Source organism: Yoonia ponticola, from assembly GCF_014199395.1.
Classification (GTDB): domain Bacteria; phylum Pseudomonadota; class Alphaproteobacteria; order Rhodobacterales; family Rhodobacteraceae; genus Yoonia; species Yoonia ponticola.
Genome location: NZ_JACIJM010000004.1, coordinates 57,205 through 412,558, shown reverse-complemented (window position 1 = coordinate 412,558; position 355,354 = coordinate 57,205). Strand labels below are relative to the sequence as shown.

General features: G+C 56.8%; 340 protein-coding genes, 2 tRNA genes and 3 pseudogenes (1 of these 345 cut by a window edge). 215 read left to right on the top strand and 130 right to left on the bottom strand.

Annotation, left to right across the window (positions count from 1 at the left end):
• Window positions 1–59: 59 nt before the first annotated feature.
• A pseudogene (locus FHS72_RS18480) lies at window positions 60–986 on the bottom strand (IS3 family transposase); the annotation flags it as partial.
• A gap of 63 nt (window positions 987–1,049) precedes the next feature.
• Between FHS72_RS18480 and FHS72_RS09330 the strand changes: the two are divergent.
• Window positions 1,050–1,274, top strand: a pseudogene (locus tag FHS72_RS09330) (integrase core domain-containing protein); the annotation flags it as partial.
• 65 nt (window positions 1,275–1,339) lie between these two features.
• A pseudogene (locus FHS72_RS09325) lies at window positions 1,340–1,852 on the top strand (IS3 family transposase); the annotation flags it as partial.
• A 98-nt stretch (window positions 1,853–1,950) separates the two neighbouring features.
• Here the strand turns inward: FHS72_RS09325 and FHS72_RS09320 are convergent.
• The gene (locus tag FHS72_RS09320; RefSeq protein WP_183528339.1) at window positions 1,951–3,240 is read right to left on the bottom strand and encodes a GAF domain-containing sensor histidine kinase; all 1,290 of its coding nucleotides are present in this window, start codon (window positions 3,238–3,240) and stop codon (window positions 1,951–1,953) included.
• Between the two features lie 225 nt (window positions 3,241–3,465).
• Between FHS72_RS09320 and FHS72_RS09315 the strand changes: the two genes are divergently transcribed.
• The 8 genes from FHS72_RS09315 (at window position 3,466) to FHS72_RS09280 (ending at window position 9,186) form a co-directional block, all read left to right on the top strand.
• Window positions 3,466–3,846, top strand: a complete 381-nt coding sequence (locus tag FHS72_RS09315; RefSeq protein ID WP_183528337.1) for a hypothetical protein — start codon at window positions 3,466–3,468, stop codon at window positions 3,844–3,846.
• A 73-nt stretch (window positions 3,847–3,919) separates the two neighbouring features.
• The gene (locus tag FHS72_RS09310; protein WP_183528335.1) at window positions 3,920–5,476 is read left to right on the top strand and encodes a multicopper oxidase family protein; all 1,557 of its coding nucleotides are present in this window, start codon (window positions 3,920–3,922) and stop codon (window positions 5,474–5,476) included.
• 211 nt (window positions 5,477–5,687) lie between these two features.
• On the top strand, window positions 5,688–6,023 hold the full coding sequence (locus FHS72_RS09305; protein ID WP_183528333.1) for a hypothetical protein: 336 nt from the start codon (window positions 5,688–5,690) through the stop codon (window positions 6,021–6,023).
• A 41-nt stretch (window positions 6,024–6,064) separates the two neighbouring features.
• Window positions 6,065–6,739 (top strand): cytochrome c, encoded by a 675-nt coding sequence (locus FHS72_RS09300; protein ID WP_183528331.1) that lies wholly within the window; start codon window positions 6,065–6,067, stop codon window positions 6,737–6,739.
• A 1-nt stretch (window position 6,740) separates the two neighbouring features.
• Complete coding sequence (locus FHS72_RS09295; RefSeq protein ID WP_183528329.1) at window positions 6,741–7,700, top strand: c-type cytochrome; 960 nt, start codon at window positions 6,741–6,743, stop codon at window positions 7,698–7,700.
• 131 nt (window positions 7,701–7,831) lie between these two features.
• Window positions 7,832–8,368: a DUF305 domain-containing protein gene (locus FHS72_RS09290; protein ID WP_246414607.1), complete on the top strand. Its 537-nt coding sequence runs from the start codon at window positions 7,832–7,834 to the stop codon at window positions 8,366–8,368.
• A 100-nt stretch (window positions 8,369–8,468) separates the two neighbouring features.
• Window positions 8,469–8,672 carry a nitrate/nitrite transporter NrtS gene (gene nrtS / locus FHS72_RS09285; RefSeq protein WP_183528327.1) on the top strand — a complete coding sequence of 68 codons (204 nt, stop codon included), beginning with the start codon at window positions 8,469–8,471 and terminating at the stop codon, window positions 8,670–8,672.
• A 31-nt stretch (window positions 8,673–8,703) separates the two neighbouring features.
• Window positions 8,704–9,186, top strand: coding sequence for a MerR family transcriptional regulator (locus FHS72_RS09280; RefSeq protein ID WP_183528325.1), 483 nt, complete (start codon window positions 8,704–8,706; stop codon window positions 9,184–9,186).
• On the opposite strand, the gene FHS72_RS09275 is transcribed toward FHS72_RS09280, so the two are convergent.
• Together FHS72_RS09275 and FHS72_RS09270 are read right to left on the bottom strand one after the other, a co-directional pair.
• Window positions 9,183–9,866 carry a class I SAM-dependent methyltransferase gene (locus FHS72_RS09275; protein WP_183528323.1) on the bottom strand — a complete coding sequence of 228 codons (684 nt, stop codon included), beginning with the start codon at window positions 9,864–9,866 and terminating at the stop codon, window positions 9,183–9,185. The genes FHS72_RS09280 and FHS72_RS09275 overlap by 4 nt on opposite strands.
• Before the next feature lie 2 nt (window positions 9,867–9,868).
• Window positions 9,869–10,717 carry a 3-methyl-2-oxobutanoate hydroxymethyltransferase gene (locus FHS72_RS09270; protein ID WP_183528321.1) on the bottom strand — a complete coding sequence of 283 codons (849 nt, stop codon included), beginning with the start codon at window positions 10,715–10,717 and terminating at the stop codon, window positions 9,869–9,871.
• Window positions 10,718–10,887: 170 nt separating this feature from the next.
• On the opposite strand from FHS72_RS09270, the gene FHS72_RS09265 reads away from it, so the two are divergent.
• Window positions 10,888–11,763 (top strand): methylenetetrahydrofolate reductase, encoded by an 876-nt coding sequence (locus FHS72_RS09265; protein WP_183528319.1) that lies wholly within the window; start codon window positions 10,888–10,890, stop codon window positions 11,761–11,763.
• A 51-nt stretch (window positions 11,764–11,814) separates the two neighbouring features.
• Here the strand turns inward: FHS72_RS09265 and FHS72_RS09260 are convergent, their stop codons facing one another.
• Entirely contained in the window at window positions 11,815–12,459 is a 645-nt protein-coding gene (locus FHS72_RS09260; protein WP_183528317.1) for a glutathione S-transferase family protein, read from the bottom strand.
• Between the two features lie 223 nt (window positions 12,460–12,682).
• On the opposite strand from FHS72_RS09260, the gene FHS72_RS09255 reads away from it, so the two are divergent.
• Window positions 12,683–13,792 carry a TIGR03032 family protein gene (locus tag FHS72_RS09255; protein WP_183528405.1) on the top strand — a complete coding sequence of 370 codons (1,110 nt, stop codon included), beginning with the start codon at window positions 12,683–12,685 and terminating at the stop codon, window positions 13,790–13,792.
• Here FHS72_RS09255 and FHS72_RS09250 read toward each other — a convergent pair.
• Window positions 13,789–14,670 (bottom strand): hypothetical protein, encoded by an 882-nt coding sequence (locus tag FHS72_RS09250; RefSeq protein WP_183528315.1) that lies wholly within the window; start codon window positions 14,668–14,670, stop codon window positions 13,789–13,791. The genes FHS72_RS09255 and FHS72_RS09250 overlap by 4 nt on opposite strands.
• 280 nt (window positions 14,671–14,950) lie before the next feature.
• Here FHS72_RS09250 and FHS72_RS09245 point away from each other — a divergent pair, with 280 nt between their 5' ends.
• Together FHS72_RS09245 and FHS72_RS09240 are read left to right on the top strand one after the other, a co-directional pair.
• On the top strand, window positions 14,951–18,829 hold the full coding sequence (locus FHS72_RS09245) for an autotransporter outer membrane beta-barrel domain-containing protein (RefSeq protein WP_183528313.1): 3,879 nt from the start codon (window positions 14,951–14,953) through the stop codon (window positions 18,827–18,829).
• Window positions 18,830–18,906: 77 nt separating this feature from the next.
• Window positions 18,907–20,130 carry a cytochrome P450 gene (locus tag FHS72_RS09240; protein ID WP_183528311.1) on the top strand — a complete coding sequence of 408 codons (1,224 nt, stop codon included), beginning with the start codon at window positions 18,907–18,909 and terminating at the stop codon, window positions 20,128–20,130.
• A gap of 17 nt (window positions 20,131–20,147) precedes the next feature.
• Here FHS72_RS09240 and FHS72_RS09235 read toward each other — a convergent pair whose 3' ends face one another.
• A complete protein-coding gene (locus tag FHS72_RS09235; RefSeq protein ID WP_183528309.1) occupies window positions 20,148–21,458 on the bottom strand; it encodes an ABC transporter substrate-binding protein in 1,311 nt (436 codons plus the stop codon).
• Window positions 21,459–21,664: 206 nt separating this feature from the next.
• Between FHS72_RS09235 and FHS72_RS18610 the strand changes: the two genes are divergently transcribed.
• Entirely contained in the window at window positions 21,665–24,481 is a 2,817-nt protein-coding gene (locus tag FHS72_RS18610; RefSeq protein ID WP_183528307.1) for an EAL domain-containing protein, read from the top strand.
• A gap of 18 nt (window positions 24,482–24,499) precedes the next feature.
• On the opposite strand, the gene FHS72_RS09225 is transcribed toward FHS72_RS18610, so the two are convergent.
• On the bottom strand, window positions 24,500–25,138 hold the full coding sequence (locus FHS72_RS09225) for a TetR/AcrR family transcriptional regulator (protein WP_183528305.1): 639 nt from the start codon (window positions 25,136–25,138) through the stop codon (window positions 24,500–24,502).
• Window positions 25,139–25,318: 180 nt separating this feature from the next.
• Here FHS72_RS09225 and FHS72_RS09220 point away from each other — a divergent pair, with 180 nt between their 5' ends.
• Genes FHS72_RS09220 through FHS72_RS09210 form a run of 3 tightly spaced genes read left to right on the top strand, consistent with a single transcriptional unit; the run spans window position 25,319 to window position 28,669 of the window.
• Window positions 25,319–26,317 (top strand): HlyD family secretion protein, encoded by a 999-nt coding sequence (locus tag FHS72_RS09220; RefSeq protein ID WP_183528303.1) that lies wholly within the window; start codon window positions 25,319–25,321, stop codon window positions 26,315–26,317.
• Entirely contained in the window at window positions 26,280–27,539 is a 1,260-nt protein-coding gene (locus FHS72_RS09215) for an ABC transporter permease (RefSeq protein ID WP_183528301.1), read from the top strand. The genes FHS72_RS09220 and FHS72_RS09215 overlap by 38 nt, the downstream gene beginning before the upstream one ends.
• Window positions 27,536–28,669, top strand: coding sequence for an ABC transporter permease (locus FHS72_RS09210; RefSeq protein WP_183528299.1), 1,134 nt, complete (start codon window positions 27,536–27,538; stop codon window positions 28,667–28,669). The genes FHS72_RS09215 and FHS72_RS09210 overlap by 4 nt, the downstream gene beginning before the upstream one ends.
• 48 nt (window positions 28,670–28,717) lie before the next feature.
• Here FHS72_RS09210 and FHS72_RS09205 read toward each other — a convergent pair whose 3' ends face one another.
• Entirely contained in the window at window positions 28,718–29,080 is a 363-nt protein-coding gene (locus FHS72_RS09205) for a VOC family protein (RefSeq protein WP_183528297.1), read from the bottom strand.
• 234 nt (window positions 29,081–29,314) lie between these two features.
• Between FHS72_RS09205 and FHS72_RS09200 the strand changes: the two genes are divergently transcribed.
• The 9 genes from FHS72_RS09200 to FHS72_RS09160 all read left to right on the top strand — a co-directional run bounded on the left by FHS72_RS09200 (window position 29,315) and on the right by FHS72_RS09160 (window position 43,222).
• Window positions 29,315–29,983, top strand: coding sequence for a cupin domain-containing protein (locus FHS72_RS09200; RefSeq protein ID WP_183528295.1), 669 nt, complete (start codon window positions 29,315–29,317; stop codon window positions 29,981–29,983).
• The gene (locus FHS72_RS09195) at window positions 29,980–31,035 is read left to right on the top strand and encodes a flavin monoamine oxidase family protein (protein WP_343042668.1); all 1,056 of its coding nucleotides are present in this window, start codon (window positions 29,980–29,982) and stop codon (window positions 31,033–31,035) included. The genes FHS72_RS09200 and FHS72_RS09195 overlap by 4 nt, the downstream gene beginning before the upstream one ends.
• Before the next feature lie 5 nt (window positions 31,036–31,040).
• Window positions 31,041–31,613, top strand: coding sequence for a TetR/AcrR family transcriptional regulator (locus FHS72_RS09190; RefSeq protein ID WP_183528291.1), 573 nt, complete (start codon window positions 31,041–31,043; stop codon window positions 31,611–31,613).
• 84 nt (window positions 31,614–31,697) lie between these two features.
• Window positions 31,698–32,603, top strand: a complete 906-nt coding sequence (locus tag FHS72_RS09185; RefSeq protein ID WP_183528289.1) for a LysR family transcriptional regulator — start codon at window positions 31,698–31,700, stop codon at window positions 32,601–32,603.
• 130 nt (window positions 32,604–32,733) lie between these two features.
• Window positions 32,734–34,812, top strand: a complete 2,079-nt coding sequence (locus FHS72_RS09180; protein WP_183528287.1) for a hydantoinase/oxoprolinase family protein — start codon at window positions 32,734–32,736, stop codon at window positions 34,810–34,812.
• 9 nt (window positions 34,813–34,821) lie between these two features.
• Complete coding sequence (locus FHS72_RS09175) at window positions 34,822–36,531, top strand: hydantoinase B/oxoprolinase family protein (protein ID WP_183528285.1); 1,710 nt, start codon at window positions 34,822–34,824, stop codon at window positions 36,529–36,531.
• A 561-nt stretch (window positions 36,532–37,092) separates the two neighbouring features.
• Entirely contained in the window at window positions 37,093–38,736 is a 1,644-nt protein-coding gene (locus FHS72_RS09170; RefSeq protein WP_183528283.1) for a BCCT family transporter, read from the top strand.
• A gap of 202 nt (window positions 38,737–38,938) precedes the next feature.
• Complete coding sequence (locus FHS72_RS09165; protein WP_183528281.1) at window positions 38,939–40,246, top strand: short-chain fatty acid transporter; 1,308 nt, start codon at window positions 38,939–38,941, stop codon at window positions 40,244–40,246.
• A gap of 270 nt (window positions 40,247–40,516) precedes the next feature.
• Window positions 40,517–43,222 carry a Hint domain-containing protein gene (locus FHS72_RS09160; RefSeq protein ID WP_183528279.1) on the top strand — a complete coding sequence of 902 codons (2,706 nt, stop codon included), beginning with the start codon at window positions 40,517–40,519 and terminating at the stop codon, window positions 43,220–43,222.
• A gap of 6 nt (window positions 43,223–43,228) precedes the next feature.
• Here the strand turns inward: FHS72_RS09160 and FHS72_RS09155 are convergent, their stop codons facing one another.
• The 4 genes from FHS72_RS09155 to FHS72_RS09140 all read right to left on the bottom strand — a co-directional run bounded on the left by FHS72_RS09155 (window position 43,229) and on the right by FHS72_RS09140 (window position 49,101).
• Window positions 43,229–46,429, bottom strand: a complete 3,201-nt coding sequence (locus FHS72_RS09155) for a 2Fe-2S iron-sulfur cluster-binding protein (protein WP_183528277.1) — start codon at window positions 46,427–46,429, stop codon at window positions 43,229–43,231.
• Window positions 46,430–46,550: 121 nt separating this feature from the next.
• Window positions 46,551–47,057, bottom strand: a complete 507-nt coding sequence (locus FHS72_RS09150) for a flavin reductase family protein (RefSeq protein ID WP_183528275.1) — start codon at window positions 47,055–47,057, stop codon at window positions 46,551–46,553.
• Window positions 47,057–47,947 carry an aldo/keto reductase gene (locus FHS72_RS09145; protein ID WP_183528273.1) on the bottom strand — a complete coding sequence of 297 codons (891 nt, stop codon included), beginning with the start codon at window positions 47,945–47,947 and terminating at the stop codon, window positions 47,057–47,059. The genes FHS72_RS09150 and FHS72_RS09145 overlap by 1 nt, the downstream gene beginning before the upstream one ends.
• A complete protein-coding gene (locus tag FHS72_RS09140; RefSeq protein ID WP_183528271.1) occupies window positions 47,944–49,101 on the bottom strand; it encodes an LLM class flavin-dependent oxidoreductase in 1,158 nt (385 codons plus the stop codon). The genes FHS72_RS09145 and FHS72_RS09140 overlap by 4 nt, the downstream gene beginning before the upstream one ends.
• A 100-nt stretch (window positions 49,102–49,201) precedes the next feature.
• Here FHS72_RS09140 and FHS72_RS09135 point away from each other — a divergent pair, with 100 nt between their 5' ends.
• Both FHS72_RS09135 and FHS72_RS09130 read left to right on the top strand, forming a co-directional pair.
• On the top strand, window positions 49,202–49,909 hold the full coding sequence (locus tag FHS72_RS09135) for a GntR family transcriptional regulator (protein WP_183528269.1): 708 nt from the start codon (window positions 49,202–49,204) through the stop codon (window positions 49,907–49,909).
• A complete protein-coding gene (locus FHS72_RS09130) occupies window positions 49,906–51,009 on the top strand; it encodes a Gfo/Idh/MocA family protein (RefSeq protein ID WP_246414605.1) in 1,104 nt (367 codons plus the stop codon). The genes FHS72_RS09135 and FHS72_RS09130 overlap by 4 nt, the downstream gene beginning before the upstream one ends.
• Before the next feature lie 331 nt (window positions 51,010–51,340).
• Here the strand turns inward: FHS72_RS09130 and FHS72_RS09125 are convergent, their stop codons facing one another.
• From FHS72_RS09125 to FHS72_RS09115, 3 genes are all read right to left on the bottom strand, one after another.
• Entirely contained in the window at window positions 51,341–52,189 is an 849-nt protein-coding gene (locus tag FHS72_RS09125) for a carbohydrate ABC transporter permease (protein WP_183528267.1), read from the bottom strand.
• 1 nt (window position 52,190) lies between these two features.
• Window positions 52,191–53,120, bottom strand: coding sequence for a carbohydrate ABC transporter permease (locus tag FHS72_RS09120; protein ID WP_183528266.1), 930 nt, complete (start codon window positions 53,118–53,120; stop codon window positions 52,191–52,193).
• 108 nt (window positions 53,121–53,228) lie between these two features.
• A complete protein-coding gene (locus FHS72_RS09115) occupies window positions 53,229–54,491 on the bottom strand; it encodes an ABC transporter substrate-binding protein (RefSeq protein ID WP_183528264.1) in 1,263 nt (420 codons plus the stop codon).
• Window positions 54,492–54,736: 245 nt separating this feature from the next.
• Between FHS72_RS09115 and FHS72_RS09110 the strand changes: the two genes are divergently transcribed.
• Complete coding sequence (locus FHS72_RS09110) at window positions 54,737–55,798, top strand: ABC transporter ATP-binding protein (protein ID WP_183528262.1); 1,062 nt, start codon at window positions 54,737–54,739, stop codon at window positions 55,796–55,798.
• A 121-nt stretch (window positions 55,799–55,919) separates the two neighbouring features.
• Here the strand turns inward: FHS72_RS09110 and FHS72_RS09105 are convergent, their stop codons facing one another.
• The 5 genes from FHS72_RS09105 to FHS72_RS09085 all read right to left on the bottom strand — a co-directional run bounded on the left by FHS72_RS09105 (window position 55,920) and on the right by FHS72_RS09085 (window position 60,873).
• The gene (locus FHS72_RS09105) at window positions 55,920–56,480 is read right to left on the bottom strand and encodes a PqiC family protein (RefSeq protein ID WP_183528260.1); all 561 of its coding nucleotides are present in this window, start codon (window positions 56,478–56,480) and stop codon (window positions 55,920–55,922) included.
• A 4-nt stretch (window positions 56,481–56,484) separates the two neighbouring features.
• Window positions 56,485–58,941, bottom strand: coding sequence for an MlaD family protein (locus FHS72_RS09100; protein WP_183528258.1), 2,457 nt, complete (start codon window positions 58,939–58,941; stop codon window positions 56,485–56,487).
• On the bottom strand, window positions 58,938–59,573 hold the full coding sequence (locus tag FHS72_RS09095; RefSeq protein ID WP_183528256.1) for a paraquat-inducible protein A: 636 nt from the start codon (window positions 59,571–59,573) through the stop codon (window positions 58,938–58,940). Before FHS72_RS09095 ends, FHS72_RS09100 begins: the two co-directional genes overlap by 4 nt.
• On the bottom strand, window positions 59,543–60,160 hold the full coding sequence (locus FHS72_RS09090) for a paraquat-inducible protein A (protein WP_343042667.1): 618 nt from the start codon (window positions 60,158–60,160) through the stop codon (window positions 59,543–59,545). Before FHS72_RS09090 ends, FHS72_RS09095 begins: the two co-directional genes overlap by 31 nt.
• An 89-nt stretch (window positions 60,161–60,249) precedes the next feature.
• Window positions 60,250–60,873, bottom strand: a complete 624-nt coding sequence (locus FHS72_RS09085) for a nucleoside/nucleotide kinase family protein (RefSeq protein WP_343042666.1) — start codon at window positions 60,871–60,873, stop codon at window positions 60,250–60,252.
• 240 nt (window positions 60,874–61,113) lie between these two features.
• Between FHS72_RS09085 and FHS72_RS09080 the strand changes: the two genes are divergently transcribed.
• The 11 genes from FHS72_RS09080 (at window position 61,114) to FHS72_RS09030 (ending at window position 76,601) form a co-directional block, all read left to right on the top strand.
• Window positions 61,114–61,992 (top strand): YihY/virulence factor BrkB family protein, encoded by an 879-nt coding sequence (locus FHS72_RS09080; protein WP_246414603.1) that lies wholly within the window; start codon window positions 61,114–61,116, stop codon window positions 61,990–61,992.
• Between the two features lie 149 nt (window positions 61,993–62,141).
• The gene (locus FHS72_RS09075) at window positions 62,142–64,958 is read left to right on the top strand and encodes a BapA/Bap/LapF family prefix-like domain-containing protein (RefSeq protein WP_183528249.1); all 2,817 of its coding nucleotides are present in this window, start codon (window positions 62,142–62,144) and stop codon (window positions 64,956–64,958) included.
• Between the two features lie 188 nt (window positions 64,959–65,146).
• Window positions 65,147–66,409: a TolC family protein gene (locus tag FHS72_RS09070; protein WP_183528247.1), complete on the top strand. Its 1,263-nt coding sequence runs from the start codon at window positions 65,147–65,149 to the stop codon at window positions 66,407–66,409.
• Window positions 66,406–68,733: an ATP-binding cassette domain-containing protein gene (locus FHS72_RS09065; protein WP_246414601.1), complete on the top strand. Its 2,328-nt coding sequence runs from the start codon at window positions 66,406–66,408 to the stop codon at window positions 68,731–68,733. Before FHS72_RS09070 ends, FHS72_RS09065 begins: the two co-directional genes overlap by 4 nt.
• A gap of 3 nt (window positions 68,734–68,736) precedes the next feature.
• On the top strand, window positions 68,737–69,906 hold the full coding sequence (locus tag FHS72_RS09060) for a beta-barrel domain-containing protein (protein WP_183528245.1): 1,170 nt from the start codon (window positions 68,737–68,739) through the stop codon (window positions 69,904–69,906).
• A gap of 326 nt (window positions 69,907–70,232) precedes the next feature.
• Window positions 70,233–71,807, top strand: a complete 1,575-nt coding sequence (locus FHS72_RS09055; RefSeq protein WP_183528243.1) for a Re/Si-specific NAD(P)(+) transhydrogenase subunit alpha — start codon at window positions 70,233–70,235, stop codon at window positions 71,805–71,807.
• 12 nt (window positions 71,808–71,819) lie between these two features.
• Complete coding sequence (locus tag FHS72_RS09050) at window positions 71,820–73,253, top strand: NAD(P)(+) transhydrogenase (Re/Si-specific) subunit beta (RefSeq protein WP_183528241.1); 1,434 nt, start codon at window positions 71,820–71,822, stop codon at window positions 73,251–73,253.
• Between the two features lie 219 nt (window positions 73,254–73,472).
• Entirely contained in the window at window positions 73,473–74,195 is a 723-nt protein-coding gene (locus FHS72_RS09045) for a hypothetical protein (protein WP_183528239.1), read from the top strand.
• A gap of 468 nt (window positions 74,196–74,663) precedes the next feature.
• Window positions 74,664–75,395 (top strand): universal stress protein, encoded by a 732-nt coding sequence (locus FHS72_RS09040; protein WP_183528237.1) that lies wholly within the window; start codon window positions 74,664–74,666, stop codon window positions 75,393–75,395.
• Window positions 75,396–75,522: 127 nt separating this feature from the next.
• Window positions 75,523–75,705: a hypothetical protein gene (locus FHS72_RS09035; RefSeq protein WP_183528235.1), complete on the top strand. Its 183-nt coding sequence runs from the start codon at window positions 75,523–75,525 to the stop codon at window positions 75,703–75,705.
• A gap of 224 nt (window positions 75,706–75,929) precedes the next feature.
• Window positions 75,930–76,601 (top strand): HupA family protein, encoded by a 672-nt coding sequence (locus FHS72_RS09030; RefSeq protein ID WP_183528233.1) that lies wholly within the window; start codon window positions 75,930–75,932, stop codon window positions 76,599–76,601.
• 95 nt (window positions 76,602–76,696) lie between these two features.
• Here the strand turns inward: FHS72_RS09030 and FHS72_RS09025 are convergent, their stop codons facing one another.
• Window positions 76,697–77,239: a pseudouridine synthase gene (locus tag FHS72_RS09025; RefSeq protein ID WP_183528231.1), complete on the bottom strand. Its 543-nt coding sequence runs from the start codon at window positions 77,237–77,239 to the stop codon at window positions 76,697–76,699.
• A 328-nt stretch (window positions 77,240–77,567) separates the two neighbouring features.
• Between FHS72_RS09025 and FHS72_RS09020 the strand changes: the two genes are divergently transcribed.
• The 3 genes from FHS72_RS09020 (at window position 77,568) to FHS72_RS09010 (ending at window position 81,438) form a co-directional block, all read left to right on the top strand.
• On the top strand, window positions 77,568–78,740 hold the full coding sequence (locus tag FHS72_RS09020) for a type III PLP-dependent enzyme (RefSeq protein ID WP_183528229.1): 1,173 nt from the start codon (window positions 77,568–77,570) through the stop codon (window positions 78,738–78,740).
• Window positions 78,741–78,867: 127 nt separating this feature from the next.
• A complete protein-coding gene (locus FHS72_RS09015; protein WP_183528227.1) occupies window positions 78,868–80,148 on the top strand; it encodes a DUF3422 family protein in 1,281 nt (426 codons plus the stop codon).
• 126 nt (window positions 80,149–80,274) lie between these two features.
• Window positions 80,275–81,438 (top strand): M20 aminoacylase family protein, encoded by a 1,164-nt coding sequence (locus tag FHS72_RS09010; protein WP_183528225.1) that lies wholly within the window; start codon window positions 80,275–80,277, stop codon window positions 81,436–81,438.
• A gap of 108 nt (window positions 81,439–81,546) precedes the next feature.
• Here the strand turns inward: FHS72_RS09010 and moaA are convergent, their stop codons facing one another.
• Complete coding sequence (moaA, locus tag FHS72_RS09005; protein ID WP_183528223.1) at window positions 81,547–82,551, bottom strand: GTP 3',8-cyclase MoaA; 1,005 nt, start codon at window positions 82,549–82,551, stop codon at window positions 81,547–81,549.
• A gap of 50 nt (window positions 82,552–82,601) precedes the next feature.
• On the opposite strand from moaA, the gene FHS72_RS09000 reads away from it, so the two are divergent.
• Window positions 82,602–83,132 (top strand): D-galactarate dehydratase, encoded by a 531-nt coding sequence (locus tag FHS72_RS09000; RefSeq protein WP_343042665.1) that lies wholly within the window; start codon window positions 82,602–82,604, stop codon window positions 83,130–83,132.
• A 12-nt stretch (window positions 83,133–83,144) separates the two neighbouring features.
• On the opposite strand, the gene FHS72_RS08995 is transcribed toward FHS72_RS09000, so the two are convergent.
• From FHS72_RS08995 to glmU, 3 genes are read right to left on the bottom strand one after another with little or no spacing between them, the layout of a single operon-like run.
• Complete coding sequence (locus FHS72_RS08995) at window positions 83,145–83,834, bottom strand: DNA alkylation repair protein (protein WP_183528221.1); 690 nt, start codon at window positions 83,832–83,834, stop codon at window positions 83,145–83,147.
• Window positions 83,831–85,654 (bottom strand): glutamine--fructose-6-phosphate transaminase (isomerizing), encoded by a 1,824-nt coding sequence (gene glmS, locus FHS72_RS08990; RefSeq protein WP_183528219.1) that lies wholly within the window; start codon window positions 85,652–85,654, stop codon window positions 83,831–83,833. Before glmS ends, FHS72_RS08995 begins: the two co-directional genes overlap by 4 nt.
• A 3-nt stretch (window positions 85,655–85,657) precedes the next feature.
• Window positions 85,658–87,010 (bottom strand): bifunctional UDP-N-acetylglucosamine diphosphorylase/glucosamine-1-phosphate N-acetyltransferase GlmU, encoded by a 1,353-nt coding sequence (gene glmU, locus FHS72_RS08985; protein ID WP_183528217.1) that lies wholly within the window; start codon window positions 87,008–87,010, stop codon window positions 85,658–85,660.
• 119 nt (window positions 87,011–87,129) lie between these two features.
• Between glmU and FHS72_RS08980 the strand changes: the two genes are divergently transcribed.
• Both FHS72_RS08980 and FHS72_RS08975 read left to right on the top strand, forming a co-directional pair.
• Entirely contained in the window at window positions 87,130–87,789 is a 660-nt protein-coding gene (locus tag FHS72_RS08980; protein ID WP_183528215.1) for an HAD family hydrolase, read from the top strand.
• 78 nt (window positions 87,790–87,867) lie between these two features.
• The gene (locus tag FHS72_RS08975) at window positions 87,868–89,064 is read left to right on the top strand and encodes a DegT/DnrJ/EryC1/StrS family aminotransferase (protein ID WP_183528213.1); all 1,197 of its coding nucleotides are present in this window, start codon (window positions 87,868–87,870) and stop codon (window positions 89,062–89,064) included.
• Here the strand turns inward: FHS72_RS08975 and FHS72_RS08970 are convergent.
• Window positions 89,061–89,510 (bottom strand): CreA family protein, encoded by a 450-nt coding sequence (locus FHS72_RS08970; RefSeq protein WP_183528211.1) that lies wholly within the window; start codon window positions 89,508–89,510, stop codon window positions 89,061–89,063. The two genes, FHS72_RS08975 and FHS72_RS08970, sit on opposite strands and share 4 nt — an antisense overlap.
• Before the next feature lie 145 nt (window positions 89,511–89,655).
• Between FHS72_RS08970 and FHS72_RS08965 the strand changes: the two genes are divergently transcribed.
• The 11 genes from FHS72_RS08965 to FHS72_RS08915 all read left to right on the top strand — a co-directional run bounded on the left by FHS72_RS08965 (window position 89,656) and on the right by FHS72_RS08915 (window position 100,147).
• Window positions 89,656–90,819, top strand: coding sequence for an isovaleryl-CoA dehydrogenase (locus tag FHS72_RS08965; RefSeq protein ID WP_183528209.1), 1,164 nt, complete (start codon window positions 89,656–89,658; stop codon window positions 90,817–90,819).
• 23 nt (window positions 90,820–90,842) lie between these two features.
• The gene (locus FHS72_RS08960; protein ID WP_183528207.1) at window positions 90,843–91,376 is read left to right on the top strand and encodes a lysozyme inhibitor LprI family protein; all 534 of its coding nucleotides are present in this window, start codon (window positions 90,843–90,845) and stop codon (window positions 91,374–91,376) included.
• Complete coding sequence (locus FHS72_RS08955; protein WP_183528205.1) at window positions 91,373–91,891, top strand: lysozyme inhibitor LprI family protein; 519 nt, start codon at window positions 91,373–91,375, stop codon at window positions 91,889–91,891. Before FHS72_RS08960 ends, FHS72_RS08955 begins: the two co-directional genes overlap by 4 nt.
• Window positions 91,891–92,367 (top strand): lysozyme inhibitor LprI family protein, encoded by a 477-nt coding sequence (locus FHS72_RS08950; RefSeq protein ID WP_183528203.1) that lies wholly within the window; start codon window positions 91,891–91,893, stop codon window positions 92,365–92,367. Before FHS72_RS08955 ends, FHS72_RS08950 begins: the two co-directional genes overlap by 1 nt.
• Window positions 92,364–93,923 carry a carboxyl transferase domain-containing protein gene (locus FHS72_RS08945; RefSeq protein ID WP_183528201.1) on the top strand — a complete coding sequence of 520 codons (1,560 nt, stop codon included), beginning with the start codon at window positions 92,364–92,366 and terminating at the stop codon, window positions 93,921–93,923. The genes FHS72_RS08950 and FHS72_RS08945 overlap by 4 nt, the downstream gene beginning before the upstream one ends.
• A gap of 48 nt (window positions 93,924–93,971) precedes the next feature.
• Window positions 93,972–95,912 (top strand): acetyl/propionyl/methylcrotonyl-CoA carboxylase subunit alpha, encoded by a 1,941-nt coding sequence (locus tag FHS72_RS08940; RefSeq protein ID WP_183528199.1) that lies wholly within the window; start codon window positions 93,972–93,974, stop codon window positions 95,910–95,912.
• On the top strand, window positions 95,909–96,571 hold the full coding sequence (locus tag FHS72_RS08935; RefSeq protein ID WP_183528197.1) for a glutathione S-transferase family protein: 663 nt from the start codon (window positions 95,909–95,911) through the stop codon (window positions 96,569–96,571). The genes FHS72_RS08940 and FHS72_RS08935 overlap by 4 nt, the downstream gene beginning before the upstream one ends.
• An 82-nt stretch (window positions 96,572–96,653) precedes the next feature.
• Window positions 96,654–97,511, top strand: a complete 858-nt coding sequence (locus FHS72_RS08930; protein WP_183528195.1) for a hydroxymethylglutaryl-CoA lyase — start codon at window positions 96,654–96,656, stop codon at window positions 97,509–97,511.
• Window positions 97,512–97,514: 3 nt separating this feature from the next.
• On the top strand, window positions 97,515–98,291 hold the full coding sequence (locus FHS72_RS08925; RefSeq protein WP_183528193.1) for a crotonase/enoyl-CoA hydratase family protein: 777 nt from the start codon (window positions 97,515–97,517) through the stop codon (window positions 98,289–98,291).
• Between the two features lie 176 nt (window positions 98,292–98,467).
• Complete coding sequence (locus tag FHS72_RS18470; protein WP_183528191.1) at window positions 98,468–99,517, top strand: Hint domain-containing protein; 1,050 nt, start codon at window positions 98,468–98,470, stop codon at window positions 99,515–99,517.
• 264 nt (window positions 99,518–99,781) lie between these two features.
• The gene (locus FHS72_RS08915) at window positions 99,782–100,147 is read left to right on the top strand and encodes an NADH-quinone oxidoreductase subunit A (RefSeq protein ID WP_183528189.1); all 366 of its coding nucleotides are present in this window, start codon (window positions 99,782–99,784) and stop codon (window positions 100,145–100,147) included.
• A gap of 35 nt (window positions 100,148–100,182) precedes the next feature.
• Here the strand turns inward: FHS72_RS08915 and FHS72_RS08910 are convergent, their stop codons facing one another.
• Window positions 100,183–101,538, bottom strand: coding sequence for a GGDEF domain-containing protein (locus FHS72_RS08910; protein WP_183528187.1), 1,356 nt, complete (start codon window positions 101,536–101,538; stop codon window positions 100,183–100,185).
• 235 nt (window positions 101,539–101,773) lie between these two features.
• Between FHS72_RS08910 and FHS72_RS08905 the strand changes: the two genes are divergently transcribed.
• The 34 genes from FHS72_RS08905 (at window position 101,774) to FHS72_RS08740 (ending at window position 128,593) form a co-directional block, all read left to right on the top strand.
• Window positions 101,774–102,307, top strand: a complete 534-nt coding sequence (locus FHS72_RS08905) for a NuoB/complex I 20 kDa subunit family protein (protein ID WP_183528185.1) — start codon at window positions 101,774–101,776, stop codon at window positions 102,305–102,307.
• Between the two features lie 11 nt (window positions 102,308–102,318).
• Complete coding sequence (locus FHS72_RS08900; protein ID WP_183528183.1) at window positions 102,319–102,495, top strand: YodC family protein; 177 nt, start codon at window positions 102,319–102,321, stop codon at window positions 102,493–102,495.
• The gene (locus FHS72_RS08895; RefSeq protein WP_183528395.1) at window positions 102,488–103,099 is read left to right on the top strand and encodes an NADH-quinone oxidoreductase subunit C; all 612 of its coding nucleotides are present in this window, start codon (window positions 102,488–102,490) and stop codon (window positions 103,097–103,099) included. Before FHS72_RS08900 ends, FHS72_RS08895 begins: the two co-directional genes overlap by 8 nt.
• On the top strand, window positions 103,099–103,539 hold the full coding sequence (locus tag FHS72_RS08890) for a GFA family protein (RefSeq protein ID WP_183528181.1): 441 nt from the start codon (window positions 103,099–103,101) through the stop codon (window positions 103,537–103,539). The genes FHS72_RS08895 and FHS72_RS08890 overlap by 1 nt, the downstream gene beginning before the upstream one ends.
• The gene (locus tag FHS72_RS08885) at window positions 103,536–104,423 is read left to right on the top strand and encodes a sulfotransferase (RefSeq protein WP_183528179.1); all 888 of its coding nucleotides are present in this window, start codon (window positions 103,536–103,538) and stop codon (window positions 104,421–104,423) included. The genes FHS72_RS08890 and FHS72_RS08885 overlap by 4 nt, the downstream gene beginning before the upstream one ends.
• Window positions 104,423–104,593, top strand: a complete 171-nt coding sequence (locus FHS72_RS08880) for a hypothetical protein (RefSeq protein WP_183528177.1) — start codon at window positions 104,423–104,425, stop codon at window positions 104,591–104,593. Before FHS72_RS08885 ends, FHS72_RS08880 begins: the two co-directional genes overlap by 1 nt.
• Window positions 104,580–105,818, top strand: coding sequence for an NADH-quinone oxidoreductase subunit D (locus tag FHS72_RS08875; protein WP_183528175.1), 1,239 nt, complete (start codon window positions 104,580–104,582; stop codon window positions 105,816–105,818). The genes FHS72_RS08880 and FHS72_RS08875 overlap by 14 nt, the downstream gene beginning before the upstream one ends.
• 27 nt (window positions 105,819–105,845) lie before the next feature.
• Entirely contained in the window at window positions 105,846–106,154 is a 309-nt protein-coding gene (locus FHS72_RS08870) for a hypothetical protein (RefSeq protein WP_221235382.1), read from the top strand.
• Between the two features lie 62 nt (window positions 106,155–106,216).
• On the top strand, window positions 106,217–107,497 hold the full coding sequence (gene nuoE / locus FHS72_RS08865) for an NADH-quinone oxidoreductase subunit NuoE (RefSeq protein ID WP_183528171.1): 1,281 nt from the start codon (window positions 106,217–106,219) through the stop codon (window positions 107,495–107,497).
• Window positions 107,498–107,652: 155 nt separating this feature from the next.
• A complete protein-coding gene (locus FHS72_RS18465; RefSeq protein ID WP_246414599.1) occupies window positions 107,653–108,861 on the top strand; it encodes an NADH-quinone oxidoreductase subunit E in 1,209 nt (402 codons plus the stop codon).
• 12 nt (window positions 108,862–108,873) lie between these two features.
• Entirely contained in the window at window positions 108,874–109,098 is a 225-nt protein-coding gene (locus FHS72_RS08855) for a DUF5337 domain-containing protein (RefSeq protein ID WP_183528169.1), read from the top strand.
• A 6-nt stretch (window positions 109,099–109,104) separates the two neighbouring features.
• On the top strand, window positions 109,105–109,302 hold the full coding sequence (locus tag FHS72_RS08850) for a DUF805 domain-containing protein (protein ID WP_221235381.1): 198 nt from the start codon (window positions 109,105–109,107) through the stop codon (window positions 109,300–109,302).
• Window positions 109,303–109,311: 9 nt separating this feature from the next.
• On the top strand, window positions 109,312–110,598 hold the full coding sequence (nuoF, locus tag FHS72_RS08845) for an NADH-quinone oxidoreductase subunit NuoF (RefSeq protein ID WP_183528167.1): 1,287 nt from the start codon (window positions 109,312–109,314) through the stop codon (window positions 110,596–110,598).
• Window positions 110,598–111,002 (top strand): hypothetical protein, encoded by a 405-nt coding sequence (locus tag FHS72_RS08840; RefSeq protein ID WP_183528165.1) that lies wholly within the window; start codon window positions 110,598–110,600, stop codon window positions 111,000–111,002. Before nuoF ends, FHS72_RS08840 begins: the two co-directional genes overlap by 1 nt.
• 58 nt (window positions 111,003–111,060) lie before the next feature.
• On the top strand, window positions 111,061–111,483 hold the full coding sequence (locus FHS72_RS08835; RefSeq protein WP_183528163.1) for a hypothetical protein: 423 nt from the start codon (window positions 111,061–111,063) through the stop codon (window positions 111,481–111,483).
• A 46-nt stretch (window positions 111,484–111,529) separates the two neighbouring features.
• Window positions 111,530–111,988 (top strand): DUF3291 domain-containing protein, encoded by a 459-nt coding sequence (locus FHS72_RS08830; RefSeq protein WP_246414596.1) that lies wholly within the window; start codon window positions 111,530–111,532, stop codon window positions 111,986–111,988.
• Window positions 111,985–112,215: a hypothetical protein gene (locus FHS72_RS08825; protein WP_183528161.1), complete on the top strand. Its 231-nt coding sequence runs from the start codon at window positions 111,985–111,987 to the stop codon at window positions 112,213–112,215. The genes FHS72_RS08830 and FHS72_RS08825 overlap by 4 nt, the downstream gene beginning before the upstream one ends.
• A gap of 82 nt (window positions 112,216–112,297) precedes the next feature.
• Window positions 112,298–112,642 (top strand): hypothetical protein, encoded by a 345-nt coding sequence (locus FHS72_RS08820; protein WP_183528159.1) that lies wholly within the window; start codon window positions 112,298–112,300, stop codon window positions 112,640–112,642.
• Window positions 112,643–112,743: 101 nt separating this feature from the next.
• On the top strand, window positions 112,744–113,157 hold the full coding sequence (locus FHS72_RS08815) for a DUF5333 domain-containing protein (protein ID WP_183528157.1): 414 nt from the start codon (window positions 112,744–112,746) through the stop codon (window positions 113,155–113,157).
• Between the two features lie 138 nt (window positions 113,158–113,295).
• On the top strand, window positions 113,296–115,314 hold the full coding sequence (gene nuoG, locus FHS72_RS08810) for an NADH-quinone oxidoreductase subunit NuoG (protein ID WP_183528155.1): 2,019 nt from the start codon (window positions 113,296–113,298) through the stop codon (window positions 115,312–115,314).
• Entirely contained in the window at window positions 115,315–115,707 is a 393-nt protein-coding gene (locus FHS72_RS08805; RefSeq protein WP_183528153.1) for a hypothetical protein, read from the top strand.
• 9 nt (window positions 115,708–115,716) lie between these two features.
• On the top strand, window positions 115,717–116,757 hold the full coding sequence (gene nuoH, locus FHS72_RS08800; RefSeq protein WP_183528151.1) for an NADH-quinone oxidoreductase subunit NuoH: 1,041 nt from the start codon (window positions 115,717–115,719) through the stop codon (window positions 116,755–116,757).
• Window position 116,758: 1 nt separating this feature from the next.
• Entirely contained in the window at window positions 116,759–117,253 is a 495-nt protein-coding gene (gene nuoI, locus FHS72_RS08795; RefSeq protein WP_183528149.1) for an NADH-quinone oxidoreductase subunit NuoI, read from the top strand.
• Between the two features lie 21 nt (window positions 117,254–117,274).
• Window positions 117,275–117,700, top strand: a complete 426-nt coding sequence (locus tag FHS72_RS08790) for a DUF4259 domain-containing protein (protein ID WP_183528148.1) — start codon at window positions 117,275–117,277, stop codon at window positions 117,698–117,700.
• Window positions 117,697–118,092: a carboxymuconolactone decarboxylase family protein gene (locus tag FHS72_RS08785; RefSeq protein ID WP_183528147.1), complete on the top strand. Its 396-nt coding sequence runs from the start codon at window positions 117,697–117,699 to the stop codon at window positions 118,090–118,092. Before FHS72_RS08790 ends, FHS72_RS08785 begins: the two co-directional genes overlap by 4 nt.
• A complete protein-coding gene (locus FHS72_RS08780) occupies window positions 118,089–118,694 on the top strand; it encodes an NADH-quinone oxidoreductase subunit J (RefSeq protein WP_183528146.1) in 606 nt (201 codons plus the stop codon). Before FHS72_RS08785 ends, FHS72_RS08780 begins: the two co-directional genes overlap by 4 nt.
• A gap of 337 nt (window positions 118,695–119,031) precedes the next feature.
• Window positions 119,032–119,391, top strand: coding sequence for a hypothetical protein (locus tag FHS72_RS08775; protein WP_183528145.1), 360 nt, complete (start codon window positions 119,032–119,034; stop codon window positions 119,389–119,391).
• A 436-nt stretch (window positions 119,392–119,827) separates the two neighbouring features.
• A complete protein-coding gene (gene nuoK / locus FHS72_RS08770; protein WP_183528144.1) occupies window positions 119,828–120,133 on the top strand; it encodes an NADH-quinone oxidoreductase subunit NuoK in 306 nt (101 codons plus the stop codon).
• Window positions 120,134–120,137: 4 nt separating this feature from the next.
• Window positions 120,138–122,279 (top strand): NADH-quinone oxidoreductase subunit L, encoded by a 2,142-nt coding sequence (gene nuoL / locus FHS72_RS08765; RefSeq protein ID WP_183528142.1) that lies wholly within the window; start codon window positions 120,138–120,140, stop codon window positions 122,277–122,279.
• Window positions 122,279–123,832 (top strand): NADH-quinone oxidoreductase subunit M, encoded by a 1,554-nt coding sequence (locus FHS72_RS08760; RefSeq protein ID WP_183528140.1) that lies wholly within the window; start codon window positions 122,279–122,281, stop codon window positions 123,830–123,832. Before nuoL ends, FHS72_RS08760 begins: the two co-directional genes overlap by 1 nt.
• A gap of 11 nt (window positions 123,833–123,843) precedes the next feature.
• Window positions 123,844–125,283, top strand: coding sequence for an NADH-quinone oxidoreductase subunit NuoN (gene nuoN, locus FHS72_RS08755; RefSeq protein WP_183528138.1), 1,440 nt, complete (start codon window positions 123,844–123,846; stop codon window positions 125,281–125,283).
• 71 nt (window positions 125,284–125,354) lie between these two features.
• Window positions 125,355–126,137: a biotin--[acetyl-CoA-carboxylase] ligase gene (locus FHS72_RS08750; protein ID WP_281378293.1), complete on the top strand. Its 783-nt coding sequence runs from the start codon at window positions 125,355–125,357 to the stop codon at window positions 126,135–126,137.
• Between the two features lie 12 nt (window positions 126,138–126,149).
• Window positions 126,150–126,923 (top strand): type III pantothenate kinase, encoded by a 774-nt coding sequence (locus FHS72_RS08745; protein ID WP_183528136.1) that lies wholly within the window; start codon window positions 126,150–126,152, stop codon window positions 126,921–126,923.
• Window positions 126,920–128,593 (top strand): ribonuclease J, encoded by a 1,674-nt coding sequence (locus FHS72_RS08740; protein ID WP_183528134.1) that lies wholly within the window; start codon window positions 126,920–126,922, stop codon window positions 128,591–128,593. Before FHS72_RS08745 ends, FHS72_RS08740 begins: the two co-directional genes overlap by 4 nt.
• A 252-nt stretch (window positions 128,594–128,845) precedes the next feature.
• On the opposite strand, the gene FHS72_RS08735 is transcribed toward FHS72_RS08740, so the two are convergent.
• The 3 genes from FHS72_RS08735 to FHS72_RS08725 all read right to left on the bottom strand — a co-directional run bounded on the left by FHS72_RS08735 (window position 128,846) and on the right by FHS72_RS08725 (window position 132,884).
• The gene (locus FHS72_RS08735; protein WP_183528132.1) at window positions 128,846–130,417 is read right to left on the bottom strand and encodes a DEAD/DEAH box helicase; all 1,572 of its coding nucleotides are present in this window, start codon (window positions 130,415–130,417) and stop codon (window positions 128,846–128,848) included.
• 242 nt (window positions 130,418–130,659) lie between these two features.
• A complete protein-coding gene (locus FHS72_RS08730) occupies window positions 130,660–131,127 on the bottom strand; it encodes a hypothetical protein (protein WP_183528130.1) in 468 nt (155 codons plus the stop codon).
• A gap of 161 nt (window positions 131,128–131,288) precedes the next feature.
• The gene (locus FHS72_RS08725) at window positions 131,289–132,884 is read right to left on the bottom strand and encodes a peptide chain release factor 3 (RefSeq protein WP_183528127.1); all 1,596 of its coding nucleotides are present in this window, start codon (window positions 132,882–132,884) and stop codon (window positions 131,289–131,291) included.
• A 117-nt stretch (window positions 132,885–133,001) separates the two neighbouring features.
• Here FHS72_RS08725 and FHS72_RS08720 point away from each other — a divergent pair, with 117 nt between their 5' ends.
• Window positions 133,002–133,535, top strand: coding sequence for a hypothetical protein (locus FHS72_RS08720; protein WP_183528125.1), 534 nt, complete (start codon window positions 133,002–133,004; stop codon window positions 133,533–133,535).
• 21 nt (window positions 133,536–133,556) lie between these two features.
• Here the strand turns inward: FHS72_RS08720 and FHS72_RS08715 are convergent, their stop codons facing one another.
• The gene (locus FHS72_RS08715; RefSeq protein ID WP_183528123.1) at window positions 133,557–134,561 is read right to left on the bottom strand and encodes a Hint domain-containing protein; all 1,005 of its coding nucleotides are present in this window, start codon (window positions 134,559–134,561) and stop codon (window positions 133,557–133,559) included.
• Window positions 134,562–134,717: 156 nt separating this feature from the next.
• Here FHS72_RS08715 and FHS72_RS08710 point away from each other — a divergent pair, with 156 nt between their 5' ends.
• The 3 genes from FHS72_RS08710 to FHS72_RS08700 all read left to right on the top strand — a co-directional run bounded on the left by FHS72_RS08710 (window position 134,718) and on the right by FHS72_RS08700 (window position 137,762).
• Entirely contained in the window at window positions 134,718–135,497 is a 780-nt protein-coding gene (locus FHS72_RS08710) for an SDR family oxidoreductase (RefSeq protein WP_183528121.1), read from the top strand.
• Between the two features lie 3 nt (window positions 135,498–135,500).
• Window positions 135,501–136,619: a DNA alkylation repair protein gene (locus FHS72_RS08705; protein ID WP_183528119.1), complete on the top strand. Its 1,119-nt coding sequence runs from the start codon at window positions 135,501–135,503 to the stop codon at window positions 136,617–136,619.
• 66 nt (window positions 136,620–136,685) lie between these two features.
• Window positions 136,686–137,762 carry an ABC transporter ATP-binding protein gene (locus FHS72_RS08700; protein WP_183528117.1) on the top strand — a complete coding sequence of 359 codons (1,077 nt, stop codon included), beginning with the start codon at window positions 136,686–136,688 and terminating at the stop codon, window positions 137,760–137,762.
• Here FHS72_RS08700 and FHS72_RS08695 read toward each other — a convergent pair.
• The 3 genes from FHS72_RS08695 to ccmI are packed head-to-tail and all read right to left on the bottom strand — an operon-like array spanning window position 137,759 to window position 139,658.
• Window positions 137,759–137,992, bottom strand: coding sequence for a DUF1289 domain-containing protein (locus FHS72_RS08695; RefSeq protein WP_183528115.1), 234 nt, complete (start codon window positions 137,990–137,992; stop codon window positions 137,759–137,761). The genes FHS72_RS08700 and FHS72_RS08695 overlap by 4 nt on opposite strands.
• Window positions 137,989–138,465: a Holliday junction resolvase RuvX gene (gene ruvX, locus FHS72_RS08690; RefSeq protein ID WP_183528113.1), complete on the bottom strand. Its 477-nt coding sequence runs from the start codon at window positions 138,463–138,465 to the stop codon at window positions 137,989–137,991. Before ruvX ends, FHS72_RS08695 begins: the two co-directional genes overlap by 4 nt.
• The gene (ccmI, locus tag FHS72_RS08685) at window positions 138,462–139,658 is read right to left on the bottom strand and encodes a c-type cytochrome biogenesis protein CcmI (protein WP_183528111.1); all 1,197 of its coding nucleotides are present in this window, start codon (window positions 139,656–139,658) and stop codon (window positions 138,462–138,464) included. The genes ruvX and ccmI overlap by 4 nt, the downstream gene beginning before the upstream one ends.
• 203 nt (window positions 139,659–139,861) lie before the next feature.
• Between ccmI and FHS72_RS08680 the strand changes: the two genes are divergently transcribed.
• From FHS72_RS08680 to FHS72_RS08655, 6 genes are all read left to right on the top strand, one after another.
• Window positions 139,862–141,106 carry a sarcosine oxidase subunit beta family protein gene (locus FHS72_RS08680; RefSeq protein WP_183528109.1) on the top strand — a complete coding sequence of 415 codons (1,245 nt, stop codon included), beginning with the start codon at window positions 139,862–139,864 and terminating at the stop codon, window positions 141,104–141,106.
• Window positions 141,107–141,587: 481 nt separating this feature from the next.
• Complete coding sequence (locus FHS72_RS08675; protein WP_183528107.1) at window positions 141,588–141,917, top strand: sarcosine oxidase subunit delta; 330 nt, start codon at window positions 141,588–141,590, stop codon at window positions 141,915–141,917.
• A complete protein-coding gene (locus FHS72_RS08670) occupies window positions 141,914–144,919 on the top strand; it encodes a sarcosine oxidase subunit alpha family protein (protein ID WP_183528105.1) in 3,006 nt (1,001 codons plus the stop codon). Before FHS72_RS08675 ends, FHS72_RS08670 begins: the two co-directional genes overlap by 4 nt.
• Window positions 144,912–145,478 carry a sarcosine oxidase subunit gamma gene (locus tag FHS72_RS08665; RefSeq protein ID WP_183528103.1) on the top strand — a complete coding sequence of 189 codons (567 nt, stop codon included), beginning with the start codon at window positions 144,912–144,914 and terminating at the stop codon, window positions 145,476–145,478. The genes FHS72_RS08670 and FHS72_RS08665 overlap by 8 nt, the downstream gene beginning before the upstream one ends.
• Window positions 145,479–145,569: 91 nt before the next feature.
• Window positions 145,570–146,169: a superoxide dismutase gene (locus tag FHS72_RS08660; protein ID WP_183528101.1), complete on the top strand. Its 600-nt coding sequence runs from the start codon at window positions 145,570–145,572 to the stop codon at window positions 146,167–146,169.
• A 110-nt stretch (window positions 146,170–146,279) separates the two neighbouring features.
• The gene (locus FHS72_RS08655; protein WP_183528099.1) at window positions 146,280–146,450 is read left to right on the top strand and encodes a hypothetical protein; all 171 of its coding nucleotides are present in this window, start codon (window positions 146,280–146,282) and stop codon (window positions 146,448–146,450) included.
• A gap of 63 nt (window positions 146,451–146,513) precedes the next feature.
• Here the strand turns inward: FHS72_RS08655 and FHS72_RS08650 are convergent, their stop codons facing one another.
• Window positions 146,514–147,071 carry an LOG family protein gene (locus FHS72_RS08650; RefSeq protein WP_183528097.1) on the bottom strand — a complete coding sequence of 186 codons (558 nt, stop codon included), beginning with the start codon at window positions 147,069–147,071 and terminating at the stop codon, window positions 146,514–146,516.
• Window positions 147,072–147,219: 148 nt separating this feature from the next.
• On the opposite strand from FHS72_RS08650, the gene FHS72_RS08645 reads away from it, so the two are divergent.
• The 4 genes from FHS72_RS08645 (at window position 147,220) to FHS72_RS08630 (ending at window position 152,151) form a co-directional block, all read left to right on the top strand.
• Entirely contained in the window at window positions 147,220–148,317 is a 1,098-nt protein-coding gene (locus tag FHS72_RS08645; protein WP_183528095.1) for a LysM peptidoglycan-binding domain-containing protein, read from the top strand.
• Between the two features lie 55 nt (window positions 148,318–148,372).
• The gene (locus FHS72_RS08640) at window positions 148,373–150,193 is read left to right on the top strand and encodes an ABCB family ABC transporter ATP-binding protein/permease (protein WP_183528093.1); all 1,821 of its coding nucleotides are present in this window, start codon (window positions 148,373–148,375) and stop codon (window positions 150,191–150,193) included.
• A 67-nt stretch (window positions 150,194–150,260) separates the two neighbouring features.
• Window positions 150,261–151,451 carry a multidrug effflux MFS transporter gene (locus tag FHS72_RS08635; protein WP_183528091.1) on the top strand — a complete coding sequence of 397 codons (1,191 nt, stop codon included), beginning with the start codon at window positions 150,261–150,263 and terminating at the stop codon, window positions 151,449–151,451.
• Window positions 151,452–151,551: 100 nt separating this feature from the next.
• Entirely contained in the window at window positions 151,552–152,151 is a 600-nt protein-coding gene (locus FHS72_RS08630) for an exopolysaccharide biosynthesis protein (protein ID WP_183528089.1), read from the top strand.
• Here FHS72_RS08630 and FHS72_RS08625 read toward each other — a convergent pair.
• Window positions 152,148–155,651, bottom strand: coding sequence for an efflux RND transporter permease subunit (locus FHS72_RS08625; protein ID WP_183528087.1), 3,504 nt, complete (start codon window positions 155,649–155,651; stop codon window positions 152,148–152,150). The genes FHS72_RS08630 and FHS72_RS08625 overlap by 4 nt on opposite strands.
• Complete coding sequence (locus tag FHS72_RS08620) at window positions 155,648–156,880, bottom strand: efflux RND transporter periplasmic adaptor subunit (RefSeq protein ID WP_183528085.1); 1,233 nt, start codon at window positions 156,878–156,880, stop codon at window positions 155,648–155,650. The genes FHS72_RS08625 and FHS72_RS08620 overlap by 4 nt, the downstream gene beginning before the upstream one ends.
• Before the next feature lie 301 nt (window positions 156,881–157,181).
• On the opposite strand from FHS72_RS08620, the gene FHS72_RS08615 reads away from it, so the two are divergent.
• From FHS72_RS08615 to der, 3 genes are read left to right on the top strand one after another with little or no spacing between them, the layout of a single operon-like run.
• Window positions 157,182–157,853 (top strand): tetratricopeptide repeat protein, encoded by a 672-nt coding sequence (locus FHS72_RS08615; protein ID WP_183528083.1) that lies wholly within the window; start codon window positions 157,182–157,184, stop codon window positions 157,851–157,853.
• Between the two features lie 59 nt (window positions 157,854–157,912).
• Entirely contained in the window at window positions 157,913–159,193 is a 1,281-nt protein-coding gene (locus FHS72_RS08610; protein ID WP_183528081.1) for a PQQ-like beta-propeller repeat protein, read from the top strand.
• A gap of 36 nt (window positions 159,194–159,229) precedes the next feature.
• On the top strand, window positions 159,230–160,711 hold the full coding sequence (gene der, locus FHS72_RS08605) for a ribosome biogenesis GTPase Der (RefSeq protein ID WP_183528079.1): 1,482 nt from the start codon (window positions 159,230–159,232) through the stop codon (window positions 160,709–160,711).
• On the opposite strand, the gene FHS72_RS08600 is transcribed toward der, so the two are convergent.
• Window positions 160,665–161,378 carry a hypothetical protein gene (locus FHS72_RS08600; RefSeq protein ID WP_183528077.1) on the bottom strand — a complete coding sequence of 238 codons (714 nt, stop codon included), beginning with the start codon at window positions 161,376–161,378 and terminating at the stop codon, window positions 160,665–160,667. The two genes, der and FHS72_RS08600, sit on opposite strands and share 47 nt — an antisense overlap.
• Before the next feature lie 107 nt (window positions 161,379–161,485).
• Between FHS72_RS08600 and FHS72_RS08595 the strand changes: the two genes are divergently transcribed.
• Complete coding sequence (locus FHS72_RS08595) at window positions 161,486–162,673, top strand: DUF2235 domain-containing protein (RefSeq protein WP_183528075.1); 1,188 nt, start codon at window positions 161,486–161,488, stop codon at window positions 162,671–162,673.
• Here the strand turns inward: FHS72_RS08595 and serS are convergent.
• Window positions 162,670–163,959 (bottom strand): serine--tRNA ligase, encoded by a 1,290-nt coding sequence (serS, locus tag FHS72_RS08590; protein WP_183528073.1) that lies wholly within the window; start codon window positions 163,957–163,959, stop codon window positions 162,670–162,672. The genes FHS72_RS08595 and serS overlap by 4 nt on opposite strands.
• 205 nt (window positions 163,960–164,164) lie before the next feature.
• Between serS and yajC the strand changes: the two genes are divergently transcribed.
• From yajC to FHS72_RS08550, 8 genes are read left to right on the top strand one after another with little or no spacing between them, the layout of a single operon-like run.
• On the top strand, window positions 164,165–164,446 hold the full coding sequence (yajC, locus tag FHS72_RS08585) for a preprotein translocase subunit YajC (protein WP_183528071.1): 282 nt from the start codon (window positions 164,165–164,167) through the stop codon (window positions 164,444–164,446).
• A 45-nt stretch (window positions 164,447–164,491) separates the two neighbouring features.
• Window positions 164,492–167,125: a protein translocase subunit SecD gene (gene secD, locus FHS72_RS08580; protein ID WP_183528069.1), complete on the top strand. Its 2,634-nt coding sequence runs from the start codon at window positions 164,492–164,494 to the stop codon at window positions 167,123–167,125.
• A 12-nt stretch (window positions 167,126–167,137) separates the two neighbouring features.
• On the top strand, window positions 167,138–167,491 hold the full coding sequence (locus FHS72_RS08575; RefSeq protein ID WP_183528067.1) for an Mth938-like domain-containing protein: 354 nt from the start codon (window positions 167,138–167,140) through the stop codon (window positions 167,489–167,491).
• A gap of 3 nt (window positions 167,492–167,494) precedes the next feature.
• Window positions 167,495–168,112 (top strand): heme ABC exporter ATP-binding protein CcmA, encoded by a 618-nt coding sequence (ccmA, locus tag FHS72_RS08570; RefSeq protein WP_183528065.1) that lies wholly within the window; start codon window positions 167,495–167,497, stop codon window positions 168,110–168,112.
• Window positions 168,109–168,765, top strand: coding sequence for a heme exporter protein CcmB (gene ccmB / locus FHS72_RS08565; protein ID WP_183528063.1), 657 nt, complete (start codon window positions 168,109–168,111; stop codon window positions 168,763–168,765). Before ccmA ends, ccmB begins: the two co-directional genes overlap by 4 nt.
• A 33-nt stretch (window positions 168,766–168,798) precedes the next feature.
• Window positions 168,799–169,527, top strand: a complete 729-nt coding sequence (locus FHS72_RS08560; RefSeq protein WP_183528061.1) for a heme ABC transporter permease — start codon at window positions 168,799–168,801, stop codon at window positions 169,525–169,527.
• The gene (gene ccmD, locus FHS72_RS08555) at window positions 169,524–169,670 is read left to right on the top strand and encodes a heme exporter protein CcmD (RefSeq protein ID WP_183528059.1); all 147 of its coding nucleotides are present in this window, start codon (window positions 169,524–169,526) and stop codon (window positions 169,668–169,670) included. Before FHS72_RS08560 ends, ccmD begins: the two co-directional genes overlap by 4 nt.
• Window positions 169,663–170,205 (top strand): DsbE family thiol:disulfide interchange protein, encoded by a 543-nt coding sequence (locus FHS72_RS08550; protein WP_183528057.1) that lies wholly within the window; start codon window positions 169,663–169,665, stop codon window positions 170,203–170,205. Before ccmD ends, FHS72_RS08550 begins: the two co-directional genes overlap by 8 nt.
• A gap of 159 nt (window positions 170,206–170,364) precedes the next feature.
• Here the strand turns inward: FHS72_RS08550 and acnA are convergent, their stop codons facing one another.
• Window positions 170,365–173,055, bottom strand: coding sequence for an aconitate hydratase AcnA (gene acnA, locus FHS72_RS08545; protein ID WP_183528055.1), 2,691 nt, complete (start codon window positions 173,053–173,055; stop codon window positions 170,365–170,367).
• A gap of 244 nt (window positions 173,056–173,299) precedes the next feature.
• On the opposite strand from acnA, the gene FHS72_RS08540 reads away from it, so the two are divergent.
• The gene (locus tag FHS72_RS08540; protein WP_183528052.1) at window positions 173,300–174,004 is read left to right on the top strand and encodes a DUF1223 domain-containing protein; all 705 of its coding nucleotides are present in this window, start codon (window positions 173,300–173,302) and stop codon (window positions 174,002–174,004) included.
• Here FHS72_RS08540 and FHS72_RS08535 read toward each other — a convergent pair.
• The 4 genes from FHS72_RS08535 to FHS72_RS08520 form a co-directional block, all read right to left on the bottom strand.
• Complete coding sequence (locus tag FHS72_RS08535; RefSeq protein WP_183528050.1) at window positions 174,001–174,888, bottom strand: lysophospholipid acyltransferase family protein; 888 nt, start codon at window positions 174,886–174,888, stop codon at window positions 174,001–174,003. The genes FHS72_RS08540 and FHS72_RS08535 overlap by 4 nt on opposite strands.
• A gap of 5 nt (window positions 174,889–174,893) precedes the next feature.
• A complete protein-coding gene (locus tag FHS72_RS08530; RefSeq protein ID WP_183528048.1) occupies window positions 174,894–175,031 on the bottom strand; it encodes a hypothetical protein in 138 nt (45 codons plus the stop codon).
• Window positions 175,032–175,104: 73 nt separating this feature from the next.
• On the bottom strand, window positions 175,105–176,169 hold the full coding sequence (locus FHS72_RS08525; RefSeq protein ID WP_183528046.1) for a FliG C-terminal domain-containing protein: 1,065 nt from the start codon (window positions 176,167–176,169) through the stop codon (window positions 175,105–175,107).
• Between the two features lie 43 nt (window positions 176,170–176,212).
• On the bottom strand, window positions 176,213–176,707 hold the full coding sequence (locus FHS72_RS08520; protein ID WP_246414594.1) for an autoinducer binding domain-containing protein: 495 nt from the start codon (window positions 176,705–176,707) through the stop codon (window positions 176,213–176,215).
• A gap of 136 nt (window positions 176,708–176,843) precedes the next feature.
• On the opposite strand from FHS72_RS08520, the gene FHS72_RS08515 reads away from it, so the two are divergent.
• Together FHS72_RS08515 and FHS72_RS08510 are read left to right on the top strand one after the other, a co-directional pair.
• Window positions 176,844–177,455 (top strand): helix-turn-helix transcriptional regulator, encoded by a 612-nt coding sequence (locus FHS72_RS08515; RefSeq protein ID WP_183528043.1) that lies wholly within the window; start codon window positions 176,844–176,846, stop codon window positions 177,453–177,455.
• 142 nt (window positions 177,456–177,597) lie between these two features.
• On the top strand, window positions 177,598–178,251 hold the full coding sequence (locus FHS72_RS08510; protein ID WP_183528041.1) for an acyl-homoserine-lactone synthase: 654 nt from the start codon (window positions 177,598–177,600) through the stop codon (window positions 178,249–178,251).
• A 233-nt stretch (window positions 178,252–178,484) separates the two neighbouring features.
• Here the strand turns inward: FHS72_RS08510 and purB are convergent, their stop codons facing one another.
• Window positions 178,485–179,786 (bottom strand): adenylosuccinate lyase, encoded by a 1,302-nt coding sequence (gene purB, locus FHS72_RS08505; RefSeq protein ID WP_183528039.1) that lies wholly within the window; start codon window positions 179,784–179,786, stop codon window positions 178,485–178,487.
• Window positions 179,787–179,874: 88 nt separating this feature from the next.
• Between purB and FHS72_RS08500 the strand changes: the two genes are divergently transcribed.
• Window positions 179,875–180,288 carry a DUF6314 family protein gene (locus FHS72_RS08500; RefSeq protein WP_183528037.1) on the top strand — a complete coding sequence of 138 codons (414 nt, stop codon included), beginning with the start codon at window positions 179,875–179,877 and terminating at the stop codon, window positions 180,286–180,288.
• A 76-nt stretch (window positions 180,289–180,364) separates the two neighbouring features.
• Window positions 180,365–180,970, top strand: a complete 606-nt coding sequence (locus tag FHS72_RS08495) for a biotin transporter BioY (protein WP_183528035.1) — start codon at window positions 180,365–180,367, stop codon at window positions 180,968–180,970.
• Between the two features lie 261 nt (window positions 180,971–181,231).
• Here the strand turns inward: FHS72_RS08495 and FHS72_RS08490 are convergent, their stop codons facing one another.
• The gene (locus tag FHS72_RS08490; protein ID WP_183528033.1) at window positions 181,232–182,434 is read right to left on the bottom strand and encodes a bifunctional alpha/beta hydrolase/OsmC family protein; all 1,203 of its coding nucleotides are present in this window, start codon (window positions 182,432–182,434) and stop codon (window positions 181,232–181,234) included.
• Here FHS72_RS08490 and FHS72_RS08485 point away from each other — a divergent pair.
• Window positions 182,433–183,788, top strand: coding sequence for a threonine ammonia-lyase (locus tag FHS72_RS08485; protein ID WP_246414592.1), 1,356 nt, complete (start codon window positions 182,433–182,435; stop codon window positions 183,786–183,788). The two genes, FHS72_RS08490 and FHS72_RS08485, sit on opposite strands and share 2 nt — an antisense overlap.
• A gap of 81 nt (window positions 183,789–183,869) precedes the next feature.
• Window positions 183,870–184,889, top strand: a complete 1,020-nt coding sequence (locus FHS72_RS08480) for a hypothetical protein (RefSeq protein ID WP_183528031.1) — start codon at window positions 183,870–183,872, stop codon at window positions 184,887–184,889.
• 83 nt (window positions 184,890–184,972) lie between these two features.
• On the opposite strand, the gene glnA is transcribed toward FHS72_RS08480, so the two are convergent.
• From glnA to FHS72_RS08465, 3 genes are all read right to left on the bottom strand, one after another.
• Window positions 184,973–186,379, bottom strand: coding sequence for a type I glutamate--ammonia ligase (glnA, locus tag FHS72_RS08475; protein ID WP_183528029.1), 1,407 nt, complete (start codon window positions 186,377–186,379; stop codon window positions 184,973–184,975).
• A 51-nt stretch (window positions 186,380–186,430) separates the two neighbouring features.
• Window positions 186,431–186,769: a P-II family nitrogen regulator gene (locus FHS72_RS08470; protein WP_183528027.1), complete on the bottom strand. Its 339-nt coding sequence runs from the start codon at window positions 186,767–186,769 to the stop codon at window positions 186,431–186,433.
• 419 nt (window positions 186,770–187,188) lie between these two features.
• On the bottom strand, window positions 187,189–187,677 hold the full coding sequence (locus tag FHS72_RS08465) for a Hint domain-containing protein (protein WP_246414590.1): 489 nt from the start codon (window positions 187,675–187,677) through the stop codon (window positions 187,189–187,191).
• A 156-nt stretch (window positions 187,678–187,833) separates the two neighbouring features.
• On the opposite strand from FHS72_RS08465, the gene FHS72_RS08460 reads away from it, so the two are divergent.
• From FHS72_RS08460 to FHS72_RS08450, 3 genes are all read left to right on the top strand, one after another.
• A tRNA-Leu gene (locus FHS72_RS08460) sits at window positions 187,834–187,918 on the top strand.
• 25 nt (window positions 187,919–187,943) lie between these two features.
• On the top strand, window positions 187,944–189,275 hold the full coding sequence (tig, locus tag FHS72_RS08455) for a trigger factor (protein WP_183528025.1): 1,332 nt from the start codon (window positions 187,944–187,946) through the stop codon (window positions 189,273–189,275).
• Between the two features lie 166 nt (window positions 189,276–189,441).
• The gene (locus tag FHS72_RS08450; protein WP_183528023.1) at window positions 189,442–189,918 is read left to right on the top strand and encodes a hypothetical protein; all 477 of its coding nucleotides are present in this window, start codon (window positions 189,442–189,444) and stop codon (window positions 189,916–189,918) included.
• Window positions 189,919–189,951: 33 nt separating this feature from the next.
• On the opposite strand, the gene FHS72_RS08445 is transcribed toward FHS72_RS08450, so the two are convergent.
• A complete protein-coding gene (locus FHS72_RS08445) occupies window positions 189,952–190,485 on the bottom strand; it encodes a GFA family protein (protein ID WP_183528021.1) in 534 nt (177 codons plus the stop codon).
• Between the two features lie 186 nt (window positions 190,486–190,671).
• Here FHS72_RS08445 and FHS72_RS08440 point away from each other — a divergent pair, with 186 nt between their 5' ends.
• Complete coding sequence (locus FHS72_RS08440; RefSeq protein ID WP_183528019.1) at window positions 190,672–191,211, top strand: cytochrome b; 540 nt, start codon at window positions 190,672–190,674, stop codon at window positions 191,209–191,211.
• Window positions 191,212–191,294: 83 nt separating this feature from the next.
• Here the strand turns inward: FHS72_RS08440 and rplI are convergent, their stop codons facing one another.
• From rplI to rpsF, 3 genes are read right to left on the bottom strand one after another with little or no spacing between them, the layout of a single operon-like run.
• Window positions 191,295–191,891: a 50S ribosomal protein L9 gene (gene rplI / locus FHS72_RS08435; protein WP_183528017.1), complete on the bottom strand. Its 597-nt coding sequence runs from the start codon at window positions 191,889–191,891 to the stop codon at window positions 191,295–191,297.
• Window positions 191,892–191,903: 12 nt separating this feature from the next.
• Entirely contained in the window at window positions 191,904–192,131 is a 228-nt protein-coding gene (rpsR, locus tag FHS72_RS08430; RefSeq protein WP_055293050.1) for a 30S ribosomal protein S18, read from the bottom strand.
• A gap of 24 nt (window positions 192,132–192,155) precedes the next feature.
• On the bottom strand, window positions 192,156–192,512 hold the full coding sequence (rpsF, locus tag FHS72_RS08425; RefSeq protein ID WP_183528015.1) for a 30S ribosomal protein S6: 357 nt from the start codon (window positions 192,510–192,512) through the stop codon (window positions 192,156–192,158).
• A gap of 352 nt (window positions 192,513–192,864) precedes the next feature.
• Here rpsF and FHS72_RS08420 point away from each other — a divergent pair, with 352 nt between their 5' ends.
• On the top strand, window positions 192,865–193,488 hold the full coding sequence (locus FHS72_RS08420) for a hypothetical protein (protein WP_183528013.1): 624 nt from the start codon (window positions 192,865–192,867) through the stop codon (window positions 193,486–193,488).
• A 187-nt stretch (window positions 193,489–193,675) separates the two neighbouring features.
• Window positions 193,676–194,266 carry a YceI family protein gene (locus tag FHS72_RS08415; protein WP_183528011.1) on the top strand — a complete coding sequence of 197 codons (591 nt, stop codon included), beginning with the start codon at window positions 193,676–193,678 and terminating at the stop codon, window positions 194,264–194,266.
• A gap of 52 nt (window positions 194,267–194,318) precedes the next feature.
• On the opposite strand, the gene FHS72_RS08410 is transcribed toward FHS72_RS08415, so the two are convergent.
• Complete coding sequence (locus tag FHS72_RS08410; RefSeq protein ID WP_183528009.1) at window positions 194,319–195,506, bottom strand: cytochrome b/b6 domain-containing protein; 1,188 nt, start codon at window positions 195,504–195,506, stop codon at window positions 194,319–194,321.
• Window positions 195,507–195,697: 191 nt separating this feature from the next.
• Here FHS72_RS08410 and fabD point away from each other — a divergent pair, with 191 nt between their 5' ends.
• The 5 genes from fabD to mltG all read left to right on the top strand — a co-directional run bounded on the left by fabD (window position 195,698) and on the right by mltG (window position 200,598).
• On the top strand, window positions 195,698–196,633 hold the full coding sequence (gene fabD, locus FHS72_RS08405; protein ID WP_183528007.1) for an ACP S-malonyltransferase: 936 nt from the start codon (window positions 195,698–195,700) through the stop codon (window positions 196,631–196,633).
• Window positions 196,634–196,656: 23 nt separating this feature from the next.
• On the top strand, window positions 196,657–197,391 hold the full coding sequence (gene fabG / locus FHS72_RS08400; RefSeq protein WP_183528005.1) for a 3-oxoacyl-[acyl-carrier-protein] reductase: 735 nt from the start codon (window positions 196,657–196,659) through the stop codon (window positions 197,389–197,391).
• Window positions 197,392–197,531: 140 nt separating this feature from the next.
• Window positions 197,532–197,765, top strand: coding sequence for an acyl carrier protein (locus FHS72_RS08395; RefSeq protein ID WP_183528003.1), 234 nt, complete (start codon window positions 197,532–197,534; stop codon window positions 197,763–197,765).
• Window positions 197,766–198,183: 418 nt separating this feature from the next.
• The gene (gene fabF, locus FHS72_RS08390; RefSeq protein WP_183528001.1) at window positions 198,184–199,443 is read left to right on the top strand and encodes a beta-ketoacyl-ACP synthase II; all 1,260 of its coding nucleotides are present in this window, start codon (window positions 198,184–198,186) and stop codon (window positions 199,441–199,443) included.
• On the top strand, window positions 199,444–200,598 hold the full coding sequence (gene mltG / locus FHS72_RS08385) for an endolytic transglycosylase MltG (RefSeq protein ID WP_183527999.1): 1,155 nt from the start codon (window positions 199,444–199,446) through the stop codon (window positions 200,596–200,598). It begins immediately after the preceding gene.
• Between the two features lie 292 nt (window positions 200,599–200,890).
• Here the strand turns inward: mltG and FHS72_RS08380 are convergent, their stop codons facing one another.
• Together FHS72_RS08380 and FHS72_RS08375 are read right to left on the bottom strand one after the other, a co-directional pair.
• Window positions 200,891–201,466, bottom strand: coding sequence for a hypothetical protein (locus FHS72_RS08380; protein ID WP_183527997.1), 576 nt, complete (start codon window positions 201,464–201,466; stop codon window positions 200,891–200,893).
• Window positions 201,459–201,923: a hypothetical protein gene (locus FHS72_RS08375; RefSeq protein WP_183527995.1), complete on the bottom strand. Its 465-nt coding sequence runs from the start codon at window positions 201,921–201,923 to the stop codon at window positions 201,459–201,461. The genes FHS72_RS08380 and FHS72_RS08375 overlap by 8 nt, the downstream gene beginning before the upstream one ends.
• Before the next feature lie 537 nt (window positions 201,924–202,460).
• On the opposite strand from FHS72_RS08375, the gene FHS72_RS08370 reads away from it, so the two are divergent.
• The 19 genes from FHS72_RS08370 to cysE all read left to right on the top strand — a co-directional run bounded on the left by FHS72_RS08370 (window position 202,461) and on the right by cysE (window position 217,496).
• Window positions 202,461–202,817 (top strand): hypothetical protein, encoded by a 357-nt coding sequence (locus FHS72_RS08370; RefSeq protein WP_183527993.1) that lies wholly within the window; start codon window positions 202,461–202,463, stop codon window positions 202,815–202,817.
• A complete protein-coding gene (locus tag FHS72_RS08365; protein WP_183528381.1) occupies window positions 202,732–204,078 on the top strand; it encodes a DNA-packaging protein in 1,347 nt (448 codons plus the stop codon). The genes FHS72_RS08370 and FHS72_RS08365 overlap by 86 nt, the downstream gene beginning before the upstream one ends.
• Window positions 204,079–204,205: 127 nt before the next feature.
• Window positions 204,206–205,402, top strand: a complete 1,197-nt coding sequence (locus FHS72_RS08360; RefSeq protein WP_183527991.1) for a phage portal protein — start codon at window positions 204,206–204,208, stop codon at window positions 205,400–205,402.
• Entirely contained in the window at window positions 205,392–205,598 is a 207-nt protein-coding gene (locus tag FHS72_RS08355; RefSeq protein ID WP_183527989.1) for a hypothetical protein, read from the top strand. The genes FHS72_RS08360 and FHS72_RS08355 overlap by 11 nt, the downstream gene beginning before the upstream one ends.
• Before the next feature lie 11 nt (window positions 205,599–205,609).
• On the top strand, window positions 205,610–206,152 hold the full coding sequence (locus tag FHS72_RS08350; RefSeq protein WP_183527987.1) for an HK97 family phage prohead protease: 543 nt from the start codon (window positions 205,610–205,612) through the stop codon (window positions 206,150–206,152).
• A gap of 34 nt (window positions 206,153–206,186) precedes the next feature.
• Entirely contained in the window at window positions 206,187–207,380 is a 1,194-nt protein-coding gene (locus FHS72_RS08345) for a phage major capsid protein (protein WP_183527985.1), read from the top strand.
• A gap of 164 nt (window positions 207,381–207,544) precedes the next feature.
• On the top strand, window positions 207,545–208,138 hold the full coding sequence (locus tag FHS72_RS08340) for a head-tail connector protein (protein ID WP_183527983.1): 594 nt from the start codon (window positions 207,545–207,547) through the stop codon (window positions 208,136–208,138).
• Window positions 208,135–208,473: a head-tail adaptor protein gene (locus tag FHS72_RS08335; protein ID WP_183527981.1), complete on the top strand. Its 339-nt coding sequence runs from the start codon at window positions 208,135–208,137 to the stop codon at window positions 208,471–208,473. The genes FHS72_RS08340 and FHS72_RS08335 overlap by 4 nt, the downstream gene beginning before the upstream one ends.
• A complete protein-coding gene (locus FHS72_RS08330) occupies window positions 208,470–208,895 on the top strand; it encodes a DUF3168 domain-containing protein (protein WP_183527979.1) in 426 nt (141 codons plus the stop codon). The genes FHS72_RS08335 and FHS72_RS08330 overlap by 4 nt, the downstream gene beginning before the upstream one ends.
• A gap of 22 nt (window positions 208,896–208,917) precedes the next feature.
• Window positions 208,918–209,334: a phage major tail protein, TP901-1 family gene (locus FHS72_RS08325; RefSeq protein WP_183527977.1), complete on the top strand. Its 417-nt coding sequence runs from the start codon at window positions 208,918–208,920 to the stop codon at window positions 209,332–209,334.
• Window positions 209,334–209,648 carry a gene transfer agent family protein gene (locus FHS72_RS08320; RefSeq protein ID WP_183527975.1) on the top strand — a complete coding sequence of 105 codons (315 nt, stop codon included), beginning with the start codon at window positions 209,334–209,336 and terminating at the stop codon, window positions 209,646–209,648. Before FHS72_RS08325 ends, FHS72_RS08320 begins: the two co-directional genes overlap by 1 nt.
• Entirely contained in the window at window positions 209,645–209,845 is a 201-nt protein-coding gene (locus tag FHS72_RS08315; RefSeq protein WP_183527973.1) for a rcc01693 family protein, read from the top strand. The genes FHS72_RS08320 and FHS72_RS08315 overlap by 4 nt, the downstream gene beginning before the upstream one ends.
• Window positions 209,838–210,461, top strand: coding sequence for a phage tail tape measure protein (locus FHS72_RS08310; RefSeq protein WP_183527971.1), 624 nt, complete (start codon window positions 209,838–209,840; stop codon window positions 210,459–210,461). Before FHS72_RS08315 ends, FHS72_RS08310 begins: the two co-directional genes overlap by 8 nt.
• Window positions 210,462–210,472: 11 nt before the next feature.
• A complete protein-coding gene (locus tag FHS72_RS08305) occupies window positions 210,473–211,105 on the top strand; it encodes a DUF2460 domain-containing protein (protein ID WP_183527969.1) in 633 nt (210 codons plus the stop codon).
• A complete protein-coding gene (locus FHS72_RS08300) occupies window positions 211,102–211,986 on the top strand; it encodes a DUF2163 domain-containing protein (protein ID WP_183527967.1) in 885 nt (294 codons plus the stop codon). The genes FHS72_RS08305 and FHS72_RS08300 overlap by 4 nt, the downstream gene beginning before the upstream one ends.
• A complete protein-coding gene (locus tag FHS72_RS08295) occupies window positions 211,983–212,411 on the top strand; it encodes an NlpC/P60 family protein (RefSeq protein ID WP_183527964.1) in 429 nt (142 codons plus the stop codon). The genes FHS72_RS08300 and FHS72_RS08295 overlap by 4 nt, the downstream gene beginning before the upstream one ends.
• Window positions 212,412–212,416: 5 nt before the next feature.
• Window positions 212,417–216,307 (top strand): baseplate multidomain protein megatron, encoded by a 3,891-nt coding sequence (locus tag FHS72_RS08290; RefSeq protein ID WP_183527962.1) that lies wholly within the window; start codon window positions 212,417–212,419, stop codon window positions 216,305–216,307.
• A 1-nt stretch (window position 216,308) separates the two neighbouring features.
• The gene (locus tag FHS72_RS08285) at window positions 216,309–216,599 is read left to right on the top strand and encodes a DUF7742 family protein (RefSeq protein ID WP_183527960.1); all 291 of its coding nucleotides are present in this window, start codon (window positions 216,309–216,311) and stop codon (window positions 216,597–216,599) included.
• An 87-nt stretch (window positions 216,600–216,686) separates the two neighbouring features.
• The gene (gene cysE, locus FHS72_RS08280) at window positions 216,687–217,496 is read left to right on the top strand and encodes a serine O-acetyltransferase (protein ID WP_183527958.1); all 810 of its coding nucleotides are present in this window, start codon (window positions 216,687–216,689) and stop codon (window positions 217,494–217,496) included.
• A 187-nt stretch (window positions 217,497–217,683) separates the two neighbouring features.
• On the opposite strand, the gene FHS72_RS08275 is transcribed toward cysE, so the two are convergent.
• The 5 genes from FHS72_RS08275 to FHS72_RS08255 form a co-directional block, all read right to left on the bottom strand.
• A complete protein-coding gene (locus FHS72_RS08275; protein WP_183527955.1) occupies window positions 217,684–218,991 on the bottom strand; it encodes a pyruvate dehydrogenase complex dihydrolipoamide acetyltransferase in 1,308 nt (435 codons plus the stop codon).
• A gap of 12 nt (window positions 218,992–219,003) precedes the next feature.
• The gene (locus tag FHS72_RS08270; protein ID WP_183527953.1) at window positions 219,004–220,374 is read right to left on the bottom strand and encodes a pyruvate dehydrogenase complex E1 component subunit beta; all 1,371 of its coding nucleotides are present in this window, start codon (window positions 220,372–220,374) and stop codon (window positions 219,004–219,006) included.
• A complete protein-coding gene (gene pdhA, locus FHS72_RS08265) occupies window positions 220,374–221,387 on the bottom strand; it encodes a pyruvate dehydrogenase (acetyl-transferring) E1 component subunit alpha (protein WP_183527951.1) in 1,014 nt (337 codons plus the stop codon). Before pdhA ends, FHS72_RS08270 begins: the two co-directional genes overlap by 1 nt.
• A 162-nt stretch (window positions 221,388–221,549) precedes the next feature.
• The gene (locus FHS72_RS08260) at window positions 221,550–222,887 is read right to left on the bottom strand and encodes a sensor histidine kinase (RefSeq protein ID WP_183527949.1); all 1,338 of its coding nucleotides are present in this window, start codon (window positions 222,885–222,887) and stop codon (window positions 221,550–221,552) included.
• Window positions 222,888–223,045: 158 nt separating this feature from the next.
• Window positions 223,046–223,345 carry an FtsB family cell division protein gene (locus tag FHS72_RS08255; protein ID WP_183527946.1) on the bottom strand — a complete coding sequence of 100 codons (300 nt, stop codon included), beginning with the start codon at window positions 223,343–223,345 and terminating at the stop codon, window positions 223,046–223,048.
• A 266-nt stretch (window positions 223,346–223,611) separates the two neighbouring features.
• On the opposite strand from FHS72_RS08255, the gene FHS72_RS08250 reads away from it, so the two are divergent.
• Complete coding sequence (locus FHS72_RS08250; protein WP_183527944.1) at window positions 223,612–224,499, top strand: cation diffusion facilitator family transporter; 888 nt, start codon at window positions 223,612–223,614, stop codon at window positions 224,497–224,499.
• 72 nt (window positions 224,500–224,571) lie between these two features.
• On the opposite strand, the gene FHS72_RS08245 is transcribed toward FHS72_RS08250, so the two are convergent.
• Window positions 224,572–225,465: a fructose bisphosphate aldolase gene (locus tag FHS72_RS08245; protein ID WP_183528379.1), complete on the bottom strand. Its 894-nt coding sequence runs from the start codon at window positions 225,463–225,465 to the stop codon at window positions 224,572–224,574.
• Between the two features lie 119 nt (window positions 225,466–225,584).
• The gene (locus tag FHS72_RS08240) at window positions 225,585–226,763 is read right to left on the bottom strand and encodes a phosphoglycerate kinase (protein ID WP_183527942.1); all 1,179 of its coding nucleotides are present in this window, start codon (window positions 226,761–226,763) and stop codon (window positions 225,585–225,587) included.
• A gap of 129 nt (window positions 226,764–226,892) precedes the next feature.
• Between FHS72_RS08240 and FHS72_RS08235 the strand changes: the two genes are divergently transcribed.
• The 3 genes from FHS72_RS08235 (at window position 226,893) to FHS72_RS08225 (ending at window position 228,833) form a co-directional block, all read left to right on the top strand.
• Window positions 226,893–227,399, top strand: coding sequence for a peptidylprolyl isomerase (locus tag FHS72_RS08235; RefSeq protein ID WP_183527940.1), 507 nt, complete (start codon window positions 226,893–226,895; stop codon window positions 227,397–227,399).
• Window positions 227,392–227,937 carry a peptidylprolyl isomerase gene (locus FHS72_RS08230; protein ID WP_183527938.1) on the top strand — a complete coding sequence of 182 codons (546 nt, stop codon included), beginning with the start codon at window positions 227,392–227,394 and terminating at the stop codon, window positions 227,935–227,937. Before FHS72_RS08235 ends, FHS72_RS08230 begins: the two co-directional genes overlap by 8 nt.
• A 155-nt stretch (window positions 227,938–228,092) precedes the next feature.
• Complete coding sequence (locus tag FHS72_RS08225) at window positions 228,093–228,833, top strand: hypothetical protein (protein WP_183527936.1); 741 nt, start codon at window positions 228,093–228,095, stop codon at window positions 228,831–228,833.
• Here FHS72_RS08225 and FHS72_RS08220 read toward each other — a convergent pair.
• Both FHS72_RS08220 and FHS72_RS08215 read right to left on the bottom strand, forming a co-directional pair.
• A complete protein-coding gene (locus FHS72_RS08220; protein ID WP_183527934.1) occupies window positions 228,830–229,282 on the bottom strand; it encodes a GNAT family N-acetyltransferase in 453 nt (150 codons plus the stop codon). The two genes, FHS72_RS08225 and FHS72_RS08220, sit on opposite strands and share 4 nt — an antisense overlap.
• A complete protein-coding gene (locus FHS72_RS08215) occupies window positions 229,279–230,217 on the bottom strand; it encodes a nucleoside hydrolase (RefSeq protein ID WP_183527932.1) in 939 nt (312 codons plus the stop codon). Before FHS72_RS08215 ends, FHS72_RS08220 begins: the two co-directional genes overlap by 4 nt.
• A gap of 294 nt (window positions 230,218–230,511) precedes the next feature.
• Here FHS72_RS08215 and FHS72_RS08210 point away from each other — a divergent pair, with 294 nt between their 5' ends.
• Window positions 230,512–230,763 carry an EF-hand domain-containing protein gene (locus FHS72_RS08210; RefSeq protein WP_183527930.1) on the top strand — a complete coding sequence of 84 codons (252 nt, stop codon included), beginning with the start codon at window positions 230,512–230,514 and terminating at the stop codon, window positions 230,761–230,763.
• Window positions 230,764–230,834: 71 nt separating this feature from the next.
• Here the strand turns inward: FHS72_RS08210 and ilvN are convergent, their stop codons facing one another.
• Together ilvN and FHS72_RS08200 are read right to left on the bottom strand one after the other, a co-directional pair.
• The gene (gene ilvN / locus FHS72_RS08205) at window positions 230,835–231,407 is read right to left on the bottom strand and encodes an acetolactate synthase small subunit (protein WP_183527927.1); all 573 of its coding nucleotides are present in this window, start codon (window positions 231,405–231,407) and stop codon (window positions 230,835–230,837) included.
• 78 nt (window positions 231,408–231,485) lie between these two features.
• On the bottom strand, window positions 231,486–233,237 hold the full coding sequence (locus FHS72_RS08200) for an acetolactate synthase 3 large subunit (protein ID WP_183527926.1): 1,752 nt from the start codon (window positions 233,235–233,237) through the stop codon (window positions 231,486–231,488).
• A 585-nt stretch (window positions 233,238–233,822) separates the two neighbouring features.
• Here FHS72_RS08200 and FHS72_RS08195 point away from each other — a divergent pair.
• From FHS72_RS08195 to rpiB, 3 genes are all read left to right on the top strand, one after another.
• Window positions 233,823–234,674 carry an SHOCT domain-containing protein gene (locus tag FHS72_RS08195; protein WP_183527924.1) on the top strand — a complete coding sequence of 284 codons (852 nt, stop codon included), beginning with the start codon at window positions 233,823–233,825 and terminating at the stop codon, window positions 234,672–234,674.
• Window positions 234,675–234,781: 107 nt separating this feature from the next.
• The gene (locus tag FHS72_RS08190) at window positions 234,782–235,411 is read left to right on the top strand and encodes a chloramphenicol acetyltransferase (protein WP_183527922.1); all 630 of its coding nucleotides are present in this window, start codon (window positions 234,782–234,784) and stop codon (window positions 235,409–235,411) included.
• 75 nt (window positions 235,412–235,486) lie between these two features.
• Window positions 235,487–235,978, top strand: coding sequence for a ribose 5-phosphate isomerase B (gene rpiB / locus FHS72_RS08185; protein ID WP_183527920.1), 492 nt, complete (start codon window positions 235,487–235,489; stop codon window positions 235,976–235,978).
• A gap of 54 nt (window positions 235,979–236,032) precedes the next feature.
• Here the strand turns inward: rpiB and FHS72_RS08180 are convergent, their stop codons facing one another.
• A complete protein-coding gene (locus FHS72_RS08180; protein WP_183527918.1) occupies window positions 236,033–236,611 on the bottom strand; it encodes a TetR/AcrR family transcriptional regulator in 579 nt (192 codons plus the stop codon).
• Window positions 236,612–236,689: 78 nt separating this feature from the next.
• On the opposite strand from FHS72_RS08180, the gene FHS72_RS08175 reads away from it, so the two are divergent.
• Window positions 236,690–237,283, top strand: coding sequence for an NAD(P)H-dependent oxidoreductase (locus FHS72_RS08175; RefSeq protein WP_183527916.1), 594 nt, complete (start codon window positions 236,690–236,692; stop codon window positions 237,281–237,283).
• 68 nt (window positions 237,284–237,351) lie between these two features.
• Here the strand turns inward: FHS72_RS08175 and yghU are convergent, their stop codons facing one another.
• A complete protein-coding gene (gene yghU, locus FHS72_RS08170; RefSeq protein WP_183527914.1) occupies window positions 237,352–238,215 on the bottom strand; it encodes a glutathione-dependent disulfide-bond oxidoreductase in 864 nt (287 codons plus the stop codon).
• Window positions 238,216–238,522: 307 nt separating this feature from the next.
• Here yghU and FHS72_RS08165 point away from each other — a divergent pair, with 307 nt between their 5' ends.
• Both FHS72_RS08165 and FHS72_RS08160 read left to right on the top strand, forming a co-directional pair.
• On the top strand, window positions 238,523–239,518 hold the full coding sequence (locus FHS72_RS08165; protein ID WP_183527912.1) for a YHYH protein: 996 nt from the start codon (window positions 238,523–238,525) through the stop codon (window positions 239,516–239,518).
• 12 nt (window positions 239,519–239,530) lie between these two features.
• A complete protein-coding gene (locus FHS72_RS08160; protein WP_183527910.1) occupies window positions 239,531–240,049 on the top strand; it encodes a hypothetical protein in 519 nt (172 codons plus the stop codon).
• 1 nt (window position 240,050) lies between these two features.
• Here the strand turns inward: FHS72_RS08160 and FHS72_RS08155 are convergent, their stop codons facing one another.
• The 3 genes from FHS72_RS08155 to FHS72_RS08145 form a co-directional block, all read right to left on the bottom strand.
• Window positions 240,051–240,461: an ACT domain-containing protein gene (locus FHS72_RS08155; protein WP_183527908.1), complete on the bottom strand. Its 411-nt coding sequence runs from the start codon at window positions 240,459–240,461 to the stop codon at window positions 240,051–240,053.
• A gap of 101 nt (window positions 240,462–240,562) precedes the next feature.
• A complete protein-coding gene (locus FHS72_RS08150) occupies window positions 240,563–241,195 on the bottom strand; it encodes a response regulator transcription factor (RefSeq protein WP_183527906.1) in 633 nt (210 codons plus the stop codon).
• Window positions 241,192–242,625 carry a cache domain-containing protein gene (locus FHS72_RS08145; RefSeq protein WP_183527904.1) on the bottom strand — a complete coding sequence of 478 codons (1,434 nt, stop codon included), beginning with the start codon at window positions 242,623–242,625 and terminating at the stop codon, window positions 241,192–241,194. Before FHS72_RS08145 ends, FHS72_RS08150 begins: the two co-directional genes overlap by 4 nt.
• Before the next feature lie 247 nt (window positions 242,626–242,872).
• Here FHS72_RS08145 and FHS72_RS08140 point away from each other — a divergent pair, with 247 nt between their 5' ends.
• The 4 genes from FHS72_RS08140 (at window position 242,873) to FHS72_RS08125 (ending at window position 249,536) form a co-directional block, all read left to right on the top strand.
• Window positions 242,873–243,955 (top strand): TRAP transporter substrate-binding protein, encoded by a 1,083-nt coding sequence (locus FHS72_RS08140; protein ID WP_183527902.1) that lies wholly within the window; start codon window positions 242,873–242,875, stop codon window positions 243,953–243,955.
• A 122-nt stretch (window positions 243,956–244,077) separates the two neighbouring features.
• Window positions 244,078–245,049 carry a TRAP transporter small permease subunit gene (locus FHS72_RS08135; protein WP_183527900.1) on the top strand — a complete coding sequence of 324 codons (972 nt, stop codon included), beginning with the start codon at window positions 244,078–244,080 and terminating at the stop codon, window positions 245,047–245,049.
• 11 nt (window positions 245,050–245,060) lie between these two features.
• Entirely contained in the window at window positions 245,061–247,415 is a 2,355-nt protein-coding gene (locus FHS72_RS08130) for a TRAP transporter large permease (protein ID WP_183527898.1), read from the top strand.
• 69 nt (window positions 247,416–247,484) lie between these two features.
• Entirely contained in the window at window positions 247,485–249,536 is a 2,052-nt protein-coding gene (locus FHS72_RS08125) for a putative bifunctional diguanylate cyclase/phosphodiesterase (protein ID WP_183527896.1), read from the top strand.
• Here FHS72_RS08125 and FHS72_RS08120 read toward each other — a convergent pair.
• The 3 genes from FHS72_RS08120 to FHS72_RS08110 form a co-directional block, all read right to left on the bottom strand.
• Window positions 249,533–250,351, bottom strand: a complete 819-nt coding sequence (locus tag FHS72_RS08120) for an arginyltransferase (protein WP_183527894.1) — start codon at window positions 250,349–250,351, stop codon at window positions 249,533–249,535. The two genes, FHS72_RS08125 and FHS72_RS08120, sit on opposite strands and share 4 nt — an antisense overlap.
• Window positions 250,352–250,536: 185 nt before the next feature.
• Window positions 250,537–250,953, bottom strand: a complete 417-nt coding sequence (locus FHS72_RS08115) for a DUF2852 domain-containing protein (protein ID WP_246414588.1) — start codon at window positions 250,951–250,953, stop codon at window positions 250,537–250,539.
• A 51-nt stretch (window positions 250,954–251,004) separates the two neighbouring features.
• Window positions 251,005–251,442 (bottom strand): DUF2852 domain-containing protein, encoded by a 438-nt coding sequence (locus tag FHS72_RS08110; protein WP_183527892.1) that lies wholly within the window; start codon window positions 251,440–251,442, stop codon window positions 251,005–251,007.
• 306 nt (window positions 251,443–251,748) lie between these two features.
• On the opposite strand from FHS72_RS08110, the gene FHS72_RS08105 reads away from it, so the two are divergent.
• The 3 genes from FHS72_RS08105 (at window position 251,749) to FHS72_RS08095 (ending at window position 255,287) form a co-directional block, all read left to right on the top strand.
• On the top strand, window positions 251,749–252,150 hold the full coding sequence (locus FHS72_RS08105) for a hypothetical protein (RefSeq protein ID WP_221235379.1): 402 nt from the start codon (window positions 251,749–251,751) through the stop codon (window positions 252,148–252,150).
• Between the two features lie 94 nt (window positions 252,151–252,244).
• The gene (locus FHS72_RS08100) at window positions 252,245–255,025 is read left to right on the top strand and encodes a [protein-PII] uridylyltransferase family protein (protein WP_183527888.1); all 2,781 of its coding nucleotides are present in this window, start codon (window positions 252,245–252,247) and stop codon (window positions 255,023–255,025) included.
• Window positions 255,018–255,287 (top strand): hypothetical protein, encoded by a 270-nt coding sequence (locus tag FHS72_RS08095; protein WP_183527886.1) that lies wholly within the window; start codon window positions 255,018–255,020, stop codon window positions 255,285–255,287. The genes FHS72_RS08100 and FHS72_RS08095 overlap by 8 nt, the downstream gene beginning before the upstream one ends.
• Before the next feature lies 1 nt (window position 255,288).
• Here FHS72_RS08095 and eda read toward each other — a convergent pair whose 3' ends face one another.
• Both eda and edd read right to left on the bottom strand, forming a co-directional pair.
• A complete protein-coding gene (gene eda, locus FHS72_RS08090) occupies window positions 255,289–255,933 on the bottom strand; it encodes a bifunctional 4-hydroxy-2-oxoglutarate aldolase/2-dehydro-3-deoxy-phosphogluconate aldolase (protein ID WP_183527884.1) in 645 nt (214 codons plus the stop codon).
• A 126-nt stretch (window positions 255,934–256,059) separates the two neighbouring features.
• Entirely contained in the window at window positions 256,060–257,865 is a 1,806-nt protein-coding gene (gene edd, locus FHS72_RS08085) for a phosphogluconate dehydratase (RefSeq protein ID WP_183527882.1), read from the bottom strand.
• 124 nt (window positions 257,866–257,989) lie between these two features.
• Here edd and FHS72_RS08080 point away from each other — a divergent pair, with 124 nt between their 5' ends.
• Window positions 257,990–259,186, top strand: a complete 1,197-nt coding sequence (locus FHS72_RS08080; RefSeq protein ID WP_183527880.1) for an RSP_2647 family RNA methyltransferase — start codon at window positions 257,990–257,992, stop codon at window positions 259,184–259,186.
• Entirely contained in the window at window positions 259,183–259,725 is a 543-nt protein-coding gene (locus FHS72_RS08075; RefSeq protein WP_183527878.1) for an RSP_2648 family PIN domain-containing protein, read from the top strand. The genes FHS72_RS08080 and FHS72_RS08075 overlap by 4 nt, the downstream gene beginning before the upstream one ends.
• On the opposite strand, the gene FHS72_RS08070 is transcribed toward FHS72_RS08075, so the two are convergent.
• The 6 genes from FHS72_RS08070 to FHS72_RS08045 all read right to left on the bottom strand — a co-directional run bounded on the left by FHS72_RS08070 (window position 259,722) and on the right by FHS72_RS08045 (window position 264,521).
• Window positions 259,722–260,408 carry a M48 family metallopeptidase gene (locus FHS72_RS08070; protein ID WP_183527877.1) on the bottom strand — a complete coding sequence of 229 codons (687 nt, stop codon included), beginning with the start codon at window positions 260,406–260,408 and terminating at the stop codon, window positions 259,722–259,724. The two genes, FHS72_RS08075 and FHS72_RS08070, sit on opposite strands and share 4 nt — an antisense overlap.
• A gap of 80 nt (window positions 260,409–260,488) precedes the next feature.
• Complete coding sequence (locus FHS72_RS08065; RefSeq protein ID WP_183527875.1) at window positions 260,489–261,673, bottom strand: vWA domain-containing protein; 1,185 nt, start codon at window positions 261,671–261,673, stop codon at window positions 260,489–260,491.
• Between the two features lie 2 nt (window positions 261,674–261,675).
• Window positions 261,676–261,846 (bottom strand): hypothetical protein, encoded by a 171-nt coding sequence (locus tag FHS72_RS08060; protein WP_183527873.1) that lies wholly within the window; start codon window positions 261,844–261,846, stop codon window positions 261,676–261,678.
• A 15-nt stretch (window positions 261,847–261,861) separates the two neighbouring features.
• A complete protein-coding gene (locus FHS72_RS08055) occupies window positions 261,862–263,211 on the bottom strand; it encodes a DUF2927 domain-containing protein (RefSeq protein WP_183527871.1) in 1,350 nt (449 codons plus the stop codon).
• On the bottom strand, window positions 263,208–263,444 hold the full coding sequence (locus FHS72_RS08050) for a hypothetical protein (protein WP_183527869.1): 237 nt from the start codon (window positions 263,442–263,444) through the stop codon (window positions 263,208–263,210). Before FHS72_RS08050 ends, FHS72_RS08055 begins: the two co-directional genes overlap by 4 nt.
• A 237-nt stretch (window positions 263,445–263,681) precedes the next feature.
• Window positions 263,682–264,521 carry an AAA family ATPase gene (locus FHS72_RS08045; protein ID WP_183527867.1) on the bottom strand — a complete coding sequence of 280 codons (840 nt, stop codon included), beginning with the start codon at window positions 264,519–264,521 and terminating at the stop codon, window positions 263,682–263,684.
• Window positions 264,522–264,742: 221 nt separating this feature from the next.
• Between FHS72_RS08045 and dksA the strand changes: the two genes are divergently transcribed.
• Both dksA and FHS72_RS08035 read left to right on the top strand, forming a co-directional pair.
• Window positions 264,743–265,165, top strand: coding sequence for an RNA polymerase-binding protein DksA (gene dksA / locus FHS72_RS08040; protein ID WP_183527865.1), 423 nt, complete (start codon window positions 264,743–264,745; stop codon window positions 265,163–265,165).
• A gap of 15 nt (window positions 265,166–265,180) precedes the next feature.
• On the top strand, window positions 265,181–266,353 hold the full coding sequence (locus FHS72_RS08035; protein WP_183527864.1) for an FAD-dependent monooxygenase: 1,173 nt from the start codon (window positions 265,181–265,183) through the stop codon (window positions 266,351–266,353).
• Here FHS72_RS08035 and xth read toward each other — a convergent pair.
• The 4 genes from xth to FHS72_RS08015 form a co-directional block, all read right to left on the bottom strand.
• Window positions 266,350–267,132 (bottom strand): exodeoxyribonuclease III, encoded by a 783-nt coding sequence (gene xth, locus FHS72_RS08030; protein ID WP_183527863.1) that lies wholly within the window; start codon window positions 267,130–267,132, stop codon window positions 266,350–266,352. The genes FHS72_RS08035 and xth overlap by 4 nt on opposite strands.
• A 99-nt stretch (window positions 267,133–267,231) precedes the next feature.
• A complete protein-coding gene (locus tag FHS72_RS08025) occupies window positions 267,232–268,389 on the bottom strand; it encodes a serine hydrolase domain-containing protein (protein ID WP_183527862.1) in 1,158 nt (385 codons plus the stop codon).
• Between the two features lie 132 nt (window positions 268,390–268,521).
• Window positions 268,522–268,857, bottom strand: a complete 336-nt coding sequence (locus FHS72_RS08020) for an acyl-CoA thioesterase (RefSeq protein ID WP_246414613.1) — start codon at window positions 268,855–268,857, stop codon at window positions 268,522–268,524.
• A gap of 100 nt (window positions 268,858–268,957) precedes the next feature.
• The gene (locus tag FHS72_RS08015; RefSeq protein ID WP_183528373.1) at window positions 268,958–269,281 is read right to left on the bottom strand and encodes a HesB/IscA family protein; all 324 of its coding nucleotides are present in this window, start codon (window positions 269,279–269,281) and stop codon (window positions 268,958–268,960) included.
• Between the two features lie 114 nt (window positions 269,282–269,395).
• Here FHS72_RS08015 and FHS72_RS08010 point away from each other — a divergent pair, with 114 nt between their 5' ends.
• The 10 genes from FHS72_RS08010 to FHS72_RS07965 all read left to right on the top strand — a co-directional run bounded on the left by FHS72_RS08010 (window position 269,396) and on the right by FHS72_RS07965 (window position 279,503).
• Window positions 269,396–270,556, top strand: coding sequence for a deoxyguanosinetriphosphate triphosphohydrolase (locus FHS72_RS08010; RefSeq protein WP_183527861.1), 1,161 nt, complete (start codon window positions 269,396–269,398; stop codon window positions 270,554–270,556).
• Between the two features lie 164 nt (window positions 270,557–270,720).
• Window positions 270,721–271,338, top strand: a complete 618-nt coding sequence (locus FHS72_RS08005) for a hypothetical protein (RefSeq protein ID WP_183527860.1) — start codon at window positions 270,721–270,723, stop codon at window positions 271,336–271,338.
• 66 nt (window positions 271,339–271,404) lie between these two features.
• On the top strand, window positions 271,405–273,246 hold the full coding sequence (locus FHS72_RS08000; RefSeq protein WP_183527859.1) for a cation:proton antiporter: 1,842 nt from the start codon (window positions 271,405–271,407) through the stop codon (window positions 273,244–273,246).
• Window positions 273,247–273,352: 106 nt separating this feature from the next.
• On the top strand, window positions 273,353–275,089 hold the full coding sequence (gene argS, locus FHS72_RS07995; RefSeq protein WP_183527858.1) for an arginine--tRNA ligase: 1,737 nt from the start codon (window positions 273,353–273,355) through the stop codon (window positions 275,087–275,089).
• A gap of 84 nt (window positions 275,090–275,173) precedes the next feature.
• Window positions 275,174–276,220 (top strand): SPOR domain-containing protein, encoded by a 1,047-nt coding sequence (locus tag FHS72_RS07990; protein ID WP_246414587.1) that lies wholly within the window; start codon window positions 275,174–275,176, stop codon window positions 276,218–276,220.
• Complete coding sequence (locus FHS72_RS07985) at window positions 276,220–277,206, top strand: glycoside hydrolase family 3 protein (RefSeq protein ID WP_183527856.1); 987 nt, start codon at window positions 276,220–276,222, stop codon at window positions 277,204–277,206. Before FHS72_RS07990 ends, FHS72_RS07985 begins: the two co-directional genes overlap by 1 nt.
• Before the next feature lie 8 nt (window positions 277,207–277,214).
• Entirely contained in the window at window positions 277,215–278,012 is a 798-nt protein-coding gene (locus tag FHS72_RS07980) for a segregation and condensation protein A (RefSeq protein WP_183527854.1), read from the top strand.
• A complete protein-coding gene (gene scpB, locus FHS72_RS07975) occupies window positions 278,005–278,643 on the top strand; it encodes an SMC-Scp complex subunit ScpB (protein ID WP_183527851.1) in 639 nt (212 codons plus the stop codon). Before FHS72_RS07980 ends, scpB begins: the two co-directional genes overlap by 8 nt.
• On the top strand, window positions 278,640–278,816 hold the full coding sequence (locus FHS72_RS07970) for a hypothetical protein (protein WP_183527849.1): 177 nt from the start codon (window positions 278,640–278,642) through the stop codon (window positions 278,814–278,816). Before scpB ends, FHS72_RS07970 begins: the two co-directional genes overlap by 4 nt.
• A 450-nt stretch (window positions 278,817–279,266) precedes the next feature.
• Complete coding sequence (locus FHS72_RS07965) at window positions 279,267–279,503, top strand: Fic family protein (protein ID WP_183527847.1); 237 nt, start codon at window positions 279,267–279,269, stop codon at window positions 279,501–279,503.
• Window positions 279,504–279,521: 18 nt separating this feature from the next.
• Here FHS72_RS07965 and FHS72_RS07960 read toward each other — a convergent pair whose 3' ends face one another.
• From FHS72_RS07960 to FHS72_RS07920, 9 genes are all read right to left on the bottom strand, one after another.
• Window positions 279,522–280,607 (bottom strand): 2'-deoxycytidine 5'-triphosphate deaminase, encoded by a 1,086-nt coding sequence (locus FHS72_RS07960; protein WP_183527844.1) that lies wholly within the window; start codon window positions 280,605–280,607, stop codon window positions 279,522–279,524.
• 74 nt (window positions 280,608–280,681) lie between these two features.
• A tRNA-Pro gene (locus tag FHS72_RS07955) sits at window positions 280,682–280,758 on the bottom strand.
• A 67-nt stretch (window positions 280,759–280,825) separates the two neighbouring features.
• Window positions 280,826–281,593, bottom strand: coding sequence for a MerR family transcriptional regulator (locus FHS72_RS07950; protein WP_183527843.1), 768 nt, complete (start codon window positions 281,591–281,593; stop codon window positions 280,826–280,828).
• A gap of 34 nt (window positions 281,594–281,627) precedes the next feature.
• Window positions 281,628–281,930, bottom strand: coding sequence for an integration host factor subunit alpha (ihfA, locus tag FHS72_RS07945; RefSeq protein ID WP_183527841.1), 303 nt, complete (start codon window positions 281,928–281,930; stop codon window positions 281,628–281,630).
• Window positions 281,931–282,024: 94 nt separating this feature from the next.
• Entirely contained in the window at window positions 282,025–282,996 is a 972-nt protein-coding gene (locus FHS72_RS07940) for a beta-ketoacyl-ACP synthase III (RefSeq protein WP_183527839.1), read from the bottom strand.
• Between the two features lie 36 nt (window positions 282,997–283,032).
• On the bottom strand, window positions 283,033–284,136 hold the full coding sequence (gene plsX / locus FHS72_RS07935) for a phosphate acyltransferase PlsX (RefSeq protein ID WP_183527837.1): 1,104 nt from the start codon (window positions 284,134–284,136) through the stop codon (window positions 283,033–283,035).
• 31 nt (window positions 284,137–284,167) lie between these two features.
• Window positions 284,168–284,374, bottom strand: a complete 207-nt coding sequence (rpmF, locus tag FHS72_RS07930) for a 50S ribosomal protein L32 (protein ID WP_183527835.1) — start codon at window positions 284,372–284,374, stop codon at window positions 284,168–284,170.
• A gap of 233 nt (window positions 284,375–284,607) precedes the next feature.
• Complete coding sequence (locus FHS72_RS07925; RefSeq protein WP_221235378.1) at window positions 284,608–285,933, bottom strand: dicarboxylate/amino acid:cation symporter; 1,326 nt, start codon at window positions 285,931–285,933, stop codon at window positions 284,608–284,610.
• Between the two features lie 110 nt (window positions 285,934–286,043).
• Complete coding sequence (locus FHS72_RS07920; protein ID WP_343042664.1) at window positions 286,044–286,589, bottom strand: YceD family protein; 546 nt, start codon at window positions 286,587–286,589, stop codon at window positions 286,044–286,046.
• 82 nt (window positions 286,590–286,671) lie between these two features.
• Here FHS72_RS07920 and FHS72_RS07915 point away from each other — a divergent pair, with 82 nt between their 5' ends.
• From FHS72_RS07915 to FHS72_RS07905, 3 genes are all read left to right on the top strand, one after another.
• Window positions 286,672–287,166, top strand: a complete 495-nt coding sequence (locus tag FHS72_RS07915; protein WP_183527833.1) for an outer membrane protein assembly factor BamE — start codon at window positions 286,672–286,674, stop codon at window positions 287,164–287,166.
• Window positions 287,167–287,304: 138 nt separating this feature from the next.
• Window positions 287,305–288,042: a GNAT family N-acetyltransferase gene (locus tag FHS72_RS07910; RefSeq protein ID WP_246414585.1), complete on the top strand. Its 738-nt coding sequence runs from the start codon at window positions 287,305–287,307 to the stop codon at window positions 288,040–288,042.
• A gap of 84 nt (window positions 288,043–288,126) precedes the next feature.
• Entirely contained in the window at window positions 288,127–289,938 is a 1,812-nt protein-coding gene (locus tag FHS72_RS07905; RefSeq protein WP_183527831.1) for an ABC-F family ATP-binding cassette domain-containing protein, read from the top strand.
• Between the two features lie 65 nt (window positions 289,939–290,003).
• Here the strand turns inward: FHS72_RS07905 and FHS72_RS07900 are convergent, their stop codons facing one another.
• Both FHS72_RS07900 and mazG read right to left on the bottom strand, forming a co-directional pair.
• Entirely contained in the window at window positions 290,004–291,008 is a 1,005-nt protein-coding gene (locus tag FHS72_RS07900; RefSeq protein WP_183527829.1) for a Fe(3+) ABC transporter substrate-binding protein, read from the bottom strand.
• Between the two features lie 69 nt (window positions 291,009–291,077).
• Entirely contained in the window at window positions 291,078–291,908 is an 831-nt protein-coding gene (gene mazG / locus FHS72_RS07895) for a nucleoside triphosphate pyrophosphohydrolase (protein ID WP_183527827.1), read from the bottom strand.
• A gap of 75 nt (window positions 291,909–291,983) precedes the next feature.
• Between mazG and FHS72_RS07890 the strand changes: the two genes are divergently transcribed.
• The 7 genes from FHS72_RS07890 (at window position 291,984) to FHS72_RS07860 (ending at window position 298,404) form a co-directional block, all read left to right on the top strand.
• Window positions 291,984–293,147 (top strand): M20 aminoacylase family protein, encoded by a 1,164-nt coding sequence (locus FHS72_RS07890; RefSeq protein WP_183527825.1) that lies wholly within the window; start codon window positions 291,984–291,986, stop codon window positions 293,145–293,147.
• A gap of 148 nt (window positions 293,148–293,295) precedes the next feature.
• The gene (gene speB / locus FHS72_RS07885; protein WP_183527823.1) at window positions 293,296–294,264 is read left to right on the top strand and encodes an agmatinase; all 969 of its coding nucleotides are present in this window, start codon (window positions 293,296–293,298) and stop codon (window positions 294,262–294,264) included.
• Window positions 294,264–295,205, top strand: a complete 942-nt coding sequence (speB, locus tag FHS72_RS07880; protein ID WP_183527821.1) for an agmatinase — start codon at window positions 294,264–294,266, stop codon at window positions 295,203–295,205. Before speB (FHS72_RS07885) ends, speB (FHS72_RS07880) begins: the two co-directional genes overlap by 1 nt.
• A 67-nt stretch (window positions 295,206–295,272) precedes the next feature.
• The gene (locus FHS72_RS07875) at window positions 295,273–295,749 is read left to right on the top strand and encodes a DUF1499 domain-containing protein (RefSeq protein WP_183527819.1); all 477 of its coding nucleotides are present in this window, start codon (window positions 295,273–295,275) and stop codon (window positions 295,747–295,749) included.
• A complete protein-coding gene (prfA, locus tag FHS72_RS07870) occupies window positions 295,749–296,804 on the top strand; it encodes a peptide chain release factor 1 (RefSeq protein ID WP_183527817.1) in 1,056 nt (351 codons plus the stop codon). The genes FHS72_RS07875 and prfA overlap by 1 nt, the downstream gene beginning before the upstream one ends.
• Complete coding sequence (prmC, locus tag FHS72_RS07865; RefSeq protein ID WP_183527815.1) at window positions 296,801–297,616, top strand: peptide chain release factor N(5)-glutamine methyltransferase; 816 nt, start codon at window positions 296,801–296,803, stop codon at window positions 297,614–297,616. The genes prfA and prmC overlap by 4 nt, the downstream gene beginning before the upstream one ends.
• A gap of 194 nt (window positions 297,617–297,810) precedes the next feature.
• Window positions 297,811–298,404, top strand: coding sequence for a DUF4167 domain-containing protein (locus FHS72_RS07860; protein WP_183527813.1), 594 nt, complete (start codon window positions 297,811–297,813; stop codon window positions 298,402–298,404).
• 72 nt (window positions 298,405–298,476) lie between these two features.
• Here the strand turns inward: FHS72_RS07860 and rsmA are convergent, their stop codons facing one another.
• From rsmA to lptF, 6 genes are read right to left on the bottom strand one after another with little or no spacing between them, the layout of a single operon-like run.
• Window positions 298,477–299,322: a 16S rRNA (adenine(1518)-N(6)/adenine(1519)-N(6))-dimethyltransferase RsmA gene (gene rsmA, locus FHS72_RS07855; RefSeq protein WP_183527811.1), complete on the bottom strand. Its 846-nt coding sequence runs from the start codon at window positions 299,320–299,322 to the stop codon at window positions 298,477–298,479.
• Between the two features lie 51 nt (window positions 299,323–299,373).
• On the bottom strand, window positions 299,374–300,363 hold the full coding sequence (gene pdxA / locus FHS72_RS07850; protein WP_343042663.1) for a 4-hydroxythreonine-4-phosphate dehydrogenase PdxA: 990 nt from the start codon (window positions 300,361–300,363) through the stop codon (window positions 299,374–299,376).
• Entirely contained in the window at window positions 300,360–301,565 is a 1,206-nt protein-coding gene (locus FHS72_RS07845) for a peptidylprolyl isomerase (protein ID WP_183527809.1), read from the bottom strand. Before FHS72_RS07845 ends, pdxA begins: the two co-directional genes overlap by 4 nt.
• Before the next feature lie 56 nt (window positions 301,566–301,621).
• A complete protein-coding gene (locus FHS72_RS07840) occupies window positions 301,622–303,718 on the bottom strand; it encodes an LPS-assembly protein LptD (RefSeq protein ID WP_183527807.1) in 2,097 nt (698 codons plus the stop codon).
• Window positions 303,718–304,812, bottom strand: coding sequence for an LPS export ABC transporter permease LptG (gene lptG / locus FHS72_RS07835; protein ID WP_183527805.1), 1,095 nt, complete (start codon window positions 304,810–304,812; stop codon window positions 303,718–303,720). The genes FHS72_RS07840 and lptG overlap by 1 nt, the downstream gene beginning before the upstream one ends.
• Window positions 304,809–305,927: an LPS export ABC transporter permease LptF gene (gene lptF, locus FHS72_RS07830; RefSeq protein WP_343042662.1), complete on the bottom strand. Its 1,119-nt coding sequence runs from the start codon at window positions 305,925–305,927 to the stop codon at window positions 304,809–304,811. The genes lptG and lptF overlap by 4 nt, the downstream gene beginning before the upstream one ends.
• A gap of 136 nt (window positions 305,928–306,063) precedes the next feature.
• Between lptF and FHS72_RS07825 the strand changes: the two genes are divergently transcribed.
• Both FHS72_RS07825 and FHS72_RS07820 read left to right on the top strand, forming a co-directional pair.
• A complete protein-coding gene (locus FHS72_RS07825) occupies window positions 306,064–307,530 on the top strand; it encodes a leucyl aminopeptidase (protein ID WP_183527803.1) in 1,467 nt (488 codons plus the stop codon).
• 4 nt (window positions 307,531–307,534) lie between these two features.
• The gene (locus tag FHS72_RS07820) at window positions 307,535–307,981 is read left to right on the top strand and encodes a DNA polymerase III subunit chi (RefSeq protein WP_183527801.1); all 447 of its coding nucleotides are present in this window, start codon (window positions 307,535–307,537) and stop codon (window positions 307,979–307,981) included.
• A gap of 320 nt (window positions 307,982–308,301) precedes the next feature.
• Here the strand turns inward: FHS72_RS07820 and FHS72_RS07815 are convergent, their stop codons facing one another.
• Genes FHS72_RS07815 through FHS72_RS07805 form a run of 3 tightly spaced genes read right to left on the bottom strand, consistent with a single transcriptional unit; the run spans window position 308,302 to window position 310,646 of the window.
• Window positions 308,302–309,369: a dihydropteroate synthase gene (locus FHS72_RS07815; protein ID WP_183527799.1), complete on the bottom strand. Its 1,068-nt coding sequence runs from the start codon at window positions 309,367–309,369 to the stop codon at window positions 308,302–308,304.
• A gap of 10 nt (window positions 309,370–309,379) precedes the next feature.
• Window positions 309,380–310,318 carry a methylenetetrahydrofolate reductase gene (locus tag FHS72_RS07810; RefSeq protein WP_183527797.1) on the bottom strand — a complete coding sequence of 313 codons (939 nt, stop codon included), beginning with the start codon at window positions 310,316–310,318 and terminating at the stop codon, window positions 309,380–309,382.
• A 31-nt stretch (window positions 310,319–310,349) separates the two neighbouring features.
• Window positions 310,350–310,646 carry a virulence factor gene (locus FHS72_RS07805; protein ID WP_183527795.1) on the bottom strand — a complete coding sequence of 99 codons (297 nt, stop codon included), beginning with the start codon at window positions 310,644–310,646 and terminating at the stop codon, window positions 310,350–310,352.
• Between the two features lie 251 nt (window positions 310,647–310,897).
• Here FHS72_RS07805 and FHS72_RS07800 point away from each other — a divergent pair, with 251 nt between their 5' ends.
• Both FHS72_RS07800 and FHS72_RS07795 read left to right on the top strand, forming a co-directional pair.
• Entirely contained in the window at window positions 310,898–312,010 is a 1,113-nt protein-coding gene (locus FHS72_RS07800; protein ID WP_183527793.1) for a Ppx/GppA phosphatase family protein, read from the top strand.
• A gap of 62 nt (window positions 312,011–312,072) precedes the next feature.
• The gene (locus FHS72_RS07795) at window positions 312,073–312,798 is read left to right on the top strand and encodes an RlmE family RNA methyltransferase (RefSeq protein WP_183527791.1); all 726 of its coding nucleotides are present in this window, start codon (window positions 312,073–312,075) and stop codon (window positions 312,796–312,798) included.
• On the opposite strand, the gene FHS72_RS07790 is transcribed toward FHS72_RS07795, so the two are convergent.
• Window positions 312,795–313,553 carry a DeoR/GlpR family DNA-binding transcription regulator gene (locus FHS72_RS07790; protein WP_183527789.1) on the bottom strand — a complete coding sequence of 253 codons (759 nt, stop codon included), beginning with the start codon at window positions 313,551–313,553 and terminating at the stop codon, window positions 312,795–312,797. The genes FHS72_RS07795 and FHS72_RS07790 overlap by 4 nt on opposite strands.
• Before the next feature lie 150 nt (window positions 313,554–313,703).
• On the opposite strand from FHS72_RS07790, the gene glpD reads away from it, so the two are divergent.
• Window positions 313,704–315,260 carry a glycerol-3-phosphate dehydrogenase gene (gene glpD, locus FHS72_RS07785; RefSeq protein ID WP_183527788.1) on the top strand — a complete coding sequence of 519 codons (1,557 nt, stop codon included), beginning with the start codon at window positions 313,704–313,706 and terminating at the stop codon, window positions 315,258–315,260.
• A gap of 48 nt (window positions 315,261–315,308) precedes the next feature.
• Complete coding sequence (glpK, locus tag FHS72_RS07780; protein ID WP_183527787.1) at window positions 315,309–316,802, top strand: glycerol kinase GlpK; 1,494 nt, start codon at window positions 315,309–315,311, stop codon at window positions 316,800–316,802.
• 23 nt (window positions 316,803–316,825) lie between these two features.
• Here the strand turns inward: glpK and FHS72_RS07775 are convergent, their stop codons facing one another.
• Window positions 316,826–317,428 carry a sulfotransferase family protein gene (locus tag FHS72_RS07775; protein WP_183527786.1) on the bottom strand — a complete coding sequence of 201 codons (603 nt, stop codon included), beginning with the start codon at window positions 317,426–317,428 and terminating at the stop codon, window positions 316,826–316,828.
• 195 nt (window positions 317,429–317,623) lie between these two features.
• Here FHS72_RS07775 and recA point away from each other — a divergent pair, with 195 nt between their 5' ends.
• The 3 genes from recA to FHS72_RS07760 all read left to right on the top strand — a co-directional run bounded on the left by recA (window position 317,624) and on the right by FHS72_RS07760 (window position 321,770).
• On the top strand, window positions 317,624–318,700 hold the full coding sequence (gene recA / locus FHS72_RS07770) for a recombinase RecA (protein WP_183527785.1): 1,077 nt from the start codon (window positions 317,624–317,626) through the stop codon (window positions 318,698–318,700).
• Between the two features lie 125 nt (window positions 318,701–318,825).
• Window positions 318,826–321,480, top strand: a complete 2,655-nt coding sequence (gene alaS, locus FHS72_RS07765; protein WP_183527784.1) for an alanine--tRNA ligase — start codon at window positions 318,826–318,828, stop codon at window positions 321,478–321,480.
• Window positions 321,480–321,770: a DUF1330 domain-containing protein gene (locus FHS72_RS07760; RefSeq protein ID WP_183527783.1), complete on the top strand. Its 291-nt coding sequence runs from the start codon at window positions 321,480–321,482 to the stop codon at window positions 321,768–321,770. The genes alaS and FHS72_RS07760 overlap by 1 nt, the downstream gene beginning before the upstream one ends.
• Window positions 321,771–321,864: 94 nt before the next feature.
• Here FHS72_RS07760 and typA read toward each other — a convergent pair whose 3' ends face one another.
• From typA to FHS72_RS07700, 12 genes are all read right to left on the bottom strand, one after another.
• Complete coding sequence (gene typA, locus FHS72_RS07755; protein ID WP_183527781.1) at window positions 321,865–323,685, bottom strand: translational GTPase TypA; 1,821 nt, start codon at window positions 323,683–323,685, stop codon at window positions 321,865–321,867.
• 142 nt (window positions 323,686–323,827) lie between these two features.
• Window positions 323,828–324,163, bottom strand: a complete 336-nt coding sequence (locus FHS72_RS07750; RefSeq protein ID WP_183527778.1) for a DMT family transporter — start codon at window positions 324,161–324,163, stop codon at window positions 323,828–323,830.
• Between the two features lie 55 nt (window positions 324,164–324,218).
• Entirely contained in the window at window positions 324,219–324,830 is a 612-nt protein-coding gene (locus tag FHS72_RS07745) for a YitT family protein (protein ID WP_183527776.1), read from the bottom strand.
• A 110-nt stretch (window positions 324,831–324,940) separates the two neighbouring features.
• The gene (locus FHS72_RS07740; RefSeq protein ID WP_183527774.1) at window positions 324,941–326,149 is read right to left on the bottom strand and encodes an NADP-dependent isocitrate dehydrogenase; all 1,209 of its coding nucleotides are present in this window, start codon (window positions 326,147–326,149) and stop codon (window positions 324,941–324,943) included.
• Between the two features lie 106 nt (window positions 326,150–326,255).
• Window positions 326,256–327,149 carry a HupA family protein gene (locus tag FHS72_RS07735; RefSeq protein ID WP_183527772.1) on the bottom strand — a complete coding sequence of 298 codons (894 nt, stop codon included), beginning with the start codon at window positions 327,147–327,149 and terminating at the stop codon, window positions 326,256–326,258.
• 63 nt (window positions 327,150–327,212) lie between these two features.
• A complete protein-coding gene (locus FHS72_RS07730; RefSeq protein ID WP_183527770.1) occupies window positions 327,213–328,115 on the bottom strand; it encodes a HupA family protein in 903 nt (300 codons plus the stop codon).
• A 78-nt stretch (window positions 328,116–328,193) separates the two neighbouring features.
• Entirely contained in the window at window positions 328,194–329,000 is an 807-nt protein-coding gene (locus FHS72_RS07725) for a HupA family protein (protein ID WP_183527768.1), read from the bottom strand.
• A gap of 144 nt (window positions 329,001–329,144) precedes the next feature.
• A complete protein-coding gene (locus FHS72_RS07720) occupies window positions 329,145–329,885 on the bottom strand; it encodes a hypothetical protein (RefSeq protein WP_183527767.1) in 741 nt (246 codons plus the stop codon).
• Between the two features lie 655 nt (window positions 329,886–330,540).
• Window positions 330,541–332,433, bottom strand: a complete 1,893-nt coding sequence (locus FHS72_RS07715) for an acetyl-CoA hydrolase/transferase C-terminal domain-containing protein (protein ID WP_246414581.1) — start codon at window positions 332,431–332,433, stop codon at window positions 330,541–330,543.
• Window positions 332,399–334,474 carry a 3-hydroxyacyl-CoA dehydrogenase NAD-binding domain-containing protein gene (locus FHS72_RS07710; protein WP_183527766.1) on the bottom strand — a complete coding sequence of 692 codons (2,076 nt, stop codon included), beginning with the start codon at window positions 334,472–334,474 and terminating at the stop codon, window positions 332,399–332,401. Before FHS72_RS07710 ends, FHS72_RS07715 begins: the two co-directional genes overlap by 35 nt.
• The gene (locus tag FHS72_RS07705) at window positions 334,471–335,769 is read right to left on the bottom strand and encodes an acetyl-CoA C-acetyltransferase (RefSeq protein WP_183527765.1); all 1,299 of its coding nucleotides are present in this window, start codon (window positions 335,767–335,769) and stop codon (window positions 334,471–334,473) included. The genes FHS72_RS07710 and FHS72_RS07705 overlap by 4 nt, the downstream gene beginning before the upstream one ends.
• Entirely contained in the window at window positions 335,766–338,012 is a 2,247-nt protein-coding gene (locus FHS72_RS07700; protein WP_183527764.1) for an acyl-CoA dehydrogenase, read from the bottom strand. The genes FHS72_RS07705 and FHS72_RS07700 overlap by 4 nt, the downstream gene beginning before the upstream one ends.
• Before the next feature lie 227 nt (window positions 338,013–338,239).
• Between FHS72_RS07700 and FHS72_RS07695 the strand changes: the two genes are divergently transcribed.
• Window positions 338,240–338,908 (top strand): cytochrome c oxidase assembly protein, encoded by a 669-nt coding sequence (locus FHS72_RS07695; RefSeq protein WP_246414580.1) that lies wholly within the window; start codon window positions 338,240–338,242, stop codon window positions 338,906–338,908.
• Window positions 338,905–339,417: a CopD family protein gene (locus tag FHS72_RS07690; RefSeq protein ID WP_183527762.1), complete on the top strand. Its 513-nt coding sequence runs from the start codon at window positions 338,905–338,907 to the stop codon at window positions 339,415–339,417. The genes FHS72_RS07695 and FHS72_RS07690 overlap by 4 nt, the downstream gene beginning before the upstream one ends.
• On the opposite strand, the gene FHS72_RS07685 is transcribed toward FHS72_RS07690, so the two are convergent.
• Entirely contained in the window at window positions 339,387–339,902 is a 516-nt protein-coding gene (locus FHS72_RS07685) for a DUF2231 domain-containing protein (protein WP_183527760.1), read from the bottom strand. The two genes, FHS72_RS07690 and FHS72_RS07685, sit on opposite strands and share 31 nt — an antisense overlap.
• A gap of 129 nt (window positions 339,903–340,031) precedes the next feature.
• On the opposite strand from FHS72_RS07685, the gene FHS72_RS07680 reads away from it, so the two are divergent.
• From FHS72_RS07680 to FHS72_RS07670, 3 genes are read left to right on the top strand one after another with little or no spacing between them, the layout of a single operon-like run.
• Window positions 340,032–340,586, top strand: a complete 555-nt coding sequence (locus FHS72_RS07680; RefSeq protein ID WP_246414577.1) for a cytochrome c oxidase subunit II — start codon at window positions 340,032–340,034, stop codon at window positions 340,584–340,586.
• On the top strand, window positions 340,583–343,066 hold the full coding sequence (ctaD, locus tag FHS72_RS07675) for a cytochrome c oxidase subunit I (RefSeq protein ID WP_183527758.1): 2,484 nt from the start codon (window positions 340,583–340,585) through the stop codon (window positions 343,064–343,066). The genes FHS72_RS07680 and ctaD overlap by 4 nt, the downstream gene beginning before the upstream one ends.
• Window positions 343,063–343,383 carry a hypothetical protein gene (locus FHS72_RS07670; protein ID WP_183527756.1) on the top strand — a complete coding sequence of 107 codons (321 nt, stop codon included), beginning with the start codon at window positions 343,063–343,065 and terminating at the stop codon, window positions 343,381–343,383. The genes ctaD and FHS72_RS07670 overlap by 4 nt, the downstream gene beginning before the upstream one ends.
• A 139-nt stretch (window positions 343,384–343,522) precedes the next feature.
• Here the strand turns inward: FHS72_RS07670 and FHS72_RS07665 are convergent, their stop codons facing one another.
• The 4 genes from FHS72_RS07665 to FHS72_RS07650 all read right to left on the bottom strand — a co-directional run bounded on the left by FHS72_RS07665 (window position 343,523) and on the right by FHS72_RS07650 (window position 348,500).
• Complete coding sequence (locus tag FHS72_RS07665; RefSeq protein WP_183527753.1) at window positions 343,523–344,191, bottom strand: hypothetical protein; 669 nt, start codon at window positions 344,189–344,191, stop codon at window positions 343,523–343,525.
• Between the two features lie 256 nt (window positions 344,192–344,447).
• On the bottom strand, window positions 344,448–347,333 hold the full coding sequence (locus tag FHS72_RS07660; RefSeq protein WP_183527751.1) for a hybrid sensor histidine kinase/response regulator: 2,886 nt from the start codon (window positions 347,331–347,333) through the stop codon (window positions 344,448–344,450).
• 204 nt (window positions 347,334–347,537) lie between these two features.
• Entirely contained in the window at window positions 347,538–348,029 is a 492-nt protein-coding gene (locus FHS72_RS07655; protein WP_183527749.1) for an MgtC/SapB family protein, read from the bottom strand.
• A 114-nt stretch (window positions 348,030–348,143) separates the two neighbouring features.
• Window positions 348,144–348,500 carry a PRC-barrel domain-containing protein gene (locus tag FHS72_RS07650; RefSeq protein WP_183528355.1) on the bottom strand — a complete coding sequence of 119 codons (357 nt, stop codon included), beginning with the start codon at window positions 348,498–348,500 and terminating at the stop codon, window positions 348,144–348,146.
• A 152-nt stretch (window positions 348,501–348,652) separates the two neighbouring features.
• Here FHS72_RS07650 and FHS72_RS07645 point away from each other — a divergent pair, with 152 nt between their 5' ends.
• Together FHS72_RS07645 and FHS72_RS18460 are read left to right on the top strand one after the other, a co-directional pair.
• Window positions 348,653–350,296 (top strand): FAD/NAD(P)-binding protein, encoded by a 1,644-nt coding sequence (locus FHS72_RS07645; RefSeq protein WP_183527747.1) that lies wholly within the window; start codon window positions 348,653–348,655, stop codon window positions 350,294–350,296.
• A 179-nt stretch (window positions 350,297–350,475) separates the two neighbouring features.
• The gene (locus FHS72_RS18460) at window positions 350,476–351,807 is read left to right on the top strand and encodes a Hint domain-containing protein (protein ID WP_246414574.1); all 1,332 of its coding nucleotides are present in this window, start codon (window positions 350,476–350,478) and stop codon (window positions 351,805–351,807) included.
• Window positions 351,808–351,884: 77 nt separating this feature from the next.
• On the opposite strand, the gene ssb is transcribed toward FHS72_RS18460, so the two are convergent.
• Window positions 351,885–352,406, bottom strand: a complete 522-nt coding sequence (gene ssb, locus FHS72_RS07635) for a single-stranded DNA-binding protein (protein ID WP_183527745.1) — start codon at window positions 352,404–352,406, stop codon at window positions 351,885–351,887.
• 167 nt (window positions 352,407–352,573) lie between these two features.
• Here ssb and FHS72_RS07630 point away from each other — a divergent pair, with 167 nt between their 5' ends.
• A complete protein-coding gene (locus tag FHS72_RS07630; protein ID WP_183527743.1) occupies window positions 352,574–353,161 on the top strand; it encodes a lytic transglycosylase domain-containing protein in 588 nt (195 codons plus the stop codon).
• On the opposite strand, the gene FHS72_RS07625 is transcribed toward FHS72_RS07630, so the two are convergent.
• Together FHS72_RS07625 and miaA are read right to left on the bottom strand one after the other, a co-directional pair.
• Entirely contained in the window at window positions 353,162–354,016 is an 855-nt protein-coding gene (locus FHS72_RS07625) for a helix-turn-helix domain-containing protein (protein WP_246414572.1), read from the bottom strand.
• A 64-nt stretch (window positions 354,017–354,080) separates the two neighbouring features.
• The gene (gene miaA, locus FHS72_RS07620) at window positions 354,081–354,968 is read right to left on the bottom strand and encodes a tRNA (adenosine(37)-N6)-dimethylallyltransferase MiaA (RefSeq protein ID WP_183527741.1); all 888 of its coding nucleotides are present in this window, start codon (window positions 354,966–354,968) and stop codon (window positions 354,081–354,083) included.
• A gap of 148 nt (window positions 354,969–355,116) precedes the next feature.
• On the opposite strand from miaA, the gene pyrH reads away from it, so the two are divergent.
• On the top strand, window positions 355,117–355,354 hold the 5' end (the start) of the coding sequence (gene pyrH, locus FHS72_RS07615) for a UMP kinase (RefSeq protein WP_183527739.1). Its footprint extends 488 nt past the window's final position; only the first 238 of its 726 coding nucleotides appear in the window; the start codon lies at window positions 355,117–355,119; the stop codon falls past the right edge of the window.

The window sequence follows — 355,354 nt, the reverse complement described above, 5'->3', positions numbered from 1 at the left end:
GACGGCTCGATACGACAATGACCTGATGCCAAATCAGCCAATCATTCCGCGCATAGGACGTTGTCCGACACAATCGTCTTTGGCATGCCACGTTCAGCAATGACGCGATCCAGTTCCCGAGCAACGCGTTGACCAGACAACGAAGTGTCCGCGATCAGCACCAGATTCTCGCGGCTGAAGTCATCGACAACTGCCAAGATGCGGAAACGACGCCCGTCTGTCAGTGCATCGGATACGAAATCCAATGACCATCGCTGGTTTGGGCCATCCACTGCCCGGCAGTTGTTTGCTTGAAAACAATGAGAGGGAGGCAACACCATCGGCTTCCTTGTGCCCAAAGCACGTTTCCGACCGCCTTTGCGACGCACCTGCAGCTTCTCTTCGCGGTAGATACGCCTCACTTTCTTGTGGTTCACTTCGAGGCCCTCCCGCGCGATCATCACGTGGATGCGGCGGCACCCAAACCGACGTCGCTCTCGGGAAGCCCGCTTGATTGCATCCCTTGCCCGGCAGGCGATTGCGAAGCAATCTGCCGAGAGGGGGGCAGTTCAGCATCACCACCACGGCGCGACAGATATCTCACTGTTGACCGATCAACTTGCAGCACATCACACGCCCGTCGCTGACTGACCTGATGAACATCCATCAAATGCGCCACGGCTTTCCGCTTCCCAACGGGCGTCACCACTTTTTTGAATTGATGTCTCGTAGCATCGCGTTATCCAACATCTGTTCGGCCAGCAGCTTCTTCAACTTACCGTTCTCCTCCTCCAACGCCCGCAACCGCTTCGCATCAGATGGCTCCATGCCACCATACTTCGATTTGTATTTGTAGAACGTCGCCGAACTGATCCCGTGCCGCCGACACACATCAGCAGTCTTCTCGCCAGATTCCTGTTCCTTGATCATCGCCCCTCTCGGCAGATTGCTACGCAATCGCCTGCCGGGCAATGAATGATCTGTTCATCCGTAAATCGTGTCTTCATTTGTCCGTCCTTTTGTTGGGCGGACTCTACACAAATCTGGAGGAGTTTTAGGGGCGCAGGTCAAACCGCATCCTGTTGGAAAACTACTTCCTACCCGGCGATCTTGAGGCTCAGATCGAAGCCTTCGTCGACCACTACAATCACCAGCGTTACCACGAAAGCCTGAACAACGTTACACCCGCCGACGTATACCTCGGACGCGACAAAGCCATTCTACAGCAACGGGAAAGGATCAAACGTAAGACACTCGAAACGCGACGCTTGCATCACAGACAACGCGCCGCATAATGCAACCAACGAGATGAGCCGAACTCTCTCTTAGTTTAGGCCGCCTTTGGTGCCAAAAACCCTGACGACGGACACCAATCACGCGGCCGAACCATGTTTGGTGCAGTGACATCACCTACATCCCTGTGCGGCGTGGGTTTTTGTATCTGGTCGCGATCATGGACTGGGCGACCCGAAAGGTGTTGGCATGGCGGCTGTCGAACACGCTGGACGCAAGCTTCTGCGTCGAGGCTTTGAACGAGGCCATCGCCAAATACGGCAAGCCCGGAATTATGAACACGGACCAAGGATCGCAATTTACAGGTGCGGCTTGGATCACGGCTCTAACTGAGGCCAATGTCAAAATATCCATGGATGGTCGAGGTCGTTATCTCGACAACTTCTTCATCGAACGGCTGTGGCGGTCACTCAAACAGGAGGCCGTTTATCTGCACGAATTGCAGGACGGGTTCCAAGCCAAACGCGTGATCAACGACTGGATCGGGTTCTACAACTCCGAGCGGCCACACACAGCCCTCGACAAGCGATCACACGACGATGCATTCTTCGACACAGAACGTAACCAAAAGGCGGCATAACACCAACCCGATTACATCTTAGCTAAGCCGTAAAACTGTCCTAAATAGTGGGACCACTTCACTTGCTGAACGTCCGAAAGCTTTCAGCTCAGCACCTCTTAAATGAAGGGCCGATTGAACGTGACCACGAACGTCGTTCCCACACCCACCTCGCTTTCGTAGTCGATTGTCGCGTTGTGCTGCTTCAAGATGTTCTGGCAGATATACATTCCCAAACCTGTCCCGCGCTGTGCTGCGCGGCTGTCAGAGCTATCCACCTGCGAAAACAGGCCAAAAACTTTTTCCTTCGAGCCTTCAGGAATGCCGGCCCCGTTATCTTTGACGGATATTTGAGGTTGGTTATCAACATCACGCAGGCTGATTTCGACGTTTCCGCCAGTTTTCGAAAATTTGAAGGCGTTTGAAAGGATATTCGCAATAACGCGATCCAGCAGATGTTTGTCGCCACGCACATAGCAGGGCTGTCCGGCACCCGAAACGGTCAGCGTCACATCTAAATCGGCGCCATAGTTCTGGTATGCTTCAGCGGATGTTTCGATCATCTCGTTTAGATCGACAGGGACCAGCTTCACTTCGCGATTGCTGAACTCGTTCCGCTGAAGGTTAAGAATATCATTCACCAACGACAAAAGGCGTCCGCTGTTTTGCGTGGCGATACTGATTAAGCGTTGTGTCCGTTGCGGCTCGTCCGTCCGAAAGCGTTCATTCATCAAGCCGAGCGCGCCCATGATCGACGTCAACGGCGTGCGCAACTCGTGACTGACCACGGATAGGAACTCGTTTTTGACATTCTCTGCCTCGACCAGTTTTTCCAACGAATGCTGAAGCGAAGCCGTCAATTCGGCCAACTTGGCGTTCTTGACGGTCACTTCGTTCGAGTAGTCTGCGAGTTCCAGGTTGTCACGGTGCGCGATCAAAAGGGCGCTGATGGCCTTTCCGATCTTTGCCAAAAACGCCTTTTCTTGCGCCGTGTAGGTTCTGGTTTTCGTATCGAAAACACACAGCGTTCCGAGACGCATTTCAGGCGCTGGTTCCAACACCGTCCCAAGGTATGACCGAATGTTTGGATCACCGACCACAAAGGGATTTTCCGAAAATCTGGGGTCAAGCTGGGTGTCCGCGACCTCGAATTGTTCGCTATCCATGATCGCATGCGTACAAAACGACGCTTCCCTGCTGGTTGTGCCCAAGCCCTCTGCGCCGATGTTGGCAAGAATTTCCTGCTGATCCTCATCAATCAACGTGACCAGAGCAATCGGTGCGCCAACCAAGCGCGAGGCGACGTCGCATAACCCTTGAATTTCATCAAATGGCAGCGAAGCATCGAGCCTCATGTCGTTCAGAAATGACAGTCTTTCAGCTTCATTCGTCGGGATTGGTATCGTCATGTGTCAACTCCTCGCGTCCTTGGCCGAAACGGCAGTGTTCACGCGCTGGTTGATCTGATGAAGGACGCAGGTGCAAGCGAAGATTGGAAAAACCGTGACCCGCGCTGCGGATCTTTCGCGACTGCTCTCACAATTTGCTCGTGTCGTGAAGCGTGCCGTATGCTCGTGCCACTCTAAACAATCTCGTGAATTGACATGATTTCGGATGTTGGATAGCCCGATGATATGGCACGACATGGATCAAATAAGGGCACGACACTGCTGGGTTTTTTGTTTCGGCGATTTACCTTCGCCGTGACACTGACGCTCGTGCTGTCCTTGTCTTTGGTGCAGACTATCATGCAGATGGAAAACGGCCCCTCGCAGATGACGGCGCAAGCCATGCCGCACGCTGAACACGCCCCCGCGGGACACACATCCGACAGTGACACGGGCTCGCATGACATGTCGCAGGCTTGTTTTATGGTCTGTACGACGTGGACCGAAGCTGACACCGCGATCACGCTTGTACGCGGCGAATATAGTTCACAAATCCAGTTCTGGAATGTCGATACCAGAGCGTTGTTCCGCCCTGAAATGCCAGAGCGTCCACCGCGTACCATCTGACACTTTTTCGCAGGTGCCAAGGTTAGGCATCAATCAGATAAAGTGCGCCACTGGCGCCAGATGGATTTTTGAAATGACACATACGTTTTCACGACGTGGTTTTCTTGCGGCCTCCGCTGCGTTGACCGCGACAACGACACTTCCACGCATGGCTTTCGCGCAGACCTCGCCGATGGCGCTGACCGCTGGCACGCGGGTGCTTGATATCGACGGGCGTGCGGCCACCGTGTTTGGTCTGACCAATGGGGCAGGGGCGCAGGGCATCATTTTGGACCCCGGTCAACGGTTTCAGGTCGATCTGACCAACACGCTAACCGAAGACACCATCGTTCACTGGCATGGCCAACTGCCGCCAAACCGGCAGGACGGTGTGCCGAACGAGCCGATGTCGCTGCTGAAATCCGGTGAAACGCGCAGCTACGATTATGCGCCCACAACAGGCACGCATTGGATGCACAGCCACGTGCCGGTTCAGGAAATGAACCTGCTGGCCGCACCTTTGATCGTGCGCAGTGACGCCGATGTGGCCGCCGACCGTCAGGACGTCGTCATGTTCTTGCATGACTTTTCGTTCAAATCGCCAGCCGAGGTCTTGGAAGAGATCACAAGCGGGGGGGCGACCCACGATATGGGCGAGATGGACGCGCCTGCGGCCCAGCCAGATGCGATGGCAGGCATGGACCATTCTGGGATGAACATGGGCGGGGACACCGCGATGGGCAACATGGATATGTCCGGTGGTGCGATGGCTGGCATGGATCATTCCACGATGGACATGGATGGTGATACCGCGATGGGCGACATGGAGATGGATCTGAACGATTTCAACTTCGACGCTTATCTGGCCAATGATCGCACGCTCAACGACCCCGATGTTATCCGCGTGGATCGCGGCGGGCGTGTCCGGTTACGTGTGATTAACGCGGCGTCTGCCACGACGTTCTGGATTGATACAAACGGCGTTGAGGCGCGGCTTGTGGCCGTTGACGGGCATGATGTTGAACCGATGACGGGAACCCGTTTCGGAATGGCGATGGCGCAACGTCTTGATATCGAACTTGATATCACGGGCGAGGGCGCATTCCCGATCTTTGCACTACGCGAAGGCGAACGTGAACGCACTGGCATCATCCTCGCGACCCCGCAGGCCGCAATCCAAAAAATCAGCGGCATGGCAGACATGGCGTCACCTGCCTTTGATATCAACATGGAACAGGAATTGATGCTGCGCGCCACAAGCACAAATGCGCTGGCTGATCGTCCGGTGGATCGCAGCCATATGATCATGTTGAATGGTAGCATGGACCCGTACCTTTGGACCATTAATGGCCAGACGTGGGGCGATCACACGCCTATTTCTGTGGTTAGCGGCGAACGGGTTGCGTTGACGTTCCATAACATGTCGATGATGGGCCACCCGATGCACCTTCATGGGCATGTCTTTCAGGTGATTAACATCAATGGACAGGCCATTCGGGGTGCCATGCGTGACACCGTTTACGTGCCGCCGATGGCGCAGGTGACGGTTGCACTCGATGCAGGCGAGGCCGCACGCTGGATGCTGCACTGCCATCACATGCCGCACCTGTCGACGGGCATGATGACCGAACTCGCGGTCAGTGCGGTTTAACCCGTCAACGAAATCGGTTCCGAGGGCGTGAATGCGCTCTCGGGACCTTGTCTGCGTCAGGCTTTTTGTATCGTCAGTATAGGCGATCCACTGCTACTGATGTGCAGAAACCTTGGTGATCGCGGTCCGATTGTGGTAACGAGGCACTAACAAACGCGGGCTAAAAGTCCGGAATAAATCGTCGGCAGCGTCCGACCAACAGGAAACAAACATGACTTTGGGACGCCCCATTATCGTCTTGAATAGGCTGTTCGCTTTGCTGGCGATGGTGTTTGTATTGCTGTCCGCACCGATCAACGCAGGCACATTTGACCCCGAGCACAGCCATGAGAGCAGTGCTGTTGACCAAGCTGTCACAAAGTCCGCGCCGCATGCCGCGTCGTGCCATGGTGCCACCTTTTGCAACCTGATTTTCAGCCAATTTGAAGGCGCGGGTTTGAACCAACTGGCCATCAAAGATGCGTCGAAATTCCCAATCGAAGCCGTCGTGCGTGCCAATCGCGCGGACGAGTTCGACACACCGCCGCCACGAACAGTGTTTTTGTGATCTGACATCTTGTCTTAAACAAAATAACTGACGGAAAAATCATGAATAAGAAAAGCTTAGTCGGCGGCATTGCGATGTCCGCTATTGGGGTTGCTGTGTTGGCGCATAACGGTGCGACAGGGGTGACGCTGGAACGTATGAACGGCATGGTCGCGCTGCGCGGCGTGATGCGGCAGATGGCCCCGATGATGCAGGGGCAAACGGCCTATGACGTGCGGGCCGTCCAAGTGGCGGGTGCCACGATCATTGCGCATGCGGGCGCGAATATGACCAAACTGTTCCCGCAAGAACAGATCGCTGCGGCCTCCTACGCCAAGCCCGAAATCTGGGAAAGCTGGGAAGAATTTTCAGCGTTATCAGAACAACTGCGGGCTTACGGGCTTGGGTTAAGCTTGGCTGCACCGAACGGGTTATCGCGTCCTACGCCAACTCCCGCAGCGATTGATCCTTCCGATCCGGTTGACCATGCAGGCATGCAAATGGGCGACGACATGGCGGACCGTTCGGGCACTGACGTCGCACCGTTCTCGGTTGCCGAATTGATGGGGGTAGCACCACCAAAGAACCGCAATGCGCCAACCCCGACACAGACGTCCTCCAGCGCAAATGCACAAACAGGCGGGTTCGATTTTACGCAGATGGCCGCCCCGCAAGCGTTTGAAATGATTAGCAGTACATGCGCGTCATGCCATTCAGCCTTCCGGAATGGCAGCTGATATGAGAGGTTTATTTCGGTTCGGAATTATCGCCGCCATATTGGGTGGCGCGTTCATCGGCGCGGTTGCCTCGTGGCCTATCGGAAAAGAGGAAACGCTTGGGATGCTGCAAGGCGATCCATATCGCGGCGCTTATCTCGCGCGGTCCGGCGGCTGCATCGCGTGCCACACAAATGTCGATGCGGGAACGCCCGCGCTTGCGGGGGGCGCACCGCTTGAAACACCGTTTGGCACGTTTGTCCCGCCCAACATTACCGCAGACCCTATTGGCGGTATCGGTGGCTGGACGATGGATCAGTTCGCCGTGGCGTTGCGACAAGGTGTCAGCCCAGATGGGCAGGCGTATTACCCCGCATTTCCCTACGAGTTCTACGCTGCGTTTTCGGATCAGGATATCGCTGACCTCTGGGCGGCAATGCAGACCGTACCGCCTGCGGGGCAAGCCGCAGCGCCACACGATCTGGGGTTTCCATTCAATCAACGCTGGAGCCTGAAGTTATGGCGCGCCGCATTCCTGCAGCCAGTCACGGATTTATCGCCGGTGATGGGCAAGTCGGACGCATGGAACCGAGGTCAAGAGCTGGTTAACGGTGCTGCGCATTGTGCCGCGTGTCATACGGGCCGAAATCTGCTTGGCGGACTGAAACCAAGCGAGCAGTTTCTAGGCAACGACGCTTTGCCGGGGGGCAACACGGCACCGTCGATCACCGCCACGGACCTCGCAGCAGGCGGATGGAACGAGGCCGCGATCACCTACGCCTTGCGCACAGGTTTGATGCCGGACGGCGACGTCTTTGGCGGCAGCATGGCCGAAGCCGTGCGCGATGGCACATCGTTTCTGGACGAAGCGGATCGGCAAGCGATCGCGGCCTATTTGATGGATGGCAAAGGCCCCGCCGCACAACAACCGGCCGATAATGGGATGGCGGGTATGGCGCATGAAGGAATGACAATGAACTAAGTAGCGCGATGCAAGCTGTTCATGTCGCGGCGTGGCTAGCTTGCATCGTGCCGCTGGAACCAATTCCAAAACTGGACGTTAATTTTCTATGGGGCTCTCGTTCCCAATTCAACACCTTGGGAGGCCATGTAATGAACACCAATACCACGCAGCACACTAACGCCAAACAACACGGCAACAGCGGATACGGGCGTTTCTTTGCGATGATCGCCACATCGACGGTCGTGATGTACGGGCTGATGTATCTGAATACCTACGCAATCGACCACGTCTTCTTTTCGCAAACGCGGATGTGGATGGCGCTGTATATGGGCGGGATGATGGCGATCATCATGCTCATCTTTATGCTCGGCATGTATTCAAATCGCAAAGCCAACATCGCTATCTTCGCAGGTGCGGCGATTGCGTTTATCGCGGGCGTTTCGCTCGTCCGGACGCAAGCGACAGTGGGTGATGTTGCGTGGATGAAGGCCATGATCCCGCACCATTCCATCGCTATTTTGGTCAGTGAACGGGCGAACTTTTCTGATCCGCGCGTGATCGAATTGGCAGATGCAATCATCGAAGCGCAGCGCGGCGAGATCGCGGAAATGAAGCGTTATATCGCGGACATCGAAGCCAATGGCGACGCGCCAGCGGGTACACCACGCTCGCCCGAGGGCGAGTAACGGTCGCTGATACCACCAGTCTTTCCCGCATAGGCGAAGCTGGCATCTTAACCCTTGATGTGCTATCTCACACGAATGTTAGATTTTTTGGTTGAGCGTCATGCTTAAGATTGCCTTTCGTGCGGATATCGTGAAACGGTCCCTGATCGTGGCGCTGATCGTTGGCACCGTGCTCAACCTGATCAATCAGGGTGACCAGTTAATGTATGCGGGGTCCGTTAATCTTTTGAAGTGCCTTTTGACCTATACGGTGCCGTACTGCGTCGCGACATACGGTGCGGTCAGTGCCTTGCGGGCGCGTTAACTTTGCTCTGCGGATAGTGAGAATAGACAGTATGGCGCATAACGGCGACAGCAAAATGTACAAGATCGGCGAGTTGTCAAAGGTGTCGGGTCTCAGCGTGCGCACGCTGCGCGGCTACGAAGAGTTGGGCATCATTTCCCCCAGTCGGTCGGACGGCGGCACGCGCTATTATGGCGACGCGGAACTTGCTATCGCGCAGCTTGCGATGCGGATGCGCGAACTGAACATTTCTGTTGAAGTGATTAAAACCATAGCAACGCGCAGGCGGGCTTATGAAACGGGCGATCAATCCAGCACTGAAATGATGGGTATTCTTGAGAATTTGACCGACGATCTGCGGGATCAAGCTGCAGCGATTTTGGCGATGCAGGACGAGCTTCGCCGCACCGTTCGACTGCTGAAAGGCTGTCAGGGATGCAAGAACAAACCTACGCCAGAAACGTGTCCGGATTGCCCGATGCAGACAAGTGCTGACCGGCCCGACATGGCGCAGATGATCTGGCAATCGACCTAGGCGGGTACTCTGAATATCTGGCCAACCAGCGGCCAACTGACGTCAAATTCCGCCTCTTCGTCCATGGTTAACTTCGACAAGTCAGGCTCGGGTAAATCGACGCTATCCTTCACGGCACCTTGCACGGCCGACCACGTCGCCATGATCCCTTCCAACCTGTCCAAATTGCACTTGGCGCGTTTGAATGCCTGCGGGCGGGGGATTGAGACACCCGAAAATGCAAGGCCGTCGTAACCGGACAGCGCGAAGGGACGTTGATCTTCCCAATACGGCGCGATGGCATCTAAGATGGGATCGTAGGCGCGTCGGACGTCAGCGGGCAGGGACATTTCCCCCCAGCATAGCGCCGCAAAAACACCGCCCGGACGCAGAATGCGCCGCGCCTCATTCAGGTGTTTCGCGATATCGAAATGATGCAACGCCTGCATCGACACGACCAAATCAACCGACGCGTCATCGAACGGTAAATCTGCCGCATCGGCAGATATGGCTTTGACGGCGGTATCACTGGGTAGAGGGATCGGATCAAGATCAACGGCGTAGGACGTTGCATAACGACTTGCCAGAAATTGCGCGATCTCGGCATGTCCGGCCCCGCATTCGACGCTCGTTTCCTTGTGCAAAGGCAGAGCCGACAACCATGCTAAAAACTGATCTGGTTTCACCGGCTCTGCCTCCATTTCTAGCTCATTAACTCAGCGAATTTTTCCATCTCGCCGTCGTGCATGGTGTGCGACAACTCCGGTTTCGGAAACTGGCCGCCAGAGGCGCGATTGTAATACTCGGTGTAGGCTTTGCGCATCTCGCCCATCACGTCGCCGAACACTTCGCGTTTGGGTGGGATCGGGAACACGGAACAACCGATGATGTCGCGCGATACATGGAAAATACCATGCGCATGCGGGCCAGAGCCAAGGCTCGCGACAGCGACAGGCAGGTTCTCGTAGCACCATTTTGTCAGCTCAACTGACGTATGCTCGAACAGCGCCGCGAAAATGCCAGCGTCGATAGAAGCGCGCACCAATTCAACGATCTGCGCTGCTTCTTCGGCAGTGCGACCCGCTGGCGCGTGACCGGAATTCATCACCGCCCGTTCGCCTTGCACGCCGAAATGCCCGACAACTGGAATGCCCGCCGCGACGATGGCGCGAATATGCTCAACCGTGCCCATGGAGGGTTCGATATGCACACCATCCGCGCCTAGCTTGACGACGCGCGCTGCGTTGCGCACGGATTCCTCAATGGAAATACAGGCTGTGGTGTTCGGCATGTTGCAAATAATGAACGGCGAGGATGCGCCGCGCAGTACGCCTTGCAGCATATAGAGCTGTTCTTCAAAATCTACCGTGGCCATAGATTTGTGTCCCATCAAACCCATCGGGCCGGGGCTGCCACAGCAGAGCAAATCCATGCCCAGATCTTCGGCAATCATCGCGCTTGCGGTGTCGTGGCATTCCATGCCTACGATGCGTTCTCCCTTTGCGACCTTCTCGGCGAGATGCTTTAACCTTGTTTTGCGACGCTTTGTCATTGGTGTTCCTCCCTTATTTTCAGTTATCACCGTCGCGCTAGTCAGTTTCCTCAAAACGTTGTGTCAACGTGCCAACACAACCTAACGCGCGGTGTTTTCGAATTTCTTGACAGATGTACTAATTAGAATAACCTAACATAGGTGTTAGATTTTTAGCGTGAGGGAAAACCGTGCCACAGTCAACCGTCTGGTCAATCCATCCTTCGTTAGCTCGAAAATCGCTATTGAATGACTACTCGCTGGAAATCCCAGTCTCGAAGGTCAGCTCGTTTCATCCACCGCCAGAAATCTTTGTGAAGGGATCAGAGGTTTACCTGCCTCACCTGTCGCAAAAGGACACGGCAGGGTTGAAAGACGCCTGCAAGAAGATCGTCGCGTTAGGGTATCAGCCTGTACCGCACGTGGGTGCGCGTCATTTTGCGGACGAGGCGCAACTGCGTGAACATTTGACTGCTGCGCGTGATGGCGGCGCACGTCGGTTGCTGGTTATCGCGGGGGATCGCGATGACAGTCAGGGGCCATACATTGACGCGATGTCGGTGCTGTCGCATGCCATGGTTTCCGATCTGGGCTTCGCACATGTTTCGGTCAGCGGGCACCCAGAAGGGCACTCAAGGATCAATGGCGATCAGTTGCTTGATGCCTTGGAGGACAAGCTGGAAATGTTGGCCGTGCGCGGCATTCAGGCCTCAATCACAACGCAGTTCGGCTTTGATGCCGCGACTTATGTTCGTTGGATCAACATGTTACGCGAGCGCGACATTGATACGCCGATCAACATCGGGGTCGCGGGCGTGACGTCGATCCCGTCTCTGATCAAATACGCGGCGCTTTGTGGGGTAGGGCCGTCGCTTTCGGCGCTGCGCAAAAGGTCGGGCGCGATGGTTGGGCTGTTAAAAGGCTATGAGCCGACAGAGCTGGTTAACGAGCTGTCACAGACATTAACCTTGAACGACAAAGCGCCAGTGAAACTGCATTTCTTCCCGTTTGGCGGGGCGCGGAAAACCTTTGATTGGATCACCGCACGCTCGGGTACGCCAAAGTAATCGGCACGGCAGGCATGTCAGCTTCCGCGATCCATATCGAAGCAAATTGATCTAGCCGTCTGTCTGTTCCGATATCCACCCTTCATACACAAGCTGCACGCTTGGGCGCTGCATCACAGCATCAGCGATCCGCGCAACGTTCGGAAAGTCCTGTATCGCTGGCTGCCCGCGCGAGGGTTTCAGCCACGTCGTCAGCATAAACAGATAGATATCCGCCGCACTAAAACGATCACCTAGCGCCCAAGTGTTGTTGCCGATCTGATCGTCAATGACCTGCCACGTCTCGCGCAAACGCCGCAACCCACGGCGCTGGGCGCTTTGTTCCGTCTCGGGCGTATCCGCAAAGCGATCAGGGTAGTAATCCAGTTGAAACGCGGTCTGCACAGCATTGGAAAAGTAAAATAACGTCTGCAGAAACAAACCACGCTCGGGGGCGTCCAATGCAGGCGCGAGCATGGCTTCAGGATGGCGGTCACATAAGAAAACCGCAATCGCCGCGCATTCATACATCGCGTTTTCGTCCCAAACCAGCACGGGCACCCAGCCGTTTGGATTGAGCGCCAAGTGCGCGTGCGACCGGGGTTTATCCATATCAATGGTCACTGGAATGAGTTCATAATCGGCCCCAATCTCTTCGAGAATAACCCTGATCCCGAGGGATGCACTCGCGGGCGCGTGGTATAGTTTATAACTCATCTTGCGGCGTCCAATTCAGTATTCATTGTCTTGTGTACGCCAGTTAAGCTGCGCGTTCAAAGCGGTCTGTAAGGCGCTTTTGTAAATGAATGTTCTGTCATCTGGCCGACGTTCAGTGTGGCGCACTCAGCGCACGGCGCGGACTTATACAAAACGGATATTGCACTTTGTCGGGCGACGGGGGCAAAGTTTGTCCAACAATATCTCAGAGTTAGGACAGCTGATGCAAGACGCGCAACCAAGCCCAAAGGCTGCAAAGGTCGAGCCGCCAAAGATCAACTATTCCGTTTCATCGGGTCTGCCGGGGTGGTGTGGCGCACAAAAAGTCAGCATCGCAGTGACGTCTTATCAATCCGGCAAATTCTATCTTTTGGGGCGTAACCCCGAAACTGGCGGCCTGATGGTCAACGAGCGGATCTTTAAAAAAGCGATGGGTCTCGCGACGCCAGAGCAGGGCACAATCCTGCTCGCGACATTGTTCCAGATCACCCGTTTCGAAAACGTGCTAAACGAAGGTCAAGTCGCCAACGGCAGCTTTGACGGGCTTTTCGTGCCGCGCGTACTGCATACAACTGGCGTTCTAGATGCGCATGACGTCGGGCTGTTGGCTGACGGCCGCATCGTGTTTGTGAATACGTCGTTCAACTGTTTGGCTACGGTTTCGGATCGCCATTCCTTTGATGAATACTGGCGTCCGTCATTTATTTCCGACCTCGCGCAAGAAGATCGCTGTCACCTGAACGGCCTCGCGATGGGCGAAATCGGCACGCCGGATCAAGGCAAGGCGCGTTACGTCAGTGCGTGTTCGCGCTCTGACACAATCGACGGCTGGCGGGACCGGCGCAAGGACGGTGGTGTTGTGATTGATGTCGAGACTGGCAAAGTCGTCTGCTCCGGCCTGTCGATGCCACATTCCCCGCGCATCCACCAAGGGCGGCTTTATGTGTTGAATTCCGGCACGGGCGAATTGGGCTGGATTGATACCGACGCGGCACCCGAAGAGGCATTTAACCCGATCAAATTCCTACCCGGTTTTGCACGCGGTCTGTCATTCCACGGCAATCACGCGGTCGTTGGCCTGTCAAAGCCACGTCACGAACGCTTTGAAGGCTTGGATCTGGACCAGCGCCTGACCGATACAGATAGCGAGCCATGGTGCGGCGTGCAGGTGGTCAACCTAAAATCCAATAAGGTCGACCATTGGTTCCGCATCGACGGTGCCGTAACCGAATTGTACGATACTGGCGTCGTGACGGGGCCGTCCTGCGCTATGGCGCTCGGCTTTTCGTCATCGGAAATCCTGAACCTGATCACCCATAGCGACGCACCTTAAGCAGTCGCGAGGGCCGTAGCGATCTGCGCGGCCCCGTCGGCGGTGTAGTGAAACTCGTCCAGATAACTCAAGCGGGCAGGATCAACGTTTGCAATCCGCGCAGACGTCGGCAAGGCGCCCAAAATCGCGTCGGTATATGCGGCATACCGCAAGCGATGCGTCTCAAAACGCCAGCGATCCGGGTCCGATTGGGGAACAGTCAGGCGACATGATTTCTCGGCCTCCGAGAGCTGCGGCTTTTCAAAAGCCGTGTGCTCGGGGTGAAAGAGCAGCGGGCAGCCTTGTGTTTGCGCCAAAGTCGCAATCTGGCCAATCCAGAAACGAGCATAAGTGAGCAGGGACCGGAAGGCCGCAGTCTCTGTCGGGCTGTCGGGCAGATTTGCAGCGATAGCGCCTTTCTGAAAATCAGGAACGCCAAACAGCGGATCGCAATCACGGACAAACGCATAACGCGTCAATGTCCCGCCGGGCAGCAGGGCGATAAACTGCGGTGCTTGCGGGGCTTGGGCGCAAATCCGCAGGGCCACCGCATGCAGTGATTGCAACTGAGCCTCTGGAAACGACAGGTTCAAACACGGCATACCCGTTTGTGCGGCCAACTGCGACGGTATCGTCTGCGCATCACGCGCAAGGCCAAAGCCGAAAACATGGCTCGACCCCAATACCAACCCGTAGGGCTGGCCCGAAAACGCAGCGTTCAGATCATAAGGCGTGCCGTTCAACTCACCGCGCCGGAAGCCGAAACCATCGATGCTAAAAGCCGAGCATTCCGTGTTTGGGGCATAGGCCAGCACGCCAGATCGGTCGATCCAACGACGATGCCGGATATAGGCGCGAATTGGCTCATGGTGGCGTGCGAGCGCACGAAAATCGGCCATATGTGTCAATCCAACTGTAAACTTGCCGTTACGTTAACGATTTCAGGCTATCGCGCAACCTATTGCTTCCAATCAAGGAAATTCAGACGGCAAAATTTATGTGACAATTTAGCAACATAATTGAGTTAGTTATTCGCATAGGCGGAAAATCACCGAAATTGCACAATTGATTGTTAGCAGTAGCGCGTGTCCCACTTCAGGAATTTGCCCTGAGCTGGTTGTGGTTGTGTGCCTTCGCAAATTCACCATCGGACTAAAACCTAAAAATAGAGAAGAATTAATGACACGCATTAGCGCTACCCCACCTAAACTTCGCGGCAAACTTTTGCTCTCAGCCTCACTACTCACAACCAGCCTCGTGGCCTACGGACGCCCGGCGCAGGCCGAGAACGAATGTACCGTTGAAGCTACAAGCGGTACTTACCTCTGCTCAGGCGTGATCAGTGGAAATGAATACCTTGGCGATTGGGGGCGGTCCGTTACAGTCGTCGCGGATGAAACCGCAGACTTCGTGAGCGACTATTATTACAATGTCAACGTGCAGGGGCGTGACATAACGATTACCGTCGAGGAGGGCGCCAAGTTTAATCTGGGACTGGTAGTCGACTCTGGGTATAGTAACTCTGCCACAGGGCAAGGCGGCGTCGATATTGTCTTTAATGGAGACATCAACCAAGCGGAACCCGAAGGCGTACAACCTTTCGACGTCTACTTCGGACACGGCATCGAAGTCAGGGCGAAGTATGGGAACACACGAGTCGTAACCGGATCGGGCGACATCACACTTCTTGACTATGAGTCCAGTGGGATTAGGATTGGTTCGAGATATCCCGGCTCGGGCGATGTCGTTGTTCAAACTGGCGCCGGTGACATTAGCGGCGGCCGAAACGGCATCGATGTCGACGCGCTAAACAACGCGACCGTAACGACGGGTGACGGGGCGATTACTGGTACGCGGAATGGTGTTTCAGTCCTTCAGTCAAATGAACCGGTACTCCCGCGCTTTTATCCCGTATTCGCTGCTCCACAAAACCTCGTAGCGCAGGACCAACAAAAAAAGATCGAGATCAGTACAGGTGTGGGTGACGTCACTGGCGGCAAACATGGGATCGTCGTAAGCGCCGAAAGCGCGGATATTGAAGTCACGACAGGTGCAGGTTCGGTCTCAGGTGGCGTTGCTGGTATCTATATTGATGGCGATAATGACGTTACGGTCCAAACCGGCGATGGCAACGTGACTGGTGCTGGAGAGTGGAGTGACCCCGACGTCGACAGTGGGGACGATCACGAGCGAGAAGGTGCGGAAACCCAGCGTGGTATTTACATCAAGGCTGGCAATGACGTTACTGTTCAAACAGGTGCAGGCCACGTCAGCGGTGACGATTACGGTATCGATCTGCGCGCAAGTAACGACATTACTGTAGCGACGGGATCGGGCGGCGTTGGCGGTGGTGAGTATGGGATCAATCTCGGTTCTGAAAATGATGTCACTCTGACGACCGGCACGGGCGGTGTCACCGGTGGTATCGGCGGTGTTCGCATCAACGCTAGAAATAACATCGCCGTAACAACAGGCGACGGCACGATTTCAGGAGACCGTGGCGGCATCTTTGTCAACCAGGCTGCGGGATATGAGGTCTCCGATGCATCTAATCCTGAAGGGGCGACTTTGCGCGCCGCTTACCCCGTTCCGGACCGCACTGTTGCGGTCAACACGGGCGCTGGTGATGTTTTCGGCGATTATTACGGTATCAAGGTTTTTGCACAAGATGCTGACATTCAAATCACAACAGGGTCGGGCAAAATCGGTCAGCTCGGTGACGAAAATACGGGCGCCACAGGCGCTGGTATCCTTGCCGTTGCTGGTAAATATAGCAGCAGTGGTACGGATAAATATGGCACTAATCTAGATTTTGCCAACGCCGGAGATGTTGAGGTTACAGTTGGCGACGGCGGCATTGAGGCTAGTGTCGGCGTAATCGCATTTGGTCGGAATGCCACCGTCACTGTTAGCGGTGATATCGTTACAGGCGATCACGGGCTTACTGGTATAGTGACAAGCACGTTGCCGGAATATCTGTCTAACTCAGCAGAATCTACGACTGAACCAACAGGGCTGAACTCAATTACGATTGAATCCGGCGCATCTGTGAGCGCAGCTAATGGTCGCTATGGGATTGCGACAAATTACGGCAATTCAGAAATCACAGTCGCTGGTGAAGTTATCGGTGGTGAATCTGGCGCGATCGTAACAAACAAGTATTTCGATAGATATCAAGAGTATACCAGTGCAGGTACCACGCGCATCGAGTTGCAGTCTGGCTTTGCCATCACTGGTGACGTGATTGCTCGTGGCGAGCGCGATGACGACGTTTTGGCGCTTGGTGGTGCGGGTGATCTTTCGTTTGATCTGTCCAAAATTGAAATCGACGCAGAAGAGACGGAAACCGAAGAACCAGAATTGCCGGGACTCATTTTAGCTCCGGCACCTGACGACATCGTTCTGGAAACGGAAAAGCAGTATTACGGCTTTGATCAGTTCGAAAAAGTCGGCAGCGGCACTGCAACGCTTAGCGGTATGAACGACGCGATTGACAACTTTGCGGTGCGCGAAGGCACGCTGCAATTCTCTGATGTCATGGCCGAAGCTATGGCCGTTGACTTGATCGGTGGTCAGGTCACGGGCGCGGGCCGGATCGGCAACCTGATTGCACGCACCGGCACAACAGTTGCGCCCGGCGTCGGTAACGCAATCGCGACTATCGCAGTCGCAGGCGATCTTTCGTTTGAAACTGGCAGCACCCTTGCGGTTGACGTGAACGGCCAAGGCGAGAGCGATCTGCTCGACGTTGATGGTACGGCTGCGATTGGCAGCGATGTTGCATTGGCAATCACTGGTGAAGCTGGTGATTACAGTGTCGAAGACTTGTCATGGACTGTGATCGCGGCAAAAGGCGGCGTGACTGGCACCTTTGGCGAGATCACGGATAGCTTGGTCGACGTACAATTCGCCGATATCTACGACGGTGATACCGTGGTCTTGCAAGCGACCGTCGACGTGCCAACACCGATTGAACCACCTGTCGAACCTGTCACACCCGTTGAACCTGTCACGCCACCAACAACGGCAAGCGGCGTGTCCGACAAATCCAACGGCCCGGCAAGTACTGTCGGTGCGGGCTTCGCAGGTCTGTCCTTTGCAGCGCAACTGAATGGCGTGCCACAACAGGGTAACGGCGCGCAATCAACATCAGCCAAAAGCTTGGTCGGTGAAAACGCTGGCTACTTTAGCTCGAAAGGTGATGCACGCTTTGGCATGACGGATATGACAGTCTTTTTCGGGACATTCACCGAACGGTCTGACATCGACGCAAGCGACACGACACTTGGGTACGAAACAAGCTCTACCGGACTTTTGGGCGGCTTGAGCTATGCTAACACGTTGACAAACAACGTGTCTTACCAAGTTAATCTCGCACTGGGCATCAGCGGCACAAACACACAGACCGACGAAGGGTCCGCGGAATCGACCGATTACCACTTCGGTTTGGGTGGTGTGATGACAAGCGGTCCTCTCGATTTCAAAGGTGCGCTTGGGTACTCCATGGCGGACATTGAATTGGACCGTCTGGTCGGGGATGCAACGGCAACTGCGCAAACTGATGCGCGGACATTGTCCGGTGTGATCCAGGCGTCTTACGACATGGCAGCGCAGGCTGGCCTGTCCGAAAGTGCAAGACTGGCGCCGATGCTGCGTATTCGGGGCTACTCAACCACGTCTGATGCTTACACAGAAACAGGTGCTGGCATTCTGAACCTCAACGTTGGCGAAGTGTCCTCTGATGCGCTTTATGCTGGTGTTGGTTTCGAATTCAGCGACAACTTTGTGGTAAACGGCACGACGCTGCGGCCGACGCTGAACATGGTCTACGACACCAAAATCTCTGGCGACGATACGAGTTCTGCATCGACCATCACTGGTGTGACAGGTGAATTCGACACCATCGTCAACGGCGGTCCTGACAATCTGTTCTCCATTGATGCAGGTGTTGCGTTTGATATCGAAGAGAACGTCGAAGGCTTTGTGAATTACGGCACAACTTTGGGCGAGGACCTGCAAAGTCATCGCGGCACAGTTGGCATGACGATCAAGTTCTGATCTAACAGACGTGCGGGCGCCACATTGCTGGCGCCCGCATTCTTTCTATTGAAGCACCGCGCAGGACCGAGGCTGACATGACGCCCACAGCCATTCTTGACCCCGCGCAACTGGTGGACCGCACGCCGGCCCGCAATGTCGACGACATCGTCGCAAAACTATACCTACACGCGTGGAACGGTGAGACAAAGCCGCAGATGCTTGGCCGGATGCAGTTGATTTCTGACCCTGTCGAGGCTGCAGACTTGCTCATGCAACCCGATCATTTTCCGAAATATTACAGCTTTCTTACCGAATTGGGCCGATCGCGCTTGGATGCGAACGGCGCTGATTGGGAAAAACGACGCGACCTGACGCAACCGCTCTACCGTGAAGCTGCGCGCACTGCGAACCGTGCGCCGTTAACCGCCTCCTACGCACGCTGGCTGACAGATGATGCGATCCAATCTGGCAGGATCGGGCACGCGCTTTTGGCCGCCGCGTCCGAGATTTTCCTACACGCGCTGGGCGGCTCTATTCCGACGGGTCCAGTCGCCGACTGGTTGCTCACGTTGCGCGAAACGGCGCAATTTGCCCAACATGTCGCGATGTTCGATCCTTCGCCTGCGCAACATGCAAAGTTGCGCGAAGACGTGGCGCAGCTACGCCAAGATTTGCGCGGTTTGTTAATCAAAGATGAACCGCTCAAGCATTACCTACATGATCGTTTGGTCGCCTTGGATCATTCCATGGATCTGCTTGGCGAGGTCACGATCAACCTTTTCGCAGGTGTCGAAACAACCGTTGCGTCAATCTCATGGGCGTTGAATATCCTCGCACGGGACCCCGAAATGCAGGCGTATTTGGCTCGCGAAGTGGCCCTTCACGGTACCGATGCACCAGCACTTTCGCATTTTATTCAAGAGGTTATGCGCTACTGCCCGCCAGTGCCACTGCTCGTGCGCACAGTTGCGGCTGACAATCAGACGCTGGCCGGACGCCCCGTTGCCAAGGGCGATCTGATCGCGCTGTCGATTGTTGGCCTGCACCATCATCGCGACCATTGGAATGATCCTGCGAGTTTTGACGCCAAGCGACCCGAGTTTGTCGAAAACAGCTACCACCGCCGCGCGTACCTGCCATTTTCGGCGGGGCCACGGGTTTGCGGCGGTCTTGGCCTTGCGCGGGCAGAGGTCGCGATTGCACTTGGCCAATTACTGCAACGCTACAGGGTTTTGCCCGTCACGACGCCAATCACTTACGAACTGTCGCTGAACCTGCGCCCCAGAGGCACATCGCAACTGCAGTTTGAACCGCTGTAGGCGGGTCGGGCGACGCGCTAGTACCCCGCCGCTGTCATCGCCTGTGTGGTTAAAATCTGCGCTTTCGCTAACGCGTCTTCGACGGTCTGCTGGCCCGTATACGCTGCCGAAAACTCCTGGCTTACTTCGGATGCAATGCTCGCAAACTCGGGGATCGCGGCGAACTGAATCCCGATATAGGGGCTGGGTTCAACGGTCGCATTTTTAGGGTCCGCCGAAAGGATGGACTCCATCGTCATCTGTGCAAACGGCAGCGCTTGATATTCGGGGTGCTCGTAGAGCGACGTGCGCGCACCAGGCGGCACGTTTGCCCAACCCTCGTTTTCGGCCACAAGTTCAATGTAACCCGTTCCAGTTGCCCATTCGATGAATTGCTTCGCCGCCGCCTCTTGGTCTGTACTGGCCGGGATTGCCAACGCCCACGCCCAAAGCCAGTTGGACCGCCGCCCCAATCCGTTGTCTGGTGCAAGCGCAAAGCCGGCTGAATCCGCCACCGTGGACTCTGCTCCAGTGACGAAAGATGCGGCAACCGTCGCGTCGATCCATATGCCGCATTTACCTTGGTTGAATAGGTTCAGGTTCTCGTTGAAACCGTTCGTCGCGTAAGTCGAAGGGCCGGATTCCGCCATCAATTTCATGAAGAAATGGATCGTATCGGCCCAAGGTTGCGTGTCGAATTGTGCGTTCCAGTCCTCGTCGAACCACCGCGCGCCGAACGAATTGGACATCGCTGTGATCAACGCGCCGCCTTCGCCCCAACCCGCTTTGCCGCGCAAGCAGATACCGTTGATGTCGGCTTCGCGGTCGGTCATGGCCGCAGCCGCCTCCGCGATGAAGTCCCATGTTGGGGCTGTCGGCATGACCAGCCCTGCCGCGTCCATCAAATCCGTGCGGTACATGACCATCGACGACTCGCCGTAGAACGGGGCCGCGTACAACGACCCGTCATAGCTTAATCCGTCCACCATGGCGGGCAAAATGTCAGCGGCGTCGTAGCCTTCACTCAGGTCGTCCAGCGGGATCAACCAACCGTTCGCCGCCCAGATCGGCGTCTCATACATGCCAATCGTCATGATGTCGAAATCGCCGGTATTTGTGGTGATATCCGCCGTAATGAGTTGACGTAGAATGTTTTCTTCCAGCGTGACCCAGTCAACCACGATGCCGGTTTCTTGGGTAAAATGATCCGTGTAGCCTTGCATGCGCATCATGTCGCCATTGTTAACCGTCGCGATTGTGATGGTGGTCGCGTGGTTATCGGCCGCAGCGATTGTCGCCGCAATGCCCACCGTGCAGATGCCGCACAGAATGCCAGTGGTATAAGACATCGGTTCCTCCCAGAACGAACATACACATCTCTGCAGTTAGCTATTTTGGATGGCAAATGGTAACAACATTTTACCAATCGGCTAGTCCTTGCCGCTGCTTTGGTTGAATTAATTAGATAAAATCGACTTTACATGTATCAAGTGAAAGCTGTTTAGGACTTGTTAAGCACTTTAGTATATCCGCGTGCGTAAACTGGGAGACGAGCGTGGCGCAGATTGAACGACTGGCGAGAAAGGAGAACGCGCTTTTTTGGCGGTATACGCGTCGCTACCTTTTGGCCATGGGTCTTGTCGGTGGTGCGATCTTGCTCGGGGCGTTCCAGATTAATCAGGCGTTGGAATTGAACCGTCGCGAAGGTGCGATCATCAGCACCGCCTCCACGCAACAACGTCTGGCGCAACAGCTAGTCCTGTTGCCGGAACGGATCGAGGCGGAAACCAACAATTATTCCCGCAATTTAACCTTAGACGTCGCGCGGAACGCAGTGAATGAAATGCGTGCGGGGCATGGTTTCTTGGTGAATGGCCACGGCGACGACATGCCGCCTGCCGCCGATTCAGATGCGCTCAATAATTTGTACGAAACGGGCGGGCTGAACCTTAATCAGAACGTAGAACGATTGCTCGACGCTTATGATTTCTACCTCGACGATCCAGAGGCCGGGCAAGAAGCGGTCAGAGTGGCCAGTTTCAACGCGGAAAATTTCCTCCTGATATTGCTCGAACGGGCCGTCGAGTTGCACACAGCAGCGAGCGAAGCAAAAATCGACCATGCCATTACTTTGCACCGCTTTTGGTTCACGATTGCGCTGGGGCTGTTCGGATTTATCATCCTGTTCGTCTTTCGTCCCTTGGCCCGCAACGCGGCCAAAACCGTCGTCGCGATGAGCGCAGAGATCGACGAGGGCGCAAATCTGCTCTCAAAATCCTTCAAAATCGCGAAGCTGGGGCATTGGCGCTTGGTCAGTCCCTATTCAGAAAAAGCGTGGTTTTCCAAAGAATTGATCGACCTTCTTGCGCTGGATTTGGACGAGGGCGCGCACCCGAGAAAGCTTCTTCAACTCGGCAGCGAAGTCATTGATCCGCTGTCAAATCATGGCGCGATGAATAGGGTTTGGAACACGGGTGTGCCGGATGTTGCGCGTTCGACGTTTCAAAAACCAAATGGCGATGTGATTGAATTGCTGATCCACTTGGATGCCGAACTTGATAGCGCGGGCAACGTCGGAGGCGTCGTTGGGGTGGTCAAGGATGACACCGCAGAGGCGCAGGCTGAACGTGCCCTTGTGAAAAGTTATGACACGATTGAACGTAAATCCAACGACCTGATAGAGGCGCAGCGGCTCGGCAAACTAGGCACCTTTCGCCTGCCGCTGGGATCAAATCGCGTCGGTTGGGACGAAAGCGCATATTTTTTGATGGGCTTCGATCCGACCGAATTTGACCCCCGTATCGAAAACGTCGGACGGCTTTACCTTAATGATGGCTTTGCGCGCATCACCGCGTTGAAGGAAAACGTGGTCCAGACAGGCGAAACCCAATCGGTCATTGTTCAAGCGCGTACCGGAAGCGGGGCGGTCATTGATTTACAGATCCAATTCAAGCTGCAAGTTGACGATCAAGGCGAGCCTGCTGCACTTTTTGGAACCATGCAGGACGTCTCGATTGAACGGGCAGCAGCGCGTGAATTGGAAAAGCTCGCGTTCTTCGACGGGCTGACGGGGCTGGCAAACCGGACGTTGTTTAATCGCGAGTTAAACCGTGTCAGTGCGGACTGCGCCGATGGCGATCAGCGCGCGGCACTTCTGATTATAGACCTCGATCATTTCAAAGAGGTTAATGACACGCTTGGGCATCAAGCTGGTGACGAACTGCTTGGCATTGTTGGTAAACGCTTGACGCAGATATTCGCGGATAACGGCTTTGTGGCGCGGTTGGGCGGGGACGAATTCGCGGTGATTGTCGAAGACTACGCCTCAAAAAACGTCATTGATCAACTCTGCAAAGACATCATCAAAAACATAAGCATCCCCGCGACACTGTCGTCGGGAATGGTGCAAACAAACGCGAGCATCGGCGTGGCGCTTGCCGCCACGGATTCCTCGCAGCCAGACGAACTACTTAGCTTCGCCGATCTCGCGCTATATTCGTCAAAGGCGCAGGGACGGGGCAGGGCAAGCTACTATGCGCCAAGCTTTAGCGAAGCGTTAGAAGTCCGTACATCGCTCGCCGCGAAAATTCGGTCCGCGTTGGATCACAATCGGTTTGAGGCGCATTATCAACCGATTGTTGACGTCGCTACGCAAACGGTTTCGGGGTTTGAGGCGCTACTCAGATTGCCAACCAGCGACGGCAAATATATCCCGCCCTCGCAATTCATTCCCATCGCGGAAAGCTCGCATCTTATCGCTGATCTGGGCAGTTTCATTTTGCACGAAGCATGTCGCGAGGCGCAATCTTGGCTGGCAGACGGGCAACCGCGGCGCACAATTTCGGTCAACGTTTCGGCCGCCCAAATTTGGCACGGCGACCTAGAGCAGGTCGTCGTAAGTGCATTAGATCGATCGGGGCTCGACCCGCAGTTGCTGTGTATCGAGTTAACCGAAAGCGTTTTTGTCGCCGATAATTTCGACAAGTTGGACGAAATTCTATGCCGCCTGAAATCGCGTGGCATTCAACTGGCTTTGGATGATTTCGGCACGGGCTATTCGTCGCTTGGGTATTTGAACAGGCTGCCTTTTGACATTCTTAAGATTGACCGAATGTTCGTGACAAATGCCCATGTCAGCGCTGAAAAACGGAAAATGTTGCGCGGCGTGTTTAGCCTCGCCAAGGGGCTGGATTTAAAGGTGACAGCCGAAGGTATTGAAAGTCATGAAGAATTTGAACTGGTGCGCGGACTTGGATGTGATGTAGCGCAGGGTTGGTACTTTAGTCGCGCGCTTCCTGGCGACGACGCGATCCTGCGCGCCGAGCAACTTGATCAGCAATCTTGCGTTCAGATCGGCGCAGTCGCGGTATGACCTTGCTCCATTTTCGGATCACATCTTCTGCATAACAAAGCGTGTACATTTGTCGGACCATTCAGATATTTCCGCAGTTTTGCCGTCATAACTTGGGTCCAGCACCGCTTCTCTTTGCGCGCCGTTAATCATGCTGCGCAGCAGGCTGGCTGCTTCCGTCAAGTCCACATCGTCAGGCATGTCCGGTTCGGAAAAGATCGCCACAAAGCGATTGTCGAACGCTTGCGCCACCTTTTGGATCGACGACAGGTAGTTGTCGCGAAATTCGGGGAATTGCGCCTGTTCAGCAAAAACGGCGCGGGCTTTCACGACGCCATTGTTGCTGAGGACCAGCTGCGAATATGCGCGCGACAGCGCCAATGCCGCGCCCTGTGGTGTTTCATCAAGCGGCGATGTGTCGAGATGCGCGATGCTCGTCTCAATGGCGTCGTCGGCGACTAACCGAAACAGGCTCGCTTTGTTCGGGACGGTTTTGTAAATTGTCCGCGTCGACATGCCAGCCTTGCGCGCGACGGCTTCGATGCTCGTACCTGAATACCCTTCGTTCAGAAACACATCGGCTGCCGCTTTGATCAATAGCGTCCGCGTTTCGCGTTCTGTGCGCAGGGTAGGGCGGCCGCGTGGTCGCTTTTTCGGGGTCTCTTCGACTTCGGTCATGTCCACTCCTGTTTGTGCTTTATAAAAACGGATATTTTTGTAAATCAAGCGCGTTTGTACCAAACCTGCAAAAACCTACCTCACGTCTTCTTGATCGCCGCATTGTAGCATTGACTTACATCGCAAGATGCTTTTAGAAAACCATGATTTTCCGAATTAATATGACCCCGAGGACACCCGATGAAACTGAACAAAACCGCGGCTATCGCAGTGATCGCCGTTGCTGCGGCCGCAGGCTATCTGGTTTGGACCGTGAGCAAACCCGCAACCTATCTTGTGCAGGGCGAAGTCGAAGCGACGCGCATTGATTTGTCCGCGATGATTTCGGCACGTGTGTCCGAAATGCCTGTAAACGTTGGCGATAACGTCGCTACTGGCGATGTGGTTTTGCAAATGGAAAGTGCCACATTGGACGCGCAATTGGCCGCAGCTCAGGCCGCACTAGACGTCGCCCGCGCCAATCGCGATCTCACGTATTCCACCCGCCCAGAGACGATCACCGCCGCCGAGGCACAGTTGGAATCAGCCCGCGCAAATGTGACGCTGGCGCAAAGCAACTTTGACCGCATCAATCAGTTGCGTAGCGATTCTGTTGTGTCACAGGCTGGGCTCGACCAAGCGTCGAATAGTCTGACCGCCGCAATTCAGGCGCACGCGGCAGCGCAAGCCAGCCTCGATCAGGCGCGGAACGGCGCGAGCCCAGAGCAAAAAGCAGTCGCTGACGCCCAAGTCAAACAGGCCGAAGCCGCCGTTTTACAGACCAGAGCCAGCGTGAATGAAATGACCGTTGTGTCGCCTATCGATGGCGAAGTCACCACGCGCACGTCCGAGCAGGGCAAACTGTTCAGCGCGGGCGCCCCGCTGATTTCCATCGTCGATGTGGACCACGCATGGTTCACCTTCAACCTGCGCGAAGATCTTCTGGAAGGGCTCGAAGTTGGCCAACCGTTGAAAGTGCGCGTGCCGGCATTAGGCGACGACGCTGATCTGATCGACGCTGCAATTGCATCGATCAACGTCCAAGGCAGCTACGCAAACTGGCGCGCAACCAAGGCAACCGGCGATTTCGACCTGCGCACTTTCGCGGTACGCGCAGACCCCGTTGGCGACGTCACAGGCCTGCGCCCCGGCATGAGCGTCCTTGTCGATTGGCCCGCAACCGCACGCAGCGGAAACTAATCCAGTGGCCCCGTCGCATCTTCCCCCCGGTTTTCGCCGCATCTGGCGGCGTGAATTGCGCCAGATCGCAACGCGGCCAGCGCTTGCGTTCATGCTGGTGCCGCTGCCGTTGATCTTGTTTCTCGTGCTGGCCGTGGTCTTTGCGCCGGGCTTGCCGCGTGATTTGCCTGTGGCTGTTGTTGATCTGGACGGCTCAACAATGTCGCACCAGATCGTGCGGATGGCGGATGCGTCGGCTGATGTTGAAGTCGTCGAACAGCTTGCCACGCTCAGCGAGGCGCGGCAGGCGCTTGTGTCTCAACGCGCCTATGCCATTTTGATGATCCCCGCTGACATGGAACACGACCTGCTGCTGGGACAACGCCCCGAAGTCGTCGTCTTTTCAAACAGCCAATTTTTGACCGCAGGCGGCATAGTCGGCCGCAGTCTAACTGCGACCGTCTCGACATTTTCGGCAGGCGTATCGTTAAAGCTATTAGAGGGACGCGGCATCGGCACAGATCGCGCGATGGATTTGATCACACCAATCCCCGTGCAGCAAAGCCCCTTGTTCAACCCGTCACTCGACTACATCCAGTTCCTATTGTCCGCCGTGATGCCAACCATCATGCAGATCTTTATCTGCGCGGCGGCGGTGCTATCGTTTTCACGCGAACGCCATTCGCCAAACGGCATGGCACGTCTGTTGCGCGTCTCGAAAACGCCAAGCCGCGCAATTTTCGGCAAACTGCTGCCTTATACTTTCATCGGCACGTTCGTTTTGCTGCTCGGTGATGTCCTGATGTTTAGCTTCTTTGGTGCCAGCTTTCGTGGCAACGTCTTTGTGTTCTTCCTTAACGGCTTCATGTTCATTCTGACCTGTCAGGCGCTGGGGGCGTTGATCGCCCTGATCGCCAAAGACACGACAGGCGCACTCGGCATGATGGGACTGATCGTGGCACCGTCGTTCGGCTTTGCTGGCGTCAGCTTTCCACGCTTCGGGATGACAGCATTCTCGCAGATTTGGGGCGCAATCATTCCGCTGACACCTTATTTGCAACTGCGGACAGACCAGACCTTGCGCGGCACGCCGCTGGAGTATTCCTTGCCGACAATGGCATGGCTATTCGCCCAACTCGTTGTGTTCTCGGCCCTGCTGTGGCTCATGGCTCGCAAAACAATGACACAAACACCCGTCGTCGCGGACGAGCCAACAGTCGAGACCGCAGAGGCCGCACAATGACCAAGTTAAAGCACTTCCTAGCCGAGGTTCTCGGCGCGCTACGGTCGCTTTTGGCAGATGACAGCGCCAAATCCACAATGATCGTCGGCATTTTGATCTATAGCGTTCTGTACCCACAGCCCTACGTGGGCGAAGTGTTGCGCGATGTGCCTGTCGTTGTGATTGATCAGGATAATTCAAGCGCCAGCCGCGAGTTTGTGCGCGAAATCGACGTGACAGAATGGGTCGATGTGACGATATCCGCACCTGATATGGAAACTGCCCGCGATGCGTTTTACCGCCGCGACGTCTATGGGATCGTCGTCATTCCCGCAGGGTTCGAGGCCGATATCCTTGCCAGCCGTCCAGCACCCGTGGCCGCTTATAGCGACGGCAGTTACCTGTTGATCTACTCAAACGTGATGCGGGCGGTGGCGACTGTCGCGGGGACAATGGGGGCAGGGGTGAACTACGCGCGGCTCACGTCACTGGGCGTGGATGATGGCGTGGCACGCACAATGTTGTCGCCTATTGCGGTGACAAATGTGGCCGTTTTCAACCCACAGGGCGGTTACGCCAGCTACGTCATTCCGGCGGCCTTTGTTCTGATCCTACAGCAAACCCTGCTGATGGGGATCGGGCTGCTGCACGCGGGACGCAGTCTGCCATCTGGTCGCAAGTTATGGGCCACGATCACCGCCTATTTTGCCCTCTATATGATCTGGGTCGCCTTCACGCAGATGACGATCCCTTATCTGTATAGCATCCCGCGCACGGGTGATCTGGTCACGTTATTCATGATTGCGATCCCGTTTATTTGTGCCTGTATGGCGATGGGGTTTGCGATTGCGATGGCCATTCCATGGCGCGAAGGCGTTGTGTTCTTGCTCGTGGTGATCGGGATGCCGTTGTTTTTCCTGTCGGGTATCTCGTGGCCCGTAGAAATGATCCCAGAGCATCTGCGTGCCTTGTCACTGCTTGTGCCATCCTCCACGGCCATTTCCGCCTTTGTCGCTGTAGACCAAATGGGCGCATCGGCGCAGGACGTAGCGGGCGCAATCCAAACGCAGGTCGCACTGGCGGTGGTTTACACGATCGCGGCAGTGGCGTTGTCGCGATTGCCACGCAACCGCGCGAAAGCTTTGCCATAAAAACAGGCCCACCCTAAACCAATAGGGTGGGCCTGCTGTCATATCCGGTTAACCAAAGATGTAGAACGCCAGTTTGTTCCCATCAGGGTCGCGCACATAAGCGCCATAGAAGACATCGTCGATCCGCTGCCCTGGCGCACCTTCACAGGTGGCGCCCAGCGAAATCGCTTTGGCGTACATATCGTTGACTTCGTCTTTGGTCGCTGCAGAAAACGCGATCATCGCACCATTGCCGCAGCTCGGTTCATTCCCGTCAAAAGGTTCGCACACAGCGATCATCGGGGCGTCCAGCGTTTTACCGATCATCGCCAAGCGGCCTATGTCGACCTGAACCGGCGCGTCGAACAAGTCTGTGTAAAAAGCCTTGGCCTTTTTCATGTCTTTGACGCCAATCGTTGAATACCCAATCATCGTGTTTCCTTTTGTGTTAGGTGAGTCTCTACCAACTAGTAGGCAGTTACATTTAGCGCAAGCATTAATGATAGCTTCGCCCGAACCCTTTGGCCGCATAGGGCGAACAGATAACGCATATCAGCCGCTCTCGGTCCTCACTTAATCGCGAGGTCAGCAGGGCAATCCAAATCATGCAATTGACATTCGCACACTAACCTACCTATTGGTAGGGTGCACAAAAGGAAATCACCCATGGAATTGAACGCAGACTTTCGCAAACGTGTCGTCGTCCACTCTGACCAGATCGCATGGACCGCATCACCGATGCCCGGAGTGGATCGTCGCATGTTGGACCGGATCGGCGGCGAAGTGGCCCGCGCGACCTCCATCGTGCGCTATGCACCCAACAGCAAATTCTCGGCGCATACGCACACGGGTGGCGAGGAATTCATCGTTCTGGATGGCGTATTCCAAGACGAACATGGCGACTTTCCAACGGGCACCTACGTGCGCAACCCGCCAACTACGTCGCACACACCGGGGTCTGATGCGGGCTGCACGATCTTTGTAAAGCTCTGGCAATTCGACCCCGACGACCGCACGCAGTTTCGCAAAACCATGGCGGACGACCTCGCCGCACCCGTTGACGGCGTGGCAACCGCCGAGCTGCACCGCGATGCGTTCGAAGTCGTGACCTACCATCACCTCGACGCAGATGCCGCGCTGACCAATGTTGATGCAGGCGGGATCGAGGTCTTGGTTCTCGACGGCGCAATCACCGAAGGTGGCGACACGTTAACCAAGAACGCATGGTTACGCCTCCCCGCAGGCACGCCGTTGAACGCAGTCGCAGGCCAAGACGGCGCAAAACTCTGGATCAAAACAGGCCATCTGGTCCACGCCAAAGCACCCAACCCGTGACAACGTTAATCATCGGTGGCGGGTTGTCTGGCCTCGCGCTTGCGCGGGGGCTTGAGGCTAAAGGCGCGGACTATCAACTGGTTGAGGCGCGTGCGCGCTTTGGCGGGCGGATCAAAACAGAACAGCACGCTGGCGGCCATTTTGATATGGGGCCCGCGTGGTTCTGGCCCGCACAGCCGCGCATCGCCGCCTTGATTGACGCGCTTGGGTTAGAGAAATTCGACCAGTTTGCCGAGGGCGATCTGGTGTTCGAGACAGAGCGCGGCGAAATCCAACGGGGCCGCGGGTTCTCGTCGATGCAGGGATCTTGGCGGCTGAAAGGTGGGCTAGGGGCGTTAATTCAAGCGCTCGTGGACGGATTGCCGCAAGACCGGATGCGCCTCAACGCAGTTGTTACGACGTTAACGCAGACCAAATCAGGCATCCGCGCAACGCTGAACAATGGCGAAACAATCGACGCTAATCAGGTCGTCCTGTGCCTGCCGCCGCGCCTTGCCGCGAACATCACCTACCTGCCAGCACTGCCGCAAAACGCGGTCGCCACGATGCAAAACATCGCCACATGGATGGCCGGACAGGCCAAAGCCGTCGCCGTCTACGACCGGCCATTCTGGCGCGAAGACGGATTGTCCGGCGATGCGCAAAGCCGGATCGGCCCGATGGTCGAAATCCACGACGCATCCCCCGCGCAAGGCGGCCCCTACGCGTTGTTCGGCTTCATCGGCGTCCCGCCTCAATCGCGCAGGGACGCGCAAGCCTTGAGCCAACACCTGCAAGCTCAATTCACCCGCCTGTTCGGTCCAGACGCAGCAAACCCGCTGCAACTGTTCGTCAAAGATTGGGCGTTTGATCCGCACACATCGACGCAGGCTGATCTCGCCCCGCTTTATGCCCATCCGACCTACGGCCTGCCGCGTATTTTGAACAACCTTTGGGACAACCGACTGCAGTTTGGCGGCACCGAAGTGGCGCCCGCATTTGGCGGGTATCTCGAAGGCGCTTTGGAAGCAGCCGAAAACGTCCTACAGACTTTGAAAACCGAAAATAGGTGATCGCAATGCCAACATCTGACACAAAAACCGCTCTTTTGAATTCAGCCGAAACCGCTGCACGGACGCTGGGCTTTGACGGGTTCAGCTATGCGGACCTCGCCGAAGATGTCGGCATCCGCAAGGCGAGCATCCACCACCATTTCCCGTCAAAAGCGAAACTCTCGGTCGCATTAATGCAGCGCTACCACGAAAACGTGCAGAGCATTTGCGCCGAAATAAGCGAAAAATACGCTACAGGTGGCGAGCAGTTAGCGCAACTGATCGGGCTGTACCGAACGGGCAGTAACGGCGGCAAACAACTGTGCCTCTGCGCCTCGTTTTCGGCCAGCCGCGACAGCCTTCCTGCTGATGTTATTGAACAAATCAGCCAGTTTCGTGCAATGATCGTCGGCTGGATGACCAAAGCGTTCGAGACAGGGCGCGACGACGGGTCCATCGCAAACGTCGTTGATCCGGCGCTAGAGGCGGCAGCGGCGCTGTCCTTGCTCGAAGGCGCGCAACTCGCCGCGCGCGCCGAAGAAAATCCCGCGTTCTTTGAAAACGCGATTATGCTTCTGACCCTACGGATCACATCCTGACAGCAGACGTGCGAGCGGCTGCGCGAATGACCACTTCTCATTTACAGCCTCACAGGATAGATTTTTGTGATCCTGGAGGCGCGCATGATAAAAAGTAAACTCACACTCAAGCAACTCGAAGCCTTTGTTCAGGTCGTCGACACAGGCACGTTTCGCAAAGCGGCAGCGGCACTTGGCACAACGCAACCGAACATCTCGGCACGCATATCGTCGCTGGAAAAATCGCTCGACGTGGTTCTAATGCACCGCGACGCAGGATCGGTGCGACTGACGGACGTCGGAACAACTTTGGTCGCAGCGGCGCGTCAGGTGATCTGGTCCGGCGAGGCGCTGCTTGAAGTCGCAAAACGGCAGGATTTAATCAAAGAACGCCTGCGCTTAGGCGTGACCGAATTGATCGCCTGTACGTGGCTGCATGATTTCCTACGCGCCTTCAAGAAATCCTACCCCTCCGTTAGCGTCGAACTTCAGGTCGATTTATCCCGCGAAATTGATCGCAGTTTGGTCAGTGGGCAGATTGATCTGGCCATTCAAACCGCACCTTTTTCAACGGAATTGGGTGGCAATCTGCCGCTTGGAAATGACCGCTATATCTGGGTCGCGACGCCCGAAATCGTGCAGGACATCGGCACCAATCCCGCGATGACGGACCTGTTTAACCATTCAATCCTGACCCACGCACGCCACACGCAATCATCACAGGAACTCGCGGATTTTGCCGACCTCAATAACGTCTCGCAAAACCAAATCGTGCATTCCAGCAGCCTTGCGTCCTGTTTGCCGATGGCTGTGGATGGCATGGGCATCGCCTTGCTGCCCCGCCAAATCGTCAGCGACGCGATATCCCAAGGGCGTCTTGTCGCGCTAAACTGCGACTGGACCCCCAGCGATTTAGAGGTCCACGCCCGCTTTGACGACAAGCGCGTGCCGCGTTTCGTGCGCCACGCCGCAGAGATCGCGCAACAGATCGCGGCCGAAACCAGACGATAACGAAAAGTAACCACCCCTAGAACAAATAACAATTTTTCCTGCTCCTGCGCTCTGCGTAAACTCGCGACAAACGGGCACCTCAAATGCGACCGATGGTCCCGCAAACCATAAGCTGAAAGGATGCTCGGCGATGAAACGGTCTTCGATCCGGCTTGGCGCGGACATTGGCGGGACGTTCACGGATGTTGTGCTTGAAAAAGACGGCGTCGTTTTCTCGACCAAGGTCCTGACGACCTACACCGCGCCGGAAAACGCCATCATCGACGGTATGCATCAGGTCTGCGAAAAGGCAGGCGTCACCCCCGATCAAATCGGCCAGATCATCCACGGCACGACACTGGCCACCAACGCACTGATAGAGCGGCGCGGGGCCAAAACCGCGCTAATCACGACCCAAGGTTTTCGCGATGTGATTGAAATGCGGACCGAAAGCAGGTTCGAACAATACGACCTGAACCTGACACTGCCAGAGCCGCTTTTGCCGCGTCAATTCCGGTTCACCGTCACCGAGCGCGTGAATGCCAAAGGCGAGGTGATGATCCCGCTGGACCGCACCGAAGTCGAAGCCGTCGCCGATCAAATCGCCATAGCGGGCTTTGACAGCGTCGCTGTTGGTCTTATCCATTCCTACCTGAATCCGGCCCACGAACAGATGATCCGCGATGTGCTCGCGGAACGCTTGCCCGACGTCGCCGTGTCGATTTCGTCCGAAGTTTCGCCACAGATGCGCGAATACGAACGCTTTAACACGGTCGTTGCAAACGCCTATATCAAACCCTTAATGGCGTCCTACTTAGGACGTCTCGAAGAGCGGCTCAAAGCCGAAGGCGTCACCTGCCGCGTCTTCCTGATGCATTCGGGCGGCGGCATTATCTCGATCCAGAATGCCGCTGATTTCCCCGTCCGGCTCGTCGAATCCGGTCCTGCGGGTGGCGCTGTTTTTGCAGCACATATCGCGGCGCGCTACGGCATCGACAAGGTGCTAAGTTTCGATATGGGCGGCACCACGGCTAAGATTTGCTTGATCAAAAACCAGACCCCAAAAACCAGTCGCGTGTTCGAGGTCGCCCGCACCTATCGCTTTAAAAAGGGGTCGGGCATGCCGATCTCTATTCCTGTGATCGACATGGTGGAAATCGGCGCGGGCGGCGGGTCGCTTGCGCATGTCGATAGTATGAAGCAAATCCGCGTCGGTCCGGAAAGTGCGGGATCAGAGCCGGGTCCGGCGTGTTACGGGCGCGGCGGCGACCGTCCTGCGGTCACGGATGCGGACCTTGTTTTGGGCAAGCTGGATGCGGATAATTTCGCAGGCGGGTCAATCAAACTGCACGCAGGCCACTCCAAGGCCGCACTGGTAGCGCACGTAGGCAAAACGCTGGACATGGACGCGGTCGAAGCAGCCTTTGGCGTCGCCGAAGTTGTGGATGAAAACATGGCCAACGCGGCCCGCGTACACGCTGTCGAAAACGGCGAGGACCTGTCTGAATACACCATGATTGCCTTTGGTGGTGCAGCCCCACTGCACGCGGGACGTCTTTGTGAAAAGCTGGGTGTCGCCCGCCTGATCGTCCCACCGGGGGCGGGCGTCGGGTCCGCAATCGGGTTCCTGCGCGCGCCTTATAGCTTCGAAGCGAACCGCTCTGTCTACATGAAACTCAGCGATTTTGACCCGCAGGTCATCCGCGATCTGCTGACCGATCTTCAGACCGAGGCGACAGGCTTTGTGCGGACCTGCGACGCGACCTCTGACATCCTGTCCGAATTCAAAGCCTACATGCGCTACGCTGGCCAAGGTTGGGAAATCCCGATTGAGTTGACGCAAGACCAAGCCATGACCCCGGATGCCGCCACCTTCACAGCACGTTTTGAAGAAGACTACGCGAAACTATTTGGCCGCACCGTGGTCGGCATGGATATCGAAATCACCGTCTGGTCGGTGAACGCGACAACGCCGCCAGAAACTGTGGCGCGGATCGCGGCGACTACGGGCGATGGCACCGCGACCAGCCAAGGCCAGCGGTCCGTGTTCGACGCCGCATCGGGTAAATATCTGGACGCAGATGTGATCGACCGCGCAACCATGCAAACCGGACAACGGGCGCAAGGCCCCGCCGCCGTCACCGAAGACGAGACAACAATCATCATTCCCGCAAGTCGCTACGCGATCTGTCAGCCCGACGGTTGCATCGACGTTGTGGTCAAAGGGTAGGGGATCAGCATGGCACAAGAACACTCTAAAGTCGCCTATCAAGTCATGTGGAACCGCTTGATTTCGGTCGTCGAAGAACAGGCCCAAGCTTTGGTGCGCACCGCATTCTCTACATCGGTCCGTGAGGCGGGCGATCTGTCCGCAGGCGTCTACGACACCCACGGCAACATGCTGGCCCAAGCCGTCACAGGCACCCCCGGCCACGTCAACGCAATGGCCGATGCCGTCGCTCATTTTATCCGCCGCATCGGGCGCGAGAACATTTGTGACGGCGACGTCTATATCACCAACGACCCATGGGAAGGCACCGGACACCTGCATGACATCACCATGGTCACACCGTCGTTCCACCAAGGCGCATTGGTCGGTTTCTTTGCCTGCACGGCGCATGTCGTGGATATCGGCGGGCGCGGCCTCGGGGCCGATGCGCAAAGCGTGTATGAAGAAGGGCTCTACATCCCGATCATGAAATTCGCCCATAAAGGCACGGTTGACGAAACGCTGGTCCGCATCATGCGCGGCAATGTGCGCGAGCCGGATCAGTTGATCGGCGACGTCTACGCGCTTGCCACTTGCAACGAAATCGGCCACCGCCGTCTGGTTGAGATGATGACCGAATTTGCGCTCGACGATCTGGACGGGATCGCGGATTTCATCCTTGAAAACTCTCGCCGCGCCACGATTGAAGCAATCGCGGCCTTACCGCGCATGTCTGCGGATGGCGACATGACGGTCGACGGGTTCGACACGCCGATCACGCTTAAAGTCAAAGTAACAGTGCATGAAGACCGGATCGTGTCAGACTTCACCGGCTCGTCCGGCCTCGATAAAAAAGGCATCAACTGCCCGCTGGTCTACGCCAAAGCCTACGCTTGCTACGCGCTCAAGGTCGCCATCGCGCCTGAAATCCCCAACAATGCCGCGTCCTTAGCACCGTTCGAAATTGTGGCCCCCGTCGATACTATCGTGAACGCAGTGCATCCCGCGCCAGTCGCTTTGCGGCACATCGTCGGCCATTTTGTCCCTGATACGGTCTACGCCGCCTTCGATAAAATCGTACCCGGACTGGTGCCCGCCGAAGGGGCAGGGTGCCTGTGCAACTTCCAAGTGTCCTTGCGCCCGCGCACCGATGCGCCCGCGCCCGCAAATGCACGACGCTCCGAAGTGCTGACGTTTAACTCCGGCGGCTCCGGCGCACGGCCCGCCTTTGACGGGTTAAACGCGACGGCCTTTCCATCCGGCGTGATGACCATGCCGATTGAAGCGACCGAACACGCAGGCCCCGTTATCATCTGGCGCAAAGAATTGCGACCCGACAGCGGCGGCGCAGGCAAGACACGCGGCGGTCTGGGGCAATACATGGAAGTCGGCGCGATGGACGGTCACGAATTCGACTTTCAAGCGATGCTCGACCGCGTTGATCATCCTGCACGTGGACGGCGTGGCGGCATGGCAGGGGCCAAGACGACAATCGCGCAGGATGACGGCACCACCATGAATGGCAAAGGTAAACAATTCGTGCCGCACGGGCGCAAAGTGCTGATGGCTTTCCCCGGCGGCGCGGGCTACGGTGCCGCGTCTGACCGTCCCAAAGACCTCGTGCTGCGCGACCTCGCCCGTGGCTATATCTCAGCGCAAGCAGCAGCGCGTGACTATAATCTGACGGCTGACGAGATCAAAACCGTGCAAGACGCCGTGGCAAAAGGCGAAATCGCCTGACGGCAAACGCACGGCTTGTCCCGTCGCACCACACAACCGCCTGCGCTTTACGCGCTACAGTGGCGAACCTGAAGACATCCATATCAACGTCGATCACGCCGACCAGCGCGCCTGACCGACTCACCTGAAATCATGGCGTTCCTGACGGCATGGGAACGGCAGCGTTTGGCCGCAGATTCCCAAATACTGGCATTTCCAGAATAAAATCCGCCATTTATCCACTTGAAGCATGGCCTGCCACGAAATCAAATTCGGGCTAACTGTCGACACTTCTGCGTGAAGACCCTATACGCACCCATTCAATCCGATTGCAGATTGCCAACCACAAGGCCCACGGGCGTTGTGGTGAACCGCAAAAAGAAAGGGACACCGATGAACGCGATCATCAGCAACCCCAACGATCATATCGTTACGGCTGTCCATGTCCCGCGCATGACCGACATGCTGCTTACGTCTGACGGTGCGATCTAACGCACCGATCCGGCGTGTCTGTTGTCTTGGTGCGGCACCGTGCAACACCGCTGCACCCACTCTAAAACTTCGAGAAGGAGGCAAATAAAATTGTCTGACGATAACACCAATCAAGGTATTCCGGCGCCGCAAGGCACCTCGGATATCATTGAGACTGATTACGAGATTGGTCAGGATAACGTAGACGGGTCCGTCGGGCCTTTTGGGTTTGATATTCACAACCCTGTCTTCGGCATTTCTGGCATCGCTATTGTGGCGTTTGTGTTCTTTACATTGGCGCTGCCCGAGCAGGCCGGAGCGTTGTTCCAAGGCATGTTCAACTTTGTCACCAAGAACTTTGACTGGTTCTTGATCGGTGCTGCCGATATTGTCGTGATCTTTGCATTGTTCCTGATCGTATCGCCTTTCGGTAAAATCCGTTTGGGCGGGTCTACGGCAAAGCCTGATTACACCTATGTTGGCTGGTTCTCGATGCTGTTCGCTGCGGGTATGGGCATCGGTCTGATGTTCTACGGCGTGTCCGAACCGCTCTCGCATTTCTCATCTTCCGTGGGCGGTACTGCCCTCGAAGGCGACGTGCGGACCGACTGGGCACCACTCGGCGGCGCATTGGACGACCAAGCGGCTGCTGTCCGTCTTGGTATGGCTGCGACGATCTACCACTGGGGTCTGCACCCTTGGGCGATCTACGCGATTGTGGGCTTGGCGCTTGCGCTGTTCACTTACAACAAAGGTCTGCCACTGACGATCCGTTCGGCATTCTACCCGATCTTTGGCGACCGTATCTGGGGTTGGCCGGGTCACGTCATCGACATCATGGCGGTTTTCGCAACACTCTTTGGTCTGGCAACATCGCTGGGTCTGGGGGCCACACAAGCCAGCGCGGGTCTGAACGAATTGTTCGGCATCCCGATGGGCCGCACCACGGAAGTCATCCTGATTTCCTTGATCACTGCGGTTGCGCTGATCTCTGTGCTGCGTGGGCTTGATGGTGGGGTTAAGATCCTGTCAGAAATCAATATGGGTCTCGCTGGTATTCTGGCGCTGTTCACATTGATCGTTGGACCAACGGCATTCTTGTTTGCGTTCTTCTGGGACAGCTTGAAAGCCTATGTCGAATTCCTGCCTGCACTTGCCAATCCGTTTGGCCGCGAAGACGTGAACTTTAGCCAAGGCTGGACCGCGTTTTACTGGGCATGGTGGATCAGCTGGTCACCTTTCGTCGGTATGTTTATCGCACGTGTCAGCCGTGGACGTTCTGTCCGTGAATTCATCATCTGCGTTCTGTTGATCCCTTCAATGGTTTGCGTGATGTGGATGTCGATCTTTGGCGGCACAGCAATCCACCAAGTGATCATGGACAACTTTGTTGGTGCGCAAAACGCCGAACTGCCACGTCAGTTGTTCCAAATGCTGAGCGAATTGCCACTGGCGCAGATCACATCGTTCATCGGTATCGTTCTGGTCATCGTGTTCTTCGTCACGTCATCTGACTCTGGCTCGCTTGTGATCGACACAATCACAGCAGGCGGCAAAGTCGATGCGCCAGCAGCACAGCGTGTGTTCTGGTGTACCTTTGAAGGCGCTGTTGCGATTGCGCTTTTGTTGGGCGGCGGGCTTGGGGCGCTGCAATCTATGGTGATTTCAACCGGATTGCTGTTCACCGTGATCCTGCTCGGGATGTGCTACTGCATCTTCCGTGGCTTGCAAGACGAACGGGCCGAAGGCAAATAAGCCTTAGCTTTCCTAAAAGACCAATGCGGGCATCCGGTTTCGGGTGCCCGTTTTTTGTGCCCGTTTTTTCCTGTGTGCTGCGCGTCGAGGCGATTAAGCCTGTTCAGAACAGTCGGTTACAGGCATCACAACATCTTCCAACTTGGTAACCAACTTGTTACATCGCGGACGCACTTAGCATAATTTGTTTGAGGAGAACTTCATGCTTAACTTTTTATCGCGGCCGATGGTCCGCATTGTCGATCGGTATTTGCCTGATCCATTTGTTTTTGTTCTGATTTTGACGCTGATTGCCGGACTTGCTGCGGTCCTGACCCAAGGGTCTGCGCCTTTGGATGTTGTCGGCATGTGGGGCGACGGTTTCTGGGGCCTGCTGTCTTTCTCAATGCAAATGCTGCTGGTGCTGGTCACAGGCTATATGATGGCATCTACGCCGCTGGTCCGTCGCGGTCTGTCCGCGCTTGCTGGCATGGCCAACAGCCCCGGTTCCGCGATTTTGTGGGTCAGCTTTGTCTCGCTGGCCGCATCTTGGGTAAACTGGGGCTTCGGTCTGGTTGTTGGTGCGCTGTTCGCACGCGAATTGGCCCGCACAATCCGCGTTGATTACCGCCTTTTGGTGGCCTCTGCGTACTCCGGCTTTATCGTCTGGCACGGTGGCCTTGCGGGGTCGATCCCGCTGTCCGTCGCAACCGAAGGCCACCCGTTTACGGATATCACGGGGATCATCCCGACGTCCGAAACCATCTTTTCCACCTTTAACCTCGCGATCGTTGTGGCGTTGTTCATCGTCGTGCCATTCGTGAACCGCGCAATGATGCCGCGCGAAGAAGATGCGGTCTACGTTGATCCCGCACTTCTGGCCGAAGACGACGACGCCAAAGTCGAAAGCACAACACCCGCCGAAAGAATGGAAAACAGCTACGTGCTGTCCATGCTGATTGGCGCTGCTGGTGCGGCTTGGTTGATCCAATACTTCATGGCTGGCAACGGTCTGTCGCTGAACGTGATTAACTTCTTGTTCCTGACATTGGCCATTCTGCTGCACGGCACACCACGTCACCTGCTGAACTCGCTCAACGAAGCGGTCAAAGGCGGCGCGGGCATCGTGATCCAATTCCCGTTCTACGCGGGTATCATGGCGATCATGGTGCAGTCCGGCCTTGCGGTCAGCATCTCGAACGGTTTGGTGAGCCTTGCGACAGACGTGTCACTGCCGTTCTGGTCGTTCCTGTCTGCGGGTATCGTGAATTTCTTCGTGCCATCGGGTGGCGGTCAATGGGCTGTGCAAGCGCCTGTGATCCTACCAGCGGCCCAAGCCTTGGGTGCCGATCTGGCGCGGACAACAATGGCCGTTGCATGGGGTGATGCATGGACCAACATGGTGCAACCATTCTGGGCGCTGCCTATTCTGGGGATCGCTGGTCTGCGTGCGAAAGACATCATGGGCTTCTGCGTGGTTCACCTGATTCTGTCAGGTATCATCATCGCGGTTGGTCTGACGTTCATCTAACCAAAGCAAAACGGGCACCTGAGATCATCAGGTGCTCATCTATCAGACCTTCGCTGTGCAAACGGCGAAGGTCTTTTTGTTTGTACCGTCTAAGGCTGCCCAATTTCGGGCGCTTACGATTTAGTAATACTTGGGTGCTATCCATGAGGACGGCTCAGAACGAGGCCGCTTTGATCAAAGAACTTGATATGAGGTGTCTGGCTTTTTTACGAAAAATGCGGGATGAAATCGCCCTGTTCAGGGCTTGTGACGCATTGAAAGTTTAACGACATGGCCACGACATTCAACGTAATTTACCTGAGCCGGGTTTCGGAACAACTCGACACGGTTGAGGGAAATGACATTGCTGAAAATGCGTCAATTCTTGTGGGCAGAACTCTCGGCACGTTTGAAAATCCGCTACATGCATGGGTGCAAAGCTTTTCACCCGGGACAGCCGGCTACGGGGACGGCGACCCCACCGCCTACGATTCAGACAATTCCGATGCCTCTGACAGATTCCATATCGAGGGCAGTGGAAATTTCGTTTTCGACAGTGTGGTCATCTATAACGCCACGCTGACTTATGTTGACGGGACAACAGCCTCTATTCAGGCGACCATTATACAGGACGAAGCCGGAAACAGATACCTTGCGCCTGACGAGACCGATGGCAGTGCGACTCAAAACGCGCTTGATGCCAAGCCTATCGCGTCCATGAAAATCGATAGCATCCTTGATGATCAAGTCAGCGGCCTCTCAGCGGACAGGGCCGAGGGCAATTATTTGCAACCCGACGGCTTTATCGCAGCCACCGCAGCGGACGATATCATTGATGTCGGATATATTGATGCCGACGGCGACATCGTTGACGGATACGATGGCGATAACGATGCAATCGACGGCGGAGCTGGCAACGACGTCATCTATAGTGGCGCTGGCAAAGACTTTGTCTTTGGGAATGTGGGCAATGACACGCTCTACGGCGGTGTCGGCGAGGACGATCTATATGGTCTCGACGACGATGATCTGATTTATGGCGGCGATGATGATGACCGTCTCTTCGGTGGGTCAGGCAACGACTACCTCGCTGGCGGCGAAGGTCACGACCTACTCGAAGGGGGCACCGGCAATGACCAATTGCAGGGCGACGCTGGCGATGACACCCTTTACGGCGAAGGCGGTTCTGATGGGCTATACGGCGGTGCGGGCGACGACACGCTCGACGGTGGCAACAGCAGGGACTATCTGTGGGGCGGCGCCGGAAACGATCTGCTAGACGCGGGAAACGGGGCCGATGCCATGTATGCGGGCACAGGCGACGATACCGTCTACGGCGGATCAGGGGACGATTACATCCAACTGACCTCTGGCAATGACACGGTCTATGGTGGCGATGATCGCGAGAACCTCCATATCATCGCGGGCGATTACGCCGATGGTGCAGTCGTCACAGTGGATGGTGGCACAGGCGGCGTCGACAACGATAACCTGACGCTGACCAGCTGGGCGGCGCAGCGCAATCTCGCGTATAGCACCGACGCCGACGGGGATAGCGTCTCTGGCAGCGTCGAACTGTATGATGGCAGCGGCAACTGGATCACCGTTAACTTTTCCGAAATCGAAAGTGTTAGCGCACCGACAACCGACCTGACACCACTGCGCGAAATTGACGGCACCCCTGGCGACGACACTATCGACAGCGGCTACACAGACGACCCGGGCGGCAATATGGTCGACGGCGGCGATAGCTTGCTAGGCAACGACTCTGATTTCATCTCCGCGGGTGCTGGCAAAGATTCAGTGAACAGCGGCGATGGCAACGATACCGTGGATGGCGGGGCCGGCAATGATACGCTCGACGGGGGCAGCGGCGACGACACGCTCTACGGCGGTGCAGGCGACGATACCTTCTCGCTCAGCGGTGAGTTCGGCACAGATACCGTTGCGGGCGGCGAAGGCGGCGAAACCACCGGCGACACGCTCGACCTGAGCGGGACCACCGCCAACCTGACCGTTGATCTGCGGGATGCGGACGCAGAAACAGGCACGATCACCGACGGCACCAATACGGTCACCTACAGCGAAATCGAAAACGTCGCGCTGGGCAGTGGCGACGATACCTATTTGCTCGGTGATGTGTCAGGGGCCGATACGGTCGCAGACTTTGACGTGACTGACAGCGGCGACGGCACGTCGCGCGACCAGCTCGACGTCAACGACCTGACCAGCGACGGCAGCACGCCTGTCAACGCATGGGATGTGGTGGTCACAGATACGGTGGGCGACGGCAGCGGCGATGCGGTCCTGACCTTTCCCAACGGCGAAAGCATTACTCTAGGCGGCGTCAGCCCGTCCGAAGTGAACACCGCCTCATCACTGAACGCCATCGGCATCCCATGTTTCACCGCAGGGGCGCATATTGAGACGGCACAGGGCGATATCCCTGTCGAAAACCTGCGCATCGGCGATCTGGTCCGCACGTGGGAACACGGGTTTCAACCCGTGCGCTGGATCGGATCACGCAAAGTGACCGCCTTTGAACTCGCGAAAAATCCCGACCTGAAACCCGTCGTTATCCGTAAAAACGCCTTCAATAACAGCCGCAAACTGCTTGTCTCACCGCAACACGGCATGGTGGTCGACGTCGACGGGGAAAGCGTGCTGATCCGCGCCAAACATCTGGCCGAATTTTTTGGCGATAGCGTCGCGCGCGTGCAATCACGGGTCGAGGACGTGACCTACTACCACTTCATGTTCGACCAACATCAGATTGTCTTTGCCGACGGCTGCTTAACCGAAGCTTTCTACCCCGGTAAATTCGCGCTTTCATCCATCGGACACGCGGTTCAAACCGAATTATTCGCGCTTTTCCCAGAATTGATCCGCGTTGCTATCGGTGCGTCTGACGTAGGATCTGTCTATTCCGAACCTGCGCGGCACTATCTCAAACGTCGCGAGGTCGCCGAACTCGGGTCATTCCAAAAAGCCAGTTAGCCGCACTCAAAGGTCAATCTCAATCACGCCGTTCGGCTGCGCAGCACGGCTTTGACACAGAATAACCCGTGTCTCGCGCTGTTTCGCAGACAGTACGAAATCGCGGTGTTCAACCTCACCAGACACCAGCCCGCATTGGCAAACGCCACACAAACCGTCACTGCATTTCACATCAACAGGCACCCCGTTTTCCTGCAAAATATCAGTCCCGGATTTATCCACTGGCACGGCAAAGCTGCGCCCGTCTTTCAGTTTTATCGTAAACGGATGGTTCTCGTAAGCGGGCTGTTCCGGCAGGTTGAAATACTCCAAATGCCGCGCGTCATCCGGGAAATCCGCCCGCGTCGCAGCATCAATCACCGCCGACATATAGCGATCAGGTCCGCAGGTATAAACGTGACTGCCCGCAGGGGCCGCTTGCAAAATCGCATCCAGATCAGCCCGCGTATCTTCATCGCTGAAATGCAAATGCACCTTATCCGCCCAAGCGAACCGCGCCAGTTCTGCCAAATATCCAGCAGAGCCGCGTGATCCGCACGAATAATGCAGCGCAAAATCGCGACCAATCGCGTGCAACCGATGTGCAAAAGCAATCATCGGCGTCACGCCAATCCCCCCACCCATCAGGTAGGTTTTGGCAGCATCCTCAATCAGCGCAAAATGGTTGATCGGCTTCGATATAAACACCCGCCGCCCTTCACTAAATATCCGGTGCAGCAAGGCCGAACCACCACGGCCATTATCTTCGCGCAATACGCCAATTTGATATTTTGCCGTATCAGAAGGGTCTCCGGACATGGAATATTGTCGCAGCATCTCGGGGGCTACAACAATATCCAGATGCGCGCCCGCCGTCCACGCAGGCAAGTCCGCACCATCCAAGGCCTCGAATTCATACATCGTCACATCGTCGGTCATCACCTCAACTTTGGACACGCGCACCGCGATCACGGGCGCATCGGTCGGTACGACATAGCGGTGAATGTGATCAGTTTCGCCCTTGGCCGATTTCAACTTATAGGCGTCCGCCGTCAGCATCGCGTGGTACGCTTCGATCCCCTTTTCGCGGTCCATCGGATCAGGGTAGGGCCACGGATGCGGGGCCAACGGGGCAGGGTAAACCGCCAAGGTTTGGTCTTCGTATTTCAGATCCAAATCGACCTGTAAATCGCGTGTATTCACCGGATCAGGCGTCGGTTTATAGCCACCATCCTCGTGCAGCGAAATATCCCACCACCATTTTTTAACCGGATTTAAACCACCATTGCCGACCATATCATCCAGCCTTGCCAGCACAGGCGCGGCCTTGGGAATGTTGCTCGCTGCCCACCGAAACGGAGCCTCAGCGAACAGCCCTTCCAAATTCCACGGACAGGTTTTCATGCACCGGCCGCACATCGCACCGCCGTCCGTCGTGATCCGGTAGGTCGCGCATTTCTGGCTGTCTGATTTCCAAATCTCGTAGCCATTAAACATTAGTTTCGGCCCGGCGGTAATCGCGCCAGAGGGGCATTCACGGGCACATTTATTACAACTTTCGCAGAAACTTTGCAGGCCAAAATCAATCGGCAGATCGTGATCCATCGGCATATCTGTGGTCACAGCACCGGACTTCAGACGCGGCCCAAGGTATGGGTTTAGGATGACTTCGCCGATCCGCGACACTTCGCCCAGCCCCGCAAGCAGCAAAAGCGGCGGCTGCAAGACCTCACCGTCGATCACCGTATGCGCCTTGGCCTTGTAGCCCAGATTACGGATGTGCTGCCCGATCACGCCGCCGATCAACGAGAACCGAAGGTAAGCCCGCATTGACTGCGCAACGGCGATCCAATCATCGCCGCTCGACCCATCCATCGTCTCAAATCCTTGGTCAATAATCATGCTAATCGCTTGATCATGTTCAGGAATAATCGGCGTGCCGGTCGCATCGTGGCTATACCACGTCCAATCCGGACAGCGCGAAAGCCCTACCGCGTCAGCCCCCAGAAAATACGACGCCGCCTTGATATTCGCGGCATTGCGCTGCGCATCTGTGACGCGATACACATCACGGCTGGCCCCGTCCTGCAGCAAGGTAAACGCCCCCAAAGCACGGCGTTGCGCCGCCGCTGGGGCCGCTTTGCGCACATGCATCCCGCCCTTCATCGCGTTTTGCGTGTGCTTGCCCATGTCGCCAAATTGCGCCCGCGCAAACAAATCCGCACGCTTTGGCACGCGCGCCACATTCGGCTCGTCGATATAGGTCGTGGGGGTCGCGACACGCTTAAGTTTTTCAAACGGATGCGCGCCCTCGGCGTAGCGGCGCTGCGCATATGGATCGCGGTTGAACGCGGATTTCTGCGTGCCGTATCCGGTCCACCACGCAGGCCCTTGGGTCTGAAACCACGGTTGATCCGCCATCGCGGCAAGCGGTAAATCATGTGCCAACGGCATCGTCGTTGTGATCGCAGCCAGCCCAAATCGGGTGCCGACCCAAGGGGCAACCAAGGCCCCGTCTTCGATCGTCGCAAGCCCCGTTGCCACCGCGCATTTGCGCAAATCCACGTCAGATGTCGTCGCCGTATGCGCCCGTGCATCCCAGCCTAACAACCTTATATAATTGGCGATAACCGTCGCAGTTTCAGTCGCCCGCAAACACGCACGATGGGCCTGCGCGTCTTTGATCCAGTCACTGCCTGGCTCATAGGGATCAGGGTCGCGGTGGTATTCTTGCACGAATGTGATCGTCGTCGTGTGGGCCGTAATCGGGACCGGATCTGCCTGCATCGACTCCTTCAGATCGGCCATGATCAAGTCGATCCCGGCCGCCAAAGTCTTGGTCTGCCGCGTCTTTAAATCCTCTGCCAAACGGGCAATGTCAGGGTTGCAGGTCGGCGCATCTAACAGACAAGCATCCACCAAAGGCCCAATTCCGACCATCGACGCATCTGAAAAATATCCAAACGATTTCAGATGATGAGATCGCTCGACAAGATCATCAGGAATATCCGCAACCGTTCCATTCACAATCCCCCCGCGAATAGCGTCCATCATAGCCTGAAATTCGCCCATCGCGTTCACGATGCTTTCAGGGTCTTCGGGCCTGTGAAAATTCAACGGAGCCAGCGGCGCGATGTCCAGCGCAGGCATCGCAGAAACCCGCCGCAACCGCTCTGACGGATACACTCCCAAATGCGGCGCACGAGATTTGTCGGAAAATATTTTCATAAAAGTGGCCTTTTGTTGCGGCTATGAAACCGACAACGCAGGGCAGGGGCAAGGCGAAAACGCTTGCGAAGGGTGGCAAAACGATGTCGCCACCCTTCTGAATTTAAAAGACGAAACCGGCTTAGTCGATCGTCGCAAATTGTCCGTATTGGCCGCCGTGAAACACCAGCGGCTCGCCGCCATTGTGCTGCGCTTTGGTCACGCGGCCCACGACGATCACGTGATCGCCTGCGTCATGTGTCGCCTCTAACGAGCATTCAAACGTCGCCAATGCGCCTTCGATAATCGGCATGCCGCAGTGGGACAGATGCATCGGCACGTCCTTGATTGCGGTCTTGGATTTGATGATCGCAGCACAGATATCGCGTTGATCTGCCGCCAGAATATGCACAGCAAAGCGGCGCGATCCCGCGAAATGTTCAAACCGTTTCGACGCTTTGGCGGGCGACCACAACACCAACGGCGGGTCCAGCGATACGCTGGCAAAGCTGTTGGCGACGATGGCCACCGGCCCCTCAGGCCCGTCGGTTGTGATCACTGTGACGCCAGTGACAAATGCCCCTAACGCGCCACGAAAGCTGTCTGGGTCACTACTGGGATTGAAAGTCGCGATTGTGCCTGCGTCCATTATGGAACCTCATTGCCAAGAGCTGCGGTGTAAAGCTGGAACCAAACCTGCCGTGTCATATCGACCTTAAACGCATCTGATAACGCTTTGATCCGGCTTAGGTTATTGGTCCCCATCACCGGCATGATATTTGCAGGATGCGCCAGAAGCCACGCCACTGCAACAGCGCTTGCATCAACACCGTGAGCGGCACCAATTTCGCCCATCAGGTCGCGGGTCGCAGAATTGGACGTCAGCAACGCGCCACCACCCAGCGGCGACCATGCCATGATCGGCACGTCACGTTCCTGCAGATACGCCACATCGCCATTGGTGAAGCCAGCGTTTGCCGTCACGGACAGCTCGATCTGGTTGGTCACAAGCTGCGTTTTCATCGCAGATTGCAGCAGCGTCCAGTCGTGCAGTTTGAAATTCGAGACGCCCACCGAGCGGACTTTGCCAGATGCGACAAGCGCGTCCAATGCGGCACCCGTTTCGTGGTGATCCATGAACGGATCGGGGCGGTGGATCAGCAACGTGTCGATTTTATCAACGTTCATCAGGCGCAGCGAATGATCTACGGACGCTGTGACATGCGCCGCAGAGGTGTCGTAATATTTGCCCGTCGCATCAGCATAACGGCCAGCAGGGGCCACGATATCGCACTTGGTCACGATCTCGATTTTGTCTTTCAGGGCAGGGGCGGCTTTCAAGGCTGCACCCAACACTTCTTCGGCCTCATAGCCGCCGTAAATGTCGGCTTGGTCCATTGTTGTGATGCCTTGCGCAAGGCAAGCTTCAATCTTTTCCTGAACGTGGGCGGGTGATGTATCTGACGCCTCGGCCAGCCGCCACATGCCGTAAACGATGCGGGAAAACGAGAGGTCTTTGGTGATATCGACGCGGTTCATGTGCGTGGTCCTGTGCCTAGTGGTGTTGCGGGTGTCTCTGCTGGCACGCGCCCGTAGGCATGTGGCAGAGAGCATGTTTTAAGGTGTGGCATGACGCGGCTGCCAAAGTGTTCGGCCTCAGCGATATGCGGATAACCCGAAAAGATAAACGAGCGGATGCCCATTTTTTGATAGCTTTCGATCTTGGACAACACTTGATCGGTTGACCCAACCAAGGCGGCGCCACAGCCAGACCGTGCACGGCCAACGCCAGTCCACAAGCCGGGTTCGGTGTAGCCGAATTTGTCAGCCAATTCGCGGGCTTTCGCCTGATGCGCCACACCAAGCGAGATGCTGTCGTGCGCGCGGTCACGGATCAATTTGCCGTATTCGTCGTCCAACTTGCTGGCGATATAATCGGCGTATTCCTTGGCCTCAGCCTCGGTGTCGCGCACGATCATATGGACGCGCAAACCGTAGTCCAGCGTGCGGTTATGCGCCGCTGCACGGGCATGAACGTCCTTCATTCGTTGGGCTAAAACATCCTGCGTTTCAGGCCACATCAGATAGACGTCACACTGCGCCCCGCACAGTTCCAACGCATCGGGTGAGTAGCCGCCAAAATACAACAATGGGCCGCCATTTTGCTGATATGGTTTCGCGGGGCCAGTTGGGACTTTGTCAAAGTCATAGACGTCGCCGTGGTGCGTGATCTCGTCTTGCGTCCACGCTTGACGCAGGATTTGCACAACCTCGTGGCTACGTTTGTAACGGTAAGGAGACGGGGCGACTTCACCCGGAAAATCCGATGAGATCACGTTCAGGGTGAGGCGACCTTTGAGCATGTGATCCAGCGTCGCAATCGTGCGTGCCAGCATGATCGGTTGCACCTCACCACAGCGGATCGCGGCTAGAAAATTAATCTTTTCGGTCAGCGGCGCCATGCCTGCCACATAAGACAATGTGTCTTGGCCAACCTGATAGGACGAGGGTGCAAGGATGTTTCTGAAGCCCTGCTTTTCAGCCGTCAAACCGATGTCACGGCAGTGCTCCCACGTCGATTTCAGGTCCGTATCCGGCACACCTAAAAACTGGTAATCATCTGAACACAATGCAGAAAACCAAGATACCTCTGCGGCATCAAGATCGGGGCTGGTGATTGGTACAATAGTCATCGATTCCACCTCTGGCTGGGCTGTGTTACCTCTTGCCTAACACGCCGGATTGTGTGCATCAATGGTGCATCAATTTGGCTTTGACACGGAAGGGGCCATCATGGCGGACGCGTCGTCATTACCAAAATACATTCAGGTCAGCGAAATGCTGATCCGCGAAATCGCCGCAGGTCACTTGATCGACGGGGCGCGTTTGGCCCCCGAACGGGACATGGCAGCAGAGCTAGGCATCTCGGTCGGAACCTTGCGCAAAGCGCTCAGCGACCTTGAAGGCAAAGGCATGTTGCACCGTGTGCAGGGGTCGGGAAACTACGTGCGTTTTCAGACCGATGTGGCGTCCGTCTATGCGATGTTCCGGCTGGAGCTTATCGGCGGCGGCGGCTTGCCCACAGCGCGGATATTGTCGGTGGATCGCTTGGGGAAAACGGCGGATATGCCCGCCTTTGGCAGTGCGTCCGAGGGCCATAGGATCAGGCGCGTGCGGTCGTTGGACGGCAAAGCGATAGCGCTAGAGGAAATCTGGCTCGATGGATCATACCGCGACCGGATCACGGCCGATGATCTGAGCGAGTCGCTTTACCACTTTTACCGCAACGATTTGGGTCTTTTGATCGGGTCCGCTGTGGACGAAATCGGCGTGGCTGCGGTCCCTGAGTGGGGCGGTGCGGACTACCCCATAATGGCCGGTCAGATGGCCGGATATATTGAACGGATCAGTTATGATGCGGCGGGGACTGCTGCCGAGATTTCAAAGACATGGTTCGATTACAACAAGGCGCGCTATATTTCGCGCCTCGGAAAAGGATGACGACGTTGGAAATGGTCAACTACGGGATTATCGGGTGCGGGATGATGGCCCGCGAGCACATCCAGAATATCGGCTTGTTGCCGCATGGCAAAGTCACAGCGGTCTTTGATCCGGTGCGCGAGTTGGCGCAAACAGCGGCTGATTTGGCGGGCGAGGCTTATGTGGCTGAAACTCTTGAGGATTTGCTGGCGTTTAAGAACATCGACGCGCTGGTGATCGTCAGCCCGAACTACCTGCATGTGGACCAGATGAAGATCATCGCTGCGACCCGTCCGCTGCCCGTGCTCTGCGAGAAACCGATCTATACGGACCCTGCACAGGCGGGTGATATTGCCGCTTTGGCCGCAGATTATCCTGCGCCGTTTTGGGTCGCGATGGAGTACCGGTATATGCCGCCTGTGGCGGCGCTGATCGAGCAGGCAGAGCAGACGACGGGCGGCATCAAGATGCTGACTGTGCGCGAACACCGCTTTCCGTTCCTGCCGAAAATCGGCGATTGGAACCGCTTTAACGCGAAAACGGGCGGGACTTTGGTCGAGAAATGCTGTCATTTTTTTGATCTGATGCGCTTGATTTTAAAGGACGAACCCGTGCGTGTGATGGCCTCTGCGGGGCAGGGGGTTAACCACCTTGAGGAACGCTATGACGACGAGACGCCAGACATTTGGGACCATGGCTATGTGATTATCGACTTCAAAGGCGGGGCGCGTGCGATGTTGGAATTGTGCATGTTCGCCGAAGGATCGCGCTACCAAGAAGAGATCATCGCGGTGGGGCCAAAGGCCAAGATCGAAGCGCTTGTGCCGGGGCCGGGTCGGTTCTGGCCGAAGGCATTGGGCGATGCACCTGTGCCGCAGCTAATTATCTCGCCACGCGCCCCCAAGGGCCCGTTTACGTCCGAGATTCCGGTTGATCCGACGCTGCTTGCAGCTGGCGATCACAACGGGTCGACGTTCTACCAGCACCAACGCTTTAACGCCGTTGTGCGCGGCGAAGGCATCGTGGAAGTCACGGCGGATGACGGGATGAAGGCTGTGGCGATTGGGTTGGCGGCGCAGGAATCCGCGCGGACCGGCCAAGCGGTGACGCTTGATTTCTGAGTGAAACCTTCCCCGCGGGGAAGACGTGCGTTGTGTTTACGATTTGATAAGGCCCGAGGGGGTGGGGCGCCTACGAGATGTGGGCGCCTTTTTTATGGTCAGTGTCGAATTTTCGCGAAAATTCGGGGTGCGTGTTTCGGGCGGAGATGCGTGGGTTTTGGGGTGTGATTTGCGTGCACAAGGCGTGCACAACCTATGCACCGCTGTGTCGGACTTTGGGGTGGTTTGCGAATTTTTGCGAAAATTCGGGTGGGGGCCAGCCCCCATGCCCCCGGGATATTGAAGGAGCCAAAGAAGCGAAAAGGGGCGCCTTGGTTTGGCGCCCCGTTGTTTATTTGACCGCGCCGAGTGTGAGGCCTGCAATGAAGTGTTTTTGCATCAAGAAGAACATCGCCACCGGTGGCAGTGCCGCCACGATCGAGCCTGCAGACATCAGGTGATAGGCCGCCCGATATTGCGAGTTGAATTCGGTGATGCCTGCCGTCACGGGCTGTGCGTTTGGCCCTTGTGTCAGCACCACGGCCCAGAAGTAATCGTTCCAGATGAAGGTGAAGATCAGCACGGCGAGTGCTGCGAGTGCCGGTTTCATCAGCGGCAGCACCACGTAGAGGAAGATGCGCCATTCTGCGACGCCTTCGACGCGCGCTGCTTCGATCAGCGGGAAGGGCAGGGCTTTGATAAAGTTCCGCATGAACAAAGTGCAGAAACCCGTTTGGAATGCGATGTGGAACAAGACGAGGCCCTGCACGGTGTCGTAGAGACCCATCGAGATTGTCAGGTCGCGCACCGGCACCATCAGGATTTGGAACGGCACAAAGTTACCCGCGATGAACATGAAGAAGATCAGCAGGTTGCCTTTGAATTTGTAGACGCCGAGTGCAAAGCCCGCCATGGCCGATAGGGCCACGGCCCCGATCACGGTGGGGATCGTGATGAACACCGAGTTCAGCAGGTATCTTGGCATGTTGGATTCGAAGAACACTTTGCCGTAGTTGCTGAAGAATTCAAACGATGACGGCAGGCCCCAGTAGTTGCCATTGGCAAAATCCGAGTCCGGTTTGATCGAGAACATCGCAACTGCGATCAGTGGCAGCAGCCAGATGATCAGCACGATGGGCAGGATGATCTGGTAAGAAATCTGCCACGACCGCGATGTCTTTTCGATGGGTGTTGGAAACATCTTAATGCCCCCCTTTTTCGTCTTGGTACATCGACCACAAGAAGTAGACGATGAAGAACAGCATCAGGAAGAACAGCACCACAGCGATGGCCGCCCCGTAGCCCATGCGGAAGCCGAATTCTGACAGGGATTCTTCGAACATGTAGAAGGACAGCACGCGGGTTGACCCGAAGGGCCCGCCGTTGGTCATGACCGAGATCAGGTCAAAGGACCGCAGCGCCCCGATGATGGTCACGACAAAGGCGATGAAGGTTGCTGGTTTGAGTTGTGGCAGGATCACATACCACAGCATTTTGTACCCTTTTGCGCCGTCGAGCCGTGCGGCTTCGACTTGTTCTGGGTCAACAGAGTTCAGCCCTGTGAGGTACAAGATCATGCAATATGCCGTTTGTGGCCACAGTCCTGCGGCGATGATGCCGTAGGTCGCGGTGTTCGGATTGCCGAGCACGCCGCCTTTGATCTCTAACCCGAACAGGTCGAGGATCACGGTGAACAACCCGAAGTTGGGGAAGTAGAACCACGAGAACACAAGGCCCACGACGACTTGGGAGATCACAAAGGGGAAGAAGAACAGCGACTTATAGAGCCGGATGCCCGCGACTGTTTGGTTCAGGAACAGCGAGATGAACAGGCCCATCGGGATCGCCAGCAGGTAGAGCACCAGCCATTTCAGGTTGTTCCAGAACGAGATGCCGAATTTGCGGTCGTCGGTCAGTAGCCGTTCGTAGTTGGCAAGCCCGACATAGGTTTTTTCGCCCAAGCCGTCCCATTCGTGGAACGAGATCCAGAACGATTGGCCGATCGGGATAATCACGTAGACCGCGAAGAACAGGATTGGCAGGATCAGGAACAGCCAAGGCGTGATCGCGATCTCGTTGCGTTTATACCAGCCGCGGTTGGTGGATGCGGTGGGTGTGGTGGCAAATGCCATGGCCGTCTCCCTCTGAATTCAGGTCTCAACACATGCGAAAGGCCGGATCGCCTTGCGGATGGATTAAGGGGTGGGGGACGGGCCGATGTGGCCCGTCCGTGTGTTATGTTACTTGTCGTAGACGCGTTCTGCTGCATCTTCCAGACGGGCCAGGATATCGTCGAGGTTATCCGGGAACACCATGAATTCTTGCAGACCTTCCATGCCAACGCTGGCCATTTCAGCCGGGAAGTCACGGTCAAAGAATTGTGCCACGCCGCCCGGGGCGTTTGTGGACAGCATCTCGAAGCCTTGCTCTAGGAATTCGTCAGCATCGACGCTTGCGTTTGCGTTGACTGGCAACTGACCAAGCGCGTCACCTGCGTTGATGGCTGTTTGTACGTCAGTGGACGTCACATAGGCCAGGAACGCACGTGCGTTGTCTTTGTTGGTGGCTTGCGACGGGATGTGGAATGTATCCGTCGGTGCGTCTTCGCCCTGTGGGAAATCGCCGATAGTCGGGAACTGGTAGAAGTCGATTTGATCGTCTGTCAGGCCTGCTTCGCGTAATGGTGCGACCGCAAAGTTACCCATCAGGTATGCGGCTGCGTCGCCGTCTACCATAAAGTTCAGCGCTTCTTGCCAGCTATAAGATTGGTGGTCTTCAACGAAGCCGCCCATGTCGATCAGCTGACGCCAGTTGGCGAATGTTTGACGTACACGGTCATCTGTCCATGCGACTTCGCCGCGGGCCAGTTGCATGTGGAAGTCAAAGCCGTTGGTCCGCATGTTCATGTAGTCGAACCAGCCGCCAGCCGTCCAAAGGAATTTGGTCCCGATGGTGTAGCAAACCCGACCGGATGCGACGATCTTTTCGCAGTTGGCCAGTTCTTCTTCCCATGTGGTGGGCTCGGTGATGCCAAGTTCTTTGTAGATGTCTTCGCGGTAGTAGACGCCCCATTGGTAGTATGTGTAAGGCACACCCCATTGTTTGCCGTCGATGGTCAGCGCGCTTTTCACAGCGTCGAGACCTTCGAGCGAGCCGTCTTCGTACATGTCAGAGACGTCTTCGAACAAGCCAGCTTCGACGTATGGGCCCATCCGGTTGGCCGCGTACCAGTTCACAACGTCAGGTGCGTTGGCTGTCAGCGCGTTACGGATTTGGGTTTTCCAAGCGTCACGATCAACGACCGTCAGCTCGATGTTCAGGTCCGGGTGCAAGGCGCCGAAATCAGCGACAAGCCCTTCGATCACCGCGCGTGGCGCAGGATTGGACATGTCGGCCGTGATATTCAGGTCGCCTGTCAGTGCGTCGCCTTCGGCAAATGCCGCTGTGGCTACGATGCTTGCTGCTGCAAGGGCTGCAAAAGATGTTTTCATGATGGAACGCATTGTGTCCTCCCTAGGTGCTTCCGTCTGTATTCCGCCTGAGGTCCGTCATTGAGTTTCAATATGTGGAACTAGGTTTTGAATATTGAAACTAAAGCGCGACTCGCGTAGTGTTGTCAACAGGTCGAGGTTAGTCCTGTTCAAGTTGCACATCAAACGCCTAGCGTATCTAGTGCAGAGGTCAGTGCGGGCGACCATCCAAATTTCGGGCGCAATCGCGCAGCAACATTCGTGAGGGGGAGACACATATGGCAGGTGTTACACTACATAACGTCATCAAGAAATATGGCGATGTCCAAGTGATCCATGGCATTGATCTGGAAATTGAAGACGGCGAATTCTGCGTTTTTGTAGGCCCGTCGGGCTGTGGCAAATCGACATTGTTGCGGATGGTTGCCGGACTTGAAGAGACCACCAAAGGGTCGATGCACATCGGAGAACGTGACGTCACGCGGATGGACCCATCCCAGCGCGGCGTGGCGATGGTGTTCCAAACCTACGCTTTGTATCCGCATATGACGGTCAAAGATAACATGGGGTTCGGCCTCAAGATGAACGGCCACCCAAAGGCCGAGATCGAAGCAAAGGTGGCCGAGGCGACCCGTATTCTCAAGCTTGAGGATTATCTGGACCGCAAACCTGCCGCTTTATCCGGTGGTCAGCGTCAGCGTGTCTCTATTGGTCGCGCGATTGTGCGCGGTCCCGATGTATTCCTGTTTGACGAACCATTGTCCAACCTCGACGCTGAATTGCGCGTTGAAATGCGGGTCGAGATCGCGCGTTTGCACAAGGAAATCGGTGCGACGATGATCTACGTGACCCACGATCAGGTCGAAGCGATGACGCTTGCCGACAAAATCGTGGTGCTACGCAAAGGTGTGATCGAACAAGTCGGCGCACCGATGGAGCTATACCGCGACCCAGACAACAAATTCGTGGCGGGCTTTATCGGATCGCCTGCGATGAATTTCTTGGACGGTAAGGTTGTGGACGGCGGCGTCGCAGTGGCCGGACTTGGCATGGTTATTCCGGCGGGCTTGTCCACGGCATACAAAGGCCACGCGGTGACAGTTGGCCTGCGGCCTGAACACCTAGAGGTTGATCCAAACGGCACGGCGCTGCGCGTTGATATGGTCGAAAGTCTTGGTGGTGTGTCTTATGCTTATCTGGTGGGCGACACTGGCGAACGGATCGTGATTGAACAACGTGGCGATGACCGTGTGGCTGACGGCGAAACAATCGGGCTAACCGTTGATCCGTCGCGTCTGTACCTGTTCGACGGCGAAACAGAGCAGCGTATCCGGACCTGAGACTGATCAGAGAATGACAAAAGCCGCGTACCTTGGGTGCGCGGCTTTTTTGTGGGCGATTGAAATGTGGAAGATTGGGGGCAGGCACCCCTCGCGTGGGGGATGCCTGAATCTGTCTGGTCTAGCGTGACAGCACGCGGGCGATGTCTTCAGCAAGCTCTAGCACCACTTGCGACTGTGCGCGCGCGATGCCGTTCAGACCTTCGCTGATGACGGGCGTGGTGAAGGCAAAGTTGCGTGCTGTGTTGCGGTAGTCGATACCGTCGCCGCCGATAAAGTACTGACCGCGCAGGGTGAAAATACCGTCGTTGCCTGCCAGCATTTCTTCGACGCGTACTTCAATCGTCACATCAGGGATGCCCGCGAATGGCCACGGATCGGGGCCAACGGTGGCCGACAGAATGTCGTTCAAGTGCCGCGAGATGGTCAGCGTCGTCGCCCGTTCCGGTTCATCCGCCCAGAGCACGTCGCCGTTGGTGGTGATCAGGCCCTCGGGGCTTTCGATGGAAATCTCGTCAGAGGCTGCGTAGCTGGGCAGCGATACCGTCCGCACGATGGCAGAACTGACGTTTGCACGTAGGTCCAGCGTCGAATTCAGCGGTGTCATTTCGACCCGATTGGTGGGGCCGGAACAGGCTGCAACCGCAGTCAGGGCCAGCGTCAAGAAAAGTGGTTTAATCATGATGTTATCGCCCTGTCAGCAGTGAAGAAGGATTACGTTGAATGGTCCGCGCAAGCGAGGTCACAGCGTCGGCTGCGGCCTGAATATCGCGCAGGGTTGCGGCGGTGTCGTTCGAGAACCGCGATTGTTCGCCATATGCGCCCGCGACCGCGTTGATCGTGTTGACCAGCCGCGATGTTTCGGTGGACAGACCCGGCAGGCCGCGTGCGGCAGTGTCGATGGATGTCGCGGCTTGGGCTGCGGCTGCAAGCGCTGCGTTGACGTTTTCGACTGCCCCACCTTCGCGCACAGTGGCGAGGAAGACGTTCAACTCGTCCAATGCGCCTGTCAGTGCGGCTGGCAGTTCGTTTGCGCCTTCGGTCAGCAAGATGCCGTCGATGGTGTCCAGCGTTTGCGTGGCTTGGGCGACGAGGTCGTCGATTTCCACGCTGTTGGCTTTGATCGTCAACTGTTCAATCTGCGCTGTGATCTGCGGCAGGTTGGCGGTCGCGGCCTCTAGCTGTGCCACAAGGTTGGTCGCCCGTGCCGCGAGTTCTGGCAGGGTTTCAACGCTCTCGGATATCGCTTGCGCGGCTGTGCTGGTGTCTTCCAGTGCCGCCGTTAGGTTCTCAACAGCACCACCTTCGCGCACGTCTGTGACCAGCCCGCGAATTTCGTCCAGTGCTGCTGTGACCGTCGCAGGGATCGCGGTGGTGGTTTCATCCACAAGGATCGCGTCGATATTGGCCAGCGTCTGGTTGGTCTGCGCGAGCAGTGCTTCGACCTCAAGCGCGTTGGCTTTGGACGCAAGCGCCTGAAGTTCTGCGATAATGTCGGGCAGGGCCTCTGACGCGGTGCCGATGGTGGCAACGGTGTCGTTGGCGGTGTTCAGCGTGTCAGACAAGGTGCCCACGAGGTCAGCTTCGGTCGCTGATGCTACGATGGTTGCGATTTCGGCCACAACCTCTTGGATGCCTTCAAGCGAGGTTTGCAGCGTGTCTGGTGCGCCTTGGATGCCGTCGGACGCGATGATGGTGCTGATGTCGGCCAGAATGGTCCGCAATTCGAGCGGTGCCGCTTTCAGGTCGCCATCGGTGGCAAGTGCCTCGATGCTGGCCATCAGATCAACGGCCCCTTGCATCAATTCCTCGATCGGCAGATTGTTGATCCGGTCCAACACGCCTTCAGCGGTGGCAGAGACGTCAGACACCAAGGATTCGGTTGTCGGGATGATCGGGAAAGGCTCGCGCAGCGGGTCGAGGAACATCAGGTCCGCGTTTTCCACGTCCACCAGTTCAACCTCGAGCGCACCGGTCAGGATGTTGCCTGTGACCAGCCGCGCCCGCATCCCTTGGGCCACAAAGCTTGCGAAAATCTGCATCGCGTCTTCGTCGGTGGTGTCGTCCGAGATGCCCAAGCGGGACGGGGACAGCCCAAGCGTGGTGCGCAGACGCACACGGTTGTTGCCGTTTTCTTCGACCACAATGGCGTTGATTGCAGAGACTTCACCGACGTTCACGCCTTGGTATTTCACAGCAGAGCCTTGGCGCAGACCGTTGACGGTTTCGTCAAACAGGATGCCCACGGTCATGGTATTGCGATCAGGGCTTTCGAACAGGCTTTCGCGGGCGGCTTGTTCGCTGTCGAACAGGTCAAATGTATCAACGCGCGGACCTTGGCCCAGTGGTTCGCCACCGGACACGACCGTATCAAAGGCGATACCGCCCTCAATCAGCGATGCGATGCTGTCCACGTTCAGCGCCAGACCGGATGCACCCACAGAGACCGAGAAACCGGAGGTGTCCCAGAACCGTGTGTTGGTGGTCACGAGGCGTGCGTATTGTTCTTCGATAAAGGCCGACACGATCACGCCGTTGCCGTTTGGATCAAGCACGGGTTCGTCAAGGAACCCAACCTGCAAGCCTTTGTGCAGGATTGGCGCACCTTGGGCCAGTGACGCACCAGTGGGTGCGCGCAGCACGATTTCAGAGCCCGCGTCGTTGGTCGCCAGCAATGGCGGGTCTTCGAGGCCGATGAATTCGCGTTGGTCAACGTCCGCTTCGGTGTCCCATTTGCCTGCGATATAGGCACCGGACAGCACCGTATCCAAGCCGGACACGCCGCGCAGCGTCACGTCAGGGCGCACGACCCAAAAGATCGCGTCATCATCAAGGTAGGGCGCGATGTCTTTGTCCACGCGCACATGCACCAGCACAACTTCGAGATTGTCCGCAAAGCTGACCTTTTCGACCAGTCCGACGGTGATGTCGCGGTATTTCAGCGGCGTTTCCTTGCTGATACCCGACCCGTTTTCGAATTCGATTTCGATCAGGATGCCGCGATCCTGATAGGTGGACCATGCCACGCTGAGGATCACCCCAAGGGCTGCAATCGGCACAAGCCAGATCCAACTGATCCGTGACCGCTTGCGCGGTCCTGCTTCGCGGACGTCAAGTTGTGCGGGGGATGGCGTATCTGTCATGTGGCGTCTGCCCTATCTGCGTCCCAAATGAGACGTGGGTCAAAGCTTTGTGCGGAAAGCATTGTGAATACAACCGACAAAGCAAAACTGATCGCGGCAATGCCGGGATTGATGGAAGCCAACGAGTCCAGTTGGACAAGGGCCGAAAGAATGGCGACAACGAACACGTCGATCATCGACCAGCGGCCAATGAATTCGACCGCGTCAAAGAGTTTGTGGCGTTGGTGCATGTTCAGCACCCATTTGCGCTGCACGCTGATCGCGAGATAGGCAATGGCCATGAATTTACCCACCGGAATGATGATCGAGGCCACAAAAACGATGGTCGCGATCCCGTAAGCGTGGTGGTGCATCAGATCGACAACACCGCCAAGGATCGTGCTTTCGCTGTGCGACCCTAGCTGATCCGTGATTAACATCGGATAAACGTTGGCCGGAATGAACATGACCAGTCCGGCCACCAGCCACGCCCAGACCTTTTGCAGGCTATCGGGCGCACGGCTGTGCAGTGTCGCGTGACAGCGCGGGCAAGACACGACGTCTTGTTCCTGCACCTGTCCGCAGCGACGGCAAGCGACCAACCCGGCTTCGCGGGCGGTGATCAGACCTGCTGTGTGTCCAGTGCCCGCCATATTGAATACCTACAAATGAGCGTGTCCTGCCAAGCGGTCAGAACAACAAGAAGGGTGAAAGCCCAGAACGCGGGGCCAAATGCGATGGTTGCAAGACCCGCGACTTTGACCAGTGCGACGGCCACGCCAACGATAAAAATCTCGGCCATGGACCACGGACGCAACGCCTCGGCGAGGCCAAAGGCGGATTGTGCGGCGCGTGTCGGTGTGCTGCCTGTGGCAAGCGGCGTCACCGCAAAGATGATCGCGCCAAGCCGCATCAATGGCAGAAAAATGATAAAGCCCGCAACGGCCGCAGCGAGCGGCAGGGTGAAGGTTTCTGAAAAGGCCATGACCGCCCCGATCACGGAGGTACTATTCGACTGGCCCGCCACAGAGACGTTCAGAAATGGAAAGCTGATCGCCGCAACCATCAGGAAAAACGAAGACATCGCCAAGGCCAGCACGCTGACAATCGCGGTACTGCGCTCTTGTTTCAGGACCACGCCACAGCGCACGCAATACGCTTTTGCCCCTTCGGGCAGTGACGCATTGGAATGCAGTGTATCGCAGTGTGGGCAAGCGATGAGATCTGTAGACGGCAACACGGATGGCAGTCCTTTTGCGACGAGTCATGAGTTCATAAAGCAGTGGGCCTTACGTGGCTATGGGGAAATGATTTTCGATTTTCCCATAATTAAAGAGATATGTCGCAGGTCAGGGCGTTTTCAATGATCCGTTTGGCATTCGGGATGTCGTTGCTTTCCGCGCGGCGGGTGGCCGCGGCCCGCGACAGGTTCTGATTCAACCAGCGCTGGATCAGTCTGCCGCGCAACTCGTCCATAGGGACGTCCAGCCGCACAGTCAGATCCCACAGCGGGGTGAGGCTGTCCCATGGGGCCTCGTTGAACATCAGGTAGTTGCCTTCGGCGATGATGACGGGTGCTGTGGGTGGGATATGCAATGCCCCAGCGATGGCGATGTCGCGGCTGCGGTCAAAGGTGGGTGCGATTACATCAGCTTTGGCGTGTAGGCGTTTGATCATAGTGACAAAGCCGTCCGCGTCAAAGGTTTCGGGCGCGCCCTTTTTCAGCAGGATTTCCCGTGCGCTGAGGATCGCGTTATCGAGGTGGAAACCGTCCATCGGCACCACAATCGCTGCGCATTTTTGCTGGTTGAGCCGCCGTGCGACTTCGGATGCCAGCGTAGATTTGCCGCTGCCGGGGGCCCCTGCGATAGCGACCATCACGCGGGGCTGATCTGCCCGCATCTCGTGGATTTTATCGGCCAGAAGGCTGACTTGTTGGGTAATATTTTTCACGTGGACTGCCTGTTTTTCCACGAGTCTAGGCGCGAATGACGCGGGCGAAAACACTTTGTTTGCCGTTGCGCGCATTTTCGGCGCAGGTGTTTTGGCGGGTGGATTAAGGTCGCGCCAGAGCCCTTTGAAATCGTGCGGAATTTTATCCTGTTCCGGCTAATTTCAACTTCGAGTGGAAAAACGCCGAAATTTGCCCTAGGTAAATAGGGCCTAGGTTTCAGGTATGTATCGGAGATGGTTTTGCAACAAGTACTCAAGGTTTGGCATACTGCGTATAGTGTTTGGACTGAGGCCGGCAAACGCCACATCGGATTGATCGCGGCGGGCGTTGCGTTCTTTGGGATGTTTGGTGTGTTTCCGGGGATTGCTGCCGTGATTGCTGTGTTTGGATTGATTGCCGATCCGGTGGCTGTGTCCGACCAGTTGGAATTGATGCGTGATGTGATCCCAGCAGGGGCCTACGGTATCTTTGAGGCGCAGATCAAAAGCCTGCTAAGTGCGCGGTCCGATGCGTTGGGGTGGGCGACATTTGTGTCGATCATGCTGGCGCTGTGGTCGTCGCGTGCCGCTGTGGGCGCGTTGATGAGCGGGATTAATGCGATTGAGGGGGCACCCTTGCGCAACGGCTTCAAGCAGATGTTCGTGGCCTTGTTGCTGACCGCGTCGCTGGTGATGTTGGCGACAGTTGCTTTGATGTCGGTCGTCGTGACGCCAGTGATTCTGGCCTATGTGCCGATGCCACTGTTCACGGCGTGGGCGCTGGAGGCCGTGCGCTGGTTGATCGCATTGACCGTGCTGTTCGGGGGCCTGAGCCTTTTGTACCGTTACGGTCCCAATATGAAGCCGCACCGCAGGCCGTGGATCACCCTAGGCGCTGCTATTGTCGTCGTCGTGTGGATTGGTGCCTCGGCTGGATTGTCGTTCTATCTGACCAATTTCGCGAGCTACAACGAGGTTTATGGCTCGATTGGGGCGGTGATTGGTATGCTGCTGTGGCTCTACATCAGCGCCTACCTGATTTTGTGGGGCGCGATCATCAACGCGAAACTTTATTACATAAAAACCCCTGTAAACGAAGGCGATGAGCCGCCTGAGGATTTACTGGGGGAACTATCGTAAATAGTGGTAATCGTGCCGCAGGTCGGATGAATCGGGCGAAAGTATGACATTTTCCCCCTAGATTTGGTGAATCCGTCCAGCTAACCTCTCGGTAATCAAAATAAGCGTGTCCCGTAAGAGGAGACGCATTCGAGGCGGAGTATAGTATTATGTCAGCGATTGATTTCGTTGTTCGCGGTGACGCGGGCGTTTCTCAACGTGGGTCCCTTGGTGGGGCTGACGGTAATTCACTGGTTGTAGGTGCGGGCCAAGATGTCTCGCTGAACCTGAACCGTGGGGACATTCTTTCCTACGTGCGTCAAGGTCAGGCCTTGCAGGTCACGCTTGTGGACGGGACTGTTTTGACGGTCGAGGGTTTCTTTACTCCTGAAGGCACACCAGTTGCCGACCTCTTTATCTCTTCTAACGGCACATTGGCGCAGGCTGAATTGGTCGCGGGCGAGGGCAACTTGTTGTTCGCGCAATACGTCGACGCAGACAGCTTTGGTAAATGGAGCCCTGACGACGATCTTTACTTTGTACGCGGTTCCGACGTGCAGTTGGCCGGTGTTGTGCCTGCTGACGAAGCAGCGGCCAGCCAGCTTGGCGGCGCGTTCTTGGGCGGTATTGCCGGTCTTCCGATGCTTGGCGCGGGTGCAGCAGCACTTGGCGGTGGCTTGTTGCTTGCTGGTACTGGCGGCGGCAGCGGCGGTGGTGACGGCGATGATGACGACGGCGGCGTTGCTGGCGGCGGCGGTGACGGTGGTGGCGATGGTGATCCTACCGATCCTACCGATCCGACTGATCCAACCGATCCTACGGACCCGACCGATCCGACGGACCCTACAGACCCAACTGATCCTACGGACCCAACCGATCCGGTTGATCCACCTGTTGTAGAGATCACAACTGGTACAAAAACGGCTGGCCACACTGTCAACGATGACGACTACCAAGACGGTGTCACTATCGGCGGTACAGGCACACCAAACACATCCGGTACAATCACCATCGGTGAAGTTACCAAAGACATCACAACAGATGCCGAGGGCAACTGGACTGTTGACTTCACACCTGGTGAAATCGACGGCGGTGAATATGAGACGGGCGTTGTTGTCACGCTGACAAACGGCGGCGGTTCTGCGTCTTCGACTGACGTTGTGGTTCTGGACACTGTTGCGTCCGTCACTATCAACACAGCCATTGTCGAAGATAACGGCCAAATCAACTTTGTTGAGGAATCAGACGGCTTTAAGCTGACTGGTACTGTCGAAGCTGGTTCAACATCCGTGACTGTGACATTCGAGGGTCAAACCTACGACGCTACGATCGACGGCTCTACTTGGTCGCTTGATGTTGCGGCTGGTGTGATTCCGCAGGGTGAATACGATCTGGAAATCGACGTGAATGCAGTGGACGCCTACGGCAACACAGCATCTACATCCGGTACGGTGAATGTTGATACGGTCACTGAAATCACGCTGGATGATACAGCTGGCGGCACTGATGGTGTCATCAACGCAGCAGAGCACGGCACTGGCCTTGCGCTGGACGGGACTGCTGAGGCGAATGCAACGGTTGTTGTGACGCTTGGCACAGGCACTGGCGCGGTTTCCAAAACTGTGACGGCGACATCTACGGGTGAATGGACCGCAAGCTTCACAAGTGAAGAGGTGCCAACAGGTCAGCTGCATGACGTTCCTGTGACCGCGACATCTACAGATGCGGTTGGCAACACTGACACAGCAACTGGTTCGATCACAATCGACACCGAAATCAACGTGACTGTGGGCCATAACGGCGGCAACTCTGACGTTGTGGATAACACCGTAAACGCAACTGAGAAGGGTGATACAATCGTATTGTCCGGTCAGACTGACGCGGGTGCAACTGTTGTCGTGACTGTTGCTGGTGAAGTGCTTGATACTGTCGTCGCAGGCAGCAACGGCGTCTGGATGACCAACTACGCTGGATCAAACATTCCAACGGATGCTGAAGGCAATGTTGCTGTCAGTGTTGTCGCAACCGACGCGGCTGGTAACAGCAAACCGGCATCTACATCCATCAAGTACGACACGTATGTAAACAAACTTGATTTTACAAACGACGCAGGCGTCGTTGACGCGAGCGATCAGGTGATTGCAGGCGACGACGTTGTCAACAAAGCCGAAGCAACTGACGGTGTGACGCTGACGGGTGTTGTCGAAAAAGGCTCGACAGTTGTTGTCAGCTTTGGTGGTGTTCCGCAAACTGCGACTGTGGACACCAACGGCAACTGGACTGTGACGTTCTCTGAAGCAGACATTGCGACTGCAGCAGCGGGTGAGGCAGACCTGTTCACAACAGATATCATCGTGAATGCGACTGATGCGGCTGGTAACGTGAAATCGATCAGCGACACGGTTGAGGTTGATTTGGTTGCACCTGATGCGGCTGATATTGTTCTTGTTGGTACGCAAGATGCTGGGGCATCTCTTATTGAATTGGGTGAGAATGGGGTTGTTGACCCTACATTTGCGCAATTCGTTAATGGCGCAGATAATGCGACTGACGTAAATCTGCGAGACAACACTGGTCCCGTAGACTTCAAGGTTAAGGTTGGAAGTGAAATTCCTGATGGTTCACACCTTATCGTTACCAATAACGATTCCGCAGGAAACTCCACCTCTACGTTGGTTGTGTTGCAAGACAACAACCCTGTAGACCTTGAAGCGGGTGCACTGGACAACTTCAACATCGCCGAAATTAACCTTGAAACTACCAATGGCGTGAGCCTTGAAATCACGGTTGACCAACTGCGAGCGTTGTCGCCTGATACTGATAGGCTGGTTATTCATGGTGGTGCGGATGACACTGTCACAATGTCTGAACTGGATGGTAAGGCTGTAAGCAGCACTGAGACGATCAATGATGAGCTCTACAACGTCTACGACTTGGGCGATGACACTAGCTTGGTCATCGACTCGTCAATCAACATAGTCGTCTAAACTCACGACCAAAGAATAGTCCCGAGGGCGGCGGTTAATGATCGCCCCGGGACCACCCCTCAAAGACCACAAAAATCAGGTCGAGGGTTAGGGCAAGTTTTGGCAGGTAGTGGGGCAGGCACGTGTATGGCTGGTGTAATCTAAAGGGTGTGTTGACGCTAACGTGCGTTGCGAGTTTGACTGCGTGTATGGACGGCGATGCCGGCGTTTCACGATCAAATACATTCACAAATGCGACTGAGGGTGAGGCTGTAGCATCCCCGCAAGCGGCATTGGATGCGAACCTGCAAGACGGGTCGCAATCGCAAATTATCGAAGGTCTTTTAAATCGCCGCTCGGTCTTGGGAACTGGTTCCTACGATCAAGTGGCTGATGCTGTTTTGGCGGCTAATGCGCGGGCGGCTGAGGCTGACTTGCGGGCCGCGACGTTGCGATCTGAGGCGCAGGCGTCGAACTGGTTGCCGACATTGGGTCCGAATATTTCGCTGTCGTCGCTTGGTGATGTTGTGACCGAATTGGTGGTGCAGCAGGTGTTGTTTGACAACGGCAAGAAGCGGGCCGAGCGGGCCTATGCACGTGCTGATGTTGAAGTCGCCGCTGTGGCCTTGGCCCAAGATACCAACCAGCGTGTGCTTGGCGGCTTGGAATTGTACCTGAACGCCGAGGCCGGAAAGGCCCGCGCGCATGTGAACTCTGCCGCGATGCAGCAGATGGAACGTTATGAATATGTGATGTCCGAGCGGGTCCGTGGTGGTGTGTCCAGCCGCGTTGATCATCAGATCGTCCAACAGAAATTGAACGCGATGCAATCCGCGATGTCGTCTGACCTTGAGTCCGCGGCGTCTGCTTTTGCGGAACTGAACGCGATGTCGGTCACGCCATTGGACGGGGTGACGGGTCTGTCGACTATCGGCCAGCCGGGGCCGGGTGCGCAGCCATTGACCGTGATGAAGGCCGAAGCCGAAGCGCAGCGCAGCATGGCCGAAGCCACCGTGGCCCGCGCGGGTTTCCTGCCGTCGTTGACTGCATCGGGTAGCGTCGGATCAGAAGGCAGCGGCGGCGGATTGAACGTCGGTGCTGACAACGGATTTGGCTTTGGCACAGGCGCGTCATTGGATGCGTTAGAAGCCTCTCAGGCCGCTGCAAACGCCCGCGTCGGTCAGGTCCGCGAAAACGCGAACCGGTCGCTGGAATCGCTACGCGCAGAGCTATCATCGTTGCGCCGCCAAGAGGCACAGGCCCAGACGCTTGCCGCCCAAGCCGCCAGCAACTTTTCCATCTTTTCTGAACAACAGCGGTCGGGCCATCGGTCTGTTACCGAAGTTGTCAGCATCTTAGAAACCAAGGTCAGCACGGAACGTGAAGCGGTTGCCCTGAAATACGAAGTCGCCCGCACAGAGCTGAAAATCGCAGCTCTTATGGGGTCCTTGGTGAACGGAGAACAAATATGAGCGGTCCTATTTTAGCGTTTGATATCAACGGATCACGCGGGGCCAAGCTGACACGGATTACGCCCAAAGCGGTGCCCGCATCCGAGGCGATTGACGGCGGTATGCCTGTGCAGCCGAAAATCACAGCACCGCATCCTGATCGGGCCGCGCATACGATGCCGGAACCTGCGGTTGCCCCGCAGGCGCAGGTCGTTGAAACGGCTGACCGTCCGGCGGCATTATATTCTGACGCGGCGGCGGCACGGGCCAATCTTGCGTCTGTTTACGCGGCTGTCTTGGGTGTTGATCTGCCGAAAGTCGAATTGCTGGAACGCATCACAGCGGCAGGTGGCGGTGATTTGTCCGGCACCGAAATCGCCAAAGCGCTGAAGGGCGTGGGGCTGGTTGCACAGGTTCAATCCGCAAACGTTCATCAGTCGTCATGGCCTGCCTTGGCTGAGATGAATAACGGCGAATTGGTTCTGGTTCTGGAACAGGTCGGCGAAACCGTCGTGGTCTATGACGCCGCTGTTGCTGATAACCGCACCGAAGTCGACGTGCTTGATTTCACACCTGTTTTTACGGGTAATGTGATCCGCGCTGACGTGGATGTTGGTGAGCTTAGCCGCCGTCATGCGAATGAGGGCCAGAAGGAACATTGGTTCTGGGGCGAAATCAAAAAGCTGCGCCGGATCATGTTTGAGGTCGCATTGGGATCGTTTGTGGCGAACCTGTTGGCCGTGGCCGTCGCGTTGTTTTCCTTGCAGGTTTATGACCGCGTGATCCCGCACCAGTCTACCGCGACACTGTGGGTGCTGGCGATTGGGGCTGGTTGCGCGATGTTGCTTGAAGCGTTCTTGCGGATTGCCCGTGCGCGTCTGATGGACGGGGCAGGCCGCAAGGTCGAGCTGCGCATTCAGACGTTGTTGATGGACAAACTGCTGGGCATGCAAGCGGGCCAGAAAGGCCAGACGCCAAGCGGGACTTTTGCGGCTGTGCGCGAATTCTCGTCGATCCGTGAGTTTTTCACGGCCTCTACCATCGGCACATTGACTGATCTTCCGTTTATCGTGCTGTTTCTGGCACTTGTGGCTTCCATCGGCGGCAACGTTGTGTGGGTCTTGTTCGCGGGTGGCATCCTGATGGTGCTGCCGTCGTTCTTTATGCAAAAGAAGATGATGAAGCTGACGATGGAAACGCAAGGCGCCTCCACCAAGGCATCCCGTTTGTTGCACGAAGCGATCTATGACGCCGACACGATCAAAGCGCAGCGCGGCGAAGAACGCTTTCGCCGGTTGTGGGGCGAGTTTTCGGCGCTGTCGTCACTGGCCACTTCCGAGCAGCGTAAATTGTCCAGCACCCTGACATTCTGGAGCCAAGGCGTGCAGCAGGCGACATATGTGTCCGCTGTTGTGGTCGGCACCTTCATGGTGTTCCAGGGGCAGTTCACCGTTGGCACGATCATCGCTGTGGGTATTTTAACATCCCGCACGCTGGGGCCGCTGACGCAATTGGCCGCCACGATGGCGCGTTGGTCGAACGTCAAAGCCGCGCTTGAGGCATTGGACGGCATCGCGCAAGCACCGCAAGACGTCGAAGAAGGCCGCACGTACTTGCGCAAAGAGACATTGAAGGGCGGCTACGAGCTGCGCGAATTGTCTTATACTTATGACGATGACGCGGCCAATACGATTGATATTCCGGCGCTTTCCATCAAGCCGGGGCAGCATGTTGCGGTCTTGGGCGCGAACGGATCTGGTAAATCGACATTGTTGAAAGTGTTGTCAGGCCTGCACCGTCCAACGGCGGGGCGTGTGCTGATTGACGGCGTTGATATGGGCCAAGTGATGGCGCGTGATCTGCGCCGTGGCATTGGTTATCTGAGCCAAGAGGTCCGGTTGTTTGCGGGGACATTGCGCGAAAACCTGAACCTGACGCTGCTTGAGCGGGATGATGAACGCTTGCTCGCGTCGCTTGATTTCGCTGGGTTGGGGCCGTTTGTGCGCAACCACCCTAAGGGGCTTGATCTGGAAATCCGCGACGGTGGCGAGGGTCTATCTATTGGTCAACGCCAGTCGATTGGCTGGGCGCGGTTGTGGTTGCAAGACCCGAAGGTGTGTCTGCTGGACGAACCGACTGCGGCGCTGGATCAGACGCTGGAATCGACTTTGGTGGACCGTCTGCACACATGGCTCGACGGGCGCACCGCGATTATTGCGACGCACCGTGTGCCGATCTTGGCGCTGACGGATCGCACGATGATCTTGCAGAACGGACGAATGATGGTCGATGGACCACGTGACGAGGTGCTTGCGCATCTCCAAAAAGAAAAGAAGGCAGGGTAAACCATGGCCACAGTAGACGCAGAATTCTCGGGCAAAATGCGCGGATCGAGCATGACCATTTGGTTGGTTGGTGCGACGGTGCTGGTGTTTCTGGCTTGGGCAAAGTTCGCATTCTTGGATGAAATCGTGCGGGCAGAGGGCGAAGTCGTCTCGGCCTCGCGGCCCCAGATTATCCAGAACCTTGAAGGCGGGATTCTTGCGGAACTGCTGGTCAGCGAAGGCGAGATCGTGGAGCATGGTGATGTGATCGCCAAACTGCGCGGTACGAATTTCCAAACCAGCGTCGCGGATCTGGAAGATCAGGTTTTGGCGCTCGAAGTGCGGCGCTTGCGGCTTGAGGCCGAAATCGCGGGTGCGTTCGAATTTGAAGTCCCTGCGCAGATTGCAGCCCGTAGCCCGAATATCGTGGCGTCCGAGCGTGCTTTGCTTGCCGCCCGTCAGTCCGATTACACGTCCAAGGTCGAAGGCGCCCGCCGTGTGATGGTGGAAACCAAGCGTGAACTGGACTTGATGGAAGACATGCTGGCCCGCGAGATCGTCGCGTTGATCGAGGCCACGAAGGCCCGCAAGGCCCATGCTGACGCTGAAATCCGCTACAATGAAATCGTAACGGGAGCCGAATTGGAACGTGCTGCGGGCTATTCCGAGACGTTGCAGGAACTCGCGCAACTGGGGCAGGGGCTGCGTCAAGCGAATGACCAGTTGTCGCGCACAGTGATTACGTCCCCGATGCGCGGCGTTGTGAATAACCTGTCGATCACCACAATCGGCGGCGTTGTCCGTCCGGGTGAGGAGATCGCGCAGATCACGCCACTGGGCGACGAGCTGTTTGTTGAGGCACGAGTGAAACCGCAGGACGTCGCAAACGTCGTGGCGGGGCAGCGGGCGACGATCAAGTTCTCGGCTTATGATTATACGATCTACGGGTCGATGACCGGCGAAGTGCAATTTGTCAGTGCCGATACCTTCAAAGACGACCGCCAGCCGGACGCTGATCCGCACTATAAGGTCACGCTGCGGGTGGACCGTGATGATCTGGACCAACGTCAAAGCCAGATCGCCATGCGCCCCGGTTTGCAAGCGTCGGTTGAACTGCACACAGGCGAGAAGTCCGTGCTGCAATATCTGACCAAGCCGCTGTATCGGTCACGTGAGGCGCTGCACGAGCCATAGGGGGGGGCGGCAACGCTGACCCTGTGGACCGCGCCTGTGGGTCAAGTCGGGGTGGATTCGGGGCTGTACTGCGCATCTGGAATACTAGTATTGCATTATTTCTGTTGATACCTGCGATCACTTAAATGATCGGTGGTGCGTCGCGTGCGTTTTAAGGAAAGCGTTCTGAAACAACGGCTTCCTGCGACGTTTGGCCACTGCCTTTGACTGCCTTAATACCGCTTTAGCCCGCCACAGATGATTGCAAACAGCCCCACCCATCCTTGCGCAATTTTGTTACGCACGGTAATGCGGGTGCAGCAACAATCATAAGTGGGGGAACGCCTGTGAAAATCGGTGCGCCAAACGAAGTCTTTCCGGGTGAAGATCGCGTCGCAATGACGCCAGCTTCGGCCAAAGATTTGCAGAAACTTGGATACGAGTGTTTGATCGAATCCGGCGCGGGCCAATCCGCAGGTTTCTCTGATGCAACCTATACAGAAGCCGGTGTCGCGGTCGTCAAATCGGCCAAAGACCTTTGGGCTGCTGCAGATATCGTCGCCAAAGTCCGTCCACCGTCAACGGACGAAACCAAGCTGATGCGCGCGGATCAAACGTTGATTTCGTTCTTCTACCCTGCTCAGAACAAAGAGCTGATGGACGCCGCCAACGCCCAAGGGTCTACCGTGATCGCGATGGACATGGTGCCACGTATTTCACGCGCCCAAAAGATGGACGCGCTGTCGTCGATGGCGAATATCGCGGGCTACCGTGCGGTGATTGAGGCGGGTAACAACTTTGGCCGTTTCTTTACAGGGCAGGTGACTGCTGCGGGTAAAGTACCCCCTGCGAAGGTTCTGGTTGTCGGTGCTGGTGTGGCCGGATTGGCCGCGATTGGTACAGCAACATCGCTTGGCGCGATTACATATGCGTTCGACGTGCGGCCTGAAGTGGCTGAACAAGTTGAATCGATGGGCGCTGAATTTGTCTTCCTCGACTTTGAAGAAGAGCAGACAGATGGTGCCGCGACTGGTGGCTACGCCGCTGTGTCGTCGCCTGAATTTGCGGCAGCCCAGCTTGCGAAATTCCGCGAGATCGCACCAGACATCGACATTGTGATCACCACTGCGTTGATCCCGGGCCGCGATGCGCCGGAACTGTGGACCAAGGATATGGTCGACAGCATGAAACCGGGTTCGGTTATTGTCGACCTTGCAGCGGAACGCGGTGGCAACTGTAAGCTGACTGTGATGGACGAGAAAGTTGTCACCGACAACGGCGTGACCATCATCGGCTACACCGACTTCCCGTCCCGCATGGCCGCGCAATCGTCCACGCTATACGCCACAAACATCCGTCACATGATGACCGATCTGACACCCGAAAAAGACGGTGTGCCAAATCACAACATGGAAGACGACGTGATCCGTGGGGCCACCGCGACGCACAAAGGCGAGATCACATTCCCGCCGCCACCGCCAAAGGTCGCAGCGATTGCAGCACAGCCGAAAAAGCCTGCGCCAAAAGAACTGACGCCGGAAGAAAAACGCGCCGCTGAAACAGCAGCGTTCAAGGCGCAGACCAAATCCCAAGTGACGCTGATCGCTGTGGGGGCCGCAGTTCTGCTGGCCATTGGTTTGGTTGCACCAGCCAGCTTTATGCAGCACTTTATCGTGTTCGTATTGTCCGTCTTCATCGGTTTCCAAGTGATCTGGGGCGTCGCCCACAGTCTTCACACACCGCTGATGGCTGTCACTAACGCAATCTCAAGCATCATCATTCTGGGCGCTTTGACCCAGATCGGATCGGGATCGGCGCTGGTTGTTATCTTGGCTTCACTGGCCGTGTTCATGACTGGCATCAACATTTTCGGCGGCTTCCTTGTGACACGGCGTATGCTCGCCATGTTCCAAAAGTCTTAAGGGGTTAGAATTATGGATTTCGGATTTACTACAGCGGCTTACGTGGTCGCAGCCGTTCTTTTCATTCTCTCTCTCGGGGGCTTGTCAGGACAGGAAAGCGCGAAACGTGCCGTATGGTACGGGATTGTTGGCATGGGCTTGGCGGTTCTCGCCACGCTGATCGGACCGGGTTCCGGTTTCTGGTTGCTCTCGCTTATTCTGATCGTGGGCGGCGGGGCTATCGGCTACGTTCTCGCGACCAAAGTGCAGATGACGCAGATGCCAGAACTGGTAGCCGCGATGCACAGCCTTGTTGGTTTGGCTGCCGTGTTCGTAGGCTTTATCGCGCATTTTGAATTGAACCGCGTGATGGGTATGGCTGCAGACGAGATGCACGATCTGGGCACCTTTGCGACGCTTTTGGCGCATAAGTCTCCGGTTGAGATCAACATTCTGCGCGTTGAATTGTTCTTGGGCATCTTTATTGGTGCGGTGACATTCACCGGATCGGTCATTGCTTACGGCAAACTGGCGGGCAAAGTGGACTCAGCGGCTGTTAAGCTGCCGGGCGGTCACATGCTGAACATCGGCGCGGCTGCCCTGACTGTTCTGACGCTGATCTGGTACTTCAACACGGGCGGGTTCTTCCCATTGTTCTTGATGACCTTGGCGGCGCTGTTCATCGGCTACCACCTGATCAAAGGCATCGGCGGCGCGGATATGCCCGTCGTTGTGTCCATGCTGAACAGCTATTCAGGCTGGGCGGCGGCGGCGATTGGTTTCTCGCTCGGCAACGACCTGTTGATCGTTGTGGGTGCGCTGGTTGGCTCGTCCGGTGCGATTTTGTCCTACATCATGTGTAAGGCGATGAACCGGTCGTTCATTAGCGTGATCTTGGGCGGCTTTGGTGGCCCACAGGGCGAACAGATGGCCGTTGAAGGCGAACAGGTTGCGATTGATGCGGATGGTGTTGCCAGCGCATTGAACGAGGCTGATAGCGTCATCATCATTCCAGGGTACGGGATGGCCGTCGCACAAGCACAGCAAGGCGTGGCCGAACTGGTGCGCAAACTGCGCGCACAGGGCAAGAACGTGCGTTTCGCGATCCACCCTGTTGCGGGCCGTCTGCCCGGTCACATGAACGTCCTGCTGGCCGAAGCCAAAGTGCCGTATGACATCGTGATGGAAATGGACGAGATCAACGACGACTTCCCGAATACGGACGTCGCGATCGTGATCGGCTCGAACGACATCGTGAACCCAGCGGCCCAAGACGACCCGAACAGCCCAATCGCGGGTATGCCGGTTCTGGAATGCTGGAAAGCGAAACAAGTGTTTGTGTCCAAGCGTGGGCAAGGTACTGGATACTCCGGTATCGAAAACCCGCTGTTCTTCAAGGACAACACACGCATGTTCTACGGCGACGCAAAAGCATCCCTCGATGCGCTGCTGCCAAAGATCGACTAAGCGCGATCCCATAAAATGCGACCAAAGACCGGCCATATTCTGGCCGGTCTTTTGCGTTTGAGGGGCACCGTGCATGGGGTGCTCGCCTTTGGATTGCAGATCATTAAAACTTGACGGGAATCGTCTGAGCGGCCAGAATTTAGCCACAATTTGAATAATTTAGGCGCAATTGAATCTCTAAAATAGAAACAATAGCGCCTCTCATAAAAGGTTTGTTCCATGTTGGTTTACAATGTTCCGAAAATCGCCGTCACTCTCTGCGCCGCTGCGCTTTTTTTATCCGCATGCGGGTCCAGTAGTTCGACCAGCCAAAGCGGCGTTTTGTCCGCCAGCAGCATCAATCTACGCATGGCCGAGGCGGACGCAGCATTCCTGAAAGTGGTGGGCGATGGCACCGATGAAAATCCGGGCTTTGCGGGCACAAAGTTTGATGCGATCCCGACATCAGGCAGTGCCGTCTATCGCGGCTTTAGCACGGTCGAGATCAACGACGGCGACGACATGGTTCTGGACGCGGTTGGCATCGCCAACGTCAACGTGAACTTTGGCGCGACCGGCACCGAAGATGTGGTGACAGGCAATCTGCGCAATATGCGGGCGGTTAATGCGAACGGCGATACGGGCTACGTGTCCGGCGAGCTGTTGCTCAGCGGTGGGGCGATCGGCAAAGACTTTGACGATGCACCAGACGATGCGCGGCAGAATAGCCTGTTCTCTGACTACGCAGGCACGCTGACAGTACTGGGCGAGACATACGGCCTCGCAGGCGAGCTACAGGGTCAGTTGCACGGCACACGGACCAACGAAGGCGCACGTTCCGTTGTGCGCGGTGTCAGCCTGTCGGACGAAGACAGCGCAGTCGCAGCATCCGTCTCGGGCCTGACCGCGAATATCAGCGTGACAGCCGACAACGAACTTCCAGAGGCGGTGGTGGCGCCTTAACGCGACGCTTTTCGCGATAGGCCCCGGCCTATTGGGGGTGAGATACGATAGAGAAATGGCCCTGCAGGAAACTGCGGGGCCTTTTGGGTTTTGATGGAGGTGTGGGGTTTGCAGGACAAAGCCGACATTGCCGCCGATGATATGGGCGGCTGCTTTCGATAAATGATGTCACAACCAAGCTGATCCCGTACTTTTTTCATGAGCGGGTGTGGTTGCATTCACAGGTGGTATCGAGCGGAAAACCAGTGCTGCCGTCCACTGACATTGATTTTTTCCTTCGTTCCCTGTATAGGTAACGAGACGGACCAAGAAGACTGGCATGTTGCCGGATTTGAAGCGGTTGCTGGAACATGATGTCCAAGCTGCCTGCAGGGTCCAAATAGACCGATCCGAACAGGGTGGTCGCAACCCACATCATTCAGACAGTTACTGCCGATTGCTTTTCAATCGCAGTGAAGAAGGAACACCATGACCAGTTATGCACAAACAAGAGTGTCGAACCCCTCCGGCCACTTTGAAACACCGGATCATGTCTTGAGCGACGTCAATCTCGGCCACGCTGACAAGGTGAAAATATTAAAGTCGATGGCTGCCGATGCGGATCAAAATCTGGAGGCAACATCCGAGGGCATGGCCGGATCAACCCCGTCCTACAACGCGGAAGATCTACAGTCCGCCCTCATTCAACTCGAAAATGTCAAAGATGTTGAAGGCGTAGAGACCACGGACGTCCAAACAGCGCGCTTCCAACGCATCATGGTTCTCACGACAGTCGATCAGCCTCTTAACTGCGAAGTGGCTGGCGTCGCCTTTGACATGGCCGAGAGCGTGGGGGGCAAGGTCTGCTTGCTCAATGTTGTTCCAACAGCCTTCGCGGGGGCAGGACTGGCGGCAGCAGGACCAATGGTCACCGCCGTTCCCCTTGTCGCGACTGATGATGCGCAAATCATCGAAGATCGCCGCGATCAGATCGAAGAGCTGAAGACCGCCTGCGGTTCAAGTGTCGAAACCAAAATCGAGGTGCGTATAGGCCAAATCGAGGAGGTCATCGTCGCGTTTGCCGATGAGTTTGACGCGGATCTCATCGTCGTTGGTTCCCCAAACAGATCTTGGCTTGAAGCGTTTCTCGACACTTCGGTCGCCCGCAGGGTTACGAGATCGGCACTCTGTCCGGTTCTGATCGTACCTGAACCAGCATAACAGTTTTTCTCACATCTTCAGTCAAAAGCTCTTTGCCGCAAAGCTGTCCGGCTTTGCGGCCAGAACGGTGCGCGGCTTGTTGCGACACGTTACACCATTGCACACACGAATTTTAAGGAGACCACTCATGGCCAATCTGGCTAAAACGATCATTTTTACATCCGGCACGTCCCCGAAAGAAACGCCGCTGGATAAGACAACGCGCATTGTGAGACGCATCAACGAAGACGAGGCAGAACTCCGTCATCAAAAAACAGCACGACTTCGCAAAGCGCGGTTTGACAGTGATGCTGACACACCGAACTCGTAACGCAAAAGCTGACATCCGTGGACTGCGCAACATTTGGAACAACGGGCTCGGTGCTGCCATTCGCGACCTCAGCGCCCCATGCAAATTGTCCCGTCTATTTCGTTTCAACAGATCGTTTCGCGTATCGCTACAGTCTGTGTCGTGGGTATCGCTATGTTTTCCTGTAGATTTTGTCTAAACGTTAACGGGTTATTAATACGTTAATGTCTCTCAGGAGTTTTCAGATGTCCCGTATGACCAAAATGAGCCTGTCCGTCGCAAGCCTTGTGGCGCTGGCCGCCTGTGGTGGCTCTGGTGGCTCGTCCAGCTTTGACGCCCTTGTCGACCGCGCGGCGGAGATGGATAAAGATGCGGAGCGGATTGCAAAATTTTCCGGCACCGCATTCACAGCGATGCCGACATCCGGTTCTGCCAGCTTTGACGGGGGCGCGTCGATCTTTATCGATCCTGTGTTTGAAACGGACCCCGATGATATCGCGCTGATCGGTGACGTGACATTGACCGCCAATTTCGGGGCGGGGACGATGACAGGGGCCATTACAAATCTTGCGGGTCTCACGGACATATCGCTTAATAGTGCTGACGTTCTTGCGGTGTCAGGAGAGGTCGCGATTGGCGATAGCCTGTCGATCATCGGTGACGATGAAGATGATAACCTGACGTATCGCCCGAACGACTGGTTGGCGGATTACACGGGTGATCTGACCATTGATGGCGACAGCTATGTGGTCGAAGGCTTTCTGAATGGCCAGTTTCTTGGCACACGTGTCAATCCGACCGGAGGCCAAAGCGTTGTGAAAGCCGTGGTTGGTTTCGACAGTGACGGCTTTGCAACTGTGAACGGTGGCGTGGAAGAAGTTGATACCTATGTCGAAATCTTTGGCGAAAATCGTTAGGCCTGTCGGGCTGTTATCAGCATGACATGATGAAGCGGCTTCGGCGTTTTGCCGAGGCTGTTTCTGTTTGCCGAGGCTGTTTCTGGGCGTGGGGCTTAGGCGTCGCGCCATTTGCCTTGGGCGATCCCGTCGAGCGTCCAGTGCCCGATCCGCCAACGCACCAACCGCAGCGTGGGAAAGCCGATGTGGGCGGTCATCCGGCGCACTTGGCGGTTGCGACCCTCGGAAATGCTGATCTCGATCCATGTGTCTGGGATTGTCTTGCGCACACGCACGGGCGGCACGCGGTCCCATAGGGCAGGCGGGTCGATCAGCGCGACCTTGGCGGGCCGTGTTAGTCCGTCTTTGAGGGTCACACCGTCGCGCAGAGCTTGCAGATCGGCATCCGTCGGGCTGCCTTCTACTTGGACGTAGTAGGTTTTCGGCAGCTTGTGTTTTGGATTACTGATCTGGGCTTGCAGTTTGCCGTCGTCGGTCAGGATCAACAGCCCCTCGCTATCGCGGTCAAGCCGACCTGCGGGATAGACATGCGGCACATCGACGAAATCCGACAACGTCCGCCGTTTGGTGGGCGATTTTGCGTCAGTGAACTGCGAGAGCACGTCGAAGGGTTTGTTCAGTAAAATGGTGCGAGACATGGGGCAGGTCTAATCGCAACCGCCGCGCCGGGCAAGACGTGCGGGACGCTTGCCAGCGGGGCGAGTTGTTACGGCGAAATGAAGGGCAGGGCGCAGTACATATGCGTGATCTGCATGGCGCGAAACTTTTTTTGGGTGCTGTGCATTTTGTATCTTGCAACGAATCCGTTTTCGCCGCAAATGCAGATTTATAGACGCCAACGCACGCGCCTCTGGCCGGTGAAAGTCAACGCACACGTGTTTACGTAGCGACGGTAACGTCTCCCTTGGAACTGAGCGGTCTTTGGTGGGCGATGCCCATTATGGCCGGGTCTACTGGAGATGACCCATGACTTATCACTTTTCGCCCGCTGTGGCGTCCTCTGTTGCTGATTCCCTGTCAAAGCTGGATGCGTTTGTCGCACGCCGTGTGTTTGATCGCCCGACGCTGGTGGTTGATCTGGATCGCGTGGCGACCCAATACAACGCGCTGAAAGCAGGCTTAGGCCGTGCAGATATTCACTATGCCGTCAAAGCAAACCCTGCACGTGAAGTGATTGCCCGCTTGGTTGATCTGGGGTCGCACTTTGATGCAGCGTCGAAGGCTGAAATCAAGCTGTGTCTGGACGAGGGTGCAACGCCGGATCAGGTGTCCTTTGGCAACACGATCAAACGGGCGTCTGATATTGCTTGGGCTTACGACGAAGGTATTCGTTTGTTCGCAGCGGATGCTGACGAAGAGTTGGAAAAGCTTGCGGCACACGCGCCGGGCGCGTCCGTCTATGTACGTCTGATTGTTGAGACATCCGAGGCTGATTGGCCGTTGTCACGCAAGTTTGGCTGTGACCGCGACACTGCGCTGCGTCTGTTGGATTATGCGGTTGCCTTGGGCCTGAATCCGGTTGGGTTCTCGTTCCATGTGGGGTCGCAAACACGCAAAGCTGAAATGTGGGCGCCGTCCTTGGATGCGATGGCTGCGATCTGGCATGCCGCGCGCGCTGCGGGGCACGACCTGACATTGCTCAACATTGGCGGTGGTTTTCCCGCGTTCTACGGCGAAGCGATTGAAGCCCCAACCAGCTACGCATCCCGCGTGATGGCGCAGGTCACTGACCGTTTTGGCGAGGTCGCCAAGATCATGGCAGAGCCGGGCCGTGGTATGGTCGCAGAGGCTGGCGTGATCGTCGCCGAAGTGATGCTGGTGTCGCGTAAATCAGAGCGCGACATGCACCGCTGGGTTTACTTGGACATTGGCCGTTTTTCAGGCTTGGCCGAGACTGAAGGCGAGGCGATCCGCTACCAGTTTGAAACTGCGCGTGACGACGACCCGATGGGGCCGTGCATTCTGGCGGGGCCTAGCTGTGATAGCGCCGATGTGCTGTACGAAAAGCGCCCGATGCAGATGCCGATGACGCTGAAATCTGGCGACCGCGTGCTGATCCGCAATACAGGTGCGTACACATCGACCTATTCGAGCGTGTGTTTCAACGGCTTCCCGCCGCTGGATGTTGTTGTGATCTAAGGGATTTGTGACGATAGCTGCGTACGGTATACGATTGTACGCAGCTAACACATTCATTTAGAACGATTTTTTCTTTACCTGACCGGATTTGGCGTTACATTGCCGTGATGCTAGATAGGTCACGCCCATGTCCCCGATAAAAGATCACCCGTTGCGCTATCCGATGGCGAACGAATTGCACGCCCGCCCGTTTCCGATTGTGGCGGCGCCGAGCAAGGCGGCGTATCTTGCGCTGAAGCCTGCGTCGAACGCGGCGGGGCGGGACCGTGAAGCGGATCGCCTGCATTTGATCGCGCTGCTGGATCGGTTCGGGGCACAACATCCGCAGCCGGACGCGACCCATTATTCGGGGCAAATCGGGAAATACATGCTCAAGTGGGAAAGCCACACAGAGTTTGTGACCTATACGGTGTTTGGCGATGGCAATGCGCAGCGCCCGTTCGATTCCAAAACCTTTGATGTGTTCCCGCAAGATTGGTTGGACGATGCGCCGGGGGTGCGGATCACGTCCGCGTTGATCCGTGTTGAGACGGCTGAGGGTGACGACGGTATTCTGGGCAAAGTTGTGGATTGGTTTGTACCAGAGAGCCTCGCCGTCAGTCGCGTGTTGGATGACGGGCTGGTTGTGGCAGGTGATTTTCGGATTGATGTGGCGGGCCACATGCGCTTTGCGGTGTTTGCACGGCCAGAGACCGGACCGCAGCGCACAGGCCGCGTCGTGCAGCGATTGTGCGAGATCGAGACTTATAAGGCAATGTCGATGCTGGGCCTTGCAATGGCCCGTGATCTGGGCCCCAAAATGGGCGCGATTGACCAGCGATTAACGGCTATGCTGGCGGATATGACGGGGGCGGATGCGCGTCCGGAAACCGTGTTGTATGAATTGCTAACGGCATCGGCTGAGTTGGAGAATATCGTGGCGCAGACGTCGTTCCGGTTTGGGGCGACGGGGGCTTACGAGACGATTGTGAACCAACGGATCGGGGTGCTGCGCGAGGACCGCTTTGCGGGGCGACAGACCTTTGGTGAATTTATGATGCGGCGCTTTGATCCGGCGATGCGGACGGTGACATCGACCCAAGACCGCCTGCATGCGATGTCGAACCGCGCCCAACGCGCGAGCGATCTGCTGCGGACACGGGTGGATGTGGAACGATCAGCACAGAATCAGGACTTGCTCACGTCGATGGACAGGCGGGCTGATCTGCAATTGCGGCTGCAAAAGACGGTTGAAGGGCTGTCTGTCGTGGCGATCAGTTATTACGCGGTGAATTTAGTGCTGTATGTGCTTGGGCCGCTTGAGAAACTCTATGATGTGCCCAAGGTGATGATGGGTGCGATTGCCACGCCGCTGGTGTTGCTGGCCGTCTGGATGATGGTGCAGCGTATACATAAAAAAATGCACTGACGCCGAATTTTCGCGAAAATTCATACGATTTTTCTGGAAAAATCGGCGCGGGTGGCGCGGTTTGTTTGCTTGTTCTCGCGGCGTGCATTGGGCAAGGTGCATCTACATTATCAAGTAGGACCCATCATGCCCGTCAAGAATCGTTTTGCTGAATTGCTGCCCGACATCACTGCGTGGCGCAGGGATTTGCACGAAAACCCCGAGATCCTGTTCGAGACCCATCGCACCTCTGGGATCGTTGCGGAAAAGCTGACGGCGTTTGGCTGTGAAGAGGTTGTGACCGGCATCGGGCGCACCGGCGTCGTGGGCGTGATCAAGGGCAAGACGGATACTGCTGGCCGCGTGATTGGCCTGCGGGCTGACATGGACGCGCTGCCGATCCACGAGGAAACCGGCCTGCCTTATGCGTCGAAAACCGATGGCGCGATGCATGCTTGTGGCCATGATGGACACACCGCGATGCTGCTGGGGGCTGCGCAATATCTGGCCGAGACCCGCAATTTCGATGGCACTGTTGTCGTGATCTTCCAACCTGCCGAAGAGGGCGGCGGCGGCGGGCGCGAGATGTGCGAGGACGGCATGATGGACCGTTTCGGCATCCAGGAGGTCTACGGGATGCATAATTGGCCGGGCGTGCCGCTTGGGTCTTTTGCGATCCGGTCTGGGCCGTTTTTTGCAGCGACTGATCAGTTTGACATCACGATTGAGGGGCAGGGTGGTCATGCCGCAAAACCACAGGAGACCGTGGATTCGGTGCTCGTGGCGGCGCATGTTGTGACCGCATTGCAAAGCATTGTCAGCCGCAATGTGGACCCCGTGGAACAGGCCGTGGTGTCGGTGACATCGGTGGAAAGCAGTTCCAAAGCGTTCAACATCATCGCGCAATCGGTGCGTCTGAAAGGTACAATCCGGACCTTGACGCGCGAGATGCGGGCCTTGGGCGAGGAACGCTTGCACAGATTGGTGTATGCGACCTGTGAAGCCTACGGCGCGACCGCAAAAATCACCTTCATCAAAGGCTACCCGCCGATGGTGAACCACGTAGAACAGACCGACTTTGCGGCGTCCGTGGCGGCCTCTGTGGCTGGCAAATGCGACGAGGCCCCGTTGATCATGGGCGGCGAAGATTTCGCCTATATGCTAGAAGAACGCCCTGGCGCTTATATTCTGGTCGGCAATGGTGACACGGCAGCGGTGCATAACGCGGCGTATAATTTTAGCGACGAAGCGATCCCTGCTGGGTGTTCGTGGTGGGCCGAGATTGTGGAGCAGCGGATGCCAGCGGCGTAAGTGAACGCGGGCCGCGCGCTGGGGGCCGTTGATGTGCAGCCTCCGGCGGGGATTTGAAGAGAGCCAAAGAAGCGGGGCGGTGTGCCCTACTTTTTTGTTTGCTCTGTATTAACCGCCCGTATGCGACATGTGGCGGCTGACTTTACCGTCGGCTTTTTGACGGGAGTAGTCAAAGTCGTGGCCTTTGGGTTTCAGCGCGATGGCGGCTCGAATGGCGTCTTCGAGGTGCGCATCGGATTCGCTGGACCGCAGCGGGCCGCGCAGGTCGGAATGGCCTTCTTGTCCCAAGCAGGTGTAGATTTCGCCGGTGCAGGTCACGCGCACGCGGTTGCAGCTTTCGCAGAAATTATGCGACAGCGGCGTGATAAATCCGATCTTTTGCTGCGTGTCGTCAAGGCGCACGTAGCGGGCGGGGCCGCCTGTGCTTTCTGGTAGATCCGTCAGTGTGGTCCGTTCGGCCAACCGTGCGCGGAGGTTTTCGAGCGACCAATATTGCGTGATCCGGTCCTCGTTGCCGATATCGCCCATTGGCATCACTTCGATAAAGGTGATGTCCATGTCGCGCGACGCGCACCAATCGGTGAGCGTGAAAAGTTCGTCCTCATTGAAGCCCGCAAGTGCGACGGTATTGATTTTGACGCGCATCCCCGCTTTTTGCGCCGCATCAATGCCGCGGATGACTTGGGGCAGGCGGCCCCAGCGGGTGATGTCCGCGAATTTCTGCTCGTCGAGCGTATCCAGTGATACGTTGATCCGTTTCACGCCCGCTGCGGCCAATTGGGCTGCGTATTTTTCAAGTTGGCTGCCGTTGGTTGTCACGGTCAGTTCTTCCAGCGCACCGCTGTCCAGATGCCGGGTCATGGACTGAAAGAACGTCATGATATCGCGGCGCACCAGCGGTTCGCCCCCTGTGATCCGCAGCTTTTTCACGCCAAGTCCGATGAAAGACGAACACAGGCGGTCCAATTCTTCGAGCGATAACAATTCCTTCTTCGGCAGGAACGTCATGTTTTCGGACATGCAGTACACGCAGCGGAAGTCGCACCTGTCGGTGACGGAAACCCGAAGGTAGGAAATGGCGCGGGCGAATGGATCAATCAATGGCTGTGTCATGAGGCGAACGTAGGGGGCGGCGCGGACCTGCGCAAGGTAGCCAAAGGTCCTTGCGTCGGCATATTGACACGATTAACCTCACACACATGAAATTGATCTATATTCTCCCCGTCTTATCCCTTGCCGCTTGTACCGATCCCGCGTGGCAATTGGCGCCGTCTGGTAGTGCTGCTGTGAATGCGGCGGCGGGAACGTCTGTCGTTCCTGCGGAAACCCTGAACCCTGCGCCGCCACCGCCACCCCCTGCTGCGGCCCGCACCGTCGAGGATTTTGACACCACGTCAGCCGAAGATCGTGCGGCGGCTGTGGCCGTGGCCGAACCTGCGGGCGAGCAATCGCTGGGCACCACGAACATCTCGCTCGGGCCACCTGCACAGCCGGGCATTTGGTTAGAGACCGGATTGGTCACGGAACTGACCCAAGGCCGCGTTGAAAACCCTGCGAACGGCAAGTCCGTGAATTTGGAACTGCGCCCATCGGGCGGTCCGGCCACGGCAGGCAGCCAGATGAGCCTTGCTGCCTTGCGTCTTTTGGACGTGCCGTTGACCGCGTTGATCGACGTAAAAGTCTACCGCAAGTAAGTTTACAAAGCGTTACGCTTCGGGGGCGGCTGGCAGTTTGCTGGCCGCTTCTTTACGTGCGAATGGCTTCATCTGGTCGCCGTATTCTTCCAAAAACGCGCGGGTGCGGGGCTGGTCGTGGGTCGAAAGATCGCGCAGCCACCATGCCACGGCTTTCTGGATGAACCAGTCGGGGTCGGTCACATAGGTCGCAGCCCAGCCCAAGATACGCTCGCGGGCTTCTTCTTCGGCAGGTTTCGGGTGGTTCTGTTTGGTCCACGGTAGGGTCATCACAAGGGCTGCGCGTTTGGTCCACATGTGGTCGGACGTGATCCATGTCTCGACTTCGTCCAGCCGTGACGGGTCCGCAACCAGACGTTTTTGCCCAGCGATGCAAGCGTGGTCCGAGATGGCCCATGCGTCGAATGTCGGCACCCATCCGGTGATAATGTCCCAGACGCGGGAATCATCGGGTTTGATCCGCGCTTGCGACAGTAATTTCGCGCCTGCGACCATGCCTTCGTGGATGTTTGTGGCCCATAGGTCTTGGGCCAATTGCAAGCGGTTATCGAACGACAGCTCTGCCCGCCATGCTTTTACATGAACGTCGATTTCGGGGTTCGCTAGGCCCAGATAGGGGCGGTCATTTTTGTGGTAGCTGGCCATGCCAACCGCCTTCAGAGGGTCGCCGCCGAGGGCTGCGATGGCGTCATCTACGTTCATTCGACTGTCACTGACTTGGCTAGGTTGCGGGGTTGATCGACGTCTGTGCCTTTGGCAATCGCGGTGTGATAGGCGAGCAATTGGGCAGGGACGGCGTAGAGGATTGGCGCAAGGAAGGCGTCGATTTCGGGCATGATGATCGTGTCCCAGACCCCGTCGCCAGCTTCAGCCGCGCCCTGTTTGTCGGTGATTAACAGCACCTTGCCGCCGCGTGCCATGACCTCTTGCATGTTGGAGACTGTTTTCTCGAACAGGCTGTCACGCGGGGCCATGACGATGATCGGCACGTTTTCATCGACCAACGCGATGGGCCCGTGTTTTAGTTCACCTGATGCATAAGCTTCGGCGTGGATGTAGCTGATTTCTTTGAGTTTTAGCGCACCCTCATGGGCGAGCGGATACATCGCGCCACGGCCCAGAAACAGGATATCGCGGGCCTCTGCCAGTTGCCGTGCGATGGTTTTGCATTTGTCCTCAATGCCCAAAGCGAGGTTAATCACACCGGGCAGCGCCCGCAGTCGGGACAGATTTTCAGAGACTTCGGCATCGGTCAAATGATCACGCGCGCGGGCGGCTTCAATGGCGAGGATCGCAAGCGTTGTCAGTTGACAAGTGAATGCCTTGGTTGAGGCGACGCCGATTTCCGCACCAGCCAAAATCGGCAGCGCCAGATCGCTTTCGCGGGCGATGGTGCTGGTTTCGACGTTGACGATCGACAAGATCGTATCCGCCTTGCCTTTCATGTAGCGCAGGGCGGCGAGCGTGTCGGCGGTTTCGCCGGATTGCGACACGAACAGGGCTGCCGTGCCAGCGGTCACAGGCGGTTCGCGGTAGCGGAATTCAGACGCCACGTCGATTTCAACCGGCATCCGTGCGACCTGTTCGAACCAGTATTTCGCGACCATACAGGCGTAATAGGCCGTGCCACAGGCGACCATCGTCATGCGTTCGATTTTGGCAAAGTCGATGCCGCTTTCGGGCAGGGTCACAGCGTCCGCATTCGGGCTGATGTAGTGGGACAAGGCACCTTGCAGCACGGTCGGCTGCTCTGCGATTTCTTTCGACATAAAGTGCTTGTGGCCGGCCTTATCGACGCTCGCGTTGCTGATCTCGATGACTTTCATTTCGCGGTTGGTCTGTTGTCCGGTCTCATCGCGGATTTCCACGGAAGTCCGCGTGATAATCGCCCAATCGCCTTCATCCAGATAGGTGATGCGGTCGGTCATTGGGGCCAGCGCAATCGCGTCAGAGCCTACGAAATTTTCTCCGTCGCCGTGACCAATCGCCAGCGGCGATCCTTTGCGGGCGGCGATCAGCAGGTCGTCTTCACCGTCGAACAAGAAACACAGCGCATAAGCGCCTTCGAGCATCGCAATCGTTTTCTCGGCGGCTTCGCGTGGCGCAAGCCCCGCATCAAGGTGATATTGCGCGAGCAGGGCGACGGTTTCAGTGTCGGTATCGGTGGAATAGGTGATGTTGTTTTCGGCCAGAAACGCCCGCAATTCACGGAAATTCTCGATAATCCCGTTATGCACAACTGCGACGCCAGCGGCGCGGTGCGGGTGTGCGTTGCCAACAGTCGGCGCACCGTGTGTCGCCCAACGTGTGTGACCGATGCCGGATTTCCCAGCCAGCGGTTCATGCACCAGCAAATCCGACAGGTTCACGAGTTTCCCAAGGGCGCGGCGACGTTCGAGCCTATCCTCGTGGATCGTCGCAATGCCTGCGCTGTCATAGCCGCGATATTCGAGCCGTTTCAGGCTATCAACAAGGATCGGGGCCGCTTGGTTATTGCTTAATACGCCAACAATTCCGCACATGACTTAATGTCCTTTCGACTGCTTGGCTTTGCGGGCCCGCAGTATATCAAATAGTTTCGTAGCGAAGCCTGCTTTGGTGACTTGGCGCGCGCGGCCCAGCCCCAATGCGCCGTCCGGCACGTCGTCAGAGATCACCGATCCGCTGCCTGTCATCGCGCCGTTGCCGACGGTGACGGGGGCCACAAGCATTGTGTTCGACCCGATAAAGGCGTTCGCCCCGATAGTTGTATGGTGTTTGAAAAAGCCGTCATAGTTGCAGGTGATTGTTCCTGCGCCGATATTTGCTTTTTCGCCGATGGTCGCGTCGCCGATGTAAGACAGGTGGTTGACCTTGGCACCCGCAGCGATTTGGGCGTTCTTGATTTCCACAAAGTTACCGACTTTGGTGTTCTCGGCCAGTTCCGCACCCGGGCGCAGACGTGCGTAGGGACCGATGATTGAGCCGCGCGAGACGTGGCAGCCTTCGAGGTGGCTAAACGCGCGGATGGTTGTGCTGGATTCAATCGTCACACCGGGGCCAAAGACCACGTTGGGTTCCACGATGGTGTCGCGGCCGATCACCGTGTCATGGGCGAAATAGACCGTGTCGGGGTCGGATAGGGTGATGCCGTCTTCCATTGCCGCGATACGCGCACGGCGCTGGAACTGCGCCTCTGCACCCGCCAGTTCAGCGCGGGAGTTGACGCCCAGCGTTTCGCTCTCGTCGCAGCTGACCACTGTCGCAGTGAGGCCCTGATCGCGGGCGATGCCGATGATGTCAGTGAGGTAGTATTCGCCAGACGCATTGTCATTGCCGACCTTGTCGATCAGATCAAACAAGGTCGTCGCATTCGCCATGATAACGCCACTATTACAAAGCGTTATGGCGCGTTCGGCGTCCGTGGCGTCTTTGAATTCTACGATCCGCTCAAGCGTGTCACCAGTGGTCACAAGACGCCCGTAGCGGCCCGGATCAGCAGCCTCGAACCCCAGCACGATAATGTCGTGGGATGCGCGGGCTGTCGCCATTGCCTCTAACGTTTCAGGCTGGATGAATGGGGTGTCGCCGTAAAGTACAAGCGCGTCGCCATCAAAGCCGTCCAGCGCCGTTTTCGCCTGTGCGACCGCGTGGGCCGTGCCCAGTTGTTCGCTTTGCAAAACGGTCGTCACATCGGGGTCCCAGTCCAGCGCTGCCGCTTCGACTTGTTCGGACCCATGTCCTGCCACGATCACAGTTTTTTCCGGCTCTAACGATGCGCCAGCTTTCATCGCGTGGACGAGCATCGGCGCACCAGCGATGTGGTGCAGCACTTTGGGCATGTCGGAATTCATGCGCGTGCCCATGCCTGCGCCAAGGATGATTAATGCTGTGGTCATAATACCGCCTTAAATATCGAGTTGCGCACCTTCTACCTGAGGATGGTGCAACCGCAAGGGCGGGGGCTTCACTTCGCCTTACACATCGTTACAGAAGGGGTAACGGCAAGGAGATGCAGATGCGCACAGTGGTTTTTGATTTGGACGGCACGCTTGCCGATACCAGTGGCGATTTGCTGGCGGCGGCGAATAGTTGTTTTCGCGGTTTGGGTCTGGATGATCTTTTGACGCCCGCTGATCGTGGGACTGCGCTGAAAGGCGGGCGGGCGATGCTGCGGCTCGGGTTCTCGCGGGTCACGGGCTACGGCGAAGACGAAGTGGACCGTCAGTATCAGGCGCTGCTGGACGCCTATGCTCTCGCGATTGACACGCATACGGTGTTCTACCCCGGTGCGATGGAGGCGGTGCGTGCGCTCAAAGACGACGGTTACGTGGTCGCGATCTGCACCAATAAACCCGAAGCATTGGCGCACACGCTATTAACCAGCCTTGGTGTGCGCGACGAATTTGCAGCGCTGTTGGGCGCGGATAGCCTGCCTGTGCGCAAGCCTGATCCAGAACATCTGTTTGAAACCGTGCGCCGTGCGGGTGGCCATATCGACAAGTCGATATTGATCGGGGACACCGTGACGGACCGCGATACGTCGAAGAACGCAGGGCGTCCGTCGATCCTTGTCACCTTTGGGCCGGGGGATGACGATGTGCGCGATTTGAAACCCGAAGGCTTGATCGGGCATTTCGACGAATTGCACGGCGAAGTCCGCCGCTTGATCGGGTAATCTGAAACGGCGGGTCAGTTAATCAAAACGGCGTCACGCGCCATTGACCCCGCCCGCAGCTATCGGCACATTTCCACCATGACAGACATTTTCACCGGCAGTTTCACCCAGCAAGAACCAATCCCCAAAGCAGGCATCGCCGCCGCCTTGGCCGTGATGCAAAGCGGGCGCTTGCACCGATATAACACGCATGGGGACGAGGTGGCCGAGGCCGCTTTGCTGGAAGAAGAATTCGCCGCTTTGGTTGGCTCTAAATATTGCTTGGCGGTGGCGTCGGGCGGCTATGCGATGACCACGGCGTTGCGGGCCTGCGGCGTGGGTCACGGCGATCACGTGCTGACGAATGCCTTTACGCTGGCCCCTGTACCCGGTGCGATTGCGGCGGTGGGGGCGGTGCCTGTATTTGTGGGCGTGACTGAAGGCCTTGTGATTGATCTGGACGATCTGGAAGCAAAACTGGATCAAGCCCGCGTCTTGCTGCTGTCGCACATGCGCGGTCATATCTGCGACATGGACCGCCTGATGGCGATGTGTGACGCGGCGGGTGTCGTCGTGATTGAGGATTGCGCGCACACGATGGGCGCTGCGTGGCGCGGTGTACCATCAGGGCGCTGGGGCAAATTTGGCTGTTATTCGACGCAGACCTACAAGCATATGAATTCGGGCGAGGGCGGCTTGCTGATTTCCGACGACGCGACCGGCATGGCCCGCGCAATCATGTTGTCCGGTAGCTATATGCTATTCGAAAAACACCGCGCCGCACCACCTGCGGAGACATTTGCGCAGATCAAATACGAGACGCCGAATATTTCGGGGCGGATGGACAACTTGCGGGCGGCGATCCTGCGGCCGCAACTGGCGGATTTACAGGCGCAATGTGATCGCTGGAACGCGCTATACGGTGTTGTGGATGCGGGGCTTGCGGATACGCCGGGGCTGACGCGCATTACGCGGCCAGACGCCGAAAGCTATGTCGCGTCGTCGCATCAATTCTTGCTGCTGGACTGGGACGAAGCGGCGATTGCCGAGGTTATCACCCGTTGCGAGGCACGCGGCGTCGCGCTGAAATGGTTCGGCGGGGCAGAGCCAACTGGTTTCACATCGCGCTACGATAGCTGGCGTTATGCGCCATCCGCCCCAATGCCAAAAAGCGATCGCATCCTGAAAGGCATCATCGACATGCGCCTGCCGCTGACGTTCAGCGTGGATGATTGCGCATTGATCGCACGGATCATTCGCGCCGAAGTGTCAGCGGTCTATCAAGCCACCGCTTAGTCGGTTTGGTACAGCGGGATCGTCGAGATCGACATTTTCGCGGACCCTTGGCTTAACTCGGACGCATGGGCCAAGTAGATCAGCGTGTTGTTTCCCGCGTCAAAGATCCGTTTGACCCGTAGGGATTTTAGCACAATCGATTGGCGCTCGCGGAACACTTGTTCACCGTCCGAGCCGCGATCAATATCACCGATCACAATCGGGCCGGTTTGGCGGCAATCAATGCTGGCATTTGACGGGTCTTCGAACCAATTTCCGTTGGAAATCCGGTCAAGGAACGAGCGCTCGAAATAGGCGATGTGGCAGGTGACGCCTTGCACTTCGGGGTCTTGTATCGCTTCGATAATGATATCGTTGCCAACCCAATCGACGCCCACGCGCCCAACTTCGTCGGCCAGCAATCCGGTCGGCAAAACCGCTAAAGCGGCTGCAATAATCGTTTTCATGGTCGCTACATCCCCTATTCTATTGTTCAAATAGTCCGCAAGGCAGTGCTGACAAGGCCGCACCGGCAATTGTTCAGTTGACGCGAGAATGCACCTCTGCCTACAATTGAACAAGCGTTCAATAAATTGCGGGGGGAGTCGCGCTATGTTTCATGCTTCAATGACGTTTGATTTGGGTGATGATGTTAATGCACTGCGCGAAATGGTGCATGGCTGGGCGCAGGATCGTGTCAAACCGATGGCTGCCCGCGTAGACGCGGATAACGTGTTCCCGTCAGAGCTATGGCGCGAAATGGGCGAGCTGGGATTGCTGGGTGTGACCGTGGACGAATCCTACGGCGGCGCGGGCATGTCCTATCTGGCGCATACCGTCGCGGTTGAGGAAATCGCACGGGCGAGTGCCTCGGTCTCGCTGTCCTACGGGGCGCATTCCAACCTCTGCGTGAACCAGATCAAGCTGAACGGCAACGCCGATCAAAAGGCGAAATACCTACCGCGTCTGGTGTCCGGCGAACATGTCGGCGCTTTGGCGATGTCCGAAGCAGGGGCCGGATCGGACGTGGTGTCGATGACGCTGAAGGCCGAAAAGCGCAACGATCACTACCGTTTGAACGGGAACAAATACTGGATCACCAACGGGCCGGACGCGGATACTTTGGTCGTCTACGCCAAGACCGACCCCGCCGCTGGCTCCAAAGGCATCACCGCGTTCCTGATCGAAAAGGAAATGACAGGTTTCAGCACCTCGCCGCATTTCGACAAGCTGGGGATGCGCGGATCAAACACCGCCGAGTTGATTTTTGACGACGTTGAGGTGCCGTTTGAAAATGTGCTGGGCGAAGAAGGCAAAGGCGTGCGCGTCCTGATGTCCGGCCTCGACTACGAACGGGTTGTGCTGGCGGGGATTGGCCTTGGGATCATGGCCGCCTGTCTGGACGAGGTGATGCCGTATCTGGCATCGCGCAAACAATTCGGCCAGCCGATTGGGAACTTCCAACTGATGCAGGGCAAGATCGCGGATATGTATACGGCGATGAATTCAGCCCGCGCCTATGTTTATGAGGTCGCCAAGGCCTGCGACAAAGGCACCGTCACCCGCCAAGACGCTGCCGCCTGCTGCCTCTACGCCTCAGAAGAAGCGATGAAACAAGCGCACCAAGCTGTGCAAGCACTGGGCGGGGCAGGGTTTTTGCAGGACGCACCCGTAGCGCGCCTGTTCCGCGACGCCAAACTGATGGAGATCGGGGCAGGTACGTCCGAAATCCGCCGCATGTTGGTGGGACGCGAATTGATGGGGGCTATGGGGTGATGCGCCTTGCGTGCATTTTGGCTATGATCGCGACACCGATCTTGGCTGAGGGCAGCTATGACGTTTATGATCTGGTGCCTGAGCCTGCCGCGCTGCAAGACTACGAGCCTGACATCCTGCTGAATTGTCTGCGCAACTCCGGGTCACGCGGAAGCCGTCAGGCCTGTATCGGTGTGAGCAGTGGCGCCTGCATGCGTGCTGAAGCGAGCAACCATGCCATGGCTTATACTGCTTGTACGGGCGCTGAGTGGGGCGATTGGGATGCACGACTGAATAGTACCTACGCTGATTTAGTGCATTACCAAACCTATGGTGACAGGGATGAGATGGCAGTTGAGAAGCTGCGCGAAATGCAGCGGGCGTGGATCACGTTTCGGGATGCGGCGTGTGAATGGGACAGTGTCGCTTGGGGTGGCATGCTTGGGGTTGGGGCAGGGCCTGCCGTGGCTGATTGCATGATGGTGCTGACGGCACAACAGACGCTGTTTCTGATGGAACGGGCGCGTATGGAACGCGAGCGCGCGGAACGCAGGATACGAGAGAGGGCGGCACAATGATGCGCATTTGGATGATGACGTCGGTTGCGACGATGGTGCTGCTACCGCAATTAGCCGTAGCACAAGACATGCCCTATGATCCTGCCGCCACGCAAAGCTGTCTCGCGGAAATGGCGGACACCGACATGGAAAACACGAACGTCTGCGTGGGGCGCTCTGCCGAGCAATGTGCCGATGCCTCTACGGGTGGTTTCAGCACCCGCAGTATGACCGCCTGCATGTCTGCCGAATACGGTTTGTTCGACGAGATGTTGAATGTGGAATACGCCAAGGTGCGCGGATTGGCGGCAGATTTAGACAAGCAAGCCAACGGCACCAGCTTTGACGATGTGTCGATGGGCGACAGGCTTGTGCAGATGCAACGGGCGTGGATCGCCTACCGAGATGCGACTTGCGCTTTCGAGCGACGCCAATTTGACGGCGGCACCATCGGGGAATTGGTCTATATCGACTGCCTCACCACGCTCACCGCTGACCAAGCGTTCCGGCTACAAAACAGCGTGTTGGGGCTGTGATGCTGCGGGTGGGGTTCATGTTGGCGTTGATGCTGGCTCCGGTCACGGCGACTGGGCAAACGTTAAAGGTATCGGAAACCATGATCCGGACCTGTGCGGCTGAGACGCCATATGCGGTGGCCCAGCCTACGTGCGCGGGTGATGCCGCGAACATTTGCCAGTCCTTGCCAGGCGGCAGCACGACCAACGGGATTGTGGCGTGCCTGCAGGCCGAAACCGATATCTGGGATGCGATGCTGAATGAAGAATACGGCAAGGCCCGCACCGCTTTTGACAGCGTCGGCGGTGAAGATTTAACGACCAGTTTGCGCGATGCTCAACGGGCGTGGATCGCGTTTCGGGACGCGGATTGTGCGATGCGCTACCACCAATGGAGTGGCGGGACGATCCGGTCTGTAGTCAGTGCCAGTTGCCATCTGCAAATGACAGCCAGCCGCGCCATTGCGCTGCGCGATTTAGCGAGGAATGAACCATGAGCCGATCAGCACATGAAGCGGCCTTGGCCGATGTTGCAACTGCCGCCGCTGCGGCTGCATTGGGTGGCGGTGAGAAATCCCGCGCACGGCATGTGTCGCGGGGCAAGATGTTACCGCGTGACCGCGTGGCGAACTTGCTTGATCCGGGATCGGCGTTTCTTGAGATCGGCGCGACGGCAGCCCACGGCATGTATGATGGGGCCGCGCCCTGTGCGGGTGTGATCGCGGGCGTTGGCACGGTGTCGGGTCGCCAAGTCATGATCGTGTGCAATGACGCGACGGTCAAAGGCGGCACCTACTACCCGATGACCGTCAAAAAACATCTCCGCGCACAGGAAATCGCCGAAAGCTGTCATTTGCCCTGCGTTTATCTGGTGGACTCAGGCGGGGCGAACCTGCCGAACCAAGACGAGGTCTTCCCCGACCGCGACCACTTTGGCCGGATTTTCTATAACCAAGCGCAGATGTCTGCAAAAGGCATCCCGCAGATCGCGGCAGTCATGGGGTCTTGCACGGCGGGGGGGGCATATGTGCCCGCGATGGCTGACGTGTCGATCATCGTGAAAGAGCAAGGGACGATCTTTCTTGCGGGACCGCCGCTGGTGAAAGCCGCAACAGGCGAAGTCGTCACAGCAGAGGATTTGGGCGGCGGCGACGTGCATACGCGTTTGTCAGGCGTTGCGGATTATCTGGCCGAAGATGACACCCATGCGCTGGCATTGGTACGCCAAGCGGTGGCGTCCTGCGCCTTGCCACCCGTCAATGCCACAACGCGCCAAGTGCCGGAACTGCCAGTACTTGACCCAGAGACGTTGTTCGACGTGCTGCCAGCCGACTTGCGCACGCCCTATGACAGCCGCGAGGTGATCAAACGGATCGTGGACGGATCGCGCTTTGACGAATTCAAGGCGCGGTTTGGCGAGACCTTGATCACAGGCTTCGCCCATATCGACGGCTGGCCCTGCGGGATCATCGCCAACAACGGGGTGCTATTTTCCGAGGCCGCGCAAAAGGGTGCACATTTCGTCGAGCTCTGCTCGCAACGCAAAATCCCACTGGTGTTCTTGCAGAATATCACCGGCTTTATGGTGGGTCGTAAATACGAAAACGAAGGCATCGCACGGCACGGGGCCAAGATGGTCACGGCAGTCGCAACCACCAAAGTTCCCAAAATCACGATGGTCATCGGCGGATCATTCGGCGCGGGCAACTACGGCATGGCGGGGCGGGCCTACAGCCCCGACTTCATGTGGACATGGCCCACGTCGCGCATTTCCGTGATGGGCGGCGAACAGGCGGCGGGGGTCTTGGCGACGGTCAAACGCGACGCGATGGACCGCGCTGGGCAGGACTGGTCAGCGGATGAGGAAGCGGCATTCAAGCAACCCACGATTGATATGTTCGCGGAACAATCGCACCCGCTTTATGCCAGCGCACGGCTCTGGGATGACGGGATCATCGACCCACGCAAATCCCGCGAGGTGCTGGCGCTGTCGTTGGCTGCGGCGATGAACAAACCTGTGGAGGACACGCGGTTCGGCGTGTTTCGGATGTGATGGGGTTTTGTCGTAAATTATTCAGTAACGGCGCAAAGGATTTCAGGCATGTTTGACAAAATACTCATCGCCAACCGCGGCGAAATTGCCTGCCGGATTATCCGCACAGCCCGCGAGATGGGCGTGAAAACGGTAGCGGTGTATTCTGACGCGGACGCGGCGGCGCTGCATGTGCGGCAAGCGGATCAGGCCGTGCGGCTAGGCCCTGCACCTGTGGCTGATAGCTATTTGCGCGGTGATTTGATTATTCAGGCGGCATTGGACACGGGGGCGCAAGCGATCCATCCGGGCTATGGTTTCCTGTCCGAGAACCCCGATTTTGTGGATGCGGTGGTCAAAGCGGGGCTGGTGTTTATCGGACCGAGCGCCGATGCGATCCGTGCGATGGGCCTAAAAGACGCGGCCAAGGCCTTGATGGTCAAAGCGGGCGTGCCTGTTGTGCCGGGCTATCACGGCGCGGGGCAAGACCCTGACATGCTGGCAAAAGAGGCCGACAAGATCGGCTATCCCGTGTTGATCAAAGCGGTGGCAGGAGGCGGCGGCAAAGGTATGCGCCTCGTCGAGGCGGGCGCAAATTTTCGCGAAAATTTGGCATCGGCGCAGGCCGAAGCGCAGACATCCTTTGGCAATCCTGCTGTGCTGATCGAGAAATACATCCAAAGCCCGCGCCATATCGAGGTGCAAGTCTTTGGCGATGGCACCGACGCGGTACATCTATTCGAACGCGATTGCTCGCTGCAACGCCGTCACCAGAAAGTCATCGAAGAAGCCCCAGCCCCCGGCATGACCGCTGAAATGCGCCGCGCGATGGGCGACGCGGCTGTCACAGCGGCCAAGGCGATTGGTTACGCAGGTGCTGGCACGATTGAGTTCATCGTGGATGGATCAGACGGGCTACACGCGGACAAGTTCTGGTTCATGGAAATGAACACACGGCTACAAGTCGAACATCCGGTGACTGAGGCGATCACGGGCGTTGATCTGGTCGCGTGGCAATTGCAGGTGGCATCGGGGCAGGGGCTACCGCTCGCACAAGACGACCTGACCATCACCGGCCATGCGTTCGAAGCGCGGCTTTATGCCGAAGACGTCCCCGCTGGTTTTCTGCCTGCAATCGGCACGCTTGCCCATCTGCAATTCCCTGATTTTGCCCGCATCGATAGCGGTGTTGTCGCAGGCGATACGATTTCGCCGTGGTACGATCCGATGATCGCCAAAGTCACGACGCACGGCCCCGATCGGACCACTGCGTTGAAGCGGCTGGGTTTGGCGCTGGATGCGACGCAAGTCGCAGGGACGACGACCAACGTGGCGTTCCTTGCGGCGCTGTCGCGTCATGCGGATTTCGCGCAGGGGCGCGTGGATACCGGACTGATTGCGCGTGATATCGATGCCCTGACAGCGACCACGGACCCTGATCCGCTGGACGTCGCAGCAGCGGCGCTATGTGCTGGGGGGCTGGATGCGGCCCCCACTGCGATGACCGGATTTGCGCTATGGGAGCCATTGGCGCGGACTGTGCAACTGGCGTTGGGCGAGGATGCCTTTGACGCGGTGATCCGCTTTGGCGCAGGGCAAAGCTGCGCGGTGACATCGCCATACGGGACGGTGTCCGTGGCATGGATCAACGACCAATGGCGCAGCGCAGCGCAACGTTTACCGCTGGCGGTCAAGCACGACGCGGCGGTCACGGTCTTTGGCGGCGCATCACACAGCTTTGACATCATCGACCCGCTGGACCGCGCAGGCAGCCAAGCCAGCGGCGACGCGGTGATGGCCCCGATGCCGGGCTTGATCCAAGATGTGGCCGTGACAGTCGGGCAGACTGTAGCCGAAGGCGACCGCCTCGTGGTGCTGGAAGCGATGAAAATGGAACACGTGTTACGTGCCCCGCGCGACGGTGTGATCGCAAAACTGGACGTGGCGCTGGGCGACCAAGTCGTCGCGGGCGCGGAACTTGTGACGTTAGAACCGGAGGACGCCACATGATCCGTCTGCACCACTGCCACCAAACGCGGTCTATGCGCAGCCTGTGGTTGCTACACGAATTGGGGCTGCCGTTTGACCTACAGGTCTATCCATTCGGCAAAGAGATCAAATCGGACGCTTACATGGCGCTGAACCCCACGGGGCGGGTGCCGACACTAGAACTTGATGGGCATGTGATCTGCGAAAGCGGGGCGATTGCTGAGGCGCTGTGTGACTATGCACCGGATGCGGGGCTTGGCCGTGTGGCCGGGGACGCCGACCGCTATGCGTGGCTGAACTGGATTCACTTTGCCGAGACGATCAGTCAGCATTGCGCGGCCCTGACGCAACAACATGTGGCACTGTTCGAAGACCACATGCGCAGCCCGATTGTGATGAACTTAGAAGCGCGGCGTCTGGCGAAAACCATCGGTACGGTTGAGGCGGGTTTAACTGGGTCGGGCTATCTGCTGGAAAGCGGCTTTTCGGCGGCGGATATTGGTGTGGGCCAAGCGGTCTATATGGCGACGCATTTTGTGACACTGGATGATTTCCCGAAGGTGACAGACTGGTACGCACGGCTGACAGCGCGAGAGGCATTCCGTAAATCGCTGCCGCCTGAGGGGACGGACGGGTTGTATGCAAAGGCGTTTTACGCGCCGTGGCCGGTTGAGAAATGAACGGCGCATGTGTGGCGAGCGGCGGACGGGGGCTAGCCCCCGAGCCCCCAGAGTTGTTTTGGCGAAATGAAGGGCTGACAAGATGACTAATCATGTAACGATCCACGAAGTTGGACCGCGTGACGGGCTTCAGAACGAGGCGGGTGTGATTTCCGTGGCGGATAAGGTCGCCTTGATTGACCTGCTTAGCGGCTCTGGTCTGACAGAGATCGAAGTCGGGTCCTTTGTCAGTCCCAAGTGGGTGCCGCAGATGGCGAATACGCCTGAGGTGTTGCAGCAGATGCAGCGCGTGGCGGGGTGTCAATACGGATTGCTCGTGCCCAATATGCGCGGCTGGGACGGTTTCGTGCCATTTATCGGCGGGCCGTTTGAGGTGGCTGTGTTTATTTCTGCGTCCGAGGGGTTCAGCCAGTCGAACTTGAATTGCTCAATCGCGGAATCGGTCACACGGCTGACGCCTGTGGTCAGGGCCGCGCAAGAGGCGAATGTGCCCGTGCGCGGCTATGTATCCTGTATCACTGATTGCCCGTTTGACGGACCGACAGAACCCGAAGCGGTGGCGAGTGCTGTCGCCGCTCTGCGCGATGTAGCCCCGATGCAGGTGTCGCTGGGCGATACATTGGGCAAAGGTGTGCCTGACCGCGTGGCCGCAATGCTGGATGCCGTGTTGCAGGTTGCCCCCGCCGATCAATTGGCCGGACATTTCCACGATACGGGCGGGCAGGCGTTGGAGAATATCACCGTGGCGCTGGACCGCGGCTTGCGGCATTTTGATAGTGCTGTTGGCGGGCTAGGCGGTTGTCCCTATGCGCCCGGTGCGCCGGGGAATGTGGCGACGGAGACCGTTCTGGGCCACTTGGACGCGCTGGGCTATCAGACGGGCGTGGACCGCGATGTGATTGCGAAGGCGGCACGTCTGGCGCAAGCGATGAGAGGATAGACGATGGATCATGTGAACCTAGAGATTGATGGGCGCGGTGTCGCGACGTTGCATCTGGCGCGCTCTGAAAAGCGCAATGCGTTGTCAGCGCAGATGATGGACGAGATCACGCAGACGGCGCGTGATCTGGATGCCAATGCAGCCGTGCGCGTGGTGATCCTCGCTGCTGAAGGCGCTGTGTTCTGCGCGGGTGGTGATCTGGGCTGGATGCGCGATCAGATGGCGTCGGACGATGCCACGCGGGGCAAAGAGGCGCGCCGACTGGCGGGGATGTTGCAGGCGCTGAACACGATGAGCAAACCGTTGATCGGGCGGGTGCAGGGCGATGCCTTTGGTGGCGGTGTGGGCATGTGCTGTGTCTGTGATGCAGTGGTGGCCTTTGATGCGGCGATGTTCGGGCTGACCGAAACGAAACTGGGGCTGATCCCTGCGACCATCGGGCCGTATGTGATGGCACGGATGGGCGAGGGGCGTGCGCGGCAGGTGTTTATGTCGTCGCGCAGGTTTGATGCCAAAGAGGCGCTGGGCCTTGGGATTGTCACCCGCGTTGTGCCTGCGGCTGAACTGGATGCCGCCGTTGCCACGGAAGTGGACCCCTATCTGTCCTGCGCCCCCGGTGCGGTGGCTGCGGCCAAAGCCTATGCGCGCAGCTATGGTCCTGTGATTGATGACGCCACAATTGATCGCAGTATCGCGGCGCTGCTGAAACAATGGGCCAGCGCAGAGGCAGGCGAGGGGATCGCCGCGTTCTTTGAAAAGCGCAAACCGAATTGGATTTAGATCGCAACGCGCGTCTCACCCTAAAATTCTAATAAACTTCGCAATCAAACTGCTGCAGTTTTACTTTATATAAACAAATTTGCCCTCGATTTTGCCTAATAAATGACGCAAAGCCAGCGCTATACCTAACCTCGTTTTGTAGTTGATTTTGTAGCAAGTAAGAGAGGGGATCAGTCGTGCCCTATTTATATGTGTATAGCCCCAGTGACTTTGTGAACACGCCATGGTCTGAAAGTGTGAATGCGTCAGGCTCTGGTCCATACACGTTAGAACTAAAACCCGGCGCGACACCAACCCTCATTGAGGTCACGGACGACGACGCTATTTTTGACGAAGTCGATGCGCAGCAGGTCGTCACCAATGATGTGGACATTGATGGTAATCTCGTCACGGCAGGGACCACGATACACACGGCTTATGATCTGATAAACTCAACGTCAGAGCATAAAGTCTCGTCAATCCACTTTGGTGGGGACGGCCATCAGGGCGGTGCTGTTGATGGCATTGTGTCGACAGTTGCCTTGGAACCCGGCGTTATTTACACGTTTAATGTAAACCGGTCATCCGTTGGCCAAGACAATCCATATTCAGACTATGTTGCATGTTTTACGCGCGGCGCATTGATCGAAACAAACCGTGGTGCTGTCAGGATCGAAACCCTGAAGGCTGGTGATTTGATCGAGACCCGCGACCATGGCTTGCAACCCTTGCGCCTGTTGCTGCGTACCAAAGTCGGGCCGCAGCAATTGGCTGCGAACCCAAACCTTTTCCCGATCCGGATCTCCAAGGGCGCGTTGGCTGTTAATCTGCCAGCTAGCGATTTGCTGGTCTCGCCCCAGCACCGCTTTTTGGTGGTTTCTCCGATCGTAGAACGGATGTTTGGTGCGCCAGAAGCCTTGGTTTCTGCGAAAAAGCTGACGGCGGTGCCGGGTATTTTTGTGGACTACGATGTGCAATCCGTCGAATACCTGCACCTTGTCATGGATGATCATGAAATCATCACGGCAAACGGCACCCCAACAGAAAGCTTTTACGCTGGACCGATGGCGTTACGGGCGCTGTCAGATGAGGCAAAGCAAGAAATCCAGACGTTGTTTCCAGAGATGTTGTCGCGTGAGACATTGCCACTGCAGGCGCGTGAAGTACCCAAAGGTGCTTTGCAAAAACACCTGATCGCCCGCCATTTGCGCAACGTTAAACCGATGTTGCGCCCGACGGCCCATTAAAAGACGACCCATTAATCTGGCAGCAGCGGCGGTGACAGGCGGCGTGATAGGCGTCGACCTTTGCCGTGGGCGCATGAGTTGCGACGTCGTGTGATTGGATGCTTTATGAAGATTGCGCAGCTGATCGATCCTGACCCTGCTGTGCGTTTGGCCGCTGTCAATTTCACTCAGCTTCCCGTTGACCCTATCCCGCGCCAAGGGTAAGTGTCGGCCAGCTACAAAGGCGGGCCTGATCACCCGCCTGTCAGGGAAAGGACCACCCCCGTGCAAGAGATGCTCAACGAATACCTGCCGATTATGATTTTCTTAGGGCTTGCGATCGCGCTGGGCCTGATCTTGATTTTGGCCGCAGCCGTCGTTGCTGTGCGCAATCCTGATCCTGAAAAAGTGTCGGCCTACGAGTGTGGTTTTAACGCTTTTGACGACGCACGGATGAAATTCGACGTGCGCTTCTATCTGGTCTCGATCTTGTTCATCATCTTTGACCTTGAGGTCGCATTCCTGTTCCCATGGGCCGTGGCGTTCAAAGACGTCAGCATGGTTGGCTTCTGGTCGATGATGGTCTTCCTTGGTGTGCTGACAATTGGCTTCGCATACGAATGGAAAAAAGGCGCGCTTGAGTGGGAATAGCAGCCGCTATTTCCTGATCAGCCCCCACACAGTTTTTACCACGTCGCTTGCTTGTCGGGCGACGTGGTTTTGTTTCTAGCCTTATCATGTTGCATGGCCCGCTTGGCGCTATACATCGCCTGATCTGCTTGGCTTAACAGCATTTCCCAGGTGGTGCCGCGCTTGGATAGGGCGACGCCGATTGCGGCTTTGGCCAGAAATTCCCCACCGGGCCGTTTGATCGGTTTTGCCATCAACATTTGCAAGCGCTGTGCGATCTGATCAGCGGCAAGGCGTGGGGTAGGGGTGTTAATCAGGCAGACAAATTCATCGCCACCGATCCGCGCAATATGATCGCTGCCACGCACTGCGGCACGTAGCCGTTCAGCCGTGACACGAATCGCTTTGTCACCCATGTCATGGCCGTAAGTGTCGTTGATGACCTTGAGACCGTTGAGATCGGCAAAGATCACTGCGATTTTTTCCTGCTCCATCAGCGTTTGGATTTCTTCGCTGGACACCACGTCAGCGATGCCTGCACGGTTCAACAGGCCTGTCAGGGAATCAGAGCGGGCAAACGACTTTTCCCGCAGAAACGATTCGGTTTGACGGGTCGAGACGCGCCCGATCATCCAGCTGCCGCCGATTAACAGCACGGCCAGAAACGCAATCACGGGGGCGATTTGCAACGACAAGGCAAAGCCGGGTCGCTCCATCGTCCAGACAAAATACGCGACGGGCGCGCCATTAGGACCAAGCAGGGGCAGGGATTGATCGGTGCGCGGCAGGTTCGCGACGTCGGTGACGATCCACATATCTTCCAGCAGCAATTCCTCGGCCAGACCCTGTGGGTCCAACCAAATCCCGCCGATCAACAGTGAGAACGTATCTGTATCAAAGCCCGTGATATCGAAAGGCTGAATGCGGGCCGCAGACACCAGCGCCAACTGCCCGTCAACCAGCACCGCCCCCGTCACCACGCTGCGCGGCTCAAGCGGGCGGTTCATAATATGCGGCACAAGCGCGTCCGCAATTTCGGGCTTGAAGTTGGACAAATCGGACCCGTCACCGCCAGAAACATAAACAAATTCAGGTTCACCCGTATGGGTCAGCAGATACATCAGATCAAAAGAATCGCTGTCCGTGACGCCCGTGCCGATGTCCTCGTGATGCATCGCCTCGTGGGCTTGCGTGATCCAATGAATGGTCACGTCACGCTGGGCGTAATCTTTGGTCATGATGCCATTGTTGCGGGCCATGAGATTGATCGCGTTTTGGGTCCGCGTATTGGTTTGCGTCGCCGTCAATGCGTTGACTTGATAGGAAATCCACACAATCAGAAGGGTGAAAACAATCACCACACCCAGCGCCGTTCCAAAGGTGGTCCAAAAAATACGTTGAGACACGTTCATAACGCGGTCCCTCTCTCTCTTTTCAGGACAAACATCCTGAACTCATAAACTAAACACCGCATGTACAGGGAGAATCGTAATATAACCTGAACATATCGCTAATCTGATACTACAAATGTGGGGATGAACAGGGTCCACTGTCGTCTTGACCTTTCCGGGCGTGCCGCATACTTCCAAACCTGAAGCAATGTCAGACCCGTTCTGGCGCGTGATCGACCAAACAAGAGGCATCGTTATGGGTATCGCTACAGGATTGAATGACGCTGGCGCCGATAAAGAACATGCAACCCAAGTGTTGAACCAAGAGTTGCAGGACAAGGGCTTTTTGGTCACGTCCACCGCAGACATGGTCAACTGGGCGCGGACTGGATCGCTGCACTGGATGACGTTTGGTCTGGCCTGTTGCGCCGTCGAGATGATGCATACCTCGATGCCGCGCTATGACCTTGAACGGTTCGGAACCGCGCCACGCGCGTCTCCACGTCAGTCTGACCTGATGATTGTGGCCGGAACACTGACCAACAAAATGGCACCCGCGCTGCGCAAGGTTTATGACCAGATGCCGGAACCGCGTTACGTGATCTCGATGGGATCATGTGCCAACGGCGGCGGCTACTACCACTACAGCTATTCTGTTGTACGCGGCTGTGACCGGATCGTGCCAGTCGACATCTACGTACCGGGCTGCCCACCAACAGCCGAAGCGCTGCTCTACGGCATCCTGCAACTGCAACGTAAAATCCGCCGTACCGGCACAATCGTGAGGTAGGAGAACACAAAATGAATTTTCAAGTAGGCGATATCGTCCAATTGCGAAGCGGCGGACCTAATATGACGATTGAATCTTGTGAGGGTGACGACGTTCGCTGTGTTTGGTTCGATGGTAACAGTCGTGAAATGGCGTTGTTCGTTGGCGCAACCTTGGTAAAATCGGAGGGGACTGTTGGCTATCTCTGACGCACTCAAAGAACTTGGCGCCCATATCGAAATGAAACGCCCTGATTGCGTTTTGTCTTGGGATGTCACCCATGGCGAGCTGACATTGAATGTGTCCGCGTCCAACCTTGTGTCCTTTGTGGAATTTCTCAAGACGGATGGCTCGTGCCAGTTTTCCAGCCTCGTGGATATTACGGCGGTTGATTACCCGAGCCGTGCCAAGCGGTTCGACGTCGTTTACCACTTCTTGTCAATGTACCAGAACCACCGCATCCGCCTGAAAACGCAGGTGCGCGAGCAGGACATGGTGCCGTCGATCATTAGCGTGCATCCGTCGTCTAACTGGTTCGAGCGTGAAATTTTTGACATGTTCGGTATTTTGTTCAGCGGCCACCCTGATTTGCGCCGCATCCTGACCGACTACGGTTTCCGTGGCTATCCGCTGCGCAAGGATTTCCCGACAACAGGCTACACCGAAGTCCGCTATGACGAAGTTCAGAAACGGGTCGTCTACGAGCCCGTGTCTCTGGTGCAAGAATACCGTCAGTTCGACTTTATGTCACCATGGGAAGGGGCTCAGTACATCCTTCCGGGGGATGACAAAGCAGAAAAGGCCAAGGGCTAATGCCTGACACCGCCACCCCAACTCGTATGACAGGACGCTGCATGTGCGGCGCTTGTACGTTCTCGGCTGTGCCCGAGACGATGACGGGTGGCGTGTGCCATTGCGATATGTGTCGCAAGTGGGCGGGCGGTGTGTTTATGGCCGTAGGCTGCGGCAGCACTGTGGAATTTGAAGCGGGATCGCCCGTGGTCACGTTTGACAGCAGCGACTGGGGGCAGCGTTTGTTTTGCGGAACATGCGGATCGACGCTGGTTTGGCAGACCAAAGACCTGTCACACCAATCCGTCGCGGCCCCTGCGTTTGACGATCAAAACGCATTCCCGATCACCAGCGAGATTTTCATCGACAGCAAGCCGGATACATTCGCGCTGGCCGGTGACTTGTCCCAGATGACCAAAGCCGAGATCATGGCGAAATATGCACCAACGGGTGACGCATGATGGACGGGCAAACGCTAATGTACGGGCTTGGTGCGACAAAGGCAGGGACGTCCTGGCTGTATCGCTATCTGTATGACCACCCCGAATGCGCTCTGCCGAATATCAAAGAATTGCATTATTTCGACCGGACGGTGCCAAAGCAGCGCGAAAAAGAAGTGCTGCGGTTGGAAACTATTCGCGCTGAATTACTGGCAAAATCCTTGTTGGCTGACAAGCGCAAAGCAGAACGCCTTGAAAGCCGCCTCGACGAGATCGAAGCGTGGATCAAAGTTATTAAAGCGGGCGGCGTCGATCACACAGGCTATCGCGATTTTCTGACGCGCGACGCCTTTTCCGACACGCGCTTGGTCGCGGATATCACGCCTGCTTACGGGTTGATGGACGAAGAGACGCTGATCAAAATGCGCGACATGGGGCCGGACACGCGCTTTGTGTTGTTGCTGCGCGACCCGTTGGACCGTCTGTGGTCCAACCTGCGGATGATGGCGGGCTGGCGCGTCAAAGACGGGGAAACCCTGACGGATGCTGCGAACACGCTGCTGGACCGGCTGCTGGCTGGCGAAGAAAACGGTGTGGCCAAGCGGTCTGATTATGAGACCATGCTGACCCGCATCATGAACGTGATCCCGCACGAGCGGTTGCATATCACGTACTTTGAAGACCTGTTCACACAGGAATCCGTTGATAAGATTTGCACGTTTCTGGGGCTATCGCCACAGGTTGGCGAATTTGACCGCGTGGTCCATGCGTCGCGACCTGCGACACTCGACCCTGTCCGTGCGAAAGACCTGCGTGAACTGTTACTTCCGCAGTATGCTTTCGTTGAAACGCTGTTGGACGACGTGCCTGCACGCTGGCACCATAACAAAGGGGTCCTGATCTGATGGAACTCATTTTTGAGACACTGAATACGGGTATGGTGGGCGTAGGCTTGCTGATACTTTCCTTGCCGCTTTTGAAGGTAATCCACGATGTCGCAAACAGCGACGGGCGTGATCCAAGTGGCGTTCAACAGACACGAGAGCTTGTAAAGGTGCATGATGATGGACGGTGATATTCGCGTGAACACCTACGACGATGGCTCTACCGATGCCGCCACAGGTGAACAGAAAATCCGCAACTTTAACATCAACTTTGGACCGCAGCACCCTGCGGCCCACGGTGTTTTGCGTCTGGTGCTGGAACTTGACGGCGAGATCGTAGAACGCTGCGATCCGCATATCGGCCTGCTGCACCGTGGCACTGAAAAGCTGATGGAAAGCCGGACGTATCTGCAAAACCTGCCGTATTTCGACCGGTTGGATTACGTGGCCCCGATGAACCAAGAACATGCTTGGTGCTTGGCGATCGAGAAACTGACAGGCACCGAAGTGCCGCGTCGTGCCTCGCTGATCCGCGTGCTTTACTCTGAAATCGGCCGCGTGCTGAACCACCTGCTGAACGTCACCACACAGGCGATGGACGTGGGCGCGTTGACACCGCCGCTGTGGGGCTTTGAAGAGCGCGAAAAGCTGATGATCTTCTACGAACGGGCATGTGGTGCGCGTCTGCACTCTGCATATTTCCGTCCGGGTGGGGTGCATCAGGATCTGCCGGATCAGCTTGTCGAAGACATCGACACATGGGCTGTGGAATTTCCAAAGGTACTCGATGACATCGACGGGTTGCTGACTGAAAACCGTATTTTCAAACAGCGGAACTGCGATATCGGCGTGATCACCGAAGAAGACATCCAAGAATGGGGTTTCTCTGGCGTGATGGTGCGCGGCTCTGGCCTTGCGTGGGATTTGCGCCGGTCACAGCCATATGAATGCTACGACGAGTTTGAATTCCAGATTCCTGTCGGCGTGAACGGCGATTGCTACGACCGCTACCTGTGCCGCATGGAAGAAATGCGCCAGTCTACCAACATCATCCGCCAAGCCTGTGAAAAGCTGCGGGTTGAAAAGGGTGACGTGATGGCACGAGGCAAAATGACGCCGCCAACACGTGGCGAAATGAAAACCTCGATGGAAGCCTTGATCCACCACTTCAAACTCTACACCGAAGGGTTCCACGTACCGGCTGGTGAAGTGTATTCATGTGTTGAAGCACCAAAAGGCGAATTTGGCGTGTTCCTCGTCGCAGACGGCAGCAACAAACCATACCGCGCCAAATTGCGCGCACCGGGTTTCTTGCACCTGCAAGCGATGGATCACGTCGCTGTCGGCCACCAACTGGCAGACGTTGCTGCGATCATCGGGACGATGGACGTCGTGTTCGGCGAAATCGACCGCTAAGTTATTGTAAGTAGAGTAGGGGATAAGATGATGACGATGAAAACCGTAATTGCCGCCTTCGCGGGCCTTGCTTTGGCTGCATGTGCAGGCACGCAGCAACTCGACACTGTGTCCACGTCAGTGCCCACACCGCAATTGACCGACAAGCAACGCTTTGTCGCGGCGATTGAAACCAACGGGTGCTTGATCAACGTCTCGACCATTGGTCCGATCATGTCCCAAGCGTCGATCAACCAGAACCAACTGGCGGGTCTGACTGTCGAACTTGAAAATGACGGCGTGCTTTCGCCTGACGGAACAGACACCGTGCGTCTGTCTTCGAACAACTGTATTTAACACGCAGCGGTCGGCCCTTCTTGTAGGCCGCCGCCGCCCCTTGACGAACCGGAAGATCTCAGATGCTGCGTAGATTACACCACGAACAGCCCGACAGTTTCGCCTTTACGCCCGAGAACCAGAAATGGGCCGAAGCGCAGACGACGAAATACCCTGAAGGGCGTCAGGCGTCTGCGATTATCCCGATCCTGTGGCGCGCGCAGGAACAAGAAGGCTGGCTGACCCGCCCTGCGATTGAATATGTCGCGGAAATGCTGGGACTGGCCTATATCCGTGCGCTCGAAGTGGCATCGTTCTACTTTATGTTCCAACTGCAGCCTGTTGGCACTGTTGCACATATTCAAGTTTGCGGCACGCTGTCCTGCATGATCTGCGGTGCGGAAGACTTGATCGGTGTGTGTAAAGACAAAATTGCGGACAAGGCGCATGCTCTGTCGGCTGATGGCCGTTTTTCATGGGAAGAAGTCGAATGTCTCGGCTCGTGCGCCAACGCGCCAATGGCCCAAATCGGCAAAGACTACTACGAAGACCTGACTGCTGAACGCCTGTCAGAAATCATCGACGAAATGGCAGCAGGCAAGGTGCCAACACCGGGTCCGCAAAATGGCCGTTACGCCGCAGAACCGCTTGCCGGTCTGACATCATTGACCGACCACGACAGCGGCAAAACGCAGTACAACGCGTCCGTGCAGCTTGCGACCGATCTTGGTGACACGATCAAACGGATCGACGGGACCGAAGTGCCGATCTTGACGCCGTGGCTCGACGGTGAAGTCAAAATGAAGCCGGCTGAAAAGAAAAAGCCAGCGCCAAAGAAAACCGCTGAACAAGAGGCGATTGACGCCAAAAAGACGCCAGCAGCACGTGCCGCAGCGATCCGCAGCGCCGAAGATACTGGCCCGACACCGAAATCCAACGACGAAGATCGTCCGGCCCGCCCAGAGACAGCGGATGCAGCGGACGCGGATGTGCCTGTGTCGAAAACGGCCGCGAATAGAAAAGCAGAGCCGGAAGAAAAACCAGCAACGACGCCTGCACAGACTGACAGTGCGACCAAGGACAAGGTTAAACCAGCAGCAGCACCCGTTGCCGCTGACGGCCCTGAAAAGCAGCCAGACGTCCTGACCGCCGCCCGTGCATCCGGTGCTGATGATCTGAAACGGATCAGCGGCGTGGGACCAAAACTCGAAGGCGTGTTGAACGATCTTGGCTTCTACCACTTTGACCAGATCGCGAAATGGACAGCGGAAGAAATCCAATGGGTGGATAACCGCCTGAAATTCAAAGGCCGCATCGTCCGCGATGATTGGGTTTCGCAAGCAAAAGCCTTCTCACAGGAGTAATCGCAGCAGGTAGGCTCCGCAAAAGTCACATTTTTTACAGACATCCCCAAAATTGAGCTATCTTAGTTTTGGGGGGGACCAAAGGCGCAGAGATCGCCTGATCCCTGACTGATAGAAAGTGGCGGTAGACGCTACGTGTAGGGAGAAATAGCTTTATGAGGAATATCGGACCATTCGGACTTGAGAACCGCATTTTTGCGGGCCTTTGTGGTGTCGGCGTACTTCTTTTGTCATTGATTGTATTTGGGTGGGGCTTTTTCGGCTCGCTCATTTTCGCCGCGATTATCGCGATTATCGTTCTGTTTTATTTGATGATGCAGGGCGGCAGCGGCCTTGAGACGACCAGTTCCGGCTCGCAAGGGCAGGGAACGGCAACACCCGCCAGCAGTGCGCCACCTGCGCCCGCGCCAGAGAAGGTCGCAACTGCGATTGATCCACAGATCAAAACCGACAAAGCCATGCAAGACGACACAGGCACCAGCGGGGCCGTGGCCGTCGATCCGCAGATTAAAAGCGACGCGCCAGATGTAGCCGACACGCTGTCCACAGACGCCGACGTCACGCCAAACGCGGATGTGACAGAGCCCGTCGAAGAATGGAAAAGCGAAGGCGGCGGTTTTGCCGCTGATAAAGCGCCCGTTGTCGATGAAACGCTGGATACACCTGCAAAAGTTGCGGAAGCCTCTGCCGAGATGCACAAATCATCCGGCGACGCTGATGACGCGAACCTGCCCGAACGCGAGGCCGAGTGGAAAAGCGAAGGCGGCGGCACGGCGTCTGAAAAAGCGCCTGTTGTCGATGAAACGCTGGATACACCTGCGAAAGTCGCACAAGCCTCGGCTGAAATGCACGGCAGCAAGGTCAATCCAACCGCGTCCTTGCCCGGTCAAGACGATCTGGCCAGCCGCAAAGGCGAATGGAAACTCGAAGGCGGCGGCTCTGCGGCGGTGAAAGCACCGGACGTGGACGTGACGCTGGATACACCCGAGAAAGTCGCCGACGCTTCAGCAGCTTTGGCCGCCGAAGCAGGCGATCAGGACTATGACGGTGACGGCATTGTCGAAGGGATCCGCGAGGGCAGCAAACCCGCAACACTGACAGCCGCCCGCGATGGTGGTGCTGATGATCTCAAACAGATCAAAGGTGTCGGTCCCAAAATGGAATCCATGTTGCACGACATGGGCTTTTTCCACTTTGACCAAATCGCGGCATGGTCCGGCGACGAAGTTGCATGGGTGGACGCCAACCTCAAAGGCTTCAAAGGTCGCGTCAGCCGCGACAATTGGGTCGATCAAGCCACAATCTTAGCCTCGGGTGGCGAGACTGCGTTCTCCACGAAAGTAGGGAAAGGCGGCGTTTATTAACGCTGTAACGATATGACACCCACAGGTAAAACAGCAGAAGCAAAAGCAGGTCAGCGCACAGCGTTGATGATGGCTGCAACTGGCGTCCTGTGGGTGGTTTTCACCGCAATTGGCAAAGAATACGGCTGGCCCAATCGGGTCATCGCGCTTTTTGACCTTGCAGCGCTCGCCGGTTTCGGGTTTGCGCTATGGAACACCTATAAACTCTGGCGGGCCCGCCAGACCGACAAAGGCTGAAACACGATGATGCATAATATGGGTTTGCCCAGTTTGTTGATGATTGTTGTTTATATGGCAATTGTCGTTGTTCCATTCTATCAGATATGGAAACGCACAGGGCATAACGGTTGGATTGCACTTTTGATGCTCGTGCCACTCGTGAACGTTGTCATGCTCTACGTCATTGCATTCAAGCAGTGGCCCATCGAACAAAAGTCTTAAGGAACGACCATGCTGAAAGACCAGGACCGCATTTTTACCAACATCTACGGGATGCATGACCGCACTTTGAAAGGTGCGCAGGCGCGTGGGCATTGGGATGGCACGGCTGATATCATCAAAAAAGGCCGCGACTGGATCGTTGACGAGATGAAAGCATCCGGCCTGCGTGGCCGTGGTGGCGCTGGTTTTCCGACTGGTCTGAAATGGTCTTTCATGCCCAAAGAAAGCGACGGTCGCCCGTCCTATCTGGTTGTGAACGCTGACGAATCCGAGCCGGGCACATGTAAAGACCGCGAGATCATGCGCCATGATCCGCACACATTGATCGAAGGCTGCCTGATCGCGTCGTTCGCCATGCAAGCCAACACCTGCCACATCTACATTCGCGGCGAATACATCCGCGAAAAAGAGGCACTGCAAAACGCGATTGACGAAGCATATGCTGCTGGTCTCGTGGGCAAAAACGCTTGCGGCTCTGGCTGGGATTTCGACATTTTCCTCAGCCACGGGGCAGGGGCGTATATCTGCGGCGAAGAAACCGCATTGCTCGAATCGCTTGAAGGCAAAAAGGGTATGCCGCGGATGAAGCCGCCATTCCCTGCGGGTGCGGGCCTCTATGGCTGCCCGACAACTGTGAACAACGTCGAATCAATCGCTGTGGTTCCGACCATTTTGCGTCGCGGCGGTAGCTGGTTCGCGGGCATGGGCCGTCCGAACAACGCAGGCACAAAGCTGTTTGCGATCTCCGGCCACGTGAATAACCCCTGTGTCGTCGAAGAAGAAATGTCGATCACCTTTGAAGAACTGATCGAGAAACATTGCGGCGGGATCCGTGGCGGCTGGGACAACCTGCAAGCCGTGATCCCCGGTGGGTCGTCCGTGCCCTGTGTGCGCGGCGAGCACATGAAAGACGCGATCATGGACTTTGATTACCTGCGCGGTGAACTTGGCTCTGGCCTTGGCACAGCGGCGGTAATCGTGATGGATAATTCCGTCGATATGATCAAAGCAATCTGGCGTTTGGCGAAATTCTACAAACACGAAAGCTGCGGCCAGTGTACGCCGTGCCGCGAAGGCACCGGCTGGATGATGCGCGTGATGGAACGTCTGGTCAAAGGCGAAGCAGACATCGAAGAAATCGACATGCTCTGGGACGTGACCAAACAGGTCGAAGGCCACACAATCTGTGCTTTGGGCGACGCGGCTGCATGGCCGATCCAAGGTCTGATTAAAAACTTCCGGCCTGAAATTGAAGACCGCATTCGCTCGAAACGCGGTGTGATCGCGGCTGAATAATGCGCAAGTTGGGTCTTATCTTGGTTCTGGCCGTCGCTGGGTGCGCCCCGCGCCCTGCCGCCATGATCCAAGGCGACCCAACGGCGACCGCAGCCCTATTGGCGCTACCCGAAGCGCAGTTTTTCGCGCAGATGGCACTGGCCGAACAGGTCGGTGCCGCCTGCACATCCATCGCCTTTAACCAAAGTTTCAGCTACGCGCTTGTAGCCCACCGTTTCGGGGCAGGGCGGCGCGGACTACGGGCCGCGTCCAACCACCGCGCCACTGAACTCGAACGCGATGTGGCGATGCGATCCTTGCAAGCGCGCTATGATGTGACCTTCGATCAGGGCGATCTCTGTGCCATTGGTTCAGGTGAAATCGCCCGTAAATCAGCGCTTAGCGCGGTTCTGATCCCCGCCTAACACCGTAGACTTATGACGCTGCATGGCTAAGCTGTCGGAAACGACATCGGGGGCCGCCATGACTTTTCTCAAAATATCAGCACTGTGCAGTCTGGCGGCCTTATCCGCTTGTAGCATCCCCGCACGCCCCCAAGTCCCCGCAGGCCAACTAGGTCTCGTCATGGATTTGACCGCGTTTAACCGTGGCCAATGTGACGTGGTTGGCGACGGGTTCGCTGTAGAGAAAACCGTGGTGCTGAACGGCGACTACTTCAAAGTTGTGGGCAACATCTATAACTCGCAGCTGGTTTGCACGCTCGACAACGGCCAACGGGTCCGCACGGTCACGCATCACCAGTTCTACGACCAAGGCCAATTCACCTACGCCGCCATCGTCGTTGGCCGCATCCTAGGCGCAGGCGAGACCGAGATTTACGGCTACAACGATGGACCAAATGGCAAGGTCGACGTGAACGGATTCTTCGTGTTCGAAGCGTATTAGACCGCAGCCGTTTGTCTTCCATCCTGTTCTTAACTAGTGATGCCTCATGACCCAAACCATGCACCTTGCCGAACTCAACGTTGGCCGCTTGATTGCCCCCACGGATGACCCGCATGTCGCGGAATTCATGGATAATCTCGACCGGATCAACGGGCTGGGCAAACGGATGCCGGGTTTTGTGTGGATGATGGAAGGCTCGGGCGAGCCGGGCACAGGCAACACGGACGTGAAACTTGACGGTGATCCGCAATTTGTTGCGAATCTGACCGTTTGGCAGGACTTCGACAGTCTCTCGACCTTTGTTTATCAAACCCTACACAAGAAATTCATGGACCGCCGCACCGCATGGTTCGAGGTCTTGGGCGACAAACATTTCGTGATGTGGTGGGTGCCTGCGGGGCATCAGCCGACAATTGACGAAGCGATGGATCGCTTGAAACACCTGCAGCAAAACGGCGAAACCGACCACGCTTTTGGGTGGACCTTTATGACGGATAAGACATGAAAACCTTATGGGACGGGCTACTGAGCCTTCTGGCCGCAATCGCCACAGCAGTCATCACAGGCGGCCCGAGCTGGTTCACCTATCAAGCCACCGAAGCAGGGATCGCGCCGAAATGGGCGCTTGGGTTCGTGTTTTTGCTGGGCGGCATGGGCGCAATCCTGACAATCGCATTTTTGCGCAAAGCCAAGGCTGGCATCAGCCCGACACGCGACCGCAAACGCAAATAAGCGGGCGATTGGTCCGGCATTCCTGACTTCGCAGCGGGAGCCAATCGGGTTAGGATGTTTGCAACCACTAAAGGGACCACCGATGAAAACCGCTTTTCTGATCGCCTTGCTCCCTGCGATCATCGCCACGCAGTTGACCGCGCAAGAAGCACAAGTCACCGAGACCCGCGTCGAAGGCGCAGCCACGTTCGATCATTCGGTGACGGGGATGACAGGCGATGGCGAGACGTTATCATTCACCGTTGTATCTGTCCCGACGACCGTCACCTACACGCGCATCTCGGGCGATCCGTTGACCGTGGCCGATTCAGTTGCATTAGAACCAAACGCCTACCTCTGCGACGGACCCGAGATGCGCAATCAAAGGGCGGTGGTGAACGATGATCGGATCATCTTCACCTACGACTGCCTAAGAGCCGATAAATAAGCCCGATTTCGCTGCTATCAGAATGGTGATATTGAATATCAGACCGCACCACCCGATGTGTGAACCAACAAACAATTGAGCAGCGCAGTTAGGATACGGTCATGGCACCTTTGACAAAAATGGCGATAGCAGGGGCTTTGTCCCTTGGGATGATGGCAAATGCGGCGTCAGCACAGCAGCAATCTTTGCGTGACGTGGGCTATGTGACCGAAGGCTTGATCGCCGTGGGCATCGCTTACGAGATTTCCGAGGTCTGCAATAGCATCTCTGCGCGGACATTGCGGGGGCTGGGCTATCTGAACCAACTGTCGAACCACGCCAAAGACTTGGGCTTTTCATCGGGCCAAATCGACGCCTACCGCAAAGATAAAGCCGAAAAAGAGCGGCTCGAATCCGTGGCCCGCCAGCGGCTTGTGACAATGGGCGCGACGCCGGGAAATGCCGCATCACATTGCGCTGTTGGGCGCGCTGAAATCGCAAAAGAATCCACCATCGGATACTTGTTGCGGGGCTAAGGCGGAACAACCTTGCAATTCAGGCTCAAAAAGATCGCCCGACGTCTGGTATCGGATGCGACCATCCGTTAGAACGCCTCCCAAAGCGGTCGCACATTTTGGTGTGTGATGCTGCCACGGGATTGATAAAGGCGCGATATGTCTGATCTGAAAAAAGTCGTCATTGATGGAACCGAAGTCGAGGTGGATGGGGCGATGACCCTGATCCAAGCCTGCGAAGAAGCCGGCGTCGAAATCCCACGGTTCTGCTACCACGAACGTCTGACCATCGCGGGCAACTGCCGCATGTGTCTGGTCGAGGTTGTCGGCGGCCCGCCAAAGCCAGCCGCGTCCTGTGCCATGCAAGTCCGCGACTTGCGCCCTGGTCCAGAAGGCCAGCCGCCAGTCGTGAAAACCAATAGCCCTATGGTCAAAAAGGCCCGTGAAGGTGTGATGGAGTTCCTCCTGATCAACCACCCGCTGGACTGCCCGATCTGTGACCAAGGCGGCGAATGCGACCTGCAAGACCAAGCGATGGCTTACGGCGTAGACTTCAGCCGCTTCCGCGAACCAAAGCGGGCGACCGAAGATCTGGATCTCGGTCCACTGGTCGAAACCCACATGACGCGCTGCATTTCCTGCACCCGCTGCGTGCGCTTCACAACCGAAGTCGCAGGCATCCACCAGATGGGCCAAACGGGCCGTGGTGAAGATGCAGAGATCACATCTTACTTGGGCGAAACGCTCGATTCGAATTTGCAGGGCAATATCATCGACCTGTGTCCGGTTGGCGCACTTGTGTCCAAACCATACGCATTCACGGCACGTCCTTGGGAATTGACCAAAACCGAATCCATCGACGTGATGGACGCGCTTGGCTCGAACATCCGCGTCGATACCAAAGGCCGCGAAGTCATGCGATTCTTGCCGCGCAACCATGACGGCGTGAACGAAGAATGGATTTCTGACAAAACACGTTTCGTTTGGGACGGCCTGCGCAGGCAGCGTCTCGACACACCTTACATCCGTGAAAACGGCAAACTGCGCAAAGCCACGTGGCCGGAAGCATTAGCTGCTGTTGCAGCTGCGATGCAGGGCAAAAAAGTTGCAGGCCTCGTTGGCGATCTGGTGCCAGTTGAAGCCGCATTCGCGCTCAAGCAATTGATCGAAGGGCAGGGCGGCAACGTCGAATGTCGCGTCGATGGGGCGAAACTGCCAATCGGCAACCGCTCTGCTTATGTTGGCACAGCCGCGATCGAAGATATCGACGACGCGAAAATGGTTCAGCTGATCGGCACGAACCCGAAACTGGAAGCCCCTGTGCTGAACGCGCGGCTGCGCAAGGCATGGTCTGCGGGCGCTGATTTTGGCTTGATCGGTGAAAACGTCGATCTGACATTCCCGACATTCCACATGGGCACCGACCGCGACACGCTGGTTGAAACTGTTGGCAAAGACTTTGGCGACGTTCTCGACAAACCATCCATCGTGGTTGTCGGCATGGGCGCATTGCGCGAAGCCGACGGCGAAGCGGTGCTGTCCCAAGCCATGGACTTGGCCACAAAGACAAAATCCAAATTCCTCGTGCTGCACACGGCCGCTGGCCGCGTGGGCGCGATGGACGTGGGCGCTGTCACTGAGGGCGGGCTTGATGCTGCACTCGACGGGGCAGAGGTTGTCTATAACCTCGGCGCTGACGAAGTCGAAATCAAAGACGGCGCGTTTGTGATCTACCAAGGGTCGCACGGTGACCGTGGCGCACACCGCGCTGACGTGATCCTGCCGGGTGCCGCCTATACCGAAGAAAACGGATTGTTCGTGAACACCGAAGGGCGTCCACAACTGGCGCTGCGTGCAGGTCACGCACCGGGCGAAGCGAAAGAAAACTGGGCGATCCTGCGGGCCTTGTCTGCGGAACTGGGGGCCACACTGCCTTACGATTCCATGGCGCAACTGCGCACAGCAATCGTCGCAGCACACCCGCATCTGGGCAAAATCGACGGTGTCGCAGAAAACGAATGGCAGCCAATCGCGGTCAAAGCGCCGGGCAAAGCGAACTTTGTGAACGCCGTGACCGATTTCTACCTGACCAACCCTATCGCACGGGCCTCGCAACTGATGGCTGAACTGTCATCAAATGCCAAAGCCCGCGCCAACGCACCACTGGCCGCCGAGTAAATGCGGGCCGCCGCCGTCATAAGCGCTGTTGCCCTCGCGGGCTGCACCAGCATCGGGACCGCAGACGTGTCCCGCGATGCGTTTGCGCCTGTGTACCACGGCATCGAGACGCGGTTGCTGGACGGTGACTTGGTGAACTTTCGGGTGGCCATGACGGGCGCACAGACCCAAGCGGACGTGGATCAATACGCCCGCTGCGCCGCGGCCCAATATACCCTGATCCGGGGCTATGGATTTACGCGCCACGTGCGCACGACAAGCGCCCAAAACGGGGCAATTTGGACCGGTGACGCGGTCTTTGTGATTTCGCCAGAGTTGCCAGCAGGCAATCGAACAATTGACGCCGAAGTGACCGTCGCAGATTGCGGCGCGTCCGGAATTCCAACGGTGTAGGGGACCAGAATGATTGAGTTTTTCACCAATACCAACCTTGGCATGGTCCTTGTGATCTTAGGCCAATGTCTACTGGTTTTGATCCCGCTGTTGGTCGCCTTGGCGTTCCTGATGTATGCTGACCGCAAAATCTGGGCCGCTGTCCAGATGCGCAAAGGGCCAAACATGGTTGGCGCTTTCGGGTTGTTGCAATCCTTTGCGGATTTCTTGAAATATATCGTCAAGGAAATCGTCGTGCCTGCGGGCGCTGACAAAGGCGTCTTCTTCCTTGCGCCAATGATTTCGTTCGTTCTGGCCGTGGTTGCATGGTCGGTAATCCCGTTCAATGACGGCTGGGTCGTGTCCAACATCAACGTGGCGATCCTGTTCGTCTTCGCGGTGTCCTCGCTCGAAGTCTACGGCGTGATCATGGGCGGTTGGGCGTCGAACTCGAAATACCCGTTCCTCGGCTCGCTGCGCTCCGCAGCCCAGATGATCTCCTACGAAGTCTCGCTTGGCCTGATCATCATCGGTGTGATTATCTCAACCGGTTCAATGAACTTTGGCGCGATTGTCGCAGCGCAAGACACAGATTACGGCATCCTAGGCTGGTACTGGATTCCACATTTCCCGATGGTGTTCCTGTTCTTTATCAGCGCTTTGGCGGAAACAAACCGCCCACCGTTCGACCTTCCCGAGGCGGAATCAGAACTGGTGGCTGGCTACCAAGTTGAATATTCATCCACACCATTCCTGCTGTTCATGATCGGCGAATTGATGGCTGTCGTGCTGATGTGCGCGCTGATCTCGCTGCTGTTCTTCGGTGGCTGGTTGTCACCACTGCCATTCCTGCCGGACGGTGTCCTGTGGATGATCCTGAAAATGGCGATCGTGTTCTTCTTCTTCTCGATGGTAAAAGCGATCACACCGCGCTACCGCTACGACCAATTGATGCGGATCGGCTGGAAAGTCTTCCTGCCAATGTCCCTCGCATGGGTCGTGTTCATCGCCTTCATGGCAAAATTCGAAGTGTTCGGCGGCTTCTGGGCACGCTGGGCGGTAGGAGGCTGATATGACCCAAATCGACTACACCCGCGCCGCGAAATACTTCCTGCTTCAGGATTTTTTCCAAGGCTTCAAGCTGGGCTTCAAATACTTCTTCGCACCCAAGGCGACGTTGAACTACCCGCACGAAAAGGGGCCACTTAGCCCACGTTTCCGCGGTGAACACGCGTTGCGCCGCTATCCAAATGGCGAAGAACGCTGCATCGCCTGTAAACTCTGCGAAGCGGTGTGTCCGGCCCAAGCGATCACCATCGACGCGGAACCACGCGACGATGGATCACGCCGTACAACGCGCTACGACATCGACATGACCAAATGTATCTACTGCGGTTTCTGCCAAGAAGCCTGCCCAGTGGACGCGATTGTCGAAGGTCCGAACTTTGAATTCTCCACGGAAACCCGCGAAGAACTCTACTACGACAAAGACAAACTGCTGGCGAACGGCGACCGTTGGGAAGCCGAAATCGCACGCAACTTGGAAATGGACGCACCTTACCGATGATCTGCGGACGGGTTTCATAAGATGAGCGCTTGGGGAACAGGTAGCTTTGACAACGACGGGGCGTTGGACTTTCTTGCGGATTACCGCGAGGGGACAGCCGCCGTTGTGGAAACCGTTTTGCGTGACATCGCGAACCTGGACGACGGCACCTATATCGAAGCCGACGCAGGGCAGGCGGCGATGGTCGCGGGCGAAGTGATCGCCGCGTGCCACGACAACCCGTCAGAGGCGCTTGACGAAGACATGTTGGCCGATCTGCAAACGCACCGCGCTGCAGTGGTGGAAAATCTTGATCTGATCGACTATGCTGTGACGGCCATTCCAAAGGTCTTGGCATCAGAAACATCCGAAGTTGCTGAATTCTGGGAAAATGCGTCGCCCGAAGACGCTGAGAAATTCCAGAACAACGCGGCTGATTTACTGACACGCTTGGGGGATATCGTATGACTGAAAATCCATTCGAAGCGATGATGAAGATGGGGCAGGACTGGGCCAAAGAAATGAACCCAGAACTGGAAAAACTCGTGCCCAAAGGGTTCGAGGACATGTTCCCCACCATGCCAAAAGACATGATGGAAATGTTCATGGGCAAGGGGGCTAACCCCGAAGGTTTGGATGCGAAAACCAAACTCTTGCTGACCTTGCACGGGCTGACCATCGCCGGCGCACTTGCTGAGCCGCAAATCAAATTGACCGTGCGCCACGCCGTCGAGGCCGGAGCGACTAGCCAGGAAATCGCAGAAACCATCGCCCAAGCCGCGATGTTTGGCGGTGTACCTGCGATGACAAAGGCCATGGAATTGGCCACAGATGTTCTAGACAAGGACCAAAGCGCATGACTGTTCTGTCGTTTACCTTCTACCTCTTTGCCATTTCCGCACTTGTGGGTGGCCTTTTGACGGTGATTAGCCGCAATCCGGTGCATTCGGTGCTGTGGTTGATCCTTGCGTTCCTGTCGTCGGCGGGTCTGTTCGTCATGCTTGGCGCTGAATTTGTCGCGATGCTGCTGATCATTGTTTATGTCGGCGCGGTTGCGGTGTTGTTCTTGTTCGTTGTCATGATGCTCGACGTCGATTTCGCTGAACTCAAGGCGGAAATGACCAAATATTTGCCGCTCGCGCTACTGATCGGTGTGGTTTTGGTCATGCAACTGATGATCGCACTGGGCGCGTGGGGCTTTTCCGACGGGGCGCAACTGCGTGCGCAAGCGCCGATCGCTGACGTTGAAAATACCGCAGCCCTTGGCCTGTTGATCTACGACAAATACTTCATGCTGTTCCAATTGGCGGGTCTGATCCTGCTGGTCGCGATGATCGGCGCAATCGTTCTGACACTGCGTCACCGTGTTGATATCAAACGCCAAAACGTACTGGCGCAGATGTACCGTGATCCGGCCAAAGCGATGGAAATGAAAGACGTGAAACCAGGGCAGGGGCTGTAAGCACCACCCACTCACGTCAGAGATCAAAGGCCCGTTGGTTGCAAAACCGGCGGGCCTTTTTCATGTCCACATGGAAACAATCTGTTTCGGCCTACAGCGCCGCGATTGCCGAAATTTTGCCTTTTAGCGGGCCAATCTTCATAATTATGCCACGGAATTCAGGTTAATTCAGCAGGCTGGCTTGATCTTGCTGGTGGTCATCTGACTGAGGTATTTTCCTCACCTAGACACCACTCCATTGATTTTAAACAGTAAAACGGTTTGACCTAAAGGGGCTGCTTCCTTTTGCCAAGCCGATGGAATTGAACGACTTGAAATATGGACAAGGACTAAAACGATGAAAAAAGTACTTATTGCTGCCACATTTGCAGTATGCGCGTCGGTAGCTTCTGCGCAATCAGAGTCCGAACTGGACAACGCGGCGGTCGAAACTTCTGAACAAAGCGTCAGTTACACCGTGGTGAGCGAAGGCTCTATGCCAAACGGCACCCATGCCATCACCGTGCGCAGCAATGACGTGGGCGAAAACACCTACACAAAATTCTCCGTCAGCTGCGATCCCTACCTGATTGGTGTCGTCGCGACTGCCGACTCGATGGACGAGCTGTCCGACAACCCGAACAACGATCCAATCATGGAAGAAATCGTGCGTGGCTCTGGCGAAAACCAGATCGCCGATGAAGCCTGCGGTATCTAATTCGCACAACTTGTCCTTGTGATCGGGCGAAACCAACTGGCGCATGTGCCCCCACTTTGCCCACGCGGTTTCGGTCGATCACGGACGATAATGTGACACGATAGGGGCTGTCGCGGCCCCTTTTCTACGTCTGATCGCAGGCGGAATGCCTTCAGAGAATCCTCTGTGATCGCAGCACAGGGCAGGGCAGTGTGACCTGAAAACCTCGATGCCTCGGGCCCCATCCGGACATAAACCTTTCAGTCACTTACGGTGCCAAATTCCTAAATTTCGGCCCGTTCAGAAATTAAAGCCTATATAGAGCGCCCTCAATCGCAGTTTGACGGGTCGTAGGGCTTGAACCTCTACCCCCAAACTGACTATGACGTGATGGAAATACCGCGCCCGCGCGTCGGGTGCCGAACCGGAGATCGCCACTCCGAAGGGGATGCACAATATGATCGGACTTGAACATTATCTCGCGGTGGCAGCAGCCCTGTTTGTAATTGGGATTTTCGGACTTTTCTTGAACCGTAAAAACGTGATCATTTTGCTGATGAGCATCGAATTGATGCTTCTCGCGGTGAACATTAACCTTGTCGCCTTTTCTAGCTACCTCGGTGATCTTGTCGGCCAAGTGTTCACATTGTTTGTGTTGACCGTCGCCGCTGCCGAAGCCGCGATTGGTCTTGCGATCCTTGTATGTTTCTTCCGCAACCGTGGCACCATTGATGTTGAAGACGTCAATGTGATGAAGGGCTAAGACTATGGAAACCATCATCCTCTTTGCCCCGCTTGTTGGCGCGCTTATTGCTGGCTTTGGCTGGAAGATCATCGGCGAGTCTGCGGCGCAGTATTTGACCACTGGTCTGTTGTTCCTGTCCGCGATCCTGTCTTGGGTCGTGTTCTTCAGCTTTGACGGCACCACCGAGAACATCCAGATCATGCGCTGGATCGAATCCGGTAGCCTGTCCACGGACTGGGCGATCCGGATGGACCGCCTGACCGCGACCATGTTGATCGTGATCACCACAGTGTCCGCCTTGGTGCACCTGTATTCATTCGGCTACATGGCCCACGACGAAAACTTTGGCGAAGGCGAAAACTACAAAGCCCGCTTCTTTGCCTACCTGTCGTTCTTTACTTTCACGATGCTGATGCTCGTGACCGCCGATAACCTCGTGCAGCTGTTCTTTGGCTGGGAAGGTGTGGGCGTCGCGTCTTATCTGTTGATCGGTTTCTATTACAAGAAACCATCCGCCAATATCGCCGCGATGAAAGCCTTTGTCGTAAACCGTGTTGGTGACTTTGGCTTCTTGCTGGGCATCTTCGGCATCTACATGCTGACCGACAGCATTAAATTCGACGACATCTTTGCGCAAATGCCGCAGATCGCTGAAACCACAATGTCCTTCCTTTGGTTGGACGTGAACGCGGCCAACCTGTTGGCGTTCCTGTTGTTCGTCGGTGCGATGGGCAAATCAGCGCAACTGTTCCTGCACACATGGTTGCCAGACGCGATGGAAGGCCCGACACCTGTGTCCGCCCTGATCCACGCCGCGACCATGGTTACGGCGGGTGTTTTCCTTGTGTGCCGCATGTCGCCTCTGATGGAATTTGCACCTGAAACCAAAAACTTCATCGTGTTCATGGGCGCATCGACTGCATTCTTTGCCGCGACTGTTGGCCTTGTGCAAAACGACATCAAACGCGTTATCGCCTATTCCACCTGTTCGCAGTTGGGCTACATGTTCGTGGCCGCAGGCGTCGGTGTCTATTCTGTTGCGATGTTCCACCTGCTGACACATGCGTTCTTTAAAGCGATGTTGTTCTTGGGCGCGGGCTCCGTGATCCACGGGATGCACCACGAGCAAGACATGCGGAACTACGGCGGCTTGCGTCACAAGATGCCAAAGACCTTCTGGGCGATGATGATCGGCACATTGGCGATCACTGGCGTGGGTATCCCACTGCTATACATCGGTTTCCCCGTTGGGTTCGCAGGCTTTGTGTCCAAAGACGCGATCATCGAATCTGCGTTTGCGTCCGGTAACGGCTACGCCTTCTGGATGCTCGTGATTGCAGCCCTGATGACCAGCTTCTACAGCTGGCGTCTGATGTTCCTGACGTTCTACGGCAAACCGCGCGGCGACAAGCACACGCATGACCACGCCCACGAAAGCCCGAACGTGATGTTGGTGCCTTTGGCTGTACTTGCCGTCGGTGCGATCTTCTCGGGGATGTTCTTTTACAAGGACTTCTTTAAGTCCGACCAATACGTTGGTGAATTCTTTGGTGTGATCGAAAAATCAGACTACGCAGAAGACCACGCAACCCTCGGGTTCACACTGGTATCACCTGCCCATGCGGCAACCGAAGCCACCGACGAGGCCGAAGGCGACCACGCCAGCGACGACGCCGAAGGCGACCACGCTGGCGCATGGCCCGCAACACCGGGGCAGGGTGCGATCTTTAAACACCCCGACAACCACGTGTTGCACGAAGCACATAACGTGCCGGTTTGGGTCAAGCTGTCACCGTTCTTTGCCATGCTCGCGGGTTTTGCACTGGCGTTCCAGATGTACATCCGTCGCCCTGATCTGCCAGCCAAACTGGCCGCACAACAGGCGCCGCTGTATAACTTCTTGCTGAACAAATGGTACTTTGACGAGCTGTATAACGTCATCTTCATCCGTCCAGCAGTCGCCATCGGCCGTTTCTTGTGGAAGCAAGGCGATACCAAAACAATCGACGGCGGTATCAATGGCGTGGCTTTGGGCATCGTTCCATTCTTCACACGGCTCGTGAATAAAGCGCAGTCCGGCTACATGTTCACTTACGCATTCGCGATGGTTCTGGGGATTACTGTGCTTCTCACATATGTCACTCTGTTTGGGGGGGCGCACTAATGAGCAACCTTCTTTCACTGACAACATTCATCCCGCTTGTTGGGGCAGCAATCCTTGCGCTGTTCCTGCGTGGCAACGACATCGCCGCACAGCGCAATGCGAAATGGGTGGCGCTTGCCACTACAATCGCGACCTTCATCGTGTCCTTGTTCATCATCGGCCAGTTTGATCCGTCAAACACCGGCTTTCAGATGGTCGAAGAACGCGACTGGCTGCTGGGCCTGAAATACAAAATGGGCGTCGACGGGATTTCGGTCCTGTTTGTGATGCTCACCACATTCCTGATGCCGCTTGTGATCGCGTCTTGCTGGAACGTCTCTGACCGCGTCAAAGAATACATGATCGCGTTCTTGCTGCTGGAAACGCTGATGCTCGGCGTGTTCATGGCGCTGGACCTCGTGCTGTTCTACCTCTTCTTCGAGGCTGGTCTGATCCCGATGTTCCTCATTATCGGCATCTGGGGCGGGGCGAACCGGATTTACGCATCCTTCAAGTTCTTCCTCTACACGTTCCTCGGCTCGGTTTTGATGCTGGTGGCGATGGTGGCAATGTTCACTGACGCTGGCACCACAGATATTCCAACGCTGATGACACACACATTCGCGAACGAAAACTTCTCGGTCCTTGGCGTGCAGATCATCGGCGGTATGCAAACCCTGATGTGGCTCGCCTTCTTCGCATCCTTCGCTGTGAAAATGCCAATGTGGCCGGTCCACACATGGTTGCCAGACGCACACGTGCAGGCCCCGACAGCGGGTTCCGTCGTGCTTGCGGCGATCCTGTTGAAAATGGGCGGCTACGGCTTCTTGCGCTTCTCGCTGCCCATGTTCCCAATCGGCTCCGAAGTCATGGGGCCGCTGGTTCTGTGGCTTTCCGTCATCGCGATCATCTACACGTCGCTTGTGGCTTTGGTCCAAACCGACATGAAGAAACTGATCGCCTATTCCTCCGTCGCCCACATGGGTTACGTGACAATGGGTATCTTCGCGGTCAACCAACAAGGTATCGACGGCGCGATCTTCCAGATGATTTCCCACGGCTTTATCTCTGGCGCGTTGTTCCTTGCAGTTGGCGTGATCTACGACCGGATGCACACACGTGAAATCGACGCTTACGGCGGTCTGGTGAACCGGATGCCAGCCTATGCGCTGATCTTCATGTTCTTCACGATGGCGAACGTCGGCCTTCCGGGGACCTCTGGGTTTGTGGGCGAATTCCTTGTGCTGATGGGTATCTTCCAAGTGAACACATGGCTTGCCGTATTCGCAGCAACAGGCGTGATCTTGTCGGCGGCCTATGCGCTATGGCTCTACCGCCGCGTTGTGATGGGCGACCTGATCAAGGAAAGCCTGAAAACAATCACCGACATGACCAGCCGCGAAAAATTCATTATGGCTCCGCTGATCTTTATGACCTTGCTGCTGGGTGTTTACCCCGCGCTGGTTCTCGACATCATCGGGCCAAGTGTTGCCGCTCTGGTTGACCAATATGACACCGCAACAGCCGCTTTTGGCGCTGCTGCTGATCTCGCCGCCGCACCTGCAGCGCATTAAGGACAGACATCATGATTTCCGCTGACCTTTCCATTGTCCTTCCCGAAGTCCTGCTGGCGCTCTACGCGATGGCAGCCCTTCTGATCGCGGTTTACACCAGCAAAGACGGCATGGCCTCTTTGTTGACGTGGACCACGGCGGGCGTGTTTGTCTTGCTAGCCGTCTGGATGATGATCAACGGCTCAGGGACCCAAGAAGCGTTTGGTGGCATGTTCATCAACGACGGCTTCGCGCGGTTCTCTAAGGTTGTGATCTTGCTGTCCGCAGCTGCGATCCTGCTCATGTCCGAAGGCTACATGCAGCAACGCGGCTTGCTCAAATTCGAATATCCGATCCTGCTGGCTTTGGCTGTTGTCGGCATGTTGGTCATGGTATCGGCGGGCGACCTGATGGCGCTGTATATGGGCCTCGAATTGCAGTCTTTGGCACTCTACGTGGTTGCATCGCTGCGCCGCGACTCAGTCAAATCGACTGAAGCGGGCCTAAAGTATTTCGTTCTCGGCGCGTTGTCCTCTGGTCTGCTGCTCTACGGCGCATCGCTGACATACGGCTTTGCGGGCACCACATTGTTCTCGGGCATTATTGAGGCCACATCGGACGACCCATCCTTGGGCTTGCTCTTCGGCGTCGTGTTCCTGATCGCTGGTTTCGCGTTCAAGGTTTCGGCAGCACCATTCCACATGTGGACACCAGACGTCTACGAAGGCTCACCAACACCAGTGACAGCATTCTTTGCGACAGCCCCAAAGGTTGCAGCCATGGCCCTGTTCGCCCGTGTTGTGCATGACGCATTCGGCGGCATCGTCAGCGACTGGCAACAGATCGTGGCATTCTTGTCGGTTGTGTCAATGTTCCTCGGCGGTATCGCCGCGATCGGTCAGACGAATATCAAACGCCTGATGGCGTATTCCTCGATCACACACATGGGCTTTGCGCTGATGGGCTTGGCGGCTGGTACGGCATTCGGCGTGCAAGCGATGCTGATCTATATGGCGATCTACGTAACCATGAACGTCGGGACATTCGCATTCATCCTCGCAATGGGCCGCGACGGTCAAGTTGTGACGGATATCAACAGCCTCAAGATGTACTCCAAGAACCAGCCGGCACGTGCGCTTGCAATGCTGATCCTGATGTTCTCGCTGGCAGGTGTGCCACCGCTGGTCGGCTTCTTTGGCAAATTCTACGTGCTGCGTGCAGCCTATGACGGTGGCCTTGCATGGCTCGCGGTTGCGGGTGTTGTGGCCTCTGTGATCTCGGCGTTCTACTACCTGCGCATCGTGTATTTCATGTACTTCGGTGACGAAACCGAAGGCGCGTTGGATTCCAAAATGTCACCTGTTCTGTGGGCGTTCCTGATGGGCTCTGCGGCGGCGATGGTGTTTGGTGTGTTCAACCTGTTCGGGATCGAACCTGCGGCAGCAGCAGCGGCAGCGACGCTTGTTAACTAAGAAGATGCTTTGCATTCTGCTTGGCAATCAAGCATCGTAAATCGCGGTCGACCAACGGGAAGGGCAGCGCATTGCGATCTCACTCTCCAACAGGCGGTGACGCGCCTTTAGGCCCTGAATGGCCCGAAGGCTATGACCGGATCATCCTAGAAACCGTCGATAGCACGATGGCAGAGGCCGCACGGCAGGCCACAAGCCTGCTTAAACCGACATGGATCATGGCAGAAACCCAGACCGCAGCACGCGGACGGCAAGGGCGGCCATGGATCGTGCCACCGGGCAATCTGTCGGCGACGCTGATCCTCAAACCCAGTTGCACCATGGCCGAAGCGGCCAAGCGGTCGTTCCTCGCGGCCAATGCGCTCTACGAGGCGCTGGCCTATTACGCGGACCCCGCCAAACTCGGGCTGAAATGGCCAAACGACGTGTTGCTCAATGGCGGCAAAGTCGCAGGCATCCTGCTGGAAAGCAGCGGCAATGGCCACTACCTGAACTGGCTCTCCATCGGGATCGGCGTGAACCTCGCGCATGTACCAGATGGCGTGACCGACGCTGCCTTTGCACCGACCAGCCTGCACATGGCCAGCGACGACACCGTTGCACCTGATGATTTCCTAACGAAACTCGCGTCAGCCTATGCCACCCAAGAGATGAAGCTTGAGACCATGGGCTTTGACCGTATCCGCGAAGACTGGCTGCAACACGCGGCCCGCTTGGGCGAAGTCATCACCGCACGAACGCCGCTTGCCGACTTTACAGGCGTGTTCGACACTATCAACGCAGACGGGCACCTGATCTTGCAAACGGCTGACGGGCCAAAGGCGATTCCGGCGGCGGACGTCTATTTCGGTTAGAAAGGACTGCACATGCTTCTGGCAATCGACTGCGGTAACACCAACACAGTTTTCTCGATCTGGAACGGCACCCAAGCCATCGCGACATGGCGGACTTCGACAGAATGGCAACGCACAGCGGACCAATATTACGTCTGGCTGTCCAGCCTCATGGCATTCCAGAAAATCGACGTGGTGATCGACGAAGTCATCGTCAGCTCAACCGTCCCGCGCGTCGTGTTCAATCTGCGTGTGCTGTCTGATCGCTACTTTAACTGCCGCCCGCTGGTTGTGGGCAAAGCGGGCTGCGCGCTGCCCCAAGAATCCCGCGTCGATATCGGCACCACAGTCGGGCCGGACCGGCTCGTGAACACCGCAGGGGCTTACGATCGCCACGGTGGGGATCTGATCGTTGTGGATTTCGGAACTGCGACAACTTTCGACGTTGTGGCGTCTGACGGGGCATATGTCGGCGGTGTGATCGCACCTGGCGTCAATCTGTCGCTTGAGGCATTGCATAACGCGGCTGCGGCCTTACCTCATGTAGACATATCCAAACCGCAGTCGGTTGTGGGGACCAATACGGTTGCCTGCATGCAGTCTGGTGTGTTTTGGGGTTACATCGGTCTAGTGCGTGAGATATGCGCACGGATCAAGGCGGAACGCGGCGTGCCGATGAAGGTCATTGCGACTGGTGGTCTGGCCCCGTTGTTCCAACAATCCGAGGCGCTATTCGACGCCTTTGAAGAAGATTTGACGATGCACGGATTGATCGTGATTCATCGCTACAATAAGGAAATCGCATGAGCAAAGGCTCTGACCGCTTGATCTATCTGCCCCTTGGTGGGGCTGGTGAGATCGGCATGAACGCATATGTATACGGCTACGGCAAACCAGGCAGCGAGCGCCTGATCGTGGTTGATCTGGGGGTCACTTTCCCCGACATGGACACCACACCGGGCGTGGATCTGATCCTGCCTGACATCACATGGTTGAAAGAACGCCGCGCACAAATCGACGGTATTTTCATCACCCACGCACACGAAGACCACGTCGGTGCCATCGGGCACTACTGGGACCAGTTGGGCGCACCCGTCTACGCGCGGCCATTCACGGCCAATATCGCGAAACGCAAAATGGTTGAGAACGGTCAACCCGAGGGTGCTGTGAACGTTGTTGGGGTCTATCCCGAAGTCATCAAATGTGGGCCGCTCTCTGTGTCCTACCTGCCGATCTCGCATTCGATCCCTGAAAGCGCAGGTCTGTTGATCGACACCCCAGAAGGCCGCATTCTGCACTCTGGCGACTTCAAAATCGACCTGACACCGGGCGTTGGTGATCCGTTTGATCCCGAACTCTGGGCCGAAGTGTCCAAAGACGGCGTCAAAGCACTGGTCTGCGATTCGACCAACGTCTTTTCCGACGCGCCGGGCCGATCCGAGATGACCATCGGACCCGCAATCGCGCAGATGATGAAAGACGCATCTGGCATGGTTGTCGCGACGACATTCGCGTCCAACATTGCCCGTCTGAAAACGCTCGCTTTGGCGGCAGTCGAGGCAGATCGGTCCGTCGTTTTGCTAGGTCGCGCCATGCGCCGCATGGTCGAAGCCGCAACCGAAGTTGGCATTCTCAAAGGCTTCCCACCCGTGGTCAGCCCCGAAGATGCGCTGCAAATGCCGCGTGAAAACGTGATGTTGCTCGTAACCGGATCGCAAGGCGAACGCCGTGCGGCCTCTGCACAGCTTGCGAACGGCAACTACATGGGCATCAAGCTCAAGGAAGGGGACACTTTCTTGTTCTCGTCCAAGACTATTCCGGGCAATGAACGCGGCGTGATCCGTATTATGAACCAACTCTCCGAGTTGGGCGTGGACGTGATCGACGACGATGGCGGCAAATACCATGTCTCTGGCCACGCGAACAAACCGGACATCGAGGCGCTGCATGAAATCGTGAAGCCGCAAATGGTGATCCCGATGCACGGCGAACACCGTCACCTGCGCGAACACGTGAAACTGGCGAACAAACATGGCCGGACGGGTATCGTGGCTGTGAACGGCATGATGATCGACCTGTCAGGCAATACGCCAACAGTTGCGGAATACATCGAGACTGGCCGGACCTATCTCGACGGGACTGCAAAGATCGGCCAATTCGACGGCATCGTGCGGGATCGTATCCGCATGGCGCTGAACGGACATGTGATTATCACGCTGATCGTCGACGAAAACGACGAACCGCTGGGCGATCCGTGGGTCGAGTTGAACGGTCTGGCCGAAGTCGGCGGATCGGGTGCAGCCTTGGTCGATGTGATCGAACAAGACCTGTCGCAATTCATCAACCGCGCCAACGCAAAAACACTGCGCGATGATGTGAAACTCGAAAAAGAGCTGAAAACTATCGCGCGCCGCACGACCCAAGGCGAAATCGGCAAAAAGCCCGAAGTCATGGTGATCGTGTCCCGCCTCAGCTAAAGCGCTTGCCCGTCGTGGTGCTCGAATTTTCGCGAAAATTCGGAGCTGCGTCGGGCGGAGGCATGTTTGTGTCAGGCGTCGCATATGCTGGAACCGTTGGAGCCTCCGGCGGGGAGTTCGAGCCGTCTTGCAAATGATCCGGGGGATCATTTGAGGCGCTGAACGGGCGGAGCCCAAAAGAAGTCAAAGAAACGGGGCGTGCCGATCATTATGATTGGCACGCCCCGTTTTTATGTCAGTGCTGATAAGGTGTTAGACCTTAGCACGATCCGCAAAGCTAAGCGCGATAAACGCAGGTGTGTCGTCGCCCAGACCAACCACTTTGTTGTCGTTATGACGGTTGTTGTTGTTATTGCCACGACCACCACGGCCACGATTATTGTCGCGCTGGTTGTTGTCGCGTTGATTGTCGTTACGCTGCTGCTGCGGTGCAGCCTCGCGGGGTGTATCCTCACGCGGGGTTTGCTGCCGTGGCGCACGTTCGCGGCGTGGTTTTGCCTCGCGCGGGGCCTCGTCTTTGGGCTGCTCTTGCTGCTGCTGGGCCGCTGCCTGTTGCGCAGTATCCGCCGCAGGCTTGTCATCGGCCGCTGGTTTGCGCCGTGTCCGTGTCCGCTTTGGACGCTCGGTCTTTGGCGCATCATCTGTTGCAGCTGCCGCCGCCGCAGGGGCCGCTTTGCCCATCGGGCTGTCCAAACGCGGAATTTGCTCGTTCACGAGCGATTCCACATCAGCAAAGTTCTTTTCATCACGCGATGTGCAGATCATGATCGCGGTGCCTTTACGGCCCGCACGACCTGTCCGACCAATCCGGTGCACATAGTCTTCGGCATGTGATGGCACGTCAAAGTTGAACACATGGGTCACAGCCGGAATATCCAGACCACGCGCAGCCACGTCAGAGGCCACGAGAATCTTGAGTTCATTGTCGCGGAACTGTTCCAGCGTGCGTGTCCGGTGGCTTTGGTCCAGATCACCGTGAATAGGGGCTGCGTTAAACCCATGTTTATTCAATGACTTAGATACAATATCCACGTCCGATTTACGGTTACAGAAGATGATTGCGTTTGTGCAAGCGTCACCTTCAGCAACGATCAGTTGCCGCAGCAAATCGCGTTTTTCTGCAGGTTCTTTCGGCTTGCTAGAGCCTTTGAACATCACAACACCTTGCTTGATGTTGGTGTTTGTGGTCGCCGCACGCGCCACTTCGATCTTGGCCGGATTGGACAGGAACGTGTTGGTGATCCGCTCGATTTCCGGTGCCATTGTGGCTGAGAAAAACAGGGTCTGGCGCGTAAACGGTGTGCGCTTAAAGATTTCTTCGATATCGGGAATGAATCCCATATCCAGCATCCGGTCAGCCTCGTCGACGACCATGACTTTCACGTCGGTGAGAATCAGTTTGCCGCGCTCCAAATGGTCCAGCAAACGACCTGGCGTGGCGATCAGAACGTCCACACCTTTGTCGATCAGCTTGTCTTGGTCCTTAAAGGACGTGCCACCAATCAGCAGCGCTTTGGACAGCTTTGTGTACTTCGCATAGGCGTCAAAGTTTGCAGCAACCTGTGCCGCCAATTCGCGTGTCGGCGCCAGAACCAGCGACCGTGGCATCCGCGCCCGCGCACGTCCACGCCCCAAAAGCGTGATCATAGGCAGTGTAAATGCAGCAGTTTTACCAGTACCGGTTTGGGCAATGCCCAAAACATCGCGGCCTTCCAAGGCGGGCACAATCGCGCCAACTTGAATGGGGGTAGGGGTGTCGTAGCCCGTCTCTGCAACGGCTTTGAGAACCTTATCGCTCAGGTTCAGGTCAGAGAATTTTGTCATAGGCGCCTTTCGAAATGTTACGGCTTTTAGAGGCCGCAAGATCGCGCGGCCCGCCCGACCGGATTGTCAGGGCGTTGGACACGCGCTTACTATGCGCAAAGGCGTCAAACGTCAAGGAAATCAGGAATTTGTCCTGATCCGACGGGCGGCATCGCCGCTTTTGCAACTATAGCATGTATGGCTGTTTCGAATTTGGCACAAATATGCCCCGCGACAAGCCCGTCACCGCAGGGCAAACTGTCTTAAATCGCTTGTGGTGTGGCCACTGCGCGACGGCCGTCAAGCGCGCGCCAGATCACAGCCGCGATCAGCGTCATGCCCACATGACCCACAAAAGACGACTGTGTATAGGTGCCGAAACCCATCATGAATGTGCGGCCAACAACAGGGGCCAGAATGCCCTGAGCGATGAACCAAAGGGCAAGGCCAGACACAAAACCGCTAGCAATATAACCTAGTTTTGTGACCATCTTGGTCAGGTAAACAAAGGCCACAAAGCCAAACGCACCAATCAGGAAATGCAGCACAAACGCGCCCGCATGCGGCAGCGTGACGCCCGTCGCGATCTTGGTCAGCGCAATCACCAAATTAGACGGCTGCAATGTGACGCCGAACAAAACGGGCGAAATAATCCAAGCGTAGAATTCGAACAGAATTTCAGCGGCGAGGCCAGCAATGGCGAGGTGTTTAATGGTCGTGAGCGATGGCATGGTGGGTCCTTTTAACTATGCATTTGCAGCAAGTAGGACACTGTTAGGGAAAAGGCTTCCCCGCCTTCGTGGAATGTTAACGCCCGTGATGCAGCGTGATCTGGGGCCGTTAGTCGGGTTCACGCCACCACAATAATGCGGTGGCGTGCGGGCTTGCGGCCCTAAACCATCATCTCTTTCGTCGCACTCAACGTCACATCAGGATAATCGCGCCCAACGCGGTCAATATCCCATTGCAAGCGTGTCAGGAACACAACGTCCCCGTCGTTGTCCGTTGCGATATGCTGCTTGTTGGCATCCGCGAATTTCTCAACCGCGTCTTTGGCCCCCAAAACCCAACGGGCCGAGGTGAATTGCGAACCTTCAAACCGCACAGGCAGCCCGTATTCCAACTCAATCCGCGACGCGAGAACCTCAAACTGCAACGCGCCCACGACGCCCACGATAAAGCCGGACCCAAAGGTCGGTTTGAACACCTTGGCCGCACCTTCTTCGGCGAATTGCATCAGCGCCTTTTCCAAATGCTTGGCTTTCATCGGATCACCTGCACGACAAGACTGCAGCAATTCAGGCGCAAAGGACGGAATATTCGACACGCGGATCGCTTCGCCTTCGGTCAGTGTATCGCCGATGCGCAGCTGCCCGTGGTTAGGAATCCCCAGAATATCACCCGCATAAGCTTCTTCCGCCAACTCCCGATCAGCCGCCAAGAACATCACCGGATTGGTGATCGCCATCTGCTTTTTCGAGCGCACATGCGTCAGCTTCATGCCACGGGTGAAATGCCCCGACGCCAAGCGCACAAAGGCCACACGGTCGCGGTGTTTCGGGTCCATGTTGGCCTGCACCTTGAAAACAAAGCCGGTGACCTTCTTTTCTTCAGGCGACACATTGCGCGGCGTCGCAGATTGCACCTGTGGTTCCGGTCCGTATTTCGCAATTCCGTCCATCAATTCTTTGACGCCAAAGGAATTCATCGCAGAGCCGAACCAGATCGGTGTCATCGTCCCGTCAAGCAAGGCTTGCGGGTCAAGTGATGGCAGCAATTCCTTGGCCATTTCGATCTCTTCGAGAAACTTCGCGAGCAGATCAGCAGGGACCAATTCGGCCAGTTTCGGATCGTCGAGGCCATTGATTTGGACGCTTTCCGCGACCTTGTTCCGGTCAGCGCGGTCCATCAATTCCAGCTTGTCGCGCAGAATATCGTAACAGCCAATAAATTCACGACCCACACCAATCGGCCAAGACGCAGGGGTCACGTCGATCGCAAGGTTCTCTTGGATTTCGTCAATGATTTCAAAGGTATCGCGGCTTTCGCGGTCCATCTTGTTACAGAACGTCAGGATCGGCAGATCGCGCAGGCGGCAAACCTCAAACAGCTTTTGCGTCTGACTTTCCACACCCTTGGCACCATCAATGACCATCACGGCCGCATCAACAGCGGTGAGCGTCCGGTAGGTATCCTCGGAAAAGTCAGAGTGACCGGGCGTGTCGACGAGATTGAACCGATATGTCTCGAAATCAAACGACATCGCGGACGCAGAAACCGAAATCCCGCGATCCTTTTCCATCTGCATAAAGTCGGAACGGGTGCGGCGTGCCTCGCCTTTTGCACGCACCTGACCCGCCATCTGAATAGCGCCACCATACAGCAGAAACTTTTCAGTCAGCGTCGTTTTACCGGCATCGGGATGCGAAATAATCGCAAACGTGCGGCGGCGGGCAATTTCAGGCGGTAAGGTCGGGCGATTTGTCATGGGATGCGTTTACGCGGGGCAGGGCGGAAGGGCAATTGGCAAGCGAACGGCAGTGCTATTTATCCGATCCCGCAGGCGCGGTAATGCTTTATTAACCATTCTAGCCGACGAAGGTGTATGCGGTATTCACTTTTCCTTATCGGTTTCTTGGCAGGTTGCAGCGGTGGCGGCGGCGATACCCCCATTGATCCCATCGACGAGCTACCCAAAACGATTACCCCCGAAATCGACACAGCCCCAACAGGCACCGCGTCCTATCGCGGACCGACCAACATCGGCTTCACACCCGCCTTGTCCACGCCCGTCACCTTGGCGGGGACCATGAACTTGAACGTGAACTTCGACCGTGCGCTTGATGCGGTCACAGGCAGCGCCAGCGCGTTTGAAACCGCCGCAGGTGCGCCTGTCACGGGGAACTTGCACCTCAGCGGTGGTGAACTAGACGATAGCGGCACGACCTTGCAATTCGGCGGCAAAATCTCGGGCTCATTGCGTTCCGGCACCACGGGTTATTTGATCGCGGGCGCATTGTCGGGCGAATTTCTGGGCGAGGATGAAACCGCCGTCTCTGGCCGGATCACAGGCAACGCTTACCAATCCGGTGTGCCGACCAATATGTCAGGCACGTTCCAAGCCGGACGCTTGCCGTAATGCGACGCGACTAATCAGGCTTTAGTCAGACGACGCCTTGCGCAATAATTCCACGGCACCCGGTTTCGACAGCAGCGTCTCTTGGACCTCATAATCCAAATGCGGACGGTGCGCGTGACCCGCACCCGATCCCGTCATGCCCTCTGGCAATGCCGCACGGGTGCGCGGATCAATCAACAGCGATTCTGCGGCGATGCCTTCGGCGTAAATAATCTGGTGATTCTCGAACAACAGCTGGAAATAATCCACAAAACCGTCGCCCAATTGGTAAACGGTATCGCCGTTAATCAGATGCCGGACCTTCACCAACACCTCGGAACGACCCGCGCCCAAGCGGTCTTGGCGTTGATACACAAACAAACGGTGATCGGGGCTGACAATCAGGTCATTTGCGTTGTGCAGCACACCCTTTTTGATCACGACAGGGGCGTAGCTGCCCATCGCCCGCAACGTCGTTTGGTTGATCCACTGGATTTCCTGCGGACCATCATCGCGGGTCAAAACTTTGTCGCCAGCCTTCAGGTCTTCAATCGGCGTCTGCCGCCCTGACGCCATCGTAATGCGGGTGCCGCGCGTGAACGACACACAAGCGACCTCGGCAAAGCGGGCAATCGCCGCGTCAGAATCGATGCCGACAAGCTGGTAATTCATGTCAGGTTGCAGCGTGGCCAGCGGTAGAAAATAGATTTCCTCGACGCCGCCCGCTTCGATCTCGACAAAGATCAGACCTTCAAACGTGGTGCCATCAGGGGCCATCACGGTGATGCAGGAATCCAGCACAACCTCATTGCCTGCGGTGCCAAACTGGCTGTCATCCATCAGCAAAAAGCCGGGACCATCATCGTTAATCGCCAGCGACAACCGACCGCGATCTGCCGACCGCTGCAACTGATACATGTCGTCCATGACCAATTCGTCCGCAAACGACAGGGTATCCCCCTGCGCCACACCTTCCGTCACGAGCAAATCAGCGGCCTTATAGACCGAAATTGTTTGCTTTGTCAGGAGGTTATCGGATTTGGGCATGTGTATACTCTAACAAACACTGGTTTTGAAACTGTGGTACTCAAACTAGGTGGCTGACAGGCTAAGGTCAACGCAAACCATTGAAAAAAAACGCAGCGTTGCTGGCCCTCTATGGCGGTGCTAGTCATGGCCGGGAAACAAGTTGGGAGACGATCAATGGATCTGGGAATCGCAGGAAAGCGCGCATTGGTTTGCGCAGGTTCAAAAGGATTAGGCCGTGGCTGTGCCGAAAGTCTGGCTGCGGCTGGCGTGAACATCGTGCTGAACGCACGCGGGGTCGACGCACTGGAAGCAACCGCCGACGCGATCCGCAAGGCGCACGGCGTGACTGTCGAAACTGTCGCCGCTGACGTGACCACCGACGCAGGCCGCGCCGCCGTTTTGGCCGCTGCGGGCGACATCGACATCCTCGTGACCAACGCAGGCGGCCCACCCCCGGGCCTGTGGTCGGATTGGAACCGTGACGACTTTATCGCGGCGATGGACGCCAACATGCTGACGCCAATCGCACTGATGCAAGCAGCACTGCCCGGCATGATCGCCAAAGGTTGGGGCCGCGTCGTCAACATCACCTCCGGGTCCGTTAAAGCACCGATTCCCCAGCTTGGCCTGTCCAACACTGCTCGCGCTGGCCTGACCGGATTCGTCGCTGGCACCTCGCGCCAAGTTGCCGAACACGGCGTCACTATCAACAACTTGCTGCCCGGCATCCACGCAACCGACCGCGCCGCGTCGCTTGATCAAGGCGTGATGGACGCGCAAGGCATCGACCGCGCCACCGCCCAAAAACAACGCGAAGCCACAATCCCGGCCCGCCGCTACGGCACGGCCTCGGAATTCGGGGCGACCTGCGCATTCATGTGCTCGCAACACGCGGGCTTTATGGTTGGGCAAAACGTCGTGCTTGACGGCGGCGCAATCAACGCGACGCTGTAAATCATGGCATCGGGGTTCAGCCTAAAAGACGACCTGTTCAACCGCGACACCGTCACGCGGTTGGCGCAAGACTTTGAAAAGGCAGGCGTCTTTGGCGCTCAGTCGTTCATCGATCAGGTCATGGCAGGGCTGGCCCCGTTAGAGTTAAAAGCACGGATCGCATGGATCGCGACCGTGCTCGACGACCATCTGCCTTGCGATTTTGAAGACGCAGCGCAGGCGATCCACGCAGGGTTGCCACCCGAATTGGACCCCGCCAAAACCGACGACGACTTTGGCCATTTCATTTATGCACCTTTGGGTGTTTACGTTGAAAATCATGGACTTGCAGAGCACACTTCTACCTCTCTGGACCTACTTGAAGCGATCACCAAACGGTTCTCGATGGAGTTCTCGATCCGCGCTTTCCTCAACACCCACGAGGCTGCGGTGTTAGAGCGCATGCAAGACTGGGCGGTAGACCCGAATTATCACGTGCGAAGGCTGGTCAGCGAAGGAACGCGACCGCGTCTGCCGTGGGGCCAGAACGTCGGCTTGACCCAAGATCAAACACTGCCGCTGCTCGACAAACTGCACAGCGATCCCACGCGCTATGTGACAAGATCGGTCTCTAACCACCTGAATGATATTACTAAAAAGTCGCCGGACCTCGTGGTGGATCGCCTGTCACACTGGCAAACTGTGCAGAGGCAAGACAGCAAAGAACTCGCATGGATGGCGAAACACGCCCTACGCGGCCTCGTCAAGTCAGGCCATCCCGCAGCCATGGCGCACCTCGGTTACGCCCCCGACGCAGTGGTGAAAATCACGGACTTTCAGTTCAACCCCGACACGATCAAACGCGGCGAAACCGCTGAAATCAGCGTGACATTAACCAGCACATCCGACACGCCGATCATCGTGGATTACGTCATTGATTTCGTGAAATCAAACGGGTCAACTGCACCAAAAGTGTCTAAATTCAAAGTGCTATCGCTCAAAGCTAATGTTCCAGCGACCTTGGTCAAAAAGCATACCTTCAAAGACAACGCCACCACCTTCAAACTCTACCCCGGTGCGCATCAGGTCCATCTGCAAATCAACGGGCGCATCCTTGCCAGCCTGCCATTTACCCTGACCTGACTTGCCCCCGCTGGCCACTGTTGCTAGGGACGCAATAACCCATGGTTTCACTAGGGATTGCCCCACATGACGACGCCGCGCCTTGAAATTCGTAATCTTCGCAAGGCCTTCGCTGGCCGCGAGGTCGTGAGTGATGTGTCGCTAAGCGTCCTGCCGGGGCAGGTAACGTGCCTGCTTGGGCCGTCCGGCTGCGGTAAATCCACGACCTTGCGGATCATCGCGGGCGTCGAAAGCCAAGATAGCGGTAGCATCCATGTGGACGGCCAGCTTGTCTGCGACGGTCTTGTGTCGATCCCGCCGGAATCGCGGTCCATCGGCCTGATGTTCCAAGATTTCGCGTTATTCCCGCATCTTAGCGTTACGCAGAACGTCGCATTTGGCCTGCATGGGGCGAAAAAAGCCAACACAGATCGCGTCAGCGAACTGCTCGCCAAGGTGGGCATGTCGCGCCACGCCGACGCCTATCCGCACGAATTGTCGGGTGGCGAACAACAGCGCGTCGCATTGGCCCGCGCCCTTGCGCCGAAACCGCGTATCATGTTGATGGACGAACCTTTTTCCGGCCTTGATGACCGCCTGCGCGACGACATTCGGGACGAAACGCTCGAAGTGCTCAAGGAAGAAGGCACCGCCGTTTTGCTGGTCACGCACGAACCGGGCGAAGCGATGCGTATGGCCGATGAAATCGCGTTGATGCGCGGCGGTGTTGTTGTGCAACGCGGCGCGCCCTACAACATTTACAACGCTCCCGCAGATCGCGAAGCGGCGGGTTTCTTTAGCGATATCAACGTCATACCGAGCGAAGTTCAAGGGGCATTGATCGACACGCCTTTTGGTCAATTTCTCGCACCCGGCTTTCCTGACGGCAGCGCCGTCGATATCGTGATCCGCCCCCAGCACTTGAAAATCGACTTTGATCGCGGTGGGCGCGGCCCCAATCCAACCCCCGCCGAAGGCACCGCCGCACGCGGTATCGTGCGCCGTGCGCGGTTCATGGGGGCCGAAAGTCTGGTGGAATTTGTGATGGATTACGACGGTTCGGTGCTCAAGGCGCAGATCCCGTCCGTATTCCTGCCGAACCCCGGCACGCCGCTGTGGATCATGATCCGCCGCGACCGCTGTTTTGTATTTCCACGCAACTAGTCGCGCTTCAACCGTCCCGCACGTCCGCCGCGTCGTTTAGTGATCAGTGGCGCACGGTCTGGCAAATCATCCATCACCGCTTGCCGTGCCGCTTTCGTCATGCTCGACCATGCCCCAATTTCGTCAATAGTCCGTAAACAACCGGTGCAAAGCCGCGTTTCGGGATGGATCACGCAGACTTTCACGCAGGGGCTATCGATTTCGGCACGCTTCCAAATCTCGTCGGTCATGGGTTCGCCTTCATGTAGCACAATCGGTCCAGCAATCCTTGCAGGATGAAGCCCGCAGCGACGTGGTCAATCACGTCAGCGCGGCGTTTGCGCGATGTATCAGCGGCGATCAACACGCGCTCGGCCTCAACCGTAGACAGGCGTTCATCCCAATAAGCGATTGGTAAATCAGTCAATTTTTCCAAATTGCGGGCAAAAGCACGGGTCGCCTGACAGCGCGGACCCTCTGATCCGTCCATGTTGCGCGGCAGCCCCAAAACCAGCCCTGTGATATTCCGTTTTTCGCAAATCTCGAACAGTTTCGCCGCATCCAACCCGAACTTTTTGCGCCGGATCGTCTCGAGTGGTGATCCCACTTGCCGCATCCCGTCCGATACCGCGACGCCAATCGTGACCGTGCCCAGATCAAGCCCCGCGATGGCCCCAAAATCCGGCAAAGCCGCCAGAAAATCTTCCGAAGTTTCGCATATCATTCGGCAATCCCCGCCCGTTGTGCGGCCTCGTCCAACTGTGCGAGCGCCGTGTCAGATGCCCCGAACACGTCACGGGCCTCTGCTAAAATTGCGCGTGCATCGTCGAGCTGACCTTGCACGCCATACGCCACGATCAGACGCGCCCATTCGTCGATGGGGCCGCCTTGGCTGGCCAAACGGTCGGCGAGACGGCTGACCATACCGGCGATCATCTCGGCTTGGCCTGCGTCATCCGCGCCTTCAGCGGCATCAAGCATGTCATCCAGCGCGACGTTGGTGGCAGGCGGCGGCGTGTAACTGGTGCCAGCCCGCATCGCCACATCCCCTACAAAGCGGCGGGCAAGGGCCAGATGAAACGTCTCGGCCTCGCCGCGATCCAGAATACTACGCCAAAGTTGCAACGCCCGATCCGGCCTGTCGGTCTGGTCATACAGCGCACCCAGATAATAGCGGCCCGCGATGTTTTCCGGTTCGATCTGTAGCACCCGCAGGGCCAGCATTTCGGTCTCTGGCGACACATATCCATCAGCGGCAGTGGCGTATAAATCAGCCTGCGTCACAAGGTCGTCAACCGTCACGCCATTGCCCTTCAACGCGATCACTTGGGCCTGCGCCTTGGCCGCAGCGGTGTAATTACGCATCTGGCTTTCGTGGTAAGCCAGCAATTCCCAGCCGCGTATCTCGTCAGGGCGGGTTGGGACGATCTCGCGCAACTGCGCGATTGATTCGATGTAATCCTCTGGAAAGTCCGGCGCCGCGATGTCCGGCGCATTTGCCACCGCTTCGGCCTGGGTCGGGCGGTTCTCGCGAAACGCATCGCCATTTGCGATCCGTTCAGCACGCGGCATATCGGGATAGCCTGGCGCGCCCAGTTTCACGTAAACCCCTGCGGATGCGAGCAAAAACACCGCCGCCACAGCAACAGCCGCACCCCGATTAAGCGGGCTTTCGGTGGTCACAGTAGCTTGCCCCGATGCCGCCAGTAGCCGCCGCGCGATGTCCGTTTTGGCCCGCTCTGCATCCTCTGCCGCCAGCACGTCATGGGCCACGTCGCGGTCCACCTCTTCCAGCTGCGCCTTGTATAACGCGACTTGCGGGTCTTCGCCCTGTGCAAACGGTGGGCGGATCAGCGGTGTTATCACCACAGCGCCCACGATACAGGTTAACAAAAAGCAAATGATCCAGAATAGCATATCGGCAGGTCCCCTAATTGCACCCTACCTAACCGCCCAAAGCTCCCGCGAAAAGGGGATGCGACATCACGGTCCAAACAGGTGCGACAACTTGCGCGGACGAATGTCGCAAAAACCACATCCAACGCCGCAGTTAGTAGCCTTTCACTCGGCTCAAAGGTTCACTAGGATCATCAGGGACGTGTGAACAAGAGGCTGCACCGATGAAACGCTATTCTGCATTTGCAATCGCACGCGAGGCTTTGCGTCAACACACGGGCTGGGACCGCGCATGGGCGAAACGTCCGCCGAAATCAAAATACGACGTGGTGATTGTAGGGGCAGGCGGGCACGGCTTGGCCACGGCCTATTACCTTGGCAAAAACTTTGGCATCACCAATGTCGCGATCATCGAAAAAGGCTGGCTTGGCGGTGGTAACACAGGCCGGAACACGACGATCATCCGGTCCAACTACCTGCAAGACCCCTCCGCTGCGATCTACGAAAAATCCCGCAGCCTGTACGAAAACCTGTCCCAAGACCTCAACTATAACGTCATGTTCAGCCCACGCGGCGTCATCATGCTGGCGCAAACCCAGCACGAAATTCGCGGGTACCAGCGCACAGCGCACGCCAATTCGCTGCAAGGCGTGACCACCGAATGGATCAGCCCAGAGCGCGTCAAAGAGCTTTGCCCGATCATCAACCTCGACGGTCCGCGCTATCCGGTGCTTGGCGGTCTCTGGCAAGAACGCGGCGGCACAGCGCGGCACGACGCGGTGGCATGGGGCTATGCGCGGGCCTGTTCCGACATGGGCATGGACATCATCCAGCAATGCGAAGTCACAGGCGTTAAAAAAGAAAACGGCAAAGTCACAGGCGTGCAAACCACCCAAGGCGATATCGGCTGCGATAAACTGGGCATGGTCGTCGCAGGCCACGCATCGGTGCTGGCTGAAAAAGCAGGCTTCCGACTGCCGATGGAATCAGTCGCTCTTCAGGCGTTGGTGTCCGAACCGATCAAACCTTGCATGGACGTCGTTATCATGGCGAACACCGTGCACGGCTACATGTCGCAATCGGACAAAGGCGAAATGGTCATCGGCGGCGGCACCGACGGCTTTAACAACTACACGCAACGCGGATCATTCCACCACATCGAAGAAACCGTGCGGGCACTGGTCGAGACCTTCCCGATGGTGTCACGCCTCAAAATGCTGCGCCAATGGGGCGGCATCGTGGACGTGACAGGCGACAGGTCCCCGATCCTGTCAAAAACCCCCGTCGACGGCATCTTTGTCAATTGCGGTTGGGGGACAGGCGGGTTCAAAGCGATTCCCGGATCAGGTTGGGCCATGGCGGAACTGATGGCCAAAGGATCATCACCGCTGACCGACGAGTTTTCGATGCACCGCTTCCGCGAAGGCAAATTCATCGACGAAAGCGTCGCAGCAGGGGTGGCGCACTGATGGCGCTGTCACAATCCCACACATCGGCGGTCTACCGCGCACGGCTGGATAGCAATTGGGCCGATCTATGCCGTTCTAAGGTTGTGCGCGCAAACCCGTTTCCCAAACACGCGTCGAGCGGCCAAAATAATCTCCAGACACAGGAGGCAAGCACATGGTCGATTTTAGCACACCCAAGCGACGGCCTAATCAAGGTCGCACGAACAGTCTGTTTATCCTTTCTTTGTGCATCATTGGATTGGTCGCATACGCGTTCGTCGACTCGTCTATCCGCCCTACGTCCATTGACAGTGCATCAGCGTCACAAACGCTGCTGGGACACACTTCAAACTAATACCACTCACGTTACTAATGAGTTAAAAAGCGGTCGCAATTTTGCGGTCGCTTTTTGCGTGGGTGCCCTGTCTTTCGTGACATCGCTGTGCACGGGTTGTGCACGGGTTGTGCACGCAAATCACACTTCATATCCCGAGGCTGCCTCATGCTGACTTTGCATTGCCCATATTGCGGCGTTGATGCCGATGAAACCGACCTTCACGCAGGCGGCGAGGCGCATCTGACACGCTTCGGACCCGGTGCCAGCGACGACGACTTCGAAGGCTACCTGTTCACGCGGAAAAACCCCAAAGGCGTGCATTTTGAACGCTGGAGACATGCTTACGGTTGCGGCAAATGGTTCCTTGCGGCCCGCTGCACAGCCACGCTCGAAGTCTTCGCGACGTATTCTGCACAGACCGTAGCACCGCCCGCCGACGTGCGCGCCGCCATCACCGCAAAACGACCGGATTGGTCATGGGGAGACCTGTCATGAGCACACGTTTAGCGTCCAAAGGCCGTCTTGTTGATACCTCCAAGGCGATATCATTTTCGTTTAACGGCAAGAACTTACGCGGCTATGCGGGCGACACGCTTGCCTCTGCGCTGCTGGCCAACGACCAGATGTTGGTCGGGCGATCGTTCAAATATCACCGCCCGCGCGGCATCGTCTCAGCAGGGCCAGAAGAGCCAAATGCGCTGATGAACATGGGAGAAGGCGCGTTTTTTGAACCCAACCAGCGGGCGACAACGACGCTGTTGTTTGACGGGCTGAAGGCCGAGTCGCAAAACCACTGGCCGTCGCTGGAATTCGACGTCGGTGCGATCAATTCCAAGCTGTCGCGCTTCTTGCCCGCTGGTTTTTACTACAAAATGTTCATCTATCCGCGGCCATTCTGGAAACACGTCTACGAGCCGATCATCCGCAAATCCGCGGGCCTCGGCAAAGCGCCCATCGGGCGCGACGGCGACACCTATGAGCATTTCCACGCGCATGTTGATGTGATGATCGTCGGTGGTGGAATTGCGGGTCTTTCCAGTGCCTTAGCCGCAGGACGGGCAGGGGCGCGGGTGTTGTTTATGGAGCAAACCGCCGCTTGGGGCGGCCGCGCGGCCGTAGACGAGCCTCAAATCGACGGCATGAAAGCCACCGCTTGGATCGCCCAAACCGTCGCGGAATTAACCGCGATGGATAACGTCACAATGCGCCTGAATTGCATGGGCGCTGGCGTCTACGATCACGGCTATATTCTGGGCTACGAGCAGCTGAACGAGGGCGGCACCGATGCGCCGCGTCACCGTCTGTGGCGTGTGCGTGCGAAACAGGTGATTACGGCAACGGGTGCAATTGAACGGCCTTTGTCGTTCTCTGGCAATGACTTACCGGGTGTTCTTCTTGCGGCGGCTGTGCGCGATTACGTGGTGAATTTCGGTGTATCCATCGGGGATCGCACCGTGGTTGTGACCAATAACGACGACGCCTACCGCACGGCGCTTGTGTTGAAAAAAGCAGGGCTCTCGGTGCCGGCAATCATCGACGCACGGCCCGACGCAGACGGCCCGCTAGCCCAAGCCGCACGCGACGCTGGCATTCGCGTAGAGACCGGCAAAGGCATCGCAGAGGTCAAAGGCGGCAAGCGCGTCACCGCCGTCGCGATCTGCGGTCAAGCGGGTGAAGGTGCGGTTGTTGAGACGATTGAATGTGATTGCGTCGCGATGTCCGGCGGCTGGTCTCCGGTTGTGCATCTGTGGTCCCATTGCGGCGGAAAACTGACCTGGGACACCGATCAGGCGATGTTCAGGCCGGATGAACAACGCCCGCCAACCGACGGAAATGGTTCAGGTTTTGTCGTTCCTGCAGGGATCGCGAACGGGCATTTGTTCACCACTGACGTTTTGACCAATGGCTTTGCCGCTGGACAGGCTGCGGCCACAGCTGCGGGTGCCAAAGGCAAGGTCGGCAAAGCGCCCGAAGGCTACGACGAGGCGCAAGAACCCATCGTGCCAGTCTGGCTGATGCCGCAGGGCGCAAGCCACGAATTGCGCTCCAAAGCGTGGCTCGATTTCCAGAACGATGTGAAAGTGTCGGACGTGCAGTTGGCCGCACAAGAAGGCTTTGAAAGCGTCGAACACACGAAACGCTACACAACGTTGGGCATGGCAACGGACCAAGGTAAGTTGAGCAACATCAACGGATTGGCGGTTCTTTCTAAAGCGCTGAATGCTGACATTCCTGACGTGGGCACAACCACTTTCCGCCCGCCTTACACGCCGATTTCTATGGGCGCGATTGCGGGGGCTGCGCGGGACGATCTCTTCCAGCCGATCCGCAAAACGCCGATGTATGATTGGCATGCAGGGAACGGTGCGGACTTTGAGCCTGTCGGCCAATGGCGGCGGCCCTATGCCTATATTCGCGGCGACGAAACGCTGCATGACGCGGTTAATCGCGAGGTCACGCAGACCCGCGAAAGTCTGGGGCTGTTGGATGCTTCGACGCTGGGCAAGCTGGTTGTCAGCGGGCCGGATGCGGGCCAATTCCTTGATATGATGTACACAAATCTGATGTCGTCGCTGCCCGTGGGCAAGTGCCGCTATGGTCTGATGTGTACTGAAAACGGGTTTTTGATGGACGACGGCGTGGTTGCGCGGATCGACGATCAGACGTGGCTGTGCCACACGACGACGGGCGGCGCCGATAGCATCCATGCGTGGATGGAGGATTGGTTGCAGTGCGAATGGTGGGATTGGAAGGTCTATGTGTCCAATGTGACCGAGCAATTCGCGCAGGTTGCCGTGGTCGGACCAAACGCCCGCAAGGTGCTGGAAAAACTGGGTGGCATGGATGTATCCAAGGATGCGCTGCCGTTTATGCAATGGCGCGACGGCATGTTGGGCGACTTTAAGGTCCGCGTCTATCGTATTAGTTTCTCAGGAGAATTGTCCTACGAGGTCGCCGTGGATGCGGGGCAGGGTCGGGCATTCTGGGGTGCGCTTTTGGACGCAGGTGCAGAGTTCGACGTGATGCCTTACGGCACAGAAGCGTTGCACATCATGCGGGCCGAAAAGGGCTTTATCATGATCGGGGACGAAACCGACGGCACGGTGATCCCGCAGGATCTCAACATGCAGTGGGCGTTGTCGAAAAAGAAAGACGACTACCTTGGTAAACGCGCACAGGAACGGTCGCACATGGCTGATCCGGACCGTTGGAAGCTGGTTGGGCTGGAAACGCTGGACGGATCGGTGCTGCCTGATGGGGCTTATGCGATTGCGGAAGGCACCAATGATAATGGACAACAAAACACAGAAGGTCGTGTAACATCAACGTATTACTCGCCGACGTTAAAGCGCGGGATTGCGATGGGTTTGGTGCATAAAGGGCCGGACCGGATGGGTGATACGCTACGGTTTACCAATATCGGTGGCGAACCGATTGAAGCGAAAATCGTCGATCAGGTGTTCTATGACAAAGCAGGGGAAAAGCAGGATGTCTAACGCGATCAGTGCTTTAGAGGGCCGTGCAGTGGCTGGCGACGTGACAGTGACGGACATGGGACTGCAAGGGATGATTTCCCTGCGCGGCGATCTGTCGGACAAAGCGTTAACCAAAGTTTGCAAAACGGTGACAGGTGCGGACGCGCCGAAACCTTTGCAAATGGCGGTTGCTGGGCCGAATGGCTTTGGCTGGATGTCACCGGACGAGGCGTTGCTATTGGTGCCCTATGATGCCGTGCGCGATGGATTAACGTCGATCAATAACGTATTGTCAGGACAGCATTTTTTGGCATCTAATGTGTCTGATGCACGGGCGCATATTGTCGTTTCAGGTGCTTATGCTGACGAGGTGATCGCGAAGGTAGCGCCAGTTGATATGCACCCCGATAGCTTTGCCATTGGCGATTTTCGTCGTTCGCATTTGGGTCAAGTCGCTGCTGCATTTTGGAAATCGGATGCAAACACGTTCCATGTAATCTGTTTCCGCTCGGTCGCGGGTTACGTGTTTGACCTTTTGGCCGCATCAGCCAAGGCCGGACCCGTCGGTTATACCAGCTAAGTTTTGCAACATTCCCGTCTGACGGGTTGACGTCGCGCTATTTTGGGCTTTGTTACGGGGTAACGAAACTCTAGCTAAATGAGGCTCACCTATGGCTTTCGAACTTCCTGATCTTCCTTATGCACACGACGCGCTGGCTGACCTTGGCATGTCCAAAGAGACGCTTGAGTACCACCACGACCTGCACCACAACGCTTATGTCACCAATGGTAACAAGGCGATTGAGGGCACAGAATGGGCTGATAAATCTCTCGAAGAGATCATCAAAGGCACATACGACGCGAATGCAGTTGCTCAAAACGGCATCTTCAACAACATCTCGCAGCTTTGGAACCACAACCAGTTCTGGGAAATGATGGGCCCTGGCAAATCTGCCATGCCATCCGAATTGGAAGCGGCGATCAAAGACAGCTTTGGCTCCGTTGATAAGTTCAAAGAAGACTTTTCCGCTGCTGGCGCGGGCCAATTCGGGTCTGGTTGGGCTTGGTTGGTCAAGGACGCTGACGGCGGCCTGAAAATCACCAAGACTGAAAACGGTGTGAACCCGCTTTGCTTTAACCAAACAGCGCTTTTGGGCTGTGATGTGTGGGAACATTCCTACTACATCGATTTCCGCAATGCGCGTCCAAAGTACCTGACAAACTTCCTTGATAACCTCGTGAACTGGGAAAACGTCGCATCCCGGATGTGATTTATCTCTGAGACCGAAAAGAACCCGTCGCAGCAATGCGGCGGGTTTTTTTGTGGAACGGAACGGGGGGCTGCGGGTTGGTTAAGCAACGCAACTGATAGGAGCATCCCATGTCCGACCAGAAAAAACCAAACGAGACCAATGACGACGACAAGCACAAAGAGAACGGCAAGCCGGGTGCCTTTGGCAACGAAGACGACGCGCCTGCGGGGACGTCAGGCGTCAGCGGAACGCGGCGCGGTCCGGAGCGGATCAATCCCAGTGAGGATGTTGACAAGTAATTAAGATTTCAGCCGACACCCGTATATTTCGGGCGTCGGCTTTTTCATTTGTTCCGATCTGCGTTAGGCGAGAGTTGTGCGCAGATTGGTTTCTAGCGTGTCCACATCGTCTACGAATGTGATGAAATCCAGTAGGGACGCTTCGGCGAAACCTTGGCCCACGATATTGTCCATAAGCACTTTAAGAGGGTCCCAAAAGCCGTTGATATTCAACAGGTAAATCGGTTTGCCATGCAGGCCAAGTTGCCGCCATGTCAGGGCCTCGAAAAACTCGTCCAGCGATCCAGCGCCACCCGGTAGCACCACCACCGCGTCGCAGTTCATGAACATGACCTTTTTGCGCTCGTGCATGGTTTCGGTGATGATGAATGTGTCGAGGTCGCGTTTGCCGACTTCCCAGTCCAGCAGATGCGTCGGGATCACGCCAAAGGTCCGTCCGCCAGCAATTTGCGTTGCATTGGCGACGCGCCCCATCAGACCCACATCACCCGCACCGTAAACCAAGCGCCAGTCGTTCGCCGCGAGCATTGTGCCTGTGGCTTCGGCTGCTGTGGCGTAGGCCGGATCTGTGCCATCGCGCGAGCCGCAGTAGACGCATACGGAGTTTGTTTTTGCTGTCATATTTCTAACTTTCGTCGTGTCTTGCCATATTTGGGCCTTTGACCGCTCATAACTCTGTTGCTAGGCTCTCTCAACCAGTCAAACGCCGCCAGTCAACGTCCGCTATCCGACGTTCTGGGAGGCGGGTGGCGCGAATAAGGACCATGCCGTGGCCAGACCATCTTCTAACGCATATGCAATCGCGGGCGGTGTTGCTGCTGCTCTTGCCATCGGTGCCGCCGCTGTGTGGTTCGGACCGCCTGTGCAGGACGCGGACGTCGCGTCTGGTGCGGGGCCGCAGGTGGCTGCTGTGACGACGCAAGATGCCGCTGCCGTTGACGCGCCAAAGGTGACGGTAACGCAAGGCTTGCCCACGATTGACACGTTCTACCGCAGTCCCGACGATACAACTGTGATCGCTGGCATGGCCGCACCGGGGCAATCCGTGGCGATTATGCTGGGTGGTGACGTGGTGGAAACCGTGGTTGCGGGGGCGGATGGTGCTTTTGGGGTTGTTGTAGCTATCACGGCCAGCGACCAGCCGCGCCGTGTTCAACTGGTCGCTGATCCGGATGGGGCGGCTTTGGCCTCGGCCGAGAGTATCATCGTGCCGCCGAAAGAGATTGCTTTCGTGGCTGAAGTCGTCGCGGATGATCCTGTGGCGGTGCCTGCTGCGGCGGAAGACCTGACGCCACCTGCGGCCCCACCGACCTTGATCGCTGACGCCGATGGTGTCCGCATCTTGCAGGTCGAGACCCAATCGCCCGCGCAGCCGGACCTGACCGAAAACATCGGGCTGGATACGATCACCTATGATCCGAGCGGCGAAGTGCAACTGGCGGGGCGTGGCGCTGCGGCTGGCGGCTTTGTGCGGATTTATCTGGATAACGAGCCGATCACGGAATCTCGCATTTCCGGCGAGGGTGATTGGCGCAGTGATCTGCCGCAAGTTGATACGGGGCTTTACACGCTGCGTTTGGACGAGGTGGACGCCGACGGTGTTGTGCAGTCCCGCGTTGAAACGCCATTCAAGAAAGAAGAACCCGAAGAGGTCGCCGCGATCCTAGCCGAGGAAACCGCTGCCGAGGGCTTTGATATTGCCGTGAAAACTGTGCAACCGGGTGCCACGCTTTGGGCGATTGCAGAGGAACAACTGGGCAGCGGTGTCTTGTATGTGTCTGTTTTCGAGGCAAACCGCGATTTGATCCGCGATCCTGATCTGATTTACCCCGGTCAAGTATTTCGCATTCCCGATCCTGCGCAATAGACTGGTCATTTCCGGTGTGGCTGTTACATCAGTGGCCTACCCGGAGAGACCCTAAATGCGCCAACTGACCAAGACCGATGCCAACCTAAACAACGCAAAAATTCAAGGCTGGAAGGTGATCAAACGGGTGATCCCGTATCTGTGGCCTGCCGGAAATACCAACGTCAAGGTCCGCGTTGTCGCCGCGATGGTGGCGCTGTTTGCGTCGCAGATCATCGCCGTGCTGACCCCGCAATTCTTTAGCCAAGCGGTTGATGTCATGGCCCCCGAGGGCGCTTCGGCTGCGACTTATTTGGGGTTGGGCGCTGTTGGGTTGACGCTGGCGTATGGCATGTCGCGGCTGTTGTCGGTCGGTTTCCAGCAGCTACGCGATGTGATTTTTACGCGGGTCGGACAACGGGCGCTGCGACAGTTGGCGCTAGAGACCTTTACCCATATCCACCGCCTGTCGATGCGCTACCACATCACCCGCAAAACGGGCGGATTGAGCCGGATTATTGAACGCGGTGTCAAAGGCGTGGAATTCCTACTGCGCTTCTTGCTGTTTTCCGTGGGTCCGCTGATCTTGCAATTGCTGATGATCGCGGGCGTTTTGTTCTTTACGTTCGACGTTTGGTATCTGGTGGTCGTGGCCGTCACGATTGGGCTTTATGTCTGGTTCACCTTTGCCGTGACCGAATGGCGCGTGAAAATCCGCAAGGAAATGAACGACCAAGACACCGACGCGAACCAAAAGGCGATTGATAGCCTGCTAAACTTCGAAACCGTCAAGTATTTCGGCGCGGAAAAGTGGGAAGCAGACCGCTATGACGGCGCGATGCGGCAATATGCAGAGGCGGCTGTTAAGACAAATTACACGCTCGCATTTTTGAACTTTGGTCAGGCGTTGATTATCACCTGCGGCTTGGTCGGCGTGATGGTCATGGCCGCGATTGGCGTTGAGAATGGCGCGTTGACCGTCGGGGATTTTGTGTTGGTGAACGCCTATATGATCCAGATCACGATGCCGCTGAATTTTCTTGGCACGGTGTACCGCGAAATCCGTCAGGCCTTGATCGATATGGGCGATATGTTTGATCTGCTGGAACAACCCGCCGAAGTGAATGACAAGCCGGATGCAAAGCCGCTGGTTGTCACTGGCGGCGCTATCTCATTGCATGACGTGGCTTTTGGCTACGACGCGGCGCGGCCTATTTTGAAGGGCGTCAGCCTTGACGTGCTGCCCGGTCAGACGGTTGCGATTGTGGGCTCTAGCGGCTCTGGGAAATCCACCATCGGGCGGCTGTTGTTCCGGTTTTACGATGTGGTCGGCGGGGCGTTGACGATTGACGGCCAAGACGTGCGAGACGTGACGCAAGTTAGTCTGCACAGCCAGATTGGCGTGGTGCCGCAGGACACCGTTTTGTTCAACGATACCGTACATTACAACATCGCTTACGGGCGGCCTGTTGCGACCGAGGGCGAGATCATTGCCGCTGCAAAAGCCGCGAAAATCCACGATTTCATCATGTCACTGCCGGAAGGCTATGCGACCCAAGTGGGGGAGCGCGGTTTGAAACTGTCGGGCGGTGAAAAGCAACGGGTGGGCATTGCGCGGACCTTGCTCAAGAACCCGCCAATCCTGTTGTTGGACGAGGCCACATCGGCGCTGGACACCCAGACCGAGATGGAAATTCAGGCAGAACTCAAGGCGATGGCGCAGGGCCGCACGGTCATTACAATCGCGCACCGTCTGTCCACGATTGCGGATGCCGATCAGATTGTGGTGCTTGAAAACGGTGTGATCGTCGAGCGCGGCACGCATGATGCGCTGCTCGTTGCGGATGGCCGTTACGCCCAATTGTGGAACCGTCAGGCCAGCGACGAAACCGTCTAAACGCCGCTTGTGCCGCACCGCAGGATTGCTATGTGTGGCGCGTAGAAATTGAGTAAGGTCTTCCCCCATGACACTGATGCGTTCCGCCCTGATTTTGGGCCTTTTATCGGCTGTCGGTCCCTTTGCGATTGATATGTATCTGCCAGCCATGCCCACGATTGCGGCAGGCTTGGACGCGGATGTAGCCACGGTGCAATTGACGCTGACCGCGTATTTTGTGGCCTTTGGCATCGCGCAATTGTTCTACGGCCCTTGGGCGGATCAAGTCGGCCGCAAGATCCCGCTTTATGTGGGCTTGGGGATTTTCATTGCAGGATCAATCGGTTGCGCCGTGGCCCCGTCGATTGGCGCATTGATCGCGTTCCGCGCGTTGCAAGGCATCGGCGGCGCGGTCCTGATGGTGGTCCCGCGTGCCGTGATCCGCGACATGCACACAGGCGCCGCCGCGACCAAGTTGATGGCCATGGTGATGCTGGTGATTTCGGTCTCGCCGATGCTGGCCCCCTTGGTGGGCAGCGGCGTGATCGCGGTGGCCGATTGGCGTGTGATCTTTTGGTTGCTGTGTCTGGCAGCGGGATTGTCGCTGGGCATGACGGCGATGGTCTTGCCTGAAACGCTTGCGCCTGCCGCACGGGTCAAAGTGAACCTGCGCAACTTGATGAAGGGCGCCAAAGTCCTGCTGACAGATCGCGTGTTCATGGGCCTGACGTTGATCGGTGGCTTTGGATTTGCCAGCTTTATGGTGTTTATCGCCAGCGCGTCATTCGTCTATTCCGGCCAGTTCGGTCTGTCGCCAACAGGGTTCAGCGTGGCTTTTGCAATCAACGCCATCGGCTTTTTCGCAGCGTCGCAGGCGGCTGGGCCATTGGGCGAACGGCTGGGCGTTTTGCCCGTGATGCGCGGCGCTGTGATCGGCTTTGCCGCGTTTTCGATGCTTTTGCTTGTGGTGTGCTTGGCTGGATTTGTCAGCCTGCCCGTGGTCATCATCGGGTTGTTCTTTGCCAACGCTTGCCTCGGCCTGATTATTCCCACGACGATGGTCATGGCGCTCGACCCGCACGGCGATATCGCAGGCTTGGCGTCGTCGCTGGGCGGTACATTGCAGATGCTGACCGGAGGGCTGATGGTTGTGGTCACAGGCGCGTTCTTTGACGGAACGGCCACGCCGATGGTCGGCGCAATCGCACTATGTGCGGTGATCGCACTGGGCATCGCGCTATGGACATTTGCGGCGATGGGGCGGACGGCGTCTGCGTAACTGCTGGCCAGATCGGGCGGTTGTTTTTACGAACGCCCGATTATGGAACCGTGGGGCGCACGAGGCGGTTAGTCCTGCGTAGCCACGCGGGGACGACAGCATGACAGACGACACCAAGGCCGATCCGATCACTGATATCGCGACGCATTTGACCGAGGCATCCCACGGGGATGCGGTGACGTTTGACGACTTGCTGCAAGAATTTGGCCGCGAAGCATTTGCGACCTGTTTGCTGGTGGCGGGCGTCGTGCTGGCGTCACCCTTAAGCGGTGTGCCCTTTGCGTCGTCGATCTTTGGGGCGTTGATTTGCCTGATTTCGGCGCAGGCGGCCTATGGTGCGAAAACGATCTGGCTGCCCGCATTTTTGCGCAAGCGGTCGGTTTCAGCGGACAAGATTGAACGGCTGCAATCGGCATTAGAGACCGCCGGAAAGGTCTTTGACAAGTTTAGTCGCGACCGGATTACGGGCTTGGTTGGCCCCAAGGCACGGCGCGTTTTATATGCGGTTTGTGCGGTGGGCGGCCTGTGTCTGCCGTTGCTGGAAATCGTGCCGTTTTCGTCCAGCGTTGTGGGCCTCGGCGTCGCATTGGTGTCGCTGGGTATCTTGGGCCGCGACGGGTTGTTTGCCTTGATCGGGGTGCCAGTGATCTTGTTTGGCATGTCGATCCCGTTTTGGGTGGCAAGTGCCGTGTTGGGTTAATTGGCAGCCTGTGTTGAGGGCAGGTCGTCTTCGGTCCAGATGACCTCTGGGGCTTTGATGCGTTTGGCCTCGCGTGAGAGCGCCCAGTCGCGGGCGTAGCTGCTGCTGCGCCCCATCGACAGACGCGCCAAGAGCCTCGCAAACCACAGCACATAGGTCGATGCCCAGACCCGTAGCGCCAGCATGGATGGCGTGAATACCAGCGTTAGCATCGTCGCGATTCCAAGTCCAAACACAACAGCCGTCGCCAGTTGTTTCCACCACAGCGCCGTTGGGCTGTCGATGGAATAGCCGCCGTTCATAAAGTCGAGGCTGAGGCCGAACATCATCGGCGCAAGACCCGCCATGGTCGTGATTGTGGTCAGCAGGACGGGACGGATGCGGTCTTCGGCTGTGCGCACGATCGCCTCGGCGCGGGGCATGTATTGGCTGTATTCTTGGTAGGTGTCGATCAGGATGATGTTGTTGTTCACCACGATCCCCGCCAAGGCGACGATGCCTGTACCCGTCATAATCACCGAAAACGCCTGATCCATGACCAGCATCCCGATCAGTGTGCCAGCGGTCGACATGACCACGGCCAGCAGCACCAGCACCGAGTTATAGATCGAGTTGAATTGCGCGAGAAGGATGATGAACATCAGGCCAAGTGCGCCGATGAAGGCATTGCCGAGGAAGGCTTGGCTTTCGGCCTGGTCTTCTTGGTCGCCGGTCCATTCCCAGTCGACGCCAGCGGGCAGGGGATTAGTGTCGAGCCATGTTGTCAGCGTCGCGATGCGTTCGTTGGCATTCACGCCCGTTTCCACATCAGCCTTGAGATCAAAGTACCGTTTTTGGTTAATCCGGTCGATCTGCGCGAGCTTTGGCACGGGCGTGCGTGTGATGAAATTCGACAGGGGCACAAGCCCCGCATTGGTGCGGACCCGCAGGCTGTCGAGCGTAGACAGCACACGGTCATTTTCAGGTAGTCGGACGCGGATTTCGATTTCCTCATCCGAGCTATCCACCCGCATTGTGTCCAGCAAAATGCCGCGTGTGACCATCTGCACCATCGCGCCCACAGAGGCCACGTCAGCGCCGTAGCGTCCTGCTTTTTCAACGTCCACGTCGATCTGCCAGTCGATACCGGGCAGGGGCAGGGTGTCTTCGATCAGGGTCAGCCCGTCGGTCATCTCGAACTGCGCCCGTGCAAGGGCTGTCGCTGCGCGCAGGTCGTCAAAGCTGTCGCCTTTGAGCCGCAGGTGCAGGGGTTTGCCCGCACCCGGGCCCATGGCTTGGGCGAGGATTTCGGACTGGATTCCGGGGATCAGGTCGAGTTGGCTTTGCAATTCCGCCAGCACGAGATCGCCGTCGAGTTCGGGCCTGTCGATGCGGTCTTCCCACGGGATTGTTTCGAATTGGATTTGGCCGATGGTGTCGCGGGGCGGTTGGGTGCCGCCTGTGTTGGAATTCAAGCCACCGTCGCCCGCGAATGAAAAGGCGTTCATCACACCTGCATGGGCCAGCACAATGGCTTCGGCTTGTTGAACGAGGTGGTCTTTTTCCGGCAGGGACAGGTTGCCGCGTGCGCGGACGTAGACGATGCCTTGTTCCGGCTCGGATTCCACGAAAAATTCGACGCCGTTATTGTTGGCTCCGAAGTAGGTGAAGGTGGACATCACAAAGAAGCCAACAGCGCCCACGGCCACCAGCGGCATGATCGGGTTGCCCGCGATCAGGTGGATGAAACGGCCAAATAACGATCTGCGGTAGCCCGCTTTGATGGTTTTTTGCGTGCGTGTGACGGTGATTGATCCCAGCGTGATTGAGGTCAGCATCGCCCCGATGGTGAACAGCACCATCCCCGGAAAGGATGCGCCAAAGCCGCTGGTTTGCACCGCGTCGCCGGATAGATAGGCAGGATTCAGTGTCAGCATAGCGCCTGTGAACACGATCATCATTGTGACGGGCACGAGGGCTGCGCGTATGCCCCACCACAGATGCGCCCGCATCCAGTCCGAGGCCCAGCCGAACATGCGGCTCATCCGGCCTGTGACGCCGCCCATGACGGGCAGGTAGATCAGCGCCACAACCAGCGATGCACACAGCACAAAGATCAACGTGACGGGTAACATGCCCATAAATTGCCCCGGCACACCCGGCCAGAACAGCATCGGCAGGAAGGCGCAAAGCGTGGTCGCTGTCGATGACACGATAGGCCAGAACATGCGTTTGGCGGCTTCGGTATAGGCGTCCATCGGGCCAGAGCCGTCTTGCATCCGTTTATCGGCATATTCGACCACGACGATGGCCCCATCGACCAGCATCCCCACGGCGAGGATCAAGCCGAACATCACGATATTGGAAATGGTGATATCCATGACGGCGAGCAGCGCAAAGCACAGCAAGAACGACGTGGGGATCGCAAAGCCCACCAGCATCGCGGGGCGGGTGCCAAGGGCTGCGAGCACGACGATCATCACTAGCGCAATCGCCGTCAGCACCGATCCCTCAAGCTGGCTGACCATCGACGCCACCGCGCGGGATTGGTCGTTGGATGTGCCCACATCAATCGCGGCTTGCAGTTCTGGCGTCCAGCCTGCGCGGACCTCTTCGACGACCACGGCCACTTCGGCGGCGGTGTCGATCAGGTTGTAGCCTTTGCGTTTCACGACCTGTAGCGCCACGGTATTCACGCCATTAAAACGGGCGGTGCCTGCGCGGTCCTCGAATGTCAGGCGGATCAAGGCCAGATCGCCCAGCGTGATCACGCGGTCGCCGTTGGTTTTGACAGGCAGGTTGTAGATGTCTTGGGGGTCGTCAAATGACGAGGGAATTTTGATCGCAAAGGTGCCTTGCGCGGTTTCCACTTCACCTGCCGCGATCAACAGGTTGTTGCTGGACACGACGTTGATCAGCTCGCCTGCGGTGACGTTGTAGGCCTCTAGACGTAGCGGGTCGATCACGACTTCGAGCATCTCGTCGCGTTGTCCGGCAAGGCCCGCCTCTAACACACCGTCCATGGATTCGAGGCGGTCTTGCAGGTCTTTGGCGACTTGCAGCAAGGTCCGTTCCGGCACGTCGCCTGTCAGATTGACGATGACGATGGGAAATTCGGAAAAGTTGATTTCGTTGATGGTGTAGTTGTCAGCACCAGTTGGAAAGCCGCTTTGCGCTTTGTTCATCGCGTCGCGGATGTCGGCCAGTACGTTGGTTTTGTCCCAGCCGAATTCGAATTCAAGCGCCACGCCTGCGTAGTTTTCAGCCGCCGTACCGGACATGGATTTCAACCCGTCCAGATCGGATAATTCGGTTTCCATCGGCTTGACCAGCAGGGTTTCGGCGTCTGCCGCTGAAATACCGGGGAAGGGGACAGAGACAAAGATCGCGGGGATCTCAATGTCCGGTTCGCCCTCTTTGGGCAGCGACACGTATGCAAAGCCACCAGCGAGCAGTGACAGCGCGATAAAGGCAAGGACCATGCGGGCGCGTGATGCGGCCCAATCGACCATGCCGTTCATCCTTTGACCGCCGTGTAGGTCGGTTCAACTGTTACACCGTCGATGACAAATTCTTGGCCGATGGTGATGATGTTCACGCGGTCAGGCAGGTCCGCGACCCAGACGCCATCCACGGTGTCGGTCAACATGGTCACGGGCATGAACAAGGCGGTGCTGTCTGCCGCGACCGTGCGCACGCCCAATGCGCCCTCGTCGTTGAGTGTGAGCGATGACTGCGGGATCAGGTGGGCATTGCGCCCGTCAGAGGCCACGACGATTTCGACCGTCTGGCCTGCGCTGACTTTGCTGTCTGCATTCGGCACTTCGACTTCCACGCGGAAGGTGCGGGTGGTCTCGTCGGCAGAGCGCGACAGAAAGGTGACTTGTCCGGTGATCTCTGCGCCAGTGGCGAGCGTCGCGCGGGTCATGGCCCCGACTGTGACCTTGGCCACGTCGGTTTCCGGCACGAATCCCACCAGTTTGATCGGGTCGAGCTGCACAATCGTGGCACACGACGCACCGGGCTGCATCAGTGTGCCCAGCTCCGCCGTGTCGGTTTCCAACAAGCCGCTGAAGGGCGCGTGGATCGTCAGGCGGTCAATCTCGGCTTCGGCGGCGGCGACACCTGCTGATGCAGCCTCAATGCCTGCTTGCGCGGATGCTGTGCCGGATTGGGCGCGTTGCAATCCTGCGAGTGCGGCCTCAGATGCGGCCTCGGCGCTGATCAGCTGCGTTTCAGAGCTGACACCGCGTTCATTCAAGCGGCGGGCGTTTTCGACGTTGATGTTGGCTTCGCGCAGGCGGGCTTGAGCTTCGGCGATGGCGGCTGCGGCTTCGGGGACACGACCGCGTGCTTCGGCAAGGCGGGCGCGGGCTTCGGCCAGACTGGCGATGCGGGTGCCGGGGGCCAATTCGCAGAGCGTGTCGCCTTGGGCAACATAAGCGCCTTTGTGGATCGGCTCGGATATAATCAGGCCTGACGTCTCGCCAGAGACATTTACTTGACGCGCGGCCTCTGTGCGGCCGCGCAGGATCACGGCGCTGTCGATGTTGCGTGCCGTTGATGCCAAGGCCACAACCCGCACGATATGATCGCGTGTGGCGACCTCTGGTGCAGGGGTGGCCGGATCAACCACGGTGATGTCCGTATCGGGTCCCTTGGCAAAGGCCAGAACGCGGTCCCGTTGCAGTACAAGCAGGCCCAGAATAGCCGCAACCAAGATTGCGGTAATGATTGGGATTATCTTCATAGTCTGGCCTTCGCGCTGGTTTGCAGCAGAAAAAAGAAGGTCGTCTGCATGCTTTTGTCGTCAAATGAGCGGTCAGGACTGACGAAAGACCACGGCAATATATTGCCGACTTTTAGGTCTTTTAGGGCTTTTTCGCAAGGTTGTTCTCTGCACTGCCGCATCGGCGCGCAGGCACACTAAATTGCCGATGCTCAGGATCGTGAGGCGGTGGGGTCTTGGCAATCTGCCAGCCTTCGCGATATGTACCACCGGAAAGTCATATTGCGCCCCTGAAATAATGCGGTGCAATGAGGGGGATACCGTGAGCGACAGCGATAGTTTTATCAACGAAGTGTCTGAAGAAGTCCGCAAGGACCAGCTGTTCGGATACGTCAAGAAATACGGCTGGATCGCGGTGACGCTGATCGTCGTGTTGGTCGGCGGGGCCGCTTATTCCGAATGGACCAAAGCACAGACACGCGCGTCGTCCCAAGCCGCAGGTGATGCACTACTGGATGCGCTTGAAAAAGATGATGTGGACGAACGTGCGGCGGCCTTGGCTGCTGTGACGACCGACGGGCCTGCGTCCGCTGTGGCAGGGCTGTTGACCGCTGCTGCACAACAAAACGCAGGTGATCTGGCGGCGGCAAAAGCCACGTTGGACGCGATTGTGACCGATAGTGCGACGCCGCAAGTCTACCGCGATGTGGCTGTTTTCAAATCTGCAATCATCGTAATCGAAGGTGAAGATCCTGCTGCGCGTCGCCAGATGTTGCAATCTTTGGCTGTGCCGGGCTTGCCGTACCGCTTGCTTGCTATGGAGCAAATCGCGATCATGGATATTGCAGCGGGCGACACTGAGGCTGCTGTCACCGGATTGAAAGCGATACTGGAAGACGCCGCTGTGTCTCGGGGCTTGCGTGATCGGGCGCAAACCTTGATGATAGCGCTTGGCGAAGAAGACGAAGTAGAACCCGCAACGGCTGCTGAATAGCCCGTGGTGGATAAGAAGAAGATCGCGAAGGGGCAATCGTCGTGACAGGTTATTTCCGAATGAGTGCCGTATGCGCCTTGGCGTTGGTGGTTGGCTGTGGTGAAACAGATGTGATCCTGCCAGGGGAGCGTTTCGACATTCGCCCGCAGCAAAACACCGTGAACCAAGCGTTGCCAATCTCGCTACCGGCCCAATCTGCAAACGCATCGTGGACGCACCGCAATGGCAACGCGTCGCACCAGTTGTCGCATGCGGCACTGTCCGCCACACCGCAGCAGTTGTTTGCCGTGTCCATCGGTGAAGGCGATAGCCGCCGCGCACGGATCACCGCAGAACCTGTGGTGTCGAACGGTGTGATCTACATGCTTGATTCCCGTGCCACGGTGACGGCGACTGCCACGAACGGTGCGCGTCTGTGGTCAGCGAACCTGACACCGGGCAGCAGTGCGCTGGGTGATACATCTGGCGGCGGCGTGGCTGTGTCGGGGTCTCGTGTGTTTGTAACAACCGGATTTGGCGAAGTTGTGGTGTTGGACGCTGCATCGGGTGGCGAAATCTGGACCCAAGATCTGGACGCGCCGGGCGTGTCTGCCCCAACCGTGTTTGGTGATCTGGCGTATATCGTGGGCCGTGACGGCACAGGTTGGGCGCTGGACGTGGCCGATGGCCGTATTCGCTGGCAGTTGACCGCAACCCCTGCGTTGGGTGTGTTTGCGGGCGGTGCTGGTGCGGCTGTTGATAGCGACATTGCCGTGTTCCCATTCCCGTCTGGTGAAGTCATCGCGACATTCCCCGAAGGCGGACTGCGCCGCTGGTCCACTGTGATCTCTGGCGCACGTGCTGGCAGTGCTGCGGCCACGATCAGCGATATTGCGGGCGATCCTGTGATCCGTGGTGATAGCGTCTACGTCGGCAACTTTGCCGGACAGATCGTCAAACTGGACGCGTCAAACGGCGACCGCATCTGGACAGCAAGCGAAGGGGCGATCAGCCCTGTTTGGCCTGTTGGCAATTCCGTTTTTGTGGTAAACGATGTGAACGAGTTGATCCGTCTGAACGACAGCGACGGCACACCGGTTTGGAAGGTACAACTGCCCGGACTGGTTGAAGCTGGCACATTCGGCAGCTCGAACGAAGTTGTGGCCCATTACGGTCCGGTTTTGGCAGGCGGTCGTCTGGTCGTCGCCTCGTCTGACGGGGTGATCCGCCAGTTCGATCCGGTCTCCGGCGCATTGGTCGGGGCGATCCCGATTGAAGGTGGTGCGGCCTCAAATCCAGTTGTTGCGGGACAGACCCTTTACGTTGTCTCGAAAACAGGGCAATTGCACGCGTTCCGGTAAGCTGCGCCTTTCGCTGCTCCGGCTAGGAGAAGAAGCATGAGTTTTACCCTCGCAATCGTGGGTCGTCCCAATGTCGGGAAATCCACTCTTTTCAACCGCTTGGTTGGGAAAAAACTGGCTTTGGTTGATGACCAGCCGGGGGTGACACGTGACCTGCGCGAAGGTGCGGGACGGATTGCTGACCTCAAATTCACGGTGATTGATTCTGCTGGATTGGAAGATGCGACCGATGATAGTCTGCAAGGACGGATGCGTCGCCTCACCGAACGGGCCGTTGAGATGGCTGATGTGTGTCTTTTCATGATCGACGCACGGGCAGGGGTTCTGCCTGCGGATCAGGTCTTTGCCGAGATTTTGCGCAAGAAAAACGCGAACGTCATTCTGGCTGCGAACAAAGGCGAAGGCCGCGCGGCTGACGCGACGATCCTTGAGGCCTATGCGTTAGGCTTGGGTGAGCCGATCCGCATATCTGCTGAACACGGCGAAGGCATGGGCGAATTGATGGACGTGCTGCGTCCGATCTATGACGCCAACGTCGAAAAAGCCGAAGCTGATGCGCCGGATGTTGATGTTGATGTGTCGGATGACGACGACATTGATGCCATTCGCGTGCCTACCCGCGAGAAGCCATTACAGATTGCCGTCGTGGGCCGCCCGAACGCGGGGAAATCCACGTTGATTAACCAGATCATCGGCGAAGAGCGTCTGCTGACCGGCCCAGAGGCTGGCATCACCCGCGATGCGATTTCCGTCCAGCAAGATTGGGACGGCGTGCCGATGCGGATTTTTGACACCGCGGGTATGCGCAAAAAAGCCAAGGTGCAGGAGAAGCTGGAAAAGCTGTCCGTGTCTGATGGTTTGCGTGCTGTGAAATTTGCCGAAGTTGTTGTGGTCTTGCTTGATGCGGAAATTCCGTTTGAGCAGCAGGATTTACGGATTGCCGATTTGGCGGAACGTGAAGGCCGCGCCGTGGTGATTGCGGTGAACAAATGGGACGTTGAAGAGAACAAGCAAGACAAGCTTAAAGAGCTGAAAGAAGAATTTGCGCGTCTCCTGCCGCAGCTCAAAGGTGCGCCTTTGGTGACTGTGTCCGCGAAAACGGGCAAAGGTCTGGACCGTTTGCAGCAAGCAATCATGCGCGCGCATCAGGTTTGGAACACACGTGCCACGACGGCGCAATTGAACCGTTGGCTGACGGGGATGCTGGAACAGCACCCGCCGCCCGCACCCGGTGGTCGTCGGATCAAGATGCGCTACGCGACACAGGTGAAAACCCGTCCGCCAGCCTTTGTTGTGATGTCGTCGTTCCCTGATCTGGTGCCGGAAAGCTACCGTCGCTATTTGGTTAACGGCTTGCGTAACGACTTTGATATGCCGGGCACACCGATCCGGTTGTATTTGCGCGACCAGGGCGACAAGAACCCTTATAAAGATAAGAAAACGTCGCAGCCGTCACGCCTGTCCAAGCACCTTAGTAAGGCTGGGACGACCGACCGCGCAGGTAAGTCCAAATCATAACGATCAGCAAGGCGGCGATCCCGCCTTGCGCCAACCAGACGACGGATTGCGGTCCAGTTTGGTTGGCCACGATAATACCGACCAAAGCCCAGACGATGGTCAGCAGATAGGCCGCTGACGGCAGCTTTGCAAAGACGGCGAGCGCCACGATCAACGCGCCCGCAATCCCGACATAAGCCCAACCAAGGCTGTCAGACGCCACACCATAGCCCGCCATGGTGCTGCCGATGGACACAAATGACGCGGCGGTCAGCCAACCTGCGTAGATTGCGACAGGCACGCGCAGCAACCAGCGGTCAAATACGGGCGTGCGCAAAAAGGCCATGATCGCGGTGATTGCCATTGCGATAATCATCACCGTCGCCAGAACAGCGCTTTGTGTAGCCACGTAGAGCCACGGCGTCCCAATCACCAGACTCGCGATCAGATACGGGCGGGCGGCGTTCCACGCGGGGTCGTCGTCACGCTTCCACAGTCCAAAGACTGCTGACACCACCAGCCACGCATAAATCAGCCCCCAGATGCTAAAGGCATAGCCTGCGGGCTGGATCGGCGGATCAACCTGCGGGATCGGCAGTTGGTTGGATTCAAAACCGGTGAAGGTTGTGAAAGCGGGCGAGATCACAAAACTCGCGGTGAACAGAAGGGTGAGGACAGCTTGTTTCATACTATGAATACGCCTGACGCGCGGTTTGGTTCATTTTTAGGTCAGGAAAAGCAGACTTGTTGACGTAGGGGAAATCTATCAGGCTTTCTAAAACGGAGGCACCCACGATGAAACGCATTGCGATCTTTTGCGACGGCACATGGAACCGGCATGACGCGCCGCACCCGACAAACGTGGTTCGCATGGCGCAAGCGGTGCGGCTGACCGCCGAAGACGGAATGACCCAGCAGGTGATTTATCAGATCGGCGTGGGGTCGGGGCGCGGTAGTAGCAAGCTGGCCAAAGTTTTGGACAAATTCGGCGGCGGTGCCTTGGGTTGGGGACTGACCGAGAACATCGAAGAGGTCTACCGTGCATTGGTGTTCTGCTACGAGCCGGGGGATGAGGTGTTCATCTTTGGCTTTTCACGCGGGGCCTATACGGCGCGGTCGCTCGTGGGCTTGATCCGGTCGTGTGGTATCCCGCCGCGCGATGCGGTGGGGCGGGTGTCAGAGGCACTGGACCGCTATCGGTCACGTGATGAAAACACCAAACCGGACGACCCGCAGAGCTTCCTGTTCCGCCGTGATTTTTCGCCTTATACCGCCACCAGCGACGCCGAATATAACTGGCGGGTGCAGACCAAAGCGGGGCTGTGCGTCAGGCTGAACCTGAAATACGTGGGCGTTTGGGATACGGTGGGCGCTTTGGGCGTTCCGGGTTTTCTGGCGGCGGCCAAACTGCTGAACAAAAAGTACAAGTTCCACGACATGGAGCTGTCGCGCAGTGTGTTGTCAGCCCGTCATGCGGTGGCGATTGACGAGCGGCGGCGGACGTTTCCGCCAACGTTGTGGGATAATCTGGACAGACTGAATAAGGTCGCGATTGCGGGCGAGGATGATGTGTCGTTGGACCCCAAACAGGTTGGCACGTGGCCGTACCGTCAAGAATGGTTTCCGGGCGATCACAGCACGATTGGTGGCGGCGTTGAAAAGGACGGGCTGGCAGCCGCAAGCTTTGGCTGGATCGCTGAGGGCGCTGTGAATGCGGGGCTGGATATGCGGCCAGAGGTGATCGACCGGATTGCGGGCAATTACAACGTGCGCGAAACGGTGCGCGGCAAAAAGGCCGGCATGTTTGACGGATTTATGGAGCGATTTTCGCGGGATCGCGTCGGCCCAACTGATCCGATTACGGTGTCAGAGGTGACGCGGGCGCGGATTGCTTGTGACGCAAATTACAGGCCCGGATCGCTGGCGAACGTGATGGATGCGGTGCAGCGGGCGCTTGGTAAGGACCCGCTGCTACCTGATTAAACGAGTGTGCCGTCAGCGCTGATGCTGGTTTTGCCACGCAGATACGGGTGCAGGGCCGTTGGCAGATTGATGGACCCATCTTCCTGTTGACCGTTTTCCAGCACAGCGATCAAAGCACGCCCCACCGCAAGGCCAGAGCCGTTCAGCGTGTGGACGAATTCAGGCTTGCCGCCGCCTTCGGGCTTGAAACGGGCGTTCATGCGGCGCGCTTGGAAGTCGCCAGTCGTGGAAACCGAAGAAATCTCGCGGTAGGCGTTTTGACCGGGCAACCATGCCTCAATATCATAGGTCCGACGTGCACCAAAGCCCATGTCACCTGTGCAAAGCAGCACTGTGCGGTAGGGAACTTCGAGACGCTCTAGGATATCTTCGGCGCAGCGCAGCATCCGTTTTTGTTCGTCATCTGATGTGTCAGGGTGGCAGATTGTAACCATCTCGACTTTCTCGAACTGATGCTGGCGCAACATACCGGATGTATCGCGGCCTGCGGAACCGGCTTCAGAGCGGAAGCACAGCGTATGCGCGGTCATGCGGCGGGGTAGGTCGGATGCTTCGAGCACGTCACCTGCGACGGAGTATGTCAGCGTGATTTCGGAGGTTGAGATCAGCCACCAGCCGTTGGTTGTTTGGTAGCTGTCCTCGCTGAATTTCGGCAGTTTGTCGGTGCCGTACATCGCCTCGTCACGGACCAGAACGGGTGTCGAGATTTCCTCGAGCCCGTTTTCCTCGACATGCACGTCGATCATAAACTGACCCAATGCGCGGTGAACGCGGGCGACTGCGCCTTTCATGTTCACAAAGCGCGAGCCCGATGTTTTGCCAGCCGTCGCAAAATCCAAACCCGGCATTGCGGCAGGGATTTCAAAGTGTTCCTTGGCAAAACTCATGTCAGGAACGCTGCCCCACGTTTTCACTTCGACGTTATCGTTCTCGTCAGCGCCGTCTGGCACGTCGTCGTATGGCAAGTTCGGGATCGTGGCGAGAAGGTCGGTCAGGCGCTGGTCTTCGGTTTTGGCTTCGTCGTTCAGCCGCGCGATGTCCGCTTTTTTCTCGGAGACCAAAGCACGCAGGCGTTGGAATTCATCCTCGTCACCGCGGCCTTTGGCGGCGCCTACTTCTTTGGCGGCCTTGTTTGCATCGGCCTGCGCGTTTTCGGCTGCCTGAATTTTCTCGCGGCGGGCTGTGTCGATCGCCAGAATCTCGGACGACAAAGCTGCATCGCCACGGCGGGACAGGGCCGCATCAAAGGCGGCGGGATTGTCACGGATCATGCGGATATCATGCATTTGTTCAGTCCTTGTCTGGAAAGTTGTAAAACGTGCCCCCATATGCCTGAAACAAAGGGTGCTGTGAACCACGAAAAGCGCAGATGTCGCGTTGCCATTTTGGGCGCTCCAACCTAATGTGCCGCGACTTCGGGCTGTGTGCCTGATCTAACATCAAACGTGGGCAGCCTTGCCTGCCATAGACAATAAAGACTGGGGACTATCCATGGACGGCATTCAATCACTTGTGCCACTGCTGCTTATTTTCGGGATCATGTATTTCTTGCTGATCCGCCCACAGCAGAAAAAACTGAAAGAACATCAGGCGATGGTAACCGCGCTGCGTCGGGGCGATCAGGTCATCACCCAAGGCGGCGTGATGGGCAAAGTGACCAAAGTCAAAGACGACAGCAACGAAGTTGAAGTTGAAATTGCACAAGGCGTGAATGTTCGCGTTGTTCGGTCCACAATCGCGACCGTTGTGAGCAAGACAGAACCAGCCAAGTAAACGCGACCAAACGCGCTTGATTTTTGGCCGGGGAGGCCACAACCGATGCTTCAGATTTCCGCATTTAAGCAAACCATGATCTGGCTGACCTGCGTGGTTGGTCTTTTGTTGGCTTTGCCCAATGGCTTTTATTCTAACGTAGAAAAGCACAATGATGCGGCGGTCTTGGTTGAGGCTGGCCAGTCGAACGAACAGCTAGAGGCCGATTACGGCCTTTGGCCGGATTTCCTGCCCTCTGGTCTGGTTAATCTGGGTCTTGATCTGCGCGGCGGCGCGCATTTGCTCGCCGAAGTGCAGGTGGATCAGGTTTATGCATCCGTCATCGACGGCATGTGGCCAGAGGTCCGCGATACGCTGGCCGCAGAACGTGACACGGTTGGTTTTGTCCAGCGTGATCTGGATGCGCCCGAAGATGTGCTGCGTTTCTCCATCTCCGAAGAAGCAGGCGTGTCCGAGGCATTAGCATTGGTGCGCGGTTTGGCGCAGCCGATTGTCAGCCTGACAGGGGCGGGTGCCAGCAATATCGACGTATCGGCCAACGGCAACGTGTTTACTGTCACGCTGTCTGACGCTGAAAAAGCCGCAGTTGATGAACGTACCATCTTGCAATCGCTCGAAATTATCCGTCGCCGGATTGACGAGGTTGGCACACGCGAACCCACAATCCAGCGCCAAGGCACATCACGGATTCTGATCCAAGTGCCGGGCATTGGGTCTGCTGAAGAGGTCAAAGACCTGATCGGCACCACCGCCCAACTGACATTCCAGCCTGTTGTGGGCAGCGTCAGCGATCCAAACACGAACCCCGGTTCGGGCAACGAATTGGTCCCATCGCTGGATCAACCGGGCCTGTATTACATTCTGGAACGCAGCCCTGTTGTGACCGGCGAAGAACTGACCGACGCGCAGCCTGCATTTGACCAGAACAGCCGTCCTGCGGTGAATTTCCGCTTTAACCCGACGGGTGCGCGTAAGTTTGGTAACTACACGCTTGAAAACATCGGCGCACCGTTTGCCATCGTGCTTGATAACGAAGTTATCAGCGCACCGACCATCCAAAGCCATATCCCGGGTGGGTCCGGCATCATCACGGGTGATTTCTCGGTCCAAGAATCAACAAACTTGGCCGTATTGCTGCGGGCAGGGGCGTTGCCTGCGGAACTGACATTCCTTGAAGAACGGACCATTGGACCAGAGTTGGGCCAAGACAGCATCGATGCGGGTAAAATCGCCTGTATCGTCGCGGGTCTGGGCATTCTGATCTATATGACCTTGTCCTACGGGTTGTTCGGTATCTTTGCGAACATCGCTTTGATTATCAACGTCGGCCTGATCTTTGGCCTGTTGTCGATGATTGGTGCCACGCTGACATTGCCCGGCATTGCAGGGATCGTGTTGACGATTGGTATGGCGGTGGACGCCAACGTGATTATTTTCGAGCGCATCAAAGAAGAGATGCAAACCGCCAAAGGATCAGCCCGCGCGATTGAGCTGGGCTACGAGCGCGCATTGTCATCAATCTTGGATGCGAACGTCACGACATTCATCACGGCGTTGATCCTGTTCCTTGCGGGCTCTGGCCCAGTGCGCGGCTTTGCGATCACCTTGGGTCTCGGCATTCTGACCTCGGTCTTTACCGCGATCTTTGTGACCCGTTTGATTATTGTCATGTGGTACGGTCGCAAGCGGCCAAAAGATTTGCCGATCCGTGGCGTGTTGAAACTGGTCAAAGACAACACATCGTTCAACTTTTTCGCGCGTGCAAAGCTGTGGCTGGGCATGTCAGCGGTGCTGGTTGTTGTGGCCTTCGGATCGTTCTTGGCCCAAGGGCTGAACTACGGCATTGATTTCCAAGGTGGCACGTCCATTCGTACCCAATCCGAGCAGATAATTGACGTGGGCGAATACCGCGACGCGATTGCCCCGCTGGACCTCGGGGATGTGACCATTACCGAAGTGTTTGATCCAAACTTTGCGGACGATCAGAACGTCGCCATGATCCGTATCCAAGCCCAAGACGGGCAGGAAAGCGTCGGGATCGACACGATTGACGCGGTGAAAGACGTGCTACTCGCGATTGACGAGACAGTGACCTTCCCATCCGTGGAATCAGTTGGACCCAAGGTATCGGGCGAATTGATCCAGACCGCGTTTGTGGCTGTGGCCTTGGCCGTGGGGGCGATCCTGCTTTATATCTGGATGCGCTTTGAGTGGCAGTTTGCTGTGGGTGCTGTGATCGCACTTGTGCATGACGTGGTGCTGACAATCGGGATTTTCTCGGAGCTACAGATCAAGTTCGATCTGGCGATTATCGCGGCCTTGCTGACCATCGTGGGCTATTCGATCAACGATACGGTGATTGTGTTTGACCGCGTGCGTGAGAACCTGCGCAAGTACAAACAAAAGCCGCTCAAAGAGGTGTTGAATATCTCGATCAACGAAACGCTGAGCCGGACCTTGATGACATCGGTCACCACGATGCTGGCTCTTGTTGCGCTGTTTATCTTGGGTGGCGATGTGATCCGTGGCTTTGTCTTCGCGATGATGTGGGGCGTGTTCATCGGGACATATTCTTCGATCTTCGTGGCGTCGTCCGTGCTACTGATGCTGGGCGTCAAGCGCGACTGGTCGAAAAAGTCGCCTACCGTTGGCAACCAATACGCCAACATTGACGCCTAAGAGGGGACCGCAATGCGCCTGCACGAAATCCACTACGACGACAGCAAACCGATTGACGGCTACGGGCCGGGTTTCTTTCGGATCGGTGGACAAGTGTTCGACGGTGCGATCTGCGCGTTCTCCACAGGTGTTGTGTCGTGGGATGGGTACGGCGACATGGCGACGATCCTGTCGAAAAAGGACGACATCGACGTGTTGTTCGTGGGCACTGGCGCTGAGATCGCACATATCCCCGCCGATTTCCGCGATCCATTGGAAGAAGCAGGCATCGGCGTCGAGGTCATGGCCTCGCCCGCTGCCTGCCGCACCTACAACGTGTTGTTGTCCGAAGGGCGCCGCGTCGCGGTGGCCCTGATGCCGGTGTAAGACATGCTAACCGTCCGCGATCTGACATGCACACGCGGCGGCGCGGCGGTGCTGGCGGGTGTCGGATTTACGGTCAACGCGGGCGAGGCGCTTGTGCTGCGCGGCCCCAACGGGATTGGCAAAACGACGTTGCTGCGCACCATCGCAGGGTTGCAACCTGCGTTGAAGGGCGAGGTTCTGGCCGCGCCTGAAACAACCGCCTACGCGAGCCACGCGGACGGTGTCAAAGACGCGCTGACGGTCCGCGAAAACCTGTCGTTCTGGGCCGAAGTCCACGGCAGCACGCTGGATGACGCGGCGTTCGACCATTTCGATATCGCTGATTTGAAAGACCGGATCGCTGGGACATTATCGGCGGGACAAAAGCGCAGGTTAGGCCTCGCGCGTTTGGCCGTGGTCAAACGGCCCGTGTTGTTGCTGGATGAACCGACTGTGTCGCTGGACGGCTTTTCGGTGAAACTCTTCGCGAAATTCCTACGTGACCACCATCTTGCCAAAGGCGGGGCGGCGGTGATCGCAACCCATATCGACCTCGGGCTGGACCTGCCGGAACTGGACCTGACACCGTTCAAAGCAACAGAGGCCGATAACGACGGGGCGTCCGACGAGGCGTTCTTGTGAAGGCTTTACTGCTCCGTGACCTGCGCCTTGCCATTCGGGCGGGCGGCGGCTTTGGCCTTGGGCTCGCGTTTTTCCTGATCGTGGTTGTGCTCGTGCCGTTTGGTGTTGGCCCAAATGCGGACCTGCTGAGCATTATCGCACCTGGCATCTTGTGGGTCGCGGCCTTGCTGGCGGCGCTGCTGTCATTGGACCGGATATTCGCGCTTGATTTCGAGGACGGATCGCTGGGCCTACTGGCCACATCACCGCTACCACTGGAAAGCGTGAGTGTGATCAAAGCGCTTGCACATTGGATCACCACGGGCCTGCCGCTGTGCTTCGCAGCACCCGTCCTTGGGTTCCTGCTGCACCTGTCACCCGACGCCTACGCCTACCTGATCCTGTCGCTGCTGATCGGCACACCCGGCTTGTCGATGATCGGCACATTTGGGGCGGCATTAACTGTAGGACTGCGACGCGGTGGCCTCTTGCTATCGCTACTAGTTCTCCCGCTATATGTGCCGACGCTGATCATGGGCGCGGACGCGGTGCGCAGGGGGGCAGACGGGATGGCGGCGACCACGCCATTGATGCTACTGGGCGTGATCACATTAGGGTCAATTGCGGTGCTACCGTTCGCGACGGCTGCTGCATTACGGGTCAATCTGCGCTAATGCTGGGTTCGACCAAGGGAGAGACGGAAAACGATGTCATTGTGGGAATATGCAAACCCCAAAAAGTTCATGGATTGGACGGCACCCGTGCTGCCTTGGGTGGCAGGATCAGCGGCGCTGTGCCTGTCCGTTGGGCTGATCTGGGGGTTCTTCTTCACGCCTGATGACTTCCGCCAAGGATCAACGGTCAAGATCATCTACCTGCATGTGCCAGCGGCCTTGATGGCGATCAACGCATGGCTGATGATGCTGGTGGCCTCGCTGATCTGGCTGGTGCGCAGACACCACGTCTCGGCACTGGCAGCCAAAGCGGCAGCACCCGTGGGCATCACAATGACACTGATCGCACTGGCCACAGGGGCGCTGTGGGGATCACCGATCTGGGGGACATATTGGGAATGGGACCCGAGACTGACGTCGTTCCTGATCCTGTTTCTGTTTTACCTTGGGTACATGGCCCTGTGGTCCGCCATCGAAGACCCCGACACAGCGGCCGACCTCACCTCAATCCTGTGCCTCGTGGGCTCAATCTTTGCGATCCTGTCGCGCTATGCGGCACAATTCTGGAGCCAAGGGCTACACCAAGGCGCATCGCTGTCGCTGGACAAAGAAAAAAACGTGTCAGACGTGTTCTGGCAACCGCTGGTGATCACAATGATCGGGTTCGGATTGCTGTTCCTCGCGCTGGTCCTGCTACGGACCCGCACGGAAATACGGATGCGACGGATCAAAGCACTACACGCAAGAGCAAGGAGAGCATGATGCCAGATTTAGGCACATATGCGTTTGAGATTTTGATGTCCTACGGCATATCGCTGGGGCTACTGGGGGCGCTGATCTGTGTCAGCATCCTGCAATCCAAACGGGTTAAGGCTGCACTGCAACAGGTTGAGAATAATGGCTAAAATCCCACCAATGCTGATCCTTCCGCCGGTGATATTCGCAGGCCTTGCAGGACTATTCCTCAGCGGCATGTTCCGCGAAAATCCGGGGCAACTGCCATCAACCTTTGTGGGACAAACGGCACCGCCACTCCCGACCGAATCCGTCACCGGACTACCGTTGCTCACTGCCGAAGACCTCGCATCCGGCGAGGTCACCATCGTGAACTTCTGGGCCAGCTGGTGCCCGCCATGCCGTGCAGAACACCCGTATCTGCTGGAACTCGACGCGCAAGGCTACCGTGTGGCAGGCGTCAATTTCCGCGACCTGCAAGACCAAGCGGTCGAATATCTCAAAGACGACGGCAACCCATTCTTTGCCACAGGCTTTGACCCGCGCGGCAGATCGGCCATCGACTGGGGGGTCACGGCACCACCCGAGACCTTCATCATCGGACCAGACGGCACAGTGCTGCACCGCCAAGTTGGACCGCTCGTCGGATCAGTGGTCGAGCAACAATTCCTGCCAGCGTTGAACGCAGCAATCGACGACCTTTAAGCTTCTTTGACTTCTTCTAAATCCCGGGGGAGCCCGCAGGGCGGGGGCTGGCCCCCTCGATTTTTCGCGAAAAATCGCTCTCCCGACCAAACATATGTCCCATAAAAAGGGCCCCAAACGTCTCCGCTTGGGGCCTTTCGAATTTTCGCGAAAATTCGTTTACGCAGATTTGGACAGGTTCCGCAGCACGTAGTGCAGCACGCCACCGTTTTCGATGTATTCTATCTCAACAGCTGTATCGATCCGGCATTTTACAGTGATGTCTTTCACTGTGCCGTCCGCCATCGTGATTGTCGCAGGAACCTCTTGCAGTGGTTCAATCGTGTCGAGACCAGAGATCGCAACCGTTTCGTCACCGGTCAGGCCGAGTGATTTGCGGCTATCACCACCTGTGAATTCGAACGGGATCACACCCATGCCAACAAGGTTGGACCGGTGGATACGCTCGAAGTTCTCAGCGATCACGGCTTTCACACCGAGCAATGCCGTCCCTTTGGCCGCCCAGTCACGTGAAGACCCTGCACCGTACTGCTCACCTGCGAAGATGACCAATGGTGTGCCTGCTTCTTGGTGCGCCATAGCTGCGTCAAAGATTGCCGCTTGCTCGCCGTCCGGGCCTTTGGTGTAGCCGCCTTCAACACCGTCGAGCATCTCGTTCTTGATGCGGATGTTGGCGAATGTGCCGCGCATCATGACTTCGTGGTTACCACGACGTGAACCGTAAGAGTTGAATTCACGCACAGGCACCTGACGATCAATCAGGTACTGACCTGCAGGTGTTGTGTCTTTGAATGAGCCGGCAGGAGAGATGTGGTCAGTTGTGACCATGTCGCCCAGCACGGCCAGAACTTTGGCACCTGTGAGGTTGGTGATTTTGCCCGGATCTTTGGACATGCCTTGGAAGTACGGCGGGTTCTGGATGTAGGTCGATGCCGCTGGCCAGTCGTAGGTCTCGGAATCTGGCGTTTGCACAGCTTGCCACTTTTCGTCGCCTTTGAAGACGTCCGCGTATTTCTTGAGGAACGCTTCGCGGGTCACTGTTTTCTCGACCAGTTCGTTGATCTCTTGGCTTGTTGGCCAGATATCTTTCAAGAATACGTCGTTGCCGTCGCGGTCCTGACCGATTGCGTCTGTGGACAGGTCGATGTCCATGGTGCCAGCCAGCGCATAAGCCACAACCAATGGCGGGGACGCGAGGTAGTTCGCGCGCACGTCAGGGCTGATACGGCCTTCAAAGTTGCGGTTACCCGACAGCACGGATGTTGCCACCAAATCGCCTTCGGCAATCGCGTCGGACAGTTCTTTTTGGATCGGACCAGAGTTACCGATACAGGTCGTGCAGCCGTAGCCAACAAGGTTGAACCCGATTTTGTCGAGGTCTTCTTGCAGGCCAGCGGCCTCAAGATATTCGGACACAACTTGCGAGCCAGGTGCAAGCGATGTTTTCACCCAAGGTTTGCGATCCATCCCAAGTGCTGCTGCTTTGCGTGCCACAAGGCCCGCGCCGATCATCACATATGGGTTGGATGTGTTGGTGCAGGACGTGATCGACGCGATCACAACCTTGCCTGATTCCATGGTGTAATCTTCACCAGCAACAGCCACTTCTTTGCCCATTGGACGCTTGAAGGTTTCTTCCATTTCACGTGTGAACGCGGTTTTGGCGTTGGTCAGTGCCACGTAGTCTTGTGGACGCTTTGGACCGGAAATCGCAGGAACGATTGTGCCCATATCGAGGGACAATGTTGCTGTGTAGATCGGTGCGTAATCCGCATCGCGCCAGAAACCGTTCGCTTTGGCGTAGGCTTCGACCAATGCAACGCGGTCTTCGTCGCGGCCTGTGTTGCGCAGGTAACGCAGTGTTTCGTCGTCGATTGGGAAGAAGCCACATGTCGCACCGTACTCAGGCGCCATGTTTGCGATTGTTGCACGGTCAGCCAATGGCAGCACGTCCAGACCTTTGCCGTAGAATTCGACGAACTTGCCAACAACACCGTGGGCGCGCAGCATTTCAACGACTTTCAGCACGAGGTCGGTGCCTGTTGTGCCTTCCATCATTTCGCCTGTCAGCTCAAAGCCGACGACTTCGGGGATCAACATGGACACAGGTTGGCCCAGCATTGCAGCTTCGGCTTCAATACCGCCAACGCCCCAACCCAGAACGGCCAGACCGTTCACCATGGTTGTGTGGCTGTCAGTGCCAACGAGCGTGTCAGGGTAGGCCACTTCGACGCCGTGTTGGTCAGTATCGGACCAAACAGTTTGCGACAAATACTCAAGGTTCACCTGGTGACAGATACCTGTGCCCGGAGGAACAACGCGGAAGTTGTTAAACGCCTTCTGGCCCCATTTCAGGAACGTGTAGCGTTCAAGGTTGCGCTCGTATTCGCGGTCCACATTCATTTGGAACGCACGCGGGTTGCCGAATTCGTCGATCATCACAGAGTGGTCAATCACCAGATCAACAGGGTTCAGCGGGTTAATCTGCTGGGCGTCGCCACCAAGTGCCACAATCCCGTCGCGCATCGCGGCCAAATCAACCACGGCTGGAACGCCGGTGAAATCCTGCATCAGAACGCGGGCAGGGCGGTAGGCGATTTCGCGTGGGTTCTTACCACCTTTGTCGGCCCATTCAGAGAACGCCTTGATGTCGTCCACGGACACGGAAAAACCGCCGTCTTCGAAGCGCAGCATGTTTTCCAGAACAACTTTCAGCGCGGCTGGCAGCTTGGAAAAGTCACCAAGGCCCGCAGCTTCGGCGGCTGGAATCGAGTAATAGTCAATGGACTGGCCACCAACGGTCAGGGTTTTACGGGTTTTGGCGGTATCTGTGCCAACGGTTACAGTCATGGCTGTCCCTTTCAAAAATGGAAGATTTGGCTTGCTTTGGCTTTTGCACCAAGGGGTGCGGGGGATCAAGTCTTATTTTGTATACCGTTGCACACAATGGAGCCTCCGTTGTATACCACGGTACAAATGCGTGTCCTTTCGGGCGCGTTTCACAAGTATGACAGTGTCCTCGCGATTGGTTGATTGGCCTGTGGCGGTGACTTTCCCTAGATATAGCATACACGCTAACAAAATGAGACCAACAATGCGCCACGTTTTGCAGACCGCCGCCCTGATGACATCTTGCCTTGCAGCCCCCGCAGTGGCGGATATGTCGCCTGTTGTGGTGGAACTCTTTACGTCGCAAGGTTGCTCGTCCTGCCCGCCAGCAGACGCAATGCTAACGGAACTGGCCGCGCGTGACGACGTGATCGCCTTGGCGCTACATGTTGATTACTGGGATTATATTGGTTGGAAAGACGTGTTCGCGCAACCTGCCCATACCTTGCGCCAGCAAGATTATGCACGGGCGACGGGTGACACGACGATATACACACCGCAGTTTGTTGTGGCGGGCAAAGACTTTGTTGTTGGTGCACGTGGCATGGCTGTGGTTGATTTGATTGCAGAGCATCGCGGACATGAAAACCCTGTCGCAGTGGCGCTGGATTGGTCCGGCGATACGTTGACGGTGGACGCCGAATTTGAAGCGGTGCCTGTGGATGGTGACTATGTTGTCCAGCTTGTTCGCATTCTGCCAGAGCAAACCGTCGACATTGTGCGCGGCGAAAATGCCGGAAAAACAATCGTTTATTCCAACGTAGTCCAGTCCATTGACGTATTGGGCGAGTGGGACGGGACCAGCCCTGTCAGCTACGAGGCGGATGTGACCGATGCAGAGCAAGTCGCGGTGATTGTGCAGCTTGGCACCAACGGGCCTGTTGTGGGCGCGGCTAAAATCAACAACTAAGACTTGGGCGTCTTGGGCTGTTTCCAACGGCGATGCACCCAGAACCATTGCGACGGCGTGGCGGTGATCCGCGCTTCGAGCCGTTTTGTCATCTCAGCCATCATGGCGTCGGGCGTATCGGGTGCAATCGGGGCTTCGACATGCACGTCAAAGCCAAAACCGTCGGGTTTACGAATACCGAAATAGGGAATCACTTCGGCGTTAAAGCGTAACGCGAGATCTGCCGCCGATGTGGCTGTGCGGGCAGCATGGCCCATGAACGGGATGTTAATGCCGCCGCTATTGGCCACATCAAACAAGAGCGTCGCCATGCCGCCGGATTTCAGATGTTTTGCAAAACCGATGGTGCCTTGGCGGCCTTGGGCGAACACAGGCCCGCCCCATGACGACATGGTTTTGGCGTAGTGGGCGTTGAAATGCGGGTTTGCCATCGGGCGGTAGAGGCCACCAATGGTGAGGCCGGTTTGGGTCAGAACGTGACGCGGGGCTTCGTGGTTGCCGATATGGCCCGTCACAAAAATCACCGGTTTATTGGTCGCACGAGCGTTTTCCAGCGCGTTCAGCCCGTCGCCCGTTGGGGCAGTTTCTGCGAGGCGTGGGCCAAATTCGCGCCAGCTGTAGTTTTCGATCAAGGTCCGGCCAAAGTTATCGCAGACGGCAGTGGCCATTGCGCGGCGGTCCTCTGGCGTTTGATCGGGGTAGACCATCGCAAGGTTGGTTTCGGCGCGTTTTCGGTAGCCGCTGATCGGTCCAATCCCGTTGGCGACAATCCGGCCCATGGTGCGCACGCGCTTTTCATAGGGCAGGCGCATCACTGTGCCCAACATGCCGCGCAGCACACGGTCGGTCAGCCAATCGGCAGTTGTCGCGGGTCTTAGTTCCATGCGGTTTAGTCCAGTGCCCGTGACATGCGGGGGCTGCTGGGGGCGCCCAAGGCGGTCAGTGCGTTAGTGTAGCGTCGCGCGATGAAGGCGTCGCGGCCAATGGCGTGCCAGCCTGTGCCGATTGGGGTTGTGTTCTTTGTCATGCGGCTAGGATACCTGAGGACAACGCAGAGTGTCCATCGCCGATGCAGGTGGCGCGGTTATTCCCCGCTTTCGCTAGTCCCCGTCTTCATCGTCGTCATCCGTTGACAGGTACGTAATCCCACCTTCGTCGGCCAAGGCCCGCACCGCGCTTGTCACAGCGTTCATCGCGGCTTCGCCTGCTTTGCGTTTGATCGGGCCTAACTCTTCGATCGCTTCGCGGATTGCGCTCGCCATGCGTTGCGACATGTTCGACAGGATGTATTCCGCGCCAGCAGCCTCGGCGTCAGAGCCCGCGAGTGCTGCACCAACAGCCATGTTCAACTGATCCGCGTCCACGCCTCGGATACAGGCGGGGATATCGGTGCCTTTGACCCGTGTAGAGATGTCGGCGAAGGTAAAGATGTTCTTGCGCACGTTGTCTGCGAATGTCGGGTCGTCGCCGTTCAGCGCGGTTAACACATCTTCGCGAGTCATTGCGGGGCTGGTGTTCAGGATCGCGCCAAGGCGGGCGTCAGGGCCGCGATTAAAGGCGATGGTCGATTTATGGCAGTGGTCGCGCATCAACGCCTTGCCGATGTTCAGAACCGCATCAGGTGAGACTTGCGAGGTTTGCGACATACCAAAGCTGATCCTGCGCGCGCGATCACCGGGCAGTTTACCCAACACGGTTGCGGCCTTGGTCACGGGCAGCTTGGACAGGACAATCGCGCCGATATGGGTGCTTTCGGCTTCCATCAAGCTGACCAATTCATCTTCGGTCAGGGCTGTGATCATGGGCCAAGGGTCACCATTTTGCGAGGCGATGATTTCAGCGCGCAGCCGTTCAGCAAGGGCAGGGCTGATTTTATCGCCCAACTCGTCGAGGGCTTGCAAGGTGCTGCCGGGGGCGATCAATCCAATCGAATCCAGCTCTTTGAGAAATTCGGCAGCGACGGCTGCAACCGTCGGCTTATCAACCAACCGGATTGCACCGAGTTCGTGCGCGAGTGCCGCCTGCAGTTTTTCCGGCATCCGCGTTAGCGGGATACCGCTGCCGTCACGGAACAGCATTTGCACGATAAGCGCAGCTTTTCTGCGGCGTGTTAAGCCGCCAGACTGCGCGTGGGATGGGGATTTGATTTGGCCAAGATGTTGCATGGCCCTGTTGTGTCACTTCGTCCTGAACAAAGCGTAAAGATTATCAACTATCCGACGGATGTGTGTAAAGAACTGACATCTCTTTGAGAGCCGCTGCCGTTTCAGGCGAAAGCGATTGCAGATTGTCGGTCAGCGCATGGATATCATTCAGATGGCCCATGATCTCGTCGGTTTCTTCTTGGGTGAATTCGCGCTTATCGCAGGCACAGGCACAAAAACTAGGGCTCGTGTCGTTACCCAAGGCGCAAATCAGACCGTAATTCAGATTGTGCTCTGCTGCGGCCTTAAACACGCCAGCGGTGTCCATATACGCAAGCTCTGTCCACGTTCGCACACCGCGATTTTCAAAGCCCCAGTGCACAGCAGGGTCGGACATCACGTAGCCACGTTTTGTGTAAACATCGAGCCATTTGCGGTCATATGTCTGGAACAAAAACGTAGGCGTCGTGAACCGAACATGCAGCGCCATCGCAAATCCCATCGGGGCTAAGGCCATGAGAGCGGCCAATTTGTTTTGGATTTCAGCCTGTCCAGCCATTTAATCGAACTCGCTTTATAGTTGCCTGAGCCGCATTAACCTTTATACGATGCTAATACGCCCATGAATTTCAGTGTACCTTGGTTAGTGTGGATGTGTTAGTGCTTTTTTTGAGTGGGGCTCAATAGGATAATCGATGGAACGGTTGTTAACCCCCGAAGATCTAGGCCAACTTGCACCTGCTGGATTTCACATCGCACTGCGTATTGGCTTTGCTTTTCCGTTGGAAGAGGAAAACGCGTTCCCCGTCCCTTGGGTTGAACATTACACCTCTCAACGCTTCATGCTTTTCGATCCGGTGATCCGCTGGGTCTATGGCGGCACTGCTGTGATGTCGCGCTGGAGCGAGATCGAGCTAGATGATCCGCGCCGCGTTCTGGCCCAAGCCCAAACATTTGGTCTGCGCTACGGTGCGGCTGTCGCTGTGACGGATAAAACCACCGCCGGATTGCGGTCGTTTGGATCGTTCGCGCGCAATGACCGCGAGTTCAACGATCTAGAGATTCGTCTGCTCTTGGCCTTCATCCAACGTCGCCACGAAGAGACCGCACCACCGTCGAATCTGACCCGTGCAGAGCTCGAAGTGTTGCTGATGATTAAGGACGGCAAACGGATTAAGCAGGTCGCTCATGAATTGGGCGTCAGCGAAGGTGCAATCAAGCAGAGGTTGAAGAACGCCAAGCTAAAAATGGGTGCAAAAACAGGCCCTCAAGCTGCCGCAATGGCGTCCCAATTTGGCCTTATTTGAATAGATGTTTAACTAAAAAAACAATTTTCCAAATGATCTTAAATAGTTAATGCAACTTTGGCGTTAGGGGCATTAACCATAAATTTATTTAAAAACAGCGCTAAAATGCTATGCGTGGGCTCTCAATAATGGAGAGGCTATCATGGAAAACATCACTTTTAATCTCGCGAACATGCACCAGCACGGTCCAGCGTTTTTTGAATTTCTTGCTCTGCGCAAGAAGTTCTTCGTCGACAATTTGGGGTGGGATATCCCGCACGACGACGCCCACGAGATGGACCAGTATGACAACCCTACGGCGAGCTATTCGCTCGTTCTGCAGGACGGAAAAGTCATCGGCGGCGCACGTGTTATGCCGACAACTTCGCAGTGGGGAACGCACACTTACATGCTGCGTGACGCGGTGCAGGGCAAGCTGATCGACATCCCGTCAACCATCATGAGCGACGACATTGTCGACGCTGATATGTGGGAATGTACCCGCCTTGTGATGTGCGACGGTGTGCGCACTCATGCTGAGCGTAGCATGTGTTTGCGCATGGTTGTGGACGGTCTGATCGACCTCGCAAACGAGAAGGGCGCGACCAAATTGATGTGTCTTTCGACCTTGGCGATGATGCGCGCTTTGCGTCAGTTGGGCTACGATGCCGAGCGTATGGGAGAGACATTCCTGAACGATGGTGACGGTCGTCGTTACGCCGTTCTGGGCATGTCAGCTGCGCGTCAGACTGCGTTTGTACCGACTGCGACACACCGTCCGCAACCACAGCCATTGCACGCGCCATCTAAGGTATAATTTTACCTTTAAGACATCAGACGGGGGGCAATCTGCTGCCCCCCGTCGACGCTGATTATGCAAGGATTGGGACCGAATCAAGAGGGCTGTAAAAGGCCGTCTGCACAGGAATGTGGCGATTCGATGTCCGGTTTTGACGCCGATGACCGGCGATATGGGCCTCAAAGTTCACGTCTAAGGTGAATCCCCGAAGGGAACACTCAGACGCGAACGCTGAAAAACGGGTGGCTAAATTAACCAAATACCCGCTTGAAGATCGTGTCGACGTGTTTGGTGTGGTAGCCAAGATCGAACTTTTCTTTGACTTCTTCCGCCGACAGGGCCGCCAGAACGTCCGCATCACCGAGCAATTCGGTTTGGAAGTCTTTGCCTTCTTCCCAAACCTTCATCGCATTGCGCTGTACCAGCTTGTAGCTGTCCTCGCGGCTGACACCAGCTTGGGTCAGGGCCAGAAGCACGCGCTGGGACATCACAAGGCCGCGGAACTTGTTCATGTTCGCCAGCATGTTGTCGGGGTAGATCACCAATTTCTCGATCATGCCTGCCAGACGGTTCAACGCAAAGTTCAGCGTGATTGTGGTGTCCGGCCCGATTGTCCGCTCAACAGAGGAATGCGAGATATCGCGTTCGTGCCAAAGCGTGACGTTTTCCATCGCAGGTGTGACGGACATACGCACCAGACGCGCGAGGCCTGTCAGGTTTTCGGTCAGCACGGGGTTGCGTTTGTGTGGCATCGCGGACGAGCCTTTTTGACCCTTAGAGAAAAACTCTTCGGCTTCAAGGACTTCGGTACGCTGCATGTGGCGGACTTCGGTGGCGATGTTTTCCATCGAGGATGCGATCACGCCGAGCGTGGCAAAGAACATCGCGTGACGGTCGCGCGGGATGACTTGGGTTGAAATCGGCTCTGGTGTCAGGCCCATTTTCTCGCAGACGTGTGCTTCGACGGATGGGTCGATGTTTGCAAACGTCCCAACAGCACCGGACACAGCACCTGTCGAGATTTCGTCGCGGGCAGTTTTAAGGCGTGTCAGGCCACGGTCCATTTCGGCATAGAACCGTGCAAATGTCAGCCCCATGGTGGTCGGTTCGGCGTGGATGCCGTGGGAACGACCAATGCGGATCGTGTCTTTGTGTTCCAGCGCACGGGATTTCAGAGCGGCCAGAACGCGTTCCATGTCCTTGATCAGGATGTCGGATGCGCGGACAAGCTGCACATTAAATGTGGTGTCCAGCACGTCGGAAGACGTCATGCCTTGGTGAACAAAGCGGGCTTCGTCGTTGCCGATGATATCCGCGAGATGCGTCAGAAATGCGATGACGTCGTGTTTTGTGACCGCTTCAATCGCGTCAATCTTGGCCACGTCGAATTCAACGTCCTTGGCTTTCCACACCGCGTCCGCGTTTTCCTGCGGGATCACACCGATGGCGGCTTGGGCATCACAGACGTGTGCCTCGATCTCGTACCAGATGCGGAATTTTGTCTCTGGGGACCAGATGGCAGTCATTTCAGGGCGGGAATAACGTGGGATCATGAGGATCAGGCCTTTTGTGAATGGGCAACAGCGTTCACGGGCGTCATAAGGCGGTGGGGCCTCAGGCTCAAGTAGGAGACGACAGAACATGCTGACAGCGACGGATTTTGCAGGCGATTGGCGGCTTGCGCGGGTGATTACGGACCGGCACAGCGGCATGGACGGGACATTGGCTGGCATGGCGACGCTATCAGGGCTGGGTGCTGATCTGCGGTACGACGAGACGGGGCGGCTGACGTTGAAATCCGGTCCCGTGATGGAGGCGACGCGGTCCTATCTATGGTATATCGGGGCAGGGTTGGTGACGGTGAAATTTGGCGATGGTGCTGATTTTCATAGCTTTGTGCCCGCAGGCCAAGCCCCCGGCACGACGCATCTGTGCGGTGCGGATCTGTATGACGTGACCTATGATTTTCGCGATTGGCCGCGTTGGCGCGCCACATGGACGGTGCGTGGGCCGCGCAAGGATTACACGTCGGTGTCCGATTACACGCCCGACTGATCGCGCAAACGTCTTGCATGTGCAGCATGGCTCGGCGATAAGTTTGACAACGGATAACAAAAACGGGGGAATGCCAATGGCACTCGCACTCAACGATAAAGTTCTGATCGACACATTTGCGAATAACGAAGGCGCTATGCGCCGCGCGAAACAAGCGATCATGGTGGTGCTTGGCGTCGCCGTTCTGGCGCTGACTGCTAAAATGCAGTTCTTCATTCCGGGCAATCCTGTGCCTGTGACACTGACTACATTTGCTGTGCTGACAATTGGCGCGGGCTACGGCGCACGTCTTGGCGCGTTGACAGTTGCGGGCTACCTGGCACTTGGCCTGATGGGCATGGACGTGTTTGCGGGATCATCCGCTGAAAACGCAGGTCTGGTCTACATGATGGGCGGCACAGGCGGCTACCTTGTTGGATATATGCTGGCGGCTTTGGCGCTGGGTGTTGCAGCACGCAAAGGCTGGGACCGCAATGTTGTGACCATGGGGCTGGCGATGCTGGTTGGTTCCGCATTGGTCTACATCCCGGGCCTGTTGTGGCTGCACCAGTTCGCATCCGGTTGGGAGCAAACACTGGCATGGGGCATCACGCCGTTCTTGATCGGTGACGCGCTGAAATTGGCACTGGCAGCATTGATCGTTCCAGCACTGTGGAAGCTGATCGGCAACGCACGCAGCTAAGCGCACCCATGGTTTGAGACCGCGAATTTTCGCGAAAATTCGTTCGATTTTTCTAGAAAAATCGGGGTCAAATGACAGGTGATTGAAAGGCGCAGCTTTGGCTGCGCCTTTTTTGTTTTGGGTTTGGCTATCGGTGGACATGTGGGTTTTGGAATGTCCTGCAGCCTCCGGCGGGGAGTTCAAGCTGTCTCGCAAATGATCCGGGGGATCATTTGAGGCGCAGAACGGGCAAAGCCCCGAAGAAGTCAAAGAAGCTTGGTGTTACGCCAGTGTTGTGACGATCTCGTTTGTCCGTTCTAGGGTTTTGTGGACGGGACATTTGTCTGCGATTTCGAGCAGTCGTGTTCGTTGGTCGTCGTCGAGGTCGCCCTGCAGGTGGATGGTCCGTGTGAAACAGTCGATTTTGTCGCCTTGTGCGCTGTCAGTCGCGTGGCATTTGCCGTGGTCGACATCGACGCTGACGCTGTCCAGAGGCCAGCCTTTGCGTCGCGCGTACATGCGGATTGTCATGGAGGTGCACGCCCCGAGGCCCGCCGACAGCAATCCGTAAGGCGAGGGGCCTGTGTCGGTGCCGCCGAGCTTTACGGGTTCATCTGCGGTCAATGTATGCCCGCCCGTTGTGATCGTTTGTGCAAATCCGCTGGCGTCGTTTTCGGTCACGCGCAGGATGCCTTCGGGGGCTTTGGGTGTTGCTGGCTTGGCCTGTTGCGGCAGGTAGCGGCGCGACCATGCGGTGATGACCTCGACGGCGTAGTCCGCGTCGGCGGCACTTGAGAGCAGGTGGTCGGCGTCGTCTAATGTGACAAAGCTTTTGGGGTGTTTGGCTGCGAGGAAGATTTCGCTCGCGTTCTCGATACCCACAACCGTGTCGCGGGGGGCGTGCAGGACCAGCAGGGCCGCCTTGAGTTTCGCGAGTGCCGGTTTCAAATCGCTGGTGGCCACATCGTCGACAAAGCCTTTGCCGATGTTCAGGGACCGCCCGCCGAGGTCAACTGCCGCGACGCCGTGCTCTTTGATCGTAGCCAGCGCCGCGCCAAAGTTGTGCGTTACGTGGCCCGGATCAGCAGGCGCGCCGATGGTCACGACACCTTTGATTGACGCGATATCGGGGGCCGCGCGTAGCACCGCCGCCCCGCCGAGCGAGTGGCCGATCAACAGCGACGGCGTCATGCCGCGCCGCGCGAGTTCTGACACGGCAGCATGTAGATCGGCGACGTTCGAGCTGAATGTCGTGGTCTCGAATGCGCCCTCGGAATTGCCCAGACCTGTAAAGTCGAACCGCAAAACGGCGATACCGTGATCGGCCAAACCAGCCGCCACGCGCCGCGCCGCTATGATGTCTTTCGAGCAGGTGAAGCAATGCGCGAACAACGCAACGGCCCGTGGTTTGCCCGCGGGCAAGTCCAACCGCGCGGCAAGCATTTCGCCGGAATGGCCTGGAAATGTGAATTTTTCGGTCTGCATGGACGGCCTCTTTGATCTGATGTTGGGGCTTTGGTGCCGTGTGGCGCGGCGTTGCGCAATCTTTGCGTCGTCATGTCACGCGATGGTGACGTTTGTTGCGGTTTTGGCTAGGGTCGCGGAAAATGCCCCCACGTCCCCCAAGGAGATCGCCGTGACTGTCACGCTCGCCCACATCCAAGCCACCCATGCCGCGATCAAATCGGCCACGATTGAAACGCCATTGGTGCGGGCGACGCGGTTGTCGCAGCACCTTGGGATTGATCTGTACCTCAAATTAGAGAACCTCCAGCACACCAATGCGTTCAAGGCGCGGGGTGCTTTGGGCAAGCTGCTGACCCTGCCGGATGACGCCCGCGCGGCGGGTGTGATTGCCTGTAGCGCGGGCAACCACGCCCAAGGGCTAGCCTATCACGCGACCCGTCTTGGCATTCCATCCGTGATTGTGATGCCCGAGGGGACGCCGTTTAATAAGGTCAAACGGACCAAGGATCTGGGGGCCGAGGTGGTGATCCACGGTGTTGGTTTCGACGATTCCGTGCAGTTCACGCTTGATCTGGCGGCGGAACGCGGCATGACCTTTGTGCATCCGTTTGATGATCCGGATGTGGTTGCGGGGCAGGGTACTGTGGCGCTGGAAATGCTCGCGCAGGAACCTGATCTGGATTGTATCGTGGTGCCGATTGGCGGCGGTGGTTTGATCGCTGGCATGGCCATTGCGGCGAAGGGGCTAAAGCCACAGATCGAAGTGATTGGCGCACAGGCCCATTTGTTTGACGCGGTGAAGGCGGACTTTGATCAATCTGGCACGCATTTCGGCGGGGCGACCTTGGCCGAAGGGATCGCGGTGAAATCGCCTGCACCTGCGAATTTAGCGGTGATCCACGACCTTGTGGACCGCGTGGATTCCGCCGCTGAAGTCGAGATTGAACAGGCGGTGTTTGATCTGGTCTCTGTCGAAAAACTGGTGGCCGAAGGGGCTGCGGGCGCGGGCCTTGCGGTGATCAAAAACAACCTCGCCAAGTTTGCAGGCAAAAAAGTCGGCTTGCTGATCTGCGGCGGTAATATCGACAGTCGGGTGCTGTCCACGCTGATCCTGCGCGGGTTGATGCGCGACGGACGAATCACGCGTCTGGTGTTTGAAATTGCGGACACGCCGGGGCAATTGGCGCAGATTTCGCAAATCATCGGGGACGCAGGGGCCAACGTGATCGAAGTGATCCACCAGCGCATGATGCAATCGGTCTCGCTGAAACAGGCGGAGCTAGAGGTGGTGATCGAGGCGCGGGACCAGTTCCATGTGGACGAGATACTGGGGGAATTGGAGGGTGCAGGGCTGCGGGTGCGGGTGGCTTGACGATGCGCGGATGTCAAGTGAATTTTGAATGAGAAATTTGTATCGTAGAATCTAGTGTAAGCTAAAAGGTTGAGCAGACGTATGAGCCGCAGCAAAGCAAAGACCACCATACTGAATTGGTATGACAAAGGAGAACCGACCAAAGCGGATCGAGCGCTATTCGCAAAAGATATTGATCTCTTTTTTGAAGAACTTTCGGCGCGGGAACACTGGGGAGAGTGCTTGTCAACTTGCCTGAGAGATAGTGTTGAAACCAAATTCTCCATGGGTACGAAAAACTGGCGTGCGGATCCAACTAATAGCGGATTGGTCGTCACTACAATAGTACCGGGGTGGGGTTATGGCTGGAGAAAGGTTTTCAAGAATGAAATGTCAGAAGACTTTTTCACATGGTTAGGACATTTCTGCAGGCAGTATATTCATCGTGCTATGATCTGCAAAGTACTCATGGCAGCGTGGGAAAAAGATGGTGATATTTTACATCCGTTTGGATTTCGGAGTTCGTCGATACGCTTCGATGACACTGATGGCTCAAAAGCTGAAGTCTTAGTTTCGGAGGCATCAAAATTAATCGAGGAATGTGGCGCACCGCAATTTGGTTCAAAAAAATTTCAGTCAAGATGGTTACAACGAAATACACTTGATCCGTCCGTCCACCAAGGAATCTCACACTTCCTAAGGGCACAAAGCCTTTTAAAAGCTGGCTTTGAAATTGAAGCGCTTGTTGCGTTGGACTGCACGATCCAGTCCCTGCAAAATATGGACTGGAGTTGGGCAAGCGGCAATCCAAAACGCAGTCGCAGAGATCTTTGTCGAGTGCTTGGCTTCGGTGTTCCTACTCAAGATCTTTCTGAAGAAATATATTTTCTTCGAAATCAGTTTGGCGCACATGCTGGAGGTTGGCGTTGGTGGGATACCGGTGAGCATTTGGGAGATGATGTGTGTGAAAGGGGAGCGCGTTTAGCTAGTAGAGTGCTTCGAAAAGCTGCTGACATTGAACCAGAGCATCGGACTATCGAACCAAATCCAGAAAATTGGGCTAAATGGTTAGAGCAGAACTTTGATGCGATTTGGACCGCTGTTTGGTTCAAGGACCCCTAGTAGTCTCAACGATTGTTCGCTCGCAAGATGTACAAAAAAGGCGCCCCGCTGGGACGCCTTTCTTCATTTCAAACCACTGCCGATTAGCAGGAGTAGTACAGTTTGTACTCAACTGGGTGTGGTGTGTGCTCGTATTCGAACACTTCGTCCCACTTCAGGCCGATGTAGCCGTCGAGTTGGTCTTTGGTGAACACGTCGCCTGCGAGCAGGTAGTCGTGATCCGCTTCCAACGCTTCAAGTGCTTCGCGCAGGCTGCCGCAAACTGTTGGGATTTCCGCCAGTTCTTCTGGTGGTAGATCGTAGAGATCTTTGTCAGATGCTGCACCCGGGTCGATTTTGTTTTTGATGCCGTCGAGGCCAGCCATCATCAGTGCGGCGAAGCACAGGTATGGGTTGGCTGCTGGATCAGGGAAACGTGCTTCGACGCGTTTTGCTTTGGGGGATTCGGCCCAAGGAATACGCACCGCACCCGACCGGTTAGACGCAGAGTAAGCGCGCAGAACTGGTGCTTCGAAACCTGGGATCAAACGCTTGTAAGAGTTTGTCGTCGGGTTTGTGATCGCGTTCAAGGATTTCGCGTGCTTCAGGATACCGCCGATGAAGTACAATGCTTCTTGTGACAGATCAGCGTATTTGTCGCCTGCGAACAGTGGCTTGCCGTCTTTCCAGATCGACATGTTCACGTGCATACCAGTGCCGTTATCGCCAGCGATTGGCTTTGGCATGAATGTCGCGGATTTGCCGTAAGCTTGGGCGACGTTGTGCACAACGTACTTATACTTTTGGATTTCGTCGGCTTGGTGGGTCAGTGTGCCAAAGATAAGGCCAAGCTCGTGCTGGCAAGACGCCACTTCGTGGTGGTGCTTGTCGACCTTCATACCCATGCGTTTCATGGTGGAAAGCATCTCGCCGCGCATGTCTTGTGCGTCGTCGATTGGGTTGACGGGGAAGTAGCCGCCTTTGATGCCCGGACGGTGGCCAGTGTTGCCCATCTCGTATTCGGTGTCTGTGTTCCAAGATGCGTCAATCGCGTCAACTTGGTAGGATACTTTGTTGATGCCAACAGAGAAGCGCACGTCGTCAAAGACGAAGAATTCTGCTTCTGGGCCAAAGTATGCTGTGTCGCCGATACCGGACGCGATCAGGTATGCTTCGGCTTTGGTAGCAGATCCGCGTGGGTCGCGTGAATATGCTTCGCCAGTGTCCGGCTCAACCACGTTACAGTGGATGCAAAGTGTTTTCTCTGCATAGAACGGGTCAAGGTAGGCGCTGCTTGCTTGTGGCATCAGCTTCATGTCGGACTGGTCAATGGATTTCCAACCAGCGATGGACGAGCCATCAAACATCAGTCCTTCTTCGAGAAAATCTTCGTCAACCAGATCAGCAATCATCGTGACGTGCTGCAACTTGCCGCGCGGGTCAGTGAAACGCACGTCGACGTATTCGACGCCTTCGTCTGCGATCAGTTTGAGAACAGCTTTGTTGTCCATCTTTAGGTCCTTTAGTTTCGTAACTTTTAGAGGTTGATTGTGTGGTGCGGCTTACAGGGCGTCGTCGCCTTGTTCACCGGTCCGAATACGAATGGCTTGTTCAACAGGCGAGACAAAGATTTTACCGTCGCCGATTTTGTCAGTCTTGGCCGCGCCGATGATCGCCTCAATAGCGTCATCAACTTGGTCATCAGCGAGAACGATCTCGATTTTCACCTTTGGCAGAAAATCGACGACGTATTCAGCGCCGCGGTATAATTCAGTGTGGCCCTTCTGGCGGCCAAAGCCTTTGACTTCGACGACGCTCAGGCCTTGGACACCAACGTCCTGTAGGGCCTCTTTCACTTCGTCGAGTTTGAATGGCTTGATGATGGCTTCGATCTTTTTCATTGGCCGCGACTCCCCTTCATATATTCCCCATTGCTCAGATCATTTCTGTGCGAGAGGGACAATTCAACCGCTGTGTTTGGGCTGCTCTAAAGGGGTAATTTCTGGAGGGTGCCTAATTTTTGTGCAAATGGGCGTAAATGTGGGCTGTTTGCAAAGTCTATCTGCTGAAGTGCTGATCGATGCCCGTTTGCCTGCTTAAATTGGTAGCGTCCGGTGCGTCTAGGGCCGCGCCAGTCCGGCGTCTGTTCCGGCGTTGCTATCGTCACGTCAAATCAGCCGCATCTGCGCGATGACTGTCGTGTCGATACGCCAAGAGATTCGGTTTGAAAATGAAACTGGCGGTCAGACATGAAAAAAGACGCGTGGGGGACACGCGCCTTTTGTCATTTTGATCGGTTGGGATGGCCTGCGCGGGAGGGTTATGCGCCTGCAATCATCTCAATTCCGTCAGCGTAAACGATGTGTTCGCGGTCGAAGATGATGTGGTAAACGGCCATTTCACAAGTCTCGGCAACGGTCAGGAATTCGCCGTCAACCAAACGTGCGGCAGGCACGCTTGCCGCGGCTTTGCCGAACAAGGCTTCAGCGCGCCAGTCGCGGATGTGCAGTTTCGCACCGGCAGTCACAACCATATCGCGGTCAGGGCGTGTGTGGCCAAGCGACCCTGCTTTGATGCTGATCGGCTGAACCAGTTGTTTTGAAACGGAAATTTCTTTGATAACGCTCATGCCGCTGTCGCGGGTGATGACACGATCGCCAACAGACAGATGCTCGATCGGCATTTCGCCGTCCAGCGTCATGATAGACGTGCCAGCGCAGATGCCAGTTTGAACGGCTACTTTAGTCTTTGTTGGTGCCGCTGTGGCTGTCATCTCGGTGTGCATTTCGTAGTCCCCTGATACGTTCATTTTGTTGCTTGCAGGTGTGTTGGCCAAATGTGGCAGCAATACGTTTATGCATGGTTTATTTTTGGATGATTTTTCTGCTCGCATCCCAGTCAAACCTTTGCTAGATAGCGGCCAACCTAGAGGGGCAGGCCCTAAAACCTGCCCCTTTTGATCAATGCGGGTGTGGCGGAATTGGTAGACGCACCAGATTTAGGTTCTGGCGCCGCGAGGCGTGGGGGTTCGAGTCCCTTCACCCGCACCAAAGGATAGAAGTAGAAGGAAATTCCATGCAGGTCACTGAGACCCTCAACGAAGGCCTGAAACGCGGCTACGCGATTACGGTAACAGCAGCTGAACTTGATGCAAAAGTTGTTGAAAAGCTGAAAGAAGCCCAGCCAGAAGTGGAAATGAAGGGTTTTCGTAAGGGTAAAGTCCCGATGCCAATGCTGCGCAAGCAGTTTGGGCAGCGCGTTATGGGCGAAGCCATGCAAGAATCCATCGACGGCGCAATGTCCGAGCACATGGAAAAATCCGGTGATCGTCCAGCAGCACAGCCAGAAATGGTTATGGCCGACAAAGACTGGAAAGAGGGCGACGACGTTCTGGTGAACGTGTCCTACGAGAAACTTCCAGACGTGCCTGAAACAGATTTCTCAGCGATCAAGCTTGAGCGTATGGTTGTCAAAGCGGACGACGAATCTGTGCAAGAAGCATTGGATAACCTTGCGACCAACGCACAAAACTTTGAAGACCGCAAAAAAGGCTCTAAAGCCAAAGACGGCGATCAAGTGACGTTCGATTTCCTTGGTAAAGTAGACGGCGAAGCCTTTGAAGGTGGCGCTGCTGAAGATTACCCACTGGTTCTCGGCTCTAACTCGTTCATCCCGGGCTTCGAAGAAGGTCTGGTTGGCGTGAAAGCTGGCGACGAGAAAGACGTCGAAGTGTCTTTCCCAGATGATTACCAAGCAGCGCACCTCGCTGGTAAAGCGGCTGTGTTTGAATGCAAAATCAAAGCGGTAAAAGAGCCTAAAGCGGCTGAAATCAACGACGAGATGGCCAAGCAATTCGGCGCTGAAGATCTTGCTGCGTTGAAAACTCAGATCACTGAGCGTCTTGAAGCAGAATACGCAGGCGCTGCACGCGCGGTGACAAAGCGTGCATTGCTTGATGCGCTTGACGGTGTGGTTGACTTTGAACTGCCAGAATCACTTGTTGAAGCTGAAGCAGGTCAAATCGCGCACCAGCTGTGGCACGAAGAAAACCCAGAGGTTGAAGGCCACGATCACCCTGAAATCGAGACAACTGACGAGCACAAGAAGCTTGCAGCACGTCGCGTGAAATTGGGTCTGTTGTTGGCTGACATCGGCCAAAAAGCCAACGTTCAGGTGTCCGATTCTGAAATGACACAAGCGATCATGAACCAGGCACGTCAGTACCCGGGTCAGGAAAAGCAGTTCTTTGAATTCGTGCAGCAGAACGCACAGTTCCGTCAGCAGCTTCAAGCGCCAATGTTCGAAGACAAAGTTGTGGATCACATCTTTGATGCGGCATCCGTGACTGAAAAAGAAGTCAGCAAAGACGATCTGCAAGCGGCAGTTGAAAAGCTCGAAGAAGAGTAAATTCAAACGCAACACGATTTTGAAAAGGCGTCCCATCTGGGGCGCCTTTTTTCATTAACCATCGGAAAAGTATGGATAACCTGACTAATTCCCCGTGGATTAATGGTTCTCAGGTCGATTTTTGTCGGTTAGCCTTGGCTCACGAAGTTTGGTTAAGGAACATATTATGAAGACAGTTTTACTATCCGCAGTTGCGGCTCTGGGTTTGGGTACGAGTGCAATGGCTTGTCCGAATTTCAACATGCAGGCCGCGGAATCTTTTGCGGCATCCGGCGCTCAATTACGAGCGGCAAAGACCTTTAACGTTGTGGCTGGTGGCGAAAATTACGTCTGGAATTGCTCGAATGTACGTCCAGGCACGGATCAAGGGGCAGGGTACTTTACCTCGCAGCCTGATTTCTCGTTTGAATTGAGCGGCATGGCCGGCATGCGTTTGGTCGTGAGTGCGGTCAGCGAATGCGATTCGGCGTTGCTGATCAACACATCCTCGGCCAACTGGTATTATGACGACGATGATAACGGCAATCTTGACCCGAAAATCACGCTGACACGTCCGGTTGACGGCCGCATCGACATCTGGATGGGCACATATGACGGCGAATATTGTAACGCCAACCTGCGTTTGGAAACTTTCGCGCGTTAATGGTCTGCGATGGGCCGCGATTCGTGTCGCGGCCTAATCTAACGGCGGGGTTTCTGGCACCGCTGGCACGCGAAATCCCATCGCGATCCATGCGCCCATGAGTTTCGCATAAAACCCCAAGCTGTGTTTTTTCGGGTTCGGCACATCGTCCGGCAGTGTCACGGAATCGGGTAGATCACCCGCCATCGTCCGCATGTCCAGCGGTGGCCGCGCGTCATCAGGCCAAAGTCCGGCGTAGATACTCAGCCAATGACCCTGCAAAAACTCCAAGAAAATCGGTGTGTTACAACACGTTGCGACAACGCGCCGCGTCTTTGCATCGGGCGACATACGGATTTCGCGTAGGGTCTCGACGCCCGACACAAACCGCACCCGATCCTTGCGATACATCACAAATGGCGTCGTTTCATAATCCGTTAAGACCTGTGGCGCAGCCTGCAGTTTCTGAAGTTTCAAACCACTGACCCGACACGACGTGCAGCAACATTCGACGCTGGCAATCGGCGATCCGATCACATCAATACAGGTCTGCCCGCAGGTACATTTCAGAGAAGTTGTTTCTGTCATGCTTTGTCTTTTCCCATGCAGCACCTGTCAGATGATACTGCCCAAAGTCATGCACGCGCGTAAAGACATTTCATCGCGGCCGATTTGCCGCATTTGCGCAGCACCCGTGAAAAAGCTAGATTCGTGGCGACGGGATATGCGGCGACATCCGTATTACGACGAAACATCTTAACGAGGCGGACAGCTATGACCAAACTTTCAGATACTCCAAATCGATTCGGCCTCGTTAGCCGTATATTTCATTGGGGTATGGCCGCTTTATTCGCGATGCAATTCCTGTCAGCCGCCGCACATTGGGCGCTGCCTCGTGAAAACGCGCTGCGCGAAACGCTCTGGAGTTATCACACAAATCTTGGCGCCACGCTGTTCATGCTGGTTCTGCTTCGCGGGATTTGGGGGCTTTTGAACATGAAAAACCGTCCTGCGCATGTGGGCGGCGTAATGGGGAAGGCGGCGAAATTCGGGCAGGCGGGGCTCTACGCTTTTATGATTATCGTGCCGGCAGTCCGGTTACTCGCGGCGTTTGGCAGTAAACGCGGTTTCAGCTATTTCGGGATGCAGGTCTTTCCGCCACGCGAAACCGCAATCGCGTGGACACAGGCCGCTGCCGAATGGCACGGCGAAATGGGCTGGATTTTGGTGGCGCTGGTGCTGGGACATATTGCGATGGCGATCGTTTGGCACAGGTTGATCCAGCGTGATGATGTTTTGAAACGCATGGCCTGATCCGCCCGACGCCACATTCATCCACCCAACAAAAAAGGCCGCAGCATCCGCTACGGCCTTTTCCAATTCTAAAACGATAAGACTTAGTCTTCGGAAGCAGGTGCTTCGCCGTCGTCGTCCATCTGCGCGCCGCCGATATCGTCGAACAGCTCGTTGATTTCGAACTCAGCAGCAGCTTCTTCTTCGGCAGCCAATTCTTGGATCGACTTGCCTGCAGCTTGCAGTTCAGCTTCTTCAGTTGAACGTGCAACGTTCAATGTGATTTCAGCAGCAACTTCTGGGTGAAGGTTCACGGTTGCAGTGTGCAGACCAAGATCCTTGATACCAGCAGCCAACACAACCTGACGTTTGTCGATTGTGAAACCGTCAGCTTCTGCCGCGTCGGAGATGTCACGTGGTGTGACAGAACCGTACAACGAACCCGCATCAGACGCAGAGCGAATGATGATGAAAGACTGACCATCGAGCTTTTCAGCCAATGATTCTGCTTCTTTTTTGGTTTCGAGGTTGCGTGCTTCGAGTTGTGCTTTTTCAGCTTCGAAACGTGCCATGTTGGCAGCATTTACGCGCAGTGCTTTGCCCTGTGGCAGCAGGAAGTTACGTGCGTAACCTTGCTTAACAGAAACAACTTCGCCCATTTGGCCAAGCTTTGCGACGCGCTCAAGTAGGATAACATCCATTGTGGGTACTCCTTACTTAACAGCGTATGGCAGCAGGGCAAGGAAACGCGCGCGTTTGATCGCACGAGCGAGCGCACGCTGGTTCTTGGCACCAACAGCTGTAATACGGGCTGGAACAATTTTACCGCGCTCAGAGATGTAGCGCTGCAAAAGGCGAGTGTCTTTATAGTCGATCTTAGGGGCGTTTTCGCCCTCAAACGGATCAGACTTACGACGACGGAAAAATGGTTTAGTAGCCATGATTAATGTCCTTTCCTGATCCGATTAGCGACGTTCACGTGGACCGCGGTCCCGCTCGTCACGTTTTTGCATTTGAGCCGATGGGCCTTCTGCATGTACGTCGACCTTGATGGTCAAGACGCGCATGACGTCTTCGTGCAGACGCATCAGGCGCTCCATTTCTTGAATAGCAGGTGCAGGTGCATCTGTACGCAAGAAGGCATAGTGGCCTTTACGGTTCTTGTTAATTTTGTAGGCCATCGTTTTGACGCCCCAGTATTCGTTCTCGACCAGCTTACCGCCGTTGTCGGACAGAACCGTACCGAAGTGTTCGATCAGGCTTTCTGCTTGCGTGGCAGACAAATCCTGCCGTGCAATCATAACATGCTCATATAGCGGCATGCGATCTCCATTCATGTTCAGCGCATTTCATAGTGTGAGGCACGATATACATCCGCTACACCCCACTCACGAGAGACTGCGCAGTTCATAATACTTTGCAGCGGACGGTGCCTTATACAGTGGGCGGGGTGTATTGCAAGCGCTCAAGTGCCGCATTCCAGCGTTTAAAATCACGGTTTTTTGGGGCATTTTGGATGGTGTCGCAAGGCCATGTCGCAGCTAAGCAAACGTCGTTTTTTATCGGCGTTAACAAAAGATTAATATTTTCTTGCCAAATGCCCAGAAATTGCCCCGATATCGCCCTGATCTGCCAGTCAATTGATCTCAGTTCTCTAGGGGAGATTGAGTTACAATGTCTGACACTTTGACCAACACCACTGATTTAGCCGCACAACTGAGCGGCGACTTGCCACGCGACGGGTTCCGTACCGAAGAAACGCGCTGGGGCTATATTGTGCGCACGACGCAGGATTCTGGCAACGGCATGATCGTCACCCAATCGCTGAGCTTGCTGGCAGGGGCTGCATTGCTCGCGGCCGCTTTGGGCATGTGGCTGATTCCCGGCATGATGTTCAGCGCCGAGGCGATTATCATGCGCCTGTTCGCCACAATCATGTTCGTGTCCGCATCCGCATTGCTGCTCTGGTACGCAAGCCGCGGCACGGTCTCTGAAATTCAAATCGACACCACGCGCGGCGAAATCCGCGAAGTGATCCGCAACCACACCGGCAAAATGTCACTGCTCGCGTGCTACAGCTTTGACGCGATTGGCGACGTGGCCCTAGTGTCCGCTGGTGATAATGTGGCGAGCCTCGTGCTGCGCTATAGCAATTCCGCCGATACCGTCGAAGTCGCATGCGGCGACGAATTGGTCCTCACGTCCTTGCGTGAGCGGATCAACCGCGACGTAATCACAGGCGCGTCTCACTTAGCCAAACGCAAAGCCGAAATCGACGCCTTCAAAGTCGCGGCGTAACGCCCCGACCGCACAACCCCATTCCCCATAGTGCCATTGTGGCGCGGATTTGCTTCGGCGGATTCGCGCCATTTTTTGATTCACACGACTTGTTCATAAATGCGCAATTGTGAACCGGTGTTAGCTTTGCAACAACCTCATCTATCAAATTCAGCACTCTGGCTTTGACCAACTTAGGAGCGACCACATGAAAAATATCGTACTTGCAGCACTGCTTGCCTCACCTTTCGCAACAGCTGCCGCCGCAGCCCCAGAAGCCTACGTTCTGAACGAAAGCCACAGCCAGTTGGTGTTCACATACAGCCACGCTGGTTTTTCAACCACATACGGCATGTACTCCGGCTTTGGCGGCGACGTGATGTTCGACGCAGAAGACCCTGCGAATTCATCCGTTTCCATCACATTCCCTGCGGAATCCATGATCACAGGCTGGGACGCGCGGACGACACATTTCGTGCAATCCGGTGATTTCCTTAAGATCGGCGATTTTCCAGACGTGACATTCGTGTCCACCAGCATCGAAGTAACGGGCGACGACACGGCCAACATCACAGGTGACTTGACGCTGAACGGCGTGACACAATCCGTTGTGCTGGAAACTGTCCTGAACGCACAAACCGACGAATACCCGTTCCCGCCGTACCAAGGCCGCAAAGCACTGGGCTTGGACGCGACAACCACATTGAGCCGCTCTGCGTTCAACATGGACATGTTTGTACCATTCGTTCCTGACGAAGTGCCTGTCGAAATCTCGATCGAAGCAATCGCTGCGGAATAATCTTTAGACACTACATGGAAAGGGCCGCGCATCACTGCGCGGCCCTTTTTTGTTACGCGCCGCGTTGTGCGGTGAGTGAGATGTTTACGATGACGTCAAATCCGAGGTTCGCGGCGCTCGTCTGGCTTTCCCCGACATTGAACGCCAACCGCTCGAGTGTCACTGTGCCCGTCATTTGCGCCGTGTCGCCGTCGAGAATCAGGTCGAACGGCATTTGCACGGGAACGGTCACGCCTTTGATTGTGACGCTGCCGTCCGCGATGTAGCTGTCACCGTCAGGCTTGATTTGGGCGGTGAATGTGGCGGTGGGGAAGGTTTCGGCGTCGAAATAATCCGCGCCCATCGCCTCTGATGTGACAGACCCAAGTGTGAGCGACCCGATGGAAATCACCGTGGTAACGTCGCCCATGATATCCGCAGGGGCAGGGTCAAAGCTGATCTCGGACGTCCAATCCGCAAAGCTGCCCGACACGTCGCTGCCAAATTGCGCGACTGTGATTGCGATTTCGCCGTCCTGCACGACCCATTCAGAGGCCACAGCATCAAGCGCGGTTGCCGCGACTGTTGTCTCGTGGCGGTCCAGAAATCCGAACGCAAAGGCCGCAAAACCCGCAAGGGCGAAGGCCGCAAGCGCCGCAACGCGCGGACCGAAATGCGTGACATGCGGCGCGACGACAGGCGCGTTCGCACGCCCGAACCACATCCGCCGCAGGGTCGCGTCACGGTCTACGAACTGATGTTTCAGCGCGCCCGCGATATGCAATAGAATCGACGCGATCATCAATTTGCCGAACATCCAGTGCAGGCCCGCAAAAACGCCCGCGACAGCGTTAGATTGCGGCACAAAGAACAGCGATTGCCCAAATGGCCACCAGATCGGCGCGAAACCAGAGGTCGCCGCGTGTTCGATCCATCCGGTCAGCGGCACGGCGACTAATGAGATATAAAGTACCCAGTGGATGACTTCCGCCAGAAATGTCTCTGCCTTGCGGTTGGGATGTAATGGGCCGGGCTTGGCCTGTGTGACCGCCCAAAGAATGCGCAGCAGGGCCACGAAAAACACCGTCACGCCCAAAGTTTTGTGGATCGAGAACACCCACGCTTTGCGGGCGAGTTCGGCGTCGGTTTCAAAGGGCAGATCGTTGGCGATCATGCCCAGCGGGATGATCGCGAGGATCAGCAGGGCGGTCAGCCAGTGAAATGACTTGGTGACGATATGGTAACTTGTTGACTTTGACATGGGCTAATCCTTGGTCGGTTTTGCGATGTTTTACGCGGGTCCGACGGTTTTTGGCATGGGTATTTTCGCACAGCTGCTGTGTACGGGTTGTGCACGCCTTGTGCACGCATTGTGATTTGCGCCTTTCCTTGTGCGCAAGCGACAGGCGCGGTAATGATGAAAAAACGTTATGAACAAGATGGGGACGCGCAATGCGGGCATTTGTATTTCCGGGGCAAGGGGCGCAAGCCATTGGAATGGGTAAGGCTTTGGCCGATGCATATCCAGCGGCGGCAGCAGTTTTTGCCGAAGTCGACGACGCTTTGGGTGAAAAGCTGTCAGACTTGATCTGGAACGGTGATATCGCCGATTTAACCCTGACGAAAAACGCACAACCAGCACTGATGGCGACATCCTTGGCCGCGATGAAAGCACTGGAATCAGAAGGGGTTACGATCACTTCTGCAGATTTCATGGCAGGGCATTCGTTGGGCGAATATTCGGCGCTGGCGGCGTCCGGTGCGTTGACAATTTCCGACACGGCCAAACTGTTGCGCCTGCGCGGATCAGCGATGCAGGACGCGGTGCCTGTTGGTGTCGGCGCTATGGCGGCCTTGCTGGGCCTCGATTTTGCAACGGCACAAGCGGTGGCCGAAGAGGCTGCACAGGGCGAGATTTGTCAGGCTGCGAATGATAACGACCCAAGCCAAGTGGTTGTTTCCGGTCACAAAGCAGCGGTCGAACGCGCCGTTCTGATTGCGAAAGAAAACGGTGCCAAACGCGCAATGCTACTGCCCGTCAGCGCCCCGTTCCACTGCGCCTTGATGGCACCTGCGGCGGAAAAGATGGCCGCAGCTTTGGCCGATACGACGATTAACGCGCCTGCAGTGCCTTTGGTCGCGAATGTTGTGGCCGAAGCGGTCACAGACCCCGATCAAATCCGCAAATTGCTGGTAGAGCAGGTCACAGGATCGGTCCGCTGGCGCGAGAGCGTGTTGTGGATGGGGTCGCAAGGCGTTGATACTGCGTGGGAAATCGGGTCGGGCAAAGCCTTGTCCGGTATGATCCGCCGGATCAACAAAGACATCACATCGCTGAATGTCGGCACACCTGATGATGTCGCGGCTGCTGTCGCGTCACTTGCATAAATTAGATTAAGAAAGGGTCATACATGTTTGATCTGACTGGTAAAAATGTACTTTTGACAGGCGCGTCCGGTGGTATTGGCGGGGCGATTGCCCATGCCTTGCACGACGCTGGCGCCACGATTGCGCTGTCCGGCACGCGGGTTGAACCGCTCGAGGCGCTGGCTGCTGAGCTGGAACGCGCCCATGTTCTGCCATGTAACCTCAGCGACGCTGACGCCGTAAATGCCCTGCCGAAACAAGCGGTTGAGGCGATGGGGTCGGTTGATATTCTGGTGAATAACGCTGGCATCACACGCGACAATATCTTTATGCGCATGTCCGAAGAGGAATGGTCATCGGTGCTAGAAGTTAATTTAACGTCAACGATGCGTCTGTGCAAAGGCGCAATTCGCGGCATGATGAAGTCCCGTTGGGGCAGAATTATCAATATTTCCAGCGTTGTAGGGGCCACGGGGAACCCGGGTCAGGCGAATTATGCAGCCTCTAAGGCGGGTATGGTCGGCATGTCGAAATCCATCGCTTACGAAGTCGCAAGTCGTGGCATTACAGTAAATTGCATCGCACCCGGTTTCATCACCACGCCGATGACCGAAAAACTGACCGACGACCAAAAATCAAGCATTCTCAACAACGTACCGGCTGGACGTATGGGCGAGGCGGCTGAAATTGGCGCGGCTGTGCTGTATCTTGCCAGCCCGGAAGCCGCTTATATCACAGGTACAACCTTGCATGTGAATGGCGGTATGGCCATGTTGTAGCAAGCCACCCCAATGGGTGCTTGTCGAAAACATTTGCGTCGCGTAATTTCTCTGTTATAGGCCACGCAGATCAAAGAAAGGCTGTCGTCAAAGACAGCTTCAAATCGGGTTTCGACCCAACAGACCGTGAGGATTAGTCCATGAGCGACGTCGCAGACCGCGTACGCAAGATTGTTGTAGAGCATCTTGGTGTAGAAGAAGACAAAGTAGTTGAAGGTGCATCCTTCATCGACGATCTGGGCGCAGACAGCCTCGACACTGTTGAGCTGGTAATGGCTTTTGAAGAAGAGTTCGGCATCGAAATTCCTGACGATGCAGCTGAAACAATTCAGTCATTTGGCGACGCTGTAAAGTTCATCTCTGCAGCACAATAAATTCGTCACATTGTGACAGGAAAGGCGGCCCCGTGTAATGCGGTGGCCGCTTTTTTGTTGTTTGGCGGGGGCGGTCGCTGGCCAGAGAATCGCGTATTGGCCGGGGTCCTATGTATTTTTTGACCGCCCGTTTTGAGATTCGCGCGAAGGTCGCGTGTGGTGTCATGTAGGCGACATCCCCTTGATCTACGTGGATTTAAGTCTGTTTGCGGGGCTGAAATCCACTTTTGCGCGTTTACAGAGGGGCCTGAAAGCCGCTGAGATTGCGACGCTCATGTTCACTGCACTACCGTTATCCCTTTTTTCATTGGCACAGATCGGTTAACGCGGCGTGAAAACCAGTGCTGCCCTTGCGACTGCGGTAGCCTGTAGGGTAAGAGTGGCGTTGAAAAACCACGCGAAGAGGTGAGGGCAGTTCATGCGTCGTGTTGTTGTGACTGGATTGGGGCTCGTCACCCCGTTGGCCGATGGTGTTGAAAACACTTGGTCAAGATTATTGGACGGACAATCGGGCGCGGGTCCGATCAAGGGGTTTGATGCCTCTGCGCTTGCGACCACGTATGCGTGCGAAGTACCGCTGGGCGATGGCACAGACGGGACGTTCAATGCGGATACCTATATGGCGCCGAAAGATGCCCGTAAGGTCGATGAATTCATTCTGTTTGGTGTGGCTGCGGCCCAACAAGCGGTTGAAGATTCGGGCTGGGTGCCTGCGGATGACAATGATCGTAACCGGACGGGCGTTTTGCTGGGATCTGGTATCGGTGGTCTAAAGTCGATTTCTGAAACCGCTGTGATGATTAAAGAAAAGGGACCGCGTCGCGTGTCGCCATTCTTTATTCCCGGTGCGTTGATCAATCTGATCTCTGGTCAGGTGTCGATTAAATATGGCTTCCGTGGTCCGAACCATTCGGTTGTGACGGCGTGTTCCACTGGCGCACACGCGATTGGTGATGCGGCCCGTTTGATCAAATACGGCAACGCCGATGTGATGGTTGCTGGTGGCGCTGAGGCTGCGATCTGTGAAGTTGGGATTGCGGGCTTTAACGCTTGCAAGGCTTTGTCCACGAAACGCGCTGATGATCCGACAAAAGCATCGCGTCCTTATGACAAGGACCGTGATGGTTTTGTGATGGGCGAGGGCGCTGGCGCTGTTGTTCTGGAAGAATACGAGCACGCGGTTGCCCGTGGTGCCAAGATCTACGCCGAAGTGTTGGGTTACGGCCTGTCCGGTGATGCCTACCACATCACGGCGCCGTCCGAGAGCGGTGAAGGTGGCGAGCGGTCTATGCGCATGGCCTTGGACGATGCCAATCTGGCCCCTGCGGACATTGATTACATCAATGCGCACGGCACATCGACGATGGCCGACACGATTGAATTGGGCGCTGTAGAGCGGCTGCTGGGCGATCACGCATCAAATGTGACGATGTCGTCCACCAAGTCTGCGACTGGCCACTTGTTAGGCGCTGCTGGCGCGATTGAAGCGATCTTTTCGATCCTTGCGATCCGCGATCAAGTGGCCCCGCCGACGATCAACTTGGATAACCCTGCGGTTGAAACACCAGTTGATTTGGCACCAAACGCGAAACGTGAACGTAAGATTGAGATCGCGCTGTCCAACAGCTTTGGCTTTGGTGGCACGAACGCCAGCGTGATCTTCGGGAAGGTCAAATAGATGTGGCGACACATTGCGTCTAACGCGCTGACGTTGTTCATCGTTTTGTTGTTCTTGATTGGTGGCGCGGTTGTCTGGGGATCGGGGCAGTATTCTGCGACGGGTCCACTGACCCAAGCGATCTGCCTGCGCGTCGAAAGCGGGTCCAACATGCGGATCGTCAGCAACACGCTGGACAAACAAAACGCTGTGACATCGCCGACGATCTTTCGGATTGGTGCGGATTATTCCGAGAAAGCTGGCCAGCTAAAGGCTGGATCGTTCTTGGTTGAGGCTGGCGCGTCGATGGAACAGATCATTGACCAGATCACCACAAGCGGCCAAAGCACATGCGGCACCGAAGTGGTGTACCGCGTGGGTGTGAATAGCACGACGGTTCTGGTCCGCGAGCTTGATCCGGCGACGAACCACTTTGTTGAGATCGCGCTGTTTAACCCGTCTGAAGAAGACGCGCCTGTGGCCTATGTCGAGGTCAAAGAACAGGCCGACACACGTTACCGCGCTGCGATTGCCGAAGGTGTGACCAGCTGGCAGGTCGTCGATGCGTTGAACAATCTCGACCTGTTGGGCGAGGATTATGGCGATTTGCCTACTGAGGGATCGCTGGCACCAGACAGCTATGAATTTGATCCGGGCGATTCTGTGGCCTCGATCATTGACCGTATGTCCGCGAGCCAGTCCCGTATTCTCGCGAATGCTTGGGAAAATCGCGCCGAAGGTCTGCCCTTGGCCAGCCCGGAAGAAGCGATGATCCTTGCGAGTATCGTTGAAAAAGAAACGGCTGTGGCTGACGAGCGTCGCCAAGTGGCGAGCGTGTTTGTGAACCGTTTGAACCTAGGAATGCGGCTGCAAACCGACCCGACTGTGATCTACGGGATCACCGAGGGCGAGGGCGTGTTGGGCCGTGGTTTGCGTCAAAGCGAGCTGCGCCGCGAAACACCGTGGAACACCTACGTGATCCCCGCACTGCCACCCACGCCAATCGCCAACCCAGGCCGCGCGGCGATTGAAGCGGCGCTGAACCCCGACGACACGGACTACATTTTCTTTGTGGCGGACGGCACGGGCGGACACGCATTTGCAACGACGCTGGACGAGCACAACCGCAACGTAGCGCGCTGGCGTGAAATCGAAGCGGAACGTGCGGCGAACTAGTTGGATGATCTGAATTTATTCAGGTTTCGTTCGTAGAAATACATGAACCGCCGCGCACCTTGATTGGGGCGCGGCGGTTTTTTTATTGAGGGGCGCTGGTGCGCAATGATGCTTTAGTGTGCTGTGGGGGAAGGTCGGAAATGCGGGACGAAGTTTGCATTCGCGGGAGTTGCACCAAACTCCGCTTCGGCAAGCGGTTCAACAAAAGACCATTATCGCAGTTGAGGAAAACGGTTTAGCCTTGTCCATAACCGTGCTTCTCTTTCGTTCATTTCTCTGACGCCATCAGTTCTTATTGCTGGGAAGCCAGCGCCAACGCTCCAGATACAGAGTTAACTACGATCATCATATTAGAGATACTTGAAACAAGGCGGTTTACTGTTGCTCGGCTTTCAGAATTTGCAGCAGAAACGGGGCCAAAGTCGCTTTCTAGAAGGCTTGCAACCAAGTTCGCGATTACCAAGCTCTGATCGGCAGAATAGCGGCTGAGATCGGCCGCATTTTCGATCTTAGCGTTCCTAACTAGTTGAATAGCACCTTCGTCGATTTGTTCGACGGCTTCAATTGATACGATGAGCGCTTGAAGATCCTCCGTCTGGAGATCTCGAAATTGGCTCGCCGCTAAAACAAGTTTCTCTATTGCCACAGAGGCCGCTTCAACGGAATTTACGCTCGTCTCGCCTTGCTCGATTTGGCGCAGCATATCGTGAATTAAAGTCAAACCTTCTAGGGTATTAACCGCAGCCTCTTGAAAGCGCGACAGCGTCTCTTGCGAAACTGTTCCAGGCGAGGGTTGGAAAAACCAAGCATTCGCAGGCAAAGCATAAAGAATAGTGCTGAGAAGCACGCCAATCAGTCTTTTACGCATCGCTGCACTCCATTAAAATATCGGTAAAATCGCTGGGGAAATCGCCACGGCCAAGTAAGGGAGCGGCAATTTCCCGAAAGCCGGTGGAATTAAATACTTGGCACATGTCTTGTTCTACGAGTTTCCACGTTTCATCATCAATCAAATTTCCGCGCCGATAAATGTACTGTTCTGAGAAAAAACTCAGCGTCTTTTGAACAAAAACAGTGTCTTCTAGCTTGGAAGGCTCTAGACTGAACAGCCTCTGAGCTAAATTGGGGTTTGCCGCGAGAGAATCGTAAAGGTTTCTACCATGGGCGAGCGACGTGCCTATCACTTGGGCCTGAACTGCTTGCCGGGTCAGGTAGAATTGCCAAGCGCTAACGATGACAGAGAAAATCAGTACAATTGCAGAGAGTATCGAAACAATTGAAGCGATTGAGGCAATCTCATCTTTATGTTTTTTGATTAAATACAAATTGAAACCTATTGCTTAGCCGCTTTGCAGCGGCGCACCAAATCTCATTTATTTTATAGATTGAATATTTCTATATTATAAAATTTAGTTGATTCGCACAACCTAAAATGGAAGTTTGGCATCCCATGATGCTTCAGGCACTGGACAAGATACTACTGCCACTATCTATTCTGGCAAAAATCTTGTTAAAAAATCTAGCAGATTTTGAACGTATTTGTCTCACCTAATTCTTTGCGGACGTTGGTGCAAAAACGCAGCATTTGGCACAATGGATTGGGAACAGCCATTAGCTGCGGCCCATTCCAAGGTCAGCTTTTCCCGTTCCATGGCACGGCCATCAACCACATCCCCCGCACGGTAATCGCTTGGTAATGCCCGCGTTCGCTGCGTCGTGCTGGGACGTTGACGTGTTTGCTGCTGTTCGCGTAAATTGAAGGTACGCTAGAAAATCAGCTCCAAAGTTACCTTTCGCAGTTCGGACGCTGTGTGTGGGTTGGTTTCTCGACTGTACGGAAGTTTCCGACAGGTATCAGCAGCATGATAGAAAACGACGACGGCCTTAGCCGTGAAGACGCAGCGCGGCTGCGCATTTCCCAGATTTCGACCCTATTTGTCGAGATGCGCACATTGTTGGCAAAGTGGCTGCATGACGCAGGCCCCGCCGCTGACGCGACCAACAAGCAAATGATGAACAAAATCAATGAACTGCAGGGTGCGCACATGATGGTGTTGCGCGCAGAAGAGGCATTCCATGACAAATTCGATACAGACGAAATCGCAGATGGCATCGACTACGACGCCGCACGGGATGACATCGGGCGCGAGTTGGATCGCCTCAGGGCCGCATTTACAGCAGGCGCAGTTTTTGAACGGTCTCACGACCGCACAGATTGAGGCCCTGCCGTATTTGTTTGATTTCTGGGCCTTGCCACATCAGCGCCCGCCTGCGGGTGATTGGCGGACGTGGGTGATTATGGGCGGTCGCGGTGCGGGTAAGACCCGTGCGGGCGCGGAATGGGTCCGCTCTCTTGCAGAGGGGCCGACCCCAAATGCAAAAGGGCGCGCGCGCCGTATTGCGATTGTCGGTGAGACCGTGGATCAGACCCGCGAGGTGATGATCTACGGCGAAAGCGGTATTCTGGCGGTATCCCCGCCGGATCGCCGCCCCAAGTGGATTGCGGGTCGCAAGATGCTGGAGTGGCCGAACGGCGCTACGGCGCATGTGTTTTCTGCTCATGATCCTGACGCGCTGCGCGGTCCGCAGTTTGATGCTTTGTGGGCAGATGAAGTCGCTAAGTGGAAGTCCGGCGAGGATGCGTGGGATATGCTGCAATTTGCGTTGCGGCTGGGGGATAATCCGCAGGCTTGTGTCACGACAACGCCGCGCAATGCGCCTGTGCTTAAGGCATTGCTGGCCCGCGACAGTACCGTGACGACCCATGCGCCAACATCGGCGAATGCGATGAACCTTGCGGCTGGCTTTATGGAAGAAGTCACGGCGCGGTATGGTGGCACCCGCTTGGGCCGTCAGGAGTTGGAGGGCGTTATGCTGGGCGATGCTGAGGGGGCGTTATGGTCAAGTGATGCGCTTGCTGCGGCCGAGGTCCGCGAGGTGCCGCAGTTGGACCGGATTGTCGTGGCCGTTGATCCACCTGTGTCGCATCACGGAAAATCCGATGCTTGCGGGATTGTCGTGGCGGGGGCTGTGACCAGCGGTCCGCCGCATACGTGGCGGGCTTATGTCTTGGCCGATCTGACCGCCCACACGGATTCGCCGACGGAATGGGCAAAGGTGGCGATTGCGGCGATGGACCGTTTTGGTGCTGACCGGATGGTCGCGGAAGTTAATCAGGGGGGCGATATGGTCGAGAGCGTCGTGCGCCAGATTGATCCGATGGTCCCCTATAAGGCGGTGCGTGCGTCCAAGGGCAAGGCGGTGCGGGCCGAACCTGTGGCCGCATTATACGAGCAGGGGCGTGTGAAACACCTGCGCGGATTGGGTGAATTAGAGGATCAGATGTGTCTGATGACCAGCAATGGTTTCACCGGATCGGGGTCGCCTGACCGTGTGGATGCACTGGTGTGGGCGCTGAAGGATTTGATCCTTGATCCGGCTTATGCGTGGCGGTCGCCGCGGATGCGTACGCTTTACTAAAAGAATGCGCAGGGCGTTGCATCGCCCTGCGCACGGGGCGTTTCAGACTCGTCAAGACCTATCAGGGATAAGTGTTTCATCGCAGCGACAGACAAAGGTCTTTCGCCGCCACTTGAAGGAGACTTGCATGTTTGAATTTCTCAACCGGTCTGCGGGCAGCAAAGAGGGCGCGGCACAGGTCGTTCCCGCTGCAAAGGCGTCAGCCACCGGACCTGTGGTTGCGATGCAATCGTCGGGCCGCGTGGCGTGGTCGCCGCGTGATACGGTGTCACTGACGCGCAACGGGTTCAACGCCAACCCGATCGGGTTTCGCGCTGTTAAGATTATCTCGGAAGCCGCTGCCGCGTTGCCGTTGGTCGTCCAAGACCGCTTGCGCCGTTATGATGTGCATCCGGTGCAGGAATTGCTGGCCCGTCCAAATATGGCGCAGGGCCGTGCGGAATTGTTCGAGGCGCTGTTTGCGCAGGTTTTGCTAACGGGGAACGGCTATCTTGAAGCAGTGGCTGACGACGGATTGCCTGCAGAGATGCATGTGCTGCGCTCTGACCGGATGAGCTTGATCCCCGGTAAGAATGGCTGGCCAGTTGCCTACGAGTATAATCTGGGTGGTCGTAAGGTGCGGTTTCCGGTGACAGAGGGTCTGAGCACCGTTTGTCATATCAAGAGTTTCCACCCGCAAGACGACCACTACGGGTTCTCTGCGATGCAGGCGGCGGCCAATGCCGTGGATGTGCATAATGCCGCGTCGCGCTGGTCGAAGGCGCTGTTGGACAATGCCGCACGGCCATCGGGTGCGATTATCTACAACGGCGGTGAGGGGCAGTCGCAACTGACCCATGACCAATACACGCGGCTCGTGGACGAGATGGAAAGCCAGCATCAAGGGGCCAAGAACGCAGGGCGTCCGATGTTGCTGGAAGGGGGCTTGGATTGGAAACCAATGGGGTTCTCGCCCTCGGATATGGAGTTCCAGAAGACTAAGGAAGCCGCCGCGCGTGAGATTGCGATTGCTTACGGTGTGCCGCCGATGTTGCTTGGCATTCCAGGGGACGCGACCTACGCGAATTATCAGGAAGCGAACCGTGCGTTTTACCGCCTGACGGTGTTGCCGCTGGCCACCCGTGTCACCAGCGCGATTGCTGATTGGCTGTCGGATTTCACGGGCGAGCGATTGGATGTGCGCCCTGATCTGGACCAAATCCCTGCGCTGTCTGCAGAGCGCGATGCGCAGTGGCGGCGCGTGGCGGATGCATCGTTCCTCAGTGCCGCTGAAAAGCGCAACTTGCTGGGATTGCCTGCGCTGGAGGTCAGTGATGACGGGTAAGGTTTTTGATCTTGAGGGGCGGGCCAAAACTGTAGCGCCGCCGCCCGTATCCGATTTCTGGTTTGCCCAGTTGGATGTGCGGCTGGGCCGGATCGAGTTCATGGTGGCACGGTTGGAATGGCAAATCCTGTTGATTGCCTGCGGCGCGTTTGGGCTGCTGGTTCTGGAAATTTTGCAAGCATTACGTGGCTTCTGAGAGGATAGAATATGAATTTGGAACACAAATATTGCCAGCTTGGCACGGATGTGATGGTCAAAAACGGCACCGAGATTTCGGGCTATGCGTCGCTGTTTGGTCTGACCGATCAGGGTGGTGATGTGGTGGATGTGGGCGCGTATCGCCAGTCGCTAGGCGCGTCCAAGGCCAAGGGGTGGTCGATCAAGATGCTTTGGCAGCACGACCCCAGCCAGCCGATTGGCGTTTGGGACGAGGTACGTGAGGATGCAAAGGGTCTGTGGGTGAAGGGCCGTTTGCTGCCTGATGTGGCCCGCGCCCGTGAGGCTGCGGCCCTTTTAGAGGCGGGAGCGATTGATGGTTTGTCGATTGGCTACCGCACTGTGAAATCCACAAAAGACAAAGCTGGCAAACGCCATTTGTCCCAGCTTGAACTGTGGGAAGTGTCGCTGGTGACGTTTCCCATGCTTCCCGATGCGCGGGTGGGGGCCAAGGGCGAAGACCCCGACGCGCCGGACCTGCGTGAATTGGCGGCTGTCCTGACGGACGCCCGCCTGACGATTGCCCACATCTAGGGCGAGCCGCTGATCAACTTTTAAGGAGTGGAACATGACCACAACCGGGACCGCGTCCCGGGCCGGGAAAGGCATGTCAGACGACATGTCTCCGGCCCAAGAGTTACGGGCTGCCTTGGGCGGCTTTGTGGCTGACTTCAAAGATTTCTCCAACGGCGTAAGCGCCAAACTTCAAAAACAGGAAGACCGCATGAACAAGCTAGATCGAAAGACCCTGATGGCTGCACGCCCGTCCTTGGCTGTATCCGCTGAAATGGATGCGCCACATCAAAAGGCGTTTGCCGCCTATCTGCGCTCTGGCGATGATGATGGCTTGCGTGGCTTGGATATGGAGGGCAAGGCGCTGAACACGTCTGTGGCTGCTGATGGTGGCTATTTGGTCGATCCGCAGACGGCTGACACAATCAAGGGCACGTTGAGCGCCACCGCGTCGATCCGTGCGATTGCGCAGGTTGTGACTGTGGATGCCACGTCGTTTGATGTGCTGGTCGATCACACGGATATGGGCGCTGGTTGGGCCACGGAAACCGGTGGCTTGACCGAGACCGCGACGCCGCAGATTGACCGCATCACGATCCCGCTGCACGAGCTGTCAGCTTTGCCAAAGGCGTCGCAGCGTTTGCTGGACGACACGGCGTTTGACATCGAAGGCTGGCTGGCGGGCCGCATTGCCGACAAGTTCGCGCGGTCAGAGGCGAATGCCTTTATCGCGGGTGACGGTGTGGACAAGCCGAAGGGTCTGCTGACCTACCCGACTGTGCACAATGACGTGTGGGCTTGGGGCAATATCGGGTATGTGCCGACGGGTGCTGTAGGTGGTATCAATGACGCTGATCCGATTGTGGACCTCGTTTATGCCGTGGGTGCCCAGTACCGCGCGAATGGCACGTTCGTGATGAATTCCAAGACGGCTGGCACCGTGCGCAAGTTGAAAGACAACGATGGTCGTTTCTTGTGGTCTGATGGTCTGGCCGCCGGAGAGCCTGCGCGTCTGATGGGTTATCCTGTGCTGATCGCCGAAGACATGCCGGACATTGACGACGACGCCTTTGCGATTGCCTTTGGTGACTTTGCGGCAGGCTACACTGTCGCTGAACGCCCTGATCTGCGTGTGCTGCGCGATCCGTTCTCTGCCAAGCCGCATGTGCTGTTCTACGCCACCAAACGCGTCGGCGGGGCCGTGTCGGATTTCGCCGCCATCAAACTGCTGAAGTTCGCGGCCAGCTAACGCTGTTGTCGTGAAACGGGGCGGGTTGTTGTGATCCGTCCCACCCCCCGAATGCACATCTGGCTTGCAGCGTCGTCTAGCTGCTCCCTTCCGTCCGAGCGGCGTTGCGGGTGTGCATTCGGGTTCTCAAAAGGCCGTAACCGCAGGATAAGTCGGAGTATTCCATGATGTTAGTCGAACAGACCCCAGTGCCCGCAGCGGCCCTTCCGGTCGCGCAATTTAAAGACCATATGCGGATGGGATCGGGCTTTGCCGATGATGATTTGCAGGACGGTTTGCTAGAGACCCATTTGCGGGCAGCGATTGCAGCGATTGAGGCGCGGACTGGCAAGATTTTGATTTCACGCGACTTTACGTGGACGTTGACCTGTTGGCGCGATGCGTACCGCCAACCGCTGCCGATTGCGCCCGTGGCTGCGATTACAGAGGTGACGTTGATTGACCGTCTGGGTGTCGAGACTGCCGCGCCTGCGTTGGGTTGGAAGCTGGAAGTGGATGCACACCGTCCGCGTTTGCTGGGCTTGGGCGGCACGCTGGCGACCATCCCGCAGCATGGGTCTGTGCGGATCGGGATGCTGGCGGGTTACGGCGCGGAATGGACGGACCTGCCGACAGATTTGGCCCAAGCGACGTTCCTGCTGGCCGCGCATTTTTACGAATTCCGTCACGCCGGTGCAGGCAGTGACATGCCAATGGGTGTCGCCAGCCTGATCGCGCCGCACCGCAACGTGCGTTTGTTTATGGGAGGTCGGACATGAGTTTACCACGTTTGACACGTCAGATGACTTTGGAAAACCCTGTGCGGGTGGCGGATGATGCGGGTGGCTATGTCACCACTTGGGAGCCGCTGGGCACGTTATTTGCCGATGTGAAAACCGGCACCGGTCGCCAAAGCGGTGATCTGGTTGCCACCCTGTCGAAAAATACACTGCGGGTGATTGTGCGTGCAGCGGCTGTTGGTGCGCCGTCGCGGCCCAAGGCGGGACAACGATTTGTCGAAGGCGAGCGGGCTTTTCGTATTGATGCGGTGACGGCCTATGATCGCGGTGCGCTGTACCTGACCTGCTTTGCGATTGAGGAGGCCGTGGTATGACCTATGCCGTCAGCGGCGCGTTGCAGTCCGCGATATACGAGGCGCTTCAGACCGATCCTGCGTTGACTGCGCTGGTGGGCGATGCGGTGTATGACACTGTGCCAGCAGGTCCGCGTGCGGAGGTTTATGTGTCGCTGGGCGCTGAACAAGTCCGCGACCAGTCCGATGGCACGGGCAACGGTGCGCTGCATGAATTGGTGATCCGCGTAGTGTCCGAGCAATCGGGTTTCGCGCGTGCCAAGCAGGTCGCGGCGGTGGTCAGTGACGTGCTGCACAATGCGGATTTGACCCTGTCCCGTGGCGTGCTGGTGTTTCTGCACTTTTCAAAGGCCCGCGCCCAGCGTGCCCGCACTGGCACTGCCCGCCAAATTGATCTGACGTTCCGCGCCCGCATTTGCGACGGCGCACCCGTAACACCCTAACTGATATAAAGGAGGACACCCGATGGTGGCCCAGAATGGTAAAGACCTATTGGTCAAAATCGACATGACTGGCGATGGATCGTTTGAGACTGTGGCGGGGCTACGTGCCACGCGGATCAGCTTTAACGCGGAAAGCGTGGATGTGACGTCATTGGAAAGTACAGGCGGCTGGCGCGAATTGCTGGGCGGTGCTGGGGTGAAAACCTGCGCGATTTCCGGCTCTGGTGTGTTCAAGGACGCGGATAGCGATGAACGCGCGCGGCAGATCTTCTTTGACGGGGAAACGCCTGATTTTCAGGTGATCATCCCTGATTTTGGTACCGTGCAAGGCGCTTTCCAGATCACGTCCGTGGAATATTCCGGCGCTTATAACGGCGAGGCGACCTATGAGTTGGCCATGGCATCCGCGGGTGCGATTACCTTCACGGCGACGAGCTGATGGCGAACCCTTGGGCTGGTGAAGTGACCATCACGGTGAACGGCATCCCGCATGTCTGCAAGCTGACCCTTGGGGCCTTGGCAGAGCTTGAGGACCGCTTGGGCGAGGACACTTTGGTGGCTTTGGTCCAACGGTTCGAGAGCGGTGCTTTTGCGAGTCGCGATGTGATGGCGTTGATCGTGGCGGGTCTGCGCGGAGGCGGATGGTCCGGGACGTCGGCGGAGTTGCTGACAGCCGACATTGGCGACGGGCCTGTAGATGCCGCAAGGATCGCGGCGCAACTGCTGGCGCGTGCTTTTGGGACTGCGGCATGAAGTTTGACTGGCCTGCGTTGCTCAAGGCTGGGGTGCGCGGTTTGAGCCTGCGTCCCGACCAGTTCTGGCAACTGACCCCCGCAGAGTTCCGGCTGATGCTGGGGATTGATGCGGGATCAGCGCCGATGGGGCGCAGCGCGTTAGATGCGTTGTCCCAAGCGTACCCCGATGAAAAAAGGACATCGACAGATGGATGAATTTGACGAAGACCAGTTTGGTGCGGCGGCAGATGATGCGGCCCGCCTGACGGGGGAAATCCGCGAAATGCGTGCGGCCTTTGCCGATACGTTCAAAGAGGCCACGAACCTGGATCGTGGCTTGTCCAATGGCTTGCGCAATGCCTTCGACGGTTTGGCATTCGACGGGCTGAAGCTAAGTGATGCGCTGGGCATGGTGGCGTCGAACATGATCGACACAGCTTACGCGGCGGCGATCAAGCCTGTGGCCAATGGCATGGGCACGGCGATTGCCGACGGGATCAGTGGACTGGTCGCGGGGGTGATGCCGTTCAAGGATGGTGCGCCGTTTTCGCAAGGTCGCGTGATGCCCTTTGCGCTGGGCGGTGTGGTCAGCGGGGCCACGACGTTCCCGATGCGCGGCGGCACCGGACTGATGGGCGAAGCGGGACCAGAGGCGATCATGCCGCTCGCGCGTGGGTCAGACGGACGGCTGGGCGTGCGCACCCAAGGTGGTGGCGGCGTGAACATCAATATGAATATTTCCACGCCGGATGTGACCGGCTTTGAACGCTCGCAAGGTCAGATTGCCGCGCGTGTGGCGCGCGCAATTGGCCAAGGTCGCCGGAATCAATAGGAGCAGCACAGATGTCATTTCACGAGATCCGCTTTCCCGCGTCGTTATCATTTGGGGCCATTGGTGGCCCAGAGCGACGCACAGAGATTGTTACCCTTGCCAACGGGTTTGAAGAACGCAACACGCCGTGGGCCCATTCGCGTAGGCATTATGATGCGGGGTTGGGTCTGCGGTCTTTGGATGATGTGGCGCTTTTGGTGGCGTTCTTTGAAGCGCGGCAGGGCCAGTTGATCGGGTTCCGGTGGAAAGACTGGGCTGACTACAAATCCTGCAAGTCCTCGGCCAATCCCACCGCCCATGACCAGTTGATCGGGCAGGGTGATGAGGTCACAACCGCGTGGCAGTTGATCAAGGCTTATCCGTCCGGTGACGCCAACTACAACCGCCCCGTGACGAAACCCGTGATGGGATCGGTGCGCGTGGCTGTGGGGGGCGATGAATTACAGGACTGCATTGATTACACCGTGGATACGCAGCGTGGTATTGTGAATTTCGCGGAAGCCCCGCCGATTGGCGCGGAAATCCGTGCGGGATATGAATTTGACGTGCCTGTCCGCTTTGCCTCGGATCGCATCCAGACATCTGTGGCGAATTTCCAAGCAGGCGACGTGCCGAATGTCCCTGTGGTCGAGGTGCGGGTATGAGTAGGCAGCTTTTGCTTGAACACCTCGCCACGGGCCTGACCCATGTGTGCCAATGCTGGGCAATCAAGCGGCGCGACGGCGTTGTGCTTGGCTTTACCGATCACGACCGGACGCTGCGCTTTGACGGTGTGGATTTCGTCGCTGACAGCGGCATGACGGCGCGTGCGCTCAGTAGCACTACGGGCCTGTCGGTGGATAATACCGAAGCTGTCGGCGTGCTGACCGCTGCGACCATCACCGAGACTGATATCGCCGCAGGTCGGTACGATCAGGCCGAAGTGACGGTGTGGCAGGTCCGTTGGGATGATGTGACTGCACGGCAGGTCAATTTCCGTGGCACGATGGGTGAAATCACCCGCAATGGCGGCCAGTTCCAAGTTGATCTGCGCGGGTTAGCAGAGGCGCTGAACCAACCGCAGGGGCGGTCTTACCTCAAGACATGTTCTGCTGTGCTGGGCGATAGCCGCTGTGCGATCAACACGCAGACCGAAGCCGCTTATGTGGCCGAGGTGGACGTGGACCGTGCCACGGACGGGCAGAGCTTTGATCTGGCGACGCTGGTGCCGTTTCATGCGGAGTGGTTCAAGAACGGGTTCTTGCAGGTCATGACGGGAGCCGCAAAGGGGCTGTCTGCCACGATCAAAGAGGACCGCTTAGTTGGCACCCGTCGCGAGGTACTGTTGTGGCAGCCGCTGGGCATTGCGATCAGTGTGGGCGATCAGCTGCGGCTTGTGGCTGGCTGTGACAAACGGGCCGAAACCTGTCGCGAGAAATTCAGTAACCTCGCCAATTTTCAGGGCTTCCCGCATATTCCGGGTGATGACTGGCTGATGGCTGTGCCGCGCTCTGGTGATGTGAACAACGGAGGGAGCCTGCTGTGAACGATATCGTCGCAGAGGCCCGCAGTTGGATCGGTACGCCTTATGTGCACCAAGCCGCCGTCAAAGGTGTTGCCACCGATTGTCTGGGCATGATCCGTGGGTTGTGGCGCAGTCGCTACGGGGAAGACCCGCAGGACGTGCCCGCATATTCTGCCGATTGGGGAGAGCCGCAACGCGATGAACGTCTGTGGCAAAGCGCCCGTGACCACTTTGACGACGTCAGCGACCAGCCGATGCGCGCCGGACAGGTGATTTTGTTCCGGATGCGTGACGGTTGGGTTGCGAAACACTTGGGCGTGTTGGCAGAGGTGGGCGATGCCCCGACCTTTATCCACGCTTATGCCGGACACGGGGTCACTGAGAGCCCGTTGTCCGCCCCTTGGCAACGGCGCATCGTTGCCCGCTTTGAATTTTTAGAAGGATAATCCCTATGGCTACGCTTGTCTTGTCTGCAGTTGGTATGTCGCTTGGGGCCAGTGTCGGTGGTGCCGTGCTTGGGGTGTCGGCTGCGGCCATTGGGCAGGCGGCGGGGGCCACTGTAGGACGTATGATCGACCAGCGGATACTGGGGTCGGGCAGTGCGGCGGTGGAAACAGGTCGTGTGGATCGGTTCCGGATTACTGGCGCTGGTGAAGGTAACACGGTTGGTCAGGTATATGGCCGGATGCGTGTGCCAGGACAGGTGATCTGGGCCACGCAGTTCCAAGAGAGCAGCGAGACCACTGGCGGCGGCAAAGGTGCCGGTGCGCAGCCAAAGGTGACGGAATACAGCTATACGGTCAGTCTGGCTGTGGCCTTGTGCGAAGGCACGATCACCCGTGTGGGCCGTGTCTGGGCGGATGGTGTGGTGATGAGCCACGCCAAGCTGAATATGACCGTTTATGATGGCTCCGCGTTCCAATCGCCTGATCCCAAAATCGTCGCGGTTGAAGGGGCCGACAACGCGCCTGCCTACCGCGGTATAGCCTACGTGGTGTTCGAGGACTTGCCGCTTGCGCAATTTGGCAACCGCGTGCCGCAGTTCACATTCGAGGTGATGCGCCCGTCCGAGGAAGGCGCACCTGCCGCCGTGGCCGACATTGCCCGCCAAGTGCGTGGCGTCGCACTGATCCCCGGTACGGGTGAATATGCGCTGGCGACGCAACCCGTGCGCTTGTCACCCGCGTTTGGCGAGCAAATCGCGATCAATGTGAATTCTCCACTGGGCGGTACGGATTTCTATGTGGCGTCAGAGGCGTTGCGCGAGGAACTGCCCAATTGCCATTCCGCGTTGCTGGTCGTGTCATGGTTTGGCAATGACCTACGCTGTGGGGACTGTGAAGTAGCCCCTAAGGTGGAACAGACCACGGTAGACGGCGACGTGATGCCGTGGGTGGTGTCTGGCCAAGCGCGTGCTGCGGCTGGTGTGGTGCCGCTGTCGGGTGATCGGCCCGTGTATGGCGGCACGCCCTGTGATGCCTCCGTGGTTGAAGCCATCAAGGGGCTAAAGGCCCGCTTGCAAGACCCTGTGTTCTATCCGTTCATCCTGATGGAGCAACAAGACGGCAATACACTGATCAACCCTTGGACAGGGGGTGCTGGGCAACCGCCCTTGCCGTGGCGCGGGCGGATCACAACGTCACTGGCCCCACAGATGGACGGCACACCGGACCAGACGGCTACAGCCACCGCTGAGGTCGCGGCGTTCATGGGGACAGCGCAGCCCGATGACTTTGCCATCGAGGGCGAGACAGTCACCTACACAGGCCCCAAAGAATGGCGCTACCGCCGCTTCATCCTGCATTACGCATATCTGTGCAAAGCGGCGGGCGGTGTGACTGCGTTTTGTATTGGCTCTGAGATGCGCAGTCTGACGCAAATCCGTGGGGCAGGTGGCACGTTTCCCGCTGTAGACGCGCTGATCCAACTGGCAGGTGAAGTCCGCGCGATCCTAGGGCCGGATACCAAGATCAGCTATGCGTCGGATTGGTCCGAATACCATGGGTATCAGCCTACGGGGACAGGCGACAAAATCTTTCACCTTGATCTGCTCTGGGCGGACCCAAATATCGATTTCATCGGGATCGACAATTATATGCCGCTGTCCGATTGGCGCGACGGCGTAGATCATGCGGACGCAGATGCGGGGTCGATCTATAACCTTGATTACCTGTCAAACAATGTGACGGCAGGCGAAGGCTACGACTGGTATTACAAGAGCGATACGGCTCGCGATGCACAGCGCCGCTCTGAGATCACAGACGGCTTCGCGGACGAGCCTTGGATTTATCGCTACAAAGACCTGCCTAACTGGTGGGGCAACGCGCACTACAACCGGATAGACGGCATAAGGTCCGCGATCCCAACCCCTTGGCAGCCACAAAGCAAACCGATCTGGTTCACCGAACTGGGCTGCGCGGCGATAGACAAAGGCACCAACCAACCTAACAAATTCCTCGACCCCAAATCATCTGAATCGCAACTGCCGCATTATTCCAACGGGCGGCGTGATGACTTTATGCAGATGCAATATCTGCGGGCGATCTATGGGCATTACGCGGATGTCACGAACAACCCTGTATCGGCGCTATATGACGGATCTATGGTGGATATGTACCGCGCCCATGTCTGGGCATGGGATGCGCGGCCATACCCGTATTTCCCCGGTAATCAGGAATTGTGGTCTGACGGGGATAACTACACGCGGGGGCATTGGCTGAACGGGCGTAGTTCCAGCCGCACGCTGGCGTCTGTTGTGGCGGACATATGCGAACGCTCTGGGGTGACGGCATACGATGTGACACGGCTCTACGGGCTAGTACGCGGCTACCATATCGCAGACGCCGGATCAGCACGAGCGGCCCTGCAACCGCTGATGACCACCTACGGCTTTGAAGCGGCAGAGCGCGACGGCACATTGGTCTTCACCAACCGCACAGGCCAGCCAGTACAGACGTTAACACCAGACACGCTCGCCTTTGACCCAGACCGGCCGACGGCGATCAGCCAAATCCGCGCACCATTGGGGGAAATCGCAGCCCGTGTGCAGTTTGAATTCATCGACGCAGAGGCCGACTTTGAAGGGGCCGTCACAGAAATTTCGGACCCCGAACAATCGACACTAGGCATTTCGCGCACATCAGTCCCGCTCGCGCTCACACGGGCAGAGGCACAAGGCGCCGTGGGCCGCTGGCTTGCTGAGACCCGTGTGGGCCAAGACGGCATCAGCTTTGCATTGCCACCTTCACAACAGGCGCTGGGCGCAGGCGATGTGATTGAGCTGCATGTGAACGGTGACCAAGGCACGTTCCGCATTGACCGTGTCGAAGACGCAGGCTTGCGCTTGGTCGAAGCCACTCGCGTGGACCCAGAAGTCTACCTGCCGCAGAATATTCCCGACATTGCCCCCAAGCTGAAACCCTACGTGGGACCAGTGCCTGTGCAACTGCAATTCCTCGACCTGCCGTTGATCACGGGGGACGAAAACCCCCACGCACCGCATGTGGTAGCGAGCGGGCGGCCTTGGCCGGGGCAGGTGGCGCTCTATACCAGCGGGACCGACAGCGATTATACGCTCGACCAGATCATCCAGCGCGAGGGGACCATGGGGCAGTTGGTGACGCCGCTGCAGCGCGGACCGGTTGGGACGTGGGACCGCCAAGACGGGGTGACGGTCAAACTGATCCACGGAACGCTTAGCTCTGCCGAGATCGCAAGCGTGCTATCCGGTGCGGGTGCCATTGCGATAGGGGACGGGAGTGCCAGCAACTGGGAAGTGCTGCAGTTCACCAAAGCCATTCCTGTCAGCGCCCAAGAATACCAGCTGTCCGGTTTCTTGCGGGGACAGGCCGGCACCAGTGCTATGATCCCTGACGTCTGGCCCGCAGGATCAGCGGTGGTGGTTCTGAACGGGGCAATCAGGCAAATCAACGTGGCGTCCACCACACGCGGCACCGACCGTCATTTCCGCTACGGACCGGCCTCTGAGCCGTTGGGGGACGCATCCTACCGCTATGACGTCGCGAGCTTCGCAGGCAACGGCTTGCGGCCTTATCCGGTCGCACATCTTCGGGCACAAGCGCTGGGCGCCGAACAGCAGATCACATGGATCAGACAGACGCGGATCGACGGCGACGATTGGTCTGGGCTTGACGTGCCACTGGGCGAAGAGCGTGAAACCTATCTACTCACGTTCCACGTCGGCGGGGTACTGACCAACACAGTCATCGTCAGTGACCCCACATGGACCGGACCACTCAGCGTCGGTACAAAAGTCAGCGTCGCACAGGTGTCGGACCGCTACGGGGCAGGGCCTGCGCAAACCATCGAAATCGGGGCGTGACATGCGTCCCATTCATCTCTCTGACCTGCATTACGCGGCCTGTGCGCTAAAAAATGAACCTGAAATCACGCGACCAGCCACGCTGCAATCGGCCCTCGCGAACGCGGACACAGCCGACCGCTACCGCAAACGCCTGCGCCGTGCGCATCCCGATTACGGCACAGGCACCCTGACCAGCGCCTTGGCGCAGCATCACCCGATTGACGACACAACGCCCCACACAACCGCTTATCTGCAAAGCATGTTGGTTGTTATCACAGGGCTTTTGACCCGCGCCGCGGCGAAACATTGACTGAAATGCACCTCACGGGGTTTTTTCTTGTCCGCTTGGGACTACTTAGATTAGAACGACCAGACACAAGCGCAAGGACGTGACCCCATGGCCCCTCAAACAGCTGCCCTCTCGCAGGTCGATCCCGTTTGGCACCGCATCCGCGAAGAAGCCGAAGCCGCCGTGCTCTCCGAGCCGTTGATGGGCGGCTTGATCCATGCGGGTATCTTGCATCACGCCAGCTTCGAGCGGGCATTGGCGTACCGTATCTCGATGAAGCTCGCCTCGCGCGAAATGTCCGAACAAATCCTACGCGAAATCCTCGACGAAGCTTATGCAACCGATGCGTTCATCACCTCGGCGGCACGTGCCGACCTCGTAGCGATTTTTGACCGCGATCCGGCATGCCACCGCCTGATGCAACCGCTGCTGTTCTTCAAAGGCTACCAAGCCGTGCAAGCTTACCGCCTCGGTCACTGGCTCTGGATGACGGGCCGCAAAGACCTGTCGTACTTCGTACAAATGCGGGTCTCTGAACTCTTTGGTGTCGATATCCACCCTGCGGCTCGGATCGGCAAAGGCATCATGATCGACCACGCACATTCCATCGTTGTGGGCGAAACGGCAGTCGTAGGCGATAATGTCTCAATGCTGCATTCGGTCACACTTGGCGGAACTGGCAAAGAAGACGACGACCGTCACCCCAAAATCGCGGACGGTGTGCTGATCGGGGCAGGTGCCAAAGTGCTTGGCAACATCACCATCGGCCATTGCAGCCGGATTGCGGCAGGCTCGGTTGTCCTCGAAGCCGTGCCGCCGATGAAAACCGTCGCAGGCGTACCAGCACGGATCGTCGGCGAAAGCGGCTGTTCACAACCATCGCTGACCATGGACCACCTGTTCAACGCGATCAGCTAAACGCGCCCCTCAACGTCAGCCACGCGTCTTGGCTTCTTTGACTTCTTGTAAATCCCGGGGGTGCGGGGGCTGGCCCCCGCTTTATCGGCGGCGTCAGCCGTCGAAATCCCTCAAAACCCGTCACAAGCCCAAACGCAAAACGCCGGACCCCAAAGGCCCGGCGTTTTCTCATCTCAGTAACCTGACCTTAAGCCAGCATCGTCATCGGGTTCTCAAGGTTGTCCTTGATCGCGTTCAACAGGTTCGCACCCATCGCGCCATCAATCACACGGTGATCAACGCTCAGCGTGGTGGACATCACAGTCCCCACCGTCAGCTCACCGTCAGCGCCCACAATCGGCTTTTTCGCGCCAGCCCCAACAGCCAAAATCGCGGCGTGTGGCGGGTTGATGATCGCGTCAAAGTTATCGATGCCGAACATCCCCAGGTTGGAAATCGCGAAGGATCCACCGCTGTATTCATGCGGCGCAAGCTTGCGGTCACGCGCGCGGGCCGCGAGGTCTTTCATCTCTGCGGATAGCGCCGACAGCGACTTCATTTCCGCGTCTTTCAACACAGGCGTGAACAAACCACCTTCAATCGCCACGGCCACAGCCACGTCGGATTTCTCGAACTGCAACGTGCGATCACCGGCCCAAACCGCGTTGGCTTCAGGGACTTGTTGTAAGGCCAGCGCACAGGCTTTGATGATGAAATCATTCACCGACAACTTTACGCCACGTGGTTCAAGCTGCTTGTTCAACTGGCTGCGGAACTTCAGCAGTGCGTCCAGATTGATATCGCGGCGCAGGTAGAAATGCGGCACGGATTGCTTGGCCTCTGTGAGACGCGCAGCAATCGTTTTGCGCATCCCGTCCAGTTTGACTTCCTCGAACGGGCGATCCGCGTAGGTTTTCAGAACCGCATCGGTGCTTGGACCGCTGGCCAGTGCCGCCGCAGGTGCAGCAGATTTGGCAGCAGCAGGTGCCGCAGATTCGGCTGGTTTTGCGCCTGCTTTTGCGTTTTCAACATCCGCTTTCACGATACGACCACGGGGGCCGGACCCTGTGACGTCCGCCAGATCAAGCCCCTTATCCGCCGCGATCCGCCGCGCCAGAGGTGTGGCAAACACACGTTCACCGTCTTTGACTGGGGCTGCTGGCGCAGGTGTTGCTGCCGCCGCTTTGTCGTCGGATTTGGCAGGCGCGGCTTCAGCCGCAGGTGCTGCTTCCGCTTTGGGCGCGGGCGACGATCCGATGTCATCGGCGCTTTCGCCGTCTTCTAACAGAACGGCGATCACTTCGTTGACTTTGACGCCCTCGGTGCCTTCCGCGATCACGATCTTGCCGATCACGCCTTCATCGACGGCTTCAAATTCCATCGTGGCTTTGTCGGTTTCGATCTCGGCCATCACGTCACCAGACGCGACGGTATCGCCTTCTTTCACCAGCCATTTGGCAAGCGTGCCTTCCTCCATCGTGGGGGACAGGGCGGGCATGAGAATTTCGATTGGCATGTTATTCTCTCCTTACCGGTAGGTGACTGATTTACACGCATCAACAACTTCGTCCGTTGTCAAAAGCGCGTGTTTCTCAAGGTTCGCCGCATATGGCATCGGCACGTCTTTACCGGTCAAGGTGATCACAGGCGCGTCGAGATAATCGAACGCTTCTTGCATGATCACACCAGAGATGTAGCCGCCAACGCTGCCTTGTGGCCAGCCTTCTTCGACGGTCACACAGCGGTTGGTTTTGCGCACGGATGCGAGGATGGTTTCTGTATCCATCGGACGCAATGTCCGCAAGTTAATGACCTCGGCGTTGATGCCTTCCGCTGCCAATTTCTCAGCCGCTTCAAGCGCGTATGTCATGCCGATCCCGAAAGATACGATGGTCACATCGTCGCCTGCGCGTTCGATTTTAGCCTTGCCGAATGGAATAGTGAAATCATCCATGACAGGCACATCAAAGGATTTGCCGTACATGATTTCGTTCTCAAGGAAGATCACAGGGTTGTTGTCGCGGATCGCTGTTTTCAGCAAACCTTTGGCATCCGCCGCAGAATACGGCATCGCAACCTTCAAACCCGGCACCTGCATATACCATGCAGCGTAACACTGGGAATGCTGCGCACCCACGCGGGCCGCCGCACCATTGGCACCACGGAACACCATCGGTGCGCCCATCTGACCGCCGGACATATACAATGTCTTAGCGGCAGAGTTGATCAGGTGGTCAATCGCTTGCATCGCAAAGTTGAAGGTCATGAATTCCACAATCGGACGCAGACCGCCGAATGATGCACCTGTCGCGATCCCAGCAAAACCATGCTCGGTGATCGGCGTGTCGATCACACGTTTCGCGCCGAATTCATCCAACAGACCTTGGGAAATCTTGTAAGCACCTTGGTATTCGGCAACTTCTTCACCCATCAGGAACACGTCGCCGTCGGCGCGCATTTCTTCGGCCATCGCGTCACGCAATGCTTCGCGAACGGTGGTTTTCTTCATTTCCGTGCCTTCGGGCCAGTCTGGTGACTGATCTGGGGCAGGGGCTGCAGGTGCTGCGGCTTCGGCTGGTGCTTTTGCTTCAGCAGGGGCGGTGTTGGATGCAGCAGCGGCAGGGGCCGCAGTTGCGCCCGCTTCTGGCACGTCTTCGCCTTCTTCCACGAGGATCGCGATGACCTCGTTCACTTTGACGCCCTCAGAGCCTTCGGCAATCACGATCTTGCCGATGATGCCTTCGTCCACAGCCTCGAATTCCATCGTGGCCTTGTCGGTTTCAATCTCGGCCATGATGTCGCCAGAGGAAACAGTGTCGCCTTCTTTGACCAGCCATTTGGCCAGCGTGCCTTCCTCCATGGTCGGGGAAAGCGCGGGCATGAGAATTTCGATAGCCATTATGCTGTCTCCTGCGGCAGTTCGTCGGCGTAGATATCTGTCCAAAGCTCTTCCAACGCGGGCTCCGGGCTTTCTTTCGAGTATTCAGCAGCCTCGTTCACGACAGCTTTGATCTCTTTGTCGATGGCCTTTAGGTCATCTTCGGACGCATGTTTGCCTTTCAGCAATGCCTCGCGGACCTGTTCGATCGGATCACGCTCGTCGCGCATTTTCTGCACTTCTTCGCGGGTCCGGTATTTCGCAGGGTCGGACATGGAATGGCCACGGTAACGGTATGTTTTGACTTCCAGAATATACGGACCCTTGCCAGCACGACAGTGCGCCACAGCGCGTTCGCCCGCTTCTTTGACCTTGATCACGTCCATGCCGTCAACTTCTTCGCCCTCGATGCCGTATGCAGCACCGCGTTCCCACAAAGACGGGGATTTGGTCGAGCGTTGAACGGATGTACCCATCGCATATTGGTTGTTCTCGATCACAAACACGACTGGCAGTTCCCACAGCTCGGCCATGTTATAGGTCTCGTAAACCTGCCCTTGGTTTGCCGCACCATCACCGAAATAGGTGAATGTGACGTTGTCGTTGCCTTTGTATTTGTCAGAGAACGCCAGACCGGCACCCAGTGGCACCTGTGCTGCAACAATCCCGTGGCCGCCGTAGAAATGCTTCTCTTTCGAGAACATATGCATCGAGCCGCCTTTACCTTTCGAGAAACCACCTTCGCGGCCTGTCAACTCGGCCATGATGCCTTTGGGGTCCATGCCGCAGGCCAGCATGTGGCCGTGGTCGCGGTAAGATGTGACGCGCTTGTCACCTTCTTTTGCTGCGGCCTCTAGGCCCACAACAACAGCTTCCTGACCGATGTAGAGGTGGCAGAAACCGCCGATAAGACCCATGCCGTAGAGTTGGCCTGCCTTTTCCTCAAATCGCCGGATCAGCAGCATTTCCCGATAATGTCCCAGCAGTTCCTCAGCTGAAACGTTTGACTTCGCGGCGGCCTTCTTCGGCGGCATGGGCGGTCCTCCATCCATTTTGATAGATAGTTTAGTGTTAAACTATTTCTTAAATCAAAACACATGACGTCAGGATATGCAAACGGGATATGCGGGAAATATGCAGGGAAAATGCGGCAAGCTGCGCGCAATGTCAGGCAGGCGACGGTCAGGGCGGCTGGCTTATGGCGCAACTGAGGATTGTTTTTGCGACCGTGCGTCCAGATCAGGCAGGAACAAACTGATCTGCGTGCCAGAATGGGACGACTGAATGGCCATGCCGCCTTTTAGTTCTTTCAACATCCCCGCAACCATCGACAGGCCCAGCCCTGTGCCTTTGCCGACAGGTTTGGTGGTGAAGAACGGATCGATCACTTTGGGCAGGATCGTCTCTGAAATACCGTGGCCCGTGTCTCTGACCACAATCTGAACATGGGCGCCGGGGTCAAGTTCCGAGCCATCGGCAAGCGGCACCTGCTGCGTGGTTGTGACTTGATCCGCGCGCACACTCAGATGACCACCCAGCGGCATCGAATCCACAGCGTTCACAATCAGGTTGATCAATCCGGCGACAAGTTGGCTGCGATCCGCGTTCACTTTGATCGTAGGATCAATCTCGTGAATGTTGAACGTGACCGATGTGGGGATCAGGCGTTGGGTCAGAATACGCAGTTCGGCATAGAGATCCGACAGATAAATCTCGGTGATATTCGGTCTTTCCGCGCGGGCGAAAATCGTCAATTGGCGCACGGTCTTTGCTGCTTGCCGTGCGGCGACCAATGCGTTCTCTACATCCGCTGCGCGTTCAACCGGATCATCTGTGATCTGGATCAGTTCAAGACTGCCAATAATCGCGGTCAGATTGTTGTTGAAATCATGGGCAACGCCCCCCGCCAACTGACCCACCGCCGCCATCTTTTGGGCCTGATGCGCCTGTAGTGCTGCAGTCTCGCGCGATTGCCGTATCTGGCGCGTGACCTTCATCGTTCTGATGAAATAATACACCATCGCAATGGCAGATGTAGCCGCCCCGAATAACGCCAGCGGCGTGTCAAATGCGGGCAGGAAACCAATGAACAATATCGCCGTTATGCTGGACACAATGGCGACAATACACACATTAAACATGCGCATGTTGTCGTTGCGCTGTGCCAGAAACAGCATCTGTGCTGCGATCAACATACCGCCCACAAACATCAAGGCGCGGTTCGGCCCAATCAGCATGAGCGTTGGAAGCCAGGAAAACGCGATATGTGTCGTACTCAGCAAAATAGCGGCACGGGTGGCCTCGCTGCGGTGCACAAAGTTGGACCGTGAAGACACGTAATAGAAATACACAGCATAGGACGTCAAAAAGATAACGGGCCAGACCAACGCCATCACCCAACCCGTATACAGGTGGATCAAAATGCCTGCGATGCTGACCGCGACCAGCCGTGTGTAGGGTTCGTAAAGTTCGCCATATTCAAAGTCGCGCAGGAGCCTGATTTCTGCGTCGTAGTTCTTTGCTTCAGTGGCCATCGTTGATCTATCCATGCAGCCAGAACAGTCGAAAAAGGTACAAAACAAGTGGCCGCGCGCGCTTGCTGACGTCCAACAAACGGCAATAGATTTAAAAAATCAATAGTTACATGAAGTTGATCGACGGCCTGAACGCGCAGAAAAATCGGCAATGCGCCTTACTGGATGACGATCTCGTCGGCGCGGATCATGCCCAGCACATCACGCGCTTGTTCGTCCAGCAGGTCCAAGTCCAAATAGGTATCCGACAATCTGTGTGTCAGGTTTTCCATGCGGGCGACTTCGGCGTTTAGGGTCGCGAGCTCTTGGGAAAGCGCACGACCCTCTGCTTTGACTTCCGCACGTTTGAACACCCCGTAATCACCCTGCACAGCGGCAAAAGTGAAATACAGACCCATGGCCAAAAGCCCGAGGAAAGAAAGGAGTGTGCCCATTGCTGGGCGGCTTGGTTTTTTCATACTGCCTCAAAATGCCGTCTTCTTTGGACGATCTATCGCTAGAATCGCACATCTGATTCGGTTTGTGAATCCTAAAAGTGCATGTTGAATCAAGTTTCTTTAAAGTTTTTTCCATTTCGGGGCGCTGGTTGACCGATCCGGAACCTAACAGTGTACAGTGAAGCGATAACCGCAGTTTCACGGACCTTACGGCACGCGCTCCGATCCCTTGCGCCTCAACTTCGCGCCCTTTACCTGACCCCAAACCTGCACAAAAGGCGGCTGCTATGACCACGATCAAACTCGCAATTGGCAGTATTCTCATCGGGTTCGCGGTCTTGGGCCTCAAGGCTGCGGCTTATTGGATGACCGGATCGGTTGCGCTGTTGTCGGACGCGCTGGAAAGCACGGTAAATGTCGCCACAGCCTTTGCCGCATTGATCGCCATTCGTATCGCAGCAAAGCCAGCAGATGATGCCCATCCCTATGGCCACCACAAAGCCGAGTTTTTCAGTGCCGTTCTCGAAGGCATCATGATTATCGTCGCCGCGGTTCTGATCTTTAAACAAGCCTACCACGGCTTTGTTCACCCCACGCCGATCAACGCGCCCACGGCGGGTTTGATCGTGAACATGGCGGCCACTGTCATCAACGGGCTGTGGGCATGGGTGTTGATCACACGCGGACGCAAACAGAAATCGCCCGCCTTGGTGGCTGATGGCAAACACCTGTTCACCGATGTCCTGACCTCTGTCGGGGTTGCGGTGGGCGTTGTTCTCGCCGTTGTGACGGGGTGGTGGATCCTTGATCCCGCGCTTGCAGCACTTGTCGCAGTCCACATCCTGTGGTCCGGCTCGAAAATCGTAAAGGAGTCGCTCAGCGGTTTGATGGACGAAGCCGTGTCAGAGCAAGTTCTGGACGACATCCGCACTGTCATCGCCGCCCAAGCCGAAGGCGCAATCGAGGCGCACGACCTGCGGACGCGCCACGCGGGCATTGTGACGTTTATCGACTTTCACCTTGTCGTGGCGGGTGACACCACCGTCTTTGAGGCGCATGAAATCTGTGACCGGATCGAGACCGCGCTGCAAGACCTGCTCGACGACGCAAAGGTGACGATCCACGTCGAGCCGGAACATAAGCTCAAGGAAACGGGCGCGATCATCATCGAATGACCCGCTGACACGCAAAAGCCCCGCACCAAACAATCCCGAAAGACCATTCAGCGCGGGGCTTGGTTGTCGGTTTTATCCTGCGACAGAGGCCGCGTAGATGGAATCGATGGTGTCGGACAGGGTCGCGTTGAAGGCGGCGTCGTCTTGTTGGGCCGATAGCCCTTCGGTCAGCGCACGTGAAAAGCTCGCGATGATGCCGTTGTTCTGCGCCAGACGTGTGTTCGCCTCGTCGCGGTCATAACCACCGGACAGCGCCACAATGCGCAGTACTTTAGGGTGATCGACCAGCGGCTGATACAGGTTCGCTTTTTCCGGCAATGTCACCTTGAGCATGATCTTCTGATCGTCGGGCAGGCTGTCCAATTGCGCGGTGATTTCGGCCAGCAGCATGTCTTCGGCGGCGGCTTTGTCCGGGATCGAGATTGTGACTTCTGGCTCAAGGATCGGCATGAGGCCGTGCGCAAGGATCTGTTTGCCGAATTCAAATTGCTGGGTCACGATGTCTTTGATGCCAACAAAATTGGCTGCAGACACAACAGACCGCATCTTTGTGCCGAACATGCCCGCCGTCTTGGCGCGGGTCAAAAGCGCGTCCAGCCCGTCAATAGGCTTCATCACCTGCACGCCGTTGTGCAAGTCCTTCAGACCCTTATCGACTTTCAGGAATGGCACAACGCCGTGGTCTTCCCACAGAGTTTGTGCGGCTGGTTTTCCACCGATCTGGCGGTCCATTGTCATTTCAAACAGGATCGCGCCGACAACCTTGTCACCGGTAAAGCAGGGCGCATTGACGATCCGTGACCGCATCTGGTGGATCAGCGCGTACATTTCGTCGTCGTTGTCATAGGCGTCTTCCTCAACACCGTATAATTTCAATGCCTTGGGGGTAGACCCGCCGCTTTGATCCAAAGCCGCGATAAAGCCTTTACCGGCCAAAACTTGATCCCATTGCGCTTGATTAGACATGTCGAGCATCACCATTCCCTTGCATGAAGGCCACCGCGCCCCCGTTTCCTATGTGCTTAGGTCAGGGGCGCGGGACGTGCAATTATGGTAACGCTAACCGTTAGCGCTAAACTGGAATACTAGTCTGAAATAGCAGCAACGCCCGGCAATTCCTTGCCTTCCATCCATTCCAAGAACGCACCACCTGCGGTTGAAATGTAGGTGAAACTGTCCGCAACACCCGCCTGATTCAGCGCAGCCACAGTGTCACCACCGCCAGCCACAGAGATCAGCTTGCCCGCATCGGTCAGCGCACCTGCGGCTCTGGCAGCGGCATTGGTGGCTTTGTCGAATGGTGCAATCTCAAACGCACCCAGCGGGCCGTTCCAAACCAGCGTTTGCGCGGCCTCTAGCGTCTTGGTGATATAGGCAACCGTTTCAGGTCCGGCATCCAAGATCATCGCATCCGCAGGGCAGGCGTCAGGGGCGACGGTTTCATTCTCGGCACCCGCCTTGAATTCACGCGCCACAACGATGTCGCGCGGCAGGATGATTTCGCAGCCAGCCTTTTCCGCTTTGCCCAGAATCTCGCGTGCCGTGTCCGCCAGATCATGCTCGCACAGGGATTTGCCTACGTTGATACCTTGGGCGGCGAGAAAAGTGTTCGCCATGCCGCCACCGATCACCAGATGATCGACCTTGCCGACCAGATTGCCCAAAAGGTCTAGTTTCGTGGACACTTTCGCGCCACCAACCACAGCCACAACCGGACGCTTCGGCGTGCCCAAAGCAGCCTCTAATGCGCCCAGTTCAGCCGCCATCAAGCGACCCGCGCAAGACGGCAACAGCTTTGCAATCGCCTCAGTCGAGGCATGGGCGCGGTGGGCCGCAGAGAACGCATCGTTCACATAAATATCGCCAAGCGACGCCAAACGCGCTGCAAAACCCGCATCGTTCTTTTCTTCGCCTGGATTAAACCGCAGGTTTTCCAACAACAAAACCTCGCCGTCTTCCATCTCGGCCACGGCGTCCGCGTAGTCGCCACTCACAAAGGTCACAGGCAGGCCCAGCGTGTCGGACACGGCCCCCGCGATATGTTCCAGCGACATTTCAGGGACAACCTGACCCTTTGGACGACCAAAGTGGGCCATCAAAATGACCTTGCCGCCAGCCGCCTGAATATCGTCGACAGTCGCAGCAATCCGCTCAATGCGGGTGGCATCGGTGACGCGGCCGTCTTCCATCGGCACATTTATGTCAACGCGGACCAAGGCGCGTTTGCCAGCAAAGTCCATATCATCAAGGGTTTTCCACGTCATGAGCCGTCTCCTAAGTGTGCTTTGCACCTTTCCTGCGGCAAGCACCCGAAAACGTCAACTAGCACTCCCTTGGCAATCGCGTCTTTGCGCCATATGTCAGGGGCAACCGCAGATAAAAGGGAGAGCCCAATGGCCGATATCAAAGATCCAGAAAACACAATCATCATGACACTCAAGGATGGTGACGTTGTCATCGAACTTTTGCCTGACGTGGCACCTGCACACTGCGAGCGGATGAAAACCCTCGTGCGTAACGGCGACTACGACAACGTGGCATTCCACCGCGTGATCGACGGCTTCATGGCGCAAACAGGCGACGTGGCCAATGCGAACATGGAAAAAGACTACCAGCCGGGCCGTGCAGGCACAGGCGGGTCCGACATGCCTGATCTGCCAGCAGAATTCTCGAAAATCCCACACGCACGTGGGTCCATCGGTGCGGCACGCTCTGCGAGCCCGAACTCTGCAAACTCGCAGTTCTTCATCAACTTCAAAGACAATGACTTCCTGAACGGTCAATACACTGTCTACGGCCAAGTCATTTCCGGCATGGACCACGTTGATGCGATCATGAAAGGCGAGCCGCCAGCGAACCCTGACCGCATGATCAAAGTTGTGGTGGCTGCTGATGCTTAAGCTTGCAGCAGTTCTAGCACTCGTCGCGGGTCCAGCCTTTGCGGTTGGTCTTGAGATTGACGTGACAGGCGAAGCCAATGGCACCATCAAAATCGATTTGTTCGAAGACGTGGCGCCAAACCACGTGGCCCAGATCACAGCAATCGCCAATGCAGGTGACTACGACAACGTGGTGTTTCACCGCGTGATCGAAGGCTTCATGGCTCAAACCGGTGACGTCGAAAACGGCGTTGTTGGCGGGAACATGTCACGTGCTGGCACAGGCGGGTCTGATCTCGGCAATATCAAAGCTGAATTCTCGGACAAACCGTTTGATCGTGGTGTCGTCGGCATGGCCCGTTCGCAGAGCCCTGACTCTGCGAACTCGCAATTCTTCATCATGTTCGATGCGGGCCACTTCTTGAACGGTCAATACACAGTCGTCGGTGAAGTCACCGAAGGCATGGATGTGGTTGACGCGATCAAGCGCGGCCAAGGCCAAAGCGGGTCGGTTTCCGGCACACCTGACGTGATGTCAGCAGTGCGCGTTACTGAATAAACCCAAGCGGTTAAGATCAAAACAGGCGGGTCAGATAATGGCCCGCCTGTTATCGTTTCCGATTTGGAAACACAGCTAATTGTATACAACGGATAGTTGTGCGGTCGCACTTAGCTGCTAGAGTCACACAAATTTTGATGTGGTGGCGAGACCGAATGAATCACTCTTCCTTAATGGTATGGCTTCTCGCAGCGACGGCATCGTTCGGATGTGGGGGCGGCGGATCGTCGAGTGCCACCGAAGTTCTGGATGCAAAACCTGTTATTCCTGATCCAACGCCCGTGATCCCATCAACATCCATCACACTGAGCCAAATCAACGCGAATGCATCCGGTTTTGCAGCATTTCTCAACGACATTGACGCAGGCGAAGATCTTAGCGAAATCCCGCAACTCGATAGCGTCGCCACATTGCAAGCTCGGGGAAACGCGACCTACGAGGGCGCGTTCTACGTCTTTAGCAATTCGGCCCGCGTCGATGGTTTCGTCGGTAACGCCGCAATTTCAATCGGATTTTCGGACCCGCGCAACCCGTCTGTCGTCGGTGGTGCGGACGGATTTATCTACGTGGACGGACCTGAATTGGCGGACATTGTCGGATCAAACGACATCAGCGCCTTGCCCAACGACACGCCGATTTTTGCGGTCAATGGCAACGTGACATTCTCGAACGGCGAGCTTGCCAATACCGCTGGCGTGGCTACCGCCGCGTTCAACATGGCGGGCAATCTTAGCGCCAATACTGGTGGCGGAATCACGCAATCTGTCGATGTTGGGGGCGCGATGGCCGTCTTGTTTGACGGCGACCGCGCCTTCGGTGCGGGCGGGGATACGTCCGACAGCGCCTTTCAACTGGAACATCCCGAAGCGTTCTTTTTCGGGGTTGCTGACCGCTAGGACAGAATGTCCGTGACGACCGAGCGGGTGCTATCGGGGCGAAAGCCGACACGTTTCCAAAAGTGCAGCAACGGGTTATCGGCCTCGCCAATTTCCGCATGTAGCGCTTTGACACCGCCGGTCCGCAACGCAATCGCAATTGCGTGCAATGTTTCGGTGCCGATGCCGCGTTTGCGCACAGATGGACGCATGTAAATTTCGCTGATCCAGCCGACCATACCGCCCGCATCCACGCTCCACGCGAAGGTGACAAGCACGTATCCCAGCGGTGCGCGGGCAGGGCCGATCAACCAGATTGCACCCAGCGGATTCCCCGCCAGCAATGGCGAGGCAACAGCGATCCGGTGCGCGTCATCATAAGGAAACCCTTGTTCCGTATGGTGTTTTTCCATCAGCGCGAGGCATAATTCGGCGTTGGCTTCGCCCGCGAGCGTGACTGAGGCGCTCATAATCTGGCCAAACGTGTAGCGAGCAGATCAAAGAAGCCGTCGGCGTCGATGTCTTTCATGAACGTCGCATTCGGTTCGCGACCCGACACGCCCCACCAATCGGCGACTGTCACGCCCAGCGTCAATTCTGATTTGGTTTCGATTTCGACGTTGATATGCCGCCCTTGAAACAGATCGGGCTGGATCAAATAGGCGATCACGGTTGGATCGTGCAGCGGCGCACCTTCTGAGCCGTATTTTTCCTTGTCGAACCGCTCGAAAAAGTCGGTCCACGCGGCGACCATATCGCCGACTTTGGTGCCCATCGCGCGGAATTTATCGACGCGGGCTTTTGTGGTTAACGCTTTGTGGGTCACATCCAGCGGCATAATCGTGATCGGAACGCCTGATTTCATAACGATATCAGCGGCTTCTGGGTCGACGTAAATGTTGAATTCAGCGGCGGGCGTGATGTTACCCTGTTCAAAGTAGCCACCACCCATCAGTACAATTTCTTGAACCTTTTCAACGATATCCGGTGCGTTCTTAAACGCAGTACCGATATTCGTCAGCGGCCCAAGCGGGCATAGCGTCACTGTGCCTGCAGGTTCAGCGCGGAGCGTTTCGATGATGAAATCAACGCCGTGCTGATCTTGCAGGGTCATCACGGGATCAGCCATTTCAGGCCCGTCCAGCCCAGTCGAGCCGTGAACATGTTCTGCCGTGATCAATTTGCGCTGCATCGGCGCGTCGCACCCTGCGAAAACTTTGGTCTCAGGAAAACCCGCTAACTCACAGACAATACGCGTATTTTTCTGGGTCAAGGGCAGTGGCACATTGCCTGCGACGGCCACAACCCCCAACACATCAAGGTCTTCGGGGGACGCAAGCGCGAGCAGGATAGCAACCGCGTCGTCTTGGCCTGGGTCTGTGTCGATGATGATCTTGCGCGGCATCGGAGGGTCCTTTTGGTTTCGCGCCACTGTGTCTGTTTGGGCAAATGGGGGCAAGGGCTAGCGGTGAAAATTGGCGCGGGTCTAAGGCAGTTTTGCGCCGATACTAGGCCGCTGTGCGCCGGAAATCGGGCGGGTGGCGTATGTCCCTTTTTCCGCCGCACAAAGGGAGCCGTTTTGGCGGCTAAGCGCTGGAAAAGGCCGGAACATTCGGGGCGGCTAGCGGATGATGTTCGGGGCCGTCAAAAGGGTTTTCGAAAGCAACAGCTTTCTTTTAAACCTAAATGGAGACCTGAAATGACGACTTCAAAAAACATGACAATGACCGCGATTGCACTCTTGGTAGTAGCGGGATCAGCTTCGGCACAAGCCGCAAGCGTCGATGTGAATGGGGACGGGTTTTACAGCTTGCCAGAAGTGCAGGCCGCCATGCCTGAAATGACACAGGACGACTTCCTCGTGCTGGACGTGAACGGCGATGGCCTCTTGGATGCCGCAGAAGTAGAAGCTGCGACGCAAGCGGGTCTTTTGACCGCCCCTGAAGGGTAAAGAATTACCAGCACGGCAGAGACGTCTGCCGTGCTGGACCTTATCTATAGCAACAATATGCTAACGACCTGTTACACGTGAGCGTCAGGCCCGCGCGACAGGGCTGCAACGCCTGTGCGGGCGACTTCTTGCAGGCCCAAGGGCCGCATCAGATCAGCGAAGGCGTCGATTTTTTCTGGCGTGCCTGTGATCTCAAACACAAATGATTCCAACGTACTATCAACCACACTTGCGCGGAAAATATCCGCCAGACGGATGGCTTCGATGCGCTGGTCGCCTTTGCCTGTGACTTTGAGCAGCGCCAGTTCGCGTTCCACGGATGGGCCTTCGACCGTCAAATCATTGACCGAATGCACCGTGATAATCCGGCCAAGCTGCGACTTGATCTGCTGGATGATTTGCGGCGTACCAGAGGTCACAATCGTGATCCGCGACAGGTGGCCTGTGTGGTCGATTTCGGCCACTGTCAGGCTTTCGATGTTGTAGCCGCGCCCTGCAAACAGGCCGATCACACGCGCCAGAACGCCGGGTTCGTTTTCAACGATGACCGCCAGAGTATGCCGCTCTACCGTATCGCTGAACGGTGTTTTGAGGTCATAAGCAGAGTGGCTGGAAGCGCCTTTTTTGAGTTTGAGTGGTGACATGGTGATGTCCCTTTTCAGCGTATTTTGTCCTGTGACTTGCGTGCACAATGCGTGCACAACCCGTGCACTGCGATTTCGTTAAACGAGAACAGCCCCGCCTGCCTTGATAGCCCCTTTGGTGTCCGCGTCGCCCAGCAGCATCTCATTGTGCGGCTTGCCTGACGGGATCATCGGGAAGCAGTTTTCGTGTTTCTCGACCAGACAATCGAACAGCACAGGGCCGTCGTAGGTGATCATTTCCATGATCGCGTCGTCCAGCGCGTCGGGGTCGTGGCATTGGATGCCTTTAGCCCCAAATGCTTCGGCCAATTTTACGAAATCGGGCAGGGATTCTGACCAGCTGGATGAATAGCGTTCGCCGTGCAGCAATTCTTGCCACTGCCGCACCATGCCCAAGCGTTCGTTGTTCAAGATGAACTGTTTGGTGTTCAGGCGGTATTGCATCGACGTGCCGAGCTCTTGCATGTTCATCAGCCACGACGCTTCGCCCGCGATGTTGATGACCAGCGCGTCTGGATGCGCCATTTGCACACCGATCGACGCCGGATGCCCGTAGCCCATTGTGCCCAAGCCACCGGAGGTCATCCAGCGGTTCGGATCTTCAAAGCCCAGATATTGCGCGGCCCACATTTGGTGCTGGCCCACTTCGGTGGTGATGTAGCGGTCGTATTTCTTTGTCAGTGCTTCGAGCCGTTGCAGGGCGTATTGCGGCTTGATGATTTTGCCTTCTTGTTTGAAGCTCAGGCAATCGACCTTTTTCCATTCGTTGATCTGGTCCCACCATTTGGACAGACCTTCTTTGTCGGTCTTGCGTCCGTTGGCTTTCCAAACCTTTAACAAGTCTTCCAGAACATGCGCCACGTCACCCAAGATCGGGATATCGACGTGGATCACTTTGTTGATCGAGGACGCATCAATGTCGATATGCGCTTTTTTCGATTTCGGGCTAAAGGCGTCCAAGCGGCCGGTGATCCGGTCGTCAAAACGCGCCCCGATGTTAATCATCAGATCGCAGTCGTGCATCGCCATGTTGGCTTCATACAGCCCGTGCATACCGAGCATACCCAACCAGTTTTCACCGGAGGCGGGGTAGGCGCCAAGGCCCATCAGCGTGGATGTGATCGGGAAATTCGTGGCCTCGACCAATTCGCGCAACAGTTGTGACGCGGCTGTGCCAGAGTTCACAACGCCGCCACCTGTGTAGAACACAGGCCGTTTCGCCGTTGCCATCGCCAAGGCCAGTTCCTTGATCGCGTCAAGATCGCCTTTGACCTGCGGTTGATAGTGCGTTTCCATCTGCGTTTTCTGCGCATATTTGCCCGTCGCGAATTGCACGTCCTTGGGAATATCGATCAACACCGGACCCGGACGGCCAGAGGTTGCGACATGGAATGCTTCGTGCAGGGTTTGGCCCAGTTTGTCGGTTTCTTTGACCAGCCAGTTATGTTTCGTGCAGGCGCGGGTGATGCCAATGGTGTCGGCCTCTTGGAACGCATCTGTGCCGATCATGAAGGTCGGCACCTGACCTGTCAGCACCAGAATTGGGATGCTGTCCAGCAACGCGTCAGTCAGACCCGTCACAGCGTTCGTGGCCCCGGGACCGGATGTGACCAAAGCCACCCCGACTTTACCCGTGGAGCGCGCATAGCCTTCAGCCGCGTGAACCGCACCTTGTTCGTGCCGCACGAGGACGTGTTTGATCTGGTTCTGCTGGAAAATTTCGTCATAAATCGGAAGGACAGCGCCACCGGGATAGCCAAAGACGACTTCCACGCCTTGGTCTACCAAAGCCTGAACTACCATTTTAGCGCCGGTCATGGCTTTTGTCATATCATTCGCGTCCTTCGCGTCAGAGTTTATCGTATCTCACAAAAAAGCCCCCGAAGTTATCGAGGGCGCATGGGAAGCTGTTATGGCTTTACCGTTACCGGCCCATGCGCGTTATATTCACCACTAGAATGACGATATTCATCTTAGGCTCCTTCGTGTTTGGCCACCCTATGCAGATGAAAAAGGGGGGTCAACGCCTGAAGTGGAGAAAATGTCGTTTGGGGGCGTTTTTTCGCAACTTTCTTTCAGGGGCTGTCTTGGGGGTGTCTTGGGGCGGCGCGTGGCCCCCGTGTTTGCAGGGCGGCTATGCGACCTGCTGGACCAGACACGGACGGTGGATTGCGCTATGGTGAATGCTCGGACGCGGGGACGTGCGATTCGCGGATATCGCGCCTAATCTCACGCCGTTTGCCTATTCATCGCTCAAAGCTACCTGAAAACTGGCGCAAACGTCTTGTTTTATTGGCTGATGTGGTGCGCAAGTGTGACAAGTACGCCCAGCGAACCCGCTACGATAGCCAGTGTCATTTCCCTATGATACCGGCAGATAACCCAGATGGAGGCCGCCTGCGCGGCGATATGATCATGAGCACACTGACGCAATACGGAACTGGTGTCCTGTCGGACCTAAGCCAACGCTACGGTGTCAGCCAAGACGCTGTACGCTGTCTGATGGACGCGGTCAGTCGTGGCGGTGGCACCCAAGCCCAATTCAGCCATTCAGAGATTGGGGGCATGGGGCAATGGTCGTCCGGTGGCATGACGATGGTTGGCGATATGTTTAACACGGGCCTGCAAGCCTTTGTGTCGAACCTGTGCGGTGAAATCTCGAATGCGTATTTCAACGGTCCGTTCTATGCGCCGCTGCCAAAGCCGCAGGGATCGTGGCAGGGCCAATCCCAAGGTGGTCAGTCGCAAGGTGGCCCATCAATGCAGATGTCCGGCGGGTCTTTTGGGTCGTGGTGGCCTGATGAGTTGGGATCGCCGTCGTCGTCAGGGTCACAGAACAACCTGTCCTATGCGATTTTCCCGAACACCCGCCGCTTGGCTGTGAATTTGAACGGTGCCGTGACGGTATACGACACGGGCGATCACATGATCGGCGGCGTCGGTCAGCAGCAATCGGGCGATGCGTCGTGGACGTTTACCAGCCAGTTCGGGACCGTGTATCTGAACCAACTGCCTGTGGTCACGGGGGCGGGTCAGTCGCAACCTCAAGCACAGCCGGACCCGATCAATGACCCGGTGCCTGATGTGCCTGTGATGAAGCAAGCCGCGCCTGATTTTGCGCCCCAGACCACGACCGCGTCCCAAGGGATGATCCATGCAGATGACGTGTTTGCAGCGCTCGAAAAGCTGGGATCGCTGCACGAGATGGGCATTCTGAACAGTGACGAGTTCCAGACCAAAAAGGCAGAGTTGCTGGCGCGGCTTTAAGCTGCTGGCTTACGGTTGGGTCATCATTGCAGGATGCGCCTGATTGTTTCAATGTTCACGGAGCCTGTTTATCTAGGCTGAGTGGTTTGCTGATACTGAGGCGTGTTATGACTGAAACGATTGTTGATCTTGAAACGTGGCCGCGTGCTGCACAGTTTCAATGGTTTCGCAGTTATGACCGCCCGCATTACGCTACCACGTCGCGGCTGGATGTCACGCGTCTGCTGGCAAGACGCGATGCGGCGGGGATCAATGTCTACCGCGCAAGCTTGTTCGCGATATCCAAAGGCCTTCATGCGGTGCCGGAATTGCTGATGCGGTTTCGTGGCGATACGGTTGTGCATCATGCGCAAGTCGATCTGTCGATGCCTGTCCCCACGGCGCGGGGCAGCTATAATTATGCCTATGTGCCCTATACGCCTGATTTTGCGGATTTTGACGCCGCGACCAAAGCGATCCTGACCAAGACCGCCGACACCGACGATCTGAACGCGGTGGGCGAAGGCAAGGACAACGTCGCGTTTTTGTCCTGCATGCCGTGGCTGGATTACACGTCGATCAACAACGCGATGCCGCATAAAGACGACTGCATTCCGCGCGTAAATTGGGGCAAATACGTCCCCGAGGGCGATGCGTGGAAAATGGCGATGACGTTAGAAGTGCATCATGCGCTGGTCGACGGCCAGCATGTGGGTGCATTTTTTCAAGCCGTTCAGGACGCCTTGGACGCGATTTAGCGCGGGCTTGGCTGGACCTGTGGCGGGCCTGTGGCTATTGGGGGGTGAACCCTGTTTTATTGATGGACCATTGCCATGACTGTTGCCAACCGTATCGTTCTTTCCAGTGATCACGCAGATATCGCGATGCGCCAAGCGATCGCCGAACATATCACGGCCAGAGGGTATCAAGTTGTCGACATTGGTCCGATGACATCCGAGAGCACACATTACCCCAAGCACGGCGAAGAAGCCGCCCGCATGGTCGCGTCCGGCGATTGCGATTTGGGTGTGATCCTGTGTGGCACGGGCCAAGGCATCATGATGGCTGCGAACAAAGTTGACGGCATCCGCTGCGGCGTTTGCATGGACACGTTTTCGGCGCGGATGATCCGCGAGCATAACAATGCGAATATGCTGTCGCTGGGTGCGCGTGTTGTGGGCATGGGCCTTGCGCTAGAGATCGTTGATGCGTTTCTGGATGCGGAATTTGAAGGCGGACGTCACGCGACCCGCGTTGATATGATTACCGAAATTGAAAAGTCCCAAGCCGGTGCCAAATCAGGCATTCGCGGCTGGTTTAGCTAAGGGCGACGGCTATCGCGGGGCTATGCGGTGCGACGTTGCGCATCGCACCCTGCGTTAACACTTGGGGCAGAGCCACGCATCGAGGTAGACAGAGAGCCTGCTTTCGACGTCTTGACCACGATGCAAAACGCAAAAGCTGAGTGCCACGGCGTTGATGCAGAATGACTGGATGCCCTCTGATAGCAGATCGGTTGAAATGTCTTTTCTGAAGGGGCTGTCGGCCATGAGGCCCACCAAAATGCGGTCATGCCTGTAGAGCGTGGTCGCAATTTTCCCGATATCCTCGACGGCCAGCGCCCCTGACAGCCGCAGAAATACATCAAAAATATAGCGTTCACTTGAGATAAAGTGCAGCAATGGCTTTGTGATTGCGATCAGGTCGTCGACTGACGTGACGCGGGACGTCTTTTCCATGTCATCAAGCAGTGCGTCGATGTGGTCCCCGATAAGGATATCCATCAGCGCGTCTTTGTCTTTGAAATGCGCGAAGAAAGTTCCCTTGGCGACGGTTGCTGCAGCCACGACGTCTTCGACGCGCAGTGCCTCATATCCAGCATCCGCAACAATCTTGCGTGCGGCAGCGATCAGCTGCGCGCGTGTCTTTAACGTTCGTTGTTGCGTGGCGCGTCCCATAGCGTTTCGTAATCCTTGTATTGACCGCGGTCAATATTGCTGCAAATAAATGACCGCGGTCAATTTAAGGATTCCCAAATGACTCCCAAACGTATCTTTGTCCTGAACGGACACCCTGCCAGTGCGTCGCTTTCTAAGATGCTGGCCGAAAAATATGTGGATGCCGCGACACGCGCGGGCCATGATATTCGCGTGCTTCATTTGCATGATCTGGACTTTGATCCCGACTTTGAAAATGCCGGATATAGCGTCGTCAAACCGCTGGAACCTGATCTGGAGACGGTTCAACAGGACATTGATTGGTCCGAGCATATCGTGCTTTTGACGCCGATGTGGTGGGGTGGGGTGCCTGCCAAATTGAAAGGGTTGATTGACCGGATACTTTTGCCCGGTGCCGCCTTTGATACCCGCAAGACAACCCGTTTGGGGCTTCCGATGCCGATGCTTGGGGGCCGTACAGCGCGTGTGATTATGACGTCGGACACACCCAACTGGTTTTTCCGCTTGGTCCACAAAAACGCGATGGTGCGGCAGTTGCGTGGGCAGGTTTTTGCTTTTGTGGGGATTAAGCCTACGCGCGTCACGCATTTGTCCGCAGCGAGCCAGCCAAAACCCGCAACTGTCGCCGCATGGTCGCGTAAGGTTGCTGATCTGGGGGCAGGTGGGGCGTAGCTGCCGTTCTTTGATGAGAGTTCAAGTGCAGGTGCCAAGCGTCAATCGACGCTTGGCACCTGTGGTATTTATTCAGCGTCGGCTGGTTTGATTTTGTCCCAAGTCTGGGTTTCAAAATCGGATGCGTCATGCCGTTCGCGCAACTGGCCGTCTTCGTCGCCCCATGCGCGGTTCACCATTTTACCACGGATCACGGCCGGACGGGCTGCGATTTCATCGACCCAGCGGTTCACGTTTTTATAGGACGCGGTGTCGAGGAATTCGGCGGCGTCATAGACCGTGCCTTGCACAACTGCGCCATACCACGGGAAGGTCGCAATGTCGGCGATAGAGTAGTCGTCGCCGCCCAAGAATTTGCTCTCGCCCAAGCGCCGGTCCAGCACGTCGAGCTGGCGTTTGACCTCCATTGCGAAACGGTTGATCGGGTATTCGAATTTCTCGGGGGCATAGGCGTAGAAGTGCCCAAAGCCGCCGCCCAAGTACGGTGCAGACCCTTGCAGCCAGAACAACCAGTTCAACGTTTCCGTGCGGGCCTGTGGATCGGATGGCAGGAAGGCCCCGAATTTCTCGGCCAGATACAACAGGATCGCGCCGGATTCAAAAATGCGCGAGCCTGTGGTTTCGTCAAACAGCGCAGGGATTTTCGAGTTCGGGTTCACGTCCACAAAGCCGGACCCGAATTGGTCGCCGTCGTTAATGTTAATCATCCAAGCGTCGTATTCCGCGCCTGTGTGACCTGCGGCGAGCAGTTCTTCGAACATGATCGTGACTTTGACGCCGTTGGGTGTTGCGAGCGAATACAGCTGGAACGGGTGTTTGCCGACTTGGCGCTCTTTGTCGTGCGTCGGGCCCGCGATGGGGCGGTTGATCGAGGCGAACTTGCCGCCGCTTTCGGCGTCCCATGTCCAAACTTTAGGGGGCGTATATGTCATGTCGTGTCCTTTTGCAGCTGTATCGCGTGTCTGTGTCGGACCATAGACGTGGGGTGGGGGGCGTCAATTCGCTAGGGTGAAATGCAACGGATGGGTCACGGTTTCGTGCGTTTTGCTGCGGCGGCGTCGCGCCGTGCGGCTGCAAGGCCAGCCGTTTCTTTATCGCAAAGGGGGTTAATTTTTCTGCCATAACAGCGACGGGAATTTGTAGAGTGGTCGTATAAGCAGTACAGGTGGGCGTAGATCGGGGCAAAATGTGCTCGAGTGCGCTACCAATTGAATTGCGGGCGTAAAGGATACCGACGTTATGTCTAACAGAACTCTTTATGGGACAGCCGCCGTGGCGGTCTTGGTCGCTGCGGCGACGCTCTCTTTTTCGGCGTTGAATGCGCAAGACAGTGCAAGTGCCAGTGTGAACACTGCGTCGGCTGTTGAGGCTGCGGCATGGTCGGACAATGTCACGATTACGATGGATACGGCTGCGAATACGTTTCGTTTTGAATCCGACGGTATCCCGAGCCACGGTTTTGCTGAGAAATATCTGATCCCGTCCGATCCGACCAATCAACCGTTTGAAGACAAGCCCATCGAATTTTTTGATATCGTGAATTCCGCTGATTATTTCAAGGAATCCCCCGTAGATACGACGATCACGACGCAGCCGGTTTATACGGACGCCGTGACGGATACGTCGCTGGGCCGGATTGGTGTCGCCCTAAGCGGTGCGCAGATCTTTAACGATTACGAGAATTTTGAACGCAGTGTCGTCGCGCTGGACGATCAAGTTGTCCACGATCACGTCGCGTTTTTGGACGAATGCAACGGTCACACGCTGGTTGACGGGACTGAATACCACTACCACGGTATTCCGGTTTGTATCACCGAAGGGCTAGAGCAAGCGGACGCGCATTCTGTGATGATCGGCGTGCTGGAAGACGGCTTTCCGGTCTACGGCAATCAGGGTGCTGGTGGTGCGATTGTGACAAACGCGGATCTGGACGAATGTAGCGGCCACGTCGATGTGACGCCGGAATTCCCAGAGGGCATTTACCATTACCACCTGACCGCTGACGAAGCCCCTTATATGATTGATTGCTACCACGGCGAGGTCGAAGTCGCCGCAATGGGTCCTCAGGGCGGCGCGCCTGATTTTGGTGCTGTTGCCACGCAATTGGGTGTGACGCAGGACGCGCTGATGGACGCTTTGGGTAATGCAATGCCGCCAGACTTTGCCGCTGCTTCCGAGGCCATGGGTATCAGCGAAGACGTTCTGCGTGCCGCTATGCCAGCGCCTGGTCAGTAAGACCGCAAGCCTATGGAAAAGATAGCTTATCTTGTGATCGGGGCCGCCTTTGCGGTGGTCCTGATGACGCTTTTGCCGATAGCCCAGATGACGGCGTCGCTGCCCGCTGACGGGGGCGATATGTCCGGTATGGAAATGGATGCCTCAGAGATGACGCAGATGGGTGCGATGCACCAACATCCGCCGCGTGAGGTGTCGCCTGATCTGCCCGCACCAAGCCTGACGCACCTGATGTTTCCAGATGCGATGGACGGCTACAACATCCAGATTTTGCCGCGCAATTTCACCTTTACACCTGCCGCGATTAACCGTCCTGCGCAGGACAACGAAGGCCATGCGCATGTCTATGTGAATGGTGTGAAAATCGCGCGGGTGTATGCTGCGTGGTATCATTTGCCGAGCGCTGTTCTGCAGGCGGGCGACAACGATGTGACCGTGACGTTGAACGCCAATGACCACAGCGAATGGAGCGAGAATGGCGTCGTCATTTCGTCCACAGTTGTTGTGCAGGGACCGGATCAGACGCCGTAAATCAGGTCGCGTTGGATTGCAGCTCTGCGAGGACGTCCAGCGCCTTTTGGCTCAAATCTGACGGCACAAAAACGTGGTCGTGGTGGAATGCCGCGATCATGTTGCACGGGATATTTGCAGCCCCCAATGCGGCTGATACGGCGGCGGTTAGCCCGACACCTTCGAGCGACGAATACACGTTCAGCGTGATGCAGCGCATTGGGTGATCCGCATCGAGGTTGAGGGTTTCGGCTGTCTCTACGGGGATCAGAAATGACATGCCTTCGGCCTCTTTGAAGGTCCCGATTGTGTGCGGCCACAGCGATTTCATCAGGTCGGGGTCGGTCGTCGTGGTGAACACAAAGACGCCTGGTGTCAGCGTGGGCGTCATGCCAGAGATCATATCCTGGGCTGTGTGAGCGACTTTTGACATTGCGGCTTCCTGTGCGAAGTTTGGTTAACGTCTAAACGACACGCCTAAGGCGCGGAAGGTTTATGTGTGTCGGGGCGTTTCGTTCCCCGTCGTGCCTTGTCTTAGCGTCCGGTGCCTTGCAGAACGCCGTGTTCCATCGCGTAGCGCGTCAGTCCTGCGGTGCTAGAAATCCCGAGTTTGCGTTTGATGTTGTTGCGGTGCGTCTCGACGGTCCGGACCGAAATATCGAGCGTCGCGGCCACGTCTTTGTTGGTTTTGCCCTGCGCCAGTTCCAACAGGATCGTTTGTTCGCGCCCCGTGAGCGGTTCGCGCCCGTCCGCGATGCGCGGCGACAGCGACGTTTTCGCCCCCGTACACAGGTATTCGCCGCCCGCCATCAAGACTTCGATTGCGGTTTTGATTTCTTCGGTTGGCACGTCTTTCAGCACATAGCCTTTGGCCCCATGCGACAGTGCAGAGTTGATATATTCGGGGCTGTCATGCATCGACAGGATCAGAATGCGGGTTTCGGGGCGTTTTTCGAGGATCATCTCGGTCGCGTTCAAGCCGCTGATACCGGGCATGTTGAGGTCCATCAGAATGACGTCAGGTGCCAGTTGGCAGACCTGATCTATCGCTTCGCGCCCGCTGTTCAAGGCCCCGACAATCGTGATGTCGTCATAGCTTTCGAGGATGGCTTGGATGCCTTCCGTGATCATCGGGTGATCATCAACGATTAAAACGCGGGCGTTCATGTGGGGGTCCTTTGGTTGTCCGGATCGTCAATGGCGTGTGGGCTGAGCATATGGGTCAACGGCACTTGGGCGTCAATTGTGGTGCCGTCGCGGGTCGATGTGATTGTGATTGTGCCGCCTAATTGTTCGATGCGTTCTTGCATGTTGCGCAGGCCAAGACCCGGTTTTTGCATCGAATCCTCAGACATGCCTTTGCCGTTGTCGGTGATTTTCAGACGGCCACCAGCGCGGTTGCCTTTGAGCATGATGGTGACGGTTTGCGCGTCGGAATGGCGTTCGATGTTGGTCAATGCCTCTTGGGCGATGCGGTACAGTGAAATGCGCGCCTCTTGGTCCAATCGGCCACGGAACACCACGGTTTCCACTGTGACATCAACGCCTGTGCGTTGCCCGAATTCATCGGCAAGCGATTGCAGGGCAGGGCCAAGACCGAGGTCATCCAGCACACCGGGGCGCAGATCGCGGCTGATCCGGCGGACTTCTTGGATTGCACTGCCAAGGCCCGCGATCCCCTTGTCGAGGCTATCGCCCACGCGGTCGTCTTTGATCTGGAACCGCCGTTTGGTCAGTTCGAGCGCGTAACGCACACCGACCAGCATTTGTGAAATCCCGTCGTGCAGTTCACGGGCGACGCGGCCGCGTTCTTCTTCTTGGGTGTCGATGATGCGTTGGGTGAGGGCCTTGAGTTTCAAATCCGCCATTCGCCGTTCGCGGATATTCAGCACGAGACCCGACAGAAAGACGCTGATCAGCGCCACGATCACGATAGCCACGATATAGAGCGCGGTTTGCGAGATGCGGTTTTCGACTTCGGCCCGCGCTTTGGTCACGGTGTCCAACACGTCGTCGATGAAAATGCCGGTGCCGATCACCCATTTCCAGTCTTGCAGCCCGTTCACGTAGACCACCATGCGGCCTAATTCACCCGTTGATGGTTTTGGCCAGTCAAAGCTGTGATACCCGCCGCCCGCCCGTGCGATCTGGATCAATTCGTCGGTGATCGGGATGCCGGATGCGTCCTCTAGGCCCGACCAATTACGGTTAATCAGGTAGGTTTGGCGCGGCGCTACGAGGTTGTTGCCCTGATAGTCGAACACGAAAAAGTAGCCGTCGGGGCCGTAGAGGATCGAGGACAGTACTTGCGTGACTTGAAGTTTCGCTGCCGCGTCATCGGGGGCTGCGCGTCCGTAGGTGTTCACAAATGCGGTGCGGGCAATCGACAGGTAGTTTTTCAACTCGTCGCGTTTGGTGGTGATTAATTGCGCCTCAAGTGCTGCGATTTCACGCTCGGCTAAGTCGCGCGACTGATAGGTCACGACAATCGAGATCACCGTCACCGCAAGCAGCAGTGGGACCGTGGCAAGCATAAACAGCTTGTGCCCGTAGCTGAGCGTGATCGCGCCGCGCAGGCGCCGAAAGAGAGCGGTCATGTCGGCGGGCATAAGGCGCATTGCCGCCGAATCAAACCCGAATCGACGTAAGGGAGGCCCGAAATAGCGCCGATATCGCGCTGAGGTTGCAAAGAAAAATGCGGATTTGCCCAATTAAATGCGAAAACTACGCAGTACTACGTATTCTCGGGTGACGGTCACTCGGCTAGCTTCCGCTTGCGAATTGATCTGCACGTGCCGCTGGGAGGCCGCAATGTGTGGGGGAAACACCATGGGAGGAAACCAAATGGATCGTCGTTCTTTTCTTAAAAATTCCGCACTTGGCGGGACTGCAGCCGCAGCCACGTCACTGGCGGCACCTGCATACGCGCAAGGCAAGCGCACGCTCACGCTTGTGACAACATGGGGTCGTGGCCTTGCTGGTGTGCATGACGCAGCCCAGCGTGCCGCTGACACAATCACAGCCATGACCGATGGTGATTTGACCATCGATCTGAAAGCCGCTGGCGAACTTGTTGGTGCATTCGAAGTGTTTGACGCGGTGACATCCGGCCAAGCCGACATGTATCACGGTGCCGATTACTATTTCGTTAACCAGCACCCAAGCTATGCGTATTTCACGTCCGTACCCTTTGGTATGACAGCGCAAGAAATCTCGAACTGGTACTACCAAGGCGAAGGCCAAGGGTTCCACGACGAGCTGGGTCAGATCTTTGGTCTGAAATCTTTCCTTGCGGGGAACACGGGTCCACAGTCCGGTGGCTGGTTCTCGAAAGAGATCGCGGGTCCAGAGGATTTCCAAGGTCTAAAATTCCGTATGCCGGGTCTTGGTGGTGAAGCACTGGGTAAAATGGGCGCATCCGTGCAGAACCTTCCGGGTGCAGAAGTGTACCAAGCGTTGGCATCTGGTGCGATTGACGGCACCGAATGGATCGGTCCATGGGCTGACGAAAAAGCCGGTTTCCAAGAGATCACAAAGTTCTACTACACAGCTGGTATGCACGAGCCGGGCGCTGCTTTGTCGCTGGCCACAAACCTCGACGTATTCGACAGCCTGTCGCCAACGCATCAGAAGATCATCGAGATCGCCTCTGCTGAAGCGCATCAGTGGAACCTTGCCCAGTTCATGAACAACAACGGTGCAGCGCTTCAGCGTTTGCAAGCTGGTGGCGTGAAGGTTCTGGAATTCCCTGACTCAGTTTGGGACGCAATGGGCGTCGCTGCAAAAGAGACATTGGATCAATACGCTGGCGACGATCTCTATGACCGTCTGCGCGCGTCTTACAACGCATCCATGGCAGCCTCTTCGAGCTGGATTCAAAAGTCCGAAGGCGTTTACCGCACACAACGTGACCGCGTGATGAGCTAATTCCGCAAGGGATTACGCACGTGAACGAAGTATGGCCCGGCGTCGTTTTGACGTCGGGCCAACACTGAAATTTGAGCGTGGTGTGGGCCTATCGGTCCCCGCGCAAGGGATAAGGGGACATCATGGAAGACGATATCGCCTGCACGGGCTTTTTCCGGGCATCTGCGGAAGACACGGTTTCTTGTCTGGACAAATTCGAGATGGGCGGCCCCATCCAGTACGTCTTTGGCAATTTGTTAGAGGCGCCGTTCAATCTGGTTTACGCTTTTGCGCATACCGGGCAGTGGCTGGACTGGTCCAATAGTGAATCGATGATGCGGTTCATCTATTATGGTGCCTCGGCTGAATTGTTCTTTGTGATATTCATGATTTTCTTGATCGTCACGGGCGTGGGCCTGTGGCGCAATCAGTTCATGTGGGGCTGTGTGCGCGTCCTTGAAGGCTTTGCCAACGCGGTTGGTCGCTTCTTTGCGTGGGCCGGCCTGTTGATGGTTCTACAGCAGATCATGATTATCTTTATGCAGCGCGTCTTTGCGGTGTCCGAGATGTCGATCGGGTTTGGCTCTGCCTTTACCAAAGACGTGAGTTGGTGGTCCGAAGAACTCAAGCTCTACAACGCCCTGATCGTCTGCCTGTGTGCCACCTATACATTCGTCCAAGGTGGTCACGTCCGCGTCGATCTGGTCTATTCCGCGATCAGTTTCCGCGCCAAGCGCACGATTGATATGGTGGGGTCACTGTTGTTCATGATCCCCGCAGCACTGCTGACATGGCTTTACGGGTGGTTCTTTTTGTGGCGGCATCTGGTTGTGCCAAACCCGTCCGCCTCTGACAGCCTAGAGCGGTTGATCGGCAAAGCCCGCGCGTTGCGCTGGAACGTCGAAACCATCGGCTTTTCGCCAAACGGGTTCAACGCCTACTTCCTGTTCAAGATCCTGCTCGTCGTGTTCACCGTGATGGTGATGCTGCAAGCCGTGGCCTTCTTTTATCGCTCGTACCTTGAGCGCAAAGAGGGGATCGACAGTGAGGGCAAGTACCTCGACCGTGACAAACTGGGTGACGCGCAAGCCGAACTCGTCGCAGATATTCATTAAGGACCAAAGACATGCTTTTTGGATTAGACGGCGTCGAAGTCGGTATTATCATTGTTTTCCTGACGCTCTTTGCGGGCATCTTGTCAGGCTTTCCCGTGGCCTTTGCGATTGGCGGCTCAGCGGTCATATCATTTGCGGTGATTGCCGCATTCGATAGCGCGGGTCTGTTGATCCACGAGGCGATTGACAGCGGGACGGCCGAATACGCGGCCCTTGTGGCGGACGGCGTGCGCCCTGACGCGATCTCGATTTTCCGCTACCCAGAGTTGCCCACATACGCCACATCACTGTTCCCGCAAGGCTGGGAAACGGCGCTGGACCGCAACGTGGGCTTCCTTGTGAACCGGATGAACGAACGTGTGTTATCGGGGCCGTCCATCGAGACGTTGCTGGCTGTGCTGATGTTCGTGATGATGGGGATCGTGCTGGAACGGTCACGTATTGCTGATGAATTGCTGACCACAATGGCCAAGGTTTTCGGACCATTACCCGGTGGTTTGGCGGTGTCGATTGTGATCGTGGGTGCGTTCCTTGCGGCCTCGACAGGGATTGTCGGTGCGACGGTTGTGACCATGGGTCTGTTGGCGCTGCCCACCATGCTCAAGAACGGCTATTCACCTGAATTGTCTACGGGTGTCATCGCGGCGTCCGGCACCTTGGGTCAGATCATTCCACCGTCGATTGTCATCGTGCTGTTGGGGACGCTGGCGGGTGATCTTTATTCCGCCGCGCAAGAAGAACGTGCGCAACTGGCGGGCTGTTCCGACGCACTGACCTTCTTGGGCGAGCCTGCGGTTGTGTCTGTGGGGACGTTGTTCCAAGCGGCCTTGTTGCCCGGTATTTTGCTGGCGTTCCTCTATGCGCTTTACGCCTTTGTCTACGCATTGCTGAACCCGTCGAAAGCGCCACCAGTGGCCTTAGGTGCCAGCAAATCCAGCGAAGTCATTACCCGCAATGATGCCTTGCTGTGGTTCCTTGGGGCGCCAATCGCGCTGATCGTGGTGTTTATCGCATTGGGTCAAGTCAATCTGCGCGGCACGCAAACCGTGATCGTGGATAGCTACACAGACTCCGGCCAGACCGCATCCTTGCGGACCAATGTGGGCGAAGAATGCGCCATTGCGATGCAGGATTTGCACGGGGCCGACGCATGGGCTGCGGCATTGGCCGAGCAAGCCGCGATTGATGACGCGGGTGGTGTGACCGAGGCCCGTCAGTTGACCGTCGAAGAACGTGCGGCTGCGGTTGAAGCCAAGGTTGCCGACACCGCCCCAATCGGGACGGGCATTGGGCTGATCGCATTGCTGTCTGGCCTCGTTTTGGTCTTGGCCCGCGGTGTTGCCCCATCTGCAAGCCCCGTGCCTCTGCTTGCGGGGGCTGCGGGTTTGCTGGCGATGTTGCTGGTGGATATCTTGTTTATCAGCCCGCTTACGACGCCCGGCGTCACGGTGCTGTTGATCGCCTTACCGTTGGTTGTGGTGTTCTACGGGATGCGTCACGCCTCGTCGCGGTTGTTCGCAAACGAGATCGTCCGCGTGGTGTTCCCACCGCTAGTCCTGATCATTGCGGTGCTTGGGTCGATCCTAGGCGGGATCACCAACCCGACGCCAGCGGCGGCACTTGGGGCAGGGGGCGCAATCTTGTTGGCCACGTTCCGCAAGCTGCAAGAGCAGGGCAATTCTGGCAAAATGGTGCTCTATACCACTGCCGCGATTGCGATCATGCTGCTGATCGGCACCAACTTTGACATGCGCCTTGGCCAAGAGGTTGTGTTGTTCGAGAACTACGTGGCGTACCTCGTGGCGTTTGCGGCGTTCCTGTTTGCGATGTTTGGTCTGATCTGGTCCTGCGTGGTGCTGTTCAAGGGCGGCGTTCTGTCGCCAGTTGTGCGCGAAACGGCCAAAGTCACGTCGATGGTATTCACCATTCTGATCGGGTCGCAACTGCTGAACCTCGTGCTGATTTCATTCGGTGGCGAGCACTACATCCAGCAATTCCTGCGGTCGTTCGATAACGAATGGAAAGTCTTTATCATCGTGATGCTGGTGCTGTTTGTGCTGGGCTTTGTGCTTGATTTCCTTGAGATCATTTACATCGTGATCCCGATTGTGGGGCCTGTGATTTACGGCGGTACGTTCGATCCAAAGTGGGTGACGATCATGATTGCGGTGAACCTGCAGACGTCGTTCCTGACCCCCCCATTCGGCTTTGCACTGTTCTATCTGCGCGGGGTCGCCCCCAAGGAAATCACAACCGGGCAGATCTATCGCGGCGTGCTGCCATTTATCGGCATCCAAGTCGCGGGCCTTGCACTATTGGCCCTGTTCCCATCGGTCGTGACGATTGTGCCTAATTTGTTGAAGTAATCACGCGGGCATCAACCAAACCTTAATCAACCCCGGATATGCATAGTGCATGTTCGGGGTTTTTTGTTGATGAAACAGTCTATTTATTCAGTCGTTTATGCGCATGACGCGAGCTTTGTCATCGTGGCGGCACTTGTTTGCGCGATTGGATCGACGTTGACCGTGGTCCTATTGGTGCGGGCGCGTGTGCTGACACACAGGCGACGGCAGCTACACCTTATACTCGCGGCGATGATCGCAGGTACGACGATCTGGGCCACGCATTTTATCGCGATGTTAGGCTATAATCCGGCGGGCGTCGCGGCCTACGAGCCGATCTTGACGGGGGTGTCGCTACTGGTTGCGATCTTTGGCTGCATGATTGGCGTGAGTATCGGTGGCATGGACCATATCCGGTGGCGGGCCACGCTGGGCGGCACAACGCTGGGCCTGACGATTGCGACGATGCACTACACCGGCATGGCGGCATTACAGGTGCCGGGCCGGTTTGAATGGCACGCAAACCTTGTGGTGCTGTCGGTTTTGTTGGGGTGCGGCCTAGGTATCGTGATGGTGCATCGGATCATCTATCCGGTGACGCGGTTCTGCTTTGCGGGCGCAACTGTCGCCATGATCTTGGCTGTCTGCACGATGCATTTCACAGGCATGGCAGCGTCGATTTTCGTGGCGGATGCGACCATTCTGGTTTCGCCTGAAAACGTGATTTCAAACTATGTGCTCGGGTTTATCGTGCTTGCCGTGGTCAGCCTGATTTTGCTGATCGGTTTCACGACATTCGTTATTGAGACAGAGATGAGCGCGGACTCACAACGCAAACTCAGCGATGCCGTGCGGCGCGATTTGTTAACGCGACTGCCCAACCGGATGGGGTTTTCCGAACACGCAGCGCGCCTGCGTAAACGGATCAGTCGAGGCGAGGTGTTGCAGATTGCGGTGCTGACGATTGACTTGGATAACTTCAAACAGATCAACGATTCCATGGGGCACGAAGCGGGCGATCTGGTGCTAAAACATGTGGCGAAACAGATCAATGGTGTGATTGGGGACCATGAATTTGTGGCACGAATTGGTGGCGATGAATTTGCAGCACTGAAGTCGAACGTGAAAACGCTAGAGGATGCGTTGGACTTTGCCGAACGCTTGAAGACCGCGATTGGCGTGACGTTGCACGTCAGCATGACCGAGTTAAAAACAGGCGTGAGCATCGGCATCGCATCCTATCCGTCGGATGAAACCGACCTTGATACGTTGCTGCAATTCTCTGATCTGGCAATGTATCAAGCGAAAAGCGGGTCATCAAACAAGATCGAATTCTACGACAACGAAATTGAACAAGTCAGGCGCGATAAGCAGGCTTTGTTGACTGATCTGCGCGAGGCCGCTGACCGTGATGAGTTATTTCTGAACTACCAATTTCAGAACTCCATCGCGACGCAAGAGGTCATTGGTTTTGAGGTGCTGTTGCGGTGGTTGCATCCTGAACGCGGTATGATCGGTCCTGACGTTTTTATCCCACTCGCCGAAGAGACAGGTTTGATCAAAGACATCGGTTTGTGGGTGCTGCGGACCGCGTGTCAGGAGGCTGCATCTTGGGAAGTCGCATATCCAATTGCCGTGAACGTATCACCGCAGCAATTGGTCGAGCCTGATTTTGTCGCAAGGGTTGCAGAGATCCTCGCGGAATCCAACCTCGCGCCGGACCGACTAGAAGTCGAGATTACCGAAGCCACGATTATTCAGGATCAGCGGAACGCGTTGGCCGTGATGCACGAGTTGAAATCGATGGGTATCCGTATCGCGATGGATGATTTCGGGACTGGATATTCGTCGCTATCGACGCTTCAGGTATTTCCGTTCGACAAGATCAAGATCGACCGCAGCTTTGTACAGAATGTCCACGAAAGCCGTCAGAACGCGGCCATTGTTCGGGCAACCTTGCTGCTTGGTGCGGCGCTAGATGTGCCTGTCTTGGCCGAAGGGGCGGAAATCGAAGAAGAAATCGCGTTTTTGATGCAGGAAACCTGTAGTGCCGTGCAAGGGTTCTACTTTGGAAAACCAATGCCCGCAGCCGATGTGCGGCTGTTGACGATGGTAAAACAGGATTTGCCCCGCGCGGTTTAGCTGGTTGGGCGACTGTCGGGCAGACTGATCCGCGCAACTTGTTCGGCAATCGGGTCAGTGCTTAATGGATGTAACGCGCTGTCGTAATCGCTGTTATCAGATAGGGGGGACCATTCACGGTTGTGGTAAACTTCTAAGCCGCTGAACTTGGATTTATAATCCATTTTCGGACTGCCTGGCACCCAATAACCCAAGTAAACATAGGGAAGACCAAGGTCGCGGGCGATAGCGATATGGTCGAGGATGATAAAAGTCCCCAGCGACAACCGGTCAAAATCCGGATCAAAGAACGAGTAAACAAGGCTCAGGCCATCATCCAGAATATCGGTCAAACAGACTGCCCGCAGGTCGCGGTCTTCTTTGTCAGTATATTCGATCAAGCGAGATCGGATTGGCGTTTCTTCCACCATGGCCGCAAATTCGAACATATCCATGTCGGCCATGCCGCCAGTTGCGTGGCGGCTATCGAGATATCGACGGAATAAATCGTATTGGGCTTCGGTTGCCCAAGGCGATGTGGCGCGGCGTCCGATTTGGGCGTTGCGGTTCATGACCCTGCGTTGTGATTTTGTTGGGGAAAAGTCGGCGACCTTGATCCGCGCAGACATACAGGCTGAACATTCGGAACAGGACGGGCGGTACAGCACGTTTTGTGACCGTCGAAACCCCTGTTTGGAAAGGCTATCGTTCAACCGTGTCGCGGTGTCACCTTGCAATGCGGTAAACAATTTCCGTTCCATCCTGCCGTCAAGATAGGGGCAAGGCTGCGGAGCCGTAACATAGAATTGCGGCGCGATGGGAAGTGTGTGGCGCATGGTACTCTAACAGAATGAACTATCGATTAACGTTAGCAAGCTACTTCGCACAAACCAACCCCCCCGAAAACCGCGAGGTAGATAGAATGCGATCTAAATTGGAAACAACGTTCGTTTCTGCACTGATATCGGCAAAAACGCGCCTCGCCGCGTGGGCGAGGCGCGTTGGTTTGGCGCGTTTTAGGTTAAGGCGCAGATGGTGCGCGACCCGCGCGGTCATCCATAAACTGGTCAAACTCGGTTGAATCTTTGGCGGTGCGCAGACGTGCCAAGAAATCCTCAAAGTTCTCTTGCTCATGTTCTAACCGTTCCAGCATTTCGCCGCGATAGCGGTCGAAACTTGCGTTGCCGCTGCGGCGCTGGGTGGCTTCGGGTGACAGGCTTTTGACCGCATCGCCCAAGGCTGCGGGATCAATATTGGGTGCCAAACCGGGGGCAAAACCGCCGCGCCACCCTAAAATAACAGCCAGCGCCACGCCTGCGGGCCAAAACATATTGAGCGCTACAACCGTCACGGCGATCGCAAAGGACGCGAATAATAGCGTAGATAAAATCTGGACCGACAGCGGCATGCCCTGTGATGTGGGATGAGAATGTTTCATTTTCATAATAGTCCTAAACCAAAAAGGGTCCCCGAAGGGACCCAAATTACATTAACGTGCTACGTCGTCAGTGGTGTCAGATTTACGCTGACCGCCGCGTTCGTCCATGAATTGATCGAATTCGGCTTTGTCTTTTGCTTCGCGCAGGCGCTCGAGGAATTCCTCGAAGTTGGTTTGCTCTTCTTCCAAGCGGCGCAGAGTTTCGTCTTTGTAGGTGTCAAACGCGGCGTTGCCTGTGGCGCGGTTCATGTGGATCGAATGCGATCCGCGGCGGCAGCATTTGCTGGACCCCCCGCCAGAGAATTTATTGTTAACGACCATGTAGGCCGTCATCGCAAGGCCGACCGGCCAAAACACGACGTAGCTTGCGACCATCGCCGCGATCCAAGCACCGCGACCACGTGCGTCCAACCACGCAGTCGTCCGGGCAAAGAAACCAGAGGCCGAGTTGCCCATGGAAGACGGGGAGTTCAGGGTTGCGGTGTCCATTTCAAATTCCTTTGGTATGACGCAAGGGGTCTTATGTTTATGCCCTTTACATTACTCAAGATGGGATCGGTTCGGTCCGCTTGCAAGGGTTAATGTAAACGTTTTTTACATTGGGTCGAATTGGGTTTCAAAATCAATAACTTGACGGATCAATTTTGTGTTCTGATAAAGGGGGTATTGCCGGATTTCGGGTCGAACGACGGCGCTGTTTGCGATTCTAAACCCTGTATTTGTATCTAAGAAAGCGATTATCCCATGCATTTCTCTCTCTCGAGAACAATCACGCTTGCCGTATTCAGTTGTGCAATGTCCGCCAGTGCCGTGATGGCAGAGGTCACGACCCCGCAACCTGGCACACAGGAACGCGGCGATATTCTGGACGCCGTGCGCGTGATGGTGGGCTATGATCTGGGTGGTCCGATTGAGTTTACGGGCGTTGGTTTGCAGATTGAAAACGGCTTTGGGTTTGTCCAAGCGACCGCGACGCGCCCCGGTGGTCTGGCGATCAATATCGACGAGACTCCGCTGGTTTTGCGCGATGGTATTTCGCCGGATTTCATCGACGGAACCTCTGTGCAGGCCTTTATCACGCAGGCGGGCGGTGATTGGTACGTGCATGCCTATGCGGTGGGGGCGACGGATGTGTGGTGGATCGGCGATCCGTACTGCACTGATTATGCAGCATTTTTGCCTGAACAAGCCTGCTAGGTTGAACGCCACGATAGGGCCTCTTGCCCCGCGTGGCGTCCTTGCCTAGCTTGGACGTTCAACGTCGGTTTACCCTAATGACAAGAGACCAACCATGAGCATCGCCGCCCGGATGACCCGCTGTCCGCATCCTTTTAACGCAGAGCGCGGCGCGGATGCGCTTGCGGTTGTTGACGATGTGCCGCAGGAATTGGCCGATTTGATCGCAGGCACGGCGGGGTCTAGCCCGTATTTGGCCGATCTGATTCACCGTGAAGTGGACTGGGTTGTCGCTGCGATGGCCGATCCCGAAGCCGCCGTTGCTGGCGTTCTCGCGGATGTGCGCGGCATGGACGCCGCCGCATTGGCCGATGGACTACGGCAGGCGAAACGCCGGATCGCGTTAATCACGGCGCTGGCGGATTTGTCGGGCGCATGGCCGTTGGAAACGGTGACGGGCACGATCACCGATTTTTCATATGCCGCCGTGCATCAATGTATCACAGAATTAGTGCGCCAAGAGATCGCGCGCGGCAAATTACCAGGCATGACCGAGGCCGACGCGGATACCGGCGCGGGCATGACGGCGCTAGCGATGGGGAAAATGGGCGCGGGCGAGTTGAATTATTCGTCGGATATCGATTTGATCTGCCTGTTCGACGAGACCCGTTTCGACCCCGATGATTACCACGATGCCCGCGCGTCGTTCATCCGCGTGACCCGCAAAATGACCGCGATCATGCAGGATGTGACCAAGGGCGGCTACGTTTTCCGGACCGATTTGCGGCTGCGGCCTGATGCGTCGTCGACGCCCGTGTGCATTTCGATGGAAACGGCAGAACGCTATTACGAGAGCGTGGGGCGGACGTGGGAACGCGCGGCTTATATCAAGGCCAATCCGTGCGGTGGCGATATAGCGGCGGGGGCTGCGTTTTTGAAAACGCTGAAACCGTTTGTGTGGCGCAAACATCTGGATTTTGCGGCGATCCAAGATGCCCATGACATGCGGTTATTGATCAAGGATCACAAAGGTTTAGGCGGTCCACTGGTGCTGGAAGGCCATAATATGAAATTGGGGCGCGGGGGCATTCGCGAGATCGAATTTTTCACCCAAACGCGCCAGTTGATTTCGGGCGGACGTGATGCATCGCTGCGGACCCGCGAAACGGTCGAAGGATTGCGTCGGTTGGCGGCGGCAGAGTGGATTACGGGTGCGGATGCGGACATGCTGGCGGATCATTATCGGTTTCACCGCGAGATCGAGCATCGGTTGCAAATGATTAACGATGCGCAGACGCATACGTTGCCACCCAACGCCGAAGGCTTTGCGCGGTTGGCGGCATTGATGGGACGCGACGTGGACGAGTTGCGCGACGAGATCACGCAAAGGTTGAATGCGGTGCATGATTACACCGAAAGCTTTTTCGCACCCGAAGACGCAATTGAAGGCGACGATGAAAGCTGGGGTCAAGAGACCACAGACCGTTGGCCGACCTATCCCGCATTACGATCCGTGCGCGGTAGTACGATTTTTGAACGCTTACGCCCTGATATTATGCGCAGATTGGCGGCATCGGCAAAACCTGAAGAAGCCTTGGCGCAGTTTGACGGGTTTCTGGCTGGGCTGCCTGCGGGGGTTCAGTTGTTTTCGTTGTTCGAGGCAAATCCGCAGTTGACGCAGTTGATCGTGGATATTGCAGCGACGGCACCCGCATTGGCGCAGCATCTGTCGCGCAACTCTGGCGTGTTTGATGCTGTGGTCGGTGGAGCGTTCTTTGACGCTTGGCCGGGCGCTGAAGGGTTGCAAGCCGAGGCGGCAGACGTGTTAAAAACCGCGCCGGATTACGAGGCGCAGCTGATTGCGTTGCGGCGGTGGGCCAAGGAATGGCACTTTCGGATCGGGGTGCATTTGTTGCGCGGATTGATCGATACGGTGCGGGCAGGCGCGCAATATGCGGACCTAGCGGCGGCTTCAATCGCGGCCGTGATGCCTGTGGTCGAGGGCGAATTTGCCCGCAAACATGGACCGGCACCGGGGCGCGGTGCTGTGGTCGTGGGCATGGGATCGCTGGGCGCGCACCGTTTGACCGCGACGTCTGATTTGGACCTGATCGTGATTTATGACGCGGGCGATGCGGATGCGTCGGATGGCAAGCGGCCACTGGCTGTGCGGCCCTATTTTGCGCGACTGACGCAGGCTCTGGTCACGGCATTGTCCGCACCGATGTCTGAAGGGCGGTTGTACGAAGTCGACATGCGGCTGCGACCATCTGGACGACAAGGGCCAGTGGCAACTGCCTTGGAATCGTTCAGGAATTACCAGTTGAACGAGGCGTGGACGTGGGAACATCTGGCGCTGACGCGGGCGCAGCCGATTGTGGGGAATGCCGCGTTGGCAGCGGAAATCGAAGCGTTTCGCACCCAGATTGTGGGCACCAAGAATGACCGTACCGTTGTGATGACCGACCTGCGCGATATGCGCCGCCGGATCGCGGATGCACGTGGCGACGGGGCTGGGTGGGACGCGAAAAACGGGGCGGGGCGCTTGCAGGACTGTGAATTGCTGGCGCAAGCGGCGGCCTTGTTGGCAGGTGTTGCGGTGATCGCGACCGAGGATCAAATCGCGGCGGGTGTCGCGGATGGCTGGATGGATGCCGCTCAGGCGGATGCAATTCTAGCGGCGTATCGGCTATTCTCAGCGGTACAGGGGGCTGCGCGGTTGCTGACCAACGGGGTGTTGGATCCGCAGTTAATCGGCACGGGTGGCTGTGCTATTTTGATGCGCGAGACGAAAACTGATAGTATGGATGCGTTATTCGCGCATATGAATGAAACCGCAAAACGCGCAGATGCGGCAATCACCGCGCTTTTGGCAGGAGATGACAACAATGGCTGACAGAGACCCGCTGGACCCAAAAGGGCTGATCCGCGAAGCCTATGCAATTGAGGGCATCACGTCCTATGAATGTCGGTCGATTTTTCTGGATTGGGCGCTGAGCCATGCCAGCGACGATCACACGCCTGCGATTGAAACGTTGCTGACGCAATATGGGCCGGGCAAGCTGGACCATCCAATGACGCAGACGCTTACGGCGGCCCTGAGTGACGCCAGCCCCGCCAAAAGACGGGGCGGACGTGCGGCTAGATTAGATCGTTAGTTTATGAGCGTGACAGTTTCGCGGCCTCGGCTGCGATGGCGGTGATGCCAGCCCAGTCACGCGCGTCGATCAGGTTCTTCGGTGCAACCCAGCTACCGCCGACGCAAAGCGTGTTCGACAGGCTCAGGTAATCCGGTGCGTTTTTCAACGAGACACCGCCCGTCGGGCAGAATTTGACCTGCGGGATTGGACCGCCGATGCCCTTAAGGGCGGCAGCGCCGCCGTTGGCTTCAGCTGGGAAAAACTTTTGCACCCAATAGCCGCGCTCTAGCAGGCGCATTGCCTCGGATGACGTCGCAATGCCGGGCAGCAATGGCAGATCGTTGGCTTCGCAGGCGTCGAGCAATTTGTCCGTGGCACCGGGGGACACGCCGAATGTCGCACCCGCCGCTTTGGCGTTTTCCACGTCTTTTGGTGTCAGCAATGTGCCAGCGCCAACAACGCCGCCTGCAACCTTTGCCATTTCGCGGATCACGTCCAAGGCGGCTGGTGTGCGCAATGTGACTTCGAGGGCAGGTAGGCCGCCTGCGACCAATGCTTTGGCCAACTCTTCGGCGATGCTTGCGTCGTCAACGACCAAAACAGGCACAACAGGGGCGAGGGCACAGATGTCGGCTGCGGCTTGGGATGCGTCTTGCGGTGTCATATTCATCTCTTTCGTATGGGTATTGATGTGAAGGGCGGAGCCTCCGGCGGGAGGTGTTAAGGGCGAAATGAAGGGGCGGGGGCCCGTTTCTTTGACTTCTTCTAATTCCCCGCCGGAGGCAAAAAGTTAAACCACAACGCCTGCGCCTTCAGAGGCACGACCAACGTTCTGGCGAAAGACTTCGAACAACTCGCGGCCCACGCCGTTGCCGTTGCCGCTGAGGTCCGCAACCGCGAGGTCGCGTGTGTCCAGATCAACGCCCACAACGTCGATGGTGCCTTTTGTGGCGTCCAGACGGATGATGTCGCCGTCTTGGATTTTGGCAAGCGGGCCGCCGTCGGCGGCTTCGGGGCTGACGTGGATTGCGGATGGCACTTTGCCCGATGCGCCGGACATGCGGCCATCGGTGACGAGCGCCACCTTGAGCCCGCGATCCTGCATGATCGACAGGGTTGGCGTCAGGCCGTGCAGTTCGGGCATGCCGTTCGAGCGCGGTCCTTGGAAGCGCACAACGATGATCGTGTCTTGCGCCAATTCGCCCGCTTTGAACGCGGCTTTCACGGCGTCTTGGGTGTGGAACACGCGGGCAGGGGCCTCGACGATGTGCCGCTCTGGTGCAACCGCTGATGCTTTCATCACGCCGCGTCCGAGGTTGCCGTTGAGCTGCACAAGTCCGCCTGTTGCCGCAAATGGATCGCTCGGCGGGCGCAGGATTTTCTCGTTCAACGTGGTGGTCGCGCCCGCGCGGTAGGTGATGCGCCCGTCGGTCAGTGCGGCCTCGTTGCGGTAATGCGACAGCCCGTCGCCCGCCACGGTTTTCACGTCGTCGTGCAGCAGGCCCGCGTCGAGCAGGTTGCTGATCATATATTGCAAGCCGCCCGCTGCGTGGAAGTGGTTCACGTCGGCGAGGCCGTTTGGGTAGACTTTGGCCATCAGTGGGATGACCTTTGAGATGTCGTCAAAGTCTTCGAGATCGAGGATAATCCCCGCCGCGCGCGCCATGGCTGGCAAGTGCAATACGAGGTTGGTCGAGCCGCCCGTGGCCATCAGCCCGACGAGACCATTTACGAATGTTTTCTCGTCGAGGATATCGCAGACAGGGCGGAAGTCATTGCCAAGGCTGGTGATTGCGGCGGCCCGTTCGGTGCCAGCTACCGTCAACGCGTCGCGCAATGGTGTGTTCGGGTTCACAAAGGACGCGCCGGGCAGGTGCAGCCCCATGAATTCCATCAACATCTGGTTGGTGTTGGCGGTGCCGTAGAACGTACATGTTCCGGGTCCGTGGTAGGATGCCATTTCGGCGGCCATCAGGTCTTCGCGGGTGGCGTCGCCTGTTGCAAATTGCTGGCGTACCTTGGCTTTTTGGTCGTTGGGCAAACCGCTGACCATTGGACCCGCTGGCAGGAACACAGACGGGATATAGCCGAATGTCGCCGCTGCGATCACCAGGCCGGGGATGATTTTGTCGCAAACGCCAAGGTAGACCGTCGCGTCAAAGACGTTATGCGACAGGCCGACACCCGCCGCGAGGGCGATCACATCGCGTGAGAACAGCGATAGCTCCATCCCCGTTTCGCCTTGGGTCACGCCGTCGCACATGGCAGGCACGCCGCCTGCGACTTGGGCTGTGGCGCCAACAGCGCGGGCGGCTGATTTGATCAGCTGCGGATAGGTTTCAAACGGTTGGTGCGCGGACAACATGTCGTTGTAGGCGGTGATGATCCCGATGTTGGGCGCACGTCCTGCGGCTAGATCATCCTTTTGTTCGCCCATCGCCGCGAAGGCATGCGCCTGACCGGAACACGAGATATGCCCACGGCGCGGCCCGTCAGATGCGGCCTTGGCCATCAGATCTAGATAAGCGCCGCGTGTTGTCTCGGACCGTTTGCGAATACGGTCTGTGACGGCTGCGATTGTTGGGTTCAGGGACATGGCGCACCTCTGCTGTGGAATTGCCCTAAAGGTAACAGAATTTGTTAGCGCTAACAACCGTGATCTTTACGGCAACACAGCGAGGGTCTTCCCAAGGCATCCTGTTTCACTGTAGGACGCAGGCATGACAGATACAACATTCCCCACCGTGCGGCTGAACCCTAAGGGCGATGCACGCGCTATTCGGCATGGTTTTCCATGGGTTTACGCAAACGAGGTGGTCATGGACCGCCGCACCAAAGGCATCAAGGCGGGCACAATCGCGCTGCTTGAAGACGCAGATCGGCGGCCCTTGGGCATGGTTGCGGTCAACCCGCAGTCGAAAATCATCTGCCGGATGCTGGACCGCGATGAGGATGCGGTGATTGATCAGGCGTGGTTTGCGGCCAAAATTACCCGTGCATTGGCGCACCGTGACCGGATGTTTGACCAGCCGTTTTACCGCCTTGTGCATGCAGAGGCCGATGGCTTGCCCGGCGTTGTGATTGACCGCTTTGGCGACACGGCTGTGGTGCAACCAAACGCGGCCTATGCGGACGTGAATATCGAGGCACTTGTGGCAGCTTTGATCGAGGTGACTGGCGTCTCAACCGTTGTGATGAACGGCACAGGCCGTGCGCGAACTTTGGAAGGTCTGGACGAACGTACTGACGTGATGGTGGGCACTGCTCCGACATCTGCGATCCCTGTTCAGATGAACGGGACCACTTATATGGCTGACGTGATCGGCGGCCAGAAGACGGGTCTGTTCTTTGACCAACGCCCGAACCATGCCTTTGCGGCGTCTTTGTCTAAGGGTGCGCGGGTTTTGGATGTGTTTTCGCATGTTGGCGGCTTTGGCCTCGCGGCACTGGCTGCTGGTGCGGGATCGGTTTTGGCTGTGGACGGATCACAGCCAGCGCTTGATCTGGCCGAGCAGGGTGCAGCGGCGATGGGCGTCAGCGACAAGTTCGCTGTGCGCAAAGGCGATGCTTTTGATACGCTGACGAAACTGGCCGAAGAAGGCGAAGTGTTTGACGTTGTGATCTGCGATCCACCCGCTTTTGCGCCGTCGAAAAAGACAGCAGAAGCCGGATTGCGGGCTTATGAGAGGGTTGCGCGTTTGGCGGCACCTTTGGTCGCAGATGGCGGTTATCTGGGGCTGTGTTCATGTTCACACGCCGCTGATCTGACCAAATTCCGCAATGCGTCGTCGCGTGGCATTGGCCGTGCGGGACGTCGTGGGCAGATTATTTACACAGGCTTTGCCGGACCGGATCACCCGTTGATGCCGCATTTGGCTGAAACCGGTTATTTGAAATCGGTGTTCTTCCGCCTGTGAGGGTCTTAATCGACACCTGCGTTCTCTATCCCACAGTCATGCGCGAAGTCGTGCTTGGCTGTGCGGAGGCGGGCCTGTTAGAAGTCCGCTGGTCCGCGCGTATTCTAGAGGAATGGGCGCGGGCAGCACGCAAGATCGGACCGCAAGGCGAGACATTGGCACGCGGCGAAATCGCAAGCGTGTCGGCGCGGTTTCCCAAAGCGGTAGTGGCCTATCCAGAAGAAAAACTACGTCAGTTCTGGCTGCCGGATAAAGACGATATTCATGTGCTCACGGCAGCCGTGGTCGGGTCTTGCGACGCGATTATGACGGTGAATATCAAAGATTTCCCCAAAGATGTGCTGGGTGAGAACGATCTGGATCGGCTCAGCCCTGACGTCTATCTGGTTGATCTGTTCCACCAATCACCCGACGCAGTGCGGGCTGTTGGTGATGCGGTGCTGGCAGAGGCACGGCGGCTATCCGGTGACGATTGGCAGATGCGGGCGCTGATGAAAAAGGCGCGGTTGCCACGGTTTGGTAAAGCCTTAACCGCTTAACCGTCCCACTTTGCCGCGTTGTTCTCGATCGCGGCGATACGTTGTTCGGTCTTTGGGTGGCTCATGATCCACGCGGGCATTTTCGCGCCACGCGCCCCTGTCAGCGTCTCTAGTTTATGGAACAGCGAGATCTGTGGTGCTGTGCCGATACCCGATTTGACGAGCAGGGCCGAGGCATAGGCGTCGGCCTCGAATTCGTCCTTGCGCGACAGACCAGCGGCGAGCAAGCGCATCGCGTGACCCGCGACCCATGTGCCAATTCCGAACGGCAAGAACCGCCCCAAGATCATCGCAATCGCGGTGCGGGCGGCGTTCTGGCCGGAAAAGTCGATCATCCGGCGGCGGGCATGGCCCAAGGCGACGTGGCCCAATTCGTGGGCAATCACGCTGGCCATTTCATCGGCGGACACTTGTCCGGCCTTGTATTTATTGAGAAATCCCCGCGTGATGAAGATGCGTCCATCAGGTGCGGCAAGTCCGTTCACGGGATCAATTTCGTAGACGTTCACCTTGATCTGTTTGATCTCAAGCGCTGCGGCCATTTGGTCGCAAAGCTGGCGGATCAAAGGATCGGTCAGGGGCGTGGATTTCTGGTCAAGTTCGCGCTGCGTCCGCCAGACCGAAAAACGGTACATGGCAAAGCCGTAGAGAACAGCAAGCAGGATCGGGGTGAGGCGCAACATAGTGTTTATATGGGGCGCGGTGGTGGTTTGGGCAAGCCGTGGAATGAGTTGTTTTGGCGAAATGAAGGCGGGCGGCGTGGTTAACCGAGGGCTTTCATGCCGCGTGTCAGCCCTGCGATCGTCATGGGGACCATGCGGTCGGCGCCGAAAATCTGCTGGATCATGTGGATGGATTGAGTGTGGGGCCAATACGCTTGGGTCAGTGGGTTGATCCAGACGTGATTGGGCCATTGGTCGCGGATGCGGGTCAGCCAGACTTCACCGGATTCGGGGTTGTAGTGTTCGTTGGCACCACCCGGATAGGCGATTTCATAGGGCGACATGCTGGCGTCACCGACGATGATGCATTTGTAGTCGGAGCCATAGGTACGCATGATCTCGTGGGTGTCGGTCTGGTCATTCCAGCGGCGGGTGTTGTCGCGCCACACGCCCTCGTAGATGCAGTTGTGGAAGTAGAAATGTTGCAGATGTTTGAATTCGGATTTCGCGGCTGAAAACAATTCTTCGACCATTTTGATATGCGGATCCATGGACCCACCGATATCGAGGAATAGCAGGACTTTGACCGCATTGCGCCGTTCGGGCCGCGTTTTGACGTCGATGTAGCCGTTTTCGGCGGTGGCGCGGATCGTGCCGTTCAGGTCCAGCTCTTCTGCAGCCCCGTCACGCGCCCAAGATCGCAGGCGTTTTAAGGCGACTTTGATGTTGCGGGTTTGCAATTCGACAGAGTCGTCGAGGTTGCGGAATTCCCGTTTATCCCAGACTTTGACCGCGCGTTGGTGGCGCGATTTGTCTTGGCCGATGCGGATGCCTTCGGGGTTGTAGCCGTATGCGCCATAAGGCGAGGTGCCAGCGGTGCCGACCCATTTTGATCCGCCCTGATGCCGCCCCTTTTGTTCTTCGAGCCGTTTTTTCAGGGTTTCCATCAGCTTGTCGAAACCGCCCAAGGCTTCGATTTCGGCTTTTTCTTCGGGGCTCAGGTGCTTTTCTGCCAGCTTTTCCAGCCAGTCGGCGGGCAGGTCCACGGCGTCGAGAACCTGATCCGTGGTGATGTTTTCCAAGCCCGCGAATGTCGCCCCAAACGCCTGATCAAAGCGGTCGAGGTGCCGTTCGTCTTTGACCATGATCGTGCGCGCGAGAAAGTAGAACGCATCCACATCGTAAGTCGCGAGACCCGCTTGCATGCCTTCGAGGAACGCCAGAAATTCGCGTAAGGTTACGGGCACGCGTGCTGCCCGCAGGTTTTCAAAGAACGGCAGGAACATGATTAAATGCTGGCGCGTTCGATCATCACAAGTGCGAACATGCCCAAGATCGCGCCCATGATCGCCAGAACGCCGCCCCATTGCAGTAGATCAAGCGTCTTGCCGCCGCGCCGTTTTGCGCTGAACGCACCAAGTATTGCACCAATCACAAGGCCGGAAAGGGGGTAAATCATCGTAGGATGTGTCCTTTAGAACGGGCGCAGGGCCCTGATCTCGTTCAGACGGGCTTGCACAAATCTATCTTCACCAAAGCCGTATCGCGCCCAACCCAGACTGTCCAGCCGCACCGCTTCGGCTTCGGCGTCGTTCCCTTGCAGCGACAGGGCCTCGGCCTTGAACATCATCAGTGTGGCGAGCAAAGCTGCGTTCTGGTGGTCACGCGCGAGTGGAATTGCCCCGTTTGCCAGTGCAATCACCCCATCCGCGTCACCTGCGGTGAGTGCAAATGCCGCACGTTGTACCGCGATGTGGGCTGCGTGAATTTGCGTGGCGGGGTTGGCGCGGTAGATGCGGTCGGCGGCGTCAAAGTCGGCCAAGGCACGGCGCTGATCGTTGCCGACTTGCAGGCGGCCATGCGCGTAATAGGCAAATGCCTCGCGGGTGCCGCCCCAGCCAAATGCGTTGCCGATCTGGATTGCCTGTCGGGCAGCGGCGCGGCGGCGTGACGGGGTGGCAGAGCCGGACAGCGCCGTTTGCACCGCATCAATCCAGTCGCGGTTGGTATCGTTTTCGGGTGCGTTTGCGACCCGATTGCCCGACGGGTTCAGGCGTGACAACAAGCTTGGCAGTTTTTCGGCGACTTGGCTGCGGGTCATGCCGTTGGCCAGTTCGGGCGAATAATACGCCTTAAGCACCAACATATCAAAGCTGGTTAACACGTTGTGGATGTTGTCGTCGTTGAACACGGAATCGGGCAGGCGGTAAAGGTCGTTCAAAGGCCCAAGCGCCTGCGCCAGTTCTTCGTGCAAGCAGTCGCGGATTTCTTGCGGTGCCACATCGGACGGCACAAACATGATCGCGCGATCACGTTTGGTCAGTTTCGTCCAATCGACGGTTTCACTCCGGCGCATGCGCAGGAATTCTGCCCAGCTTGAGACACGCGGCACGGTAAAGCAGGCGGCACGCGGTACGGCGGCATTCAAGATGCGGCGCGGCACGGCTTCGACGATGATTTGCGGCGTGGTGCTGTTCGTCAGATCAATGTTGATATTCGCTTCGCGGCGCAATCTGCTGAGCAACTGGTCAAGGTCTGTGACCAGCGTGTCCGACAGGTCGCCTTGGACGCTGACGTTAATCGGGCCGTCAAAGCGGGTCAGGAACGGGATCGGCACGCCGCTTTCCATACGGAAAGACAGGTCGAGAATGTCTTGCGCGATTTCGGTGTTGGAGCGTGACACGGTGCGGACGGGCACCGCTGCGAATGTTTTCACAGCCGGAAGAATGGACGTAAGTGGTGCAGCACGGGTGGCAGCGACGTTTTGTGGGGCGGGTGAGCAAGCGGCGAGAGCGGCAAGTGCGAGAATGGCGATCCTGCTCATGCGGCGGGCCACTGGTGTGTGCAACGGGTCGGAGGATTGTTGACCTGCGCGTAAACCCGTCTGAGAAAGTCAGCCGGATCATCGCCCCAAAGGCGGTGAAGGTTCAACTTAAAGATGTCTCGCGGCAAAGCAGTGCCGTAGAAATCCAGATAGGCGGCCCATAGCCCGTGCTGCGCGGCAAAGTCCCCAGCGCAGTTCGGGCGAATGCTGACCGGCATTTTTGCCTTGGTCACGTCGTCTCTCCTCAAGTGCGTCAATTTTGCTGCCACAAAATTGCGACCCCTCTTTTTATGTGACCGCATAGGTTGCGTGATCATCTTGGTGGGGGCAGGTTAATTAAATGATAACCAGTGCAGCGACGCACCCAAATAAAGCCGCGCCCCCAATATTCATGAGGGCGCGTTGCACATAAGGCTCAGGTAGCTTGTGTGAGCGGGCGAATGACCCGCTATATGTAGGTGTTTGGCGGCTTACCGCTGACCACGGGCCATAAATGCGAGCCTCTCGAACAAGTGAACGTCCTGTTCATTCTTGAGCAAGGCACCGTGCAGTTTCGGCAGCGCATTGGTTCCGTCGCGTTTCAAATCGGCGGGCGACAGGTCTTCGGCGAGCAACAGTTTCAACCAGTCGATGACCTCTGAGGTGGACGGTTTCTTTTTCAACCCTTGCGTGTCTCGGATCTCGTAGAACTGTGTCAGGGCTGCGGTCAAAAGCGCGTCTTTGATGCCCGGATGGTGGACTTCGACGATTTTGCGCAGCGTCTCGATATCCGGAAAACGGATGTAGTGGAAAAAGCAACGGCGCAGGAAAGCGTCGGGCAATTCTTTCTCGTTGTTCGACGTGATGATGACGACGGGACGGTTCACCGCTTTGACGGTTTCGCCGGTCTCGTAGACGTGGAATTCCATCTTATCGAGCTCTTGCAGCAGATCGTTCGGGAACTCGATATCGGCCTTGTCAATCTCGTCGATCAGCAGCACGGACCGCTGGTCCGCCGTGAAGGCCTGCCACAACTTACCCTTGCGGATGTAGTTGGACACGTCGTTGACCTTTTCATCCCCAAGTTGACTGTCACGCAAGCGGCTGACCGCGTCGTATTCGTACAATCCTTGCTGCGCCTTCGTGGTGGACTTTACGTGCCATTCGATCATCGGCATGCCCAAGGCGGTGCTGACCTGACGGGCCAATTCGGTCTTGCCGGTGCCTGGCTCGCCTTTAACGAGTAATGGGCGCTCTAACGTCACGGCCGCATTCACTGCCATCTTCAGGTCGTCCGTGGCGATATAGTCGTCGGTGCCAGTAAATTGCATCAATCTTTCCCTTGGTTTGAACGCGTACATTAGCAACAATCGCTGTAGCTTCAACACCTCGCAATCACAGGGAAAAGCAGCACACAACCCCTAGTGGAATATGAGGGAAAGGGGGGTGACAACCCCTAGGGGAAGGCGTAAACGTCCACCAGTTTAGTGAGGGTCCGCGAATGTCTGATAATTTAACGAGAACGTCCTCGGACCAAGTGAGGGAAATAGACATGAAAGCTGAAGTTTTCTTGCCTGACGATTATCGTCCAGCCGAAGACGAACCATTCATGAATGAACGCCAAACCGAATACTTCCGCCGGAAGTTGCTGGCTTGGAAATCTGACATCGTTGAGAACAGTTCAGATACCGTTGCAAGCATGAAAGACCAGACCCGCAACATCCCAGATGTTGCAGATCGTGCGTCCGAAGAAACCGACCGTGCGCTGGAATTGCGCACACGGGATCGCGAACGCAAATTGGTGTCCAAGATTGATGCGGCTTTGCGCCGGATCGAAGAAGACGAATTCGGGTACTGCTCAATTACGGGCGATCCGATCAGTCTGAAACGTCTGGACGCACGTCCTATCGCGACCATGAGCCTTGAGGCGCAAGAGCGTCACGAGCGTCGCGAAAAAGTACATCGGGACGATTGATCGGGCGACGATAAGATGCAAGCGAATGTTGGCCGCCGGGTTGCCATTATTGGGGCAGGGATCGGCGGTCTAACCACCGCTTTGGCGTTTGCGCAAACGGGCGCTGACGTGACAGTTTACGAACAAGCAGCTGCGCTGACTGAAGTCGGCGCAGGTCTGCAAATTACCCCAAATGGTGCGCGTGTTTTGAATGCGCTAGGTCTGGACGATGCCTTGGCGCGTGTCGGGATCACGGCGGATGCCGCTTGTCCGATGGATGCTGTGACGGGCCGCCAGATTGCGCGGTTTGATCTGAGCACGCAGTCGCCTACTTACCGTTTTTATCACCGTGCAGATTTGCTGGGCGTTCTTGAGGCCGCCTGCCGCGCTGCTGGCGTGACGATCCTGTTAAATACCCGCATTGCTAGTATTACCTCTGACGGTCGGTTCATGGTTGATGGTGCGATGGTCGCCCCAACCCTGACGATTGGCGCGGACGGTTTGCATTCGCAGATGCGTGCGCTGCTCAATGGTCCGGGTCGTCCGTTTTTCACGGGCCAAGTTGCTTGGCGGGCTTTGGTCAAACGCGAAGATGCCGAGGCGAGAGCCCAGATCTGGATGGCACCGGATCGCCATGTCGTGACCTATCCGTTACGTGATGGAATGTTGAATGTCGTGGCCGTGCAAGAACGGACCGACTGGGCCGACGAAGGTTGGCAGCACGCCGACGATCCCGCAAACCTGCAAGCTGTTTTTGCCGATATGGCTCCTGACTTGCGCGCGCTTTTGGCCGATGTGACAGACGTGTGCCTGTGGGGCCTGTTCCGGCATCCGGTTGCAGGGCGTTGGCAACAAGACGGCGCGGTCGCGTTGATTGGTGATGCTGCGCACCCGACGCTGCCATTCTTGGCGCAGGGTGCGAATTTGGCGATTGAGGACGCGATAACCTTGGCCGCCTGTTGTCAGCACGATGCGTCCTTAGAGCGGGCGTTGAAAGGCTACCAAGCCCACCGCCAGCCGCGTGTCACAGATGCGATCAACGCTGCCAATGCCAATGCGCGGAACTATCATCTGGACGGTATCCCGCGCCGTGTGGCCCATGCGGGGCTGGGTGTTTTAGGGCGCGTGGCCCCAAATGCGTTTTTGAAACGACTTGGCTGGCTCTATGATTATGACGCGCCAAAGTTGCATCACTTCACGCCGGTTTAGGCCTTGAGATCAACCCAGACTGGCACGTGATCCGATGGTTTTTCGCGGCCACGGACTTCTTTTTCGATCCAGCATTCTTGCAACATGTCTGCGCATTGTGGGGACAACAAGAAGTGGTCGATGCGGATGCCGTCGTCTTTGTTCCATGCCCCCGCTTGATAATCCCAGAACGAATAGTGACCGGGGCCGAATGTGCGGGCGCGAAACGCTTCGGTAAAGCCAAGGTTCAGGATTTTGCGGAATGCGGCGCGGCTTTCGGGGCGGAATAGCGCGTCGTCGGTCCATGCTTCGGGGCGTTTGGCGTCTTCGGGCTGGGGGATGATGTTGTAATCACCGGCCATCAGCGCGGGCATTTCGTCAGCGAGTAACGCCTCGGCGCGGGCGTGAAGCCGTTCCATCCACGCGAGTTTATAATCGTATTTCGGACCGGGGGCAGGGTTGCCATTGGGCAGGTACAACCCACACACACGCACGGCGTCGGTGTCGCCAATCACGGTTGCTTCGATCCAGCGGGCCTGTTCGTCGTCATCATCACCGGGCAATCCGCGTGTGATGTCCTCTAGCGGCAGTTTCGACAGGATCGCGACGCCGTTAAAGCCCTTTTGACCGTGGGTCTCGACCGTGTAGCCAAGGTCTTCGATCATCTCGCGCGGGAAGCCTTCGTCAACGGATTTGATCTCTTGCAGCAGCGCCACGTCAGGCGCGCTTTCGGTCAGCCAATCGGTCAGCGCATTGATCCGCGCTTTGACGCCGTTGATGTTGAATGTCGCGATTTTCATGGTTTGGCCCCCGATTGCTTGATCCGTGATCTATCACATTGAAAAGGTTTGACCACTGGTGCGGGGGATAAACCTGTGCTGCGATACTGCCCAAGAGCGCTATCGTCGCGTTTTCTCAGAAATGGCGCGCAAGGACCTAATATTTTCGTCCAGCACACCGGGCATCAGGAAATTTCGGTCTGCGGCATTGATCGCAACTACAACGCCGTTCGGCCGATCAACGTAAATAAACTGGCCATAAATCCCAAGCGCAAAGAACTCGCCCTCTGGCGCATCCGGTGGAATCCACCATTGGTAGCCATATTGCAGATCGCCTTGCTCTGTGTTTGCGGTTGGCACGGTGCTTTCGGCGACCCAATCGGCGGGCACAATGCGGGTGCCTTGGAACTGTCCTTCCAGCCGCATCAATTCGCCAAATCGGGCGTAATCGCGTGTGGTCAGGTTGAGACCGCCAAGCGCAAAGGCCACGTCAAAACCGTCCGCCACATAATAGCCACCGGGCGCGACGCCCAAGGGCTGCAAGATATGTTCCGACAAAAGATCAGCCAAGCTTTGCCCCGTGGCGTTGCGCAGCACCATCGCCAGCACATGCGTGTCGATCGAGACATAACGCATCTCTTGGCCGGGGTCGGTGTAGCGCCTCTTTATTCCCGCCGCAAAAGCATCCATCGAGCCACCAGTGGCAAGAACGCGACCCATCCTATTGATATCGCTCCAAAAAGACATGTAGTTTTCGTCAAAAGCCACGCCGGACGACATCTGCAACACGTTCTTAATCGTGGTCCCGTCATAGGCGCTGCCAATCAGCTCTGGCACATATTGGGTGACGGGATCGTCGATGCTTTGAATATCGGCACGTGCGACCACGATGCCGATGAGGGCGGACACATAGGACTTTGCCGTCGACCAAGAGACCCGCTTATCATCGCGCGAGGTTCCCAGATAATAGTCCTCAAACACGATCTGTCCGTCCTTGAGGACAACAATAGCCGTTGTGTTCCGCGCAATGCGCCACGCATCAAAATCGGAATAGAACGTCAGTTGTTTGCCTTCGGGAAAAGGCGTGGCTGGGCTGGTGGCTGTCAGAGCGACGGTGTTGAACGCGGCCCCCATATTGCTGAAATTATGAACAATATTTGCTTCATCAAACAACGAAAGTGCTGCGGCTAGGCGGGCAACAGAACCGTCTTTGGGGATAGCGCAGCCCATCAGGGTGGTCGCGCTCGCAAGCAAAATTGCTTTCAACGTTAAGGCCATTGATAACTCCCGCACTCATTAAACAACAAAACGAGGTTACCGCGATTGGGCGCACAATTCCAACAGGTGATATATGCAGGGATTTGGCTTTTGGCGACGTCTGCCGGACCAGAGGCCCGCACCAATCTTCGTTTAGGTATCAAACACCGGACGGGCGTTACCCTCTTCATCCAAGGCCACAAAAACAAAGTCCGCGTCGGTCACTTTGGCGGCTTTGTCGGAATAGCGCGGGCGGCCCCATGCGTCGACGTGGATACGCATCGACGTGCGGCCTACTTTGCGCAGGGTCGCGTAGAGCGTGACTTCATCCCCAACTTTCACAGGCCGCAAAAATTGCAACGCTTCAACCGACACGGTTGCACAGCGCCCTTGCGAGACACGGCCCGCCATGTTGCCAGCGGCAAGGTCCATCTGTGACATCAACCAGCCGCCAAATATATCACCCGAGGGGTTTGTGTCGGCAGGCATGGCAATGGTGCGAATGACCAACACGCCTTCATCCTGCTGACGGCCATGCGATCCGCGTTCTTGGCCGCGTGTCAAAATGTCTTTGGGCGCGTGGCTCATGCTACATTGAGAACGACGTGCCGCAGCCGCAGGACGACGTAGCATTGGGATTTTCGATCACAAAGCGCGCGCCGATCAATTCCTCGGAGAATGTAATCACAGCTTCGGTCAGGAACGGCAACGAGACGCTATCAATCAGCACCTTTTCACCATGGCCCTCAAGGACCAGATCGTCGTCCTTAGGCTCGTCCAGATCAATCTCGTACTGGAAACCGGAACAGCCGCCGCCTTCAACCGCGACGCGCAGGGCCTTACCTTGGGCAGCGGCACCAATCTCGGCGAGGCGTTCAAACGCGCGTTCTGTGACTTTTGGGGGCAGGGTCAGCATCTTGGCACCTTACGGTTCTGTTACATTTGTAATATAGAGGCGTCAGGCAAACACAACAAGGCCACGTTGGGCAAGACGCGGTTTTGTGAAGATAAAAGGGCAGGGACACCAATGGCAGCCCCCTATGCAACCGACCCCGCAAATCCGCGCGGGCGGCTTTATCCTGAGGAAGAAAGCGAATTTCGCTCGCCTTTCCAGCGGGACCGCGACAGGATCATCCACGCAAGCGCCTTTCGGCGGCTGAAACATAAAACCCAAGTGTTCATTGAACACGAGGGCGATTATTTCCGCACCCGTCTGACCCATTCGATTGAAGTGGCACAAGTCGGGCGGACCGTGGCGGCCGCACTTGATTTGAATGTTGAACTAACCGAGGCCGTGGCGCTGGCCCACGATCTGGGCCACACGCCTTTTGGGCACACGGGCGAAGAGGCGCTGGATGCGCTGATGGCCCCCTACGGCGGTTTTGACCACAACGCACAGGCGCTGCGGATCGTCACCGATCTGGAACGGCACTACGCGGAATGGGATGGCTTGAACCTGACATGGGAGACGCTGGAAGGCATCGCCAAACACAACGGACCTGTCACGGGCGACATTCCTTACGCGCTTGCGGCCTACAATGAAATTCAAGACCTAGAGCTGCACACTCACGCCAGCGCCGAGGCCCAAGTCGCGGCACTGGCCGATGATATTGCGTATAATAACCACGACTTACACGACGGTCTTCGTGCAGAATTATTTAGCACTGACGATCTGGCGGAACTGCCGATCCTGGACGAGTGTTTTAAGCGCGTGGACCACAAATATCCGGGTTTGAACTACTATCGCAGGCGGCACGAAGCCCTGCGACGGTTCTTTGGCATTCTTGTCGAAGACGTCATTAAGGTGGCGCGGCGCAATCTGGCAGAGCTTGATCCGGCGTCGGTGCATGACATCCGGCACGCGGGCCGCATGATGATCCAATTCACGCCGGAAATCTGGACCGACCTGAAAGTCATCCGGCAATTTCTGTTCGACCGCATGTACCGCGCACCGGCTGTCGTCGAGATGCGTGTCGAGGTCACAGCGATGGTCAACGATCTGTTTCCGTTCTTTATGGAAAACCCGAATGAGCTGCCCAAACAATGGCGCAAAGACGTGGATGCGGCCCCCGATCATATCGCGCTGGCGCGGATCGTGGCGGATTATATCGCAGGCATGACCGACCGCTTTGCGATCCAAGAACACGGACGACTGCTGGGTGGTACGTCTGCTTTTAAAGGCACCTAACGCGGCACGGAAAACTGGGGAGAGTTAATAAATGGTTAATTTTCCCCAGAAACGACACATTCGCGACATGAATTCGACCAGCGGCCTAGGCTAAATCAAGGCAACAGTAGGTCTAAATGCGCGTCGCAGGCGGATCTCTTGATGAAGTCAAAGAGGGTCGTTCCGTGAAAATAGCGCATATATCATCTGGCATTTTGCTCGCACTGGCGATTGACGCTGGCGCGGCAGCAGCCGCGACCACGATCTACACCGACCGTGCCGCGTATGATATTGCCACAGGCGGCAGTCTGAACTTTGAAGACTTCAGCGACGCCAGTTTTCAGAATATGTCGATTTCAAGCGATGCTGGGTTTGTCACCAACAGCGGTGTTTTTCGCGACAGCCCATCAGTTGGACTTTTTGGAATTGGCGCTAATACAACGACATATAGCTTTTCAACCGCAACAACTGCTTTTGGTGGGGATTTTGATCTGGCGCTGGGTGGGACTGGCACCGGATTGCAATTTACCCTCAGCAACGGAGAGATCGTATCGCAAGAGATCAACGCGCCTTACGACGGGTTCTGGGGTTTTGTGTCCGATCTGTCGTTTGCATCGCTGACTGTCAGCACCGGATCACAAAGCGGTCGTGCTGAAACGCATACTTTAGACAACCTTTCATTCGGTCTGGCGGCACCCATTGCCCCCGTGCCGCTGCCTGCGGGACTACCCTTGTTGTTGTCTGCATTGCTCGGTTTCTTTGGTCTGCGTCGGTGGTCACGTCGTCCACATACCGCCGCGTAATGATTGACGGTACTTTTACGAGCTAATTCCGCGTGGTAGGTACGTCCGACCACAGGAGAGACCATCATGGCTATCGAATCCGCATCGGGCCTAAGCCCCGTCGAAGCAATTGCGCTTGTCGGCGTTCTTGGCGTGGGGTCCCAATGGCTCGCGTGGCGATTGCGGATGCCTGCCATTGTTTTGATGCTCGTCGCGGGGATTATCATTGGTCCTGTGCTGGGCATCTTTGATCCGGCCCGTGATATCGGTCCTCTGACAGGTCCGATGATTTCGATTGCGGTTGCGATTATCCTGTTCGAAGGCGGTCTGACCCTGAACTTTCACCATCTGCGTGACGCGGCTGTCGGTGTGCGGCGGCTGGTGTTTATCGGTGCGCCGCTTGGCTGGTTTACCTCTGTTTTGGCGCTGCATTACGGGGCAGGGCTGGGCTGGGAAAGCTCGGCTGTGTTCGGCGGTATCATGATCGTCACAGGCCCCACCGTGATCGCACCGTTGTTGCGGACGGCACGTTTGTCGCGACGTCCTGCGGCCTTGTTGCAATGGGAAGCCATCGTGAACGATCCGATCGGCGCATTGGCTGCTGTGCTGGCGTTTTCGGTTGTGTTGGTCCTGAATACCGAAGGCACGACGCCGACCGAGGCCACAATGGAACTCGCGATTGGCGTCGTCGTGGCATCGATCCTTGGCTGGATCGGTGGCTACGGATTGTCACGCGCGTTCAAGCGGGCGTGGGTGCCGGAATACATGAAGGTCCCCGTGCTGTTCACGCTACTACTGGCCGTTTTCGCCATTTCGGACGCGGTTCTGCACGAAAGCGGCTTGCTTGCCGTGACCGTCATGGGCGTTGTGATCGCGAATGCCAACCTGCCTAGCTACACCGAATTGCTGCGTTTCAAAGAACACGCGACGATCTTGTTGGTGTCTGGTGTCTTCATCCTGCTGGCCGCGAACCTCGATTTTGCGGCGCTCAAGCAGTTGGACCTGCGGGCTGCGGGCTTTGTCTTGCTGGTGGTTCTCGTGGCACGTCCGTTGACCGTTTTTGTGTCACTGATCGGATCGAAGTTGCCGTTCAAAGAGCAAGCGCTAGTGGCCTTTACCGGCCCGCGCGGCGTGGTTTTGATCGCGGTGGCAGGGCTGTTCGGCGAACGCTTGCAAGAGTTGGGCATCGAAGACGCGGCACTGATCGGACCGCTGGCCTTTGTGCTGGTGGCGTTTACTGTTGTGCTACACGGCTTTACCTTGGCCCCGTTCGCGCGGTTTCTTGGCCTGACGGGCGCAAGCACCCCCGGTGTGATCCTGATTGGTGGATCGCGGTTCACCACAGGCATGGCCGAAGCGCTGCAAAAAGCGGAAATTCCCGTGCTGATGACTGACCCGAACTTTGGCCACCTGCGCCGTGCGCGTAGCGCTGGCATCCCGACGTTCTCGGGCGATATCCTGTCTGAGGCGGCTGAAAATCGGCTTGAATTCATCAACTACGCCACCTTGGTCGCGGCCACGGATAACGACGCCTATAACACGCTTGTCGCAACCGATCTTTCGCCGGAATACGGGCGCGAAAACGTGTTTCAGATCATGCGTGAAAAAGCGGACAGCGCGCGGCACCAATTGCCGCGGACTTTGGGCGGGCAACGTTTTGGGCCGGAAAAGCCCTTCCGTGAATTGGAAGCGTTGGTCATAGAAGGCTGGACCTTCCGCATCACGCGCCTGACCGACGAATTCGGGTTTACCCAATGGCGCGACGAACACCCTGAATCGATCCTGCTCGGCTGGATGCCCGAAGGCGGAGCGATCAAACTGGTGCGGCACAACGCCGACATCAAAAGCAGCGCGGGACTACGCCTGATCGCACTGCGGCCGCCATCCGCCAATGGCAGCACACAGCCGCCAGCGGAAGCAGGGACATAAACGGCGAACCTGCTTGGATCGTAGCTTTTGCGTCCATCCCACCAATTGACCTACACGCCAATAGTGGTAGACGGACGGCTTACACCGATAGAAATGTGAAAACGCTATGAACCTCTTTGCTGATATTCGGGCTGTTGTGATTGACAGTCTTGACGCTCTTGTTGCTGACGGCACGCTGCCTGGCGGTCTGTCCTTTGACAATGTTGCGGTCGAGCCGCCCCGAGATGCAGCACATGGTGACATGGCGACCAATGCCGCGATGGTGCTGGCGAAACCCGCCAAGATGAACCCGCGTGCGATTGCCGACGCGCTGGCTGGCAAACTGACCGCTGATGCGCGGATTGCGTCTGCCGAAGTCGCAGGGCCGGGGTTCTTGAACATGCGGCTCACGCCGGATGTCTGGCAGGGTGTGGTGAAGGCTGCGCTGACGGATGTGGATTACGGTAAATCCACGCTCGGCCAAGGCAAAAAGATGATGGTGGAATATGTGTCCGCCAACCCCACTGGTCCGCTTCACGTCGGTCACACGCGGGGCGCTGTGTTCGGCGATGCGCTGGCTACGTTGCTGGCCTATGCGGGTTATGACGTCACCAAAGAATACTACATCAACGACGGCGGCGGCCAAGTTGACGTGCTCGCGCGGTCTGTATTCCTGCGGTATCAAGAGGCGCACGGTCAAAAGGTCGCGTTCGAGGACGGCACCTATCCGGGTGATTATCTGATCCCTGTCGGTCAGGCGTTGAAAGACAAAGTCGGCGACGCCTATATCGGCAAAGGCGAAGACGTCTGGCTGCAAGATATTCGCGAATTCTCTACCGAAAAGATGATGGACCTGATCCGGTCCGATCTGGCGGCGTTGAACATCGAGATGGATAACTTCTTTTCCGAAAAGTCGCTCTATGGCACAGGCTTGATCGAATCCGCGATTGCGGAACTCAAGGAAAAAGGTCTGATCTACCAAGGCACGCTGGAACCACCAAAGGGCAAAATGCCCGACGATTGGGAAGCGCGTGAGCAAACGCTGTTCAAATCCACCGACTTTGGCGACGACCAAGACCGTGCTGTGCAGAAATCAGACGGGGCGTGGACCTACTTTGCACCGGATATCGCGTATCACTACGACAAGGTGAACCGTGGCTTTGACGCGCTGATCAACGTGTTTGGCGCGGATCACGGCGGCTATGTGAAACGGATGAAGGCGGCTGTGTCTGCGTTGTCCGACAACAAAGTGCCGCTGGATATCAAGCTGACGCAGCTGGTCAAACTCTACAAAAATGGCGAGCCGTTCAAAATGTCCAAACGGGCAGGGACATTCGTGACCCTGCGTGATGTGGTCGATCAAGTGGGCGCAAGCGTCACACGGTTCCACATGCTAACCCGCAAAAACGACGCGCCGCTGGACTTTGATTTTGCCAAAGTGTTGGAACAATCCAAAGACAACCCCGTGTTCTACGTGAACTACGCCTATGCGCGGATCAATTCCGCCACGGCAAAGGCGGCGGCATTCACCGATGTTGCACCAGACACGTTGGCGACCATTGACCTGTCCGGCCTCACAAATGACGCCGAACTGACCGTCGCCAAAAAGCTGGCCGAATGGCCGCGTCTGGTTGAGATCGCTGCCAAAGGCCACGAGCCGCATAAAATCGCGTTTTACCTCTACGAATTGGCCTCCGATTTCCACGCGCTCTACAACAAAGGCAACGACGATGTGTCTCTGCGCTTTGTTCAAGAGGGTGACGTTTCGACAACACAGGCGAAAATTGCACTGATTCGCGCCGTTTCGGTTGTGATCGTGGCTGGCTTGGGTATTCTTGGGGTCACTCCTGCGGAAGAGATGTAGTCAACTACACCGCTGTAGGACCGAGCAAACTTTAGATGATCAGCACCCGGCGGCGATGGCCGGTTAAGTTGGCGCGAGGCAGGCATGGCGATATACGACGAGCGGGATAAATCCCAATCCTTTGTGCAATCCGGTTCATTGATGAACTATGCAGGGGCGGCAGTGTCACTTGCATTAGTCGTGGGCGTCAGCGTCTGGGGCTATCAGTTGATTATGCGTGACGTGTCCGGCATTCCGGTTGTCCGTGCGATGGACGGTGCGATGCGCGTGGCCCCACAAACGCCGGGCGGTGATATTGCATCCCACGAAGGTCTGTCTGTGAACGACGTGGCGGGTATTGGCGAGGCGGCAGGTCCGTCCGACAGCTTGCTCTTGGCACCGCAAACCGCTGGTCTGGCCGAAGAAGATTTGAGCGTTGAGCCATTGATCGACGATAACCTACATCTGGAATCGCAAGCCGAAGCGGGCGAAGTGATGCCAGCAGCGGACGCGGCCCCGACCGAGGCGCAAATTCCAACCGCACTTGAAACATCCGTGACAACAGACGCGACAGAGCGACTAACCACCGAAGGTATCCTCGCACTTGCCGACCAGATCGCGGGAACTGCCACACCGATGACAGCCCTTGCTGACGGCGCCACAATCGAGCCGACAGTGTCCGTGGACGGTGTCGACGTTGCATCCGCACCAGCGGTCGCCCCAAGCGTGCCGGGTGTGTCAACATCGCTGCGACCAACCGTGCGCCCAGCCAGCGTGACACAAGCATCCGCGACACCATCAGCAGCGCCCACAGCGGCAGCGCCACAAGTCGCAGATACAAGCACAGCCGTTGCAGCCGCCTTGGCTGAAGCAACCGTTGCCACCGACGGCGCGTTGCCCGTTGGCACCAACCTTGTGCAGCTCGGCGCGTTCCCATCCGCAGACACGGCCGCTGCCGAATGGACCCGCATGGCGTCTTTGTTCGCCGATTACATGGGCGACAAATCCCGCGTGATCCAAGAAGCATCCAGCGGCGGCAGCACCTTCTACCGCTTGCGGGCCAGCGGCTTTACCGAAGCGGCAGACGCCCGCCGGTTCTGCGCCACACTGCAAGCCGCTAACGCTGATTGTATTCCGGTCGTTGTACGTTAATGACAATTGGTGCGACGACTTTTGCACCTTTGGGGTTGCGGCTAAGCGATTGGGAAAAAGCGTTCTTTCGGGACGCGAACCCGTGGGGCTTTATCCTGTTTGCCCGCAACGTGGACACGCCAGAGCAGCTACGTCTGCTCACGGCTGAACTGCGCGAGACCGTAGGCCGCGACGCTGCAATTATGATTGACCAAGAAGGCGGGCGCGTTCAACGGATGCGCGCGCCGCACTGGGCCGAATACCTGCCGCCATTGGATCAAGCCGATAAAGCAAAGGATGCCGCGCATAGTTTCTGGCTGCGTGCCCGTCTGATCGCGGCAGAACTGCGTGACGTGGGCATTGACGCCAACTGCGGGCCGACCTGCGACATTGCCTCTAATGAGACCCATCCATTCTTGCAAAACCGCTGCATGGGCCGCGATCCTGCGACGGTGATTGCCAATGCGCGTGCCGTCGCTGACGGCTATCTTGCGGGCGGTGTGCTGCCGATCCTGAAACACATGCCGGGGCATGGGCGCACAACCGTGGACAGCCACTTGAACCTGCCCACTGCCAACGCGACCTTGTCAGAGGCCCGCGACTGGGACTTTGCCCCGTTCCGTGCGCTCAACGACGTGCCGCTTGGCATGTCCGCGCATATGGTCTTTCCCGAGGCGGGCGATCTGCCAGCCACCCAAAACCCGACGCTCATCAATGCGATCCGCCGCGACATCGGCTTTGAGGGCTTGCTGATGACCGATGATTTGTCGATGGAAGCCCTGTCCGGCACCATCGGTGAACGCGCCAGCGCATCGATCGCGGCTGGCTGCGACATGTCCTTGCATTGCAACGGCAAACCCGACGATATGACAGCCGTGGCCGCCGCATCCGGCACCATGACCGACGCGGCGCAGATCCGCGCAGACCGGGCGTTGACCTTCCGAAAAGCGCCCGAAAACATTGACATTTCAGCCCTCAAAGCGGACCTTGCAGCCCAACTTGGCTGAAGGCAGTTATGACCAATTCGGATACCTCTGAGCCTGACCTGATGAGCGTCAGCGAACGTGTCGCCGCCGAGGCGCTGATCGTTGACGTGGGCGCATTTGAAGGGCCGCTTGACCTGCTCTTGATGCTATCGCGGACGCAAAAGGTGGACCTGCGGCAAATCTCGATCCTTGCTCTGGCGAAACAATATCTGGCGTTTGTGGAAAAGGCCAAAGAACTGCGCCTTGAACTGGCGGCGGATTATCTGGTGATGGCGGCGTGGCTCGCATTCCTTAAATCGCGCCTCCTGCTACCGCCTGATCCAACCGAAGACGGCCCGTCCGGCGAAGAACTTGCCGCACATCTGGCGTATCAACTTGAACGGCTTGCCGCGATGCGCGAGGTCGCAGCCAAACTGATGGGCCGCGATCAGCTGGGCCGTGATTTCTTTGCCCGTGGAATCACCGAAGACGTGCAGCGCGTGCGCAAAGTCACCTACACCGCGACGCTTTTAGATTTGATGCAGGGCTACGCGCGGATCAGGACCAAAGACAACTTTCGCCCCTTCGTGCTGGACCGCGCCCACATCATGACGATGGAGCAAGCACTGGAACGGATGCGCGGCATGATCGGCTTTGCGGGCGACTGGACCGACCTGCAAAGCTATTTCCCCGACGGCTGGGACGCCGACGCAGTACGCACACGGTCGTCCACCGCGGCCACCTTTGCCGCGTCGCTGGAACTGGCCAAAGAGGGCAAAATCGAAATCCGGCAAGGCGAGATTTTCGCGCCAATCCAAATCCGCAAAAGGCTACCCCGCGATGAGTGATGTGCAAAACGAAAGCCTGTTCGAGGCGCCGCCATTGGCCGAACAAACCCGCATGGTCGAGGCGATCCTGTTTGCAACAGCGGACCCCGTGTCGATCAAGGAACTGACAGGCCGGATGCCGCACGGCTGCAATCCGGTCGAAGCGTTGGTGCATGTCGGCAAACGCTATGAAGGACGCGGCGTACATCTGGTCAAAATCGAAGACGCCTATGCGTTTCGCACAGCGCCGGACCTTGGCTACTTGATGCAAAAAGAAACGGTCGAGGTGCGCAAACTGTCCCGTGCCGCCATCGAGACGCTCGCCATCATCGCCTACCATCAACCCGCCACACGGGCCGAAATCGAAGAAATTCGGGGTGTTTCGGTGTCACGCGGCACCATCGACCAGTTGATCGAGTTGGAATGGGTGCGGCTCGGACGCCGCCGCATGACCCCAGGCCGCCCCGTGACATTTGTGGTGACAGCGGGTTTCCTAGACCACTTTGGGCTAGAAAACGCGCGCGACCTACCGGGCCTGAAAGAGCTCCGCTCTGCTGGATTGCTAGAGAACCGACCACCACCCGGCACAGGCGACGTGGACGAAGACACCAACGACGATCAAGCCGATATGTTCGAGGAGAGCGACGAATGAATATGCAATCACTGATCCGCATGGCAATGAACCAACTGGTATCCAAAGGCATCAACAAGGCAACGCAAGATAAAACGGGAACCGCCGAGGGGCGGGCGTCGGCGCAATCCAAACGCAAAAACGCACAACGAGCACGGCAGGCGGCGAATGTGTTGCGGCGGTTTATGCGGTAGGGTGCGCTAAAAACAATGCTTTCCGCTGACGTATTCACGAACCAGCCCTCGGTGCGTTGCATTCACATTTTAGACAGAGATACTTGATATTAAACCCAACGCATCGCATCTTGGACAGTGAAAGGACGACACATGACTTCGAAGAATTCAAATGCCGCTACGGTCACACGCACCGCAAAAACGGGTCAATATGTTGTCCGGAAAAGCGGCGGCGCGACCTCGACGCACACTGTTAAGTCAGAATCGTCAGCGGCTATTAGCAAGAGCGTGACGAAGAACAGAGACGCTTTGCAGCGACTGGCAAATCGGTAAACGCCATTACCGCGTAACATTCTCGGATGCGCTAGAAGCCCACGAGGAATCACTCGACGCCTTTGGTGGCCTACGCGGCATCAGCAACATTGATAACATACACGGCGCTCTTGGCCGTCCGTATCACGGCGTCATCGCATGATTTGGGCCAAGGGCGCGGCGTTACTGCATGGTGTTGCCTCTAGTCACGGCTTCAATGATGGGAACAAACGAACGTCGTGGCTACTCACTGAATTGTTGTTTGATCGTAGCGATTTTGAGCTGACCCTTTTAGATGACGACCGACTTGACGATATTGTTGTCAACGTCGTCAACGGCGACATGACACAGGTCGAATTGCAAGACTGGCTTAAGGCTCGGACAACTCGCAGATAGTCTGGAATTACGGCGGCCTCACCCAAAATGCTTCGACAGTTTCAGCCCTTGTCCTTGATAGTTCGACTTGATCTCGCGCCCATATAGCGCGTCCGGCATCGCTGCCATGTGTTCGTACACCAGCCGTCCCACGATCTGCCCGTGTTCCAGCACAAACGGGGCCTCGTGGCAGCGGACTTCGAGTACGCCGCGTGACCCTGATCCGCCAGCTTCGGCATAGCCGAACCCCGGATCAAAAAAGCCTGCGTAATGCACGCGGAACTCGCCGACCATCGCAATATACGGTGCCATTTCGGCGGCGGCCATGGGCGGGATCGCGATGGCTTCGCGGCTGACGAGGATATAAAACGCGCCGGGGTCGAGGATGATCCAACCTTTGTCGGTCCGCACTTCTTCCCAGTATTCCGCCGGATCGTAGTGGCCCAATTTGCCCAGATCAATCACGCCAGTATGCGGTTTGGCGCGGTAGCCGACCAGATCGGTGCCGTCGGGGCGCAGGTCTACGGAAAACCCGAGGCCGTCTGAGATCACCGCATCGCCGTCCACAATCGGCGTCTTGGCATGCAGCGCGCGCAGAGCGTCGTCGTCCATGATCGTTTTGCCATTGCGAAAGATAATCTGGTTCAGCATTTGGCCAGTTTGGGCGACGACTGAGAACGAGCGCGGGCAGATTTCGACGTAAAGCGGCCCGACGTAGCCCTCTGGTACGCGGTCAAACTCGATGCCGCGATCGGTGATCACGCGGGTCAGCAGGTCGAGCCTGCCGATGGATGACTTGGCCGAGGCCGCCGCCGTCATACCCGCAGGCAGGGCCAGCGATTCGATCAGCGGCACCACGTAAACGCAGCCTTTTTCCAGCACAGCGCCATTGGTCAGATCAATCTCGTGCATCTGAAATTGCGCTAGGCGGTCGGCAACTGTCCGGTCACGCCCCGCAAGAAACGACGCACGCACCCGAAACGCCTGATCCCCCAGACGCAGGTCAAGCGACGCGGGCTGGATTTGCCCGTCGGCCACGGGTGCGGTCGCGGCAATCTGCGCCGCATCCAACATGGCGCGGATTTGGTGATCAGCTAAAACGCCTACGGTTGGTGTCTGTGTCATGGCGTGTCTGTCTCCCAAGCGGGTTGTAATATCAAAACGCCCGCCACGCGAAAAGCGGGACGGGCGGTTATGATTGGTCGGGCTAGCAGGACTCGAACCTGCGACCTTCCGTCCCCCAGACGGACGCGCTACCAGGCTGCGCTATAGCCCGACTGGCGCTGTGTTTACCGCATATTCCACGCGGGGCAAGACCCAAATCAGCATGATGCGGTGATTGCTTACCAAGGATGGCGCATCTCGTCGCGCAGCTTGCCAAGACGGTCGAGAAGCGGTGCGATTTCGGCGGCCTTGGCCGTGATACGGGCGGGATCAGCGGTCACTGCATAGGCAAGACACCGTGCGGGCATGTCAGAGCGCGGGGCAGGGTTGGCGGGTAGAACCGGCTTTGGACGGCCAATGGACGACAGTGGCGTGACGTTGGCGGCAGGCGTGGTCGGGATGTCGAGGTCGGTGAAATCGTCAGTCGGTGCCGCTGCGGGCGGTGCGGCTGCGATGGGGTCGGCTGTGGGGGCAGGGTCCGGCACAGCCCGCGCGCCGACGATCTCAAGCCGCGTGGTGACGCGCGCTGGCGATGGTTCCGCGTCGGGTGCGAACATATCGGGCTGCGATGTATCTTCTTCTTCGGCATCAATAATGTCAGCGACAGCTTGCACGGTGGTGTCAGGGGACACAGCGACAGGCGGTTGCGCCATCATTGCGGGCGCTGACAGGTCGGCACCTTCGCCGATCTCCATCACATGTTTGACGCCTTGTTCGCGCAACAGCTTTTGCGCGCCTTTGATTGTCAGGCCCTGATCGTGCAGCAGATGTTTGATGCCGGACAGCAGCGCCACGTCATCGGGCCGGAAATAGCGTCGCCCGCCCGCACGTTTGACAGGCTTGATCTGGCTGAACTTGCTTTCCCAAAACCGCAACACATGCGCAGGGGTTTCAAGCACGTCTGAAACTTCCGAAATCGTTCGGAATGCATCACGTGATTTGGCCATGACTTAGCCTCGTTTTAAGGTGGGACCGACGTCTTTAGCGTTTGTTGCCAGAGGCGACGCGGTCTTTCATCAGGTGCGACGGACGGAATGTCAGAACGCGGCGCGGATGGATCGGCACTTCTTCGCCAGTCTTGGGGTTGCGGCCGACGCGGGCCGCTTTGTCGCGGATCGAGAATGTTCCGAAAGATGAAATCTTCACGGATTCGCCGGATACCAATGCGTCAGACACATGGGACAAAACGCTTTCTACCAAATCTGCACTGTCGTTGCGGGACAGGCCCACTTCGCTATGCACTGCATCTGCTAGATCCATGCGTGTTAATGTTTTGTCAGCCATGTACAATCCCCCGGTTATTTCAAGGACGATAGGCGCGTTCCAATTTCAAAGTCAATATAGACTACGCCTAATCACCTGTTTGCGCGGGATTTTTCTACCAGCGCAGAACGACAGCACCCCAAGCCAATCCACCGCCGATGGCTTCAGAGACGATCAGATCGCCTTGCTTGATCTGGCCGTTTTCCACGCCAACCGACAGCGCCAGCGGGATGGATGCAGCCGACGTATTGCCGTGATCTTGGACAGTCACAACGACGCGGTCCATGCCAACGCCCAGCTTTTTCGCGGTCGATTGGATGATGCGAATGTTGGCCTGATGGGGCACAACCCAGTCCACATCGTCAGCCCCAAGCCCTACTTTTTCAAGCGCTGTATCCGCAGTTTTGGCAAGCTTTTCAACGGCATGGCGGAAAACTTCTTTGCCCTGCATTTTCAGCACGCCAGTGTTTTGCGTCGCAACACCACCGTCTACGTAGAGTAGTTCCCCGAAACTCCCGTCAGAGTTGAGGTCGGTCGCAAGGATGCCGCGATCGTCGTTTGTGCCTTCGCCATCCGTGGCCTCAAGCACCAATGCGCCCGCACCATCGCCGAACAAAACGCAGGTCGAACGGTCGGTCCAATCCATGATCCGGCTAAAGGTTTCAGCGCCGATGACCAGCACACGTTCTGCTTGGCCCGACAGGATCAAAGCGTTGGCATTTGTCAGCGCATACACAAATCCGGCGCAGACCGCTTGGATGTCAAAAGCGAATCCCTTGGTGTTGCCGATCTTGTGCTGGACCATCGTGGCCGCCGACGGGAACGTTTGATCCGCAGTCGAGGTGGCAACGATGATGGCGTCGATATCATTTGCGGTTAGACCCGCAGATTTTAACGCATTGTTAGCAGCTTGTGCGGCAAGATCAGATGTACCCTGATCTGGGGCCGCAAAATGACGACGTTCGATTCCAGAACGGGCTTTGATCCACTCGTCCGTGGTTTCAAGCGTTTTTTCGAATTCGGAGTTTGGAACGATCCGCTCAGGAAGGTAGTGACCAACCCCCCGAACCACTGCACGTCGTGTCATGTATATTGCCTGCTGCCGGTTGGTACGTGACGCATTCTATGACGGCGCGTCAGTTTCTTCTCGCACATCTTGGGCTAGGCTGACGGCAGAGGCAACCCGCGCTGCGAGTTTGTCAGAAAAACCTGACCGCGCGAGGCGATGGGCCAAGTTGATCGCTGCCGCAACACCCGTTGCATCTGCTGAACCATGGCTTTTAATCACCGTATGGTTGAGCCCAAGGAACACGCCACCGTTTACACGGCGCGGGTCAACTTTTTTCGTCAAAGCCTTTAGCGCGCCTTTTGCGAGTAACGCGCCCAGCATCGACAATGGATTCGATTTCAGGTTCGTGCGTAGCAATTCTGCGATCAGATTTGCGGTGCCTTCCCCTGTTTTCAACGCGACATTGCCAGTGAAACCGTCGGTGACAATCACGTCCACGCGGTCAGACGGGATATCGCCACCTTCAACAAAACCGATATACTCGAAATCGCCTAAATCGGCGGCACCGGCAATCAGTTCATGTGCAACTTTGAGTTCGGCGCGGCCTTTGTGTTCTTCAACACCGACATTCAACAACCCAACGCGGGGCCGTGCAATGTCCAGACCGTTACGGGCATAAGACGCACCCATTAGCGCATAAGTCAGCAAATCGTCCTGATCTGCGCGAATATCCGCACCCGCATCCAGCATCACGTTGAACCCGGACGGGTTACGCGATGGCCACAGGCAGGCAATCGCCGGACGGCTCACGCCTTCGGCTTTGCGCAGGCGCAACATCGACATGGCCATTAGCCCGCCTGTGTTGCCGCAACTGATGCAGACTTGTGCCTGACCCGCGCGCACGGCTTCGATGGCGGACCACATTGATGTGTTCTTACCGCTACGCAAAACCTTGCTCGGCTTATCCGACATTTTCACGACTTCAGGTGCGTCGTGGACTGTCACGCTTGCGGTCAGGTTTTTGGCAACCAACATCGGCGTCAGTTCAGCCTCTGGACCATGAAGGATAACCTTCGCGTCCGGTTGCTTGTTCAAAAACAGCTCAAGGCCCGCAACAATAGTTGCAGGCCCAGAATCGCCACCCATGGCGTCAATGGAAAGCACGATCTCAGTAGCAGTGGCCTCGGTCGGAGTGGTATCCGTTACGGCATTCATCATGATACTGAGCGACCCCCCAACCTTGGGTAAATTAAGCTGCGTCGTCGTCCAGATCGATGTCGTTTGCTTGCGCAACAACTTCGCGCTTGGCGTACTGACCGCAAGATGGGCAAACGTGGTGTGGGCGCTTCAGCTCACCACAGTTGTCACATTCGTTAGGGTTCGCAGCAACAAGTGAGTCGTGGGAACGACGGTTGTTACGGCGGGATTTGGATACTTTATTCTGCTGTACAGCCATTGTCTCGGCCCTTAATTTATGGGGCTAAACGCCCGGATGTATCTGTCTTTCGGGGGTCCTACGCCATTCCGGCAGCCCTGTCGAGACGCTATGTTCAAGAGCCGCGGAACATACTGCGATTCTTTTATCGTGCAAGGGGTGTTGCAGAGTTTTTTCAGGCAGACAACCGGCAGTTTGCCGATGTGGCCGTGAATGACCCGCCGCCGACCGTATCCGGTGGCGGCGGGTGGTGGTTATGCGGCTGCGTGGGGCATATGCGGTGCATCGTCAACGACACCCGCATCGGGGTCGTTAAAGACGTCCATATCGATCTTGCCTTCGCCTTTGGCTACGATTGTGGTCACAACCGCGTCGCCTGTGATGTTCACGGCTGTACGGATCATATCCATCAGGCGGTCGACACCCAGAATGATCGCGATGCCTTCAATCGGCAGGCCAACTTGGCCAAGCACCATGGTCAACATCACCAGTCCCACACCCGGCACACCAGCGGTCCCGATAGACGCAAGGATCGCCATACCGATGACAGTGATGTAGCCACCAAGCCCCAGATCAATGCCGTAGACATTGGCGAGGAACACCGTCGCCACACCTTGCATGATCGCGGTGCCGTCCATGTTGATCGTCGCGCCAAACGGGATACAGAACGATGCCACACCTTTATCAACGCCCACACGTTCGGTCACAGACCGGTAGGTCACAGGGATCGTCGCGTTCGAGCTGGCCGTTGAAAAGGCGAACACCTGCGCCGGACGCATCTTTTTCATAAAGATAATCGGGTTCAAGCCGCCCAGCACCTTGAGCATCAAGGACAACGTGCCAAACAGGTGGATCATCAGCGCCAAGACCAGCGTGATAACGTAGCCCAGAACTGGCAGGAACAAGCCCAGACCTTGTTCTGCAAAGGTTTTCGCGATCAGGCAGAACACACCATAAGGCGCGAACAGCATCACGATGCTGACGATCTTCATCATCACTTCGTTCATGTAAGTCGCGGCCGCGATGAACGGCTTGGATTCGTCACCGAGCATCAGAACAGCCACGCCCAAGATCACAGTGTAAAAGATCACCTGCAACATCTCGCCATTGGCAAAAGCCGCAATCGGGTTGGTTGGTACGATATTTGCAAACACGTCCCAGACAGCAGGGGCTTCGCCCGCGCTCACGCCAGAGGTGTCGATCCCTTCCATCACGAAACCAGCACCTGGTCCAATGAGCTGTGCCAGCACAATCGCCATGGCAATCGCACAGGCAGTTGTGAACAGATAAAGCGCAAAGGATTTGCCGCCTACACGGCCCAAGACGCGAATGTCACCGATACCAGTGACGCCGCCGATCAGTGAAAAGAACACCAACGGTACAACGAGCATCTTCAGCGCGTTCACGAACATCTTGCCGACCATGGCAAAGAAACCCGCCACGATATGCGTGTTAATAAAGTCGGACTGGATGGTGTTAAATATAACGCCGACGATAATGCCAACGCCCATGGCAACCATGATCTGCGCGGTGAGTGACATTTTCTTTTTGGAGGTTTTAGCCGTGTGCTGGTCCGTCATCTCGCTTCCCCTAAACTAGATACTATTATCACATGAGTGTGACACGAACCGGGGAAAAGTCAAAAGCCAGTTAACCTTTGAGTTGTAGATTAACCATTTGATGACAAGATTTACGGATCTTTGGCCTCTAACGCGGCTTTTAATGCACCAAGACCCGCAAACGGCTTTGCATCTTCGTCGGTCATCGGCGTTGCACCATCCTCGGCATATACGGCTTTGCCGAACTCGGCACCTTCGGCACGTGGGAATGGCGGGATCGCCAGCGACAGGGCTTCGGCCAGCAAGACGTTCAAATCCAGTACGCCGGGAATCGGTTCAACCGTGTCGTCTTCGGGCATTTCGGCTTCTGAGGCTTCGATTTCTTCAAACTCGGCGACGTAAGTGCGGGTGAACGGCTCGTCGATGCGGGTCACAACAGGGGCAAGCGTCACGACGCATTCCTGCACGACCGTCGCACCTAATTTGGCAACCAGATGCCAGTCACGGCCACCTTGGGGCGCAATTTCACCGTCCAGACGCAATTTGCGAATCTCTATGATTCCCATCTCGGCTGCGAGGGCCTTCAGCGCGTCGCGGTCTGGCATAAGATGAAAGGTGGTGGCTTTACGCGTTGCCAAATCGGCCATACGAAACTGTGTCAGCGGTTTATCGGCCACGGGCGTATCCATTCTTGAACAAGGAGGGGTGCATGATGTAGGTGGAATAAAAGCCAAGAGCACCCAAAGCAAGAGGTCAGTCATGAGCAGGAACATCAGCACACCCGGTGCCTACGTGCGACGGGTCGCTATGATTGCAGCCCTCGGGGTCGCTGTGGCGTGTACGCCGATCACCCGCAACCACGGATTTATCCCATTACCAGAAGACTTATCTGCGCTGACAATCGGCGTTGATACCCGCGATTCGGTGATCGCTGCGGTGGGTCCTGCGACCTCTGGCGGGGTGCTTGGGGAAAATACACTGTACTATGTGGCCAGCAAATTTGAACATTTCGGACCGTTTGAGCCAACCGAAGTCGACCGCCAAGTCGTCGCGATGAGCTTTAACGCTGGCGGCACATTGTCCAACGTCGAACGATTCACCCTGCAAGATGGGCGTGTGGTAACGCTTTCGCGGCGTGTGACCGACGACGGCATCGCGGATGTGACCGTGATCAGCCAGTTGCTTGGGTCTTTTGGTCAGATCAACGCAGGTCAATTCCTTGGCGAAAGCGGATCGAGCACCGACGGGATCTAAGACTGCGTTATCACAACGGGGTAATTTCTCGTGCGTGTCCGTGTATTCCATGCGATGCTCGGACATGCGTTTTGACGAGATGTACTTTGGGTTTGTGATGGGCTTTTTTGTGGTAATTCAACACTATGCGCGCGGATTATGCCGCCACGCCAGACCGATCACATGAATTCGGGTTTCCAAAAAGGACGGTATTTTGCGCGGTTCGCGCAGGATGCGGCGGATATCGCGGCCTGTCAGGCGTTGCGGCATCAGTGTTTCTTTGGCACGGCTGGGCTGGACGCAGATCAATTCGACGCGGCTTGGACCCATATGATGATCGAAGACGGGGCAGGCGGGCCGTTGGTCTGCACGTTCCGCATGCGACAATCCGCAGCGGCGGATATCGGTGCAGGCTACGCGGGTCAGTTCTACGACCTGACGCGGCTGTCACACACGGTTGGACCGCATATCGAAATCGGACGATTCTGCACCGACCCCGCCACACCTGATCCGCATATCCTGCGGGTGGCATGGGGGGCGCTGACGCGGCATGTGGACGCTTGTGATGCCAAAGTCCTGTTCGGTTGTACCAGCCTCACCGGCACCGACCCCGCACCATATCGCAAGATTATCAACGCCTTACACGCACGGCACCAAGGGCCAGCAGCGCTGATGCCACGCCCGCTGGCTGATGAAATTATCGCGCTAGATGCCGTGCAACCAGACGCGGAACCACGGCCTATGCCGCCACTGCTCCGGACATATCTGGCCATGGGTGGCTGGGTCAGTGACCACGCCGTTGTGGATCGGGTGATGCAAACGTTACATGTGCTAACAGTCGTCGAAATCGCGAAGATCCCGGCGGCGCGGGCAAAAGCACTGCGCGCGCTGGTCTGATCCGCCGGAGCCTCCGGCGGGAGTGTTAAGGCGAAATGAAGGAGAGGGCTTGCGCGTGAACGCGGACAGCACTAGCAGATGCGCATGGCACGTACACCCCTTCTCCAAATGTCCGACATCGCCCTGACTTTCGGCGGCGATCCTGTTTTCGAAGACCTGTCTCTGGTGGTTCAGCCCGGTGACCGTGTGGCGCTTGTTGGGCGCAACGGTTCTGGCAAATCCACCTTGATGAAGGTCATGGCCGGTCTGGTCGAAGCGGATAGCGGGGTGCGCGTCGCAGCGCCCGGCGTGTCCGTGGGCTACATGGAACAAGACCCGACGATGGAAGGCTACGCCACATTGGGCGATTACGCGGCCAGCGGTTTGGACATCGACGAAGCCTACCGTGTCGATATGGTGGCCGAAGGGCTGAAATTTGACCCAGCAGGCGACGTGAACACGGCCTCTGGCGGGGAACGCCGCCGCGCGGCACTGGCAAAATTGATGGCCGAAGCGCCTGAATTGATGCTGCTGGACGAGCCGACAAACCACCTTGATATCGAAGCGATTGCTTGGCTTGAAACAGAATTGAAAACGACGCGGGCGGGCTTTGTACTGATCTCGCACGACCGCGCATTTCTACGCGAATTGACCCGCGCAACCCTTTGGATTGACCGTGGCATGGTGCGCCGTGCCGAGCAGGGTTTCGACGGTTTCGAGGAATGGCGCGACAAGATTTGGGAAGAAGAAGACCAGCAGCGCCACAAGTTGAACCGCAAAATCAAAGCCGAAGCACGCTGGGCCGTTGAAGGCATTTCTGCACGGCGCAAACGCAACCAAGGTCGCGTACGGGCGCTGCAGGACCTGCGGGCGGAGAAGTCCGCGCAGATCACACGCCAAGGCACTGCGGCAATGGCCTTTGATGGCGGCGGCACGTCCGGTAAAAAGGTGGTCGAGGCATTCGGCCTGAGCAAATCTTTCGACGGCAAACAGATCGTCAAAGACTTTGACCTGACCGTACAACGCGGCGACCGGATCGCGTTTGTGGGCCCCAATGGTGTGGGAAAAACCACGCTTATCAAGATGTTACTGGGTCAAGTTCAACCAGATGAGGGCGAAGTCAAACTCGGCACGAACCTCGATATCGCGATCTTTGACCAAACCCGCGCCGCACTCGATCCTGACATGACGCTGTGGGATAACCTCGCCAGCGACCCGATCTTGGGTGCTAGCGGCAAATCAGACCAGATCATGGTGCGCGGCATGCCGAAACACGTGGTCGGCTACCTCAAAGAATTCCTGTTCGATGATGCACAAGCCCGCGCACCCGTCCGGTCCCTGTCCGGTGGTGAAAAAGCACGGCTGTTGCTGGCGAAACTCATGGCACGGGAAAGCAATTTCCTAATCCTCGACGAGCCGACAAACGATTTGGACATTGAAACGCTCGATCTGTTGCAAGACATCTTGGGCGACTACCCCGGGACTGTGCTGCTGGTCAGCCACGACCGTGATTTCCTAGACCGGACCGCAACCACCACCATCGCGATGGAAGGCAACGGTCAGGCCGTGGTCTATGCAGGCGGCTGGACCGACTACCGTGAACAACGCGGGGCCGAAACGCCAGAAGCGCCAAAATCCGTCGGCAAGCAATTGTCGGGAAAAGGCAAACAAGGCCAAGCGGTTGCACGTAAAACAACGCTATCCTTCACCGAAAAACATCGGCTCGAAGAACTGCCTGACGTGATCGCGAAAATCACAGCCGAGATCGAAAAGTTGACGACCTTGATGGCTGATCCCGCACTTTTCACCGAAAATCCGGTGAAATTTGAAAAGGCGACCGACGCGCTTGTCGCACGTCAGGCCGCCTTGGATGCTGCCGAAGAAGAATGGCTGGCTCTGGAAGAAAAAGCCTCTTAACTTCATTTTGCCCCAACAACTCTGGGGGGTGTGGGGGGCTAGCCCCCCACGGTCACGACGCCGATTTAGCCGTCGTAATCAACTTCTTCCATGATCCGCAATGCAGCCGCGCGGTGGCCTGCGATTTCGGTCAGGTCAGTCTCGTCTGCGGTCACCGGACCCCAGCTTTCGACCAGCTCGGACAATGGTGCGTCGGCCAGAACAGGGTATTCAAAGTTCAGTTCCGCGTAGATCGACTGTGCTTCTGGTGACACGAGGAATTCCATCAACTGCAACGCTTCTTCTTTGTTTGGTGCCGCTTGTGTCATCGCTACGCCGGATACGTTCACGTGTGATCCGCCGTCTTCGAATGTCGGGAATACCAGACGCACGCTTTCAGCCCATTCGGTCTGCTCTTCGTCCGCGAGCATTTTGCCCATGTAGTAAGTGTTGCCCAAAGCAATGTCGCATTCGCCGGCCCAGATTGCTTTGACCTGTGCGCGGTCGTTGCCTTCTGGCTTGCGGGCGAGGTTGTTTTTGATGCCTGCGACCCAGTCTTTCGCGTCTTCTTCGCCGTGGTGTGCGATTACGGCAGAGGCCAGCGCGAGGTTGTAGTTGTGCAAGCCTGAACGTGTGCAGATGCGGCCTTCCCATTTGTCGCTGGCAAGGTCTTCGTAGGTTGTGATTTCACCGTCTGCGACGCGGTCAAGCGATGCGTAAACGACGCGCGCGCGTGTTGTCAGGCCGAACCACTGGTTGTCTGTATCGCGCAGCGCTGGCGGGATCGCATTGGTCAGTACGTCGCTTTCGACGGCTTGCACAACGTCTGCGTCCACGATCTGTTTCAGGTTCGCGATATCGACGGTCATGACCAGATCGGCTGGCGACCGTGCGCCTTCGGCTTTCAGGCGCTCAACGATGCCTTCGCTCACGAATGCGAGGTTCACTGCGATGCCTGTTTCGGCTGTGAACGCGTCCATGACAGGCTGGATCAGCTCTGGCTGACGTGTTGTGTAGATGTTCACATCAGCGATGGCAGGGGCTGCCAAGGCAAGTGTGGACGTGGCGAGAAGACAGGTACGCAAGGACATTTGATGAACTCCAGTTATTGATAGGGTCCGTAAAGCCGAGTATTTTTGTCGGGTCAATACCTGAATGATTTAGTCGGGCAAATTCTTGTGCGCTTTTTCCTGTAGTTTGGCCGCGTCCCACAGCGCGTCCATTTCCGCGAGATTGCTGTCGTTTGGCGTTTTACCCAGCGCTGTCAGCGCGTCTTCCACGGCCTCAAACCGCCTTTGGAACTTGGCATTTGCGGCGCGTAGCGTTTCTTCGGGGTCCAGTTTCAGGTGCCGTGCGAGGTTGGCCACGACGAACATCAGGTCGCCGAATTCCTCTGCGACTTCAGCCTCAGTCAAAGTGTCGCGGGCCTCGATCAGCTCTGCGGCTTCTTCTTGGATTTTGTCGATCACGTGGCTGGTGTCCGGCCAGTCAAAGCCTACCCGTGCCGCGCGGTTTTGCAATTTCACCGCCCGCGTCAATGCGGGCAGGCCCACCGCCACCCCGTCCAAAGTCCGCGTCTGCGCCTTTGCGCCGCGCTCTGCCGCTTTGATCTTTTCCCAGTCGGCCGTCTGTTGTTCCGCAGATTTTTCACGCGATTCGTCACCAAACACATGCGGATGCCGCGCGACCATCTTGTCCGAAATTGACCGCACTACACTGTCAAAATCAAAATGCCCCGCCTCTGACCCGATTTGCGTGTGGTAGACGGTTTGCAGCAGCAAATCCCCCAATTCGCCCTCAAGATCAGCCCAATTGCTGCGCGCAATCGCATCCGCGACCTCATAGGCTTCTTCAATCGTATAGGGCGCTATCGTGTTGAAATCCTGTTCAATATCCCACGGACAGCCCGTTTCAGGATCGCGCAAGCGGCGCATAATCTCAAGCAGTCGCGGCATTCCGCCATTTGGGTCATTTATCAGCGGATCATCCATTGCAGTGCCTTTCGCTTGCGGTCAATTGCGACCATATTGCCGCCAATCCCAAGTTCCAATAACAGAGTGTCCCACATGCCCGTCATCAACCGCATTGCCGATTTCACCCCAGACATGACCGCGTGGCGCAGGCACCTGCACAGCCAGCCAGAGTTGGTATTCGACTGCCATAAAACGGCGGCGTTTGTCGTGGAAAAACTACGCGCGTTCGGGATTACGGACATCCACGAAGGTATTGCCACTTCAGGCGTCGTGGCGATCATCGAAGGGCAGGGCGACGGTCCCACAATCGGCTTGCGGGCCGACATGGACGCGCTACCGATGGATGAAATTACGGGGCTTGATTACGCTTCGACGATAACCGGCGCGATGCACGCTTGCGGCCACGACGGACACACGACGATGTTGTTGGGCGCGGCACGGTATTTGGCGGAAACGCGGAACTTTAAAGGTCGCGTCGCGCTGATTTTCCAACCCGCCGAAGAACTCATCGGCGGTGCCGAAGTGATGGTCCGCGAAGGCGTGTTGGAAAAATTCAACATCAGCGAAATCTACGCGCTCCATAACTTGCCGGGCCTGCCTGTCGGTCATTTCCAGACCACGCCGGGGCCGATCATGGCGGCGGTGGACACGGCGACAATCACGATCCAAGGGCGCGGCGGTCATGGGGCGACGCCGCACGAAACGGCCGATCCGGTGGTCGCAGCGGTGTCGATTGTGCAAGCGATTCAAACGATTCTCAGTCGCAATCACTATGCGTTCGACGAACTGGTGATCTCGGTCACGCAAATCCACACAGGCTCTGCCGACAACGTGATCCCAGACACCGCATGGATTCAAGCGACGGTGCGCAGCTACGACAAAAACGTCCAAGCGATGGTGATGCGCCGTTTGGAAGAAATCTGCGCGGGGCAAGGGGTTAGCTTTGGCGTGGAGGTCAGTCTTGATTATGAAATCGGCTATCCGGCGACGATCAATGATCCGGCTAAAACAGCATTTGCGTGCGACGTGGCCCGCGAAATCGCGGGCGATGCGGCGGTGAATGATGCGGCAAGCGCGGAAATGGGTGCGGAAGACTTCGCGTTTTTCCTCGAACGCATTCCGGGTTCGTATCTGTTCATCGGTAACGGCGACACTGCGGGGCTGCATCATCCGAAGTTTGATTTCGACGACGAAACTGCTGCGCATGGTGCGTCGTTTTTCGCACGATTGGTGGAAACTGCACAGCCTTTGGGGTGATCCCTTGGCTTGATCCAAATGGGCGCGTGCCGCGCAAGATATGATTTGTGTGGACTGCCGCAGCGTGGCGGTCCGCAATCGGGTGATGTGTTTTTCTTGACCGGGCTAAACTGGCGGTGTCAGGTGGAACCAAGTTTTGGAGACGATCATGAGCTTAGAAGATGCAAAACGCCAAATTGACCGTGCGTTTACAGTGGATGACCCGCGTGGGTTGGCGTTTGAAAATGCCTTTGCGGGGGCCACGTCGTTTCTGCGCCGCAAATACACCAAGGATTTAGCGGGCGTTGATCTGGCCATCACAGGCGTGCCATTTGACCAAGCCGTAACGCATCGCAGCGGCTGCCGCATGGGGCCACGCGCCATCCGCGAGGCATCAACCTTGCAGCCTTATGATCCGCCTTATGGGTGGGATGGTTTTGATCCTTTGTCAGAGTTTTCTATCGTTGATTATGGTGATCTTGCCTTTGATTACGCCTATACGCCCAGCTTTCCTACACTATTACAGAATCATATTGCCGGAATATTAACGCAAGGGCCGGGCACGGTCGCGCTGGGTGGCGATCACTTTATGACGCTGCCGATTTTGCGGGCTTATGCGGAGAAATTCGGGCCAATGTCGGTGATCCAGTTTGATGCCCATTCCGACCTTTGGGCCGACGACGACATGGACCGGATCGACCACGGCACGTTCATGTATAAGGCGGTGAAAGCAGGCGTCGTGGACCCGTCGCGGTCGGTGCAAATCGGGATCAGAACCGAATGCGACGATTACCTTGGTATGCGCTACATTGACGCCCGCACAGTTCACGAGAAGGGTGCCGCGTATGTCGTTGAAGAGGTTAAGAAAATCGTCGGTGACCATCCGACGTATGTGACATTTGATATCGATGCTTTGGACCCCGCATTTGCACCTGGAACGGGGACGCCAGTTTGGGGCGGTCTGGCGTCGTGGCAAGCGGCGGCGATCCTGCGTGATTTGGCTGGCATTAACGTTGTTGGCGGCGATGTGGTCGAGGTGTCACCAGCCTATGATACCACTGGTGCCACAGCGGTTGCAGGTGCGCATGTCGCGATGGAGCTTTGCTGTCTAGCACTCTGGAATAAAAGGAAAATGTGATGCCGAATATGCCGATATCCGGTAATGATCTGGCGCGGTTCTCTGGACCGCAGACGTTCATGCGCCTGCCCGAAGTGAGTAGCGCAGAAGGGCTGGATGTTGGTTTTATCGGGATTCCGATGGATATTGGCACGTCTTGGCGATCTGGTACGCGGATGGGGCCGAAACAATTGCGCGAACAATCGGCGATGATCCGACCTTATAATATCCAAACGGGGGCTGCGCCGTTTGATGCGTTGCACTGTGCTGACCTTGGCGATGTGCCGATCAATACTTTTAACCTGCAAGAGTCTATTTGTTTGATTACAGAGACTTACGACGCACACTTAAAGCATGACATTATCCCGATGGGACTGGGTGGCGATCATACTTTGACGCTGCCGATCTTGCGGTCGATTGCAAAGAAACATGGGCCTGTGGCACTGGTGCATGTGGACGCCCATGCTGACGTAAATGACGAGATGTTTGGCGAACGCGAGACCCACGGCACGGTGTTTCGCCGCGCTTATGAGGAAGGTCTGATTACCGCTGACAAGGTCTTCCAAATCGGCCTGCGCGGCACCGGATACACGGCTGATGACTTTACCGAGGCCGCCGGATGGGGCTTTAACCAGTATCTCGCACCACAACTCTGGCACATGAGCCTCGCCCCGTTAGCTGCTGAAATTAAAGAAAAGATTGGCGACCAGAAAACCTATATCACCTATGATATCGACAGCCTTGATCCCGCGTGTGCACCCGGCACAGGCACGCCGGAAATCGGTGGGCTGACGACACCGCAAGCGATGGAATTGATCCGTGGCTTGCGCGGCTTGAACATCGTCGGCTGCGATCTGGTCGAGGTATCGCCGCCTTATGACATGTCGGGCAATACCGCTTTGACGGGTGCGAATTTGATGTTCGAGATGCTGTCGATCTTGCCGGGCGTGCCGTATAGATAGGGTGGCACAACCCGTGCACAGCACGTACACAGGCCGTGCACCGAAATTCCCAAAGTGAGACCGAATTATGCGTATGATTATGTTGCTGGCCCTTGGCGTGATTGTCGCCGCGTTCGTTTATGTACGCCTCGCGCCGCATGATGCCACGGCTGTTCACGTCCAAGCCGAGCCGCGTGCGCCCGGCGATTATCCGGCGGCGGGTGGCTTTATCGCTGTGCGCCAGATCACGGCGTCGCCCGAAGACGTCCTACAGGCGTTAACCCAAGTGGCGATGGAAACCGACCGCACAGAGGCGCTGATGGGCACCGTTGACACAGGCATGGTGACGTTCGTGACACGGTCCAAGGTGATGGGATTTCCTGACTATACCACCGTGTCGATCATTCCGGCTGGAACCATTGATAACGCCGGACCTTTGTTGATGATCGAGGGGCGGTTGCGCTATGGCAAAAGCGATCTTGGCGTGAACAAAGCCCGCGTCGAAGGCTGGCTTGCCGCACTTGGTCCCTTGGCCGTTTCAATGGATCAGGACATGGCAAGCTGATGATTGCTGAAGAAAAAATTATCCAACTGATTAATCGGTTTCAGTTTCTTGAAGCCAAAATGTCAGGTGATGTGGCAGGCAGCGATATTGCGGCTTTGGCTAAAGAATACAGTGACTTAAAGCCCGTTGTTGATACGGTTTCGGCGTATAAGGATTTGGTCACGCAGATCGCTGAAGCCGAGGCTATGCTGAAAGACCCCGAAATGCGCGAGCTGGCAGAGATGGAATTGCCAGACCTTAAGGCGCAATTGGCTGGGTCAGAGCATGACGTGCAGCTTGCGTTGTTGCCCAAGGATGCCGCGGACGGGCGACCTGCGTTGCTAGAGATCAGACCGGGCACTGGCGGCGATGAAGCGGGGCTATTTGCCGCCGATTTGCTGCGGATGTACCAGCGCTATGCCGAGGGCCAAGGGTGGACCTTTGAGATTCTCGAACACTCACAATCTGAACTTGGTGGCGTGAAAGAAGCCACGGTGCGGGTTGTTGGTGAAGGTGTGTTCGCCAAGCTGAAATACGAGAGCGGCGTGCACCGCGTCCAGCGTGTGCCGGAAACCGAAAGCGGCGGGCGCATTCATACGTCAGCCGCCACAGTTGCTGTGCTGCCAGAGGCCGAGGATGTCGATATTCAGATCGCGTCCACCGACATTCGTATCGATACGATGCGGGCCTCTGGTGCGGGTGGTCAGCACGTCAACACAACCGATTCTGCGGTACGGATTACCCATATTCCAACGGGAATCATCGTGGTGTCTGCTGAAAAATCGCAACACCGGAACCGCGAAATTGCGATGCAGGTGCTAAAAACGCGGCTGTTTGATCTGGAACGGCAACGGGTGGACGGCGAACGCTCTGCGGATCGCAAGGCGCAGGTGGGGTCTGGCGATCGCTCGGAACGTATCCGCACCTATAACTTCCCGCAGGGCCGGATGACGGATCACCGGATTAACCTGACGCTCTATTCTCTGAACCAGATTTTGCAGGGTGATCTCGAAGAAATTATCTCTGCGCTGACATCTGACGCGCAAGCCGCGTTGCTGGCAGAGATGGGCGCGTGAGCGGATTTTTCGCGGACGGCAAATTCTGGGATGTGTCGGCAGCGGATGACGGATTGATCAAGGCAGCAGTGGACCAGCTTGGGTTTGCGGGTGCTTTGGGCGAGGCGCAGCGGTTGTGGGCGCATGTTGGTGGTGACGGGGCGGCGTTTGCGGCGCTTGTCGCGCGAAGGGCCGCACACGAGCCGTTGTCGCATCTTCTAGGCTACCGTGATTTTTACAAACACCGGTTTTATGTGACCTGCGATGTTTTGGACCCGCGTCCTGATACGGAAACCTTGATCGAAGCGGCGCTTGCCGTTCCGTTTCAGTCGGTTCTTGATCTGGGCACCGGATCGGGCTGCATTCTTTTGTCGCTTTTGGCAGAGCGTCGCGATTCGGTGGGTGTCGGTACGGATATGTCGGCGGCGGCTTTGACCGTGGCGCAGCGCAATGCCGCGCAGTTGGGCGTCTCACAGGTCCAGTTTGTGACCTCTGATTGGTTCGACGCGGTAGAGGGTCAGTTCGACCTGATCGTGTCCAATCCACCTTATATTGCAGCCGATGAGATGACGGATTTGCAACCCGAAGTGCGCGATCACGAGCCGCGCATGGCCTTGACCGACGAGGCTGACGGGTTGTCGTGTTACCGCACAATCATCGCCAAAGCGCCTGACTATTTAACCGATGGCGGGCACTTGTTGGTCGAGATCGGACCGACACAAGGTCCAGCGGTCAGCGCGATGTTTGCTGCACAGGGATTCGCGAAAATCCGCGTCATTGACGACTTGGATGGGCGGAATCGTGTGGGTTTTGGGCAAAAATCCAGCCGTTAACGTAGTTTCAACGTGTTGAAGGGCACTTTGGGGTTGCACAAAACGACGTCGCGTGCTTTTTCAAATACACCAACAGCAGAGCAGTTATGCTCTAGTTGGTTATCGCCAAACACGCTTATTCCTGACATGCTGCATTTCTGCGGACCAGGATACTAAAGCGCAACTAAGCCCGTAGGCTTGACGGAAAGCATTCCATGAGATCATCGAAGTCGCGTTCGCGGGGCAATAAGAACCGCAACAACCGCCCAACTGGTGGCAGCCTGATTAACCGTGTGTTTGACAGCAGCGGCCCAGACGGGAAGGTGCGCGGCACGCCCCAGCAGATTATTGAAAAGTACAACCAGCTTCACCGCGACGCCCAATTGTCTGGTGACCGTGTGAACGCGGAAAACTTTGCGCAACACGCAGAACATTATTTGCGGATGCTGGCGGAGGCCCAAAAAGAGGTCGACGCCAAGCGCGAAGAGCAAGAAGCGCAGAACCGCGAGCGCCAAGCAGAGCGTGACCGCGAACGTGCGGACCGCTTGAAAGCGCAGGAAGCGGCGGCAAACGATTCTGCCGCTGTGCAAGACGAGCCGGAAACGCAGTCTGATTTGGTTGATACGCCAGAGGCGAAAACCGACGATCAGCCGCAGCCGGAAAAAGCGCCAGCGCCGCAAGCCGAGAAAAAGCCGCGCCGCCCGCGTCAACCGCGCAAGCCACGCGCGCCCAAGGCAGATGCAGCACCCGACGGTGACACATCCCAGCCCGCGCCGGACACCGGGTCCGCCCCGGAAGCCGCAGAATAAATAAGAAAAAGCCCTCCGATTTCGGGGGGCTTTTTTTATGGTGATATGTAACGCGAGGGGTATGTGTTGCTGTTAACGCGCCGCGGCAATGCTGCGTGCCAAAGCGCAGAACGCCTCTAACGGCACCTGTTCCGCCCGTTCCGTCGGTTTGATCCCAGCAGCAAGCAGATGATCCTCTATATCCGGTCCTAGCACCTTAAGCGCGGACCGCAGCATTTTGCGCCGTTGGTTAAATCCTGCGGCGACAACACGGTTCAGCACGGCTGGATCAGCCTCGAACCGTGGTGCGGGCAGGGCGGTCAGATGCACGACGGCTGAACTCACCTTTGGTGGCGGCGTGAATGCTTCTGGCGGCAGGTCCAGCACTATACGCGGCTCTGCCCGCCATTGCGCCAGTAGCGCCAACCGCCCATAAGCTTTCGTCCCCGGTTCCGCCACGATCCGCTGCGCCACTTCGCGCTGGAACATTAGTGTCAGGCTTTCCCAGAACGGCGGCCATTGCGGCGGCGTGAGCCAGCGCACCAGCAATTCCGTGCCGACATTATACGGCAGGTTCGCGGCCACTTTGATCGGTGCCGTCAGATGGGTCAGCGGATTGATCTCAAGCGCGTCGCCGTTGATGACTTCCAATTGACCCGGATATTTCGCCGCAATCTCGGCAAGGGCCGACATGCAGCGTTCGTCCTTTTCAATTGCCAATACGCGCCGCGCACCTTCGGCCAGCAATCCACGGGTCAAACCACCGGGGCCGGGCCCGATCTCTAACACATCAGCTCCCGACAGATCACCCGCCATTCGCGCGATCTTGGCCGTCAGGTTCAGATCCAACAGAAAGTTCTGCCCCAGCGATTTTTTCGCCGCGATCCCGTGGGTTTCGATCACATCTCGCAACGAGGGAAGATCATCAATTGTGCTCATAACTTCATTTCGCCTTTAACAACTCGCCCCGCTGGCAGGCGTCCCGCATTATCAATCATGCCGTGCGTCCGCCATTGTCGCGGCCATACGTATCGCCGCGATCATCGACGATGGATTAGCTAATCCTTTGCCCGCGATGTCGAACGCCGTGCCGTGGTCCGGTGATGTCCGGATAAACGGCAGTCCAAGCGTCACATTCACGCCCGTATCAAAGCCCAGTGTTTTGACCGGAATCAACGCTTGGTCGTGGTACATACAGACAGCCACATCGTAGTTTTGCCGCGCCGCTGCGTGGAACATCGTGTCAGCGGACATCGGGCCAATCAGGTCCATGCCTTCGCTGCGCAAGGCGTCCAAGACGGGCGTGATCATTTCGATTTCCTCGACGCCCATTTTGCCGTCTTCGCCTGCGTGTGGGTTCAGGCCAGCCACTGCGATCCGTGGGCGTTTGACGCCAAAGTCGCGCCGCATGGCCGCATGAGTGATCAGCAACGTGTCGGTCAACAGGCTGGCGGTAAGGTCGGTCGCGACTTGTGCCAGTGGCACATGGATCGTGACCGGCACCACGCGCAATGCGTCACAGGCCAACATCATCACCACGCGGTCAATGCCTGCGAGGGCAGCGAGGTATTCTGTATGCCCCGGATAGGCAAAATCCGCGCCGTCGATCAGTGCTGCTTTGTGGATAGGCGCGGTGCAGATTGCGCGGGCTTGACCGTTTGTGACCAGCGCCACGCCCTTTGCAATGGCGTCGATCACGCCTTGCGCGTTGGCGGGATCTGCTGTGCCTGCAATGGCGGTGCCGCCCATGGTGATAGGCATGACGGGCAGTGTTCCGGCGGCGCTCAGGTCTGCCGCAGCCGCAGGATCGTCGATGCAGGCGTAGTCGGTGCCAGCAGGCAAATGCCGTGGATCACCGAGCCACAGCAGCGGCGTGTCCGCATGCACCGCCCGAAATGCCGCGACAGCGATTTCAGGTCCGATGCCCGCAGGTTCGCCGCAGCTGATGACGATAGGTTTTTGTGCGGGCGTTGTAATCACTGGCCCGTAATCGTCGCAGTTGCGCGCAAGTCGGCCAGCAATGCGTCTGCAAATCCAGCCAGCAATGTGCCGCGCAATTGGTTGCGCACCGCGTCACGGTCAACGCCTTCTTGGCCCGCAGAGACGCGGTTGCACAGCATCAGGAACACGGTTGTTTGGCCGTTTGCGCGTGTCAGGTTGTAGGACACTTCGCCTGCGTCAAGCCGTGCGAGTTCCAGCGCCACATCTTGCGGGATGTCCGCAGGGGCGAGGCTATCGCGTTCCAGCACTTCGGCAGGTTGTCCTTGTGCCACGCCGTAAAGGTCGTCGCAGGTGTCGACTTGGTCAGCCAAGGCACGTGCTGCAGATTGTCCGCCGCCCATGTAGTAGGCTGCGTATTCGATGGCGGATGGGACGGGGCGCGGGGTTGGGACTTCGCGCACGCCGCGCATTTGGAACAGCGCCACGCCGTTAGGGATCTGGATCGGTGCGGTGACTTCACCAGTGCCAAGCCCAAGGATCAGGCTGCGCAATTGTGGTGGATAGTTCGAGATTGGTAACCAGCCCAACTGTCCGCCATTGTTTTTCGATGGCAAAGCAGAGACGCGCCGCGCTTCAGCAGAGAACGTCGCGGTGGACCGTGTTTGCGCGATGCGCTCGGCAGTTGCCGTCGCAGACGCCGCTTGTGGGGGTGGGGCCGGAATGATGATTTCGGACAGCAGTACTTCGATACCATCGGTGGTGGCACCCGATGATGCAAGCGCGCGGTCGATTTGGCCTTCGGTGATTTGGACCCGTGATCCAAAGCGCGACCGCACATAGTCGCGCCATGTCACGCCGATTTCGACGAAATCCCGTAGCGTTTCAGGGGCGACGCCGTTCTGCGACAGCACTGCATAGAACTGGTCGAGCGTCAGGTTCGCGCGGCCTGCAAATTCTTCGAGCGACGTTTGCAATGCGCCATCGGCCAGTTGCAGCCCTGCTTTGTCCATTTCGGACTGCTTCAGGCGGTCTTCGATCAGTTGCTCTTGGGCCAGTGACCGACCTGCGCCCGGTGTGCGGAACAATTCCAGCAATTTGGCCCGTTGGTCGATCTCGTAGCCCGTGATGGCTGTGTTGTTGACCGTGATCGACGGTCCGAACTGGCTTTGTGCTGCCGTCGGCAAGGGTGAAAAGCCGACTGTCAGGGCGATCAGGCTGCAAAGAATGTTAAGTGCGCGCATCGGGTTCCTCGTAGGTCGGCGCATCCGGTTTGTCCGGATGGTCAGGGGTAGGGTCATTATTTCTGGCATCCAGCACTTGGGCCTTGTGCGCTGCGTCCGGCAGAAAAGCCGTTCAGCGACACGGATAGGCCGTAGTCCGTGGATGGGTCAATCGTATCTGAAGACGTAAAGCGGCGCGAGACCGAAAGATCAACAGTCACGCATTCGTTGCGCCATTCTACGCCCAATCCGGCGGTGGCGGGGCTGTCGGCTGCAATATCGTAGCGGGCATCGGCGCTGAGCTTGAAGGCGTCGTTCAGTTGCACGGCTGTATCGAGGGTCCATTCGGACACGGCGTCGGGGCGGCTTTCGGTGGCGTCTGCTGCCTGCCAGATGTAGGCGGCGTCTAGTGTCACGGTGTCGGTGCGCCAGCCTAAGCGGCCTGCGCCGCGTGTGGTTTCTAGCGCGTCGCTGACCAGCACGCGCCCGTCGAAATGCACGCCTTGCGGCGAGGTGATTTGCCCCGCAAGCAACCAGTCAGAGGCTTTGCCAGCAAGACCCGAGGACGCCGAAAAGTCATCGTCAGAGCTGCTGCGCACAACTCGGCCAAAGGTCAGCGATGAAAAGCTGCTTGCGGCCCCTTGGCGGGTGTATGTGACGCCTAAAGCTGCCCGCGTGCCTGTTTCAACGCGGTCGTCGCCCGGAAAGCGGGACAGATCGAACAGGTTCGATTGGTCGAGTTCGGCGCGGGTGCTGTCTTCGTTTGGCGGTGTGTCACCGTAGGCGTCTGACCACGCGACGGCCAGAGTTGGCGTCAGCATATGGCTGGCACCTGTGGTTGATCCCGCGATCAGTGGCCAGCTGAATGTGGCCCCAATCGTGGGGACAAGCCGTGTGAATGACGATGCATAGGCGCTGTCGTCTTTGATGAAATACTGGTCTGCACGCAGTGCGCCGGTTACGTCGCCTTGTAGTCCGGCGGGTAAATTCAGGTCGCGGGTCCATGACCCGAATGATCCGATGCGGCCCACGTCGCGTCCGTCGTCGCCTGTGCCAGTGCCGGTGCGGATCACCACGTCGCCGGAAAAGCCATACGTGACGTCGCCGCCAAGCAGTTCGTCGCGTTTCTCGTAGCGCAGGTCTGCGACGATGGGTGGCAGCGTTGCGTTTTCTTCGTCGTCGCGCAACGTCTCAAAGAAACTGAACCGTGCGCGGAACAACCGATCTGCGGTGATATTTTCAAGCGTGACGCTGCTTTCCAGACGGTCAAGGTCGGCGTAGCCGTATTCAGTCAGATAAGCTGTGTCGCTGACGGTCTTGATATCAAAGGACAAAACAGTCCCGCCGCCAAGGTCGAATTCACCATCTGCGAACAGGTAAGACCTGCGATCTTCGTCAAGCGTATCTTGGCTTAGCGCCCCTTCGATGTTCAGATCACCGCTGAGGAAAGCTTCGCGGTAGCTGGCCTCTAGGGTGGTAGTCTCGGACGACAGGTAGGGCGTCAGCGTCAGGTCGCGGTGCTCGCCCAGCGTGATGAAATAGGGGACTTTGATCCCGAAACCCAGCAGGTCAGAGTTGCGAAAATCGGGGATCAGCAGGCCAGTGGAGCGGTCCAGTGTCGGATCTGGAAGGCGGGCATACGGCAGCCACATCACGGGCAAGCCGCGCACACGGAAAGTCGCGTTTTCAAAGTAAAGTTGCTGCGCGTCTTGGTCGTGTACAACCCGTTCGGCGCGGATATCCCACAGCGCAGGCCCGCCGTTACACACCGAACAAGAACTCGCGACAACGCGGTTGAGCTGCGAATAGCGTCCTTCGACCCGATCAATCTGGTTCGCGGCCAGTTGGAGTTGCTGATCCAGCACCAGCCGTGCGCCGCGCAACATGCCATTTTCAAGCTTCGGGTCCAGCGTGGCCCTGTCCGCCGTGATGATTTCGCCGTCAACCGTCTGGATATAAATCGGGCCTTCGATGATTAGCTGATCGCCTGTGCGGTCGTAGATAATGCTGGCGGCGGACAGGCGGGTGTCGTCGTAGAACACTTCGATGTTGCCGTTGGCGATCAAGCGGTCGTCGCCTTCAATCGAGACGCTATCAGCGACAAGCGTCGCCACGCCTTGGGCCGCAGCCGCCAGCGGGGATAGCAAGAACAGGCATGTGAACAAAAACCGCATCAGCCGTCTTCCTTGTGCAACAGGAAACTAAGCGCAAGCCCAATCGCCGCAAGTGGGGGCGCCCATGCCGCAAGAGCCGGGGGCAATTGTCCGTTTTCGCCCATGATCTGCGCAAAGTTACGGACGAAATATGTGCCAAAGGATAGCATGATCGCAAACAAAACCATCAGGCCCGTGCGGCCGCCGCGTTGGTGGCGCACTGTAAAGCTGGCCCCGATCATCATCATCGCGACAAGGAACACTGGCATTGCCAGCTCCATCTGTAGCCAGACTTGATGCCGCTGCGCCGAGAACCCTGCGGTTTGCAGTCGGTTGATAAAGGCGGGTATTTCCCAGATCGGAATCGACGACGGCGTGCCGAAACTGTCGCGGATTTGGTCAGCGGTCAGTGTCGAGGGGATGGTGTGAGTGTCGAGCAGCATCGCGTTCGCTTCGGGGGTGCGTGCGCCGATGAGCGGCCAAATTTTGACGTCGGATAGCTCCCATGCGCCGCCTGTCAGAACTGCGTTTGCGGCGGAGGTGCGTTCAACTGGTAATCCAGCGGTGGAGAACGTCAGGAAGGTCACGTTTTGCAATTCGGTGCCGTCGAGGTTCGCAGTCTCAGCGCGGATCACGGTTTGGCCCGTCACGTCGCCTTGGCGTAACCACAGGCCCGTTGATCCGAGCGTTAGCACGCGGTCTTGGCCTTTGAAGGCGTTGCTGCGGGCCTCGAATTCACGCGAGGTGGCGGCGACAATCGGGTTGATGACGGCGACGCCAATGACGCCGATCAAAAACGCCATCAGCAGCGGCGACATCAGCGCGCGCACCGCAGAGCGGCCCGCGGCTCGCGTCACAACCATTTCCGACGAGCGCGACAGCCCCAAGAACAACGCAATCGTGGCAATAATCATGATGAGCGGTAGGATCGCGTAGATGCCTTGCGGCACGTTCAGCAACGTCAGGCCCATGATATCAGCAAAAGTCGCAGGCGTGTTTGCAAAGCGGCGCAGTTGTTCCACTAGATCAAGGAACACCAAGATAAGCACAAAAATGCCAAGCACCCCGCCAAAGGTCTTTAGAAAGCGCATTGCGAAATAACGGTGCAGGATCATGCGGGTATCCTGCGTTTGAACAGTGACGGGTGGGCGGACATATAGAGCAGCGCCGCGACGAAAAGCAGGCCGACGGCGGACGCACCGTAAGCCGCGAACCACAGGCTTGGGTCGTCGCGGGCGGCGTTGAGGCCAGCGGTCTCGACGGCTTTGATGACGATGATCAGGAAAATCGCGATGACGATTTGCCGCCACACGCCAAAGCGGCTGAACCCCCCGACAATTAGGGCTGCGAACCCGAGCAATGCCGCGACGGACCCCAAGATCGACTGGCTGATCCGGTCATGGGCGCGGGCGATCAGTTCGGCGCGGGTTTTGCCTGTCTCGGCCACCAGCGCGTCCGTTGCGCGAAGCAATTCGAGCGTGGGGACTTCGGCGTCGCGGCGGCCCTCGCGGGTGGTGACGGTGATGAAACCGCCAATGTCATAGGCGAAGTCTTTGAAGGATGTGGTGGACAGGCGTTGCCCGTCGGGTTCGAGAATTTGCGCCATGCCGTCAACCATCACCAATTGCGTGCTTTCGTCGCTGCGCACGAGGTAGGCAGAGGCGGCTGTGTAGGTGACTTGGCGGTCGATATTGCGCAGGTCAGCAAGGAAAACATCCTTGAGTTCGCCCGCTGGTGTCACGTCGCCGATGTAGAAGGTCAGCCCGTCGGTGGGTTCGAGAAATTCACCGGGTGTGAGGAACCGCGATGTGATGTTCTGCGCGATTTCGGCTGTGCGGGCATCGAGGCGGGCAGATGCCAGCGGCACGAGGATGTGCATCAGCAACGTCATCAGCGCAAAGACGATCACGCCAAAGTACAGCACGGGCCGCGCCAGACGGTAGGGCGAGAAACCAGTCGCTTGGACGACGACCAATTCGGATTCGGTGGACATGCGATTGGTCACGTAAACGGCAGCCGCGAATGCGGCCAAGGGCAGGGCGATCCGAATGACGCTGGGCAAAGACAGAGCGGTAAATTCTAGGAACACAGCCGCCGATTGTCCGTCCGCGATCAGGCTGTCAAATAGAACCACGGCCCGGTTGATCCAGTAGACCAATACTAGAACGAGGCTGAAAAAGCCGAACATGACGACAAGCTGGGACAGCATATATCTGTCGAACCGTGCCACGTTGCGTACCTCTTTGTGCTTTATCTTGTGCTTAGCCGTCTCACTACCCCAAGTCGCAGGGAGTTTGAACTGATATCTGGCAAATCGGCGGGCAGAGGACTACGTAAAGGGCAACGTATTTCCCCAAGAGGTCAAAATGACAACGCCAACAGCTATCACATTCACCGAAACCGCACTTGAAGAACTCGTCGTAACCGCTGGAAAAGTCGCGGTTTTTGTGACCGAAGACGGCAAAATGGACCAAGGCGCGCGCAAGGTGAATTCACTGACCCGCAAGACTGTCCAGCGGATCGCAGAAAGCGACGCCTTTGAAAAAGCCAAGGCGGGTGACGTGACTTCGGTGACGATGCCCGTGGGAATGGAGGCCGACGCGCTGCTGGTTGTAAAACTGCCGCGCCGTCCAACATCAACCGAGGCACGCAGGGCGGGGGCGAATTTGGCCAAGTGCCTAGGCAAAGATGGGATGTTGGTGATTGCAGGGTCTACTTACCGGACAGAAGAAATCGCGCAAGGCATCGCGATGCGCAATTATAGCTACGACGCGCATAAGACGGGCGACAAGGCCGAGACGGGTGCTGTGACCTTTATGGTCAATGATCCAGAGGCCGCGACAGCAGCCTATGCGCCGATTGCAGCCGTGGTTGAAGGCGTGTTTTTCACACGTGATTTGACGAATGCCCCTGCGAACGATCTGACGACGACGTCTTTTGCGGACCAACTGGCCGCGATGTCTGCGATTGGTTTGCAGGTTGAGGTGCTGGAAGAATCCGATCTTGAGAAGCTCGGCATGGGCTCGCTTTTGTGCGTCGGTCAAGGGTCGGACAGCCCGTCCAAAGTTGTGGTGATGCAGTGGAACGGCGGCGGCGATGAAGCCCCGTTTGCGCTGGTCGGCAAAGGCGTGGTGTTCGACACCGGCGGCATCAGCCTGAAACCGGGTGCGGGCATGGAAGACATGACCATGGACATGGGCGGCGCGGGTGTTGTGTCCGGCGTGATGAAGACGCTGGCACTGCGCGGGGCGAAGGCCAATGTCGTGGGCCTTGTTGGAATCGTTGAGAATATGCCGTCCGGCAATGCTGTGCGTCCGGGTGATGTTGTGACCTCGATGAAGGGCGATACGATCGAAGTCATCAACACCGACGCCGAAGGACGGTTGGTGTTGGCGGATGTGCTTTGGTACGCGCAAGAGCGGTTTAAGCCTGTTGGGATGATCAACTTGGCCACGCTGACGGGTGCGATGTTGGTGGCTTTGGGCAATGAAAACGCAGGGGTTTTCTCGAACTCTGACGATCTGTCTGGCGCGTTCATCAAGGCCGCAGGCAACGAGGGCGAAGGTGCTTGGCGGATGCCGATGTCGCCAGCCTACGACGCGCTGATCAAGTCGCGGATTGCGGATATGAAGAACGTCGGGGGTCGTTTGGCTGGGTCCATCACCGCCGCGCAATTCCTGAAACGGTTTGTGAAAGACGACGTTCCGTGGTGTCACCTCGATATCGCAGGCACAGCGTCGGTCAAGACCGAGACAGCGCTGGCTCCTGCGGGTGCGACGGGTTGGGGTGTGATGGCGTTGAACCGCTTGATTGCCGACAAGTACGAGGTCTAATCACATGGGGGCCGCGTATTTTTACCATCTGACCGATAGTCCGCTTGAGCGGACTTTGCCGATGTTGCTGGGCAAATGCCGTGAGGCTGGTTGGCGGGTGGCGGTGCGCGGCCGCGATGCAGGTTTACTTGAACGTCTGGATGCAACCCTTTGGAATGACGGGTTTTTGCCGCATGGCATGGCAGGTGGTGCGCATGATGCGGACCAGCCTGTGTTGCTCGGAACACAGGTGCCAGCGGTAGGGTTTCAATGTGTGATGTCTGTCGGCGGCGCCGATGTGACGGTCGACGAAATTGGGGCCGCTGAACGTGTTTGTATTTTGTTTGATGGCTATGATGAGGGTGCGTTGAACCATGCCCGGGGACAGTGGAAGGCGCTGACCACAGCGGGCTGCAAGGCGCAATATTGGGCGCAAGAAGATGGACGCTGGTTGAAAAAGGCCGAGAGTTAGCGATTTTTCTAGAAAAATCGGGCAAATTTTCTAGAAAATTTGTTCTTAGAAAATTATGCGAATTGCGCCAGAATTGCAGATGACAACCAGTTGGTGTCCTGTTTCTATCAAATGAAACCCGCGACGCCTGACCTCATTTTCAAATCTGTCGCGACCAATTTCGGCTTCAATCCACGCCCGATGCCGTCGCACGACACCGCCGTTTTGCACAGCCTTTGCGTTAAAAATCGTCGCAAGCCATTGATCGGCCTTCGCGTGACGGGGATGTGGGGCAATAAACATGCCCCACTTTACCCATTCATCTTAAACGAAGCGTTAACTTAGCCCCGCCGACGCCGTCCTGTGCGAGCACGGCCTTCACCTTCTTTTGGGGCCACACGGTTGGCTTTGATCCATTCGGTGCCTGACGCGTCATTGTCGGTCAGGAAGTTCGCCGCACGGATTGCTTCCATTTCAGACCCTGCGCGGGCTTTGGTCGAGCCGAGACCGAACATTTGCACGAAGGCTTCGTCGTCCATGTCGTCGGGTAGGATGATGCCGGATGCGAGCACGAGCTCTTTTTTCGCGGCGATCTTTGCAGGGCCAATCGGCAGCGCCACTGGGTTCATGATCGCCGACGTCATGCCAGCCGCAATAGCCATGGGCAGGAATGCGTTGTTGATGCCGTGGCGGTTTGGTAGGCCAAAGGAAATGTTGGACGCGCCGCAAGTGGTGTTCACGCCGAGTTCTTCGCGCAAGCGGCGCACAAGGGTAAAGACCTGCAGGCCTGCCGTAGACATTGCGCCAATCGGCATCACCAGCGGGTCAACCACGATGTCATGCGCGGGAATCCCGAAATCTGCGGCCCGTTGCACGATCTTTTTCGCCACTTCAAAACGCACGTCGGGGTCTTCGGAAATGCCTGTGTCATCGTTGGAAATCGCCACAACTGGCACGTTGTATTTTTTAACCAGTGGCAGCACCAATTCCAGCCGCTCTTCTTCGCCTGTCACGGAATTCAGCAGCGGACGGCCCTCGGCGGCGGCTAGTCCGTTTTCCAACGCGCCGGGTACAGAGCTGTCGATGCACAGCGGAATGTCGGTGATGGCTTGCACACGTTCGATTAGCGCTTTCATCAACATCGGCTCAACAAAGTTGTTGTCGGCGTAGCGTGGATCTTCGGCCATTTTGTTCGAAAACACCGCGCCAGAGTTAATATCGAGGATGTTCGCGCCTGCGAGAACCTGCGCAATGGCGTCGGCTTCGACCCGTGAAAAGTCGTCCATTTCCAACTCTGCCGCAAGAATTTTGCGCCCGGTTGGGTTGATCCGCTCGCCGATCACGCAGAATGGCTGATCAAAGCCGATGATGGCCGTTTTCGTCTTACTCTCAACAATCGTGCGGGTCATATGCGTGCTTTCACTCAGGTGTTTTATTTGGGTTGGCCGGGATCGTGCTGTCCCCGCCTTGGGCGATGGCCCAGTTAGCGTTGGTCTTGATCCCACCAAGCGGGAAGAAGTGGACGCTATCGATATTAAAGTCGGGGTTGGCTGCTTTGTGGTCCGCGAGTTTGGTCACGATGTCTGTCGGCTCGTAGTGCAGCAGCAGTTTGGTGACGTCCATAGCGCGTTTTTGCAGGACTTTGAGGGACGGGCCAACGCCGCAGGCAATCGCGAATTTGATCAGTGTTTGCAGTTTCGCGGGGCCAGCGATGCCAATGTGGATCGGGATGGTGATCCCTGCGTCGCGCAGCGCGTCGGCCCATGCGATGATCGGGTCTGCCTCGAACGCGAATTGTGTGGCAAGCGCCATGTCCGCGTCGGTGGTCTCGTTAAATTTCTGCTTCCAGCGCAGGGCGTCCATGACATTGGCGTCGGACCCGTCTGGATCAATGTCTTTATTCCCCTCGGGGTGGCCCGCGACGTGCAGACGTTGAAAACCTGCTTTGTCGAACAGACCGGATTCGAGCAATTGCATCGAGGAATGGAAATCGCCGTGCGGTTCTGCCACGCCACCAGCCAGCAAAAGCGCCTGATCCACGCCTGCTTCGCCTTGGTAGCGGGCGATCCAGTCAGCAAGCATCGCGTGATCCTTGATGATCCGCGCTGGAAAATGCGGCATCACGTTCATGCCATCCGCCGCCAACCGTTTAGCTGTCGCCACCATGTCGTCGATCGGTGTGCCGTCGATATGGGCGATATAGACGCGGGTGCCAGCGGGCAGCAGGCTTTGGAAATCAATGACTTTTTCGGCGGTGCGCGGCATCACCTCGATGGAATAGCCATTCAGAAAGGCGCTCACATTGGGCGACACCATGTCGGTTTCGACGGGTTTCTTGCGGAAGTTGAGCAGGGCCATCACGGCCTCCTTTACAGAATGGGGCAGGGCGTTAGGCCCAACCATCGTTCGCGATCAGGGTCTTGATCCGCTCTTGATCGTATTCCGCCTCGATATTGGCGACGGTTGCGGCTGCTGCCTCTTCGTCGCTGCCATCAACGGGGATTGGATCAGCTTTGCGGAACCCTTCAAGGTAGGCGTCCGATTCTGCGGCACCTGATTTCATCGCAGCCCGATCAATGGCTTGCTCGAACCGTTCCGGCAGCGGCAGTTTGACGCCGCGGCGTCCACGTCCGACCAGAACTTGTGCAGGCATGTCGCGCCAGTAAACGATGATCACATTTGCCATTGCGGCCTCCTTGATAGTCCATCTGTAGCAGCCATTTGTCTGACGCATCGTTCGATTTCGACACGTTTGCGACATTGGCGACCTCGCCTATATGGCGACAGGGCGGTGACTTGGCCATGGTCGCGTGGTCCCGATATATTCATCAAGGTCATGTGTCCGGTTCATGAAAGCGTGATCACAGGGCAGGCAAGGCTTGCGCGAGGCGGCATTGACACATAGCTTGGGGATAACTTGAAATGGAGGGCGTGCAAATGGCGCCCAAGCGTCCCAACGGTGCGGGCGCGTTCCCTATAGCGGTCGAGACCCCCGCGCCAATATCGCCTGATCCGGCGCAGCTTTATGCTGCCTTGGATTTGGGCACAAATAGCTGTCGCATGTTGATTGCCCAACCCAAGGGCAGTCAGTTTCATGTGGTGGATAGTTTTACGAAGTCAGTGCAACTGGGCCATGGTCTGGAAAGCACGGGCAAACTGTCGCGCACGTCCATGAACCGGACGATTGCCGCGATGCGTGTGTGCAAGCAGAAACTGGACAGGCACGGGGTCAAACGCATGCGTTTGGTCGCGACCGAAGCGTGTCGGCGCGCCAAGAACGGTGCGAATTTTGTAGCACAGGTCAGTCGCGAGACGGGGCTGAAGCTAGAGATTATCAAGCCAGAGGAAGAAGCGCGTTTGGCAGTGATTTCCTGCGCGCCACTGGTCAGTACCAAGACGGAACAACTGCTGGTGGTGGATATTGGCGGGGGATCGACGGAACTGGTGTGGATCGACCTGACCAAAGTGCCCAAGCGCGAGCGGCCTCATGCGATTATGCGGCTGCATGCGGGGTTCAAGTCTGATCCGGGTCCGTTTGCGGCTGCCAAAGTTGTGGATTGGATTTCGGTGCCGCTGGGGGTGGCCACGCTGCGCGACCAATTTGCAGACGTCGAAGACGACGCCGCACGGTTTGCGCTGATGTCGTGGTTTTTTGAAGAAAGCCTTGAGAAGTTCGCGCCTTATGCCGCAGCCCAAGCCCGAGAGGGGTTCCAGATCGTTGGCACCAGCGGGACGGTAACAACTGTCGCGGCCAGCCATCTGGGACTGAAACGCTATGACCGGACCAAGGTTGACGGGTTGCGGATGACGTCGGACCAGATTGATAAGGTGATCCGCGATTACCTGTCGCTTGGACCGCATGGCAGGCGCAGTGATCCACGGATTGGCAAAGACCGACAGGCGTTGATTATGTCGGGGGCTGCGATTTTGCAGGCTTTGATGCGACTTTGGCCGACAGATCGGTTATCAGTGGCGGACCGAGGCTTGCGCGAAGGGCTGTTGTATCAGCAAATGTCCGCAGATGGTGTGTTGGAAGATGCGCCGTTTTAGGGTAGAGCGATTTTTCTAGAAAAATCGTGCCTGCCGGCGGCGAGTTGTTAAGGCGAAATGAAATGGCGAAGACACCGATCAAGAACTCTAGTGGCCGTGGCCAACGTGATTTGACCGTTAAGGTGAAATCTGCGCGTGGTCGCAGCCAAAGTTCGACGCGTTGGTTGCAGCGTCAGTTGAATGATCCTTATGTCGTGCGGGCCAAGAAAGACGGCTATCGCGGACGTGCGGCCTATAAGATTTTGGAATTGAACGAAAAGTTTCAGTTTCTCGTGCCGGGTGCGCGTATCGTTGATTTGGGCTGTGCGCCAGGTGGGTGGATGCAGGTCGCTGTGCCGCGGATTAATTCGCTGGGCGAGCGCAAAGCAAAGCCGATGGGCACGATCCTGGGTGTTGATCTGCAAGAGGTTGAACCGATTCCCGGCGCGGTGATCCATCAGCTCGATTTTCTGGATGAAGGCGCTGATAAACAAGTGATGGACTGGCTGGGTGGTCAGGCCGATGTTGTGATGTCCGATATGGCGGCGTCGTCTTCTGGGCATAAACAGACCGACCATTTGCGGATTATTGCGCTGTGTGAAGCGGCTGCGTATTTCTCGTTTGATGTCTTGGTTGAGGGCGGCACGTTTATCGCAAAGACGTTGGCGGGTGGTGCTGAGGGCGACTTGCAGAAGTTGCTCAAGAACCGCTTTACCAAAGTTGCGAATGTGAAACCGCCGTCGTCGCGCCAAGATAGTTCCGAAAAATTCGTGGTAGCGACAGGGTTCAAAGGCCCGATTGACGACTAAGCCAAGTGAACCTTAGTCTGCCAGTCGGCGAGCGCGTTCGCGAGCCGTTCTGATGGAATGCCATCGGTGATAAAGTCTTCCACATGCGCGAGCGATCCGATTTTAACGGGTGCTTTGCGGGTGAATTTCGCCTTATCCGCGATGACCATGGTTTTGCGGGCGGCGGTGATGATCGCCTGAGAAACGCGGATTTCTTCGGGATCGAAGTCGAGCAAATCACCGTCGAGATCAATCGCAGAGGCGCCGATCACGGCGATATCGACCTTGAAACGGCTGATCGCGATTGCGGCTAAATCACCAACAAGACCTCCGTCAGAAGGGCGCAGTACGCCGCCCGCGACCACGATTTCGCAGCCACGCACATCGGCTAAGGTCATGGCAACGTTGAGATTATTGGTCACGACTTTGAGGTTGCGGTGATTGCGCAAGGCGCGGGCTAACGCTTCGGTTGTGGTGCCGATGTTGAGGAAAAGCGAGGCGTTGTCGGGGATCAGCAGCGCTGCTTTTGCCGCGATCCGCGCCTTGGCATCGCGGTTCAGCGCACGGCGATCATCGTAGCCGATATTGCGAGTGCCGGAGGGCAAAACCGCGCCGCCATGCACCCGTTCCAGCAGACCTGCGTCGGATAGTTGCCGCAGATCGCGCCGGATTGTTTGCACCGCGACGCCCATATGCGTGGCGAGCGACGTGGCGCTGACCTTGCCTTTGTCACGGGCGCGGGCGAGGATTTCGGTATGGCGGGCTTCGGTTTGCATGGGTTCGGTTTAGTTCATAAGCGAACCTTGGTCACGTGAAATATTTGATCTAACGTGGTTCGCTTTGGTTTAACCGAACATAATTGCACCATGCGCATTGTGCGGTTTTCATGCGATGCTATGACACGCGAAACAAGTGAGGCCAGACATATGCAGACTGATTTTGATATTTTTGTCATCGGCGGCGGGATCAACGGCGTGGGCGTCGCGCGTGATGCGCAGGGGCGCGGTTTGCAGGTGGGTTTGGCCGAAATGAACGACCTTGGCGGGGCGACGTCCTCTGCGTCAACCAAGCTGTTTCATGGTGGTTTGCGGTATCTGGAATTCTTTGAATTTGGTCTTGTGAAAAAGGCGCTGGTGGAACGCGAAGTGCTGCTAAAAGCGATGCCGCATATTTCATGGCCGATGCGATTTGTTCTGCCTTATCATAAGGATATGCGGTTCGAGGGTGATACGCCCACGTCCAAACTGCTGACGCTTTTCATGCCGTGGATGAAGGGGCGCAGGCCCGCGTGGTTGATCCGTTTGGGGCTGTTTATGTACGACAATCTGGGCGGTCGCGAGATTTTGAAAGGCACGGAAACGCTTGATCTGACGACGGGGACAGAGGGTGCACCGCTTAACGAAAAATTCACCCGTGCGTATGAATATTCGGACTGCTGGATCGAGGATTCGCGGCTTGTGGTGCTGAATGCCCGCGACGCTGAACAGCGTGGCGCGAAGATCATGACGCGGACCAAAGTCGTGTCTGCGCAACGCCAAGATGATCATTGGGTGATCGAATTGGATCAGGGCGGCGCGGTGCATCAGGTCACGGCGCGTGCGATTGTAAACGCGGGCGGTCCGTGGGTCGAGGATGTGATCCGTGGGGTGGTTCATCTGAACGCGACTGCTGGTGTGCGGTTGGTCCGTGGATCGCATATCGTCACTAAGAAGTTGTTTGATCACGATAAATCGTATTTTTTCCAAGGCGAAGACGGGCGCATTATCTTTGCAATTCCCTATGAAACCGATTTTACTCTGATTGGCACAACGGACGCGGAACATACCGATTTGGCGGTAAAACCGGTCGCGACTGAGGCTGAACAGGACTATTTGGTGGCCTTTGCAAACCAGTATTTTAAAGCGCCGATCAGCCGCGCCGACGTGGTTTGGACCTATTCCGGCGTGCGTCCATTGTATGATGACGGCGCGAAATCCGCGACGGCAGCGACCCGCGACTATGTTTTGACGGTGAACGACGATGGTGCGCCGCTGCTGAATATTTTTGGCGGGAAGATCACCACGTACCGGAAATTAGCCGAGCAAGTGATGGGGAAATTAACGCCGTTTTTAGGCGGCGATCCCGATTGGACCGCTGGTGTGCCGCTACCCGGTGGGGATTTTGCGGTGAAAGATCGCGATGCACTTGTTGCTGGGCTGATCGCGGATTATCCATTCCTGTCAGTTCGTTGGGCGCTACGGCTTATCCGCGCCTATGGTACGGATGCGGCTAAAATGCTGGACGGTGCGGCAACGGCTGCTGATTTGGGGCAGGATTTTGGCGCGACGATCACCGCCCAAGAGGTTAACTGGTTAATGCGCTATGAATACGCCCGCACCGCAGAAGATATCGTGTGGCGGCGCAGCAAGTTGGGCTTGCGCTTAGACGCCGCAGAAATCGCCGCAATCGACACCTATATGCAAGGCGCTGCAGGTACGGCTTGAGCCTGCGGCCACGGCGGTTAAAATCACGACACATTTTGGGGGGACTCCATGACCTATATTCTGGCGATTGATCAGGGCACGACGTCAAGCCGCGCTATCGTTTTTGACAAAGATATGGGCATTGTCGCCTCGGATCAGATTGAATTCACACAACATTTCCCGCAGTCGGGATGGGTGGAACACGTCGTGGCCGACTTGTGGGACACGACCGTTTCAACCACCAAAGGTGCGTTGAAAAAGGCGGGGATTACGGCTGCGGATGTGTCGGGAATTGGGATCACGAACCAACGCGAAACCGTTGTTGTTTGGGACAAATCGACGGGCGAACCTGTGCATAATGCCATCGTTTGGCAGGACCGACGGACGGCGGATGTTTGTCAGGCGCTGAAAGCTGACGGCTTTGAGGATGAAGTGACGGAAAAGACCGGATTGCTGCTAGATCCTTACTTTTCCTCGACGAAACTGGCTTGGATTTTGGACAATGTTGACGGGGTTCGGGCGCGGGCCGAAGCGGGTGAATTGCTGTTTGGCACCGTCGATTGCTACCTGATTTGGAAACTGACCAAGGGCGCACGGCATGTGACCGATGCCACCAATGCCGCCCGCACGATGTTGTATAATATTCGCGAAGGCATGTGGGACGATAGTATCTGTGCGCGGCTGAATATCCCGATGAAGATGCTGCCAGAAGTGCTTGATTGTGCTGCAGATTTCGGGATCGTAGCCGAGGAGCTGTTTGGCGCAGAGATGCCGATTTTAGGCGTTGCTGGTGACCAGCAGGCAGCGACGATCGGGCAGGCGTGTTTCCAACCAGGTATGTTGAAATCGACCTACGGCACGGGGTGTTTTGCGCTGTTAAATACGGGCGATACGCTTGTGCGCAGTCAGAAGCGGATGCTTGGGACGATTGCGTATCAGTTGGACGGGAAAGCCACTTATGCGCTTGAAGGATCGATCTTTATTGCAGGTGCTGTTGTGCAGTGGTTGCGTGACGGTTTGGGTATTATCGAGCACGCGAGCGAGACCCAAGCATTGGCCGAACAGGCTGATATTGAACAGGAATTGTACCTTGTGCCTGCATTTACCGGACTAGGTGCGCCGCATTGGGATGCCCATGCGCGGGGGGCGATTTATGGCCTGACGCGCGGGTCCGGTCCTGCGGAATTTGCCAAGGCTGCGTTAGAGAGCGTGGGGTATCAGACCCGCGATTTGCTGGACGCAATGAAAAGTGACTGGCCGGACGCCAAAGATGCCGGTGTTTTGCGTGTGGACGGCGGAATGAGCGCCTCTGATTGGTCGATGCAGTTCCTTTCCGACATTATTGGTGCGCCAGTCGATCGGCCGCAGGTTTTGGAAACCACGGCACTGGGGGTGGCGTGGTTGGCGGGAATGCGAGCCGGAGTTTACCCCGATCAGGCAGGGTTCGCGGCGAATTGGGCGTTGGACCAGCGATTTGATCCTGAAATGGACGAGCCGACACGCGAACGGCGGTACGCGGGCTGGCAGGATGCGATTGAACGTACCTTGTCACGGCAGGATTAAAGAACGCTTAACGTTCCAAAATTTTATGTCTGCCCTTGTTCCCAAACGGAAAATTCTTCTGCGCAACGCTCGCGCAGACGGGTTTCGACGTCCTTGGACAAGGTTAATGCCATCTGTGGCGAAACGTTTTTGCGGTCGAGGGTGATCTCGTCTAAGTTGAGCCGATCTTGCAAAAATGCGACGGCTTTTGGCATTGCTTCGTAGCGGAAAAGATGATCGACGCCGATGGATTTATCGCCTAATGTCAAGAACTTGGCCTGCGATCCTACCTTGGCGAAAGGCGCGCTTTGGCCTTTGCTGTATTCTAGAACGAAATCGTCGAAACTGATCCCGAGGGTTGAGTTCTGGTGGCCGATTAACGCATCGCGCATGCGGTAGCGATACCAACTGCCGAGCCAGTCAATCGGGTCGCGCACAATGGCGAAAGTTTCCATGTCCGGTTGGCCGCCGCCCTGTGCGAATAATGGCTGCAAGAATCGTCTGTAACGGTAAACGGGCGAGTGTTTTAGCTGCGGCGGATCGCGTAAAACCATGGACGCACGCGGCGCAAGTGCACCTTCAATTGCCGTGGTGCCGGTCTTTGGAACAGCGAGGAAGACTAATTTTTCGGCCCAGAAAACAAGCATTTGGCGTCCGTTATTGAACTAATTTCACAATATTCTACGGTATAAATCCTAAATTAACCACTCATACGATTTAATATGTATTGAAGATTTTAGTTGATATGTTCTTGTTTTGGTCCCATATGATGAGGGGAACATAAAGAGAACAAAGCAGAGATTGTAGCCCGACAGGGCCTGTGAAATAAGGGCGTAATTGACATGGCAACGGCAGAACTTTTTAACATGACAGACAAAAAAACAGCGGACAAACAAAAGGCGCTTGATAGTGCTTTGGCCCAAATCGAGCGGCAGTTTGGTAAGGGATCGATCATGACCCTTGGCGGTAAAGGCCAAATGGCTGATATCGAGGCGACATCGACGGGTTCGCTGGGTCTGGATATTGCGCTAGGTATTGGTGGTCTGCCGAAAGGCCGGATCATTGAGATTTATGGCCCAGAATCGTCCGGTAAAACGACGCTGACGCTGCATACCCTTGCGGAAGAGCAGAAAAAGGGCGGCGTTTGTGCCTTTGTTGACGCGGAACACGCGCTGGACCCGACCTATGCGAAAAAGCTTGGTGTTAACCTTGATGAATTGCTAATTTCGCAGCCGGATACTGGTGAGCAGGCGCTTGAGATTGTCGATACGCTGGTGCGTTCCGGTGCGGTCAGCTTGATCGTGGTCGATTCGGTCGCGGCTTTGACACCGAAATCCGAGCTTGAAGGCGACATGGGTGACAGTTCTGTTGGTGTGCATGCGCGGTTAATGTCGCAAGCGATGCGGAAACTGACAGGGTCGATTAACCGGTCCGGTTGTATGGTGATTTTCATTAACCAAATCCGTATGAAAATCGGCGTGATGTTCGGCTCTCCTGAGACAACAACGGGCGGTAACGCCTTGAAATTCTACTCTTCTGTCCGTTTGGACATCCGCCGCATCGGCGCGATCAAAGACCGTGACGAAGTCGTGGGTAACGCCACCCGCGTGAAGGTTGTGAAGAACAAAGTCGCACCGCCATTCAAGCAGGTCGAGTTTGATATCATGTACGGCGAAGGCATTTCCAAGAACGGCGAACTGCTTGATCTGGGTGTGAAAGCTGGCGTTGTTGAAAAAGCTGGCGCTTGGTTCTCTTATGGGGACGAACGCATGGGGCAGGGTCGCGAGAATTCCAAGACGTTCTTGCGTGAAAACCCACATCTCGCGGCTGAGATCGAAGACAAAATTCGTGCCGCGCATGGTTTGGATTTTGACGGTGACGATAGCCCGTCCGCTGACGATGATCTGGTCGAAGGTTAAGACCACTTAATTGATTTATCACAAGGGCGTCCCAATTGGGGCGCCCTTTTGCGTTGTGCTGTGGACAGTTTGCAGGGTGGCGGTTATTTCACGAGATAACCTTTATTTCCTTGCGAAAGACGCCCATGACCAGCTTGTCCGATATCCGCTCCACCTTCTTGGATTTTTACGCACGCAATGGGCACGAAAAAGTTGCCTCTAGCCCGCTTGTGCCGCGCAATGATCCGACCTTGATGTTCACAAATTCGGGCATGGTTCAGTTCAAAAATCGATTTACCGGTGTTGAACAGGGGCCGTATCAGCGGGCAACGACCAGCCAGAAATGTGTCCGCGCGGGTGGTAAACACAACGATCTGGATAATGTGGGTTACACCGCGCGGCACCATACGTTTTTCGAGATGTTAGGGAATTTCAGCTTTGGCGATTACTTCAAAAACGAAGCGATTCCATACGCTTGGGACCTGTTGACCAAAGACTTTGGCATCAACAAAGACAAGCTGCTGGTGACGGTTTATCACACTGATGACGAAGCGGCCGAGATTTGGAAAAAGGTCGGCGGCCTGACTGATGACAAGATCATTCGCATTCCGACGGACGACAACTTTTGGCGGATGGGTCCGACGGGGCCTTGTGGGCCGTGTACAGAGATTTTCTACGACCACGGAGATAAGATTTGGGGTGGCCCTCCGGGTTCGCCTGATGAAGATGGCGACCGTTTTATTGAGATTTGGAACGTCGTGTTCATGCAGAATGAACAGCACGCTGATGGGTCGATGACGCCGCTGGATATGCAGTCGATTGACACGGGCATGGGTCTGGAACGGATCGGCGCGTTGCTGCAAGGCAAACACGATAACTACGACACCGACCTGATGCGCGCGCTGATTGAGGCGTCCGCGCATGCCACGAATGTTGATCCGGACGGTGACGGCAACACGCATCACCGCGTGATTGCTGACCACCTGCGGTCCACGTCGTTCCTGATTGCCGAGGGTGTTTTGCCATCGAATGAAGGCCGCGGTTATGTGCTGCGCCGGATCATGCGCCGCGCGATGCGTCATGCGCATTTGTTGGGTGCGAAAGATCCGGTCATGCATAAATTGGTGCCTGAATTGATCACGCAGATGGGTGCCGCGTACCCCGAATTGGGCCAAGGCCAGCGCCTGATCGAAGAGACATTGTTGAACGAAGAAATCCGTTTCAAAACCACGCTTGATCGCGGTTTGAAGTTGCTCGACGACGAAGTGTCCGGTTTGGCCGAGGGCGGCGAATTGCCGGGTGCCGCGGCGTTCAAACTCTATGATACATTCGGTTTCCCGCTTGATTTGACGCAAGACGCGTTGCGCGAAAAGGGTCTGGGCGTGGACACCGACGGCTTTGACGCCGCGATGGCCGAACAAAAGGCCAAGGCGCGCGCCGCATGGTCCGGCACAGGCGCCGAGGCCGACGCGAGCGTTTGGTTCGACGTCGCAGACCAGCACGGCACAACTGATTTCTTGGGCTACGATACGCTGTCCGCAGAAGGCCAGATCGTCGCGTTGATCGTGGACGGCGCGTCCGCGAAAACGGCCAAAGGTGAGGTGCAAGTCGCCTTAAACCAGACACCGTTCTACGCGGAATCGGGCGGTCAGGTCGGCGATGCGGGCATCATTAAAACCGAGTCCGGCGCCGTGGAAATCACCGACACGAAAAAGGTGGCGGGTGTGTTCATCCACATCGGCAAGGTCGTGTCTGGCGAGATCAAAACCGGGCAGGGCGCGAGCCTTGTGGTTGACGCGGACCGCCGCACGGCGATCCAAGCGAACCACTCTGCGACGCATTTGCTGAACGAGGCGCTGCGCAATGTCTTGGGCGATCATATCGCGCAAAAGGGATCGTTGAACGCGCCGGATCGGTTGCGGTTCGACTTTAGCCATAACGCGGCCGTGAGCCTTGATGATCTGGCAAAGGTTGAACGTGAAGTGAACGCGCTGATCCGTCAGAATACTGCGGTTGAGACGCGGATCATGACGCCAGACGATGCACGTGGCCTTGGGGCGCAAGCGTTGTTTGGCGAAAAATACGGCGACGAAGTGCGCGTGGTCTCGATGGGTCAACTGGCCGGATCGGGCAAAGGCGCTGATGGCATGACCTATAGTCTTGAGCTGTGCGGCGGGACACATGTGGACCGTCTGGGAGAAATCGGCGCGTTTGTGACGCTGGGCGATTCTGCGTCCAGTGCTGGTGTGCGCCGGATCGAAGCGTTAACGGGCCAAGCTGCGTTGGATTATTTGCGCGAGCAGGATCACCGCTTGGCGGCTGTGGCGAATGTGCTTAAGGCACCTGCGGCGGATGTCGCGGACCGTGTGAAAGCATTGATGGACGAACGCAAAGCATTGGCCAATGAGGTCGCCCAATTGCGCCGCGATGTGGCGATGGGCGGCGGCGGTGACGCGGCTCCGGTAGATGCAAAAGTCAACGGCATGGGCTTTGTCGGCCAAGTGATGCAGGGCGTGTCGGGCAAGGATTTGCCAGCGCTTGTGGACCAGTTCAAAGACCGGATCGGTAGCGGCGTTGTCCTGTTGATCGCGGATGCGGGCGGCAAAGCAGCCGTTGCGGCGGGCGTCACAAAAGACCTTACCGACAAGGTGTCGGCGGTGGATGTGCTGCGTGCTGCTGTGCCGCTTTTGGGCGGTAAAGGCGGCGGCGGTCGTGCCGATATGGCGCAGGGCGGTGGCGCATCGGCAGAAAATGCAGATGCGGCAATTGCAGCTGCGAAAACTTACTTGGAGGGCTTATAATGCCAACAGCACTTTGGATTGCGCATGTCACGGTAACGGACGAAACCGCTTACGGTGAATACGCCAAACGCGCGACGGTTGCGATTGCGGATCATCAAGGCGTGTTTTTGGCGCGTGGCGGTAAGTACGAAACGTTAGAGGGGCCTGATCGGCCTCGCAATGTCGTCGCACGTTTCCCAAGCCTGCAAGCTGCACACGATTGCTATTATTCGGACGCCTATCAAGAGGCGCTTGGCTTTGCCAAAGGTGCTAGCCAGCGCGAATTGAGCATCGTCGAAGAAGCCGAGTAGGCCCAAAATTTCGCGATATTTTGTACGATTTTTCCAGAAAAATCGCGCCCAGTAGAAACGAAAAAGCCGCGCAATTTGCGCGGCTTTTATTGTTTTATCCGCCGGTGCGGGACTGGCGTTTCCGCTCGTGCGGATCAAGGTGGCGTTTGCGCAACCGGATCGCGTTTGGCGTGACTTCAACCAATTCGTCGTCATCGATGTAGGCAATCGCTTGCTCTAGCGTCATGACAACTGGTGTTGTCAAACGCACCGCTTCGTCCGTACCGGATGCCCGCACGTTGGTCAGCTGTTTGCCTTTCAACGGGTTCACTTCAAGGTCGTTCTCGCGGCTGTGTTCGCCGATGATCATACCTTGGTAAACCGCTTCTTGTGCGCCGATGAAGAATTTGCCGCGATCTTCGAGTTTCCACAGAGCGAACGCAACAGATGTCCCGTTTTCCATAGAGATCAGAACGCCTTGACGACGGCCCTGGATTTTACCTTTGTAAGGTTCCCAGCCGTGGAACAAGCGGTTCAGGATGCCCGAGCCGCGTGTGTCTGTCAGGAATTCGCCGTGGTAGCCGATCAAGCCACGGGATGGCACATGTGCCACGATCCGTGTTTTGCCAACACCAGCTGGTTTCATCTCGACCAAGTTGCCTTTGCGCGGGCCAGTCAGCTTTTCAACAACAACGCCAGTGTACTCGTCGTCAACGTCGATTGTCGCTTCTTCAATCGGCTCGTGACGCACACCGTCGATGTCTTTGAAAATAACCTGTGGACGCGAGATTGACAGCTCAAAGCCTTCGCGGCGCATGTTTTCGATCAAAACACCCATTTGCAATTCGCCACGGCCGGATACTTCAAAGGCGTCGCCTTTTTCGGTGTCGGCGATCTTAATCGCGACGTTCACTTCGCATTCTTTTGCAAGACGGTTGCGGATCACACGCGATTGCACGTGCTTGCCGTCACGGCCAGCCAGTGGGCTGTCGTTGATGCCGAATGTGACTGTGATGGTTGGCGGATCAATCGGCTGTGCCGGGATCGCTACGTCGATGCTAGGATCGCAGAGCGTGTCGGCAACGGTTGCTTTGGTCATACCGGCAACGGTCACAATGTCGCCAGCTTCGGCGACGTCGATTGCTTGCTGCATCAAGCCACGGAACGCGAGGATTTTGGACGCGCGGAACTGCTCGATTTTTGTGCCGTCGCGCGACAATGCTTTGACTGTGTCGCCAGCACGCAGGGTGCCTGCTTCAACGCGGCCTGTCAGAATACGACCGATGAACGGGTCGGCGGACAACGTCGTTGCCAGCATTTGGAACGGCTCGTCGCGGCGTGAAATCTGTGCCGGCAGTGGGACGTGTGCAAGGATTTGGTCGAACAGCGCGTCAAGGTTTTCGCGTGGCCCGTCGAGTTCTTGGTCACACCAGCCAGCACGGCCAGAAGCGAACATCGTTGGGAAATCAAGCTGGTTGTCGTCGGCGTCGAGGTTTGCGAACAGATCGAAGCAATCATCAACCGCTTTGTCCGGGTCGCCGTCCGCTTTATCGACTTTGTTCACAACAACGATTGGGCGCAGGCCAAGTGCCAGCGCTTTTTGCGTCACAAATTTTGTCTGTGGCATTGGGCCTTCTGCGGAATCGACCAGCAGAACAACACCGTCAACCATGGACAGAATACGTTCAACTTCGCCACCAAAGTCGGCGTGGCCCGGCGTATCAACGATGTTGATGCGTGTGCCTTTCCATTCAACGGACGTACATTTAGCAAGAATAGTGATACCGCGTTCGCGCTCGATATCGTTGCTGTCCATTGCGCGTTCAACGGTGGCTTCGTTATCGCGGTAGACGCCGGACTGCTTGAGCAGTTCGTCGACAAGGGTCGTCTTGCCGTGGTCAACGTGCGCGATGATCGCGATATTGCGGATATCCATAACTTTAAGTCTTTCATCGGAAGGTCAGTGCGTTCGGCACAGAATTGACGCGCGGATACAGGGCATCCGTGCGAAAGGGAACCCCTTTAAAATGCAGCTGTGCTTTGCGTGTGCTTGTAATGCAGGGTTGTGGGGGCGAAAATCAGTGTGTGCCGCTGGTCGAGAACAGGTTTATGATCAAAATTCCGGCAAGGATCATGCCGATGCCTATCACGGCGGGCAGGTCGAGTTTTTGGTTAAAGACGATATAGCCGATGGCCGCGATCAGCACGATGCCAAGGCCTGACCAGATCGCATACATAATACCCACGGGCATGGTCTTGAGCGCGAGCGACAGAAGGTAGAACGCCAGTGCGTAGCTTAGCGCACAGATCACCGACGGCCAGAACCGCGTGAACTGCTGGCTGGCTTGCAGGGCTGTCGTGCCGATGGTTTCGGCGAGAACGGCTACAAAAAGGGCGACGAGATGTGACGGCATGGCAAACGCCTAGCAAAGTGTATCAGGTGCAGCAATCACAAACGGCGTGGGGTGGCTACCGGCCTGTGTATCGGTCGGCACGGTGGTTCACGGCGATAATCAGGTTTGTGACCACGGCCCCCAGCAGCGACCAGACAATCGGCGCGCCGCCAATCACAAAGAACGCCGTGACCATCAAGGTGATATCAAAGCCCAGTTGCGTCCAGCCCGCCCGAAATCCGGTTTTGTCTTGTAGATAGAGTGCAACAACCCCGATCCCGCCCAGCGATCCGCCATGCCGGAATAGAACCATCAAGCCGATCCCGATAAACGCGCCCGCAAAGGCGGCACCTGCGATAGGATTAAGTGTGTCGAAACTAATCAGATCAGGCAGCAGCAGCGTCATGACCGACAATAGCCCCACAGCGACAAAGCTTTTCAGCGTGAACCGCCAGCCCATGCGTAGCAGTGCCAGCGCGTAAAACGGAATGTTCACCACAAAGAACACAGCGCCAAACGACCAACCCGTCATGTAGGAAATCAAAACAGCCAATCCCGCGGTCTGTCCGGTAATGAGCCCCAGATGCGTCAGCATAATCAGGCCAAAGCCACACATGCTGGTGGATAGCACAAAGGCCATAGCATCTTCGGTCAGGGTGTGGCGGACGGAGGGATCAGGGTGTGTCATACGCGGGCCATACTGCGCAAAACGAAGCGGGGCAAGTCGTGGCTGTACAACGCAAAATGGCCGCATCGTTGCGTGATGCGGCCATGATTTAGTTTGCGCGAGATGCGCGCTTACATCGCGGCGTTCAGGTTCGCGTCGATTTTCTCAAGGAAGCCTTCTGTGGTCAGCCACGCCTGATCTGGTCCAACCAGCAACGCGAGGTCTTTGGTCATGGAGCCGGATTCAACCGTATCCACGATGACTTTTTCCAGCGTTTCAGCGAATTTCATCAGTTGCGCATTGTCGTCCAACTTTGCGCGGTGCTTTAGCCCACCTGTCCATGCAAAGATCGACGCGATCGAATTGGTCGATGTCGCTTTGCCTTCTTGGTGCTGGCGGTAGTGGCGGGTGACGGTGCCGTGGGCGGCTTCTGCTTCGATGATCTTGCCGTCCGGCGTCATCAGCGCGGATGTCATCAGGCCAAGCGACCCGAACCCTTGGGCGACAGTATCAGACTGCACATCGCCGTCGTAGTTTTTACAAGCCCAAACGAATTTGCCGGACCATTTCATCGCAGAGGCGACCATATCGTCGATCAAGCGGTGCTCGTAATAGATGCCCGCGTCCTCGAATTTCTGGGCGAATTCTGCGTCAAAGATTTCTTGGAACAAGTCTTTGAAGCGGCCGTCATATGCCTTGAGGATGGTGTTTTTGGTGGACAGATACACAGGCCAGCCAAGGTTCAAACCATAGTTCAACGACGCACGGGCAAAGTCGCGGATAGAGTCGTCGAGGTTATACATGCCCATCGCCACACCAGCAGAGGGGGCGTCGAACACTTCTTTCTCAATCACCGTGCCGTCTTCACCGACGAATTTCATCGTCAGTTTACCGGGGCCGGGCATCAGGAAATCGGTCGCTTTGTACTGGTCGCCAAAAGCGTGACGGCCAATGACAATCGGGTCCGTCCAACCGGGCACAAGGCGCGGCACGTTCTTACAGATAATCGGGGCGCGGAACACAACACCGCCCAAGATGTTGCGGATCGTGCCATTCGGGCTGCGCCACATCTGTTTGAGACCGAATTCTTCGACACGGGCCTCATCGGGCGTGATGGTCGCACATTTGACGCCTACACCGTATTTCTTGATCGCTTCAGCGGCATCAATCGTGATCTGGTCGTTGGTCTCGTCGCGGACTTCCATGCTCAGATCGTAATATTTCAGGTCAATATCAAGGTAAGGTAAAATCAACTTTTGCTTGATAAAGTCCCAGATAATGCGCGTCATCTCATCCCCGTCGAGTTCAACAACGGGGTTCTCTACCTTAATCTTGGACATGGGTCTCTCCGGTTCCGTGACTTTATCCCCGAGGCTTAGCGCAATTTAAGCCACGGGGAAAGAGTGTATGCTACGGTATGCGGATGTATGCCGTGATGGCGTGGGGCTATTCGGATACGGAGAAGATGCCATATTCAATTTCAGTAATTGGCGTGCCGTCTTGCAGATAGTTTTCCTTTACGGTCGAGATCTCAATTGCGCCGATTGCTCCGTTTGCGTCGGCTCCGGTGAGTAGACCGGAGAACGAGCCTTCGGATACAGCATCAGCATAGAAATTGATTGCTAATGTTCCACCGGACGTTCGACCAGAAAAGCCGCCGAAGTCGTCTATGTTTGCGGTTTTCAAAATAACATCATCATATCCCGCGCTTGCGCTGTTCCTCGACGCTAAGCGGCCCAAACGGTTTGTGATTGATCCACTCACAGTATTTTCTGCGAAATCAACAGACAATTCCGCGTCTCCCTCAACGCTATATTCGACCCTGTAAGGGTAAAGTTTCTCGTCAACATCGCCAACCTGCGAATAACCATAATAATCGCCTAACATCGTCGCAGACCCAGTGTTCGGCACCGTAGTATCGGTCAAACGTTCGAGAACAAGCGCCCCATCATCTGAGAGATTTGCAATCATTAGCGTAGCGATGGCGTTATCGGATTTTGCTTGTGCACCCCAGATACGATTTTGATCAATTGGAACAGTGTTCCCCATTTGATCAACCGCGTAGAAACGCACGGTATCTTCATCTGTGAAGTATTTAACGTCCCCATTCCCGCGCTCCGCATTCGTCGTAAGGTTCATCTCCTCGACACCGTTCAATACAAAAACCGTCTCGCCAGTCGCTTTGTCGATGGATAGGTCTAGCGTGCCGTTGAGTTGCTCGCTTGTGTTGATAGATACGGCCATCGGGCGGGGTGCTGGCACCAAGGGACTGCTGCTGCCACTGCCGCAGGCGGCCAGTAGCGGGAGGCTGAGAAGGAGAAAACGTGTCATGATGGTCATCTAAGTTTATATAATCGTTAAGGAAAATGAGTCAGGCTGGTTGCCTGACTGCTATGTGTGAGATTATTCAGAAACGGAGAAGATACCGACTTCAAGATTTTCACGAGGAGCAAGCTCGCCATCAATAAGCAACCCATTTGGGTCTATCGTAACAATTTCGATAGCACCGATTGCTCCTGTCGCCTTGGCCCCTGTGAGCAGACCCTCAAATGAGCCAGTGACAGTCGCATCGTCAAGGTGTGGGGCGTTATTTTGTCCACCTCCAGTCGCTATGCCTGCAAAACCACCGAAGCCGTCGATTGCGGCGGCATTCAAAATAACATCTGAATATCCCGAGGAGCCGGGATACGGCTGGTTCGTATACCTACTGCGATCATTGCGGTTTGTGATGGAGCCACTGACCATGCGGTCTGCAAAATCGACGTCGAGCTTAGCGTCACCAGTAAAAATAGTTAATACTTGGTGTAGGTTAGGAGAATTCGAGCCGCCGCGTTGCGTATATCCAAAGTAGTCACCAGTCATCGTAGCGCTACCTGATAAGGGGACTGTCGTGGCGGACAAACGCTCAAGAACCAACGCGCCACTATCGGTTAGGTTCTCGAGTGTCAGAACAGCGATGGCGTCGTCTGATAAAGCTTGAGCACCGTAGATTCGATTTTCATCGTAGGTCAGCAGATTGCCCTGACGACCAATGGTGGTGTAAGATACAGTATTGGTATCGGTGACGTATTTGATTTCTCCATACCCGCCCTCCGCATCAATCGTCAGGTTTGTCTCCTCGACACCGTTCAACACAAAAACCGTCTCGCCAGTCGCTTTGTCGACGGATAGGTCTAGCGTGCCGTTGAGCTGCTCGCTTGCGTTGACAGATACGGCCATTGGGCGCGGTGCTGGCGCCAAGGGGGTGCTGCTGCCGCTGCCGCAAGCGGCCAGAAGCGGGAGGCTGAGAAGGAGGAAACGTGTCATGATGGTCCTATAAGTTTATATAATCGTTAAGGAAAATGAGTCAGGCATGTTGCCTGATTGCTGGGTTAGGGCGTGGGGCTATTCGGATACGGAGAAAATGCCAGTTTCAACTCTATCTCTCGGAAGAGCAACTCCGTCTACTTCCTGACCCTCTGGGTCATTAGTGATGATCTCGACAGCACCAATTGCACCAGTCGCCTGTGATCTCGTGAGCAGGCCCACGAACGAACCTGTCACTGTGGCGTCGTCGAATCCTGAAGACGTGTGGCGCCCGCCAGTTGCAGTGCCAGAAAAACCACCAAAACCGTCAATCGAAGTGTCTTCGAGAATTACATCAGTAAGTTGGGAGCCCGGTGCATTTGTCTTAAGGTTGCGGAGTGATCTGTTTGTGATTGCTCCGCTGACCATGCTGTTTGCAAAATCGACGGTGAGTTTAGCATCTCCGATTATGGGATTCAGTACAAGCTGTGAAGGAAGATGTCCTCCGGCGTCGCCAGTTTGCCAATACCCGAAATAATCGCCTGACATCTCGGCGTTACCAAACTCTGGCACAGCAGTATCGCTTAAACGTTCGAGGACCAATGCGCCTGTATCGGCGACGTTTTCAATTGTGAGAACCGCGATGGCATCATCTGATTGAGCTTTTGCGCCAAAAATACGATTTCCATCAAGGGTCAGCCAATCGCCCTGAACTCCTAAAGCCGAATATGACACAGTATCTTCATCTGTGAAGTATTTAACGTCCCCGTTCCCAAATTCCGCATCCGTCGTAAGGTTCGTCTCCTCGACACCGTTCAACACAAAAACCGTCTCGCCAGTCGCTTTGTCGACGGACAGTTCTAGCGTGCCGTTGAGCTGTTCGTTTGCGTTGACAGATACGGCCATTGGGCGCGGTGCTGGTACCAAGGGGGTGCTGCTGCCGCTACCGCAAGCGGCCAGAAGCAGGGGGCTGAGAAGGAGGAAACGTGTCATGGTTGATAAGCCTTTTACTAAGAATAATCGTGATTAGAGCGACGTTAGCAATCTGATTTACATCTTACAATTGTGTTTGCGTGATCGTCGAAACCTTGCGGTGAGTGAATAGCGTTTTTGCAAGCCTATGATGGCCAGAAGTGACCCGAATAACAATCCGGATGCGGGCACGGGGACGGGGCTAGGGATTGGTCTGTCGGTGACGGGCAGCGGGCGGCCAGCGGCTGGGGGAATCAGGTAGGCCACCGTTTCGGGCGCGAATTGTTGTGATGTTGGGATGCCAACTTTGTTAACGATATAGGGCCTCAATCGGCTGGAGGTGGGAATGCCTGTGGACTGGATGATCCGTGCGCGATCGATGATCGGGGGCCAGAATGCGCGGGTTGTGGTGTCCTTGGACCGCGGTCGCGATACGACGATTTCACTGCGGCAATGGTCGGCGTACCGGCTGTAATAATCTTCCCATTCTTCGTGAAAACGGGCTAAAATCGGCTCTGTTCCGGTGATTTGCGACAGTTCAGGACGAGACAATGCGCGTGCACATGGATCGGGCAAGCAGGTGCGGGGCAGGCGGGTTTTGCCGGATAGCGAGAACGCGATTGCTGCGCTGCCGTCCTCGCCATCTTCGAAATAGGCGGACGGAATGCAGCGATATCCCAGCGCGTCGATCTCCAGAATATCGTCGAGTTCGATCTGCGCGGCGACGGCCTGATCGGTCGGGGCGAAGCAAAGCAAAAGGCTGGCCGAGATGGCCAAAACTGCGTTTCCGATACGCGATGCCTTTGCGCGTCCACTCAAATCACTGACCTTTCCGGTCGTTTTATGAGCCCCGTTAAATCGGTTAACTATGTCTTAACGATGGAGTTTGTCGGGTGGAATTGTCACCGCGGGGTGGTTTTTTGACGATGTGGGGCGCATGAGATCAAAGCTTTTCGGGGGGGCTGGATGGTTAATTGCGCTCGGGCCGCGATAGGACTTGATCCGACAATGAAGAATCACATAGCTTTGAAGTGAGGACAGAGACACCTTGCTTTCACCTGTCGGGCTCCGTCCTCGTTTCAATCTTCTCCCTAACTCCTTCCCGAGTTAGGGGGCGATTGCATCAGTTTGTGGAGTTCGGCGCCGTCGCGCTTGAGACCGTTTGCAGCTGATGCACACAACTTCCGAGAGATGCCAACGAACCGAATATCCCGAGTAGAATAACGAGCCGATGCAGCCACTTTGTTGCAGTGTGAGGATTTACATCCATGTGTATATTGTCGCGTGTAGTATACTTGGCGGTCAACGAGTTTTTTACCACTATATGTAGATTAAGGACGTTGACGCAGCCTACGCTTTTCGGGCGTAAGGTTCTCCACCGATTCATCATCAGGGTTCTCCACACTTGATCAGAGTGACCTGTGGAAAACTATTTCTGAGCATTCATTTATCCGAGTTGTAAACTCTCTGATCGTCACGTCGCGTGTGGTTTGTCGATTGGATTGCCATCAAAACTTGTTCGTAATGCCCCACGTAATGCGCGTGCTTGCAACGGCTCCGTTAGGTGCGGCGTGGCGGCGTAGTCCATGCGGTCCATTGCGGCGGCTTCTTGCGGGTGCGGTGGGTCGCGGAACGATCTGAATATCAATCCGGCGAGTTTACGTTTGCTGCCGCTGGCTTCGCCGAGTTTAGCGAGGGCGGGTAGGAGCACCTGTTCGATGGCGTTGAAATCGGTGCCGAGTGGGAAATCGGGTAGCAGCATTTTGCGGTGCGGCTGTAACCACTTTGTTAATGTTTCGGGTGTATTTTGGCGGTGCGCGTCGGGAATCTGCCAGTCTCGTGCCAGTTTACCTGCGGATTTCGCTTTGTCCGTTAATGCGTCTTGAAAGCGGCTGTCCGTGATGCAGATCAGCCGTTTGATCACCTCTTCGTCGGTTTGCCCGCGCAGGAACGCGGCGCCGTATTCTGTCACCACAATATCGCGCATGTGGCGCGGCACGGTTGTTAGGGGAAGTTGCCAAACGATATTCGACGACATGGACCCGCCGCTGTTACGCGTTGCAGGTAGGGTTAAAATGGCATGTGCGTCGTCGAGCGCGAAGGCTTGTTCAAAGAAATTGAACTGGCCACCGACGCCGCTGACGACTTGACCGGGTTTGGCGGAATCCGACATGGCGTCGCCCAACACGCTGACCTGCATCGCGCCGTTGATAAACCGCGCATGGGTCCGCGCGGCGCGTTTCGCGGTCTCGTCACCGTAGAGCGCATTGGTGAAACTGACGGGTTTCATTTGGATTTTACCGCGTTGATCGGCGGGCATGGCGTGCAGGCGTTCATACATATCGCGGGCTTCGACAAAGAACCCCGCGTGGACCACGGCACCGTCCACTTCGCGGCGCAAAACGCCGCCTTCAAAGAGCGCGAGCAGACCGCCGACGAGCATTTCGGTCACGGCATATAGGCCCTTGGTAAAGGGAGCGGTGTTATCGCCGGATAGGGGAAAAGGCGCATTGGTATAGATTTGATGCAAGGCGTTTTTATAGCGCAGCAACAGCACATTTGCGACCGCATCGCCAATCGCGCCGATCCCGATTTGAAGCGTTCCACCATCCCGCACCAAGCGCGAGGTGTGCAGCCCAATCGCGTGTTGGGCATCAGAAACGGGGCGGCGCACGGCAGAAAACAGATCGATTTGCGCGGGCGGATCAAGCACCATCGCGATGTCCGAGGCAGGGACGATTGCATCACGATCCATAAAGGGCAGCGCGTCGTTGCGTTCCGCCACGGCGATGAAATCCAACTTGCCAGCCGCGCGCATCGTGAAAAGGTCAGCGGAAATATCGGTGTTGCACGACATGCTAAAGCGATCGCCGTGCTGCGGCATCAACTGCGCCAGAACGTTGGGACGTTGGGCCGTTAAAACATCGCGGGCGTAGGTGTAGTTCGCAGCGATGTAATGCCGTTGCGCGTAGTCATTGCCCAGCCAAGTGCCTGCCTGAAAGAAGAACTCGGACACGACAATGTTGTCAGGCAAGGTGCCGTCGTTAATCATATCAGCGTAGAGCAGAGACGGGGTCGTGCCGAACAGGCGGTCCATTGCAGGGTTCAAGAAACGCTTTTCGATATCGGACTTGGGGTCGGGACGTTGCAGCGTCAGCGCCGTGAAAATGTTCAATTTCAACGTACTGTCAGCCAAAGCTGCGCGGGTCAATGCGTTCACAATCGTGACGGGCTTGCCAAGGCCCAGCGGCAAGGCCAAACGAATTTCGCCGCCGACGCGATCATAGATTTCGCGGGCCATCGCGTCGGCGTCTGTGTGAATTTGCGGCGTATCAGGCAAGGCTGGACCAGCCTTCGTCGGGGGCAAATCGCGGTCCGTGATCGCGTTCCAATGCCTTTAACGCTTCCGTCACTTCGTTAATTCCACGTGTGCGGGCGTAATGCATTGGTCCGCCGCGGAATGGCGCCCAGCCAGTTGCAAAGATCATCGCGCCGTCAATCTGATCTTCGGTTTCCACGACGCCTTCGCGCAGGATTTCGACGCAGGCGTTCAGCATCGGCAGAATTAGTCGGTCGGTTAAATCGGCGGGCGCATCGTCGAGGTCCGCATCTGGGCGCGGTGTGCCGTCCGACCAATCGTAGAAGCCTGTGCCGGATTTCTTGCCAAGTTTACCGTCTTTGACCTTCGCGCGTAGGTCGTCGCTGATCGGCGGCATTGGTTTGTCGAGGCTCGTGGACAAGCTTTCCGCGACGTGCAGGCCGACGTCGAGACCGACCTGATCGGCCAATGCGACCGGCCCCATCGGCATCCCGAAGCGCAACGCGGCGGTGTCGATCACCTCTTTCGAGACGCCTTCGTCCATCAGCACCATCGCCTCTAACATGTAGGGGACGAGGGCGCGGTTCACCACAAAGCCGGGGTAGTTGGCGACAGTCACGGGCAGCTTGCCGATCGCACCGCAAAAGGCTGCGAGGCGTTGCGCGGTCTTGTCGCTGGTGGCGGTGCCTTTGATGACTTCGACAAGATCAATGCGCGAGACGGGGTTGAAAAAGTGTAAGCCGGCGAAGTCGTCTTGCGTCGGCGCAAAGGCGGCCAAATCATCGATGGACAGGCTGGATGTGTTGGTCGCGAGGATTGCACCTTTTTTCAGCTTACCCTCCAGCCCTTTGTAGATTTTCTCTTTCAAATCCTGCGTTTCGGTTGCGGCCTCGATCACCAGATCAGCGCGGGCCAGCCCGTATCCTTTGGGATCAGGCATCAGACGATCCAGTGCATCGCGAGTCTCGATCCCGGTCAGGTGTTTGTCTTTGCAAATCTGCACGACCTTTTTGATCGCACGGCCCAAGGGCGCGGTTTCAACATCGCCGAGCGTCACGATCTTGCCTTTGATCGCCGCTGCTGCCGCGATTTCGGTGCCCATCGCACCCGCGCCGATGACATGCACATGCGCGATGTCGTCGTCACCACGGCCCGCGTCTTTTAGCTTTTGACGCAAGAAAAACACACGGCGCAGGTTTTGAGACGTGTCCGATTTCAGCAGTGTGGCAAAGCTTTCGATCTCGGCCTTTTGCATCGCGTCGGGGTCGTCGCCATGGTCTTCCCACAGATCAATCAAGGCGTGCGGGGCGGGGTAATGCTGTTGCGGTGCTTTCTTCTCGGTCTCTTTGCGCATTTGACGGGCGGCCAGACTGCGGGCCTGATCCAGCCCGAATGCGCGGGATGCGATGCTGGGCGCGTGTTTGTCGATCTTGCCGTCAACCACAGCCGCCACCGCCGCCGCGGCGTGTCGTTCTTCGACGATCACGTCAGCGAGCCCTTGGGATTTCGCGCGTTTGGTGTGGGCGGTTTTGCCCGTGAGCATCATCGTCATCGCGTCTGTCGCACCGATCAAGGCGGGCAGGCGGAACGTCCCGCCTAGGCCGGGGTGCAGCCCGAGTTGGACCTCGGGAAAGCCAAATGACGCGCCCGCCACCGTGATCCGGTAGTCGCAGGCCAGCGCCAATTCGAACCCCGCGCCAAGTGCCGCACCGTGGACGATGCAGATTGTCGGGCAGGTCAGTGCGGCGATCCGGTCAAGCACGTCGTGGGCTTGTTTCAGCAACTTAACCGCGCCGTCGTCGGTCATGGCTTCGAAACTCGCGATATCCGCACCAGCGGCGAAACCCGCATCTTTGGCCGACCGGATCACCACGGCGGCGGGCAGGTCAGCCTCGGCCGCTGTGATGTGGCTGTCCAATTCGCGGATCACGTCTTCGGAAATTGTGTTGGTGCTGGTGTCCTGTTTGTCGAGCACGAGCCAGAGCACGCCAGCCGCATCGCGACCTGTGCGCCAGTGGCCCTCAGCCGTGCCAACTGGCCCCAGTTCGCGTTTGGTTTCGCCTAGGAATTCAAGAACATGTCCGGTCATACCACTGCCTCCAACAACATTGCACCGCCTAATCCGCCGCCGATACATTCCGTGGCGATCCCACGTTTTGCGCCGCGCTGTTTCATGGCTTTTGCCAAGTGCAGCACGATGCGGTTGCCGCTTGTGCCGACGGGGTGGCCGAGTGAAATAGCGCCACCATCGACGTTTAATTTGTCTCGGTCGATCCGGCCAAATGCTGCGTCGTAGCCCAGCACCTCGCGGCAGAAATCGTCGTCGTTCCATGCGGCGAGGCAGGATAGCACTTGGGCTGCGAAGGCTTCGTTTAATTCCCACAGATCGACGTCGTCCTTGGCCATGTTGTGGCGCTGCAAGATCGGCGTGGACGCCAAGACGGGACCAAGCCCCATGATCGACGGATCAAGGCCCGCCCATTCGCTGTCCGTGATTTCTGCAAGCGGCTCTAACCCGTGCAAATCGACGGCCTTTTGCGAGGCAAGGATGCACCAACTAGCGCCGTCGGTGATCTGGCTGGAATTGCCTGCGGTGACTTGACCGTAGGGGGGCTCGAACACTGGTTTCGGCTTGGCTAATCCCTCCATATCGCTGTCAGGGCGCACGCCGTCGTCGTGGTCGTAAACGGTGCCGTCGCGGTCAAATGCTGGCATGACTTCGTCGTCAAGCCGCCCGTCGTTTTGTGCGTCGGCAAGGCGGTGGTGGCTCTGCATCGCGTAGGTGTCGGCGGTGTTGCGGTCGATGCGAAAGCGGTGCGCGAGGATTTCTGCGGTTTGGCCCATCGACAATGTTGTGATTGGATCGGTCAATCCGCGTTCTAGGCCGACAACAGGTTTAAAGAAATCGGGCCGGATGCCAGCCATCGCTTTGGCCTGATCCATCGGCCCTTTGGCCGCGTTCATCCGCCCGAACCATTCCACGGCAGAGGACCGCAATGTCAGCGGCGCGTGGCTTAATGCTTCGGCCCCGCCTGCGAGGATCATTTGGTGGCTGCCGGATTGAATGTAGCGGTAGGCGGTGTCGAGACTTTGCATCCCTGAGCCGCAGTTGATCTGCGTCGAAAATGCGACGGTTTCTTCGGGCAACCCCAGACGCAAAGACGCCACCCGCGCGGGGTTCATCTCATCAGCGATCACGTTGACGCAGCCGAGGATCACCAGATCCAGCGCCGCGCGGTCAAACGGTTGCCGCGCCAGTAGCGGCCTGCCGCATTGCACGGCCAAATCAACAGGCGTGAATGGGCCAGGGCCGCTGCGGGCTTTGAGAAACGGGGTACGTGCGCCATCAACGAGGAAAACACGCTGTTTTTGGTGTGTGGTCATTCTGCGGCCTCTTGTGTCGGATGTTTCGGTGCGGGGGACGGGAATAGCTCTGCCAATTCTTCGGGCGCGTATTCGTCCACGGCGACGACCTGATCGACCAGCTTTTGCATCGCGGCGATTTCGGTCATTTCGGCGTCGGATAGGATACCTGCGGCTAGCGCCTCTTGCGGTGTTTTTCGCGCGTCGCGCAGGCGTTTCATAAGCGGCGCCATCTCCACAACTTTGGCGTAGCAGGCGTTAAGCGTGGCGACCCCGTCGTCGTTGCCGCCACCATGCAAGTCGCCGGTGATCCGGTCGCGTGTGGCGGATGGTTCGTACAATAGATCGCTGCATTCGGCGACCAACCGATCGTCGGGCTTGCGCGTCGTGGCACCGGGGAGCGTGATGAAACGCAAGACCCAAGCAGCCCAGCGCGCAGGCATGTTTGCGATCACTTCGTCGAGTGCGGTTTGCATGTTGTGCAACGCGTCCGCCGCGACGTAGTTCAGGACGGGCAGGTCGGCGTCTTGGCGGCCTTCGTCCTCCCAACGTTTTAATGCGGCGGACAGGATATACATGTCCGACAGGATATCGCCCATCCGGCCAGATATCATTTCCTTGCGTTTCAATGCGCCGCCTAGCGTTAGGAACAAGACGTCGGCGGTCAGCGCATATGCGGCGGACCAGCGCGACAACTGCCTGTATATCGGCGTCGCGGCACCGGCATCGGGGGCAGGGGCAAAGCGCCCGCCCGTCAAGGCACGACCCCATGCGCGGAACATCGTTTTGGTGGTGTGGCCGATGTGTGCCCAGACGCTTTTGTCGAACATATCCAGCGACTTGTCCGGATCTGTTTCCTGCAACGCAAGCATATTATCGAGCATGTGGGGATGTGCGCGGATCGACCCTTGGCCATAGATAATTAGGCTGCGGGTGACGATGTTTGCGCCTTCAACGGTGATCCCGATAGGCACGGCGCGATAAAGCGGCAGCAGGTAATTGGACGGGCCGTCGATCACCGCTTTGCCCGAATGCACGTCCATCGCGTCATCAATCGCTTCACGCATTTTGTAGGTCGCGTGGGCTTTCATGATTGCGGAAATGACGGATAGCGCACGGCCTTCGTCCAGCCCAGCGCAGGTCAAATGGCGGGCGGCGTCCATCGCATAAGCATCAGCGGCCAGACGCCCCAGACGCGATTGGATACCGCCGAATTTACCGATGGGCAGATTAAACTGCTGGCGAATACGCGAATAGGCACCTGTCGTGTGGGCCGACAGCGCAATCGCGGCGCAACCCATGGACGGCAGCGAAATCCCGCGTCCAGCAGCAAGCGCGCTCATCAGCATCATCCAACCTTTGCCAGCATATTCCGGCCCGCCGATGATGTGGTCAATCGGGATGAAGACGTCTTTGCCCGTGGTGGGACCGTTCATAAACATCGTGGACGACGGAATGTGCCTGCGGCCCGTCTCAACCCCATCCAAATCGGTCGGAACCAAGGCGCAGGTGATACCGATGTCGGGTGTGTCACCCATCAATCCGTCAGGGTCACGCAGTTTGAACGCGAGGCCCAGCACGGTGCAAACGGGCGACAGGGTAATATAACGCTTTGCCCAATTCAGACGGATGCCGAGCACTTCCTCGCCTTGCCACTGCCCTTTGCAGATCACGCCGTCATCGACCATCGCACCTGCGTCCGATCCAGCTTCGGCGCTGGTCAACCCAAAGGCGGGCAATTCGCGTCCATCGGCCAAGCGCGGCAGCCAGTAGTCTTTTTGATCGTCGGTGCCGAACTGGTGTAGCAATTCACCCGGCCCAAGCGAGTTTGGCACCATGACTGTCACCGCAGCGGCGACTGATCTGGTGGAAATGTAGCGCACGATTTCGGAGTGGGCGAAGGCAGAGAACGCAAGCCCGCCGTGCGATTTGGGAATAATCATGCCAAAGAAGCGGTTATCGCGCAGAAATTGCCAGACTTCAGGCGGCAGGTCGGCGGTTTCGTGGTTAATCTTCCAATCGTCGATCATGCTACACAGTTCTTGCACAGGGCCGTCAAAGAAGGCCTGTTCGTCCGCTGATAGTTTTGGCGGCTTGATCTCGTGTAGTTTTGACCAATCAGGGTTGCCCGAGAACAATTCGGCTTCCCACCACACTTCGCCAGCGTTCAACGCCTCGCTTTCCGTCTCGGACAGGGCAGGCAAAACGCCTTTGGCCCATGTGTGGATCGGTTTGGTCAAGGTGCGCGCGCGAAAACTAGTCATGATGATATCCCTTCCCAGACCCAACGCGGCAGCATGAGGAAGGTTCCGGAATGCGCCAAAAGAGTAACGCCGTGCGCCGAAATCTCAGCCAATTTCAAAGACTTTGAAACCAAATGCGCCCGCGTGCGTTGTGTCTTGATTGGTAGAACGCTGCCCGCCATTCGGGTGGGTCATGATTTTGGACGGAGCACGATTGCATGGAAGGCATATATTGCGGACAACCCCCGATGCGAGACGCGCTGTGGACCAGTTGGAACTTTGATCCGGTTCTGATCGTGGCGCTGATCGTGTTGACGTATTTTGTGCGTCACAAACCTGCAGGCATTGCTGCGGTTGCGATTATGATCGTCGCGTTTATTTCGCCGCTTTGTGCTTTATCATCCGCGTTATTTTCGGCCCGTGTTGTTCACCATATTCTTCTGATCGCGGGGGCTGCACCGCTATTGGCGCTGGCCTTTCCGGCGCCAAGATCGGGCGGCTTGGCTTTACCATTTGCCGTGTCCACCGTCGTTCTCTGGGCGTGGCATTTGCCGCAAGCCTATGACCTCGCGCTGTCTCACATCGCGGTGTACTGGGTGATGCAACTGACCCTGCTGGGCAGTGCCATCTGGTTCTGGCGCTCGGTTTTTGCAGCCAAAGACGCACCCGTGGAGCGTATCGTTTATGTCATCGCAAGTTTTGCCCAGATGGGTATGTTGGGCGCGATTTTGACCTTTGCGTCGACGCAGCTTTACGCAATCCACGCGCTTGCGCCGTTTGACTGGGGCATGACGCCGCTGCACGATCAGCAGCTTGGCGGGCTCATCATGTGGGTGCCAGCAGGTCTGCCCTATGCCGCCGCCGCCGTCCTGCTCGCGCGGCGCAGTTGGGCGCAGCTACAAGGTGCGACCGGATGATTGACTGGCTTATCGCAACCATTCCGATCATCAAGTCCGTGCATATTGCGGGGCTTATCATCTGGTGTGGTGGTTTGCTTGCTATGCCAATGATGCTGGGGCGGCACCGTCCGGCGGATACCGCCGACGACTACCGCCAGATCCGTCACGCGACCCATATGACCTATACGATCTGCGTGACGCCTGCTGCGGTGATTACCGTGATCGCGGGGACGTGGCTGATTTTCCTGCGTGAAGCGTTTGTGCCGTGGCTTTTTGCCAAACTGGCATTCGTCGCGCTGCTTGTCGTCGCACACGCATGGATCGGTCACATCCTCGCGCAGATCGCAGAGGAACCTGAACACCATCAACCGCCCAAGGCCATCTATCCCGTCATAGCCGCGCTGGTCCCAATGTTGGTGATCCTGACGCTTGTGCTGGCCAAACCAGCCCTCGACGGGATCACCTTTCCAGACTGGTTGCTTGAACCGCGCGGGGCTCAGTTGCCCTTTGACGTGCCAAGCCGATAATCGAAAACGAGCTTACCGCCATGCCATCCAGTGAAACTTACCACCAGTACACACAGCCCCGACAGCAGGATGCCGTAGGGCAAAACCGCTTGCTCGTAGCCGTAAAGACGGTAGCCCCAGTTTGCGCCGAGCAGCGCAAGCAAGGTGACAGCGATGATGAAATGCGTCCATGCGGGCGCACGCGACCGGATACCCGAGACCAGCAGCAATTCGGCGGTGCCGGACAGCCCCGCGAGCATCCCGAACATAAATCCAGTCCCCGCAGCCCAAAGTGCGGCACGCGCCCAGAAGACGTCGCCCGTCCACCAGTACAGGGCATCAGCGCCCAACACGCAAAAGGTCAGCGCGACCGGAAAAGCCACAGACATGGCGTGAATTGGGTGGCCGAAAACGGCGATACGCGATTCCGTTTCGTGAAATCCGGGCCGTTCGCTGATCGGGTCAATCAGTTCTTCAGGCTCGTTTTTGTTATTCTTTGGCGTCATCTGGGTGTCCTCCGTCGGGGTGTTCTTACATCACTAACGCTTATCTCGTTAAGTGGTTGCGAAGGTGTATTATCGACCGTCGATCCTGCGGGGCCCGCCGCACAGACGATTGCGACGCTCTGGTGGGTGATGCTGGCAGGGGCCGGGCTAATTTTCGCGCTGGTGATGGTGCTTTTGCTGCTGGCGTTCAGGCCCCGCGCCGACGTGGGTGACGCTGGCGATGTGCGCGTCTGGGTTATCGGGCTTGGCCTTGCGTTCCCGATGGCGGTTCTCGCGGCATTGCTGGCCTACGGTCTGGTCATTGGCGAAAAGTTACTGCCGCTTGCCAGCGATGATGTGGTGCGTGTCGGCGCACAGGGGCGTCTGTCCACCTGGTCGTTCACCTACGCAGACGTGCCGAATAGGCGCACCCAAGACGTGTTGCATATCCCAGCGGCTCGCCCCGTTGATGTCAGCATTACCACCGCAGATGTCATCCACAGTTTCTGGGTGCCGCGCCTTGCGGGCAAGCTGGACGCCATTCCGGGCCGTACCAATATCCTGCGGATCGAAGCCGATCTTCCCGGAACCTACCACGGTGTCAGCGCCGAATTTAGCGGCACCGGATACGACCATTTTACATTTACCGTGATTGCCCATGATGCCGAAGATTGGGATGCATTTTTAAACGAGGACATTGAATGAACGCGCTGGAACGTCACCGCAAGTTAACTACGATCTGGGCATCCGAGAAAGGGTTTAAAGGTTGGTTTTCCACCGTGAACCATACCGATCTGGGACGCATGTTCCTTGTCACCGCGTTCTTCTTTTTCATCATCGGCGGGCTGCTGGCGATGTTGATCCGCGTGCAGCTTGCCACGCCGCATTCCGCGTTTGCGGGGCCCGAGATTTACAACCAAATCTTCACGATGCACGGCACGATAATGATGTTCCTGTTCGCGATCCCGACGTTCGAAGGGCTCGCGATTTATCTGTTGCCGAAAATACTAGGCACCCGCGATCTCGCGTTCCCGCGCCTGACCGCCTACGGCTATTGGTGCTACGCATTTGGCGGCTCGATGATGCTGGTCGCGATGGTATTCGGGATCGCACCGAATGGCGGCTGGTTCATGTATCCACCACTGTCGAGCGCGATTTACTCGCCCGGAATTAACACCGATTTCTGGCTGATCGGGATCACTTTTGTTGAAATCTCGGCCATCGCCGCCGCCGTGGAAATCACCGTGTCGATCCTGAAATACCGCGCACCGGGCATGTCGCTGGACAAGATGCCGATCTTTGCATGGTACGCTTTAATCACGGCGTTGATGATCCTGACGGGCTTTCCGCCGCTGATCCTCGGCTCGGTGCTGTTAGAGGTCGAACGCGCCTTCGGTTTCCCGTTTTTCCAGGCGGACCTCGGCGGTGATAGCCTTTTGTGGCAACACTTATTCTGGCTCTTTGGACACCCTGAAGTTTACATCATCTTCCTGCCCGCAGCGGGCGTTATTTCAACCATACTACCCGTCATGTGTCGCACGACATTGCTCGGCTATGGCTGGATCGTCGCGGCGGCCCTAGCACTTGCATTTTTGTCGTTTGGGCTGTGGGTCCACCACATGTTCACCACAGGCATTCCGCATATGGGGCTCGCGTTCTTTTCAGCGGCATCGACGCTGGTTGCCGTCCCGACAGGCGTGCAAATCTTTGCGTGGATCGGGACAATGTGGAAAGGGCGGCCCGAGTTGCGATTACCGATGTTGCATCTGCTGGGGTTCTTTTTCACCTTTGTGATTGGTGGCTTAACAGGTGTGATGGTCGCCGTGGTGCCGTTCGATTGGCAAGCCCATGACACCGCGTTCATCACTGCCCATTTGCACTACGTTTTGTTCGGCGGGTTTGTCTTTCCGATCTTCGCGGGCATTTATTACTGGCTGCCGCATGTCACAGGACGGCGGCGGTTTTTCCGATTGGGAGAGCTGGCTTTTGCGCTGGTGTTCATCGGCTTTCACGTCACATTTCTGGCGATGCATTGGGTTGGCTTGCTGGGACAACGGCGTCGCATCCCGACTTATGCGCCCGAAGACGGCTGGACCGCGATTAATCTGATTTCATCGGTGGGTAGTTTTGTTCTCGCGATCGGGATCGGGATGATCTTGATTGACGTGATCCTGCATGTCCTGACAGCCAGTCGCGGCAGGCGCAATCCGTGGGGGGCAGGGACGCTGGAATGGGCGATGCCGACGCCGCCGTTGGCCTATAACTTTGCCAGCCTACCGCATATCACGTCGCGCGATCCACTGGTGGATGAACCGGACCTTGCAGTGCAGCTGGCGAGGGGCGAAGGCTATCTGGGCACGCCGCGCAACACATGGCGCGAGACGTTGACTGTGGATATCGCGAGCGGCAAGCCGGATATGCATGTGATTTACCCAAGCAATACGCGGCTGCCGATCCTGATGTCGGCGGTGACGGGCGTGTTTTTTGTTTCGTTGCTGCTCAAGTTCTACTGGACGGTTCCTGTCGCTGTGATCGGCGTGGCACTCCTTGTGTGGCGCTGGGTGTGGGGTTTGGGTCGTGGTGCTGACCTCGCGCCGCTATCCATCGGTCACGGTATCACATTACCGAACGCTGGGATGACCGACAGATCGCCCGGATGGTGGGGATCGGTGTTTTTGTTAACCGCAAATGCGACGTTTTTCGGATCGTTGTTGTTCGGTTTTGCGTTCCTGTGGACCGTCGCACCGGGCTGGCCGCCGCCTGTTTGGTTTGATCCGTCAATGACAGAGCTGGGCGCGGGCCTTTCGGGCGCGATCATCGGACCCATCGCGATGCGGCTGGCGAAAAGCGTTAACGGCAAAGGTCGCAATTCCGTCACAGGCGCAACCATGGCGCTGTTTGGTGCGATTTTGATCGGCGTTGCCTGTGCCGCGATGATGTGGCGCACGCCGTCGCCTGTGGATCATGCTTATGGCGCGACCTTGTTTGTTCTGGGCAGCTACGGGTTGTTCCACGCGTGTCTCGCTATGCTGATGACAAGCTTTTTGATCGCGCGGATTGTGCGTGGCTTTACCTCGGCTGTGCGCCGTGCCGAGTTCTCGATCATCGGGTTATGGGTGGATTATACCAGCGTGATTGGCGTGCTTGTCCTGCTCGCCGCACATTTGCCGGGGGTGCTGCAATGAAGGACATCTTTCGTATTCTGATCGCGCCGCTGGTGTGGTTCGCGTCGTTTAGTGCGGTCTACGGGCTGCATGGGCTGCTGTGTGGTCACGAAGTTTCGGGGGTGGTCCTAGGGCTGCCGCTGGAACGGGCCTATCTGGTGGCCGCTTACGTCTGCGCCATCGCGGTGCAGGTGGTGTTGATCGTGGCGCTGTACAGCAGCCGTCTTGCATCCCCGTCACCTTTTGTCCGCTTTGTCAGTCACGCAACCGGATGGGTCGGCCTGATTGCTACGATCTGGTCGTTGGTGCCGGTCGTGTTCACCACATACTGTGGGTAATAAACGAAAATGGCCGCCTCGTTTCCGAGGCGGCCTAACTTTCATCGGGTGGCTATCAGGTGAGTAATACCAGAAGCACGATAACCCAGATCGGGATGCCGATCAGCCAGAGTAAAATCGCTTTCATCAGTTTTCCTCCCTATGTCCAGCGGCCAAAGCGTGTGAATACACGGCTCTCGTCGCGGTGTTGTCCACCAACGCCCGCAGCCCAATAAGCGCCAGCAGCGGCAATCATCAGCGATGCGGCCAGTACAAACGCTGATACAACAGCGTATTGACGGGCTTGTTCAGCGGCGGCAGTTGCTTCGGCTTCAGAGACGTCATTTGCGGCCTCAGTTGCTTCAGCGGCCGTGCCATCTGGTGCGACGGCTGCGACAGCATTTGCGGTTTCTGTGGTCGCTTGCACAGCAGTGTCTGCGCTTGCGCCAAAGATAAACACGCCCAGCATGATTGCTGCACCCCAAACGGCGAGACCGTGAATACCGTCACGCACGCTGACCTCATCAGCAGAGGCTGCATCAACACGGCGGCGCATGCGGCCCGCGATATAACCACCAGCCATAAAGCTAGAGATCGTGGTCCAAAGCATCCAAGAACCGACCGCAATCAGGGCCGCCATGGATGATCCGTCACCATCGTATGGCGACACCATCGACAGGCCAACAGCTGTGCCGAATGTCGTAAACACAAATGCGATTGCAGAGGCCACAACAGCGCCCGCAATGATCGACGACCAGTCTACGTAGCTGCCATCATAGGCATACGCAGGGGCCGACGCTTGGGTCAAAGTTTCAGTTCTATCTGACATGATTTGTCCTTTCATTAAGGTCCATTTGCTTTACGCGAGGCCGACAAAGGACAGGACAGCCAAGACAACAACGACAAGCCCGACGAGGTAAATAATTCCGTGCATTTGTATTCTCCCTTATTTATTTTCGAGTCTGATTATGAAACGCGAAGCGGCCCAAAAGGTTCCAACAAATGTCAGTGATATTTGCGGGTTAAACGCAAAGCGCCGCACTTTTCGCAATTGGCGTAAAGTGCGGCGCGGTAATGTTTGGCGGTTATTGTGCGGTGATCAATGCGGTGATGGAATCCAGCATTTCGGTGTCGCGGAACGGTTTGCTGAGCAGTGTGCAATTGCCCAAGATCGGGGCTGTTGCGACTTCGACGCCGCCTGTCGCAAAGATGATCGGCAAGGCCGGATGAATCCCACGGACGTCCGCCGCGAGGTCTTCGCCAGATTTGTCCGGCAGGCCCACATCGGTGATCAGCAGATCGACCATTTCAGCCCCCAGCACTTCGAGCGTTTTGGCGGCGGTGCCAGTCTCCAGCACCACACATCCGGCGTCGCTTAAGCCCTGTGCGATATCCATGCGGATCAACACGTCGTCTTCGCAAACCAACACGCGCAATCCGTTGAAATCGATTGTGTCAGGCTTGGCAATCACCTCTGCGGGCAGGGGTGTTACCATCGCGGTTGGCGGCACGGTTTTACCGTCCATCGCCAGCACAACCCGTAGTTTTTGGGCCAGCGTCTTTTGCGTGTAAGGTTTGCCCAGCAGTTGTACACCTTCGTCCAAACGGCCGTCATGCACGATCTCGTCTTGCACATAGCCAGAGGTGAACAGCACGGGCAGTTCGGGTCTGCGCGCGCGGGCTATTTCAGCCAATTCATGCCCCGTCATATTGCCCGGCATGATTACATCGGTGAACAGCAGATCGATCGCGACGTCATCCTCGATGATCGCAAGTGCAGCGCGTGCGTCCGGCGCGGTGAGCACCTCGTAGCCCAGATTGCGCAACATGCGGTAGGCGGTTTCGCGGACTTCGCTGTCGTCTTCGACCAGCAGTACTGTCTCTGTACCGCCCGACAAGCCCGCATCTGGCAGGGTCGACAGATCTTGGGCGTTTTCCAGCGAACGCGGCAGGTAAATCTTGATCGTGGTGCCTTCGCCCAAGGTGCTTTCAATCGTGACGTGACCGCCCGATTGCTTGGCAAAGCCGTAGACCATCGACATGCCAAGGCCAGTGCCGTGGCCGTCTTCTTTGGTGGTGAAGAACGGCTCGAAAATCCGTTCCATATCTTCGGCGGAAATGCCGCTGCCTGTGTCGCTGACGGCAACCGACACGTATTGACCCACCGCAAGGCCCGGATGTTTGTCCGCATGCGCCTGGTCAATGTCGGCATTCTCGACGCTGATGGTCAGCGTGCCGTGTCCGTCCATCGCATCGCGGGCGTTGATCGCAAGGTTCAGCAGGGCGTTTTCCATGCTGCTCGGGTCGATATGCGTGTTCCACAGTCCATCGGCAAAGCGGGTTTCAACACCGACGCCTTCACCAATCGCACTGTGCAAGATATCGCTGGTATCGTTCAGAAGCTGGCTGAGATCGACCACGACAGGCGACAGCGGCTGCTTGCGGGCAAAGGACAGCAGTTGCGAGGCAAGCGTGGCACCGCGTGTCACCGCTTTCATGGCTTGATCCAGCCGCTTCTGGATCGGCGCGTCTTGCGGCAATTCGCGTGTCGCAAGTTCCAGATTGCCTGTCATCACTTGCAGCAAGTTGTTAAAATCATGCGCGATACCACCCGCCAGACCGCCGATGGCTTCCAGTTTTTGGCTTTGGCGCAGGGTTGCGTATAGTTCTTCGAGTTCCTGATTACGCATCGCGACGCGGGCTTCCAGCGTCTCGTTCATGCGGGCAATCTGCTCTTCGCTGAATTTGCGGTCCTCGATATCGGTATTCGTGCCGACCCAGCCGACTAATTCACCTGTCGCTGAAGACAACGGTGACGCGCGGACCAAGTGCCAGCGGTAAGTCCCGTCGTATTTACGGATGCGGAATTCGGTCTCGTAACTGACACGACGCTCAATCGCATCGATCCATTTTTCGACAGCGCCATCCAGATCGTCGGGATGCAGCACGGTTGCCCAGTCCGCGCCGTAAAGCTCGCCTTCTTTATGACCCGTAAACGCATAAAGCGGATCATTCAGCCAGTTCAAGCCACCGTCTTTTTCGGCGGTCCAGACATGGGCGGGCATCGTCTGCGCCATGGTGCGGAATTTTTCGCGGGTGACGGACAGTTCGGCCTCAGCGACCTTTTGGCCCGTGACCTCGTGGCCTTGGGCGATGATACCGATAGAGGCACCGTTTTCATCCTTGAGCGGGTGATAAATGAAGTCGATGAACCGCTGCGTGGGCTTTGCGTCATCGCCATGTTGCAGCATCGCTGACATGCCTTTGACCGAAATCGGCTCGCCTGTGGTGTAGGCGCGGTCCAGCAGTTCGTAAAACCCTTGGCCGTCAAGATCGGGCAGAGCCTCGCGCACGGTCTTGCCGATAACTTCACGGCCGCCGATCAGGTCGGTGTAGGATTGGTTCACGATCTGGAACACATGCTGCGGGCCGTACACAATCGCCATAAAGCTGGGGGCTTGGTCAAATGCGGACCGGATAAATTCGGTCATCGTACCAAGCGCTAAGTTCTCGGTCGCCACAGCTTTGGCCCGCTGCATCATCGCGGCTTGTTCAAAGTTGATCTTTTCGCGCTCGGTTGACGCTTCGTGGTAGAGATCAGTCACGTCCATTGTGTTCTGAAGAATGTATTCGACGCGTCCGTTTGCATCCGCGATTGGCGTGTGTGTCGCGCTCCAGTAACGGTCTTCGGTCTGACCGTCGGCTGTTTCAATCGGATATGGAATCCACGGCAAATAATCCTGCCGCGCGGTGGCGATCACTTTGCGAAATGATGCCTGCAACATCTGCTCTGATTGGGACTCCGCAGGTGCAGGAAATGCGTCAGTCATCCGAACACCAATCAGGGCTTCGCGCTCGCGTCCTGTGGTTTCTAGATACGCGGCATTCGCCCATACAATGCGCAATTCACAATCGAGTAAGACATAGGGCGAAGGTGAAGCGGCAAATAGCGCATCAATGTCAATCCGCATGGTCAAAAGCTCCGTCAGCGATATCAAATATTCGAATGTAGGGGGTGTCGTGGTTCCTTATATAGATGTGTTTAAACAAGGCTGTAAACATACAGAATGACGGCATAATACGCCGCTGGTACGTTTTTTTGTGTATTTGGATTGGGTGACCCGACGGCGCGGGGCTGCTGCCGTCGGGTCACGTGTTATCACTTGTGTCGGTGATCACTCGCTTGGCTCATATGTGCCTGCGTGTTTTTCCAACTGGCGGACAACGGCGATGATGATCAACGCCAGTATCACAGTCATGCCCGCAATGACCCATTCACCCAAGCCACAGGCCACGCCCACAGCAGCAACAACCCACATGCTGGCACCTGTGGTCAGCCCACGCACCTTGCCTTGGGAGAACACAATCAGACCAGCCGCAAGGAATGCAACGCCGCCAGTGACGGCTTCAATAATGCGCAGCGGGTCCATTTTAACGGTATCGCCAAAGTCATCGGCGCGTGCCAACAGCGCCAAGGTAAGCAGGCAGTAAATACAGGCCGCCAAGCCGATCAGCATATGCGTGCGCAGTCCAGCCGCACGGCGCGAGGTCTCACGTTCCAGCCCGATCAAGCCGCAAAATACGACCGTCGCCAAGGTCCGTGCGACGACCACCGATAATGGCAATGCCGGAGACAACGTGAATTCTTCAACCAGATCTTCCCACATGTAAATCAACCCTGCTTTAAAATCTCCGCAGTCCATCTGCGGACGTTAAAATACCCAAATTCAGATGCGCGGCCCCCGGAATATCAGGGGCCGCACCGTTCGTGTCGCAATCGCCTAGATCCAGTAATGCGGCACCATGTAATGATCATGCGTGCGCTTTTCCCAATCACGGTCCGCTTGCCAATTATCGGCACGGGTAGGCGCGCCTTTGACGTCGGCCTCTGTGATGTCGGTCACAAAGCCGTTCTTGGCGATGTCATAATGGAGTTTGCTCCAAGGCACGGGATGGTGGTCTTCGCCCATCCCCAAGAAACCGCCGAACCCCATGACCGCATAAGCGACCTTGCCGGACTGTTTGTCGATCATCAGGTGATCAATCGATCCGATGCTTGCGCCGTCCTTGCCGTATACATTTGTGCCATTCACGTCGGACGACGAGACCAGACTTGCGTGTGTAGAATTATCCATCATTTCCTCCTGTGTTTTGGATATGTTCCTCAACGTCTGGTAGGGTGGCTTGGTTCCATTTTCGCGGCGGTGGCGGCGAATATCGGCTGACCCGCATATGTGGAACCAAAGCGCGTATGAGGCGTTCATCTATACTTCTAACTAAAGGGTGAACCATGTCTGCTAGCAATCCCGCGATCAAAGTCGCCTTCATCGGCATGGGGCCACGCGCGCTAGGTGCACTCGAAGCGTTAGTGGAAAATTGCATGGCAAAGAGCCAAGCCATAGCTGTCAGCGTGTTCGACGAATTGCAACTGGGTGGGGCGGGTCCGAATTTCGATCCCGACCAGTCAGAGTTGGGCTTGCTGAATACGCCGATGCGGGCGCTACAGATTGATCCATCACTCAATTTACCCTGCGGTGGATTTAATGACTGGCAGAAAAAGCTGGGCGAGCCGGACAGCGACCGCTTTGCGAGCCGCGCAGAGTTGGGGGCGTATTTAGAGCAACGGTATAGGGATGTGGTGGGCTTGTCCGAGGTTCTCACCGTTACCTGCCACAAGGCCCGCGCCACAGCCCTGCAGCGCGACGGGGATCACTGGCGGGTAACGACCGAGACCGAAGATTACGGCCCGTTCGACGAAATTCTATTGGTACCGGGTCAGCCCCAAACCAAAACCGACGACCAATGGGCGACTTGGGAAGACCATGCAGAGAAACGCGATCTGTGCTGCATGCAGGCTTATCCTGACCGCCACGTGCTAAAGGCGGCAAGCGAATGGAGCGACCGCAAAGTCGGCATTCGCGGTCTTGGGCTATCGACGTTCGACGTGCTGCGCTATCTGACCGTGGGGCAGGGTGGAACGTTTGAGAACGACGCCTACCAGCCCTCTGGGTCAGAGCCCAAATGCATCTACGCCTTCTCGCTGAACGGCCAACCGCCATTCCCCAAACCTGTGGACGGCACGCTTGATCAGCGTTTCGACTTGAAAGACCCCGAAATCGAAAACTTTGTCGCGGCGCTAAACGATGCGGTCGCGGAAGCGCCTGATCAAGCGCTCACCCTTATCTTCGACGCATTGGTACAACCCGCAGCACGCATCGGGTCTGAGATGTTCGCGGGCTACGACGTTGACGACATACGAGAATGGCTCGAGATCGAACGCGACGCGCCCGGCGATCAGGAAACCCACGAGCCAATTGACACTCTGCGCCACGGCATCACGATGGCGGACGGGTCCGCGCCGCCGACGGTCGGCTATGTCATCGGGCAAATCTGGCGCAAGCTGCAAAACGACATTCGCGCGGGCTTTAACAGTGCGGAAAAATCACCCGAGACGGCCAAAGCGATCGTGGGCTTTGATGAAGGTCTGAAGCGGTATTCCTACGGTCCGCCGCTGAGTTCCGCACGCGAGTTACTGGCGCTGATCGACTGCAAACTGGTCAGCCTCGCCGTCGTCGAAGATCCCGATATCGCATTGGTCAGGCAGGGCTGGCGGTTGATCGACGACAAGGCAGCGACGGTTTCGGTCATGATTAACGCGGTCTTGGCGCCACCATCACTGGACAAGATAACTGACCCGATGGTGGTCAAACTGAAATCGGAAAACATCCTACGCGAAACTTACGAAGGGTCCGGCGCACATACCACGCCCGATGGCCAAGTGGTCAACGCAGACGGCGACGTGTCTACGGGGCTGTGCGTGTTAGGCAGGCTGTCACTCGGCAGCGTCATTGCCGTGGATTCCGTGCATGATTGTTTCGGAGCATCCACACACCGCTGGGCCGAAGGCGTCAGCAGCCGGATGCAAAACCGCTAAAACACGCCATTTGGTCAATCAATTGCCACGCGCAGGCCTAAAAACCTAGACGCGTGGTATTTTGTCATTTTTTATTTCAACTTCAACGCAATCTTAAGACCTATTTGAGAGGCTCAGTCAGGAAATTCATCGCAGCGATGGCACGGTTTGGTGGCGTCCTTTGAAAGAGACTGAGACCTATGGCACTTATAGACGTAGCACTCGCGCAACCTGATGTTGTGTTCGTTGATACCACGACGTCACCAGATTTTACCGACTTGGATAATGCCGGCGTCCCGACTGCTGACACGGCCGTGTTCTACGGCAACAGCGGCCTTAACCTGTCGACGGTCGTTGGATCAAATACACTCAGCAACGGCTACACGGTCGCAACAGGCGGCGCCGACCTGATTGTGGACCCGAGCATGCTGGATTTAGGCACGTTCACATCGACGACGCTCATCATTGACGGGGATAGCAGCATCACGTTGAACGCGGGCGGGGTCAGTTTAGCCAGCGTTTTGTCAAGCTTGATGAATAATGCCGTTTTTGCATTCAGCGGGTCTGGCGATGGGGTGCTGACCTATGTGCCGCCGAACCTTGGTCTGCTGGCCAGTACGACAATCAATGTCGAAGAAATGGGCGCGGGCGATCAGATTGTCATACCGATTCCGGGCAATGGATACGTGCTAGAACCGAATGCTTACACCTTGCGAGAATCGGGCAGTTCTTGGGACGGGACCCACCTGACACTGATGAACGGCGATTTTCTAAACCAGATCTTCGTCAACATCGCGATGACACCGGCTGAATACGCTCTGTATTCGGCAAACAAGGCGGCGTATTTGAACGCCGATGGCGCGGATACTTTTACCTTTCCGGGCAATGATGACGCTGATCCAGATTACGAGGTGCCGTGCTTTACCCGTGGCACGATGATCACCACGCCTGATGGTCCGCGTGCCGTCGAAGACTTGGGTGTGGGCGACAAAGTAACGACGCAAGGCGGTGGGATCGAGGAAATCCGCTGGATCAAATCGCGCGCGTTGTCGAAATTAGACCTGCTTATGCATCCAAAGCTTGGCCCGATCCGCATCAAAGCGGGGGCCTTGGGCGAAAACAAACCGACACAAGATCTCTGCGTCTCACGACAGCACCGCATGCTGGTCCGGTCGAAAATCACCGAACGAATGTTCCACGAATCCGAAATTCTGGTCGCAGCGGTGCATCTGCTCGACATGGACGGGATTGAAGTCGCGGATGATTTTGCGGAGGTCGAATATTTTCACATCCTGTTCGACAAACATGAGGTCGTTATCGCAAATGGTGCCGAAACCGAGTCGCTGTATCTGGGGCCGCAAGCAATCAAATGCGTGTCCAAAGCCGCGCGTGACGAGATTTTCACCCTGTTTCCAGAGCTGCGCACCACATCAGACATCATTCCCGACATGGCGCGGCTCATGCCCAAAGGACACAAAGCGCGACGCTTGGTTGAGCGTCATATCAAGAACCGACGGTGTCTGGTCGAATGACCTTATCAGGCCAAAAATTTACCCCCAATCTACACAGTAGAAAGGGGGTAAATGTCATGCGAAGATTTTGTCTCTATTTAAAACGGGATTTCGTCATCCAGATCGGACCGACCACCGCCGCCACCTGAATCGCGACCGCCGCCGCCGCTTGGGCCGCTGTCGTAACCGCTATCGCGGCCGCCGTCGTAGCCACCGCCGCCGCCACCGCCGTAGTTGCCACCGCCACCACCGCCGCCAGCGTTATCGCCGCGACCGTCGAGCATGGTCAGTACGCCGCCGAACCCTTGCAACACAACTTCGGTGCTGTACTTGTCCGCACCGGATTGATCCTGCCATTTGCGGGTCTGCAACGCGCCTTCGATATAAACCTTTGAGCCTTTTTTCAGGTACTGCTCGGCAATCCGCACCAGCCCGTCGTTAAAGATCGCAACCGAATGCCATTCTGTCTTTTCACGACGTTCGCCAGTGTTTTTGTCTTTCCAAGTCTCGGAGGTCGCGATGCGCAGGTTGCACACTTTGCCGCCATTCTGAAATGACCGGACCTCGGGGTCGCGGCCCAGGTTCCCAATCAAGATTACTTTGTTGACCGATCCAGCCATGTCTTACTCCCCAGCGATTCTGCGTATGTGATTTGGCGCAATCTACGGAGGTCTGCGCCGACTTGGTAGCCCGTAGTCAGCACAGATCGCGACTTTCTGAAAAAACTGGCAATTTCTGGAAAAGTGGTTAGGTTCCGCCCATTCGACATAGGGCAAGGCGTCTGCGGATGAAAAAAGTTACAGTAGTTTTAACGACCATTGGCATGTTTGCAGGGTCGGTTGTGTGGGCGGATACCGTGTCGACGAGAACAAGGTCGAATTTGCTACAAAGCCAGTTGTCTGTTTTGGATGGTCGGGCCACGGCGCAGTATTCCAATTCGATCCGGTTGCAGCCGCCGCGTGCGATTGTGCCGTCAGCACAGCCGCAAACCCCTGCGTATATTGGCCGTTACCAAGGTCCGTTCCTCAGCGTTGCGCGTTCCGCTGCACAGCGTTACCAAATTCCAGAGGATTTATTCCTGCGTTTGGTCCAACAAGAGAGCGGCTGGAACCACACGGCTGTTTCGTCAAAAGGTGCGTTAGGCTTGGCCCAGTTGATGCCCGATACGGCCCGCGGTTTGGGTGTTGATCCACGCGACGCGCATCAAAATCTTGACGGCGGCGCACGTTATCTCAAGGCGCAATACGACAAATTCGGCGACTGGCGCTTGGCGCTCGCGGCCTATAACGCAGGTCCCGGCGCGGTCGAACGCTACAACGGCATCCCCCCATATAACGAAACACAGAACTACGTTCGCGTCATTTTTGGCGGCTGACTAGTGGTGTCTGACGGACTTGCCCGCGCCGTTTTTGCGGAAATGCGACGGGGTATGGCCCATTTTCGCCTGAAAACTGCGGGTGAAATAGGCGGCTGACCGAAACCCAAGGTCGCTTGCGATTTGCGACACGGGTGCCGCAGAGTCGCGCAGCATCAAACAGGCTTCATATGTGATCCGGTCGCGCAATAATGATAACGCGGATCGGCCGCAGGTTTGATTACAGCAGCGTGTCAGATGCGTGGGCGTGACCCCAAGGGCCGCTGCGAAATCCGAAACACCTTGCGCCGTTTTGTAATCACGTTCGATCAAATCGGTGTAGGCCGCGACAAGCCGCGCGGCGGTGCCTTCGGTCCGGTCCGTCGCCGTGCGCGCGGGCGACAGGTTCATTTGCCGCTCAAAAAACACCGACATCAGCCCGAGGTGATAATGTGCGGCCCGAGAATGGGTTTGCTGCGACGCTTGTAATTCATGTTCAATCGCTTCGAACATCGCGGCAGCTTGCCGTTGAGCATGCACATCGCGCAGGCGCAAATGCACTGTTTCTTCCGGCCATTCGTCTGCCATGGCTTTCGGGATCGTTAACATCGTGCCAAAAACGCTCGGGCCAGCCTCGTAGCCATACATCACGTGGGCGGGCAAAAAGATCATGTTGTTGGGGCCATACCCGTGGGTCATGCCCGCGACGGTGATCCGGCCTTGGCCTTTGGTGATGAACAACAGACGCGGCGTTGCGTGACTGCGCATCGCTTCGGTGCGCCAACTGCCAGCCAGTTGATTATACGCAATCGGCGCGATGTGTAGCGACGTCGATTGGCTGTGCTTGCGTGTAGGTTGTGTTTTCATCGGTGTCATAACGGCCCCCAAAAGCAGTTATGTGCAAGTCTGCCAATCAAAACCCCTTAAAACAATGGGGGATTCAGGTTCGAAATGTGAAAACTGTGGATAATTCTGTGGATGAAACGGGTATTGTTGTCCAATCGCGCATTCTGGCCCGAAACCACGTGCGTTGCCGTTTGGCGTATTGTCGGGATGCGACGATAGCGGATTCTTTGGCGCGTGCCAGTGACATTTCGCCGTTGAGATGGGCGATTAATTCCGGCGCGCCGATGGCTTTGGATGACAGATGTGCGGGGTCCCAAGTGGGCAACATCGCGGCGGCCTCAACCAATGCGCCAGCGTCTAACATCATGCCAAAGCGCTGTGTGATACGCGGTGTGAGCCATTCTTTGGGCGCGTCCATGACCAGCGCCGTAACATCCGCCAGCGGCAAAAGCGGGGCAGGCGTGTTGTCTTGCCAGTCGGCCAAGCTGCGGCCCGTCGCCGTCAAAACTTCCCAAGCCCGCTGCACCCGCACTGGATTTTGCGTGTCGATCCGTGCGATAGTCTCGGGGTCCAGTTCGGCCAGCAGATCGCGGTAATCAATCGCATCGGCTTGAGCGCGAATAGCGGGCGGTGTGGGCGGAATATCCGCTAACCCTTGGGTGAGGGCCGTCATGTAAAGCCCTGTTCCGCCTACAATAATAGGTCGTTCGCCTTGCAATAACGGGGTCACATCACGCAGCCAATGCCCAACCGAATATTCCGCATCAAACGGGACGTGACCGTATAGCGCATGCGGGGCGCGCGCGAGGTCTGCATCATCGGGTCGCGCCGTCACAATCCGCCAGCCGTCAAACACTTGTAATGCGTCGGCATTGATAATCACGCCACCTTGGGTCTCAGCGATATGCAACGCCAGCGCAGACTTGCCCGATGCCGTCGGCCCCGCGATCACCACAGGTTTATCTTTGTGAATGGATATCATGTCGGTCGCATATGCCTTTCCGGGCGCGTCTGTCTTTGGTGAACAGACCCTATCAGGCCAAATCGCCCACTTGGGCATTGTAGCCAAGCTGTTTTTGGGACATTTTGCGCAAAGTTGAAAGACACGCATCGAGAATAGGGGCATCATCATGGCGGACACCGGAAAAACAGCTTACAAAAGGGTAATGCTGAAAATATCGGGCGAGGCCCTGATGGGCAACACGGCTTTTGGTCTGCACCCGCCAACTGTTCAGCGTATCGCCAAAGAGGTCAAGACGGTCCACGATATGGGCGTCGAAATCTGCATGGTCATCGGTGGCGGTAACATTTTCCGCGGTCTTCAAGGCTCAGCCCAAGGGATGGAGCGCACAACAGCCGACTACATGG

Excerpts from the sequence above, each read along its gene's own strand:
- FHS72_RS18460 (WP_246414574.1), top strand. The coding sequence starts at position 350,476 with ATGGCACTTATAGACGTAGCACTCGCGCAACCTGATGTTGTGTTCGTT.
- FHS72_RS08850 (WP_221235381.1), top strand. The coding sequence starts at position 109,105 with ATGATGCATAATATGGGTTTGCCCAGTTTGTTGATGATTGTTGTTTAT.
- FHS72_RS07950 (WP_183527843.1), bottom strand. The coding sequence starts at position 281,593 with ATGGCCAAATCACGTGATGCATTCCGAACGATTTCGGAAGTTTCAGAC.
- FHS72_RS07985 (WP_183527856.1), top strand. The coding sequence starts at position 276,220 with ATGACAATTGGTGCGACGACTTTTGCACCTTTGGGGTTGCGGCTAAGC.
- FHS72_RS08610 (WP_183528081.1), top strand. The coding sequence starts at position 157,913 with ATGAGTGCCGTATGCGCCTTGGCGTTGGTGGTTGGCTGTGGTGAAACA.
- ilvN (WP_183527927.1), bottom strand. The coding sequence starts at position 231,407 with ATGTCACCACTCAAACTCAAAAAAGGCGCTTCCAGCCACTCTGCTTAT.
- FHS72_RS08930 (WP_183528195.1), top strand. The coding sequence starts at position 96,654 with ATGACTAATCATGTAACGATCCACGAAGTTGGACCGCGTGACGGGCTT.
- FHS72_RS09245 (WP_183528313.1), top strand. The coding sequence starts at position 14,951 with ATGACACGCATTAGCGCTACCCCACCTAAACTTCGCGGCAAACTTTTG.
- FHS72_RS08415 (WP_183528011.1), top strand. The coding sequence starts at position 193,676 with ATGAAAAATATCGTACTTGCAGCACTGCTTGCCTCACCTTTCGCAACA.
- FHS72_RS09250 (WP_183528315.1), bottom strand. The coding sequence starts at position 14,670 with ATGGCCGATTTTCGTGCGCTCGCACGCCACCATGAGCCAATTCGCGCC.
- cysE (WP_183527958.1), top strand. The coding sequence starts at position 216,687 with ATGGCCCCTCAAACAGCTGCCCTCTCGCAGGTCGATCCCGTTTGGCAC.
- pdhA (WP_183527951.1), bottom strand. The coding sequence starts at position 221,387 with ATGCCGCCGAAGAAGGCCGCCGCGAAGTCAAACGTTTCAGCTGAGGAA.
- FHS72_RS08305 (WP_183527969.1), top strand. The coding sequence starts at position 210,473 with ATGTCATTTCACGAGATCCGCTTTCCCGCGTCGTTATCATTTGGGGCC.
- FHS72_RS08905 (WP_183528185.1), top strand. The coding sequence starts at position 101,774 with ATGGGTATCGCTACAGGATTGAATGACGCTGGCGCCGATAAAGAACAT.
- FHS72_RS08340 (WP_183527983.1), top strand. The coding sequence starts at position 207,545 with ATGATGTTAGTCGAACAGACCCCAGTGCCCGCAGCGGCCCTTCCGGTC.
- purB (WP_183528039.1), bottom strand. The coding sequence starts at position 179,786 with ATGATCCCACGTTATTCCCGCCCTGAAATGACTGCCATCTGGTCCCCA.
- ccmD (WP_183528059.1), top strand. The coding sequence starts at position 169,524 with ATGATGCCAGATTTAGGCACATATGCGTTTGAGATTTTGATGTCCTAC.
- FHS72_RS07800 (WP_183527793.1), top strand. The coding sequence starts at position 310,898 with ATGGCGCCCAAGCGTCCCAACGGTGCGGGCGCGTTCCCTATAGCGGTC.
- FHS72_RS07710 (WP_183527766.1), bottom strand. The coding sequence starts at position 334,474 with ATGACCGGACATGTTCTTGAATTCCTAGGCGAAACCAAACGCGAACTG.
- FHS72_RS09205 (WP_183528297.1), bottom strand. The coding sequence starts at position 29,080 with ATGATTGGGTATTCAACGATTGGCGTCAAAGACATGAAAAAGGCCAAG.
- FHS72_RS07625 (WP_246414572.1), bottom strand. The coding sequence starts at position 354,016 with ATGACACCGATGAAAACACAACCTACACGCAAGCACAGCCAATCGACG.
- FHS72_RS08055 (WP_183527871.1), bottom strand. The coding sequence starts at position 263,211 with ATGAGCAGGATCGCCATTCTCGCACTTGCCGCTCTCGCCGCTTGCTCA.
- FHS72_RS09020 (WP_183528229.1), top strand. The coding sequence starts at position 77,568 with ATGACTTATCACTTTTCGCCCGCTGTGGCGTCCTCTGTTGCTGATTCC.
- ssb (WP_183527745.1), bottom strand. The coding sequence starts at position 352,406 with ATGGCTGGATCGGTCAACAAAGTAATCTTGATTGGGAACCTGGGCCGC.
- FHS72_RS08670 (WP_183528105.1), top strand. The coding sequence starts at position 141,914 with ATGAGCACACGTTTAGCGTCCAAAGGCCGTCTTGTTGATACCTCCAAG.
- FHS72_RS08285 (WP_183527960.1), top strand. The coding sequence starts at position 216,309 with ATGCGTCCCATTCATCTCTCTGACCTGCATTACGCGGCCTGTGCGCTA.
- FHS72_RS08870 (WP_221235382.1), top strand. The coding sequence starts at position 105,846 with ATGATGACGATGAAAACCGTAATTGCCGCCTTCGCGGGCCTTGCTTTG.
- rpmF (WP_183527835.1), bottom strand. The coding sequence starts at position 284,374 with ATGGCTGTACAGCAGAATAAAGTATCCAAATCCCGCCGTAACAACCGT.
- moaA (WP_183528223.1), bottom strand. The coding sequence starts at position 82,551 with ATGACACAGCCATTGATTGATCCATTCGCCCGCGCCATTTCCTACCTT.
- FHS72_RS08745 (WP_183528136.1), top strand. The coding sequence starts at position 126,150 with ATGCTTCTGGCAATCGACTGCGGTAACACCAACACAGTTTTCTCGATC.
- FHS72_RS08440 (WP_183528019.1), top strand. The coding sequence starts at position 190,672 with ATGACCAAACTTTCAGATACTCCAAATCGATTCGGCCTCGTTAGCCGT.
- FHS72_RS07685 (WP_183527760.1), bottom strand. The coding sequence starts at position 339,902 with ATGACGCCAAAGAATAACAAAAACGAGCCTGAAGAACTGATTGACCCG.
- speB (WP_183527823.1), top strand. The coding sequence starts at position 293,296 with ATGAGCTTAGAAGATGCAAAACGCCAAATTGACCGTGCGTTTACAGTG.
- ccmA (WP_183528065.1), top strand. The coding sequence starts at position 167,495 with ATGCTAACCGTCCGCGATCTGACATGCACACGCGGCGGCGCGGCGGTG.
- nuoN (WP_183528138.1), top strand. The coding sequence starts at position 123,844 with ATGATTTCCGCTGACCTTTCCATTGTCCTTCCCGAAGTCCTGCTGGCG.
- FHS72_RS08260 (WP_183527949.1), bottom strand. The coding sequence starts at position 222,887 with ATGGCCACTGAAGCAAAGAACTACGACGCAGAAATCAGGCTCCTGCGC.
- FHS72_RS08150 (WP_183527906.1), bottom strand. The coding sequence starts at position 241,195 with ATGAACGCCCGCGTTTTAATCGTTGATGATCACCCGATGATCACGGAA.
- FHS72_RS08535 (WP_183528050.1), bottom strand. The coding sequence starts at position 174,888 with ATGGAACTAAGACCCGCGACAACTGCCGATTGGCTGACCGACCGTGTG.
- FHS72_RS09160 (WP_183528279.1), top strand. The coding sequence starts at position 40,517 with ATGGCCACGACATTCAACGTAATTTACCTGAGCCGGGTTTCGGAACAA.
- FHS72_RS07670 (WP_183527756.1), top strand. The coding sequence starts at position 343,063 with ATGAAGGACATCTTTCGTATTCTGATCGCGCCGCTGGTGTGGTTCGCG.
- FHS72_RS07760 (WP_183527783.1), top strand. The coding sequence starts at position 321,480 with ATGCCAACAGCACTTTGGATTGCGCATGTCACGGTAACGGACGAAACC.
- FHS72_RS08595 (WP_183528075.1), top strand. The coding sequence starts at position 161,486 with ATGAAACGCATTGCGATCTTTTGCGACGGCACATGGAACCGGCATGAC.
- FHS72_RS09210 (WP_183528299.1), top strand. The coding sequence starts at position 27,536 with ATGACCAAGTTAAAGCACTTCCTAGCCGAGGTTCTCGGCGCGCTACGG.
- FHS72_RS09280 (WP_183528325.1), top strand. The coding sequence starts at position 8,704 with ATGGCGCATAACGGCGACAGCAAAATGTACAAGATCGGCGAGTTGTCA.
- FHS72_RS07960 (WP_183527844.1), bottom strand. The coding sequence starts at position 280,607 with ATGACACAGACACCAACCGTAGGCGTTTTAGCTGATCACCAAATCCGC.
- FHS72_RS09095 (WP_183528256.1), bottom strand. The coding sequence starts at position 59,573 with ATGGCGGGCACTGGACACACAGCAGGTCTGATCACCGCCCGCGAAGCC.
- FHS72_RS08835 (WP_183528163.1), top strand. The coding sequence starts at position 111,061 with ATGACTTTTCTCAAAATATCAGCACTGTGCAGTCTGGCGGCCTTATCC.
- FHS72_RS08480 (WP_183528031.1), top strand. The coding sequence starts at position 183,870 with ATGAGCCGCAGCAAAGCAAAGACCACCATACTGAATTGGTATGACAAA.
- nuoE (WP_183528171.1), top strand. The coding sequence starts at position 106,217 with ATGCTGCGTAGATTACACCACGAACAGCCCGACAGTTTCGCCTTTACG.
- FHS72_RS08495 (WP_183528035.1), top strand. The coding sequence starts at position 180,365 with ATGGCACTCGCACTCAACGATAAAGTTCTGATCGACACATTTGCGAAT.
- FHS72_RS09225 (WP_183528305.1), bottom strand. The coding sequence starts at position 25,138 with ATGACCGAAGTCGAAGAGACCCCGAAAAAGCGACCACGCGGCCGCCCT.
- glpD (WP_183527788.1), top strand. The coding sequence starts at position 313,704 with ATGCAGACTGATTTTGATATTTTTGTCATCGGCGGCGGGATCAACGGC.
- FHS72_RS07725 (WP_183527768.1), bottom strand. The coding sequence starts at position 329,000 with ATGGCCGTATCTGTCAACGCAAACGAACAGCTCAACGGCACGCTAGAA.
- FHS72_RS07795 (WP_183527791.1), top strand. The coding sequence starts at position 312,073 with ATGGCGAAGACACCGATCAAGAACTCTAGTGGCCGTGGCCAACGTGAT.
- FHS72_RS09190 (WP_183528291.1), top strand. The coding sequence starts at position 31,041 with ATGCCAACATCTGACACAAAAACCGCTCTTTTGAATTCAGCCGAAACC.
- FHS72_RS08490 (WP_183528033.1), bottom strand. The coding sequence starts at position 182,434 with ATGCAGACCGAAAAATTCACATTTCCAGGCCATTCCGGCGAAATGCTT.
- FHS72_RS08235 (WP_183527940.1), top strand. The coding sequence starts at position 226,893 with ATGGCCGATATCAAAGATCCAGAAAACACAATCATCATGACACTCAAG.
- FHS72_RS08925 (WP_183528193.1), top strand. The coding sequence starts at position 97,515 with ATGGATCATGTGAACCTAGAGATTGATGGGCGCGGTGTCGCGACGTTG.
- FHS72_RS08020 (WP_246414613.1), bottom strand. The coding sequence starts at position 268,857 with ATGCCTGCCGACACAAACCCCTCGGGTGATATATTTGGCGGCTGGTTG.
- FHS72_RS07910 (WP_246414585.1), top strand. The coding sequence starts at position 287,305 with ATGCCGCCACGCCAGACCGATCACATGAATTCGGGTTTCCAAAAAGGA.
- FHS72_RS08485 (WP_246414592.1), top strand. The coding sequence starts at position 182,433 with ATGGACGGCCTCTTTGATCTGATGTTGGGGCTTTGGTGCCGTGTGGCG.
- FHS72_RS08350 (WP_183527987.1), top strand. The coding sequence starts at position 205,610 with ATGAATTTGGAACACAAATATTGCCAGCTTGGCACGGATGTGATGGTC.
- FHS72_RS08330 (WP_183527979.1), top strand. The coding sequence starts at position 208,470 with ATGACCTATGCCGTCAGCGGCGCGTTGCAGTCCGCGATATACGAGGCG.
- FHS72_RS07990 (WP_246414587.1), top strand. The coding sequence starts at position 275,174 with ATGGCGATATACGACGAGCGGGATAAATCCCAATCCTTTGTGCAATCC.
- FHS72_RS08355 (WP_183527989.1), top strand. The coding sequence starts at position 205,392 with ATGACGGGTAAGGTTTTTGATCTTGAGGGGCGGGCCAAAACTGTAGCG.
- FHS72_RS08890 (WP_183528181.1), top strand. The coding sequence starts at position 103,099 with ATGCCTGACACCGCCACCCCAACTCGTATGACAGGACGCTGCATGTGC.
- FHS72_RS09275 (WP_183528323.1), bottom strand. The coding sequence starts at position 9,866 with ATGGAGGCAGAGCCGGTGAAACCAGATCAGTTTTTAGCATGGTTGTCG.
- FHS72_RS08300 (WP_183527967.1), top strand. The coding sequence starts at position 211,102 with ATGAGTAGGCAGCTTTTGCTTGAACACCTCGCCACGGGCCTGACCCAT.
- FHS72_RS08420 (WP_183528013.1), top strand. The coding sequence starts at position 192,865 with ATGTCTGACACTTTGACCAACACCACTGATTTAGCCGCACAACTGAGC.
- FHS72_RS09075 (WP_183528249.1), top strand. The coding sequence starts at position 62,142 with ATGTCAGCGATTGATTTCGTTGTTCGCGGTGACGCGGGCGTTTCTCAA.
- FHS72_RS07905 (WP_183527831.1), top strand. The coding sequence starts at position 288,127 with ATGGCACGTACACCCCTTCTCCAAATGTCCGACATCGCCCTGACTTTC.
- FHS72_RS08805 (WP_183528153.1), top strand. The coding sequence starts at position 115,315 with ATGCGGGCCGCCGCCGTCATAAGCGCTGTTGCCCTCGCGGGCTGCACC.
- FHS72_RS07980 (WP_183527854.1), top strand. The coding sequence starts at position 277,215 with ATGACCAATTCGGATACCTCTGAGCCTGACCTGATGAGCGTCAGCGAA.
- serS (WP_183528073.1), bottom strand. The coding sequence starts at position 163,959 with ATGCATGATATCCGCATGATCCGTGACAATCCCGCCGCCTTTGATGCG.
- FHS72_RS08550 (WP_183528057.1), top strand. The coding sequence starts at position 169,663 with ATGGCTAAAATCCCACCAATGCTGATCCTTCCGCCGGTGATATTCGCA.
- FHS72_RS09300 (WP_183528331.1), top strand. The coding sequence starts at position 6,065 with ATGAATAAGAAAAGCTTAGTCGGCGGCATTGCGATGTCCGCTATTGGG.
- FHS72_RS09135 (WP_183528269.1), top strand. The coding sequence starts at position 49,202 with ATGGCGGACGCGTCGTCATTACCAAAATACATTCAGGTCAGCGAAATG.
- FHS72_RS09130 (WP_246414605.1), top strand. The coding sequence starts at position 49,906 with ATGACGACGTTGGAAATGGTCAACTACGGGATTATCGGGTGCGGGATG.
- FHS72_RS08700 (WP_183528117.1), top strand. The coding sequence starts at position 136,686 with ATGACGACGCCGCGCCTTGAAATTCGTAATCTTCGCAAGGCCTTCGCT.
- FHS72_RS08320 (WP_183527975.1), top strand. The coding sequence starts at position 209,334 with ATGGCGAACCCTTGGGCTGGTGAAGTGACCATCACGGTGAACGGCATC.
- FHS72_RS09235 (WP_183528309.1), bottom strand. The coding sequence starts at position 21,458 with ATGTCTTATACCACTGGCATTCTGTGCGGCATCTGCACGGTGGGCATT.
- FHS72_RS09315 (WP_183528337.1), top strand. The coding sequence starts at position 3,466 with ATGGCACGACATGGATCAAATAAGGGCACGACACTGCTGGGTTTTTTG.
- mltG (WP_183527999.1), top strand. The coding sequence starts at position 199,444 with ATGTGGCGACACATTGCGTCTAACGCGCTGACGTTGTTCATCGTTTTG.
- nuoH (WP_183528151.1), top strand. The coding sequence starts at position 115,717 with ATGATTGAGTTTTTCACCAATACCAACCTTGGCATGGTCCTTGTGATC.
- fabG (WP_183528005.1), top strand. The coding sequence starts at position 196,657 with ATGTTTGATCTGACTGGTAAAAATGTACTTTTGACAGGCGCGTCCGGT.
- FHS72_RS08960 (WP_183528207.1), top strand. The coding sequence starts at position 90,843 with ATGATCGCGACACCGATCTTGGCTGAGGGCAGCTATGACGTTTATGAT.
- FHS72_RS08780 (WP_183528146.1), top strand. The coding sequence starts at position 118,089 with ATGACTGTTCTGTCGTTTACCTTCTACCTCTTTGCCATTTCCGCACTT.
- FHS72_RS08955 (WP_183528205.1), top strand. The coding sequence starts at position 91,373 with ATGATGCGCATTTGGATGATGACGTCGGTTGCGACGATGGTGCTGCTA.
- FHS72_RS07775 (WP_183527786.1), bottom strand. The coding sequence starts at position 317,428 with ATGCTTGTTTTCTGGGCCGAAAAATTAGTCTTCCTCGCTGTTCCAAAG.
- FHS72_RS08370 (WP_183527993.1), top strand. The coding sequence starts at position 202,461 with ATGATAGAAAACGACGACGGCCTTAGCCGTGAAGACGCAGCGCGGCTG.
- FHS72_RS07740 (WP_183527774.1), bottom strand. The coding sequence starts at position 326,149 with ATGTCCAAGATTAAGGTAGAGAACCCCGTTGTTGAACTCGACGGGGAT.
- FHS72_RS08160 (WP_183527910.1), top strand. The coding sequence starts at position 239,531 with ATGGAAAAGATAGCTTATCTTGTGATCGGGGCCGCCTTTGCGGTGGTC.
- FHS72_RS08035 (WP_183527864.1), top strand. The coding sequence starts at position 265,181 with ATGCAAGCGAATGTTGGCCGCCGGGTTGCCATTATTGGGGCAGGGATC.
- FHS72_RS09320 (WP_183528339.1), bottom strand. The coding sequence starts at position 3,240 with ATGACGATACCAATCCCGACGAATGAAGCTGAAAGACTGTCATTTCTG.
- FHS72_RS08910 (WP_183528187.1), bottom strand. The coding sequence starts at position 101,538 with ATGAACGTGTCTCAACGTATTTTTTGGACCACCTTTGGAACGGCGCTG.
- FHS72_RS07750 (WP_183527778.1), bottom strand. The coding sequence starts at position 324,163 with ATGCCGTCACATCTCGTCGCCCTTTTTGTAGCCGTTCTCGCCGAAACC.
- FHS72_RS07815 (WP_183527799.1), bottom strand. The coding sequence starts at position 309,369 with ATGACCCGCACGATTGTTGAGAGTAAGACGAAAACGGCCATCATCGGC.
- FHS72_RS08575 (WP_183528067.1), top strand. The coding sequence starts at position 167,138 with ATGCGCCTGCACGAAATCCACTACGACGACAGCAAACCGATTGACGGC.
- FHS72_RS08130 (WP_183527898.1), top strand. The coding sequence starts at position 245,061 with ATGCTTTTTGGATTAGACGGCGTCGAAGTCGGTATTATCATTGTTTTC.
- FHS72_RS07890 (WP_183527825.1), top strand. The coding sequence starts at position 291,984 with ATGCCCGTCATCAACCGCATTGCCGATTTCACCCCAGACATGACCGCG.
- FHS72_RS07655 (WP_183527749.1), bottom strand. The coding sequence starts at position 348,029 with ATGTGGGAAGATCTGGTTGAAGAATTCACGTTGTCTCCGGCATTGCCA.
- FHS72_RS08970 (WP_183528211.1), bottom strand. The coding sequence starts at position 89,510 with ATGAAAACGATTATTGCAGCCGCTTTAGCGGTTTTGCCGACCGGATTG.
- FHS72_RS08410 (WP_183528009.1), bottom strand. The coding sequence starts at position 195,506 with ATGTCAAAGTCAACAAGTTACCATATCGTCACCAAGTCATTTCACTGG.
- FHS72_RS09125 (WP_183528267.1), bottom strand. The coding sequence starts at position 52,189 with ATGTTTCCAACACCCATCGAAAAGACATCGCGGTCGTGGCAGATTTCT.
- FHS72_RS08145 (WP_183527904.1), bottom strand. The coding sequence starts at position 242,625 with ATGACCGCTCTCTTTCGGCGCCTGCGCGGCGCGATCACGCTCAGCTAC.
- FHS72_RS08165 (WP_183527912.1), top strand. The coding sequence starts at position 238,523 with ATGTCTAACAGAACTCTTTATGGGACAGCCGCCGTGGCGGTCTTGGTC.
- FHS72_RS08065 (WP_183527875.1), bottom strand. The coding sequence starts at position 261,673 with ATGTTCCTGCCGTTCTTTGAAAACCTGCGGGCAGCACGCGTGCCCGTA.
- FHS72_RS08665 (WP_183528103.1), top strand. The coding sequence starts at position 144,912 with ATGTCTAACGCGATCAGTGCTTTAGAGGGCCGTGCAGTGGCTGGCGAC.
- FHS72_RS07915 (WP_183527833.1), top strand. The coding sequence starts at position 286,672 with ATGAGCAGGAACATCAGCACACCCGGTGCCTACGTGCGACGGGTCGCT.
- alaS (WP_183527784.1), top strand. The coding sequence starts at position 318,826 with ATGACCAGCTTGTCCGATATCCGCTCCACCTTCTTGGATTTTTACGCA.
- FHS72_RS07790 (WP_183527789.1), bottom strand. The coding sequence starts at position 313,553 with ATGCAAACCGAAGCCCGCCATACCGAAATCCTCGCCCGCGCCCGTGAC.
- tig (WP_183528025.1), top strand. The coding sequence starts at position 187,944 with ATGCAGGTCACTGAGACCCTCAACGAAGGCCTGAAACGCGGCTACGCG.
- FHS72_RS08935 (WP_183528197.1), top strand. The coding sequence starts at position 95,909 with ATGATCCGTCTGCACCACTGCCACCAAACGCGGTCTATGCGCAGCCTG.
- FHS72_RS08100 (WP_183527888.1), top strand. The coding sequence starts at position 252,245 with ATGAGCATCGCCGCCCGGATGACCCGCTGTCCGCATCCTTTTAACGCA.
- eda (WP_183527884.1), bottom strand. The coding sequence starts at position 255,933 with ATGACACCGCAAGACGCATCCCAAGCCGCAGCCGACATCTGTGCCCTC.
- FHS72_RS07845 (WP_183527809.1), bottom strand. The coding sequence starts at position 301,565 with ATGCGCGCACTTAACATTCTTTGCAGCCTGATCGCCCTGACAGTCGGC.
- secD (WP_183528069.1), top strand. The coding sequence starts at position 164,492 with ATGCTTCAGATTTCCGCATTTAAGCAAACCATGATCTGGCTGACCTGC.
- FHS72_RS07690 (WP_183527762.1), top strand. The coding sequence starts at position 338,905 with ATGATTGACTGGCTTATCGCAACCATTCCGATCATCAAGTCCGTGCAT.
- FHS72_RS09240 (WP_183528311.1), top strand. The coding sequence starts at position 18,907 with ATGACGCCCACAGCCATTCTTGACCCCGCGCAACTGGTGGACCGCACG.
- FHS72_RS09140 (WP_183528271.1), bottom strand. The coding sequence starts at position 49,101 with ATGACTATTGTACCAATCACCAGCCCCGATCTTGATGCCGCAGAGGTA.
- FHS72_RS09120 (WP_183528266.1), bottom strand. The coding sequence starts at position 53,120 with ATGGCATTTGCCACCACACCCACCGCATCCACCAACCGCGGCTGGTAT.
- FHS72_RS08680 (WP_183528109.1), top strand. The coding sequence starts at position 139,862 with ATGAAACGCTATTCTGCATTTGCAATCGCACGCGAGGCTTTGCGTCAA.
- glpK (WP_183527787.1), top strand. The coding sequence starts at position 315,309 with ATGACCTATATTCTGGCGATTGATCAGGGCACGACGTCAAGCCGCGCT.
- FHS72_RS08070 (WP_183527877.1), bottom strand. The coding sequence starts at position 260,408 with ATGTTGCGCCTCACCCCGATCCTGCTTGCTGTTCTCTACGGCTTTGCC.
- nuoI (WP_183528149.1), top strand. The coding sequence starts at position 116,759 with ATGACCCAAATCGACTACACCCGCGCCGCGAAATACTTCCTGCTTCAG.
- FHS72_RS08345 (WP_183527985.1), top strand. The coding sequence starts at position 206,187 with ATGACCACAACCGGGACCGCGTCCCGGGCCGGGAAAGGCATGTCAGAC.
- FHS72_RS08120 (WP_183527894.1), bottom strand. The coding sequence starts at position 250,351 with ATGCGCCACACACTTCCCATCGCGCCGCAATTCTATGTTACGGCTCCG.
- rpiB (WP_183527920.1), top strand. The coding sequence starts at position 235,487 with ATGACTGTTGCCAACCGTATCGTTCTTTCCAGTGATCACGCAGATATC.
- FHS72_RS07735 (WP_183527772.1), bottom strand. The coding sequence starts at position 327,149 with ATGACCATCATGACACGTTTTCTCCTTCTCAGCCTCCCGCTACTGGCC.
- FHS72_RS08250 (WP_183527944.1), top strand. The coding sequence starts at position 223,612 with ATGACCACGATCAAACTCGCAATTGGCAGTATTCTCATCGGGTTCGCG.
- argS (WP_183527858.1), top strand. The coding sequence starts at position 273,353 with ATGAACCTCTTTGCTGATATTCGGGCTGTTGTGATTGACAGTCTTGAC.
- FHS72_RS07630 (WP_183527743.1), top strand. The coding sequence starts at position 352,574 with ATGAAAAAAGTTACAGTAGTTTTAACGACCATTGGCATGTTTGCAGGG.
- ihfA (WP_183527841.1), bottom strand. The coding sequence starts at position 281,930 with ATGGCTGACAAAACATTAACACGCATGGATCTAGCAGATGCAGTGCAT.
- typA (WP_183527781.1), bottom strand. The coding sequence starts at position 323,685 with ATGGATATCCGCAATATCGCGATCATCGCGCACGTTGACCACGGCAAG.
- FHS72_RS07665 (WP_183527753.1), bottom strand. The coding sequence starts at position 344,191 with ATGTCAGATAGAACTGAAACTTTGACCCAAGCGTCGGCCCCTGCGTAT.
- FHS72_RS09110 (WP_183528262.1), top strand. The coding sequence starts at position 54,737 with ATGGCAGGTGTTACACTACATAACGTCATCAAGAAATATGGCGATGTC.
- FHS72_RS08200 (WP_183527926.1), bottom strand. The coding sequence starts at position 233,237 with ATGACAAAAGCCATGACCGGCGCTAAAATGGTAGTTCAGGCTTTGGTA.
- FHS72_RS09010 (WP_183528225.1), top strand. The coding sequence starts at position 80,275 with ATGCCCGTCAAGAATCGTTTTGCTGAATTGCTGCCCGACATCACTGCG.
- FHS72_RS08500 (WP_183528037.1), top strand. The coding sequence starts at position 179,875 with ATGCTGACAGCGACGGATTTTGCAGGCGATTGGCGGCTTGCGCGGGTG.
- FHS72_RS08995 (WP_183528221.1), bottom strand. The coding sequence starts at position 83,834 with ATGAACGTAGATGACGCCATCGCAGCCCTCGGCGGCGACCCTCTGAAG.
- FHS72_RS08715 (WP_183528123.1), bottom strand. The coding sequence starts at position 134,561 with ATGCCCAAATCCGATAACCTCCTGACAAAGCAAACAATTTCGGTCTAT.
- FHS72_RS08630 (WP_183528089.1), top strand. The coding sequence starts at position 151,552 with ATGACAGACGACACCAAGGCCGATCCGATCACTGATATCGCGACGCAT.
- ruvX (WP_183528113.1), bottom strand. The coding sequence starts at position 138,465 with ATGATATGCGAAACTTCGGAAGATTTTCTGGCGGCTTTGCCGGATTTT.
- FHS72_RS09270 (WP_183528321.1), bottom strand. The coding sequence starts at position 10,717 with ATGACAAAGCGTCGCAAAACAAGGTTAAAGCATCTCGCCGAGAAGGTC.
- FHS72_RS08940 (WP_183528199.1), top strand. The coding sequence starts at position 93,972 with ATGTTTGACAAAATACTCATCGCCAACCGCGGCGAAATTGCCTGCCGG.
- FHS72_RS08900 (WP_183528183.1), top strand. The coding sequence starts at position 102,319 with ATGAATTTTCAAGTAGGCGATATCGTCCAATTGCGAAGCGGCGGACCT.
- FHS72_RS08790 (WP_183528148.1), top strand. The coding sequence starts at position 117,275 with ATGAGCGCTTGGGGAACAGGTAGCTTTGACAACGACGGGGCGTTGGAC.
- FHS72_RS09150 (WP_183528275.1), bottom strand. The coding sequence starts at position 47,057 with ATGGACGCAGGCACAATCGCGACTTTCAATCCCAGTAGTGACCCAGAC.
- nuoF (WP_183528167.1), top strand. The coding sequence starts at position 109,312 with ATGCTGAAAGACCAGGACCGCATTTTTACCAACATCTACGGGATGCAT.
- FHS72_RS08060 (WP_183527873.1), bottom strand. The coding sequence starts at position 261,846 with ATGATTTACCCCCTTTCCGGCCTTGTGATTGGTGCAATACTTGGTGCG.
- rplI (WP_183528017.1), bottom strand. The coding sequence starts at position 191,891 with ATGGATGTTATCCTACTTGAGCGCGTCGCAAAGCTTGGCCAAATGGGC.
- FHS72_RS09175 (WP_183528285.1), top strand. The coding sequence starts at position 34,822 with ATGGCACAAGAACACTCTAAAGTCGCCTATCAAGTCATGTGGAACCGC.
- FHS72_RS07805 (WP_183527795.1), bottom strand. The coding sequence starts at position 310,646 with ATGGCAAATGTGATCATCGTTTACTGGCGCGACATGCCTGCACAAGTT.
- FHS72_RS08195 (WP_183527924.1), top strand. The coding sequence starts at position 233,823 with ATGAGCACACTGACGCAATACGGAACTGGTGTCCTGTCGGACCTAAGC.
- der (WP_183528079.1), top strand. The coding sequence starts at position 159,230 with ATGAGTTTTACCCTCGCAATCGTGGGTCGTCCCAATGTCGGGAAATCC.
- FHS72_RS08660 (WP_183528101.1), top strand. The coding sequence starts at position 145,570 with ATGGCTTTCGAACTTCCTGATCTTCCTTATGCACACGACGCGCTGGCT.
- FHS72_RS09305 (WP_183528333.1), top strand. The coding sequence starts at position 5,688 with ATGACTTTGGGACGCCCCATTATCGTCTTGAATAGGCTGTTCGCTTTG.
- FHS72_RS08945 (WP_183528201.1), top strand. The coding sequence starts at position 92,364 with ATGAGCCGATCAGCACATGAAGCGGCCTTGGCCGATGTTGCAACTGCC.
- FHS72_RS08115 (WP_246414588.1), bottom strand. The coding sequence starts at position 250,953 with ATGAAACATTCTCATCCCACATCACAGGGCATGCCGCTGTCGGTCCAG.
- FHS72_RS09105 (WP_183528260.1), bottom strand. The coding sequence starts at position 56,480 with ATGATTAAACCACTTTTCTTGACGCTGGCCCTGACTGCGGTTGCAGCC.
- FHS72_RS08025 (WP_183527862.1), bottom strand. The coding sequence starts at position 268,389 with ATGGCCTTAACGTTGAAAGCAATTTTGCTTGCGAGCGCGACCACCCTG.
- FHS72_RS09100 (WP_183528258.1), bottom strand. The coding sequence starts at position 58,941 with ATGACAGATACGCCATCCCCCGCACAACTTGACGTCCGCGAAGCAGGA.
- FHS72_RS08125 (WP_183527896.1), top strand. The coding sequence starts at position 247,485 with ATGAAACAGTCTATTTATTCAGTCGTTTATGCGCATGACGCGAGCTTT.
- acnA (WP_183528055.1), bottom strand. The coding sequence starts at position 173,055 with ATGACTGTAACCGTTGGCACAGATACCGCCAAAACCCGTAAAACCCTG.
- nuoL (WP_183528142.1), top strand. The coding sequence starts at position 120,138 with ATGGAAACCATCATCCTCTTTGCCCCGCTTGTTGGCGCGCTTATTGCT.
- FHS72_RS09220 (WP_183528303.1), top strand. The coding sequence starts at position 25,319 with ATGAAACTGAACAAAACCGCGGCTATCGCAGTGATCGCCGTTGCTGCG.
- FHS72_RS08135 (WP_183527900.1), top strand. The coding sequence starts at position 244,078 with ATGGAAGACGATATCGCCTGCACGGGCTTTTTCCGGGCATCTGCGGAA.
- FHS72_RS08520 (WP_246414594.1), bottom strand. The coding sequence starts at position 176,707 with ATGGCTGGACAGGCTGAAATCCAAAACAAATTGGCCGCTCTCATGGCC.
- FHS72_RS09050 (WP_183528241.1), top strand. The coding sequence starts at position 71,820 with ATGGATTTCGGATTTACTACAGCGGCTTACGTGGTCGCAGCCGTTCTT.
- FHS72_RS08620 (WP_183528085.1), bottom strand. The coding sequence starts at position 156,880 with ATGAAGATAATCCCAATCATTACCGCAATCTTGGTTGCGGCTATTCTG.
- FHS72_RS07705 (WP_183527765.1), bottom strand. The coding sequence starts at position 335,769 with ATGACCACACACCAAAAACAGCGTGTTTTCCTCGTTGATGGCGCACGT.
- FHS72_RS08655 (WP_183528099.1), top strand. The coding sequence starts at position 146,280 with ATGTCCGACCAGAAAAAACCAAACGAGACCAATGACGACGACAAGCAC.
- edd (WP_183527882.1), bottom strand. The coding sequence starts at position 257,865 with ATGTCCCTGAACCCAACAATCGCAGCCGTCACAGACCGTATTCGCAAA.
- FHS72_RS18465 (WP_246414599.1), top strand. The coding sequence starts at position 107,653 with ATGAGGAATATCGGACCATTCGGACTTGAGAACCGCATTTTTGCGGGC.
- FHS72_RS08815 (WP_183528157.1), top strand. The coding sequence starts at position 112,744 with ATGGCACCTTTGACAAAAATGGCGATAGCAGGGGCTTTGTCCCTTGGG.
- FHS72_RS09015 (WP_183528227.1), top strand. The coding sequence starts at position 78,868 with ATGTCCCCGATAAAAGATCACCCGTTGCGCTATCCGATGGCGAACGAA.
- FHS72_RS08885 (WP_183528179.1), top strand. The coding sequence starts at position 103,536 with ATGATGGACGGGCAAACGCTAATGTACGGGCTTGGTGCGACAAAGGCA.
- FHS72_RS08705 (WP_183528119.1), top strand. The coding sequence starts at position 135,501 with ATGGCATCGGGGTTCAGCCTAAAAGACGACCTGTTCAACCGCGACACC.
- FHS72_RS08245 (WP_183528379.1), bottom strand. The coding sequence starts at position 225,465 with ATGTCTAATCAAGCGCAATGGGATCAAGTTTTGGCCGGTAAAGGCTTT.
- FHS72_RS07645 (WP_183527747.1), top strand. The coding sequence starts at position 348,653 with ATGTCTGCTAGCAATCCCGCGATCAAAGTCGCCTTCATCGGCATGGGG.
- FHS72_RS09065 (WP_246414601.1), top strand. The coding sequence starts at position 66,406 with ATGAGCGGTCCTATTTTAGCGTTTGATATCAACGGATCACGCGGGGCC.
- FHS72_RS09255 (WP_183528405.1), top strand. The coding sequence starts at position 12,683 with ATGCAAGACGCGCAACCAAGCCCAAAGGCTGCAAAGGTCGAGCCGCCA.
- FHS72_RS08675 (WP_183528107.1), top strand. The coding sequence starts at position 141,588 with ATGCTGACTTTGCATTGCCCATATTGCGGCGTTGATGCCGATGAAACC.
- FHS72_RS08445 (WP_183528021.1), bottom strand. The coding sequence starts at position 190,485 with ATGACAGAAACAACTTCTCTGAAATGTACCTGCGGGCAGACCTGTATT.
- FHS72_RS08825 (WP_183528161.1), top strand. The coding sequence starts at position 111,985 with ATGAAAACCTTATGGGACGGGCTACTGAGCCTTCTGGCCGCAATCGCC.
- FHS72_RS09035 (WP_183528235.1), top strand. The coding sequence starts at position 75,523 with ATGGCCAATCTGGCTAAAACGATCATTTTTACATCCGGCACGTCCCCG.
- FHS72_RS08140 (WP_183527902.1), top strand. The coding sequence starts at position 242,873 with ATGGATCGTCGTTCTTTTCTTAAAAATTCCGCACTTGGCGGGACTGCA.
- FHS72_RS08600 (WP_183528077.1), bottom strand. The coding sequence starts at position 161,378 with ATGAAACAAGCTGTCCTCACCCTTCTGTTCACCGCGAGTTTTGTGATC.
- FHS72_RS08155 (WP_183527908.1), bottom strand. The coding sequence starts at position 240,461 with ATGTCAAAAGTCGCTCACACAGCCCAGGATATGATCTCTGGCATGACG.
- FHS72_RS09115 (WP_183528264.1), bottom strand. The coding sequence starts at position 54,491 with ATGCGTTCCATCATGAAAACATCTTTTGCAGCCCTTGCAGCAGCAAGC.
- FHS72_RS07745 (WP_183527776.1), bottom strand. The coding sequence starts at position 324,830 with ATGACACACCCTGATCCCTCCGTCCGCCACACCCTGACCGAAGATGCT.
- FHS72_RS09180 (WP_183528287.1), top strand. The coding sequence starts at position 32,734 with ATGAAACGGTCTTCGATCCGGCTTGGCGCGGACATTGGCGGGACGTTC.
- FHS72_RS08625 (WP_183528087.1), bottom strand. The coding sequence starts at position 155,651 with ATGAACGGCATGGTCGATTGGGCCGCATCACGCGCCCGCATGGTCCTT.
- glnA (WP_183528029.1), bottom strand. The coding sequence starts at position 186,379 with ATGGACAACAAAGCTGTTCTCAAACTGATCGCAGACGAAGGCGTCGAA.
- FHS72_RS08950 (WP_183528203.1), top strand. The coding sequence starts at position 91,891 with ATGCTGCGGGTGGGGTTCATGTTGGCGTTGATGCTGGCTCCGGTCACG.
- FHS72_RS08735 (WP_183528132.1), bottom strand. The coding sequence starts at position 130,417 with ATGACAAAATTCTCTGACCTGAACCTGAGCGATAAGGTTCTCAAAGCC.
- FHS72_RS08450 (WP_183528023.1), top strand. The coding sequence starts at position 189,442 with ATGAAGACAGTTTTACTATCCGCAGTTGCGGCTCTGGGTTTGGGTACG.
- FHS72_RS08215 (WP_183527932.1), bottom strand. The coding sequence starts at position 230,217 with ATGCCGCGCAAGATCATCATCGACACAGACCCAGGCCAAGACGACGCG.
- dksA (WP_183527865.1), top strand. The coding sequence starts at position 264,743 with ATGAAAGCTGAAGTTTTCTTGCCTGACGATTATCGTCCAGCCGAAGAC.
- FHS72_RS08000 (WP_183527859.1), top strand. The coding sequence starts at position 271,405 with ATGGCTATCGAATCCGCATCGGGCCTAAGCCCCGTCGAAGCAATTGCG.
- FHS72_RS07695 (WP_246414580.1), top strand. The coding sequence starts at position 338,240 with ATGCGAGACGCGCTGTGGACCAGTTGGAACTTTGATCCGGTTCTGATC.
- FHS72_RS07965 (WP_183527847.1), top strand. The coding sequence starts at position 279,267 with ATGATTTGGGCCAAGGGCGCGGCGTTACTGCATGGTGTTGCCTCTAGT.
- FHS72_RS07680 (WP_246414577.1), top strand. The coding sequence starts at position 340,032 with ATGCTGGCAGGGGCCGGGCTAATTTTCGCGCTGGTGATGGTGCTTTTG.
- rpsR (WP_055293050.1), bottom strand. The coding sequence starts at position 192,131 with ATGGCTACTAAACCATTTTTCCGTCGTCGTAAGTCTGATCCGTTTGAG.
- FHS72_RS08395 (WP_183528003.1), top strand. The coding sequence starts at position 197,532 with ATGAGCGACGTCGCAGACCGCGTACGCAAGATTGTTGTAGAGCATCTT.
- nuoK (WP_183528144.1), top strand. The coding sequence starts at position 119,828 with ATGATCGGACTTGAACATTATCTCGCGGTGGCAGCAGCCCTGTTTGTA.
- glmU (WP_183528217.1), bottom strand. The coding sequence starts at position 87,010 with ATGACCACAGCATTAATCATCCTTGGCGCAGGCATGGGCACGCGCATG.
- FHS72_RS08510 (WP_183528041.1), top strand. The coding sequence starts at position 177,598 with ATGGAAAACATCACTTTTAATCTCGCGAACATGCACCAGCACGGTCCA.
- FHS72_RS08380 (WP_183527997.1), bottom strand. The coding sequence starts at position 201,466 with ATGCGTAAAAGACTGATTGGCGTGCTTCTCAGCACTATTCTTTATGCT.
- FHS72_RS08540 (WP_183528052.1), top strand. The coding sequence starts at position 173,300 with ATGCGCCACGTTTTGCAGACCGCCGCCCTGATGACATCTTGCCTTGCA.
- FHS72_RS07825 (WP_183527803.1), top strand. The coding sequence starts at position 306,064 with ATGACAACGCCAACAGCTATCACATTCACCGAAACCGCACTTGAAGAA.
- FHS72_RS08635 (WP_183528091.1), top strand. The coding sequence starts at position 150,261 with ATGACACTGATGCGTTCCGCCCTGATTTTGGGCCTTTTATCGGCTGTC.
- speB (WP_183527821.1), top strand. The coding sequence starts at position 294,264 with ATGCCGAATATGCCGATATCCGGTAATGATCTGGCGCGGTTCTCTGGA.
- FHS72_RS09045 (WP_183528239.1), top strand. The coding sequence starts at position 73,473 with ATGTTGGTTTACAATGTTCCGAAAATCGCCGTCACTCTCTGCGCCGCT.
- FHS72_RS08270 (WP_183527953.1), bottom strand. The coding sequence starts at position 220,374 with ATGGCTATCGAAATTCTCATGCCCGCGCTTTCCCCGACCATGGAGGAA.
- prfA (WP_183527817.1), top strand. The coding sequence starts at position 295,749 with ATGATTGCTGAAGAAAAAATTATCCAACTGATTAATCGGTTTCAGTTT.
- FHS72_RS09030 (WP_183528233.1), top strand. The coding sequence starts at position 75,930 with ATGTCCCGTATGACCAAAATGAGCCTGTCCGTCGCAAGCCTTGTGGCG.
- FHS72_RS08310 (WP_183527971.1), top strand. The coding sequence starts at position 209,838 with ATGGATGAATTTGACGAAGACCAGTTTGGTGCGGCGGCAGATGATGCG.
- FHS72_RS09290 (WP_246414607.1), top strand. The coding sequence starts at position 7,832 with ATGAACACCAATACCACGCAGCACACTAACGCCAAACAACACGGCAAC.
- FHS72_RS08515 (WP_183528043.1), top strand. The coding sequence starts at position 176,844 with ATGGAACGGTTGTTAACCCCCGAAGATCTAGGCCAACTTGCACCTGCT.
- rsmA (WP_183527811.1), bottom strand. The coding sequence starts at position 299,322 with ATGAGCACAATTGATGATCTTCCCTCGTTGCGAGATGTGATCGAAACC.
- FHS72_RS08225 (WP_183527936.1), top strand. The coding sequence starts at position 228,093 with ATGAATCACTCTTCCTTAATGGTATGGCTTCTCGCAGCGACGGCATCG.
- recA (WP_183527785.1), top strand. The coding sequence starts at position 317,624 with ATGGCAACGGCAGAACTTTTTAACATGACAGACAAAAAAACAGCGGAC.
- FHS72_RS08255 (WP_183527946.1), bottom strand. The coding sequence starts at position 223,345 with ATGAAAAAACCAAGCCGCCCAGCAATGGGCACACTCCTTTCTTTCCTC.
- FHS72_RS08190 (WP_183527922.1), top strand. The coding sequence starts at position 234,782 with ATGACTGAAACGATTGTTGATCTTGAAACGTGGCCGCGTGCTGCACAG.
- FHS72_RS08720 (WP_183528125.1), top strand. The coding sequence starts at position 133,002 with ATGCGGTATTCACTTTTCCTTATCGGTTTCTTGGCAGGTTGCAGCGGT.
- glmS (WP_183528219.1), bottom strand. The coding sequence starts at position 85,654 with ATGTGCGGAATTGTTGGCGTATTAAGCAATAACCAAGCGGCCCCGATC.
- FHS72_RS07925 (WP_221235378.1), bottom strand. The coding sequence starts at position 285,933 with ATGACGGACCAGCACACGGCTAAAACCTCCAAAAAGAAAATGTCACTC.
- FHS72_RS08560 (WP_183528061.1), top strand. The coding sequence starts at position 168,799 with ATGTCATTGTGGGAATATGCAAACCCCAAAAAGTTCATGGATTGGACG.
- FHS72_RS07730 (WP_183527770.1), bottom strand. The coding sequence starts at position 328,115 with ATGACACGTTTCCTCCTTCTCAGCCTCCCGCTTCTGGCCGCTTGCGGC.
- FHS72_RS08695 (WP_183528115.1), bottom strand. The coding sequence starts at position 137,992 with ATGACCGACGAGATTTGGAAGCGTGCCGAAATCGATAGCCCCTGCGTG.
- FHS72_RS08210 (WP_183527930.1), top strand. The coding sequence starts at position 230,512 with ATGACGACTTCAAAAAACATGACAATGACCGCGATTGCACTCTTGGTA.
- FHS72_RS09070 (WP_183528247.1), top strand. The coding sequence starts at position 65,147 with ATGGACGGCGATGCCGGCGTTTCACGATCAAATACATTCACAAATGCG.
- FHS72_RS08045 (WP_183527867.1), bottom strand. The coding sequence starts at position 264,521 with ATGCAATTTACTGGCACCGACGACTATATCGCCACGGACGACCTGAAG.
- FHS72_RS08710 (WP_183528121.1), top strand. The coding sequence starts at position 134,718 with ATGGATCTGGGAATCGCAGGAAAGCGCGCATTGGTTTGCGCAGGTTCA.
- FHS72_RS08880 (WP_183528177.1), top strand. The coding sequence starts at position 104,423 with ATGGAACTCATTTTTGAGACACTGAATACGGGTATGGTGGGCGTAGGC.
- FHS72_RS09310 (WP_183528335.1), top strand. The coding sequence starts at position 3,920 with ATGACACATACGTTTTCACGACGTGGTTTTCTTGCGGCCTCCGCTGCG.
- FHS72_RS08275 (WP_183527955.1), bottom strand. The coding sequence starts at position 218,991 with ATGCCAATCGAAATTCTCATGCCCGCCCTGTCCCCCACGATGGAGGAA.
- FHS72_RS07940 (WP_183527839.1), bottom strand. The coding sequence starts at position 282,996 with ATGACACGACGTGCAGTGGTTCGGGGGGTTGGTCACTACCTTCCTGAG.
- FHS72_RS08175 (WP_183527916.1), top strand. The coding sequence starts at position 236,690 with ATGACTCCCAAACGTATCTTTGTCCTGAACGGACACCCTGCCAGTGCG.
- FHS72_RS07840 (WP_183527807.1), bottom strand. The coding sequence starts at position 303,718 with ATGCGGTTTTTGTTCACATGCCTGTTCTTGCTATCCCCGCTGGCGGCT.
- FHS72_RS09200 (WP_183528295.1), top strand. The coding sequence starts at position 29,315 with ATGGAATTGAACGCAGACTTTCGCAAACGTGTCGTCGTCCACTCTGAC.
- FHS72_RS08760 (WP_183528140.1), top strand. The coding sequence starts at position 122,279 with ATGAGCAACCTTCTTTCACTGACAACATTCATCCCGCTTGTTGGGGCA.
- FHS72_RS08240 (WP_183527942.1), bottom strand. The coding sequence starts at position 226,763 with ATGACGTGGAAAACCCTTGATGATATGGACTTTGCTGGCAAACGCGCC.
- FHS72_RS08740 (WP_183528134.1), top strand. The coding sequence starts at position 126,920 with ATGAGCAAAGGCTCTGACCGCTTGATCTATCTGCCCCTTGGTGGGGCT.
- FHS72_RS07860 (WP_183527813.1), top strand. The coding sequence starts at position 297,811 with ATGAGATCATCGAAGTCGCGTTCGCGGGGCAATAAGAACCGCAACAAC.
- FHS72_RS08360 (WP_183527991.1), top strand. The coding sequence starts at position 204,206 with ATGTTTGAATTTCTCAACCGGTCTGCGGGCAGCAAAGAGGGCGCGGCA.
- FHS72_RS08820 (WP_183528159.1), top strand. The coding sequence starts at position 112,298 with ATGAAAACCGCTTTTCTGATCGCCTTGCTCCCTGCGATCATCGCCACG.
- miaA (WP_183527741.1), bottom strand. The coding sequence starts at position 354,968 with ATGATATCCATTCACAAAGATAAACCTGTGGTGATCGCGGGGCCGACG.
- FHS72_RS08875 (WP_183528175.1), top strand. The coding sequence starts at position 104,580 with ATGATGGACGGTGATATTCGCGTGAACACCTACGACGATGGCTCTACC.
- FHS72_RS09165 (WP_183528281.1), top strand. The coding sequence starts at position 38,939 with ATGCTTAACTTTTTATCGCGGCCGATGGTCCGCATTGTCGATCGGTAT.
- scpB (WP_183527851.1), top strand. The coding sequence starts at position 278,005 with ATGAGTGATGTGCAAAACGAAAGCCTGTTCGAGGCGCCGCCATTGGCC.
- FHS72_RS08180 (WP_183527918.1), bottom strand. The coding sequence starts at position 236,611 with ATGGGACGCGCCACGCAACAACGAACGTTAAAGACACGCGCGCAGCTG.
- FHS72_RS08650 (WP_183528097.1), bottom strand. The coding sequence starts at position 147,071 with ATGACAGCAAAAACAAACTCCGTATGCGTCTACTGCGGCTCGCGCGAT.
- FHS72_RS07700 (WP_183527764.1), bottom strand. The coding sequence starts at position 338,012 with ATGACTAGTTTTCGCGCGCGCACCTTGACCAAACCGATCCACACATGG.
- plsX (WP_183527837.1), bottom strand. The coding sequence starts at position 284,136 with ATGATGAATGCCGTAACGGATACCACTCCGACCGAGGCCACTGCTACT.
- FHS72_RS08725 (WP_183528127.1), bottom strand. The coding sequence starts at position 132,884 with ATGACAAATCGCCCGACCTTACCGCCTGAAATTGCCCGCCGCCGCACG.
- ctaD (WP_183527758.1), top strand. The coding sequence starts at position 340,583 with ATGAACGCGCTGGAACGTCACCGCAAGTTAACTACGATCTGGGCATCC.
- FHS72_RS08855 (WP_183528169.1), top strand. The coding sequence starts at position 108,874 with ATGACACCCACAGGTAAAACAGCAGAAGCAAAAGCAGGTCAGCGCACA.
- FHS72_RS08365 (WP_183528381.1), top strand. The coding sequence starts at position 202,732 with ATGACATCGGGCGCGAGTTGGATCGCCTCAGGGCCGCATTTACAGCAG.
- FHS72_RS09040 (WP_183528237.1), top strand. The coding sequence starts at position 74,664 with ATGACCAGTTATGCACAAACAAGAGTGTCGAACCCCTCCGGCCACTTT.
- FHS72_RS09155 (WP_183528277.1), bottom strand. The coding sequence starts at position 46,429 with ATGAAAATATTTTCCGACAAATCTCGTGCGCCGCATTTGGGAGTGTAT.
- FHS72_RS07660 (WP_183527751.1), bottom strand. The coding sequence starts at position 347,333 with ATGCGGATTGACATTGATGCGCTATTTGCCGCTTCACCTTCGCCCTAT.
- FHS72_RS07875 (WP_183527819.1), top strand. The coding sequence starts at position 295,273 with ATGCGTATGATTATGTTGCTGGCCCTTGGCGTGATTGTCGCCGCGTTC.
- rpsF (WP_183528015.1), bottom strand. The coding sequence starts at position 192,512 with ATGCCGCTATATGAGCATGTTATGATTGCACGGCAGGATTTGTCTGCC.
- FHS72_RS08230 (WP_183527938.1), top strand. The coding sequence starts at position 227,392 with ATGCTTAAGCTTGCAGCAGTTCTAGCACTCGTCGCGGGTCCAGCCTTT.
- mazG (WP_183527827.1), bottom strand. The coding sequence starts at position 291,908 with ATGGATGATCCGCTGATAAATGACCCAAATGGCGGAATGCCGCGACTG.
- FHS72_RS08220 (WP_183527934.1), bottom strand. The coding sequence starts at position 229,282 with ATGAGCGCCTCAGTCACGCTCGCGGGCGAAGCCAACGCCGAATTATGC.
- FHS72_RS08105 (WP_221235379.1), top strand. The coding sequence starts at position 251,749 with ATGTCCGCCAGTGCCGTGATGGCAGAGGTCACGACCCCGCAACCTGGC.
- FHS72_RS08525 (WP_183528046.1), bottom strand. The coding sequence starts at position 176,169 with ATGCAACATCTTGGCCAAATCAAATCCCCATCCCACGCGCAGTCTGGC.
- FHS72_RS08010 (WP_183527861.1), top strand. The coding sequence starts at position 269,396 with ATGGCAGCCCCCTATGCAACCGACCCCGCAAATCCGCGCGGGCGGCTT.
- FHS72_RS09295 (WP_183528329.1), top strand. The coding sequence starts at position 6,741 with ATGAGAGGTTTATTTCGGTTCGGAATTATCGCCGCCATATTGGGTGGC.
- FHS72_RS08640 (WP_183528093.1), top strand. The coding sequence starts at position 148,373 with ATGCGCCAACTGACCAAGACCGATGCCAACCTAAACAACGCAAAAATT.
- FHS72_RS08785 (WP_183528147.1), top strand. The coding sequence starts at position 117,697 with ATGACTGAAAATCCATTCGAAGCGATGATGAAGATGGGGCAGGACTGG.
- FHS72_RS09145 (WP_183528273.1), bottom strand. The coding sequence starts at position 47,947 with ATGAACCGCGTCGATATCACCAAAGACCTCTCGTTTTCCCGCATCGTT.
- xth (WP_183527863.1), bottom strand. The coding sequence starts at position 267,132 with ATGAAAATCGCGACATTCAACATCAACGGCGTCAAAGCGCGGATCAAT.
- FHS72_RS08290 (WP_183527962.1), top strand. The coding sequence starts at position 212,417 with ATGGCTACGCTTGTCTTGTCTGCAGTTGGTATGTCGCTTGGGGCCAGT.
- FHS72_RS08080 (WP_183527880.1), top strand. The coding sequence starts at position 257,990 with ATGACAGATACAACATTCCCCACCGTGCGGCTGAACCCTAAGGGCGAT.
- lptG (WP_183527805.1), bottom strand. The coding sequence starts at position 304,812 with ATGATCCTGCACCGTTATTTCGCAATGCGCTTTCTAAAGACCTTTGGC.
- FHS72_RS07650 (WP_183528355.1), bottom strand. The coding sequence starts at position 348,500 with ATGATGGATAATTCTACACACGCAAGTCTGGTCTCGTCGTCCGACGTG.
- FHS72_RS08530 (WP_183528048.1), bottom strand. The coding sequence starts at position 175,031 with ATGACAAAGAACACAACCCCAATCGGCACAGGCTGGCACGCCATTGGC.
- FHS72_RS08335 (WP_183527981.1), top strand. The coding sequence starts at position 208,135 with ATGAGTTTACCACGTTTGACACGTCAGATGACTTTGGAAAACCCTGTG.
- FHS72_RS08465 (WP_246414590.1), bottom strand. The coding sequence starts at position 187,677 with ATGAACGTATCAGGGGACTACGAAATGCACACCGAGATGACAGCCACA.
- FHS72_RS08095 (WP_183527886.1), top strand. The coding sequence starts at position 255,018 with ATGGCTGACAGAGACCCGCTGGACCCAAAAGGGCTGATCCGCGAAGCC.
- FHS72_RS08980 (WP_183528215.1), top strand. The coding sequence starts at position 87,130 with ATGCGCACAGTGGTTTTTGATTTGGACGGCACGCTTGCCGATACCAGT.
- FHS72_RS08325 (WP_183527977.1), top strand. The coding sequence starts at position 208,918 with ATGGTGGCCCAGAATGGTAAAGACCTATTGGTCAAAATCGACATGACT.
- FHS72_RS07970 (WP_183527849.1), top strand. The coding sequence starts at position 278,640 with ATGAATATGCAATCACTGATCCGCATGGCAATGAACCAACTGGTATCC.
- FHS72_RS07820 (WP_183527801.1), top strand. The coding sequence starts at position 307,535 with ATGGGGGCCGCGTATTTTTACCATCTGACCGATAGTCCGCTTGAGCGG.
- FHS72_RS07810 (WP_183527797.1), bottom strand. The coding sequence starts at position 310,318 with ATGGCCCTGCTCAACTTCCGCAAGAAACCCGTCGAAACCGACATGGTG.
- nuoG (WP_183528155.1), top strand. The coding sequence starts at position 113,296 with ATGTCTGATCTGAAAAAAGTCGTCATTGATGGAACCGAAGTCGAGGTG.
- FHS72_RS08965 (WP_183528209.1), top strand. The coding sequence starts at position 89,656 with ATGTTTCATGCTTCAATGACGTTTGATTTGGGTGATGATGTTAATGCA.
- fabD (WP_183528007.1), top strand. The coding sequence starts at position 195,698 with ATGCGGGCATTTGTATTTCCGGGGCAAGGGGCGCAAGCCATTGGAATG.
- FHS72_RS09185 (WP_183528289.1), top strand. The coding sequence starts at position 31,698 with ATGATAAAAAGTAAACTCACACTCAAGCAACTCGAAGCCTTTGTTCAG.
- FHS72_RS09060 (WP_183528245.1), top strand. The coding sequence starts at position 68,737 with ATGGCCACAGTAGACGCAGAATTCTCGGGCAAAATGCGCGGATCGAGC.
- nrtS (WP_183528327.1), top strand. The coding sequence starts at position 8,469 with ATGCTTAAGATTGCCTTTCGTGCGGATATCGTGAAACGGTCCCTGATC.
- yajC (WP_183528071.1), top strand. The coding sequence starts at position 164,165 with ATGGACGGCATTCAATCACTTGTGCCACTGCTGCTTATTTTCGGGATC.
- FHS72_RS09025 (WP_183528231.1), bottom strand. The coding sequence starts at position 77,239 with ATGTCTCGCACCATTTTACTGAACAAACCCTTCGACGTGCTCTCGCAG.
- FHS72_RS08730 (WP_183528130.1), bottom strand. The coding sequence starts at position 131,127 with ATGCCATCGCTCACGACCATTAAACACCTCGCCATTGCTGGCCTCGCC.
- FHS72_RS08470 (WP_183528027.1), bottom strand. The coding sequence starts at position 186,769 with ATGAAAAAGATCGAAGCCATCATCAAGCCATTCAAACTCGACGAAGTG.
- yghU (WP_183527914.1), bottom strand. The coding sequence starts at position 238,215 with ATGACATATACGCCCCCTAAAGTTTGGACATGGGACGCCGAAAGCGGC.
- FHS72_RS08830 (WP_246414596.1), top strand. The coding sequence starts at position 111,530 with ATGACCCAAACCATGCACCTTGCCGAACTCAACGTTGGCCGCTTGATT.
- FHS72_RS08840 (WP_183528165.1), top strand. The coding sequence starts at position 110,598 with ATGCGCAAGTTGGGTCTTATCTTGGTTCTGGCCGTCGCTGGGTGCGCC.
- FHS72_RS08110 (WP_183527892.1), bottom strand. The coding sequence starts at position 251,442 with ATGGACACCGCAACCCTGAACTCCCCGTCTTCCATGGGCAACTCGGCC.
- FHS72_RS09260 (WP_183528317.1), bottom strand. The coding sequence starts at position 12,459 with ATGAGTTATAAACTATACCACGCGCCCGCGAGTGCATCCCTCGGGATC.
- FHS72_RS08315 (WP_183527973.1), top strand. The coding sequence starts at position 209,645 with ATGAAGTTTGACTGGCCTGCGTTGCTCAAGGCTGGGGTGCGCGGTTTG.
- FHS72_RS08775 (WP_183528145.1), top strand. The coding sequence starts at position 119,032 with ATGAAAAAAGTACTTATTGCTGCCACATTTGCAGTATGCGCGTCGGTA.
- FHS72_RS07900 (WP_183527829.1), bottom strand. The coding sequence starts at position 291,008 with ATGTCCTTGCGTACCTGTCTTCTCGCCACGTCCACACTTGCCTTGGCA.
- FHS72_RS08975 (WP_183528213.1), top strand. The coding sequence starts at position 87,868 with ATGACAGACATTTTCACCGGCAGTTTCACCCAGCAAGAACCAATCCCC.
- ccmI (WP_183528111.1), bottom strand. The coding sequence starts at position 139,658 with ATGCTATTCTGGATCATTTGCTTTTTGTTAACCTGTATCGTGGGCGCT.
- fabF (WP_183528001.1), top strand. The coding sequence starts at position 198,184 with ATGCGTCGTGTTGTTGTGACTGGATTGGGGCTCGTCACCCCGTTGGCC.